345 protein-coding genes, 9 tRNA genes, 1 rRNA gene and 2 pseudogenes (1 of these 357 running past the window's edge) are annotated in these 370,959 nt (G+C 72.7%); 134 read left to right on the top strand and 223 right to left on the bottom strand.

The window, feature by feature from the left end; all coding sequences use genetic code 11:
• The 4 genes from ACFYUS_RS17485 to pyrR all read right to left on the bottom strand — a co-directional run.
• A protein-coding gene (locus ACFYUS_RS17485; RefSeq protein ID WP_388852045.1) for a hypothetical protein crosses the window boundary here: on the bottom strand, positions 1-331 show its 5' portion. The gene continues 296 nt to the left of window position 1, outside the view; 331 of the gene's 627 nt are visible here — the first part of the coding sequence; its start codon is at positions 329-331; the stop codon falls past the left edge of the window.
• The gene (locus ACFYUS_RS17490; RefSeq protein ID WP_388852048.1) at positions 328-1,614 is read right to left on the bottom strand and encodes a dihydroorotase; all 1,287 of its coding nucleotides are present in this window, start codon (positions 1,612-1,614) and stop codon (positions 328-330) included. Before ACFYUS_RS17490 ends, ACFYUS_RS17485 begins: the two co-directional genes overlap by 4 nt.
• Before the next feature lie 2 nt (positions 1,615-1,616).
• Positions 1,617-2,597, bottom strand: a complete 981-nt coding sequence (locus tag ACFYUS_RS17495; RefSeq protein ID WP_388852051.1) for an aspartate carbamoyltransferase catalytic subunit — start codon at positions 2,595-2,597, stop codon at positions 1,617-1,619.
• Between the two features lie 85 nt (positions 2,598-2,682).
• Positions 2,683-3,249 carry a bifunctional pyr operon transcriptional regulator/uracil phosphoribosyltransferase PyrR gene (gene pyrR, locus ACFYUS_RS17500; protein ID WP_388852054.1) on the bottom strand — a complete coding sequence of 189 codons (567 nt, stop codon included), beginning with the start codon at positions 3,247-3,249 and terminating at the stop codon, positions 2,683-2,685.
• Positions 3,250-3,495: 246 nt separating this feature from the next.
• Here pyrR and bldD point away from each other — a divergent pair, with 246 nt between their 5' ends.
• Positions 3,496-3,996: a transcriptional regulator BldD gene (bldD, locus tag ACFYUS_RS17505; protein ID WP_017242229.1), complete on the top strand. Its 501-nt coding sequence runs from the start codon at positions 3,496-3,498 to the stop codon at positions 3,994-3,996.
• Between the two features lie 151 nt (positions 3,997-4,147).
• Here the strand turns inward: bldD and nusB are convergent, their stop codons facing one another.
• The 15 genes from nusB to ACFYUS_RS17580 form a co-directional block, all read right to left on the bottom strand.
• Complete coding sequence (gene nusB / locus ACFYUS_RS17510; RefSeq protein WP_388852057.1) at positions 4,148-4,585, bottom strand: transcription antitermination factor NusB; 438 nt, start codon at positions 4,583-4,585, stop codon at positions 4,148-4,150.
• A gap of 2 nt (positions 4,586-4,587) precedes the next feature.
• Positions 4,588-5,154 carry an elongation factor P gene (efp, locus tag ACFYUS_RS17515; RefSeq protein WP_388852060.1) on the bottom strand — a complete coding sequence of 189 codons (567 nt, stop codon included), beginning with the start codon at positions 5,152-5,154 and terminating at the stop codon, positions 4,588-4,590.
• Positions 5,155-5,203: 49 nt separating this feature from the next.
• Positions 5,204-6,316 carry an aminopeptidase P family protein gene (locus ACFYUS_RS17520; protein WP_388852063.1) on the bottom strand — a complete coding sequence of 371 codons (1,113 nt, stop codon included), beginning with the start codon at positions 6,314-6,316 and terminating at the stop codon, positions 5,204-5,206.
• Positions 6,317-6,376: 60 nt separating this feature from the next.
• On the bottom strand, positions 6,377-7,390 hold the full coding sequence (locus ACFYUS_RS17525; protein ID WP_388852066.1) for an AAA family ATPase: 1,014 nt from the start codon (positions 7,388-7,390) through the stop codon (positions 6,377-6,379).
• Between the two features lie 169 nt (positions 7,391-7,559).
• Complete coding sequence (aroQ, locus tag ACFYUS_RS17530; RefSeq protein ID WP_388852069.1) at positions 7,560-8,006, bottom strand: type II 3-dehydroquinate dehydratase; 447 nt, start codon at positions 8,004-8,006, stop codon at positions 7,560-7,562.
• A complete protein-coding gene (gene aroB, locus ACFYUS_RS17535; RefSeq protein WP_388852072.1) occupies positions 8,003-9,100 on the bottom strand; it encodes a 3-dehydroquinate synthase in 1,098 nt (365 codons plus the stop codon). The genes aroQ and aroB overlap by 4 nt, the downstream gene beginning before the upstream one ends.
• On the bottom strand, positions 9,097-9,615 hold the full coding sequence (locus tag ACFYUS_RS17540) for a shikimate kinase (RefSeq protein ID WP_388852075.1): 519 nt from the start codon (positions 9,613-9,615) through the stop codon (positions 9,097-9,099). The genes aroB and ACFYUS_RS17540 overlap by 4 nt, the downstream gene beginning before the upstream one ends.
• A complete protein-coding gene (gene aroC, locus ACFYUS_RS17545) occupies positions 9,612-10,796 on the bottom strand; it encodes a chorismate synthase (protein WP_388852077.1) in 1,185 nt (394 codons plus the stop codon). Before aroC ends, ACFYUS_RS17540 begins: the two co-directional genes overlap by 4 nt.
• 114 nt (positions 10,797-10,910) lie before the next feature.
• Positions 10,911-11,102: a hypothetical protein gene (locus ACFYUS_RS17550; protein ID WP_388852079.1), complete on the bottom strand. Its 192-nt coding sequence runs from the start codon at positions 11,100-11,102 to the stop codon at positions 10,911-10,913.
• Positions 11,103-11,181: 79 nt separating this feature from the next.
• The gene (locus tag ACFYUS_RS17555; RefSeq protein WP_388852082.1) at positions 11,182-12,024 is read right to left on the bottom strand and encodes a shikimate dehydrogenase; all 843 of its coding nucleotides are present in this window, start codon (positions 12,022-12,024) and stop codon (positions 11,182-11,184) included.
• On the bottom strand, positions 12,005-13,756 hold the full coding sequence (mltG, locus tag ACFYUS_RS17560) for an endolytic transglycosylase MltG (protein ID WP_388852085.1): 1,752 nt from the start codon (positions 13,754-13,756) through the stop codon (positions 12,005-12,007). Before mltG ends, ACFYUS_RS17555 begins: the two co-directional genes overlap by 20 nt.
• Positions 13,757-13,858: 102 nt before the next feature.
• Positions 13,859-14,323 carry a Holliday junction resolvase RuvX gene (gene ruvX / locus ACFYUS_RS17565; RefSeq protein WP_030693079.1) on the bottom strand — a complete coding sequence of 155 codons (465 nt, stop codon included), beginning with the start codon at positions 14,321-14,323 and terminating at the stop codon, positions 13,859-13,861.
• Between the two features lie 2 nt (positions 14,324-14,325).
• Entirely contained in the window at positions 14,326-16,995 is a 2,670-nt protein-coding gene (gene alaS / locus ACFYUS_RS17570; protein ID WP_388852088.1) for an alanine--tRNA ligase, read from the bottom strand.
• Positions 16,995-17,348, bottom strand: a complete 354-nt coding sequence (locus tag ACFYUS_RS17575; RefSeq protein WP_388852091.1) for a DUF6167 family protein — start codon at positions 17,346-17,348, stop codon at positions 16,995-16,997. Before ACFYUS_RS17575 ends, alaS begins: the two co-directional genes overlap by 1 nt.
• Positions 17,349-17,354: 6 nt before the next feature.
• Positions 17,355-17,792: a DUF948 domain-containing protein gene (locus ACFYUS_RS17580; RefSeq protein ID WP_041128253.1), complete on the bottom strand. Its 438-nt coding sequence runs from the start codon at positions 17,790-17,792 to the stop codon at positions 17,355-17,357.
• 168 nt (positions 17,793-17,960) lie between these two features.
• Here ACFYUS_RS17580 and ACFYUS_RS17585 point away from each other — a divergent pair, with 168 nt between their 5' ends.
• Positions 17,961-20,162, top strand: coding sequence for an ATP-binding protein (locus tag ACFYUS_RS17585; RefSeq protein WP_388852094.1), 2,202 nt, complete (start codon positions 17,961-17,963; stop codon positions 20,160-20,162).
• A 28-nt stretch (positions 20,163-20,190) separates the two neighbouring features.
• Here ACFYUS_RS17585 and rpsD read toward each other — a convergent pair whose 3' ends face one another.
• From rpsD to ACFYUS_RS17610, 5 genes are all read right to left on the bottom strand, one after another.
• Entirely contained in the window at positions 20,191-20,805 is a 615-nt protein-coding gene (gene rpsD, locus ACFYUS_RS17590) for a 30S ribosomal protein S4 (protein ID WP_041128255.1), read from the bottom strand.
• 351 nt (positions 20,806-21,156) lie between these two features.
• Positions 21,157-22,509, bottom strand: coding sequence for a replication-associated recombination protein A (locus ACFYUS_RS17595; protein WP_388852097.1), 1,353 nt, complete (start codon positions 22,507-22,509; stop codon positions 21,157-21,159).
• 42 nt (positions 22,510-22,551) lie between these two features.
• Positions 22,552-23,184, bottom strand: a complete 633-nt coding sequence (locus tag ACFYUS_RS17600) for a vitamin K epoxide reductase family protein (protein ID WP_388852100.1) — start codon at positions 23,182-23,184, stop codon at positions 22,552-22,554.
• A 132-nt stretch (positions 23,185-23,316) separates the two neighbouring features.
• On the bottom strand, positions 23,317-24,579 hold the full coding sequence (gene hisS, locus ACFYUS_RS17605) for a histidine--tRNA ligase (protein WP_388852103.1): 1,263 nt from the start codon (positions 24,577-24,579) through the stop codon (positions 23,317-23,319).
• An 8-nt stretch (positions 24,580-24,587) separates the two neighbouring features.
• Positions 24,588-25,295 (bottom strand): MBL fold metallo-hydrolase, encoded by a 708-nt coding sequence (locus ACFYUS_RS17610; RefSeq protein ID WP_093877069.1) that lies wholly within the window; start codon positions 25,293-25,295, stop codon positions 24,588-24,590.
• Positions 25,296-25,448: 153 nt separating this feature from the next.
• Between ACFYUS_RS17610 and ACFYUS_RS17615 the strand changes: the two genes are divergently transcribed.
• Together ACFYUS_RS17615 and ACFYUS_RS17620 are read left to right on the top strand one after the other, a co-directional pair.
• Complete coding sequence (locus ACFYUS_RS17615) at positions 25,449-26,243, top strand: peptidylprolyl isomerase (RefSeq protein ID WP_388852107.1); 795 nt, start codon at positions 25,449-25,451, stop codon at positions 26,241-26,243.
• Positions 26,244-26,444: 201 nt separating this feature from the next.
• Complete coding sequence (locus ACFYUS_RS17620; protein WP_388852110.1) at positions 26,445-27,674, top strand: DUF349 domain-containing protein; 1,230 nt, start codon at positions 26,445-26,447, stop codon at positions 27,672-27,674.
• 63 nt (positions 27,675-27,737) lie between these two features.
• On the opposite strand, the gene ACFYUS_RS17625 is transcribed toward ACFYUS_RS17620, so the two are convergent.
• The 16 genes from ACFYUS_RS17625 to pgsA all read right to left on the bottom strand — a co-directional run bounded on the left by ACFYUS_RS17625 (position 27,738) and on the right by pgsA (position 43,445).
• The gene (locus ACFYUS_RS17625; protein ID WP_388852113.1) at positions 27,738-30,194 is read right to left on the bottom strand and encodes a RelA/SpoT family protein; all 2,457 of its coding nucleotides are present in this window, start codon (positions 30,192-30,194) and stop codon (positions 27,738-27,740) included.
• Between the two features lie 226 nt (positions 30,195-30,420).
• Positions 30,421-30,972 carry an adenine phosphoribosyltransferase gene (locus ACFYUS_RS17630; RefSeq protein ID WP_388852116.1) on the bottom strand — a complete coding sequence of 184 codons (552 nt, stop codon included), beginning with the start codon at positions 30,970-30,972 and terminating at the stop codon, positions 30,421-30,423.
• Positions 30,969-32,036, bottom strand: a complete 1,068-nt coding sequence (gene secF / locus ACFYUS_RS17635; RefSeq protein WP_388852119.1) for a protein translocase subunit SecF — start codon at positions 32,034-32,036, stop codon at positions 30,969-30,971. The genes ACFYUS_RS17630 and secF overlap by 4 nt, the downstream gene beginning before the upstream one ends.
• Position 32,037: 1 nt before the next feature.
• Positions 32,038-33,798 (bottom strand): protein translocase subunit SecD, encoded by a 1,761-nt coding sequence (gene secD / locus ACFYUS_RS17640; protein ID WP_388852122.1) that lies wholly within the window; start codon positions 33,796-33,798, stop codon positions 32,038-32,040.
• A 144-nt stretch (positions 33,799-33,942) separates the two neighbouring features.
• Positions 33,943-34,401: a preprotein translocase subunit YajC gene (yajC, locus tag ACFYUS_RS17645; protein ID WP_388852124.1), complete on the bottom strand. Its 459-nt coding sequence runs from the start codon at positions 34,399-34,401 to the stop codon at positions 33,943-33,945.
• 165 nt (positions 34,402-34,566) lie between these two features.
• Positions 34,567-35,655, bottom strand: a complete 1,089-nt coding sequence (ruvB, locus tag ACFYUS_RS17650) for a Holliday junction branch migration DNA helicase RuvB (RefSeq protein ID WP_388852127.1) — start codon at positions 35,653-35,655, stop codon at positions 34,567-34,569.
• A 29-nt stretch (positions 35,656-35,684) separates the two neighbouring features.
• Positions 35,685-36,317: a Holliday junction branch migration protein RuvA gene (gene ruvA / locus ACFYUS_RS17655; protein WP_388852130.1), complete on the bottom strand. Its 633-nt coding sequence runs from the start codon at positions 36,315-36,317 to the stop codon at positions 35,685-35,687.
• Positions 36,314-36,880 (bottom strand): crossover junction endodeoxyribonuclease RuvC, encoded by a 567-nt coding sequence (gene ruvC, locus ACFYUS_RS17660; RefSeq protein ID WP_388852133.1) that lies wholly within the window; start codon positions 36,878-36,880, stop codon positions 36,314-36,316. The genes ruvA and ruvC overlap by 4 nt, the downstream gene beginning before the upstream one ends.
• Before the next feature lie 121 nt (positions 36,881-37,001).
• Positions 37,002-37,754, bottom strand: a complete 753-nt coding sequence (locus ACFYUS_RS17665; RefSeq protein WP_189804417.1) for a YebC/PmpR family DNA-binding transcriptional regulator — start codon at positions 37,752-37,754, stop codon at positions 37,002-37,004.
• Positions 37,755-37,817: 63 nt separating this feature from the next.
• Entirely contained in the window at positions 37,818-38,408 is a 591-nt protein-coding gene (pdxT, locus tag ACFYUS_RS17670) for a pyridoxal 5'-phosphate synthase glutaminase subunit PdxT (protein ID WP_388852136.1), read from the bottom strand.
• Positions 38,409-38,414: 6 nt separating this feature from the next.
• On the bottom strand, positions 38,415-39,329 hold the full coding sequence (gene pdxS / locus ACFYUS_RS17675) for a pyridoxal 5'-phosphate synthase lyase subunit PdxS (RefSeq protein ID WP_184932491.1): 915 nt from the start codon (positions 39,327-39,329) through the stop codon (positions 38,415-38,417).
• Positions 39,330-39,444: 115 nt separating this feature from the next.
• A complete protein-coding gene (locus ACFYUS_RS17680; RefSeq protein WP_388852139.1) occupies positions 39,445-39,987 on the bottom strand; it encodes a hypothetical protein in 543 nt (180 codons plus the stop codon).
• Positions 39,988-39,998: 11 nt separating this feature from the next.
• The gene (locus ACFYUS_RS17685) at positions 39,999-40,634 is read right to left on the bottom strand and encodes an N-acyl homoserine lactonase family protein (RefSeq protein WP_388852142.1); all 636 of its coding nucleotides are present in this window, start codon (positions 40,632-40,634) and stop codon (positions 39,999-40,001) included.
• Between the two features lie 86 nt (positions 40,635-40,720).
• A complete protein-coding gene (locus ACFYUS_RS17690; RefSeq protein WP_388852145.1) occupies positions 40,721-41,875 on the bottom strand; it encodes a glycosyltransferase family 4 protein in 1,155 nt (384 codons plus the stop codon).
• The gene (locus tag ACFYUS_RS17695; protein WP_388852148.1) at positions 41,872-42,786 is read right to left on the bottom strand and encodes a phosphatidylinositol mannoside acyltransferase; all 915 of its coding nucleotides are present in this window, start codon (positions 42,784-42,786) and stop codon (positions 41,872-41,874) included. The genes ACFYUS_RS17690 and ACFYUS_RS17695 overlap by 4 nt, the downstream gene beginning before the upstream one ends.
• A complete protein-coding gene (gene pgsA / locus ACFYUS_RS17700) occupies positions 42,783-43,445 on the bottom strand; it encodes a phosphatidylinositol phosphate synthase (protein WP_388852151.1) in 663 nt (220 codons plus the stop codon). Before pgsA ends, ACFYUS_RS17695 begins: the two co-directional genes overlap by 4 nt.
• 281 nt (positions 43,446-43,726) lie before the next feature.
• Between pgsA and ACFYUS_RS17705 the strand changes: the two genes are divergently transcribed.
• Together ACFYUS_RS17705 and ACFYUS_RS17710 are read left to right on the top strand one after the other, a co-directional pair.
• Positions 43,727-45,943, top strand: a complete 2,217-nt coding sequence (locus ACFYUS_RS17705; protein ID WP_388852154.1) for an elongation factor G-like protein EF-G2 — start codon at positions 43,727-43,729, stop codon at positions 45,941-45,943.
• A gap of 176 nt (positions 45,944-46,119) precedes the next feature.
• A complete protein-coding gene (locus ACFYUS_RS17710) occupies positions 46,120-47,775 on the top strand; it encodes a hypothetical protein (protein WP_388852157.1) in 1,656 nt (551 codons plus the stop codon).
• 27 nt (positions 47,776-47,802) lie between these two features.
• Here ACFYUS_RS17710 and ACFYUS_RS17715 read toward each other — a convergent pair whose 3' ends face one another.
• Positions 47,803-48,366 carry an HIT family protein gene (locus ACFYUS_RS17715; protein WP_388852161.1) on the bottom strand — a complete coding sequence of 188 codons (564 nt, stop codon included), beginning with the start codon at positions 48,364-48,366 and terminating at the stop codon, positions 47,803-47,805.
• A gap of 65 nt (positions 48,367-48,431) precedes the next feature.
• Here ACFYUS_RS17715 and ACFYUS_RS17720 point away from each other — a divergent pair, with 65 nt between their 5' ends.
• Positions 48,432-49,088 (top strand): potassium channel family protein, encoded by a 657-nt coding sequence (locus ACFYUS_RS17720; RefSeq protein WP_388852164.1) that lies wholly within the window; start codon positions 48,432-48,434, stop codon positions 49,086-49,088.
• 67 nt (positions 49,089-49,155) lie between these two features.
• Here the strand turns inward: ACFYUS_RS17720 and thrS are convergent, their stop codons facing one another.
• From thrS to ACFYUS_RS17735, 3 genes are all read right to left on the bottom strand, one after another.
• Complete coding sequence (thrS, locus tag ACFYUS_RS17725) at positions 49,156-51,132, bottom strand: threonine--tRNA ligase (RefSeq protein WP_388852167.1); 1,977 nt, start codon at positions 51,130-51,132, stop codon at positions 49,156-49,158.
• A gap of 139 nt (positions 51,133-51,271) precedes the next feature.
• Complete coding sequence (locus ACFYUS_RS17730; RefSeq protein ID WP_388852171.1) at positions 51,272-52,585, bottom strand: hypothetical protein; 1,314 nt, start codon at positions 52,583-52,585, stop codon at positions 51,272-51,274.
• Entirely contained in the window at positions 52,585-53,151 is a 567-nt protein-coding gene (locus ACFYUS_RS17735; protein ID WP_388852174.1) for a DUF4365 domain-containing protein, read from the bottom strand. Before ACFYUS_RS17735 ends, ACFYUS_RS17730 begins: the two co-directional genes overlap by 1 nt.
• A gap of 121 nt (positions 53,152-53,272) precedes the next feature.
• Between ACFYUS_RS17735 and ACFYUS_RS17740 the strand changes: the two genes are divergently transcribed.
• A complete protein-coding gene (locus ACFYUS_RS17740; RefSeq protein ID WP_388852177.1) occupies positions 53,273-54,001 on the top strand; it encodes a 3'-5' exonuclease in 729 nt (242 codons plus the stop codon).
• A 49-nt stretch (positions 54,002-54,050) separates the two neighbouring features.
• Here ACFYUS_RS17740 and ACFYUS_RS17745 read toward each other — a convergent pair.
• Positions 54,051-54,122 (bottom strand) — tRNA-Val (locus tag ACFYUS_RS17745).
• A gap of 39 nt (positions 54,123-54,161) precedes the next feature.
• On the bottom strand, positions 54,162-54,608 hold the full coding sequence (locus tag ACFYUS_RS17750; protein WP_388852180.1) for an SRPBCC family protein: 447 nt from the start codon (positions 54,606-54,608) through the stop codon (positions 54,162-54,164).
• A gap of 92 nt (positions 54,609-54,700) precedes the next feature.
• Between ACFYUS_RS17750 and ACFYUS_RS17755 the strand changes: the two genes are divergently transcribed.
• Positions 54,701-57,325 carry an SCO7613 C-terminal domain-containing membrane protein gene (locus ACFYUS_RS17755; protein WP_388852183.1) on the top strand — a complete coding sequence of 875 codons (2,625 nt, stop codon included), beginning with the start codon at positions 54,701-54,703 and terminating at the stop codon, positions 57,323-57,325.
• A gap of 50 nt (positions 57,326-57,375) precedes the next feature.
• Here the strand turns inward: ACFYUS_RS17755 and ACFYUS_RS17760 are convergent.
• Together ACFYUS_RS17760 and ACFYUS_RS17765 are read right to left on the bottom strand one after the other, a co-directional pair.
• Positions 57,376-57,450, bottom strand: a tRNA-Val gene (locus tag ACFYUS_RS17760).
• A gap of 54 nt (positions 57,451-57,504) precedes the next feature.
• The gene (locus tag ACFYUS_RS17765; protein ID WP_388852186.1) at positions 57,505-57,927 is read right to left on the bottom strand and encodes a TIGR02611 family protein; all 423 of its coding nucleotides are present in this window, start codon (positions 57,925-57,927) and stop codon (positions 57,505-57,507) included.
• A 189-nt stretch (positions 57,928-58,116) separates the two neighbouring features.
• Between ACFYUS_RS17765 and ACFYUS_RS17770 the strand changes: the two genes are divergently transcribed.
• Together ACFYUS_RS17770 and ACFYUS_RS17775 are read left to right on the top strand one after the other, a co-directional pair.
• Positions 58,117-58,530, top strand: coding sequence for an SsgA family sporulation/cell division regulator (locus ACFYUS_RS17770; RefSeq protein WP_015032345.1), 414 nt, complete (start codon positions 58,117-58,119; stop codon positions 58,528-58,530).
• A gap of 191 nt (positions 58,531-58,721) precedes the next feature.
• Positions 58,722-59,279 carry a CGNR zinc finger domain-containing protein gene (locus tag ACFYUS_RS17775; RefSeq protein ID WP_388852189.1) on the top strand — a complete coding sequence of 186 codons (558 nt, stop codon included), beginning with the start codon at positions 58,722-58,724 and terminating at the stop codon, positions 59,277-59,279.
• A 76-nt stretch (positions 59,280-59,355) separates the two neighbouring features.
• Here ACFYUS_RS17775 and ACFYUS_RS17780 read toward each other — a convergent pair whose 3' ends face one another.
• Positions 59,356-59,529 carry a hypothetical protein gene (locus ACFYUS_RS17780; protein WP_388852192.1) on the bottom strand — a complete coding sequence of 58 codons (174 nt, stop codon included), beginning with the start codon at positions 59,527-59,529 and terminating at the stop codon, positions 59,356-59,358.
• Between the two features lie 122 nt (positions 59,530-59,651).
• Positions 59,652-60,065: a hypothetical protein gene (locus ACFYUS_RS17785; RefSeq protein WP_388852195.1), complete on the bottom strand. Its 414-nt coding sequence runs from the start codon at positions 60,063-60,065 to the stop codon at positions 59,652-59,654.
• Positions 60,066-60,213: 148 nt separating this feature from the next.
• Here ACFYUS_RS17785 and ACFYUS_RS17790 point away from each other — a divergent pair, with 148 nt between their 5' ends.
• Positions 60,214-60,732, top strand: coding sequence for a DsbA family protein (locus ACFYUS_RS17790; RefSeq protein WP_388852198.1), 519 nt, complete (start codon positions 60,214-60,216; stop codon positions 60,730-60,732).
• A gap of 283 nt (positions 60,733-61,015) precedes the next feature.
• Here ACFYUS_RS17790 and ACFYUS_RS17795 read toward each other — a convergent pair whose 3' ends face one another.
• Genes ACFYUS_RS17795 through ACFYUS_RS17805 form a run of 3 tightly spaced genes read right to left on the bottom strand, consistent with a single transcriptional unit; the run spans position 61,016 to position 63,810 of the window.
• The gene (locus ACFYUS_RS17795; RefSeq protein WP_388853003.1) at positions 61,016-61,855 is read right to left on the bottom strand and encodes a GNAT family N-acetyltransferase; all 840 of its coding nucleotides are present in this window, start codon (positions 61,853-61,855) and stop codon (positions 61,016-61,018) included.
• A gap of 42 nt (positions 61,856-61,897) precedes the next feature.
• Positions 61,898-62,728 carry an aminotransferase class IV gene (locus tag ACFYUS_RS17800; protein ID WP_388852201.1) on the bottom strand — a complete coding sequence of 277 codons (831 nt, stop codon included), beginning with the start codon at positions 62,726-62,728 and terminating at the stop codon, positions 61,898-61,900.
• Positions 62,725-63,810, bottom strand: a complete 1,086-nt coding sequence (locus ACFYUS_RS17805) for a chorismate-binding protein (protein WP_388852204.1) — start codon at positions 63,808-63,810, stop codon at positions 62,725-62,727. The genes ACFYUS_RS17800 and ACFYUS_RS17805 overlap by 4 nt, the downstream gene beginning before the upstream one ends.
• A gap of 233 nt (positions 63,811-64,043) precedes the next feature.
• On the opposite strand from ACFYUS_RS17805, the gene ACFYUS_RS17810 reads away from it, so the two are divergent.
• From ACFYUS_RS17810 to ACFYUS_RS17835, 6 genes are all read left to right on the top strand, one after another.
• A tRNA-Gly gene (locus ACFYUS_RS17810) sits at positions 64,044-64,116 on the top strand.
• Positions 64,117-64,155: 39 nt separating this feature from the next.
• Positions 64,156-64,229: transfer RNA gene (locus ACFYUS_RS17815), tRNA-Cys, on the top strand.
• 1 nt (position 64,230) lies between these two features.
• Positions 64,231-64,302 (top strand) — tRNA-Val (locus tag ACFYUS_RS17820).
• Positions 64,303-64,336: 34 nt separating this feature from the next.
• Positions 64,337-64,411 (top strand) — tRNA-Val (locus ACFYUS_RS17825).
• A gap of 27 nt (positions 64,412-64,438) precedes the next feature.
• Positions 64,439-64,510 (top strand) — tRNA-Val (locus ACFYUS_RS17830).
• A 29-nt stretch (positions 64,511-64,539) separates the two neighbouring features.
• A tRNA-Val gene (locus ACFYUS_RS17835) sits at positions 64,540-64,614 on the top strand.
• Positions 64,615-64,720: 106 nt separating this feature from the next.
• On the opposite strand, the gene ACFYUS_RS17840 is transcribed toward ACFYUS_RS17835, so the two are convergent.
• From ACFYUS_RS17840 to ACFYUS_RS17850, 3 genes are all read right to left on the bottom strand, one after another.
• On the bottom strand, positions 64,721-65,008 hold the full coding sequence (locus ACFYUS_RS17840) for a zf-TFIIB domain-containing protein (RefSeq protein ID WP_388852207.1): 288 nt from the start codon (positions 65,006-65,008) through the stop codon (positions 64,721-64,723).
• Positions 65,009-65,083: 75 nt separating this feature from the next.
• Positions 65,084-66,082 (bottom strand): phosphotransferase family protein, encoded by a 999-nt coding sequence (locus ACFYUS_RS17845; protein ID WP_388852210.1) that lies wholly within the window; start codon positions 66,080-66,082, stop codon positions 65,084-65,086.
• A 221-nt stretch (positions 66,083-66,303) separates the two neighbouring features.
• Positions 66,304-66,471 (bottom strand): hypothetical protein, encoded by a 168-nt coding sequence (locus ACFYUS_RS17850; RefSeq protein ID WP_388852213.1) that lies wholly within the window; start codon positions 66,469-66,471, stop codon positions 66,304-66,306.
• Between the two features lie 505 nt (positions 66,472-66,976).
• Here ACFYUS_RS17850 and ACFYUS_RS17855 point away from each other — a divergent pair.
• Entirely contained in the window at positions 66,977-68,152 is a 1,176-nt protein-coding gene (locus ACFYUS_RS17855; protein ID WP_388852216.1) for a serine/threonine-protein kinase, read from the top strand.
• A gap of 46 nt (positions 68,153-68,198) precedes the next feature.
• On the opposite strand, the gene ACFYUS_RS17860 is transcribed toward ACFYUS_RS17855, so the two are convergent.
• From ACFYUS_RS17860 to ACFYUS_RS17895, 8 genes are all read right to left on the bottom strand, one after another.
• Entirely contained in the window at positions 68,199-69,017 is an 819-nt protein-coding gene (locus ACFYUS_RS17860; protein WP_388852219.1) for a TrmH family RNA methyltransferase, read from the bottom strand.
• A gap of 84 nt (positions 69,018-69,101) precedes the next feature.
• Positions 69,102-70,334, bottom strand: a complete 1,233-nt coding sequence (gene cobA, locus ACFYUS_RS17865) for a uroporphyrinogen-III C-methyltransferase (RefSeq protein ID WP_388852222.1) — start codon at positions 70,332-70,334, stop codon at positions 69,102-69,104.
• A gap of 307 nt (positions 70,335-70,641) precedes the next feature.
• Entirely contained in the window at positions 70,642-74,106 is a 3,465-nt protein-coding gene (cobT, locus tag ACFYUS_RS17870; RefSeq protein ID WP_388852225.1) for a nicotinate-nucleotide--dimethylbenzimidazole phosphoribosyltransferase, read from the bottom strand.
• Between the two features lie 306 nt (positions 74,107-74,412).
• Positions 74,413-75,657 (bottom strand): precorrin-6y C5,15-methyltransferase (decarboxylating) subunit CbiE, encoded by a 1,245-nt coding sequence (gene cbiE, locus ACFYUS_RS17875; protein ID WP_388852228.1) that lies wholly within the window; start codon positions 75,655-75,657, stop codon positions 74,413-74,415.
• 71 nt (positions 75,658-75,728) lie between these two features.
• Complete coding sequence (locus ACFYUS_RS17880; RefSeq protein ID WP_388852231.1) at positions 75,729-76,364, bottom strand: GNAT family N-acetyltransferase; 636 nt, start codon at positions 76,362-76,364, stop codon at positions 75,729-75,731.
• A gap of 196 nt (positions 76,365-76,560) precedes the next feature.
• Entirely contained in the window at positions 76,561-77,415 is an 855-nt protein-coding gene (locus tag ACFYUS_RS17885; RefSeq protein WP_388852234.1) for a MetQ/NlpA family ABC transporter substrate-binding protein, read from the bottom strand.
• Between the two features lie 92 nt (positions 77,416-77,507).
• Complete coding sequence (locus ACFYUS_RS17890) at positions 77,508-78,176, bottom strand: methionine ABC transporter permease (protein ID WP_388852237.1); 669 nt, start codon at positions 78,174-78,176, stop codon at positions 77,508-77,510.
• A complete protein-coding gene (locus ACFYUS_RS17895; RefSeq protein ID WP_388852240.1) occupies positions 78,173-79,228 on the bottom strand; it encodes a methionine ABC transporter ATP-binding protein in 1,056 nt (351 codons plus the stop codon). The genes ACFYUS_RS17890 and ACFYUS_RS17895 overlap by 4 nt, the downstream gene beginning before the upstream one ends.
• A gap of 560 nt (positions 79,229-79,788) precedes the next feature.
• Between ACFYUS_RS17895 and ACFYUS_RS17900 the strand changes: the two genes are divergently transcribed.
• Positions 79,789-80,151, top strand: coding sequence for a hypothetical protein (locus tag ACFYUS_RS17900; RefSeq protein ID WP_388852243.1), 363 nt, complete (start codon positions 79,789-79,791; stop codon positions 80,149-80,151).
• Between the two features lie 2 nt (positions 80,152-80,153).
• Positions 80,154-80,588 (top strand): hypothetical protein, encoded by a 435-nt coding sequence (locus ACFYUS_RS17905; RefSeq protein ID WP_388852245.1) that lies wholly within the window; start codon positions 80,154-80,156, stop codon positions 80,586-80,588.
• 23 nt (positions 80,589-80,611) lie between these two features.
• On the opposite strand, the gene ACFYUS_RS17910 is transcribed toward ACFYUS_RS17905, so the two are convergent.
• From ACFYUS_RS17910 to ACFYUS_RS17920, 3 genes are all read right to left on the bottom strand, one after another.
• Complete coding sequence (locus ACFYUS_RS17910; RefSeq protein ID WP_388852248.1) at positions 80,612-81,106, bottom strand: GNAT family N-acetyltransferase; 495 nt, start codon at positions 81,104-81,106, stop codon at positions 80,612-80,614.
• Between the two features lie 37 nt (positions 81,107-81,143).
• Positions 81,144-81,698, bottom strand: coding sequence for a sigma-70 family RNA polymerase sigma factor (locus ACFYUS_RS17915; protein ID WP_388852251.1), 555 nt, complete (start codon positions 81,696-81,698; stop codon positions 81,144-81,146).
• A 129-nt stretch (positions 81,699-81,827) separates the two neighbouring features.
• A complete protein-coding gene (locus ACFYUS_RS17920) occupies positions 81,828-82,994 on the bottom strand; it encodes a glycerophosphodiester phosphodiesterase (RefSeq protein WP_388852254.1) in 1,167 nt (388 codons plus the stop codon).
• Positions 82,995-83,235: 241 nt separating this feature from the next.
• Between ACFYUS_RS17920 and ACFYUS_RS17925 the strand changes: the two genes are divergently transcribed.
• Positions 83,236-83,907, top strand: coding sequence for a lysophospholipid acyltransferase family protein (locus ACFYUS_RS17925; protein ID WP_388852257.1), 672 nt, complete (start codon positions 83,236-83,238; stop codon positions 83,905-83,907).
• A gap of 73 nt (positions 83,908-83,980) precedes the next feature.
• Here ACFYUS_RS17925 and ACFYUS_RS17930 read toward each other — a convergent pair whose 3' ends face one another.
• Positions 83,981-85,525 (bottom strand): MFS transporter, encoded by a 1,545-nt coding sequence (locus ACFYUS_RS17930; RefSeq protein ID WP_388852260.1) that lies wholly within the window; start codon positions 85,523-85,525, stop codon positions 83,981-83,983.
• Entirely contained in the window at positions 85,522-86,073 is a 552-nt protein-coding gene (locus ACFYUS_RS17935; RefSeq protein WP_388852263.1) for a TetR/AcrR family transcriptional regulator, read from the bottom strand. Before ACFYUS_RS17935 ends, ACFYUS_RS17930 begins: the two co-directional genes overlap by 4 nt.
• A gap of 85 nt (positions 86,074-86,158) precedes the next feature.
• Here ACFYUS_RS17935 and ACFYUS_RS17940 point away from each other — a divergent pair, with 85 nt between their 5' ends.
• The gene (locus ACFYUS_RS17940) at positions 86,159-86,668 is read left to right on the top strand and encodes an HAD domain-containing protein (protein WP_388852266.1); all 510 of its coding nucleotides are present in this window, start codon (positions 86,159-86,161) and stop codon (positions 86,666-86,668) included.
• Between the two features lie 11 nt (positions 86,669-86,679).
• On the opposite strand, the gene argH is transcribed toward ACFYUS_RS17940, so the two are convergent.
• Positions 86,680-88,110, bottom strand: a complete 1,431-nt coding sequence (gene argH, locus ACFYUS_RS17945) for an argininosuccinate lyase (RefSeq protein ID WP_388852269.1) — start codon at positions 88,108-88,110, stop codon at positions 86,680-86,682.
• 148 nt (positions 88,111-88,258) lie between these two features.
• Here argH and ACFYUS_RS17950 point away from each other — a divergent pair, with 148 nt between their 5' ends.
• From ACFYUS_RS17950 to ACFYUS_RS17960, 3 genes are read left to right on the top strand one after another with little or no spacing between them, the layout of a single operon-like run.
• The gene (locus ACFYUS_RS17950) at positions 88,259-89,599 is read left to right on the top strand and encodes a hypothetical protein (protein WP_388852272.1); all 1,341 of its coding nucleotides are present in this window, start codon (positions 88,259-88,261) and stop codon (positions 89,597-89,599) included.
• A gap of 57 nt (positions 89,600-89,656) precedes the next feature.
• Positions 89,657-90,256 (top strand): pyridoxamine 5'-phosphate oxidase family protein, encoded by a 600-nt coding sequence (locus ACFYUS_RS17955; RefSeq protein WP_388852274.1) that lies wholly within the window; start codon positions 89,657-89,659, stop codon positions 90,254-90,256.
• Between the two features lie 47 nt (positions 90,257-90,303).
• On the top strand, positions 90,304-90,996 hold the full coding sequence (locus ACFYUS_RS17960) for a L,D-transpeptidase (protein ID WP_388852277.1): 693 nt from the start codon (positions 90,304-90,306) through the stop codon (positions 90,994-90,996).
• A gap of 13 nt (positions 90,997-91,009) precedes the next feature.
• Here the strand turns inward: ACFYUS_RS17960 and ACFYUS_RS17965 are convergent, their stop codons facing one another.
• The 5 genes from ACFYUS_RS17965 to argC are packed head-to-tail and all read right to left on the bottom strand — an operon-like array spanning position 91,010 to position 95,846.
• Positions 91,010-91,540, bottom strand: coding sequence for an arginine repressor (locus ACFYUS_RS17965; protein ID WP_030214728.1), 531 nt, complete (start codon positions 91,538-91,540; stop codon positions 91,010-91,012).
• Positions 91,541-91,547: 7 nt separating this feature from the next.
• Positions 91,548-92,753 carry an acetylornithine transaminase gene (locus ACFYUS_RS17970; RefSeq protein WP_388852280.1) on the bottom strand — a complete coding sequence of 402 codons (1,206 nt, stop codon included), beginning with the start codon at positions 92,751-92,753 and terminating at the stop codon, positions 91,548-91,550.
• The gene (argB, locus tag ACFYUS_RS17975) at positions 92,750-93,673 is read right to left on the bottom strand and encodes an acetylglutamate kinase (protein WP_388852283.1); all 924 of its coding nucleotides are present in this window, start codon (positions 93,671-93,673) and stop codon (positions 92,750-92,752) included. Before argB ends, ACFYUS_RS17970 begins: the two co-directional genes overlap by 4 nt.
• Positions 93,670-94,821, bottom strand: coding sequence for a bifunctional glutamate N-acetyltransferase/amino-acid acetyltransferase ArgJ (gene argJ / locus ACFYUS_RS17980; RefSeq protein ID WP_388852286.1), 1,152 nt, complete (start codon positions 94,819-94,821; stop codon positions 93,670-93,672). Before argJ ends, argB begins: the two co-directional genes overlap by 4 nt.
• Entirely contained in the window at positions 94,818-95,846 is a 1,029-nt protein-coding gene (gene argC, locus ACFYUS_RS17985) for an N-acetyl-gamma-glutamyl-phosphate reductase (RefSeq protein ID WP_388852289.1), read from the bottom strand. The genes argJ and argC overlap by 4 nt, the downstream gene beginning before the upstream one ends.
• A gap of 797 nt (positions 95,847-96,643) precedes the next feature.
• Here argC and ACFYUS_RS17990 point away from each other — a divergent pair.
• The 5 genes from ACFYUS_RS17990 to ACFYUS_RS18010 all read left to right on the top strand — a co-directional run bounded on the left by ACFYUS_RS17990 (position 96,644) and on the right by ACFYUS_RS18010 (position 102,784).
• Positions 96,644-98,041 carry a hypothetical protein gene (locus ACFYUS_RS17990; protein WP_388852292.1) on the top strand — a complete coding sequence of 466 codons (1,398 nt, stop codon included), beginning with the start codon at positions 96,644-96,646 and terminating at the stop codon, positions 98,039-98,041.
• A gap of 170 nt (positions 98,042-98,211) precedes the next feature.
• Positions 98,212-99,666 carry an argininosuccinate synthase gene (gene argG / locus ACFYUS_RS17995; protein ID WP_388852295.1) on the top strand — a complete coding sequence of 485 codons (1,455 nt, stop codon included), beginning with the start codon at positions 98,212-98,214 and terminating at the stop codon, positions 99,664-99,666.
• Positions 99,667-99,828: 162 nt separating this feature from the next.
• Positions 99,829-101,160 (top strand): M48 family metallopeptidase, encoded by a 1,332-nt coding sequence (locus tag ACFYUS_RS18000; protein ID WP_388852298.1) that lies wholly within the window; start codon positions 99,829-99,831, stop codon positions 101,158-101,160.
• Positions 101,161-101,247: 87 nt separating this feature from the next.
• On the top strand, positions 101,248-102,240 hold the full coding sequence (locus tag ACFYUS_RS18005) for a sigma factor-like helix-turn-helix DNA-binding protein (RefSeq protein ID WP_388852301.1): 993 nt from the start codon (positions 101,248-101,250) through the stop codon (positions 102,238-102,240).
• 139 nt (positions 102,241-102,379) lie between these two features.
• Positions 102,380-102,784: a VOC family protein gene (locus ACFYUS_RS18010; RefSeq protein ID WP_388852304.1), complete on the top strand. Its 405-nt coding sequence runs from the start codon at positions 102,380-102,382 to the stop codon at positions 102,782-102,784.
• A 36-nt stretch (positions 102,785-102,820) separates the two neighbouring features.
• Here the strand turns inward: ACFYUS_RS18010 and ACFYUS_RS18015 are convergent, their stop codons facing one another.
• The 4 genes from ACFYUS_RS18015 to ACFYUS_RS18030 form a co-directional block, all read right to left on the bottom strand.
• On the bottom strand, positions 102,821-103,984 hold the full coding sequence (locus ACFYUS_RS18015; RefSeq protein ID WP_388852307.1) for a methyltransferase: 1,164 nt from the start codon (positions 103,982-103,984) through the stop codon (positions 102,821-102,823).
• A 63-nt stretch (positions 103,985-104,047) separates the two neighbouring features.
• The gene (locus ACFYUS_RS18020; RefSeq protein ID WP_388852310.1) at positions 104,048-104,623 is read right to left on the bottom strand and encodes a histidine phosphatase family protein; all 576 of its coding nucleotides are present in this window, start codon (positions 104,621-104,623) and stop codon (positions 104,048-104,050) included.
• Between the two features lie 69 nt (positions 104,624-104,692).
• A complete protein-coding gene (locus tag ACFYUS_RS18025) occupies positions 104,693-105,154 on the bottom strand; it encodes a GNAT family N-acetyltransferase (RefSeq protein ID WP_388852313.1) in 462 nt (153 codons plus the stop codon).
• A 104-nt stretch (positions 105,155-105,258) separates the two neighbouring features.
• Positions 105,259-106,695, bottom strand: coding sequence for a PLP-dependent aminotransferase family protein (locus ACFYUS_RS18030; protein WP_388852316.1), 1,437 nt, complete (start codon positions 106,693-106,695; stop codon positions 105,259-105,261).
• Between ACFYUS_RS18030 and ACFYUS_RS18035 the strand changes: the two genes are divergently transcribed.
• The gene (locus ACFYUS_RS18035) at positions 106,694-107,659 is read left to right on the top strand and encodes a DMT family transporter (protein WP_388852319.1); all 966 of its coding nucleotides are present in this window, start codon (positions 106,694-106,696) and stop codon (positions 107,657-107,659) included. The genes ACFYUS_RS18030 and ACFYUS_RS18035 overlap by 2 nt on opposite strands.
• A 93-nt stretch (positions 107,660-107,752) precedes the next feature.
• Positions 107,753-107,956: a DUF1918 domain-containing protein gene (locus ACFYUS_RS18040; RefSeq protein ID WP_388852322.1), complete on the top strand. Its 204-nt coding sequence runs from the start codon at positions 107,753-107,755 to the stop codon at positions 107,954-107,956.
• A 4-nt stretch (positions 107,957-107,960) separates the two neighbouring features.
• On the opposite strand, the gene ACFYUS_RS18045 is transcribed toward ACFYUS_RS18040, so the two are convergent.
• Positions 107,961-109,184: a glycoside hydrolase family 10 protein gene (locus tag ACFYUS_RS18045; protein WP_388852325.1), complete on the bottom strand. Its 1,224-nt coding sequence runs from the start codon at positions 109,182-109,184 to the stop codon at positions 107,961-107,963.
• A 200-nt stretch (positions 109,185-109,384) separates the two neighbouring features.
• Here ACFYUS_RS18045 and ACFYUS_RS18050 point away from each other — a divergent pair, with 200 nt between their 5' ends.
• Positions 109,385-110,245, top strand: a complete 861-nt coding sequence (locus tag ACFYUS_RS18050; RefSeq protein WP_388852328.1) for a 3-hydroxybutyryl-CoA dehydrogenase — start codon at positions 109,385-109,387, stop codon at positions 110,243-110,245.
• A 115-nt stretch (positions 110,246-110,360) separates the two neighbouring features.
• On the opposite strand, the gene ACFYUS_RS18055 is transcribed toward ACFYUS_RS18050, so the two are convergent.
• From ACFYUS_RS18055 to infC, 10 genes are all read right to left on the bottom strand, one after another.
• Entirely contained in the window at positions 110,361-110,891 is a 531-nt protein-coding gene (locus ACFYUS_RS18055; RefSeq protein WP_388852330.1) for an NUDIX hydrolase, read from the bottom strand.
• 62 nt (positions 110,892-110,953) lie between these two features.
• On the bottom strand, positions 110,954-112,294 hold the full coding sequence (locus tag ACFYUS_RS18060; protein WP_388853006.1) for a transcriptional regulator: 1,341 nt from the start codon (positions 112,292-112,294) through the stop codon (positions 110,954-110,956).
• 281 nt (positions 112,295-112,575) lie between these two features.
• The gene (locus tag ACFYUS_RS18065; protein WP_388852332.1) at positions 112,576-113,643 is read right to left on the bottom strand and encodes a PP2C family protein-serine/threonine phosphatase; all 1,068 of its coding nucleotides are present in this window, start codon (positions 113,641-113,643) and stop codon (positions 112,576-112,578) included.
• A 287-nt stretch (positions 113,644-113,930) separates the two neighbouring features.
• Positions 113,931-116,462: a phenylalanine--tRNA ligase subunit beta gene (gene pheT / locus ACFYUS_RS18070; protein WP_388852334.1), complete on the bottom strand. Its 2,532-nt coding sequence runs from the start codon at positions 116,460-116,462 to the stop codon at positions 113,931-113,933.
• Positions 116,462-117,598, bottom strand: a complete 1,137-nt coding sequence (pheS, locus tag ACFYUS_RS18075) for a phenylalanine--tRNA ligase subunit alpha (RefSeq protein ID WP_388852337.1) — start codon at positions 117,596-117,598, stop codon at positions 116,462-116,464. Before pheS ends, pheT begins: the two co-directional genes overlap by 1 nt.
• 156 nt (positions 117,599-117,754) lie before the next feature.
• Positions 117,755-118,966: an ATP-binding protein gene (locus ACFYUS_RS18080; protein WP_388852340.1), complete on the bottom strand. Its 1,212-nt coding sequence runs from the start codon at positions 118,964-118,966 to the stop codon at positions 117,755-117,757.
• 81 nt (positions 118,967-119,047) lie between these two features.
• A complete protein-coding gene (locus ACFYUS_RS18085; RefSeq protein ID WP_388852343.1) occupies positions 119,048-119,887 on the bottom strand; it encodes a TrmH family RNA methyltransferase in 840 nt (279 codons plus the stop codon).
• A 152-nt stretch (positions 119,888-120,039) separates the two neighbouring features.
• Positions 120,040-120,426 (bottom strand): 50S ribosomal protein L20, encoded by a 387-nt coding sequence (gene rplT, locus ACFYUS_RS18090; protein WP_352024520.1) that lies wholly within the window; start codon positions 120,424-120,426, stop codon positions 120,040-120,042.
• A 106-nt stretch (positions 120,427-120,532) separates the two neighbouring features.
• A complete protein-coding gene (gene rpmI / locus ACFYUS_RS18095) occupies positions 120,533-120,727 on the bottom strand; it encodes a 50S ribosomal protein L35 (protein WP_041128339.1) in 195 nt (64 codons plus the stop codon).
• Between the two features lie 125 nt (positions 120,728-120,852).
• The gene (gene infC, locus ACFYUS_RS18100) at positions 120,853-121,584 is read right to left on the bottom strand and encodes a translation initiation factor IF-3 (RefSeq protein WP_388852347.1); all 732 of its coding nucleotides are present in this window, start codon (positions 121,582-121,584) and stop codon (positions 120,853-120,855) included.
• Between the two features lie 270 nt (positions 121,585-121,854).
• On the opposite strand from infC, the gene ACFYUS_RS18105 reads away from it, so the two are divergent.
• Positions 121,855-122,223 carry a DUF1844 domain-containing protein gene (locus ACFYUS_RS18105; protein ID WP_388852350.1) on the top strand — a complete coding sequence of 123 codons (369 nt, stop codon included), beginning with the start codon at positions 121,855-121,857 and terminating at the stop codon, positions 122,221-122,223.
• Between the two features lie 16 nt (positions 122,224-122,239).
• On the opposite strand, the gene ACFYUS_RS18110 is transcribed toward ACFYUS_RS18105, so the two are convergent.
• From ACFYUS_RS18110 to ACFYUS_RS18120, 3 genes are read right to left on the bottom strand one after another with little or no spacing between them, the layout of a single operon-like run.
• Positions 122,240-122,974 (bottom strand): SseB family protein, encoded by a 735-nt coding sequence (locus ACFYUS_RS18110; RefSeq protein ID WP_388852353.1) that lies wholly within the window; start codon positions 122,972-122,974, stop codon positions 122,240-122,242.
• Positions 122,975-123,008: 34 nt separating this feature from the next.
• Positions 123,009-124,193, bottom strand: a complete 1,185-nt coding sequence (mycP, locus tag ACFYUS_RS18115) for a type VII secretion-associated serine protease mycosin (RefSeq protein WP_388852356.1) — start codon at positions 124,191-124,193, stop codon at positions 123,009-123,011.
• Entirely contained in the window at positions 124,190-124,999 is an 810-nt protein-coding gene (locus ACFYUS_RS18120; protein WP_388852359.1) for a hypothetical protein, read from the bottom strand. Before ACFYUS_RS18120 ends, mycP begins: the two co-directional genes overlap by 4 nt.
• Before the next feature lie 1,120 nt (positions 125,000-126,119).
• On the opposite strand from ACFYUS_RS18120, the gene ACFYUS_RS18125 reads away from it, so the two are divergent.
• Positions 126,120-127,322, top strand: a complete 1,203-nt coding sequence (locus ACFYUS_RS18125; RefSeq protein WP_388852362.1) for an amino acid deaminase/aldolase — start codon at positions 126,120-126,122, stop codon at positions 127,320-127,322.
• A 52-nt stretch (positions 127,323-127,374) separates the two neighbouring features.
• On the opposite strand, the gene ACFYUS_RS18130 is transcribed toward ACFYUS_RS18125, so the two are convergent.
• A complete protein-coding gene (locus ACFYUS_RS18130; protein WP_388852365.1) occupies positions 127,375-128,019 on the bottom strand; it encodes a GntR family transcriptional regulator in 645 nt (214 codons plus the stop codon).
• A 125-nt stretch (positions 128,020-128,144) separates the two neighbouring features.
• Between ACFYUS_RS18130 and ACFYUS_RS18135 the strand changes: the two genes are divergently transcribed.
• The 9 genes from ACFYUS_RS18135 to ACFYUS_RS18175 are packed head-to-tail and all read left to right on the top strand — an operon-like array spanning position 128,145 to position 139,808.
• A complete protein-coding gene (locus tag ACFYUS_RS18135; RefSeq protein WP_388852368.1) occupies positions 128,145-130,187 on the top strand; it encodes a beta-galactosidase in 2,043 nt (680 codons plus the stop codon).
• Positions 130,188-130,212: 25 nt separating this feature from the next.
• A complete protein-coding gene (gene gcvPA / locus ACFYUS_RS18140; protein WP_388852371.1) occupies positions 130,213-131,562 on the top strand; it encodes an aminomethyl-transferring glycine dehydrogenase subunit GcvPA in 1,350 nt (449 codons plus the stop codon).
• On the top strand, positions 131,559-133,199 hold the full coding sequence (gene gcvPB / locus ACFYUS_RS18145) for an aminomethyl-transferring glycine dehydrogenase subunit GcvPB (RefSeq protein ID WP_388852374.1): 1,641 nt from the start codon (positions 131,559-131,561) through the stop codon (positions 133,197-133,199). The genes gcvPA and gcvPB overlap by 4 nt, the downstream gene beginning before the upstream one ends.
• Entirely contained in the window at positions 133,196-134,302 is a 1,107-nt protein-coding gene (locus ACFYUS_RS18150; protein WP_388852377.1) for an ATP-NAD kinase family protein, read from the top strand. Before gcvPB ends, ACFYUS_RS18150 begins: the two co-directional genes overlap by 4 nt.
• Positions 134,299-135,048 carry an SDR family NAD(P)-dependent oxidoreductase gene (locus tag ACFYUS_RS18155; protein WP_388852381.1) on the top strand — a complete coding sequence of 250 codons (750 nt, stop codon included), beginning with the start codon at positions 134,299-134,301 and terminating at the stop codon, positions 135,046-135,048. The genes ACFYUS_RS18150 and ACFYUS_RS18155 overlap by 4 nt, the downstream gene beginning before the upstream one ends.
• Before the next feature lie 58 nt (positions 135,049-135,106).
• On the top strand, positions 135,107-136,408 hold the full coding sequence (locus tag ACFYUS_RS18160) for an ABC transporter substrate-binding protein (RefSeq protein ID WP_388852384.1): 1,302 nt from the start codon (positions 135,107-135,109) through the stop codon (positions 136,406-136,408).
• Positions 136,405-137,373: a carbohydrate ABC transporter permease gene (locus ACFYUS_RS18165; protein WP_388852386.1), complete on the top strand. Its 969-nt coding sequence runs from the start codon at positions 136,405-136,407 to the stop codon at positions 137,371-137,373. The genes ACFYUS_RS18160 and ACFYUS_RS18165 overlap by 4 nt, the downstream gene beginning before the upstream one ends.
• Before the next feature lie 9 nt (positions 137,374-137,382).
• On the top strand, positions 137,383-138,222 hold the full coding sequence (locus tag ACFYUS_RS18170) for a carbohydrate ABC transporter permease (RefSeq protein ID WP_388852389.1): 840 nt from the start codon (positions 137,383-137,385) through the stop codon (positions 138,220-138,222).
• Positions 138,222-139,808, top strand: a complete 1,587-nt coding sequence (locus tag ACFYUS_RS18175) for an amylo-alpha-1,6-glucosidase (protein WP_388852392.1) — start codon at positions 138,222-138,224, stop codon at positions 139,806-139,808. The genes ACFYUS_RS18170 and ACFYUS_RS18175 overlap by 1 nt, the downstream gene beginning before the upstream one ends.
• A gap of 9 nt (positions 139,809-139,817) precedes the next feature.
• Here the strand turns inward: ACFYUS_RS18175 and ACFYUS_RS18180 are convergent, their stop codons facing one another.
• From ACFYUS_RS18180 to ACFYUS_RS18195, 4 genes are all read right to left on the bottom strand, one after another.
• Positions 139,818-141,083 (bottom strand): haloacid dehalogenase-like hydrolase, encoded by a 1,266-nt coding sequence (locus ACFYUS_RS18180; protein WP_388852395.1) that lies wholly within the window; start codon positions 141,081-141,083, stop codon positions 139,818-139,820.
• 81 nt (positions 141,084-141,164) lie between these two features.
• The gene (locus ACFYUS_RS18185) at positions 141,165-141,950 is read right to left on the bottom strand and encodes a 3-oxoacyl-ACP reductase (RefSeq protein WP_388852398.1); all 786 of its coding nucleotides are present in this window, start codon (positions 141,948-141,950) and stop codon (positions 141,165-141,167) included.
• Positions 141,951-141,955: 5 nt separating this feature from the next.
• Positions 141,956-143,311: an aldehyde dehydrogenase family protein gene (locus tag ACFYUS_RS18190; protein WP_388852401.1), complete on the bottom strand. Its 1,356-nt coding sequence runs from the start codon at positions 143,309-143,311 to the stop codon at positions 141,956-141,958.
• A gap of 32 nt (positions 143,312-143,343) precedes the next feature.
• A complete protein-coding gene (locus tag ACFYUS_RS18195; protein ID WP_388852404.1) occupies positions 143,344-144,708 on the bottom strand; it encodes a glutamine synthetase family protein in 1,365 nt (454 codons plus the stop codon).
• 89 nt (positions 144,709-144,797) lie between these two features.
• Here ACFYUS_RS18195 and ACFYUS_RS18200 point away from each other — a divergent pair, with 89 nt between their 5' ends.
• From ACFYUS_RS18200 to ACFYUS_RS18210, 3 genes are all read left to right on the top strand, one after another.
• Complete coding sequence (locus tag ACFYUS_RS18200; protein WP_382861025.1) at positions 144,798-145,526, top strand: FadR/GntR family transcriptional regulator; 729 nt, start codon at positions 144,798-144,800, stop codon at positions 145,524-145,526.
• 118 nt (positions 145,527-145,644) lie between these two features.
• Positions 145,645-147,078 (top strand): ethanolamine permease, encoded by a 1,434-nt coding sequence (eat, locus tag ACFYUS_RS18205; RefSeq protein WP_388852408.1) that lies wholly within the window; start codon positions 145,645-145,647, stop codon positions 147,076-147,078.
• A gap of 35 nt (positions 147,079-147,113) precedes the next feature.
• Complete coding sequence (locus ACFYUS_RS18210) at positions 147,114-147,794, top strand: gamma-glutamyl-gamma-aminobutyrate hydrolase family protein (protein WP_388852411.1); 681 nt, start codon at positions 147,114-147,116, stop codon at positions 147,792-147,794.
• 88 nt (positions 147,795-147,882) lie between these two features.
• Here the strand turns inward: ACFYUS_RS18210 and ACFYUS_RS18215 are convergent, their stop codons facing one another.
• Positions 147,883-149,319 (bottom strand): purine-cytosine permease family protein, encoded by a 1,437-nt coding sequence (locus tag ACFYUS_RS18215; protein WP_388852414.1) that lies wholly within the window; start codon positions 149,317-149,319, stop codon positions 147,883-147,885.
• Positions 149,320-149,388: 69 nt separating this feature from the next.
• Here ACFYUS_RS18215 and ACFYUS_RS18220 point away from each other — a divergent pair, with 69 nt between their 5' ends.
• Positions 149,389-150,039, top strand: a complete 651-nt coding sequence (locus ACFYUS_RS18220; RefSeq protein ID WP_388852417.1) for a TetR/AcrR family transcriptional regulator — start codon at positions 149,389-149,391, stop codon at positions 150,037-150,039.
• 71 nt (positions 150,040-150,110) lie between these two features.
• Positions 150,111-151,736, top strand: a complete 1,626-nt coding sequence (locus tag ACFYUS_RS18225; protein ID WP_388852420.1) for an amidohydrolase — start codon at positions 150,111-150,113, stop codon at positions 151,734-151,736.
• 11 nt (positions 151,737-151,747) lie between these two features.
• On the opposite strand, the gene ACFYUS_RS18230 is transcribed toward ACFYUS_RS18225, so the two are convergent.
• The gene (locus ACFYUS_RS18230) at positions 151,748-152,677 is read right to left on the bottom strand and encodes a LysR family transcriptional regulator (RefSeq protein ID WP_388852423.1); all 930 of its coding nucleotides are present in this window, start codon (positions 152,675-152,677) and stop codon (positions 151,748-151,750) included.
• A 70-nt stretch (positions 152,678-152,747) separates the two neighbouring features.
• On the opposite strand from ACFYUS_RS18230, the gene ACFYUS_RS18235 reads away from it, so the two are divergent.
• On the top strand, positions 152,748-153,908 hold the full coding sequence (locus ACFYUS_RS18235; RefSeq protein WP_388852426.1) for a TDT family transporter: 1,161 nt from the start codon (positions 152,748-152,750) through the stop codon (positions 153,906-153,908).
• Between the two features lie 192 nt (positions 153,909-154,100).
• Positions 154,101-154,411: pseudogene (locus ACFYUS_RS18240) on the top strand (helical backbone metal receptor); the annotation flags it as partial.
• A gap of 28 nt (positions 154,412-154,439) precedes the next feature.
• Here ACFYUS_RS18240 and ACFYUS_RS18245 read toward each other — a convergent pair.
• The 3 genes from ACFYUS_RS18245 to ACFYUS_RS18255 all read right to left on the bottom strand — a co-directional run bounded on the left by ACFYUS_RS18245 (position 154,440) and on the right by ACFYUS_RS18255 (position 158,001).
• Positions 154,440-154,991 (bottom strand): helix-turn-helix domain-containing protein, encoded by a 552-nt coding sequence (locus tag ACFYUS_RS18245; protein WP_388852429.1) that lies wholly within the window; start codon positions 154,989-154,991, stop codon positions 154,440-154,442.
• Positions 154,992-155,153: 162 nt separating this feature from the next.
• Positions 155,154-156,968, bottom strand: a complete 1,815-nt coding sequence (locus tag ACFYUS_RS18250; protein WP_388852432.1) for an ABC transporter permease/substrate binding protein — start codon at positions 156,966-156,968, stop codon at positions 155,154-155,156.
• Positions 156,961-158,001, bottom strand: a complete 1,041-nt coding sequence (locus ACFYUS_RS18255; RefSeq protein WP_388852434.1) for a glycine betaine/L-proline ABC transporter ATP-binding protein — start codon at positions 157,999-158,001, stop codon at positions 156,961-156,963. Before ACFYUS_RS18255 ends, ACFYUS_RS18250 begins: the two co-directional genes overlap by 8 nt.
• Positions 158,002-158,275: 274 nt before the next feature.
• Between ACFYUS_RS18255 and ACFYUS_RS18260 the strand changes: the two genes are divergently transcribed.
• On the top strand, positions 158,276-159,181 hold the full coding sequence (locus ACFYUS_RS18260; RefSeq protein WP_388853010.1) for a 5'-3' exonuclease H3TH domain-containing protein: 906 nt from the start codon (positions 158,276-158,278) through the stop codon (positions 159,179-159,181).
• 199 nt (positions 159,182-159,380) lie between these two features.
• Entirely contained in the window at positions 159,381-160,217 is an 837-nt protein-coding gene (locus tag ACFYUS_RS18265) for a siderophore-interacting protein (protein WP_388852437.1), read from the top strand.
• 55 nt (positions 160,218-160,272) lie between these two features.
• Here the strand turns inward: ACFYUS_RS18265 and ACFYUS_RS18270 are convergent, their stop codons facing one another.
• A complete protein-coding gene (locus ACFYUS_RS18270) occupies positions 160,273-160,923 on the bottom strand; it encodes a MerR family transcriptional regulator (protein WP_388852440.1) in 651 nt (216 codons plus the stop codon).
• 216 nt (positions 160,924-161,139) lie between these two features.
• Between ACFYUS_RS18270 and ACFYUS_RS18275 the strand changes: the two genes are divergently transcribed.
• Both ACFYUS_RS18275 and ACFYUS_RS18280 read left to right on the top strand, forming a co-directional pair.
• Positions 161,140-162,039 (top strand): hypothetical protein, encoded by a 900-nt coding sequence (locus tag ACFYUS_RS18275; RefSeq protein ID WP_388852443.1) that lies wholly within the window; start codon positions 161,140-161,142, stop codon positions 162,037-162,039.
• Between the two features lie 93 nt (positions 162,040-162,132).
• Entirely contained in the window at positions 162,133-163,062 is a 930-nt protein-coding gene (locus tag ACFYUS_RS18280; RefSeq protein ID WP_388852446.1) for an ADP-ribosylglycohydrolase family protein, read from the top strand.
• Between the two features lie 8 nt (positions 163,063-163,070).
• Here ACFYUS_RS18280 and ACFYUS_RS18285 read toward each other — a convergent pair whose 3' ends face one another.
• The 13 genes from ACFYUS_RS18285 to ACFYUS_RS18345 all read right to left on the bottom strand — a co-directional run bounded on the left by ACFYUS_RS18285 (position 163,071) and on the right by ACFYUS_RS18345 (position 176,924).
• Entirely contained in the window at positions 163,071-163,874 is an 804-nt protein-coding gene (locus ACFYUS_RS18285) for a class I SAM-dependent methyltransferase (protein WP_388852449.1), read from the bottom strand.
• 37 nt (positions 163,875-163,911) lie between these two features.
• Entirely contained in the window at positions 163,912-165,222 is a 1,311-nt protein-coding gene (locus tag ACFYUS_RS18290) for a cytochrome P450 (RefSeq protein ID WP_388852452.1), read from the bottom strand.
• A gap of 448 nt (positions 165,223-165,670) precedes the next feature.
• Complete coding sequence (locus tag ACFYUS_RS18295) at positions 165,671-168,502, bottom strand: DEAD/DEAH box helicase (RefSeq protein ID WP_388852455.1); 2,832 nt, start codon at positions 168,500-168,502, stop codon at positions 165,671-165,673.
• A gap of 161 nt (positions 168,503-168,663) precedes the next feature.
• Positions 168,664-169,611: a twin-arginine translocase subunit TatC gene (gene tatC, locus ACFYUS_RS18300; protein WP_388852458.1), complete on the bottom strand. Its 948-nt coding sequence runs from the start codon at positions 169,609-169,611 to the stop codon at positions 168,664-168,666.
• Positions 169,612-169,670: 59 nt separating this feature from the next.
• Entirely contained in the window at positions 169,671-169,952 is a 282-nt protein-coding gene (gene tatA, locus ACFYUS_RS18305; protein WP_388852461.1) for a Sec-independent protein translocase subunit TatA, read from the bottom strand.
• 185 nt (positions 169,953-170,137) lie between these two features.
• A complete protein-coding gene (locus ACFYUS_RS18310) occupies positions 170,138-170,335 on the bottom strand; it encodes a hypothetical protein (protein ID WP_388852464.1) in 198 nt (65 codons plus the stop codon).
• A 35-nt stretch (positions 170,336-170,370) separates the two neighbouring features.
• A complete protein-coding gene (locus ACFYUS_RS18315; protein WP_388852467.1) occupies positions 170,371-170,634 on the bottom strand; it encodes a hypothetical protein in 264 nt (87 codons plus the stop codon).
• Positions 170,635-170,688: 54 nt separating this feature from the next.
• Positions 170,689-171,642, bottom strand: a complete 954-nt coding sequence (locus ACFYUS_RS18320) for a helix-turn-helix transcriptional regulator (protein WP_388852470.1) — start codon at positions 171,640-171,642, stop codon at positions 170,689-170,691.
• Between the two features lie 16 nt (positions 171,643-171,658).
• Positions 171,659-172,615, bottom strand: a complete 957-nt coding sequence (locus tag ACFYUS_RS18325) for a helix-turn-helix transcriptional regulator (RefSeq protein WP_388852473.1) — start codon at positions 172,613-172,615, stop codon at positions 171,659-171,661.
• A 127-nt stretch (positions 172,616-172,742) separates the two neighbouring features.
• Positions 172,743-173,120, bottom strand: a complete 378-nt coding sequence (locus ACFYUS_RS18330; protein ID WP_189804520.1) for an FKBP-type peptidyl-prolyl cis-trans isomerase — start codon at positions 173,118-173,120, stop codon at positions 172,743-172,745.
• 57 nt (positions 173,121-173,177) lie between these two features.
• On the bottom strand, positions 173,178-174,116 hold the full coding sequence (locus tag ACFYUS_RS18335; protein ID WP_388852476.1) for an FKBP-type peptidyl-prolyl cis-trans isomerase: 939 nt from the start codon (positions 174,114-174,116) through the stop codon (positions 173,178-173,180).
• Between the two features lie 117 nt (positions 174,117-174,233).
• Complete coding sequence (pafA, locus tag ACFYUS_RS18340) at positions 174,234-175,595, bottom strand: Pup--protein ligase (RefSeq protein WP_388852479.1); 1,362 nt, start codon at positions 175,593-175,595, stop codon at positions 174,234-174,236.
• A 69-nt stretch (positions 175,596-175,664) separates the two neighbouring features.
• The gene (locus tag ACFYUS_RS18345; RefSeq protein WP_388852482.1) at positions 175,665-176,924 is read right to left on the bottom strand and encodes an MFS transporter; all 1,260 of its coding nucleotides are present in this window, start codon (positions 176,922-176,924) and stop codon (positions 175,665-175,667) included.
• Between the two features lie 124 nt (positions 176,925-177,048).
• Between ACFYUS_RS18345 and ACFYUS_RS18350 the strand changes: the two genes are divergently transcribed.
• On the top strand, positions 177,049-178,068 hold the full coding sequence (locus ACFYUS_RS18350) for a LacI family DNA-binding transcriptional regulator (protein ID WP_388852486.1): 1,020 nt from the start codon (positions 177,049-177,051) through the stop codon (positions 178,066-178,068).
• A 193-nt stretch (positions 178,069-178,261) separates the two neighbouring features.
• On the opposite strand, the gene prcA is transcribed toward ACFYUS_RS18350, so the two are convergent.
• The 5 genes from prcA to arc all read right to left on the bottom strand — a co-directional run bounded on the left by prcA (position 178,262) and on the right by arc (position 183,911).
• On the bottom strand, positions 178,262-179,014 hold the full coding sequence (gene prcA, locus ACFYUS_RS18355) for a proteasome subunit alpha (RefSeq protein WP_388852489.1): 753 nt from the start codon (positions 179,012-179,014) through the stop codon (positions 178,262-178,264).
• A 54-nt stretch (positions 179,015-179,068) separates the two neighbouring features.
• Positions 179,069-179,908, bottom strand: a complete 840-nt coding sequence (prcB, locus tag ACFYUS_RS18360) for a proteasome subunit beta (protein WP_388852492.1) — start codon at positions 179,906-179,908, stop codon at positions 179,069-179,071.
• Between the two features lie 161 nt (positions 179,909-180,069).
• Positions 180,070-180,282 (bottom strand): ubiquitin-like protein Pup, encoded by a 213-nt coding sequence (locus ACFYUS_RS18365; protein ID WP_015032443.1) that lies wholly within the window; start codon positions 180,280-180,282, stop codon positions 180,070-180,072.
• A gap of 160 nt (positions 180,283-180,442) precedes the next feature.
• Positions 180,443-181,954 (bottom strand): depupylase/deamidase Dop, encoded by a 1,512-nt coding sequence (gene dop, locus ACFYUS_RS18370; RefSeq protein WP_388852496.1) that lies wholly within the window; start codon positions 181,952-181,954, stop codon positions 180,443-180,445.
• Between the two features lie 190 nt (positions 181,955-182,144).
• The gene (gene arc / locus ACFYUS_RS18375; protein WP_388852499.1) at positions 182,145-183,911 is read right to left on the bottom strand and encodes a proteasome ATPase; all 1,767 of its coding nucleotides are present in this window, start codon (positions 183,909-183,911) and stop codon (positions 182,145-182,147) included.
• 240 nt (positions 183,912-184,151) lie between these two features.
• On the opposite strand from arc, the gene ACFYUS_RS18380 reads away from it, so the two are divergent.
• Complete coding sequence (locus tag ACFYUS_RS18380) at positions 184,152-184,463, top strand: ferredoxin (protein ID WP_388852502.1); 312 nt, start codon at positions 184,152-184,154, stop codon at positions 184,461-184,463.
• 4 nt (positions 184,464-184,467) lie between these two features.
• Here ACFYUS_RS18380 and ACFYUS_RS18385 read toward each other — a convergent pair whose 3' ends face one another.
• The 3 genes from ACFYUS_RS18385 to ACFYUS_RS18395 all read right to left on the bottom strand — a co-directional run bounded on the left by ACFYUS_RS18385 (position 184,468) and on the right by ACFYUS_RS18395 (position 187,385).
• Positions 184,468-185,046, bottom strand: coding sequence for a hypothetical protein (locus ACFYUS_RS18385; protein WP_388852505.1), 579 nt, complete (start codon positions 185,044-185,046; stop codon positions 184,468-184,470).
• 167 nt (positions 185,047-185,213) lie between these two features.
• Complete coding sequence (locus ACFYUS_RS18390; protein ID WP_015032448.1) at positions 185,214-186,101, bottom strand: tRNA (adenine-N1)-methyltransferase; 888 nt, start codon at positions 186,099-186,101, stop codon at positions 185,214-185,216.
• A gap of 150 nt (positions 186,102-186,251) precedes the next feature.
• Positions 186,252-187,385, bottom strand: a complete 1,134-nt coding sequence (locus ACFYUS_RS18395; RefSeq protein ID WP_388853013.1) for a site-2 protease family protein — start codon at positions 187,383-187,385, stop codon at positions 186,252-186,254.
• Positions 187,386-187,565: 180 nt separating this feature from the next.
• Between ACFYUS_RS18395 and ACFYUS_RS18400 the strand changes: the two genes are divergently transcribed.
• On the top strand, positions 187,566-188,468 hold the full coding sequence (locus tag ACFYUS_RS18400; RefSeq protein ID WP_388852508.1) for a RecB family exonuclease: 903 nt from the start codon (positions 187,566-187,568) through the stop codon (positions 188,466-188,468).
• Between the two features lie 42 nt (positions 188,469-188,510).
• Positions 188,511-189,188 (top strand): response regulator, encoded by a 678-nt coding sequence (locus tag ACFYUS_RS18405; protein WP_388852511.1) that lies wholly within the window; start codon positions 188,511-188,513, stop codon positions 189,186-189,188.
• A 65-nt stretch (positions 189,189-189,253) separates the two neighbouring features.
• Here ACFYUS_RS18405 and ACFYUS_RS18410 read toward each other — a convergent pair whose 3' ends face one another.
• The 4 genes from ACFYUS_RS18410 to metH all read right to left on the bottom strand — a co-directional run bounded on the left by ACFYUS_RS18410 (position 189,254) and on the right by metH (position 197,281).
• Positions 189,254-190,837: an ABC transporter substrate-binding protein gene (locus ACFYUS_RS18410; RefSeq protein WP_388852514.1), complete on the bottom strand. Its 1,584-nt coding sequence runs from the start codon at positions 190,835-190,837 to the stop codon at positions 189,254-189,256.
• Between the two features lie 67 nt (positions 190,838-190,904).
• The gene (locus tag ACFYUS_RS18415; RefSeq protein ID WP_388852517.1) at positions 190,905-192,494 is read right to left on the bottom strand and encodes an ABC transporter substrate-binding protein; all 1,590 of its coding nucleotides are present in this window, start codon (positions 192,492-192,494) and stop codon (positions 190,905-190,907) included.
• A gap of 444 nt (positions 192,495-192,938) precedes the next feature.
• The gene (locus ACFYUS_RS18420) at positions 192,939-193,637 is read right to left on the bottom strand and encodes an HAD family hydrolase (RefSeq protein ID WP_388852520.1); all 699 of its coding nucleotides are present in this window, start codon (positions 193,635-193,637) and stop codon (positions 192,939-192,941) included.
• 128 nt (positions 193,638-193,765) lie between these two features.
• Positions 193,766-197,281, bottom strand: coding sequence for a methionine synthase (gene metH, locus ACFYUS_RS18425; RefSeq protein ID WP_388852523.1), 3,516 nt, complete (start codon positions 197,279-197,281; stop codon positions 193,766-193,768).
• Between the two features lie 244 nt (positions 197,282-197,525).
• On the opposite strand from metH, the gene ACFYUS_RS18430 reads away from it, so the two are divergent.
• The 6 genes from ACFYUS_RS18430 (at position 197,526) to ACFYUS_RS18455 (ending at position 204,853) form a co-directional block, all read left to right on the top strand.
• Entirely contained in the window at positions 197,526-198,290 is a 765-nt protein-coding gene (locus ACFYUS_RS18430; RefSeq protein WP_388852526.1) for an IclR family transcriptional regulator, read from the top strand.
• Between the two features lie 301 nt (positions 198,291-198,591).
• Positions 198,592-199,350 (top strand): MIP/aquaporin family protein, encoded by a 759-nt coding sequence (locus ACFYUS_RS18435; protein WP_388852529.1) that lies wholly within the window; start codon positions 198,592-198,594, stop codon positions 199,348-199,350.
• 35 nt (positions 199,351-199,385) lie between these two features.
• Positions 199,386-200,912 carry a glycerol kinase GlpK gene (gene glpK, locus ACFYUS_RS18440; protein ID WP_388852532.1) on the top strand — a complete coding sequence of 509 codons (1,527 nt, stop codon included), beginning with the start codon at positions 199,386-199,388 and terminating at the stop codon, positions 200,910-200,912.
• Positions 200,913-200,918: 6 nt separating this feature from the next.
• Complete coding sequence (locus tag ACFYUS_RS18445; protein WP_388852535.1) at positions 200,919-202,523, top strand: FAD-dependent oxidoreductase; 1,605 nt, start codon at positions 200,919-200,921, stop codon at positions 202,521-202,523.
• Between the two features lie 100 nt (positions 202,524-202,623).
• Positions 202,624-203,685: an LLM class flavin-dependent oxidoreductase gene (locus ACFYUS_RS18450; protein ID WP_388852538.1), complete on the top strand. Its 1,062-nt coding sequence runs from the start codon at positions 202,624-202,626 to the stop codon at positions 203,683-203,685.
• Positions 203,686-203,827: 142 nt separating this feature from the next.
• Positions 203,828-204,853 carry a PAC2 family protein gene (locus tag ACFYUS_RS18455; RefSeq protein ID WP_388852540.1) on the top strand — a complete coding sequence of 342 codons (1,026 nt, stop codon included), beginning with the start codon at positions 203,828-203,830 and terminating at the stop codon, positions 204,851-204,853.
• A 42-nt stretch (positions 204,854-204,895) separates the two neighbouring features.
• Here ACFYUS_RS18455 and ACFYUS_RS18460 read toward each other — a convergent pair whose 3' ends face one another.
• From ACFYUS_RS18460 to ACFYUS_RS18485, 6 genes are all read right to left on the bottom strand, one after another.
• Positions 204,896-205,870, bottom strand: a complete 975-nt coding sequence (locus tag ACFYUS_RS18460) for a superoxide dismutase (protein ID WP_388852543.1) — start codon at positions 205,868-205,870, stop codon at positions 204,896-204,898.
• Positions 205,871-205,969: 99 nt separating this feature from the next.
• Positions 205,970-209,026, bottom strand: coding sequence for an NPCBM/NEW2 domain-containing protein (locus ACFYUS_RS18465; RefSeq protein WP_388852546.1), 3,057 nt, complete (start codon positions 209,024-209,026; stop codon positions 205,970-205,972).
• A gap of 116 nt (positions 209,027-209,142) precedes the next feature.
• A complete protein-coding gene (gene mshC / locus ACFYUS_RS18470; RefSeq protein WP_388852549.1) occupies positions 209,143-210,372 on the bottom strand; it encodes a cysteine--1-D-myo-inosityl 2-amino-2-deoxy-alpha-D-glucopyranoside ligase in 1,230 nt (409 codons plus the stop codon).
• Positions 210,373-210,534: 162 nt separating this feature from the next.
• The gene (locus ACFYUS_RS18475) at positions 210,535-211,341 is read right to left on the bottom strand and encodes an SCO1664 family protein (RefSeq protein ID WP_388852552.1); all 807 of its coding nucleotides are present in this window, start codon (positions 211,339-211,341) and stop codon (positions 210,535-210,537) included.
• On the bottom strand, positions 211,338-211,928 hold the full coding sequence (locus ACFYUS_RS18480) for a DUF3090 domain-containing protein (protein ID WP_388852555.1): 591 nt from the start codon (positions 211,926-211,928) through the stop codon (positions 211,338-211,340). The genes ACFYUS_RS18475 and ACFYUS_RS18480 overlap by 4 nt, the downstream gene beginning before the upstream one ends.
• A 67-nt stretch (positions 211,929-211,995) precedes the next feature.
• On the bottom strand, positions 211,996-212,685 hold the full coding sequence (locus tag ACFYUS_RS18485) for a histidine phosphatase family protein (protein ID WP_388852558.1): 690 nt from the start codon (positions 212,683-212,685) through the stop codon (positions 211,996-211,998).
• Between the two features lie 88 nt (positions 212,686-212,773).
• On the opposite strand from ACFYUS_RS18485, the gene ACFYUS_RS18490 reads away from it, so the two are divergent.
• Entirely contained in the window at positions 212,774-213,766 is a 993-nt protein-coding gene (locus tag ACFYUS_RS18490; protein ID WP_388852561.1) for a magnesium and cobalt transport protein CorA, read from the top strand.
• Between the two features lie 29 nt (positions 213,767-213,795).
• On the opposite strand, the gene ACFYUS_RS18495 is transcribed toward ACFYUS_RS18490, so the two are convergent.
• Together ACFYUS_RS18495 and ACFYUS_RS18500 are read right to left on the bottom strand one after the other, a co-directional pair.
• Complete coding sequence (locus ACFYUS_RS18495; RefSeq protein WP_388852564.1) at positions 213,796-214,581, bottom strand: ferritin-like domain-containing protein; 786 nt, start codon at positions 214,579-214,581, stop codon at positions 213,796-213,798.
• 311 nt (positions 214,582-214,892) lie between these two features.
• Entirely contained in the window at positions 214,893-215,942 is a 1,050-nt protein-coding gene (locus tag ACFYUS_RS18500; RefSeq protein ID WP_388852567.1) for an LLM class F420-dependent oxidoreductase, read from the bottom strand.
• Positions 215,943-216,070: 128 nt separating this feature from the next.
• Here ACFYUS_RS18500 and ACFYUS_RS18505 point away from each other — a divergent pair, with 128 nt between their 5' ends.
• Together ACFYUS_RS18505 and ACFYUS_RS18510 are read left to right on the top strand one after the other, a co-directional pair.
• Positions 216,071-217,048, top strand: a complete 978-nt coding sequence (locus ACFYUS_RS18505) for an aldo/keto reductase (protein WP_388852570.1) — start codon at positions 216,071-216,073, stop codon at positions 217,046-217,048.
• Positions 217,045-219,378: a helix-hairpin-helix domain-containing protein gene (locus tag ACFYUS_RS18510; protein WP_388852573.1), complete on the top strand. Its 2,334-nt coding sequence runs from the start codon at positions 217,045-217,047 to the stop codon at positions 219,376-219,378. Before ACFYUS_RS18505 ends, ACFYUS_RS18510 begins: the two co-directional genes overlap by 4 nt.
• A 363-nt stretch (positions 219,379-219,741) precedes the next feature.
• On the opposite strand, the gene ACFYUS_RS18515 is transcribed toward ACFYUS_RS18510, so the two are convergent.
• Entirely contained in the window at positions 219,742-220,404 is a 663-nt protein-coding gene (locus ACFYUS_RS18515; RefSeq protein ID WP_388852575.1) for a hypothetical protein, read from the bottom strand.
• A 47-nt stretch (positions 220,405-220,451) separates the two neighbouring features.
• Here ACFYUS_RS18515 and ACFYUS_RS18520 point away from each other — a divergent pair, with 47 nt between their 5' ends.
• Positions 220,452-220,640 (top strand): DUF5703 family protein, encoded by a 189-nt coding sequence (locus ACFYUS_RS18520; protein WP_388852577.1) that lies wholly within the window; start codon positions 220,452-220,454, stop codon positions 220,638-220,640.
• A 74-nt stretch (positions 220,641-220,714) separates the two neighbouring features.
• Here the strand turns inward: ACFYUS_RS18520 and ACFYUS_RS18525 are convergent, their stop codons facing one another.
• From ACFYUS_RS18525 to ACFYUS_RS18535, 3 genes are all read right to left on the bottom strand, one after another.
• The gene (locus ACFYUS_RS18525; RefSeq protein WP_388852580.1) at positions 220,715-221,539 is read right to left on the bottom strand and encodes a chaplin; all 825 of its coding nucleotides are present in this window, start codon (positions 221,537-221,539) and stop codon (positions 220,715-220,717) included.
• Positions 221,540-221,679: 140 nt separating this feature from the next.
• Positions 221,680-221,913, bottom strand: coding sequence for a chaplin ChpH (gene chpH / locus ACFYUS_RS18530; RefSeq protein WP_030218232.1), 234 nt, complete (start codon positions 221,911-221,913; stop codon positions 221,680-221,682).
• A 128-nt stretch (positions 221,914-222,041) separates the two neighbouring features.
• Entirely contained in the window at positions 222,042-223,367 is a 1,326-nt protein-coding gene (locus ACFYUS_RS18535; RefSeq protein ID WP_388852583.1) for a M20/M25/M40 family metallo-hydrolase, read from the bottom strand.
• A gap of 209 nt (positions 223,368-223,576) precedes the next feature.
• On the opposite strand from ACFYUS_RS18535, the gene ACFYUS_RS18540 reads away from it, so the two are divergent.
• Positions 223,577-223,664 (top strand) — tRNA-Leu (locus tag ACFYUS_RS18540).
• 81 nt (positions 223,665-223,745) lie between these two features.
• On the top strand, positions 223,746-224,672 hold the full coding sequence (locus tag ACFYUS_RS18545) for an RluA family pseudouridine synthase (RefSeq protein ID WP_388852586.1): 927 nt from the start codon (positions 223,746-223,748) through the stop codon (positions 224,670-224,672).
• Here the strand turns inward: ACFYUS_RS18545 and ACFYUS_RS18550 are convergent.
• The 4 genes from ACFYUS_RS18550 to ACFYUS_RS18565 form a co-directional block, all read right to left on the bottom strand.
• A complete protein-coding gene (locus tag ACFYUS_RS18550; protein ID WP_388852589.1) occupies positions 224,656-225,285 on the bottom strand; it encodes an MBL fold metallo-hydrolase in 630 nt (209 codons plus the stop codon). The two genes, ACFYUS_RS18545 and ACFYUS_RS18550, sit on opposite strands and share 17 nt — an antisense overlap.
• Positions 225,285-226,370 (bottom strand): S-(hydroxymethyl)mycothiol dehydrogenase, encoded by a 1,086-nt coding sequence (locus ACFYUS_RS18555; protein ID WP_388852592.1) that lies wholly within the window; start codon positions 226,368-226,370, stop codon positions 225,285-225,287. The genes ACFYUS_RS18550 and ACFYUS_RS18555 overlap by 1 nt, the downstream gene beginning before the upstream one ends.
• Positions 226,371-226,493: 123 nt before the next feature.
• Positions 226,494-227,954: an amino acid permease gene (locus ACFYUS_RS18560; protein WP_388852595.1), complete on the bottom strand. Its 1,461-nt coding sequence runs from the start codon at positions 227,952-227,954 to the stop codon at positions 226,494-226,496.
• A gap of 181 nt (positions 227,955-228,135) precedes the next feature.
• Entirely contained in the window at positions 228,136-228,837 is a 702-nt protein-coding gene (locus ACFYUS_RS18565; protein WP_041128413.1) for a FadR/GntR family transcriptional regulator, read from the bottom strand.
• 157 nt (positions 228,838-228,994) lie between these two features.
• Between ACFYUS_RS18565 and ACFYUS_RS18570 the strand changes: the two genes are divergently transcribed.
• Both ACFYUS_RS18570 and ACFYUS_RS18575 read left to right on the top strand, forming a co-directional pair.
• A complete protein-coding gene (locus ACFYUS_RS18570) occupies positions 228,995-229,519 on the top strand; it encodes a gluconokinase (RefSeq protein WP_388852598.1) in 525 nt (174 codons plus the stop codon).
• A 53-nt stretch (positions 229,520-229,572) separates the two neighbouring features.
• A complete protein-coding gene (locus ACFYUS_RS18575; protein WP_388852601.1) occupies positions 229,573-230,970 on the top strand; it encodes a gluconate:H+ symporter in 1,398 nt (465 codons plus the stop codon).
• A gap of 53 nt (positions 230,971-231,023) precedes the next feature.
• Here ACFYUS_RS18575 and ACFYUS_RS18580 read toward each other — a convergent pair whose 3' ends face one another.
• Both ACFYUS_RS18580 and ACFYUS_RS18585 read right to left on the bottom strand, forming a co-directional pair.
• Positions 231,024-231,908: a TIGR03619 family F420-dependent LLM class oxidoreductase gene (locus ACFYUS_RS18580; RefSeq protein ID WP_388852604.1), complete on the bottom strand. Its 885-nt coding sequence runs from the start codon at positions 231,906-231,908 to the stop codon at positions 231,024-231,026.
• Between the two features lie 113 nt (positions 231,909-232,021).
• The gene (locus tag ACFYUS_RS18585) at positions 232,022-233,677 is read right to left on the bottom strand and encodes an FAD-binding dehydrogenase (protein WP_388852607.1); all 1,656 of its coding nucleotides are present in this window, start codon (positions 233,675-233,677) and stop codon (positions 232,022-232,024) included.
• A 94-nt stretch (positions 233,678-233,771) separates the two neighbouring features.
• On the opposite strand from ACFYUS_RS18585, the gene ACFYUS_RS18590 reads away from it, so the two are divergent.
• The 5 genes from ACFYUS_RS18590 (at position 233,772) to ACFYUS_RS18610 (ending at position 236,572) form a co-directional block, all read left to right on the top strand.
• Complete coding sequence (locus ACFYUS_RS18590) at positions 233,772-234,401, top strand: TetR/AcrR family transcriptional regulator (protein ID WP_388852610.1); 630 nt, start codon at positions 233,772-233,774, stop codon at positions 234,399-234,401.
• Between the two features lie 22 nt (positions 234,402-234,423).
• Positions 234,424-235,188 (top strand): glucose 1-dehydrogenase, encoded by a 765-nt coding sequence (locus ACFYUS_RS18595; RefSeq protein ID WP_388852613.1) that lies wholly within the window; start codon positions 234,424-234,426, stop codon positions 235,186-235,188.
• Positions 235,189-235,200: 12 nt separating this feature from the next.
• Complete coding sequence (locus tag ACFYUS_RS18600) at positions 235,201-235,737, top strand: NUDIX domain-containing protein (RefSeq protein WP_388852615.1); 537 nt, start codon at positions 235,201-235,203, stop codon at positions 235,735-235,737.
• A gap of 125 nt (positions 235,738-235,862) precedes the next feature.
• Positions 235,863-236,258, top strand: coding sequence for a YidH family protein (locus ACFYUS_RS18605; RefSeq protein ID WP_388852618.1), 396 nt, complete (start codon positions 235,863-235,865; stop codon positions 236,256-236,258).
• On the top strand, positions 236,255-236,572 hold the full coding sequence (locus ACFYUS_RS18610; RefSeq protein ID WP_388852621.1) for a DUF202 domain-containing protein: 318 nt from the start codon (positions 236,255-236,257) through the stop codon (positions 236,570-236,572). Before ACFYUS_RS18605 ends, ACFYUS_RS18610 begins: the two co-directional genes overlap by 4 nt.
• A gap of 4 nt (positions 236,573-236,576) precedes the next feature.
• On the opposite strand, the gene ACFYUS_RS18615 is transcribed toward ACFYUS_RS18610, so the two are convergent.
• Complete coding sequence (locus ACFYUS_RS18615) at positions 236,577-237,512, bottom strand: NADP-dependent oxidoreductase (protein ID WP_388852624.1); 936 nt, start codon at positions 237,510-237,512, stop codon at positions 236,577-236,579.
• A 45-nt stretch (positions 237,513-237,557) separates the two neighbouring features.
• Entirely contained in the window at positions 237,558-238,193 is a 636-nt protein-coding gene (locus ACFYUS_RS18620) for an NADPH-dependent F420 reductase (protein ID WP_388852627.1), read from the bottom strand.
• A gap of 70 nt (positions 238,194-238,263) precedes the next feature.
• On the opposite strand from ACFYUS_RS18620, the gene ACFYUS_RS18625 reads away from it, so the two are divergent.
• The 4 genes from ACFYUS_RS18625 (at position 238,264) to ACFYUS_RS18640 (ending at position 242,097) form a co-directional block, all read left to right on the top strand.
• Positions 238,264-238,614 (top strand): winged helix-turn-helix transcriptional regulator, encoded by a 351-nt coding sequence (locus ACFYUS_RS18625; protein ID WP_388852630.1) that lies wholly within the window; start codon positions 238,264-238,266, stop codon positions 238,612-238,614.
• Between the two features lie 152 nt (positions 238,615-238,766).
• Positions 238,767-239,678, top strand: coding sequence for an MBL fold metallo-hydrolase (locus ACFYUS_RS18630; protein WP_388852633.1), 912 nt, complete (start codon positions 238,767-238,769; stop codon positions 239,676-239,678).
• Between the two features lie 175 nt (positions 239,679-239,853).
• A complete protein-coding gene (locus tag ACFYUS_RS18635) occupies positions 239,854-240,876 on the top strand; it encodes a phosphotransferase (protein WP_388852636.1) in 1,023 nt (340 codons plus the stop codon).
• Between the two features lie 6 nt (positions 240,877-240,882).
• Positions 240,883-242,097 carry an acyl-CoA dehydrogenase family protein gene (locus tag ACFYUS_RS18640; RefSeq protein ID WP_388852639.1) on the top strand — a complete coding sequence of 405 codons (1,215 nt, stop codon included), beginning with the start codon at positions 240,883-240,885 and terminating at the stop codon, positions 242,095-242,097.
• Positions 242,098-242,100: 3 nt separating this feature from the next.
• Here the strand turns inward: ACFYUS_RS18640 and ACFYUS_RS18645 are convergent, their stop codons facing one another.
• Both ACFYUS_RS18645 and ACFYUS_RS18650 read right to left on the bottom strand, forming a co-directional pair.
• Entirely contained in the window at positions 242,101-242,694 is a 594-nt protein-coding gene (locus ACFYUS_RS18645) for a TetR/AcrR family transcriptional regulator (RefSeq protein ID WP_388852642.1), read from the bottom strand.
• A gap of 78 nt (positions 242,695-242,772) precedes the next feature.
• A complete protein-coding gene (locus tag ACFYUS_RS18650) occupies positions 242,773-243,561 on the bottom strand; it encodes an SDR family oxidoreductase (RefSeq protein ID WP_388852645.1) in 789 nt (262 codons plus the stop codon).
• A 174-nt stretch (positions 243,562-243,735) separates the two neighbouring features.
• Between ACFYUS_RS18650 and ACFYUS_RS18655 the strand changes: the two genes are divergently transcribed.
• The 4 genes from ACFYUS_RS18655 (at position 243,736) to ACFYUS_RS18670 (ending at position 248,503) form a co-directional block, all read left to right on the top strand.
• Complete coding sequence (locus ACFYUS_RS18655) at positions 243,736-244,980, top strand: exo-beta-N-acetylmuramidase NamZ domain-containing protein (RefSeq protein ID WP_388852648.1); 1,245 nt, start codon at positions 243,736-243,738, stop codon at positions 244,978-244,980.
• 73 nt (positions 244,981-245,053) lie between these two features.
• A complete protein-coding gene (locus ACFYUS_RS18660) occupies positions 245,054-246,400 on the top strand; it encodes an erythromycin esterase family protein (protein ID WP_388852651.1) in 1,347 nt (448 codons plus the stop codon).
• 126 nt (positions 246,401-246,526) lie between these two features.
• Positions 246,527-247,741 carry a serine-threonine protein kinase gene (locus tag ACFYUS_RS18665; protein WP_388853016.1) on the top strand — a complete coding sequence of 405 codons (1,215 nt, stop codon included), beginning with the start codon at positions 246,527-246,529 and terminating at the stop codon, positions 247,739-247,741.
• 147 nt (positions 247,742-247,888) lie between these two features.
• Entirely contained in the window at positions 247,889-248,503 is a 615-nt protein-coding gene (locus tag ACFYUS_RS18670; RefSeq protein WP_388852654.1) for a hypothetical protein, read from the top strand.
• Between the two features lie 38 nt (positions 248,504-248,541).
• Here ACFYUS_RS18670 and soxR read toward each other — a convergent pair whose 3' ends face one another.
• Complete coding sequence (gene soxR, locus ACFYUS_RS18675; protein WP_388852657.1) at positions 248,542-249,021, bottom strand: redox-sensitive transcriptional activator SoxR; 480 nt, start codon at positions 249,019-249,021, stop codon at positions 248,542-248,544.
• 123 nt (positions 249,022-249,144) lie between these two features.
• Here soxR and ACFYUS_RS18680 point away from each other — a divergent pair, with 123 nt between their 5' ends.
• A complete protein-coding gene (locus ACFYUS_RS18680) occupies positions 249,145-249,606 on the top strand; it encodes a MaoC family dehydratase (protein WP_388852660.1) in 462 nt (153 codons plus the stop codon).
• Here the strand turns inward: ACFYUS_RS18680 and ACFYUS_RS18685 are convergent.
• The 3 genes from ACFYUS_RS18685 to ACFYUS_RS18695 all read right to left on the bottom strand — a co-directional run bounded on the left by ACFYUS_RS18685 (position 249,597) and on the right by ACFYUS_RS18695 (position 251,815).
• A complete protein-coding gene (locus ACFYUS_RS18685) occupies positions 249,597-250,223 on the bottom strand; it encodes a TetR/AcrR family transcriptional regulator (protein ID WP_388852663.1) in 627 nt (208 codons plus the stop codon). The two genes, ACFYUS_RS18680 and ACFYUS_RS18685, sit on opposite strands and share 10 nt — an antisense overlap.
• Before the next feature lie 91 nt (positions 250,224-250,314).
• Entirely contained in the window at positions 250,315-250,602 is a 288-nt protein-coding gene (locus ACFYUS_RS18690) for a YiaA/YiaB family inner membrane protein (protein WP_030691197.1), read from the bottom strand.
• Positions 250,603-250,663: 61 nt separating this feature from the next.
• The gene (locus ACFYUS_RS18695; protein ID WP_388852667.1) at positions 250,664-251,815 is read right to left on the bottom strand and encodes an acyl-CoA dehydrogenase family protein; all 1,152 of its coding nucleotides are present in this window, start codon (positions 251,813-251,815) and stop codon (positions 250,664-250,666) included.
• 70 nt (positions 251,816-251,885) lie between these two features.
• Between ACFYUS_RS18695 and ACFYUS_RS18700 the strand changes: the two genes are divergently transcribed.
• From ACFYUS_RS18700 to ACFYUS_RS18715, 4 genes are all read left to right on the top strand, one after another.
• Entirely contained in the window at positions 251,886-252,566 is a 681-nt protein-coding gene (locus tag ACFYUS_RS18700; protein WP_388852670.1) for a TetR/AcrR family transcriptional regulator, read from the top strand.
• A gap of 18 nt (positions 252,567-252,584) precedes the next feature.
• The gene (locus tag ACFYUS_RS18705) at positions 252,585-253,280 is read left to right on the top strand and encodes an ArsR/SmtB family transcription factor (protein ID WP_388852673.1); all 696 of its coding nucleotides are present in this window, start codon (positions 252,585-252,587) and stop codon (positions 253,278-253,280) included.
• 247 nt (positions 253,281-253,527) lie between these two features.
• Positions 253,528-254,442, top strand: a complete 915-nt coding sequence (locus ACFYUS_RS18710) for a DMT family transporter (protein WP_388852676.1) — start codon at positions 253,528-253,530, stop codon at positions 254,440-254,442.
• 213 nt (positions 254,443-254,655) lie between these two features.
• Entirely contained in the window at positions 254,656-255,345 is a 690-nt protein-coding gene (locus ACFYUS_RS18715; RefSeq protein ID WP_388852679.1) for a TetR family transcriptional regulator, read from the top strand.
• Here the strand turns inward: ACFYUS_RS18715 and ACFYUS_RS18720 are convergent.
• Positions 255,328-255,999 carry a TetR/AcrR family transcriptional regulator gene (locus tag ACFYUS_RS18720; protein WP_388852682.1) on the bottom strand — a complete coding sequence of 224 codons (672 nt, stop codon included), beginning with the start codon at positions 255,997-255,999 and terminating at the stop codon, positions 255,328-255,330. The two genes, ACFYUS_RS18715 and ACFYUS_RS18720, sit on opposite strands and share 18 nt — an antisense overlap.
• Positions 256,000-256,121: 122 nt before the next feature.
• Between ACFYUS_RS18720 and ACFYUS_RS18725 the strand changes: the two genes are divergently transcribed.
• From ACFYUS_RS18725 to ACFYUS_RS18770, 10 genes are all read left to right on the top strand, one after another.
• Positions 256,122-257,060, top strand: coding sequence for a DMT family transporter (locus tag ACFYUS_RS18725; protein ID WP_041128442.1), 939 nt, complete (start codon positions 256,122-256,124; stop codon positions 257,058-257,060).
• A 72-nt stretch (positions 257,061-257,132) separates the two neighbouring features.
• A complete protein-coding gene (locus tag ACFYUS_RS18730; protein WP_388852685.1) occupies positions 257,133-257,933 on the top strand; it encodes an MBL fold metallo-hydrolase in 801 nt (266 codons plus the stop codon).
• A gap of 32 nt (positions 257,934-257,965) precedes the next feature.
• Positions 257,966-258,667, top strand: a complete 702-nt coding sequence (locus ACFYUS_RS18735; protein WP_388852688.1) for a DsbA family protein — start codon at positions 257,966-257,968, stop codon at positions 258,665-258,667.
• A 218-nt stretch (positions 258,668-258,885) separates the two neighbouring features.
• Positions 258,886-260,064 carry an aminotransferase class I/II-fold pyridoxal phosphate-dependent enzyme gene (locus ACFYUS_RS18740; RefSeq protein ID WP_388852691.1) on the top strand — a complete coding sequence of 393 codons (1,179 nt, stop codon included), beginning with the start codon at positions 258,886-258,888 and terminating at the stop codon, positions 260,062-260,064.
• The gene (locus tag ACFYUS_RS18745; RefSeq protein ID WP_388852694.1) at positions 260,054-260,593 is read left to right on the top strand and encodes a DUF6190 family protein; all 540 of its coding nucleotides are present in this window, start codon (positions 260,054-260,056) and stop codon (positions 260,591-260,593) included. The genes ACFYUS_RS18740 and ACFYUS_RS18745 overlap by 11 nt, the downstream gene beginning before the upstream one ends.
• A gap of 37 nt (positions 260,594-260,630) precedes the next feature.
• A complete protein-coding gene (locus tag ACFYUS_RS18750) occupies positions 260,631-261,437 on the top strand; it encodes a dihydrodipicolinate synthase family protein (RefSeq protein WP_388852697.1) in 807 nt (268 codons plus the stop codon).
• Positions 261,434-262,303: an iron-containing redox enzyme family protein gene (locus ACFYUS_RS18755; protein WP_388852700.1), complete on the top strand. Its 870-nt coding sequence runs from the start codon at positions 261,434-261,436 to the stop codon at positions 262,301-262,303. Before ACFYUS_RS18750 ends, ACFYUS_RS18755 begins: the two co-directional genes overlap by 4 nt.
• A complete protein-coding gene (locus ACFYUS_RS18760; protein WP_388852703.1) occupies positions 262,300-262,614 on the top strand; it encodes a Rieske (2Fe-2S) protein in 315 nt (104 codons plus the stop codon). The genes ACFYUS_RS18755 and ACFYUS_RS18760 overlap by 4 nt, the downstream gene beginning before the upstream one ends.
• Positions 262,611-264,071, top strand: a complete 1,461-nt coding sequence (locus tag ACFYUS_RS18765; RefSeq protein WP_388852705.1) for a purine-cytosine permease family protein — start codon at positions 262,611-262,613, stop codon at positions 264,069-264,071. Before ACFYUS_RS18760 ends, ACFYUS_RS18765 begins: the two co-directional genes overlap by 4 nt.
• 4 nt (positions 264,072-264,075) lie before the next feature.
• Positions 264,076-265,008 (top strand): PDR/VanB family oxidoreductase, encoded by a 933-nt coding sequence (locus tag ACFYUS_RS18770; RefSeq protein ID WP_388852708.1) that lies wholly within the window; start codon positions 264,076-264,078, stop codon positions 265,006-265,008.
• Positions 265,009-265,064: 56 nt separating this feature from the next.
• On the opposite strand, the gene ACFYUS_RS18775 is transcribed toward ACFYUS_RS18770, so the two are convergent.
• The 9 genes from ACFYUS_RS18775 to ACFYUS_RS18815 all read right to left on the bottom strand — a co-directional run bounded on the left by ACFYUS_RS18775 (position 265,065) and on the right by ACFYUS_RS18815 (position 276,365).
• Positions 265,065-266,144 (bottom strand): Zn-dependent alcohol dehydrogenase, encoded by a 1,080-nt coding sequence (locus ACFYUS_RS18775; RefSeq protein ID WP_388852711.1) that lies wholly within the window; start codon positions 266,142-266,144, stop codon positions 265,065-265,067.
• Between the two features lie 47 nt (positions 266,145-266,191).
• Positions 266,192-267,583, bottom strand: coding sequence for an aldehyde dehydrogenase family protein (locus ACFYUS_RS18780; protein WP_388852714.1), 1,392 nt, complete (start codon positions 267,581-267,583; stop codon positions 266,192-266,194).
• Between the two features lie 444 nt (positions 267,584-268,027).
• A complete protein-coding gene (locus ACFYUS_RS18785) occupies positions 268,028-268,759 on the bottom strand; it encodes a class F sortase (protein ID WP_388852717.1) in 732 nt (243 codons plus the stop codon).
• Positions 268,746-269,522 carry a hypothetical protein gene (locus ACFYUS_RS18790; RefSeq protein WP_388852720.1) on the bottom strand — a complete coding sequence of 259 codons (777 nt, stop codon included), beginning with the start codon at positions 269,520-269,522 and terminating at the stop codon, positions 268,746-268,748. The genes ACFYUS_RS18785 and ACFYUS_RS18790 overlap by 14 nt, the downstream gene beginning before the upstream one ends.
• A gap of 152 nt (positions 269,523-269,674) precedes the next feature.
• A complete protein-coding gene (locus tag ACFYUS_RS18795; protein WP_388852723.1) occupies positions 269,675-271,108 on the bottom strand; it encodes a CitMHS family transporter in 1,434 nt (477 codons plus the stop codon).
• 164 nt (positions 271,109-271,272) lie between these two features.
• Positions 271,273-271,959 (bottom strand): TetR family transcriptional regulator, encoded by a 687-nt coding sequence (locus tag ACFYUS_RS18800; protein ID WP_388852725.1) that lies wholly within the window; start codon positions 271,957-271,959, stop codon positions 271,273-271,275.
• Between the two features lie 136 nt (positions 271,960-272,095).
• Complete coding sequence (locus ACFYUS_RS18805) at positions 272,096-273,391, bottom strand: hypothetical protein (RefSeq protein ID WP_388852728.1); 1,296 nt, start codon at positions 273,389-273,391, stop codon at positions 272,096-272,098.
• Positions 273,388-274,284, bottom strand: coding sequence for a hypothetical protein (locus ACFYUS_RS18810; protein WP_388852731.1), 897 nt, complete (start codon positions 274,282-274,284; stop codon positions 273,388-273,390). Before ACFYUS_RS18810 ends, ACFYUS_RS18805 begins: the two co-directional genes overlap by 4 nt.
• Complete coding sequence (locus ACFYUS_RS18815; protein ID WP_388852734.1) at positions 274,281-276,365, bottom strand: right-handed parallel beta-helix repeat-containing protein; 2,085 nt, start codon at positions 276,363-276,365, stop codon at positions 274,281-274,283. Before ACFYUS_RS18815 ends, ACFYUS_RS18810 begins: the two co-directional genes overlap by 4 nt.
• A gap of 150 nt (positions 276,366-276,515) precedes the next feature.
• Here ACFYUS_RS18815 and hmgA point away from each other — a divergent pair, with 150 nt between their 5' ends.
• From hmgA to ACFYUS_RS18835, 4 genes are all read left to right on the top strand, one after another.
• A complete protein-coding gene (hmgA, locus tag ACFYUS_RS18820; RefSeq protein WP_388852737.1) occupies positions 276,516-277,829 on the top strand; it encodes a homogentisate 1,2-dioxygenase in 1,314 nt (437 codons plus the stop codon).
• Positions 277,830-277,871: 42 nt separating this feature from the next.
• Positions 277,872-278,621, top strand: coding sequence for a GntR family transcriptional regulator (locus tag ACFYUS_RS18825; protein WP_388852740.1), 750 nt, complete (start codon positions 277,872-277,874; stop codon positions 278,619-278,621).
• 119 nt (positions 278,622-278,740) lie between these two features.
• Positions 278,741-279,736 carry a hypothetical protein gene (locus tag ACFYUS_RS18830; protein ID WP_388852743.1) on the top strand — a complete coding sequence of 332 codons (996 nt, stop codon included), beginning with the start codon at positions 278,741-278,743 and terminating at the stop codon, positions 279,734-279,736.
• 54 nt (positions 279,737-279,790) lie between these two features.
• Complete coding sequence (locus ACFYUS_RS18835; protein WP_388852746.1) at positions 279,791-281,002, top strand: type ISP restriction/modification enzyme; 1,212 nt, start codon at positions 279,791-279,793, stop codon at positions 281,000-281,002.
• Here the strand turns inward: ACFYUS_RS18835 and ACFYUS_RS18840 are convergent, their stop codons facing one another.
• Positions 281,003-281,722 (bottom strand): TetR/AcrR family transcriptional regulator, encoded by a 720-nt coding sequence (locus ACFYUS_RS18840; protein ID WP_388852749.1) that lies wholly within the window; start codon positions 281,720-281,722, stop codon positions 281,003-281,005.
• A gap of 63 nt (positions 281,723-281,785) precedes the next feature.
• On the opposite strand from ACFYUS_RS18840, the gene ACFYUS_RS18845 reads away from it, so the two are divergent.
• From ACFYUS_RS18845 to ACFYUS_RS18855, 3 genes are read left to right on the top strand one after another with little or no spacing between them, the layout of a single operon-like run.
• On the top strand, positions 281,786-282,724 hold the full coding sequence (locus ACFYUS_RS18845; protein WP_388852752.1) for an ATP-binding cassette domain-containing protein: 939 nt from the start codon (positions 281,786-281,788) through the stop codon (positions 282,722-282,724).
• Positions 282,721-283,497 carry an ABC transporter permease gene (locus ACFYUS_RS18850; RefSeq protein ID WP_388852755.1) on the top strand — a complete coding sequence of 259 codons (777 nt, stop codon included), beginning with the start codon at positions 282,721-282,723 and terminating at the stop codon, positions 283,495-283,497. The genes ACFYUS_RS18845 and ACFYUS_RS18850 overlap by 4 nt, the downstream gene beginning before the upstream one ends.
• A gap of 49 nt (positions 283,498-283,546) precedes the next feature.
• Positions 283,547-284,743, top strand: a complete 1,197-nt coding sequence (locus ACFYUS_RS18855) for a CaiB/BaiF CoA transferase family protein (RefSeq protein ID WP_388852757.1) — start codon at positions 283,547-283,549, stop codon at positions 284,741-284,743.
• Positions 284,744-284,891: 148 nt separating this feature from the next.
• Here the strand turns inward: ACFYUS_RS18855 and ACFYUS_RS18860 are convergent, their stop codons facing one another.
• A complete protein-coding gene (locus ACFYUS_RS18860; protein ID WP_388852760.1) occupies positions 284,892-285,164 on the bottom strand; it encodes a hypothetical protein in 273 nt (90 codons plus the stop codon).
• Between the two features lie 321 nt (positions 285,165-285,485).
• Here ACFYUS_RS18860 and ACFYUS_RS18865 point away from each other — a divergent pair, with 321 nt between their 5' ends.
• Positions 285,486-286,451, top strand: a complete 966-nt coding sequence (locus ACFYUS_RS18865) for a protein kinase (protein WP_388852763.1) — start codon at positions 285,486-285,488, stop codon at positions 286,449-286,451.
• On the opposite strand, the gene ACFYUS_RS18870 is transcribed toward ACFYUS_RS18865, so the two are convergent.
• The gene (locus tag ACFYUS_RS18870; protein ID WP_388852766.1) at positions 286,435-287,241 is read right to left on the bottom strand and encodes an SGNH/GDSL hydrolase family protein; all 807 of its coding nucleotides are present in this window, start codon (positions 287,239-287,241) and stop codon (positions 286,435-286,437) included. The two genes, ACFYUS_RS18865 and ACFYUS_RS18870, sit on opposite strands and share 17 nt — an antisense overlap.
• A gap of 212 nt (positions 287,242-287,453) precedes the next feature.
• Between ACFYUS_RS18870 and ACFYUS_RS18875 the strand changes: the two genes are divergently transcribed.
• Complete coding sequence (locus ACFYUS_RS18875; RefSeq protein ID WP_388852769.1) at positions 287,454-288,575, top strand: DUF5925 domain-containing protein; 1,122 nt, start codon at positions 287,454-287,456, stop codon at positions 288,573-288,575.
• A gap of 96 nt (positions 288,576-288,671) precedes the next feature.
• On the opposite strand, the gene ACFYUS_RS18880 is transcribed toward ACFYUS_RS18875, so the two are convergent.
• A complete protein-coding gene (locus ACFYUS_RS18880; protein ID WP_329855750.1) occupies positions 288,672-289,046 on the bottom strand; it encodes a GntR family transcriptional regulator in 375 nt (124 codons plus the stop codon).
• A 74-nt stretch (positions 289,047-289,120) separates the two neighbouring features.
• On the opposite strand from ACFYUS_RS18880, the gene ACFYUS_RS18885 reads away from it, so the two are divergent.
• On the top strand, positions 289,121-290,044 hold the full coding sequence (locus tag ACFYUS_RS18885; RefSeq protein WP_388852772.1) for a GNAT family N-acetyltransferase: 924 nt from the start codon (positions 289,121-289,123) through the stop codon (positions 290,042-290,044).
• Positions 290,025-290,504, top strand: a complete 480-nt coding sequence (locus tag ACFYUS_RS18890) for a DUF402 domain-containing protein (protein ID WP_388852775.1) — start codon at positions 290,025-290,027, stop codon at positions 290,502-290,504. The genes ACFYUS_RS18885 and ACFYUS_RS18890 overlap by 20 nt, the downstream gene beginning before the upstream one ends.
• On the opposite strand, the gene ACFYUS_RS18895 is transcribed toward ACFYUS_RS18890, so the two are convergent.
• From ACFYUS_RS18895 to ACFYUS_RS18910, 4 genes are all read right to left on the bottom strand, one after another.
• Positions 290,501-290,911 carry a DUF6299 family protein gene (locus ACFYUS_RS18895; RefSeq protein WP_388852778.1) on the bottom strand — a complete coding sequence of 137 codons (411 nt, stop codon included), beginning with the start codon at positions 290,909-290,911 and terminating at the stop codon, positions 290,501-290,503. The two genes, ACFYUS_RS18890 and ACFYUS_RS18895, sit on opposite strands and share 4 nt — an antisense overlap.
• 172 nt (positions 290,912-291,083) lie before the next feature.
• The gene (locus tag ACFYUS_RS18900; protein ID WP_388852781.1) at positions 291,084-292,574 is read right to left on the bottom strand and encodes a tripartite tricarboxylate transporter permease; all 1,491 of its coding nucleotides are present in this window, start codon (positions 292,572-292,574) and stop codon (positions 291,084-291,086) included.
• A 3-nt stretch (positions 292,575-292,577) separates the two neighbouring features.
• On the bottom strand, positions 292,578-293,072 hold the full coding sequence (locus tag ACFYUS_RS18905) for a tripartite tricarboxylate transporter TctB family protein (protein ID WP_388852784.1): 495 nt from the start codon (positions 293,070-293,072) through the stop codon (positions 292,578-292,580).
• Entirely contained in the window at positions 293,069-294,052 is a 984-nt protein-coding gene (locus ACFYUS_RS18910) for a Bug family tripartite tricarboxylate transporter substrate binding protein (protein WP_388852787.1), read from the bottom strand. The genes ACFYUS_RS18905 and ACFYUS_RS18910 overlap by 4 nt, the downstream gene beginning before the upstream one ends.
• A 133-nt stretch (positions 294,053-294,185) precedes the next feature.
• Here ACFYUS_RS18910 and ACFYUS_RS18915 point away from each other — a divergent pair, with 133 nt between their 5' ends.
• Both ACFYUS_RS18915 and ACFYUS_RS18920 read left to right on the top strand, forming a co-directional pair.
• Positions 294,186-294,854, top strand: coding sequence for a response regulator (locus ACFYUS_RS18915; protein WP_388852790.1), 669 nt, complete (start codon positions 294,186-294,188; stop codon positions 294,852-294,854).
• Positions 294,855-294,977: 123 nt separating this feature from the next.
• Positions 294,978-295,940 carry a lytic polysaccharide monooxygenase gene (locus ACFYUS_RS18920; RefSeq protein ID WP_388852793.1) on the top strand — a complete coding sequence of 321 codons (963 nt, stop codon included), beginning with the start codon at positions 294,978-294,980 and terminating at the stop codon, positions 295,938-295,940.
• Here ACFYUS_RS18920 and ACFYUS_RS18925 read toward each other — a convergent pair.
• Positions 295,937-296,806 carry an esterase/lipase family protein gene (locus tag ACFYUS_RS18925; RefSeq protein ID WP_388852796.1) on the bottom strand — a complete coding sequence of 290 codons (870 nt, stop codon included), beginning with the start codon at positions 296,804-296,806 and terminating at the stop codon, positions 295,937-295,939. The genes ACFYUS_RS18920 and ACFYUS_RS18925 overlap by 4 nt on opposite strands.
• A 258-nt stretch (positions 296,807-297,064) precedes the next feature.
• On the opposite strand from ACFYUS_RS18925, the gene ACFYUS_RS18930 reads away from it, so the two are divergent.
• Positions 297,065-298,102 carry a DUF3533 domain-containing protein gene (locus ACFYUS_RS18930; RefSeq protein ID WP_388852799.1) on the top strand — a complete coding sequence of 346 codons (1,038 nt, stop codon included), beginning with the start codon at positions 297,065-297,067 and terminating at the stop codon, positions 298,100-298,102.
• 175 nt (positions 298,103-298,277) lie between these two features.
• Here the strand turns inward: ACFYUS_RS18930 and ACFYUS_RS18935 are convergent.
• From ACFYUS_RS18935 to ACFYUS_RS18985, 11 genes and pseudogenes are all read right to left on the bottom strand, one after another.
• A pseudogene (locus ACFYUS_RS18935) lies at positions 298,278-298,915 on the bottom strand (aldehyde dehydrogenase family protein); the annotation flags it as partial.
• Between the two features lie 177 nt (positions 298,916-299,092).
• Positions 299,093-299,986, bottom strand: coding sequence for a S1 family peptidase (locus ACFYUS_RS18940; protein WP_388852801.1), 894 nt, complete (start codon positions 299,984-299,986; stop codon positions 299,093-299,095).
• A 75-nt stretch (positions 299,987-300,061) separates the two neighbouring features.
• Positions 300,062-300,916 carry a S1 family peptidase gene (locus tag ACFYUS_RS18945; RefSeq protein WP_388852804.1) on the bottom strand — a complete coding sequence of 285 codons (855 nt, stop codon included), beginning with the start codon at positions 300,914-300,916 and terminating at the stop codon, positions 300,062-300,064.
• Between the two features lie 191 nt (positions 300,917-301,107).
• Positions 301,108-301,896 (bottom strand): DUF1684 domain-containing protein, encoded by a 789-nt coding sequence (locus ACFYUS_RS18950; RefSeq protein ID WP_388852807.1) that lies wholly within the window; start codon positions 301,894-301,896, stop codon positions 301,108-301,110.
• Positions 301,893-303,203, bottom strand: coding sequence for an NtaA/DmoA family FMN-dependent monooxygenase (locus ACFYUS_RS18955; RefSeq protein ID WP_388852811.1), 1,311 nt, complete (start codon positions 303,201-303,203; stop codon positions 301,893-301,895). Before ACFYUS_RS18955 ends, ACFYUS_RS18950 begins: the two co-directional genes overlap by 4 nt.
• Positions 303,200-304,216: an LLM class flavin-dependent oxidoreductase gene (locus ACFYUS_RS18960; RefSeq protein WP_388852814.1), complete on the bottom strand. Its 1,017-nt coding sequence runs from the start codon at positions 304,214-304,216 to the stop codon at positions 303,200-303,202. The genes ACFYUS_RS18955 and ACFYUS_RS18960 overlap by 4 nt, the downstream gene beginning before the upstream one ends.
• A gap of 187 nt (positions 304,217-304,403) precedes the next feature.
• Complete coding sequence (locus ACFYUS_RS18965) at positions 304,404-305,375, bottom strand: ABC transporter substrate-binding protein (RefSeq protein ID WP_388852817.1); 972 nt, start codon at positions 305,373-305,375, stop codon at positions 304,404-304,406.
• Positions 305,376-305,407: 32 nt separating this feature from the next.
• Complete coding sequence (locus tag ACFYUS_RS18970; RefSeq protein WP_388852820.1) at positions 305,408-306,196, bottom strand: amino acid ABC transporter ATP-binding protein; 789 nt, start codon at positions 306,194-306,196, stop codon at positions 305,408-305,410.
• Positions 306,193-307,080: an amino acid ABC transporter permease gene (locus ACFYUS_RS18975; RefSeq protein ID WP_388852823.1), complete on the bottom strand. Its 888-nt coding sequence runs from the start codon at positions 307,078-307,080 to the stop codon at positions 306,193-306,195. Before ACFYUS_RS18975 ends, ACFYUS_RS18970 begins: the two co-directional genes overlap by 4 nt.
• A 53-nt stretch (positions 307,081-307,133) precedes the next feature.
• A complete protein-coding gene (locus ACFYUS_RS18980; RefSeq protein WP_388852826.1) occupies positions 307,134-308,939 on the bottom strand; it encodes an FAD/NAD(P)-binding protein in 1,806 nt (601 codons plus the stop codon).
• A complete protein-coding gene (locus ACFYUS_RS18985; protein ID WP_388852829.1) occupies positions 308,936-309,784 on the bottom strand; it encodes an amino acid ABC transporter permease in 849 nt (282 codons plus the stop codon). The genes ACFYUS_RS18980 and ACFYUS_RS18985 overlap by 4 nt, the downstream gene beginning before the upstream one ends.
• Positions 309,785-310,228: 444 nt before the next feature.
• On the opposite strand from ACFYUS_RS18985, the gene ACFYUS_RS18990 reads away from it, so the two are divergent.
• Positions 310,229-310,708 (top strand): GNAT family N-acetyltransferase, encoded by a 480-nt coding sequence (locus ACFYUS_RS18990; RefSeq protein WP_388852832.1) that lies wholly within the window; start codon positions 310,229-310,231, stop codon positions 310,706-310,708.
• Complete coding sequence (locus ACFYUS_RS18995) at positions 310,705-311,682, top strand: ABC transporter substrate-binding protein (protein ID WP_388852835.1); 978 nt, start codon at positions 310,705-310,707, stop codon at positions 311,680-311,682. The genes ACFYUS_RS18990 and ACFYUS_RS18995 overlap by 4 nt, the downstream gene beginning before the upstream one ends.
• 28 nt (positions 311,683-311,710) lie before the next feature.
• Here the strand turns inward: ACFYUS_RS18995 and ACFYUS_RS19000 are convergent, their stop codons facing one another.
• Positions 311,711-313,048 carry a DUF5685 family protein gene (locus ACFYUS_RS19000; protein ID WP_388852838.1) on the bottom strand — a complete coding sequence of 446 codons (1,338 nt, stop codon included), beginning with the start codon at positions 313,046-313,048 and terminating at the stop codon, positions 311,711-311,713.
• Positions 313,049-313,370: 322 nt separating this feature from the next.
• Between ACFYUS_RS19000 and ACFYUS_RS19005 the strand changes: the two genes are divergently transcribed.
• Positions 313,371-313,805: a cell division protein SepF gene (locus ACFYUS_RS19005; protein ID WP_388852841.1), complete on the top strand. Its 435-nt coding sequence runs from the start codon at positions 313,371-313,373 to the stop codon at positions 313,803-313,805.
• A 43-nt stretch (positions 313,806-313,848) separates the two neighbouring features.
• Here ACFYUS_RS19005 and ACFYUS_RS19010 read toward each other — a convergent pair whose 3' ends face one another.
• A complete protein-coding gene (locus tag ACFYUS_RS19010) occupies positions 313,849-315,654 on the bottom strand; it encodes an MFS transporter (RefSeq protein WP_388852844.1) in 1,806 nt (601 codons plus the stop codon).
• Positions 315,655-316,059: 405 nt separating this feature from the next.
• On the opposite strand from ACFYUS_RS19010, the gene ACFYUS_RS19015 reads away from it, so the two are divergent.
• Positions 316,060-316,944, top strand: coding sequence for a phosphatase PAP2 family protein (locus tag ACFYUS_RS19015; RefSeq protein WP_388852847.1), 885 nt, complete (start codon positions 316,060-316,062; stop codon positions 316,942-316,944).
• A gap of 80 nt (positions 316,945-317,024) precedes the next feature.
• Here ACFYUS_RS19015 and ACFYUS_RS19020 read toward each other — a convergent pair whose 3' ends face one another.
• Positions 317,025-317,240, bottom strand: coding sequence for an I78 family peptidase inhibitor (locus ACFYUS_RS19020; RefSeq protein ID WP_388852850.1), 216 nt, complete (start codon positions 317,238-317,240; stop codon positions 317,025-317,027).
• Positions 317,241-317,549: 309 nt separating this feature from the next.
• Here ACFYUS_RS19020 and ctaD point away from each other — a divergent pair, with 309 nt between their 5' ends.
• Positions 317,550-319,244 carry a cytochrome c oxidase subunit I gene (gene ctaD, locus ACFYUS_RS19025; RefSeq protein WP_388852853.1) on the top strand — a complete coding sequence of 565 codons (1,695 nt, stop codon included), beginning with the start codon at positions 317,550-317,552 and terminating at the stop codon, positions 319,242-319,244.
• Between the two features lie 168 nt (positions 319,245-319,412).
• Here the strand turns inward: ctaD and ACFYUS_RS19030 are convergent, their stop codons facing one another.
• The 3 genes from ACFYUS_RS19030 to ACFYUS_RS19040 all read right to left on the bottom strand — a co-directional run bounded on the left by ACFYUS_RS19030 (position 319,413) and on the right by ACFYUS_RS19040 (position 322,538).
• The gene (locus tag ACFYUS_RS19030; protein WP_388852856.1) at positions 319,413-320,687 is read right to left on the bottom strand and encodes a glycosyltransferase family 4 protein; all 1,275 of its coding nucleotides are present in this window, start codon (positions 320,685-320,687) and stop codon (positions 319,413-319,415) included.
• Positions 320,688-320,761: 74 nt separating this feature from the next.
• Positions 320,762-322,054, bottom strand: a complete 1,293-nt coding sequence (locus ACFYUS_RS19035) for an ABC transporter substrate-binding protein (RefSeq protein ID WP_388852859.1) — start codon at positions 322,052-322,054, stop codon at positions 320,762-320,764.
• Complete coding sequence (locus ACFYUS_RS19040) at positions 322,032-322,538, bottom strand: hypothetical protein (RefSeq protein ID WP_388852862.1); 507 nt, start codon at positions 322,536-322,538, stop codon at positions 322,032-322,034. The genes ACFYUS_RS19035 and ACFYUS_RS19040 overlap by 23 nt, the downstream gene beginning before the upstream one ends.
• A gap of 116 nt (positions 322,539-322,654) precedes the next feature.
• Here ACFYUS_RS19040 and ACFYUS_RS19045 point away from each other — a divergent pair, with 116 nt between their 5' ends.
• Genes ACFYUS_RS19045 through ACFYUS_RS19055 form a run of 3 tightly spaced genes read left to right on the top strand, consistent with a single transcriptional unit; the run spans position 322,655 to position 326,369 of the window.
• Complete coding sequence (locus tag ACFYUS_RS19045; RefSeq protein ID WP_388852865.1) at positions 322,655-323,053, top strand: hypothetical protein; 399 nt, start codon at positions 322,655-322,657, stop codon at positions 323,051-323,053.
• Positions 323,041-325,716 carry an ATP-binding cassette domain-containing protein gene (locus tag ACFYUS_RS19050; protein WP_388852868.1) on the top strand — a complete coding sequence of 892 codons (2,676 nt, stop codon included), beginning with the start codon at positions 323,041-323,043 and terminating at the stop codon, positions 325,714-325,716. The genes ACFYUS_RS19045 and ACFYUS_RS19050 overlap by 13 nt, the downstream gene beginning before the upstream one ends.
• Positions 325,713-326,369: an ATP-binding cassette domain-containing protein gene (locus ACFYUS_RS19055; protein WP_388852871.1), complete on the top strand. Its 657-nt coding sequence runs from the start codon at positions 325,713-325,715 to the stop codon at positions 326,367-326,369. Before ACFYUS_RS19050 ends, ACFYUS_RS19055 begins: the two co-directional genes overlap by 4 nt.
• A gap of 3 nt (positions 326,370-326,372) precedes the next feature.
• Here the strand turns inward: ACFYUS_RS19055 and ACFYUS_RS19060 are convergent, their stop codons facing one another.
• The gene (locus ACFYUS_RS19060) at positions 326,373-327,044 is read right to left on the bottom strand and encodes a transglycosylase family protein (protein ID WP_388852874.1); all 672 of its coding nucleotides are present in this window, start codon (positions 327,042-327,044) and stop codon (positions 326,373-326,375) included.
• A 217-nt stretch (positions 327,045-327,261) separates the two neighbouring features.
• Here ACFYUS_RS19060 and ACFYUS_RS19065 point away from each other — a divergent pair, with 217 nt between their 5' ends.
• Positions 327,262-328,044: a hypothetical protein gene (locus ACFYUS_RS19065; protein ID WP_388852876.1), complete on the top strand. Its 783-nt coding sequence runs from the start codon at positions 327,262-327,264 to the stop codon at positions 328,042-328,044.
• Positions 328,045-328,238: 194 nt separating this feature from the next.
• On the top strand, positions 328,239-328,493 hold the full coding sequence (locus tag ACFYUS_RS19070) for a hypothetical protein (protein ID WP_388852880.1): 255 nt from the start codon (positions 328,239-328,241) through the stop codon (positions 328,491-328,493).
• 72 nt (positions 328,494-328,565) lie between these two features.
• On the opposite strand, the gene der is transcribed toward ACFYUS_RS19070, so the two are convergent.
• The 6 genes from der to ACFYUS_RS19100 form a co-directional block, all read right to left on the bottom strand.
• Positions 328,566-330,014 carry a ribosome biogenesis GTPase Der gene (der, locus tag ACFYUS_RS19075; protein WP_388852883.1) on the bottom strand — a complete coding sequence of 483 codons (1,449 nt, stop codon included), beginning with the start codon at positions 330,012-330,014 and terminating at the stop codon, positions 328,566-328,568.
• Positions 330,015-330,084: 70 nt separating this feature from the next.
• Positions 330,085-330,729 (bottom strand): lysophospholipid acyltransferase family protein, encoded by a 645-nt coding sequence (locus ACFYUS_RS19080; protein WP_388852886.1) that lies wholly within the window; start codon positions 330,727-330,729, stop codon positions 330,085-330,087.
• Complete coding sequence (gene cmk / locus ACFYUS_RS19085; protein WP_388852889.1) at positions 330,726-331,400, bottom strand: (d)CMP kinase; 675 nt, start codon at positions 331,398-331,400, stop codon at positions 330,726-330,728. Before cmk ends, ACFYUS_RS19080 begins: the two co-directional genes overlap by 4 nt.
• Before the next feature lie 171 nt (positions 331,401-331,571).
• Positions 331,572-332,660: a prephenate dehydrogenase gene (locus ACFYUS_RS19090; RefSeq protein ID WP_388852892.1), complete on the bottom strand. Its 1,089-nt coding sequence runs from the start codon at positions 332,658-332,660 to the stop codon at positions 331,572-331,574.
• Positions 332,657-333,025 carry a chorismate mutase gene (gene aroH, locus ACFYUS_RS19095; RefSeq protein WP_388852895.1) on the bottom strand — a complete coding sequence of 123 codons (369 nt, stop codon included), beginning with the start codon at positions 333,023-333,025 and terminating at the stop codon, positions 332,657-332,659. Before aroH ends, ACFYUS_RS19090 begins: the two co-directional genes overlap by 4 nt.
• A 107-nt stretch (positions 333,026-333,132) precedes the next feature.
• Positions 333,133-333,627 (bottom strand): YidB family protein, encoded by a 495-nt coding sequence (locus tag ACFYUS_RS19100; RefSeq protein WP_388852898.1) that lies wholly within the window; start codon positions 333,625-333,627, stop codon positions 333,133-333,135.
• A 71-nt stretch (positions 333,628-333,698) separates the two neighbouring features.
• Between ACFYUS_RS19100 and ACFYUS_RS19105 the strand changes: the two genes are divergently transcribed.
• Positions 333,699-334,388 carry a DNA polymerase beta superfamily protein gene (locus tag ACFYUS_RS19105; RefSeq protein WP_388852901.1) on the top strand — a complete coding sequence of 230 codons (690 nt, stop codon included), beginning with the start codon at positions 333,699-333,701 and terminating at the stop codon, positions 334,386-334,388.
• A 7-nt stretch (positions 334,389-334,395) separates the two neighbouring features.
• Here ACFYUS_RS19105 and ACFYUS_RS19110 read toward each other — a convergent pair whose 3' ends face one another.
• The 10 genes from ACFYUS_RS19110 to ACFYUS_RS19155 all read right to left on the bottom strand — a co-directional run bounded on the left by ACFYUS_RS19110 (position 334,396) and on the right by ACFYUS_RS19155 (position 345,385).
• Entirely contained in the window at positions 334,396-335,418 is a 1,023-nt protein-coding gene (locus ACFYUS_RS19110) for an ADP-ribosylglycohydrolase family protein (protein ID WP_388852904.1), read from the bottom strand.
• Entirely contained in the window at positions 335,415-336,152 is a 738-nt protein-coding gene (locus ACFYUS_RS19115; protein WP_388852907.1) for an NUDIX domain-containing protein, read from the bottom strand. The genes ACFYUS_RS19110 and ACFYUS_RS19115 overlap by 4 nt, the downstream gene beginning before the upstream one ends.
• Positions 336,149-337,123: an AAA family ATPase gene (locus tag ACFYUS_RS19120; protein ID WP_388852910.1), complete on the bottom strand. Its 975-nt coding sequence runs from the start codon at positions 337,121-337,123 to the stop codon at positions 336,149-336,151. The genes ACFYUS_RS19115 and ACFYUS_RS19120 overlap by 4 nt, the downstream gene beginning before the upstream one ends.
• Before the next feature lie 251 nt (positions 337,124-337,374).
• Positions 337,375-338,592, bottom strand: a complete 1,218-nt coding sequence (locus tag ACFYUS_RS19125; RefSeq protein WP_388852913.1) for a pseudouridine synthase — start codon at positions 338,590-338,592, stop codon at positions 337,375-337,377.
• Positions 338,592-339,185, bottom strand: coding sequence for an SMC-Scp complex subunit ScpB (gene scpB / locus ACFYUS_RS19130; protein WP_388852916.1), 594 nt, complete (start codon positions 339,183-339,185; stop codon positions 338,592-338,594). Before scpB ends, ACFYUS_RS19125 begins: the two co-directional genes overlap by 1 nt.
• Positions 339,182-340,117 (bottom strand): segregation and condensation protein A, encoded by a 936-nt coding sequence (locus tag ACFYUS_RS19135; RefSeq protein ID WP_388852919.1) that lies wholly within the window; start codon positions 340,115-340,117, stop codon positions 339,182-339,184. The genes scpB and ACFYUS_RS19135 overlap by 4 nt, the downstream gene beginning before the upstream one ends.
• A gap of 45 nt (positions 340,118-340,162) precedes the next feature.
• Entirely contained in the window at positions 340,163-340,654 is a 492-nt protein-coding gene (locus ACFYUS_RS19140) for a hypothetical protein (protein WP_388852921.1), read from the bottom strand.
• Positions 340,651-341,676, bottom strand: a complete 1,026-nt coding sequence (locus tag ACFYUS_RS19145; RefSeq protein WP_351789048.1) for a ParA family protein — start codon at positions 341,674-341,676, stop codon at positions 340,651-340,653. Before ACFYUS_RS19145 ends, ACFYUS_RS19140 begins: the two co-directional genes overlap by 4 nt.
• Positions 341,677-342,137: 461 nt before the next feature.
• Positions 342,138-343,253, bottom strand: coding sequence for an alanine dehydrogenase (ald, locus tag ACFYUS_RS19150; protein WP_388852924.1), 1,116 nt, complete (start codon positions 343,251-343,253; stop codon positions 342,138-342,140).
• A gap of 146 nt (positions 343,254-343,399) precedes the next feature.
• Entirely contained in the window at positions 343,400-345,385 is a 1,986-nt protein-coding gene (locus tag ACFYUS_RS19155) for an AAA family ATPase (protein ID WP_388852927.1), read from the bottom strand.
• Between the two features lie 281 nt (positions 345,386-345,666).
• Between ACFYUS_RS19155 and ACFYUS_RS19160 the strand changes: the two genes are divergently transcribed.
• Positions 345,667-346,488, top strand: coding sequence for an alpha/beta fold hydrolase (locus tag ACFYUS_RS19160; RefSeq protein WP_388852930.1), 822 nt, complete (start codon positions 345,667-345,669; stop codon positions 346,486-346,488).
• Positions 346,489-346,505: 17 nt separating this feature from the next.
• Positions 346,506-347,705 carry an FAD-dependent oxidoreductase gene (locus tag ACFYUS_RS19165; RefSeq protein WP_388852933.1) on the top strand — a complete coding sequence of 400 codons (1,200 nt, stop codon included), beginning with the start codon at positions 346,506-346,508 and terminating at the stop codon, positions 347,703-347,705.
• 22 nt (positions 347,706-347,727) lie between these two features.
• Here ACFYUS_RS19165 and ACFYUS_RS19170 read toward each other — a convergent pair whose 3' ends face one another.
• Together ACFYUS_RS19170 and ACFYUS_RS19175 are read right to left on the bottom strand one after the other, a co-directional pair.
• Positions 347,728-348,354, bottom strand: coding sequence for an NUDIX domain-containing protein (locus ACFYUS_RS19170; protein ID WP_388852936.1), 627 nt, complete (start codon positions 348,352-348,354; stop codon positions 347,728-347,730).
• Positions 348,355-348,433: 79 nt separating this feature from the next.
• On the bottom strand, positions 348,434-350,083 hold the full coding sequence (locus ACFYUS_RS19175; protein WP_388853019.1) for a CTP synthase: 1,650 nt from the start codon (positions 350,081-350,083) through the stop codon (positions 348,434-348,436).
• A 450-nt stretch (positions 350,084-350,533) separates the two neighbouring features.
• Between ACFYUS_RS19175 and ACFYUS_RS19180 the strand changes: the two genes are divergently transcribed.
• Complete coding sequence (locus ACFYUS_RS19180) at positions 350,534-352,336, top strand: glycoside hydrolase family 15 protein (protein WP_388852939.1); 1,803 nt, start codon at positions 350,534-350,536, stop codon at positions 352,334-352,336.
• 68 nt (positions 352,337-352,404) lie between these two features.
• Positions 352,405-353,787: an FAD-binding oxidoreductase gene (locus ACFYUS_RS19185; protein WP_388852942.1), complete on the top strand. Its 1,383-nt coding sequence runs from the start codon at positions 352,405-352,407 to the stop codon at positions 353,785-353,787.
• 6 nt (positions 353,788-353,793) lie between these two features.
• On the opposite strand, the gene ACFYUS_RS19190 is transcribed toward ACFYUS_RS19185, so the two are convergent.
• The gene (locus ACFYUS_RS19190) at positions 353,794-355,434 is read right to left on the bottom strand and encodes a flavin monoamine oxidase family protein (protein ID WP_388852944.1); all 1,641 of its coding nucleotides are present in this window, start codon (positions 355,432-355,434) and stop codon (positions 353,794-353,796) included.
• A 28-nt stretch (positions 355,435-355,462) separates the two neighbouring features.
• On the bottom strand, positions 355,463-356,977 hold the full coding sequence (locus ACFYUS_RS19195; RefSeq protein ID WP_388852947.1) for an APC family permease: 1,515 nt from the start codon (positions 356,975-356,977) through the stop codon (positions 355,463-355,465).
• A 161-nt stretch (positions 356,978-357,138) separates the two neighbouring features.
• Between ACFYUS_RS19195 and ACFYUS_RS19200 the strand changes: the two genes are divergently transcribed.
• Complete coding sequence (locus tag ACFYUS_RS19200; protein ID WP_388852950.1) at positions 357,139-358,761, top strand: PucR family transcriptional regulator; 1,623 nt, start codon at positions 357,139-357,141, stop codon at positions 358,759-358,761.
• A gap of 30 nt (positions 358,762-358,791) precedes the next feature.
• On the opposite strand, the gene ACFYUS_RS19205 is transcribed toward ACFYUS_RS19200, so the two are convergent.
• The 6 genes from ACFYUS_RS19205 to ACFYUS_RS19230 form a co-directional block, all read right to left on the bottom strand.
• Positions 358,792-359,874, bottom strand: a complete 1,083-nt coding sequence (locus ACFYUS_RS19205; protein ID WP_388852953.1) for a glycosyltransferase family 4 protein — start codon at positions 359,872-359,874, stop codon at positions 358,792-358,794.
• A gap of 146 nt (positions 359,875-360,020) precedes the next feature.
• Positions 360,021-360,779, bottom strand: a complete 759-nt coding sequence (locus ACFYUS_RS19210) for a hypothetical protein (RefSeq protein WP_388853022.1) — start codon at positions 360,777-360,779, stop codon at positions 360,021-360,023.
• Positions 360,780-360,997: 218 nt separating this feature from the next.
• Positions 360,998-362,740 (bottom strand): DNA repair protein RecN, encoded by a 1,743-nt coding sequence (recN, locus tag ACFYUS_RS19215; protein ID WP_388852955.1) that lies wholly within the window; start codon positions 362,738-362,740, stop codon positions 360,998-361,000.
• A gap of 78 nt (positions 362,741-362,818) precedes the next feature.
• On the bottom strand, positions 362,819-363,742 hold the full coding sequence (locus tag ACFYUS_RS19220) for an NAD kinase (RefSeq protein ID WP_388852958.1): 924 nt from the start codon (positions 363,740-363,742) through the stop codon (positions 362,819-362,821).
• A complete protein-coding gene (locus tag ACFYUS_RS19225) occupies positions 363,739-364,554 on the bottom strand; it encodes a TlyA family RNA methyltransferase (protein ID WP_388852960.1) in 816 nt (271 codons plus the stop codon). The genes ACFYUS_RS19220 and ACFYUS_RS19225 overlap by 4 nt, the downstream gene beginning before the upstream one ends.
• 7 nt (positions 364,555-364,561) lie before the next feature.
• Entirely contained in the window at positions 364,562-364,825 is a 264-nt protein-coding gene (locus tag ACFYUS_RS19230) for a hypothetical protein (RefSeq protein WP_388852963.1), read from the bottom strand.
• Between the two features lie 42 nt (positions 364,826-364,867).
• Here ACFYUS_RS19230 and ACFYUS_RS19235 point away from each other — a divergent pair, with 42 nt between their 5' ends.
• Complete coding sequence (locus ACFYUS_RS19235) at positions 364,868-365,215, top strand: SCP2 sterol-binding domain-containing protein (protein WP_388852966.1); 348 nt, start codon at positions 364,868-364,870, stop codon at positions 365,213-365,215.
• On the opposite strand, the gene ACFYUS_RS19240 is transcribed toward ACFYUS_RS19235, so the two are convergent.
• On the bottom strand, positions 365,204-366,049 hold the full coding sequence (locus ACFYUS_RS19240; RefSeq protein WP_388852969.1) for an ABC transporter ATP-binding protein: 846 nt from the start codon (positions 366,047-366,049) through the stop codon (positions 365,204-365,206). The genes ACFYUS_RS19235 and ACFYUS_RS19240 overlap by 12 nt on opposite strands.
• 138 nt (positions 366,050-366,187) lie before the next feature.
• Complete coding sequence (locus tag ACFYUS_RS19245; RefSeq protein WP_388852972.1) at positions 366,188-367,270, bottom strand: HAD hydrolase-like protein; 1,083 nt, start codon at positions 367,268-367,270, stop codon at positions 366,188-366,190.
• Positions 367,271-367,352: 82 nt separating this feature from the next.
• Here ACFYUS_RS19245 and ACFYUS_RS19250 point away from each other — a divergent pair, with 82 nt between their 5' ends.
• Positions 367,353-368,648: a DUF1015 domain-containing protein gene (locus ACFYUS_RS19250; RefSeq protein ID WP_388852975.1), complete on the top strand. Its 1,296-nt coding sequence runs from the start codon at positions 367,353-367,355 to the stop codon at positions 368,646-368,648.
• Positions 368,649-368,715: 67 nt separating this feature from the next.
• Here ACFYUS_RS19250 and ACFYUS_RS19255 read toward each other — a convergent pair whose 3' ends face one another.
• From ACFYUS_RS19255 to rrf, 3 genes are all read right to left on the bottom strand, one after another.
• On the bottom strand, positions 368,716-369,522 hold the full coding sequence (locus ACFYUS_RS19255; protein WP_388853025.1) for a hypothetical protein: 807 nt from the start codon (positions 369,520-369,522) through the stop codon (positions 368,716-368,718).
• Positions 369,459-370,616, bottom strand: coding sequence for a hypothetical protein (locus tag ACFYUS_RS19260; RefSeq protein ID WP_388853028.1), 1,158 nt, complete (start codon positions 370,614-370,616; stop codon positions 369,459-369,461). The genes ACFYUS_RS19255 and ACFYUS_RS19260 overlap by 64 nt, the downstream gene beginning before the upstream one ends.
• Before the next feature lie 252 nt (positions 370,617-370,868).
• Positions 370,869-370,959, bottom strand: a 5S ribosomal RNA gene (gene rrf, locus ACFYUS_RS19265); the annotation flags it as partial.

Genomic DNA, 370,959 nt, shown 5'->3' on the forward strand with positions numbered 1-370,959 from the left:
CGACGATCCGGTCGAGCCACTGCCCGGCGGTCGTGGACCCGTGGTAGCGCCCGCTGAGAGTCAGTTTCGCCTCACCGGGCGCCTGCGGCATTCCGGGCTGCGGCGGCTTGCCGCCTCCGTTGAGGGTGGTGGTGGGAGACGGGCGGGTGGGCAGCTCGGGCAGGTCCGACTGGAGGCTGCCGCGCCACTTCCAGCCCTGGCGCATGAGCCAGTAGACGAGGACGACGAAGAGCAGCAGTCCGGCGATCCAGCCGAGCCGTCCGGCCCAGTCGGTCACCTCCGCCGATTTCTGCTCGGCTGCCTCTGCGGCGATTGCGATGAGTGGTGTCACGCCAGCTTCCCGTCCACGACCGTTGCCCGGCCCCGCAGGAAGGTGTGGGTGACGCGTCCCGGCAGCTCACGGCCCTCGTAGGGGGTGTTGCGGCTGCGGGAGGCGAAGTCCGCGGGGTCCACGACACCACGGTAAGCCGGATCGACCAGCGTCAGGTTCGCGGGCTCACCAGCCGAGACGGGACGGCCGTGGCCCTTGGCCTGCCCGATGCGGGCCGGGGCGAAGGACATGCGCTCGGCGACGCCGGCCCAGTCGAGGAGGCCGGTCTCGACCATCGTCTGCTGGACGACGGAGAGCGCGGTCTCCAGGCCGACCATGCCCATGGCGGCCGCGGCCCACTCGCAGTCCTTGTCCTCGTGCGGGTGCGGGGCGTGGTCGGTGGCGACGATGTCGATCGTGCCGTCGGCCAGCGCCTCGCGCAGCGCGAGGACGTCCTTCTCGGTGCGCAGCGGCGGGTTGACCTTGTAGACCGGGTTGTACGAGCGGACCAGCTCGTCCGTGAGGAGGAGGTGGTGCGGGGTGACCTCGGCGGTGACGTCGATGCCGCGGGACTTGGCCCAGCGGACGATCTCGACGGAGCCGGCGGTGGAGAGGTGGCAGATGTGGACGCGGGAGCCGACGTGCTCGGCGAGGAGGACGTCGCGGGCGATGATCGACTCCTCGGCGACGGCGGGCCAGCCGCCGAGGCCGAGCTCGGCGGAGACGACGCCCTCGTTCATCTGGGCGCCCTCGGTGAGGCGGGGCTCCTGGGCGTGCTGGGCGACGACGCCGCCGAAGGCCTTCACGTACTCCAGGGCGCGGCGCATGATCACGGCGTCGTCGACGCACTTGCCGTCGTCGGAGAAGACGGTGACGCCGGCGGCGGAGTCGTGCATGGCGCCGAGCTCGGCGAGCTTCTTGCCCTCCAGGCCGACGGTGACGGCGCCGATGGGCTGGACGTCGCAGTAGCCGGCCTCCTGGCCGAGGCGGTAGACCTGCTCGACGACGCCGGCGGTGTCGGCGACCGGGTGGGTGTTGGCCATGGCGAAGACGGCGGTGTAGCCGCCGGAGGCGGCGGCGCGGGTGCCGGTGAGGACGGTCTCGGAGTCCTCGCGGCCGGGCTCGCGCAGATGGGTGTGGAGGTCGACCAGGCCGGGCAGCAGGATCTGGCCGTCGGCCTCGATCACGGTCGCGCCGTCGGCGGACAGGCCGGTGCCGACCTCGGCGATGGTCTCGCCGTCGATGAGGACGTCCTGGACGTCGCCGCCGAGGACCTGGGCACCACGGATAAGGATCTTGCTCATGGTTACTTGTTCTCCTCGGCGCGGGTGTGGCTGACGGCGGACTCGTTGCCGCCCAGAAGCAGGTAGAGGACGGCCATCCGGACGGAGACGCCGTTGGCGACCTGTTCGACGACCGTGCAGCGCTCGGAGTCGGCGACCTCGGCGGTGATCTCCATGCCGCGGACCATCGGGCCGGGGTGCATGACGATGGCGTGCTCGGGCATCTTCGCCATCCGCTCGCCGTCGAGCCCGTAGCGGCGCGAGTACTCGCGCTCGGTCGGGAAGAAGGCGGCGTTCATCCGCTCGCGCTGCACACGAAGCATCATCACCGCGTCGGACTTCGGCAGCACGCCGTCGAGGTCGTACGAGATGTCGCAGGGCCAGGTCTCGACGCCGACGGGGAGCAGGGTGGGCGGGGCCACCAGGGTGACCTCGGCGCCGAGGGTGTGGAGCAGGTCGACGTTGGAGCGGGCGACCCGGCTGTGCAGGACGTCGCCCACGAGGGTGATGCGCTTGCCCGCGAGGTCCTGGCCGAGGCCGGCGTCGCGGCCGACGAGGCGGCGGCGCATGGTGAAGGCGTCCAGGAGGGCCTGGGTGGGGTGCTGGTGGGTGCCGTCGCCGGCGTTGATGACGGGGGCGTCGATCCAGCCGGAGGTGGCGAGCCGGTACGGGGCGCCGGAGGCGCTGTGCCGGATGACGACCGCGTCGACGCCCATGGCCTCCAGGGTCTGCGCGGTGTCCTTGAGGGACTCGCCCTTGGAGACGCTGGAGCCCTTGGCCGCGAAGTTGATGACGTCGGCGGAGAGGCGCTTCTCGGCGGCCTCGAAGGAGATCCGGGTCCGGGTGGAGTCCTCGAAGAAGAGGTTGCAGATGGTCCGGCCGCGCAGGGTCGGCAGCTTCTTGATGGGCCGGTCGGCCACCCGGGCCATCTCCTCGGCGGTGTCGAGGATCTGGACGGCGTCGTCGCGGGTGAGGTCGGCGGCCGAGATGAGGTGACGCATCATCGGGGTTTCTCTCCGTGGTGGGGAGGTGTGAGGGCATGCGGGGGCGCAGGGGTGTGCCCGGGCCCCGGCGGGGAAGCCGGTCCGGTTAGGAGGCGGGCTTGGAGCCGAGCAGGACGGTGTCGCGACCGTCTTCCTCGGAGAGCTGGACCTTGACCGTCTCCCGCAGCGACGTGGGGAGGTTCTTGCCGACGTAGTCGGCGCGGATCGGAAGCTCGCGGTGGCCGCGGTCGACGAGGACCGCGAGCTGGACGGCGCGCGGGCGGCCGATGTCGCCGAGGGCGTCGAGGGCGGCGCGGATGGTGCGGCCGGAGAAGAGGACGTCGTCGACGAGGACGACGAGGCGGCCGTCGATGCCGTCACCGGGGATCTCGGTGCGGCCGATGGCGCGGGCGGGCTTCATCCGCAGGTCGTCCCGGTACATGGTGATGTCGAGGGAGCCGACCGGGATCTTGGTGCCGGTGATCGATTCGAGCTTCTCGGCGAGCCGGCGGGCGAGGAAGACGCCGCGGGTGGGGATGCCGAGGAGGACCACGTCGTCGGCGCCCTTGGCGCGCTCGACGATCTCGTGGGCGATGCGGGTCAGGACCCGCGCGATGTCCGGGGCCTCCAGAACGGGCCGCGCGTCATCGCTGTACTGCTGCTGAGTGTCCATGGGAAACGGACCTCCTTCTCCGCCTCACGGGACGGTTCTTAAAGGACGTCGGATTTGCGCCGTTCACTCTACCAGGGGTGGGAGGCGGATTCCCTGCGGGCCCCCGCCACCACTCCGGGCGCCGTCCCCCGGGAGGGGGCGGTACGGACCATTCGGCTTGACGGGTAGGTGTAACGCTGCGTAACCTCACAGTGAGTTACCAGCCGCGCGGCGCAGCCGCATGTCGTCACAGCGTCCGGGAGCGTTATGTCCAGCGAATACGCAAAGCAGCTCGGGGCCAAACTCCGCGCCATCCGCACCCAGCAGGGTCTGTCCCTCCACGGGGTGGAGGAGAAGTCCCAGGGCCGTTGGAAGGCGGTCGTGGTCGGCTCGTACGAGCGCGGAGACCGCGCGGTGACCGTGCAGCGTCTTGCCGAGCTGGCCGACTTCTACGGGGTGCCGGTGCAGGAGCTCCTGCCGGGCACGACTCCGGGCGGGGCCGCCGAGCCGCCGCCGAAGCTGGTCCTGGACCTGGAGCGCCTCGCCCACGTCCCGCAGGAGAAGGCGGGCCCGCTCCAGCGCTACGCGGCGACGATCCAGTCGCAGCGCGGCGACTACAACGGCAAGGTGCTGTCGATCCGCCAGGACGACCTGCGCACCCTCGCCGTCATCTACGACCAGTCCCCCTCGGTCCTCACCGAGCAGCTGATCAGCTGGGGCGTCCTGGACGCGGACGCGCGCCGCGCGGTCGCCCACGAGGACAACTGACCCTCGGCGAGGGCACAGCAGAAACGTACCGCCGGGCCCGTGGACGTCATCCGACGTCCACGGGCCCGTTGCTTTCCCCCGGGAGCGCCGGGGGTACGCGAAGGGGCCCGCAGCACCGAATGCTGCGGGCCCCTTCGCGTACCGTACGGGACTAGGCGTCCTCGTCCCGGCGCAGGCGCGGCTTCAGGTCCTTGAAGCGCGCCAGCAGGCCGTTGACGAAGGTCGGGGACTCGTCGGTGGAGAACTCCTTGGCGAGCTGCACCGCCTCGTCGATCGCGACCGCGTCGGGCGTGCCGTCCTCCCAGATGACCTCGTACGCACCGAGGCGCACGATGTTCCGGTCGGCGACGGGCATCCGGTCGAGGTCCCAGTCCACCGCGTAGGTCGCGATGAGCTCGTCGATCCGCGCCACGTGCTCCGCGTATCCCTCGACCAGCTGCATGGTGAAGTCGTTGACCGGCGGCTGACGGTCGTCGGACCGCGCGAGCCGGACCTGGTCCGCGAGGACCTCCTGGACGGAGGCGCCGCGCTGGTCGGCCTCGAAGAGGATCTGGAAGGCGCGCTTGCGCGCCTTGCTCCGAGCGGCCACGGTTAGCTGTTCACCCGGCCGAGGTAGCTGCTGTCGCGGGTGTCGACCTTGACCTTCTCACCGGTGGTGATGAAGAGCGGGACCTGGATCTCGTGACCGGTCTCCAGGGTCGCCGGCTTGGTGCCACCGGTGGAGCGGTCGCCCTGGACGCCCGGGTCGGTGTGCTGGATGACCAGCTCGACGGCGGCCGGGAGCTCGACGTAGAGCACGGAGCCCTCGTGCTGCGCGACCGAGGCGGTGAAGCCCTCGATCAGGAAGTTGGCGGCGTCGCCCACCGACTTGCGGTCGACGTGCAGCTGGTCGTAGGTCTCCATGTCCATGAAGACGAAGTACTCGCCGTCCATGTAGGAGAACTGCATGTCGCGGCGGTCGATGGTGGCCGTCTCGACCTTGACGCCCGCGTTGAAGGTCTTGTCGACGACCTTGCCGGACAGCACGTTCTTGAGCTTGGTGCGCACGAAGGCCGGGCCCTTGCCGGGCTTGACGTGCTGGAACTCGACGACGGACCAGAGCTGGCCGCCTTCGAGCTTGAGCACCATGCCGTTCTTGAGGTCGTTCGTGGAAGCCACGGTTGCGGAATCTCCTGGACTGACGTGGGACCTGGGAGGCGTACGCGCCTTACAGCGCGAGCAGCTCCTTGGTCGTGATGGTGAGTAGCTCGGGTCCGCCGTCCGCCTCCTGGCGCACGACGAGCGTGTCATCGATCCGGACCCCGCCCCGGCCCGGGAGGTGAACCCCCGGTTCGACGGTGACCGGCACACAAGCGTCCAGTTTACCCATGGCCGAGGGTGAGAGCTGCGGGTCCTCGTCGATTTCGAGCCCCACTCCGTGCCCGGTGAAGGGCACGGCGGCCGCCGCGTGCCCCGCGGCGTCCAGGATCTGACGGGCCGCCCGGTCCACGTCCCGGTAGTCGGCGCCGGGCGCGAGGGACTCGCGGCCCGCCCGCTGAGCGGCGAAGACGAGCTCGTACAGCTCGATCTGCCAGTCGGCGGGGGTGGTGCCGATGACGAAGGTCCGGCCGATCTCGCACCGGTAGCCGCGGTAGTCGGCGCCGAGGCAGACGGAGAGGAAATCACCCTCCTCGACCCTGCGGTCGGTGGGCCGGTGCCCCCGGCGCCCGGAGTGCGGGCCGGTCCCCACCGAGGTGGGGAAGGCGGCCCCGTCGGCGCCGTGGTCGACGAGCCGCCGCTCCAGCTCCAGGGCGAGGTGACGCTCGGTCCGCCCCACGAGGATCGACTCCAGGAGTTCGCCGAGCGCCTGGTCGGCGATCTCCGCCGCGATCCGCAGGCAGGCGATCTCGTCCTCGTCCTTGACGATCCTGAGCTGCTCCACGGCGCACGCGAGGTCGGCGAGGTGCAGTCCGGGGGCGACGGAGCCCATGGCCCGGTGCCGGGCGACGGTCAGATGGTGCTCCTCGACCGCGAGCGCGTCGGCGCCGGCCCGGCGGGCGAGGTCGGCGGCGGTGACCGCCGGATCGCCGCCGCCGGTGGGCAGGACCTGCTGCCGGAGCAGCTCGTCGAGCCGCCCGTCGGCCGGCTCGCCACCGGGCGCGACGGGGCGGAGCAGGACGTCGGTGTCCGGCTCCGGCCCGACGAGGAGGACCGCGCCGGGCGGCGAACCACCCGCGAGATAGCGGACGTTGGCGGGGCGGGAGACCAGGGCCGCCGGGCTGCCCGCGGCCGCGCACCGGTCGCGCAGCCGTACACGGCGGTCCGCATACACCTCTGACATGTTCCGAGCCTACGAGCGTGGCGCCGCGACGGCCTGTTCAGAACAGCCGTCCGGGCGGGGTCACCAGGTGGGCGGGCTCGCGATCGCGCGGGCGAGGACGTCGTCGAGGACGCGCGCGGTGGTCTCGACGTCGTACGTGGAGTTGTCGATGATCGGCAGGCCCGAGCCGTACCAGCCGGCCATCCGGCCGTGGATGGCGGCGACCTCCTCGTCCGAGAGGCGCCGGTTGCCGCTGCGCTCGGCGTTGCGCTCCAGGACGACCTCCAGGCCGGGCAGGAGGACGACCGGCAGCAGACCGGGGCCCACGTGGCGCTTCCAGCCGCCGAGGCCGACGACGGGCCGGTCGGGGAAGACGGCGTCGTCGACGATGCAGGAGATGCCGTTGGCGAGGAAGTTGCGCGCGGCGAAGCCGCAGGTGCGGCGGGCGAGCCGGTACTGCGCCTCCGAGTGCTCGTTCCACCCGGACTGCGGATCGGCGAAGCCGGAGCAGACCCACTCGCGGACGTCGTCGAGGCTGATGTGCGCGGTCGGCACGCGGCGGCGCTGCGCCCAGTGCCGGGCGACGGTCGTCTTGCCCGCGCCCGCGGGCCCGATGAGCAGCACGGCGAGGGTCGCCGTACCGGTCCCGGCACCGTGCTCCACGGGCGGCGCGCTCGGCACGCCCACCGGCGGCAGCGGAACGTGCCCGGTGAGGTCCGCGCGCGGCGGGGAGGCGGGGTGCGGCGGGGCGGCCGGGTGGGGCCCGGAAGCGGGGTGCTGCGGGGCCGCCGGGTGGGGGGCCGCGGGGTGCTGCGGGGCCGCCGGATGCTGCGGTACGCCTCCGGGGGCGCCCCAGCCCGGCGGGGCGTGCGGGGGCCGGGGAGCCCCTGCCTGGACGGTCGGGTGCACACCGAGCCGGGGTCCGGCGGCCGGCCCCGGGTAGGGAGTGCCCGGCGGAACCGGCGGAGGGACGACCGGCTGCCCCCCGAGTTCCCCGCCTCCCGCTCCGGGCACGGGTCCCGGCCCCGGCAGGGGTCCGGTCTCCCGGTCCGGTCGTTCGGGCGGTGGCAGCGGACCCCCCACTGCGTGCTGCATCCGGTGCCACTCCGTCTCGTGCGCCTGATGGATCCCCGGACCGGTGTGTCCGTGGACGGGCGAAACGTTACCGTCCCCGACCCCCACAGGGGGAACGGCCGGGGACGCCCCCTGGTGCCCGACCAGCCCTGTCGGGCCCGTCGGGCCCTGTCAGGCCCGTCATGCCCTGTCAGTCGGTGAGCTCCTCGGCGAGCGCCCGCAGCGCCAGCCGGTAGGAGCCGATCCCGAACCCGGCGACCGTCCCGGTCGCCACGGCCGCGATGACCGAGGTGTGCCGGAACTCCTCACGGGCGTACGGGTTCGAGATGTGCACCTCGATCAGCGGGGCGGTCCGCTGGGCGGCGGCGTCCCGCATCCCGTACGAGTAGTGCGTGAACGCGCCGGGGTTGATCACCACCGGGATCGAGCCGTCCGCGGCCTCGTGGAGCCAGCGGATCATCTCGCCCTCGTCGTTGGTCTCCCGCACGTCGACGTCGAAGCCGAGCTCCGCGCCGAGGGTCCGGCAGGACTCGACGAGCCCCTTGTAGGAGGTGGCGCCGTAGATGTCGGGCTCGCGGGAGCCGAGACGGCCCAGGTTGGGACCGTTCAGCACCAGAACCGGACGCGCCTCGCTCACGCGGACACCTCGCCGTACGCCGCGATCAGGACGGCCGGGTCGGGGCCCTCCAGGACGGTCGGCTTGCCGAGCCCGTCGAGCACGATGAAGCGGAGCAGGTCGCCGCGGGACTTCTTGTCGACCCGCATGGTCTCCAGGAGCTTGGGCCACTGGTCGCCGCGGTAGGTGAGCGGCAGGCCGACGGACTCCAGGACGGCGCGGTGCCGGTCGGCGGTGGCGTCGTCGAGCCGCCCGGCGAGGCGGCCGAGCTCGGCGGCGAAGACCATGCCGACGGAGACGGCGGCGCCGTGGCGCCACTTGTACCGCTCGTTCTTCTCGATGGCGTGGGCGAGGGTGTGGCCGTAGTTGAGGATCTCGCGGCGGCCGGACTCCTTGAGGTCGCCGGAGACGACCTCGGCCTTGACCTTGATCGAGCGGACGAGCAGCTCGGCGGTGTGCGGGCCGGCGGGGGTGCGGGCGGCCTGCGGGTCCTCCTCGATGAGGTCGAGGATCACCGGGTCGACGATGAAGCCGGCCTTGATGATCTCCGCGAGGCCGCTGACGTAGTCGTGGACCGGCAGCGAGTCCAGCGCGGCGAGGTCGCACAGGACCCCGGCGGGCGGGTGGAAGGCGCCGACGAGGTTCTTGCCCTCGGCGGTGTTGATGCCCGTCTTGCCGCCGACGGCCGCGTCGACCATGGCCAGGACGGTCGTCGGCACGGCGATCCAGCGGACGCCCCGCAGCCAGGTCGCGGCCACGAAGCCCGCGAGGTCGGTGGTGGCGCCGCCGCCGACGCCGACGACGACGTCGCTGCGGGTGAAGCCGGTCTGGCCGAGCGCCTTCCAGCAGTAGGCGGCGACCTCGGCGGTCTTCGCCTCCTCGGCGTTCGGCACCTGGATGGCGACCGCTTCGTAGCCCTGCTCGGCGAGGTCCGCGCGGAGCGCCTCGCCGGTGTCGGCGAGCGCCTCCGGGTGGATCACGGCGACCCGCTTGGCCTGGGTGCCGATGAGGCCGGGGAGCTCACCGAGGAGCTGCCGCCCGACCAGTACCTCGTACGGGTCGGTGCCCGCGGAACCGCCGACCTGGATACGGGTGACCTGGTCCTGGTCCGTCATACGTCCTTCAACTCCAGTGCGTCGAGGACCGCCTGGGCGACCTCTTCGGGGGTGCGGTCGTCGGTGGAGACGACGGCGCGTGCGACTTCTTCGTACAGATGGCGGCGCGCCTCCATCAGCTCGCGCCACTGACGGCGCGGGTTGACGGCGAGCAGCGGCCGGGCGGTGTTGAGCCCGACCCGGCGTACGGCCTCCTCGACGTCCATGGAGAGGTACGCGACGGGCAGCCCGGCGAGCAGGGCACGGGTCCCGGCGTCCAGGATCGCGCCGCCGCCGAGGGCGAGGACGCCCTCGTGCTCGGCGACGGCCGCGGCGACCGCGGCCCGCTCCAGGGCGCGGAAGTGCTCCTCGCCGTCCTCGACGAAGATGTCGGAGATCTCGCGTCCTTCGGCGGCGACGATGTCGGCGTCGGTGTCCCGGTAGGGCGCGCCGAGCCGTTCGGCCAGGAGCGCGCCCACCGTGGACTTGCCGGAGCCCATGGGGCCGACGAGGACGACCAGGGGTCCGCCGGTCACCGGATGTGCAGGTTGTCGAGGTAGGACTGCACGTTGCGGCGGGTCTCGGGGACCGAGTCGCCGCCGAACTTCTCGACGACCGCGTCCGCGAGGACGAGCGCGACCATGGCCTCGGCGACGATGCCGGCGGCGGGGACGGCGCAGACGTCGGAGCGCTGGTGGTGGGCGGCCGCGGCCTCGCCGGTGGCGACGTCGATCGTGGCCAGGGCGCGCGGGACGGTCGCGATCGGCTTCATCGCGGCGCGGACGCGCAGCAGTTCGCCGGTGGTCAGACCGCCCTCGGTGCCGCCGGAGCGGCCGGAGGTGCGCACGATGCCGTCCTCGGTGCGCACGATCTCGTCGTGGGCCTGGGAGCCGGGCACGCGGGCGAGGTCGAAGCCGTCGCCGACCTCGACGCCCTTGATGGCCTGGATGCCCATGAGGGCGGCGGCGAGCCGGGCGTCGAGACGACGGTCCCAGTGGACGTGCGAGCCGAGGCCGACGGGCACGCCGTACGCGAGGACCTCGACCACACCGCCCAGGGTGTCGCCGTCCTTGTGGGCCTGGTCGATCTCGGCGACCATCGCCTTCGACGCGTCGGCGTCGAGGCAGCGGACCGGGTCGGCGTCGAGCTTCTCGACGTCGGCGGGGGTCGGGTAGAGGCCGTACGGGGCCTTGGCGGCCGCGAGCTCCACGACGTGGCTCACGATCTCGATCCCGGCGGCCTCCTTGAGGAAGGACCGGGCGACGGCGCCGAGGGCGACGCGGGCGGCGGTCTCCCGGGCGCTGGCGCGCTCCAGGATCGGCCGGGCCTCGTCGAAGCCGTACTTCTGCATGCCGGCGAGGTCGGCGTGGCCGGGACGGGGCCGGGTCAGGGGCGCGTTGCGGCCCGTCTCCTTGAGCTCCGAGGGGTCGACCGGGTCGGCCGACATGACCTTCTCCCACTTGGGCCACTCGGTGTTGCCGACCATCACGGCGATCGGGGAGCCGAGGGAGAGCCCGTGCCGGACACCGCCGAGGAAGGTGACCTCGTCCTGCTCGAACTTCATGCGGGCGCCACGCCCATAGCCGAGGCGTCGCCGCGCCAGGTGGTCCGCCACCAGCTCAGTGGTGACCGGGACGCCGGCGGGAAGACCCTCCAGCGTCGCGACCAGCGCGGGTCCGTGGGATTCCCCAGCGGTCAGCCAACGCAACCTGCTCAACGATGCTCCTCATGCTCGCGCCCGGGCACTGCGACGGCACGACCGGGTGCGCGGCCCTGGCCCGCCTCCCCCGATCCTCCCACGCCCCGGGGGTGAACCGGCCCTCCGGTCCAGCTATCGGACGTCGGCCCTGCTCTCCTGGACGGCCTCGTCCTCGTCAGCGGGCGCGCCGAAGCGTTCCCGCAGCCGGCCGAGGCCGAGGTGGACGACCACGGCGCCCCCGAGCGCCAGCGCGGGATACCTCACCCACGCGGGCAGGTCGTGGAAGAACACCGCGTAGACGAAACGCACGATGGTGAAGGACATTCCCCATCGGGACGCCAGTATCGGTTCCCCACCCGTGTCCACTGCCGCTCCCCCCGTGATCCCCTCGGCAGAGGGGATCCTAACGAGCCGCCAGCGCCTGCTCCCCCGCCGCCCGCATCGCCGCGAGCGGGGCCCTCGGGACGCCCGTCATCTGTTCGACCTGGAGGACGGCCTGGTGGACGAGGAGGTCGAGGCCGCCGACGACCTTGCCGCCGCGGTCGGACCAGGCGGCCGCGAGGGGGGTCGGCCAGGGGTCGTACAGGACGTCGAAGAGGGTGCCGACCCGGTCGGGGACGGCGGGGGCGAGCACGTTGGTGGTGCCGGCCGGGGTGGTCGCGATCACCAGCGGGGAGGCGAAGGCCTCGGCCGCGTCGTCCCAGCCGGCGGTACGGACGTCCACGCCGAGCCGCTCGCCCCAGCCGCGCATCTCCTCGGCCCGCGCCTCGCTCCGTACGTACGCGGTGACGGGGCCCGCGCAGATCCGGGCGAGTGCGGCGAGCGCGGAGGAGGCGGTGGCGCCGGCGCCGAGGACGGCCGCCGACTCCACCTTCTCGACGCCCCGCTCACGCAGGGCGGCGATCATGCCGGGGATGTCGGTGTTGTCGCCGACCCGGCGCCCGTCCTCGGTGAAGACGACGGTGTTGACGGCCTCCACGGAGGCGGCCGTGTCGCTGATCTCGTCGAGCAGCGGAATGATCGCCCGCTTCAGCGGCATGGTCAGCGAGAGCCCGGCCCAGGTCGCGTCCAGCTCGGTCACGAACCCCGGCAGCGCCGCCTCGTCGACCTCGAAGCGGTCGTACGCCCAGTCGTCGAGCCCGAGCTCGGCGTACGCGGCGCGGTGCAGGACCGGGGAGAGCGAGTGGGCGATCGGCGAACCGAGGACGGCCGCGCGACGCCCCGTCTCACTGGTTCGAGTTGGCATTGAACTTTTCCTTCAACCTGTTGTGCTCGGCCAGGGTCTTCGCGAACTCGGTCTTGTTCATGCCGTCGGTGGCGACGAAGTAGAGCCAGCCGTCGTTCGTGGGGTTGAGCATGGCGGCCAGCGCTTCGTTGCCCGGGTTGCTGATCGGTCCCGGCGGAAGTCCCTTGTGCTTGTACGTGTTGTACGGGTCGGTGTTGGTGTTCGCCTCTTGCTCGGAGATCTTGATCTCGCTCTGACCCTTCAGATAGTTGAGGGTCGAGTCGAACTGCAGCAGCTGGACGGTCTCCATGTTGCTCGGCTTGAGGCGGTTGTAGACGACCTCCGCCATCTTGCGGAAGTCGTCGTGCGTCTTGCCCTCCGCCTGCACCAGGCTCGCGACCGTGAGGAGCTCCCACGGCCCCTTGACGCCCAGCCCCTTCGCCTTCGCGTCCAGGTCCAGCTTCGTGTACTCCTGGTTCGCGCGGGCGACCATCTTGCGCAGGGCGTCCTCGGGCTTGCCGCCCTTGGCGACGGGGTAGCTGGCCGGGAAGAGGAAGCCTTCCAGGGGGTCCTTGACGTCCTCGTGGTTCTTGGCCCAGTCGGGCAGGCCGAGGGAGTCCGCCTTCGCGAACGCGATCTCCTTGGTGGTGCCCGGCTTGAGGTCCAGACGCTCGTCGAGCTTCTCGTACACCCAGGCGTTCCGCTTGCCCTCGGGGATGATGAGGTTGGCCTGGCTGGCGGGGTTCAGCATCAGCGTCACCGCGCTGTCGGCCGACATCTCCTTCTTCAGCGTGTAGGCGCCCGCCTGGATCGAGAGGCCCCGGGGGTTCTTCTGCTGCGCCGAGACGAAGGCGTCGACGCTCTTGACGACGCCGGCCTTCTTGAGGATGTTGCCGATCTCGTAGCCGCCGGCGTCCTTCGGGATCTCGACCTGGACGACCCCGCTGCCGCCGCCCTCGTAGTCGGGCGCCGCGCCGAACTGGCCCTGCCAGAACTTGTAGCCGAAGTAGCCGATGCCGCCCACGCCGCCGACCAGGACGGCCGCGACGACCAGACAGGCCATGCCGTTCTTGCCTTTGCGTTTCTTCGCTTTGCTGCGGCGTTCGCGGTCGGCCTCGCGGGAGCCCCGGCCGCGGCCGCGGCCCGGCTCCTCGTCGTGGTCGTCGTCCTCGTCGTCGCCGGTGAAGAAGGGGTGCTTCTCCTCCTCGGGCTCCGGCTCCGGCTGCGCCTCCTCCTCCGGCGCCCAGTCGACGACCGGCTCCGGCGGGTTCTGGCGGCGGCCGGGCGGCTGGGGCGGCGGGTAGGCCTCAGGGGTCCCGTAGAGGTCGGGGTTCTGGCCGCCGTACGGATCGGCCGGGGGCGCGTTGTACGCCATCGCCGCCTGGCCGGTCTCCCAGTTGCCGTCGTACTGCTGTCCGAGGTTCCCGGACGTGTCGTATCCGCCCGGGTACCCCGTCTCGTACTGCTGCGGCTGCTGGTACTGCTGCTGCTGATGCTGCTGCTGGTACTGAGGATCCGCGTACTGCTGCTGGTGGTACTGCTGCTGGTACGGGTCCGCCTCGTACCCCTGACCGCCCTGGCCGCCCTGGCCGTACGGATCCACGTAGCCCTGGGCTCCGTGACCGTACTGGTTCGCCTGCTGCGGATGCTGCGGGTGCTGGTACTGCTGCTGGCCCTCCCACCCCTGGTCCCCGTAGAGCGGGTCCCCGGGGTGCCACGGTTCGGAGCCAGGGCCCCGGCCATACTCAGTCATCGATCCCCAAAACAGCCGCGAGGCTTCCGGACGATCCGCCTCTACGTAGTACGGCAGCTGTTCGAACACCGCCGCATCGCGCGGAACGTTACCGTATCGCGATCAGATGACCACTTCGACGCCCTCACCGGGCGGATTACCTGATACCCGTTCGGACTCAAGAGCGTTCTGAAGGATGATCACAGCGGCGGCCTGGTCGATGACGGACCGCCCCTTCTTCGCCTTCACGCCCGAGGCCCGCAGGCCCTGGGTCGCGGTGACGGTGGTCATCCGCTCGTCGACGAGGCGGACCGGCACCGGGGCGATGCCCTTGGCCATCTCGCGGGCGAAGGCGCGGACCTTGGTCGCGGCCGGGCCCTCCCGCCCGCTGAGCGAGCGGGGCAGGCCCACGACGACCTCGATCGGCTCGTACTCCTCGACGATCTGGCGGAGCCGCCGGTGGGCGGCCGGGACGTCACGTCCCGGCACGGTCTCCACCGGCGTGGCGAGGACCCCGTCGGGGTCGCACGAGGCGACCCCGATCCGGGCGTCCCCGACGTCGACCGCGAGACGGCGGCCGCGGCGCATCGTCACGCCGTCTCCACCACGAGGCGCTCGACCGCGGCGATGGCCTCGCCGACGGCCTCCGGGTTCTGGCCGCCGCCCTGGGCGACGTCCGGCTTGCCGCCGCCACCGCCGCCGAGGGTCTTGGCGGCCGTGCGGACGAGCTCGCCGGCCTTGAGACCGCGCTCGCGGGCGGCCTCGTTGGTGGCGATGACCGTCAGCGGCTTGCCGCCCACCGTGGTGAACAGGGCCACGACGGCCGGGCGGTCGGACGGGATGCGGCCGCGGACGTCGAGGACCAGCTTGCGCAGGTCGTCGGCGGTCGTGCCGTCCGGGACCTGGCCGGTGACGAGGGCGACGCCGCGGATGTCGCGGGCGGAGTCGACGAGACCGGCGGCGGCCTGGAGGACCTTCTCCGCGCGGAACTTCTCGATCTCCTTCTCGGCGTCCTTCAGCTTGCCGAGCATGGAGGAGATCTTCTCCGGCAGCTCCTCCGGGCGGCCCTTGACGAGCTCCTGGAGCTGGGCGACGACCGTGTGCTCACGGGCGAGGAAGTTGTACGCGTCGACGCCGACGAGGGCCTCGATGCGGCGCACGCCGGAACCGATGGACGACTCGCCGAGCAGCTTCACCAGGCCCAGCTGGGCGGTGTTGCCGACGTGCGTGCCGCCGCACAGCTCCTTGGAGAAGTCGCCGATGGTGACGACGCGGACCTGCTCGCCGTACTTCTCGCCGAACTCGGCGATGGCGCCCTGGCGCTTGGCCTCGTTGATCGGCATGACCTCGGCGTGGACCTCCAGCTCGCGCGAGAGGACCTCGTTGATCTTCTGCTCGACGTCGGTGAGGACCGCGCCGGGGACGGCGTTCGGCGAGCCGAAGTCGAAGCGGAAGCGACCGGGCTGGTTCTCGGAACCGGCCTGGGCGGCCGTCGGGCCGAGGGCGTCACGCAGGGCCTGGTGCGTCAGGTGCGTGGCGGAGTGGGCGCGGGCGATGGCCCGGCGGCGCTTGACGTCGATGGTGGCGTAGGCGGTGGAGCCCACGGTCACCTCGCCGACCTGCACGGAGCCCTTGTGGACCGAGACGCCGGGGACCGGCTGCTGGACGTCGCGGACCTCGATGACGGCACCGCTGTGCAGCTTGATGCGGCCCTGGTCGGCGATCTGGCCGCCGCCCTCGGCGTAGAACGGGGTGCGGTCGAGGACGACCTCGACCTCGTCGCCCTCGGAGGCGGCCGGCGAGGGGACGCCGTTCACGAGGAGGCCGACGACCGTGGTCTCGCCCTCGGTGTTGGTGTAGCCCGTGAACTGGGTGGCGCCGTTGCTGTCGGCGATCTCCCGGTACGCGGTCATGTCGGCGTGACCGGTCTTCTTGGCCTTGGCGTCGGCCTTGGCGCGGTCCCGCTGCTCCTTCATCAGGCGGCGGAAGCCGTCCTCGTCCACGGAGAGGCCCTGCTCGGCGGCCATCTCCAGGGTGAGGTCGATCGGGAAGCCCCAGGTGTCGTGGAGCAGGAAGGCCTTCTCGCCGGCGAGGACCGTGCCGCCGGCGGCCTTGGTCTCGGTGACGGCGGTGTCGAGGATGTTGGTGCCGCCCTTGAGGGCCTTCAGGAAGGCGGCCTCTTCGGCGAGGGCGACGGTCTCGATGCGCTTGCGGTCGGTGACCAGCTCCGGGTACTGCTCGCCCATCGTGTCGATCACGGTGTCGACGAGGTCCTGGACGACCGGGCCGGTGGCGCCGAGGAGGCGCATGTTGCGGACGGCGCGGCGCATGATGCGGCGCAGGACGTAGCCGCGGCCCTCGTTGCCCGGGGTGACGCCGTCGCCGATGAGCATGACGGACGTGCGCATGTGGTCGGCGACCACGCGCAGCGAGACGTCGCTGTCGTGGGCCTTGCCGTAGGCGACGCCGGTGAGGGCGGTGGCCTTGTCGATGACGACCTGGAGGGTGTCCGTCTCGTACATGTTCTGGACGCCCTGGAGGATCATCGCCAGGCGCTCGAGACCGAGGCCCGTGTCGATGTTCTTCGACGGCAGCTCGCCGAGGATCGGGAAGTCGTCCTTGCCGGAGCCCTCACCGCGCTCGTACTGCATGAAGACGAGGTTCCAGATCTCCACGTACCGCTCGTCGTTGACGGCCGGGCCGCCCTCGACGCCGAATTCGGGACCGCGGTCGTAGTTGATCTCGGAGCAGGGGCCGCAGGGGCCGGGGACGCCCATGGACCAGTAGTTGTCCTTCTTGCCGAGGCGCTGGATGCGCTCGGCCGGGACGCCGACGACGTCGCGCCAGATCTGCTCGGCCTCGTCGTCCTCCTGGTAGACGGTGATCCAGAGCTTCTCCGGCTCGAGCCCGTAGCCGCCGTGCTCCACCGGGGTGGTCAGCAGCTCCCAGGCGAGCTTGATGGCGCCTTCCTTGAAGTAGTCGCCGAAGGAGAAGTTGCCGCACATCTGGAAGAACGTGCCGTGGCGGGTGGTCTTGCCGACCTCCTCGATGTCCGGCGTGCGCACGCACTTCTGCACGCTGGAGGCGCGCGTGAAGGGCGGCTTGACCTCACCCAGGAAGTAGGGCTTGAACGGCACCATGCCGGCCGGGACGAGCAGCAGAGTCGGGTCGTCCGCGATGAGCGACGCCGAAGGGACGACGGTGTGCCCGCGCTCCTCGAAGAAGCTCAGCCAGCGGCGGCGGATTTCAGCCGACTCCATCAGTGGTCCTCATTCCGGTTGTATGAACTCGTGGGCATCTTGGAAAACGAATAGGTGGTCGGGTGCGCGGCCCGGCCGAGGGCGGCCCTGCGGCGCGGCTCCGGCAGCTCCCGGCCCTGCTCCACGGGGGTGTCCAGGCCGAGCGCCTCGCCCAGCTCGGCCTCCCGCTGGACCATGCCCGCCCGAACGTCGAGGGCGAAGTCCTTGAGCCGGTGGCCGGTCTCGACGGCCTTGTTCGCCGCCTGGGCCGCGAGGCTCTCGGGGGTCAGCTGCTTGAGCTTCCTGTTGACCTTGGTGGTGGCCCACACGCCGGCGGCTGCGCCGGCCGTGAACCAGAACGTGCGGCGGAACATCGCGGCTCAGCCCTTCTGCTTCCGGCGTCGCGAGGACGGCACGGTACGGCCGACGATCACAGTGCGGCGGACGGCGGCGCGCGGCGCGTCCTCGGCCTCACGGCCCCGGCCGAGCGCCCGGCGGACGCCGTAGCCGAAGGCGGCCACCTTGACGAGCGGGCCGCCGAAGGTGGAGGCGACGGTCGTGGACAGCGCGGAGGCGTTGGAGGTGACCTCCTGGACGTCCGAGGCGATGGCGTCGACCCGGTCGAGCTGGGTCTGTGCCGAGCGCACGGTCGCGGAGGCGTCGGCCAGCAGGGGAACGGCCTGCTCGGTCACGTCCGCCACCAGCTTGGTGGTCGCCCTGAGCGTCTGTGCCAGCCTCACCAGCACCACGGCGAGGAAGGAGACGAGGATCGCCCAGAACACGGCCACCAGGATCCCGGCAACCTCTCCACCGGTCACTGTGCACCGCTCTCTGCTGTCGTTGGGCCTGTCGTCGGGCCTGTGAAAAGTAGTCCCCCGACCCTATCGCGCCCGGGCTGTCCTGCCGTACCGCATTACCGCCCGTGGGACGGGCGTCACGGGAACCGATTGTACGGAGCGCGCGCGGGTGAGTACGCTCCGTGTCCCATGCGACGGAGCAATCTCCCGGTGGAGCTGAACCGGTTCGTCGGACGGGCCGCCGAGCAGGCCGCACTGACGGCGCTCCTTGAGACATCCCGCCTGGTCACGGTCGTGGGCGTGGGCGGGGTCGGCAAGACGCGTCTCGCGCTGCGGGCTGCCGCGGGGGCGCAGAAACGCTACGGCGAGGGGGTCCGGCTCGCCGAGTTCGCGCCGCTGCGCGATCCCGGCCTGGTGGCGTACGCGCTGGTCGAGGCGCTCGGGCTGACCGACCACACGCCGAGGGCCCCGCGCGAGGTGCTGGTCGAGCACCTCGCGGAGCGGCGGATGCTGCTGGTGGTGGACGGTTTCGAGCACCTGGTGGAGAGCTGCGCCGCGCTGGTGCGGGAGCTCCTCGTCCACGCGCCCGGTCTCACCGTGCTCGCGGTCGGCCGGCGGCCGCTGCGGGTGGCGGGCGAGGCGGTGTTCCCGCTGGCGCCGATGGACGAGGCGGACGCGGTGGTGCTGCTCGCCGAGCGGGCGGCGGAGGCGGGGGCACCGGTGGTCCCGGGCGTTCCGGGTGTGCCGGACGTCTCGGGTACGGGGACGCCGGGTGCGGGGGCCGTACGGGAGCTGTGCCGGCGGCTCGACGGCATCCCGCTCGCCCTCGAACTGGCGGCCGGCCGTCTCCCCCTCCTCTCCGTGGAGCAGATGCTGCACCGGCTCGACGACCGCTTCCGGCTCCTGACGGACGGCGAGCGCGGGGCGCTCCCCCGCCATCAGACGCTGCGCACCGCGATCGGCTGGAGCCATGAGCTGTGCACCCCTCAGGAGCGGCTGCTCTGGGCGCGGCTCTCGGTGTTCGCCGGCCCTTTCGACCTGGAGGCGGTGGAGTACGTGTGCGGGAGCCGGGAGCTGCCGCCGGAGCGGGTCCTCGACCACCTCGGGGGTCTGCTCGCGCAGTCGCTGGTGTCGCGGGAGGACACCCCGGCGGGTCCCTCGTACCGGCTCCTGGACACGGTCGCCGCGTACGGGGCGGAGTGGCTGGCGGCGCTCGGCGACACGGAGCGGATGCGGCGGCGGCACCGCGACTGGTACATGGGGCTCGCCACCTGGTGCGAGCTGGAGTGGTTCAGTCCGCGCCAGGTGGAGGTGGCGGCCCGTACGGACGCGGCGCTGCCCAATCTGCGGGCGGCGCTCGACCTGTGCCTCGAGGTCCCCGGGGAGGCGCACCTCGCCCAGCACCTGGCGGGCACGCTCTGGTTCGCCTGGGTGGGCTGCGGGCGCCTGTCGGAGGGCCGGCACTGGCTGGAGCGGGCGCTCGCGCTGGAGTCCGGGCACGAGGAGGCGCGGCTCAAGGCGCTGTGGGTGCTCGGGTACGTGGCGGTGCTCCAGGGGGACGGTACGGCGGCGGTGGCGGCGCTCCACGAGTGCGGGGAGCGGGCCCGTTCCTCGCGGAACGCGCTGGCGGAGGCGTACGCGACGCACCGGATGGGCTGTCTCGCGCTGCTCTCGGACGATCTGCCGCGGGCCGAGTCGCTGATCGGGCGGGCGCTCGACTCCTACCGGGAGCTCGGCGAGCTCAACAGCAACGTGCTGATGGGGCAGGTCGAGGTGGCGATGGCGCGGGCCTTCCGGGGCGATCTGGAGGGGGCGGTCGCGATCTGCCGGGAGGTCCGGGAGGTCTGCGAGGAGCGCGGGGAGCTGTGGACGCGGGCCTACGCGCTCTACGTCCTGGCGTACTCGGCGTGGACGCGGGAGGCGTACGGGGAGGCGCGGGAGCTGCTCACCGAGTGCGTCTCGATCAACCACACCTTCCGCGACCTGGTCGGTCTCGTCCTGGCGATCGAGCTGCTCGCGCTCGTGACGGTGAGCGAGGGGGATCCGGCGGAGGCCGCGGTCCTCCAGGGGGCCGTGGTGCCGGTGTGGGACACGGTGGGCATCCGGCTCTTCGGCTCGGAGGCCTTCGACGGGCCGCGGGCGCTGTGCCGGCAGCGTGCGGAGGAGGTACTGGGCGCGGAGGCGTTCGACGTCGCGGTCCAGGAGGGCCGGCGGCTCCCGCTCGACGCGGTCGTGGAGCGCGCGCTCGCCGGGCGCCGGGACCCCGCCGTGGGCGGCCCGGGGGATCCGTCGGCCCCGCGTCCGTTCCGTACGGCCCGGTCGGCGCCGGTCCCGGGAACGCGGAAGCCCGCCGGCTCCCCCACCGGTAAGGGCGGGGAAGCGGCGGGCTGAAAACCGCGGGGGCGGTACTACGCCTGAATCAACGGGCGTAGTACTCGACGACCAGCTGCTCGTCGCAGATGACCGGGATTTCCTTGCGGTTCGGGTCGCGGTCCAGGCGGAAGGCCAGGGCCTTCAGGTTGACCTGGAGGTAGCGCGGGGTCTCGCCGTCGGCGGCGAAGCCACCCTCACGGGCCATCTCGAACAGCGGCTTGTTGCGGCTGCGCTCGCGGACCATGACGACGTCGTCCGGACGGACGCGGAACGACGGCTTGTCGACCTTGCCACCGTTGACCTGGATGTGACCGTGCACGACCATCTGGCGGGCCTGGTAGATGGTGCGGGCGATGCCCGAACGCAGGACCAGGGCGTCGAGGCGACGCTCGAGCTCGACGACCAGCGCCTCGCCCGTCTTGCCCTCGGCCTTCTTGGCGCGGTCGTAGGCGCGCGCCATCTGGCGCTCGCTGATGTCGTACTGGGCGCGCAGACGCTGCTTCTCGAGCAGACGGACCTTGTAGTCCGAGTTCTGCTTGCGGCCACGGCCGTGCTCGCCCGGCGGGTAGGGGCGGGCCTCGAAGTACTTGACGGCCTTCGGGGTCAGCGCGATGCCGAGGGCACGCGACTTCTTGACCTTGGGACGGGACTGGTTCGCCATGAACCAACCTCTCTATCTGTACGAATACGGCTTCACCAGGGTTAGGGGAGGTCGCATCCGCAGCCCGGGAAACCCGTCGGGTCCGTACGAGACGGTCCTGTCGGGCAGCCGCTCCCAGGTCTGGGCACATACGTGCAGCACGCGAACGACCCATCGCCGCTCCCGGGAATCCGGGTGGTGATGGGTGGCCCGCGACACCTTCGAAGGTGCGCGACGCTCCTGGAAACCCCGCCCGGGGGCCGGGTCTCCGGCTGACTGTCCCGTTCTGGTGGTTCCGGCCGGAGCCGGACACGGGACGCAGCGATCCGGACCAGTGTACCGGCTCCGGGGGGCGCGCTCGCCCGGGGTCCGTCAGCCGTCGCCCTTCAGCCGCTCCCGTACGCGCTCCACCACGTCCGCGTACCTCGCCTCCGCCCCGTAGCGCGTGGGTTCGTAGTACCGGCGGCCGTGGATCGTGTCCGGGGCGTACTGCTGGGCCGCGATGCCGCCCGGGACGTCGTGGGGATACACGTACCCCTGGGCGTGGCCGAGCTTCGCCGCGCCCTTGTAGTGGCCGTCGCGCAGGTGCGGCGGGACCGAGCCCGCGAGGCCGTTGCGCACGTCGGCGAGGGCCGCGCCGATCGCGGTCGTCGCGGAGTTCGACTTCGGGGCGAGGGCCAGGGCGATGGTGGCGTGGCTCAGGGTGAGGGCCGCCTCGGGGAAGCCGATCATGGCGACGGCCTGGGCGGCGGCGACGGCGATCGGCAGGGCGCCCGGATCGGCGAGGCCGATGTCCTCGCTGGCGGAGATCATCAGGCGGCGGGCGATGAAGCGGGGGTCCTCCCCCGCCTCGATCATCCGCGCCAGGTAGTGCAGGGCCGCGTCCACGTCCGAGCCGCGGATCGACTTGATGAGCGCGCTGGCCACGTCGTAGTGCTGGTCGCCGTCCCGGTCGTACTTCACGGCCGCGCGGTCGACGGTCTCCTCGACGGTCTGGAGGGTGATCTCCGGCTCGCCCTTGGCGATCGCCGCGCCCGCCGCGGCCTCCAGGGCGGTCAGGGCACGCCGGGCGTCGCCGCCGGCGACGCGCAGGAGGTGCGCCTCGGCGTCCTCCGGCAGGGTCACGGCCCCGCCGAGTCCCCGCTCGCCGGTGAGCGCGCGGGCCATCAGGCCCTTGAGGTCCTCGTCGGTGAGCGGCTCCAGGGTGAGGAGCAGGGAGCGGGAGAGGAGCGGGGAGATGACGGAGAAGTAGGGGTTCTCGGTGGTGGCGGCGATCAGCGTCACCCAGCGGTTCTCGACGGCCGGCAGGAGCGAGTCCTGCTGGGCCTTGGAGAAGCGGTGGATCTCGTCGAGGAAGAGGACGGTCTCCTTGCCGAAGCCGCCGACCGCGCGCCGGGCGCCGTCGATGACGGCCCGGACCTCCTTGACCCCGGCGGTGATCGCGGACAGTTCCACGAAGCGCTTGTTCGTGGCCTTCGAGACCACGTACGCCAGGGTCGTCTTCCCGATGCCCGGCGGGCCCCAGAGGATCACCGAGGAGGCGCCGGCGGGGCCGCCGTCCCCGTCCCCGACGAGTCGGCGCAGCGGCGAGCCGGGCTTGAGCAGGTGCTGCTGTCCCACCACCTCGTCGAGGGTGCGGGGGCGCATCCGGACGGCCAGCGGACTGCTGGCCGGGTCCTTCTCCTGGCGGTCTTCGGCTGCTGCGGTAAAGAGGTCGGGCTCCACAGTGATGAAGCCTAGGTCACCGCACCGACAGCCCGGCCTCCGTCAGCCGGTCCAGAAGTCCCACCAGCGGGTCAGGATCAGCATGCCGATGATCCCGATGTGCAGGACGGGCAGGATCCAGGTGAACTCGTCGAAGAAGGTCTTCAGGCCGCCGGGGGCGGGGATCACGCCGAGGCGGACGTTGTGCGAGGTCACGTACCAGAACATGACGATGGTGGCGACCCAGGCGAGGCAGCACCACAGGCAGAGCGAGCCGATCACGTACAGGGACTGGTACATGAGCCAGGTGCAGAAGCCGACGCCGAAGAGGGTGCCGGCGTTGAGGCCGAGCCAGTACCAGCGGCGGTAGCGGGCCCCGGCGAGCAGGCCCACGCCGATCGCGATCACCATGCCGTACGTGACGAGGCCGAGCATCGGGTTCGGGAAGCCGAAGACCGAGGCCTGCTCGCTCTTCATGATGTTGCCGCAGGAGACGATCGGGTTGAGGCTGCAGCCCGGGGTGAAGTTGGGGTCCTCGAGGAGCTTGAACTTGTCGATGGTGATGACCCAGGCGGCGAGCAGTCCGGCCGCTCCGGTGATCACGAGGAGCCAGGAGAAGGCCCGGCTCGCCCCGATCGTGCCGCCGGACCCGCTGTCCCGGCCGGAGCCGACCTCGTCCACCGCTGCCTTCGCCATGCCACCTTCTCCCTCGCTCGACCGGCCTTGTGGGCACGGTCATTCTGCAACACCGATCTGTCGTCCGGCCGTTCGCCCGGGATAAGGAAGGGCCCGGACCAGGGTGCGGTCCGGGCCCTTCCTCACGTCGGATCAGGCCAGCTTGGCCCGCACCGCCTCCACGAGGTCGTCGACGGCGACGGCCTGCTGCTCGCCGGACTCCATGTCCTTGAGCTGGACGACGCCCTCGGCGAGGTCGCGCTCACCGGCGACGACGGCGAGGCGGGCGCCCGAGCGGTTGGCGTCCTTCATGGCGCCCTTGAGGCCCTTGCCGCCGAAGGAGAAGTCGGCGGCGACGCCGGCCCTGCGGAGCTCGGTGACCTTGCCGAAGAGGAGGCGGCGGGCCTCCTCGCCGATGGCGACGGCGAAGACGCTGGTGGCGGCGGGGATGTCGAGCTCGACGCCCTCCGCCTCCAGGGCGAGGACCGTGCGGTCCACGCCGAGCGCCCAGCCCACCGACGGCAGCGCGGGGCCGCCGATCATCTCGGAGAGGCCGTCGTAGCGGCCGCCGCCGCCGACCGCCGACTGCGAGCCGAGACCGTCGTGGACGAACTCGAAGGTGGTGCGGGTGTAGTAGTCCAGGCCGCGGACCAGCTTCGGGTCGTCCTCGAAGACGACGCCCGCCGCGGTGATCAGGGCGCGCACCTCCTCGTGGTACGCCTTGCACGCGTCGCACAGGTAGTCGCGCAGGAGCGGCGCGTCGACCAGCTGCTTCTGGACGTCGGCCCGCTTGTCGTCGAGGACGCGCAGCGGGTTGATCTCGGCGCGGCGCAGGGTCTCCTCGTCGAGGTCGAGGCCGCGCAGGAAGTTCTGGAGGGCCTCCCGGTAGACGGGGCGGCACTCCTTGTCGCCGAGCGAGTTCAGCAGGATGCGGAAGTTCCGCAGGCCCAGCGAGCGGTACGCCTCGTCGGCCAGGATGATCAGCTCGGCGTCGAGCGCCGGGTCCTCGGCACCGATCGCCTCGGCGCCGACCTGGGAGAAGTGCCTGTAGCGGCCCTTCTGCGGGCGCTCGTAGCGGTAGTACGAGCCGGAGTACCAGAGCTTGACCGGCAGGTTGCCCTGCTTGTGGAGGTTCGCCTCCAGGGCGGCGCGCAGCACGGAGGCGGTGCCCTCGGGACGCAGGGCGAGCTTGTCGCCGCCCTTGGTCTCGAAGGCGTACATCTCCTTGCTGACGATGTCGGTGGACTCGCCGACGCCGCGGGCGAAGAGGTTCACGTCCTCGAAGCCGGGGGTCTCGACGTAGCCGTAGCCCGACTTCCGCAGCGGTCCGGAGATCGCCTCGCGGACCGCCAGGTACTTGGCGGAGTAGGGCGGGATCAGGTCGTACGTGCCCTTGGGGGCCTTGAAGGTGCTCACGAAAGTCGTCACATTCCTCGTCGGGGAGCGTCCGTGCTCCCGAGGCCGGCGGCCACGTCCCGCAGATAGGGGTTCGTGGCGCGCTCCTGGCCGATGGTCGTCTGGGGACCGTGTCCCGACAGGACCACGGTCGAGTTGTCGAGCGGCAGGCACACGCGGGCCAGCGACGCGAGCATCTCGTCCATGTCACCGCCGGGAAGGTCGGTGCGTCCGATGGAGCCGGCGAACAGCAGATCCCCGGAGAAGAACACGGAGGGGATCTCCGTGGTCTCGGGCATCCGGAAGGTCACCGACCCCTTGGTATGACCGGGCGCGTGGGCGACGGAGAACTCCAGACCGGCGAGCTTCAGCCGGGCACCGTCGGTGAGCTCGCGCACGTCGTCGGGCTCTCCCACGGTCAGCTCGCCCATGAGGGGCATCCCGATGGAGCGGCCGAGGGCCTTCTCCGGGTCGCTCATCATGTAGCGGTCGGACGGGTGGATCCACGCGGGGACGTCATGGGCGCCGCACACCGGAACGACGGAGGCGACGTGGTCGATGTGTCCATGGGTGAGGACGACGGCGACGGGCTTGAGCCGATGCTTCTTCAGCGTCTCCTCGACCCCCTGGGCGGCCTGGTGGCCCGGGTCGATGATCACGCACTCCTCGCCTGCGGCGGGGGCGACCAGATAGCAGTTGGTCCCCCAGGCCCCGGCGGGGAACCCGGCAATCAGCACGTTCGTCCTTAGGGTCGTCCGGCCCGGTGGCGCGGAAATCACGGAATGCGGCAGATCAGAGCCTACCGGCGGTGCCGGTTCCACAGCCAACCCGTATACGGTACGGGCACATCCGGCCAGGACAGGAACAGACGAGCGACAGGAGCGGACCCGGTGGTCACCAGCGATCAGCGGCGGCGGCAGCTTGCCAGGGAGAAGTACGCGCGACAGCAGCAGCGTCGGGAGGAGAACCGGCGCAAGGCGAAGCGCCGCAACACCGTCATCGCGGCCTCCCTCGCGGTGGTGCTCGCCGCGGGCGGCGCGGTGTACGCCTCCGTGGCGCTGACCGGCGACTCCTCGAAGGCCTCGGACGCCGCGGCGAGCGACACGCCCACCACCCCGGCGCCCACGCAGAGCGAGTCGGCGAGCCCGGAGCCGAAGCTGACCGTGGACCAGAAGGCGACGTACGCCATGGCCCTCAAGACGAACGAGGGCGAGATCACGGTCACCATGGACGCGGCGAAGACCCCGCACACGGTGAACTCCTTCAAGCACCTCGCCGACAAGAAGTACTTCGACGGGACCAAGTGCCACCGCCTCACGACCCAGGGCATCTACGTGCTCCAGTGCGGCGACCCCAAGGGCGACGGCACCGGCGGCCCCGGCTACACGATCCCCGACGAGAACCTGGGCGCCCTCGGCAAGGCGGGCGCGGACGGCGCGGTGACCTTCCCCGCCGGCACCGTCGCCATGGCGAACACCGGGCAGCCGGGCACCGGCGGCTCGCAGTTCTTCCTCGTCTACAAGGACACGAAGCTGCCGCCGAGCTACACCCCCTTCGGGAAGATCGACGCGGCCGGCCTCAAGGTGGTCCAGGACGTGGCGAAGGCCGGTGTCGAGGGCGGCGCCACGGACGGCGCTCCGAAGACGCACGTCACCATCGAGAAGGCGACCGTCACCGAGAAGTGAGCCCGCTTCCGTCCGCACCCGCGCGTGACCGTCGAATCTCGGTCGCGCTGAGTGCGGACAGCCGGGGCGCGGTTCGCCTAGATTGGCGTTGTGCAGCGTGGGCCGTCGGCCGCGCTGAGATGGCGGGCGAGGCCCGCCGGGAAACTGTGGACGATGCCCGGGGGGTACGACCCCGCGACGGCATCATGGTGAGGAGGCGCTGTGAGCAGCGACCCGTGGGGCCGCGTCGACGAGACGGGCACCGTGTACGTGCGGACGGCCGAGGGCGAGAAGGTCGTCGGATCGTGGCAGGCCGGCACCCCTGAGGAGGCCCTGGCCTACTTCGAGCGCAAGTACGAGGGCTTGGTTGTCGAGATCGGCCTCCTCGAGAAGCGGGTGAGGACCACCGACCTCTCGGCGAAGGACGCCACCGCGGCGATCGAGCACATCCGGCAGCAGGTCGAGGAGCACCACGCCGTCGGCGACCTGGCGGCGCTCGCGACCCGTCTGGACAAGCTCGTCGAGACGGTCGACTCGCGCCGTGAGGAGCGCAAGGCCCAGAAGGCCAAGCAGACCGACGAGGCGCGCTCCGCCAAGGAGGCGCTCGTCACCGAGGCCGAGGAGCTGGCCCAGAGCGAGCAGTGGCGCTCCGCGGGCGAGCGGCTGCGGGCGCTCGTGGACACCTGGAAGGGCCTCCCCCGGCTCGACCGCAAGTCCGACGACGAGCTGTGGCACCGCTTCTCGCACGCCCGCTCGGCGTTCTCGAAGCGCCGGAAGGCGCACTTCGCCTCGCTCGACGCCCAGCGCGAGGACGCCCGCAAGGCGAAGGAGCGTCTGGTCGCCGAGGCGGAGTCGCTGTCGAACTCCACCGACTGGGGCAACACGGCGGCCCGCTACCGCGAGCTGATGGCGGAGTGGAAGGCGGCCGGCCGCGCCCAGCGCGAGCACGAGGACGACCTGTGGAACCGCTTCCGCGGCGCCCAGGACGTCTTCTTCGCGGCGCGCGGCGAGGTCTTCGCCGAGCGGGACGCGGAGCAGACCGAGAACCTCAAGCTGAAGGAGGAGCTCGCCACCGAGGCCGAGAAGCTGGTGCCGGTGACGGACCTGAAGGCGGCGCGCGCGGCCTTCCGTTCCCTCAACGAGCGCTGGGAGGCCATCGGCCACGTCCCGCGTGACGCCCGTCCCAAGGTCGAGGGCCGGATGCACACGGTGGAGCGGGCGATCCAGGAGGCCGAGGAGGCCGAGTGGCGCCGGACGAACCCGGAGGCGCGCGCGCGTGCCGCGGGTCTGACCGGTCAGCTCCAGGACGCCGTGGAGAAGCTGCGCAAGCAGATCGACGCGGCCCGTGCCGCCGGCAACGACGCCAAGGCCGACAAGCTGGCGCGTGAGCTGGAGGGCCGTCAGGCCCTGCTCGACCAGGCCCTGAAGGGCCTGGAGGAGTTCGGCGGCTGACGCTCCGTCGCGTACGAGGAAGGCCCCCGGCATCGCGCCGGGGGCCTTCCTCGTACGTACCGGCTACGGGCGCCGGGCGCTGGTCACGCGGTAGACGTCGTAGACGCCCTCCACACCCCGTACGGCCTTGAGGACGTGGCCCAGGTGCTTCGGGTCGCCCATCTCGAAGGTGAAGCGGGAGGTGGCCACCCGGTCGCGGGAGGTCTGGACGGCCGCCGAGAGGATGTTGACGTGCTGGTCCGAGAGGACCCGGGTGACGTCGGAGAGGAGCCGGGAGCGGTCCAGGGCCTCGACCTGGATGGCGACGAGGAAGACCGAGGACTGGGTCGGGGCCCACTCGACCTCCAGGATCCGCTCCGGCTCGCGGGACAGCGACTCCACGTTGACGCAGTCGTTGCGGTGGACCGATACGCCGCTGCCCCGGGTGACGAATCCGATGATCGGGTCGCCGGGCACGGGCGTGCAGCAGCGGGCCAGCTTCACCCAGACGTCCTCGACGCCCTTGACGACGACACCGGGGTCGGCGCTGGAGCGGCGCTTGGAGCGGCCGCGGGCCGGCGGGGCGACCTCTTCGATGTCGGCGACGGCGGCCTCCTCGCCGCCGAGGGCCTGGACCAGCTTCTGCACGATGGACTGGGCCGTGACGTGGCCCTCGCCGATCGCCGCGTACAGCGAGGAGATGTCGGTGTAGCGCATCTCGTGGGCGAGGGTGACGAGGGAGTCGCCGGTCAGGATCCGCTGGATCGGCAGGTTCTGCTTGCGCATGGCCCGCGCGATGGCGTCCTTGCCCTGCTCGATGGCCTCGTCGCGGCGCTCCTTGGAGAACCAGGCGCGGATCTTGTTGCGGGCGCGGGGCGACTTGACGAAGCCCAGCCAGTCGCGGGACGGGCCGGCGCCGGCGGCCTTGGAGGTGAAGACCTCGACCAGGTCGCCGTTGTCGAGGGTCGATTCGAGCGGCACGAGCCGCCCGTTGACCCGCGCCCCTATCGTGCGGTGGCCGACCTCGGTGTGGACCGCGTACGAGAAGTCGACGGGGGTGGCGCCGGCGGGCAGCGCGATGACGTCGCCCTTCGGCGTGAAGACGAAGACCTCGTTGCGGGAGAGGTCGAAGCGCAGGGACTCCAGGAACTCGCTGGGGTCCTCGGTCTCCTTCTGCCAGTCGAGGAGCTGGCGCAGCCACGCCATGTCGTTGAGGTGGTCGTCCTTGCCGGCCTTCTTCGGCACGTCGGCGCGGACCTTGGAGGCGCCTGCGACGGCCTCCTGCTTGTACTTCCAGTGCGCGGCGATGCCGTACTCGGCGCGCCGGTGCATGTCGAAGGTCCGGATCTGGAGCTCGACGGGCTTGCCGTTGGGTCCGATGACCGTCGTGTGCAGCGACTGGTACATGTTGAACTTCGGCATCGCGATGTAGTCCTTGAACCGGCCGGGGACCGGGTTCCATCGCGCGTGGACGGTGCCGAGGGCCGCGTAGCAGTCGCGGACGGTGTCCACGAGGACGCGGATGCCGACCAGGTCGTAGATCTCCGCGAAGTCACGGCCGCGGACGATCATCTTCTGGTAGACGCTGTAGTAGTGCTTGGGGCGGCCGGTGACGGTGGCCTTGATGCGGGCGGCGCGCAGGTCGGCCTGGACCTCGTCGGTCACTATGGCGAGGTACTCGTCGCGCTTGGGGGCGCGCTCGGCGACGAGCCGGACGATCTCGTCGTACATCTTGGGGTAGAGGATCGCGAAGGCGAGGTCCTCCAGCTCCCACTTGATGGTGTTCATGCCCAGGCGGTGGGCCAGGGGCGCGTAGATCTCGAGCGTCTCGCGGGCCTTCTTCTCCTGCTTCTCCCGCTTGAGGTAGCGCATGGTGCGCATGTTGTGCAGGCGGTCGGCGAGCTTGATGACCAGGACGCGCGGGTCCTTGGCCATGGCGACGACCATCTTGCGGACGGTCTCGGCCTGCGCGGCCTCGCCGAACCTGACCTTGTCGAGCTTGGTGACGCCGTCGACGAGCAGGGTGACCTGGTCGCCGAAGTCGCGGCGCAGGTCCTCCAGGCCGTACTCGGTGTCCTCCACGGTGTCGTGGAGCAGTCCGGCCATCAGGGTCGCCGGGTCCATGCCGAGCTCGGCGAGGATGGTGGTGACGGCGAGCGGGTGGGTGATGTACGGGTCGCCGCTCTTGCGCTTCTGGCCGCGGTGCCAGCGCTCGGCGACCTGGTAGGCCCGCTCGATCTGGCGGAGCGTCGCCGTCTCGATCTTGGGGTCGTTGGAGCGGACGATCCGCAGCAGCGGTTCGAGGACCGGGTTGTACGGGGAGGAGCGCTGGACGCCGAGCCGGGCGAGGCGGGCGCGGACGCGGTTCGACGAGCCGCCGGAGCGGGCGGGCGCGGGCCGCTCGGGGGCGGCGGGGGCGGGCGCAGCAGGCGCGGGCCTGGTCTCCGCTGGCTTGTTCTGGGGCGTGCCGGTCCCCGGCGCGGCCTTTTCGGCCTTCGGGTCGGGCTGCGCGGCGGAGAGTGACTGGGCCTCGTCGGGCAAGAGCGCTCCTCTGGGGTCCCCCCGGACGGAGTCTGGGGGAGGTTCCGGGTCCCCCGGTCAGGCCCGGAAAGGCCATGGTATCGAGCCAAGAGTGGCTCTGCTCACGCGCCCGGGTTTCGGACGGCTCCCGAAGGGGCAGCGCCCTGCGACCGGAGGACGTTCCTGAGAACGCCGAAGGGCGCTCCGGGGATTCCCCGGAGCGCCCCGATCGGGGTGGACCCCGATGTCAGACCGTGATCAGCGCCGTGAGGGGCGCGCCGCCGAGGGCCGGCTCCAGCCGGGCGCGGCCCGGGAGGAAGCCGAGCTCCATGAGGACGGCGACACCCGCGACCTCGGCGCCCGCGCGGCGGATGAGCTCGATGGAGGCCTCGGCCGTGCCGCCGGTGGCGAGGACGTCGTCGATGACCATGACGCGGTCGCCCGCGGCCAGGTCCTCGGCGTGCACCTCGATCTCGGCGGTGCCGTACTCCAGCTCGTACGCCTGGCGGAGCGTCGCCCCGGGGAGCTTGCCGGCCTTGCGGACCGGGATGAAGCCCAGGCCCGCGCGGACGGCCACCGGGGCGGCCAGGATGAAGCCGCGGGCCTCCAGGCCGACGATCTTCGTCGCGCCGTGCGCGGAGCACAGCGCGGCGAGGGAGTCGGTGAGCGCCGTGAACGCGTCCGGGTCCGCGAGCAGCGGCGTGATGTCCTTGAACAGCACGCCCGGCTTCGGGTAGTCGGGGACGTCACGGATGCGGCTGAGCAGGAGCTCGGTGACGCCCTGGGCCTCCGCGGTCATCCGTGGCGCTCCTGGGTGCCGCGGCGGCCCGTGCGGGGGCCGACGACGGCCGTCTCGGCCTCGAAGGCCAGGTCGTCCGCCGACTCGCCCTTGGCCGCGGCGCCGGCGCGCTTGGCCAGGATGCGCTTCCGGAGGGCCTTGATCGACGGCTCGCGCTCCTTGAGGTCCGCCACGAGCGGGGTGGCGATGAAGATCGAGGAGTACGCACCGGCGGCGAGGCCCACGAACAGCGACAGCGAGATGTCGTTGAGCATGCCGGCGCCGAGGACGCCGCCACCGATGAAGAGCAGGCCGGCGACCGGCAGCAGCGCGACGACGGTGGTGTTGATCGAACGGACCAGGGTGCCGTTGATCGAGCGGTTGGCGAGCTCGCTGTAGGTGTAGCGGGTCTGCTTCGTGATGTCCTTCGTCTGCTCCTTGAGGGAGTCGAAGACGACGACGGTGTCGTACAGCGAGTAGCCGAGGATCGTCAGCAGACCGATGACCGTACCGACGGTGACCTCGAAGCCGACCAGGGAGTAGATGCCCACCGTGATCGTGAGGTCGTGGATGAGGGCGACGAGTGCCGCGATCGCCATCCTCCACTCGAAGGCGATGGCCAGGTAGATCACCACGAGGATCATGAAGACCCCGAGGCCGGTCCAGGCCTTGGTGGCGATCTGCTCGCCCCAGCTGGGGCCGACGAGCTCGGCCGCGATCTTGGCCTCGGGGACGTTCAGGTCCTTCGAGAGCTCCGCGCGGACCTGGTCGGACTTGTCGGTGTCGAGACCGCCGACCTGGATGCGCAGGGAGCCGTTGCCGAGCTTCTGGACGATCGCGTCGTGGCCGGAGGCCTCTTCCGCGTACTCCTGGGCCTGGCTGACGGAGACGTCCGACTTCGGGGTGGTGAAGACGGCGCCGCCCTGGAACTCGATGCCCATGTTGAGGCCGCGGACGGCCAGGGCGACGATGGCGGTGATGGTGATCAGGATGGACAGGCCATACCAGATCTTGCGGTTGCCGATGAAGTCGTAACCGACCTCACCGCGGTGGAGCCGGGCGCCGAGATCGCCGAGCTTCGACATCTCACGCCTCCTTCGCGTCGACGGGGGCGTGGGCACGGCGGGTGCGGCGCAGCGGCGGCTTCGCGCCGAGCCGCTTCGGGTCCAGGCCGGACCACTTGTGGCCGTTGCCGAAGAACTTGGTCCGGGCGAGCAGCGTCATGACCGGCTTGGTGAAGAGGAACACCACGACGATGTCGAGCAGGGTGGTCAGGCCGAGCGTGAACGCGAAGCCCTGGACCTTGCCGACGGTGACGATGAACAGCACGGCCGCGGCCAGGAACGACACGAAGTCGGAGACCAGGATCGTGCGGCGGGCGCGCGGCCAGGCGCGCTCGACGGCCGGGCGGAGCGTGCGGCCCTCGCGGAGCTCGTCGCGGATGCGCTCGAAGTAGACGATGAACGAGTCCGCGGTGATGCCGATGGCGACGATGGCGCCGCAGACGGCCGGCAGGTTCAGCGCGAAGCCGATGGCCGGGCCGAGCAGGGCCATGAGCACATAGGTGAGGAGCGCCGAGACGCCGAGGCTGAGGATGGCGATCAGCGACAGGCCGCGGTAGTAGGCGACCAGGTAGATGATGACCAGGGCGAGGCCGATGGCGCCGGCGATGAGACCCGCCTGCAGCTGGTCACCGCCGAGCGCGGCGGTGACGGTGTCGACGCTCTGGGTCTGGAAGGCGAGCGGCAGGGCGCCGTAGGACAGGATGTTGCCGAGGTCCTGGGCGGACTGCTGGTTGAAGCTGCCGGAGATCTGGGCGCTGGCGCTCAGCGTGGTCTGGACGCGGGGCGCGGAGACGACCTCGCCGTCCAGGACGATCGCGAACTGGTTCTGCGGCTCGGTCTGCTGCGACAGCTTGCTGGTGATCGACTGGAACTTCTTCGAGCCGGCGTCCGTGAACTCCATGTCCACGATCCACTGGCCGGTGCGCTGGTCCAGGCCGGCCTTGGCGTTGTCGACGTCCTTGCCGTCCACCTCGGCCGGGCCGAGGAGGTACTTCTCCCACTGGCCGATGCCGTTCTTGCCGCAGGCCACGGTGGGCTCGGTCGACTTGACGCCCTGGCCGGCGGCGGTGCGCGCCTTGGGGTCGAGGCAGTTCAGGGTGGCGAACTTCTGCTGGAGCGCCGCGGTGGCGGGGTCGGGCTTCGGGGTCGCCTGCGGCGTCCCGGTGGCCTTCGGCTTCGCGGAGGACGAGGCGCTCGCGGTGGCCGTCGGGCTCGGGGCCTTGAGGGCCTCGGTGAGCGCACGGCCCTGCGGGGAGCCGGTGGCCGTCGGGGTCGCCGACTTCTCACCGGCCGTCGTGCCGGAGGAGGCCGAGGCGGAGGGCTTCGGCGAGGCCGTGCCGGAGGGCGTGGCGCTCGGCGCCGTCTGCGGCTGGGCGGCCGCGACGGCGAGAACGGGCCGGAAGTAGAGCTGGGCGGTGGTGCCGACCTGCTCGCGGGCCTGCTTCTCGTTCGTCCCGCGAGGGATGTTGACGATGATGTTCTCGGCGCCCTGCGTCTGGACCTCGGCCTCGGAGACACCCAGACCGTTGACACGGCGCTCGATGATGCCGACCGCCGTGTTCATGTTGGTCTCGTTGACCGCCGACTCCTGGCCGGGCTCGGCCTTCGCCTTGAGCGTGATCGACGTGCCGCCGGCGAGGTCGATGCCGAGGCGCGGGGTGGTGTGCCCCGACCAGAACATCCCGCCGGTGAGCGCGACCATGGCGATCAGAATGATTGCCAGGGCGCGGCCCGGACGGCTCTGTCCCCCCGCCGGCCTTCGGCCCTTCTTCGGTGCTGCCACCTGTCGTATCTCCCTGTCCAACCGCCTCACGCCGGGTATGCGCGGGACGGCCACGAAGTGTGTGTGGGGACCTGCCCCCGCAGACGTGGAACCGTTCCGGGGAGCGCGCGCGCCGGTGGGCGTGCGCGCTGTCCCCGGCCGCGACTACTTCGCGTCGGTCTCGCCGTCGGCCTTGCCGTCCTTCTGACCCTCGGCCTCGGCCGCGTCCGACTTCTTCGTCAGGTCGGCCTTCGGCGCGTCCTCGACGGTCTCCGCGTCCGTGGCCTCGGTCAGCGAGGAGGCGTCGTCCGGGACGACGGTGTCGGTGTCCGACTCCTCGTCGTCGCCGTGGACGATCCGGTTGTACTCGGCGTCGTCCAGGACCGCGCCGATCGCGTTCTTGGCGTAGACCGCGTGCACGCCCGGCGCGACCTCCAGGAGAACGGTCTCGTCGCCGATCTCCTTGACGGTGGCGTACATCCCCCCGATCGTCCGGACACCGGTGCCGGGCTGCATCTCGTCGCGCATCTGCGCCGCCGCCTGCTGCTTCTTCTTGGCAGAGCGGGTCATCAGGAACATGGCCCCGATAAGGACGATGAAGGGGAGGAGGGTCACGATGTTCACGGGACGGGTTTCCTTCGCACGGTCGCGGAGAACCCGCGGCCTGATCTTCGGGGGTGGGCGCGCCGACCGGAAAGGGCGGCAACGGCGGAGTCTAGGCGAGTCCGCATCGATGGAACAACGTCCAGCATCGCACCCTGGTTCCGGTCCGGGCGAGTGTCGACACCGTCACGCCCCGAAGAGCCCCTGTTGTCCGCTTGGTGTCGCCGCCGGGCCCGCTGCCTGCGGCGGAACGAGTCCGAGGTGGTTCCATGCCGCCGGAGTGGCGACCCGGCCACGGGGTGTGCGGGCCAGCAGACCTTCGCGTACGAGGAAGGGTTCGGCGACCTCCTCGACGGTCTCGCGCTCCTCCCCGACGGCGACCGCGAGGGTGGACAGACCGACCGGTCCGCCGCCGAAGAGCTTGAGCAGGGCCTCCAGGACGGCGCGGTCGAGCCGGTCGAGGCCGCGGCTGTCCACCTCGTACACGCTGAGGGCCGCTTCGGAGACCTCCCGGGTGATCACTCCGTCGGCCTTGACCTGGGCGTAGTCGCGGACCCGGCGCAGCAGGCGGTTGGCGATGCGGGGCGTGCCGCGGGAGCGGCCGGCGATCTCGGCGGCGCCGTGGGGGTCGATCTCGACGTCGAGGAGTCCGGCGGAGCGGTGGATCACGCGCTGGAGCTCGCTCGGGTCGTAGAACTCCATGTGGGCGGTGAAGCCGAAGCGGTCGCGCAGCGGGGGCGGCAGGAGTCCGGCCCGGGTGGTGGCGCCGACCAGGGTGAAGGGCGGGAGCTCCAGCGGGATGGCGGTGGCGCCGGGGCCCTTGCCGACGATGACGTCGACGCGGAAGTCCTCCATCGCCATGTAGAGCATCTCCTCGGCGGGCCGGGACATGCGGTGGATCTCGTCGAGGAAGAGGATCTCGCCCTCCTGGAGGGAGGAGAGGATCGCGGCGAGGTCGCCGGCGTGCTGGATGGCGGGGCCGGAGGTGATGCGGATCGGCGCGTTCATCTCGGCGGCGATGATCATCGAGAGGGTGGTCTTGCCGAGGCCGGGGGCGCCGGAGAGCAGCACGTGGTCGGCGGTGGCGCCGCGCTGGCGGGCGGCCTTGAGGACGAGGTCGAGCTGCTGGCGGACCTTCTCCTGGCCGACGAACTCGCTGAGGTCCTTGGGGCGCAGGGCCGCCTCGACGGCCTGGTCGTCGCCCTCGGCGGAGGCTCCGACGATCCGCGCGTCGGTCTCGGCGGCCTCGACGATGCTGTCGTCGTCCCAGTTCACGGTGATGGTCTTCCTCTTCGTACGGGAGGTCAGCGGGCCCGGTTGAGGGTCTGCAGGGCGGCGCGGAGCAGCTGCGGCACGGGCGCGGTGCCGGTCTCGGCGATCGCGGCATCGGCCTGCGGGGTGACGGCGGCGACGGCCTCCTCGGCCTCGCGGCTCGCGTAGCCGAGGCCGATCAGGGCGGCGGACAGCTGCTCGGTCCACGGCGCGGGGCCGGCGGCCGCGGCGCGCTGGGCGCCGACGAGGCCGCTGCTGCCGAGCGGGGCGCCGAGCTTGTCCTTCAGTTCGAGGAGGAGTTTCTGGGCGCCCTTCTTGCCGATGCCGGGGACGGCGGTGAGCGCCTTCTCGTCGCCGGTGGAGACGGCGAGGCGCAGCGCGTCGGGGCTGTGCACCCCGAGCATGGCCTGGGCGAGGCGGGGGCCGACGCCGCTGGCGGTCTGGAGGAGCTCGAAGACCTGCCGCTCGTCGTCGTCGGCGAAGCCGTACAGGGTGAGGGAGTCCTCGCGGACGACGAGGGAGGTGGCGAGCCGGGCGTGCTCACCGAGGCGCAGGCCGGCGATGGTGTTCGGGGTGCAGTGGACGGCCATGCCCACTCCCCCGACCTCGATGACGGCGGTCGTGGGGGCGAGGGCGGCGACCGGGCCGCTCACGAAGGCGATCATCGGGTACGGCCTTTCACTGCGGAGGCGTGCTGGGCGGCCGCCTGCTGGAGGCGGTTCTGGGCGGCGACCGCCTGTTGCAGACGGTTCTGGGCGGGGGCCCGCCAGATGTGGCAGATGGCGAGGGCGAGGGCGTCGGCGGCGTCGGCCGGCCTGGGCGGGGCGGAGAGCCTCAGGAGCCGGGTCACCATGGCCCCGACCTGGGCCTTGTCGGCGCGGCCGCTGCCGGTGACGGCGGCCTTGACCTCGCTGGGGGTGTGCAGGGCGACGGGGATGCCGCGCCGGGAGGCGCAGAGCATGGCGACGGCGCTGGCCTGGGCCGTGCCCATCACCGTACGCACGTTGTGCTGGCTGAACACCCGCTCCACGGCGACGAGTTCGGGCGAGAAGCGGTCGAGCCACTCCTCTATGCCGCGCTCGATGCCGACCAGGCGCACGCCGATGTCGTCGTCCGCCGCGGTGCGCACGACGCCGACGCCGAGCATGGTGAGGGGCCGGCCGGCGACGCCCTCGACGACGCCGACGCCGCACCGGGTCAGTCCGGGGTCCACCCCGAGTACGCGCACAGCGCCCCCTTCCTGATCGCCAGCCGATCGCAAGTCTGTTCCTGCAGGCTATCGGCTGCCACTGACAACGCAGCGGGCCGACGGGGTGTGTCCCGTCGGCCCGCTGCTGGGAAGACCGCGATCAGGCGTCGACCTTCTCCATGACCTCGTCGCTGACGTCGAAGTTGGCGAAGACGTTCTGCACGTCGTCGCTGTCCTCCAGGGCGTCGATCAGCTTGAACATCTTGCGCGCGCCCTCCTCGTCGAGCTCGACCTGCATGGTCGGGACGAAGCTGGACTCCGCGGAGTCGTAGTCGATGCCGGCCTCCTGGAGGGCGGTACGGACCGCGACCAGGTCGGTGGCCTCGCTGATGATCTCGAAGGACTCACCGAGGTCGTTGACCTCCTCGGCGCCGGCTTCGAGCACCGACTCCAGGACGTCGTCCTCGGACAGCTCGCCCTTGGGGAGCACGACGACGCCCTTGCGGTTGAACAGGTACGAGACCGAGCCCGGGTCCGCCATGGAGCCGCCGTTGCGGGTCATGGCGACGCGCACGTCGGAGGCGGCACGGTTGCGGTTGTCGGTGAGGCACTCGATGAGCACCGCGACGCCGTTCGGGCCGTAGCCCTCGTACATGATCGTGGCGTAGTCGACGCCGCCGGCCTCGAGGCCGCCGCCGCGCTTCACCGCGGAGTCGATGTTCTTGTTCGGGACCGAGCTCTTCTTCGCCTTCTGGATGGCGTCGTAGAGGGTCGGGTTGCCTTCGGGGTCGGCACCGCCGGTGCGGGCCGCGACCTCGATGTTCTTGATCAGCTTCGCGAAGAGTTTGCCGCGCTTGGCGTCGATCACGGCCTTCTTGTGCTTCGTCGTAGCCCATTTAGAGTGGCCGGACATCTGCCTGTCTCCTTCGCGTAACCAACTTCTTGGACGAACCCCAGAGATCCTACCGGGATCGCGTCACCGTTCCGCGCGCACCATGTCCACGAACAGCTCGTGGATGCGGTGGTCGCCGGTGAGCTCGGGGTGGAAGGAGGTCGCGAGGGCCTTGCCCTGGCGGACGGCGACGATGTGGCCGTCGTGCTCGGCGAGCACCTCGACCTGGGCGCCGACGGACTCCACCCACGGGGCGCGGATGAAGACGCCCTCGACGGGGGAGTCGATCCCCGTCACGGTCACCCCGGCCTCGAAGGACTCGTTCTGCCGCCCGAAGGCGTTGCGGCGGACGATCATGTCGATGCCGCCGAAGGTCTCCTGGCCCGAGCGCGGGTCGAGGATCTTGTCGGCGAGCATGATCAGGCCGGCGCAGGTGCCGTACACGGGCATGCCGGCGGCGATGCGCTCGCGCAGGGGCTCCATCAGGCCGAAGAGGACGGCCAGCTTGGAGATGGTGGTGGACTCGCCACCGGGGATGACCAGGCCGTCGACCTCGGCGAGCTCTTCGGGGCGCCGGACCGGCCTGGCCACGGCGTCAGCCGCGGCCAGGGCGATCAGGTGCTCCCGTACGTCGCCCTGGAGAGCCAGGACACCAATGACGGGAGTGCTGCTCATCGGTGGTTACCAGCCCCGGTTGGCGTAGCGCTCGGACTCGGGGAGGGTGTCGCAGTTGATGCCGACCATGGCCTCGCCCAGGTTGCGGGAGGCGTCCGCGATGACCTTCGGGTCGTCGTAGAAGGTGGTGGCCTTCACGATGGCGGCGGCGCGCTTGGCCGGGTCGCCCGACTTGAAGATGCCGGAGCCGACGAAGACGCCCTCGGCGCCGAGCTGGCGCATGAGCGCGGCGTCGGCGGGGGTGGCGACGCCACCGGCGGAGAACAGCACGACCGGCAGCTTGCCGAGCTCGGCGACCTCCTTGACGAGCTCGTACGGGGCGCGGAGCTCCTTGGCGGCGGCGAACAGCTCGTTGTTGTCGAAGCCGCGCAGCTTGGCGATCTCGTTCTTGATCTGGCGCAGGTGGCGGACGGCCTCGACGACGTTGCCGGTGCCGGCCTCGCCCTTGGAGCGGATCATGGCCGCGCCCTCGGCGATGCGGCGCAGGGCCTCGCCCAGGTTGGTGGCGCCACAGACGAAGGGGGTCGTGAAGGCCCACTTGTCGGAGTGGTTGATCTCGTCGGCCGGGGTGAGGACCTCGGACTCGTCGATGTAGTCGACACCGAGGGACTGCAGGACCTGGGCCTCGACGAAGTGACCGATGCGGGACTTGGCCATGACCGGGATGGAGACCGCGCCGATGATCTCTTCGATCATGTTCGGGTCGGACATGCGGGCGACGCCGCCGTCCTTGCGGATGTCCGCGGGGACCCGCTCCAGGGCCATGACGGCCACGGCGCCGGCGTCCTCGGCGATCTTCGCCTGCTCGGCGTTGACCACGTCCATGATCACGCCGCCCTTGAGCTGCTCGGCCATGCCGCGCTTCACGCGCGCGGTGCCGGTCTCGGGGGACTGGAAGGTGGTGGAAGGCGTGGTGGACACGGATACCTCACTCGTGACAACGGGGGTTGACGACAAGACGAGGAAACAGGCCACCCTCGGTCCACATCAAGGGCCAATGTGGACCCGGTGGATCGTTTTCCCAGGCTCCGGGGCGTCAGGCCGGACGATCAGCAAGGGCCACAGGCGGCTCGTCGTCCATTTCGAAGGCCAGCGGGAAGGGGGCGTGGCCTGCGAGCCTGAACCAGCGGACCTTGCGGTGGCGCCGCAGGGCGCGGGCGGCCCGGACGGCGTCGTTGTGGAAGCGGCGGGCCATCGGCACCCGGCGGACGGCCGCCGCCAGCTCCCCCGCGGCCTCATCGCCGCCCGGCGCGGCCCGTACGAGCTCCACCTGCTCGGGCTCGCCGAAGACGGCCCGCAGCGCCTGGCTCAGCTCGCTCTCGGCGACCTCCCGCTGCTCCTCCTCGGCCTGCCGGGCGGCGTGCGCGGCCTCGTACAGCACGATCGAGGCCGCCGGGTCGAGGACGCCGGAGGTGGCGAGCTCCTGGGTGACCGAGGCCCGGCGCAGGAGCTGCGCGTCCAGGGCGGCGCGGGCGGCGTCGATGCGGGTGTGCAGCCGGTCGAGCCGCCCGGCGGTCCAGCTCAGGTAGACGCCGATGAAGATCAGCGCGAGGACGGTCCAGATCAGGGTTTCGGTCACGGGCGCACAGGCTACCGGGGCGGTGGCAGCACACCTTCCCAAAGGTCACGGTCATGGGCGAACAGGACACGCGCGGGACGGCCGTCGGCGAGCTCGCCGAGCCGGTCGAGCCAGGGCAGGTACGGGGTCCCGAACTCGTGCGCGAAGTCGTACGCCTGCCCGGCCAGGACCGTGATCCGGTCGCCGTGGTCGAGGACGAGCGACTGGTGCCCCTCGGTGTGACCGGGGGTCGGCACCACCCTCAGCCCCGGCGCGATCTCGTACTCGCCGTCGAGCTCCTCGTACCGGACCCCGGGCAGCAGCCCGTCGATCGTGTACCCGCCGGCACGCGCCTCGGCCAGCTCCTCGCGCTGGACGAGGACCGGTGTGGTGGGGAATCCCTGGTTGCCGCCGATGTGGTCGAAGTGCAGGTGACAGTTGACCACCAGGTCGACGTCCCCGGGCCCGACCCCCAGGGGGCGCCGGACCGGCCGATAGTGCGCGTCGGTCTCCGGGGACCCCGTCCCCATACCGGTGTCGAAGAGCAGCCGCACGCCCGCGTGGCGCACGAGATAGGCGAGAACGGGCTCCACGCGCGGGTGGGGGCCGGCCCATTCGTCGGCGGGACGGGTGAAGTGCCCGAGGTCCAAGCAGGTGATCGATTCCATGCGGTCACCCTGCCCGCGCCCCGCCGTCGCGGGCAATCGTCCCGGCCCGGGCGGGGGCGGAGCCCGGGCCGGGCTCCGCCCCCGCTCTACAGCCCCAGGCGGGCCCTCAAGCCCCCCGTGCGTTCGTCCGTGTCGACCGCCGCCGCCCCGTCCGTCACGGTCTCGTAGACGGCGAGGATGTCGGCGCCGACCGTGGACCAGTCGAAGCGCCGGACGTGGGCCGAGCCGCGGGCGCTCAGTTCGGCTCGGCGGGCGGCGTCTCCGAGGAGGGCGATCGCCGCGTCGGCGAGCGCGTCGGCGTCCTCGTTGGCGAAGAGCTCACCGGCGGCGCCCTGGTCGAGGACCTGGGCGAAGGCGTCCAGGTCGGAGGCGAGGACCGGAGCGCCGGCCGAGAGGGCTTCGACGAGGATGATGCCGAAGCTCTCGCCGCCGGTGTTGGGCGCGACGTACACGTCGACGCTGCGCAGCAGCCGCGCCTTGTCCTCGTCGCTGACCATGCCGAGGAACTCCACCCGGGAGCGCATCTCGGCGGGCAGCGAGGCCACGGCCTCCTCCTCGTCGCCGCGCCCGGCGACGAGGAGCCGGGCCCCGGGCCGCTCGGAGAGGATCTTCGGGAGGGCGCGCATGAGGACGGGCAGGCCCTTGCGGGGCTCGTCGATGCGGCCGATGAAGCCGAGGGTCCCGCCCTGCCACTCCTTCTTCGGCTCGGCGCGGGCGAAGAAGTCGACGTCGACGCCGTTGGGGATGACGACGGCGTCGCCGCCGAGGTGCTCCACCAGCGTCCGGCGCGCGTACTCGCTGACCGCGATGCGGGCGCTGATCTTCTCCAGGGCCGGCTGGAGGATCGGGTACGCGGCGATCATGGCCCGGGAGCGCGGGTTCGAGGTGTGGAAGGTGGCGACGATCGGCCCCTGCGCCGCCCAGCAGGTGAGCAGCCCCAGGGACGGCGAGGTCGGCTCGTGGATGTGGACGACGTCGAAGGTGCCGTCGTGCAGCCAGCGGCGGACCCGCGCGGCGGAGAGGAAGCCGAAGCTGAGCCGGGCCACCGAGCCGTTGTACGACACGGGAACGGCCCGGCCGGCGGAGACGACGTACGGCGGCAGCGGTGTGTCGTCGTCGGCGGGGGCGAGGACGGAGACCTCGTGGCCGAGCCGGATGAGGTGCTCGGCGAGGTCACGGATGTGGAACTGGACGCCGCCGGGCACGTCCCAGGAGTACGGGCAGACGATCCCGATCTTCACGCGCCCGGCCCCTCCCGCTCGTCCAGGTCCGCGAGCCACAGTCGTTGCAGCATGTGCCAGTCCTCCGGGTGGTCCGCGATGCCTCCGGCGAACGCGTCGGCGAGCGCCTGTGTCATCACGGACGTCTTCTCGGCCCGCGTACCTGACTCGGGTACGTCGATCGGCGCGTGGATCCGGCCCTTCATGACGGGCGTGTCGTCGTACCAGAGGGTCACGGGCAGCAGCAGCGCGCCGGTCTGCTGGGCGAGGATCGCCGGGCCCGCCGGCATCCGTGCCGTGTCCCCGAAGAACGTGACCTCGGTGCCGGAGGCGGACAGGTCGCGGTCGGCGACGAGGCAGACCAGGCCGCCGGCCCGCAGCCGCCGCGCGAGCGTGCCGAAGGCGGAGCCGCCGGTGTGCGGCAGGACCTCCATGCCGAGGGACTCGCGGTAGGCGACGAACCGGTCGTACAGCGATTCCGGCTTGAGCCGCTCCGCGACCGTGGTGAACGGCACGCCGAGCGAGCGGGTCACCCACACGCCCGCGAGGTCCCAGTTGGCCAGGTGCGGCAGGGCGAGGATGACCCCGCGCCCGGAGGCGAGGCCCTCCTCCAGGTAGTGGCGGTCCTTGATGTCGATGGACCGCTCGACCCGCTCCCTGCTCCAGGTCGGCAGCCGGAAGGACTCCATCCAGTACCGCATGTACGAGCGCATGCCGGCCTGCGACAGCTCGGCGAGCCGCTCGGGCGTGGCGTCCGGCAGCACGCGCGCGAGGTTGGATTCGAGGCGCAGGACGCTCTTGCCGCGCCGCTTCCACGCGAGGTCGGCGATCCGCCGGCCGAGGCCCGTCGCCACCGGCTCCGGCAGCTTCTTCACGGTCGCCCAGCCGGCGCCGTACAGCCCGTCGCTCAGGCGCTCCTTGAGGGTGCTCACGAGGCCGCCCCGCCGCCCGTGGCCGAGGCCGCGTCGGCCTCCGCCGATTCCCGGCGCACGGTCACGACCCGCTGGCCCAGGGTGACGGCACTGCCGACGGCCACGATCCACAGGGCGATCGGGAGCAGGACCTCGACCCCGGGCACGCCGAACTTGTGCAGTCCGGCGAGGCCGGCGGCGACCAGCGAGATCACGAGGCGCTCGGCGCGCTCGACGAGGCCGTTCACGGCGACGGGCAGACCGATCGATTCTCCGCGGGCCTTGGTGTACGAGACGACCTGGCCGCTCGCCAGGCAGAAGATCGCCACGGCGCACAGGATGTTGTCGTCGCCCTTGCCCGCGTACCAGAGCGCGAAGCCGCCGAAGATCGCGCCGTCGGCGACCCGGTCGAGCGTCGAGTCGAGGAAGGCGCCCCAGCGGCTGGAGATCCCCGCCTGCCGGGCCATGTTGCCGTCGACGAGGTCGGAGAAGACGAACAGGGTGATGACGATCGTGCCCCAGAAGAATTCTCCGCGGGGGAAGAAGACCAGCGCACCGGCCATCACCCCCGCCGTGCCGATGAGCGTGACCGCGTCGGGGCTGACGCCCCGGCGGAGCAGAAACGCGGCGAACGGTGTGAGGACACGCGTGAAAAAGGCACGCGCGTACTTGTTCAGCATGGCCTTCCCGAGGTTCGGTGGGCCGCGCGGCCCCTACGACCACCGGCTCACCCATCGTAGCCACGAGCATCCCGGCGTACCGGCGGGCACCCGCCCCGCCGCGTCGGCGTCCCGCCGACGGCCCTCCCGAGGGGCTCCGCGCGTACGACGTATGGACGCTTCCTGACGACGGTGCAAAGCTCGAAGGACCACCGCGGGCACCGCAGGAGCCGTACCGCGACACACCACTCCCCCGCGCCCGCGTCCCGCCGCACCGTGCGAGCAGTCGGGAGGAACACATCATGGGTGACAAGGCGAAGACGCCCGCCGGGGCCGCCGGCAGGGCTCCTACGGCCGACCGGCCCTCGGACATCCGGAACGTGGTGCTGGTCGGCCACAGCGGTTCGGGCAAGACGACCCTCGTCGAGGCCCTCGCGCAGACCGCCGGAGCGGTCAACCGGGCCGGACGGGTCGAGGACGGCGGCACCGTCTCCGACTACGACGAGATCGAGCACCGCCAGCAGCGGTCCGTCCAGCTCTCCCTCGTCCCGGTCGGCTGGGACGGACACAAGATCAATCTCCTCGACACCCCCGGGTACGCCGACTTCGTCGGGGAGCTGAGGGCCGGTCTGCGCGCGGCGGACGCGGCCCTCTTCGTCGTCTCGGCCGCCCAGGAGGCCGACGCCGTCGCCGCCTCCACCCGCATGATCTGGGAGGAGTGCGCCGCCGTCGGCATGCCCCGCGCCATCGTGGTCACGCACCTCGACACGGCCCGCACCGACTTCACCGAGCTCACCGCCGTCTGCGCCGGGCTCTTCGGCCGGGACGACCCCGACGCGGTCCTCCCCCTGTACCTGCCGGTGCGCGGCGCCGAGGGCGCCGACGGGCACGCGCCCGCGACCGGCCTGGTCGGCCTGCTGTCGGAGCGGATCTTCGACTACTCCTCCGGGACCCGCCGGGAGAACCCGCCCGACGAGGCGCAGCGGGAGCTCATCGCGGAGGCCCGCGCCCGGCTCATCGAGGGGATCATCGCCGAGAGCGAGGACGAGACCCTCATGGACCGGTATCTCGGCGGGGAGGAGATCGACGTGAAGACCCTCGTCGACGACCTGGAGAAGGCCGTCGCCCGGGGCGCCTTCCACCCGGTGCTCGCGGCCGCCCCCGCCGCCGACGGCGGGACGCAGGGGCTGGGCACCCTCGAACTCCTGGAGCTGATCACCGGCGGTTTCCCCTCCCCGCTGGAGCACGAGGCGCCCGCCGTCACCACTCCGGACGGCCGCTCCCGTCCCCCGCTCGCCTGCGACCCCGACGGGCCGCTGGTGGCCGAGGTCGTCAAGACGGCCGCCGACCCCTACGTGGGCCGGGTCTCCCTGGTCCGGGTCTTCTCGGGCACCCTGCGCCCCGACGAGACGGTGCACGTCTCCGGTCACGGTCTCGCCGACCCGTCCCACGACGGTCATGAGCTCCACGAGGCGGACGAGCGGATCGGCGGGCTCACCTCGCCGTTCGGCCGGCAGCAGCGCCCGCTCGCGGAGTGCATCGCCGGGGACCTCGCCTGTGTCGCCCGGCTCGGCCACGCGGAGACCGGCGACACCGTCTCCGCCAAGGACGATCCGCTCCTGATGGAGCCGTGGAGCATGCCGGAGCCGCTGCTGCCGCTGGCCGTCCAGGCGCACGGCAAGGCCGACGAGGACCGGCTCTCGCAGGGCCTGTCCCGGCTCGTCGCCGAGGACCCGACGCTGCGGCTCGAACAGAACCAGGACACCCGGCAGGTGGTGCTGTGGTGCCTGGGCGAGGCCCATCAGGACGTCGCCCTGGAGCGCCTGCGCGGCCGGTACGGCGTGCAGGTCGACGCCGTGCCGTACAAGGTGGCGCTGCGCGAGACCTTCGGCGGCGCCTCCTCGGGCCGGGGGCGGCACGTGAAGCAGTCCGGCGGCCACGGCCAGTACGCCATCTGCGAGATCGACGTGGAGCCGCTGCCGCCGGGCAGCGGCATCGAGTTCGTCGACAAGGTGGTCGGCGGGGCCGTCCCGCGCCAGTTCGTCTCCTCGGTCGAGAAGGGGATACGGGCGCAGGCCGCGCGCGGGCTCGCCACCGGTCATCCGCTCGTCGACATCCGGGTCACCCTGCGGGACGGCAAGGCGCACTCGGTGGACTCCTCCGACGCCGCCTTCCAGACGGCCGGGGCGCTCGCGCTGCGGGAGGCGGCCGGCGAGGTGCCCGTCCACCTCCTGGAACCGGTCGCCCAGGTCGAGGTCCTCGTCCCCGACGAGTACGTCGGCCCGGTCATGAGCGACCTGTCGGGGCGGCGCGGCCGGGTCGTCGGCACCGATCAGGCGGGCCCGGGGCGCACCGTGGTCAGGGCCGAGGTGCCGGAGATCGAGATCGGGCGGTACGCGATCGACCTGCGGTCGATCTCGCACGGCACGGGACGGTTCGACCGCACGTACGTCCGGCACGAGCCGATGCCGCCGCACCTGTCGGAGAAGATCCGCGAACAGGCCGAAAAAGGCTCCTAATTGACGGAGCGACAGGGAGGTACGTCCGCCCGGCGACTGCCGGGCGGACGTCATTCGGCCGACGATATCCACAGGCCGTGACGCATCCCACCCTGCCCGGTTACGCTGTGGTGCCCAGCTCAGAAGGTGTGCGGGGCGCGGCAGTTGGGAACAGCCCGCACAGATACTCGCGCGCGATGGGGGCGGCAGTGGCGATCGACGGTTTCGGACCGGGGGCTCAGATCCCCCTCCAGAACTCGGGAGGCGGTACGGGCGCGACGAACGCGCTCGCGTCCGCCGCGTACCGGGACAGTCCTCTGAAGACGATCCAGGAAGCCGACAACGACCTCTACAAGACCGCGGTCAAGGAGGGGAAGTGGGGGCTGTTCAGCCCCGACCTCGGCGAGGCCTTCTCCCGCGCGGTCCAGGTCCGCATGCTCGGCGGCGCCCGCAAGGCCCTGATCCAGTCCTTCGGGGCCGAGCCGCAGCCGGTCGTGGAGCACTGTCTGGCCGCCACCCACCTCCGCCGGCAGCGTGACATCAAGCTGACCCTGGTCACCTTCTTCTGCGGCGTCCTCTTCCTGCCGGGTCTGCTGCTGTGGCTCGGCGTCATCCAGCTCCGCCGCCTCGTCGCCGGCGCCGACAACAAGCGTCACAGCGCCATCGGCACGGCCCTCCTCTGGGCCGCCGGGATCTTCGCCGTGCTCGTCCTGCTCAAGCTGCCCTTCGACGGGATCCTGCCGAACTACCTGCGGGCGATGGTCGTCGCCCCGGTCGTCGGCTGGTACCTCGCGAGCCGGATCTGCCTGAACGCCGCCGTCGACCTGCGGGAGCGCTGGTCCGGGCTGCTCGGCGGCGGCGGCGTCGGCCCCCACGTCCCCAAGTCCGTCCCCCAGGACCCGGGCGAGAAGTCGGCGGAGGCGCTCCGGCTCAATCTGGAGAAGCTCTCCGCGGAGCAGCAGTCCAACATCGTCTTCTACGCCGGAGGCAAGGGCATCCTCGGCCTGGGCCCCCGCTGGGGCAGCTGGTCGCTCGCCGAGAACCTCGCCCCCCGGCCCGGCAAGGAGATGCACGCGTTCCGTTCCTGGGACGTCGTCCGCAAGATCCACGACGAGCTGGCGCTGCTCGATCGCGGCGCGCTCAAGACCGGCTTCCCCAAGCCGACCGTCAAGCACTGGATCGTCTCCTCGGTCGGCGAGGGCGCCGACGAGGTCAGCCGCCCCGAGAGCGACAACATCGTCCACTACCAGGTCAAGCCGCACGAGATACAGCGGATCTGCAACGAGCAGCAGTTCGACGCGGGCAACCGCTACTACCTCGGCGTCCAGTTCACCCTCTACGACGGCAACCTGGTCCTCACGATGATGGTCACCGTCACCTCGCTCCACGACACCCTGCGGATCGAGGTCGCCGGTCACGCGCTCGGCCCCGTGCACGGCCTGTTCACCACGAAGCCGAAGGCGAAGACCAAGGAGGTCGCCAAGACCGTCCGCTTCTGGGAGACGAAGGAGATCCAGCAGCCGCTGCTCACGACCAACGACATCGTCCGGCTCGCGGTGCGCGCCCCGCTCACCTGGTACCCGCCGGTCCTGGACTTCCTCGGCGGCAAGATGTCCCTGCCCGAGCCCTTCGGTCTGCGGCACGTCTGGGCGGGGCCGCCCTGGAAGAACCGGTTCATGGCCGACGACGCCATCCGCATGGCCACGCCCGTGCTCCGCGCCGTCCACGCCGCGACGCTCAAGGTCCTCGACGAGCACAACGTGGACACGGAGCGCTTCGTCAACCGCTCGCTCGTGCTCAGCGGCGGCATCCAGGACCCGGGTCCGAAGAAGGCCGACGTCTACGACGCCTGACCCGGGTCCCGTACGGCGCCCGGAGGGTCAGAGGGTGGCCGGCCAGGCGTCGGCCAGCATCTTCCGGGTGTCGGCGAGGAGCTGCGGGAGCACCTTGGTGTGACCGACGACCGGCATGAAGTTGGTGTCCCCGCCCCAGCGGGGCACCAGGTGCTGGTGCAGGTGCGCGGCGATGCCGGCGCCCGCGACGGCCCCCTGGTTCATGCCGATGTTGAAGCCGTGCGCGCCGGACGCCGCCCGCAGCGCGACCATCGCCCGCTTGGTGAAGGCGGCGAGTTCGACCGTCTCCGCCTCGTCGAGGTCGGTGTAGTCGGCGACGTGCCGGTACGGGACGACCATCAGGTGACCGCCGTTGTACGGGTAGAGGTTGAGCACCGCGTACACGCTCTGGCCGCGTGCGATCACCAGGCCGTCCTCGTCGGACTTCGACGGAATGGAGCAGAACGGACAACCGTCCTCGGCCCCCGGCCCGGTCGGCTTGTTCTCGCCCTGGATGTAGGCCATCCGGTGAGGCGTCCACAGGCGCTGGAACGCGTCCTGCGTCCCCACTCCGATCTGCTGCTCCGGCTCAGTCGTCATGCTGAGCAGCATATTGCGTCGTCCGTTCGGAACGTGTCGCCGGGGCGGAAGATCCATGCAGCGGCCATGCTGAACGGATGAGAGACAGGCCGCCCATTCCTCCGAAGCAGGAGCGCTGGGACCGTCGCATGGAGATCCCGCTGACGGTGGCCTCCCTCGTCTACCTCGGCAGCTACGCGATGCGGATCCTCGGCCGCGACCTGCCTCCCGGCTGGCGCGACTTCTGCCTCGCCCTCCTGTTCTCCTCCTGGGCCGTGTTCGTCGTGGACTACGCGGTGCGCCTCAAGCTCAGCGGTCTCGGCCCGCTGCGCTTCGTGCGCCACCACTTCCTGGACACGGTGGTGCTGATCCTGCCGCTGCTGCGGCCGCTGCGGGTGGTGAGCGCGTACGACCGGGCCCAGCGCCGGCATCAGGAGCCCCGGCTCACGCTCTACGCCCGCGTCATGGCGTACGCGGGGCTCTCCGCGACGCTGCTCGGCTTCGCCGGCGCACTCACCGTCTACGACGTCGAGTACGGCGCCCCGGGCGCGTCCATCGTCACCTTCGGCGACGCGGTGTGGTGGGCCTGCGCGACGCTGGCGACCGTGGGCTACGGGGACGTGGTGCCCGTGACGCCGGTGGGCCGACTGGTCGCGGTGGGCATGATGGCCTGCGGCCTGGCCCTGCTCGGCGCGGTGACGGGCTCGTTCTCGTCCTGGCTGATCCAGGTCTTCCGCCGGGAGGGCGAGGGCTGACAGGACCGACGTACGGGGAGGCCCCCGGGGTGGTCCCCGGGGGCCTCCTGACCGCGAGACGCGTGCGTCAGACCTGGACGCGGTCCTCGACGACCTTGGCGAGCTTGGCGATCGCCTCGTCGACGGGGATGCCGTTCTCCTGCGAACCGTCGCGGTAGCGGAAGGAGACGGCGCCGGCCGCCATGTCCTCGTCACCCGCGATGATCATGAACGGGACCTTCTGCTTCTGCGCGTTGCGGATCTTCTTCTGCATCCGGTCCGAGGAGGAGTCGACCTCCACCCGCAGGCCCTGCTTCTTCGCCTTGACGGCGAACTCGTGCAGGTAGTCGACGTGCGCGTCGCCGATCGGGATGCCGGTCGCCTGGACCGGGGCCAGCCACGGCGGCATGGCGCCCGCGTAGTGCTCCAGGAGCACGGCGAAGAAGCGCTCGATCGAGCCGAACAGCGCGCGGTGGATCATGACCGGGCGCTGCTTGGTGCCGTCCGGGGCGGTGTACTCCAGGTCGAAGCGCTCCGGCAGGTTGAAGTCGAGCTGCACGGTCGACATCTGCCAGGTACGGCCGATGGCGTCCCGCGCCTGCACCGAGATCTTCGGGCCGTAGAACGCGGCGCCGCCCGGGTCGGGGGTCAGCGGGAGGCCCTGCTTCTCGGCGACCTGCTGGAGGACGGCGGTGGCCTCCTCCCACACCTCGTCGGAGCCGACGAACTTCTCCGGGTCCTTGGTCGACAGCTCCAGGTAGAAGTCGTTCAGACCGTAGTCGCGGAGCAGGTTCAGGACGAAGGTGAGGGTCTTGTCGAGTTCCTCCGCCATCTGCTCGCGGGTGCAGTAGATGTGCGCGTCGTCCTGGGTGAAGCCGCGGGCCCGGGTCAGGCCGTGGACGACGCCGGACTTCTCGTACCGGTACACGGTGCCGAACTCGAACAGGCGCAGCGGCAGCTCACGGTAGGAGCGCCCGCGCGCGTCGAAGATCAGGTTGTGCATCGGGCAGTTCATGGGCTTGAGGTAGTAGTCCACGCCCTCGTCGAGCTGCATGGGGGGGTACATGCCCTCGGCGTACCAGTCGAGGTGGCCCGACTTCTCGAACAGCTTGCCCTTGGTGGCGTGCGGCGAGTAGACGAACTCGTAGCCCTCCTCCTCGTGGCGCTTGCGCGAGTAGTCCTCCATGACCCGGCGGATGATGCCGCCCTTGGGGTGGAAGACCGCGAGGCCGGAGCCGATCTCGTCCGGGATGGAGAAGAGGTCCAGCTCGTTGCCCAGCTTGCGGTGGTCGCGCTTCTCGGCCTCGGCGAGGAAGTCGAGGTGCGCCTTGAGCTCGTCCTTCGACGGCCAGGCGGTGCCGTAGATGCGCTGGAGCATCGGGTTCTTCTCGCTGCCGCGCCAGTAGGCGGCCGCGTTGCGCATCAGCTTGAACGCCGGGATGTTCCGGGTGGTGGGCAGGTGCGGACCGCGGCAGAGGTCCTTCCAGCACAGCTCGCCGGTCTTGGCGTCGAGGTTGTCGTAGATGGTCAGCTCGCCGCCGCCCACCTCGACGTTCGCGCCGTCGTCGGTCGACGCGGAGCCCTTGATGCCGATGAGCTCCAGCTTGTACGGCTCGTCCGCCAGCTCCTCGCGGGCGGCCTCGTCGGTCACCACGCGGCGGGCGAAGCGCTGGCCGCGCTTCTGGATCTCCTGCATCTTCTTCTCGATGACCTTGAGGTCCTCGGGAGTGAAGGGCTTCTCGACGTCGAAGTCGTAGTAGAAGCCGTCCCGGACCGGCGGGCCGATGCCCAGCTTGGCCTCGGGGAAGAGCTCCTGCACGGCCTGGGCCATGACGTGCGCGGTCGAGTGGCGCAGGATGTCGAGACCGTCCGGGGAGGAGATCTCGACGCCCTCGACGACATCGCCGTCGCGGAGCTCGTACGACAGGTCCTTCAGCTCACCGCCCACGCGGGCGGCGATGACGGTGCGGTCGTCGGCGAACAGGGCGCCGGCGGTGGTGCCCGCGCTCACCGCCCTCTCCTCTGCCTCCGAGGCGGACTGGACGGTCACACGGACTTCAGACACGGGTACTCCATACATAGGGGCGCAGGCAGACACGAGGTGCCGGCGCCGGCGACGCGCGGCAGAGACGAGGTGCCGCGTCGTCACCGATCTTACCGAGCGGTTCGCACCGCCCGCGAAAGGGTTTCGCCCCGCGGCGTGCTCACTCCTCCTCCGGTCCGCACGCCTCCTCGAAGAAGTCGAGGTTCTCGTGGAGGGCCTTGAGCAGCCGGTCCCGTTCCGTCTCGTCGACCTGGACGGGGACGACCCCGGAGGCGTCGGTGAGGCGGCGGAAGCCGCCCCGGCTCTCCAGGCGGCCCACCACCCGGATCGGGAGGCCGACGAGATGGGCGTGGCCGGCCGTGCGGTACGCCTCCTCGTCGAGGGCGACCCGGACGTGCGGCACCTCCGCGCCGCCGAGCACCCGGAGCCGTACGATCCCCTCCCCGCGCGGCCCGGAGCGGCGCATGCGGACGACGGCGCCGGTGAGCCGGACCGGGACGGAGGGCTCGTCGGTCAGATAGCGGGCGCTCGCCTCGCGCAGCGCGGGCAGGTCGCCGGGCGAGAACTCGACCGGTTCGGGCCGGGCGGCGCAGCCCTCGGGCGCCCCGACGGCCGGGGCCCACTCCAGGGCGATGCGGGCGCCCTCGCTGCCCCGGACGAGGGCGACGAGCGCCTCGGTGAGCTCGCGGCTGACGCCCGCCTCGACGGCGGTGTCGAAGGCCTCCATGCCGCCGGTGGCCCGCTGGTAGTCGATGGCCTCGCGGGCCGCGTACAGCGCGTGGTAGAGCCGGACGGCGACCGGGCGGCCCGGTTCGACCGGCAGGAAGGCGGTGAGGCCGCGCCCGCCGGGCGCCGCGCCGACGACGACGGTCTCCAGGGAGGCCTGGGCGGCGCGGCGGTGCCGGGCGCCGTGGTAGCCGGCCCGGCCGCGCACGGCGAGGGCGCCGGCCAGGAGGAGCTGGCGGGCGGCGGACCTGAGCTGCTCCTGCACGGTCCAGGGGACGGTGCCGGCCGGGCCCGGGGGCACGTCGCGCCACCAGCGGATCTCGTCGCTGGGCACGGACAGGCCGGTGAGGATCTCGCGGGCGGAGGGCGTGGCGCTGCGGGCGAGGGCGGTGAGCGCCTCGCCGAGCAGGTCCTCGCAGTCCGGGAAGGCGCGGCTCTCCGGGACGAGGAGGCTCGTGCCGGTGCCGCTGCCGGGCGGGGTCCAGCGGCTGTAGCGGCCGGCGGCGCCGCCGCGCCGGCGCCAGCCGTGCCGGGCGAGCAGGGCGCCGAGGACCCGCGGGTCGACCCTGCCCGGGTCGGGCTCGCCCTGGGTGTCGGCCCAGGGCCCGAGGGGCGGGGCGGGGATGCCGGTCCAGGGGCCGGGGGTCGCGCCGGGCGCCGGATGGGGCCGGTAGGGCGGGGGGACGGGGCCGCGCGCGGCCCCGTCCCCCTCGTTCCCGAACCCGGGTTCGTCGATCGGTCGGTGCATCAAGGTCTCCCTCCCACGCCGACCCGGGTCATGATCTCGCAGAGCGCCCGGTCGTCGAAGATCCGCGTCGTCGGGATGCGCACGGTGGTCCGGCGCCGTCCCGTGACCGGGTGTCCGGCCAGGTTGATCCAGTAGCAGCAGTGCCGCAGGTCCAGCCGGTCGTGGCTCGCCCTCAGCCAGTCCTCCTGCGCCCTCGGGACGAGCATCACGACCAGGATCTTGTGCACGGACACCGGCGTCCGGGCGAGTTTCACCAGGTGGTCGTTGTCGAGGGTGAACGAGAACGCGCTGCCCGGCGGGCGCGGCGGTATCTGGTAGGTGCACTTGAGCTGCACCTTGATGGTCACTTCGTCGTCGACGGTGTGCCCGGGAGCGCTGTGGCTCACGTGCCAGTCGATGCCGTTGTCCGGAAAGGGCTGGGACAGCGAGCAGCCGGCCGCGGCGGCGACGGCGTGCAGGTATCCCACCTGAAGGGTCTCCATGCAGGCGGTGGTGGCGAGTGAGCCGCGCGTCGGTGCCACCCGCTGGGGCGGCAGCCCTCCCGACTCGGGCTGGGCGAGCGCCATGTCTTCTTCCTTCCCCGTCCCTTGTGTTGTGACCGGTCCGCGTACGACGCAAACAGTCCGGGTATCACCGTTTCGGGGCAGGGGGTTGGCCATCTGCCGCGGGTGTGCAGGGAGTTCGGGGATGTCGATGCACTGGTACGAAGGGCCCCTGGCCGCTTTCGACACGGAGACCACGGGAGTTGACGTCGAGGAGGACCGGATCGTCTCGGCCGCCCTCGTCGTCCAGGACGCGGAGGGGGCGCGTCCGCGGGTGACGCGCTGGCTGGTCAACCCCGGCATACCGGTGCCGGAGGGGGCCACCGCGGTCCACGGCCTGACGGACGAGCACCTCCAGCGGAACGGCCGGTGGCCGTCGCCGGTGATGGAGGAGCTGGCGCGCGCGCTGGCCGATCAGTCGGCGGCGGGGCGGCCGCTGGTGGTGATGAACGCGCCGTTCGATCTGACGATCCTGGACCGCGAGCTGCGCCGGCACCGGGCCTCGTCGCTGGGGAACTACACGGCGGGCAGCCCCCTGACGGTCCTCGACCCGCGGGTCCTGGACAAGCACCTGGACCGCTACCGGAAGGGCCGCAGGACGCTGACGGACCTGTGCGCGCACTACGAGGTGGAGCTGACGGGCGCGCACGACGCGGCGGCGGACGCGACGGCGGCGATGGATGTCGTACGGGCGGTGGCGCGGCGCTTCTCGTCCCGTCTGGAGCGGCTGACGCCGGGGGAGCTCCACACGCTCCAGGCGGTGTGGCACGCGGCGCAGGCGCGGGGGCTCCAGGCCTGGTTCACCCGGCAGGGGACGCCGGAGACGGTGGACCCGGCGTGGCCGCTGCGGCCGGAACTGCGGACGGCTGCGTGAGCACATGACAGAGGCCGGTCCGTCTTTCGACGGACCGGCCTCTACCCGGTGGGCGATACTGGGATCGAACCAGTGACCCCTTCGGTGTGAACGAAGTGCTCTCCCGCTGAGCTAATCGCCCGGGAACGGTTCGAACCATACAGGGCTTCGCGCCTCTGGTTCAAACCGCGCGCAGACGGGCCGCGAGTCCGCGTCGTCCGCCGCGCATCATCAGGGCGTGATTGGCGCGGAAGACGGGCCGCCCGGGGACCGCGAGGGCCCGCAGGAGCCGGGCCCGCACCTCGACCTCCTGCTCGTACAGGGCGCGGGTGCCGGCCCCTTCGGGGGTGAGGGTCCAGCGGGCCCATCCCTCCAGGTCCCCGCCGAGGCCGATCTCCAGGACGCGGGCGGCCGGGTCGTGGCGCAGGGCCCGGACGGTGACGACGAGGCCGTACGGGAGGAAGGAGCGGAAGCGGGCGGTGCCGGTGGTGTCGTCGAGGGGGACGACCTCACGGACCTGGGGCCACCAGCGGGGGTACTCCTCGGCGCGTGCGAGGACCGCGTAGACGGTGTCGGGCGGGGCGGCGAGCCGCCAGACGCAGCGGAAGCGGTACCGGCACCAGTCCATGCCCCCAGTGTGGACGTACTCAGGCGGGAATCGCGGGAATCTGAGTACGGGGACGCATTCCCGCCGACTGTGGCCGGGACCACACTCCGGGTATGGACAACTCCCTGCCGCCCGCCGACGAGCTGGTGCTCGTCGACCGTGAGCTGGCGCAACTCGACGCGCGCCGGTCCCAGTTGCTGGCCCGCCGCGCCTGGCTGATCCAGGTCCTGTACCGGCCGGTCGCGGCGGCGGCTCCGCTTCCCCCGCGCCCGCCGGTCGCGGACTCGACGCCCAGGAGCGCGCAGAACGTGCTGCTGACGCTCGGCGGCACCCTGCTGACGATCGCGGCGGTCGCCTTCACGCTGGTCAGCTGGGGTTCGATGGGGATCGGGGCCCGCGCGACGGTCCTGGCCGTGGTGACCGGCGCGGCGCTCGCGGCGCCGGTGGCGCTGCTGCGCAAGGGCCTGGTGTCGACGGCGGAGTCCGTGGCGGCCCTCGGCCTCGCCCTCATGGTGCTCGACGCGTACGCGCTGCACCGGGTGGCGCTGCCGGACACGGGCGGCCTGGGGTACTCGGCGGTCGCGTCCGCGGTCCTCGCGGGCGCGTGGACGGCGTACGGCTCGGCGCTGTCCCGGCTGCGGATCCCGCGGCCGGTGGCCGTGGTCGCGGCACAGCTGCCGCTGCCGCTGGGCGTGCTCGCGGCCGACGGCGGATCGACGGCCTTCGCCTGGGCGGCGCTCCTCACGGCCACGGCGGACGCGGCGGTCGCCCTGTGGACCCGTCCGGCGGCGGTCCGGATCACGGCGGGCACGGCCGGGGCCGCCCTGGGGGGCTGGGCCCTGCTCACGGGCGGCGGGCTCTCCCTGCTCTCTCCGTGGAGCGGCGCTCCGCTGCTCCTCGCGGGCGCGGCGGTGATCCTGTACGTGGCCTGGCGCACCCCTTCCTTCGCGACGGCGGCCTCGGCCCTCGCGGGCCTGGCGCTCCTGGCGGCCGTCGGCGGCCTCCTGCGCACGGCGCTCCCCGCCGACTGGGCGATACCGGGTTACGTGCTCTGCGCGCTGGCCCTGGCCTCGGTGTGGCGCCTGGGCGACAGGACGCCGGCCGCGGTCGGCACGGGATCCGGCGCGGCGCTGCCGACCGGCGCGGAGTCCGGCCCGGTGGGCCCAGTCGGTGGCGGTGTGCGTCTGCCGCGCGGGATCCGGCTCGGGCTCGCCGGCGCGGGCGCCGGTGTCGCGGCGCTCGGGGTCGTGTGGGCGCTGCCGCCGGCGGTGACGGGGCTCCTCGGGCCGGCGGCCCGGACGACGGAGGTGTGGTCGGGCGAGCACACCGCGCCCGTCCTGGCCTCGTACCCGGCGACGGCGGTCCTGGTCCTGGCGGTGGCCGTCGCCGCGCTCGCGGCGCTCCCCCGGCTCTGGGCCCGGTGCGGGGCCCTCGTCCTGGCCTGGGCCCTGCTCACGGCCCTGCCGGTCTCCCTCGGCCTGCCGTACGCGGCGACGCTCGTCCTCCAGCTGCTCACGACGGCGGCGGCCCTGTGGCTCGCGGTCCGCCCGGGCCCGCTGACGCGCGGCCTGCGGCCGGCCGGACGCCCCGGCGCTCCCGGAACGGCCACGCCGGAGGCCTCTGGGCCCACGGCCGCCGCGGCCTCCTCCGTACCGACGACCGGTGGCCCGACCGCTCCGGCGCCCGGCGGCCCGGCCGCGCCCGGGGCCTTCGGGCCCGTGACGCCCTGGCCCGTGTGGGCGCCCTCCCCGCCCCGGAGGCAGGCCCCCGAGCCCGGGAGTGTCCTCGGGTGGGTCGCGTACGTCGGCGGTCTCGCGTCCGCCGGGAGCGGGGTCGCCCTGGCCCTGGACGTCCGGGGGGCCACGTTCGCCGCGCTCGGCGTGGTCCTGGCGCTCCTCGCGGGGGTCGCGGTGCTCGGTGCGGGCGCGCGCCGGACGGTCTCCGCCTGCGGGGCGGTGCTCGTGGCGACGGGGCTCGTGTGCGCCGTGGCGGCCGCCGGCGGGTTCGAGGACCACTGGACGGCGCTCGCGCTGCTGCTCGTCCCGGCGGCGACCGCCTCCGTCGGCTCCCGGGCGCCGCGCCCGGTGGCCCTGGCGGTCGAGATCACGGGCGGCGCCGTGGGGCTGCTCGCCCTCGGGCTCGCCGCGGACCGGCCCGCGTTCCTGGCGCTCGTACTGGCCCTCGGCGGGGTGATCGCGACGGCGACCGCCCTGCGGCCCGAGCGGCGGCGGTTCGCCTCGTGGACGGCGGCGGTGCTGTTCCTGCTGGCCGCCTGGGTGCGGCTCGCGGTCTGGGGCGTCACGGCCCCGGAGGCGTACACGCTCCCGGTGACGGTGCCCGCGCTGGTCGTCGGGTTCCTGCGGCGGCGCCGGGACCCGGAGGCCTCGTCCTGGACGGCGTACGGCCCCGGTCTCGCGGCGACGCTGCTGCCGGCCCTGCTGGCGGCCTGGACGGACCCGGAGTGGGCGCGCCCGCTGGCCCTGGGGGTGGCGGCGCTCGTGGTGACGCTGCTCGGCGCGCGGTTCCGGCTCCAGGCGCTGCTGGTCCTCGGCGGCGCGGTGCTCGCCCTGGACGGGCTGCACGAGCTGGCGCCGTACGTGGTGCAGGTGGTGGGCGCGCTGCCGCGCTGGCTGCCGCCGGCCCTGGCGGGGCTGCTGCTGCTCGGGGTGGGCGCCACGTACGAGCAGCGGCTGCGGGACGCCCGGAGGCTGCGGGAGCGGCTCGCGCGGATGCGGTGAGACGCCGAAGGCCCGGAGACGGTGTTCCGTCTCCGGGCCTTCGGGCCGGGTGGTGGGCGATACTGGGATCGAACCAGTGACCCCTTCGGTGTGAACGAAGTGCTCTCCCGCTGAGCTAATCGCCCCGGCGCACCGCAAACATTACCGCATGTCAGCGGTGCTTCCGAACCACCGGAAGGTCACTCGTCGATCTTCCACGGCATGACGAAGCCGAACTTCCAGAAGTAGACGGCGAGCAGTGCCCCGATGATCACCAGCCCGATGGTGGTGAGGATGATGTTCCGGCGGCGGACCTTGGGGTCGAGGGCCCGCTGGGCGGCCTCCGTGACCTTGCGCTTGGTCCAGCGCAGCACGAGCTGGGCCCAGACGAACTCGGTCGCCCAGATCGCCATGCCGGCGAAGATGACCAGCCAGCCGGGCCCCGGGAGCGGCAGCATCACCACTCCGGCGCCGACCACGGCGAGTCCCACGACGAAGACGCCGACCTGCCAGCTCAGATGCAGGCTTCGCCGGGACTTGATGAACTCCGGCGCGCGGGATCCCAGTTCGGCTTCCTTGCCGTCTGCGGACTCCCCGGCGCGCTCGTCACTCTCCGCATTCATGCCCCCAACCTACCGGACGGGGACCCCCCACCGGAATGGCCGTATTACCGCAGGTCACACACGCCCATACGAGCTACCTGAACGATCACAAAACAGACAGAGGGGTTTACAACGGCACCGGAGGTGGCATGTCGATTTCGCCGACGTGCGAATCCCCGAGCGCACACTGAGCGAAAGGCCCTGGCGCTTATGAACACCACGGTCAGCTGCGAGCTGCACCTGCGCCTCGTTGTGTCGAGCGAGTCCTCACTGCCTGTACCCGCGGGCCTGCGGTATGACACGGCCGATCCGTATGCCGTGCACGCCACCTTCCACACCGGAGCCGAAGAGACGGTCGAGTGGGTCTTCGCCCGCGACCTTCTCGCCGAGGGGCTGCACCGGCCCACCGGCACGGGCGACGTCCGCGTCTGGCCGTCCCGCAGCCACGGTCAGGGAGTCGTCTGCATCGCGCTGAGCTCCCCCGAGGGAGAAGCCCTGCTCGAGGCCCCGGCGAGGGCCCTGGAGTCGTTCCTGAAGAGGACCGACGCCGCGGTGCCGCCGGGCACCGAGCACCGGCACTTCGACCTCGATACGGAGCTCTCCCACATCCTGGCCGACAGCTGAGCCAGGCCGAGAGCCGCACGGCGCCGTCCGACTCGGGGAGACGGCGCCGCGCGGACAGTCACATAGGCACGAGATCCGGCGCTCCCACCGCGCAGCCGGCGCGGTGGCGGGCGCCGGTGTCGTTTCCCGGGGCGCGCTAGAGTCAGCGCCATTCCGCGGGCGCCCGCCCGCGGCCGGCCAGGGAGCGAATCGTGCTGATCCCCCACGACACCCGGATCGCCCTCGACACCGTCGTCGATCTGATGAACACCGCCCCCCAGGGGGAGCGTGCCGACGAGCTCTCGGGCCTCCAGGAGCTCCACGCCTTCCTGCGCGCGCACAAGGTCAGCGACGTGGGCGAGCTCGGCGCCGCCGACCTGCGCGCCGTGCTCCAGGTGCGCGAGAAGTTCGCGGCGGTCTTCTCCGCCCCCGAGGCCCGGATCGCGGCCCTCCTGATCAACCAGCTGGTGGCGGGTGCGGGCACCACTCCCCAGCTCACCGACCACGACGGCTACGACTGGCACGTGCACTACTTCGCGCCGGGCGCCTCGGTGGCGGACCACCTCGCGGCCGACTGCGGCATGGCCCTCGCGTTCATCGTGGTGGCGGGCGAGCAGGAGCGGCTGCGGCGCTGCGAGGCGCCGGACTGCGGCCGCGCCTTCGTGGACCTCTCGCGCAACCGCTCGCGCCGCTACTGCGACAGCCGCACCTGCGGCAACCGTCTGCACGTGGCCGCCTACCGGGCGCGCCGCAAGGAAGCGGCGAGCTGACCCGACTCCGGCTCCGCTCCGGCCGGGGCCGGAGCCGGAGCCGGGGCCGGAGCCGGGGCCGGAGCCGGGGCCGGGGTCAGAGCACGAAGAGGTCGTGCACCGCGGCCATCAGCAGCAGACAGCCGATCACTCCGAGGAAGATCATCAGCGGCGGCTGCGAGAGCGCGAACAGGCAGCCGCGCGGCTCCTCGGCGGGGGCGGCGGGGGCTTCGGTGGCGGCGGGGACGGGCTCCCGCGAGGTATCCAGCATCTCGGGGGGATGATGACGCACACCGCACCGGACGAATCCCGCAACACACCCGACCGCGGGGGCCGTTCACCCCTTCCCGTGGATCACGGAACGGGGACGGACACCGGAATCGCCAGAAGTGATCAGATTCCGTGCTTCTTCAGAATCGCCTCGATGTCGCTGAAGTCCTCGCCGGCCGGCTGACCGGCCTTCGGCCGCGCCGGCACGGCACGCGAGGACGCCGACGCGGCGGGGGCCACGGCTCTCTGCTCGGCTCCCCCGGTCGTCACCTCACGGCCGGCCCGGCGCCGCTCCACGGCCCGGGTGGACAGGAAGAGCAGCCAGGCGACGCCGAGCACACCGAAGCCGGCCCAGGCCACGGGACTGAAGGCCGTGTCGACGAGCCACTCGACCGCGCCCGTCATCACCAGGCCGAGCGGCACCAGCGCGTAGGCCGCGATCCGGGCGGCGGACAGGAACTTCTTCCGGTACGCCGAAATCGCGGCGATGCCCAGGCCCGCCGCGGACACCGCGGAACAAATGGTCTCGGCGAGCATGCGATCCTCCAGGTGCCGGGCGATACGTCCCTTCCATCCTGCACCGCCGGACCCGCCGGGGCCACGGTCCCGGGCCCGTCTCAGGGAGATCTCCGGGTCGCCCCGGCCGGGATCTCCTCCCCAGGTCGGGGTGAGGGAGACTGCTCGCATGAACGACTCCACCACCGCACCCTCCTCCCCCGTCGTCCTGGAGGCGTGGTTCGACCTCCAGTGCCCCGACTGCTTCCAGGCCCTCGGCGACGTCCGCGCCCTCCGCGAGAAGTACGGCGACCGGCTCGACGTACAGCTGCGCCACTTCCCGCTGGCCAAGCACAAGCACGCGTACGCCGCCGCCCAGGCCGCCGAGGAGGCCTTCGGCCAGGGCCAGGGCTGGCCGTACACGGAGGCGCTGCTCGCCAGGACCGCCGAGCTCGGCGACCGCGGGGAGCCGGTCCTCCTGGAGGTGGCCGCCGAACTGGGCCTGGACGCCGAGGAGTTCGACACCGCCCTGATCGACGGCCGGCACCTGCTGACCGTGGACGCCGACGAGGCCGAGGGCAAGGCGATCAAGGTCACCGGCACCCCCACCTACGTCATCGGCGGCGAACGCCTCGACGGCGGCCAGAGCCAGGAGGGCCTGCGGGAGCGGATCGAGCAGATCACCGACCGCCTCCTGGCCGACCGGTAGGACCTGCCGGACCGAGGCACGCCGGGCCGGACCGGGCCAGACCGGGCAGGATCAGACCGGGCAGGATCAGACCGGGCAGGATCAGACCGGGCCGGCAGATCGGGCCGGGCCAGACCGGAGCGCGTCGGGTCGCGTCGGACCGGATCGCGCCGGGTCGGATCGCGTGGGACCGGTCTGGATCAAGCCGGACCGGGCCCGGCCGTCCCCCGCCGGACCGGGCCGGATCGGGCCGGACCGGACCGGGCCCGGTCGTCCGGCGGGACCGCCGGACCGGGCCCCGTCGTCAGAGCAGTGGTTTCGCGCTGTTGACGAGCACCGTGCGGTACCCCAGCGACTCGTAGAGCCTGATCGCCGGGGTGTTGCCCGCGAACACGTGCAGTTCGATGAGGCGCTCCCCGGCCTCCAGGGCGTGCTGTTCGGCGAGCAGCATCAGGGCCCGGCCGTACCCCTTCCCGCGCTCCCCCTCGGCGACCTCGACCTCGAAGACGAAGCCCGTCGCCTTCCCGGGCTCGCGCTCCAGGCGGCCCACCCACAGGTAGCCGACGACCTGCCCGTCGCGCGTGCCGACGGACACGGTGACGCCCGGGGTCGCGAGGCCCTGCGGGAGGAAGCGGCGGCCGGAGTCCTCGGCCTTGGCGAGCGCCTGCTCCTCGGGGACGCCCCGGTCGATCCAGCTCTGCGCGAAGGCGGCCCGGGACTTCGCCGTCCACGCCTCGAACTCGGGCTCGGTCACCGGCCGGTGCGTGAAGCCCTCCGGCAGCCGCGGGGGCTCGGCGGGCAGTTCCTTGACCATGTTCCGGCTGCGCTCGACGTACCCGAGCGAGCGGGCCATCCGCAGCGCGGCCTCCGCCTCGGCGGGCACGGAGATCTGCACCTCGCCGCAGCCCCAGCCGCGGAGGACCTCCTCCGCGGCGAGCGCCGCCACCGTGCCCCGGCCGCGGCCCCGGTCGGGCGCGTCGACCAGGAGGCCTTCGATCAGGCCGGAGGCGGCGCCGAAGACCTGGTCGGTGGCGAGGTGGACGGAGCCGACCCGGCGGCTGTTCACGCAGATGTCGAAGGTGCGGGAACGGCCGCCGTCGGCGGACTGCTGGAGCGGCTCGGACGGCCGCAGGGTGGTGGTCATCATGGGTGTTCTACCCAGTCGCACACCGCCCGTCATCCGGATTTACGCGAACCCCGGGTCCCGGTCCACGGCCGCCCGCTCGTCGAAGACCCGCATCGCCTTGGCGGTGACGGGGCCGGGCGCGCCCGGGAGCTCCCGCCCGTCGACCCGGTGCACGGCCTGGACGTCGCGCAGGGTCGAGGTCAGGAAGATCTCGTCGGCGCTCTCCAGGACGTCCAGCGGCAGGTCGGCCTCCTCGGCGCCGGTCCACTCCACGGCGAGCGCGCGCGTGATGCCCGCGAGGCAGCCGGAGGAGACGGGCGGGGTGAGGATCTTGCCGTCGACCACGACGAAGACGTTGGAGCCGGTGCCCTCGCAGAGCTGCCCCACGGTGTTGGCGAAGAGCGCCTCGGAGGCCCCCTGCTCGCGCGCCCTGGCGAGGGCGACGACGTTCTCGGCGTACGAGGTCGTCTTGAGGCCGGTGAGGGCGCCGCGCTCGTTGCGGGTCCAGGGGACGGTGATCACGGCGGTGGAGTCGGGGCGGCGGCCCGTCTCGCCGAGGGCGACGACCAGGCTCGTCCCGGCGTCGCCGCGCTCGGAGCCGAGCGGGGAGAGCCCGCCGGTGTACGTGATGCGGAGCCGCCCCAGCTCCATCGGGTTCGCCTCCAGGACGGCGGCGCAGGCGCGGCGGACCTCGTCGAGGTCCGGGTCGGGCAGGCCGAGGCCACGGGCGGAGCGGGTGAGGCGCTCCAGGTGGAGGGTGAGAGCAAACGTTTCTCCGCGCTCGGCCTTCACCGTCTCGAAGATGCCGTCGCCGACGGTCAGTCCGTGGTCCAGCACGGAGACCAGGGCGGTCTCCGCGTCGTGCAGCCCGCCGTTGACCCAGAGTTTCATCGAGAAGTGGCCTTTCCGCTCGCCTCATAGGCGCCCGCCTCGTGGGCACCCGGTGCCTCGTAGGCGCCCGACGCTATCGCGACGAGCCGGCCCGCCTTCAGCTCGGTCTCCTCCCACTCGCGCTCCGGGTCGGAGCCCCAGGTGATCCCGGCGCCCGTGCCGAAGCGGAGCACGCCCTCGGGGCGGTCGATCCAGAAGGTGCGTATGCCGACGGCCAGCTCGCCGGTGCCCGCGTCGGCGTCGACCCAGCCGATGCCTCCGCAGTACGGGCCCCGGGGCGCGGTCTCCAGGGCCTCGATGATCCGCAGCGCGCTGGACTTGGGCGCGCCGGTGACGGAGCCGGGCGGGAAGGTGGCGGCGAGCAGCTCGGGCCAGCCGGCGTCCTCGCGCAGGACGCCGGTGACCGTGGAGACGAGGTGGACGAGGCCGGGGTGCTCCTCGACGGCGCAGAGTTCGGGGACGGCGACGGTGCCGGTCTCGCTGACGCGGCCCAGGTCGTTGCGGACCAGGTCGACGATCATCACGTTCTCCGCGTGGTCCTTGGGCAGGAGGTCGGCGGCGGTGCGGCCGGTCCCCTTGATGGGTCCCGAGGAGATCAGGGCCCCCTCCCTGCGCAGGTACAGCTCGGGGGAGGCGGTGGCGATCTCCACGCCGTGCGCGGGCAGGCGGATCGTTCCGGCGTAGGGGGCCGGGTTGCCCCGGGCCAGGAGGGCGGTCAGGGCGTCCACGTCGGCCGCGGCCGGGACCGGCAGCGGCGCGGTCAGCACCCGGCAGAGGTTCGCCTGGTAGACCTCGCCGCGCGCGATGTGCTCGCGCACGCGCCGTACGCCCGCGATGTACGCGGCGCGGTCGAGCGAGGACGTCCAGTCACCGGCGGCGGGTCCGCGCCAGGCGCCCGGGACGGGCGTGGGGACCGGGTCGGGCCGGACGTCCCCGAAGCGCGCGCAGGTGAGGCGCCCTTCGAAGTCCGCGCAGACGGCCCAGAAGCCTGCGGAGTCCAGTGCCTCGGGATCGTGGGTGACGTCCCGGAGGTCGGTCGCGACGAGGCCGCCGAAGCGGGCCAGGGGAGCAAGGTCGTACACGCATCGAGTCTAGGTCGGGCGCGGAGGGGGCGTGAGGGACGCGGGAGGCGGGGGCTCCCCGCCACCTCGGGGACACGGCGAGTGAACGCCACGCGAACGCTCCGGGAGGCCCGGCCGGGCACCGGGAAGGGCGTGCAGGTCAGCACGCTGCGGAAACGCGTTTTTGTACTGGCCCAGGAATCCGCTAGAGTTCAACACGTCGCCGGGACGCGCAAGCGAAACGGAAACGACAAGCGGACGTGGCTCAGTTGGTAGAGCATCACCTTGCCAAGGTGAGGGTCGCGAGTTCGAATCTCGTCGTCCGCTCGATGTGGGGGATCTTCCCGAACCCCCGTTATCACTCCTGGTGGAGTGGCCGAGAGGCGAGGCAACGGCCTGCAAAGCCGTCTACACGGGTTCAAATCCCGTCTCCACCTCCAAGGACGATTAGCTCAGCGGGAGAGCGCTTCCCTGACACGGAAGAGGTCACTGGTTCAATCCCAGTATCGTCCACTGGATCTTCGGATCCCGGATCCTCGGATCCCCCGCGCGATTAGCTCAGCGGGAGAGCGCTTCCCTGACACGGAAGAGGTCACTGGTTCAATCCCAGTATCGCGCACCACACTTCACGCACCCCTCGGGTGCACCCGCGCGATTAGCTCAGCGGGAGAGCGCTTCCCTGACACGGAAGAGGTCACTGGTTCAATCCCAGTATCGCGCACGCAGTACAGGCACCCTTCGGGTGCACCCGCGCGATTAGCTCAGCGGGAGAGCGCTTCCCTGACACGGAAGAGGTCACTGGTTCAATCCCAGTATCGCGCACCACAGGGAAGCCCCCGGTCGCAGCTCGCGGCCGGGGGCTTCTTCGTGCCCCGGTCGGGACCGCGCCCCCGTCGGGACTGTGCCCCGGCCGGGACCGGGGCACGGTGGGTCAGGAGGAGAAGAGCATCCGCCCGAAGCCGCCCTTGCGGTAGTGGCCGCCGTGGTGACCACCGTGGTGGCCGCCGTGGTGCGGGGCGCCCCAGGCGGGCGCGGCGGGCTGCGCCGGGTAGGCCGGCGGGGCGGGCGGGGCCTGCTGGACCCACTGGGACTCCAGGCGGGTCAGGGCCTCCAGCTCGCCGTAGTCCAGGAAAATGCCCCGGCAACCGCTGCACTGCTCTATCTGGACACCGTTGCGGTTGTACGTGTGCATGGCCGCATGGCACTTGGGACACTGCATGCTCGGCTCAACTCCCTGACATCGCCGTTCGAATGGTGCTTCACCTTACGTGGACGCCGGAAGGACCTACCCGGTTCACCGGCCTGCGATGCGGGCGCAGGTGTCGATCATCACTTCCTCCACCTCGTCGAGCGGCCTGCGCTCGGCCGTGGACTTGGCGAGGGCCAGGGCGGCGGTCTGGACCGTCAGGGCCCGTGCGGGCACGTCGAGTCGGCCCCACGGGTCGGCGTCCACGGCGGGGCCGCCCGCCTCCTGGTACGCGCCGAGGAAACGCGACCAGATCCCGGACGGCAGGAGGCCGGCGGCGAACCAGGCGGCGGGCCGGGCCAGATCCCAGGCGGGGTCGCCCAGGCCCAGGTCGTCGATGTCGATGAGCCGCCAGGGCGCGTGGGCCCCCGAGCGGGGAGCCCTGACCAGTTGACCCAGGTGGAAGTCGCCGTGGCAGAGCAGCCGGTACGCCGCGGGGGCCTCCGGGACCGTCCGCCAGGCCTCCAGGACGGTGGCGGTCGCCGGATGGCCGGGAGCCGTGCGGCGCATCCGGTCCACGGCGAGCGCCGCCTTCACGGGGGCCCGCATCTCCGGGAGGCGGCCGGCGCGGCCGGGCGGGGGCGGGGTCCGGTGCAGCAGGGCGAGGAGCCGCGCCGCGTCCTCCCACGGCGCGGCGTCGGGGTCCTCCGGGTCGACGGGCGGCCCGTACGGCCAGACGGTCACCGGGCGGCCGTCGAGCACGTGGGGGCCGGACCGCGGCAGCGGGAGGGGCGGCAGGAAGACGCCGCCGACGTCCTGGTGCGCGGCCAGCGCGAGCCGTGCGCGGTGGTCCTCCGGGTCGGTGCCGGGCGCGTGCGCCTTGGCGACGAGTCCCCCGTGCCGTACGACGGTCCCGTCGTCCCGGTCGGCCAGCACCCCGACCAGGCCGCTCGCGCAGCGACAGGGGGCGCCCGCCTCGTGAGCCGCCGCGTGGGCGAGGGCCGCGAGGCGGTCGAGCGTGCCTTCGCCGTGGGGCGGGCCGTCGGACGGGCCTTCGCCGTGGGGCGGGGAAGGCGGTGGGGTGGGTGTGCGGGGTGCTGGGTCCACTCCCGGAGGGTACGGGGTGCCGGGTCCGCTTCCGGAGGGTACGGGGTGCCGGGTCCGCTTCCGGAGCGGTACGGCGCCGGGCCGGGCGGTCGGGAACGCGCGAGGGCCGGTCAGCTCCCCAGCTGACCGGCCCCACGCTGCCGTCCGCCGCACCCCCGTCCCCACGGGGCTGATGGCCGGATGTCCCGACCCGGGCCGCTCTCCCGGGTCCGGGGCGCCTCTCAGCGCCCCAGCATCACGCCCACGGACGACGCCTGTGTGACCACCGCGTCCCAGCCGCCGAAGACGACCACGAGCAGGGCCGCGAGAGGGAGGACCATGGCGGTGGCCACCAGGGGGTGACGGCGGCCCGAAGGCCGGGGGGTCGTCCGGTGTGCCGTGTACGCCATGGTTCCTCTCCTGTCGTGTCTGCCGCGGCGGGTGCGTGACCTCGGGGGACGAGTGCTGCACCCGCCGCTTGACCTCAACACTAGGGAGCGGGAAGCCCCGGGACGTCATGCCCGCGTACCTACTTCCGGGCCTCCCGGAGGATGACTCCCGCCCGCGCGGCGTACTCCCCTGGGTGGAGACGGGGACCCTGAACCCTGGGTCTTCCCTGAGGCGGCGCCCGGAGGGGGCGTGGCGGCGTGACGTAGCTCACCTCCCTGCGCGCCGTACGGGCGGACGTGGTCCCGGCAGCCCCCGGAGCCCGCCCTCCGGACGACCCGGCCGCATCCGGAACCGCTCGTCAAGTGGGTTTCCGGGGGCGGGGGTTGGGGACCGGCTCCGTTGCCTCCGGTCCCCCGGTGTCCCCCTCAGTACTGACAATCGATCCCGGTGCGAGGGCGCGGCCTATGAGCGCGTACGGGCGCCACTACGTAAGCTGTGCCACGTCGAACGGACGAGGGGACGGACATGGCGATGATGCGGCTCCGACGCGAGGATCCGCGGATCGTCGGGTCGTTCCGACTCCACCGCAGGCTGGGGGCCGGCGGGATGGGCGTCGTGTACCTGGGGTCCGACCGGCGCGGCCAGCGGGTCGCGCTGAAGGTGATCCGGCCCGATCTGGCCGAGGACCAGGAGTTCCGCTCGCGGTTCGCCCGCGAGGTCTCCGCGGCCCGGCGGATCCGGGGCGGCTGCACCGCCCGCCTGGTCGCCGCCGATCTGGAGGCCGACCGCCCCTGGTTCGCCACCCAGTACGTGCCCGGCCCCTCGCTGCACGACCGGGTCGCCGAGGAGGGCGCGCTGCGCGCCGCCGACGTGGCCTCGATCGGGGCGGCGCTCTCGGAGGGCCTGGTGGCCGTCCACGAGGCCGGGGTCGTCCATCGCGACCTCAAGCCGTCGAACATCCTGCTGTCGCCCAAGGGGCCTCGGATCATCGACTTCGGGATCGCCTGGGCGACCGGAGCCAGCACCCTGACCCATGTCGGCACCGCCGTCGGGTCGCCCGGCTTCCTCGCGCCCGAGCAGGTGCGCGGCGCCGCCGTCACCCCGGCCACCGACGTCTTCTCGCTCGGTGCCACCCTGGCGTACGCGGCGATGGCCGACTCCCCCTTCGGGCACGGCAGTTCCGAGGTCATGCTCTACCGCGTCGTGCACGAGGAGCCGCAGCTCCACGGGGTGCCGGACGCGCTCGCGCCGTTGATCCGGGCCTGCCTCGCGAAGGACCCCGAGGACCGTCCCAGCACGCTCCAGCTGTCGATGCGGCTCAAGGAGATCGCGGCGCGCGAGGCCCAGGGGCTGCCGGTCTCCCGGCCGCCCGTGCAGCGGGAGCGGGTCGAGGACCGCAACACGATCCGGCCCACCGAGCGCTACACCGAGCGGGACGTGCCCGGTCGCGCCCCGGAGCGGACCCCTGAGCGCGGTGGGGGGCGTGGGCCCGGTCCCTCGTCGCGGCCCTCGGCCGGGCCCAGGACCGGTGGTTCGCGGGGGCCCCAGTCCCGTGCCGGGACCCGGCCCGGTGCCCGCTCCACGTCGACGGGCCGCCGCCCCGCCAATCCCCGGCTGCTGCGGCAGCGGCTCTTCGTCTTCGTGGTCGTCACCCTGGTGGTGGCCCTGGGCATCGCCGCCGCGCAGGCCCTTCAGGGGTAATGCCACAGGGGGTAGCCCCCTAGGGGGTAGTACCTACCCCAGGGGGTCAGGACTCCGGGCGGCCCGTCGCCACCGCGTAGAACGCGACGGCCGCCGCCGCGCCCACGTTGAGCGAGTCGACGCCGTGGGCCATCGGGATGCGGACCCACTCGTCGGCGGCGCGCAGGGCCTGCGTGGACAGTCCGTCGCCCTCCGCCCCGAGCATCAGCGCCACCCGGTCCAGGCGGTGCGGGGCGGCCTCGTCGATCGAGGTCGCCTTCTCCGCCGGGGTGAGGGCCAGGAGCTTGAAGCCCGCCTCCCGTACGGTCTCCAGGCCTCGGGGCCAGCTCTCCAGGCGGGCGTACGGGACGGAGAACACCGCGCCCATCGAGACCTTCACCGAGCGCCGGTACAGCGGGTCCGCGCAGTCCGGGGACAGCAGGACCGCGTCCATGCCGAGGGCGGCGGCGGAGCGGAAGATGGCGCCGATGTTGGTGTGGTCGTTCACCGACTCCATGATCACCACACGGCGGGCGCCGGCGAGGAGTTCGCCCGCCTCCGGGAGCGGCTTGCGCTGCATCGAGGCGAGGGCGCCGCGGTGCACGTGGTAGCCGGTGACGCGTTCCGCCAGGTCCGGCTGGATCGCGTACACCGGCGCCGGGACCTCGTCGATGACGTCTCGCATGACGTCCACCCACTTGGCGGAGAGCAGCATCGACCGCATCTCGTACCCGGCCTGCTTCGCGCGGCGGATGACCTTCTCGCCCTCCGCGATGAACAGGCCCTCGGCCGGCTCGCGCCTGCGGCGGAGCTCGACGTCGGTCAGGCCGGTGTAGTCGCGCAGGCGCGGGTCGTCGGGATCGTCGATCGTGATGAGTTCGGCCACGAGGTGATACTGCCTTGTCCGGGGTGTGGTGCCAATGCGTGGGGCGGGGTGGACCCGCCGCGCGTGCGGCGGGGTCGGGTGGTGCTACTTCGTCGTTTTGTCCGGGCCCTCGGTGACGACCTCGCCGATCACGATGACCGCCGGCGGGCGGACCTCCTCCGCCTTGACGGTCTCCGCGACCGTCGCCAGCGTGGCGTCCACGCGGCGCTGGGTCGCCGTCGTGCCCTCCTGGACCAGGGCCAGGGGCGTGTCGGGGCTCTTGCCGTGGGCGATGAGCGCCTCGGCGATCTTGCCGATCTTGTCCACGCCCATGAGGATCACCAGGGTTCCCGTGAGCTTGGCGAGGGACTCCCAGTCCACGAGGGAACGCGGGTCGTCCGGCGCCACGTGGCCGCTGACCACCGTGAACTCGTGGGCCACCCCTCGGTGCGTCACCGGGATGCCGGCCGCTCCCGGGACAGAGATCGAGCTGGAGATGCCCGGGACCACCGTGCACGCGATGCCCTCGGCCGCGAGCGCCTGGGCCTCCTCCATGCCGCGGCCGAAGACGAAGGGGTCCCCGCCCTTGAGGCGGACGACCGACTTGCCCTGCTTGGCGTGCTCGATCAGCGCGTTGTTGATGGCCTCCTGGGCCATGAAGCGGCCGTACGGGATCTTCGCCGCGTCGATCACCTCGACGTGCGGCGGCAGCTCGTCCAGGAGGTCGCGGGGGCCGAGCCGGTCCGCGATGACCACGTCCGCCTCCGCGAGCAGTCGACGGCCCCGGACGGTGATCAGGTCCGGGTCGCCCGGGCCGCCGCCCACCAGGGCGACGAAGGGAGTACGGGAGCGGTGCGCGGGCGCGGCGATCGAACCGTCGCGGAGTCCCTCGACGATCGCGTCCCGCACGGCGGCGGAGCGGCGGGGGTCGTGACCCGTGAGCACGGCCACCGTGACGCCCGCGTCCCGGCCTGTCGCCGGGGTCCAGGCCGTCGCCGCCTCGGCGTCGTCCGCTCGTACGCACCAGGTCCTGGTGCGCTCGGCCTCGGCGGAGGCGGCGGCGTTCGCCTTCGGGTCCGTGGTCGCCACCAGGGCGTACCAGGCTTCGGCGAGGTCGCCCTCTTCGTACCGCCTCCTGATCCAGGTGATCTCGCCCGTCTCCGCCATCGCGTCCACGGACGGGGTCGCGGAGGGGGAGATCAGGGTGATCTCCGCGCCCGCGGCGATCAGGGCCGGGAGGCGGCGCTGGGCGACCTGGCCGCCGCCGAGGACGACGACGCGTCGGCCGGCGAGGCGCAGGCCGACGGGGTAGGCGGGGTGCTCGGCGTTCTCTGCCATGGGTGAGCGGCTCCTCGGAGAGCGTGCGGTGCGGGCGAGGGTGCCGCTGCGGCGGTGGAGCGGCTCGTACACCGTCACGATAGCTGTGACCTGGGGATTGCTGGGTGTGACGGATGTCCCCCGGCCGGTGGGCAGGGGCGTGGGGGACGCTGCGGAAACGGGTTCGGGACTGCGTGATTCACGACGCCTGCGGGGCCTGGCAGTCTTCAAGGCCCTTGCGCGCCGCAAATCACGCTTTCGTCCCGAACCCGGTTCCTGCGCGTCCCCCGCTTCCGTGCGTGGGTGGGGGACGCGTCCGTGGTGCTGCTTACTTCTCGGTGACCCCTGCGGAGTCGAAGGTCGCCACCTCGTGCATCGCGCGTGCCGCGCTCTGGACCAGGGGGAGGGCCAGGAGGGCGCCGGTGCCTTCGCCGAGGCGCAGGTCGAGGTCGACCAGGGGGCGCAGGCCCAGCTTGTTGAGGGCGGCCACGTGGCCCGGCTCGGCGCTGCGGTGGCCCGCGATGCACGCCGCGAGGGACTCCGGGGCGATGGCGCGGGCGACGAGGGCCGCCGCGCCCGTGGAGACGCCGTCGAGGATGACCGGGGTACGGAGCGAGGCCGCGCCCAGGATCAGGCCCACGAGGGCCGCGTGCTCCAGGCCGCCGACCGCCGAGAGGACGCCGATCGGGTCCGCCGGGTCCGGCTTGTGCAGGTCGAGGGCGCGGCGGACCACGTCCACCTTGCGGGCGTGCGTCTCGTCGTTGATGCCCGTGCCCCGGCCCGTGACCTCGGCCGCGTCCGCTCCGGTGTAGACCGAGATCAGTGCCGCCGACGCCGTGGTGTTCGCGATGCCCATCTCGCCCGTGAGCAGGGCCTTGTTTCCGGCCGCCACGAGGTCGCGGGCCGTTTCGATGCCCACCTCGATCGCCGCGAGTACCTCTTCGCGGGTCATCGCCGGGCCCGTGGTGAAGTCGGCCGTGCCCGGGCGGACCTTGCGGGGCAGGAGGCCGGGCGTGGCCGGGAGTTCGGACGCCACGCCCACGTCGATGACGCAGACCTCGGCGCCGACCTGGTTCGCGAAGGCGTTGCAGACCGCTCCCCCGCCGAGGAAGTTGGCCACCATCTGGCCCGTGACCTCCTGCGGCCACGGGGTGACGCCCTGGGCGTGGACGCCGTGGTCGCCGGCGAAGATCGCCACGGCGGCCGGCTCCGGGATCGGGGGCGGGCAGACGCGGGAGAGACCCGAGAGCTGCGCGGAGATGATCTCCAGCATGCCCAGGGCCCCGGCGGGCTTCGTCATGCGCTTCTGGCGTTCCCAGGCCTCGCCGAGCGCCTTCGCGTCCAGCGGGCGGATGTTCGCCACGGTCTCCTGGAGGAGGTCGTGCGGCTCCTCGCCCGGCAGCGCGCGGCGGCCGTACGTCTCCTCGTGGACGACCCAGGCCAGCGGGCGGCGCTTGGACCAGCCCGCCTGCATCAGCTCGGGCTCCTCCGGGAACTCGTCGACGTAACCCACGCAGAGGTACGCGACCACTTCGAGGTGCTCCGGGAGGCCGAGGGCACGGACCATCTCGCGCTCGTCGAAGAAGCTGACCCAGCCGACGCCGAGGCCCTCGGCACGGGCCGCCAGCCAGAGGTTCTCGACGGCGAGCGCCGAGGAGTACGGGGCCATCTGCGGCTGCGTGTAGCGGCCGAGCGTGTGGCGGCCGCCCCGGGTGGGGTCGGCGGTCACGACGATGTTCACCGGGGTGTCGAGGATGGCCTCGATCTTCAGTTCCTTGAACTGCTTCGCCCGGGCCTTCGGCAGCGACTTGGCGTAGGCCTCGCGCTGACGCTGCGCCAGCTCGTGCATCGTCTGCCGGGTCTCGGCCGAGCGGATGACGACGAAGTCCCACGGCTGCGAGTGGCCCACGCTGGGCGCGGTGTGGGCCGCTTCCAGGACGCGGAGCAGCACCTCGTGCGGGATCGGGTCGCTGCGGAAGCCGTTGCGGATGTCACGGCGCTCGCGCATCACGCGGAGCACCGCCTCGCGCTCGGCGTCGTCGTAGCCGGGGGCCGGCGCGGATTCCGGAGCCTGGGATTCCGGATCCAGGGATTCCGGAGTCAGGGATTCGAGGGCCGGAGATTCGACGGCCTGGGATTCCGGATCCTGAGATTCGGGAGCCTGGGATTCCGGGGCCTCGGCGACCAGTACCTCGGTGGCGGGTGCCTGTACGTCGGTGGTCTCGGTGGCGTCCTGCGGCTCCGGCTGCGGGGCGGTCGGGGCTTCGGCGGTGGCCTGGGGCTCCTGCTCGACCGGAGCCTCGGCGACGACCGGAGCCTCGGCGACGACCGGGACCTCGGCGACGACGGGGGCCTCGGCGGGCACTGCCTCCACCGGCGCCTCGGCCGGGGCCTCTCCTGCAGGGGCCTCGACAGGCGCGGGCTCCGCGACGGTCTCCACCGGCTCGGGGGCGGTCTCGGCCGGGACCTCGGCGGGGGCCGCTTCGGCGAGCTCGGCCTCGGCCGGCTGCGCCGGGGCGGGCTCCTCCACGGGCTGCACGACCTCGGGGGCCTGCTCGACCGGGACCTCGGCGACCGGCTCGGCGACCGGCTCGGCGACCGGCTCGGCCGGGACCTCGGCGGCGGGTTCGGCCACCTGCGGCTCGGCCTCCGGGGCCGGTGCGGGCGTCTCGGCGACGGGCTCGGCCTCGCGCGGGGCGGGGACCGTGGCCTCGGGTGCGGTCTCCTCGGGCGCCGGGGCTGCCTCGGGGGCCGGCTCCAGGACGGCCTCAGGCGCCTCGACGGGGACCTCGGGCGTCGGCTGCGGCTCGGCGGGCTCCGGCGCCTCGGCGGGCTGGGGCGCCTCCGCCGTCGGGACCGGGGCGAGGTGCGGGGTCGTCGGGACGGAGCCCTCGACCTGGACGAACTGGCCCTGCGGCGGGACGACCGTTTCTGCGGGGGCCTGCGGCGCGACGGGCTCCTGCGGCTGCGCGACCCACGGCTCGGCGCCCTGCGGGGCGAGCTGCTGGTCCTGCGCGATCTCGAAGTACTCGGGGCCGGTGGTCGGCGGGCCCGGGTTCCGCACCGGCATCGGGGCGGGGGCCGTGGCCACGAGCGGCTCGGGGGCCGGGGCGGGCTGCGGGGCCGGGGCGGGCGCGGCGGCGGCCGGGCCCCGGTCGGCGAGGGAGAGCACGACGCCGCCGGTGGCGTCGGGCACCGGCGGGCCCATGTGGAGCGGGCGCCGGGGCGGCTGCGGGGCCGGGGCCGGCGGGGGCACGCGGACGCCGCCGAGGTCGACGGAGCCGGTGTCGCGGCCGGCGGCCTCGTGGGCGCCGGTGTCGAGGATGCCGGGCTCGTAGCCGTGCTCGGTGACGACCGGCTCCTGCGGGGCCACGGGGACGCCGTGCGCGGGGGTGCCGAACGGCACGCCCTGCGGCGGGGTGTGGCCCTGAGGGGCGGTCAGCACGTCGGCGAGCGCGACCCCGTCGGGGAGCGGGCCCGTGAGCGGGTCCGGCAGCGGGTCGGTGAGCGGGTCGCCCATCGGGGCCGGAGCCTCCGGGACGGCCGCGTGCGGCATGCCCTGGTTCGGGACGACCGGCGGCGGCACCGCGACCGGCGGCGCGGGCACGACGCCCGGCGGGTGCTCGCTCCAGGCGCCCTGGGCGCCCGGCATCAGCAGTACGTCGTCGTCCTCGGTGGTGTGCTCGGAGGGGTCCAGGAAGGTGTACGCGCCCGGAGCGGGGATGCCCGGCTGTTCCACCATGCCTGCGTTCTCCGGCAGCCCCTCGCCCGGGACCTGGCCGGTGTCCGTCATGCGTACCCCTCGCCCATCGCTTGTGTTCCTTCAGACCTGCGCCCGTCGACAAGAACGAGCGCGCGCGCCGCGCGGCACGAGGCGCGCGCGAACATCCACACATTGTCGCGGCCCTCGGCCATCGTGGCAGGAAGATTCGCCACGGTGCGCTGTGGACTGCGCCACGTCGCGCGGTCCCCCTTTGTCACGTACCACATCGGTGACACAAAGCGGCCACCCATTCGGGACATTGGCGAACAGACCGCCGAACATCCCGGTGCGGTACAACAATCGGCCAGCCTACCCTGCCCGGGTGGGGCGGCCGGGTCACGGGGCGCGGTCGATCCTGCGTCCGGACAGCAGGAACACGACCGAACGCTCGCGTTCCGACCAGTCGCCGGGGTCGAGTCCGACGGTCTGGAGGAGGAGGCTCTCGACGGCGTAGCCGCCGTCGGCGAGGGCGGCGCCGATCGCCTCGGCCTCGTCGCGGGTGGAGGCGTGGGCGACGATCCGCTCCGGACGCCGGTCGGTGCAGGCGGTGACGACGGGGACCCCGCCGGCCGCGATCCGGACGACGTCGGGCTCGGGCAGGCTCTCCAGGACGTGCGGGGCACGGCCCGGGACGGTCTGGAGGGGCACTCCGTGGCGGCGTGCGGCCCGCTCGGTGCGGCCGCAGGCGGCCGGGTCGGCGTCCACGGCGATGACGGCGGCGCCGAAGCGGGCGGCCTCGACGGAGAAGGCGCCGCCCGCGCAGCCGATGTCCCAGACGAGGTCGCCGGTGCGGGGCCCGAGGCGGGCCAGTTGGGCGGCTCGGAGGGCGGGGTCCGCGCCCGCGCCGGTGTGCGCCCGTCCGGTTCCGGGGCCTTCGCCCTCGGAGTCGTACTCCTCGACGGGAAGGCCCCAGCCGCGGACCGTGCGCGCGGCCGGGTCCTGGCCCATCAGCCAGGGGGCGGTGGGGACGCCGCCGGTCGCTCCGCCGATGACGAGGACGACGTTCGGGTCGCGCCAGGTGTGGTCGGCGGCCTTGTCGGAGGTGAGGACGGAGACCTGCTCGCGGTCGGTGCCGAGCTCCTCGCAGACGACGAAGGTGCGGTGGACGCCTTCGAGGAGGAGGGCGAGTTCGGCGGGTCCGGCGCCCGGGGAGGTGAGGACGGCGACCTTGGGGTGGGCGCGGCAGACGTTGACGGCGCGGCGCAGGGTGCGCTGGTGGGCGACGACGATCCGGGCGTCCTCCCAGGGCATGCCGGCCCGTGCGAAGGCGGCGGCGACGGAGGAGACGGCGGGGACGACCTCGACCTCGAGGCCGTGCTCGGGGGCGCGCAGGGTGCGGACGACGCCGAAGAAGCCGGGGTCGCCGTCGGCGAGGACGACGGCGGTGCCGCGGTGTCCCGCGATGCGGCGGGCGGCGAGGTCGACGCTGCCGAGGCGGATGCGTTCGGCGCCGGGCGGCACCTCGGGCAGCGCCAGGTGGTGGGCGGCGCCGGCGACGAGGGTGGCGGCGGACAGCGCGGAGCGGGCCGCCGCGGTGAGGGGCGAGCCGTCCCAGCCGATCACCGTGACGCGGTCGGCCATCGTCGTCTGTCTCCCTGTGGTGTTGTCGCAGGTCGGGGGCGTGCCGAGCGTACCCCGGGTTCGTCGGGGGCTCAGCTCCAGTCGGTGTACGAGGAGTAGCCGGCCTCGGCCATCTGGTCGGCGACGCCGTCGAGGTCCTCGGGGAGGAGGCCCCAGACGATGAAGTCGGTGCGCAGTTCGGTCCAGGCGCCGTCCTCGGTGCGGGTGCGGGCTATGCAGGCGTTGCGCAGGACGCCTTCGCTGATGCAGCCGATCTTCTGGGCGACCTGCTGGGAGGCGGTGTTGTCGGCGGCGGTGCGCAGTTCCAGGCGTTCGAACTTCTGGTCGCCGAAGAGCCACTGGGCGGTGGCGAGCGCGGCTTCGGAGGCGTAGCCCTCGCCGCGGGCCCAGGGGGCGATGATGTAGGACATCTCGGTGGAGCGGACCCGCCAGTTCGTGTTGCTCAGCTGGACGATGCCGACGAGCCGCTGGGTGAGGAACTCGGTGACGGCGAGGTCGAGGCCTCGGCCGGCGGTGCGTTCGGCGGGGGCGTACTCGGTGATCCAGCGGTGTGCGGCGTCCTCGGTGTACGGCTGGGGCACGGCCGTCCAGGCGGCGACCATCTCGTCGTTCATCATCTCGGCGAGGGCGGGGGCGTCCGCCTCTTCGAGCGCGCGCAGCACCAACCGGTCCGTGTTGATGGAGATGTCCGGAAAGGTGGTAGTCATGCTCAGCTCCATGCCGTGGACCGTCCGAATCGACCGTGAACGCACAGCATGCAGCATGCGGCCGCCGGTGCGCATGGCCGGGTGGGGTGTGGCGAAGGCCCCGCGCACCGGACGGGGTGCGGGGGGCCTTCTGCTCAAGGACTGTACGGGGGAACCGGTCTGACGGTCCCTCGGGTGCGGGGCCTGCCCGGTGGCCTTACTCGGCGGCGCCGAAGGCCGGGATGACCGAGCCCTTGTAGGTGTCCTCGATGTACTTCTTCACCTCGGGCGAGTTGAGGAGCTTGGCGAGCTTCTGCACGCGGGCGTCCTTCTCGTTGCCGGCCTTGACGGCGAGGAAGTTGGCGTACGGGTTGCCCTCCGCCTTCTCCAGGACGAGGGCGTCCTTCGCCGGGGAGAGCTTGGCCTCGATGGCGTAGTTGCCGTTGATGACGGCGGCGTCCACGTCGTTCAGGGCGCGGGGCACGGTGGCGGCCTCCAGCTCCTTGAACTCCAGGCCCTTCTTGTCGGTGATGTCGGAGAGCTTGGCGTCGGTGCCGACGCCGTCCTTGAGGGTGATGAGGCCGTTCTCGGCGAGGAGGTGGAGCGCGCGGCCCTCGTTGGTGGTGTCGTTCGGGACGGCGACGGTCTGGCCGGCCTTGATGTCCTTCACCGACTTGAGGCTCTTGGAGTAGAGGCCCAGCGGCTCCAGGTGGACGTTGACCACGGGGACGATGGTGGTCTTGTTCTTCTTGTTGAAGTCGTCGAGGTACGGCTTGTGCTGGAAGAAGTTGGCGTCGACCTGGCCGGACTGGGTGGCGGTGTTCGGCAGGACGTAGTCCGTGAACTCCTTCACCTCCAGCTTCAGGCCGGCCTTCTCGGCCAGGTTGTCCTTGACGAAGTTGAGGATGTCGGCGTGCGGCGTCGGGGACGCGGCGACGACGAGCGGCTTGTCGGCGGAGCCGGCCGCGTCCTTGGCGGAGGACGGGTCCGAGGAGGTGCCGCAGGCGGTGAGGCCGAGGGCCAGGGCGGCGGTGGCGGCGATACCGGCGGCGAGCTTGATGTTCTTACGCACGAAGAGTGCCTCTTTCCGGTGGAGCGGTGGACGCCTGGACAACAAGTCCGGGCTGTTCTTCGAAAACGAAGTCTTGGGGTGGCCGGGGGCCGTTACGCGGTACGGCCCCGGCGGGCGAGGAGTCGGACGACTCCGTCGCCGATGAGCTGGACGACGGTCACGATGGCGACCAGGACGACGACGGTGACCAGCATGAACGTGGTGTCGAAGCGCTGGTATCCGTAGGTGACGGCCTTGGAGCCGAGGCCTTCGCCGCCGACCGCGCCGGCCATCGCCGAGTAGCCGATGAGCACGATCACGGTGGTGGTGACGCCCGAGATCAGCGAGGGCAGGGCCTGCGGGAGCAGCACCTTGCGGACGATGGTGGGGATGCCGCCGCCCATGGCCTGGACGGCTTCGACCAGTCCGTGGTCGACCTCGCGGATCGCGGTCTCGACGAGGCGCGCGAAGAAGGGGATGGCGCCGATGGCGAGCGGCACGATCATCGCGGTCGGGCCGATGAAGGTGCCGACGACGAAGGTCGTGAAGGGGATCAGGGCGATCAGCAGGATGATGAACGGCAGCGAACGCCCGACGTTCACGATCGCACCGACGACCTTGTTCACCGGCCGGTTCTGGAGCAGTCCGCCCTTGTCCGTGAGGACGAGGAGGATGCCGAGCGGCAGGCCGCCGAGGACGGTGACGACGGTGGCCCACAGGACCATGTAGAGGGTGTCGATCGTGCCCTGTTCGAGCAGGGGCTGCATCTCCGACCAGGTCACTTGGCACCTTCCTTCACCAGCACGTGCGCGGTGTCCGCGACGGGCGCGTCGTCTTCCACGAGTTCGACCTGGAGGCCCTGCTCGCGCAGGAAGCCGACCGGGACGACGTTGTCCTCGTACCGTCCGGGGAGTTCGATCCGCATCCGGCCGATCTGCTTCCCGCCGACGGTGTCCATCGCCGCCCCGAGGATCGAGATGTCGATGTTGTACGTGCGGGAGAGCTGGGAGATGACCGGCTGGGTCGCGGCCTCGCCGTGGAACGTGACGTCGACGACGGTGCGGTCGGGGCCCGTGGGGGCGCCGCTGACCGGGAACAGCTCGGCCGCCAGCTGGGAGCCGGGGGTGGCGAGCAGTTCGCCGACGGTGCCGGACTCGACGACGCGGCCGCGCTGCATGAGGGCGGCGGAGTCGCAGATCGTCTTGACGACGTCCATCTCGTGCGTGATGAGCAGGACGGTGAGGCCGAGCTGCCGGTTCAGGTCGCGCAGGAGCTGGAGGATGGAGCGGGTGGTCTCCGGGTCGAGGGCGCTGGTGGCCTCGTCGGAGAGCAGGACCTTGGGGTTGCCGGCGAGGGCGCGGGCGATGCCGACGCGCTGCTTCTGGCCGCCGGAGAGCTGGCCGGGGTAGGACTTCGCCTTGTCGGCGAGGCCGACGAGGTCGAGGAGTTCCAGGGCGCGGCGGGAGCGTTCGGCGCCGGAGACGCCGAGGATCTCCAGGGGGAGTTCGATGTTGTCCTTGACCGTGCGGGAGGACAGCAGGTTGAAGTGCTGGAAGACCATGCCGATGCTGCTGCGCGCCCGGCGCAGGTCCTTCCCGGCGCGGCGGCTCTTCCCGGCGAGGGCGGTGAGGTCGACGCCGTCGACGGTCACCGTGCCGGAGGTGGGGCGCTCCAGGAGGTTGACGCAGCGGATGAGCGAGGACTTGCCGGCGCCGCTCTGGCCGATCACGCCGAACACCTCGCCCTCGCGGACGTGGAGGTCGACGCCGTCCAGAGCGGTGACCTGCCGGCCGCGCGACTCGTAGACCTTGGTCAGGCCCGAAGTGGTGATCACAGGGGTTTCCGTCACTGTCGAGTGCGCGACGCGGGGTCCGTCGTGCACGGGGCATTCGTCATTTCGGACAGTCAGGCGCACGGGGAGGCTGCTCCGGCTGGTGGCCGGGCGGCAGCGGTGCGCGGGGCAGGCACGGTCCGGCGCCGGATGGCGGTCGGATCGGCTCGGCCGTCGGGGTCTCGCTTCGGGGCGCGAGGCTCAGGCGGGGGCCCTCAGAAGGCGCACATTCGACACATACAACGAGCACCGGGCGTCGTGTTCGCCTCGGTCGCAAGGGTGCGGCTGCTCGTCGTGGTCATGTCTGCAAGTAAAACATGCGCAGCTGCGAAGGGAAGGGGGCTGTCCGAATAGCGGACACCGTTGAGACGCCATGCGGACGCGGTGGTGGCGGTGTCCGGCGCGCCTTCCCGTGCGTGGCCTGGAGGGACGCGCCTTCGGGTCCGGTCGCGGCGGGGAGGGTGATCCGGTACGGGATGTGGCCAAGGCCACGCGGCCGGCGGGGCGCGGCGAGCCGGGGGGTGAGCGCATCGGGCCATTCGGACCGTAATACCCTCGGGCGCATGCTTGACGTCCTGACGGTCGCGGTCTCCGTGGCCGCGCTCGCCCTCGCCGCCTGGTGCGGCTTCGCCGCCTACCGGGACCAGTCCACCAAGGACTGGCACTTCATCGGCATGGCCGTGGTGACCTTCCTGGTCCTGGTCCAGCTGATCGTCGGCATCGTGCAGCTGGCGCGCGGCGAGAAGGCCGAGGAGGGCACGACGATCTTCGTCGCCTATCTGCTCGGCGCGCTGTGCGCGGTGCCCATCGCCGGTTTCATGTCGCTCGCGGAGCGCAGCCGGTGGGGTTCGGCGACGGTGGCGGCCGGCGCGGTCGTCCTGGCCGTGCTCGAAGTGCGTCTCTACGACATCTGGACGGTGGGCTGACCATGACCGCGACCGAGACTCCCGGGACCGAGACCCGGGGAAGGGCCCGTCTCGTCACGGGTCCGGGCATGCTGCTCGTCTGGCTGTACGGCGTGATGTCGGTCGGCGCGGTCTCCCGCTCGATCTACCAGATCGCCGGTGAGTTCGACCGTGCGCCGCTGGCCTACAGCCTGTCGGCGGTGGCGGCGGTCGTCTACGTCTTCATCACGTACACGCTGGTGCGCGGCGGCGAGAAGGCCCGCAGGGCGGCGCTGGTGTGCTGCGCCGCCGAGCTCGCGGGCGTGCTGATCGTGGGGACCTGGACGCTGGTGGAGCCGTCCGCCTTCCCGGACGCGACGGTCTGGTCGGACTTCGGCTACGGCTACGTCTTCATCCCGGTGCTGCTTCCGCTGACCGGCATCTGGTGGCTGCGGAAGGCGGCCAAGGCCGCCCGGTAGGCGACGGGGGGTCAGGGGCCGCCCTAGGCGGCCTTCTCCAGGGTCACCAGGGTGAGCTTCGGGCCGACCTCGCGGGTGCCGACCTGCGCGTACCCCTTGCTGCGGTAGAGGCGCAGATTGCCCTCGCTGCGGTGGCCGGTGAAGAGCCGGAAGCGCTTGGCGGACGCCGACGCCGTCTCCTCGGCCTCGGCGGCGAAGTGGCGCTCGATGCCGTCGAGGAGGCGGCCGCCGAGGCCGTGCCGCTGCATGCGCGGGTGGACGATCAGCTTGGCGATCCGCACCGTGCCGTCCTCGTCGAGGCGGGCCCGCACGGAGGCGACGACCTCCTCGCCGAGCCGGGCCACGAGCCCGTACCCCTCGTCCAGTTCGGCGCGCAGGGCGTCGAGCGACTGGGTGAGCGGTTCGATGGACCAGTCCCCGTACAGCTCCGCCTCGCTCTGGTAGCAGAGGTACTGCAGCTTCAGGATGTGCTCCGCGTCCCGCGCGTCCGCCGCTGAGATGGTCACACTCAGGCCCATGTGTGCACGCCTCCCGCTCATCTGGTCGATCATCGGTTTACCGCACCCTTCCCCGTCGACCCGGGGCGGGAACCTCTGCCGCCAGCATTCTGCGCAAACATCCCAGGCAACGGGAACGCATCGGCCCCAGACTGCCCTGTGAGATACCCAACTCTCCTGCGATTTCCCGGTAGGTGGGGTCCTCCGGGTCGAGCATCGCGGTGAGCACCTTCGGGCAGCGGCCGGGGGTCCTGGTGACGGCGGCGCGCAGGGTGCGGCGCCCCTCGGCGACCAGCAGGGAGTGCTCAGGGGAGCCGTGGGGCTCGGCGCCGCCCGGCTCATCGGCGGGTTCGTCCCGGTAGGGGCGTTCCCGGTCGTGGGTCCTGCGGGCTCGGCGGGCCTCCGCGCGGACGGCGCGGCGCAGCCATTCGGCGGGCCGTTCGGGGGCGGTGCCGGTCTCCTGGAGCCGTTCCAGGAGGCGGAGCCAGACGGCCTGTTCGAGGTCGCCCGGGTCGATGCCGGCGGCCGGTGCCTCGGCGTCGGACTCGGCGGAGAGCAGCGGGGCGAGGGCGGCGAGGAGGCCGGCGTCGGGAAGCGTCTCGGGGGAGGTCATGACCGGCACGATGCCGGGGTGCGCGGCCGTGGTTGCGGTGCCGGGCGTAAACCACCCGGGAGGGGGTCGTACCGGGCGTAAACCACCCGGGAGGGGGTCGCGCCGGGCGTACGACCCCCTCGTCTCGGGTCAGTCGCGGGCGGCGAGGTCCGCGGCGGCGAGCCGGGCGGTGTCCGGGTTGTCGGAGAAGATGCCGTCGATCCCCGTCTCCAGGTACCGCTTGAGGGCTCCGAAGGCGTCGCCGTACGCCGTCGGGTCCGTGCCCTTGCGGAAGTCCGCGGGCAGGAAGGTGTTCTCGTTGCGGTGCGTGTACGGGTGGAGGATCAGCCCCTCGGCGTGCGCGTCGCGGACCAGGGTGGTCGGGGTGCCGAGCCGGCCGCTCGCGTCCTTGGGGATGACCAGGTCGAGGGTGGGGCCGATGCCCTTGGCGTACGAGGCCATCCAGCGCAGGCCCTCGGGCGTGACCAGGTCGGCGACGGTGCGCGGGTCCCCGGCCTCGACGAAGTCCCAGGGGCGGCTGCTCGGGCCGGAGAGCAGGACGACGCCCGGGGCGTCCACCAGCTCGGCCAGGCGCTGGATGCTGCTGGGCTCGAAGGACTGGAGGAAGACCGGGGAGTTCGCGCGGTGGCGTCCGTACCGGCGCAGGAGCTTGGCGAGGCGCTCCTCCAGGCCGAGGCCGAGGGAGCGGAAGTAGCTGGGGTGCTTGGTCTCGACGTGGAGCCAGATCTCGCGGCCGCGGCGGCGGCCCTCCTCCTCGGCCCAGTCCAGCACCTCCTCGAAGGTGGGGACCGTCCAGCGGCCGTCGTAGAGGGTGTTCTCCTGGCGGGTGGCGGGAATGCGCTCCTTGGCCCGCAGGGTCTTGAGCTCGGCGAGCGTGAAGTCCTCGGTGAACCAGCCGGTGAGCGTGACCCCGTCGACGGTCTTGGTGGTCTTCCGGGAGGCGAACTCGGGGTGGTCGGCGACGTCGGTGGTGCCGCTGATGTCGTTCTCGTGACGGCAGACCAGGTGTCCGTCCCGGGTGGGGACGAGGTCCTGCTCGACGACGTGGGCGCCGAGGTCGAGGGCGTGCCGGTAGGAGCCGAGGGTGTGCTCGGGGCGGTAGCCGGCGGCGCCCCGGTGGCCGATGACGATCGGGACGGGGAGGGAGCGGTAGCCGTGGCCGCGGCCGGGCGTGCGGTCCGGGGCGTCCGCCCGCGCGGTGCCGGCCGCGAGGGTCGTGGAGGCGCCGAGGACGGTGGCGCCCGCCGCTCCGAGAACCGTGCGCCGTGCCGGGGTCCGGCGTTCGCCCTGGGTCATGGGGGATCCTCCTGTGTGTACCGCGGTCTGATGTCCCGCACCTGTCGACTGTTGTCCCCGACGCTAGGCAGCGGGCCCCTACGGGCGGCAGACCTCGGCCGAACATGGCGGAAACACACGTCAACACTGCGTATCCACTCGGTGAACCCGATGTGCGCGTGAGGGTGACCCGCGAGTATCGTCGCCAGCTGCAACCGTCGTCTCGACAACTCGACCGACCCGCTTCCCACCGGAGGAACCGTTGTCCCGTCATGCGATCATCAAGGCAGTGCTCGGGCCGGTCATGCGCCTGATGTTCCGCCCCCGCGTGGAGGGCGCCGAGAACATCCCCGGTACCGGTCCCGTGATCCTCGCGGGCAACCACCTGACCTTCATCGACTCGATGATCATGCCGATCTGCCTGGACCGTCCGGTCTACTTCATCGGCAAGGACGAGTACGTGACGGGCAAGGGCGTCAAGGGCCGGGCGATGGCCTGGTTCTTCACCAGCGTCGGCATGATCCCGGTGGACCGGGACGGCGGCCGCGGTGGTGTGGCGGCGCTGATGACGGGCCGTCGGGTGCTCGAGGAGGGCAAGATCTTCTCGATCTACCCGGAGGGCACCCGCTCCCCCGACGGCCGGCTGTACCGGGGCCGTACGGGCATCGCGCGGCTGACCCTGATGACCGGGGCGCCGGTGATCCCGTTCGCGATGATCGGCACCGACAAGATCCAGCCGGGCGGCGCGGGCTTCCCGCGGCCGGGCCGGGTGACGGTCCGCTTCGGCGAGGCGATGGAGTTCTCGCGGTACGACGGGATGGACCGCGACCGGTACGTGCTGCGGGCGGTGACGGACTCGGTGATGGCCGAGGTGATGCGGCTGTCCGGGCAGGAGTACGTGGACATGTACGCCACGAAGGCGAAGGCCGCGTAGTCCGGCTCACGAACGTCGAGGTGCCCCGTACGGCCGACGGCCGTACGGGGCACTTTCGTATGCGCCGGACGCGTCAGTGCTCGACGCCCTCCTCCAGCTTCTGGCCCTTGAGGAGGAACCAGGCCGCGACCGCGGTCGCGAGGAGGACCGCCGCGCCGACGCCGGCCGCGATCCGCAGGCCGTCGACGAAGGCCTCCTGGGCGGAGGTCACCAGGGCGGTCGCCGTCTCGGGGGCGAGGCCGCCGGAGGCCTGGACCGCGCCGCCGAGCGACTCGTGGGCGGCCGCCGCGGTGTCCGAGGGGACGCCGGCCGGGGTGGCGAAGCCCCGGTAGACGCCGGTCACGATGGAGCCGAGGACGGCGATGCCGAGCGCGGCGCCCAGTTCGTACGCGGTCTCGGAGACGGCGGAGGCGGCTCCGGCCTGCTCCTTCGGGACGCTGGAGAGGATCACGTCGGCGGTCACGGTGAAGGCGAAGCCGGCGCCCACGCCGACGACGAGCAGGGAGGCGCCGAGGATCGGGTAGCCGGTGTGCTGGTCGAGCGTCGTCAGGACGGCGAGGGAGAGACCGACCGCCGCGAGGCCGCCGGCCACCACGGACCGTACGGAGAAGCGGCGGGCCACGAGACCGGCGACGAGACCGGCCGTCACCGAGCCGATCGCGGCCGGAAGTTCGGCGAGTCCGGCCTCCAGGGGCTCACGGCCCTGGACCAGCTGGAAGAACTGGGACAGGAAGAACACCAGGCCGGAGAGGCCGAGGACGGTCAGCAGGTCGGCGAGGACGGCACCGGAGAAGCCGCGGTTGCGGAAGAGCCGCATGTCCAGGAGCGGCGCGGGCAGGGTCAGCTGCCGACGGACGAACCAGGTCAGGGCGGCGACGCCGGCGAGGGCCGCGACGGCGGCGTCGAGGGTGGGGCCGTGGGAGGCCAGTTCCTTGATCGCGTACACGATCCCGATGACGCCGACCAGGGAGAGGGCGACGCTGGGAAGGTCCCAGGGGCCCGGGTTCGGGTTCTTCGACTCGGGGATCAGCTTGGCGCCGACGAGGACCAGGACGGCCATGACGGGCAGGTTGATGAGGAAGACCGAGCCCCACCAGAAGTGCTCCAGGAGGAACCCGCCGACGACCGGGCCGACGGCGGCGCCGGCCGAGGCCATGGCACCCCAGATGCCGATGGCGAGGCTGCGCTCGCGCGGGTCGTGGAAGAGGTTGCGGATGAGTGCCAGGGTCGACGGCATCAGGGTCGCGCCGGCGACGCCGAGGAGGGCGCGGGCGACGATCATCGTCTCGGGGCTGTTCGCGTAGGCGTTCAGGACCGAGACGGCACCGAAGGCGGCGGCACCGATCAGCAGCAGCTTCTTGCGGCCGATGCGGTCGCCGAGGCTGCCCATGGAGACCAGGAGTCCGGCGATGACGAAGGAGTAGACGTCGCCGATCCAGAGCAGCTGGGTGCCGGAGGGTTCGAGGTCCTCGGAGAGGAAGGGGGTGGCGAGGCCGAGCACCGTGGCGTCGACCGCCACGAGGAGGACGGCCAGGACGAGCACGGAAAGGGCGAGCCACCGGCCGGGGCGGGGTCCGCCCTCGATATGGCTCTCGGTCCTGATGCTGGTGGTGGTCACTTCTCCACGCTCCTGCGCGCTCCGCCGAGCAGCAGCTCGACGATCATGTACTGGAAGTCCTTGGCGGCGACCCGGCCGTCCTGCACGGCCCAGGCGCCGGAGCCGATGAGCCCGTAGAAGGCCTCGGTGAGCCAGGCGGGGGTCAGGTCGATGCGGAAGACGCCCTCTTCCTGGCCGCGCCGGAAGAGCGCGGAGACCCGGGCGTCGAGGCGTGCCCAGCCTTCGTTCAGCTGGTCGCCCTCGAAGAGCTGGTTCTCGGTCACGAGGAACGAGAGCAGCGGCGCGACGGGCTCGACCTCGCCGACCAGCCGCCGTACGGCCTCGTCGGCGGGCCCTTCGTCGGTGCGCGCCCGGTCGTGCGCCGCCTCCAGCTCCTGGAGCCCGAGCTCTTCGAGCGCCCGCACCAGCGCGTCCCGCCCGGCGAAGTGCCGGTGCAACGTGGCCCGCCCGATCCCGGCGGCCCGGGCGACCTCGTCCATGGTGGCGGTCGCCTTGCGGGTGAGCAGGGCGGCGGCGGCACGGAGCACCTGGGTGCGATCGACTGACATGAGACAACCATACACCCAATGAGACATCAATGTCTCATTCGATAATTCAACGCCTCACCGCAGGCGGGAGCGGAATGCTGTGAACATGACGAAGCCACTGCTGCTGATCGATGTCGACGGGCCGCTGAATCCGTACGCGGCGCAGCGCGAGCGGCGCCCGGAGGGGTACGAGACGCATCGGATGAGTCCCACGGCCTGGGCGGGCGCGAAGCCGCTGCGGGTGTGGCTCGATCCGGATCACGGGAGCGAGCTGATCGCACTGTCCGAGGCGTACGAGCTGGTGTGGGCGACGACCTGGAAGGGCGAGGCGAACGACTGGATCGGGCCCCATCTCGGGCTCCCCGAACTGCCGTTCATCGACTGGCCGAAGATGCACGGAGCCGCCCCGCGCGGGACGTTCTGGAAGACCCAGTACATCCTGGAGTACGCGGCGGGGCGGCCGTTCGCATGGGTGGACGACGACATCACGCCGTACGACCACGAGTACGTGGAGCGGAACCACCTCGCCGCCGCCCTGTTGCTGCACGTCGACCCCAGGCTCGGACTGCTCCGGCCGGACTTCGACGCGCTCGCGGAGTGGGCGGCGGCGCTGTGACGCGCTGAGGGTTACTTCTTCTTGGCCTCGGCCCAGGCGTGCTGGATCACCAGGTCCGCCTTGACCTCGACGAGCTGGGTGGCGACCGCCGAGGGGGCGGTGCCGCCGCGGCCGTTGCGGGAGGCGAGGGCGCCGGGGACGTTGAGGACGGTGCGGACCTCGGGGGTGAGGTGCTCGGAGATCTTGACGAACTGCTCGTCCGTCAGCTCGTCCAGCTCCTTGCCCTCGGACTCGGCGACCTTCACGCACTCGCCGGCGACCTCGTGCGCCACCCGGAAGGGCACGCCCTGCTTGACCAGCCATTCGGCGATGTCGGTGGCGAGGGAGAAGCCGGCCGGGGCCAGTTCCTCCATGCGGTCGCGGTTGACCGTGAGGGTGGCCATCATGCCGGTGAAGGCCGGGAGCAGGACCTCCAGCTGGTCGCAGGAGTCGAAGACCGGCTCCTTGTCCTCCTGGAGGTCCCGGTTGTAGGCGAGCGGGAGGGCCTTGAGGGTGGCCATCAGGCCGGAGAGGTTGCCGATGAGGCGGCCGGACTTGCCGCGGGCCAGCTCGGCGATGTCCGGGTTCTTCTTCTGCGGCATGATCGACGAGCCGGTGGAGAAGGCGTCGTGCAGGGTCACGAAGGAGAACTCCTTCGTGTTCCAGATGATGATCTCCTCGGCGATCCGCGAGAGGTTGACGCCGATCATCGCCGTGATGAAGGCGAACTCGGCGACGAAGTCGCGGGAGGCCGTGCCGTCGATCGAGTTCCCGGCCGAGCCCCGCTCGAAGCCGAGGTCCTTCGCCACCGCCTCCGGGTCGAGCCCGAGGGAGGAGCCCGCGAGGGCGCCGGAGCCGTACGGGGAGACGGCCGTCCGGGTGTCCCACTGGCGCAGCCGCTCGGCGTCCCGGGAGAGGGACTGGGCGTGGGCGAGGACGTGGTGGGCGAAGAGCACCGGCTGGGCGTGCTGGAGGTGCGTACGACCGGGCATGGCGACGTCCGCGTGGGCCTCGGCGAGGCCGACGAGGGCGTCCTGGAGGTCGGCGATCAGGCCGCCGATGATCCGGGCGTGGTCGCGCAGGTACATCCGGAAGAGGGTGGCGACCTGGTCGTTCCGGGACCGGCCGGCGCGCAGCTTGCCGCCGAGCTCGGCGCCGAGGCGCTCCAGGAGGCCCCGCTCCAGGGCGGTGTGGACGTCCTCGTCGGCGATGGTGCCGACGAAGGAGCCGTCGGCGACGTCCGCCTCCAGCTGGTCGAGTCCGGCGAGCATGCGGGTCAGCTCGTCCTCGGTGAGCAGGCCGGCCTTGTGCAGCACGCGCGCGTGGGCACGGGAACCGGCGATGTCGTACGGCGCGAGACGCCAGTCGAAGTGGACCGAAGCGGAGAGCTTCGCCAGGGCCTCGGCGGGGCCGTCGGCGAACCGTCCGCCCCAGAGCCGGACGTCACCGTTGTTGCTGCTCACTGCTGCTCCTCGATCGAACGTGGGCGGATGACGCAAGGTCGACGTTGATAGGCATAACTATGCGGATGGCCGTATGTTTTGTCAATCACGGTCCGTGGGAGGCGAAATTCAGGGGCGTCCCCCTCCACCCTGTCCCTACGCTCCGTCCATGGACGACACCCACACCGCGGCAGCCACCCGACTGGCCGGGGGAACACCGCTCGCCTCGGCCATCGACACCTCGGACGCCACCGCCTGGACGGGTCTCGACCTCGCCGTGCGGGAGCTCGCCCGCTTCCGTCCGCCCACGCCGCCCGAGCACGCGCGGGCGACCGGCCGCCGCTTCCGGTGGAAGCGGAACGCGCCGCCGCCCTCCCCGCCCCCGCCCCGCCGCGAACCCGACGCGCCCGAACCCGCCGTCGCGCTCTGCCACCCCGACGGCCGGACACGCGAGGCGGCCCTCCGTCGCGCGGCCGGCCTCCCCGCCCCCGACCTGCTTCCGCTGCTGCCCCTCGTGGCGATCCGCTGCGCGGACTGGGCGGAGCCCGTACGCGAACCCGCCCGCGACCTGCTGCGGACCGCGCTCCCCCGTGTCGGGCCCGAGACGATCGCCGTCCTGGCCGCCGTCGTCCTGCGGATCGCGGCGCGCCGGCACGGCGAGGCCGCCCGGACGATGCTGGAGGCGGCGCTCCGGGAAGGCCCGGGGCCCGTCCTCGACGCCGTCCTCGCGAGCGGGGACCGGGCGGTCCGGCGCCTCGCGCACCGGATCGCGGTCGAGCGGCGGCACTTCTCCCCCGAGCGGTTCGCGGCGGCCGCGGCCGGCGACCCGGACGGGGTGGTCCAGGACATCTGCGCGAACGGCGCGGTCGCCGGGGTGGGCCCGGAGACCGGGGACGAGGTGCTCCTCCCGCTGCTGCGCTCCCCGTACTCCCGGGTGCGCGCCGCCGGCGTCACGGCGCTGCGCCGGGCCGGACGCCCCGGGGAGGCCGAGGCGTTCCTCGCGGACCGGTCGCCCATGGTCCGGGCGTGCGCGCGGTACGTGCTGCGGCAGTACGGCATCGAGGCCGCCCCGCTCTACCGGGCCCTGTGCGCGGACGGGTCGACGCCCCCGGCCGCGCCCCTCGGGCTCGCCGAGTGCGGCGCGCGCGAGGACACCGCCCTGCTGTGGGACCTCACGGAGCACCCGCACCCCGGTGTGCGCGCCCACGCCGTGGCCGGACTGCGCGTCCTGGACGCGGTGGACACGGCGCGCCTGACACCGCTCCTCGACGACCCCGCGCCCGGGGTCGTACGGGAGGCGACGGCCGCCCTCGCGCCGTACGCGGTCCGGCTGCCGGTGGAGCCCCTGCGGGCGCGGCTCGGCACGGGACATCCCCGGCACGTGCGCGTGGGGGCGTTCCGGCTGCTGATCGCGCAGGGCGGCCCGGGCCTCCGGGAGATCGCCTGGTCGCTGATCGACGACGCCGAGCCGAAGCTGCGCGCCAACTCCCGGGCGATGCTCCGGAGCTGACGTCACGACCGGAGAGACGTCTCCGTGGAGGACACCGGGAAGGGGGAGAATCGGGCCATGGGAAAAACATACGAGCACATCGACGGGCGGCTTCGGGCCTTCATCGAGGAGCAGCCGGTCTTCTTCGCCGCGACCGCTCCCCTCTCCGGTGACGGTCACGTCAACCTCTCCCCCAAGGGCCGCCGGGGCACGCTCGTCGTGCTCGACGAACTGACCCTCGCCTACGTCGACTTCGGCGGCAGCAGCGCCGAGACGATCGCGCATCTGCGGGAGCCGGGGAACGGGCGGATCACCCTGATGTGGACCGCGTTCTCCGGGCCGCCGACCGTCGTGCGGGTGCACGGGACCGGCGAGGTCGTGCTGCGGGACGATCCGCGGTGGGGCGAGCTGTTCGCACGGTTCCCCGCCGAGGCCGTCGAGGGGCAGGGCAGCGCGCGGGCGATCGTCCTCGTGCACGCGCGGCGGGTCAGCGACGCCTGCGGGTTCGCCGTCCCGCTGATGGAGTACCAGGAGGACCGGTCGCTGCACGCCGAGTACTTCAACCGGAAGACGGACGAGGAGTTCAACGCGTACTGCGAGCGGAAGGAGCACATCGCGAGCAGCCTCGACGGACTGCCCGCGCTGCCGCTCCCGCTGCCGCCGCTGCCCGCCGAATAGCCCCGTACGAGAGGCGGGGGGTCCCGTGCGGTCCTGGCGTCGCGGCCATGCGCACTCTGCTCGTCCTCGGCGCCGCCCTGCTCTCCCTGGGCGCCGCGCCCTCACCCGCACCCGCATCGCTGCCCGAGCGGATGGCCGACACCGGCGGGGGCTCGCAGCTCATCACCGCCGAGGCCCCGGACACGGGTGCCACCACGGGGACGCTGACCTGGTGGGACCGGCGGGGCGGGCGGTGGGTGGAGGCCGGGTCCGCGCCCGCCCGGTTCGGGGCGAAGGGGCTCGCCGAGGGCGCCTCGCGCCGGCAGGGCACGTCCACCACGCCCACCGGGCTGTACCGGCTGCCGTACGCCTTCGGGGTGCGGGCCAGGCCCGCCGGGACCCGCTTCCCGTACGCCCGGGTCACCGAGCGGTCCTGGTGGTGCCAGGACAACCACGCGCGCGCGTACAACCGCTGGGTCGAGGGGCTGCCCGGGGACTGCCGCGCGACCGAGGCCGAGCACCTCGCCTCGTACGGCACCCCGTACGCGTACGCGCTCGTCATCGGCTTCACCTACGAGCGTCCGGTACGCGGGCGCGGGGCCGGGATCTTCCTGCACGTCGACGGGCGCGGGGCGACCGCCGGCTGCGTCTCCGTACCGGCCGACGCGATGCGCGCGGTCCTCGCCTGGGCGGATCCCGCGCGCCGACCGCACATCGCCGTCGGAACGCGGGGCGGTCCGACGGCGATCACGCGGTACTGAGCTGTTTCCGCCGCTACTTCTGGGCCAGTTTCAGCAGGTGGTCGGCGAGCGCCTGGCCGCCGACCGGGTCGCGGCTGATGAGCAGCAGGGTGTCGTCACCCGCGATCGTGCCGAGGATGGCGTGGAGTTCGGCCTGGTCGATGGCCGACGCGAGGAACTGGGCGGCGCCCGGCGGGGTCCGCAGCACCACCAGGTTGGCGGAGGCCTCGGCGGAGATCAGCAGTTCGCCGGAGAGGCGGCGCATGCGCTCCTCCTTGGCGGACTCGCCGAGCGGCGCCTGCGGGGTGCGGAAGCCGCCCTCGCTGGGCACCGCGTAGATCAGCTCGCCGCCGGTGTTGCGGATCTTCACCGCGCCGAGCTCGTCGAGGTCGCGGCTGAGCGTCGCCTGGGTGACGCTCAGCCCGTCGTCCGCGAGGAGCTTGGCGAGCTGGCTCTGCGAGCGCACCGGCTGCCGGTTGAGGATGTCGACGATCCTGCGGTGGCGTGCGGTGCGGGTCTGCGGAACGGACGGCCCGCCGTGCTCGTTCTCCTGCGCGTCGGTCATCGTCGTCTCATTCTCCGGTTCGTCCTTGCCCGTTCGCCTCGTCCAGGACCCCCGGCAGCGCCCGGAGGAAGGCGTCCGCCTCGGCGTCGGTGAGGACCAGCGGAGGCATGATCCGTACGACATCGGGGGCGGGCGCGTTCACCAGGAGGCCGGCGTCCTGGGCCGCCTGCTGCACCTGGGGTGCGAGGGGCCCGGTGAGCACGATACCCAGCAGGAGGCCCGCACCACGGACGTGGGAGACCAACGGGTGGCCCAGACCCTCGATTCCGGACCGGAGCCGCTCCCCCACCGCCTTCACGTGGTCGAGGGCCGCGTCGGCGGCGAGGGTGTCCAGGACGGCGAGTCCGGCGGCGCAGGCGACCGGGTTGCCGCCGAAGGTGGTGCCGTGGTGGCCGGGCGCGAAGAGCTCCGCGGCCTCGCCGAAGGCGACGGTCGCGCCGAGCGGCAGGCCGCCGCCGAGGCCCTTGGCGAGGGTCACGACGTCCGGGTCGACGCCCTCGTGGGCCTGGTGCTCGAACCAGTGTCCGCAGCGGCCGATGCCGGTCTGCACCTCGTCGAGGACGAGGAGGGTGCCGGTGGCGCGGGTGATCTCGCGGGCGGCCTTGAGGTAGCCGGCGGGCGGGACGACGACGCCGTTCTCGCCCTGGACGGGCTCGATGATGACGAAGGCGGTGTCCTCGGTGACCGCGGCCCGCAGCGCCTCCACGTCCCCGTACGGCACATGGGTGACGTCGCCGGGGAGCGGCAGGAAGGGGGTCTGCTTGCCGGGCTGGCCGGTGAGCGCCAGGGAGCCCATGGTCCGGCCGTGGAAGCCGCCGTCGGTGGCGACCATGTGGGAGCGGCCGGTGAGCCGGCCGATCTTGAACGCGGCTTCGTTGGCCTCGGCGCCCGAGTTGCAGAAGAAGACCTTGCCGGGGCGGCCGAAGAGGCCGAGGAGCCGCTCGGCGAGGGCGACGGGCGGCTCGGCGACGAAGAGGTTGGAGACGTGGCCGAGGGACGCGATCTGCTGCGACACGGCCTCGACGACCGCCGGGTGGGCGTGGCCGAGGGCGTTGACGGCGATGCCGCCGACGAAGTCCAGGTACTCCTTGCCGTCGGCGTCCCAGACCTTGGCGCCCTCACCGCGGACGAGCGGCAGCCGGGGGGTGCCGTAGTTGTTCATGAGGGAGCCCTGCCACCGCTGGGTCAGCTCCGTGTTGCCGTTGCCGGTCATTTCTCCCCCTGATCGTTCTGAGCGCCCCGGGCGTCCGGCACGACCATCGTGCCGATGCCCTCGTCGGTGAAGATCTCCAGCAGGATCGAGTGCTGGACCCGGCCGTCGATGACGCGGGCCGTGGTGACCCCGTTCCGTACGGCGTGCAGGCAGCCCTCCATCTTGGGGACCATGCCGCTGGAGAGCTCGGGCAGCAGCTTCTCCAGCTGGCTCGCGGTGAGCCTGCTGATGACCTCGTCGCTGTTCGGCCAGTCCTCGTAGAGGCCCTCGACGTCGGTCAGGACCATCAGGGTCTCGGCGCCCAGCGCCGCAGCGAGTGCCGCAGCCGCCGTATCAGCATTGACGTTGTAGACATGTCCGTCGTCCTGGGAGCGGGCGATGGAGGAGATGACCGGGATCCGGCCGTCCTCCAGGAGCGCCTTGATGGCGCCGGTGTCGATGGCGGTGATCTCGCCGACGCGGCCGATGTCGATCGTCTCGCCGTTTATCACCGGCTGGTGCTTGGTGGCGGTCATGGTGTGGGCGTCCTCGCCGGTGAGACCGACGGCGAGCGGGCCGTGCTGGTTGAGCAGGCCGACGAGCTCGCGCTGGACCTGGCCCGCGAGGACCATCCGGACGACGTCCATCGCCTCGGGGGTGGTGACCCGCAGACCCGCCTTGAACTCGCTGACCAGGCCGGCCTGGTCGAGGGCGGCGTTGATCTGGGGGCCGCCGCCGTGCACGACGACCGGCTTGAGGCCGGCGTGGTGCAGGAAGACGATGTCCTGGGCGAAGGCGGCCTTGAGGTCCTCGTCGATCATGGCGTTGCCGCCGAACTTGACGACGACGGTCTTGCCGTGGTGGCGGGTGAGCCAGGGCAGGGCTTCGATGAGGGTCTGCGCCTTCGGGAGGGCGGTGTGTTTCCGCGCGGTGTTGCTCATGACGAGTACGCGCTGTTCTCGTGGACGTAGTCGGCGGTGAGGTCGTTCGCCCAGATGACGGCGGACTCGGTGCCGGCGGCGAGGTCGGCGGTGATGACGACCTCCCGGTAGCGCATGTCGACGAGGTCGCGGTCCTCGCCGACGGAGCCGTTCCTGCAGACCCAGACGCCGTTGATGGCGACGTTCAGCCGGTCGGGCTCGAAGGCGGCCTTCGTGGTGCCGATGGCGGAGAGCACCCGGCCCCAGTTGGGGTCCTCGCCGTGGATGGCGCACTTGAGGAGGTTGTTGCGGGCGATGGAGCGGCCCACCTCGACGGCGTCGTCCTCGGTCGCGGCGTTGATCACCTCGATGCGGATGTCCTTGCTGGCGCCCTCGGCGTCGCCGATGAGCTGGCGGGCGAGGTCGTCGCAGACGGTCCGTACGGCCTCGGCGAACTCGTCCTGCGCGGGGGTGGCGCCGGAGGCGCCGGAGGCGAGGAGGAGGACGGTGTCGTTGGTGGACATGCAGCCGTCGGAGTCGACCCGGTCGAAGGTGAGCCGGGTGGCGCTGCGCAGGGCGGCGTCGAGGCCCTTGGCGTCGACGTCGGCGTCGGTGGTGAGGACGACGAGCATGGTGGCGAGGCCGGGGGCGAGCATGCCCGCGCCCTTGGCCATGCCGCCGACCGTCCAGCCGTCCTGGGTGACCACGGCGGTCTTGTGGACGGTGTCGGTGGTCTTGATGGCGATGGCGGCCTTCTCGCCGCCGTGCTCGGAGAGTTCGGCGGCGGCCGCCTCGACGCCCGGGAGCAGTTTGTCCATGGGGAGCAGGACGCCGATGAGGCCGGTGGAGGCGACGGCGACCTCGCCCGCGCCGATCTCCAGGACCTCGGCGACCTTCTCGGCGGTGGCGTGGGTGTCCTGGAATCCCTGCGGGCCGGTGCAGGCGTTGGCGCCGCCGGAGTTGAGGACGACGGCGGTCAGCTCGCCGTCGGCGAGGACCTGCTGGGACCAGAGGACGGGCGCGGCCTTGACGCGGTTGGAGGTGAAGACTCCCGCGGCGGCGCGGCGGGGCCCGGTGTTGACCACGAGGGCCAGGTCCGGGTTGCCGTTCGCCTTGATCCCGGCGGCGATGCCCGCCGCCGTGAATCCCTGCGCTGCGGTGACGCTCACGGAGCGACTCCAATCGTGGAAAGTCCGGTGGTCTCGGGGAGACCGAGGGCGATGTTCATGCTCTGGACCGCGCCGCCGGCGGTGCCCTTGGTGAGGTTGTCGATGGCGCTGATGGCGATGATCCGGTTCGCGTTGGCGTCGTACGCGACCTGCACCTGAACGGCGTTGGAACCGTAGACGGACGCCGTGGCGGGCCACTGCCCCTCGGGGAGCAGGTGGACGAAGGGCTCGTCCGCGTAGGCCTTCTCGTACGCGGCGCGCACGGTCTCGGCGGTGACGCCGGGCTTCGCGGTGGCGGTGCAGGTGGCGAGGATGCCGCGGGGCATCGGGGCCAGGGTGGGCGTGAAGGAGACGGTGACCCGCTCCCCCGCCGGTCCGCTGAGGTTCTGGATCATCTCGGGCGTGTGGCGGTGGCCGCCGCCGACGCCGTACGGGGACATGTTGCCCATGACCTCGCTGCCGAGCAGGTGCGGCTTGGCGGCCTTGCCGGCGCCGGAGGTGCCGGAGGCGGCGACGATGACGGCCTCGGGCTCGGCGAGACGGGCCGCGTACGCCGGGAAGAGGGCGAGCGAGACGGCCGTCGGGTAGCAGCCGGGGACCGCGACGCGCTTGGACCCCTCCAACGCGGCGCGGGCACCCGGCAGTTCGGGGAGGCCGTAGGGCCAGGTCCCGGCGTGCGGGGAGCCGTAGTACGTCTCCCAGTCGGCCGGGTCCACGAGGCGGAAGTCGGCTCCCATGTCGACGACGAGGACGTCGGGCCCGAGCTGCTCGGCGACGGCGGCGGACTGGCCGTGCGGCAGCGCGAGGAAGACCACGTCGTGTCCGGTGAGCTCCTCGGCGGTGGTGGGCGCGAGGACGCGGTCGGCGAGCGGGAGCAGGTGGGGCTGGAGGGCTCCGAGTCGCTGGCCGGCGTTGGAGTGGCCGGTCAGCGTCCCGATCTCCACGTGGGGGTGGGCGACGAGGAGACGCAGGAGCTCTCCGCCCGCGTATCCGCTCGCACCCGCCACTGCTACTCGTACCGTCATCGAAACCCTCCTCATGGATGGCATGACTATACGTGTCGCCGAACTTTTATGCAACGATGTGCCGGTCGGCGCGTCCGGCGTTCAGCGCTCCCGATATCCGGTCGTCCGTCGACGTACGGCCTGACAGGGTGTCCCCCATGCGTTCCGAGCCCGCGCACTCCGGACCCGTCCGCCACCACGACCACGGCACCTACCTCCTCCGGTTCATCGGGCGGATGCTCGTCGTCTGCCCGAAGTGCGGCGGCCGTGCGCTCGTCGCGCCCCGGCCCGGCCTCCCCGCACCGAAGTGCCTCAACACCCTGCTCTCCCGGCCCGTCGCCTCACCTGCGGCTACGGGGCCGTCGCCGAGTGGACGACCGAGCAGCGATGCACCGGTCCGGTCGGCTCGGCGGGCGACGGGGCGGTGGATCCCTTCTTCCTGCAGCCGCTCCGGCTCCAGACCCGCTGCGCGGGGCGGATCCTCTGGGCCTACGACGAGGAGCACGTCGACGCGCTCGCCGCGTACGTGGGCGCGCGGCTGCGCCACCGCCACTCCTCCCCGTCGATGGCGATGTTCGCCCGGCTGCCGCCCTGGACGAAGTCCGCGGACCGCCGCGACGAGGTCCTCGCCGGCTTGACCCGCCTCCGCGCCCTCGCCGAGCTCTCGGCTCCCGCCGACCGCTCGGACGCGGCCTGCGAACGCCGGCACCGCTCGTGCCACCACGGCAGCCGGCCGCTCCGGGGCGGGCCGCACCAGACCACGCCGCACAGCCGTACGCTCCCGTGGGACGTACGGGGAACGATGAACGGGGGAACTCATGGCGGCACATCACGCGGTGGACGGGCTTGCGAGCAATCCGGCGGCTCCGGCCGACGTACTGCTGCGGGTCCTCGCACTGTACGACGGCGACGACTGGATCGCGCGGCGGCTGTCCTTGCGCGCGTCGCTGCCCGACAGCGTGGCCGAGGCCATGCTCCACCATCCGGAGCGCCGGGTACGGGGCCTGCTCGCGGAGAGCGTGGCGGCCGACCCCGAGCTGCGCGCCCGTCTCCTCGACGGCCCGGCGTCGGACGCCATCCTGGTCGCCATCGGCCCTGAGCCCTACCGGGCCGTGGCGCCACCCCTGCCCGACCGGGCGTACGAGCGGCTGCTGACCCACGAGCGCGACGTGGTCCGGTACGAGACCGTCGAATCGGCCAGCGTGCCGGCGCACGTGCTGGTGCCGCTCGCCGGTCACGAGGACCCGCTGTTCCGGCGGGCCGCCTGCCGGCGCGTCTGGGGCGATCTCTCCGACGAGGTGCGTGCCGCGCTCCTCGCGGACGCGGACCCGGCGGTACGGACGGCCGCGTCCATGCAGGTCATGCACGAGGACGAGGAGCGTACGGCCGAGCTCGTCGAAGCCTTCGCGGACGACTGGCGGCTCGGGGACGTGCTGGAGCGGGGCCGGCTCGGGCGCGCCCTCGCCGAGCGCCTCCTCGCCGGGGGGACGCGGCTCGCGCAGCTCGTGCGCAACCCGGCCTTCCCCGCCGATCTGGCGGCGGGCCTCGCGGCGCACGAGGACCCCGCCGTGCGGCTCGCGGTCTCCGCCCGCCCCGAGCTGTCGGAGGAGGAGCGGGCCGCGATCGACTGGGAGGTCGGGCCCGAGGACCGGCTCGACACCCTGCGGTGGGTGTGGGACGCCCGCGAGGACCCGGACGTCCTGCGGCGTTGCGCGAGGTCGGCGCACACCTGGCTGCGGCGCAGCGCCGCGGTGTGCCGGGAGCTGCCCGAGGACTGCGTGGAGCTGCTGGCGGCCGACACGGACTTCGCCGTACGGCTGCTGCTCGCCGAGTGCCACCCGGTGGCGCCGCCCGAGCTGCTGCTCGACCTGTACCTGAACGGCACCCACCGGGCCACCGCCTCCCTGACCTCCCGGCCGCGGTTCCCGGCGGCGGGTCTCGCGGCGCGGTTCGCGGACGCGCCGGAGTGGGAGGCCCGGATGCTGGCTCTGCGCGATCCGGGGGCGACGCCCGCGCTCGTCGAGCGGCTGAGCCGGGACCCGGCGGGGTGGGTGCGGGGCACGGCCGCCTGCGACCCACGGCTTCCGGTGGCCAGGATCGTGGAACTGCTGGAGGATCCGAGTGTGGGGTCGATGGCGGCCTGCAACCGGGCGCTGCCGGTCTCGGAGATGCGGGCGCTGCTGGACCGGGCGGGCGTTCCCGACCTGGGGGCCTGAGCGGCTCCCCTGCCTGGGACCCGAGCGGCCCCCGCCCGGGGACCTGAGCGGCCCTCTGCCCGGGGCCCGAGCGGCTCCATGCCCCGGGCCCGAGCGGCTTCGTAAGTCTTCGAGCGCCTCCGGAAGAACCACCCTTTGCATGACCATGCGAGTTCATGCATAATCTTCCCATGTCCAAGGTCCTCACCTCCCTGCCCGCCGGCGAGCGCGTCGGCATCGCCTTCTCCGGCGGCCTCGACACGTCCGTCGCGGTCGCATGGATGCGCGACAAGGGCGCCATCCCCTGCACCTACACCGCCGACATCGGCCAGTACGACGAGCCCGACATCGCCTCGGTGCCCGGCCGCGCGAAGACCTACGGTGCCGAGATCGCGCGCCTGGTCGACTGCCGCGCCGCGCTGGTCGAGGAAGGCCTCGCCGCGCTCACCTGCGGCGCGTTCCACATCCGCTCGGGCGGCCGCGCCTACTTCAACACCACCCCGCTCGGCCGCGCCGTCACCGGCACCCTGCTGGTCCGCGCGATGCTGGAGGACAACGTCCAGATCTGGGGCGACGGCTCGACCTTCAAGGGCAACGACATCGAGCGGTTCTACCGCTACGGCCTGCTCGCCAACCCGCACCTGCGGATCTACAAGCCCTGGCTGGACGCGGACTTCGTGACCGAGCTCGGCGGCCGCAAGGAGATGTCGGAGTGGCTGCTCGCCCACGACCTCCCCTACCGGGACAGCACCGAGAAGGCGTACTCCACCGACGCCAACATCTGGGGCGCCACGCACGAGGCCAAGACCCTGGAGCACCTGAACACGGGCGTCGAGACCGTCGACCCGATCATGGGCGTGAAGTTCTGGGACCCGTCGGTCGAGATCGCCACCGAGGACGTCACGATCGGCTTCGAGCAGGGCCGCCCCGTGACGATCAACGGCAAGGAGTTCCACTCCCCCGTCGACCTGGTCATGGAGGCGAACGCCATCGGCGGCCGCCACGGCATGGGCATGTCCGACCAGATCGAGAACCGGATCATCGAGGCCAAGAGCCGAGGCATCTACGAGGCCCCCGGCATGGCGCTGCTGCACGCCGCCTACGAGCGCCTGGTCAACGCGATCCACAACGAGGACACCCTCGCCCAGTACCACAACGAGGGCCGCCGCCTCGGCCGCCTCATGTACGAGGGCCGGTGGCTGGACCCGCAGGCCCTCATGGTCCGCGAGTCGCTCCAGCGCTGGGTCGGCGCGGCCGTCACCGGCGAGGTGACGCTGCGGCTGCGGCGCGGCGAGGACTACTCGATCCTCGACACCACGGGCCCGGCGTTCAGCTACCACCCGGACAAGCTGTCCATGGAGCGCACCGAGGACTCGGCCTTCGGCCCGGTGGACCGGATCGGCCAGCTCACCATGCGCAACCTGGACATCGCCGACTCCCGCGCCAAGCTGGAGCAGTACGCGGGCCTCGGCCTGATCGGCACCGGCAGCCCCGCCATCGGTGCCGCCCAGGCGGCCGCGACCGGGCTGATCGGCACCATGCCGCAGATGCCCGAGGGCGGCGCCGAGGCCATCGCCTCCCGCGGCGAGGTCTCCGAGGACGAGGAGATGCTGGACCGGGCCGCGATGGAGTTCGGCACGGACTGACGCACGGCGCCACGACCGGGGAAGGCCGGTTCGACACCTTTGTGTCGGACCGGCCTTTTCGCTGGTCGAAGCGGTTCACGACGACCGCGGCGGCCCCGCTAGCGTCTGCCCGGAACGGAAGGGGGCGCGCCGTCGGAGCGCGCCCGGGGTGGGGAGTACGGAATGACGGAGACGGCACACGCGGCCCGGACGGCGGAGAGGGACTGCCCCGAGTGCGGGGAGCCCGTGGCCGAGGGCGGGCAGTACGTCACCTGGTGCACCGCGTGCGACTGGAACGTGGACCCCGAGGTGCGGGACGAGGAGTCTCCGGGACGGATCGAGCGCGTACGGCGGCGCCTCGCGCAGCAGTACGGGGAGCAGCTCCTCGCCGACCTCGCGGACCCGGCCGCCGGGGCCGAGCCCGGGGCGGCGGCGGACGGTGCCCGGACGGGGGCCCGGCGCGGGGTGGCCGGCTGGTTCGCGGCGGCGCTCGCGGTGACGGTCCACGGCGTGACCGTCGCCCTGCTCGCCGGCGGACTGTGGCTGCTCGTCGGCTGCTGGGGCAGGGGCGCCCTGCCCGTGCTCGGGGGCTTCCTGATCGCCCTCGCCGTCGTGCTCCGGCCCCGGTTCAGCCGCCTCCCGAAGGACGAGGGCCACCGGACGGTCCTGCGCCCGGCGGACGCGCCCCGGCTCTTCGCCCTGCTCGACGAGGTCGCCGGGACGGTCGGCACGGCGGGCGTACGGGCCGTGGTGATCGACGCCGAGTTCAACGCCTCGGTCAGCACGTACGGCATCCGGCGGCACCGCGTGCTCCACATCGGCCTCGGCCTCTGGGAGGCCCTGTCCCCGCAGGAGCGGATCGCCCTCCTCGGCCACGAGTTCGGGCACTACGCCCACGGGGACACCCGCCACTCCCTGCTCGTCGGCGGCGCCTTCCAGTCCCTCGGCACCTGGCGCTACACGCTGGCCCCGGCGCCCGCCCACACCCTGGTCGAGCACTTCGCGAACCTGGCGACCGCCCTGCCCCGGCTGCTCGTCGACGGCCTGCTCGTCCTGCTCGAACACCTGACCCTGCGCCAGTCGCAGCGCGCCGAGTACCTCGCCGACTCGACCGCCGCCCGCACCGCGGGTGCGGAGGCGGCGGCCGGGCTGATGGACCGGCTCCTCATCGGCGAGTCCGTCGCCGGCGCGCTCCGCCGGGAGTCCGTGGCGGCCCGGACCCGGATCGGCGGCGCGGCGCGCCGCGAGGATCCGGCCGAGGGCCTGTGGGAGCGGCTCGCCGCGCACGCGGCATCGGTTCCGGAGCGCGAGTACGAGCGGCTGCGCCGGGTCGCGGAGCGCCGCGGTCACCAGGTGGACTCGACGCACCCGCCCACCCATCTGCGGCACCGGCGGCTGACGCGGGGCACCCCGGGCGGGGCCCTGATCGTCCTGGACGCGGCGCGGGCGGCCGAGGTCGACGCGGACCTCGCCGAGGCGAAGCGGGGCGTGGCGCGGGAGCTCGTACGGCGCTGATCCCGCGAGCTCCCCGGACGGTCGCTGTCACATCCCGGCGGGTCCTCGCGTCAACGCGGTGACGGAACCGACGAGGAGTGAGGCGCCATGCACGACGACACGTTTCTGACCGCCCTGACCGGGCGTTTCGACGCCCACGAGGACCGGTTGCGGGCCGTCGCCCTGCGGATCACGGGGTCGCCTGCGGAGGCCGAGGAGGCGCTCGCGGCGGCCCGGGCTGGCCTCGGACAGGACGAGGGCGCGACGGTACGCGCCTGGCTGACGGCGGCCGTGGGCCAGGCATGCGTGCGGAAGGTCCAGGAGCGGAGGACCCACGCGTGGGGGCCGGGGCGGGGTGACGGGGCGCTCGGGCGCCTCGTCACGTCGGCCGACGGAGGTGGTGGGGGCGGAGGGGTCGACGGAGTCGGCGGGGTCGGCGGGCGCAATGGGCTAGACGGGCGCGATGGGCGCGATGGGCGCAATGGGCGCGACGGCACCGAGGGGTGCGATGGGGTCGAGGGGTGCGATGACGCCGAGAAGCACGAGGGGGTCGAGTCCCTGTGGCTGGCGTTGCTCGTGATGCTGGAGAGGCTCGGGGGCGAGGAGCGGCTCGCCTATGTCCTGCACGACGTGTTCGGGCTGCCGGCGCCCGAGACCGCCCGGATCCTCGGCGGCTCCCCCGAGGCGGCGGCGCGGCTGGCCCGGCGGGCCCGGGAGCGGATCCGGGGCGGCGGGGTGTCCCGTACCGAGGGCGAGCGGGAACGGCAGCGGGTGGTGGTGGCCCGGTTCCTGGCGGCCGCACGCGCGGGTGACGTCCGCGCGCTGGTGGCCGTCCTCGACCCGGGCGTCGTCGCGTACTCCGAGGGTGGACCGGTCCACGGGGTCGCCGCGGTCGCCGAGACGGCCGCCGCCTTCGCCCGGAGGGCGGAGGCGTGCCGGCCGGCGCTGGTCGACGGGGCCGTGGGCGCGGTCGGCTTCGCGGCCGGCCGGCCGGTCTCGGCGTTCGCGGCCACGCTGCGCCGGGAGCGGATCGTCACCCTCTCCCTCACCACCGGGGAGGACCGGGTACGCGCGCTCGACCTGGCCTTCCCCGACTGCTGACGCTCGTCGTCGGCCCGGCGCCCCGTCCGCGTCCCGGATCTCCCGGCCCTGGCCCCTGCCCCGCGTGTCAGGGTCAAGTCCGGGGCGGGAAGGGGTGATCCCCGAGGAACACCGCCACCTGGCGTCCTGGCCTTGAGACATGATCATCGATGCGCAGACCCACGTACGGGTCGCCCGCCCTTCGCGGGATCTCGCCGCCGCCGAGCGGTTCTACGTCGACGGGCTCGGCCTCGAAGTGCGGTGGCGGAGCACCGAGCGGGTGCCCGGGAGGCACGACCTGCTCACGGTCGGCCCCCGGGGCGGGGGCCGGCACTTCGAGCCGGCCTTCGATCCCGAGCACCCGGTGGAGCCCACGCCGACCGTCGAGGACCTGTTCGTCGTCCACCTCGGCGCGCCCGCCGAGGAGGAGCAGGTGGAGCGGCCGCTCGCCGCCGGCGGGACCCGGGTGCCCTCGCACCATCCGTACGGGGACGAGTACGGGGTCACCGTCGCCGACCCGGACGGGTACCGGCTCGTCCTGTGCTCCCGCTCCTGGAGCATATGACCGGGGCCGGTCCGCCCCTGGTCCGCCGGGTGGGCCCTAGTCCCTGCGGACCGCCCGCAGGACCACGAACTTCCGGTCGCTCGCGACGAGATCGCTGTTGCCGAAGATGCGGCGGAGCGTGACGTGGTAGCCGAGGTGGCGGTTGCCGATGACCCACAGTTCGCCGCCGGGCCGCAGGGCGCGCCGCGCGTCCGTGAACATGCGGCGGGCGGTGCGGTCGGTGGTGGCCTGATGGCTGTGGAACGGCGGGTTGTTGAGGACGAGGTCCACCGAGCCGGGGGCGAGTTCGGTGAGGCCGTCGCCGACGAGGAACTCGGCCTTGCGGTCCGTGCCCACGTGGGCGCGGAAGTTCTCCCGGGCCGAGGCGACCGCCTGGTACGACTCGTCGGTGAAGACGAGTTCCGCGTCGGGTTCGTGGAGGGCGATGGCGAGGCCGACGACGCCGTTGCCGCAGCCGAGGTCGGCGACGCGGGCGCGGCCGAGACCGCCGGGGAGGTTCGCGAGGAAGAAGCGGGTGCCGATGTCGAGGCGGTCGGCGCAGAAGACGCCGGCGTGGTTGACGACGGGCAGTCCGGGGAGACCGGGCGCGGGGGTGTCGGCCGGGAGGTCGTACGTGTAGGGCCACGGGTTCGGCCCGGGCTCGAGGGCCGGGTCGGGGGTGGTGTGGATGAGCCGGGCCTTCTTCACCGCGAGCGAGGTGCGGGTGGGGCCGAGGATCCGCTCGAAGAGCTTGAGCGTGGAGGTGTGGATGTCCTTGACCATGCCCGTGCCGACGATCACGGTGTCCTCGTGCACGGCGGGGGCGAGCCGGTGCAGTTGGTCCTCCAGGAGCGCGAGGCTCTTGGGGACGCGGACGAGGAGCACGTCGATCCGCTCGGGCGGCGGGTCCTGGGTGGTGAGCAGCCGGACGGCGTCCGGGGCGGCTCCGGCGCGCGCGAGGTTGGCCCGGGTCGCCTGCTCGCCGAGGTACGAGTCGGTGATCTGGACGAGTTCGCGGGGTCCCGCGGCCTGGAGCGCGGTGACGAGGGCTCCCCAGCGGTCGCCGAGGACGGCGACGCTGCCGGAGAGATCGGTCCCGGCCTCGGCGAGGTGCTCGAGGAGGTACTCGTCGGACGCGTCCCAGGCGCGGAGCTGGTCGCGCGGGTCCTCGGGGAATCGGGTCAGCGTGAAGGCGCCCCATGACGTGCTCAAACGGTTCATCGTGCTCTCAGGCTAGCCGGTCGGGGGCCCGGTTCCCCACCTTCGCGCGCGACCGGGGAGCCGTCAGCACAGGGCGGCGGTGAGGTGGAGGTGCCAGAGGCCGGGGCGGCCGGTGAGGGTGAGGGTGGAGAGGGGGCGGACGTCGACGTTCCAGTAGGTGGCGGGCGGGGCCTTGAGGGCGTACACGAGGGCGGCGCGTACGACGGAGGGTTCGGCGACGGCGACGATGGAGCCGTCCTCGGCGGGGCGGGTGTCGAGCCAGTTCCCTATCCGGGCGATGAAGGCGAGGAGCGGTTCGCCGCCGTGCGGGGCCGTGCGGGCGTCGGTGAGCCAGGCGTCGACGGCGGCCGGTTCGAGGGCGGCGACCTCGGCGAGGGTCAGGCCCCGCCAGCGGCCCATGTCGCAGTCGCGCAGCGCGGGCTGGGCGAGCGGGGCGTAGCCGAGGGCGGTGCCGGTGGCGCGGCTGCGCGGGGTCGGGGAGCAGTAGCGCAGTTCGGCCGCGCCGAGCGGGATGAGCGCGGGCGCGGCCTGCTGCACCTCGTACCAGCCGGCCTCGTCGAGCGGCCGGTCGTCGTCGAAGCGTTCGGCGAGCAGGGAGGAGCTGCGTGCCGCCGTGACGAGCGTCACCCGAAGACTCATGGCCGCGATCGTGAGGCCGGTGACCCTGCTGGTCAAGGGGTCATGTGGCGGGGTCCGAGGGGGTGGGGTTCACTGCTGCCCGAGAGACATCCACTTGTCCGGATTCTGCAGTGGCGTGAAACCGACCTTCTCGTACACGCCGTGCGCGTCGGCGGTGGCGAGCATGATGCGGCGCAGTCCGTACGGCGCCAGGTGGTCGCGGACGGCGGTGACGAGCGCGGTGCCGAGGCCGGTGCCGCGGGCCGGGCGGTCGACGTAGACGTCGCAGAGCCAGGCGAAGGTGGCGTAGTCGGTGACGACGCGCGCGTAGGCGCTCATCTCGCCGGTCTCCCGGTGGTAGGCGCCGAGGTTCAGCGAGCCCGCGATGGCGCGGTCCTGCTTCTCCCGAGGTCGGCCGAGCGCCCAGTAGGAGTCGGTGGAGAGCCAGTGGTGGACGCGGGCGGCGTCGACGCGGGCGGGGTCGGCTGAGATCTCGTACGCCCCGTGCATGACAGGGGTGCCGGGGGTGTCGGGGGTGGCGCTGTCGCTCATGGGCGAAGGCTTCCAGGGGCGGGCGGGGCTTGTCAGGCGAATTTGCCCCGGGCCGGGGACGGGGCGGGGCCGCACCCGGACGCGGTGCGGCCCCGCCGCCGGGGTCAGCCGGTGAGCTCGTCCACCGCCGTCCGCAGGCGCCGCACGCCCTCGGCGATCTCCGTGGGGCCGGCGACACCCGCGAAACTCAGCCGGATGTGGCCGGCGGGGGGCTCTGCGCAGAAGTAGGGGCGGCCGGGGGCGGCGGCGACCCCGGCGCGCAGGCCGGCGGTGAGGAGGGAGGCCTCGGGGAGGGTGTCGGGGAGGCGCAGCCAGAGGTGGTAGCCGCCGGAGGGGATGTACGGCAGGGCGAGTTCGGGGAGGTGACGGGTGAGGGCCGCGGTCATGACGTCCCGGCGGTTCTTGAGCTCCTGGGCGACGGCGCGGAGGTGGCGGGGCCAGGCCGGGGAGCCGACGAGTTCGAGCGCGGCCTCCTGGAGGGGCCGGGGGACGAAGAAGCTGTCGACGACCTGGATGGCGCGCAGTCGTTCCAGGACGGGCCCGCGGGCGGCGAGGGCGCCGACGCGGAGGCTCGCCGAGGTGATCTTGGTGAGGGAGTGGATGTGGACGACGACGCCGTCGGGGTCGTCGGCGACGAGCGGCGCGGGGAGCGGGCCCGCGTCCTCGTGGACGAGGCGGCGGGCGAAGTCGTCCTCGACGACGAAGGCCCCGGCGGCGCGGGCGATGCGGACGATCTCCCGGCGGCGCTCGGGGCGCAGCGCGGTGCCGGTGGGGTTCTGGAAGAGCGGCTGGCAGACGAAGACGCGGGCGCCGGTGGCGCGGAAGGCGGCTTCGAGGAGTTCGGGGCGCACCCCGTCGGTGTCGGTCGGCACGGGGACGGGGCGGAGTCCGGCGGCGCGGGCGACGGCGAGCATGCCGGGATAGGTGGGCGACTCGACGAGGACGGGGGTGCCGGGCGGGGCGAGGGCGCGCAGCGCGGTGCTGATCGCGGACTGGCCGCCGGCGGTGACGAGGATCTCGGCGGCGGTGACGCTGCCGCCGAGCTCGCGGGCGAACCACGCGCGCAGTTCGGGAAGGCCGTCGGTGGGCGGTCTGCCCCAGGCGCCGGGGCGGCGGCCGGCCCGGGCGAGGGCGGCGGCGAGGGCGCTCTCGGGCTGGAGGGAGGGGTGGAGGTAGCCGCCGTTGAACTCGATCACGCCGGGCGGGGGCGCGGAGAGGGTGACGAGGACGCCGGAGGCGTCGACGGCCCGGGGGACGAGTTCGGTGGCGGTGTCGGCGCTGAGGGCGACCTCCTGCCAGGAGGTGTCACCGACGACGGGGGTGGGGGTGCGCGGTGCGGCGCGGAAGGCGCCGGCGCCGGGGCGGGTGACGACGAGCCCTTCGGCGGCGAGCTGGGCGAGGGCTCGGGCGACGGTGACCGGGGAGACGTGGTAGCGCTCGACGAGCGCCCGACTCGACGGCAGCTTCCCACCGGGAGAGTAGCGGTCGAGCTCGGCCTTCAGGGATTTCGCCAGTTCCGCGACGCTGCTACGCTCGTGCATGAGAGCACACGATAGCGCTACTACCCCGACGACGATAGCGGTCACCGTCACCGGATCCCCGCGGCCGGGGTCTCCGCCCACCGGGTCCGCCCGCGCCACCGCCGCCCCCGGGACGAGCGGCACGCTGCTCGCCGGTCTCGGCGTGGTCGCCTTCTCGCTCACCTTCCCGTCGACCGTCTGGGGCCTGGAGAGCTTCGGCCCCTGGTCGCTGGTGGCCGTGCGCTCCACCCTCGCCGCGCTCATCGCCTGCGTCTTCCTCCTCGCGGGCCGGGTGCCGCTGCCCGAGCGCCGTCACTGGGCGGGCCTCGCGGTGGTCGCCTGCGGCGTCGTCATCGGCTTCCCGCTCCTGACCACGCTGGCCCTGCAGACCTCCACCACCTCGCACGCCGCCGTCGTCGTGGGCCTCCTGCCGCTCACCACCGCGACCGTCGCCGCCGTGCGGACCGGGCGGCGGCCGTCCCGTACGTTCTGGATCGCGGCCGTCTCCGGCGCCGTCGTGGTGCTGGGCTTCACGCTCCAGCAGAGCGGTGGCGCGGTCTCCACGGGCGACCTGTACCTCTTCGGGGCGCTGCTCGTGTGCGCGGCCGGCTACACCGAGGGCGGCCGGCTCGCCGCGCTCATGCCGGGCTGGCAGGTCATCGGCTGGGCCCTGGTCCTCTGCCTGCCGCTGATGTCCGTCGCCTCGGCCGTCGCGCTGTCGATCGAGCCGGTCCGCCTGACCGCGCACGGAATCATCGGCCTCGCCTGGGTCGCCGCCGGCTCCACCTTCTTCGGCCTGTACGTCTGGTACCGGGGCATGGCCGCGATCGGCATCCCCAGGGCCAGCCAGCTCCAGCTCGCCCAGCCGCTCCTCACCCTCTTCTGGTCGGTCTTCCTGCTCGGCGAGACCCTGCCGCTGGCCGCCCCGGTCGCCGCGGTGGCGGTCCTGGTCTGCATCGCCGTCACCCAGCGGGCGAAGAGCTGACGCGACGAATCGGGGCCGAACGGGCCACAATGGCAGAAGGAGGCCCTGCGCAGTACAGAACAGGAAGAGCCCGGTCGCGAGGAGGTCACCCCGATGCAGGCGAGCGTGGGCGACAAGCTGCTGGTACACGGCCGGACCGTCGGTCACCACGACCGCACGGCCAAGGTCCTTCAGGTACTGGGGGAGAACGGCACTCCCCCGTACCGCGTGAAGTTCGAGGACGACGGTCACGAGGCCCTGATGTCGCCGGGCCCCGACACCGTCGTACGCCACAGGCCGGAGTCGGGGACCGGCTGATTCCCTACTTCGGCGGACGGGCGCCGGTCGGGTAGTGATCGGCCACCACGGTGGTCATCGCCCCGATCGGGTCCGCGGCGACCTCCTTCGCGGAGAAGAAGCAGTGACCGCCGACCGAGGGGTACGCACGGGCGAGCTCCAGGTGGCGTGAGAGTTCCCGCGGGTCCTGCCAGGCCGCGGGCTGGGCGGGGTCGCCCGCCTTGTAGAGCGCCTCGCCGACGTAGAGGCCGACTCCGGTGTCCCGGACCACCGCGTCCCACCAGGGCAGCAGCTTGGCGTAGTCGGCGGCGGGCAGCCCGATGTTCCAGTACAGCTGCGGGATCACGTGGTCGATCCAGCCCTCCCTGATCCACTTCCGGGTGTCGGCGTACAGGTCGTCGTACGTCTGGACCCCGGCGCGGGAGTCGGAGCCCTCCGGGTCGGTGGCGATGTTCCGCCAGACCCCGAACGGGCTGATGCCGAACGCCGTGTGCTTCTTGATCTCCTTGATCCGGGCGGACATCTCGGAGACCAGCAGGTCGGTGTTGTTCCGCCGCCAGGACGCCTTGTCCGGGAAGTCCCCGCCGTACCGCGCGTACGCCTCGTCGTCGGCGAAGACCTGCCCGGCCACCGGGTACGGATAGAAGTAGTCGTCCCAGTGCACGGCGTCGATGTCGTAGCGGCGCAGCGCGTCCAGCATCGCGTCCTGGACGAAGCTCCTCACCTCGGGCAGTCCGGGGTTGTAGTAGAGCTTCCCGCCGTAGGGCAGTACCCATTCCGGGTGAAGCCGGGCCGGATGGCCGGCGACGAGCCGGCCCGGGTCGGTGTGGTTCGCCACGCGGTACGGGTTGAACCAGGCGTGCAGTTCGAGCCCCCGGGCGTGGGCCTCGTCGACCGCCGTGCCCAGCGGGTCCCAGCCGGGGTCGCGGCCCTGCGTGCCGGTCAGGTACTGCGCCCACGGCTCGTACGGCGAGGGCCACAGGGCGTCGGCGGTCGGCCGGACCTGGAGGACCACCGTGTTGAGCCGGCGTTCGACGGCCGTGTCCAGGTGGCCGAGCAGCTCCTCGCGCTGCCGCTCGGCGCTCAGCCCGGCGCGGGAGGGCCAGTCGCGGTTGGCGACCGTCGCCAGCCACATGCCACGGAATTCCCGCTTCCGGTACGGCTTCCGCCGTGCCGGCGGCGGGGCACCGGCCACCGAGGCTCCTGTCGTTCCCGTCACGGCGAGCGCCGCTCCGCCGACACCGGCCACGAACCCTCTTCTGCCGATAGGCCGCACTTGTACCCCTCCTCTGTCGGATACGTCACACGCACCCGGACAGCATGCCCGCCCCAGACGATCGATCATCGGTTAATGAGCGGTAACGTCGTGGGGGTAGAGACGGACGCACCCGGAATCACACGGGCGCTCCGCCGACGGAGAAGAGCGAAAGGCACGAGGTGACGGACTCCATGGCCGACATTGAGCGCGTCGGAGTGGTGGGCTGCGGCCAGATGGGCGCAGGCATCGCAGAGGTGTGTGCCCGGAGCGGGCTTGAGGTGAAGGTCGCCGAGACCACCGGCGAGGCGCTGGAGATCGGCCGCGCACGGCTCTACAACTCGCTGGCGAAGGCCGCCGAACGCGGCAAGATCAGCGAGGAGGAGCGGGACGCGACGCTCGCCCGCCTCAGCTTCACCACCGACCTGGGCGAGTTCGCCGACCGCGACCTCGTCATCGAGGCGGTCGTGGAGAACGAGCAGGTCAAGACCGAGATCTTCCAGGTCCTCGACCAGGTGATCACCCGGCCGGACGCCATCCTGGCCTCGAACACCTCCTCCATCCCGCTGGTGAAGCTGGCGGTGGCGACCTCCCGCCCCGACCAGGTCATCGGCATCCACTTCTTCAACCCGGCCCCGGTGCAGAAGCTCGTCGAGCTGATCCCGGCCCTCACCACCTCCGAGGGCACGATCAGCCGGGCGCAGGCCTTCGCGGAGAAGGTCCTCGGCAAGCACGCGATCCGCGCCCAGGACCGCTCCGGCTTCGTGGTCAACGCGCTGCTCGTGCCGTACCTCCTCTCGGCGATCCGGATGTTCGAGTCGGGCATCGCGAGCCGCGAGGACATCGACAACGGCATGGAGTTCGGCTGCGCCCACCCGATGGGCCCGCTGAAGCTCTCCGACCTGATCGGCCTGGACACGATCGCGTCGATCGCCGACTCGATGTACTCCGAGTTCAAGGAGCCGCTGTACGCCGCTCCCCCGCTGCTCCAGCGCATGGTGGACGCGGGTCGGCTGGGCCGGAAGACGGGCTCGGGCTTCTACCCGTACTCCTGAACGACCGGCACCCCCAGACACGGAGTCCGGCGTCCGACCCCTGACGCCGAACTCCGGCCGGACGGCCCGCATCCCCGCACAGGTACGGGCCGTCCGGCACATCCCGCTCCCCGTCTCAGCCGAGGCGCAGATGGTGGAGCATCAGCAGTCCGGCCGCCATGTTGGCCGCCGGGATCTCGCCCCGGGCGATCATGTCGGGGATCTGTTTCAGCGGGATCCAGGCCCGCCGCGAGGACTCGAACGCGTCCTCGGGCGGCCCTGTGTAGGTGGCCCGTTCCGCCCAGTAGAGGTGGTGGCGGGCGTCGGTGAGGCCGTTCGAGGGTTCGACGGTGAGGAGATGGCGCAGCGGCCCCGGCCGCCAGCCGGTCTCCTCCTCCATCTCGCGGGCGGCGGCGGCCTCGATGTCCTCGCCGTCCTCGACGACGCCGGCGGCCAGCTCCCAGCCCCAGCTGTCGGTGATGAAGCGGTGGCGCCAGAGCATCAGGACTTCGTCGGCCTCGTTGACGGCCGTCGCGACGGCGACCGGGCGGAGCCGGATCAGATAGTGGTCGAGGTGGCGGCCGTCCGGGAGTTCGACGTCCGCGAGGTTCACCCGGAACCAGCGGTTCTCATAGACGGAGCGTTCACTCAGTTTCGTCCACTGCACGTTCTTGCCACCTTCCGATCGGTCGGTGCTTGTTTGGTGGCAATATCGCAGCAGTTGACGGCTCACAGGGGAACGCGCAGCGCGCCGTCGATGAGGGCGGCGGCCTCCCGGGCGTCCCCGCCGCCGCTCGCGAGGAGATGCTCCCGGACCTGCGTCAGCCGGTCCCGCACCCGCCGCGAATCCATCCCCCGCGCCTGCTCCGTCATCTCCACCGCCGTGCGCGCCGCCCCGTCGGCCTCTCCCTGCCGCAGTTCGATCTGGCACAGCATGGCGAGCCGGTGCACCCGGCCCCGGTCGTGCGAGGGCATCCCGACCGCCGCCGACGCGTGCTCGTGGGCCGCCGCGAGTTCACCCAGACCGAGGAGGGCCTCCGCGACCTGGACGTTGACGAGCCCCGGCTGGACGTAACCGGTCTCGACCGGCTCCTCCCCCGGGCTGATCCGCTCCGCCGCCGCCTCGGCCCGCCCGATGCAGGCCAACGCGGCCGCCCCGTCGCCCAGATGCGCGTACGCCTTCGCCTGCATCGCCGTCAGGTCGGCGGCCAGCGCCGGGGTGATCCGCCGTCCCGCCGCCCGCAGCGCCGCCTCCGCGAACGCCACCGCCTGCCGGTACTCCCCCAGGAACAGGGACTGGTTGACCAGGAGCGCGATCACATACGCGCCGAACCCCCGGTCCCCGCTCGCCTTCGCGAGCCGCAGCGCCTGGTGGAAGTAGCGCTGGGCCAGCCCGTGCGCGTCGGCGTCGTACGCGCAGATCCCGGCCACCGCGACCAGCCCGCCGGTCGCCCGGTGCAGACGCCGCCCCAGCGCGTCGCCGTACGCGCCCCTGAGCAGCGGCGCGGTCTGGGCGTTGAGGAAGCCGACGATCCGGGCCCGGGTCGCGATGCCGCCGGCCCTGCGGTACATCTGCTCGTAGTGCGACCGGGCGGCGATCAGGACGGTGATGTCGGCCGCCGAGACCGTCGTCCGGCCCGTACGGGAGACGTCCACGTCCTCCGGCGGGTTCTCCCACTCCCACACGGGCATCACCGCCGGGGTGCCGGTCACGGCGGCCGCGGCGACCATGTGCGGCCGCTGCTGCTCGTCGGAACGCCACAGCGCGGCCGCCCGCTCCACGAAGACGGAGAGCGGCGAACCGGCCGCCGCGGGCGGGCCGCCCGGCACCCCGAGGCCGATGTCGTCCAGGGTCACCTGCCGGTGCAGCCGGGCGGCCAGCACCTCGCAGATCAGGTCCGGCACCTGGCCTCGCGGCCGCTGGCCCTTCAACCAGCGTGCCACGGCGGTGTGTTCGTACCGCAGGGCGAGGCCCCGGGCCCGGCCCGCCCGGTTCACATGGGCGGCCAGGCCCGCGTTCGAGACGCCCGCCTCGTCGAGCAGGGCGTCGAGCAGGGTGTTGGGCTGCATGGCCGCTCCGGTGGCTCGCATGGCCGCTCCGCTCGCTCGGTGGGCTCAGCGTAGCGGTGGCCGATTTCGCACGGGGTGTGAACGAAGTACCCGTTCTCCCGGTCCGCGTACTCTGCCACGCTCGTCCCGGCCCCGGTTGACTGTGCTTCTCGCCGCAAGGCGACGACCGGGCCGCCGGCTCCCCCTCGTACAGTGCGGCCGCCCGGTCCGCGCCGTCCGCCCCGCTGATCTGCCCGACACTCCGTGGCGGGGCGGGCGGCGCCGGTCCCGGCCCCCTCCGCTCAGCAGTGCGAGGAGGGGGCGGGCCGGGGACGGCGCAGCCCGGGTTCGGCGGGCTGCGCCGGTACCCGGACACGGTCGTTGCGTACGACGAGCAGCGCGATGTCGTCGGCGGGCCGGCCGCCCGTGTGGTGCAGCAGCTCCTCGTGGACCCGGCGGACCACGGCGGCGGGCGCCTCCCCGGGCATCGCGGCCAGGGCCGCGTCCAGCGCGAAGAACCGGCCCCGCCGGTCACGCGCCTCCTCCGCGCCGTCGGTGTGCAAGACCAGCGTCTCGCCGGGCAGCAGCCGGGCCGCCGCGTACGGCACGATCGCGGCGGGCAGCGGCAGCACCCCGAGCGGGGGCAGCGGGTCCCCGACCGGGAGCCGCTCCACCCGGTGTCCGAGGCGGTACGGGCCGGGGTGGCCGCAGTTGAGGACGGCGAGACGCCCGTCGGCGCGGACCTCCAGGAGCAGCAGGGTGACGAACTCCTCCGCCGCCGGGTGCTCGGGGTCCGCCCCCGCCCGCGCCGGGTGCTCGTCCCGCGCCCGCTCCCGCAGATGACGCTCCAGGGCCCGCTCCAACCGCCGCAGCACCCCGGCGAGTTCGGGCTCGTCGTGGGCGGCCTCGCGGAAGCTGCCGAGCACCGCGACCACCGCGCCGAGCGCGGCGAGCCCATGGCCCCGGACGTCCCCGATGACGATCCGCACCCCGTAGGGGGTGGCCACCGCCTCGTACAGGTCGCCGCCGACGGACGCGCCCCGGGAGGCGGACAGCTGCCCGGCGGCCAGCGCGAGACCGTCGAGCCGGGCCGGCGGCGGGCGCAGCAGGACCCGCTGGGTGGCGGCCGCGACGGCCCGGACCCGGTCCAGTTCCCGCACGAGCCCCCGTCGCATGCCCAGCACCATGCCGAAGCCCACGGTGACGAAGACGACGCTGGTGGCGATCCGCATGGGCAGCCCCGGCTGCCGGGCCAGCGGACAGCCGAACCTCCACGCCACGGCCACGGCACCCCACGCGGCGGGAAGGCCGAGCGGGGCCAGTCGGCGGAGCCGGGAGCCATCTGCGGGCAACGACCTGGTACGGATCATGCACGGCCCTTCCCGAGCCACGACAGCGCCCGAAGGCCCTGCGGCACACAGGTCCGCGCCTGCGGCCGCGTCGATTCTGCCGACCCCTCGGTCCGCCGCGGAACACCCCTCGGCGATCTCACCCGAAGGAGTGAGCACCCCTGCCGCGCCGCCCTCCGCCAGGGCTCCGCCACGGGCACGGGCGGCCGGATCCCGAGCGGGCGTGCGGATCCAGGGCTCCGTCGAACGGCGGAGGGCCGCCCCGGGGAATCCCCGGGGCGGCCCTCCTGGTGGTGCTGCCGTGCCGGTCAGGCGCCGCGCAGGACGGCGCCGGTGCGCTCGGTGGCCAGGGCGACCGCGGCGTCACGGGCCGCGGTGGCCTCGTCGACCGTGAGGGTGCGGTCCGGGGCGCGGAACTTCAGCGCGTACGCCAGGGACTTGCTGCCCTCGCCGAGCTGGTCGCCGGTGTAGACGTCGAACAGCCGGATGGACTCCAGGAGTTCACCCGCGCCCTCGGTGAGGGCGGCCTCGACGTCGGAGGCCGGGACGTCGGAGGCGACGACCAGGGCGACGTCCTGGGTGGCGACCGGGAAGGAGGAGATACGGGGGGCCTTCACAGGACCCTCGTTCGCCTTCTCCAGGAGGTCCAGGTCGATCTCCATCGCGCAGGCGCGGGCCGGGAGGCCGAACGCCTTCACCACGCGCGGGTGGAGCTCGCCGGCGTGGCCGACGAGGACCTTCTCGCCGTCCACCTCGACGTGGAACGCGGCGCAGCGGCCCGGGTGCCAGGGCGCGTGCTGGTCGGCGCTGATGATCAGCTCGACGCCGGCCTCGGCGGCCACGGTCCGGCCGGCCTCGATCGCGTCCGCCCAGTCGGACGGGCGGCCCTTGCCCCACCAGCCGGCCTGCTCGCGCGCACCGGCGAGGACGACGGCGGCGCGGCGCGGCTGCTCGGGCAACGCGGCGTTGACCCGGGCGATCTCCTCGTCGGAGGGGCGCTGGTCGACGCCCAGGCGGACGGCGACGCCCGGCTGGCCCTCGGTCGGGCGGAAGACCAGACCGGTCTCGAAGAGCGCCAGGTCGTGGCTGCCGCGGCTGTCGTTGCGACGGAGCGCGCCGAGCAGGCCCGGGAGCAGCGTCGTACGGAGCGCGGGCTCCTCGTCGGAGAGCGGGTTGACCAGCTTCACGACACGGCGACGGGCGTCGTCCGCGTCGAGGCCGAGGTGGTCGAGGGCCTGCTCGCCGATGAACGGGTAGTTCAGCGCCTCGACGTAGCCGGCGCCGGCCAGGGCGCGGCCCACGCGGCGGTGGGTGCGCTGGCGCTCGGTGAGTCCGCGGCCGGCCGGGGGCTTCGGCAGCGTGGAGGGCAGGTTCTCGTAGCCCTCCAGGCGGATGACCTCTTCGGCCAGGTCGTTCGGCACGTAGAGGTCGGGACGCCACGACGGGACGGTGACGACGAGCTCGTCCTGGCCGTAGACGTCGCAGCCGACCTCCTGGAGGCGGCGGACGACGATCTCGCGGCCGTAGTCGACGCCCGCGACCTTGTCGGGGTGGTTCGCCGGCATGGTGATGGTGTGCGGCGCGGAGGGGGCGGCGATCTCGGTGACGCCGGCCTCCGCGGTGCCGCCCGCGAGGAGCACGAGCAGGTCGACCGTGCGCTGCGCGGCAGCGGCGGCGGCCTGCGGGTCGACACCGCGCTCGAAGCGCTTGGACGCCTCGGAGGACAGCTTGTGGCGGCGGGCCGTGCGGGCGATCGAGATCGCGTCGAAGTGCGCGGCCTCGATGACGACCTCGGTGGTGCCGGTGACGGCGCCGGTCTCGGGGTCGGTGACCGGGTCGGCGATCTCGGTGTTGGCCCCGCCCATGACACCGGCGAGGCCGATGGGCCCGCTGTTGTCGGTGATGACCAGGTCGCCCGAGTCGAGGACGCGGGCGGTGCCGTCGAGCGTGGTGAACTTCTCGCCGGCGGCGGCGCGGCGGACCCCGATGGGCCCGTCGACGCGGCTGCGGTCGTAGGCGTGCAGCGGCTGGCCGAGTTCGATCATCACGTAGTTGGTGATGTCGACGGCGAGCGAGATCGGGCGCATGCCGGCCTTCTGCAGGCGGCGCTGCATCCAGATCGGGCTGCGGGCCTCGGGGTCGAGACCGGTGACGGTGCGGGCGGTGAAGCGGTCGCAGCCGAGCGGGTCCGCGATCTGCACCGGGTAGCCGAACGCGTTGGGCGCGGGCACGTCGAGCAGCGCCGGGTCGCGCAGCGGCAGGCCGTAGGCGGTGGCCGTCTCGCGGGCGACGCCGCGCATCGAGAGGCAGTAGCCGCGGTCCGGGGTGACGGCGATGTCGAGGACCTCGTCGTACAGCTCCAGGAGGACCGTGGCGTCCGTGCCGACCTCGTGCTCCGGCGGCAGCACGATGATGCCGTGCGTGCCGTCGTCGCCCATGCCGAGCTCGTCGCCGGAGCAGATCATGCCCCGGGAGACGCGGCCGTACGTCTTGCGCTCGGCGATCCGGAAGTCTCCGGGGAGCACGGCGCCGGGCAGGGCCACGACGACCTTGTCGCCCTCGGCGAAGTTCCGGGCGCCGCAGATGATCTCCTGGGGCTCGCCGGTGCCGTTGGCCTGGCCGACGTCGACGGTGCAGAAGCGGATGGGCTTCTTGAACTCCGTCAGCTCCTCGATGGTGAGGACCTTGCCGACCACCAGCGGGCCGGTCAGGCCGGCGCCGAGCTGCTCGACGGTCTCGACCTCGAGGCCGGCCGAAATGAGCTTGGCCTGGACGTCGCGGCCGGTGGTGGTCTCCGGCAGGTCGACGTACTCCCGCAGCCAAGAAAGCGGGACCCGCATCAGATCTCCATCCCGAACGGCCGGGTGAACCGGACGTCACCCTCGACCATGTCTCGCATGTCTTCCACGTTGTGGCGGAACATCAGCATCCGCTCGATGCCGAACCCGAAGGCGAATCCGCTGTACTTCTCGGGGTCCACACCGGCGGCGACGAGCACCTTCGGGTTGACCATGCCGCAGCCGCCGAGCTCGATCCAGCCCTCGCTGCCGCAGGTGCGGCAGGGACGGTCCGGGTTGCCGACGGACTCGCCGCGGCAGACGTAGCAGAGCATGTCCATCTCTGCGGACGGCTCGGTGAAGGGGAAGAAGTTCGGCCGCAGCCGGGTCTTCATGTCCGGGCCGAAGAGCGCCTGGACCATGTGGTCGAGGGTGCCCTTGAGGTCGGCCATGGTCAGGCCCTCGTCGACGGCGAGCAGCTCGATCTGGTGGAAGACCGGGGTGTGCGTGGCGTCGAGCTCGTCGGTGCGGTAGACGCGGCCGGGGCACACCACGTAGACCGGGGGCTCCCGGTCGATGAGGGTGCGGGCCTGGACCGGCGAGGTGTGCGTACGGAGCACGACACCGGACTCGTCGCCCGTGGTGACGGTTCCCTCGGTGGTTCCCTGGACGAAGAAGGTGTCCTGCATCTGCCGGGCCGGGTGGTCCGGGACGAAGTTGAGGGCGTCGAAGTTGAACCACTCCGCCTCGACCTCGGGGCCTTCGGCGACCTCGTACCCCATGGCGACGAAGACGTCGGAGACCCGCTCCATGAGCGTGGTCAGCGGGTGCCGGGCACCGGCCGGGACGCGGTCGTACGGCAGGGTGACGTCGACGGCCTCCTCGACGAGGACGCGTGCGTCGCGCTCGGCCTCCAGCTCGGCCTGCCGGGCGGCGAGCGCCTTGGAGACGAGGCCGCGGGCCTGGCCCACGATCTTTCCGGCGGCGGCCTTGGCCTGCGGGGGCAGGGCGCCGATCTCACGGTTGGCGAGCGCCAGCGGCGAGGTGCCACCGGTGTGCGCGGTCTTCGCGTGTGCGAGCGCGTCGAGGTCGCCTGCGGCGGCGAAGGCGGCGAGCGCCTCGTCCCGCATGCGCTCGATCTCTTCCGGTTTCAAGGCCTCGACCTCGACCGGGTCGTACGACTTATTGGGTGCCGACATCTCTTCCCGTGCTTCCGTTGGCTGGCTGGGCGGCCCCGCTCGACGTCAAGGGCGCAAACGTGCCAAAGGACGAGTCTAACGGGGTGAGGGGACGCGAATGAGCCCGTGGGCGGCCGGGCGGCTCCTGAGTCTCGTACGGTCTCGACTGCTGAGACCTCAGAGGAGATGGGCCGGGGTGCCGACGGGCAGGATAAATCGGAACTCGGCCCCGCCGCGGGGGGCCCGTCCGACGGTGATGGTGCCGCCGTGGGCCTCGACGACGCCTTTGACGATGTAGAGGCCGAGGCCCGTGCCGCCGCGCTTGCTGCCCCGCCAGAAGCGGGTGAAGACGCGGCTCATCGACGCTTCGGGGATGCCGGGGCCCTCGTCGCGCACGGTGACCTCCGTCCCCTCTTCTCCGTCGTCTCCCAGCGTGGTGGGTGCCACCTCGATGGTGACGGTTCCGTCGCCGTGGCGCACCGCGTTTTCGAGGAGGTTGCCGAGGATCTGGTCGATCTTGTCGGGGTCGGCCCAGAGCGCGGGCAGCTGTGGCCTGATCCGTACGAAGAAACGGTCCGGGGACTGGCCGCCGGTGGTGTGCACCTGGATGTGCCGGCCGATGGCGGCGGCGATGTCGACGGGCTGGCGGCGCACTTCGAGGCGGCCCGAGTCGATCCGGGAGATGTCGAGGAGTTCGGCGATGAGCCGCTTGATGCGGCCCGCGTCGGCGTCGACGGTCTCCAGCATGAGCCGCTTCTGCTCGTCGTTGAACCGCTCCCACTTGTCCAGGAGGGTGGCGGTGAAGCCCTTCACGGAGGTGAGCGGGGAGCGCAGCTCGTGGGCGACGGTGGCGATCAGCTCGGCGTGGCTGCGCTCGGTGCGGCGGCGCGCCTCGGTGCCGCGCAGGGAGACCACGACCCGGCGGACGGGCCCGGTGGGGTGCTCACGGACGTACCGGGCGGAGACGAGGACCTCGCGGCCGCCGGGCAGCAGCAGATTGCGCTCGGGCTGGCCCCTGCGGGTGGAGAGGCCGCCGTACGGATCGGTCAGCGCCCACCAGCGGCGCCCCTTGAGGTCCTCCAGGGGCAGCGCCTCTTCGAGGGGGAGCCCGAGGGCCCGGTCGCCGGGGACGGCGGTGATGCGGCCGGCGGCGGCGTTGAAGCAGACGACGCGGCCGGTCTCGTCGGCGATGACGAGACCGTCGGGCAGGTCGTCGGGATCGATCCCGGCGAACACGTCGGTCGATACGGGGCCGGGGCCGGGTGGCTCTGCGGCGGCTCCGGGCGGCGCGGGGCTGGTTCCCTGCGGCTCGGGGCCGGTTTCGGGGGGCTCCGGGGCGCGCGGGGTGCTGCTCCGTGCCTGTGCGGGACTGTCCGTGCCGACCGTCATCCCCGTTCCCCACCCCTCCGTGCAGTGCAGTGGGCCCCCGAGTGCGTCACTCTACTGGGCGGGGAGGGCGGAATGGACCCCTCAGGCGGAGGTTCGGGGGCGCTGGGCGCGGGCGGAGGCGTACAGGCAGACCGCGGCGGCGGTGGCGAGGTTGAGGCTCTCGGCCTTGCCGTGGATCGGGACGCGGACGACGGCGTCGGCGAGCGCCCGGGTCTCCTCGGGCAGTCCCCAGGCCTCGTTGCCGAAGATCCAGGCGGTGGGCCCGCCCATGGTGCCGGCGTCGAGCTCGTCGTCGAGGTCGTCCTGACCGGCCCCGTCGGCGGCGAGGATCCGTACGCCCGCGCTCTTGAGGCCGGCGACGGCCTGCTCGACGGGGACGCCGACGGCCACCGGCAGGTGGAAGAGGGAGCCGACGGAGGCGCGGACGGACTTGGGGTTGTAGAGGTCGACGGAGGCGTCGGTGAGGACGACGGCGTCGGCGCCGGCCGCGTCGGCGCAGCGCAGCACGGTGCCGGCGTTCCCGGGGTCGCGGACGTGCGCGAGGACGGCGACCAGCTTGGGCTTGGCGGCGATGATGTCCTCGAACGGCGAGTCGAGGAAGCGGCAGACGCCGACGAGGCCCTGCGGGGTGACGGTCTGGGAGACCTCGGCGAGGACGGCGTCGGAGGCGAAGTGGACGCGGGCGCCGGCGGCGCGGGCGGCGTCGATGATCGCGGCGTAGCGCTCGGCGGCCTCGACGGTGGTGAACAGCTCGACGAGGGTGGGCTCGCCGCCGGCGCCCCGGTGCTCGACGGCCTCGCGGACGGCCTGCGGGCCCTCGGCGATGAAGAGGCGGTCCTTGCCCCGGAAGTTGCGCTTGGCGAGCCGCCGGGCGGCGACGACGCGCGGGGAACGCGGGGAGATCAGCTCGGGGGTGACCATGAGGTGCGGCGGTTCTCTCTTCGGGGCCGGGGACGGTACGGGCGGCCGGTGGTCCTACGGGCCGGGCTAGGGGTTTCCTGGGGCCGACGCACCCGGACCCGCAGGCGCGAGCGCGCTGCGGGTCCGGGCGGAAGTACTGCGGGCCTGGAAGATCAGGCGGCGACCTTCGGGGCGTTGACGTCGGCCGGGAGGGCCTTCTGCGCGACCTCGACCAGCGCGGCGAACGCGTTGATGTCGTTGACGGCCAGCTCGGCGAGGATCTTGCGGTCCACCTCGATGTTGGCGGCCTTCAGACCCTGGATGAGGCGGTTGTACGTCATGCCGTTCTGGCGGGCAGCGGCGTTGATGCGCTGGATCCACAGCTGACGGAAGTCGCCCTTGCGCTTCTTGCGGTCGTTGTAGTTGTAGACCAGCGAGTGGGTGACCTGCTCCTTGGCCTTGCGGTACAGGCGCGAACGCTGACCGCGGTAGCCGGAGGCCTGCTCGAGGATCGCCCGGCGCTTCTTGTGGGCGTTGACTGCCCGCTTGACGCGTGCCACTTCTTAACTCCTTGTAGCGGGGTCGTGGTGGTCCTCACACGACCCGAAAAACGGATGGGTCCCGGACGGTGCCGGATGCCCTCGTCGCCGAGGGCGGGAGATCAGATCAGATGCCCAGCATCTTCTTGATCTTGGCGGAGTCACCCGGGGCCATCTCGGCGTTGCCGGTGAGGCGACGCGTCAGCTTGGACGACTTGTGCTCGAGCAGGTGGCGCTTACCGGCGCGCTCGCGCAGGATCTTGCCGGAGCCGGTGACCTTGAAGCGCTTCTTGGCACCGGAGTGCGTCTTGTTCTTCGGCATAGCGCCGTTCTCTCCTCGTCAGTGGCGCTCCCCCCGGTGCGGGCACCGGTCGGCGGGGAGCGTCATTCTTCGATTGGGTGGGACCGGACGGAATCCGGGGGCCGCCGGGAGGCAGCCCCCGCGGATCACGCCTCGGCGTTCTCGGCCGGGGTCTCGGTCGAGGTCTCCTCGGCAGCGGCGGCGGGGGCCTCGGACGTACCGCCCTGGCGCTCCGCCTTGCGCGCGGCCTGGGCCTCGCGAGCCTCGGCCATGGCCTCGGTCTTCTTCTTGTGCGGACCGAGAACCATGATCATGTTCCGGCCGTCCTGCTTCGGGTTGGACTCGATGAATCCAAGCTCCTGGACGTCCTCGGCAAGGCGCTGCAGAAGTCGGTAACCGAGCTCCGGGCGGGACTGCTCACGACCACGGAACATGATCGTGATCTTGACCTTGTCGCCCTGCTTGAGGAACCGGACGACGTGACCCTTCTTGGTGTCATAGTCGTGCGGGTCGATCTTCGGCCGGAGCTTCATCTCCTTGATGACCGTGTGCGCCTGGTTCTTGCGCGCCTCACGGGCCTTCATGGCCGACTCGTACTTGAACTTCCCGTAGTCCATGAGCTTGCACACGGGCGGGCGGGCGTTCGCCGCGACCTCGACCAGGTCCAGGTCGTACTCCTGAGCGAGCTCCAGGGCCTTGGCAAGGGGGACGATGCCCACCTGCTCGCCGCTGGGGCCGACAAGACGCACCTCGGGAACGCGAATCCGCTCGTTGATGCGGGGCTCGGCGCTGATGGATCCTCCTCGGTAGCACCACGCGACCGCCTTGGCGGACGGACACGTCACGTGAAACAGTTGAGACCAACCGGGCCGGTACATGAAAAATGCCCCGGACGGTACACAGGCGGGGCTCCACGGAAAACCGGAGCACCACCACGGTGAACCGCGGGGCGCACATCGGGCGGCTCCATCGTCCGTACGGAACGATGGGCGCCACCTGACCGGTGACCCGCCACCCGTGAGGGTGGTCAGGTGGGAGTACGGAGCCTCCACTTGTGGGCCGGACACAGAGATGTCCGGCCGGTCGTTACACAAGGTTAGCAGGACCCGGCGGTCGGCGCGAACCGTACGTCCGCTTATCGTGTGGGCATGAGCGAGACGCCCCAGAACGAGTCCACGGACTCCCCCGACTTCGAATCCATGACCCGCGACATCGCGGAGGTCCCGGCGGTCGAGGTGATCGTGACGGTCGCCGTCAACCTGATGAGCGCCGCCGCGGTGAAGCTCGGGCTCACCGAGGAGGGCGACAAGTACAAGGACCTCGACGAGGCGCGCAAGCTGATCCACGCGCTCGCGGGCCTCCTGGACGCCGGCGCGACGGAGGTCTCCTCCTTCCACGCGGCGCCCCTGCGGGACGGCCTGAAGTCCCTCCAGCTCGCCTTCCGCGAGGCCTCCCTGATCCCGGACGAGCCGGGCCAGGGGCCGGGCGAGAAGTACACGGGCCCCGTGTACGGCTAGGACCCGGTCGGGACGGTTACCGCTTGACGTAGAAGGGCTCGCCGGGAGGCGTGGCCGAGGCCGGCAGGAGTGCCAGGTCGAGGCCCCGCACCAGGCGGGCCCTCAGTGTTTCGTCGGCGGCCAGGGCGCGGGCGACGCGCTGGGCGGCCTCCGCCGGGGAGGCGTCGGCGTCGAGGACCAGGGCGAGGGTGCCGTCGGCGGTGCCGGGGCCCAGGTGGGCGCGGAGCACGGCCGGCTCGGCGGCGACGGCGGCGCGCACGGCGTCCCGTACGGCCGGGTCGTCGAGCGGGTCGGTGCTGGAGCGGCCCTCGGCGAGGGCGAGCAGCGCGGAGCCGGTCACCTGGTACGGCACGGGGCCGGACATGTCCAGGACCAGGGTGTCGGCCTTCTCGTGGACGAGGGCGGCGAGGGCCTGGTGGGTGGGGACGGCCACGGGGCGGGCCTCGGGGTCCCAGAGGGCGAGCGAGGCGATCGAGGTGAAGGCCGGCAGGGCCCGCCGGTCGCCGGCCGTGAGGGTGGGGACGGCCATGTCGCTCGTCTTCTCCTGCTTCAGGCCCGTCTCGGGGTCGATCTCGACCTCGCCGAGGACGGCGACCACGGGGACGAGCAGCCGGGCCCCCCTCAGGGCTTCGAGGACCGGGCCGTGGGCGGTTCTGTCCTCCGCCCAGGCCGCGAGGGCCGCGGCGAGCCGCGGGTCGGCGGTGCCGTCGTCTTCGGAGAAACCGGGGTCAGGGATGTTCTTGAGCGCCACGCACCGAGCCTAACCGGCGCCTTCCGGGCGTCGGCTAGGAGGTCCCGTGGGCGCGCCGGAGCATCACGGCGGTGAGGAGCAGGAGGGCGCCGAGTCCGCCGGCGACGGGGGCGAGCAGACCGAGGGGGTGGCTCTCCTCGGCGGCGGGGAGGGGGCCGGGCCCGAAGTACCGGCCCTGGTAGCCGGTGGCGGTGTTCTTGGGGTCGCCGCCCTTGATCCGGGCCCCGGCGGCGATCGCGGCGGCCGGGTCGACCGTCCCGTACCCCTTGGCGTCGCTGTGGCCGCCCTTCGGCCGGTTGCGGGCGGTGTCGATGAGGAGCCGCTTGATCTGGGCGGGGGTGAGGTCGGGGTGCGCGGAACGGACGAGGGCGACGGAGCCGGAGACGAACGCGGCGGCGGCGCTGGTGCCCCAGCCCTCGTAGTAGCGGCGGTCGGGGTCGGCGATGACGATGTCGTCGCCGGGGGCGCTGACGGTGGCGTACCAGCGGCGGGTGGAGAAGGCGGCGTGGGTGCCGTAGCGGTCGACGGCGGCGACGGCGATGACGCCGGGGTAGGCCGCGGGGTAGGAGATGTGGTCGCCCTTCTCGCCGCCGTTGCCGGCGGAGGCGACGACGGAGACGCCCTTGGCGAGGGCGTACTGGACGGCGGCGTCCTCGCCCGCGTCGGGGTGGGCGGACTTGGAGTCGTCGCCGAGGGAGAGGTTGATGACGTCGGCGCCGTGGTCGGCGGCCCAGCGGATGCCTTCGGCGAGGGCGGTGCCCCGGGCCTTGCGGGCCTTGTCGCGGGCCTTGTCGGTGGATTCCAGGATGACCCGCACGGGGAGGATCCGGACGTCGGGGGCGACGCCGAGCACGCCGTCCTGGCCGCCGGGCCCGTGGCCGTGCCCGGCGATGATGCCGGCCATGGCGGTGCCGTGCCGGGCCCAGGCGCGGTCGCCCCTGGACGCCCCGAAGCCGATGAGGTCGCGTCCGGCGAGGACGGAGCCCGCGAGGTCGGGGTGTTCGGCGTCGACGCCGGTGTCGAGGACGGCGACGGTGATGCCCTTGCCCCGGGTGGTGCGCCAGGCCTCCGTGGTGTGGAGGGCTTCGAGGCCCCATTGGCGGGCCCGGATGGTGTCGGCGTGCGCGGGGGCGGTGGTGGCGGGCAGGACGGAGAAGGCGGCGGCGAGCAGGGCGGCCGCGCCGGCGCGGGCCCGGTGCCGGTGGGTGGGTCGGGTCACCGGGCGTTCTCCTCGGCGGCCGTGGTGGCGGCCGTGCGCAGCAGGCGTACGAGGCGTTCGGTGATGCCCTTGGCCTCGTGGCCGAGGCCGGACTGGGCGGTGGCGTCGGTACGGTTCGCGGTCATGGCCCGGTCGGCGGGGACGGGCCCGCCGTCGACGGTCCGGCCGTCGGCGAAGCCGGAGACGGCGGTGACGACGACGGGGAGGTCGGCGGGGGCGTTCAGCCACCAGGCGGCGCGCTGCGGGGCGCCGAAGCGTTCGGCGACGGTGCCGGGTCCGGCGAGGGCCGGGGGGACGTCCGTGCCGAGGCTGACGGTGAGGTCCTTGCCGAGGGTGCGCTGGGTGGCGGCTTGGGCGCGGGTGAAGACGAGGCCGACGGTGATCACGCTGCTGGAGGTGGCGTCGGTGTACGTGGCCCGCAGGACGCGCTCGCAGCCGAGCGGCTCGACGGTGGCGAGGAGGCCCTGGGCGAGGACGGCGGGGGTGCACGCGGCGTCCGGGGCGACGACGATCCGCGTCCAGACGCGGTCCGCGCCGCCGGGGCCCGCGCCGGGCCCGGTGAGGGTGCGGGGGAAGAGCGCGTCGACGGGCACGTCGTGCCAGAGGTCCTTCGCCTCGGCGTATCCGACGGGTTCGGCGGGCTTCCCGGGCTCGGCGGCGGCCAGCCACACCCCGGCGAGCGCCCCTCCGATCAGCCCGAACCCGAGCACGGCGCAGACCGCCACGGCCACGGTCCGCCCGACACGCCGCTCCCGCACGGCCCGCAGCCGCGTGGTGACCTCGCCGGGCGCCTCGGGCGGCGTCACGCCGGAGCCGTAGGGGTGGCCGTACGGGGGGAGGGGACGCGGAGGTACGGACGCGGCGGGCGGGAGCGGGGACCCGGTGGGGCGCGCGAAAGCGTGGGGCGCGGGGCGGGCGGGCTCGTGCGGGGCCCCGGCGGGGCGCCCGGCAACCGCATCGGCGGGCTCCTGCGGGGCCTTGGCAAGGCGCCCGGAAGCGGAGGCCACGGGCCGGGCCGGGCCGGCCACCGGTCGGGGGGAGGCGCCCGCCGCCCCGGCGGGGGTTGTCGTGGGCCGAGCGGGGGTGGCGTCGGGCCGGGCGGCGCCCGCCCCGGCGATCCCGGCCGCGGGCTCGACGGGCCCGCCGCTGGACGCGTCATGGGCCGACGCGGACCAGGCGGGGGCGGCCGCGGGCCGCGTGGGGGCGTCCGTGGGCCCTGCGGGGGCGTCCGCGGGGCGGGCGGGAAGGGGCATCGCCTCGGCGGAGGCAGACACCGGACCAGCCGGAGCGGACACCGGCCGAGCCGGAACCGGCATCGCCCTGGCAGAGGCCGACACCGGACCAGCGGGAACGGACGCCGACCCGGCCGGAGCGGGCGTCGCCCCGGCGGGGGCCGGGGCGGGTCGGGGTGGGGCGGGCGCGGGCCGTGTGGGGGCGTCCGTGGGCCCTGCGGGGGCGTCCGCGGGGCGGGCGGGAAGGGGGATCGCCTCGGCGGAGGCAGACACCGGACCAGCCGGAGCAGACACCGGACCAGCGGGAACGGACGCCGGACCAGCGGGAACGGACGCCGACCCGGCCGGAGCGGGCGTCGCCCCGGCGGGGGCCGGGGCGGGTCGGGGTGGGGCGGGCGGTGTGGTCGGTGGATCCGCCGCCGGGCCGGGCGGCGGCGTCGCCGGGTGGGGCCGTGGGGGCGTCGCCGGGCGGGGGTCCGTCGGGGAGACGGCGCGGAGGCGGGTCGTCGTCTCGGTCGCCGGGGGGTCCGTCGGGAGGAGGGCGTCCGTGATGCGGGAGGGCGTGGGGCGGTGCTCGCCGGTCATCCCCGTCCCCCTGCTCGTGTCGACAATGTCCGCCACTCTACGGGCTGTTCCCCCGAGCACGGGAACCCAGGGGCTACCCACCCGTAAACCTGTCTGGCAAGCTCGGGCCATGACTCCCCGTGCCGCTGACCGGGCCCGCTACGACCGGGCCACCGCTCACCTCGACGCGCCCGTGGCGATCGTCGACCTGGAGGCCTTCGACGCCAACGCCGCGGACCTCGTGCGCCGCGCCGGGGGCAAGCCCATCCGGGTGGCCAGCAAGTCCGTGCGGTGCCGGGCGCTGCTCGAACGGGTCCTCGCGCGGGACGGGTTCGCCGGGATCATGTCGTTCACGCTCGACGAGTCGTTGTGGCTGGCGCGGGCCGGGTTCGAGGACGTGCTGCTCGCGTATCCGTCGGCCGACCGGTCCGGATTCGGGGAACTCACGCGGGATCCGAAGCTCGCCGCCGCCGTGACGGTGATGGTGGACGACGTGGCGCAGCTCGATCTGATCGACGCCGCCCGCGCGGGCGGGACGGAGGAGGTGCGGGTCTGCCTGGAGCTGGACACCGCGCTGCACCTGTTCGGCGGTCGGGTACGGGTCGGGGCGCGGCGCTCGCCGCTGCGGGAGCCCGCCGAGCTGGCCGAGCTGGCCCGTTCCGTGGTGCGGCGTCCCGGTTTCCGGCTGGTCGGGATCATGGCGTACGAGGGGCATGTCGCCGGCGTCGGGGACGCGGTCGCGGGCCGGCCGCTGCGCTCGCGGGCGATCCGGCTGATGCAGGCCGCGGCCCGCAGGGAGCTGGCGGAGCGCAGGGCGGCCGTGGTGCGGGCGGTCCGGGCGGTGGCGCCGGAGCTGGAGTTCGTGAACGGCGGCGGCACCGGCAGCGTGCAGCACACGGCCGCCGAGGACGCGGTGACGGAGATCGCGGCGGGTTCGGGGCTGTTCGTGCCGCGCCTGTTCGACAACTACACGTCCTTCAGCGGGCGCCCGGCCGCGCTCTTCGCGCAGCCCGTCGTCCGCCGCCCCGGGGTGGGCGTGGTCACCGTGCTCGGCGGCGGCTACCCGGCGTCGGGTGCCGCGGGCCCGGACCGGCTGCCCGTGCCGTATCTGCCGGAGGGGCTCCGGTACGACCCGCAGGAGGGTCCCGGCGAGGTGCAGACCCCGCTGCTCGGCTCCCCCGCCGACGATCTGCGGATCGGCGACAAGGTCTGGTTCCGGCACGCGAAGGCCGGGGAGCTGTGCGAGCGGTTCGAGAGCCTGCACCTGGTCGAGGGCGATCGGGTCACGGCGACCGTGCCCACGTACCGCGGCGAGGGCATGACCTTCCTCTGACATCGGCATCCGACGCAGGCGTCCTCGGTGACGCCCGCGGAGGCCCCGGGGGTCAGTCCCCGGGGATGTGGGCGAGCATGCGCTCCATGCCGCCCACCCAGTTCGCCCGCAGCATGGTGATGGCGCCCGGCAGGTCGTCGTCCAGGAGCCTGCGGGCGATCTCGCAGTGCTCCTCCGACTCGCGGGCCACCGGCTCGTCCTCGGCGACGACCAGGTTCTCGTAGCGCCGCATCCCGCCCTTGACCCGGGTGAGCAGGTCGAGGAGCCGTTCGTTGGTGCAGCCGCTGAGCAGCAGGCCGTGCCATTCGTCGTCGCGCCGGTCGACCGTCTCGTGCGCGGCGACCTGGTCGGGGAACCCCTGGGCCAGGTCGAGGAGCCGCGGGGCGATGCTCCGCAGGTGGGCCGGGTCCGAGGATTCGAGCGCCAGGGCCTCCAGGGCCGCGACGATGGCCACCAGTTCGCGGAACTCCTGGCGGCTGACGGGCGCGAAGCGGAAGCCGCGCCCCTGACTGCTCTCCAGCACGCCTTCGCCCGCCATCGCGATCAGGGCCTCGCGCAGCGGGGTGCGGCTGACGCCCAGCTCGGCGGCCAGCGCGGCTTCGTTGACATCGGAACCCGCGCTGAACTCGCCGCGGGTGAGGCGGTCCATGAGCTCGTCGCGGATCTGCTCGCGCAGCGGGCGGCGTTCGATCGCCATCAAGGTCCCCAATCCCCGTCTTCTTCCGATCTCCAGCGTACCCCTTGACCGTATGCAGAGTACTGAACTAAGTATTTTGAATACAAAACACCGGACGGGGTCCCCGACCCCGGAGGAGGGGGAACATGGGCGGCCTGACACGGGTGCCGGGGCTGCTGTTCGGAGGCGACTACAACCCCGAGCAGTGGCCGGACGAGGTCTGGCAGGAGGACGTCCGGCTGATGGCCGAGGCCGGCGTCAACCTGGTCACCGTCGCCGTCTTCTCCTGGTCCCGACTGGAACCCGCCCCCGGCGCCTACGCGTTCGACTGGCTCGACCGCGTCCTCGACCTGCTCCACGCGCACGGCATCGCCGTCGACCTCGCCACCGCGACGGCCACCCCGCCGCCCTGGCTGGTCCGGAGCCACCCCGAGGTCCAGCCCGTCGACGCCACCGGCACCCGGCTGGAGTTCGGCTCGCGGCAGGGCTACTGCCCGTCCTCGCCGGTCTTCCGCGCCGCCACCGTCCGGCTGGCCCGGGCCATGGCCGAGCGCTACCGGGAGCACCCCGCGCTCGCCATGTGGCACATCAGCAACGAGTACGCCGACCACACCGCCGAGTGCTTCTGCGAGGAGTCGGCCCGTGACTTCCGGCGGTGGCTACGGCACCGCCACGGCACCCTCGCCGGGCTCAACTCCGCCTGGGGGACGTCCTGCTGGGGCCAGCACTACACCGACTGGGAGCAGATCGAGCCGCCCCGCAAGGCCCCCGGACCGGTCAACCCCACCCAGCTGCTCGACTGGCGCCGGTTCTCCAGCGACGCGCTGCTGGCCTGCTTCGAGGCCGAGCGCGAGGTCCTCAAGGAGGTCACGCCGGACGTCCCGGTGACCACCAACTTCATGAGCGTCCTGCGCGACCTCGACTACTGGAAGTGGGCCGCCGCCGAGGACCTGGTCAGCGACGACGCCTACCCCGACCCCGCCGACCCCCGCTCCCCCGTGAAGGCCGCGCTCAGCTACGACCTGATGCGCTCGCTGAAGCGCGGGCCGTGGCTGCTCCTCGAATCCGCGCCGAGCGCGGTCAGCTGGCGCCCGGTCAACGTCCCCAAGGACCCGGGCGTGATGCGCCTGCACAGTCTCCAGGCCCTGGCGCACGGTTCGGACGGCGTCATGTTCTTCCAGTGGCGCCAGGCCCGGTACGGGCCGGAGAAGTTCCACTCGGCGATGCTCCCGCACGGCGGCACCCGGACCCGTCAGTGGCGGGAGACGGTCGCCCTGGGCGCGGACGTCCGCCGGCTGGCCGAGATCGCGGGCAGCACCACCGAGGCCGAGGTCGCCCTGCTCCTCGACTGGGACAGCTGGTGGGGTCTCGAAGCCCCCGAGTCCATGCCCTCCGACCGGCTCCGGCTGCACGAGCTCCTGCTCGCCTGGTACGCGCCGCTGCACGCCCGCGGCATCGCCGTCGACCTGGCCCCGCCGGACCGCGACCTCTCCTCGTACCGGCTGGTCATCGCCCCGAACCTCTATCTGTGCACCGCCGAGCGGGCCGCCGCTCTGGCCGCCTTCCCGGGGCAGCTGGTGGTGGGCCCGTTCAGCGGGGTCGTCGACGCCGACGACCAGGTCCACGACGGCGGCGCCCCCGGCCCGCTGCGCGGACTGCTCGGCGTACGGGTGGAGGAGTGCCGGCCGATCCCCGACGGCGGGAGCCAGGAGGTGGTGACGGCGGACGGCACCCGGCTGCTCGCCCGCACCTGGAGCGAATGGCTCTCCGTCGACGGCGAGGACGGAGAAGACGGCGACGGCGAGGACGCCGGGAGCGCCCAGGACGTGGAAGTACTGGCGCGCTACTCCGGCGGGCCGCTGGACGGCCGCCCGGCCGCCACCCGGCGCGGCACCGCCACCTACCTGAGTTTCCTGCCCGAGGACCCGGCGCCGCTGCTCGACGGGATGCTGGCCGCCGCCGGGATCACCGGGGTGACCGGGCAGGGCCTCCCCGAGGGGGTCGAGGCCTGCCGCCGGGGCCCGTACCTGTTCCTGCTCAACCACGGGGACGCACCGGCGACCGTCCCGCTGCCGGCGCTCGCCGCGCCCCGCGCGGACACCCCGCCCACCGACCTGCTGACCGGCCGGACGCTGCCTGCCGGTCCCGTCACCATCGCGCCACGCGACGCCGTGGTCCTGAAGTCCTGACCGAAGCCCTGACCGAGGAGTGCCAGTGGCCCATCCCTACATCCCCAACGCGGGGCCCGAGGCGCGGGCGGCGATGCTCGCCGAGATCGGCGCCCCCGACGTCGCCGAGTTCTACGGCGACATCCCCGCCGACCTGCGGCTCGCCCGCCCGCTCGACCTGCCCGCGCCGTTCGCCGACGAGCAGGGCCTGGTCCGGCACGTCCGCGGCCTGCTGGCCCGGAACACCGACCCGGCCCAGCTGCTGAGCTTCCTCGGCCACGGCTGCTATCCGCACCACGTCCCGGCGGTCTGCGACGAGGTCAACGGGCGCAGCGAGTTCCTGACCGCCTACGCGGGCGAGCCCTACGAGGACCACGGCCGGTTCCAGGCCCTCTTCGAGTACGTCTCGATGATGGCCGAGCTGCTGGAGATGGACGTCGTCAACGTCCCCACGTACGACGGCTTCCAGGCGGCCGGTACGGCGCTGCGGATGGCCGCGCGCCGCACCGGCCGGAGCCGGGTGATGGTCAGCGGGGCGATCGCGGCCGACAAGCTGGCCAAGATCCGCGACTACCTCGCCCCGGACGTCGAGGTGCTGCTCGCCCCGGTGGCCGACTCGGGCGAGATGGGCGAGGTCCGGCTGGACGACGGTTTCGCCGCCCTGTACCTGGAGACGCCCACCGTCCACGGCGTCGTCGAGACCCGCGGCCGCGAACTGGCCGAGCTGGCGCACGGGGCGGGTGCCCTGCTGGTCGTCGGCACCGACCCGATCTCGCTCGGGGTGCTCGCCCCGCCCGCCTCCTACGGCGCCGACCTGGTCTGCGGCGACATCCAGTCGCTCGGCATGCACCCGCAGTACGGCGGCGGCCAGGCCGGGTTCATCGCCTCCCACGACGAGGAGCGCCTGGTCGCGGAGTTCCCGTCCCGGCTGTTCGGCATCGCCCCGACCGCCGTCCCCGGCGAGTACGGCTTCGGTGACGTCTTCTACGACCGGACCTCCTTCGCGCTGCGCGAGGAGGGCAAGGAGTGGGTCGGCACCGCCGCCGCCCTGTGGGGCATCACCGCCGGCGTCTACCTCGCCCTGATGGGCCCGCGGGGCATGCGGGAGATCGGCGAGACGATCCTCGCCCGCACCCGGTACGCGATGCGGGCGCTCGCCGCCGCCGGCGCCGTGGTCCGCCACCAGGAGGCCGTCCACTTCCGGGAGTTCGCCGTCGAGGTCCCGGACGCCGACGCCCTGCTCGACGCCCTGCACCGCCGGGGGATCCTCGGCGGCGTGCGGCTCGGCCCCCGGGAGGTGCTGGTCTGCGTCACCGAGACGCACTCCGTCGCCGACATCGACACCCTCGCCGCGGCCGTCAAGGACGCCCTCTCCGCCCTCGGAGGCACCGCATGAGCTCGCACGGAGCACCCGAACCCTTCGCCACCCTGCCGGTCGCGCCCAAGCCCGCGCTGCGGCGGTTCCACCAGGCCCGCTGGGACGAGGAGGTCATCTTCGAGCTGTCCCGCCCCGGACGGCGCGGAGTCGGCGTCCCCGCCCCGGACGCGCCCCTGGTGGAGCTGCCCGAGGGCGTCGCCCGCCGCACCCCGCCCGCGCTGCCGGAGCTGTCGCAGAACCAGGTGGTCCGGCACTATCTGCGGCTCTCCCAGGAGACGCTGGGCGCCGATCTGAACATCGACGTCGGCCAGGGCACCTGCACGATGAAGTACAGCCCCAAGGTCAACGACGCCTTCGCCCGCGACCCGAGGGTCGCCGACCTGCACCCGCTGCAGCCCGAGTCCACCGTGCAGGGCGTGCTGGAGGTGTACTGGCGTCTTGAGCAGATCCTCAAGGAGATCTCCGGGATGGCGCGGGTCTCGCTCCAGCCCGGCGCGGGTTCCTCGGCGATCTACGCCAACATCGCGATGATCCGCGCGTACCACGCCTCCAGGGGCGAGGGGGAACAGCGCGACCAGGTGATCACCACGATGTTCTCGCACCCCTCGAACGCGGCCTGCGCCAAGGTCGCCGGGTACGAGGTCATCACCCTGATGCCGGACGCCGAGGGCCTGCCCGACATCGAGGCGCTGCGCGCGGCGGTCGGCCCGCGCACCGCCGCGCTGATGATCACCAACCCGGAGGACACCGGGATCTTCAACCCGCGGATCCGCGAGTTCGTCGACCTGGTCCACGCGGTCGGCGGCCTGGCCTGTTACGACCAGGCCAACGCCAACGGCATCCTCGGCATCACCCGGGCCCGGGACGCCGGCTTCGACCTGTGCCACTTCAACCTGCACAAGACCTTCTCCACGCCGCACGCGTGCGGCGGTCCGGCGGCCGGCGCGTGCGGGGTCGCCGAGGCGCTGGTGCCGTTCCTGCCCGGCCCGGTCGTCGACCGCGTGGCCGACGGCGGCCACGGGGCCGTGTCCGGCGCGGAGTCCGGCGCGGATGCGTACACGCTGACCGTGCCGGAGCGGTCGGTCGGCAAGATCCGGCCGTTCCTCGGGGTCACGCCCAATGTCGTCAGGGCCTACGCCTGGGTGATGGCGCTCGGCGCGGAGGGCCTGCGCGAGGTCGCCGAGACCGCCGTGCTCAACAACAACTACCTGATGAGCAAGGTCCTGCGGATCCCCGGCGCCTCCGTCCCGTGGGCGCAGCGGCGGCGGGTCGAGCAGGTCCGCTACTCCTGGGCGGAGCTCACCGAGGAGACCGGTGTGCACTCGGAGGAGATCGGCGTCCGGGCGGCCGACTTCGGCGTGCACTACTGGACCAGCCACCACCCGTACGTGGTGCCGGAGCCGTTCACCCTGGAGCCCACCGAGTCCTACTCCCGGGAGGACCTGGACGAGTACGCGGCGATCCTCGCCCACGTCGCCGACGAGGCCCGGGAGAACGCCGAGTTCGTACGGAACGCGCCCTACCGGCAGACCGTGCACCGCATCGACGCCTCCTCGCTGGACGATCCGGCGCAGTGGTCGCCCAGCTGGCGCGCCTATCTGCGGAAGCACGGCGGGCAGCGCGAGGGCGCGCGGGGCGGGACGCCGCAGGAATGATCGTCGGCCTGATCGTGAACCCGGTCGCGGGCCTCGGCGGCGCCGTCGCCCTCAAGGGCAGCGACGGGCCCGGCGTCCAGGCCAGGGCGCTGGCTTTGGGCGCCGTCCCGCGGGCGGGCGGGCGTGCGGCCGCCGCGCTGCGCGCCCTGCGGGCCCGGCGCCCCGGGCTGCGGGTCCGTACCGTGGCCGGCCCGATGGGCGAGGACAGCGCGCTGGCCGCCGCCGTCCCGTACGAGATCGCCCACCGTCCCCGTGCCGGGGCCGCCACCGGCGCCGGGGACACCCGCGCGGCGGTGGCGGCGCTCGGCGCGGTGGACCTGCTGCTGTTCGCGGGCGGCGACGGCACGGCGCGGGACGTGCTGGACGCCGGGCCGCGCCCGCCGGTGCTGGGTGTGCCGGCCGGGGTGAAGGTCTACTCGGGCTGTTTCGCCGTCAGCCCGTTCGCGGCCGGGGCGACCGCCGCCGGCTTCGACGGGGGGACCGTCGAGGCCGAGGTCGTCGACCTGGACGAGGAGGCGTACCGGTCGGGGCAGGTCGGTGCCCGGCTGTACGGGACCCTGCGGGTGCCGGCGGCGCGGGCTCGGCTCAGCGGCCGCAAGACCGGCTCCTCGACGGCGCCGCCGGGCTCGGCCGATTCCATCGCCCGCGCGGTGGTGGCGGCCATGCGCCCCGGTGTCGCCTACGCGCTGGGGCCCGGTGCGACCACGCTCGCCGTCGGGCGCGCGCTCGGTCTCGCGCTGACGCCGCTGGGCGTGGACGTCGTCCGGGACGGCGTCCTGCTCGCCTCCGATGTGACGGAGCAGCAGCTGCACACCTGTGCCATGTCACAGGTGACGCAGGGCGTCCTGTCCGTCATCGGGGGCCAGGGCTTCGTGATCGGGCGCGGCAACCAGCAGTTCAGCCCGCGGGTGCTGGCCGCGCTCGGCGGGGTCGTCGTCCTCGCCACCCAGCAGAAGCTCGCCGCGCTCGGCGGGCGGCCGCTGCTCGTGGACAGCGGCGACCCGGCGGCCGACGCCGCCTTCGCCGGCCATGTCCGGGTCGTCACCGGCCACCGTGAATCCGTGCTCTACCGCATCCAGTCCGCCAGTGAGGAGCTCCCATGAACACCCTGAGCGACAAGGTCGCCGTCGTCACCGGCGGTGCCTCCGGCATCGGCCGGGCCACCGCCGAACTGTTCGCCGCCGAGGGCGCCTCCGTGGTCGTCGCCGACCTCGCGGACGCCGGCGAGGTCGTCCGGGGGATCGAGGCCGCCGGCGGCCGGGCGGTGGCGGTGCGGGCCGACGTCTCCGAGGAGGCCGACTGCGAGCGGATCGTCGCCACCGCGGTCGAGACCTTCGGCGGCCTGCACGTCCTGTTCAACAACGCCGGGATCATCCGGCGCCGGACCGCGCTGGAGACCTCCGTCGAGGAGTGGGACCGGGTGATGGCCGTCAACGTCCGCTCCGTCTACCTGATGTGCCGCTTCGCCGTCCCGGCGATGACGGAGGGCGGCTCGATCGTCAACACCGGCTCCGGCTGGGGGCTCAAGGGCGGCGGCGACGCGCTCTCCTACTGCGCCTCCAAGGCCGCGGTCGTCAACATGACGCGCGCCCTGGCCATCGACCACGCCGCCGCCGGCATCCGGGTCAACTCGGTCAACCCGGGCGACACCATGACCCCGATGCTCCGCGACGAGGCGCGCCAACTCCAGGAGGAGTGGGCGGCCTTCGAGAAGGACGCCGCCGACCGGCCGATGGGCCGGGCCGGATCGCCCCGGGAGATCGCCAACGCCGTGCTCTTCCTCGCGAGTGACGCGAGCAGCTACATGACCGGCTCCGCCCTGGTCGTCGACGGCGGCGGCCTCGCCTGACCCCGTACCCGCACCACTCCTCCCCCTCTCCCCCTCACGAAAGCCCAGGAGGCACCCGTTGTCCGCTTTCACGAGAAGAACCACCCTGCTCACCCTCGCGATAGCCCTCGCCACCACCGTCTCCGCGTGCAGCGGCGCCGGCGCGGGGGCGGAGGGGAAGGGCGGCAAGGTCACCCTGCGGTGGGCGACCTGGGGCTCGGCCGAGGACGCCGCGGTGTTCAAGGCGTTCACCGACGAGTTCGCCAAGGAGCACCCGGACATCACCCTCAAGCTGGAGCAGGTCTCCTCCTACGAGGACTACCACCCCAAGCTGATCACCCAGTTCACCTCCGGGACCGCCCCCGACGTGGTCTACGTCGGCGACGACTACATCGGCAAGCTCGTCGCCGACGGCGTGCTCGCCCCCCTCGACAAGCAGCTGGCCGGACCGCAGAGCCACAGCAGGCCCGAGGACTTCTTCGAGGGCATCTACGGCGGCGCGAAGAAGGACGGCGTCACCTACGGCGTCCCGAACGACACCAACCCCGAGGTCCTCTGGTTCGACAAGAAGGCCCTCGCCGAGGCCGGGATCACCGAGGACCCGGCCGCGCTGAACGAGGCCGGCCAGTGGACCATGGCCAAGTTCCTGGAGATGAACGCCAAGCTCAAGGCCGCGGGCAAGTACGGCTCCGTCTTCTGGAACTGGTACGGCGCCAACTACAGCGTCGTCAACGGCTTCGGCGGCAAGGTCTGGGAGAACGGCAGGTTCGTCGCCCCGTCCGACCCCAGGACCCGGCAGGCGTTCAAGACCCTCGCCGACGGCTACCGCGACAAGACCTTCGCCTCCGCCGACCTGCTGCCCGAGGGCAACAGCGCCGGCACCCAGTTCATCAAGCACAAGGCGGGCTTCTACGCCGGCGGCCGCTGGGTCATCGAGAACATCGACAAGGGCGGGTCCCGCGAGGGCTACGACGTCGTGCCGTTCCCCTCCGAGTCCGGCCGGCCGATCCCGGGCGCCGTCGCCGCCTCGTACCTGGCGATCAACAAGGACAGCGGGCACCAGAAGGAGGCCTTCGCCTTCCTCACCGAGTTCGTGAGCAAGGAGGGCCAGAAGCTGCGGCTCAAGGGCGGCAGCGCCGTCCCCTCCGTCAAGGGCGCCGAGAACCTCGTGACCGACGGGAACTACCCGGCGCACGCGAAGACCTTCCTCGACGTGCGCGACCGCGGCTTCGCCAACTACCCCGACGAGGTCGCCGTCCCGGGCCTGACCAAGGCGATCAACGACCAGCTGATGAAGATCTGGGAGGGCAAGGTCGGCTTCGACGAGGGCATGACCCAGCTCCAGACCCTCGTCGACGACATGAAGGGCAAGCAGGGGTGAGCGCCCTCACCCAGTCGGCGACCCGGCGGCGGAAGACCTCCGCCGCCGGGCCGGCCCCCGCCGCCCCGGCCGCCGGCCGCGAGCCGCTCTGGCGGCGCCGCGACCGCCGGTGGGCCCTGTTCTTCCTCGCCCCCCAGCTGCTCGGCCTGCTGGTCTTCCTGGTCGGCCCGCTCGGCTTCGCCGTCGTGCTCTCCTTCATGCGCTGGGACGGCCTCGGCGACTCCACCTGGATCGGCCTGGACAACTTCCGCGCCCTGCTGACCGACCCGGAGTTCGGCCGCGCGGTCTGGAACACCGTCAAGATCGGTCTGATCACCGTCCCGGGCGGGCTCGCCCTGGCCCTGCTCATCGCGCTCGCCCTGCACAACGTCCGCGGCCGGACCGTCTACCGGGTGGTCTACTTCCTCCCGGTCGTGACCAGCTCCGTCGCGGTGTCGGTGATCTGGCAGATGATCCTCGGCGGCGGCGCCGACGGCATCCTCAACGGCACCGTGCACGACCTGCTCGGGATCACCCTGCCCGACTGGCTGTCCGACCCGGACTGGGTGGTCGTCGCCGTCGGCGTGGTGACGATCTGGTCCTCGCTCGGGCTCAACGTCGTCATCTTCCTGGCCGGGCTCTCCACCGTCCCGCCGAACCTGCTCGAAGCCGCGCGGATCGACGGCGCCGGACCGTGGCAGACGCTGCGCTCGGTCACCCTCCCGCTGCTCTCCCCCACCGTCTTCTTCACCGTGGTGGTGTCGGTGATCAGCTCGTTCCAGGCGTTCGACCTCGTGTACGTCCTGGTCAACCCGGACCACAACGAGGGCGCCCAGACCATCGTCTACAAGGTCTACCAGCAGGGCTTCCGCGAGTTCCACTTCGGCCTGTCGAGCGCCGCCGCGCTGCTCCTGCTGCTGCTGACCCTGGTGGTCACCGCGGTCCAGTTCAAGGCGCAGAAGCGCTTCGTCCACTACGAGTCCTGAGGCGCCCCCATGACCGTTCGGAACACGACCGCCCCCGGCCGGCTCCTCCTGCACGCCGGCCTCGCCATCGGCGGCCTGCTCATGCTGTTCCCGTTCGTCTGGATGGTCCTGACCTCCTTCAAGGGCGTCGGCCAGATGATCCACGAGCCGCTGTCCTGGCTCCCCTCCCCCTGGCGCGCCCGGAACTACCCCGACGTGCTCGACGGGGTCCCCATCGGCCGGGCCTACTGGAACAGCCTCTACATCGCGGCGATCACCGTCGCCGCGACCCTGCTCACCGGCGCGATGGCCGCGTACGCCTTCGCCCGCATCCCGTTCCGCGGCTCGGGGCCGCTCTTCGGCCTCTTCCTCGCCACCCAGATGGTCCCGGCCCAGGTCACCATCGTGCCGCTGTACATCATGCTGGCCAAGCTGCACCTGATCGACTCGCACCTGGCGCTGATCCTGCCGGCCGTCGCCAACCCCTTCGCGGTCTTCCTGCTGCGCCAGTTCATCCGGGCCGTCCCGGTCGAACTGGAGGAGGCGGCCCGGATCGACGGCGCCGGCCGCTGGACCATCTTCTGGCGGATCGTCCTGCCCAACATCCGGCCCGGTCTGTGGACGCTCGGCATCATCGTCTTCCTGGCCAGCTGGAACAGCTACTTCTTCCCGCTGGTGTTCCTGAACACCTCGGAGCTCTTCACCGTCCCGCTGCTGCTCGACTCCTTCAACTCCCAGCGCGGCGGCATCGACTACGGACTCACCGCCGCGCTCTCCGCGATGACCGTGGTGCCGATGCTGATCGCCTTCCTGATCGGGCAGCGCAAGATCCTCAACAGCATGGCCTCCTCGGGCCTGGGAGGACGCTGATGTCCCCTTCGTACGACGTCGGACTCGACCTGGTCGAGCGGCCGTTCACCGACCGCGGCTCGCGCCTCCTCGTCACCGCAGGGCCGGACGGCCTGCGGGTCGCCAGGGCCGAGTACGAGACCCCGCTCGACGAGACCACCGAACTCTCCGCGCTCGTCGTGCGCGACCCGGCCGGACGGCCGCTGCCCGTCCGCGCGGCGACGCCCGTCGAAGTCGCCTTCGAGGGCGGGGTGTCGCTGCTGTTCGCCGACCCCGCGACCCTGGTGCTCACCGGACACGGGGCCTCGGCGTCCTGGCGGCTGCCCGACGGGACCGGGCGGACGCTCGCCCTCGACGGCTGCCACGTCCTGACCGGTCCGCCGGGCGAGTGGTCGGCCCCGGCCGTACGCGCCGCCGCCGAGGCCCGCTGGACGGAGTGGTTCGACCGCATGCCGCCGGTCCGGCCCGACCTCGCGGAACGCGCCCGGATGGCCTGGTGGACGCTGGCCGTCAACCTGCTGCCGATCGCCGGCCGCGAGGGGCTCGTCCCGTCCAAGTACGGCTACGTCGGCGTCTGGAACTGGGACGCCCTCTTCCACGTCGTCGCCCTGCGGCACGCCTCCCCGGCGCTCGCCCGCGAGCAGATCCTGTTCTTCCTCGACCACCAGCTCCCGGACGGCCGGCTCCCCGACGTCGTCCACGACCACGGCGTGCTCGCCGACACCACCGACCTGCCCCGCGCGGACCACGCCCGGCTGGCCGAGCACGTCGGCAGCGCCAACGGCAGCCGGCCCACCCGCGCGCCGGTGCCGGTGACCAAGCCGCCGCTGGCCGCCTGGGCGGTCTGGAAGGTCCACGAGAGCGACCCGGACACCGACTTCCTCGCCGCCGTCTATCCAGGGCTCGTCCGGGCGCACGAGTGGTGGTTCGCCGGTTCCGACCCGGACGGCGACGGCCTCCCCGAGTATCTGCACCCCTACTCGTCCGGCCTCGACGACAGCCCGATCTGGGACTACGGCCCCCGCGCCGAGCCCCCGGACCTCAACTCCTACCTGGTCCTGGAGGCCGACCGCCTGGCCGACATCGCCGACGCCCTCGGCCGGCCCGCCGAAGCCGCCCGATGGCGCGCGCACGCCGCCGCGCACGCCGCGCTCCTGGTCGCCCGGCGCTGGGACGGCAGCCGCTTCACCACCCTGGCGGCCGGCGCCCCCGTCCCCGTCCGCACCGCGCTCGACCTCATGCCGCTGTTCACCGGCCGGCTGCCCGCCGAGGTCGCCGCGGCCCTGGAGCGGGACCTCCGCTCCCCCGCCTTCTGGGGCGAGCGCCCGGTCCCGACCGTGGCCTTCGACGACCCCGCCTTCGACCCGGACGCGATGTGGCGCGGCCCGGTCTGGCTCAACGTCAACTACCTCCTCGTGGAGGGCCTGCGCCGCTCCGGCTTCCCGGACACCGCCGACGAGCTGCGCGAGCGCACCCTCGCCCTGGTCCGCGACGCCGGCGGCCTCTACGAGTACTGGAACCCGCTGACCGGGGCCCGGGCCGCCCGCGCCACCTCCGGATTCGGCTGGTCGGCCGCCCTCTTCCTCGACCTCGCCGCCGAGCGGTGAGCCGGGCGGTCAGGAGAAGACCGCGTCCAGCTGGTCCGGGACGATGCTGCCGTCGGCGCGCCGGACCGGCTGGGCCGTGCCGTCGCCCGCCGTGTAGCCGGTGGTCGAGCAGGGGTACGGGCTCGTCTTCCGCTTCTTCGGCTCGATGAACATGGGGTTGACGAGCCAGCGGCCGTCCCCGTTCTCGTACGCCCGGCACATGAGTTCGTTCTTGTTGCGGTTGAGGACCAGGCGCAGCCCGGTGGCGTCCCGCAGGAAGGAGATGTCGGTGTCGGAGTCGCCGGCGGCGAAGACCTGGCGGCGGGCGGCGGGCTGGACGCGCTCGGCGGCGGGGCCCCGGACGGCGAAGATCTCCTGGTTGATCCAGCAGCGCTTGCCGTCGATGTAGGTGATCATCGCGTCCTCGCCGTCCCGGACGGTGCCGCAGCCCTTGAGGTGGCTGGTGAGGCGGCCGTGGTCGGTGGTGTTGCGGATGCCGACGGCGTGGGAGGGGTCGACGCCGACGCCCTTCGCCCAGACGTCGACGACGGGTTCGGGCGAGGCGGAGACGATCCAGACGTCGAAGCCGCCGTCCTGGAGGGTGTGGATCAGGTCCCGCTGCTGCTCGTAGTAGCGGACCCAGCCGGTGACCTTCGCGGTGCCGACCTGCTGGGTGGCGCCCTGCGGGGCGGCGAGGTTCTCGGCGCGGGCGGCGGCCGCGAAGGAGGCGGCCTGGCGGGTGGTCCAGCCGTGCAGGAGCTGGGCGAGCCAGGCGTACTGCGGCTCCATGCGGCGGTGGTCGTAGCCGGCGAAGGCGGTCTTCCCGCCGGTGGTGGCGCCCGAGCCGTAGACGGAGAGGAGTTCGTCGGCGCAGCGGGCGTCGGTGGAGGTGGGGAGGGTGCGGACGCCGGCGGGGCAGGCCTCGCCGAGGGCGGTGGCGGCCTCGGGGGTGAGGTAGCGGCTGGTGGTGGACCAGTCGCCGTCCTTCGGGGGCCGGACGCGGTCGTTGCGCAGGAGCCAGTAGAAGGTGGCGTCGCCGACGTCGTTCTTGATGACGGTGTTGTCCCAGTCGAAGACCGCGACGGGCTTCCGGCCGCCCTTGTCCCCGCAGTGGTCGGCGATCAGGGCGTCGATGCGGGCCTTGTTGTCGCCGTACCAGCCCTCGGAGATCTTCAGCGCGGAGCACTCGGCGGGCCCGGCCTGGGGACGGGCCTCGGCGTTCGGCGCCGCGAGGAGGCCGGTGGCGGCGAGGGCGAGGGCGGCGGCCGCGGCGGAGGTGCGGAGCTTGTCGTTCATGATCACTCTCCTGGGTGTACGCAGGACAGCCGGGCGCCCAGTGACGCCCGGCTGTCGGGTGGGGGGATTCGAGGTGAACGGTTAGAGCGGGGTCACGTACGCGCCGGAGATCCCGCCGTCGACGAGGAAGTCGCTGGCGTTGACGAAGGAGGAGTCGTCGCTCGCGAGGAAGGCGACGGCGGCGGCGATCTCCTCGGCCTCGGCGAAGCGGCCGACGGGGATGTGGACGAGGCGGCGCGCGGCCCGCTCGGGGTCCTTCGCGAACAGCTCCTGGAGGAGCGGGGTGTTGACGGGCCCGGGGCAGAGGGCGTTGACGCGGATGCCCTCGCGGGCGAACTGCACGCCCAGCTCGCGGGACATGGCGAGGACGCCGCCCTTGGACGCGGTGTACGAGATCTGGCTGGTGGCGGCGCCCATGATGGCGACGAAGGAGGCGGTGTTGATGATGGAACCCTTGCCCTGGCGGCGCATGTAGGGCAGGGCGGCCTTGCAGCAGAGGTAGACGGAGGTGAGGTTGACGTCCTGGACGCGCTTCCAGGCCTCCAGGCCGGTCTCCAGGATGGAGTCGTCGTCGGGCGGCGAGATGCCGGCGTTGTTGAAGGCGATGTCGACGGAGCCGTACGTGTCGAAGGCGGTCTTGAACAGCGCCTCGACCTGCTCCGGGTCGGTGACGTCGACCTGGACGAAGGTGCCGCCGACCTCCTCCGCGGCGGCCTTGCCGGCGGTCTCGTCGATGTCGCCGCAGACGACGTTGGCGCCCTCGGAGGCGAGGCGGCGGGCGGTGGCGAGGCCGATGCCGCTGCCCGCTCCGGTGATGACGGCGGTGCGGCCGACGAGACGGCGGCAGATGATCTCTTCGGTGGTCATGCGGTTCAGGCCTCCGTGCTGAGGAAGACGTTCTTGGTTTCGGTGAAGGCGGTCAGGGCGTCGGGGCCGAGTTCGCGGCCGAGGCCGGACTGCTGGTAGCCGCCGAACGGGGTCCAGTAGCGGACGCTGGAGTGGGAGTTGACGGAGAGGTTGCCGGCCCGGACGGCGCGGGAGGCGCGCAGGGCGCGGCCGACGTCGCGGGTCCAGATGGAGCCGGAGAGGCCGTACTCGGTGGCGTTGGCGAGGCGGATCGCGTCGGCCTCGTCCTCGAAGGGGAGGACGACGGCGACGGGCCCGAAGATCTCCTCGACGGCGCAGGGGGCGTCCTCGGGGAGGCCGGTGAGGACGGTCGGCGGGAACCAGAAGCCGGGCCCCTCGGGCGCCTTGCCCCGGATTCCCTCCAGGTCTTCGGTGACGTAACCGCGGACGCGGTCGAGCTGGACGCGGGAGATGAGCGGGCCCATCTGGGTGCGTTCGTCGAGCGGGTCGCCGACGACGATCTCCTCGATGGCGGGGGCGAGGAGCTCCAGGAAGCGGTCGTACGCGCTCCGCTGCACGAGGATGCGGGTGCGGGCGCAGCAGTCCTGGCCGCTGTTGTCGAGGAAGGACATCGGAGCGGCCGCCGCCGCGGCCTCCAGGTCCGCGTCGGCGAAGACGATGTTGGGGCTCTTGCCGCCGAGTTCGAGGGTGACCCGCTTCACCTGGTCGGCGCACTTCGCCATGATCGACTTTCCGACCCGGGTGGAGCCGGTGAAGACGATCTTGGCGACGCCGGGGTGTTCGACGAGGGCGTTGCCCGCGACGGGGCCGGTGCCGGGGAGGACCTGGAAGAGGTCCTCGGGAAGGCCTGCCTCCAGGGCGAGTTCGGCGAGGCGGAGCGCGGTGAGGGGGGTGGTCTCGGCCGGCTTGAGGATCACGGCGTTGCCGGCGGCGAGGGCGGGCGCGGTGGCCCAGGCGGCGATCGGCATGGGGAAGTTCCAGGGCGCGATGACGCCGACGACCCCGAGCGGTTCGAGGATCGTGATGTCGAGGCCGCCGGGGACCGGGATCTGCCGGCCGTTGAGCCGCTCCACTCCCCCGGCGGCGAAGTCGAGCAGGTCGCGGACGTTGCCGGCCTCCCAGCGGGCGTTGCCGAGGGTGTGGCCGGCCTCGGTGACCTCCAGGAGGGCCAGTTCCTCGATGTGGTCGTCGACGACGGCGGCGAAGCGGCGGAGCAGCCGGGCCCGGTCGGCGGGCGCGGCGGCGGCCCAGCCGCGCTGGGCGGCGGCGGCGCGGGTGACGGCGGCGTCGACGTCGGCGGGGGTGGCGGCGGGGACGGTGGCGACCGGCTCTTCGGTCGCCGGGTTCAGTACCTGGAGCAACGCGTTCCTCTCAGAAGCGATTCAGCGGCGGTTCAGAGGCGTTCGAAGGAGCGGCGCAGCTCCCAGTCGGTCACCGCCGCGTCGAAGGCGTCGAGTTCGACGCGGGCCATGTTGCGGTAGTGGGCGACGACCTCGGCGCCGAAGGCGGCCTTGGCGATCTCGCTGGTCTCCCAGAGCTCGGCGGCCTCGCGCAGGGTGGTGGGGACGTGCGCGTACTCGGCGGTGTACGCGTTCCCGGTGCAGGGCGGGGGCAGTTCGAGGCGCTGCTCGATGCCGTACAGGCCGGCGGCGATCAGGCCGGCGACGGCGAGGTACGGGTTGACGTCGCCGCCCGGGAGGCGGTTCTCGAAGCGGGTGGAGCGGCCGTGGCCGACGACCCGGAGGGCACAGGTGCGGTTGTCGTGGCCCCAGGCGACGGCGGTGGGCGCGAAGGAGCCGGGCTGGAACCGCTTGTAGGAGTTGATGTTGGGGGCGTAGAGGAGGGAGAAGTCGCGGAGGGCGGCGAGCTGTCCGGCGAGGAAGTGCCGCATGGTCTCGGACATGCCGTCCTGACCGTCCCCGGCCATCACGTTGGTCCCCTCGGCGTCCTGGAGGGAGAGGTGGATGTGGCAGGAGTTGCCCTCGCGCTCGTTGTACTTCGCCATGAAGGTGAGCGAGCAGCCCTCCTGGGCGGCGATCTCCTTGGCGCCCGTCTTGTAGACGGCGTGCTGGTCGCAGGTGACGAGGGCCTCGTCGTACTTGAAGGCGATCTCGTGCTGGCCGGGGTTGCACTCGCCCTTGGCGGACTCGACGGTGAGTCCGGCACCGGTCATCTCGTTGCGGATGCGGCGCAGGAGCGGTTCGATGCGTCCGGTACCGAGGACGGAGTAGTCGATGTTGTACTGGTTGGCGGGGGTGAGGCCGCGGTAGTCGGCGTCCCAGGCCTGCTCGTAGCTGTCCTTGAAGACGATGAACTCCAGCTCGGTGCCGACGTGCGCCGTGAGGCCGAGCTCCGCGAGGCGCTCCAGCTGGCGGCGGAGGATCTGGCGGGGCGCGGCGACGACGGGGGTGCCGTCGGCCCAGGCGAGGTCGGCGGTCACCATGGCGGTGGCGTCGTTCCAGGGGAGGCGGCGGAGGGTGGTGAGGTCGGGGTGCATCGCGAAGTCGCCGTAGCCGCGGTCCCAGGAGGACATCTCGTAGCCGTCGACGGTGTTCATCTCGGTGTCGACGGCGAGGAGGTAGTTGCAGCCCTCGGTGCCGTGGCCGAGGACCTCGTCCAGGAAGAACGGTGCGGCGAACCTCTTGCCCTGGAGTCGCCCCTGCATGTCGGGGAAGGCCAGGACGACGGTGTCGATCTCGCCGCTCGCGACGAGGGCGCGGAGCTCCTCGACGGTGAGCGGGGGTGTGCGGTCTGCCACGGGATTGCTCCTCCTTCGGCCTGCCGGGAGCCATAAGGTATTGCGGAAGACCATTGCTTGGGAAGTGCTGGAGAGAGGGAAACGAGAACGTGGCCAGTACGAGTGAACCGGCGGACCGGCTGACGCCCGTGCTGCGGCCGGTGCGGGCGGGCAACGGGTTCGAGGAGGCCCTGGAGCAGATCCTCCAGGTGGTGCGGCTCGGGCTCGTGCCCGGCGGGGAGCGGCTGCCCGCCGAGCGGGAGCTCGCCGAGCGGATGGGGATCAGCCGGGTGACCCTGCGCGAGGTCCTCAAGGTCCTCCAGGAGCAGGGGCTCGTGGAGAGCCGGCGGGGCAGGTACGGCGGGACGTTCGTGCTGCCCCGGACGCAGACGGCCGACGAGGACGAGCTGCGCCGCCGGATCGCCACGGTCGACATGGAGGACACCCTGCGCTTCCGTGAGGTCCTGGAGGTGGGCGCCGCCGGGCTCTGCGCGGCCCACGGTCTCGACGCGGCGGGCGCCGAACGGCTGCGGACGGCCGTGGCGGCGACCCATGACGCCCCGCTGGCCGATTACCGCCGTCAGGACACCCTGCTCCACCTCACGCTCGCGGAGCTCTCCGGCTCGCCGACGCTGACCGCGCAGTACGCCGCCGTCCGGGCGACGGTGAACGACCTCCTGGACTGCATCCCCCTGCTCGTACGCAATCTGGAGCACTCCCAGCACCAGCACACCGCCCTGGTGGAGGCGGTCCTCGACGGGGACGCGGACGCGGCGCGCGAGGTGATGCGGGAGCACTGCGCGGGCACGGCGGCGCTGCTGCGGGGCTTCCTGACGTGACGGGAAGGCGTACGGCGGCGTAACCCGAAAGCAACGCACGGGGGTTGCGCTCCCCCACCGGTCCCCGCAAAGGTATGGATCCATTCCATTGGGCCCGTTGCGGGGAGCTGACGCTGCCATGACGCTCGAAGACACCACACCGGCGAAGGACGACTATCTGGAGCGCCGGGCGCTGCGCCGCGGCAGCGCCGGCTGGCTGCTGCTGACCGGCCTCGGCGTGGCGTACGTCGTGTCCGGGGACTTCTCCGGCTGGAACATCGGCCTGTCGAAGGGCGGCTTCGGCGGGCTCGCCGTCGCCACCGTGCTGATGGGCGCGATGTACGCCTGCCTGGTCTTCGCGCTCGCGGAGCTCTCCGCCATCCTGCCCACCGCGGGCGGCGGCTACGGCTTCGCCCGCCGGGCGCTCGGCACCTGGGGCGGCTTCCTCACCGGCACCGCGATCCTCATCGAGTACATCCTCGCCCCCGCCGCGATCTCGATCTTCATCGGCGACTACGTGGAGTCCCTCGGGCTCTTCGGTCTGGAGTCCGGCTGGCCGGTCTATCTGGTCTGCTTCGCGCTCTTCATCGGCATCCACCTGTGGGGCGTGGGCGAGGCGCTGCGCTTCAGCCTGATCGTCACGGCGGTCGCGGTCGCGGCCCTCGTCGTCTTCGCGCTCGGCGCGTTCACCGACTTCCACGTGGACGGCCTGAACGACATCCCGGTCGACGGCGAGGCCTTCGGGGCGAACTCCTGGCTGCCGTTCGGCCTCCTCGGGATCTGGGCCGCCTTCCCCTTCGGCATGTGGTTCTTCCTCGGCGTCGAGGGCGTGCCGCTGGCCGCCGAGGAGGCGAAGGACCCGGTGCGGTCGATGCCGAGGGCGCTCTCGATCGCGATGGGCATCCTGGTGCTGCTCGCCGTCATGACCTTCTTCGCGACCACCGGCGCGCGCGGCGCGGCCGCCGTCCAGGAGGCCGGGAACCCGCTGGTCGTGGCGCTCCAGGGCGACGGGGAGCCGACCGCGCTCAGCCGCTTCGTGAACTACGCGGGCCTCGCGGGCCTGGTCGCCTCCTTCTTCTCCCTCATCTTCGCCGGCTCGCGCCAGCTGTTCGCCCTCTCCCGGGCGGGCTACCTGCCCCGCTTCCTCTCCCTGACCAGCCGCCGCAAGTCGCCGTACCTGGGACTCCTCATCCCGGGCGCCCTCGGCTTCGCGCTCGCCGCCGGGACCGGGAACGGGGCGCGGATGCTGAACATCGCGGTCTTCGGCGCCACCATCTCGTACGCCCTGATGGCGCTCTCCCACATCGTGCTGCGCCGCCGCGAGCCGGGGCTCCACCGGCCGTACCGCACGCCCGGCGGGATCGTGACCTCGTCCGTGGCCTTCGTCCTGGCCCTGTCGGCGCTGGTCGCGACCTTCCTGGTGGACCGGACGGCGGCGTTCATGGCACTCGGGGTGTACGTGATCGCCCTCGCCTACTTCGCGTTCTACAGTCGGCACCATCTGGTGGCCAAGGCGCCCGAGGAGGAGTTCGCGGCGCTCGCCGCGGCCGAGGCCGAACTCGCACGCGACTGACCCGCCCGACTCTCCGCACCACTGGAGGAAGTTCCGTGACCAAGCCGCTCATCGGCGTGACCACCTACCTGGACCAGGCGCGCTGGAGGGTGTGGGACATGCCCGCCGCGCTGCTCCCCGCCCAGTACCCCCGTCTCGTACGGGAGAGCGGAGGCCTCGCGGTCATGCTCCCGCCGGACGGGCCCGAGGCCGCGGCCGCGGTGGTGGCCCGGCTCGACGGCCTCGTCATCGCGGGCGGGGCGGACGTCGAGCCCGGGCGCTACGGAGCCGAGCCCGACCCCCGCACCGGCCCGCCGGCCCGCGAGCGGGACGCCTGGGAGCTGGCCCTGATCGACGCCGCCCTGGCCTCCGGCACCCCGCTGCTCGGCATCTGCCGGGGCATGCAGCTGCTGAACGTGGCGCTCGGCGGCACGCTCATCCAGCACATGGACGGACACGTGGACGCGGTCGGGGTGATCGGCCGGCACGCGGTGAAGCCGGTGCCGGGCACGCGCTACGCCTCCCTCGTGCCCGAGCTCACCGAGGTCCCGACCTACCACCACCAGGCCGTGGACCGCCTGGGCACGGGCCTCACGGCCTCGGCCCACGCCGAGGACGGCACGGTGGAGGCGGTGGAGACGGACGGACCGGCGTGGGTCCTCGGCGTGCAGTGGCACCCGGAGATGGGCGAGGACCTGCGGGTGATGCGGGGGCTGGTGGAGGCCGCGGGCCGGTAGCCCCGGGGGAAGGAGTGCGGGGCGGCCGGGGTGGGCATCCAGCCGCCCCGCGGTTCGGGGGGAGAGACGGCTTCCGCCGCCCGTCCGATCAGAGGCTCGTCGCCGCCACCGCGCGACGGCCGATGAGCACGTACAGGCCCGCGGCGACGATCATGCCGACCGGCATGGAGAGGTCGATGCCGCCGAGCGCCGTGGCGACCGGGCCGGTGTAGACGGTGTTGACGCAGAGGGCGGCCGAGGCCACGCCCGCCATCAGGGAGAGCGCGCCCGCCCAGTTGACGCCGCCGGTGAACCAGAAGGGGCTGCCGGGGGTCTCGTCCGAGAGCGCGCGGCCGTCGTAGCGGTTGCGGCGCAGGACGATGTCGGTGGCGTACACGGCCATGAGGGGGCCGATCAGGACCACGATCACCTGGAGGGCGTTGCTGACGGTGTCCAGGAAGTTGGAGACCAGCACCCCGTAGAGGGTGGCGGCGACGGCGACGGTGCCGTCGAAGAGGACGCTGACGGTGCGTCGGACGCGCAGACCGACGGCCTGGAGGGCGAGGCCGGCGCTGTACGCGGTCAGGGCGTTGATGGAGATCGTGCCGAGGACCAGGGCGAGCAGGAAGACGGGCACGAACCAGCCCGGCAGGATCTTCTGGAGCGCGTTCTGGGGGTCGGTCATGTCGACGGCGGTCGCGGCGAAGGCGCCGAGCGAGCCGACGACGATGCTGGGGACGAAGGCGCCGAGCGCGGTCCATCCGGTGATCGCCCTCGGCGAGGCCGTACGGGGCAGGTAGCGGGAGAAGTCGGCGCTCGTCGTGTACGAGAGCGGGCCCGAGGCGACCATCGTGGTACCCGCGATGATCACGGCCCAGAGGTCGACGCCGGTCAGCGGCTCGGCCGGCGCGTACGAGAAGTCGGCGTGCCGGAAGACCGAGAGGGCGACGACGGTGAACGCGCCCGCCAGGGCCAGGGTGATGGGCAGGTACAGCTTGATGATCAGGGCGTGGCCGTAAACGCTGATGGCCAGCGTGAGGGCGGCGATCACCACGATGACGGCCACCTTCACGGGGGTGGTGGCGGTGATGCCGGCCTTCTCGACGAGCGCGAAGGCGGCGGTCGCGGCGGCGGCGAGGTTGAGCGCGAAGTAGCAGACGGAGACCAGCCAGCCGCCGATCGCGTTGTTCACCCGGTTGCCGATCACGCCGTACAGCGCGCGGGTGATCACCTCGCTCGGCGCGCCCGCGGCCGGTCCCGAGGTGGCGAGGAACCCGGTCAGCAGCCAGAAGAGATTGCCCACGACGGTCACGGCCACGGCCTGCCACAGGCTCAGGCCCATCAGGACCAGGGCGCCGCCGATGACGAGGCTGAGGTAGTTGACGTTCGCCGCGGCCCAGACGGAGAACAGCTCGCGGGGATGCCCGTGGCGCTCGCTGTCGGGGATGTGGTCGATGCCGTGCGCCTCGATGCGGGCTGGTCGGTCGGAGACCGGCGGCGTGACCTCGGCGCGGGCGGCGCCGGGGTCGGGGATCGTGGAAGCCATACGGCCCTCCGGATTGGTCTCGTGCCCACCTGGTTGCTTATTGGTCGCACACTCAATAGCATCGCCGGTATGCCGTCAAGCGTCCAGCGCAAGAGAATTCGGAAAACTCCCGAAGCCCGGAGGGCGGAGATCGTGGAGACCGCCGCCCGGGTCGCCCTGACCGAGGGCCTGGAGTGCGTCACGCTCCGGCGCATCGCCGACGAGCTCGCCGTACGCCCCGGTCTGATCAGCCACTACTTCCCGTCGGCGGAGGATCTGGTCGCCGAGGCGTTCAGCGTCGCCGCCACCGGCGAGCTCGACGCCCTGCTGCCCGCCGACCGCCCCGGCGGGACGCCCACGCAGTACCTCGCGCGCTACTTCAGCCTCTCGGCCGGAGAGGCGTACGACGACATCAGCCGCCTGTGGATCAACGCCCGGCACCTCAGCCGCTACCGGCCCGTCCTGCGCGACCGGGTCGCCGAGCAGGAGCTCGCCTCCGACGACCGCCTCGAAGGACTCATCCGCGAGGGCGTCGAACGGGGCGAGTTCCGCACGGACGACCCGCGCGCGGCGGCCATCCAGATCCTGGTCGTCCTCGACGGCCTCGGCGCCCACGCCAACACGGACCGGAGCAACCGCCCGGAGGCGGTGACGCGGATGGCGGTGACGACGGCGGAACGCGAACTCGGCCTGCCGCACGGCGCGCTGACCGACGTACCGCCGCCGTCCGGACCGAACTGACGACGGTCACCCCGGGCCCGCCCCCTCACCCCCCGACCCCCGCACCTCCCGCACCCTCTCTGGAGCCACCCGTGCGCACCCGACTCGTCCTGCTCTCCGCTCGCCTGCTCGACCCCGGCACGGGGGCGTTCCTGCCGGAGACCGCGCTCGCCGTCTCCGACGACGGCCGGATCTCCGCCCTGGGCGACGACCGCGAGATGCGGGCGCTGGCCGGTCCGGGGACCACGGTCGTCGACCTCAAGGGGTCCGTCGTCACCCCCGGTCTCGTCGACGGCCACCTGCACCCGGTGTCCGGCGCCGAACTCACCCACGGCCTCGACCTGTCGTACTGCGCCGACGTGGACGACGTGCGGGAGGCCCTGGCCCGCGAGGTGCGCAACCTCGACCGCGGCCAGTGGCTGTTCGGCTGGGGCCTGGACCCGAACGTCTTCGGCGACCGGCCCGTCGGCACCGCGCCGTTCGACGCCGTGCTCGACGGCGTGCCGGCCTTCCTGCTGCTCTTCGACGCCCACTCGGCGCTGGCCAGCCGCCGGGCCCTCGAACTCGCCGGGGTCGACGGCCCCCGCACCTTCGACCAGGCCTCGGCCGAGGTCGTCTGCGACGCCGGCGGGCGGCCGACCGGGCTGCTCCAGGAGGACGCGGCCTGCGAGCTGGTCGAGCGGGTCGCGCCCCGGCCGACCCGCGAGGAGAGCCGGGAGCGGCTCGCGGCGGCGCTGCGGTCGATGGCGGCGGCGGGCCTCACCGGTGGTCACGCCATGGACGCCAACGGCGACAGCCTCGCCCTGTACGGGGAGCTCGACGCGGCCGGCGAGCTGCCGCTGCGGCTCCGGGTCGCGCCGTGGTGCCAGCCGGGCACGGACGAGCTCGGGGTACGGGAGCTGATCGACCTCCAGGGCACGGGCGGCGAGCTGTGGCGGGTCGCCGGCGTGAAGCTGTTCATGGACGGGACGATCGACAACGGCACGGCGTGGCTGGAGCGCCCCGACTGCCACGGCGAGTCCACGCACGCGTTCTGGCCGGACCCCGAGGCGTACACCCGCGTCATCGGGGAACTGCACCGGGCGGGCGTGGCGACGGCGACGCACGCCATCGGCGACGCGGCGGTACGGCACGTCCTGGAGTCCGTCGAGAAGGCGCGGACGGCCGGGGGCGCGGTACGGCACCGGGTCGAGCACATCGAGACCGTGCCGGACGACACGCTGCGACGCTTCGCGGAGCTGGGCGTCCTGGCCTCCATGCAGCCCACGCACTGCTGCGACTTCACGCGCGCCGACCACACCGACAACTGGTCGCGGCGGCTCGGCGAGGAGCGCGCCTCGCGCGCCTGGCGCTGCCGCGACCTGTCCGACTCGGGCGCCACCGTGGTCCTCGGCTCCGACTGGCCGATCGCACCCTTCCCGCCCCTCGGCGTGATGGCCGGGGCCCGGCACCGGCGCCCCAGCCGTGACCTCGGCCAGGCTCCGCACGGACCCGAGCAGGCCCTCACCCCGCTGGAGGCACTGCGGGGCCTGACGACGGCACCGGCCTACGCGGCGGGCGAGGAGCACGAGGCCGGCCGGCTCGCCATCGGCTACCGCGCCGACCTCACCGTCCTGGCCGCCGACCCCATGACGACCCCGTCGACCGACCTCCCCGACGTCCCGGTCCGCCTCACGACGGTCTCGGGCCGGGTGACGTTCCGCGCGACGGACATCTGACGCCCCGCCGGCTACCCCCGCGTCAGCGACAGCAGGTCCCGCGCCGGCCCCGTCGGGCGGTGGCCCGCCGGCCACACCGCCCGCAGGTCGCGGCGGAGGAGCACCCCCTCCACCGGGATCGCCACGAGGCGGCGCGAGGCCAGCTCCTCCGCGATCGCGAGTTCGCTGAGGACGGCGGGGCCGGCCCCGCTGACCGCCGCGGCCTTGACCGCGGTGGTGGAGGCGAGTTCGAGGAGGGGCTGCGCGAGGCCGCCGTGGGTGGAGAGGGCCGCGTCGAGGACCTGACGGGTGCCCGAGCCGCGTTCCCGCAGGACCAGCGGGGTCGCGGCGAGCTCCGCGGGGTCGAGCGGGGCGCGGCGCCGGGCCCACGGGTGCGAGGGCGCGGCGACGAGCGCGAGCCGGTCGTGCGCGACGACGACCCCGTCGAGGCCGTCCGGCACGGCGAGCCCCTCGACGAAGCCGACGTCCGCCTCGCCCGCGAAGAGGCGTTCCGCGACGGCCGCCGAGTTCCCGGCCTGGAGCGACACGGCGGTGTCGGGCCGCTGGGCGTGCAGCGCGATCAGCCAGCCCGGCAGCAGGTACTCGGCGATCGTCATGGACGCGGCCACCCGCAGCCGCGAGTCCCGCCGCCCGCGCAGCGCCTGCGCGCCCGCGTCGAAGGCTTCCGCGGCCTCCACGATCCGCCGCGCCCAGTCGGTGACGAGGGCGCCCGCGTCGGTGAGCCGGGAGCCGCGCGGCGAGCGGTCGAGGAGGGCGACGCCGAGCTGTCGTTCCATCGAGCGGATCCGGCTGCTGGCGGCGGGCTGGGTGATGCCGACCTCGCGGGCGGCCGCGCCGAGGCTGCCGTGCCGGGCGACGGCGAGGAGCAGTTCGAGCGCGCCGAGGTCGGGGACCCGATGGGAGAGGCCCCGGTGGGACAGGGGATACGACTCGCTGCTCATAAGGTCAGCTTATGGCCTCATAGCGACAACGTCCCTGGTGGGGGCGGTTCCGGCGCGAAACGATCGAGGCATGGCAAGCCACGCACCTTCCCTCCCCGCCCTCCGCGCCACCACTCCCGGCGCCCCGGCGACCCGTTCCGTCCGTCACCTCGGACCCAACTGGTACGCCTCCGTGATGGGCACGGCCATCGTCGCCAACGCGGGCGCCGCCCTCCCGGTGGACGTCCCCGGCCTCCGTACGGCCTGCGCCGCGGTCTGGGCGCTGGCGCTCGCGATGCTGCTCGCCCTGGTCGCCGCCCGCTCCGCGCACTGGGCCCGCCACCGGGACCAGGCCCGCTCCCATCTCATGGACCCGGCGATGGCGCCGTTCTACGGCTGTCTGTCGATGGCGCTGCTCGCGGTCGGCGGCGGGGCCGTGATCGTGGGCCGGGACTGGATCGGGCTCCCGGCGGCCGTCGCCCTGGACACCGTCCTGTTCACGGCGGGCACGGTGATCGGCCTGGTGGCCGCGGTGGCCGTCCCGTACCTCATGATCGTGCACCACCGGATCGAGAACGCCTCGCCGGTGTGGCTGCTTCCGGTCGTCGCCCCCATGGTCTCGGCCGCGCTCGGCCCGCTGCTCGTGCCCCATCTGCCCGCCGGGCAGGGCCGGCAGACCCTGCTGCTCGGCTGCTACGCGCTGTTCGGCATCAGCCTGCTCGCCACCCTGGTCATGCTGCCGCTGGTCTTCGGACGGCTCGTCATGAACGGCCCGCTGCCGCTCGCGCTCACCCCGACCCTCTTCCTCGTCCTGGGCCCGCTGGGCCAGTCGACGACCGCCGCGAACAAGTTCGCCGACGCGGCCGCGGGCGTGCTGCCCGCCCCGTACGCGCACGGCTTCGCCGCCTTCGCCGTCCTCTACGGGGTGCCCGTCCTGGGCTTCGCGCTGCTGTGGCTGGCACTCGCCGGGGCGATGGTGCTGCGGGCGCGGCGGCAGGGCATGGGCTTCGCGATGACCTTCTGGGCGTTCACGTTCCCGGTCGGGACCTGTGTGACCGGCGCCGAGGGGCTGGCCCAGCACACCGGTCTGGCCGCGTTCCGCTGGCTCGCGATCGGTCTGTACGCACTGCTCCTGGCGGCCTGGCTGGTGGCCGGTGTCCACACCGTGCGCGGGCTGCTCAGCGGCGCGCTGCTCGCAGGGCCCGCACCAGTGCCCGCGGGGCCTCGGCCAGTGACGGCCCGTACCAGGTGAGCATGCGCCCGTCGACGAGGGCGGCGGCGGTCCCGGGGAAGGGGTTGCTGGGGGCGCGGGTACCGGCGATGTCCGTGCTTGGCCGGTGCCGGAGGGGCCCGGACTGGTGGGGGTTGCTCTGGTCGGGCCCGCACCCGGTGTCCGTGACCTCGGGTGTGCTCACCACCCTGCCGGCCCGGACGTCCTCGTCACGAGCTCCGCACCCCCGACCAGGCCTTGCGGGAACGGGAACGGGTCCTCGCGGCGTGCGGGTGCCCCGGCCGCGCTGGCTCGACCCGGCCGAAGCCGCCTGGGAGGCGGTCGAGCCGCTGACGCCCGTCACCACCGTCGTGCCTATCTGGCGGCGGCCCTGGATGGTGCTCGGCCGGGACACCCTTGCCGGTGACCTGCTCACCCGCCTCGGCGTGCGGAACCTGCACGACGGTCGCCCCGAGCGCTATTCGGGCCTCCCGCTCGACGAGCTCCGCGACGCCGCCCCCGACCTCGTCGTCCTGCCCGACGAGCGACCCTCCGCGCTCCCCCGGACGACCGTCATTCCTCCTCGGCCTCGACGTGGTCGCCGACGGCGACGACGAGGAGCCGGGTGCCGGGCTCGGTGGCGCGCCAGCGGTGCCGTACGCCGCCGGAGAGGTAGAGCGTGTCGCCGCGGCCGAGCCGGTGGGCGCGGCCCTCGGCCTCGACCTCGGCGGCGCCGTCGGCGACGTACAGCAGTTCGTCGTTGCGGTGCTGGAACTCGCGTCCCGCGTCCTGCTCGCCGGTGAACTCCACGGCGTGCAGCTGGTGGCGGCCGCGGACCAGCGACCGGACGCCCGGGGGCATGCCCGGGGAGCGCTCCCCGGAGCGTACGACGTCGACGGTGCGGGAGGCCTCGGCGGCGGCGAGGAGTTCGCCGGCCGTGGTCTCCAGGGCCTCGGCGACGAGTTCGAGGGAGCGGCGGCTGGGCCGCGCGCGCTCGTTCTCGACCTGGCTGAGGAAGGGCACGGAGAGGCCGCTGCGGGAGGCGACGACGGCCAGGGTGAGCTGGAGCGCTCTGCGGCGCCTCTTGACGGCCGCGCCCACGCGGGGTGCTTCCTTCTCGTCCATGTCGGCTCCCTCCCTCTGCTCGTACCCGTTCGTACCCGTCGGTTACCTGAACCTTACGCAGCTTTGGGGCGGGGTTTCGCGTCGTGACGAAAAGGGGTGGCCACCGTATACGTTCGGCGACCACCCGTTTTCGGCCAGTGAGGACCGGCGGGGAAGGGAGGGCTACTGCGGGGTGAGCTTCTCCGCGAGGCCGGGGTTCCGGTCCAGCCAGGTGCGGACGGCCTGCTGCTCCTTGCCCTTGCCGGTCTCCTGGATGACGGCTTCGAGGTCCGTGAGCTGCTTCTCGGTCAGCGAGAAGTTCTTCAGCCAGGCGCCGACCTCGGGGTTCTCGGCGGCGAACCCCTTGCGGGCGAGGGTGTGGACGCCGTCGCCCTTGCCCCAGGCGCCCTTGGGGTCGTCGAGCTTCTTCAGGTCGTGGGCGGAGTAGGCCCAGTGCGGGGACCAGAGCGTGACGACGACGGGTTCCTTGCGGTCGTACGCCCGCTTCAGCTCGGCCAGCATGCCGGGCGTGGAACCGTCGACGACCTCGTACTCGCCCTCCAGGCCGTACTCCTTGAGGACCTTGTCCTTGAGGATGCCCATCATCCCGGCGCTGGGCTCGATGCCGACGATGCGGCCCTTGAACTGTCCGGCCTTCCCCTTGAGGTCGGCGAGGGAGTCGACGCCCTTCACGTACGAGGGGACGGAGAGCTCCAGGGAGGTGGGGCCGTACCAGGAGCCGAGGTCCTCCAGCTTGTTCCGGTACTTCTTCCAGTACTGGGCGTGGGTGACGGGGAGCCAGGCGTCGGTCTGGAAGTCGAGCTGCCCGCCCGCGAGACCGGTGTAGAGGGCGCCGGCCTCCAGCTGCTTGGTCTCGACCTCGTAGCCCCGGCGCTCCAGGAGCTCCTTCCAGAGGTACGTGGAGGCGATGCCCTCGTCCCAGGGGATGTAGCCGATGCTGACCTTCTTGCCGTGGCCGCCGTTCGGGCCGGAGGCGGCGGTGGAGCTCGCGCCGCCGGTGCCGCCGAGGAAGCTCATGCCTCCGGCGGCGAGGGCGAGGACGACGACGCCGACGAGGGCGGTGACGGGCTGCGGGCGGTGGGCGCGGAGCCTCGCCCCGGGCCGCTTGGCGCTCAGCGCGGCGCGGGCCTTGGCGGCGGCGCGGCGGCCCAGCGGGGAGACCTGGCGGCCGAGGGCGCCGGTCATCCGGTCGAGGTACATGGCGAGGACGACGATGGACACGCCGGCCTCGAAGCCGAGGCCGATGTCGACGTTGCCGATGGCGCGGTAGACGGCGCCGCCGAGTCCGCCGCCGCCGACCATGCCGGCGATGACGACCATGGAGAGGCCGAGCATGATGACCTGGTTGACGCCGGCCATGATCGTGGGCAGGGCGAGCGGCAGCTGCACGCGCAGCAGGGTGTTGCGCGGGGTGGTGCCGAACGCCTCGGCGGCCTCGACGAGTTCGCCGTCGACCTGGCGGATGCCGAGCTCGGTCATGCGCACGCCCGGGGCCAGCGCGAAGACGATGGTCGCGAAGATGCCGGGGACGACGCCGACGCCGAAGAAGATGATGCCGGGGATGAGGTAGACCATCGCCGGCATGGTCTGCATGAAGTCGAGGACGGGCCGCAGGACGGTGCTGACGGTCTTCGAGCGGGCCGCCCAGATGCCGAGGGGGACGGCGATCACCAGGGTGACGAGGGTGGCGACGAGGACGAGGGAGAGCGTCGCCATGGCCTCGTCCCACAGCTGGACCGAGTCGACGAGCGCGAGGCCCGCGAAGGCCAGGACACCGGCGGCGAGGCCGCGCAGCCACCAGGCGACGACGGCGAGGATGCCGGCGAGGAGCAGCGGCTGGGGTGCGGACAGGACGGCGTCGACGCCGTCGTAGAGACCGGTGACGCCGGTGCTGACGGCGTCGAACAGCCAGGAGAACTGGGCCTGGAGCCAGTCGACGGAGCTGTCGACCCACTGGCCGAGGGGGAGCCTAGGCACGGGCGGCCACCTCCTGGGCCGCGAGTCCGCCCAGCACGGCGAGAAGCCTTTCCTTCCGTACGACTCCGAGGGCGGAGCCGCCGGAGTCCTGGACGACCACCGGGTGCGGGCCCTCGGCGGCGAGGGCGCACAGGTCGGCGAGGAGCGTGTCGGGGCCGGCGACCGGGGCCTCCGGCGCGACGGGCGACTCGGGCTCCGTCATGACGGCGGCGGCGGTGAGCACCCGGGAGCGGTCGACGTCCTGGATGAAGGAGGCGACGTAGTCGTCGGCGGGGCGGACGAGGATGTCCTCGGCGGTGCCCTGCTGGACGATCCTGCCGTCGCGCATGACGGCGACGCGGTCGCCGAGGCGCATGGCCTCGTTGAGGTCGTGGGTGATGAAGACGATGGTCTTCTTCAACTGCCGCTGGAGGACGAGGAGCTGGTCCTGCATGTCGCGGCGGATCAGCGGGTCGAGCGCGCTGAAGGACTCGTCCATCAGGAGCAGGTCGGCATCGGTGGCGAGGGCGCGGGCCAGGCCGACGCGCTGCTGCATGCCTCCGGAGAGCTCGTCGGGCCAGGACTTCTCCCAGCCGGCGAGGCCGCACAGGCCGAGGGCCTCGGCGGCGCGGGTCTCGCGCTCGGCGCGGGGCACGCCCTGGACCTCCAGGCCGTAGGCGGCGTTCTCCAGGACGTTTCGGTGCGGGAAGAGCGCGAAGTGCTGGAAGACCATGCTGATCTTGGTGGAGCGGACCTCGCGCAGTTCACGGGGGGAGAGCGCGGTGAGGTCGCGGCCGTCGTGGAGGACCCGGCCGGCGGTGGGTTCGAGCAGGCCGTTGAGCATGCGGAGGAGGGTGGACTTCCCGGAGCCGGACAGGCCCATCACGACGAAGATCTGGCCGGATTCGACGGTGAAGCAGGCGTCGGCGACGGCGGCGGTCGCCCCTTCGGCGCGCAGTTCCGCGCGGTCGGCGCCGTCGGCGAGCCTGCGGACGGCTTCGTCGGGTCGTCTGCCGAACACCTTGTACAGATGGTCGGCCTGGAGCCTGGACACATGCACCTCACGGGTAGGAACGAAGAACGGCCTCACCACCCCCGCGCGGCAGGCCGTGGAGCGGGCGGGATCGGCCCGCGGGCCCGTCGCGTACGGGATTCCTTTTCGTTGAATCCCGTACCGGGTTCCGCTCCGGGCCCGCCCCTGCCCGGCTTCACCGGGTGCAAACGCGAAGGTGACGGGGGTCACGCGGGCGCCCGGGAAGGGGTCGGCGCGCGGAAGGCGGGGGACTGTCGGTGGGGTGCGGCATGATCGGGGGGTGACGCGACGCCTGATGCTCCTCGACACCGCCAGCCTCTACTTCCGCGCGTACTTCGGCGTGCCGGACTCCGTCCGGGCGCCGGACGGCACCCCGGTGAACGCCGTGCGCGGGCTGCTGGACTTCATCACCCGGCTCGTCCAGGACCACCGTCCCGACGACCTGGTGGCCTGCTGGGACGAGGACTGGCGGCCGCAGTGGCGGGTGGACCTGATCCCCTCGTACAAGGCGCACCGGGTGGCCGTGGAGACGGAGACGGGCCCGGACGAGGAGGAGGTCCCGGACACGCTGTCCCCGCAGGTGCCGGTGATCGAGGAGGTCCTCGCGGCGCTGGGCATCGCGCGGATCGGGGCGGCGGGGTACGAGGCGGACGACGTGATCGGGACGCTCGCGGGCCGCTCCGGGGGGCCCGTGGACATCGTCACCGGCGACCGCGACCTGTTCCAGCTGGTCGACGACGCCCGGGGCGTGCGCGTGCTGTACCCGCGCAAGGGCGTCGGCGACTGCGACCTGGTGGACGCGGAGCTGATCCGCACGAAGTACGGGGTGCGGCCCGACCAGTACGCGGACTTCGCGGCGCTGCGCGGGGACGCCAGCGACGGGCTGCCCGGGGTGAAGGGCATCGGCGAGAAGACGGCGGCGCAGCTGATCACGGAGTACGGGGACCTGGCGGGCGTCCGGGCGGCGGCGGAGGACCCGGCCTCGAAGCTGACGCCGGCGAAGCGGCGCGGGATCGTGGAGGCGGCGGCGTACCTGGACGTGGCGCCGACGGTGGTGCGGGTCGCCGCCGACGTGCCGCTCCCGGAGTTCGACCCGGCCCTGCCGGCCGCTCCGCGCGACCCTGCCGCCCTGGAGGCTCTGGTGAAGCGCTGGAACCTGGGGGGCGCGGTGGGACGCCTGCTGCCGGTCCTGGAGCGCTGACGGGTCCTGGAGCCCCGGCGGGTCCTGGAGCCCCGGCGGGTCCTGGAGCCCCGGCGGGGACGGCTGCGGACCGCACGGAACAGGGGCGGTCCACGGGAAGTCCACGGACGGTCCGTGGGCGGTCCGTCACCGCTCGAGCCGCCTCTTGCCACGGGATGCTAGCTTAGGCATACCTAAGTATGCAGAGTCAGGAGAGCCCGTGGCAGAGCAGCCGGCCCGCAAGGCACCGAAGGCCACCGAAGCACGTGTGGTGCACACCGAGCGGATCACCCCGCACATGGTGCGGATCGTGCTGGGAGGCCCCGGGCTCGACGGCTTCGCGGCGGACACGTACACCGACCACTACGTGAAGCTGCTCTTCGCCCCGGAGGGCGTCGGCTATCCGGAGCCGTTCGACATGGAGCGGATCCGGGCGGAGTTCCCCCGGGAGCAGTGGCCGACGACGCGGACGTACACGGTGCGGGCCTGGGACCCGGTCCAGCGCGAGCTGACGATCGACTTCGTGGTCCACGGCGACGAGGGCCTGGCGGGCCCGTGGGCGGCGCGCGCCCAGGCGGGCGAGACGGTGCGCTTCCTCGGCCCCGGCGGCGGCTACGCGCCGGACCCGGCGGCGGACTGGCACCTGCTCGCGGGCGACGAGAGCGCGCTGCCGGCGATCGCGGCGGCCCTGGAGCAGCTGCCCGCCGGCGCGCGGGCGCACGTCCTCGTCGAGGTTTCGGACGCGGCCGAGGAGCAGAAGCTCGCGACGGCGGCGGGCATAGAGGTCACGTGGCTGCACCGGGGCGAGCGCCCGGTGGGCGCGGCGCTGGTCGAGGCGGTCACGGCCCTGGACTTCCCGGCGGGTGACGTGCACGCCTTCGTCCACGGCGAGGCGGGCTTCGTGAAGGAGCTGCGCCGGCACCTGCGGCTCGACCGGGGCGTGGCGCGCGAGCGCCTGTCCATCTCGGGCTACTGGCGCCTGGGCAAGACGGACGAGGGCTGGCGCGCGATGAAGCGCGAGTGGAACGACCAGGTGGAACGCGAGCAGGAGAACTGACGAGCGGAAGAACCGAGACGAGGGGCCCGGGGCGGCGAAAGCCCCGGGCCCCTCGTCACTCCGCTCCCCCGCCCCGCGCCGTCCGGCCGAACGTGCTGTCCGAGGCATCCATGTGGGCCAGGCGGCGCAGCGCGGAGAAGATCACGTCGCCGAGGACCGTGCCGACGACCGCGCTCTCCACGAGCTCCTCCCGCGCCACATGGCGCGCGACGTAGTCCAGATCGGCCCGCGCCACCCTCTCCGCCGCTTCCGCGTACGCGTCCAGGACCTCGACGAACCGGCCGTGCCCGAGTTCGTCGAGCGCCACGAGGGCCGTCGCGAGGGCCTCCGACGCCGGACCTGAAGGGTCGGCGTGCCAGCCTCGCGCCGCGATCAGACCGGCGACCGTCTTCCGCGCCTCCTCGATGCCCTCTCCGGGCTCGCGCTCGTAGCGCGGCACCAGCGGCTTGGTCGCCGCGCCCAGCACGTCGTGCACCGGCTGCTCCGGGTCGTCGACCGCCGTGACCACGTCACGGATGCCCGCCACCGACAGGCCGCCCACATCGAGGAGCGCCCGGATCAGGCGGAGCCGCCGCACATGCGCCTCTCCGTACGAGGCCTGGTTCGGGCTCGTCAGTTCCCCGGCGGGCAGCAGTCCTTCCCGTACGTAGAACTTGATCGTCGGCACCGACACCCCGGTCGTACGACTCAACTCTCCGATGCGCACCGCGTGTTCACCTTCCCGGTCCTCTTTCGGTCTTGCCGACCGAGACCCCCATCATAGATAGTGGCGCTATCAGATAGCGGCAAGTGCCGCTATCCATAACTTCACGGGGGACCCTCTATGCCTTCTACGCCTCCTACGTCTTCACAGAGCTCTCCGACCCCACCCGCCGCCGCGCAGCCCCGGCTGCACCGCCCACTGGTCTGGTTCGCCGCCTCGATGGGCGTGCTCGCCGTCGTCTCCGCCGTCGGCATCGCCGTCGACGACCGGATGCTGGTCGGCGTCCCCATCTGGACGAAACCCTTCAAGTTCTCGGTCTCGTTCGTCGCCTACAGCCTCTCCCTGGCCTGGATGCTCTTGCTCCTCCCCCGCGGCCGACGGGCCGGCTGGTGGGCCGGGACGGTGATCGCCGTCGCCAGTGTCGTCGAGATGGCCCTGATCACCCTCCAGGTGATCCGCGGCACCCAGAGCCACTTCAACCAGGCGACCCCCTTCGACGCCGCCGTCTTCCAGACCATGGGCGCCACCGTCGTCGTGCTGTGGCTGGGCGCCCTGGTCATCGCCGTGCTCCTGCTCCGCGCCCGGATCCTCGACCGGGCCATGGCCTGGGCCGTCCGGCTGTCCTCCCTCATCGCCCTGGCGGGCGCCGGCATCGGCTTCCTGATGGTCCGTCCGACACCCGAGCAGCTCACCGCCGACAACCCGCCCCTCGTGGGCGCCCACAGCGTCGGCGTCCCCGACGGCGGTCCCTCGATGCCCCTCACCGGCTGGGCCACCACCGGCGGCGACCTGCGCGTCCCCCACTTCTTCGGCATGCACGCGCTCCAACTGCTCCCCCTCCTCCTGATCGCCCTCTCCGCCCTCGCCACCCGCTTCCCCTCCCTCACCCGCCTCGCCGACGAGCGCATACGCCTCCGCCTCACCCTCACCGTCTCCGCCACCTACGCCGCGACCTTCGCCCTCCTCACCTGGCAGGCCCTCCGCGGCCAGGCCCTGTCCGCCCCTGACACCACCACCCTCACCACCGCAGCCGCGATCCTCCTCCTGGCCTGCACCTCCACCGCCCTCTCCCTCCGCACCCCCACCACCCCCTCCCCCACCGAGAAGGTCGCGGCATGACCGGCCCCCTGCCCACCCGGGCGATGCCCGCCACCCCCGCACCGGAGAACTCCGACAGGACGCCGCTCCGCCCGGGCCGTCTACCCTGACCGGATGCCGGACATCGACCGGGCCGTGGGCGCCGTACTGGGTTCCGCCGTGGGTGACGCCCTGGGCGCGCCCTTCGAGTTCGGGCTGCCCGGCGTGTTCCGGGAGCGGTTCCCGGACGGGGTCGGGGAGCTGTGCGGGGGCGGCGGCTGGGACCCGGGCGAGGCGACGGACGACACCCAGATGGCCGTCCTCCTCGGGGAGTCGCTCCTCGAACGGGGCGGCCTCGACCTGCCGGACGTCTTCGACCGCTTCCGGCGCTGGGCGGCGGCCGACCCCAAGGACATCGGGCTCCAGACCGAGCAGGTCCTGACGAGCGGCGACACCTGGGACGTCGCGGCCGCGCTGCACTTCCAGATCAACGGCCGCGCCGCCGGGAACGGTTCACTGATGCGGGCCTCGACCTCGGCCGTGTACTTCGCGGCCCGGGGGCGGGAGGAGACGATGGCCGCCGCGCGCCGGATCGCCGCGCTGACGCACGGGGACGGCGCAGCCTGGGAAGGCACGGCGATCCTGCACGAACTGGTCCGGGTCGCCCTCCTCGGCGAGGACCCGCTCGCCGCCGTGCCCGCCACGCTGGCCGAGGTGGACCCCGCGCACCGGGAACGGTGGGCGACCGTACTCGCTCCCGGCTGGCACCCGGACGACGCGACCGAGTTCAACGGGGCGGTCTGGCCCTGCCTCGGCTCGGCGGTCTGGGCACTGCGCACCACGGCCTCCTTCGAGGAGGCCCTGGCCGCCGCGGTCGACCTGGGCGGCGACACCGACACCGTCGCCGCCGTGACCGGCACCCTCGCGGGCGCGGTGTACGGCCCCGGCGCCGTCCCCGACCGCTGGACGTCCCTCCTCCACGTCCCCCTCCCCGGCTTCGCCGGCCGGGTCCTGGGTGCCCCGGAGCTGCGGGACATGGCCGGGGCGCTGGCCGGGAGTCGGTGAGCGGTCGGTCAGAGGGCGGTTCGTCTGCGGGCCGTCAGTTGGAAGAGGCGGGCGGTGTGCATGTAGGGGGCTCGGGCTGTCGTGGCGAGTTCCAGGCGTTCGAGGTCGGCGTAGTAGGCCGGGTCGTACTTGAGCGCGTCGTCGGTGAGGTAGTCGCAGAAGCTGCGGATGCCGTAGTGCCGCACGTCCCGGCAGCCGAGGTCGCCGAGGACCGGGATGATCTCCTCCGCCGTGTGGAGGGTCAGCTCGGAGTCGAACATCTCGGTCCGGAGCCGGTCGCTGTCGAGTGCGGCCAGGGCCGCGGCGGGGTCCAGTCGCCGGACGGCGACGTTCAGGGGCGCCGAGTGCCGGTTGATCGCCATCACGGAGAACAGTCCTCCCTCCTTCAACGGGGCGAGCGCCGTGCCGAGGGTGCCGGGCACGTCGTCCACGTACTGCAGGAGGTTGTGGCACAGCACCACGTCGAAGCCGCCCGCGGCGACGTCGGCCGGCAGCGCGTGGACATCGGCCCGGACGCACGTCACCCGTTCCGACAGTCCCCGCTCCGCGGCCCGCGCCTCGGCGGCTGCCAGCATCGCCGGCGCGAGGTCGACGACGGTGACGTGGTGCCCCCGCGCGGCGAGCCGCATCGCGTCACCGCCGTCACCGCCCGCGAGGTCGAGGATCCGCAGCGGCCCGCCCCCGGGGCCGTCGCCGAGGTGACGCATGAGGTTCGCCTCGGCGAGCGTGTACCGCAGGCGGCCCCAGGGGGCTTCCTGCCACTCCTGCCAGGTGTCCATCGCGGTGTCGAACTTCTCGGGATCTTGAGCCATCCCGCGACGATAACCGTCCGTCAGGAGCGGCCGGACCTCACTTCCGCGCGCGGACCGTGGCCAGGACGTCGCGGTCCGGCTGGAGGGTGAGACTGGGGACCGGACGTATCTCCTCGGCGGTGAGGTCCAGGTCGTAGCGGCGGGCGAGGACCGCGAGGACGAGGACGGACTCGACGAGGGCGAAGCGGGTGCCCAGGCAGACGCGGGGCCCGCCGCCGAAGGGGTACCAGGCGTACTCCGGTATCTCCTCCGCCGGTGCGCCGTCCTCCCCGGTGAGCCAGCGCTCGGGCCGGAAGGCCTCCGGGTCCCCGTACCAGCGGGGGTCGCGGTGGGTGGCCCACTGGCTGGACCAGACGCGGGTCCCGGCGGGGACGGGAGCTCCGCCGAGGGTGGCGCCCTCCTTGGCTATGCCGGTCAGGAGCCAGATCGTGGGGTAGAGGCGCAGGGTCTCCTTGATGACGGCCTGGGTGTAGGTGAGGGAGGCGTAGTCGTCGTGGCCGGGCTCGTGGTCGGCGAGGACGCGGTCGAGCTCCTCCGTGAGGGCGTCGCGGACCCGGGGGTTGCGGGAGAGGAGGTACCAGGCCCAGACGAGGGTGGAGCTGGTGGTCTCGTGGCCGCCGATGTAGAGGGTGACGGTCTCGTCGCGGATCTCCTGGTCCGAGAGGGGCGCGCCCGTCTCGTCCCGGGCGGCGAGCAGCCGGCTGAGAAGGTCGGGGCGCTCCGTGTCCCCGTCCCGGTGGCGGGAGACGACGCGGGAGACCTCCGCGTCGATGACCGCGGTCGCGCGCTTGATGCGGGCGCGCCCCGGAGTGGGCACCCAGTCGGGCAGCACCGCTCCGATGCCGCTGAACTCGGCGCCGATCTCCTGCTGGGCGATGTCCATCGCCCTCCCGATGGCGTCGGCGTCGGCGGCGGTGTCGACACCGAAGATGGTGCGGACCGCGATGAGTTGGGTGAGGGCGGCCATCTCCTTCTTGATGTCGACCTGCTGCCCGTCGACCCATCGGTCGGCGAGGTCGACGGCGCACTCCGTCATGGTCGCCGCGTAGGACCGGACCTGCTTGGGGCGGACGGAGGGCTGGACGAGGGAACGCTTGCGCCGCCAGTCGGCTCCCTTGGAGACGATGACGCCGTTGCCGAGGAGGGTGCGGAAGGCGATGCCGAGGTCCGGCTGGTCGAAGCTGCGCTCGATCTCGGTGAGGAGTTCCCCGACCGCGTCGGGGTGGGCGATGAAGAGGGACCGCTTGCCGCCGAAGCGCCAGCGGACGAAGTCCCCTCGCTCCCGGAGCTGTTCGAAGAAGGCGAGGGGGTCCTTGCCGAAGGCGGGAAGGTTGCCGAGGAGGGGCACGCCCCGCGGCCCGTCGGCGAAGACCGGAGGCGGCGGCGTCCGCGTCTCCCCCGAAGACCGGCCCGGCGCACTCCCCGAGACCTGCCCCGGCTCATGCCCCGACGCCCGCCCCGAAGACTGCCCCGGCTCACGCCCCGACGCCCGCCCCGAAGACTCCCCCGAAGCCTGCCCCGACGGCCCCTTCGGCTGCCCCGAAGACTCCCCCGACACCCGCCCCGACGGCCCCTTCGGCTGCCCTTCGTCTCGTTCCCCGGCGTCCGGACCGGCCTGCGTGGTCATTGCGCGTCCCCTCCCCAACCGACGTCCCCTGCTTGCGAGTCCATGCAAGCGGAAGGGCCGGTCCCCGCGCCACCCCTGTGGACGACGACCTGTGGACAACTCCTGTCGGCAGCATGCCAAGGGGCCCGCGGCGCACCCGCCACGGGCCCCTTCGCCGACCGACGATCCGTCAGCCGACCGAGCTGTAGGCCACGACACCGCGCAGCAGCGAGTCCACCGCCTTGCGGGCGTTCTTGGCGACCGTGCTGTTCTCCTTGGGCGCCGCCGCCGCGATCTGGCCGAGCACGTCGATCACCTGCTTGCACCAGCGGACGAAGTCGCCCGCGGGCATCTCCGCCTCGCGGAGCACCTCGTCGAGGCTCTTCTCGGAGGCCCACTGGTAGGCGGCCCAGGCGAAGCCGAGGTCGGGCTCGCGCTGGCCGACGCCGCCCTCCGCCTGGTTGATCTTGAACTCCCCTTCGAGGGCGTCCAGCCGGCCCCAGATCCGGACCATCTCACCGAGCGCGGCCTTGGCGTTGCCCGTGGGCAGCTTGGGCGCGACGGCGTCGTCGGCCTGCCGCGCCTCGAAGACCAACGCCGAGACGCAGGCGGCGAGTTCGGCCGGGGTGAGGCCCTCCCAGACACGGTCGCGGAGGCACTCGCTCGCCAGCAGGTCGAGCTCGCCGTAGAGCCGGGCGAGCCGCTTGCCGTTGTCGGTGACCTCGTCCCCGCGCAGGTAGTCGAGCTCGGTGAGGAGCGCGACGATCCGGTCGAAGGTGCGGGCGATCGTGTTGGTGCGGCCCTCGATGCGCCGCTCCAGCTGCTGGGTGTCGCGCTGGAGACGGTGGTAGCGCTCGGCCCAGCGGGCGTGGTCCTCGCGCTCGTCGCAGCCGTGGCAGGGGTGCGCGCGGATCTCGGTGCGCAGCCGGGCGATCTCGCGGTCGTCGGCGGCCGCGGCGCGCTGCCGGCGGTGGCGCTCGGGGTTGATGTGCCCGGCCTTGCTCCGCAGGGCGGAGGCGAGGTCGCGACGGGACTGCGGGGAGCGCGGGTTGAAGGACTTGGGGATCCTCATGCGCTCCAGCGCCTCGACCGGCACCGGGAAGTCGATGGAGGCGAGCCTCTTGACCTGCCGCTCGGCGGTGAGGACGAGGGGGCGCGGCCCGTCGTGGTGCTCGAAGCCGCGGTGGCCGTTGGTCCGGCCGGCCGGGATGCCGGGGTCGAGGACGAGGGCGAGGCCCGCGAACTTGCCGGTGGGGACGTGGATGACGTCGCCGGGCTTGAGCTTCTCCAGGGAGCTCGCGGCCTGGGCGCGGCGCTGGGCGGCGCCCTGCCGGGCCAGTTCGGTCTCGCGGTCCTTGAGGTCGCGGCGCAGCCGCGCGTACTCCTCGAAGTCCCCGAGGTGGCAGGTCATGCCCTCGCGGTAGCCCTGGAGCCCTTCCTCGTTCCGCTGGACCTGGCGCGAGATGCCCACGACGGAGCGGTCGGCCTGGAACTGGGCGAAGGAGGTTTCGAGCAGCTCGCGGGAGCGGTGCCGGCCGAACTGCTCGACGAGGTTGACCGCCATGTTGTACGAGGGCTTGAAGCTGGAGCGCAGCGGGTACGTGCGCGTGCCGGCCAGTCCGGCGAGGTGGCCGGGGTCGAGTCCGCGCTGCCAGAGCACGACGGCGTGGCCCTCGACGTCGATGCCGCGGCGGCCGGCGCGGCCGGTGAGCTGGGTGTACTCACCGGGGGTGATGTCCGCGTGCTGCTCGCCGTTCCACTTGACGAGCTTCTCCAGGATCACCGTGCGCGCGGGCATGTTGATGCCGAGCGCGAGGGTCTCGGTGGCGAAGACGGCCTTGACGAGGCCGCGGACGAAGAGCTCCTCGACGACCTCCTTGAAGGTGGGGAGCATGCCGGCGTGGTGGGCGGCGATGCCCCGCTCCAGGGCTTCGAGCCACTCGTAGTAGCCGAGGACGTGGAGGTCCTCGGTGGGGATCGCGGCGGTGCGCGCCTCGACGATCTCGCGGACGCGCAGCCGCGCCTCGTCGTCGTTGAGCCGGAGTCCGGCGTAGAGGCACTGCTGGACCGCGGCCTCGCAGCCGGCACGGCTGAAGATGAAGGTGATGGCGGGCAGCAGCCCCTCGGCGTCGAGGCGCTCGATGACCTCGGGGCGGCCGGGGGTCCAGATGCGGGAGCGCTGGCGGCGCTCGCGCTCGCGGTCGGCCTCGCGGACCATCTTGCCGCGGCGGCGCTCGCGCGGGTTGTACGTGCGCGTGTTCTCGGTGCGGGCGAGGCGGAGGAGGTCGGGGTTGACCTCGCGCCGGGACGCGCCGCGGCCGCCGTGGTCGGTCTCCTCCTCGAAGAGGTCGTACATCCGGCGTCCGGCGAGGACGTGCTGCCAGAGGGGTACGGGGCGGCTCTCCGAGACGATGACCTCGGTGTCGCCGCGGACGGTGTCGAGCCAGTCGCCGAACTCCTCGGCGTTGGACACGGTCGCGGAGAGCGAGACGAGGGTGACCGATTCGGGGAGGTGGATGATCACTTCCTCCCAGACGGCGCCGCGGAAGCGGTCGGAGAGGTAGTGGACCTCGTCCATCACGACGTATCCGAGGCCGGAGAGGGCCTGGGATCCCGCGTACAGCATGTTGCGGAGGACCTCGGTCGTCATGACGACGATCGGGGCGTCGCCGTTGACGCTGTTGTCACCGGTGAGCAGTCCGACCTTGTCGTTGCCGTACCGCTTGACGAGGTCGGCGTACTTCTGGTTCGACAGCGCCTTGATGGGGGTCGTGTAGAAGCACTTGCGGCCCTGGGTGAGGGCGAGGTGGACGGCGAACTCGCCGACGATGGTCTTGCCGGAGCCCGTGGGCGCGGCGACGAGCACGCCCTTCCCCGCTTCGAGCACCTGGCAGGCCTCGATCTGGAAGGGGTCCAGTCCGAAGTCGTACAGCTCGCGGAAGGGGGCCAGTGCGGTGGCCTGCTCGGCGTTGCGCGCGAGGGCGGCCGCGTACGCCTGGGCTGGTGTGAGGTCCTCTGTCATCTTGTTGTCGAGCCTACCCGCCACCTGTGACAGTGACGCGATCTTTATCGAGGGGATGTGGAGGGCTCGGTTCCGGAGGGCGAAATCCCTGGTCACGAGGAAGGTCCCCCCGGACGGCGTCCGGGGGGACCTTGGAAGACCAGCCGAGGGGCCCTACGGGATCAGGTGATGTCGTCGTACCCGTTGAGCCGCTGGGCGCCCGTCCCGCCGTACTCCCCGGTGGCCTGCTCGGGCAGGGCACGGGCGGCGCTCACGGGTTCGATGGCGCCGACGGCCTCGGGAGTGAGGTCGAGCGAGGAGGCCTCGTCGTCGTCGAGCTCGGCGTCGGGGTTGCCGCGCTTGCGTCGCCGGTCGTTGAGGAGGGAGAAGGCGACGGCCCCGAAGTACAGGATCGTGATCGGTCCGGCGAGGGCGATCATGCCGACGGGGTCGGTGGTCGGGGTGATCACGGCGCCGAAGATGAAGACGCCCATGATCACGCCGCGCCACCAGCCGGCCATGCGGCGGCCGGAGAGGACACCGGTGAGGTTGAGCATCACCAGGACGAGCGGGAGCTCGAAGGCGAGGCCGAACACGAGCACCATGCGCAGGGTGAAGTCGAGGACGTCGTTCAGCGCCAGCAGGTTCGCGGAACCCTCGGGCGTGAGGCTGATGAGGACCTTCACGCTGACGGGGAGGATGAGGTACGCGAGGTAGGCACCCGCGCCGAAGAGCGGCACGGCCGCGCCGACGAAGGCGTACGTGTACCGCTTCTCGTTCTTGTGCAGCCCGGGCGCGATGAAGGCCCAGAGCTGGTAGAGCCAGATGGGACTGGCGACGACGAGACCTGCCGTCAGGGACACCTGGATCGTCGTGCTGAAGGGGGCCATCAGCGTGTTGAAGGTGACGGTCGCGCAGTTGCCGCCGTCGCTGGTGACGCCCGGAGGGCATCTGGGCACCGACCGCGCCAGGAAGTTCAGGAGCTCCTCGCTGTACACGAGGGCCACGATCGTCACTGCCGTGATGGCGAGGAGACCCTTCGCCAGTCGGTTGCGGAGTTCACGCAGGTGCTCCACGAGGGGCATCCGGCCCTCGGGATCCTTCTCCTGCTTGCGGGCAGACTTGAGCAACCCACGTCCTCATCTCATGCGGCAGCCGCCGCACGGTGCGGCGGCCGCGGCGGACCGGGTCAGCGCTTGGTGGTGTCCGAGGGCTCGGCCACGGGACGCGCGCTGGTCACGTCGCCGGGAGCGGCCTGGATGGTGCGCGCGGCGGGCTCCTGCGTCCCGGCCTGCGGCGGGTCGGCGGGGGCGCTCTGCTGGTCGTCCGCCTTCATCGCCTTGGCCTCGCTCTTGAGGATGCGGGCCGACTTGCCCAGCGAGCGGGCCATGTCGGGAAGCTTCTTGGCGCCGAACAGGAGGATGACGACGACGAGAATGAGGATGATCTCGGTGGGGCCGAGCCTACCCATAGCTGTTTACCTTCTTCACCGAGGCGACATGGAGTGCGTGCCCGGCGGGTCGGACATGCGTCCGGCCACCGCGCTGCCTGCGATCGTAACCCGCAGGAGTAAACGCGGGGCAATGCCCGTGCATACTCCCGATTGCGCCCCACGGGAGCTGACCGGGGCCGCTTCGTGCAGCGTACGGCACGGACTCAGCGGAGTGACTCACCGGTCCGGGCGAGGCCGACGGCGGCGGTTTCGAGCTCTTCGGCGGCCCGCTGGATCCGCTCTGTGGTGTGGGCCACCTGACGGCCGAGGCGCTGGACCTCCAGGAAGACCTTGACGGCGAGGACGCCGAGGACGGCGATGCCGAGGAAGCCGAGGGCGATGGCGAGCATGGGCCAGAACATGTGCTGAGCCTAGACGTTACGGGCGCACGGGTCGTTCAGACGGTGGTGTGGAGGCGCAGGGTGCGGACTCCGCCGCCGGTGAGGAGTTCGACGATGCGCTCGCCTGCGGGCTTGCGGACGGAGCTGCCGCACTCGGGGCATGTGAAGGAGTAGAAGGTGGTGCGGCGGCTGGCCCCGATGGCCAGGCGCAGGGAACTCGCGGAGAGTTCGAAGCGCGAGCGGCAGTCGGGGCAGGCGGCCTTGAAGAGGACCGGGGCCATGGACGCCGCAAAATCATGCATCGCGGACATCTCCCTCATCTCTCTCTCGACTCTGGCATCACGTCAGTATCAGCGTCCCCGGCGCGGGGAACGTCACACGTTCTCGTACGCGGCGAGCGCGGCGGCCGCCGCCGTCCTCGCGCTGTCGGCCAGCTCCGCCGGCGCGACGATCCGCCCGTCGCTGCCGAGCCGCAGCGCCAGCCTGCGCAGCGAGGCCGGGTCCGGCGTCCGCAGCGTGATCCGCAGCCCGCCGTCCGGCAGCTCCTCGGCCCGGTCGTGCGGGTAGTACTCGGCGACCCAGCGTCCGCCGGGCCCCACCTCGACCACGACCTCCGGGTCGTCGGCCGACGGGTGGACCAGGCCCTCGGAGAGGTCGCGCAGCTCCAGCTCCGGCGGCGCCGCGTGCTCGTCGAGGATCCGGATCTCGACGACCCGGTCGAGCCGGAAGGTGCGGCGCGCCTCGGAGAGCCGGCACCACGCCTCCATGTAGGTGTGGCCGACGGCGAAGAGCCGGATCGGGTCGACCTCGCGTTCGGTGAGCTCGTCGCGCGCGGGCGAGTAGTACCGCACCCACAGGCGCCTGCGCTCCGAGATGGCCCGGTCGACCTCGGCGAAGACCCCGCCCTCGGACTCGAAGGTCACCGAGAGCCGGGCGCTGGCCCCGGCGGCCTCGCCGGCCGCCGCCTCCAGCTTGGCGGTCGCGCGCAGAAGGGCGTCCCGGTCGCCCTCCCGGAGCCCCGGCAGGGTCGCGACGGCCCGGGCGGCGACGAGCAGCGCGGTCGCCTCGTCGGCGGCGAGCCGCAGCGGCTCCGCGACGTCGTCGGGGTTGTGCCACCAGATCCGGTCGCCGTCGGTGTCGATGTCGAGGAGGTCGCCACCCCGGAAGCTGGTGCCGCACATGGGCAGCACGTCCAGGTCGGAGATCAGCTCGTCCTCGGTGATCCCGAAGGCGCGCGCCACGTCGGCGACGTGGGCGCCGGGGCGCTCACGGAGATAGGTGACGAGGGAGAGCATCCGCCTCGTCTGGTCGATCGCGTTGGCAGCCATGCGGTACGTCTTCCCCTCAGCCCTTGGCCACGGCGCGCAGCCGCTCCACCACATCGGCCCGCAGGTCGGCGGGTTCCAGTACGACGACGTCGGGGCCGAACTCGACGAGCCAGGCGTCGAGCCCGTGCCCGTACGGGATCTCAAGATCGTCCCAGCCGTCGTCACCCTCGGTCACGGCCTGGGCGCGGGCCCGCAGCGGATAGCCGCAGCCGGCGCGGAGCCGGATCCGCGCGGAGCGGGTGGCGGTCTCGCCGGCCCAGCTCTCGACGGTCTCCCGGACGGTCACGACGTCGGGCACGGGCGCGGTGAAGGCGCCGGCCCGGGAGCGGACCCTGCCGGTGATGCGGGAGAGCCGGAAGACGCGCTCGGCGCCGCGGTCGCGGTCCCAGCCGGCCAGGTACCAGTGGCCGCGCCAGCATTCGAGGGTCCAGGGCTCGACGTGGCGGGTCTCGGGGCGGGCGGCGTTGGCCTTGCGGTAGTCGAAGACGACGGGCCGGCGGTCGCGGCAGGCCAGCATGAGCGGCTCGAAGGCGGCCTCGCGGACCGGGATGCGCGGTTCGAGGGCGCTGGGCTGGGTCTCGTACGAGTCCTCCGCCTCGGGCATGCCGGCGGCGCGGAGCTTCTGGAGGGCGCCGCTGGCGGCCCCGGCGAGCCGGGCCTGCTGCCACACCTTGGCGGCCAGGCCGAGCGCGGCGGCCTCCTCGGCGTCGAGGGTGATCGGCGGCAGCCGGTTGGAGTCGCGGCGGGCGAGGTAGCCCGTCTCGCCCTCCAGGTTCTCGACGGTCTCGATGACCAGGCCGAGCTCGCGGAGGTCGTCCTTGTCCCGCTCGAACATGCGGTTGAAGGCGTCGTCGCCGCTCGCCTCCATGTAGGCCTCGATGGAGCCGCGGAGCTCCCGCTTGCTCAGCGGGCGACGTGTCCCGAGCAGGCACAGCGCGAGATTCATCAGCCGCTCGGACTTGGCAATCGCCATCGACGCCCCGCACCCTTCCGCCGGTTCCACTTCTCCGACGTCCGACCGTACCGCCCCGGGGTGTCGGGACCAAAGCCGAGGGCCCCCGCCGCGAACGGCGGGGGCCCTCGGAGGGACCTGGATCAGGTCAGCCCTTCACGGCCACGAGGTCGCAGACGAAGATCAGCGTCTCGCCCGGGGCGATCGCGCTGCCGGCGCCACGGTCGCCGTAGGCGAGGTGCGCGGGGATGATCAGCTGGCGGCGGCCGCCGACCTTCATGCCCTGGACGCCCTGGTCCCAGCCCGCGATGACCTGGCCGACGCCGAGCTTGAACTCGAGCGCGCTGCCGCGGTTCCAGGAGGCGTCGAACTCCTCGCCGGTGGAGAAGGCCACACCCACGTAGTGGACCTGCACGAACTGGCCGGCCTTGGCGACCTCGCCGTCACCCTCCCAGAGGTCCTTGATCTCCAGGTCCTTCGGCGGCTCGCCACCCGGGAAGTCGATCTCGGGCTTCTCGATGCTCACTGAACTGCTCCTCAAACCGATGAACCGCGCGACGATGAACCGCGCGAAGGGACAGTCTTACACCTTCGCCAGGATGTCCACGGCGAAGACCAGCGTGGAGTTCTTCGGAATGCCCTGCTGCTCCTTGTCGCCGAACGCCTCCGACGGCGGGGCGACGATCAGGACGCGGCTGCCGATCTTCTTGCCGACCAGACCGTCCTTGAGGCCCTTCAGCGTCAGCTGCGGGAGCGGGAAGTTCGCGGGCTTGCCCGTGGTGTAGGTCGAGTCGAAGACCTTGCCGTCCTTCCACAGGGCGGCGACGTAGTTCACGACGACCGTGTCGGTGGCCTTCACGGCCTCGCCCTTGGACTCCAGCACGTAGTTCGAGACGAGCTTGGTCGGCGGGTCGGTCTTCGGCACGGTCAGCGAGGGCTGCTTGCCGTCGGTGTTCGTACCGACCTTCGGCAGGTTCTTGTCGTCCTGGGCGACCGGGGTGCCCGTGGCGGACTTCGGGATCGTCACGGCCTTCAGGATGTCCACGACGAAGACGAGGGTGGCGTTGGGCTTGATGTCGCCCTGGCCCTGCGCGCCGTAACCGAGCTCCGGCGGGATGCCGATCTCGATGCGGCTGCCGACCTTCTGGCCCTCCAGGCCCTGGTCCCAGCCCTTGATGACCTGGCCGGCGCCCAGCGTGAGGTTGAAGGGCTGACCGCGGTCGAAGCTGTTGTCGAAGGGGGTGGTCTCGTCCCACTCCTGACCCAGGTAGTTGACCGAGAGCGCGTCGCCCTTCTTCGTCACCGCGCCCGTGCCCTCGCTGATGACGTTGACCTTGAGTTCCTTGGGCGGGTCACCCTCGCCCTTGGCGAGGGTCGGCTTCTCCCCGAACTTCTGCCCCGCGGTGATGGTGGGCAGCCCGTTCGTCATCGAGGCGGAATCGGAGCCCTTGTCGTCGCTGCCGCAGGCCGCTGTGGAGAGCAGCAGCAGCGGGACGACGAGAAGGCCGGCAAGTCGGCGCACGTGTTCCTCAGATCTCAGACGGCACAGTAGTTGTGCCGACACTCTAGGCGTTCCTCCTGTCACGTCGAGGGCCCCGCACGCCGAACGTGCGGGGCCCGACGGGTCGATACGACCTGATCACATTCCGGCGATCAGCTTTTCCACCCGGTCGTCGACGGAGCGGAACGGGTCCTTGCACAACACCGTGCGCTGTGCCTGGTCGTTGAGCTTGAGGTGGACCCAGTCGACGGTGAAGTCCCGCCGCTGCTCCTGCGCGCGGCGGATGAAGTCGCCGCGCAGCCGGGCCCGAGTGGTCTGCGGGGGCACCGACTTGCCCTCGAAGATCTTCAGGTCGTTGCAGACGCGGGCCGCCTGCCCGTTCTTCTGGAGCAGGTAGTACAGCCCGCGACGACGGTGGATGTCGTGGTAGGCGAGGTCTATCTGCGCGACCCTCGGGTTCGACATGGTCATGTTGTGCTTGGCCCGGTACCGCTCGATGAGCTTGTACTTCATGACCCAGTCGATCTCGGTCTCGATCCGGTCGAGCTGCTCGCTCTCGATCGCGTCGAGCGTACGGCCCCACAGCTCCAGGACCTGGGCGACCGTGCCGGAGCGGATGCCGCGGCGGTCGACGAAGTCCACGGCCTTCTCGTAGTACTCGCGCTGGACCTCCAGGGCGGAGGCCTCCCGGCCGCTGGCGAGCCGGACCTTGCGCTGGCCCGTGATGTCGTGGCTGACCTCGCGGATCGCCCGGATCGGGTTCTCCAGGGTCAGGTCGCGCATCACGGTGCCCGCCTCGATCATGCGGAGCACGAGGTCGGTCGCGCCGACCTTGAGCAGCATGGTCGTCTCGGACATGTTGGAGTCGCCGACGATGACGTGCAGCCGGCGGTAGCGCTCGGCGTCGGCGTGCGGCTCGTCCCGGGTGTTGATGATGGGCCGCGAGCGGGTGGTGGCCGAACTGACGCCCTCCCAGATGTGCTCGGCACGCTGGGAGACGCAGTAGACCGCGCCACGCGGGGTCTGGAGGACCTTGCCCGCGCCGCAGATGAGCTGCCGCGTCACGAGGAAGGGAATGAGGATGTCCGCGAGCCGGGAGAACTCCCCGTGGCGGGCGACGAGATAGTTCTCGTGGCAGCCGTAGGAGTTTCCGGCCGAGTCGGTGTTGTTCTTGAAGAGGTAGACGTCGCCCGCGATTCCCTCCTCGTGCAGGCGGCGTTCGGCGTCGACGAGCAGACCCTCGAGAATGCGCTCGCCGGCCTTGTCGTGGGTGACCAGTTCGGTCACGTTGTCGCATTCCGGTGTGGCGTATTCCGGATGCGAACCCACGTCGAGGTACAGGCGGGCGCCGTTCCGCAGGAAGACATTGCTGCTGCGGCCCCATGACACGACACGGCGGAAGAGGTAGCGCGCCACTTCGTCAGGAGACAGTCGGCGCTGTCCCCTGAACGTGCACGTGACGCCGTACTCGTTCTCCAGCCCGAAAATGCGGCGGTCCATGTCTGAACATTACGCCTGACGGCGTGCGCTGAAACCGGGTTGGACGTTCCCGTTTCGATCATTTTCCGATCAGTGCGTGTTCTTTTCGGTGTGTACGCCGGTGAGAACCGTCTCGCCGTCGGCGTGTCGCGCCGTTCCACCGGGGCGGAGGACCCGCCCCGTGGCCAGGAGGACGAGCAGCGCGACGAGACCGCCCGCACCGGCCACGGCGAACCCGGCCGTCGTTCCGGCCAGTTCGACAGCCGGTCCCGCGACGGCGGAGCCGAGGGCCGCGCCGACGCCGAAGGTGGTGACGAGCCACGAGAAGGCCTCGGTGACCGTGCCGCTCGGGGCGTGCCGGTCGACCACGATGAAGGCGCAGGCGAGGACGGGGGCGAGGAAGAACCCGGAGAGCACCGAGAGGCCGGTCATGGCGAGGGGGCCGGGGGTGAGCATGAGCGGCAGGTAGCAGACCGCGAGGAGGCCCACGAGGACCCGCAGCCGCCGCTCGGGCGCCCCGGACCACTGCCGGGCGCCGTAGAGGACGCCGCCGGCCAGCGCGCCGAGGCCGAGGGCGGCCATCAGCCAGCCGTACACGGACGGCGCGCCCCGGTCGTCGGCGTAGGCGACGGCGGCGACCGTGATGGAGCCGAGGGCGAGGCCGACGAAGAAGAACGAGCCGAGGAGGACGAGGAGCCCGGGCGAGCGCAGGGCCCCCAGCCAGTGCGCCTCGCGGGCCGCGGAGCGCCAGGTGCGGGACGGCTCGGAGAGGACGACGGCGAGGGCGCCGAGGACCCCCAGGACGTTGATGACGAGGAGGGCGGCGGCGGGCGACCACAGGGCGACCAGGAGGGTCACCAGGAGCGGGCCCACGGTGAACATGACCTCCTGCGCGACCGCGTCGAGCGCGTACGCCCGGTGGACCCGGTCCTCGCGGCCCAGGACGCTCGGCCACAGGGCGCGCAGCCCGCCTTCGAGCGGCGGGGTGAAGAGCCCGGCGACGACGACGGCGGCGTAGGCGAGGGCCAGGTGGCCGATGCCGGTGAGGGCGAACAGGGCCATGCCGAGCGCGGAGAGGACGGCCGCGGGCAGCTGGACGCGGGGCTGGCCCTTGAGGTCGACGGCGCGGCCGAGGAGCGGCTGTCCGACGGCGTTGGAGACGCCGTAGGCCGCGATCAGCCCGCCGGCCAGGCTGTAGCTGCCGCCCAGGTCCCGGACGAACAGGGTCATGGCGATGGGGCCGGTGCCGTTGGGCAGGCGCCCGACGAGGGTCCCGGCGAGCAGCCGGGCGGCGTGCGGGGCCCGGAGGATGTCGAGATAGCCGCCGTGCGCGGGGGCCTCGGTGGCCATGGTGGGTCTCCCCTCTGCCCCGGTCACTCCGAGGTTTTACGTATAACGTCCGAGGTCATACGTACCATGTCGACCGTACGCGGGTCCACCCCGCACCCCGGAACCGTCCGACGCGGAGGCTTGTGTGCAGACCCCGGAACCGATCGGCGGCACCCGCCCCACCAGCCGGGACGTGGCGCGGGTCGCGGGGGTCTCCCAGGCCACCGTCTCCCTGGTCCTCGGCGGCAAGTGGCGCGGCCGCGTCTCCGAGCGCACCGCCGGGGCCGTCCGGGAGGCCGCCTCCGAGCTCGGCTACCGCCCCAACCTGGCCGCCCGCAACCTCCGCCTCGGGCGCACCCGCACGGCCCTCCTGGTCGTCCCGGCCCTCACCAACGAGTTCTTCGCCCACGTCTACACGGGCGCCGCCGCCACGGCCGCGGAGCACGGGTTCGGCGTCGTGCTCTACCCCTCCCCCGACGGCCTGGGCCCCGCCCGCGACCCCTTCGCCTCGGCGCAGGCCGCCCTGGACGGCATCATCGCCTCCTCCATGGCGACCGACGCCCTGGAGGCCTTCCGCGGCGGCGACCTCCCGCTCGTCATGCTCGACAGCGACCCGGCCGCCCCGGGCGCCGCCGCCCATGTGAACCTCGACGTCGCCGACGGCATGCGCCGGGTCACCGAGCACCTGCTCGCCCTCGGCCACCGCCGCTTCCTCCACCTCGCGTCCGCGGCCCCGTCCTGGACCTTCGACGTGCGGGCCGAGGCGCTCTCCCGCGCCCTGCGCGGCGCGGAGGTGCGCACCGTGCGGTCGCCGCTGAACGTCACGGACGCCTGGGAGGCCGCGGGTGCGGCCCTCGCCGCCCCCGGCGCCCGGCCCACGGCGGTGATCTGCGACGACGACATCCTCGCGGCCGGCGTCTGCAAGGCCGCGCGCCGGCTCGGCCTGCGGGTCCCCGAGGACCTCTCGGTCACCGGCTTCGACGACATGGCCCTGGCGACCGTGCTGGAGCCCGAGCTGACCACGGTCCGGCTGCCCGCCGAGGAGTTCGGACGGCGGGGCATGGAGGCGCTCCTCGCCGTTCTGGCGGGCGAACGGCCCGAGCCGGTCGCCCTGTCCGTCGCCCTCGTTCCCCGTGGCTCCTCGGGGCCGGCACCGGCCTCCTGAGCCCGAAAACGCCGAGGGGTGCCCGGGCCCGCGCCCGGGGCCCCCGGCCCCCCCGGGGGGGACCCCCCAAAACCCCGGCGGCCCCGCCCCGGGGGGGGGCGGGCACCCCCCCCCCCCCGCCGCCGCCCCCCTAAAACGCCGGGGGGTCCCGGTCCGCTCGCGAGCGGACCGGGACCCCTCGGGGCGGAACCGACTACTCCTCGGGCGCCTCGTCCGAGGGCTCGTCCGTCCTCGCCACCGCCGCGTCGTCCGCCTCCAGGAGGCGGGACAGCTGACGGCCGACGATCCGCTTGAACTTGCGCTGCTGCGGGCGCGTGCGGTCCAGGACCGCCACCTCCAGGCGCTCCGCGGGGATCTCCCGCTCGGTGCCGTTGGTGTCCCGCGAGAGCGCCTGCACGGCCAGCTTCAGGGCTTCGGCCAGCGACATGCCGTCCCGGTGGCGCTGGTCCAGGTAGGAGCTGATCTGCTCGGCGTTCCCGCCGACCGCGACCGAGCCGTGCTCGTCCACGATCGAGCCGTCGTGGGGCAGCCGGTAGATCTGGTCGCCCTCCGGCTCGCTGCCGACCTCGGCGACGACGAGCTCCACCTCGTAGGGCTTCTCCCCCGCGCTGGAGAAGATCGTGCCCAGGGTCTGGGCGTAGACGTTGGCCAGGCCGCGCGCGGTGACGTCGTCCCGGTCGTAGGTGTAGCCCCGCAGGTCGGCGTAGCGCACACCGCCGATGCGGAGGTTCTCGTACTCGTTGTACTTGCCGGCGGCCGCGAAGCCGATCCGGTCGTAGATCTCGCTGAACTTGTGGAGTGCGCGCGAGGGGTTCTCACCGACGAAGACGATGCCGTCGGTGTACTGGAGGACGACGAGGCTGCGGCCGCGGGCGATGCCCTTGCGGGCGTACTCGGCCCGGTCGGCCATGGCCTGCTGGGGTGAGACATAGAACGGCGTGGACACCGGCTACCGTCCCTTTCTTCCGGTCTGAAGGGCTTGTACGGGCGACGAGACAGGTCAGAGCAGAGCGGCGCGCGGTCCTTCCGGCTGCTCCAGACGCCGTTCGGTGACCGAACGCGCCAGCTCGGACGACTCCTCCTCGGTCAGCCTGCGGAAGCCCTCGTCGGTGATGACGGTGACGATCGGGAAGATGCCGCGGGCCAGGTCGGGACCACCGGTCGCCGAGTCGTCGTCCGCCGCGTCGTACAGCGCCTGCACCACCAGCGTGGTGGCCTGCTCCTCGGACAGGTCGGCGCGGTACAGCTTCTTCATCGAACCGCGCGCGAAGATCGAGCCGGAGCCGGTGGCGGCGAAGCCGTGCTCCTCGGAGCGGCCGCCGGTCACGTCGTACGAGAAGATCCGGCCCTTCTCCCTGCTCTCGTCCCAGCCCGCGAAGAGCGGCACGACGGCGAGGCCCTGCATGGCCATGCCCAGGTTGCCCCGGATCATGGTGGAGAGACGGTTCGCCTTGCCCTCCAGGGAGAGCGTGGCGCCCTCGACCTTCTCGAAGTGCTCCAGCTCCAGCTGGAAGAGCTTGACCATCTCGACGGCGAGACCGGCGCTGCCGGCGATGCCGACCGCGGAGTACTCGTCGGCCGGGAACACCTTCTGCATGTCCCGCTGCGCGATCATGTTGCCCATGGTGGCCCGCCGGTCACCGGCGAGCACGACGCCCCCCGGGAACGTGGCGGCCACGATGGTGGTGCCGTGCGGCGCCTCGACGATCCCCTCGGGGAGCTTCCGGTTCCCCGGGAGCAGCTCCGGCGAGTGATCCGCCAGGAAGTCCATGAACGAGGACGAGCCCGGCGTCAGGAAGGCCGCCGGCAGACGCCCGGTGCTACGAGGGTTGGCTTCCACGCGATTCCTTCCGGGTGGGAGAGTCGGCCCGCCGTGCGCTGCACGAGCCGATCTTGAATGCTGTGCACGGACCTTACCCGTGCCACCGCTTGTCATCCGTCCCCGGACCCACGGCTTTCTCCGGGGCTCCGGGGACGGAGGACGACAGGCGCGTGGGGCGGCTACTCGCCGCCCTTCTGAACGAAGGAGCGCACGAAGTCCTCTGCGTTCTCCTCGAGGACGTCGTCGATCTCGTCCAGGACGGAGTCCACGTCGTCGCTCAGCTTCTCCTGGCGTTCCTTGAGGTCGGAGCTCGCCTCGGTGGTGGTCTCCTCGACCTCCTCCGTGGATCGCGTCGCCTTCTGCTGTCCGCCGCCGGTGTCCTTGGTCGCCATATCCCTCACCCCGCTCGAATCGGCCCGCTCGGTTGAGTCCGTACAAGATCAGACCCTATCGGTCGGGTCTGACTTCGGCCCCGCAGTTTCCACAACGCCCGGGCACTGATTCCATGATTCCCAGTGCCGGGGTATTTCAGGCCCGCGCCGGGCCCTCGGTTCAGCCGCCGGAAAGCACGCGGACGAGTTCCTCGGCGGTCCGGCAGCGGTCCAGGAGCGATTTCACGTGCGCCTTGGTGCCGCGCAGCGGCTCCAGGGTCGGGACGCGCTGGAGGGAGTCGCGGCCGGGCAGGTCGAAGATCACCGAGTCCCAGGAGGCCGCGGCGACGTCGTCGGCGTACTGCTCCAGGCAGCGGCCCCGGAAGTAGGCCCTGGTGTCCTCCGGAGGCGCCGTCTCGGCCCGCACGACCTCGGCCTCGTCCAGGAGCCGCTTCATGCGCCCGCGGGCCACCAGGCGGTTGTAGAGGCCCTTCTCGGGGCGTACGTCCGCGTACTGGAGGTCCACCAGGTGCAGCCGGGCCGCGTCCCAGTCCAGGCCGTCGCGGCGGCGGTAGCCCTCCATGAGCTCCCGCTTGGCGACCCAGTCCAGCTCGCCGGCGAGGCTCATCGGGTCGGTCTCCAGGCGTCCCAGGGTGTCCTCCCAGCGCGTGAGGACGTCCTTGGTCTGCTCGTCGGCGTCCGCGCCGTACCGCTCCTCCACGTACTTCCTGGCCAGCTCGTAGTACTCCATCTGGAGCTGGACCGCGGTCAGCGTCCGGCCGCTGCGGAGCGTGACCAGGTACTGGAGGGTCGGGTCGTGCGAGACGTGGTGCAGGGTGCGGACCGGCTGGTCGACGGCGAGGTCGACGGTGATGAAGCCGTCCTCGATCATCGAGAGGACGAGGGCGGTGGTGCCGAGCTTGAGGTAGGTGGAGATCTCCGAGAGGTTCGCGTCGCCGATGATCACGTGCAGGCGGCGGTACTTCTCGGCGTCCGCGTGCGGCTCGTCTCGGGTGTTGATGATGGGCCGCTTGAGGGTGGTCTCCAGGCCCACCTCGACCTCGAAGTAGTCGGCGCGCTGGCTGAGCTGGAAGCCGTTCTCCCGGCCGTCCTGGCCGATGCCGACCCGTCCCGCGCCGGTCACGACCTGGCGGGAGACGAAGAAGGGGGTCAGGTGGCGCACGATGTCCGAGAAGGGGGTCTCCCGCTTCATCAGGTAGTTCTCGTGCGTGCCGTAGGAGGCGCCCTTGTTGTCGGTGTTGTTCTTGTAGAGGTGGATGGGCTGGGCCCCGGGGAGCTGGGCGGCGCGCTCGGCCGCCTCCGCCATGATCCGTTCGCCGGCCTTGTCCCAGAGGACGGCGTCGCGCGGGTTGGTGACCTCGGGAGCGCTGTACTCGGGGTGGGCGTGGTCCACGTAGAGCCGGGCCCCGTTGGTGAGGATCACATTGGCCAGGCCGATGTCCTCGTCGGTGAGCTGGCTGGAGTCGGCCACCTCGCGGGCGAGGTCGAAGCCGCGGGCGTCCCGCAGCGGGTTCTCCTCCTCGAAGTCCCAGCGGGCGCGGCGCGCCCGGTGCATCGCCGCCGCGTAGGCGTTGACGATCTGGGACGAGGTGAGCATGGCATTGGCGTTCGGGTGTCCGGGGACGGAGATCCCGTACTCCGTCTCGATGCCCATTACTCGCCGTACGGTCATGCGGCCCTCCTTGCCCGGCGGCGCTCACTGTGCGCGGCTCGGCGGTACCGAAGAGCCTAGAGCGGCTCCGCGCTGGTGGGGAGATCGGTTGCAGTATTTCCCTGTTTCCCTGTGGTGCCGGGGGAAATGCTGGGTGGAACGCGTCGGCTGCGGATGCCCGGTTTCCGGACATCCGCAGCCGGTGGGCGTTTTACAGGTACTGACCGGTATTGGCCACCGTGTCGATGGAGCGTCCGGTGTCCGCGCCCTGCTTTCCGGTGACGAGCGTGCGGATGAACACGATCCGCTCGCCCTTCTTTCCGGAGATACGGGCCCAGTCGTCGGGGTTGGTGGTGTTGGGCAGGTCCTCGTTCTCCTTGAACTCGTCCACGCACGCCTGGAGGAGGTGGGAGACCCGGATGCCCTTCTGGTTGTGGTCGAGGAAGGCCTTGATGGCCATCTTCTTGGCCCGGTCGACGATGTTCTGGATCATCGCGCCGGAGTTGAAGTCCTTGAAGTACAGGACTTCCTTGTCGCCGTTCGCGTACGTGACTTCGAGGAAGCGGTTCTCCTCGGATTCCGCGTACATCTGCTCGACGACCGACTGGATCATTCCGTGGGCGGCGGCGGCCTTCGAGCCGCTGTGCTCGGAGATGTCGTCCGAGTGGAGCGGCAGGCTCTCCGTGAGGTACTTCGCGAAGATGTCCTTCGCCGCCTCCGCGTCCGGACGCTCGATCTTGATCTTGACGTCGAGCCGGCCGGGCCGCAGGATCGCGGGGTCGATCATGTCCTCGCGGTTGGAGGCGCCGATGACGATGACGTTCTCCAGGCCTTCCACGCCGTCGATCTCGGCGAGCAGCTGCGGGACGATGGTGTTCTCCACGTCCGAGCTGACACCGGATCCGCGGGTGCGGAAGAGGGATTCCATCTCGTCGAAGAAGACGATGACGGGGGTGCCCTCGCTCGCCTTCTCCCGGGCACGCTGGAAGACGAGGCGGATGTGCCGCTCGGTCTCGCCGACGTACTTGTTGAGGAGCTCGGGGCCCTTGATGTTGAGGAAGTAGGACTTCCCCGCAGGCTGACCGGTCACCTCGGCGACCTTCTTGGCCAGGGAGTTGGCCACGGCCTTCGCGATCAGCGTCTTGCCGCAGCCGGGCGGCCCGTAGAGCAGGATGCCCTTGGGCGGCCGCAGTTCGTGCTCCTTGAAGAGGTCCGGGTAGAGGTAGGGGAGCTCGACCGCGTCGCGGATCAGCTCGATCTGGTTGCCCAGACCGCCGATCTTGTCGTAGTCGACGTCCGGGACCTCTTCCAGAACGAGCTCTTCGACCTCGCTCTTGGGGACCACCTCGTAGACGTAGCCGGACCTGGAGTCGAGCAGCAGGGCGTCGCCGGCGCGGATGGTGACGTCCAGCAGAGGCTCGGCGAGCCTCACCACCCGCTCCTCGTCGGTGTGCCCCACCACCAGGGCGCGCTCGCCGTCCTCGAGGATCTCCTTGAGGGTGACGATGTCCCCGGCCCGCTCGAACTCCATGGCCTCGACCACGTTGAGCGCTTCGTTGAGCATGACTTCCTGGCCGCGCTTGAGCTCTTCGAGCTCGATGCTCGGGCTGACGTTCACCCGGAGCTTGCGGCCTCCTGTGAAGATGTCGCAGGTGCCGTCCTCATTGGCCTGCAGGAAGACACCGAAGCCGGCCGGCGGCTGCGCGAGCCGGTCGACCTCTTCCTTGAGGGCCACGATCTGGTCGCGGGCCTCACGGAGCGTGTTCGCCAGGCGTTCGTTCTGCGCGGACACGCCGGCCAGGTTGGTCTGCAGCTCGACGATCCGCTCTTCGAGAATCCTCGTGTGGCGCGGAGAGTCGGCGAGCTTGCGGCGCAGGACGGCGATTTCCTGCTCGAGATAGGCAACCTGACCGGCGGGGTCTTCAGACCCCCGCCCCGGCCGGATGCCGCGGTTGATGTCGTCGTCGTGGGCTGCCACGGTCCTCACCTCCTCCAAGGGGAGCTGGACGCTTCCTGACCCTACCTGCGTGGGTGGTGATTGAAACCCCTAGATCAAAAAGACTCCGGGGTGTGTCCGATCTTCACCCTTGCGCTTCCCCTCTCGCCAGGGGAATACCCACCCTTCACCACTTGAAAGCGGGCGGTTGTATCGTCGTCTTCGGTCAACACCCGTCAGGGGTGGCCCGACTTATCACGCGAAGCAGAAACGGCAGGAGATATGACCGTGCAGCACGAGGCCCCGGGGACGGGCGCCGAGGAGGCGCTGGAGGTCTGGATCGACCAGGACCTGTGCACCGGGGACGGGATCTGCGCGCAGTACGCTCCCGAGGTCTTCGAGCTCGACATCGACGGGCTCGCTTATGTGAAGAGCGCCGACGACGAGCTCCTCCAGGAGGCGGGGGCCACCACGCCGGTGCCGCTGCCGCTGCTCCAGGACGTGGTGGACTCCGCGAAGGAGTGCCCGGGCGACTGCATCCATGTGCGCCGGGTCTCGGACCAGGTCGAGGTGTACGGCCCCGACGCCGACTGAGCCCTCAGGCGCCGCGCGCGTCGGCCGGGCCGCCGCGGACGAAGGCGCCGCTCCGCCAGTGCCAGCTGACCTGCTCCTTCTCGTCGGGGCAGCAGCTGGGCACCTCGGGGGACGAGTAGCCGAGCAGGGTGGCGCGCACGGCTCCGTCGCGTACGGCGAGCTCGGTGACGTTCCGGTGTTCCTCCGGTGTGACGAGGGTGGCGACCACGCGCGCGGGGGTGCCGTCCTCCTTGCCCCGGGTGAGGACGTAGACGCCGCTCGGCGGGGTTCCGGAGCCAGCTTCGCAGTGCACGACCGCAACGGTCTCGGGGTTCCCGTCACCGTCGATGTCCCCGGTGACCCGCTTCGCGACCGTACGGGGGCCTCCCCCGCATTCCAGGGGGTAGTCGGCTCCGGCGGCGTCGGGGGCGGGTGCCGGGTGCGGCTTGGCGGCCGGGGCGGCGGAGGCTCCGGCGGGGCCGGGCTGGAGCAGTCCGGCGAGGGCGACGACCGCGGCGGTCGCGGTGGCGGTGGCCAGCCAGTGGGCCGGCCGGGCGTGGGTGTGGGCGAGGTCCGCGAGGTCCGGGGCGGCGGAGTGCTGCACGCGAGACGTCTCCTGTGGGGTGGTGCGGCGGGGTTCCCGGCATCGTGCCACACGTCACAGGGGGACGGAACAGCTGGGGTGGACCTCGGCGAACATGAGGACGCCGCTGTCGAGTTCCCTCCCGTGGGCGGGGAACTCGACAGCGGCGCGCTGTGAATGTCGGAACGTCAGCCCTTGTTGGGGCCCTCGTAGTCCTCGCCGTAGGCGCCCTTGGCGGGGCGGCGGCGGCGCATCGGGGGCTCGACGCCGTCCGCGAGGCGGCGGGCGGTGACGAGGAAGCCGGTGTGGCCGATCATGCGGTGATCGGGGCGGACGGCGAGGCCCTCGACGTGCCAGTTGCGGATCATGGACTCCCAGGGCTGCGGCTCGGCGTAGCAGCCGAACTCGCGGATGGACTCCACGGTGCGGGCGAGCTGGGTGGTGGTCGCCACGTAGCAGCAGAGGATGCCGCCGGGGACGAGCGCCTTGGAGACGGCCTCCAGGCACTCCCAGGGGGCGAGCATGTCCAGGATGACGCGGTCGACGTCGGTGTCGGACAGGTTGTCCTGGAGGTCGCCGACGGTCAGCTGCCACGCGGGGTGGGGGCCGCCGAAGTAGCGCTCGACGTTGCCCTTCGCGATCTCGGCGAAGTCCTCGCGGCGCTCGTAGGAGTGCAGCATGCCGCTGTCTCCGATGGCGCGCAGGAGGAAGCTGCTCAGCGATCCCGAGCCCACCCCGGCTTCCACGACGCGGGCGCCGGGGAAGATGTCGGCGAAGGCCAGGATCTGCCCCGCGTCCTTGGGGTAGACCACGGCGGCGCCGCGGGGCATGGACAGGACGTAGTCGGGGAGCAGGGGGCGCAGCGCGAGGTAGGCGACGTTTCCGGTGGTACGGACAACGCTGCCCTCGGGGGCGCCGATCAGTTCGTCGTGCGGGAAAGAACCCTTGTGGGTGTGGAAGTTCTTTCCCTCTTCGAGCGTGAACGTGTAGTGACGGCCCTTGGGGTCGGTCAGCTGAACCTGGTCCCCGACCTTGAAGGGCCCGCGTCGGCGGGCGGCACCGGTCGGTTCGGACATGTGAGCACCTTATCAAGGGCTCCCTCGCCTCCGGCCCGCTCGCGGCGGCGCCGACGGCCGGCCGTGCCCGGCCGCTCCTCCCTCACGGCCTGTGCGCGCCTCCCTTTCGGCGCCGCCGCGGGCCTTCGGCCCGGAAGCCGTGCACCGGGGTCAGGAAGAGGGACGCGCCATGGCCCGGACGAAGGCGCGTTCGACGTCGGTGGTGGCGAGGACTCCGTAGATCTCGCCGCTCTCCTCGACGACGAGGTACTCGGTGGCGGGGCTGGCCCGGAGGTGGTCGAGGAGGGGTTGGCCGGTGAGCTCGGCGGGGACCCGCATGCCGTCGGTGAGGTCCTGGGCGAGGGTGCTGACGGCGACCCAGGGGCGGCGGTGCTGGGGTACGGCGGCGATGGCGGTCTCGCGGACGATGCCGGTGGGTTCTCCGGTGCCGTCGACGACGACGAGGGCGCGGGCGCCGGCCTCGTTGGCGCGGCGGAGGGCCTCGGAGAGGGGGGTGGCGGGCTCGACGGGGATGGCCCGGCGGGTGAGGGCGCGGGCGCGGAGTTCGGGGAGGTGCTCGCGGAGGCGGGCCATGCGGAGGCTGTTGCCGGCGCCGGTCCAGATGATCGCGGCGAGGATCGCGGCGAGGAGGGCGTCGGTGACGGTCTCGAAGCCGCTGATGTCGTCGGTGGAGTTGCCGAGGAGGCCGGTGCGGGTGAGCAGGGGCAGGCCGACGAGGACGAGGACGGCGAGGGCGCGGCCGACCCAGGCGGCGGCGACGGTGCCGCTCATGGGCTTGCCGGTGATCTTCCAGACGACGGCGCGGAGCATGCGGCCGCCGTCGAGGGGGAGGCCGGGGAGCAGGTTGAAGATCGCGACGATCAGGTTGGAGATCATCAGGCCGCCGAGGAGGACGGCGGGGACGGTGCCCGGTTCGACGGCGTACAGGGAGAGGTAGAACACGCCGGAGAGGACGAGGGAGAGCAGGGGGCCGACGAAGGCGAGGACGAACTCGCGGCCGGGGGTCTCGGTCTCCTTCTCGATCTCGGAGACGCCGCCGAAGAACTGGAGCTGGATGCGGCGCACCGGGAGTTTGAAGCGGAGCGCGGCGATCGTGTGGGCCAGTTCGTGGACGAGCACGGAGGCGTAGAAGGCGACGGCGAAGAAGAGGGAGACGAGGTAGCGGGCGGCCCCGAGTTCGGGCAGGACGCGTTCGATCTGGTCGCCGAAGACCCAGGTGATGAGGGCGGCGACGAGGAACCAGCTGGGGGCGACGTAGACGGGCACGCCGAAGGGCCGTCCCATGAGGATCCCGCCGCCGGGCTCCTCGGTCCGCTGCGGCTTGGGCTCGTCCTGGTTCACGGGTTCCTTTCGTCGCGTGGTGTGACCCGCGTCGGTGCGTCACGGTTCGATCATGCAGTGCGACGGGGTCCCAGGTCGATGGTATTCCGCTCGCTGTCGGTGGCGGGTCGTAGGGTCTTCCTCATGAGTACGAGCGAGCAGGTGCCGGCGGAGCCCCGGGCGCCCATGTCGTTGTCGCCCTCGCGGGCGAGCGATTTCATGCAGTGCCCGCTGCTGTACCGGTTCCGGGTGATCGACCGGCTGCCGGAGAAGCCGAGTGCGGCGGCGACGCGGGGCACGCTGGTGCACGCGGTCCTGGAGCGGCTCTTCGACGATCCGGCGGCGGAGCGGACGGCGCCGCGGGCGAAGGCGATGGTTCCGGGGCAGTGGGAGCGGCTCCTGGAGGCGAAGCCGGAGCTGGGCGAGCTGTTCGCGGAGGATCCGGACGGGGAGCGGCTCGCGGGCTGGCTGGCCGAGGCGGAGCAGCTGGTCGAGCGGTGGTTCACGCTGGAGGATCCGACGCGTCTGGAGCCGGCCGAGCGCGAGCTGTTCGTGGAGACGGAGCTGGATTCGGGGCTGCGGCTGCGCGGAGTGATCGACCGGGTCGACGTGGCGCCCTCGGGCGAGGTGCGGATCGTCGACTACAAGACGGGGAAGGCGCCGCGGCCGGAGTACCGGGACGGCGCGCTGTTCCAGATGACGTTCTACGCGCTGGTGGTGTGGCGGCTGAAGCGGGTGATCCCGCGGCGGCTCCAGCTGGTGTACCTGGGCAGCGGCGAGGTGCTGACGTACGACCCGGTGGAGGCGGATCTGCTGCGGGTGGAGCGGAAGCTGCTCGCGCTGTGGGACGCGATCCGGCTGGCGACGGAGACGGGTGACTGGCGGCCGCGGCCGACGAAGCTGTGCGGTTGGTGCGACCATCAGGCGGTCTGTCCGGAGTTCGGCGGGACTCCCCCGGTCTATCCGCTGAAGATCGCTTCCGTGCGCCCGCCGGAGTCGGGCGAATCCGGGCAGGGCAGAATGGACCCGGCCCAGCCGTCTTCCTGAGCACTGCCGTCTTTCCGCGCTCAGCCCCGTGAAGGAGCCCTTGTGACGATCCGCGTCCTGTTGGTCGACGATCAGCCGCTGCTGCGGACCGGCTTCCGGATGATTCTGGAGGCGGAGCAGGACATCGCGGTGGTGGGTGAGGCCGGGGACGGTCTGCAGGCGCAGGAGCAGGTGCGCGCGCTCCAGCCGGACGTGGTGCTGATGGACATCCGGATGCCGCGGATGGACGGGGTGGAGGCGACCCGGCAGATCACGGGTCCGGGCCGGGACGGTCCGGCGAAGGTGCTGGTCCTGACGACCTTCGATCTGGACGAGTACGTGGTGGAGGCGCTGCGGGCGGGGGCGAGCGGCTTCCTCCTGAAGGACGCTCCGGCGACGGAGCTGGTGCAGGCGATCCGGGTGGTGGCGGCGGGCGAGGCGATGCTGGCGCCGTCGATCACGCGCCGGCTGCTCGACAAGTACTCGGCGCATCTGCCGACGGGCGAGGAGCAGGTCCCGGACACGCTGAACACCTTGACCGACCGCGAGGTGGAGGTGCTGAAGCTGGTGGCGCGGGGCCTTTCGAACGCGGAGATCGCGGCGGACCTGTTCGTCAGCGAGACGACGGTGAAGACGCACGTGGGCCACGTGCTGACGAAGCTGGGGCTGCGGGACCGGGTGCAGGCCGCGGTGTACGCGTACGAGAGCGGTCTGGTGCGGCCGGGGGCCGCCGGCCAGTAGCCACGACGACGGACGGGGGCCCGGCGCGCGTGGTGCGTGCCGGGCCCCCGTGCGTGGAGCGGGTGTCAGCCCTTGCGGATCTCCCAGAAGCGGAAGACGGTCGAGGCGTCGAGGGTCCATTCGAGACCGGTGACGTCCTCGCGGGCGACGGCGTACTGCTTGCCCTGCCAGAGCGGCAGGATCGGGAGCTCCTCGGCGACGATGTCCTGGAGCCGGCCGTACTCGTCGGCGGTGCCGGCGCGGTCCGCGGCGGCGGCGGTCTTCGGCAGGAGGGTGCCGGTGATGGTGCTGTTCTCGTAGTGGTTGCCGAGGACGTTGCCCTCGCCGAAGAAGGGGCCGGTGAAGTTGTCGGCGTCGGGGTAGTCGGGGACCCAGCCCTTGACGTAGACGCCGTACTTGCCGGCGGCGATGTCCTTCTCGTACTGCTCGTAGGCGACGGACTTGACGTCGGCGTCGAAGAGGCCGCTCGCGTTGAGCTGCTCGGCGATGGCCTTGAGCTCCTGGTCGGTGGCCGGGCCGTAGCGGCTGGGCGTGGACCAGAGGGTGAGCTTCACCTTGCCGGTGATGCCGGCGGCGCGGAGGGCCTTCTTCGCCTTGGCCTTGTCGGGGGTGCCGTAGGCGTCGTAGAAGGCGGTGTTGTGTCCGGCGATGCCGGCCGGGACGATCGAGTAGAGCGGGGTGGCCGTCGACTTGTAGACGTTCTCGACGAGGGCCTCGCGGTCGACGAGGTGGGCGATGGCCTTGCGGACGCCGAGCTTGCCGACGACCGGGTCCTTCATGTTGAAGACGAGGTGCTGGACCTCGGCGCTGCTGCCCTGGATGACCTCGATGCCCTTGTCGGCCGTGGAGGTGGAGTTCTCGAGGGCGGCTATGTCGTCGGCGGAGAGGCCTCGGTAGGCGACGTCGATGTCGCCGTCGGTGAAGGCCTTGGAGAGGGCGGAGCGGTCGCCCTTGTAGAGCTTGAGGGTGACCGAGCCGTTCTTCAGCTTGGCGTTGCCCTTGTAGCCGCTGTTGGCCGAGAAGGTGGCCTCGCTGTCGCTGATGGAGTCCAGCTTGTACGGGCCGGAGCCGGTGGCCTTGCCGTCGGTGCGCAGCGCGTCCGCGGGGTATGCGCGGTGGTCGACGATGGAGCCCGCGCCGGAGGCGATCTTGCTGGGGAAGGAGGCGTCCGGGACCTTCAGGCGGAAGACGACGGTTCGCTCGTCCGGGGTCTCGATGGTGTCGATGGTGGAGAGCAGCGGCGCCGGGCCGGAGGGGTCGGCGATCTTCAGGGCGCGCTCGAAGGAGAACTTGACGTCCTCCGAGGTGAGCTTGTTGCCGTTGGAGAAGGTGAGGCCGTCGCGCAGGGTGCAGGTATAGACCTTGCTGCCCGCGGAGAAGGCGCACTCGTCGGCGGCCTCGGGCTCGGGTGCGGAGCCGCCCTTCGGGAAGGCGAGGAGGGACTGGAAGACGTTGTTGAACAGCAGCCAGGAGCCGGGGTCGTAGCCGGCCGCCGGGTCGGTGGCGAGGATCTCGTCGGACATGCCGACGCGGACCCCGCCCGCGGAGGCTCCGGAGCCGCTTCCCTGCTCGGTGCCGCAGCCGCTGAGGAGGGCGGCGGACAGGCCCGCGGCGAGGGGGGCCGTCAGCCACTTGTTGTGTGCCTTCACAGAACTTGCCTCTTGATCTCTTGTCAGGCCGGCCGCGCGTTGGTGCGCGGCCGGGACAACGAAGGGGTCAGGCGGTGCCGCGGCCCAGTTCCCACAGGAGCAGGTCGGAGGAGGTGTTGAGCGCGTACTCGACTCCGTTGAGGTCGCTGCGGGCGGCGACGTACTGCTTGCCCTGCCACAGGGGCAGGACGGGGACGTCCTCGGCGACGATCTTCTGGATCTGCGCGTAGACGGGGCTTGCGGCGTTGCGGTCGGCCTGGCGGCGCGAGCGCGGGATGAGCTTCTCGCGAACGGTCTTGTTCACGTAGGGGGTGTTGAGGAAGTTGTCGCTGTCGAGGAACGGCGCGATGTAGTTGTCGGGGTCCGGGTAGTCCGGGAACCAGCCGAGGCCGTAGACGGCGTAGTCGCCGCGCTTCTGCTCCGTGCGGAAGCGGGACCACTCGGCGCCCTTGACGGTGGCGTCGAAGAGCTCGCTGGCGACGAGCTGCTTCCGGAGGGCCTCGAACTCCTGGGCGGTCTCGGCGCCGTAGTGGTCGGTGGTGTAGTTCAGCGTCACCTTGACCGGGGTCTTGATGCCCGCGTCCTTGAGGATCTTGGCGGCGCGGGCGGTGTCGGGCTCGCCGTACTCGTCGTAGAACGGGGTGGCGTGGCCGGTGATGCTGGAGGGGATCAGCGAGTAGAGCGGCTCGGCGGTGGGGCCGTAGACGAGGTTGACGAGGGCGCCGCGGTCGACGACGGCGGCCATGGCCTGGCGGACGGCCTTCTCCTCGACGGACGGGGCCTTGGTGTTGAAGCCGAGGTAGCGGATCTCCAGGCCGGGGACCTCGGTGACGCGGATGTTGTCCTCGGGCGTCTCGGTGAGGTCCTTGATCTGCTTCTGCGACAGGGAGCGGGCCATCATGTCGATGTCGTCGCTCTCCAGGGCGGCGCCCATGGACTCGGCGTCGGCGAAGGGGCGCAGCTCGACCTTGTCGTTGCGCAGGGTGATGTCGCCCTTGTAGGACGGGTTCTTGGTGAAGACGAAGCGGGTGACCTTGTCGCCCTCGCGCTCGACCTTCATGGTGTACGGGCCCGAGCCGTCGACGTCGAAGCCGTCGCGGAGCTTGCCGGGGGCGTACTTGTCCTTGCTGAGGATGCCGGCGACGGGGGTGGAGAGCTTGTACGGGAAGGTGGCGTCGGGGGTCTTCAGGTGGAAGACGATGCCGTCGGTGCCCTGGGTCTCGACGGTGTCGATGTTCGAGAGGAGGGCGGCCGTGCCGTTGTCCGACTTGATCTTCAGGACGCGCTCGATGGAGTACTTGACGTCCTCGGCCGTGATGGGGGTGCCGTCGGCGAAGGTGAGGCCGGCGCGGAGCGTGCAGCGGTAGCTCTCGCTGGCCTTGTCGGTGAAGCCGCAGGTCTGGGCGGCCTCGGGGACGGGCTCGCCGCCGCCGCGGGGCGTGTGCAGCAGGGTCTGGACGGTCTGGCGCAGGATGTTCCAGGCGCCGGTGTCGTAGGCGAAGGCCGGGTCCAGCGGAGCGGGGGCGTCCTGGGTGGCGATGAACTGGTCCGTGGTGCCGACGACGATCGCTCTGCCCTCGTCCGCTCCGCCACAGGCGGCGAGCAGGGGGGCGAGCAGTCCGGCCACGGCCGGCAGCACCAGGGTCTTGCGGTTCATCAGGGACGATCTCCTCATCCGGCACTGGGGTACAGCGGTCAGTGGAACTCCGCCGCCTGCCGCCCGGTCAGGGCGTGAGCGATCGGGCCGGGTGTTGCGATCGGTCCTGTGTTCACGGCGACTTGGGTATGCGCCGGTGCACGCGGTTATGCGGCGAAGTACTCGCGAAAGATTAGTGGGCGGAGCCGGTATCCCTTGACCGGGACCGCACAGGGGCGTAATCGAAGAGTGATCATGAATACGCCGGATTCGATAACCATGCGCCGGACGTTGCGGACGACGGTCACCCAATCGGGACACAGGGGGCATCGAAACATCCCCTTTTGAGACAGGGAACGAGAACGGGCCACCCCCCGTCCGGCACTCTGGGTGACCAAGGTCACGTGGGTGCTTTTCGGTGAATGGCCCGCTCGCCCGAGGCGGATTGCTTTCCTCAGATAAAGCTCAAATTCCCGTGATCAAGGTTCGCAGGAACGGCACGTCGACCTCTTCGAGGGAGCGCACGACGACCCGGCCCGGGGAGGGCGCGATCGGTGCGACGGAGGGCACCGCGACGACCCGGCAGCCCGCCGCCTCGCCGGCCGCGACACCGGTCGCGGTGTCCTCGATGACGGCGCAGAGCGCGGGGTCGGCCCCGACGCCGTGGGCGGCCGTCAGATACGGCTCGGGGTGCGGCTTGGTGCGGCCGACCTCGTCGCCGGCGACGGTGAGGGTGAAGCGGTCGTGGCCGAGCGAGGCGAGGACCTTGTCGATGATCCGCCGGTGCGAGGCGGAGACCAGGGCGGTGGGGATGGAGTGCCGGGCCAGCTCGGCGAGCAGCCGCTCGGCGCCCGGCATGAGGGGGACGCCCCTCGAGATGCGCTGCTCGAACTTCTCGTTGAGCAGGACGGTCAGCTCTTCGAGGGTGATGTCTGCGCCGGTGGACTCGATGAGGTAGCCCGCGCTGCGGGTCATCGGGCCGCCGACGACGATGTCCCGCCAGGCCTCGTCGAGCCGGTGCCCGAGGTCGGCGAAGACCTCGACCTCGGCGTCCCACCAGAACCCCTCCGTGTCGACGAGGGTCCCGTCCATGTCGAGGAAGACCGCTTGCAGGGCGGAGCTGCCGTTCGTACGGAACAGGGACGCGGGGACCGTACTGGTCATCCGGCACACCTCCATGGAGGGACGAGAAGGCCGGCCCCCCTCCCCGGTACGGGGAGGAAGACCGGCCTGCACTGGACCGACAAGTGTACGTCGCGATCACCCGGAAAGCGCGGATTAACCGCGCCCGGTCACCGTGCGTTGAAGTACTTCGCCTCCGGGTGATGGATGACGATGGCGTCGGTGGACTGCTCGGGGTGGAGCTGGAACTCCTCGGAGAGGTGGACGCCGATCCGCTCCGGCCGGAGCAGGTCCGCGATCTTCGCGCGGTCCTCCAGGTCGGGGCAGGCGCCGTAGCCCAGCGAGAAGCGGGCGCCGCGGTACTTGAGCGCGAACATGTCCTCGACGTCCGCCGGGTCCTCCCCGGCGAAGCCGAGCTCGGCGCGGACGCGGGCGTGCCAGTACTCGGCGAGGGCCTCGGCGAGCTGGACGGAGAGGCCGTGCAGCTCCAGGTAGTCGCGGTAGGAGTCGGACTCGAAGAGCTTGGCCGTGGCCTCGCCGATCTTCGAGCCGACGGTGACGACCTGGAGGCCGACGACGTCGGTCTCGCCGGACTCCTCCGGGCGGAAGAAGTCCGCGAGGCAGAGGCGGCGGCCGCGGCGCTGGCGCGGGAAGGTGAACCGCGTCCGCTCGTTGCCCGCCTCGTCCAGGATGATCAGGTCGTCGCCCTTGGAGACGCAGGGGAAGTAGCCGTGGACGACGGCCGCCTCCAGGAGGTTCTCGGTGTGGAGGCGCTCCAGCCAGCCGCGCAGCCGGGGCCGGCCCTCGGTCTCGACGAGCTCCTCGTACGCCGGTCCGTCGCCGGCCCGGTTCTGCTTGAGGCCCCACTGGCCCTTGAAGAGGGCGCCCTCGTCGAGCCAGGACGCGTAGTCCTTCAGCGGGATGCCCTTGACGACGCGGGTGCCCCAGAAGGGCGGGGTCGGCACCGGGTTGTCGGTGGCCACGTCGGAGCGGCCGCCGGGCTCGGGCTCGTCGACCTGGAGGGCGGCGGTGGCGGCGGCCTTGGCGACCCGGCGCTGCTTGAGCTCGGGGAGCGCGGCTCCGGGGACGCCGCGCTTGACGCCGATGAGGGCGTCCATGAGGCGCAGGCCCTCGAAGGCGTCGCGGGCGTAGCGGACCTCGCCCTCGTAGATCTCGTGGAGGTCCTGTTCGACGTATGCCCTGGTCAGGGCGGCGCCGCCGAGGATCACGGGGTACTTGGCGGCCAGTCCGCGGCCGTTCAGCTCCTCCAGGTTCTCCTTCATGATCACGGTGGACTTCACGAGCAGGCCCGACATGCCGATGACGTCGGCCGCGTGCTCCTCGGCGGCCTCCAGGATCGCGGAGACCGGCTGCTTGATGCCGATGTTGACGACGTTGTAGCCGTTGTTGGAGAGGATGATGTCGACGAGGTTCTTGCCGATGTCGTGGACGTCGCCGCGGACGGTGGCGAGGACGATCGTGCCCTTGCCCTCGGCGTCGGACTTCTCCATGTGCGGTTCGAGGTGGGCGACGGCCGTCTTCATGACCTCGGCGGACTGGAGCACGAACGGCAGCTGCATCTGACCGGAGCCGAACAGCTCGCCGACCGTCTTCATGCCGTCGAGGAGGGTCTCGTTGACGATGTCGAGGGCCGGGCGGGTCTCCAGGGCCTCGTCGAGGTCGGCCTCCAGGCCGTTCTTCTCGCCGTCGACGATCCGGCGCTTGAGGCGCTCCTCCAGCGGCAGGGCGAGGAGCTCCTCCGCCTTCCCCGCCTTCAGGGACTTCGTGGTGGCGCCCTCGAAGAGGGCCATCAGCTTCTGCAGCGGGTCGTAGCCCTCGGCGCGCCGGTCGTAGATCAGGTCGAGGGCGGTGGTGACCTGCTCCTCGTCGAAGCGGGCGATGGGCAGGATCTTCGAGGCGTGGACGATCGCCGAGTCCAGGCCCGCCTTGACGCACTCGTCGAGGAAGACCGAGTTGAGGAGGATGCGGGCGGCCGGGTTGAGGCCGAAGGAGATGTTGGACAGGCCCAGCGTCGTCTGGACGTCCGGGTGGCGGCGCTTCAGCTCGCGGATCGCCTCGATCGTGGCGATGCCGTCCTTCCGCGACTCCTCCTGGCCCGTGCAGATCGTGAAGGTCAGGGTGTCGATGAGGATGTCCGACTCGTGGATGCCCCAGTTGCCGGTGAGGTCCTCGATGAGGCGCTCGGCGACGGCGACCTTGTGCTCGGCCGTCCGGGCCTGGCCCTCCTCGTCGATGGTCAGGGCGATGAGGGCGGCGCCGTGCTCCTGGGCCAGTCGGGTGACCTTGGCGAAGCGGGACTCCGGTCCGTCGCCGTCCTCGTAGTTGACCGAGTTGATGACGGCCCGGCCGCCGAGCTTCTCCAGGCCGGCCCGCAGGACGTCCACCTCGGTGGAGTCGAGGACGATCGGCAGGGTGGAGGCGGTCGCGAAACGGCCGGCGAGCTCCTCCATGTCGGCGACGCCGTCGCGGCCCACGTAGTCCACGCACAGGTCGAGCATGTGCGCGCCCTCGCGGATCTGGTCGCGGGCCATCTCCACGCAGTCGTCCCAGCGGCCTTCGAGCATGGCCTCGCGGAACTTCTTCGAGCCGTTGGCGTTGGTCCGCTCGCCGATCGCCAGGTACGAGGTGTCCTGCCGGAAGGGCACGGTCTGGTAGAGGGAGGCGGCGCCCGGCTCGGGGCGCGGGGAGCGCTCGGGCGGGGTGAGGCCCCGGACCCGCTCGACGACCTGGCGCAGGTGCTCGGGCGTGGAGCCGCAGCAGCCGCCGACGAGGGACAGGCCGTAGTCGCGGACGAAGTTCTCCTGCGCGTCGGCCATCTCGGGGGCCGTGAGCGGGAAGTACGCGCCGTCCTTGGTGAGCACGGGCAGGCCGGCGTTCGGCATGCACATGAGGGGCGTACGGGAGTGGCGGGCGAGGTAGCGCAGGTGCTCGCTCATCTCGGCCGGGCCGGTCGAGCAGTTCAGGCCGATCAGGTCGATGCCGAGGGGCTCCAGGGCGGTGAGCGCCGCGCCGATCTCGGAGCCGAGCAGCATGACGCCGGTGGTCTCGAAGGCGAGCGAGCAGATCAGGGGGACGTCCACGCCCAGGGCGTCCATCGCGCGGCGCGCGCCGATGAGGCTGGACTTGGTCTGCAGCAGGTCCTGGGTCGTCTCCACGATCAGGGCGTCGGCGCCGCCGGCGAGGAGGCCCTCGGCGTTCTGCTGGTAGCCGTCGCGCAGCACGTCGTACGCGATGTGGCCGAGCGAGGGCAGCTTGGTGCCGGGGCCGATCGAGCCGAGCACCCAGCGCTGGCGGCCGTCCTTGGCGCCGAACTCGTCGGCGACCTCGCGGGCGATCCGGGCGCCGGCCTCGGAGAGCTCGAAGATCCGGTCGGCGATCTCGTACTCGCCCGCGGCGGAGTGGTTGGAGCCGAACGTGTTGGTCTCGACGCAGTCGACGCCGACCTCGAAGTACGCCTCGTGCACCGAGCGGACGATGTCGGGCCGGGTGACGTTCAGGATCTCGTTACATCCTTCGAGGTTCTGGAAGTCCTCGAGGGTGGGGTCCTGGGCCTGGAGCATGGTGCCCATCGCTCCGTCGGCGACGACGACTCGGCTGGCGAGTGCCTCGCGGAGGCTGGCGGCGCGGTTCCGGCTGTCGGCGGACGGGGTCGGCAACGAGGCCATGGATGAGCTCCCTGGGATGCGACGGCTGTCGGCTTTGCACTCTCGGAGGAGGGTGCACGGGCCCAGCGTAACCGCGCTTGAGCCGGGGTGGACCCGGCGTCCCACGGGCCGGACGGCATCCTGTGTGCGGGGACTCCCGGTCCTGCCCCTCCTTGGCCGACACTGTGTGGTGTGACGCAAGGTCGGCATCGACCGATAGTGTTCAGCATTGTCGAACAGTGTGAGAAGGGTGAGGGGCCGGGCGATGGCGAAGAACATCCAGTCGCTTGAAAGGGCGGCGGCCATGCTGCGACTGCTCGCGGGCGGCGAGCGCCGGCTCGGCCTGTCCGACATCGCGTCCTCGCTCGGACTCGCCAAGGGAACGGCCCACGGCATCCTGCGCACCCTCCAGGCGGAGGGCTTCGTGGAGCAGGACGCGGCCTCGGGCCGCTACCAGCTGGGCGCGGAGCTGCTGCGCCTGGGCAACAGCTATCTGGACGTGCACGAGCTGCGGGCGCGCGCCCTGGTCTGGACGGACGACCTGGCGCGGTCCAGCGGCGAGAGCGTGCACCTGGGGGTGCTGCACCAGCGGGGCGTGCTGATCGTGCACCACGTCTTCCGGCCGGACGACAGCCGCCAGGTCCTGGAGGTGGGGGCCATGCAGCCGCTGCACTCCACGGCGCTCGGCAAGGTCCTCTCGGCGTACGACCCGGTGGCGCACAGCGAGGCGGTGGAGGTCGAGCGGGAGGCGTTCACGCCCCGGACGACCACGACGCTCGGCGACTTCGAGGCGCTGCTCGACATGACGCGGGCCCGGGGCTGGGCGGCGGACGTGGAGGAGACCTGGGAGGGCGTGGCCTCGGTGGCGGCGCCGATCCACGACCGGCGGCGGATGCCGGTGGGCGCGGTGGCGGTCACGGGCGCCGTGGAGCGGGTCTGTCCGGGCGGGGAGCTGCGCCCGGAGCTGGTGGCCGCGGTGCGGGACTGCGCCCGCGCGGTCTCCCGGGACCTGGGGGCCGGCCGCTTCTGACCGTCCACGGGCCGCGCCCGACCACCCTCCGTACGACCGTGTGCGGCAGCCCGTACAACTGAACCGAACCCGCCGGTAACGATCGCGTTATCGGCGGGTTTTTCACTTCCCAGACCCTTGACGCGCTGTTAACCCGGGGGCAAAACTTCCGTTCATCGGTCGGCATTGTCGAACACCTACCGGCAATACGCGTTAAGGTGTGGCAGTGCCAAGGGCCGGCAACGCCCTCAACACGAGGGCGCGGACCACCGGAGGGACCCGGGGTTCGCCTTCCCCTGGACGAAGGACAAAGGAGTCGCGGGTGTCCAGCTCCGACATCTTCCTCGGCGAGACCATCGGTACCGCCGTTCTCATCTTGCTCGGCGGCGGCGTGTGCGCCGCCGTCACGCTCAAGGGCTCCAAGGCCCGCAACGCGGGCTGGCTCGCGATCACCTTCGGGTGGGGCTTCGCCGTCATGACGGCCGTCTACATGACCGCTTCCCTCTCGGGAGCCCATCTGAACCCCGCCGTCACGGTCGGAATCGCGATCAAGGACGGGGACTGGAGCAACGTCCCCGTCTACATCGCCGGCCAGCTGCTCGGCGCGATGATCGGCGCGGCGCTGGTCTGGGTGGCCTACTACGGCCAGTTCCAGGCCCACCTCACGGACCCGGAGACCGTCGGCGAGAAGCCGATCGAGGGCCCCGGCCCGGTGCTCGGCGTCTTCTCCACGGGCCCCGAGATCCGCAACACCTGGCAGAACCTGGCCACCGAGATCATCGGCACCGTCGTGCTCGTCCTGGCCGTGCTCACCCAGGGCCTCAACGACAGCGGCAAGGGCCTCGGCGTCCTCGGCGCCCTGATCACCGCGTTCGTCGTGGTCTCCATCGGCCTCTCGCTCGGCGGCCCGACCGGTTACGCCATCAACCCGGCCCGTGACCTCGGTCCGCGCATCGTGCACGCCCTGCTCCCGCTGCCGAACAAGGGCGGCTCCGACTGGAGCTACGCCTGGATCCCGGTCGCCGGTCCGCTGATCGGTGGCGCCATCGCCGCGGGTATCTACAACATCGCGTTCGCCTGAGCCGTCCTTCTTCCAGACTTTTCCAGGAGCACACCGTGACCGACGCACACACCTCCGGCCCGTTCATCGCGGCCATCGACCAGGGCACCACCTCCTCCCGCTGCATCGTCTTCGACAAGGACGGCCGGATCGTCTCGGTCGACCAGAAGGAGCACGAGCAGATCTTCCCGAAGCCGGGCTGGGTCGAGCACGACGCCACCGAGATCTGGGCCAACGTCCAGGAGGTCGTCGCCGGCGCCCTCGACAAGGCCGGCATCACCGCCGCCGACGTCAAGGCCATCGGCATCACCAACCAGCGCGAGACCACGCTGCTCTGGGACAAGAACACCGGTGAGCCCGTCCACAACGCCCTCGTCTGGCAGGACACCCGCACCGACGCCCTCTGCAAGGAGCTCGGCCGCAACGTCGGCCAGGACCGCTTCCGCCGCGAGACCGGCCTCCCGCTCGCGAGCTACTTCTCCGGCCCGAAGGTCCGCTGGCTGCTCGACAACGTCGAGGGCCTGCGCGAGCGCGCCGAGCGCGGCGACATCCTCTTCGGCACCATGGACTCCTGGGTCATCTGGAACCTCACGGGCGGCGTCGACGGCGGCCACCACGTCACCGACGTCACCAACGCCTCCCGCACCATGCTGATGAACCTCCACACCATGGCCTGGGACGAGAAGATCCTCCAGTCCATGGAGATCCCGGCCGCCGTGCTGCCGGAGATCCGCTCCTCCGCCGAGGTGTACGGCGCGGTCAAGGGCGGCATCCTCGACGGCGTCCCGGTCGCCTCCGCGCTCGGCGACCAGCAGGCCGCCCTGTTCGGCCAGACGTGTTTCGCCGAGGGCGAGGCCAAGTCCACGTACGGCACCGGCACCTTCATGCTGATGAACACCGGCGACAAGGTCATCAACTCCTACAGCGGCCTGCTGACCACGGTCGGCTACCAGATCGGCGACGCCAAGCCGGTCTACGCCCTGGAGGGCTCGATCGCCGTCACCGGTTCGCTGGTGCAGTGGATGCGCGACCAGATGGGCCTGATCAAGTCCGCCGCCGAGATCGAGACCCTCGCGTCCTCGGTCGAGGACAACGGCGGCGCCTACTTCGTGCCGGCCTTCTCCGGCCTGTTCGCCCCGTACTGGCGCTCCGACGCGCGCGGTGTCATCGCCGGCCTCACCCGGTACGTCACCAAGGCGCACATCGCCCGCGCCGTCCTGGAGGCCACCGCCTGGCAGACCCGCGAGATCACCGACGCCATGACGAAGGACTCCGGCGTCGAGCTGACCGCGCTCAAGGTCGACGGCGGCATGACCTCCAACAACCTGCTGATGCAGACCCTCTCGGACTTCCTGGACGCGCCCGTCGTGCGTCCGATGGTCGCCGAGACCACCTGCCTCGGCGCCGCCTACGCCGCCGGTCTGGCCGTCGGCTTCTGGCCGGACACCGACGCGCTGCGCGCCAACTGGCGCCGGGCGGCGGAATGGACCCCTCGCATGGACGCCGACAAGCGTGACCGCGAGTACAAGAGCTGGCTCAAGGCCGTCGAGCGGACCATGGGCTGGATCGAGGACGAGGAGTAATACGAGATGACCACCCTGCAGAGCGTCCCTGCCCTCGGGACGCACCCGGCTGCCGGTTCCCTGCCGAGCCGCGCCGAGACCCGGGAACAGCTTTCCAAGGCGACGTACGACCTCCTGGTGATCGGCGGCGGCATCCTGGGCATCTCCACCGCCTGGCACGCCGCGCAGTCGGGCCTGCGGGTGGCCCTGGTGGACGCCGGCGACTTCGCCGGCGCCACCTCCTCCGCCTCCTCCAAGCTCCTCCACGGCGGCCTGCGCTACCTGCAGACCGGCGCGGTGAAGCTGGTCGCGGAGAACCACTTCGAGCGGCGTGCGGTCTCCCGCCAGGTGGCACCGCACCTCGCCAACCCGCTCACCTTCTACCTGCCCGTCTACAAGGGCGGCCCGCACGGCGCCGCCAAGCTGGGCGCCGGAGTCTTCGCGTACTCCGCCCTCTCGGCCTTCGGCGACGGCGTCGGGCACCTGCTCTCCCCCGCCAAGGCCGCGCAGGACGTGCCGGAGCTGCGCACCGACAACCTCAAGGCCGTCGCCGTCTACGGCGACGACCAGATGAACGACGCCCGCATGGCGCTGATGACGGTCCGCGCCGCCGTCGACGCCGGCGCCACCGTCCTCAACCACGCCGAGGTCACCGGCCTGCGCTTCACCCGCGGCCGGGTCACCGGCGCGGAGCTGAAGGACCGCACCACCGGCGACGAGTTCGGTGTGGACGCCCGCCTCGTGCTCAACGCGACCGGCCCCTGGGTCGACCACCTGCGCAAGATGGAGGACCCCAACGCGGCCCCCTCCATCCGCCTCTCCAAGGGCGCGCACCTGGTCCTCAAGCGGACCTCGCCGTGGAAGGCCGCGCTGGCCACCCCGATCGACAAGTACCGCATCACCTTCGCCCTCCCCTGGGAGGACATGCTGCTCCTCGGCACCACCGACGAGGAGTACGAGGGCGACCCCGGCCAGGTCGAGGTCACCGAGAAGGACACCGCCCAGATCCTGGACGAGGCCGCCTTCTCCATCCGCGACCAGCAGCTCTCGCGCGATCTGATCACCTACTCCTTCGCCGGCCTGCGGGTGCTCCCGGGCGGTCCCGGCGACACCTCCAAGGCCAAGCGCGAGACGGTCGTCACCGAGGGCCGCGGCGGCATGCTGTCGGTGGCCGGCGGCAAGTGGACCACCTTCCGCCACATCGGCCGCACGGTGATGAAGAAGCTGGAGCAGCTCCCGGGCCACCCGCTCGGCGAGGACTACGAGCCGGTGTCCGCGCTGCCGAAGCGGCTGCCGCTGCCCGGCATCGCCAACCCGAACGCGGTCGCCCACCGGCTGCTCGTCGACGGCCCGGCCCCCGGCCCCCGGATGGCCGCCGACACCGCCAAGCACCTGGCCACGCACTACGGCTCGCTCTCCTTCGACATCGCCCGGATGGCGAACGAGAACCCGGAGCTCGCCCGCCGGATACACCCGGACGCCCCGGAGATCTGGGCGCAGGTCGCCTACGCCCGCGACCACGAGTGGGCCGAGACGGCGGACGACGTGCTGCGCCGCCGGACGACGCTGACCATCCGCGGCCTCGCGACGGACGAGGTCCGCGCCGGGGTCGAGGCGATGCTGCGGAAGTAACTCCCTCATGCCCAGGGGCGGTTCCTCTTCGAGGGGCCGCCCCTGAGGCGTGCCATGCGCCGTCCACACGCCCGCAACACTCGGCGCGCAGAGTGGGGGCATGAAGTTTCAGGTGCTCTCGATCGTCCACCACTCCCCGCACCCGCTCACCGGCGAACTGCTGTCCGCCGCCGACCGGCTGGAGCAGGTCGTCACGCTCGGCGAGACCGCCGAACGGCTCGGTTTCGACGCCTACGCGGTCGGCGAGCGGCACGCGGGCGCGTTCCTCTCCTCGTCCCCGACCGTGCTGCTCGCCGCACTGGCCGCCCGCACCAGCCGGATCCGGCTGCTCACCGGCGTCACCGTGGTCGCGATCCTCGACCCGGTCCGGGTCGCCGAGGACTACGCGACGCTCGACCAGCTCTCCCGCGGCCGGCTCGAACTCGTCGTCGGCAAGGGCGCGGAGGCCGGGCACTTCGACCTCTTCGGCCTGGACGAGGAGCGGCAGTGGGACCTCCAGAAGGAGAAGTACGAGCTGCTGCGCCGCCTCTGGACGGAGGAGGGCGTCGACTGGGAGGGCGAGTTCCGTCCCCCGCTGAAGAACGTGACCACGGTCCCGCGGCCGTACGCCGGTCCGCCCCGGATCTGGCACGGCTCGGCCACCAGCCTCAACTCCCCCGAGCTCGCGGCCAGGCACGGCGATCCGCTGTTCACCGCCAACGCGATCCAGCCGCGCGAGGCGTACGCGAAGCTCATCGCCCACTACCGCGAGAAGTTCGAGGAGTACGGGCACGATCCCGCCCACGCGCGCGTGGCGGCCGGTTCCGGCGGGCTGCTCATCGCCGACACCGCCGAGCAGGCGGTGAGCCGGTACAAGGAGCTGTACGAGGCGAAGGTGCGGCAGAGCTTCAGGCCGCACCTGGAGGGCAGGGCCGGATACAACACGCCGTTCCGCACGATCGAGGACGCGATCGCCGGCGGCCCCCAGCTGATCGGCTCGCCGCAGCAGATCATCGACAAGATCCTCGGCTTCCACGAGCACTACGGGCACGACCTGCAGTCCGTCACGGTCGACACCTTCGGCCAGTCGACGGCCGAGCAGACCGAGACGCTCCAGCGTTTCGCCGAGGAGATCGCGCCCGTCGTGCGGAGGGAGGCGCCGAGCACTCTGTGGGAGAAGTGACTCCGCCGTGTGCGGAGGCGAGTTCCTGGGTAGTCGATCAAGGCCGCACGGGTTTCCGGGGATGTCCGGGGACTGCGGGCGGACCACCGGAAAGCCGTAAGGTGGGGCCGTACGACAGGAACTTCGGATAAGGAGGCGCTGGGTGATCGAGCTCGAGGGGGTACCCGAGCTGATCGACCCGGTCATGGTGGCCGCGTTCGAGGGCTGGAACGACGCCGGCGACGCCGCCTCCACCGCGGTCGCCCATCTCGACCGGGAATGGAAGGGCGAGGTGTTCGCGGCGCTCGACGCCGAGGACTACTACGACTTCCAGGTCAACCGCCCCACGGTCTTCCTGGACAACGGGGTCAGAAAGATCACCTGGCCGACGACCCGGCTCTCGGTGGTCAGGGTCGGCGGCGAGAAGCCCCGCGACCTGGTGCTCGTGCGCGGGATCGAGCCCTCGATGCGCTGGCGCTCGTTCTGCAACGAGCTGCTCGGCTTCGCGCACGAGCTGGGCGTGGAGATGGTGGTGATCCTGGGCGCCCTGCTCGGGGACACCCCGCACACCCGGCCGGTCCCGGTCAGCGGAGTGACCTCCGATCCGGACCTGGCACGGACGATGGACCTGGAGGAGACCCGGTACGAGGGCCCGACGGGCATCGTGGGCATCCTCCAGGAGGCGTGCACGCACGCGGGCGTGCCGGCGGTGAGCCTGTGGGCCGCGGTGCCGCACTACGTGTCGCAGCCGCCGAACCCGAAGGCGACCCTGGCCCTCCTCAACCGCCTGGAGGACCTGATCGGGCTGCGCATCCCGCTGGGCGAACTGCCGGAGGACGCGCGGGCCTGGCAGCTGGGCGTGGACCAGCTGGCCGCCGAGGACAGCGAGGTCGCCGAGTACGTGCAGACCCTGGAGGAGGCGCGGGACACGGCGGAGCTGCCGGAGGCCTCGGGCGAGGCGATCGCCCGCGAGTTCGAGCGGTATCTGCGGCGGCGCGAGCCGGGCGCGGGGCCGGGCTCCGGTCCGGGGGTGGCGACCGAGGGCGGCGATTTCCTGCGGGACGCGGGGAGCGGCCGGACCCGCCCGCCGAAGCCGGAGCAGCCGGGCCCGGAGTCGGTTCCGGGGACGGAGCCGCCGTCCGACGCCCCGGAGGACGACGACGGGGACACCGGGGAGACGCGGGAGTAGCCGTACGGGAGGGGTGGCGCGGCCGCCCCTCCCGTACCGCGTTCAGACCCTGGGCGCGGACACCACGTCGTAGTCCGCCGTCGTGGGATCCGGGTCCAGGCCGAAGCGCGCGTTGGGCAGGTAGATCCGGTCGCCCCACACCGCCGCCGTGGCCGGGACGCGGAACCGGTCCGGGTCGGTGATCCGGGCGATCGCGGTGCCGCGCGTGCCGGTCGCGTCGAGCCGGACCACGTCGATCTGGTTGATCACCTGCTGGACGACGTACAGATCGCGGCCGAGGAGCAGCAGCCCGTCCCCGTGCGGGATCTTCAGGTCGCCGAGGTCGACCTTGCGGGCGAGGCCGGTGCGCGGGTCGACCCGCAGGAGCGAGCCGCCGTCCTGGAAGGTGTTGACCACGAGCAGCGCCCTCCCGTCGGGGGTGCGCTCGATGCCGTTGGCGGTGAAGTCGGGGCCCTGCGTCCAGTCGCCGCCGAGCGGGAGGACGGTGATGCCGTCCGCGGGCTCGCCCGTGCGGTCGAGGGCCAGCCGGAAGAGCTGCGGCTGGTAGGAGTCCGTGAACCAGGCCGCGTCCGGGGTGAGGATCACGTCGTTGACCACGGTGTTCTCCGCGCCCAGCCCGGATAATTCGCGGAGCGGGGCGCCGGAGCGGGGGTCGATGACGCGGATGTCGCGGCTCCAGCCGCCGGCGAGGAAGAGCCGCCGCTCGGACCGGTCGATCTTGAGCCCGACGGTGCTGTGTCCGGCGCCGGGCCCCTGGTGGATGATCCGGCCCTCACCGGTGGCCAGGGAGGCTCTGTACACGGCGCCGTCGGCGAGCGAGCCGAAGTAGGCGTACGGGCTGCGTCCGATCGCGATGCCCTCCGGCTGGAAGCCCCTCGGGAGGGGGAACCCGGCGGGCCACCGCCCGCCGGGTCCGGCCGCGTGCGCCGTGCCTGTGGTGAGGGGGGTGGTGAGAGCCGCCGCGCCGAGTGCGACGGCGGCTCCCAGGAATCCTCTGCGTGCGAGGTGATGCTGCACTGAGTGCCCTTTCGTACAACTGGTCGATGGCACTCCCACCCCATCACAACAGGAGCCTCCGGCAGGGCAGTTGGCTGGATCCCGCCCTGCCGGCGCGCATCAGGCGCAGCTGAACCGGGCCGCCGCCCAGTCGCCGTGGTCGCCGCTCTTCGACCCGTTGGTGTCCGTGATCTTCAGCCGGACGTGCCGGGCTCCGGTCACGTCGACGTTCACGGGCAGGGTCGCGGAGGCGCCGGTCAGCCGGGGCGAGGTCCACAGGACCCGGCCGTCGGCCTCGACGGAGAAGGCCACGTCCCCGTAGCCGTTGATCTCGTCGTCGATGCCGACGTCGGCGGTGAGGGTGGTGCAGCGGCCGCCGAGGTAGACCTCGATGTCGGAGTCGGCGTGGGCGCCGATGCCCTTCTCGTAGGTCTTTCCGGCCAGGGTGAGGGTGTGGCCGTCGGCGGCGCCGGACTCGCCGTTGGAGCGGTCGCGCTCGGGCGGTCCCCAGCCGTTGGTGGCGCGCAGCCAGACGAGGTCGCTCGCCCAGGCGTCGGCGGTCGGCGCCGGGGGCATCACCCCGATCACGAAGCGCTGGACGGCGGTGCGCTCGGTGCCGGCGGCGCGGTGGCGGACGGTCGCCGTGAGGGTGGCCTCGCCGGGCTTCGCGTCCGCCGCCGGGGTGACGGCGACCTCGACCCGGCGGGTGGTGCCGGCCGGGACGCGGGCGATCGGGGCGGCCGGGGTGACCTGCCAGCCGGCGGGGGCGTCGAGGGAGACCCGTACGTCGGTGGCGTCCCGGGTGCCCGCGGTGACGTCGACGGCGACGGTGCCGGGGGTGCCGGCGCCGAGCTCCTGCCCGGTGGGGGCGGCGAGGACGGCGGAGGCGCCGGGGACGGCCCCGCCGACGGCGCTGGTTTCGGTCAGGCGCAGTTCGAAGCCGCGGTCGGTGGACCGGTCGGCGGTCTTGATCCGGACCACTCCCCCGCGGTCGTCGCGGTCGTACCACCAGCCCTGGGTGGCCGCGTCGAGGGCGGCGCGGGAGGTGAGGGCGGGCAGCGGGCGCCCGTCGAGCTTCACCGCGTCGGGGGCGTCGCCGGTGTGGACGGTGAAGGCGTACGGCCGTGCGGCCGGCTTGCCGGTGTACGCGCCGGTGCTGGCGCCGATGCGGATGGTGACGGCGCCCGGGCCGGACTTCGGGGCGCCGACCTCGGCGCGCTGGGTGGCGTACCGCCCGGTGCGGTGCTCGCGGGTGACGCCGTCGTCCTCGTACAGCTCGAAGGAGGAGTCGCCCTGCGGGTAGACGTCCCAGGCGATCGGGTCGCCGGGGGCGCGGTCCTGGTACGAGCGGATGGAACCGGGCCACATGGGGACGGCCGCCCCGGCCCGTACGAAGAGGGGCAGGGTGTCGAGCGGGGCGCTGTAGTCGTCGACGGTGACGGGGCCCTGGTAGGTGCGGCCGTTCCAGTAGTCGATCCAGGTGCCCTCGGGCAGATAGATGCCGTCGCGTTCCACGGCGTCCTGGTAGACGGGGGCGACGAGGAAGTCCTCGCCGCTGAGGAACTCGTACTTGGCGGCGTCGGTCGCGGCCTTCGGGTCGTCCGGGTACTCCAGGGCGAGCGGCCGGGCGAGGCCGACACCCGTCTTGGTGGCCTGGTGGGCGTGGCTGTAGATGTACGGGAGCAGGGCCTCGTGCAGCTTGAGCGAGGCGCGGTTGATGCCGGTGTAGGGCTCGCCGTAGCGGAAGGGCTGCTTGTCGTTGGCGGCCCAGCCGTCCATGGTCATGGTGACGGGCAGGAACATCTTCCACTGGAGGTCGCGGGTGTACGTCTTGGCGCTGCCGCCGAAGATGCCGTCGACGTCACCGGTGGTGTAGGCGAGTCCGGACATGGACGCGCCCGCGTAGGTGGGGATCTGCCAGCGGATGTACTCCCAGGAGCCGGACTGGTCGCCGGACCACTGGACGCCGCAGCGCTGGGCGCCGGACCAGCTCTCGGGGGCCCAGGTGAAGCCGCGGGCGTCGCTGTTGGCCTCGATGCCGGCGTGGGCGTCCTTGCAGCCGTCGAGGGCGAACTTGTAGCCGGAGCCGACCCAGGCGACGTCGAGCTTGGCGACCCGCTGGCCGGCCTTGACCTGGTCGGCGAGCTTGTCGATGCCGTCCTCGGTCCACAGGCCGAGCTTCATGTCGCGGTCCGCGAGGCCGGCGGAGGTCTCGGCGAGGTTCTCGTAGCCGCAGCCGTAGCCGTCGTTGACGAGCATCCAGCCGTTGGGCATGTCGTTCGCGACGTAGCCGTCGGCGATCTTCAGGGCGTCGAGGGTGTGGCGCTCGCCCCGGTTGGCGTTGTGGAGGTAGCAGTCGGAGTCGCCGATCTCCAGGCCGTACACGGGCGGCAGGAAGGGCTTGCCGGTGAGCCGGGTGTACTGGCCGATGACGTCCTTGAGGGCGTCCTTCCCGTCGCCGGCGAAGTAGTAGGCGTCGAAGCGCTGCTCCTTCGCGCTGGTGGTGACGGGGTCGGTGAAGGCGTAGGTGTTGGGGGCGTAGGTGTTGCGGTAGACGCCGTAGCCGGCGGAGGAGAGGTAGAAGGGGACGGAGTTGGGGTGGCCGCCGTCGTTCCAGTTGTAGTCGACGCCGACCTCGACGGTCTTGCCGCGGTGGGAGGTGTTGCCGCGGCCGTTCTGCATGCCGGCGCCGTAGAACTGCTCGTCGGCGCCGCGGGCGAGGGTCTGGACGGTGCGGTCCTGGTTCCAGGTGAGGCCCTGGGTCTCGGTCCAGAGCGGGGTGCCGTCGGCACGTACGGCCGAGAAGCGCAGCGGTGACTTGGTGGCGCGCAGGGTCACCTTGGCGGTGGCGAGTTCGTAGCGGTCGCCGAGGTCGCGCCAGTTGGTGGCCGGGGGCGGGCCCTGGGGCAGCGTGATGTCGGTGCCGGTGGGGTCGGCGAACTTGCCGTCGGGGGCGAGTTCGATGCGGAAGGTGTCGGCGGTGACGAAGGAGACTCGGGCCTCCGTGTGGCCGGCGGTCAGCCGGTAGACGGCCCCGTCGGCGGCGAAGCCCGTGATGTCGCCGACGGTGGTGTCGGTGGGTGTGGCCGACGCGGTGGAGCCGGGTCCCGCGAAGGCGGCGAAGAGCCCGAGGACGGCTCCGGCGAGTGCAACTTTCATGCGTGATGATGATTGCATGGAGGTTGTTTAGCGCAGGAACGAGCAAGTCCGCCAGGACAAAACGGAACCGCCCTCGGACTTCGGCGAGAAGTCCAAGGGCGGTTGCCTGAAAGGGAGTTGCGCGGTCCTGCTCGTTACAGGGCCACACCGAGCAGGGCGTCGACGGCGCGCGAGACGAGACCGGGGGCGGACTCGTCCGTGCCGCCCTCGGCCGTCTGGAGCGCGGCCCAGCGGTCGACCGCGGCGAGCGCGGTGGGCGTGTCGAGGTCGTCGGAGAGCGCCTCGCGGAGCTCCTCGACGAGCGCGTCGGCGGACGGGCCGTCGGGGCGCGAGACGGCGGCGCGCCAGCGGCCGAGCCGCTCCACGGCCGTCTCCAGGACCTGGTCGGTCCACTCCCAGTCGTCGCGGTAGCGGTGCGAGAGGAGCGCGAGCCGGATGGCGGCCGGGTCGACGCCGTCGCGGCGGAGCTGGGAGACGAAGACCAGGTTGCCCTTGGACTTCGACATCTTCTCGCCGTGCAGGGCGACCATGCCGGCGTGGACGTACGCCTTGGCCATGGGGAACTCGCCCGTGAGGGTCTGGGCGTGGGAGGCGCCCATCTCGTGGTGCGGGAAGATCAGGTCGGAGCCGCCGCCCTGCACGTCGAAGCCCATGCCCAGGTGGTCGAGGGCGATGGCGACGCACTCGATGTGCCAGCCGGGGCGGCCGGGGCCGAGGCTGCCGCCGTCCCAGCTCGGCTCGCCCTCGCGGGCGGCCATCCAGAGCATCGGGTCGAGCGGGTTCTTCTTGCCCGGGCGGTCCGGGTCGCCGCCGCGCTCGGCGGAGAGGTGGCGCATCAGCTCGGTGTCGTAGTTCGAGACCTGGCCGAAGTGCGGGTCGGCCTCGACGGAGAAGTAGATGTCGCCCTCGAGCTCGTAGGCGGCGCCGGAGTCCCGGAGGCGCTCGACGAGCGGGATGATGCCCGGTATGGCCTCGACCGCGCCGATGTAGTGCTGCGGGGGCAGCATCCGCAGGGCGGTCATGTCCTCGCGGAAGAGGGCGGTCTCGCGCTCGGCGAGGCCGACCCAGTCGATGCCGTCGCGGATCGCGCGCTCCAGGAGCGGGTCGTCCACGTCCGTCACGTTCTGGACGTAGTGCACCTGCCGCTTGGTGTCGAGCCACACGCGCTGAACGAGGTCGAACGCGTTGTAGGTCGCCGCGTGACCCATGTGGGTCGCGTCGTACGGCGTGATGCCGCAGACGTAGATACGGGCGACGGGGCCGGGGGCGAGGGTCACTCGTCCGCCGGTCGCGGTGTCGTGGATCCGGAGGTCGCGGCCCTTGCCGGGAAGGGCGGGGACCTCAGAAGCGGGCCAGGCATGCATGCCCCGAGCGTAACCGGACAGGTGTTCCGGATACGAACCGGATCCGGGATCTTGACCGATTAGGCGCTCTTGCGGGTCAGAGACGTGCGTGCATACCCCCCAGGGGTCCGCACCCGCCCGAGGATGTGGCCGAAAACATTCGGCCGCCCGGGGACCGGTGTCTCAGACCGGCGGCCAGGGGATCGCGGGCCACTGCCCCGAGGGCTCCGGGTGCCGCCCGGTGGCCCGCAGGGCCTCCACGCGGGCGCGTACGGCCGCGACCTCGGCGCCGGTCAGGAGTTCCGCCAGTCGGGTGGCGAGCGGCTCTCCCGGGGCCAGGGACCGGCCGAGCCCTTCGAGCACACCGGCCGCCTCGGCGGGCAGCTCCTCGCCCGCCCAGCCCCACAGCAGGGTGCGCAGCTTGTCGTCGACGTGGAAGGTCACCCCGTGGTCGATGCCGTACAGACGCCCGCCGGGGGCCGGCAGCAGATGCCCGCCCTTGCGGTCGCCGTTGTTGATGACGGCGTCCAGGACGGCGAGCCGGCGCAGCTCGGGGGTGTCCGCGTGGACGAGGAGCGCGGTGCGGTCCGCGTCGATCTGCGCGGGCCCCACGGCCTTCCAGCCCTCGCCCGCCTCCTCGTCCTCGGTGAGCGCGAGGAGCCGCGCCTCGGGGTCGGCCTCGATCCACAGCTGGACCATGCCCTCCCCGTACGGCCCGTCGCGGAGCACGGTCGGCGGGACCAGGCCCCAGCCGGTGGCCTCGGAGATCTCGTACGCGGCGACCTCGCGCTGGGCGAGGGTGCCGTCGGGGAAGTCCCACAGGGGCTGCTCCCCCGCGACCGGCTTGTAGACGCAGGCCGCTTCCCGGCCCTCGTGGGCGACGGAGCAGTAGAGCACGGCGTTGGACGCCTCGCGGACCCGGCCGCGCACGGTCAGCTCACCGAGGGCGAGCAGTTCGACGTCCGGCGGGGTCGAAGGGCTGCTGCTCATGCTCCGCGGCGGTATCCGTTCTGGCGCGGGCAGACGTGCCCCTCGGGATCGAGCGGCAGGCTGCACAGCGGGCACGGCGGCCGGCCGGCGTTGACGACGTCCAGGGCCCGCTTGGCGAACGCCCGCGCCTGGGCCCCGCTGAGGCGGACCCGGAGCATCGGCGGGCCGTTCTCCTCGTCCTGGAGCAGCCGCTCCTCGGCCTCGGCGAGGTCCTCCTCGGAGTCCGCGTCGAGTTCGACGAGCGCCTGCGCCTCGACGATCATGCGCTGCTCCTCGCCGTCCCAGGCGAGGGCCATGGTGCCGACCCTGAACTCCTCCTCGACGGGCACGTCGAGGGGGGCGGTGTCCGCGATCTCGGCGGGGGCGACGGCCGGTACGGGCGCGTTGCCCCCGGTGCGGCGGACGACCTCGTCGAGGAGTTCGTCCATGCGCTCGGCGAGGGCCGCGACCTGGGCCTTCTCCAGGGCGACGCTGGTGACCCGGCCGCCGGCGGACGCCTGGAGGAAGAACGTACGGCGGCCAGGCAGCCCGACCGTGCCGGCCACGAAACGCTCCGGTGGGTCGTAGAGGAACACCTGACGGGACACGTTCCCGGCTCCCTTGAGTCTCGACAGTCGTACTACAGCGGCGCGTCCACCCTACTGCGCCACGGGATCACGGTGCGCCAGCACCGCCACCGACCTCCGCCGTCCCGCTGCTGTCGGGGTGCTCCCGGGGGGCGAAACCGGCGAAGTCCCCGGTGTCGCCGAGGCGGAGGAGGAAGGGACGCAGGCGCGTGTAGCGGATCGCGGTGACCGAGCAGGGGTCGACGTGGATGCGCTGGAAGAGGTCGAGGTGCATCCCGAGGGCGTCGGCGACGATCGCCTTCACGATGTCCCCGTGGGAGCACATGAGGTACGTGGCGTCCTCGCCGTGCTCGGCGTCGATGCGGGCGTTCCAGTCCCGTACGGCCTCGACGGCACGGTCCTGCATGGCGCGCATGGACTCGCCGCCGGGGAAGGCGGCGGCGGAGGCGTGGGCCTGGACGACCTCCATCAGCGGTTCGTCGCCCAGCTCCGCCAGCTTGCGGCCGGACCAGTCGCCGTAGTCGCACTCGCTGATCCGGTCCTCGACGTGGAGCGGGAGGCCGGGGCGGGCGTCCAGGAGCGGCCGCAGGGTCTCCCGGCAGCGCTGGAGGGGGCTGGTGACGGCCGCGGCGAGCGGGACGTCCGCGAGGCGCCCGGGGAGGGCGGCGGCCTGCGCGGCCCCGCGCTCGTCGAGCGCGACCCCGGGCGTGCGCCCGGCGAGGACCCCGGAGGTGTTGGCGGTGGAGCGTCCGTGCCGGACGAGGATCAGCGTGGCCATGCGGGCCAGCCTAGGGGGTGCCGGGGTGGGGGCGCAGGTGGTCGAGGGCGGCCGCACGCGCGTGCGTGGCGGAGGTGTTCGGGGCAGAATGCGCCGCGTGATCGTGGACTCAGCCATCTACCGGGACGGGCGCCGTACGGACGGACCCGCCGACCTCTCCGACGCCCTGGAGGAGGCGCGGGCGACCGGGGACGCGTTCCTGTGGGTGGGGCTGCACGAGCCCACGGAGGCGGAGTTCGACCACGTCGCCTCGGAGTTCGCGCTGCACCCGCTGGCCGTCGAGGACGCCTTGAAGGCCCATCAGCGGCCCAAGCTGGAGGTCTACGAGGACTCGCTCTTCGCGGTGCTCAAGCCGATCGTGTACGAGCCGGAGAGCGACCGGGTGTCCTCGGGCGAGCTGATGGTGTTCATGGGCGACTCGTTCGTCGTCACGGTCCGGCACGGCGAGGGCGCGCCGCTCGCGGAGGTGCGCCGGCGCCTGGAGGCCGATCCGGAGGTCCTGAAGCACGGGCCGACGGCGGTGCTGTACGCGGTGAGCGACGCGATCGTGGACCACTACCTCGACGTGGCGGCCGAGCTCCAGGTCGACCTGGAGGAGCTGGAGGCGGACGTCTTCGCGCCCAGCGGGGGCAATCCGGCCAACACCGCGGAGCGGATCTACACGGCGAAGCGGCAGGTCCTGGAGTTCCGGCGGGCCAGCGGTCCGCTGGCCGGGCCGATCGCCCGGCTGACGACCGGTTCGGTGCCCTTCGTGCACGAGCGCGCGCAACCCTTCTTCCGCGACGTCAACGACCACCTCCTGCGCTCCAACGAGCAGGTGGAGGGCCTCGACCGGCTCCTGTCCGACGTGTTGTCGGCCCATCTCGCGCAGATGGGGGTCCGGCAGAACGACGACATGCGGAAGATCTCGGCGTGGGCGGCCATGGCCGCGGTCCCCACGATGGTCGCGGGGATCTACGGGATGAACTTCGACCACATGCCGGAGCTGCGCTGGGTGGGCTCGTACCCGGTGGTGCTCGTGGTGATGGCGGGCATCGTCGCCGCGCTGTACCGGGTGTTCAAGCGGCGCGGCTGGATGTAAGGCCCCCCGACGGCCCCGCTCGGCCCCGCTCAGAAGGCGGGGGCGGGGGTCGCGGGGCCGCCCAGGGCGTTCAGCCGCTCGGGCATCCGCAGGTCGACCATCCTGTGCCAGCCGGCCGCGCGCTCGTACGCGTACACGCCGTGGATCCCGGCCGCGAGGACGGCCGCCTTGGGCCCGGGCCAGTCCAGGATGCGGCCCATGTGGCGCATCACGGCGAGGCTGACGTCCCGGTAGACCTGGATCTCGGCGAGGGCGGACTCGCGCAGGGTCCGCTGGATGAGCCGGCCGTGGCCCTGGCGGGCGAGCCGGAGCAGTTCCTCGTGGCAGTAGGCGAGGTGGTTGTCCTCGTCGGCGCAGATCATCCGGATGGCCTTGCCGAGCTCCGGGTGGTCGCCGAAGTACTTCACGAGCAGCTGCATCTGGTCGGCCGCGCGCTCCTCGGTGACCCTGCTGTGCGCGAGGTAGACGACCACGTCCTCCTCGGTGAGCGGCCGGTCGGCGCGGAGCTTCTCGTGCGCGAGGCCGATGCCGCGCTGCTCCAGCAGCATCGTGTAGTCGGTGTCGGGGGGCACGGGGACGGGTCCGAGGCCGCGCTTCTTCATCAACGCGTTGAAGATCCGGCCGTGCTTGTCCTCGTCGGCGCCGTGCCGGGTGATCTTGGGCGCGAGGTCCCGCATCCCGGGTGCGACGAGGGCCGCGATCCGGGCGTTCTCCCAGCCGCCCTGGGACTCGCCGCTCGCGGCGATGGAGCAGAAGAGCCGGAAGGACTCGTCGTTGTCGATGATTTCCTGGAACAGGCTCTTGGCCGTGAGCATCGCCGCCACCTCCGTGCGGACGTCCGTACTCCGGTTCGTCCGGGGAGAACGAGTCAAGTCCGGTATCGGACGGCGGGCAACAGGAGGGCGTGGCGACTCGGCCGAAAGAGTGAGCCCCGAGGGCGTAACCGAGGGCCTCGTCGAGCGTTGTGCTGCATGACGGCCGTGGCGGGGAAGACCCCCGAGCCCCCACCACGGCCGCAGGCCCCTTCTTCGCGGCGCTCTCGCACCGATCGGCCCCTCGGGGGCCTCACGGGCTTCGACCGCCCGCGCCGGACTCCGTCCGTCGGGTCCGGCGCCGGGCCTTGCGGTTACGCGAGGCCCGCGTGCTCCATCGCCTCGACGCCCGCCCGCAGGGCCGCGAGGCGCTCGTCCAGGGTGAAGCCGGCCGGGGCGAGGGTGAGGGTGGTGACCCCGGCCTCCGCGTAGGCCGTCATCCGCTCGGCGATCCGCTCGACGGAGCCGAGCAGCGTGGTCTGGTCGATCAGGGAGTGGGGCACGGCGGCCGCGGCGCCGGTCTTGTCGCCGGCCAGGTACTTGTCCTGGATCTCGGCGGCCTCCTTCTCGTACCCCATGCGCTGGGCGAGCTGGTTGTAGAAGTTCTGCTTGCGGCTGCCCATGCCGCCGACGTACAGCGCGGTGTACGGGCGGAAGACGTCGGCGAGCGCGTTCACGTCGTCGCCGAGGGCGAGCGGCAGGGTGGGGCAGACGTCGAAGCCGTCCATGGTCAGGCCGGCCTTCTCGCGGCCCGCCCGCAGGTGCCGCAGCGCGGTCTCCTCCAGGTGGTCGGCGGAGGGGAAGATCAGCAGGGCGCCGTCGGCGATCTCGCCGGTCTGCTCCAGGTTCTTCGGGCCGATCGCGGCGATGTAGAGCGGGATGTGCTCGCGCTCCGGGTGGACGGTGAGCTTGAGGGGCTTGCCCGGGCCGCCGGGCAGCGGCAGGGTCCAGTGCTCGCCGTCGTAGCTGAGCCGCTCGCGGGTCATGGCCTTGCGGACGATCTCCACGTACTCGCGGGTCCGGGCGAGCGGCTTGTCGAACTTCACGCCGTACCAGCCCTCGGAGACCTGCGGTCCCGAGACGCCGAGGCCGAGGCGGAAGCGGCCGCCGGTGAGCGAGTCGAGGGTGGCGGCCGTCATCGCGGTCATGGCCGGCTGACGGGCCGGGATCTGCATGATCGCGGAGCCGACGTCGATCCGCTCGGTCTGCGCCGCGACCCAGGCGAGGACGGTGGGCGCGTCGGAGCCGTAGGCCTCGGCGGCCCAGCAGACGTCGTAGCCGAGGCGGTCCGCCTCCTGGGCGACGGCGAGGTTGTCGCCGTCCATGCCGGCGCCCCAGTAGCCGAGGTTGATGCCGAGCCGCATTCCACGCACCCCTTACCCATCGGTAACGTAACTTTGGCCGGACTCTAGCGCGCGCGTGGGCCATCCGTCAGGACACGGTTGTCCACAGGCTCTCTCCGCGTGGTGCCCTGGCCAGTACTCTCGCGCCCATGGAGCAGAGGCATCTCGGACGTACCGGCCTGCGTGTGTCGCGCATCGGACTCGGCACCCTCACCTGGGGCCGGGACACCGACGAGCACGACGCCGCCGAGCAGTTGAAGGCGTTCTGGGACGCGGGCGGAACGCTCGTGGACACCGCCGACGTGTACGGAGGGGGCGAGGCGGAGTATCTGCTCGGTCGCCTGATGGAGCGCCTGGTGCCCCGGCAGGACCTCGTCCTGTCGACGAAGGCGGGCAGCGTCCCGGACCCCGACCGGCGCACGGACGGCTCGCGGGGGCATCTGCTCGCCGCGCTCGACGCCTCCCTCGCCCGGCTCGGCACGGATCACGTGGACCTGTGGCAGCTGCACGCCTTCGACCCGTACACGCCCCTGGAGGAGTCGCTCCAGGCCCTCGACATCGCGGTACGCAGCGGCCGGGCGCGGTACGCGGGCGTGTCGAACTTCTGCGGCTGGCAGCTCGCCAAGGCGGGCACCTGGCAGCTCGGCGGCGACCGGACCCGGCTCGCGGGGGCCCAGCTGGAGTACTCGCTGCTCCAGCGGGGCATCGAGCGGGAGGTGCTGCCCGCCGCGATGGACCTCGGCATAGGCCTGCTGCCCTCCTCCCCGCTCGGCCGCGGGGTCCTGACGGGCAAGTACCGCGGCGGCACGCCGACGGACTCGCGCGGCGCCTCGGAGACGATGGCGCCCTTCGTCGAGCCCTACCTGGACGAGGCCGCCGGCCGGATCGTCGACGCGGTCGCGACGGCCGCCGACGGGCTCGCGACGACCCCCCTCCACGTGGCCCTCGCCTGGGTCCGCGACCGGCCCGGGGTGACCGCCCCGATCGTCGGCGCGCGCACGGCGCGGCAGCTCACGGCCGCGTTGTCAGTGGAGACGCTTAGTCTTCCTGACGAGATCTGTCGGGCGCTGGACGATGTGTCGGCGCCCGTGCACCGCTATCCGGATCACGACTGGAGCACCTTGTGACCGAGCCTTCCGGGGAGACCGCGCCCGAGGCCACGGAGCCCGCCGGAACCCCGCCGGACGAAGCCCCCGAGGCCCCGGCCCCCGCCACGGCCGAGGAGTCCGGGCCCTCCGAGGAGCCCGCGACGGGGCCGGACGAGGCCGAGGAGCCCGACGGAGCCGGGGAACCGGACTCCGGCGAAGAGGCAGGTGCGGGCGGGGCGCCGGGCACCGCCGAGAGCCCGGGGGCGGCCGAGGAGCCCGGCTCCGGCGAAGAGGCGGGTACGGACAAGGCCGCCGGGCCGGGTCCGGTCGGGACGGCGGGTGCCGACGAAGAGCCCGAGGGCGGCGAAGAGCCCGGCGCCGACGAGAAGGCCGAGGCCGCCGACGGTGGCGGCGCGCCCGGGTTGAGCGACGCGCAGGCCGAGCTCGCGGCGCAGCGGGAGCTGCGGGCGAAGATCGAGGCGCGGAAGGCCGAGAAGAGCGGTCCCGTGGCGAGCGGCGCCAAGCTGAGCGGCACCGCGGCCGACCTCCTCGCGGCCGTCCGGGCCGTGGAGGGCGGCGGCGCCTCGGGCAGCGCGTTCTACGAGGCGGCGCCCGAGCCCGAGCCCCGCCGTCCCGTCGCCGAGGCGGCCCCGGCGACGGCCGTACGGCCCCCCGCGCCGGAGCGGCCGGCTGCTCCGGCACCCGGCACCACGGCCGCCGTCCGCGAGGTCCTGGCCGCGGGCGGCGCCCCGGAGGCGCTGGCCGGCCAGGTCGCCGCCGCGCTCGGCGAGGGCGCGGCCGCGGTGCTGCGCGAGGACCCCTGGCAGCTGCTCGCGGTGTCCGGGGTCCGGCCGGAGCAGGCCGACGGTTTCGCGCGGGCGCTGCTGGGCCCCGCGTGCGGCCCCGGCGACCCGCGCCGCACGGTCGCCCTGACCGTGTGGCTCCTGGAGCGGGCCGCCCTCCAGGGGCACACGGCCCTGGAGATCCAGGCCGTGCGCGCCGGACTCGCGGGGCACGCGGTGCCCGACCCGGAGCAGGCGGTCGAGACGGCGGTCTCCGAGGGCGCGGTCCTCGTCTTCCAGGAGGAGGAAGCGGCGGAGGAGACCGACGGCGACGAGGACGTCGAGGAGACGCCCGCGCCCGCCGCGCCCGTGCTGCTCGGGCTCGACCGGTACGCGCTCGCGGAGGAGAGCCTCGCGGAGGGGCTCGCCCGGCTGGTCAGGACGGCGAAGGCCGACGCCTGGGAGGGCGGCGAGCTGGAGCGCGCCGCCGGGGCGCACGGCCTCGTGCTGCACACGGGCGGCGAGGCCTCCCGCGCCGAGCCGGTGGCGCTCGCCGCGGCGGCCCGGGAGCGCGGGCTGCGCACCCTGGTGGCCGTCCACGCGGAGGGCGGGCGCCGCGCCGCCGGGGCGGACGCGGTGACGGTCGCCGCCCTGCTGTCCGGAGCGGCCGGTCCCGGCCGGGACGAGGACGGCGCCTTCGCCCTGGACCTGCTCGTGGTCCTCGACGCGCCGCAGCTGGACGTGGAGACCGGCGCGATGCTCGTGGAGTCGCTCCCGGACGGGTGCCGTCTGGTGCTGAGCGGTGACCCGGAGGTGCTCGGCGCGCCGGGCGCCGGGCGGGTCTTCGCGGACGTGCTCGCGGCCCGGGTGTGCCCGAGGGTCGCCTCGCGCGTCCCGGACCCGGGACCGCTCGGCGAGCTGGTGTCGGGCATCGGCGTCGGCGAGCTGAACCAGGTCGAGGCCCCCGGCAAGGAGGTCGTGATCGTCCCGGTGCGGGACGCGGGCGAGGCCGTGCACCGTACGGTCCAGCTGGTGGCGGACTCGGTGCCCCGGGCGATCGGGGTGCCGTCCGAGCAGACGCAGGTCGTCACGGTCGGCCACGGCGGCTCGGCCGGTACGCGCGCGCTGAACGCCGCCCTCAAGCAGCGGCTCAACCCCGGGCCGGGCCGGTTCGGCGGCTACGACCCCGGCGACCGGGTCGCGTACGCGCCCGTGCCGGGGCGCACGGTGACGGGCACGGTCCTCTCGGCCGACGCCGAGGGCCTGCGGCTGCGCTGCGGGGACGACGAGCTCCTCGTACCGAGGGAGCGGGTGGAGTCGGCCCTGCGGCACGGCTGGGCGCTCACCGCGCACCAGGCCGCCGGGATGCGCTGGCCCGCGGTGGTCGTGGTGCTGCCCGGGGACGCCGCGGGAGGCCTGAGCCGGGCATGGGTGTACACGGCCTTCGGCCGCGCGGAGCGGCATCTGTCGGTCGTGCACGGCGTGGACCAGGCGCTGGCCCGCGCCGTGGCCGAGGGGGTGGCCCCGGAGCGCACGACGCGCCTGCGGGCGCTCCTGGAGGGCCTGCTGGCCGCCGAGGAGGCGTAGGCCTGTCCGGCCCGGGCCTTGGGGCCCGTCCGGCAGGCCCGGGGGCCGGACAAGGCCCACGGCGCCCGGTGCCACGGGGCCTCCCCGGGCCCACAGAGCCCGGCCCGGTGCCGCGGGGGCTCCCCGGGCCCACAGAGCCCGGCCCGGTGCCACGGGGCCTCCCCGGGCCCACAGAGCCCGGCCCGGTGCCACGGGGCCTCCCCGGGCCCACAGAGCCCGGCCCGGTGCCACGGGGCCTCCCCAGGCCCACAGGGTCCGGGTGATGTGGCGAGGTGCCGTGCCGGGTGCCACGGGCCCGGGCGGCCGTGAGGACGAGGGAGGGCCGGGGCACCGTGCGCGGTGTCCCGGCCCTCCTGGGTCCCGTCAGGCGTCCGCGCCGCGGGCCGCCGCGTCCAGGGGCGGCGCGTCCTCGTCCTCCTCGTCGAAGACGGAGCTGACGTCGAAGCGGCAGACGATCCGCTCGGGGTCGATGTGTTCGAAGGGCGAGCCCAGCCACTCCCCCGGTTCCGGGAGGTCCTCGGCTGCGGTGACCCAGAGCGTGGAGTCGCCCTCCTCCAGTCCGAACTCCTTGTGCCGGGAGGCGATCTCGTCGGGTTCGTACTCGCCGAAGAGCACGCCGAGGGCGGCGAGCGGCGAGGTGCCGGCCTTGGCCGCCACCTCCTTGCCCGCCTCCCCGTCGAGCTCGGCGACGCGGCGGGCCTGGGCGAGCAGGCGTTGCGGTTCCGCCACGGCGTAGTCGCGTCGGATCAGGAGGCTGAGGGCGTGAGGTTCGTCAGGTCCGGCGTACGGCGGCAGGTTGCCGTCGGCTCCGGGGATCTCGAAGGGGGTGACCTCGTCGTAGCGGTCGTAGAGGAGTTCGTCGTACGCCTCGGCCGCCGTGGCGAGGGCGTTGAAGGCTTCGTAGACGGCCGTGTCGTCGTCCCCCGTGCGGCGTTCGACCGCCGCGAGGTGACGGTCCAGTGCGGTCTTGACCGCCTCGGCGGCGGCACGTACCTCGGCAGCGGTGGGCTGCGCAGCATCAGACATGGAACAGACGCTATCCGTACCGGGCCCGTGCCCGCACAATAGATGCGATGGCGGAATACGAATTTGTCGACGTGTACGTGCCGCGCGGCGTCTCCCGCAAGGAGACCACGCGGCTCCTGACCGACCATGCCGAGTACGGACACTGGGAGTTGGACCGGCTGAGCCTGCACCGGGACGGCAGCCGCAGAGTGCGGCTGAAGCGGCGGATCATCCGCCAGGTCCGGGCGACCTGGTAGCGAGAACCGGACAACGGCAAGGGGCCCCGCGGTGTGCGGGGCCCCTCTGCGTGGTGCGTGACCGCGCTGCGGGATCAGGCGGCGCGGCGGGTCCGGCGGTAGATCAGCGAGCCGGCGAGCAGCATCCCCGCGCCGGCGGGGACGATCACGCCGAGCGGACCGGAACCGGTCTGGGCGAGCTCCTCGACGGCACGCGGCGGAGTGACGATCTGGGTACCGGGAGTGTTCGACCCACCCTCGTGGCCGGGAGTACCCGGGGTGCCCGGGGTACCGGGGGTGCCAGGCGTACCCGGAGTGCCGGGCGTCCCGGGCGTGCCAGGCGTGCCAGGCGTGCCGGGAGTGCCAGGGGTGCCGGGGGTACCCGGAGTACCGGGGGTCCCAGGCGTACCGGGAGTGCCGGGGGTGCCAGGAGTGCCGGGAGTGCCCGGCGTACCGGGGGTCCCAGGCGTACCCGGTCCCTCCTCCCCGTACCCCGTGTCCCCGCCGCCGTTCCCGCAGTCGTTGCCGGTGACCGCGTTGCCCAGGCCGACGCCCGTGACGTTGTTGCCGCAGACGTTGACCGGCACGTCGACCGGGACCTGGACGTTGTTGCCGGAGCCCACGCCCGGGGAGTCGGAGGTGTGGCCGCCGGCGGAGGAGCCGCCGCCGGACGGTGAGGTGTTGGCGCACTTGTTGCCAAAGGCCGGATTGAGCAGTCCGACGACATTGACGGTGTTTCCGCAGGCGTTCACCGGCACGCTCACCGGGACCTGGACGGAATTGCCGGACGCGACGCCCGGGGAATTCTTGGCCGTACCGTACGCGCCGGAATCGGCGTGCGCATATCCGCCGCCGACGGCGGCGAAAACGCCTCCGGCCGCCACGACGGTGATAAGGCCCTTGCGCGTGACCTGTCGCATAGCTTGTTCCCTGCCTGCTCGGCTTCGAAAGAGTGCCACCGGGCGGTGGGCCCGGGGCGGAAATGGCCACCGGCCCCGGAGTGCATGGCACGCACTCCGGGGCCGGACCGGCTCACACCCTCACGGGGCGAGGCTCAACGTCAGGCGTTGACGCAGGTGTTGCCGAAGGCGGGGTTCAGCAGGCCGATCACGGAGACCGTGTTGCCGCACAGGTTCACGGGGACGTGAACCGGCACCTGGACGACGTTGCCCGAGAGCACGCCGGGGGAACCGATGGCGGCACCCTGGGCACCCGCGTCGGCAACGGCCATGCCCGCACCCGCGAGAACGAGACCGCCGGTGGCAGCCGCAGCAGCGACGACCTTCTTGATCATTATTCCTCCTAGTTGGCAATGCGGCCCCAGCCGCGGACCGCACCACCTGTAACGAGGGGGAATGGTGGGGGCTACGAGCGCCCCTGTTCATTCACTCTTTCCGGTCACATACAAACGCGCGGACGAATTCAGCAGGCGTCGAGGAAACGGTCCAGGACGCGGACGCCGAACTTGAGGCCGTCCACCGGGACCCGCTCGTCCACGCCGTGGAACATGCCGGCGAAGTCGAGCTCCGGGGGCAGCTGGAGCGGGGCGAAGCCGAAGCAGCGGATGCCGAGGTCGTCGAAGGACTTGGCGTCGGTGCCGCCGGAGAGCATGTACGGCACGGCGCGGGCGATCGGGTCCTCGGCGCGCAGCGCCAGCTGCATGGCGTCCACCAGGGCGCCGTCGAAGCTGGTCTCCAGGGCCTTGTCGCCGTGCACGTCCTCGCGCTTCACGCGGGGGCCGAGGATCCGGTCGAGGTCGGCGAGGAACTCCTGCTCGTACCCGGGCAGGAAGCGGCCGTCGACGTGCGCGGTGGCCTGGCCGGGGATCACGTTGACCTTGTAGCCGGCGCCGAGCATGGTCGGGGCGGCCGAGTTGCGGAGGGTGGCGCCGACCATCTTGGCGATGCCGCCGAGCTTGGCGAGGGTGCCGTCCATGTCCTCGGGGTCGAGCGGGGTGCCCAGGGCGTCCGAGAGCTCGTCCAGGAAGCTGCGGACGGTCTTGGTGACCCGTACCGGCCACTCGTGGCGGCCGAGGCGGCCCACGGCCTCGCACAGCTCCGTGATCGCGTTGTCGTTGTTCGTCATCGAGCCGTGGCCGGCCGTGCCCTCGACGGTCAGCCGCATCCAGTGCATGCCCTTCTGGGCCGTCTCGACCAGGTAGAGCCGCAGGTTCTCGTTGACGGTGAAGGAGAAGCCGCCGACCTCGCCGATCGCCTCCGTGACCCCGTCGAAGAGGTCGCGGTGCTTGTCGACCAGGTACCGGGCGCCGTAGGTGCCGCCCGCCTCCTCGTCGGCGAGGAAGGCGAGGACGATGTCGCGCGGGGGCTTGCGGCCGCTGCGCAGCCGGTCGCGGACGACCGCGAGGGTCATCGCGTCCATGTCCTTCATGTCGACGGCCCCGCGGCCCCAGACGCAGCCGTCGGCGACCTCGCCCGAGAAGGGGTGGTGGGTCCAGTCCTCGGCGTTGGCCGGGACGACGTCGGTGTGGCCGTGGATGAGGAGGGCCGGCTTCGACGGGTCCTCGCCCTCGATGCGGGCGACGGTGGAGGCCCGCCCCTTGTGCGACTCGATGATCTTCGGATCGAGTCCGACCTCCGCGAGCTTCTCCGCGACGTACTCGGCCGCCGCCCGCTCGCCCGGACCGGAGTGGTCGCCGTAGTTGCTGGTGTCGATGCGGATGAGGTCGCGACAGAGGTCCACCACCTCGTCCTCGCCGCTGACGGTCCGGGCCGTGCTCGACTCGCTCACGCTGCTTCCTCCCACTGCGTACCCCATGTGATGACTGCCGGTCGCCCCCATCCTCCCGCGTGGCCCCCTCGGCGCCCAAGGGCACCGAGGGGGCCGACACGCCGCTGTCACATGCCGGGGGCCGAACGGGGGTGGTGATCGACCCCCTCAGATCTTTGCTATTGTTCTCTTCGTCGGAAGGGCCCAGCGGCCAGGAAGACAGACACCTTGTCCGGGTGGCGGAATGGCAGACGCGCTAGCTTGAGGTGCTAGTGCCCTTTATCGGGCGTGGGGGTTCAAGTCCCCCCTCGGACACCAACGAAGGACCCCACGTCATGTGGGGTCCTTCTTGTCGATGCGGACGTTGTCGATGCGGAAGAGAACACGGCGGTAGGACCGGTGCGACGCAGATCCAAGGGCCCCTCCTCGCCCCTCCCCCAACGGCACGGGATCGATCCCGTGCGGGTGCGGCTGCCGGAGGACCCCGAGGGGGTCTGGGCGACCGTCGGTGCGTATCTGCTCGGCCGGTACGGGACCGCCGTCGGGGCCGGGCGGGTCGAGGGGATGCTGCGGGAGGGGCGGTTCGTCGGGGTCGACGGGCCGGTCGGCGGGGACGAGCCGTACGCCGCGGGGCGGTGCCTCTGGTTCCACCGGGACTTCCCCGCCGAGACCCCGGTGCCCTTCCCGATCGGGGTCGTGCACCGCGACGAGCGGATCGTGGTCGTGGACAAGCCGCACTTCCTCGCCACGATGCCGCGGGGGCGGCACGTGACGGAGACCGCGCTCGCCCGGCTGCGGCGCGACCTGGGGCTTCCGCGCCTCCAGCCCGCGCACCGGCTCGACCGGCTGACGGCGGGGCTCGTGCTGTTCGTCGTACGGGAGGAGGACCGGGGGGCGTACCAGACGCTGTTCCGGGACCGGGCCGTGCGCAAGGAGTACGAGGCGGTGGCGCCGTACGACCCGGCGGTGGAGCTGCCGGTGACCGTGCGGAGCCGGATCGAGAAGGAGCGCGGGGTGATGGCCGCCCGGGAGGTGCCGGGCGAGCCGAACGCCGAGAGCCGGATCGAACTCCTCGGGCACGCGGGAGGGCTCGGGCGGTACCGGCTGGCGCCCGTGACGGGGCGGACCCATCAGCTGCGGGTGCACATGAACGCGCTGGGGCTGCCGATCCTGGACGATCCGGTCTACCCGGTGGTCCGTGAGGACGGGCCGGAGGACTTCTCGCGTCCGCTGCGGTTGCTCGCGCGGACGCTGGAGTTCACCGACCCGTTCACGGGCGATGCCAGGAGGTTCGAGAGCCGGCTGCGGCTCAGTGGCCCCGGTTGATCCACTCCTGGAGGTGCGGGGCCTCCGCGCCGATCGTGGTGGTGTCGCCGTGGCCGGTGCGGACGACCGTCTCCGGGGGCAGGGTCAGGAGCTTCTCGCGGATCGAGTCGACGATCGTCGGGAAGTCCGAGTAGGACCGGCCGGTCGCGCCGGGGCCGCCCTGGAAGAGGGTGTCGCCGGTGAAGACCGTGCCCAGGTCGGGGGCGTGCAGACAGACCGCTCCGGGGGCGTGGCCCGGGGTGTGGAGGACCGTGAGGTCCACGCCGGCGATGGTGAGGACCTGACCGTCGGCGAGCTCGCCGTCGGGGCTGTGGTCGGGGTGGGTGAGCTTCCACAGCGGCTGGTCGGCCGGGTGGAGCAGGATCCGGGCGCCGGTGGCGGCCGCGAGGGCCGGGGCGGCGTCGATGTGGTCGTCGTGGGCGTGGGTGCAGACGATGGCGCGCAGGGCGCGGCCGTCGAGCGCGGCGAGGATGGCCTCGGCGTCGTGGGCGGCGTCGATGACGATGGCCTCTTCGTCGTCGCCGACGATCCAGACGTTGTTGTCGACGTCCCAGGTGCCGCCGTCGAGGCTGAAGGTGCCGGAGGTGACGACGTGGTCGATGCGGGCGGTCATCAGAGGACCACCACCGAGCGCAGGACGTCGCCCTCGTGCATGCGGGCGAAGGCCTTCTCGACGTCGCCGAGGCCGATGGTCTCGGTGACGAAGGCGGCGAGGTCGATGCGGCCCTGCTGGTGCAGGTCGATGAGCATCGGGAAGTCGCGGGACGGCAGGCAGTCGCCGTACCAGGAGGACTTGAGCGAGCCGCCGCGGCCGAAGACGTCGAGGAGCGGGAGTTCGAGCTTCATCTCGGGGCTGGGGACGCCGACGAGGACGACGGTGCCGGCGAGGTCGCGGGCGTAGAAGGCCTGCTCGTACGTCTCCGGGCGGCCGACGGCCTCGATGACGACGTCGGCGCCGAAGCCGCCGGTGAGCTCGCGGATCGCCTCGACGGCGTCGGCGGTGCGGGAGTTGACCGTGTGGGTGGCGCCCATCTCCTGCGCCTTGGCCAGCTTCCGGTCGTCGATGTCGACGGCGATGATCTTCGCGGCTCCGGCGAGGCGGGCGCCGACGACGGCCGCGTCGCCGACGCCGCCGCAGCCGATGACGGCGACGGTGTCGCCGCGGCCGACGTTCCCGGTGTTGATCGCGGCGCCGATGCCGGCCATCACGCCGCAGCCGAGGAGGCCCGCGACCTCGGGGGCGACGGCCGGGTCGACCTTGGTGCACTGGCCGGAGGCGACGAGGGTCTTCTCGGCGAAGGCGCCGATGCCGAGGGCCGGGGAGAGCTCCGTGCCGTCGAGCAGGGTCATCTTCTGCTTGGCGTTGTGGGTGGCGAAGCAGTACCAGGGGCGGCCGCGGGTGCAGGCGCGGCAGGTGCCGCAGACGGCGCGCCAGTTGAGGACCACGAAGTCGCCGGGGGCGACGTCGGTGACGCCCTCGCCTACGGACTCGACGATTCCGGCGGCCTCGTGGCCGAGCAGGAAGGGGAACTCGTCGTTGATCGCGCCCTGCTTGTAGTGCAGGTCGGTGTGACAGACGCCGCAGGCCTGGATCTTCACGACGGCCTCGCCGGGGCCGGGATCGGGGATGACGATCGTCTCGACCCGTACCGGCTCGTTCTTGCCGGGGGCGATGACCCCCTGGACGTGCTGCGGCATCGTGAACTTCCTTTTCTCCGACCGGATCTTGTAAGGCTCTTGCGTACCACTATCTCCTGACAAAAGGCGAGTCCCCCGCAGGCCGTGCCTGCGGGGGACCCTCCGTCTCCCGTGGGGGGAGTCTCAGTCCTGGTGTGCCGCGGCGGTCGCGCGGACCCGGCGGCGGACCAGGAACCAGCCGCCGGTGAGCGCCGCCGCGATGAGCGGCAGGCAGTTCACGGTGGTGCGGCTGATGCCGCCGTCCATCCACATCAGGACGAGGACGGCCGCGAGGAAGCCCAGGGTGACGATCTGGGTGTACGGGGCCCAGGGCAGGTTGTAGCCGGGGCGGGTGACCCTGCCCGCCTCGGCGCTGCGCCAGAAGAGCAGCGAGCAGATCATGATCATGGCCCAGGTGCCGATGATGCCGAGGGAGGCGAAGTTGAGGACCAGTTCGAAGGCCTCGCCGGGCATGACGTAGTTGAGGAAGACGCCGGCGACGCCGAAGCCCGCGGTGAGCAGGATGCCGCCGTAGGGGACGCCGCCCCTGTTCATGACGCCGGTGAACTTGGGCGCGGAGCCGGAGAGCGACATGGAGCGCAGGATGCGGCCGGTGGAGTAGAGGCCCGAGTTGAGGCTGGAGAGGGCGGCGGTGAGGACGACGAGGTTCATCACGCCGGCGGCGCCGGGGATGCCCAGCTTGTCGAAGACGGTGACGAAGGGGCTCTGGTCGCCGGAGTAGGCGGTGTACGGGAGGATCAGCGCGAGCAGGACGACGGAGCCGACGTAGAAGAGGCCCACGCGCCACATGATCGAGTTGATCGCCTTCGGCATGATCTTCTCGGGGTTCTCGGTCTCGCCGGCGGCGACGCCGCAGAGCTCGACGGAGGCGTAGGCGAAGACGACGCCCTGGATGAGCAGCAGCATCGGCATCACGCCGTGGGGGAAGATGCCGCCGTTGTCGGTGATGTTGGCGAGGCCCGGGGTGTGGCCGCCGACGTCGTGCGAGGTGACGACGAGGAAGATGCCGACGAGCATGAAGGCGACCAGGGCGGCGACCTTGATGATCGCGAACCAGAACTCCATCTCGCCGAAGTACTTCACCGAGATGAGGTTGGCGGTGAGGACGACCGCGAGGGCGATCAGGGCGAGGACCCACTGCGGGACGTCGCTGAACATGGCCCAGAAGTGGGCGTAGGTGGCGGCCGCGGTGATGTCGGCGACGGCGGTGGTCGACCAGTTGAGGAAGTACAGCCAGCCGGCCGTGTAGGCGCCCTTCTCGCCCATGAACTCGCGGGCGTAGGAGACGAAGGCGCCGGAGGAGGGGCGGTAGAGCACCAGTTCGCCGAGGGCGCGCACGACGAAGAAGGCGAAGACGCCGCAGACGGCGTACGCGATGAAGAGGGACGGGCCCGCCTGGGACATGCGGCCGCCGGCGCCGAGGAAGAGGCCGGTGCCGATGGCGCCGCCGATGGCGATCATGTTGATGTGCCGGGACTTGAGGTCCTTGCGGTATCCGGCGTCGCCTGCGTCGACGTGGGGGGAGGCGGCCGGGTTCGCCGGAGCGGCGGACAGCGGCTCGGCCGCGGTGACGCGGTCAGTCATGGAGTTGTTCGCCTTCGTGAGGTGGGTGGTGCGGTACCCGGCCGCGCCTGAACGGGGGGTGTCCCCGGCACGGCCAGCGCACATCCTCACGGCAAACTGCGCCGACAGACTGTGGCGCATGTCACTGAACGCCCTTATTTGAGCTAGTTCAGAGCCTTACCCGCACGTAACGAGCGACGCGTCACGGGGCGAGGACGTCCAGCTCCTGGAGGGCGCCGACCGCGATCTGGCGGGTGAGCTCCTCGGCGCGGGCGGCGTCCCGCTCCCGTACGGCCTCGGCGACCTGGACGTGGAGGGTGACGGCGGCCGGGTCGGGGTCCTCGAACATCACGTGGTGATGGGTGCGGCCGGTGAGGACCTCGGCGACGACGTCGCCGAGGCGGGCGAACATCTCGTTCCCGGAGGCGTTGAGCACGACCCGGTGGAAGGCGATGTCGTGGACGAGGTACTCCTCCAGGCGCCGGCCGCGCGAGGTGGCGACCATGCCGAGGGCCTGCTCGGTGAGCTCGCGGCACTGCTCGGGGGTGGCGTTCAGGGCGGCGAGGCCGGCGGCGACGGGCTCGACGGCCGAGCGGAGCACGGTGAGCGAGCGGAGCTGGCGGGGCCGGTCGGCACCGGCGAGCCGCCAGCGGATGACCTGGGGGTCGTACACGTTCCAGCTGGCCGTGGGGAGCACGGTCACGCCGACGCGGCGGCGGGACTCGACGAGGTGCATGGACTCCAGGACCCGGACGACCTCGCGGACCACGGTCCGGGAGACGTCGAAGCGCTGGGCGAGCTCGTCGGTGCGCAGCACGGTGCCCGGCGGGTACTCCCCGGCGGTGATCGCGAGACCCAGGGTGGCCAGGACGTGTGAGTGGAGTCCCTGGGCCGGTGTCGTCATGACGATCAGCCTATGCGCGCGAGCCCGCGTGATCACACCCGGGAATTAAAAGTACGACTTTTATGTCACAGTCTCTTGAATACGTCGTACCCAATGGGTTTCATGAGCGCGACGGATTCACCGAATCGATGTCGAAGAAGACAGCGAGGCACCCCCCATGAGCACCACCCCCCTCACCGCTCCCCCGGTCGTCGTCGTGATGGGCGTCGCCGGGACCGGCAAGACCACCGTCGGTCCGCTGGTCGCGGAGGCGCTCGGACTGCCGTACGCCGAGGGCGACGACTTCCACCCGGCGGCCAACGTCGCCAAGATGTCGGCCGGCGTCCCGCTGGACGACGCGGACCGGGAGCCGTGGCTCGACGCCATCGGGGAGTGGGCGCACGGCCGGGCCAGGCTCGGCGGGGTCGTGAGCAGCTCCGCGCTCAAGCGGATCTACCGGGACCGGCTGCGTGCCGCCGCGCCCGGGGTGGTCTTCCTGCATCTGACCGGTGACCGGGAGCTGATCGAGGGGCGGATGGCCGCACGCAAGGGCCATTTCATGCCCACCGCGCTCCTCGACTCCCAGTTCGCCACCCTGCAGCCGCTGCAGGACGACGAGGCCGGCGTCGCCGTCGACGTCTCCGGCACCCCGGAGGAGATCACCGCCCGCGCCGTCGCCGCCCTGCGCGGCCTGGCCGGCTGATCCGCCCTCCCCGCCCCGTCCCCCGAATTCCTGCCCGTACGAAGGACACCACCGTGACCAGTCTCAGCGTCGAGACCCTGGCAGCGGACGCCGCCGAACCGATCACCTCGGCAGGCAACGCCCAGCTCGGGATCGCCGTGCTCGCCGGCATCGCCGTCATCGTCCTGCTCATCACCAAGTTCAAGATGCACGCGTTCCTGGCGCTGACCATCGGCTCGCTCGCGCTCGGCGCGTTCGCCGGTGCGCCGCTCGCGGACGCCATCAAGTCGTTCAGCACGGGCCTCGGCAACACCGTGGCCGGAGTGGGCGTCCTCATCGCGCTCGGCGCGATCCTCGGCAAGCTGCTCGCCGACTCCGGCGGCGCCGACCAGATCGTCGACACGATCCTGGCGAAGACCGGCAGGCGGGGCATGCCGTGGGCGATGGTCCTGATCGCCTCCGTGATCGGTCTGCCGCTCTTCTTCGAGGTCGGCATCGTGCTGCTGATCCCGGTGGTGCTCATGGTCGCCAAGCGCGGCAACTACTCGCTGATGCGGATCGGCATCCCGGCCCTGGCCGGCCTGTCCGTGATGCACGGCCTCATCCCGCCGCACCCCGGCCCGCTCGTCGCGATCGACGCGGTCGGCGCCAACCTGGGCGTGACCCTCGCGCTCGGCCTGGTCGTCGCCGTCCCGACCGTGATCATCGCCGGTCCGGTCTTCTCCAAGTACGCCGCCCGCTGGGTGGACATCCAGGCCCCGGAGAAGATGATCCCGGCCCGGCCCTCCGCCGACCTGGAGAAGCGCCCCGGCTTCGGCGTCACCGTCGCGACCATCCTGCTGCCCGTCGTCCTGATGCTGGTCAAGGCGCTCGTCGACATCGTGGTCGACGACCCCGAGAACGGCGTCCAGAAGGTCACCGACGTCATCGGCTCGCCGCTGATCGCCCTGCTCGCGGCCGTCATAGTCGCCATGTTCACGATGGGCCGCGCGGCCGGCTTCACCAAGGAGCAGCTGTCCTCCACCGTCGACAAGTCGCTCGCCCCGATCGCGGGCATCCTGCTGATCGTCGGCGCGGGCGGCGGCTTCAAGCAGACCCTGATCGACATCGGCGTCGGCCAGATGATCCTCGACCTCTCGAAGAGCTGGTCGATCCCGGCCCTGCTGCTCGCCTGGCTGATCGCGGTCGCGATCCGGCTCGCGACCGGCTCGGCCACGGTGGCGACGATCTCGGCGGCCGGCCTGGTGGCCCCGCTCGCCGAGGGCATGTCGACCGGTGAGGTCTCGCTGCTCGTCCTCGCCATCGGCGCCGGTTCGCTCTTCTTCAGCCACGTCAACGACGCCGGGTTCTGGCTGGTGAAGGAGTACTTCGGCATGAGCGTCGGCCAGACGGTCAAGACCTGGTCGGTCATGGAGACGATCATCTCGGTCCTCGGCATCGTGTTCGTGCTGCTGCTGTCGCTGGTGCTGTAGCCGATCCCGTACGCGCGGAGGGGCCCCGGACGTCCGGGGCCCCTTCGTCGTGCTCAGCCCCGCAGCAGGCCCAGGACCTTGATCCCGAGCTCCAGGGCCTCGTCGGGCGAGTCGACCGCCTGCTGGAGGTCCACGAAGCAGCCGTCGGCGCCGGTGTCGCGCACGCCCGAGAGGACGGCGGCGATCTCGTCCGCCGTGGCGCCGGGGGCGACGTTGTGGCGGATCTGGCGGCGCAGCGCCCCGGGGTCGCGGCCCGCCTCCTCGGCGGCGCTCCGGGCCACGTCCCACAGGCCCTGGGCCGCCTCGGGCGGCAGGACCCCGCCGACCCATCCGGCGGCCCGGCGGCCGATCCGGCGCAGGGCGGCCGGGCTGAAGCCGCCGAGGTAGACGGGCGGTCCGGCGGGCTGGACGGGGCGGAGTCCGACGTACGAGGCGGGGATCGTCCAGCGGGGCCCCTCGTGGCCGAACTCCTCCTGGGTCCAGATGCCGTGGAGGACGTCGAGCAGCTCGTCGAGGAGGGCGCCGCGCCGGCCGAAGTCGGCGCCGACGGCGGTGTACTCGTCGCGCATCCAGCCGATGCCGAGGCCGACGTCGAGGCGTCCGCCGCTGACCTGGTCGAGCGAGGTGAGGGAGCGGGCGAGCAGGGCCGGCGGGTACCAGGGGCCGTTGAGGGTGCTCATGCCGAGCCGGGCGCGGTGGGTCGCGCCGGCGGCGACGGTGAGCACGGTCAGCGGGTCGAGGAAGGTCTTGAACTGGTCGGGGTACGGGTTCTCCCGGGTGTATCCGGGATAGATGTCGCTGGGGGCGACCGGCGTCAGGGCGCGGTCGCCGACCCAGAACGTGTCGAACCCGGCGTCCTCGGCGTCCCGCGCGAAGGCCGCGATGCGGTCGGCGCGGGCGTGGGTGCCGTACTGGGGCAGTGCGATGCCTATCTCCATGGCCTCATCCTGGGCGGCGGGGTGGCCCGCGACACGAGGGGGTGGACGTGTGAGCCGCGCCACAATCCTGTCGGGCCGTCAGCCACCGCTCGCCCTGCATGCCGGTCGGCCCGTCAGCCCACCGCCCGTGCCGCCGCCCGGCCCGCCGCGCGGCCCGAGAAGACGCAGCCGCCGAGGAAGGTGCCTTCGAGGGAGCGGTAGCCGTGGACCCCGCCGCCGCCGAAGCCGGCCGCCTCGCCCGCCGCGTACACGCCGTCCAGGGGCTCGCCGCCCTCCGCGAGGACGCGGGAGTCGAGGTCGGTCTCCAGGCCGCCGAGGGACTTGCGGGTGAGGATGTTGAGGCGTACGGCGATCAGCGGGCCCGCCTTCGGGTCGAGGATGCGGTGCGGGGCGGCCGTACGGATCAGCTTGTCGCCCAGGTACTTGCGGGCCCCCCGGATCGCCGTGACCTGGAGGTCCTTGGTGAAGGGGTTGGCGATCTCCCGGTCGCGGGCGGTGATCTCGCGGCGCAGGGCGGCCTCGTCGATCAGGGGTTCCCCGGTGAGGGCGTTCATGCCGCGGACGAGGGCGGAGAGGTCGTTCTCGACGACGAAGTCGACGCCGTGGTCCATGAAGGCGCGGACGGGGGCCGGTACGTCGGCGCGGGCGCGGCCGAGGACGTCACGGACGGACTTTCCGGTCAGGTCGGGGTTCTGCTCGGAGCCGGAGAGCGCGAACTCCTTGCCGATGATGCGCTTGTCGAGGACGAACCAGGTGTGGTCGTGGCCGGTGCGCATGATGTGTTCGAGGGTGCCCAGGGTGTCGAAGCCGGGGAAGAGCGGGACGGGGAGCCGCTTGCCGGTGGCGTCGAGCCAGAGGGAGGACGGTCCGGGCAGGATGCGGATGCCGTGGCGGGCCCAGATGGGGTTCCAGTTCTCGATGCCCTCGGTGTAGTGCCACATGCGGTCGCGGTTGATGTGGCGGGCGCCGGCCTTCTCGGCGATGCCGAGCATCAGCCCGTCGACATGGGCGGGGACGCCGGACAGGAGCTTGGCGGGCGGGGTGCCGAGCCGGGCCGGCCACTGCGCGCGGACGAGGTCGTGGTTGCCGCCGATGCCGCCGGAGGTGACGATCACCGCCTGGGCGCGCAGCTCGAACGTGCCGGTGGCGTCCCGGCCGCTCGCGGTGCCGCGGGCGGCCGTGGAGGGGGCCAGGATCTCGCCCGTGACCGTGTCGACGGCTCCGGCCGTGCGGCCGAGTCCGGTGACGCGGTGGCGGAAGCGGAGGTCGACGAGGCCGCGGGCGGCGCCCGCGCGGACCGCGCGCTCGAAGGGGGCGACGAGGCCGGGTCCGGTGCCCCAGGTGATGTGGAAGCGGGGTACGGAGTTGCCGTGGCCGTTCGCGTCGTAGCCGCCGCGCTCCGCCCAGCCGACGACGGGGAAGAAGCGCACCCCGCGCGCGTGGAGCCAGGCGCGCTTCTCGCCCGCGGCGAAGTCGACGTACGCCTCGGCCCACTTCCTCGGCCAGTGGTCCTCCGCGCGGTCGAAGCCCGCGGTGCCGAACCAGTCCTGGAGGGCCAGGGCGCGGCTGTCCTTGACGCGCATCCGGCGCTGCTCGGGCGAGTCGACGAGGAACAGGCCGCCGAAGGACCAGTGGGCCTGACCGCCGAGGGACTGCTCGGGCTCCTGGTCGAGAAGGATCACCTTGCGACCGGCGTCGACCAGCTCGGCGGTGGCGACGAGCCCGGCGAGGCCCGCCCCGATCACGATCACATCAGCGTCGTAGGACATGGACCGCATCTTGGATACACGGATGTATCGAGTCAACCGTCCGGGCCCTCCCTCGTCCTTTCCGTTTTCTAATGTCGAGCATTAATATGAAGGCATGGCAAGGACGTCAGGGCCCGAGACCCGGGAGAAACTGATCCGCGCGGCCGAGGAGCTCTTCGCCGCCAAGGGCGTCGACGGCGCACAGCTGCGGGACGTCGTGGCGCTGGCCGGACAGGCCAACCCCTCCGCCGTGCAGTACCACTTCGGCTCGCGCGCCGGACTGCTCGACGCGGTCATGGCCGGCCGCCAGGCCCGTACGGAACAGGTGCTCGCGCCTCTTCTGGACGGCGCGGGCGACGACCTCCGGCAGCTGGTCGCCGCGCTCGTCACCGCCGAGGCCGGCGAGCTGCGCACCGACCGGGGCCGGCGCTGCCTGCGGATCTCCGCGCAGCTCAGCCACGAGAGCGGCGTGCGCACCCGCACCCCCCATCCCACGCTCGCCGGCACCGCCTACTGGCGCCTGATCGAGCGCGTCGCCGACCGACTGGCCGCCGGCGGACTCCCCGAGCCGCTGCTCCTGGAGCGCCTCGACCTGGCGCTGACCGTGGTCGGCGCGGCCATGGCGGACCGGGCCCGGCAGTACCTCGACGGCGTCGAGCCCCTCACGGAGGAGCCGCTCTTCCTCGCCGACCTCGTCGAGACCACCACCGCGCTTCTCCGGGCCGCACAGCCCCGGAGCGTCTGAACCCGCTGAAAGGGACCCCAACATGAACGACCTCACCGGCAAGACCGTGCTCATCACCGGCGGCGCCCGCGGCCTGGGTGCCGAGGCCGCCAGGCTGGCCGTCGCCGCCGGCGCGAACGTCGTGATCACCGACGTGCTCGACGAGGACGGCAAGGCCACCGCCGAGGCGCTCGGCGAGCGCGCCCGCTTCCTCCACCACGACGTGACCTCCGAGGAGGAGTGGGCGGCGGCCGTCGCCTTCGCCGTGGCGGAGTTCGGCGGGCTGCACGGTCTGGTGAACAACGCCGGCATCTCCACCGGCGCGTTCCTGGAGACCGAGTCCGTCGAGCACTTCCGCAAGGTCCTCGACATCAACCTGACCGGTGTCTTCATCGGCATGAAGGCCGCGATCCCGGCGATGAAGGAGGCCGGCGGCGGCTCGATCGTCAACATCTCCTCCGCCGCGGGCCTGATGGGCCTGGCCCTCACCGCCGGGTACGGCGCCTCCAAGTGGGGCGTGCGCGGCCTGACGAAGATCGGCGCGGTGGAGCTCGGCACGGCGGGGATCCGCGTCAACTCCGTCCACCCCGGCATGACCTACACCCCGATGACGGCCTCCGTCGGCATCGAGCGGGGCGAGGGCAAGTACCCCAACACGCCGATGGGCCGGGTCGGCGAGGCCGACGAGATCGCGGGCGCGGTCGTCTTCCTGCTCTCGGACGCCGCCTCGTACGTGACGGGCGCGGAGCTCGCCGTGGACGGCGGCTGGACGACCGGTCCGACCGTCAAGTACGTCATGGGGCAGTGATTTCATGGGCGCATGAGCGCCAGTGACGAGATCCTCGACGTCGTCGACGAGAACGACCTCGTGATCGGGCAGGCCCCGCGCGGTGAGGTGTACGCGCGGGGCCTGATCCATCGATGCGTCTTCATCCGGGTCCGGGACGCCGCGGGCCGGGTCTTCGTCCACCGCAGGACGCCGACGAAGCTGGTCTTCCCGTCGATGTACGACATGTTCGTCGGCGGTGTCGTCGGCGCGGGCGAGTCCTACGACGAGGCCGCGCTGCGGGAGGCCGAGGAGGAGCTCGGGGTCTCCGGACTGCCCCGCCCCGAACCGGTCCTGCGGTTCCTGTACGACTCCGGGGGCGTGGCCGGGAAGTGGTGGTCGGCCGTCTACGAGGTCCGCTGCGACCTGCCCGTCAGCCCGCAGGTGGAGGAGGTCGCCTGGCACGGCTTCCTGACGGACGGGGAGCTGGCGGAGCGGCTGCCGGGGAGGCCGGGCGCCTGGGAGTGGGTGCCGGACGGTCTCGCGGCGTACGAGAGGCTGCGGGCCCGGGGCGGGCACTCGGCGGGCTGATCGTCCGGTGCGGGTCCAGTGCCCGGCGGCTGGTCGTCCGGCGCGGATCGAGTGGCCGGTGGGCTGGTCGTCCGGCGTGGAGCCGGTGCCGGGCGGGCCGATCATCAGACCGCTAGGGTGCACGAGTGAGCGATTTCGTGCAGAGCCTGCGGCTGTGGTTCGCACCGCAGAGGATCCGGGACGAGGGCGAGACCCCCGACTACCGCTTCTCCCTCGCCAACGAGCGGACCTTCCTGGCCTGGGTCCGTACCGCGCTCGCCCTGGTCGGCGGCGGTTTCGCCGTCGACCAGTTCCTGCCGGACCTGCGCTGGGGCGTGCGCGTCGGGCTCGCGCTCGCGCTGCTCGTCGCCGGCGTGCTGTGCGCCCTGCGGGCGGTGAACCACTGGGTGCGCTGCGAGCGCGCGATGCGCCGTGGCGAGGACCTGCCCGTGTCCCGCTTCCCGGCCGCGCTCAGCCTCTCGGTGGCGGCGGTGGCGCTCACGATGGTGGTGCTCGTCGTCTTCGGCTGGGCCGGGCGGTGAACGCGGCAGGCGAGGACCGGGATCCGGGGCTCCAGCCGGAGCGGACCCGGCTCGCGTGGCGGCGTACGACCCTGTCGTGCACGGTCGTCACGGTGCTCGCCGTGAAGCTGACCATCAGCGACGAGGTCACGGAGCGGGGTCTCACCGGGCTCGCGCTCTCGTCCCTGGTGTGGGTCGCCTTCCTGGCCGTGGCGCACCGCCGGATCCGTTCCCTGGACGCGGCCCGGCCGGTCCCGCTCTCCCACCGGGGCGCGCTGCTCGCGGCGGGGTGCACGATCGCGCTCGCCGTCTTCGGGGTGGCGATGATCTGGTGAGGTCCTAGGGGACCGTCACCACGACCTTGCCGTTCAGGCCGCCCGCCGCGTTGGCGCGCTGGGCGTCGGCCGCCTGTTCCAGCGGGAACGTCCTGGCCACCCGTACGGTGATGACGCCCGCGTCGGCCAGGTCGGCGAGGGCCGCGAGGTCGGCGGCGTCGGGGCGGACCCAGAAGTAGCTGCCGCCGAGGGCGAGGACCTCTCCGTCCGCGATGGAGGCCAGTCGGCCCTGCGGGGCGAGGAGCCCGGCGGAGAGCTTCAGGAACGGGCCCCCGATCGTGTCGAGGACGGCGTCGACGCCCTGCGGGGCGAGGGCGCGGACCTGTTCGGTGAAGGTCTCCTCGTCGTAGCGGACGGGCTCGGCGCCCAGCTCGGCGACCCGCGCCAGGCCCGCTTCCCTGGCCGCGCCGATGACCCGGCAGCCGAGGTGGCGTGCGATCTGCACGGCCATCGAGCCGACCCCGCCGGCCGCCGCGTGCACGAGGACCGTGTCTCCGCTGCGTACGGCGAGCGCCTGGGGCCGGTGGAGCGCCTGGTACGCGGTGAGGCCGACGAGCGGAAGGGCCGCGGCCTCCTCGAATCCGAACGCGCGGGGCTTGCGGGCGAGGGTGCGGACGGGGGCGGAGACGTACTCGGCGAAGGTGCCGTGCGCGAGGACGTCCTCCCGCACGTACCCCATGACCTCGTCCCCGACGGCGTACTCGGGGACGGAGACCCCGAGCCGGACCACGACGCCGGAGACGTCCCAGCCGGGGATCACCGGGAACACGGCGTCGAGCATGCCGTCGAGATAGCCGGCCTGCGCCTTCCAGTCGACGGGGTTGACGGCGGCCGCCCGCACCCTGACCAGGACCTCGTCGGGGCCGACCTTCGGGTCGGGCAGCTCGCCGTACTCCAGGACCTCGGGGCCGCCGTACTTCCTGTAGCTGATCGCCTTCATACCCCCGACCCTCGGTGCGGCCGGGCCGGCCCGCAAGCCGGGGCGTCAGCCGCCGAGCGCCGCCGGCGGCGGGAGCATGGCGCGCGGGTCGCGGCCCGAGGTCCAGAGGCCGATGAGGAAGGCGGTGGTCGCCTCCAGGAGGTCCGCGTGCGCCAGCGGGCCGGCGACGAAGGGGGCGCAGCCCAGGTCGGCGGCGAGGCCGGCGACGAGCGCGAGGGCCTCCTCGTCGTCCCCGCAGAGGGGGACGGCGACCGGTCCGTCCGCGAAGACGGGCGGGGTACGGCTCCACACCGCCGGCGTGACGTGGTTGAAGGCCTTCACCACCCGGGCGCCCGTCGCGGCGGCGAGGGTGCGGGCGGCGCCGGGGCCCCCGCCGGTGGTGAGGACCGGGCCCGGCCCCACGGCGTTGGTGCAGTCGATCAGGATCCGGCCGCCGAACGAGTCGACGGGGCCCACCGCCCCGAGGGCCGGCAGGACCGCGTCGTACGGCAGGGCCAGGAGGGTCGCCCCGCCGAAGCGGGCGGCCTCGGCGAGGGTGCCCGGGCGGGCCCCCGTGCTCGCGGCGAGCGCGGCGGTCCGGTCCGCGTCCCGGCCGCCGACGAGCACCTCGTGGCCCGCCCGGACCCATCCTCCGCCGAGCGCCCGTGCCATCGCTCCCGTACCCAGTATTCCCACCCGCATGGGGCGTCCTCCCTCACGTACCGTTGTGCGTGCTGACGTGAACGACCGTAGGCGGGGGGCGACTTACCGAATGGTTACCGACCGGGTCCTCGCGGACTGCCGGGCGCGGCTCGGCTTCGACCTGCTGGCCCACACCTGGAACGGGGTCGTCCTGTACGCGCTCGCCGACGGACCGCGGCGGCCCGGCGAACTGCGGACGGCGATCGGCGGGATCAGCGCGAAGGTGCTGACGGAGACGCTGCGGCGCCTCGAGGGGTACGCGCTGGTGGAGCGCCGGGCGTACGCGGAGACCCCGCCCCGGGTCGAGTACGCGCTGACCGGGCTGGGGCGTTCGCTGCTCGGGCCGATCGAGGCGCTGGGGCGGTGGTCGGCGGAGTACGGGGACGCGTTCGTGGCGGCGCAGGGGTGGGAGGAGGAGTAGGCGCGTTCCCGGTCTCCCGGGAGCGGCCCGTGCCGACTGCCCCGCGGTGGTCGCTCCCGGCTTTGCCGGAGTGGTTCGTTCCGACTTTCCCGGGGCGCGGGCCGACTGGCACTCTTCCCCTGTCCAGTCGGGCTCTCATACGGGGGAATCCCTTGTCTGCCACCGATCCCTATGTGGTCACGCTCGCTCCGCACGTGCACGCCTTCGTCCAGCCCGACGGCGGCTGGTGCCTGAACAACGCCGGGTTCCTCGGCGACGCGGACGAGTCCCTGCTCGTCGACACCGCCGCCACCGAGCGGCGGGCGCGGCTGCTGCGCGAGGCGGTGCTCGCCGAGGGGCTGCCGCTGCCGCGGACCATCGTCTCCACCCACCACCACGGCGACCACACCTACGGCAACGGGGTGTTCCAGCCGGAGGCGCGGATCGTGGGCCACGAGAACTGCCGCGCCGAACAGCTCGAGGCCGGGCACCAGCTCCACCTGCTGTGGCCGCAGACCGACTTCGGGCGGGTCGACATCCTGCCGCCGTCCGTCACGTACAGCGAGCGGCTCACGCTGTACGTCGGCGGGATCGAGGTGCGGGTGCTCCACCCGGGCGCCGCGCACACCACGGGCGACTCGATCGTCCACCTCCCGGAGCAGGGCGTGGTCTTCACCGGTGACCTGGTCTTCCACGGCGGGACGCCGTTCCTGCCGATGGGCTCGCTCTCCGGTTCGCTGCGCGCGCTCGATCTGCTGCGGTCCCTCGACGCGCCGACGGTGGTGCCGGGGCACGGGCGGGTGACCGACCCCACGGCGTACGACGCCACGGAGCGGTACCTGCGGTGGGTGCGGGAGCTGGCCGCCGAGGGGTACGCGAAGGGGGCGACGCCGCTGGAGACGGCGCGGCGGGCGGAACTCGGCGAGTTCGCCGCGTGGCGGGAGAGCGAGCGGCTCGTGGCGAACCTGCACCGGGCGTACGCGGAGCTGGAGGGGCAGCCGGAGGGGTCGCCGCTCGACCCGGTGGCGGTCTTCGGGGACATGGCGGCCATGAACGGCGGGGTGCCGGTGGCCTGCCACGCGTAGCGCTCGGGCGCGCGGCGGCGGTGTGCGGGCCCTGCGTGCGCGGGGCCTCGCCTGTACGGGCGCCCCGCGCGTGCGGGGCCCTGTGCGTGCGGACCCGGCCCCGTGCCCTCTGGACGACATACCGACTGGTCGGTCATCATGAACGCGACCCCAGCCGATCCGGAGGTACGCCCGTATGAGTTCCGCCCCGCCGCCAGGGCTCGACCCCGAGCAGCTGCGCCGATTCCTCGACCGCGAGCGGCCGGGGCTCGTGTCCGGTCCCCTCGACGCCCGGCTGATCGAGGGCGGCCGGTCGAACCTGACGTACGTGGTGAGCGACGGCACCCACCGCTGGGTGGTCCGCCGGCCCCCGCTCGGCCACGTCCTCGCCACCGCCCACGACATGCGGCGCGAGCACCGCGTCATCAGCGCCCTGGCCGGGACCGGCGTGCCCGTCCCCCGGGCCGTGCTGCTCTGCGAGGACGAGTCCGTGCTCGGGGCGCCGTTCTACGTCATGGAGTTCGTCGACGGGACGCCGTACCGCTCGGCCGCCGAACTCGCCCCGCTCGGCCCCGAGCGCACCCGCGCCGCCGTCCTCGGCCTGGTCGACACGCTCGTCGACCTGCACGCCGTCGACCCGGAGGCCGTGGGGCTCGGCGACTTCGGGCGCCCCGAGGGGTTCCTCGACCGGCAGCTGCGCCGCTGGGGCAAGCAGCTCGACGCCTCGCGCGGCCGCGAGCTGCCCGGGATCGACGAGCTGCACGCCGCCCTCGGGCACGCGCTGCCCGCCTCGCCGGCGCCCACCGTGATCCACGGCGACTACCGGCTCGACAACGTCCTCGTCGGCGGGGACGACCGGATCCGGGCCGTCCTCGACTGGGAGATGTCCACCCTCGGCGACCCGCTCACCGACCTCGGCCTCCTGGTCATGTACAGCACGCCGCTCGACCTGCCGGACTCCCCGATCTCCACGACCGCCACGGCCCCCGGGCATCCGGGCACCGCCGAGCTGGTCGAGCGCTACGCGGCCCGCTCGGGCCGCGACGCCTCCGGACTCGCCTGGTACACGGCCTTCGCCTGGTTCAAGCTCGCCGTGATCCTGGAGGGCATCCACTACCGGTGGACCCTCGGGCAGACGGTCGGCACCGGATTCGACCGCATCGGCGAACTCGTCCCCGTCTTCATCGAGCACGGCCTCACCACCCTCCAGGAAGGCTGATCCCCCATGGACTTCGCGTACGACGCCCGCACCGAGGAACTGCGGGCGAAGCTCCTCGCCTTCATGGACGAGCACGTCCACCCGGCCGAGGCCGTCGCCGAGGAGCAGCGCGCCCGGCTCGCCTCCCCCTGGGACACCCCGCAGGTCGTCGAGGACCTCAAGGCCGAGGCCAAGCGGCAGGGCCTGTGGAACCTCTTCCTCCCGGACGCCGAGTACGGGGCCGGGCTCACCAACCTCCAGTACGCGCCGCTCGCCGAGATCACCGGCCGCAGCCCGCAGCTCGCCCCGACCGCCCTCAACTGCGCCGCCCCGGACACCGGGAACATGGAGCTGCTCGCCCAGTTCGGCGACGAGGCGCAGAAGAAGCAGTGGCTGGAGCCGCTCCTCGCGGGCGAGATCCGCTCGGCCTTCGCGATGACCGAGCCCGAGGTCGCCTCCTCCGACGCGACCAACATCGAGACCCTGATCCGGCGGGACGGGGACTCGTACGTGATCGACGGCCGCAAGTGGTACATCTCCGGGGCGATGAACCCCGACTGCAAGGTCTTCATCGTCATGGGCAAGACCGACCCCGACGGGCCGGACCCCCGCCGCCGGCAGTCGATGATCCTCGTGCCGCGCGACACCCCGGGCGTCGAGGTCCGGCGCGCGATGCGGGTGTACGGGTACGAGGACCACTACCACGGCGGCCACGCCGAGGTGGTCTTCGACGGGGTCCGGGTCCCGGCCGCGAACATCGTCGGCGAGGAGGGCGGCGGCTTCGCCATCGCGCAGGCCCGGCTCGGCCCCGGCCGCATCCACCACTGCATGCGGCTCGTCGGCATGGCGGAGCGGGCGGTCGAGCTGATGTGCCGGCGCGCGGTCTCCCGTACGGCCTTCGGCAAGGCGCTCGCCCAGCAGGGCGTCGTGCAGAACTGGATCGCCGACGCGCGCGTCACCATCGAGCAGCTGCGGCTCCTCGTCCTCAAGACGGCCTGGCTCATGGACACCGTCGGCAACCGGGGCGCGCACACCGAGATCCAGGCCATCAAGATCGCGACCCCGCGCGCGGTCGTCGACATCATCGACAAGGCCGTGCAGCTGCACGGGGCGGGCGGCGTCTCGCAGGACTTCCCGCTGGCCGAACTGTGGGCGGCGGCGCGCACGCTGAAGCTGGCGGACGGGCCGGACGAGGTGCACCAGCGGTCGCTGGCGCGGCGGGAGCTGAAGAAGTACCCGTAGGCCTTACGGACGCAGGGCCCGCAGCAGGAGGTCGGCGAGGTGGCCGGCCACCTGCTGCGGGGTCAGCGGGCCGTCCGGGCGGTACCACGTGGACAGGTGGTGCACGGAGCCGAAGTGGTAGTCGACGACGAGGTCGGCGGGGGTCGCGGAGGAGAACACCCCGGACCGCTGGCCCTCTTCGATCAGGGCCCGGAAGCGCTCGTGGTAGCGGCGGCGCTCGGACCGCACCTGCTTGTTCTTCTCGGGGCTCAGGTGGTGCATGGAGCGGAAGAAGATGGCGGCGTCGTCGAGGTTCTCGATGGTGGTGACGACGACGTCGGCGGCGGCGTCGCGCAGCCGGTCCTCGACGGGCGCGTCGGCGTCCGCGAAGGCGTCGAGGCGCTCCTGCTGGAGGCGCAGGACCCGGGAGTAGACCTCCTGGAGGAGGTCCTCCTTGGAGCCGAAGTAGTGGTAGAGGGCGCCCTTGGTGACCCCCGCGGCCTCGACGATCTCCTGGACGGAGGTGCGGTCGTAGCCCTGCTCCGCGAAGAGCCGGGTGGCGGCGGCGAGGAGTCTCTGGGGGACGGGGGCGCCGCTCCCGTCCGTCGTCCTGGCCATGCTCCGCCGCCTTCCGTGGTGATCGTTTTTCGGTCACGGGACACGCTCCCGCCGGTAGATCTTCCCATCCGGCCGGGGCTACGGCTGACGGGCGCCCGTCTCCCAGGTCCGCTGGACGTGGTTCATCGTGCCGAGCCACCGTTCGGGGTCGGTGGCGCGGTTGCGGTAGTAGCCGGCGACCTCGGGGTGGGGCAGGACGAGGAAGCGGTCGGCGGCGATGGCGTCGAGGAGGGCGTCGGCGACGTCCCCGGGCTCGATGGCGGTGGGGGCGAGGACGAGCTCGCCGGCCGATCCGGCGGCGGTGAGCATGTCCGTACGGACGCCCTGCGGGCAGACGGCGTGGACCTTGAGGCCGCGGTGGCGGTAGGTGAGGGAGAGCCATTCGGCGAAGGCGTACGCGCCGTGCTTGGAGACGCTGTACGGCGCCGCGCCGATCATGGTGAGCAGTCCGGCGGCGGAGACGGTGGAGACGAAGCGGCCGCGGCCGCGCTCCAGCCACTCCGGGAGGAGGGCGCGGGCCGCGCGGACGTGGGCCATGACGTTGACGTCCCAGGCGGCGGCCCAGACGTCCTCGTCGGCGAAGGCGTCGCCGGGCGAGGCGAGTCCGGCGTTGGCGCACCATACGTCGATGGCGCCGGTGCCGCCGAGGGCCTCGCGGGCCTCGTCGACGACGGCGGAGGCGTCGCCGGGGACGGCGACGGCGCCGATCTCCTCGGCGACGGCCTTGGCGCGTCCGGGGTCGAGGTCGTTGACGACGACCCTGGCGCCCTCGGCGGCGAAGCGGCGGGCGAGGGCGGCGCCGATGCCGCCGCCCGCTCCGGTGACGACGACGCCGGCGCCCCGGAGCTCGTTCGTGTCCGCGGTCATGGGCCCACCTCTCGGCTGTGACGGTCCGCTGTCAGGACCGCCACAGACTAACCGGTCGGTATGGAGAGGTGGAAGGGCGGCGGAGAACCCGTTCCGCACGCCTCGTTCCCCGGGGCGGTCAGGAGCGCTAGCGTGCGTGCCCATGTCACTCCCGTCACTCCGAGGAGGTCCCGCATGAGCCTGTCGCGACGGAGTCTGCTGGCCGCCGGAGGCGCCCTCGGGGCGGTGGCGGCCGCCCCTGCCGCCCCCGCCTCCGCCGCCCCCGCCCACGGCCGTGTCCGTACCGGCTTCGAGCGGCTGGCGGCCGACGGGTACGCGCTCCTCGCCGGCGAGCGGATCGGCGTCGTCACCAACCCCACCGGCGTCACCCCGGACGCGCGCCACATCGTGGACGTCATGCACGCCGACGAGCGGGTGGACCTGGTCGCCGTCTTCGGCCCCGAGCACGGCTTCCGGGGCACCGCCCAGGCGGGCGGCTCCGAGGGCCGGTACGACGACCCGGCGACCGGACTGCCCGTCTACGACACGTATCTGAAGAGCGGGCAGCCCCTGGCGGACGTCTTCACCGCCTCCGGCGTGGACACGGTCGTCTTCGACATCCAGGACGTCGGCGCCCGCTTCTACACGTACATCTGGACGCTGTACGACTGCATGGCGGCCGCCGCCCTCGCCGGAAAGCGGTTCGTGGTGCTCGACCGGCCGAACCCGGTGACCGGGCGGGCGGCGCTCGGGCCCGTCCTGGACCGGGCGTTCGCGACCTTCGTCGGGCGGGAGCCGATCGCGCAGGCGCACGGGATGACGGTCGCCGAGCTGGCCGGGCTGTTCAACGGCGAGTTCCTGACGACGCCCGTCGCCCTGGAGACCGTACGGACGACGGGGTGGCGGCGGTCGGAGTTCTTCGACGCGACCGGGCTGCCCTGGGTGCCGCCCAGCCCGAACATGCCGATGCCCGAGACCGCGCTCGTCTACTCCGGCACCTGCCTCTTCGAGGGCACGAACCTCTCCGAGGGGCGGGGCACCACCCGCCCCTTCGAACTCCTCGGCGCCGAGGGCGTCGACCGGCGGTGGGCGGACGCGGCGAACGCCCTCGGCCTGCCCGGGGTCCGCTTCCGCGAGGCGTACTTCGCCCCGACCTTCTCCAAGTTCCAGGGGAAGACGGTCGGCGGGGTGCAGCTGCACGTCCACGACCGGGACGCCTTCGACCCCGTACGGACCGGGATCGGCCTCCTGGTCACGGCCCGCGGCTCGTGGTCCGGCTTCGCCTGGCGCGCGGACCACTGGATCGACAAGCTGACCGGTTCGACCCGGGTGCGGACCCTGATCGACGCGGGCGCGGGCGTCGACGAGGTCGTCGGGGCGTGGGAGGCGGACCTGGCGGCCTTCCGGGCGGTGCGCGAGGGGTATCTGCTGTACCGGTGACGGGGGTTGGCCCCCGTGGGAGAGGGGGGCCGGCGGGATGTTCCCCGGGCGTCCCGCCGACCACGCTTGCCCCATGGACCTCTCCTTACGACGCCGTCGTCGTCACCGCCTGCCGCTCGTCGGGCTCCTGCTCGCCGCCTGCCTGGGCTCCCTGGCGCCCGCCGCGACCGCCGCCGGGGCCCCGGCCGGCGCCGATCCCGCACGGGAACTCGCCCGCTCCGCCCGGCCCCTGACCGATCTGCGCCCGCTCGACCGGATGATCGGCTCCGCCAAGGTCGTCGGCCTCGGCGAGGCCACCCACAGCTCGGCGGAGTTCTTCGAGGCCAAGCACCAGGTCTTCGAACACCTCGTGGAGTCCCGGGGCTTCACCACCTTCGCCCTGGAGGCCCCCTGGTCCACCGGACTCCTCGTCGACGAGTGGGTCCGCACCGGCCGGGGCGACATCCGGGCGATCATGCGGGACGAGTTCCAGGAGTCGTACCGGCTCTGGAACACCGAGGAGTACCTCGACCTCTTCCGGTGGATGCGCGCACACAACCGGCGCCACCCCGGCCACCAGGTCCGCTTCATGGGCAACGACCTCGGCTACGCCGGACCGAACCTCTTCGACACCGTCACCTCGTACGTCGCCCGCGTCCACCCGGAACTCCTCCCCCGCTTCCGCGAGCTGTACCGGGACTCGCGGCCCACGGGCGAGGTGGAGGCCTGGATGAAGGGATACATGGAGAGGCCGCACGCCGAGCGGCAGCGGATGGCCGGTGACGTGAACCGCGCCCTCGCCCTCCTGGAACGGCAGAGCCCCGGCAAGGGGCCCGGGGCGCGGGAGGCGCACCTCTGGGCGGTGCAGCACGCGCGCGCGATCGCCCAGGTCGGCACCGAGTACGCCCACGACCTGATGACGCCGGAGGGGATCGCCGCGGCGATGCTCTACCGCGACCGGACCATGGCCGAGAACACCGTGTGGTGGCAGCGGAGGACCGGCGACCGGATCGTGCTCTCCGCGCACAACGGGCACGTCGGCTACGAGACGACGAAGCCGGACCAGTACCCGCGGCTCCAGGGCGCCTTCCTGCGGGACGCCCTCGGCCGGGACTACGTGAGCGTGGGCGCCTCCTTCGGGCAGGGCTCCTTCAACGCGCACGACACCGGCGCCCCCGGCGAGCCGATCCGGACCTTCACCGTCGCCCCGCTCGGCCCCGACAGCGGCGCCCACACCCTCGACCGGGTCGCCTCCCACCCCTTCTACCTGGACCTGAGGCGTACGACCCCGGCGGCGCGCGACTGGCTGGGCGTGCCCCGGCCGGCCCGCCACATCGGGACGGTGTTCCCCTGGCCGGACGATGTCGTGCCCGTGCGGTACTCCACCGCGTACGACCTGCTGATCCACTTCCCCCGGATCTCGGCGGCGCGGCTGCGCTGACCCCGCGTCGCACGTCTGGATCCGGCCCTGCGCGGGCATGCTGGCCAAGGAGCCGCCGCCCGCGCACGGGGCGCACCGGCGATGCGGCCCCCTCGACGTGGAGGGACGGGTCTGGCCGTGACCGGGATGAGTGTGGAGCCGTACCGGGAGATCACCTTCGACAAGGACGGCGACGGGCCGCCGGGCCAGGCCTCGGAGCTCGCCGCGCTGGCCCGGCAGGGCGTCGGCGACCTGGTGGTGTTCGCGCACGGGTGGAACAACTCCCCGTCCGGCGCCACCCTGCTCTGTTCCGACTTCTTCGAGCCCTTCCCCGGGCTGCTCGCGCCCGGGGTGGAGGCGGGGTACGCGGGGCTGATCTGGCCCTCGATGATGTTCTCGGACGAGCCGGTGCCCGATTTCCGGGCCCTGGTGACGGTCCTCCCGGAGAAGGAGCCGGTCATCGAACGGCTCACGGAGCTGCTCGCCGCGGCGCCGGAGTCGGAGGCCGCGTTCGTCGAGTTCGGGGCGCTGCTGCGGGAGCTGACGGACGTGGACCTGGAGTCGGTGGCGGCTCCGGAGCCGGTGCCGGAGTTCCTGGTCGCGGATCCGGTGGCGGTGTGCGCCCTGTTCACGGAGGCCCTCGAAGCCGACGGGGCGGTCCCGGCGGAAAGCTTCGGCGAGGGCCTGAAGAAGTACTGGAAGGGCGCGAAGGAGGCGCTGCGGCAGGCCACGTACTACGTGATGAAGAAGCGGGCCGGGCAGGTCGGCCAGTACGGGCTCGGGCCTCTGCTCGGCGAGGTCGCGCGCGCCGCGCCCGGGCTCCGCGTCCACCTCGTGGGCCACAGCATGGGCGCCCGGCTCGTCGCGTACGCGCTGCGGGGGCTGCCCGGCGGGGCCCGGCCGGTCGCCTCCGTGACGCTCCTTCAGGGCGCCTTCTCGCACTACGCGTTCGCGGCGCGGCTGCCGCACGACCCGGGGCGGTCCGGTTCGCTGCGGGACCTGCAGAACCGGGTGCGGGGGCCGCTGGTGGCCTGCTACTCGCGGTACGACTCGGCGCTCGGGGTGCTGTACCCGCTGGCGTCCCGGCTCGCGAACGACTCCGAGTCGCTGACGGGTGTCACGGCGGGGCTGCTCGGCACGGACGATCCGCGCTGGGGCGCGATCGGGCACGACGGGGTGCAGGCGGTGCCGGGGACGGTACGGCTGGGCATCGCGGAGGCCCTGCGCGAAGGGGTGCCGGGCTCGGGGTGCGTGAGCGTGGACGCGGCCGAGGTGGTCCGCTCGCACAGCGACATCTGCCGCCCCGAACTGGCCCGGGTGGTGGTCTCGGCCTCCGGGACGGGCCGGCGGGACCCGCGCTGAACCCACCGGACGCCCTGGTTCCGGCAGGTGACGGCCGTCCCTTCCGCCCCGCTGATGGCTCCCATCGGAATTTCGATGGAACACGGCGGGGCTCCCGTTCGTCCCTCTGATAACGCGGAGAAGGACCAGCGGCGGAGGTGGCGAGGGATGGCCGGTTTCCGGAGTCTCGCGAGACAGGTGCGCGATCCGGGGTGCGACACGGCGCTGCGCAGGTACTCACTGCGCAAGTGCCTGGAGAGGTTCGCGCCGTACGGGCACCGTGCGACCTGGGACCATCTGTGCCGCCGGCACAGATTCGGTCCCGAGGACCGGGAGCTCGACCCGGGGCGGCTCGTGGCCGCGCTCGACGAGCTGGAGGAGGCGCGGGCCGTGTGGCTCGCGTACGAGGAGCGGTTCGCCGCCCGGCGGCGGCGCGAGAAGCACGAGGGGCTGCGCGGGCTCGGCGCGCTCGACGACTGGCACCGGCGCGTCTGGGGCGGCAACGGCGTGGTCCGCTGCGGCGATCCCGCGGTCCACCCCTCGGACCCCCTGCCCGAGGTGCTGGGCCGCCTCGTCGCCGCCCTGGAGCGCGGCCCGGGCGACGCCTGCCCCGTGTGCGCGGGGCCCCGCGTCGAATGGGCCGCGCCGGACGACCCCTACGAGCTCCGGCTCGGTCCCGTGTGCGGGGACTGCGGCGTGAGCGTCCCCCGGGCGGTCCTGACCACGGGGGCCCTGACCCGGGCACGCGGCGCCCACCGCCACCCGCTGGCCTCGGCGGCGTAACCGGCCGGCGCCGAGCCGGTGGCGGCGGCTCGCGCGTGTCAGCCGGCGGTCTTCTCCGCGTCGCGGCGTACGGGGAGGAGGCGGGAGCCCGACATGCGTTCGCCGAAGCGGTCGTCGGGGTTGGAGAGGACGCAGGTCTCCAGGGAGAGGCAGCCGCAGCCGATGCAGTCGGTCAGGTGGTCGCGGAGGCGGCCGAGCTGCTTGATGCGCTCGTCGAGTTCGGCGCGCCAGGCCCCGGAGAGCCGGGCCCAGTCCTCGTTCGTGGGGGTGCGCTCCTCGGGGAGCTGGGCCAGCGCCTCCCGGATGGTGGCCAGGGGGATGCCGACCCGCTGCGCGGCGCGCACGAAGGCGACCCGGCGGAGCGTGTCGCGGGTGTAGCGGCGCTGGTTGCCGCTGGTGCGGCGGCTCCTGATGAGCCCCTTCGCCTCGTAGAAGTGCAGGGCGGAGACGGCGGCCCCGCTGCGGGCGGAGAGCTGGCCGACGGTGAGTTCGTGGATCTTCTCTGGAATCTGCGGCACCCGCCGAACCCTACTGGCCGGTCGCGTGCGGCCGTTGACAGCGGCCTCCGCACCCCACATGCTGAGCAAGCGCTTGGATACCGACCGTCAGGTATGCCGTACCGCCAGAAGGGACGAGGGAACATGGCCGAGCCGAGGATCTTCACCTCCGCCGAGGAGCTGCGCGCGGGGGTCGGCGAGCAGCTGGGGCACAGCGACTGGGTGGAGATCGACCAGAAGCGGATCGACCTCTTCGCGGAGGCGACCGGGGACCACCAGTGGATCCACGTGGACCCGGAGCGCGCCGCCGCCGGCCCGTTCGGCTCGACGATCGCGCACGGCTATCTGACGCTGTCGCTGCTGCCGCTGTTCGTCCCGCAGGTGATGCGGGTCGAGGGCATGAAGATGGGCCTCAACTACGGGACGGAGAAGGTGCGTTTCCCCGCCCCGGTCCCGGTCGGCTCGCGGCTGCGTGCCACCGCCGTCCTGACGAAGGTCGAGGAGGCGGGCGGCGGCGTGCAGGTGACGGCGGCGGTGACCGTGGAGCGCGAGGGCTCCGAGAAGCCCGTCTGCGTCGCCGAGTCGGTCTCCCGCTACTACTTCTGAGCGCCGGCCATCCGCAGGACGAGGTCGGCGTAGAGCGCGCCGACCTCGTCGGCCGTCCGGCGGCCCTGGGTGTTGAACCAGCGCGAGACGTCGATACAGAGGGAGAGGACGGCGACCGTGGTGCCGGGCACGTCGGGCACCTCGAACTCGCCCGCCGCGACACCCTCGTTGAGGAGGTGGCGGATCACCGCCTCGGACTCGCGGCGCAGCTCCACGATCTCGGCGCGGTGCTCGGGGCCGAGGGCGTCGAGCTCGTACTGGACGACGCGCGCGGTCGTGTGGCGCTCGGCGTGCCAGCGGACGAAGGAGCGCACGGCGTCGGCGAGGCGCTCGGCGGCGGTGCCGTCCCCGTCGGCCGCGTCCCGGAGGATCTCCAGGGCCTTGTCGTGACCGATGCGGCTGATCCGGTGGAGCAGCTCTTCCTTGGTCTTGTAGTGGATGTAGAGCGCGGCGGGGCTCATCCCGGCGCGCCCCGCGATGTCCCGGGTGGTGGTGGCGTGGTAGCCGCGCTCGGCGAACGCCTCGACGGCGGCCACGAGCAGCCGCCGGGCCGCCTCGGGCGTGACCTCGCCCCAGGGCATCTCCTCGACCCCGGGCGTCTCCTCCGCCGCGCTCATCCCACACTCCTTCTCGGACCCCGTCAGGACGAACACCATACAACGAGGGTGAGCAAGCGCTTAGAGCTTCTCGGCCCGCGAGATCCCCGCCTCAGAGCTTCTGGAAGGGGTCGTGCTCGGCGAGGAGCTTCTCCAGGCGGGCCTGGTCGACCCGGCTGACGATCTGGCCGGCCTCCTGGCGGTCGCGGACGACCTTGGCGAGGGTGAAGGCCGAGGTCGTGAGGTAGAGGACCGAGATCGCGAGGAAGGCCCGCACCCAGGCGCTGGCGTCGAGCTGGAAGATGCCGATGCCCACGGCGGCGATCGCGATCCCGAAGGAGATGACGGCCTGCATGTAGTAGGCGGCGGTGTTCTGCTGCTTGACCGGTGTGTCGCTCATGCCGCACAGCATCGGACGGATGTGGTCGGCGCCACATCCGTCCGCGTACTCAGCGAGGTACTCAGAAGGCCGAGACCCCGGTCAGCGCCCGGCCGATGATGAGCTTCTGGATCTGGCTCGTGCCCTCGTACAGGGTCATGACCCGGGCGTCGCGCACCAGCTTCCCGACCGGGTACTCGTCGATGTAGCCGTAGCCGCCGAAGACCTGGAGGGCGTTGTTCGCGGCGCGGACGGCGGCCTCGGAGGCGTACAGCTTGGCCTGGGAGGCGGCGGTGGCGAAGTCCCGGCCGCGGTCGATCAGGTCGGCGACCCGCCAGGTGAGCAGCCGGGCGGCGTCCACGTCGACGGCGATGTCGCTGAGGAGCTCCTGGACCAGCTGGTACGAGGCGATGGGCTTTCCGAACTGCTCGCGCTCCCCCGCGTACCGCACGGCGGCGTCGAGGGCGGCCTGCGCGATGCCGACGCAGCCGGCGGCGACCGACATGCGCCCCTTGGCGAGGGCGGACATGGCGACGGCGAAGCCCTTGCCCTCGGGGCCGAGCATCGCGTCGGCGGGGACGCGGACGTCCTCCAGGACCAGTTCGGCGGTGGCCTGGCCGCGCAGGCCGAGCTTGCCGTGGACGGGGCGGCGGGTGAGGCCGGGGGTGTCGGTGGGGACGAGGAAGGCGGAGACGCCCTTGTGGCCGGGGGTGTCGTTCGTGCGGGCGAAGAGGAGCACGACGTCGGCCCAGGTGCCGTTGGTGATGAACATCTTGCTCCCGTTGACGACGTACGCGTCGCCGTCGCGCACCGCGCGGGTGGCCAGGTTCCCGGCGTCGGAGCCGGTGCCGGGCTCGGTGAGGCCGAAGCAGCCGAGCGCCTCGCCGGAGGCGAGCCGGGGCAGCCACGCCCGCTTCTGCTCCTCGCCGCCCCAGGAGGCGATGGTCTTGGCGACCAGGCCGAGGGAGACGGAGACGATGCCGCGCACGGAGGAGTCGCCGCGCCCCAGCTCCTCGGTGACGAGGCAGTACGTGAGGTGGTCGCCGCCCGAACCGCCGTACTCCTCGGGGATCGTGAGCCCGAGGAAGCCGACGGCGCCGAGCTTCTTCACGATGCCCCGGTCCACCTCCTCGGCGCGGTCCCACGCGGCGGCGTGCGGGGTGACCTCGCGGGCGACGAAGTCCTCGGCGAGCCGCCGTACGGCCTCCTGCTCCTCGCTCAGTTCCAGATTCATGCGGTGCCACCCCACTCGGCCATTTAATTACCACTGCTAGTTTTCTCGGTGCGGGCCTACTATGTGCGCCATGGCCCGACCGCGCAAGCCCCTGCTCAGCCGAGAACGCATCGTCGGGACGGCCGGCGCTCTCGTGGACGCGGAGGGCCTCGCGGCGCTCTCCACCCGGCGGCTCGCCGCCGAGCTCGGGGTCAGCGGGCCCTCGCTCTACAACCACTTCCGCACGAAGGACGAGATCCTCGACGCGGTCGCGGACGCGGTGAGCGCGAAGATCGACCTGTCGATGTTCGCGGAGGGCGACGGCCGCGACTGGCGCACGGCGCTGCACGACTGGGCGGTCTCCTACCGCGCCGCCCTCGCCGACCACCCGCACATCGTCCCCGTCCTGGCCCGGGGCCCGGGCCGCCGGCCCGCGGGCCTCAAGGTCGCCGACGCCGTCTTCGGCGCGATGGTCCGGGCGGGCTGGCCCCCGGCCCAGGCCACCTCCATCGGCGCGCTGATGCGGTACTTCATCACCGGCTCCGCCCTCGGCTCCTTCGCCCGCGGCTTCGTCGACGACGAGACGGCCTACGACCCGGCCGACTACCCCCACCTCGGCCAGGCCCACCGTCTCGCGGAGCACCGCCAGAAGGTCGACGAGGGCGCCTTCGAGACGGGCCTGCGGGCGCTGCTCGACGGTCTGCGGCTCCAGTACGAGGCGCTGCCGGCCGCCCGGCGGGCCGTGCACACTTCGGCCGCCGCCGAAGGGTGAGTGGGGCAGGCTTGCCCCATGGCAGCCAGTGACCTCGCCGCGCTCGCGGCGCTCTTCGCGGACGAGAGCCGCGCCGCTTTCCTGCTCGCCCTGCTCGACGGCCGGGCCTGGACCGCCGGGGAGCTCGCCCGGCACGCCGGGGTGGCGCCGTCCACCGCCAGCGAGCACCTCGGGAAGCTCGTCGCGGGCGGGGTGCTCGCCGAGGAACGGCAGGGCAGGCACCGGTACGTACGCCTCGCCGACCCCGGGATCGCGCACCTCGTCGAGGACCTGGCCGCCCGGTCGGAGCCCGATGTGCCCGCGCCGCCGCGCTCGCTGCGGGCCGCGAGCGCCGGGCAGGCGATGGCGCGCGGCCGGACCTGCTACGACCACCTCGCGGGCCGGCTCGGCATCGCGATCACCGATGCGATGACCGAGCGGGGGCTGCTGCGCCAGGACACCGGGTTCGCGCTCACGGACCGGGGCCTGGCCTGGTTCGACGAGCAGGGCATCCCCCTCGTACGGAACGGCCGGCGCCCCGTCGCCCGCGGCTGCCTCGACTGGACCGAACGCCGCCCCCACCTCGCGGGACTCGCGGGCGCCGCCCTGTGCGAGCACGCCCTCGACGCCGGGTGGTGCGTACGGATCGGGTCCGAGCGGGCGGTGAAACCGACCCCGGCGGGCGAGACGGCCCTCAGGGCGTGCCTCGGGCTCACGGAGGCAGCACTGCGCTGAGGGTCGGGGCCGGGCACCGGGAGGGGCGGCCCGGCACCCGCGGGCGTCGCCCGCCGACGACCCGCGGCCGGGCTCCTGCCGCCCGGCGCGGTCCGGCGTTCCCGGACGCCGCCCGCCGGTGATCCGCGGTCAGGGCCCGGCCCTCGCGGGCGGCTCGGCGGCGAGCCGCCCGAAGCGGCGCCCCGCCCCCGGCCCACCGTGCGATATTGCGGTGAGCGCCGAACGGTCCGCGCCCTACCGTCGGACCATGCAGAAACAATCCTCCCGGCTCGCGCTCGCCGCCGCCGGCGCCACCGTCGTCCTCTGGGCCTCCGCCTTCGTCTCCATCCGCAGTGCCGGGGCGGCCTACTCCCCCGGCGCGCTCGCGCTCGGCCGGCTGCTGGCCGGGGCGGTGGTGCTCGGGGCCGTGCTGCTGGTGCGGCGGGAGGGGCTGCCGCCGCGGGCCGCCTGGCCGGGGATCCTGGTCTCCGGGCTGCTCTGGTTCGGGGCGTACATGGTGGTGCTGAACTGGGGCGAGCAGGAGGTCGACGCGGGCACGGCGGCGATGGTGGTGAACATCGGGCCGATCCTGATCGCCCTGCTCGGCGCGCGGTTCCTCGGGGAGTCGCTGCCGCCCCGGCTGCTCGCCGGCATGGCGGTCTCCTTCGCGGGCGCGGTGACCGTCGGCCTGTCGATGTCCGCCGGGGGCTCCGGCGGACACGCCTCGACGCTCGGGGTGGTCCTCTGCCTGCTCGCGGCGGTGGCGTACGCGGGCGGGGTCGTGGCCCAGAAGCCGGCGCTCGCGCACGCCAGCGCGCTCCAGGTGACGACCTTCGGGTGTCTGGTGGGGGCGGCGGCCTGTCTGCCGTTCGCGGGGCAGCTGGTCGAGGAGGCGGGCCGGGCTCCACTGCCGGCGACCCTGAACATGCTCTACCTGGGAGTGTTCCCGACCGCGCTCGCGTTCACGACCTGGGCCTACGCCCTGGCCCGTACGACCGCGGGACGGATGGGCGCGACGACGTACGCCGTGCCCGCCCTCGTCGTGCTCCTCGCCTGGGTGTTCCTGGGCGAACTGCCGGGCGTGCTCACGCTCGCCGGGGGCGCGCTGTGCCTCGCGGGCGTGGCCGTATCCCGCTCCCGGCCGCGGCCTTCCACGGCCGCCGGAACGGCTCGATCCACCTGACAGGCCATACCCCTGCTTCAAGTCACTTCGCGGGCGGTCCGGGCGATCCCGGCGCCCGCGACCTGGAAGGAAGATGCCCGTCAAGCCCCAATTCCGGCCGCACGGCCGACCACACACGTTTCGCCGCCCTCCGGCCGGATAATTTCGAGTTGGCCACAGACGCGGCCGGAACATGACGCTCCGGCACCTTCTCGCGAGTCCACGGGGGACCTCATGGCGATTCAGCAGCGGGCGGAGCGGACGAGACAGGAGATCCTGTCGTCAGCCGCACGGGTCTTCGACAGGGTGGGTTACGAGCGGGCCTCCCTGGCCCGGATCGCCGGCGAGGCCCGGGTGACCACCGGCGCCCTCGTCTTCCACTTCGCGACCAAGCCGGAACTGGCGACCGCGGTGCGCGGGCGGGCCCGCACGGTCACCCGGATCACGGTCGAGTCGGCCTGCCTGTCCACGGAGGGCGTGGGCGGCACGGCGATCGACAAGCTGGTCATCACGACCCACGCGCTGATCCGGCTCTTCGAGACCGACCCGATGGCGCGGGCGGGTGAACGCCTCGCCCGCGAGCTCCAGTCGACGGCCCCCGGGCTCGGGCAGGACTGCCCCTGGCGGCGCGAGGTGTGCCGCCTGGCGCGGTACGCGGTGGCGGAGAAGGCCCTGCGGCCCGGCGTGGACGCGACGGCGGTCGCGAGCCTGATCGGCTATGTGATCACCGGGGTCGAGCTGGAGATGCGGCGCCCGAGCGCGCCCGCCGACGGGTCCTGGCCCGCCGAGAGCGGCGCCCTGCACGAATCCGCCGAGGAACGGCTGGGCCGCATCTGGGAGTTGATCCTGCCGGGACTCGTCCGCCCGACGCCGGCCCGGCCGGTCCCCGCCCCGCCGAAGGGCAGGTCAGCGACCGCCTCCTGACTGCAGCAGCTGGCGCGCGAAGGCCGCCAGCGAACGTCCGATGCGCTCGGTCGACAGGCCGAGCTGGTGCCGCTGGAACTGGTAGAGCTCGGGTGACAGCGGACTGAGCGCGATGTCGATCAGCGGGTCCGGGTCCTCGGCCCCGTGGTCGACCAGCAGGGTCCGGACGTGGACGCGCCAGAAGCCGTACGCGCCCGTCCGGAAGCGCGCGGGGCCGGTCTCCGCCCCGAGCGCCAGCGGCAGATGCCGTTCGAGCAGATCGAGCATCGCCAGGTAGAACGCCGCGAGCCGCTCCCCCGCCGGTGCGCCGGGGCCGAGCGGCGGCGGTCCGTAGATGAGCTGCCCCTGAAGCAGGCGCTCGTGCTCGTCGAGCAGCGCCACGGCGACCGAGGACGGGTCGGGGAAGCTCCGGTACAGCGTGGCGCGGCCCACGCCCGCGGCCTTGGCGATCCGGTCCATGGTGACCGTCCGCGGGTCCTCCTGCTCGGCGAAGAGCCGCTCGGCCGCGGCCAGGATCTGGGCGCGATTGCGCTCCGCGTCCGCACGTCTGCGCGGGGCGACCGGCTGCTCGTCCACGGCCTGGAGATCACCGAGGAGCCCGCCGACCCGATGCACGGAGGCGGCTCCACGACCTCGCTGCTCTTCCTCGCTCATGTCTCAGACCTTACTTCCCTCGGGGCTAAGTGGACAGCTTGTCCGCTTGCCATGTTCCGTGGCATGCTAAACGGACTCAGTGTCCACTTGTCCGCTCGCCATCCCGCCCCAGGGAGATCCAGATGCACACCGCGCTCCTCGCCGCGGCCCTGCTGGTCGGCTGCCTCCTGGCCGTCCAGGCCTCGGTCAACCTCCAGCTCAACTCGGCCGTCGGCACCCCGTACGGCGCCTCGACCATCCAGCTCGGCGTGGCCACCACGCTGCTCGTCGTGCTCGCGGTGGCCGCCGGCGCGCTCGGCGCACTCGGCAAGCTGCCCGACGTGGAGTGGTGGCAGCTGCTCGGCGGGCTCGCCAGCCCCCTCTACATCACCAGCGGCATCCTGTTGTTCCCACGGCTCGGCGCCCTCGCCGCCGTCGGACTCTTCGTGACCGGCCAGATGTTCTCCTCGCTCGCCCTCGACCTCTTCGGTCTGCTGGGCCTGAAGCAGAAGGACCTGAGCGTCGGCATCGTCCTCGGCGCCCTCGCCGTCCTCGCGGGCATCGTCGTGATCATCCGGGGCATGAAGGCCGCGGCCCCTCCCGGCGCCCCCAAGATGTCCGCCGCCGGCCGCGTCGGCTGGCTCGTCCTCGGCATCGTCGCCGGTGGCGTCCTGCCGGTGCAGGGCGCGGTCAACGCCCAGCTGCGCGCCCAGCTCAAGGAGCCCATCACCGTCGCCGTGATCAGCTTCGCCGTCGCGACCCTCACCATCGCGATCGTCCTGCTCGTCCTGTACTTCACCCGCAAGACCCCGAAGCCCAAGATCGCCCCGCTGAAGAAGATGCCCTGGTGGGGCTGGCTCGGTGGCGCCTGCGCCGCCGCGTACGTGACCGGGACCTTCCTGCTCATCCCCACCATCGGCGCGGCCGTGACCATCGCCCTGACCGTGACCGGACAGCAGCTGACCTCGGCACTGATCGACCACAAGGGCCTGTTCAAGCTCCCGCAGCGCTCCCTGACCAAGCCGCGCGCCCTGGGCCTCGCCCTGCTGATCGCCGGCTCCCTGACCATCCAGCTCGTCTGACCGAGGCCGGCGCCTCCCCCGGGCACCGGCCCGGGGGCCCCGGCCCGATCGGCGCCTCAGGAAAGGCTGATCATGAAGACGTCCTACACCGCCGGGCCGGACATCCACGTCCTCCCCTCGGCCCTGCCCATCCCCGGCCTCGGCGACCAGCCGGTGAACGCCTTCCTCGTACGGTCCGGACAGCCGCTCCTCGTGGACACCGGCATGCCCGTCGACCGGGAGGGCTTCCTGGACTCCCTCTGGTCGCTGATCGACCCGGCCGACCTGCGCTGGGTCGTCGTCACCCACGACGACCGCGACCACACCGGCGCGCTCGCCCGGATCCTGGCGGAGGCGCCGCACGCGAAGGTGCTCGCCAACGCGATATCAGTGACGCGAATATCAGAAGAGTTCAGCATTCCCCAGGAGCGGGTAGTAACCGCGAACCCGGGTAGTCGCGTGAAAGTCGGAGACCGCGAGCTGAGTTTTCACCGACCGCCCACCTTCGATTCACCCGGAACCCTTGCCATGTTCGACCACTCCGATGGGACGCTCTACACATCCGACAGCTTCGGCACCGTCGTCGAAGAAATTCGCCAGGACTTCACCGACCTTTCCGAGGAGGAATTCTTTCACGGGTTCGAGGTGCTCAACCGAGCCATCGCCCCGTGGACCGCGCTGGTCGACGAGGCGAAGTTCCTCCGGCCGGTGAGCGAACTCGCCGCGCTGCGCCCCGCGCGGCTCCTCAGTGCCCACGGGCCGACCGTCGAGGGGGACGCCGTACCCCGGCTCTTCGACGCGATGGCCCGCATCCCGTCCCTGCCCGCCTGGCTGCCCGGCGCCGACCTCGACCTCGAGGCCGCGCTGGACGCCCACGAGTCCACCGCCGGCTGAGCACCGCCCGCGCACCCGAACCGAGGAGAACCATGTCCGACCCCACCACTGCCGATCTGACCCCGCCGCGCGGAGTCATCACCGTCTTCTCCGACATCTGGTGTTCCTTCGCGCACATCGCCATCCACCGGCTGCACGCCACCCGGGCCCGCCTCGGCCTGGAGGAGCAGGTCTCCTTCGACCTGCGCGCCTTCCCGCTGGAACTGCTGAACGACGCCCCGAGCCCGCGCCCCGGAACGGACAGCGAGGTCGCCCGGATGGCCAGCCTGGAGCCGGCCGCCGGCTGGCAGCTGTGGCAGGCCAAGGACTGGCTGTACCCGTCGACGACGCTGCCCGCCCTGGAGGCGGTGCTCGCCGCCAAGGAGCAGAGCCTGAACGCCTCCGAGCAGCTCGACCTCGGGCTGCGCCGGGCCTTCTGGGCCGAGTCGCGCTGCATCAGCCACCGCAAGGTGATCCTGGACGTGGCCGCGGAGACGGGCGCCGTCGACGTCGACGCCCTGACCGAGGCGCTGGACGACGGACGGGCCCGCCGGGCCCTCTCCGACCAGGCCGCGCTGTCCAAGAGCGACCGCGTGAACTGCAGCCCCCACCTGTTCCTGCCCGACGGCTCCGACCACGCCAACCCCGGCATCGACGTGGGCTGGGAGGGGGCCTACGGCATCGGCTGGCCCGTCATCGCCTCGGACGACCCGAAGGTGTACGAGGACATCCTGCTGCGGGCCGCCACGGAATAGAGCGACAAGCCGCCGCCGGCGGTCGAATAACGAGAACGACGTTCAGGCATTCCAATTCGCGGAATGCCTGGACGTCGTTCCTTTTTTTGTCCATCAGAACATCGCGATGATTATTAATTGCGTGACCCCGCCGTTATTCGCAAGGCCGCTCGAAGCTCTTACAGTCGTTTATGCCGCCGGAATTCCGGTGGAGTTTCGTATCGACAGCAGGAGTTCTCATGTCGTTGACCGACAAGGCAGATGTCAGCACCTTCGTCGACCTCACCCAGCACGAGATCGAGGCCCTGAAGACCCGGTTCAACCTGGCCGACGCCCACACCCACCAGCGTCAGTCCGTCTCGCAGGAGCGGATCGTCTCGCGGCTCCCCGAGCTCTGGCACGAGTCCGAGACGAAGCAGCAGGCCCACTTCGAGCGCCAGTTCGTCGACGCCTTCTTCCGCCTGCACCAGCAGCCCACCGCCCGGGCGATGGACCGGACGCTGCTCTCGTACTCCGCCAGCGTCTCCACCATGGTGGCCGGCATGTTCCTCAAGCAGCGCGGCATGTCGGTGCAGCTGGTGGAGCCCTGCTTCGACAACCTGGTCGACCTGCTGCGCAACATGCAGGTGCCGCTCGGGCCGGTCGACGAGTCGGTGCTGCACGACAAGGACGCCATCTACGACCGCCTGGTCGAGGCGATCGACGCGGACGCGATCTACCTGGTCGACCCGAACAACCCGACCGGGTTCACCCTGCTCGCCGAGAAGCTGGAAGGCTTCGCCGAGGTCGTGCGCTACTGCGTGGACCACGACAAGGTCCTGGTGATGGACTTCTGCTTCGCCTCCTTCGCGCTCTGCGACGAGGGCATCGGCCGGGTGGACATCTACAAGCTCCTGGAGGAGTCCGGCGTCACCTACATGGTCATGGAGGACACCGGCAAGACCTGGCCCATCCAGGACGCCAAGTGCGCCATGATCACCGCCAGCCGGGACATCCAGGAGGAGGTCTACAACCTCCACACCAGCGTCCTGCTGAACGTGTCGCCGTTCGTCCTCAACATGGTGACGCAGTACATCGAGGACTCCATCACCGACGGCTTCTCCTCCGTCCGCGACATCATCAAGACCAACGGCGACGCCGCCCGCGCCGCCCTCGACGGCACCGTCCTGGAGTTCCAGGAGCCGGTCGTCGGCACCAGCGTCGCCTGGTTCCGCATCAAGCCGGAGCACCTGACCGCCACCCAGCTCCAGGCCGTCCTCTTCGACGAGGAGGTGTACGTCCTGCCGGGCACCTTCTTCTACTGGAACACCAAGGAGAAGGGCGAGCGCTTCGTCCGCCTGGCCCTGGCCCGCGAGCCCGAGGTCTTCGCCGGCGCGATGGAGCGGATGCGGAAGGTGCTCGAGCGCTATGAGGCCTGACACCACCCCCGAGGCGGCAGAACACTCCCCCACGGTGTTCATCGACGCCACCCTCTTCATGGGCATGCACAGCCAGGACGACGCCGTCCGGGCCGGCGCCAAGGCCTTCTTCGCCGGCCGGCTGGCCGCCGGGGACGCCGGCCGGGTCGTCATGAGCTGGGAGCAGGTCGGCCGCTGCGACGACCTCGTCTGGGGCTACGAGCGGCGGACGCAGGACGAGTACTACCCGTTCATGGACGTCCTCCACACCGACCTGGCCATCGACCGGATCCCGTACGACGAGGACGACGTCCGGCGGGCGTTCACCACCCCCGCGCTCGACGGTCTGCCCACGCACGAACGCCTGCTGCTCGCCCAGGTCATCGGCCGGGGCGGCGTGCTGCACACGGCGAGCCCCCGGCTGCTGAAGGCGGCCGGCGACCTGCCCGTCGTACCGGTCGACACCGGCGCCGAGGCCGCGTTCCCCGCGTACCTGGAGGACCTCTACCAGCGCTCGCTGGTGCTGACGGTCGACTCCGACTCCCTCTGACACACCTTCTGAACACCTTGCGAAGGGCACCCCACTCATGCCTGACACCTACTCCGGGACCGTCGTCCCGCTGATCACCCCGCTCGACGAGCACGGCACCGTCGACGAGCAGAGCGTGGTCCGCCTCCTGGACCACATCCGGGCCGAGGTCACGGGCCTCATGCCGGCCCTGACCTCCGGCGAGGGCTGGAAGCTCGACGCCCGCCAGTGGGAGGACGTCGTCACGTACACCGTCAAGCACGCCGACGGCCTCCCCGTGCTCGCCGGCATCCAGCTCCCCGACACCGCCTCGGTGATCGACCGGGCCCGCACGGCGGCCGAGATCGGCGTCGACGCCGTCGTCGTCACCACGCCGTTCGGCGCCGACGTGACGCAGGACCAGATCGTCGAGCACTACCAGGCGATCCGCGCGGCCCTCGACATACCGATCTTCCTCTACAACGAGGAGGCGCTGTCGGGCAACCGCATCGAGTTCGACACCCTGATCCGGATCTGCAAGGAGATCCCCGGGATCGTCGGCATCAAGGAGTCGAGCGGCGACGCCGCCTTCACCCGCCGGATGGCCGAGGCCGGCACCGGCATCCCGGTCTTCGAGGGCTGGGAGAACCTCCTCGTCGACGCCCGCGGCATCCAGGGCTTCATCGGCCCGCTGGCCAACCTGGAACCCGCCCTGTGCAACGCGATGCTGGTCGACCCGACCCCGGACCGCCAGGCGGAGATCAACACCGTCTGCGAGAAGTACGGCGTCTTCCTCGACGACTGGTACCGCTGGGTCAAGAAGGAACTCCACGCGCGCGGCGTGATCAGCTCCCCCACCACGCACGAGGAGGCGAAGGCGGCATGAGCACCGTCCCCGCCTCCGCTGTTCCGGTGGCCGCGCACTCGGTCGCGGCCCCGGCCGCGACCTCCCAGCGCGAACTCCACACCCTCTACCGGCGGGTGCCCAACCTCGGCGACTACGGATCGATGACCGCGATCGAGGAGCGGTGGATCCTGCCCAAGGCGCGGGCCTACGAGGCCTCCGCCCCGCACTTCGACTCGGCCGGCGAACTGCTCCAGGCACTCAAGGAGTTCCTCGCCGAGGAGGAGGCCGCGCTCCCGGAGAGCGCGACCTTCCTCGCCGAGCACGCGACGCTCGACCAGTTCAAGGTGATCGTGCGGCAGTTCGCGCTCGACGGCCTCACCGAGTCCGAGTCGCTGCTCCCGGTCGTCCCCCGGCTGCCGTACCGCTCGGCGATGGCGGTCTTCCGGGTCCTCATCGACGAACTCGGCTGCGGCAACGAGGAGAAGGCGCACTCCCAGCTCTACCGGGACCTGCTCACCGAGCTCGGCATGAGCCTGCGGCTCGACGACTACCTCGACGAGACGACCCCGGAGTGCTACGCGTACGTCAACATGTTCCACTGGCTGGCGAGCCGGGCCTCGTCTCCCCAGTACTTCCTGGGGGCGTACGCCTACTTCGAGACCAGCGTCCTGTACGCCTTCCAGAGCTTCGCCCGCGCGGCGCGGCGCCTGGGGATCGTCAAGGACGCCTACTACACCGAGCACCTGTACATCGACTCGTACCACAGCAATCACATGCGTACGGCGATCCGGGCGCTCGACGAGCCGGACCTGGCGAAGATCTGGGCGGGCGTGCGGCTGGCCTCCGACATCGTCGGCGAGGCCACCGAGACGGCGATCGCGCTGGCACGGGAGACCGTCGCATGACGGCCGTGCCCGCCGGGCGGCGGGGCTCCGACGAGCCCGTCGTCCGCCAGGTGACCGAGGACCTGGTCCTGGTCGAGGTCGGCGGCCGCAAGGTCCTCGCGGCCGCCCTCTGCCCCCACCGCGGGGGCCGGCTCAAGTACGGCAGGGTCGACGGGGACAGGCTGCGGATCACCTGCCCCCTGCACCACACGACCTTCGACCTGACCAGCGGCGAGCGCACCTCGGGGGCGGCCTGCGCCGCCCTCCGGGTGGTCGACGTGCTGCCCGGTCAGGACGACCGTCCCGAGGTCCTCTCCGGGGGCGCCTCATGACCACCACACCGACCGGGGCGGCGTCCACCGTGACGCCGCCCCGTGCGGCGGTCGACCACGACGGCATCGCGCCGGTGCCCGAGGCGGAGCGCACCTCGACCCCGGCCGACTTCGGCTGGATCTGGCCCTCCGCGCAGTTCTCGTTCGGCACGGTGGTGCTGGGCGCGCTGCCCGTGGTCTTCGGTCTGGGCTGGTGGTCGTCGGCGACCGCGATCGCGGTGGGCGTCGCCGTCGGGACGGCGCTGCTCGCGCCGCTCTCCCGGTTCGGCGTCCGCACCGGCACCAACGATCCGGTGGCGAGCGGGGCGCACTTCGGGGTGCGGGGCAGGGTCGTCGGCAACACCATCACGGTGGTGACGGCGCTCGGCTTCTTCGCGATCGCCGTGTGGACCGGCGGCACGGCCGTCATGGTCGCGGGGCACCGGCTGCTCTCCACGCCGACGGGCCCGGGCGCGCTGACCGTCGCGATGTTCGTGACGGCGGCGGCGGTCGCGCTCGTCGCCGTACGCGGCCACGAGACGCTGGTCCGCACGTACCGGATCACGGCGGTCACCGGCGGGGCGGTCCTCCTCGGCACGGCCCTCGTGCTCGCGCCGAAGTTCGACGCGGGATACTCCGGGTACGCAGACGGGACGTTGGCGCTCGACAGCACCCTGCACACCTGGCTGCTCGCGGCGACCGCGTCCGCGACCGTGCCCCTGTCGTACGCCACCTTCCAGGGCGATTACACCCGCTACATGCCGGCCTCCACCCCCACCGGCCGGGTGGTGCGGGCGAGCGGGATCTCGATGTTCCTCAGCAGTCTCGCCGCGCTGCTCACCGGCGCGTACGTGACGACGCTGTTCCCCGTGCCCGACGAGCCGTGGCTGCAGGGGCTGACGGACGCGGTGCCGGGCTGGTTCGCGGTGGCGGTGGTCGTCTTCGGCTTCGCGGGCACCCTGCCGCAGGCCGGGCTCTGTCTGTACGCGGCCGGGCTCTCCGCCAACTCCGTGTTCTGGCGCTCCTCGCGGGCCGCCGTGACCACCGTGGTGGCGCTGCTCGCGGCGGCCGTGCTGTACCTCGGGGCGGTGGTGTACGACGCGATGGACGCCATGTCGGCGTTCGTGACGCTGCTGCTCACGGTCGTGGCCCCGTGGGCGGCCGTGCTCTCCGTCGGGTACGCGTTGCACCGGGGCCGGTACGACGCGGAGGCGCTGCGCGCGTTCGCCACGGGCGGCGGCGGACGGTACTGGTACACGGGCGGGGTCAACCCGAGGGCCGCCGCGGCCTTCGCGGCCGGCTCGTTCGTGGGGATCCTCTGGGTCAACAACCCGCTGTACACCGGCCCGTTGACCGGCCTCACGGGCGGGGTGGACCTGAGTCTGCCGTCCTCCTTCGTGGTCGCCGCCGTGCTGTACGGGGTGCTGTGCCGGGTGTGGCCGGAGCCGCTCCTTCCGCCGTCCCGAGCTGCGAGGTGATGCGATGTCCGATGCCATGTCGATGGTCCGGCTGACGGTGAGATCGGTCGCCGAGGAGGCGGACGGCGTACGGGGACTGCTCCTGGCGGATCCCACGGGTGCCGCGCTCGCGCCCTGGGAGCCCGGCGCCCACCTGGAGGTGACGCTGCCGTCCGGCGCGGTCCGGCACTACTCGCTCTGCGGCGATCCGGCCGACCGCGGCGTCTACCGGCTCGGGGTGCTGCGGGAGCCGGCCGGCCGGGGCGGCTCCGAGGAGATCCACACGGCTGTCGTCGAGGGCACGGTCCTCGGCGTCCGGGGCCCGTTCAACCGCTTCCCGCTGGTGCCCGCCGAGCGGTACCTGTTCGTCGCGGGCGGCATCGGCATCACCCCGCTGCTGCCGATGATCCGCTCCCTGCCGCCGGGGTCCTGGTCGCTGCTGTACGGCGGCCGGAGCCTCGCCTCCATGGCGTACCGAGAGGAGCTCTCCGCGCTTCCCGGGGTCACGCTGGTCCCGCAGGACACGGCGGGGCTGCCCGATCTGGACGCCGTCCTCGACGGGTTGCCGCCGTCGACGGCCGTGTACTGCTGCGGACCCGAGGGGCTGCTGCGGGCGGTCGAGGACCGGTGGGCGGGACCGCTGCACATGGAGCGGTTCGGTGCGGCTCCGGTGGAGCGGACCTCCGGCGGGGGCGGGTTCGAGGTCGAGCTGCGGCGGACCGGGCGGATCCTGCGCGTGGAGGCCGGCCGGACCCTGCTCGACACCGTGCGGGAGGTGGTGCCGGGTGTGGCGTACTCCTGTGAGGAGGGCTGGTGCGGCACCTGCGAGACGAAGGTGCTCGCGGGGACGCCCGAGCACCACGACTCCGTCCTCGGCGAGGACGAGAGGGCCGCGGGGACGACGATGATGATCTGCGTGGGGCGCTCGCGCGGCGGGCGTCTCGTCCTGGATCTGTGAACCCGTGGATGCCCGTACCGGCGGTTGGGCCGGTACGGGCATCCGCTCGTCAGGGGTCAGAAGACGACGAGGGCGCGGCCGCCCTTGCCCGCGAGCATGTTCTCGAAGGCGCCGGGGATGCCGTCGAGGGTGATCCGCTCGGTGACGAGGGCGCCGAGGTCGAGCCGGCCGGCCCGGATGTGCCCGGCGAGGACCGGCAGGTCCTGGGCCGGGTTCGAGTTGCCGTAGACGCAGCCGGCGAGGGTGCGGCCCCAGTGGAAGAGTTCCAGGGCGTTGAAGGTGACCTGCTGGTCCTTGCCGCCGATGCCGACGACCGTGGTGCGGCCGCCGCGCCGGGTGGATTCCCAGGCGGTGCGGATGGTGACGGCGCGGCCGACGCACTCGACGGCGACGTCGACGCCCTGGCCCCCGGTCAGCTTCCGGATGTCCTTGGCCGTGGTCTCGGAGGCGACGACGTACTCGGTCGCCCCGGCGGCCCGCGCGAGCGCCTCCTTCTCCGGGGAGACGTCCACGGCGACGATCGTGGACGCGCCCGCGATCCGGGCGGCCTGGAGCGTGGCGAGACCCACCCCGCCGACGCCGAAGACGGCGACGGTCTCGCCCGCGCGGACCCGGGCGGAGTGGTGGACCGCGCCCCAGCCGGTGAGGACGGCGCAGCCGAGGAGGGCGGCGTCGGTGAGCGGCACCCCGTCGGGGACGGGCAGGACGCAGTTCGCGGCGACGACCGTCTCCTCGGCGAAGGCGGCGACGTTGAGTCCGGGGTGGAGCTCGGTGCCGTCCTCGGTGCGGGCGTGGATGTTCGCGGCGCCGGTCAGGGCGTTCGCGCAGAGCCACACCTCGCCGAGCGAGCAGGGGTGACAACTGCCGCAGGACGGCGCCCAGTTGAGGACGACGCCGTCGCCGGGGGCGACGTGGGTGACGCCCTCGCCGACGGAGACGACCGTGCCCGCGCCCTCGTGCCCGAGGACGGCGGGGACCGGCACGCGCATGGTGCCGTTGGAGAGGGAGAGGTCGGAGTGGCAGACCCCGGCGGCGGCGAGCCGGACCCGGACCTGGCCGGGTCCGGGCTCGGGGAGTTCGATGCCGGTGATCTCCAGGGGAGAGCCTATGGCGGGCAGGACCGCGGCGCGGATCACGCTGTTCGCTCCTTCTGCGCTCAGAACTGTCAGAACTGTCAGGACCGTCAGAACTGGAGGGACTTGGTCTGGAGGTACTCGGCGAGGCCGTGCGCGCCGAGCTCCCGGCCGACGCCGGACTGCTTGTAGCCGCCGAAGGGGGCCAGCGGGTTGAAGCGGCCGCCGTTGATGTCGACCTGGCCGGTGTCCATGCGGCGGGCGAAGGCGACGGCCTCGGCCTGCTCGCCCCAGACGGCTCCGGCGAGGCCGTAGACGGTGCCGTTGGCGATCGCGAGGGCCTCGTCCTCGTCCTCGTACCGCAGGAGCGAGACGACGGGGCCGAAGATCTCCTCCTGGGCGATGGTCATGTCGGGGGTGACGTCGGCGAAGACGGTCGGGGAGACGTAGTAGCCGCTCTCGCGCGGGGCCTCGGGGCCGCCGGCGACGAGCCGGGCGCCCTCCTCGATCCCCTTCTCGATGTAGCCGCGGACGCGGGCCTGCTGCTTGGCGTTGACGAGGGGGCCGACGCGCTCGCCGGGGACGTACTTGGCGACGGCCTCGGCGGCGAGCGCCACCGCCTCCTCGTACCGGTCGGCGGGGATCAGCATCCGGGTCCAGGCGCTGCACGTCTGGCCGGAGTTGGACATGACGTTGGCGATGCCGACGGCGACGGCCTTGGGGAGGTCGGCGCTCGGCAGGATCACGTTGGCGGACTTGCCGCCGAGTTCGAGGGCGACCCGCTTCACCGCGCCGCCCGCGAGGGCGCCGATGCGGCGGCCGACGGCGGTGGAGCCGGTGAAGGACACGAGGTCCACGCCGGGGTGCTCGGCGAGCGCCTGCCCGGCGACCGGGCCGAGGCCGGTGACCAGGTTGAAGACGCCGGCGGGGATGCCCGCCTCGTGGACGGCCTCGGCGAAGAGCTGCGCGGTGAGCGGGGTGTCCTCGGCGGGCTTGAGGACGGTGGTGCAGCCGGCGGCGAGGGCCGGGGCGACCTTGGCGACGACCTGGTGGAGCGGGTAGTTCCAGGGGGTGATCGCGGCGACGACGCCGACCGGCTCGGCGTAGACGGTGGAGTTGCCGACCTTCTCCTCGAAGGGGTGGGCGGCGGCGAGCTCGGCGTACGAGCCGGCGACGGCGATCGGCAGTCCGGCGTGCACGGCGGCGGCGAGCTGCGGCGGGGCGCCGAGTTCGGCGGTGACGGTGGCGGCGATCTCCTCGGCGCGGGCGGCGAGCGCGTCACGCAGGGCGGCGATACGGGCTCCGCGCTCGGCGGGCGGGGTGGTGGCCCAGCCGGGGAGCGCGGCGCGGGCGGCGCGCACGGCGGCGTCGACGTCCTCGGCGGTGCCGGCCGGGACGTGGGCGATGACCCGCTCGTCCGCCGGGTCGATCACCGGGACGGTGTCCGTCGAGGAGGCGGGACGCCACTCCCCGCCGATGTACATCGCGTCGTGGGCCTTCATCCGCTGTCTCCTCGGGTCGCCGTTCCTCGTCTTCCTCGCCGCCTCAAACTAGCGCTGTTAGTTTTCTGACGCCAGGGTTCACGGAGTGCCCCCGGTCTCACCCGACGGCACAGCACGGCGCCGCTCGATCGTGCCGCCCCGACCCACGGGCTGTCCACGTACGTCCCGCACAGCGGTACGTGCACGAAACTGGCGGATCCCTCCCGACAGATCCTTCCTGACGGTTCCTTCTCGGCGGTTCCCTCCCGGCGGTCCCTTTCCGGCGGTTCCTTTCCGGCGGTTCCCTCCCGGCGGTTCCCTCCCGGCGAATTTCTCCCGGCGAATTTCTCCCGTACGGCGCGACAGCGCACGCCCCGGCCGACGGAGCGGCTGGATCCGTCGGCCGGGGCGTGCGCATGTGAGCGGGTTCGGGCGGGTTCGGGCGGGCGGTCGCGGGGCCTGCCGTCAGATCTTCTGGGCGATCTCGGTGAGGTGGGCGAAGACGACGATGTTCGCCTCGTAGCCCTTGCCGCGGTCGAAGGCTCCCCCACAGGTGAGCAGCCGGAGTTCGGGCCGGCCGGTGGCCCCGTACACCTCCTTGTCGGGGAAGTCGCTCTTCGCGTACGTCCGGACGCGGTCGACCGTGAAGACGGCGACCTTGCCGTCGGCGCGGGCGATCCGGACGGTGTTGCCGGCGCTGAGCGAGTCGAGGTTGAGGAAGATCGCGGGCCCGGTGCGGGTGTCGCGGTGGCCGACGACGACGGCGGTCCCGCGCTCGCCGGGGGCGGGCCCCTTGGCGTACCAGCCGACGACCCGGGGGTCGTCGACGGGCGGTGTGCCGAGTCGGCCGGTGGCGTCGAGGCCGAGTTCGATCACGGGGGCCTCGATGGTGATGGCCGGGACGGCGACCGTGACGGGACGCGAACGGGCCAGCGGGGCGGGCAGGGGCGCGGGCCGCGGCGCGGCCTTGGGCAGCGCCCTGGTCTTCGCCTTGTGGTCCAGGGCGGCGGGCGCTCCGGCCGTCACTCCGGACCGGGCGTGAGCGGCGGGGCCGGCGGCGACCGGCGGGTCGGCCGGTTCCCCGTCACCGGCCCACCAGACGCCCCCGGTCACCAGGGCCGCGGTCACCGCCACGGTCCTGGCGAGCCGGAGCAGACGCCGCTGTCTGCGCGTGAAGCGGGACCTACGCGGCGCCATTGTCCCGGCGGCGCGAGCGGCGGATCAGGACCAGTCCGGTCGTGCCGGCGAGGCCGGCGGCGACGGCCGCCCCGACGCCGAAGGCGGAGGAGTCCTCGGCGGCGAGCTGTGCGCTGCCGCCGCCGCCCGCGCCGACCGGGCCGTGCGGGGGCTTGCCGTGGCCGTGACCGCCGCCGTTGCCGCCGTTGCCGTTGCCCCCGTTCCCGTTCCCGCCGTTGCCGTTCCCGCCGTTGCCGTTCCCGCCGTTGCCGTTGCCCCCGTTGCCGTTACCTCCGTTGCCGTTCCCGCCGTTGCCGTTGCCACCGTTGCCGTTGCCTCCATTGCCACCGTTGTCGCAGGCGGAGATGACGTTGAAGACCTTCGACTTCGGGGCGCCGTTCTTGCCCGGCCACGTCCATTCGACCTTGTACATGCCGATCGGCAGGGAGAGCGGTCCCGCGGCCCCGTCACCATTGCTGTTGAGGGGGACGGACGTGGGGCCCAGCACCGGCTGGTCCTGGTTGCCCGGCTGTCCGGGCTGCGGGAAGATCGAGTACGTGATGCTCGGCAGGCCGTCGAAGTTGAGGGCGGCGAGGCGGAACGGGCAGTCGACACGGGGCTCGTTGACCGGGTTGGTGTCGGCCGTGGTCGACTGGTGGACCTTGACGTCGCCGTCGTCGCCGGGCGCGGCGAAGGCCTGCGGGGCACCCGCGAGGGTCACGGCGCCGAGCGCCAGTGTGGCGAGTGCCCCGCGGAGCAGGGCGCGGGTGGGGGGTGTCGTCATGGCGGAGTTCCTCCGGTCGTGAGCACAGGGGATGCATATTGCGATAATCCGACTATCCGTCACGACATGGACACAGAGGGTGGCGACCCGGCGCGCCACCCTCCGACTTCCACCCGTCCGGCCCACCCTGGGGATGACCCGGATCGTTCAGGTCAAATGATCCCGAACAGGATCCCCGCCGCCAGGACGACCAGCGAGGTCAGCGCGGCCCACTTCACCGTGAACCTGGTGTGGTCGCCGAACTCCACCTTCGCCATGCCGACGAGCACGTACACGGCGGGCACCAGCGGGCTCGACATGTGCAGGGCCTGGCCGACCAGCGAGGCCCGGGCGATCTCCAGGGACGACACCCCGTGGGCCGCACCCGCCTCCGCGAGGACCGGCAGGACGCCGAAGTAGAAGCCGTCGTTCGACATGAAGTACGTGAGCGGGAGGCTCAGCACGCCGGTGACCAGGGCCATGTGCGGGCCCATGCCGTCGGGGATGGCGCCGACGAGCCAGTCGGCCATGTGCTTGACCATGCCCGTGCCGGTGAGGACACCGGTGAAGACGGCGGCGGCGAAGACCATGCCGGCGACGTTCAGGACGTTGTCCGCGTGGGCGGCGATGCGCTCCTTCTGCTCGGCCATCTTCGGGTAGTTGACGGTGAGCGCGAGGGCGGCACCGAGGAGGAACAGCACCGGGATCGGCAGCAGTTCGAGGATCATCGCGGCGAGCAGCGCGACCGTCAGGCCCGCGTTGAACCAGTACAGCTTGGGGCGGAGCGTCGCGCGGTTCGGGTCGAGGCCCTGGAACCCGTCGCCCTCGCCCGTACCGGCCGCCGCGCCGACCGTCGTACCGGGCGCGTCGCCGGCGGCACCCGTCGCCTTCGCGCCCACGGCCCCGGCCTTGCCTTCGCCCTTGCCCTTGCCCCCGCCCGCCGCGACCAGCACCGCGTCGGCCTCCGGGACCAGGACCTCGTCGAGCGTCAGGTAGCCGATGCGCTTGCGCTCGCGGCGCCCGAGGACGTACGCCAGGGCGAAGACGAAGAGCAGGCCCACGCCGAGCGCGGGGATCATCGGCACGAAGATGTCGGCGGCGTCGAGCTTGAGCGCGGTCGCCGCGCGGGCGGTGGGGCCGCCCCACGGCAGCGTGTTCATGACGCCGTTGGCCGTGGCGGCGACACCCGTCATGACCACCAGGCTCATCTTGAGCCGCTTGTAGAGCGGATACATCGCCGAGACCGTGATCATGAAGGTCGTGGAGCCGTCGCCGTCCAGGGAGACGATCGCGGCGAGCACCGCCGTACCCACGACGACCCGCACGGGGTCCGCCTTGCAGAAGCGCAGGATGCCCCGGACGATCGGGTCGAAGAGACCGACGTCGATCATGACGCCGAAGTAGACGATCGCGAACATCAGCATCGCGGCGGTCGGCGCCAGCTTGCCGACGCCTTCGATGACGTAGTCGCCGAGCTGGGCCCCCTGCCCGACCGCGACGCAGAACAGCGCGGGAATCAGTACGAGCGCCGCGATCGGCGACATCTTTTTCAGCATGATCAGGACCAGGAAGGTCGCGATCATGGCGAAGCCGAGGACGGTCAGCATGGAGGACACCTCACGTTCACCCTTGAACTGCCGCCGAGCGGCGGTGCGGATGACGGTAGGTGCCCGGTTCCGTCGTTAACAAGATGTTGACGCGTGAGCAATACGAGCAAAACCCCAGGTCACGACGGGGTTGACCGTCGACTGCGCCCCTGGGGCCCCGAAGGTCACGCGAGCGAGGGCGCCAGGTAGGCGTGGAGCAGGCAGCGCGTCTCGGCGACGAGCGCCGGGTCCCCGGCGGGGTCCGCACGGAAGGCGAGCCGGACCAGGGCGTCGGCGGTCTCGACGCCGACGAGGACCTTCCGGTGCAGCTCCTCGTCGGCGGCGCGACCCAGATGGGTGGCCAGGAGCGCGCAGATCCGTTCGGCGACAAGGCGGTTGGGGTCCTCGGCGACGGCCTCGTCCGGCCCCCCGTCCGGCCCCTCGTCCGCGCGGTCCGCCGCGGTCTCTCCGGGCGCGACGGGCGGCACGCCGAAATCGACGAGGGCGAACCCCGGGACGGTCCGCTTCATCTCGATGAACTCGTCGAGGACGCCGTCGATGGCGCCGTGCGCGTCCAGGAGGGTCGCGGCGGCGAACCGGTCCGAGATCCGCTCGGTGTACCGGTCGAGGTTCCGGAGGGCGAGGGCGGCGACCATCGCCCGCTTGTTGACGAAGAAGCGGTAGACGGAGCCGATCGGGACGCCGGCCCGCGCCGCGACGGCCCGGGTGCTCAACTGCTCGTACCCGGTCTCGTCGAGGAGTACGGCGCAGGCGTCGAGGATCCGGGCCAGCCGCTCGGCGCTGCGCTGCTGCACGGGGGCGCGGCGGAGCGCCGGTTGGGTTCGGGGGTGGGTCTGAGGCACGGGGTCCATGATGCCGCTCCGGTCCGGATGAGGGCGATCGGCCGGCCCGACGCCCGGTCGGCGGGCGACTCAGGTCGTCAGGCGACTCGGGTCATCAGGCAGCTCGGGTCGTCAGGCGACTCGGGTCATCAGGCAGCTCGGGTCGTCAGGCGATCAGCAGGCCGATGCCGCCGAGGGTGTACGCGATCATCAGCACGAACAGCGGGAGTTGGCCGGCGACGGCCCGGGCGGGTGGGAAGAGGCGCACGGACCGGTCGTGCGCGGCGATGACACCGAGGACGTGACCGGTGACGATCGCGGCGACCTGGAGGGTGGCGAGGCCCCCGGGGCCCAGGGGTGGAGCGGGCGAGGGGGCGTTGTCAGTGCCAGCTGCCATGATGACCGTACGTGGTCCTTCCGTCACGAGAAGTGAGAAGTAGTGGGCCACGAGGTAGCCGAGGGCGATGGGCAGGAGCGAGTGGGCGAAGGAGGCGAGCGGAGTGGTGAGTCCGGGGTTCATCAGGCGCAGGGCGCCGGCGCAGAGGCCGTAGCAGGCGGCGGCGAGGGCGATGGCGGCGAGGAGGCCGAGCGTGGCGGTGGGGACGCGCCCGAGGGAGGAGGTCTGGAGGGTGGTGATCCAGCGGGGGTTGTCGGAGATCCCGTCGTAGGCGGTGGAGCCGAGGAGGACGCAGACGGTGGCGACGAGGCCGGGGGTCTGCGGGGTGGAGTCGAGGCCGTGGAAAGGGGAGCGCAGGACCAGCCGGCCGTCGGCGCGGCGGCCGAGGGGGGAGAGCCGGGCGAGGAGGGAGGAGTACGCCTCGAAGGGGTCGGCGCGGGCGAACCAGTCGGCGCCGTAGCGGGCGGCGCCGAGGAGCTGGACGGCGGTGTGGACGGCGAGGGCGATGAGGAGGGTGGCGGTGGAGGCGTTGTCGGGGGCGACGAGCTCCAGCCAGGTGAAGAGGAGGAGCCCGGCGGCGGCGGGCCGGATGCCGAGCGCGGCGGGCAGGGGGCGGGGGTTCCGTGGCGGGCGGAGGGCGTGGACGGCGCGCAGGGGGTTGAGGAGGCGCCAGACGGGGCCGAGGAGGAGGGAGGCGGGGACGAGTCCGACCCAGAGGAGGACGTAGAGGGCGCCGGGCGCGGGGTTGCGGTCCGGGTCGTCGGGGCCGAGGAGCAGGTGGAGGAGGAAGAGGAGGGCGAGGGCTGCACCGAGGAGGCGCAGGGCGGTACGGGTGGCGGGGGCGTCGGCCATCCGCTGGAGGGCGGCGGGGAGCGGGCGGCCGGAGAGGTCGCCGCGGAAGCGGGAGGAGGACCAGAGCAGTCCGAGGGCGAGGAAGGAGACGAGGAGGGCGGTGAAGGCACCGGCGTAGGCGTAGAAGGGGGAGAGGGGGAGATCGTGCTGGGACCCCACGCCGTGGGCGAGCGGAAGGCCGAGGGGCGGCGCGGGTGCGGAGGCGGGGCTCATCGGACGACGAGTTGGGTCAGCACGAGTCCGGACTCGTGGGTCTCGACCTCGAAGAGTCCGGTGCGGTCCGCGGTGAGGGTGAGGGTCGCGGGCGTGCCCGGAGGAAGGGGGAGTTCGCGGTCGTAGCCGTGCACGTGGAGGGTGTCGGCGCGGTCGCTGGTGACACGGAGGGTGAGGCGCTCGCCCTTCTTCAACTCGATGCGGGAGGGGGGTGGCTGGACGGTCGTTCCGGTGACGGTGAGGGTGACGGTCCGGCCGGGGTCGGCCGGCCGGGTGCTCGGCGACGCGGAACCGGCTGAACCGGCTGAACCGGCTGATCCGGTGGGGTCGGCTGCTCCGGCTGATCCGGCTGATCCGGTGGGGTCGGCCGATCCCGAGGAACCGGCTGATGCGGCGGAACCGGTCGAGGTGGTGGGGGTGTCGCCGAGACGGACCGTGGCCTGGACGGGGGCGCCGGCGACGGCCCAGACGGTGTGGTCGTCGGCGTGGAGCCGGACGGTCAGGGTGTGGGCGCCGGGCGGCACGTAACCCCAGGGGCCGTACAGGCGGGCGGTCTCCCGGCCGTCGACGAGGAGGCGGACGTGGCCGCGGCCCGGGAGGGCCGCGCCGCCGGTGCTCTCCGGGGTGAAGCGGAACCTCTCCACCGTGAGGTGGACGTTCCAGCCGCCCTCGGAGTCGGGGCGGGCCTCGGCCCTGACGGTGGGCGCGTCCGCCGCGGGGAGTTCCCGGAGCCGGTGTCCGCTCTCGTCGTGGGCCGCGAGCAGGGTGCCGCTGCTGCCGGTGGCCTCCTGGTGGCTGGTGCCGGGCTTGTGGTGGGTGGTGGCCCGGCCGCCGCAGCCCGCGAGGAGGAGTGCGGCGGCGAGCAGGGCCGTGGCGGCGCGCCGGGGTGTCATGCCGTCACCGCTTCCGGGCGGTCGGCCGGGGGCTCGGTCGGCGGGTCGGCCGGGGGCTCGGTGGGGCGGGCGGGGCGGGCTCCTGCGGCGATCACCGCCCAGAGGACCCAGACGGTGCCGAGCAGGAGGCGGAGCCAGGCGGGGCTGACGGGGATGCCGGGGACCATGAGGACCGCCTTGTCGAAGGCGTCGAGCAGGGTGAGGGCGCCGAGGACCACGGTGGTCCAGGCGAGGACGGGGCGGGCGGGGCGCAGGGCGAGGCCGATGAGGGTCCACCACAGGCCCATGAGGAGGAGCGCGACGGCGGGGAGGGCGGTGGGGGTGAGGGCGAGGGTCGAGCCGGCGACGTCGAGGGCGAGGCCCAGGAGGCCGAGGAGGGTGGCCGCGCCCGCGAGGCGGTTGCCGCGGAGCCGGCGCCACCAGAGGGCGCCGCCGACCAGGGCGAGGACGAGGGCGGTGCCGAGGGCGAGTTGGGTCTCGACGCGCTGGAGGCCCCGGGCGCCGTACCAGTCGCAGCCGGCCGGGAGGCGGCGGGCCTGGACGTTGTAGTCGGCGCAGACGAGGAGCTGGGCGAGTTTGACGGGTTCGCCGACGAGCCGGTCGGTGGCGCCGGAGACCTCGCCGCGGCGGGCTCCGCAGGTGGGCGGGGCGCCGGGGGTGGCGGCGCCGGCGTCGGACTGCCAGCAGTTGCCGCCGCCCTGGCCGTCCCACCACACGTCGGTGCGGTTGGGGCGGGCGTTGCCGGCCTTGTCGACGCCGAGGCGGTTGCCGGCGTAGCGGTTGTGGTGGGAGGTGTCGGTCTGCTTGCCCCAGGCGGACTCGCCGCGGATGAAGGCGGGGACGGCGCTGAGGAAGAAGGCGGCGCGCTGGTGGCCGTAGACCCAGTTGTCCTCGTACAGGTTCCAGTTGCCGCCCGCGGTGATGATGCCGGTGCCGGGCGGCATGGAGATCTGGGGGCAGACGACGCCCTGTTCGTAGCCGCGGTCGACGGGCGGCTTGGCGCAGGTGCCGTCGGCGACGTAGGGGTAGTAGTTCTGGTTGTTGTCGTGGATCACGTTGCGCGCGAAGTGGGCGTGGTTCTGGGGCAGTCCGGGGTGGCCGGGGAAGGCGGAGTCCATGGAGGCGCCGCCCATGTTGTGGTCGAACTCGTTGTCGTGGACGTAGACGGAGTCCCCGGCGGTGCCGGAGTAGCCGACCATGTTGTGGTGGCTGCGGCAGCCGGTGATCTCGATGGAGTAGCGGGGGACGTCGTAGCCGCGGCCGTCGTTGATGTTCGAGGCCGAGCCGGGGTAGATGCCGGAGTCGCCGTTCCCGTAGGACTCGCAGTTCTTGTAGAGGCCGTGGTCGGAGGCGAAGGTGAGGAAGCCGTACTCGTCGTTCCAGCGGGTGAGGACGTCGTCGATGACGAAGCCGTCGGCGGCGAGCACGTACAGCGAGTTGAAGGTGGTGCGCTGGGCGGTGAAGTTGCGGAAGTAGACGCCGTCGGAGCCGTCGGCGCGGATGGCGTTGAGCTTCTGGTACTTGGCGTCGATGACGACGTCGAGGCGGGAGGCGCCAGTGCCCTCGATCTGGAGGTCCTTCTTGCCGAGGATCGCGACGAGGTTCTGGTTGTGGGGGCACTGCCGCTGCTGGGCGTAGCTGAGGATCTGGTAGCCGAGGGCGGACTTGCGGGCCTTGAGCGAGGCGCAGGCGCCGGTGGGCCGCGGCAGGGAGGGCTCCTCCTCGTAGAGGCCGGGGAGGATCGCGATGGTGAGGCCGGGCCGGTCGACGGCGTCGACGGCCTGCTGGAGGTGGCGGTAGCCGTCGCGGGCGCAGCGCGCGAAGAGGGCGAGGTTGCGGGCCTTGAGTCCGGCCGGGAAGCCGGAGATCCGGCGCTCGAAGTCGGCCCGGTCGGTCTTGCAGACGAGGAGGTCGGGTTCGCCGGTGCGGAGTTTCGGCACGCTGCCGGTTCCGTCGGGGAGGGTGACGGGCCGTTCCTCGTGGGCCTGGGCGAGAGGAGCGGTGAGCAGGGCCGCGGCGAGCGCCACGAGCACGACCGAGAGCACGGAGACGAATCTTCGGGTCCACGAGGTCCACGACATGCGCGTGAGAGTAGAGGAATGTTCACCTTTTTGGACCCCTCGTGCACGGACCAAACGGCCGCCGGGGGCCGACACCCCGTTGACGTAGGGCGCGCGGAATCCTACGGTCATCCATAGGATTCCCTTGCGGGCTCAGGACAGGAGCGGTCGATGACCACGGAGCAGGCCAGGAAGACGGCCGAGGCGCTCACCTACAGCACCGGTTTCGGCAACGAGCACAGCTCGGAGGCGGTCCCCGGCGCACTGCCGGACGGCCGGAACTCGCCGCAGCGCGCACCCCTCGGCCTCTACGCCGAACAGCTCAGCGGCAGCGCCTTCACCGAGCCGCGGGCCCACAACCGCCGCTCCTGGCTCTACCGGATCCGCCCCTCGGCCGCGCACCCGCCGTTCACCCGGATCGACAACGGCACCCTGGCCGGCGCCCCCTTCACCGAGACCGTCCCCGACCCCAACCGGCTGCGCTGGAACCCGCTGCCCGAGCCGGCGCCCGGCACCGACTGGCTGGCCGGCCTGTGGACCCTCGGCGGCAACGGCGACGCGGCCCAGCGGGCCGGCATGGCCGTGCACCTCTACCACGCCAACGCCTCCATGGACCGGGTCTTCGGCGACGCCGACGGCGAGCTGCTGATCGTCCCGGAGCGCGGCGGCCTCCTCCTCCGCACCGAGCTGGGCCTGCTCGCCGCCCATCCGGGCGAGGTGGCGCTGATCCCGCGCGGCGTCCGCTTCCGCGTCGAGCTCCTGGACGAGACGGCCCGCGGTTACGTCTGCGAGAACTACGGCGCCCCGTTCCAGCTCCCGGACCTCGGCCCGATCGGCGCCAACGGCCTCGCCAACGCCCGTGACTTCCGCGCCCCGGTCGCCGCCTACGAGGACGTCGAGGGCCCGGTCGAGGTGGTCAACAAGTACTGCGGCAACCTCTGGTCGGCGACGTACGGCCACTCGCCGCTCGACGTCGTCGCCTGGCACGGCAACCACACCCCGTACGTCTACGACCTGCGCCGCTTCAACGTCATCGGGACGATCTCCTACGACCACCCCGACCCGTCGATCTTCACCGTCCTCACCTCGCCCTCCGACACCCCGGGGCTCGCGGGCGTCGACTTCGTGGTCTTCGCCCCGCGCTGGCTGGTCGGCGAGGACACCTTCCGCCCGCCGTACTTCCACCGGAACGTGATGAGCGAGTACATGGGCCTCATCGAGGGCGCGTACGACGCCAAGGCGGAGGGCTTCGTGCCGGGCGGCGGCTCGCTGCACAACATGATGTCCGCGCACGGCCCCGACCGGGAGACCTTCGACAAGGCCAGCGCCGCCGAGCTGAAGCCGCAGAAGATCGACGACGGCCTCGCCTTCATGTTCGAGACCCGCTGGCCGGTGACCGCGACCCCGCAGGCCGCGACCGCCGATCACCTGCAGAAGGGATACGACGACGTATGGCAGGGTCTTGAGCGCCACTTCCGGCCGTAATGTCTCGGCCGTAAGCCCGTAGCCTTTTCGTACGGAGATCCCGTGACCGCCTTCGCCCCCGACTCGCTGGTCCTGAACCGCAAGCTGCCGCTCTGGTATCAGGTCTCGCAGTCGCTGCGCGCCTCGATACTGGGCCGCACGCCCGACGCCTCGCTGCGGCTGCCCACCGAGGAGCAGCTCGCCGCCCACTACGGCGTGAGCGTGCTGACCATGCGCCAGGCCCTCAAGGAGCTGGAGGAGGAGGGCCTGATCAGCCGGCACCGGCGGCGCGGGACCTTCATCGAGCCGGGCGCACGGCGGTCCACCCCGCGCCGGCTGCTCGGCTCGATCGACGCGATCGTGGCCCAGCAGTCGGGCGAGCGGACGACGGTCCTCGGGCACGGCGCTGAGCCGGTGACCGGGGAGCTCACGGAGTACTTCCCGGACGTGCCGGAGATCGTGGCGTACCGCCGGCTGCGCAGCGACGGGGAGAGCGGCGAACCGACGAACTGGGCGGAGAACGCGGTCCGGCCCGAGCTCGCCGCCACGATCGACCCGGCCGACCTGGAGCGCTGGCCGATGACGAAGGTGCTGCGGGACGTCGTCGGGGTGCGCATCAGCCGCATCACGGACACCGTCGAGGCCCGCCTCGCGGACCCGGAGACGGCGGGCCTCCTCCAGGTCCCGCTGCTCTCCCCGATCCTCCACTACACCGGCGTCACCTACGACGAGGACGGCCGCGTCGTCGACGTGGCCCGCATCCGCTACCGCGGCGACCGCTTCTCCTTCACGGTCACGGTGGAAGCGCACTGACGCCCGCGGGACGGCGGTGACTGCCGGGCCCTGGCAGGGCCCGGCGGCGACACGCTGCCGGAGCCGGACTCTCACCCTCCGGCCCCCGCCGTGTCAGGCTGGCGGCGGGGGGGGATCAGATGAGGCACCTGCCTTTCTTCCGCTGGGTCCTGACGGTCGGCGTCACGCTCTTCGTGTGTTCGGCGTGGCTGTACGCGACCGAGTCGGACACGGAGCAGCCCGCGACGCGCCAGATCGACCTGGCGGTGGTCCACGAGAAAGCCGACGGCACCTGCCGGGTCCGGTGGAGCGATCCGTACGAGAAGAAGACGCGCGAGGGGCCGTACCACTGCGACGCCGGCCGGAGCGACAGCCTCAAGGCGCCGAACCACGGGGACAGCCGGGGCTACGGCTGGGCGTCCGGGTTCATGTACACGGAAGGGCCGGACCGGGGGGACCTGTACGACGTCGAAGCCCCCGTGGAGGAGGACCTCTCCACCGCGGACACCCTCCTGCTGCTGGGAGTGCTGCTCATCCTGACCGGGCTGGTCGGCGGGAACCTCCGCGCCCTCCCCCGGGTCCTCGGCGTGGAGGCGCGGCTCGTGCGCCGCGCGATCCGGCTGGCCGAGGCCGCCGGGTGGGCGTCCGAGGACTACGCGCGGGCGGTGGACGCGGTGCGGGACGCCGGCCGGCGGGGGGAGCTCGGCGCGGCGCCCGACCCCGAACTGGTCCGCGCCCTGTGGGTGCTGCGAGAGGCCGGACCGCAGGCGCACGAGGCGGCGGCGATCGCCCGGGGGCTGGCGGACCGACTGCGCCCGCTGCTGGAGCAGGCGGCTCCCGCCGCCGGTCTCGGCAACAGGCTCCAGGCCGGGCCGACGGCCCGCGCCGACGCCGAGGCCGCGGTCGCCGAGCTGCGCCGGCTGCTGGCCGACGCCGAACGGCAGGGTCTGCGGGAGCGGTTCGCGCAGACCTCGGTCGACCTGCTCCGGGGGCAGGACACCGACCGGGCCGCGCTCGCGGCCGGGGCGGACTTCGAGCGGGACCCCGAGGAGTACCGCCGTCTCCTGGAGGACCTCGTGCCGCTCGAACCGGCGACCCGGCCGGAGCCCCCGCGGCGCCGCCGGTGGCGCCGCTGACGGGTCCGCCTCGGCGCGGTCGGCGCTGGCCCCGCACTGACGGCGCTCGTTAGCATGCGGGGCGTGACGGAAGCCCCCGGTACTGTCGACGACGCGCCCCTGCTCGACGAGCTGATGCCGTGGTCCGTGGCCCCGCTGCGGTTCGGGCGGTCGTGGGTCGTCGCGCCCGACGCCCGTACGCTGCGGACCCGCTGGGACCGGCTGGTGGCCGCCGAGGGCGCCGAGCGGGAGGCGCTGTTCCGGCCGAGCAGGGCGCGGACCCAGGCGAGCGCGGTGGGGGCGCTGCCCGGGCAGCGGACCGGGACCACGCGGTTCGCGCGCGAGTCGGGGCCGTGTCCGGAGCCGGTGCGGGTGGCGCACGGGCCGTTCGACGAGCAGTGGCTGCTGCCGGACCACCGGCTGATCGACACCGCCCGCCCCGAGCTGTGGCGGGTCGCCGGGGAGCCGCAGCTCTTCGCCGTCGAGCAGGGGTACGTGCCGGGGGCATCCGGTCCCGCGCTCCTGGTGACGGCCGCGCTGCCGGAGGGCCGTTCCCCGGCGGGCCGACCGGGCCGCGTCCGGCCGCTGTTCCGGCGTCCCGGGGGCCGGGAGCCCAATCTCGCGCCCGGTCTGCTCGACTTCCTCGGGAAGCGGTACGGGTGCGAGGTCGGCGCCCGTGACTGGCTGGCGTGGACGGTGGCGGCCGCCCTCCCCTCCCCCGCCGGGTGCCGTGTCCCGCTCCCCGGGGACCCGGAGGCGTGGGCGGCGGGCGTGGCGCTCGGCCGGGACCTCGCCGACGTGCAGCTGCGCGGCGCCCTGAGCGGGACGAGGCCCCGGCTGCCGGGCGGGCGCCGGCCCTATGTGCGGGCGGCGGTCCCGGCGCGGCCGGCGGCGCTGGCGTACGACTCCGAGGCCGAGGTCCTCGACGTCGGCGGGGGCCTGATCTCCCCCGTACCGGCGGAGGCCTGGGAGTACCGGGTCGGCGGGGTGCGGGTCCTGGAGCAGTGGTTCGCGCACCGGACGGCCCCGGCGGAGCCGGGCTCCCTGGAGGCGATCGGGCCGGCCTCCTGGCCGCAGGAGTGGACCTCGGAGCTGCTCGACCTGGTCACCGTGCTCGCGCTGCTCGGGGCGCGGGAGCCGGAGCGGGCCGCCTTCGCCGAACGGGCGGTGGGCAGGGAGGAGCTGCGTGCGGCCGGCGTGCTGCCGCCGCCGGACCGGTCCCGCCGCCCCGCGTCCGTGCTGGACCATCAGGAGGAGGGCCCGGAGGGCCAGTTCATGCTGCTCTGATCAGGTGCCCGGCGCGAAGGACTCCAGCAGGCGGGCGATCGTCATCGCGAAGATCTCGTCCGGGTCGACGGGGGCCGCCGGGGACTCGGCGAGCAGTCCCGCCAGGTGCGGGTAGCGGCCGCTCGCCACCTGCCCCATGAGGTAGGCGCCGCGCACCGCCTGCTCCTCCGCCTCGGACCAGGGCAGTCCGCGGGCCCGCTCGGCGATGGCCTGCTCGTTGGCGACGGTCGCCATGACCGTGCCGTTGACCATGGCGATCAGCTGCATCTTCAGCCCGGCGGGCGCGTCCAGCGGGGCGAGGCAGCCGAGGCACCACTCCAGGAAGCGCAGGGCGTTGGGGCTGAAGCCGTAGGCGGTGGTCATGATCCGGGCCAGCCAGGGGTGGCGGTACATGATCGCGCGGCTCTGGTGGGCGATCGCGGTCATGTCGGCGCGCCAGTCGCCGCTGGGCTCCTCGGGGAGCTCGTACTCTCCGCTGACCGCGTCGACCATCAGCTCGTACAGGTCCTCCTTGCGGGGGACGTAGTTGTAGAGCGACATGGTGCCGCAGCCCAGTTCGGCGGCGACGCGGCGCATGGAGACCGCGTCGATGCCGTCCGCGTCGGCGATGCGGACGGCGGCGTCCACGATGTCCCGCCGGCTGTACGCCGGTTTGGGGCCGCGCCCCGTGCGCTCGGGCCGCGCCCAGATCACTTCCGGTACGGCCGCTCGGCCCGCCATGGATCATCACCTCGCTCCCCATCGTAGTTACGTACGCCGTACGTAGTGGGGTATGGTCGCGCCATGACGACTACGTACGCTGTACTTAGTGAAGGCCTGCGGAAGCGTTACGGCGACGTCCACGCCCTCCGCGGCCTCGATCTCGCCGTCCCCGAGGGCACGGTCTGCGGCGTCCTCGGCCCCAACGGCGCCGGCAAGACCACCGCCGTCCGCGTCCTCACCACCCTGGTCGCGCCCGACGCGGGCAGCGCGCTGGTCGCGGGCCACGACGTGGTGCGCGACCCGGCGGGGGTACGGAAGCGGATCGCGGTCACCGGGCAGTACGCCTCCGTCGACGGCGACCTCACCGGCGCCGAGAACCTGCGCCTCTTCGCGAAGCTGCTCCGCGCCCCGCGCACCCGCGCCGACGAACTCCTGGAGCGCTTCGGCCTCACCGCGGCCGCCGGACGGCCCGCCCGCACCTACTCCGGCGGCATGCGCCGCCGCCTCGACCTGGCCGCGAGCCTGCTCGTGCCGCCGCGGGTGCTCTTCCTCGACGAGCCCACGACCGGGCTCGACCCGCACAGCCGCAACGGGATCTGGGACGCCGTACGGGAGTTGGCCGACCAGGGCACGACCGTGCTGCTGACCACGCAGTACCTGGAGGAGGCCGACCGGCTCGCCGACGACATCGTGCTGATCGACGAGGGGCGGGCCGCGCAGCGCGGCACCCCGGCCGAACTGAAGGCGCTCGTCGGCAGCTACGCGGAGGTCGTCGTCGCCGGGCCGTCCTCCCTCGAGGCGGCCGCGGCCGTCCTCGACCAGCTGACCGGCTCGGCACCCGTCCTGGACGCCGAGCGGCGCACGGTCGGCGCGGTGACCACGGACACCACGCTCACCCTCCCCCGGATCGTCCGCGAGGTCGACGCGGCCGGGGTCCACATCGTCGACGCCTCCCTGCGCCCGCCCACCCTCGACGAGGTGTTCCTGCGCCTCACCGACCGGAAGGAGCTCATCCCGTGAGCGCCCTCGTGCACGACGGGACCGCCGTCCTCGGCCGCCACCTCCAGCGGATCAGGCACGCGCCCGCGATCACGGTCATGACCCAGACGATGCCGATCGTCTTCCTGCTCTTCTTCGGATACGTCTTCGGCAGCGCGCTCGCCGTCCCCGGCGCCGAGTACCGGGCCTATCTGGTGCCCGGCATCCTCGTGGCGACGGCGGCGGGCGGCCTGATGACGGGCATGCTCCAGGCCGCGCAGGACGCGCACCGGGGCATCACGGACCGCTTCCGGTCCATGCCCGTGAGCCGGGCCGCCGTCCCCCTCGGGCAGGCCCTCGCCGACCTGCTCGCGAACGCCGTCGGCACGGTCCCGCTGATCCTCGTCGGCCTCGCCATGGGCTGGCGGATCGAGGGCACGCTCCCCGAGGCCCTGGGCGCCTTCGGCCTGCTGCTCCTCCTCCGCTTCGCGACGACCTGGATCGGCATCCTGCTCGGCCTCGTCTCGAAGAGCGAGGAGGCCGCCGGGCAGCTGGGCAGCGCCGCCTTCATGCTGCCGCTGCTCTCCAACGCGTACATCCCCACCGACGGCATGCCCGGCTGGCTGCGGACGGTCGCCGAGTGGAACCCCCTCTCGGCGGTCACCACGGCCGTGCGGGACCTCTTCGGCAACGCGCCGGTCCCGGCGGACGCGGCCTGGCCGGTGGCCCACCCGGTCGCGGGCTCCCTGCTCTGGTCGCTCGGCCTGATCGCCGTCTTCGCCCCGCTCGCGGTGCGCCGGTACGCCCGGGGGTGACGCACCCCCTGATGACAGGAGGCTCACCGGCACGGTAGGCAGGACGGTCATGAGCACCCAGCCACTCCCCCTCGCCGGAGTCACCGTCGTCGCCGTCGAACAGGCCGTCGCCGCGCCCTTCGCCACCCGCCAGCTCGCCGACCTCGGCGCCCGCGTCGTCAAGGTCGAGCGCCCCGACGGCGGGGACTTCGCCCGGGGGTACGACACGGCCGCCCGGGGCCTCGCCTCCCACTTCGTGTGGTGCAACCGGGGCAAGGAGTCGGTGGCGGTCGACCTCAAGGACCCGCGGGGCCTGGCGCTCGTCCGGAAGCTGGTGGCCGGCGCCGACGTCTTCGTGCAGAACCTGGCGCAGGGCGCGGCAGCCCGCCTCGGTCTCGACGCCGCCACCCTGTGCGCCGCGCACCCGAGGCTGATCGCGGTGGACGTCTCGGGGTACGGGGCGGAGGGGCCGTACGCGCACAGGCGGGCGTACGACATGCTCGTCCAGTGCGAGGCGGGGCTCGTGTCGGTGACCGGCACGCCCGGACAGCCCGTCAAGTCCGGGATCCCGGCCGCCGACATCGCGGCCGGGATGTACGCCTTCTCCGGCGTCCTCGCCGCCCTCGTCCGGCGCGGCACGACCGGCCGGGGCGGCCCGGTGGAGGTCTCCCTGCTCGACTCTCTGGCCGAGTGGATGGGGCATCCGCTGCACCACGGGTTGCACGGGGGCACTCCCCCGGCGCGCACGGGGCTCGCGCACGCGGTGATCGCCCCGTACGACGCCTATCCGACGGCGGACGGCGGCCTGGTCCTGCTCTCCGTGCAGAACGACCGGGAGTGGCGGCGGCTCGCCGAGCAGGTCCTCGGCCGTCCCGAACTGGCCGACGACCCCGGCTTCGCGACGAACACGGCGCGGGTGGCGGGGCGCGCGGCGACGGACGAGGCGGTCGCGGCGGCGCTCGCACCGCTGACGGCGGCGGAGGCCCTGGCCCGGCTCGACGCGGCGGGCGTCGCCTGCGCCCGGCTCAACTCGGTCGCGGAGCTCGCGGACCACCCGCAGCTGACGGCCCGTGACCGCTGGCGGGCGGTGGAGTCGCCGGTGGGACCGCTGCGTTCACTGCTGCCGCCGATCGTGTTCCCGGACGCGCCGGAGCCCCGGATGGACCGGATCCCGGCCCTCGGCCAGGACACGGACGAGGTGCTCGCCGAGCTCGGGGTGCCGGAGGCGGAGCTGAAGGAGCTGCGCGGCGCGGGCGTGATCGCCTGACGGGGAGCGGGACGGCGGTCACCGCCGTACGGGGGCACGCGCCGCCGTACGGCACTCGGCCGGCTCCGGGCACGACGGAGCGCCGGACGGGCGGGGACACGTCCGGCGGGGTCGTGGTCGGGGCCGTACGGGCGGCCGAGGTGTCGGGCTAGCGCCCCGCGCCGAAGAGCGAGCGGCGCAGGCGGCGGAGCGGGGCGAAGAGCGAGACCCGCGCGCTGCGGCTGCGGTGGCTGTGCACCGGCACCTCGCGCGTGCGCGTCGTCAGTTCCCGCATGAGCAGGGTCGCCTCGGCCACCTCGCGCTGAGGCAGGGCGGGGCCACCGAGCACCGCGAGATGGCGGTCCAGCCGCGAACTGGTCGCGCTGCTCCCGCAGGTGATGGCAGGCACACGCGGCCTGCTGCGCATTGCTATCTGTTCCATGTCACTCCCCACCCGTACAAGGGCACCCGACCCGGGCAGGTTAACCCTATCGCCCCATCGCGACACCCGTGTATCCCGGCGGCGGGATTCACCGCACCCGTACGGGGGTTGACGGTCACTGTACGAATCCATCTGATTCCAGGGCGAGTTGGACAGCGATCGAACACCTGCCGAACCGCCACGAACCATCCTGCACTCCGGACCGCCGGCGGCGGACGCACGAGCGGGTGTGATCTCCACCACCAAGATCGTCCGGACCGGCGGACGAGGGACCCGCGCAGGACCGGGGCCGGGCGGACGCCCCTCGGCTACCGTGGATCCATGACGGTGATCGCGGGTCGTTACCGGCTGCTCGACGTCCTCGCCGAGGGGGCGACGGGCACCGTCTGGCGCGCCCTGGACGAGACGGACCGCCGCGAGGTGGCCCTCGAGGAGTTCCGGGCCCCGGCCGGGCTGCCGGCGGACGAGGTGCCCCTGCTGTACGCGCGCCGGGAGCGCGAGGCGCGGGCCGCCGCCCGGATCTCCCACCCCTCCGTCGTACGGGTCCTCGGCGTGGCCACCGAGGACGGCCGGCCCTGGGTCGTGACGGAGCTCGTCCGCGGCCTCACCCTCGCGGAGACCCTCGACGCGGACGGCCCGCTGCCCCCGCGCGAGGCCGCGCGCGTCGGCGCCGAGGTCCTGGCCGGTCTGCGGGCCGCCCGGGCGGCGGGCGTACCGCACCGGGGCGTGGCGCCCGGGCAGGTGCTCCTCGCGAACGACGGGCGGGTCGTCGTCACCGGCTTCTGGGGCGCGCCGGACGACGGCCCGGGCCCCGAGGCGGATCTGCGCTCCCTCGGGGCGCTCCTGGAGGCGGCGGCCGGCGGCCGGTCCGGACCGCTGGGCGCCGTGATCGACGAGCTGACGGGCGAGGAGCTCGCCGTGACGGCCGATCAGGTCGAGGACGAGCTGCGCAGGACGGCGGCGGGCGGCGGGCGCGCGACGGCGGAGGCTTCCGCCCCGGACCGCACCGACCGGAGCAACCGGGGAGACCGGACCGACGGGGGCGAGGACGGCGGCGGGACGCGGGCCGGGGCCCCGCCGGCGCCCTCCCCGCGGACGGGGCCGGCACGGACGGCGCCCCGGCGGGGGCCCGTCCTGGTGGCCGGGATCGTCGGGGCGCTGCTGATCGCGGGTGCGTTGACGTATCAGGCGGTACGGGACGACGGACCGGGCACCGGACCGGGGCCGGGCGGCGCCACGAGCACCGCTCCGGCGACGCCCGGCGGGCCGGCTACAGCGCCCCGTTGAGCGAGGGCAGGTAGCCGCCGGACTGTCCGGCGGCGGTCGGGTGGTACGACTCGCCGATGTTGAGCCAGTTGACGCTGTGCAGCCAGGACGAGCTGGAGCAGATCTCGTGTCCGGTGAAGGCGGGGACGACGCTGGCGAAGGTGAAGCCGTGGTCGGCCGCGCGCTTGGCGGTGGCCGCGTTGAGGTAGTCGGAGGCGTTGTTGATGGCGCTGCGCTCGGTCTCGCTCAGACCGGCGATGCAGCTGCCGCCCAGCTGGTAGAAGCGCGGGTAGCCGAGGACGACGACATGGGCGGAGGGCGCCTTGCCGCGGATGGCGTCGTAGACGGCGTCGAGCTTGCCGGGGAGCGTGCTGTCCACGTAGGCCTTGGCCTGATTCACACGGTTGATGCAGGTGGATTCGGACTGGAGCACACAGGTCGTCATGACGTCGGCGAAACCGGCGTCATTTCCCCCGATCGTGATGGAGACCAGGTCGGTGGCGGCCGAGAGGGGGCCGAGCTGATTCGCGGTCACATCACCCGTTCGGGCGCCCGAGCAGGCGGTGAAGGCGAACGAGGAGGGGGCGTTCGCGTTCTTCCACAGGACCGGGTACGCCTTCGTGGAGCGCTTGCAGTCGCCACTGGCGCTGTCGTAACTCCCGGAGCCGACACCGGAGGAGTACGAGTCCCCCAGGGCCACGTAGTCGAGTGCGGCGGTCTCGGCCGCCTGGGCCGCGCCCGCCCCGGTGAGGGCGAGGACGGCACCGAGGAGCAGTGAGGACGAGAGGACGGCGAAGCGGGGCAGTCTCATGAAACCTCCCTGTAGCAGGATCTCTGCGTTACCAGGTAGTAGCATCGGATCGGCCCGACCGGAAGTGTTCATGTCAAAACTGGGGGTGAATGCGCGCCGATCCTCCGTCAGGGACCGTCGAGATCAAGCCACTTCAGGAAGCGGCACCGCCCCGCTCGCGGTGACCGCAAAACCCGGTGCGCGGCCCCGCCCCGTGTCGGATCATGAGCGACATGCCTGACACCCCCGCCGTACCGCCCACTTCGCAGCCGGCGCCGCCCGCGCCACTGCCCGTCATCGTCAACCTCGACGACAGCGACTCGCCGGGGGACGTCCTGGACGCGCTGTTCCTCGACCGGTTCGCGACCGGGGAGCAGCCGCACGCGCACGGCACCACCCTGGACCGGGCGAAGCCCGACGCGACGCTGCTCCCGGAGGGGGCGCGGGTGCTGCGGGCCGCGAGCGACGACGACCGCAGTTCGGTGCTCGCCGAGGGCGAGGGCTGGACGATCCTCTCCTCCCGCTGGAACCGGCGTGCGGACGTGACCGTCACGGCGACCGACCCGGAGCTGGCGAAGCGGATCCTCGCCGAGGCCACGGACGGGGCGAAGGACGAGCCGGAGCCGGAACCCGACGACGTGTCGATGGGCTTCTGGTACGTGGCTCCGCAGCGCGGCCCGCGCCGGATGACCCGCCGGATCAGCGCCGGGACCTGGGACGAGGTGCGGCCCAACTACTCGGCGCCGGTGGCCGACGCGATGGACCGGCTGATGAAGGTGACCCCGGAGGACATCACCGGCCGGCTCCTGCTGCTGCACGGCCCGCCCGGCACGGGCAAGACCTCGGCGGTGCGGACGCTGGCCCGGGCGTGGCAGGACTGGTGCCAGGTGGACTGCGTGCTCGACCCGGAGCGGCTCTTCAACGACATCGGCTATCTGATGGACATCGCCATCGGCGAGGACGACGGCACGTCGAAGGAGCGCTGGCGGCTGCTGCTCCTGGAGGACTGCGACGAACTGATCCGCGGTGGCGCCAAGCACACCGCGGGGCAGGCCCTGTCACGGCTCCTCAATCTGACGGACGGACTCCTCGGCCAGGGGCGCAACGTCCTCGTCGGGGTCACCACCAACGAGGACCTGGAGCGGCTCCATCCGGCGGTGGTCCGGCCGGGCCGCTGCCTGGCCCGCATCGAGGTCGGGCCGCTGAGCCGGGCCGAGGCGGTGGAGTGGCTCGGCCGCGAGGAGGACGTGCCGCGCGAGGGCGCGACGCTGGCGGAGCTGTTCGCCCTGCGCCGCGGCACGCCCTCCACGGACCTCCCGGAACCCCGCACGGCGGGGGCGGGCCTGTACCTCTAGACCTGTACCTCTAGACCTGTACCTCCAGGCCTGTCTTCCAGGTTTGTCCTCTGGGCCTGTCCTCCAAGGCCGTGTCTCCAGGACCGTGCGGCCCCGTCAGTCGTCGTACGCCGCCCGCAGGGCCTCGTTCAGCGCCGCCTCCGCGGCCTCGCGGCTGAGGCCGAGACGACGGGCCTCCTCGGCGTACTGGGCGGCGGCGGTGGCGGCCCGGCGGGTCGCCGCGTCGCCGGCGGCGGCGACGAAGGTGCCGTGGCGTCCGCGCGTCTCGATGACCCCGTCCGCCTCCAGGGCCTTGTACGCCTTGGCGACCGTGTTCGCGGCGAGGCCCAGCTGCTCCGCGAGCCCCCGTACCGTCGGCAGCTTGTATCCGACCGGCAGTCTGCCCGACCGGGCCCGCTCCGAGATCTGGGCTCGCAGTTGTTCGTAGGGAGCGGTGGTGGATCCGTGGTCCACGGCGATGGTGAGTGTCACCCCGCCGATTCTGCCCCCACGCCACCGGAAAATGGGAGGCGGCGGTGCGTCCCGCGCCCGTAGCGTGCCACCACATGACTGCGATCGTCCGTGATGTACGGCCCGAGGACGCCGAGGGTTTCGCCCGGGTCCGCCGGGCAGCACTGCCGTTCATGCTCGCGACCGCCGAGCAGGTCGCGTACGACTGGGCGCACGCCCATCCCGACAGCCACGCCCGTCCGCTGGTCGCCGTGACCGGGGACGGCACGATCATCGGGACGGCGCAGCTGAGGATCGCCCATGACGCCCCGGAGCCCGGAATCGGCTCCGTCAACGTGTACGTGGACCCCGCGCACCTGGGGCGGGGAGCCGGGACGCTGCTGCTTCGCGCCGCCGAGGAGCACGTGGAGGAGCGGGGCGCGCGGACGCTGTACAGCTGGGTGCTGGACACGCCGGAGGACCGGGCCTGGGCCGGGCGGCGGGGCTACTCCCCCAGCCGCTCCGCCCACTTCCTGCGGCTCGACCTCGCGCGGGCCGCACTGCCGCCGCTCCAGGACCCGCCGGCCGGTGTCGAGCTGCGCACGGCCGAGGACTTCGCGGCCGATCCCCGGCCGCTGTTCGAGCTGGACGCGGTGACGACGGCGGACGAGCCGGGCGACGTGGGCACCGAGCTGGACGACTACGCGCACTGGCGGGAGACGACCTGGGAGCATCCGCTGCTCGACCGGGCGCTGACGACGGTCGCGGTGGTGGACGGGGTGCCGGCGGCGTTCACCGCGGCGCAGACGGACGGTCTGGGGCGGTACTGCTCCGGGATGACCGGCACCGCGCCGGCGTACCGGGGCCGGGGGCTCGCGAAGCTGGCCAAGACCGCCTCCCTGCACCGGGCGAGGGCCGCGGGCTGCGTGGAGGCGTTCACGAGCAACGACGCCGGCAACGGACCGATGCTGGCGATCAACACATGGTTCGGTTACGAGATCGGCGCGACGGAGGTACGGCATGTCCGGACGATCGGTTGAGATCACCCTGACGAAGGCGGGGCGGACGAAGATCCGCTACCCGGCGGAGGTGCTCACGGAGGAGGGCGCCCGGCTGTCGGTGCGCGCCCCGTGGGCGGCCGAGGGGGTGCGGGACTTCGGCTTCGTGCGGTTCGAGCCGGGTGACGTGTTCGTGGAGCACTACTGGCGCGACCGCTGGTTCACGGTCAAGGAGGTGTGGTCGGCCGACGGCGCCCTGAAGGGCTGGTACTGCGACATCACCCGGCCGGCCGTGATCGACGGCTCCGGGGTGGTGGTCGAGGACCTGGACCTGGACCTGTGGGTGTCGGCGGACGGCAGCGAGGTGCTGCGGCTCGACGAGGACGAGTTCGCGGCGAGCGGCCTCGCCGCCTCCGACCCGGAGGCGGCGGCCCGTGCCGTGGTGGCCCTCGACGAGCTGGAGCTGCTCGGCCGGGAGGGCCTGATCGGCCTGCTGGCCTAGCGCAGTTCGACGTCCGCCTGCTCCTCGGCGAGGGAGCCCGGCAGGGGCAGGCCCGACGCGCCGGCCGTGAGCTGCACGAGGGTGGCCTCGACGCGGGCGGCGCCCGGGCGGTAGGCGGGTTCCTTCACGACGGCGCTGTTGGACCAGGTGTGGAGGTGTCCGTCGCAGACGGCGCGGGTGCCGCCGATGCCGGTGGAGCGGCTGTCCTGCTTGAGGGTGGAGCTGACGAAGACGGGTCCTTCGCTGTCGTCGAGGCAGCGGTACGTGCCGGAGACGGTGACCGTGCTGTCGGCGGCGACGGTGCCGTACGCGTCGACGGTGAGGCCGTCGACCCCTTCCGCGTGGGCGAGAGGGGCCACGGCGGCGGTGAGCAGGGCGGCTGCGGCGAGGACGAGTCGGACGCGCATGGGTGGGGGTCCCTTCGGGGGTGGGGGGAAGGTGCTGCCCGCCAGGGATACCGGATCCGGCCGCCGACTGTCCGAATCTCACCCCATCGACGGCGAGTTGGAGGCCGGTACGCATACCGTCGTACGGGTCGTACGGGTCGTACGGGTCGTACGGGTCGTACGGGTCGTACGGTCAGTGCGGGGCGCGCCGGGCGGTCACCTTCCTCACCAGCGGCCAGGCGAGGAGCAGCAGGACGACCGTGTAGACGGTGACCGAGAACGGGGTGTTCACCAGGCCGGTCAGTGAGCCGTCGCTGATCTGGAGGGCGCGGCGCAGCTGCTGTTCGGCGGCCGGGCCGAGGATGACGCCGATGACGGCCGGCAGCACCGGAAGGCCGTAGCGCCGCATCCCGAGGCCGATCAGCCCGATGACGAGCAGCACGATCAGGTCGAGTGCCTCGCCGCCCACCGCGTACGCGCCGACGGCGGCGAAGAAGAGGATGCCGGCGTACAGGTACGGGCGCGGGATGCGCAGCAGCTTGGCCCAGACGGGGGCGAGCGGCAGGTTGAGCGCGAGCAGCAGCAGCATGCCGACGAACAGCGAGGCGATCAGGCCCCAGACCAGTTCCGGTTCCCGCTCGAAGAGCAGCGGGCCGGGCTGGATCCCGTACTGCTGGAACGCGGCCAGCATCACGGCGGCGACGGCGGTCGTGGGCAGCCCGAGGGTCAGCATGGAGACGAGCGTGCCGGCGGCGGAGGCCGAGGCCGCGGACTCGGGGCCGGCGACGCCCTCGATGGCGCCCCTGCCGAACTGGTCCTTGTGCTTCGAGAGCCGCTTCTCCGTGACGTACGAGAGGAAGGTCGGGATCTCCGCGCCGCCGGCCGGGATCGCGCCGAACGGGAAGCCGATGAGGGGACCGCGCAGCCAGGACTTCCAGGTCCGCCGCACGTCGTCCCTGCCGAGCCAGGGACGGCCGACGGGGATGGCCTCGCCCGCCGCCCGGCGCAGGTGCGCGGCGACCCACAGGGCCTCGCCGATCGCGAAGAGGCCGACCGCGACGATGACGACGTCGATGCCGTCGGCGAGCTGGAGCGAGCCGAAGGTGAGGCGCTGCTGCCCGGTCATCTGGTCGAGGCCGACCAGGCCGATGGTGAGGCCGATGAGCAGCGAGGCGAGGCCGCGGATGCGGGAGGAGCCGAGGACGGAGGTCACCGCGATGAAGGCGAGGACCATGAGGGCGAGGTAGTCGGGGGCGCCGATGTCGACGGCGAGCGCGGCGACGGTCGGGGCGAGGACGACGAGCAGGGTCGTGCCGATCATGCCGCCGGCGAAGTGGCCGATGGCGGCGGCCGCGAGGGCCTGTGCGCCGCGCCCGCCCTTGGCCATCGGGTTGCCCTCGATGGCGGCGACGACGGCCGCGCTCTCGCCGGGGGTGTTGAGGAGGATCGAGGTGGTGGAGCCGCCGAACATGGCGCCGTAGTAGATGCCGGCGAACATGATGAACGCGCCGGTCGGTTCGAGGCCGTAGGTCACCGGGAGCAGCAGGGCGACGGCCATGGCGGGGCCGATGCCGGGCAGGACGCCGATGGCGGTGCCGAGGAGCACGCCGACGGCGGCCCACAGCAGGTTCATCGGGGTGAGGGCGGTCCCGAAGCCGTCGATGAGGGAGTTCAGGGAATCCATGGGTCAGATCACTCCCATCAGCGGGCCGCCGGGCAGCGGGACGCCGAGCAGCTTGTCGAAGACGGCGTAGGTGAGGAGCGAGAGGACTGCCGCGATCAGCGGGTCGCGGTGGAGGTGGCGGCTGCCGAGGGCGTAGGCGGCGCCCCAGAAGAGGAGGGCGCCGGCGACCGGGAAGCCGAGGGGGCCGATGAGGACGGCGAAGGCGAGGAACACGCCGGCGAGGAGCAGGACGGTGCGCCAGTCGGCGGGTTCGGTCAGGTCGACGTCCTCGCCGCCCTCGGCCTCGCCCCGGCCGCCGCGCAGGACGTCGACGGTGAGGAGGACGGCGACGACGAGGAGGCCGCAGCCGACGACGAGGGGGACGGTGGCGGGGCCGACGGGGCCGCGTCCGGCGACGTCGGCGTCGAGGCCGAGGGCGTCGGCGAGGACGAGGACGCCGAGGAGGAACAGGAGGGTGCCGACGCCGAGTTCGGACCGCCCGCGCAACAGGGTCTTCACAGTCCCAGCTCCTTGAGGACGGAGCCGACCCGCCGGTCCTGCTCGGCGAGGAAGGTGCCGAAGTCGGCGCCGGGCAGGAAGGCGTCGTTCCAGCCGTGGGTCTTGAGCGACTCGCGCCACTGCGGGGAGCCGTGCAGCCCGGTCACGAGGGTGACGAGCTTGTCGCGCTCGGCGTCGGAGAGGCCGGGCGGGGCGACGATGCCGCGCCAGTTGGTGAACTCGGTGTCGAGGCCGGCCTCGCGGAGCGTGGGGGCGTCGAGGCCGGGGACCCGCTTCGGTCCGGTGACGGCGAGGAGGCGCAGCTCCCCCGCCTTGATCTGGTCGAGGTACTCGCCGACGCCGGAGACGCCGAAGCCGACCTTGTTCCCGAGGATGGAGGCGAGGAGTTCGCCGCCGCCGTCGAAGGGCACGTAGTTGACGTCCTTCGGCGCGATCCCTGCGGCCTGCGCCATGAGCATCGGGGCGAGGTGGTCGGGGCCGCCGGGCGAGGAGCCGCCGCCGACGGGCAGCTTGCCGGGGTCCTTCTTCCAGGCCGCGAGCAGCTCCTGGACCGTCCTGTACGGGGAGTCCTTGCCGACCACGACGATGTCCTGCTCCTCGGTGAGCCGGGCGATCGGGGTGGTGTCGGCGAGGGTCCTGGGCGTCTTGTTGGTGTGGACGGCGCCGACGACGCCGAGGCCCATGGACATGGCGAGGCGGCCGTTGCCGCGTTCGCCGACGAGCCGGGTGAGGCCGACGGTGCCGCCCGCGCCGGGCAGGTTGAAGACCTCGACGTCGCCGGTGAGGCCGGCTTCCTCGGCGTTCTTCGCCGCGGTGCGGGCGGTGATGTCGTAGCCGCCGCCGGGGGTGTTGGGGACCATGAGGCGCAGGCCGGGTATCGCGGTGCCGGTGTCGGAGCCGGTGCCCGCGGTGAGCAGCGGTGGGCCCACGAGCACCAGGAGGGCCGCCCCGAGGAGGGCGAAGGGGGTGCGCAACCGCACGTGTGCCGCCTCTCAGACAGGAGGGTTGGGGATGTGAGGTGGCCCACATGTTGCCCTCGTGCGATGAAGCTGTCTCCCTTCCGCAATCAACGGACGTTGTGGTCCTTGTGGTCGGGACCTAGCGTGGGTCGGCGTGACGAAGGTGCTGGTCGTGGACGACGACTTCATGGTCGCCAAGCTGCACTCCCGCTATGTCGCGGCGGTGCCGGGCTTCACCGTGGCCGGGGTCGCGCACAGCGGTGCCGAGGCGCTCCGCGCGGCCGAACGGCTCCGCCCCGACCTGGTGCTCCTCGACGTCTTCCTGCCCGACATGGACGGGGTCCGGGTGCTGCGGGAGCTGCGCGCGGCCGGTCTGGGCATGGACGCGCTCTTCATCACGGCGGCGCGGGACGTGAACACGATCCGCTCGGCACTGCGCGCCGGGGCCCTGCACTACCTGATCAAACCGTTCACCCAGGCCGCCCTGCACGAGCAGCTCCGCCACGTCGCCTCCCTCCGCTCCCGCCTCGCCGAACTCGACGAGGCCCGCCAGGAGGACGTCGACCAGATCTTCGGCACCCGCCCCCGCGGCTCCCGCGAACTCCCCAAGGGCCTCGCCCCCCACACCGCCGACCTCGTCGACTCCGTCCTCCGCGCCCACCCCGAGGGCCTCTCCGCCACCGAATGCGCCGAAGCCGGCTCCCTCTCCCGCGTCAGCGCCCGCCGCTACCTGGAGTACTTCGCGGAGACGGGCCGCGCGGAGGTCACCCTCCGGTACGGCGGGACGGGCCGACCGGAGCGGCGCTACCGGCGCCTGGGCTAGCCGTTCCTCAGCCGCCTCTTACCTGCGCCTTAACGCCTCCCTAAGGACCGCCGTCCGCCCTTCTTCCGCGGCTAGTTTGCTCGGCAACCCCCCACATCACCCTCGTGAAGGAGTTGTCCCCCCATGACCTCTCGCCGCACGGGCACGGCCACGGCCGCCGTCACCGCCGCCCTGGTCCTGTCCGGTCTCGCCGCCGCGCCCGGTGCCTTCGCGCACGGGTCGATGACCGATCCTGTGAGCCGGGTCGCGGCCTGTTACGCGGAGGGGCCCGAGGCGCCGAGGTCGGAGGCGTGCAAGGCGGCTGTGGCGGCGAGCGGGGCGCAGGCGTTCTACGACTGGAACGCGGTGAACATCGCGAACGCGGCGGGGCAGCACAGGCGGTTGATCCCGGACGGCAAGCTGTGCAGCGCGGGCAACGACAAGTACCGGGGGCTCGATCTGGCGCGGGCCGACTGGCCGGCGAGCCGTATGGCGTCCGGGTCGCACACCTTCCGGTACAAGGGGACCGCCCCGCACAAGGGCTCGTTCGCGCTGTACGTGACGAAGGACGGGTACGACCCGTCGAAGCCGCTGAAGTGGTCGGACCTGGAGGAGCGGCCGTTCGTGACGGTGACCGACCCGGGGATGCAGAACGGCGACTACGTGTTCCGGGGGACGGTGCCGAAGAAGTCGGGGCGCCATCTCATCTACTCGATCTGGCAGCGCTCCGACTCCCCCGAGGCGTTCTACACCTGCTCGGACGTGGTCTTCGGGCAGGACAGCGGCGGTACGGCCCCGGCGACGAAGGCCCCCGCCCCGACCGCGCCCGCCCCGACCGCCTCCGCGCCCACCGAGGAGCAGATCGCGGACGGCGCGGACAAGTCCACGGTCCAGCACGGCGGTCACGGCGGGCACGGGTCGACGCCCACCGCTCCGGCCTCTCCCCCCGCACCCGCTCCCGCCGCCGGTTCGGGTTCCGGGGTGGAGCTGGCGGAGACGGGCGGCGACGCCACCACCCCGTATCTGGCGGTCGGTGGCGCCGCCGTGCTCGCGCTCGGTGCGGCGGTGCTCTTCGGGACGGGCCGGCGGCGCCGGACCCGCGGCTAGCCGATCACCGAGAGGCAGGTGGTCGGCGTCGCGCGGGCCGGGTCGAGGGCGTTGGCGACCTCGTGGAAGGTGACCCGGTCCACCGTGCCGATGGCCACGTGCTCGGACAGGTCCAGCGCGCACTTGTCCTGGATGAGGACGTTGGTGACGTTCGGGCCGGTCAGGAACTGGGAGCGGTACGGGGTGACGACCTCGTCGTACTGGCTCGCGATGACGTGGTAGCGGACCCCGGGGACGGTGTCGCCGCCCTCGTTGAGCTTGGTGATGAAGGCCGAGCCGGCGATCTGGTCGGCGAGGCCCGGGGTCGTGGAGCTGATGGCGTCCTCGGCGCCGGGGAAGTACGGCAGGAGCTTGGTGAGGCCGAGCAGGGTGGTGCCGTGGTTGTCGGGGGCGATGCCGACGAGCGTGTTCACCTTCTCGGCCCCGCCGAGGAACTTGAGGTACCAGCGGGGCATCATGCCGCCCTGCGAGTGCCCGACGAGGTCGACCTCGGGGGCGCCGGTGGCGGCGAGGACCCGGTCGACGTAGGTGGAGAGCTGCCCGGCGGACGCGGCGATGGGGCCGAGCCCGTTGAAGAGGGGCACGCCCGGCAGCTGGCCGTAGTCGAGCGAGAAGACGCAGTAGCCCCGGTCGACCAGGTAGGGGGCGAGGGCGAGCCAGTTGTCGACGGAGTTCCCGAAGGTGCCGTGGACGAGGACGACGGGGCGCGGGTGCGTGGCGGACGGCCGGCAGGAGAAGTCGTTCCAGCCACGGCTGGGGGCGGTATCGGCCTGGGCGGCGACGGTGGGGGCGAGGGTGGCGGCGGCGGTGAGGAGCAGGACGGACAGCGCTCTGACCGCGCGCTTCCAGGACTTCGGGGGCAGCATCGGGCGATCTCCTTGCGGCTCAAGGGGAAGGTGGGGGTGCTGTGCCCTGCGGTCCGGACCACAAGTGGGGGATGCTCTCCAGCCAAGCTACGCACGGGTAGCCTGGCTGGGAAGTTACGCGTCGGTAAAAAGTGATGCGTCGTCACGCGGGGCGGCCGGGACACGAGTGCGCCTCGAGATTCCCGGACCGTCCGCGCGATGACCCGTTCGGCCCCGTCCCGCCTGCGGGAACATCCGCCGCCCCCGAGCCTGGGGGGCATGAGTCTCGTCGATGAACTGAAAAGCGCCGTCACCCCCCGGGCCGCCCTGCTCGTGGTCGGCGTCTTCGCCCTCCAGCTCCTGTTCATCGCCTCGTACGTCGGGGCCCTGCACCATCCGACGCCGAAGGACGTGCCCTTCGGCGTCGTCGCCCCGCAGCAGGTCTCCGCACAGCTCGTCGGGCAGCTGGAGAAGCTCCCCGGCTCGCCGGTCGACCCCCGGACGGTCGCCGACGCGGCCGCGGCGCGGGACCAGATCGTCAACCGGGAGATCGACGGCGCCCTGATCGTCGACGTCACCGGCCGCACCGACACCCTGCTCGTCGCCTCCGGCGGCGGCGCCGCGCTCTCCACCGCCCTGGAGAAGATCTTCACCACGGTGGAGGGCGCCCAGGGGCGCGCCGTGCGGACGGTCGACGTGGCCCCCGCCTCACCGGGGGACTTCAACGCGCTCTCGTCCTTCTACCTGGTCGTCGGCTGGTGCGTCGGCGGCTACATCTGCGCCGCGATCCTGGCGATCAGCGCCGGCTCCCGGCCCGCGAACCCGGAGCGCGCGATCATCCGCCTCGGGGCGCTGGCGCTCTACTCGATCCTCGGCGGTCTCGGCGGCGCGATCATCGTCGGCCCGATCCTCGGAGCCCTGCCCGGCAGCATCGCCGCCCTGTGGGGTCTGGGCGCCCTGGTGGTCTTCTCCGTCGGCGCCGCCACCCTCGCCCTCCAGTCCGTCTTCGGGATCGTCGGCATCGGCCTCGCGATCCTGCTGATCGTCATCATGGGCAACCCGAGCGCGGGCGGCGCGTACCCGGCGCCGATGCTGCCGCCGTTCTGGCGGGCGATCGGCCCGTACCTGCCGCCGGGCGCGGGCACCTGGGCGGCGCGCTCGATCGCGTACTTCAAGGGCAACGACATGACCGCCTCGATGCTGGTCCTCTCGGCCTGGGCGGTCGTCGGCGCCGCGGTCACGCTGGTGATGTCCTCGCTGAAGCGGAAGCCGAAGGCGGAGCCGATCGCCGGGGAGGTGGGCGAGGTACGGGCCTAGGCCCCGTGAGGAAGGCCCCCGCGACGGCGGGGGCCTTCTCCGTGCCCGGGTCCACGCGCCGTAGTACGCCCGGGTCATCAGCTCCTTCATCTCGTCGATCATCCGGCTTGGTCTTCTCGGCGGCGGTGACGACGTACGCGCCGAGCCGCTCGAACTCGGCGATGCCCTCCTCGGCGACGTTCCCGGCGCCGACGCCGAGGGCGGGCTTGCCGCACGAGTAGACGGCCTGAGCATCGCGTTCCCGCCGGTGGCGAGGATGGTGGAGACGCCCTCGTGGTGCATGAGGAGGCCGGTGGCCTCCATGGAGGGCTCCTCGATCCACTGCACGCACCCGGCCGGCGCACCGGCGGCGACGGCGGCGACGGCGGCGTCGCGGACGATCCGGGCGGCCTCGGCCGAGCACTTCTGCGCGGAGGGATGGAAGGCGAAGACGATCGGGTTGCGGGTCTTCAGGGCGATCAGCGCCTTGAAGACGGTCGTCGAGGTGGGGTTGGTGACGGGGGTCATCGCACAGATCACGCCGACGGGCTCGGCGGTCTCGGTGACGCCGTTCAGCTCGTCGCGGCGGATCACCCCGGCCGTCCGCAGACCGGCCATCGAGTGCGTGACGTGCTCGCAGGCGAAGAGGTTCTTCACGGCCTTGTCCTCGAAGAGACCGCGGCCGGTCTCCTCGACGGCGAGCCTCGCCGGCTCGCCGTGCGCTCCCAGCGCGGCGAGCGAGGCCTTCTTGACGATGTGGTCGACCTGCTCCTGGTCGAGGGTCTCGAACCGCTCCAGCGCCCCGAGGGCCCTTCCGGCGAGACCGTCCACCATCTGCGTCGCGTCCCTCGCAGGTCTCCTTCGCGAGTCCCTTGTCCCTCCCCTCCCGGTCGACACCCGCCGGTGGCGGGACGGGGCCGGGAAAGACCCCGGGACGAGGGCCGAAGGTCCTGAGGGGAGCGGTCCCTCCGGCCGGCCGCGAGGCCGCCGGAGGGACCGCTCGCAGGGAGGTCAGTAGACGTTGACCCCGTACGCGCTCAGTGCTTCCGTCACGGGCTGGAAGAAGGTCGTCCCACCGGTGGAGCAGTTGCCGCTGCCGCCGGAGGTGAGACCGATCGCCTTGCTGCCCGAGTAGAGCGGGCCGCCGGAGTCCCCGGGCTCGGCGCAGACGTTGGTCTGGATCAGGCCGTAGACGATCTCGCCGCCGCCGTAGTTCACGGTGGCGTTCAGACCGGTCACCGTGCCGCCGTGGATGCCGGTGGTGGAGCCGCGGCGGGTGACGGACATGCCGACGGTGGCGTTGGCGGCGCTGGTGATGTCGACGCTGCCGACCGTGCCGGACTTGGTCACCGAGGTGTTGGTGTAGCGCACGATGCCGTAGTCGTCGCCCGGGAAGCTCGACCCGGCGGTGCTCCCGAGCACGGTGCTGTGCGTGGAGTTGGACCACCAGGTCCCCGCGCCGTCGGTGCAGTGGCCGGCGGTGAGGAAGTAGTAGTTCCCCGCGCTGTCCTTGACGTTGAAGCCGAGCGAGCAGCGCCAGCTGCTCGCGTAGATGGCGTCGCCGCCGGAGATCAGCTTGTTGAACGTGCCGGGGGTGCGCTCGATGCGCAGCGCGCCCGCGTTGACCCCCGCCCGGTGCTTGATCTTCGCGATCTCGGCCGCGGAGACGGTGGAGTCGGCGGTGACGACGACCCGGCCGGTCGCGGTGTCGACGCGCCAGGCGGTGCCGGCGACGTCGGCGGCGAGGACGGCGTCGCCCGCGGCGGAGAGCTGGGTGGCGCTGAACGTCTGCGCGGAGTCGGCGTTCGCGGCGGGGACGCCGAGTGTCGCGGCGGCGGCGACGAGACCGGCGGTGAGGGCGAGCAGCCGGAACTTCTTCGTGGGGGTGGTGCGCCTGGTCCTCACTTCTTGTTCCTCCTGTGGGGGGGGGATCAGTGGGTGTCCGTGCGGGGATCACGCGGAAGGGATCACGCGGGGGGATCAGTACATGCTGACCTTGTACGCGGCGAGGGCCTCGGGCACCGGCTGGAAGAAGGTGGTGCCGCCCGTCCGGCAGTCGCCGCTGCCGCCGGAGGTGATGCCGAGCGCCTTGGTGCCGTCGTACATCGCGCCGCCCGAATCGCCGGGCTCGGCGCAGACGTTCGTCTGGATCAGGCCCTTCACGGTGCCGCCGCTGGAGTAGTGGACGGTGGCGTTGAGGCCGGTGACCGTGCCGCCGTGGGTGCCGGTGGTGGAGCCGGTGCGCTTGACGGACTCGCCCACGTAGGCGTCGGCGGCGGTGAAGCCGCCGGTGTGGGAGAGCGAGGCGTTGTCGTAGCGGACGAGGGCGTAGTCGTTGCCCGGGAAGCTGGAGTTGACGGTGGCGCCGATCAGGGTCGACTGCGCGGAGTTGGTGTACCAGGTCTTCGCGACGTTGCCGCAGTGGCCGGCGGTCAGGAAGTAGTACGTGGAGCCGCTGACCACGTTGAAGCCGAGCGAACAGCGGTAGCCGCCGCCGTAGATGGCGTCTCCGGCGCCGAGCAGGGGCTTGAGGACACCGGGGGTGCGCTGGACGCGGAGGGCTCCGGCGTCGGCGCCGGCCGCCTTCTGGATCTTCGCGAGGCCGGCGTCGGTGACGGTGGAGTCGGCGGTGACGACGACCCGGCCCGACGCCTGGTCGACGTACCAGGCGGTGCCGCCGACCCCGGCGGCCTCGACGGCGGCGTCGGCGCGGGCGAGCTGGGCGGCTCCGGCGGGGCCGGGCGCGGGGGCGGCCTGGGCGCCGGGGAGTCCGAGGGCGGTCGCGGCGGCGAGACCGGCGGCGACGGCGAGCAGACGGGTGCGGGTGTTCCTCACTGTGCTCCTCCTTCTGGGAAAAAGCGGAAGGCCCGTGGATCGCGGGCCCGTGAGGCGCCATCAGGTGACGTGTTCCTGACATGCACCGCCAGTGATAGTGGCCCTCCCGGAGCGGCCGCACAAGACCGCCGTACGCACGAGCGCCCCCGACCTCTCCGGCCGGGGGCGCATCACTAGCGGAAAAGCCCTGTTCAGGCCTGGTTCAACCGCCGCTCCCCCGCCGCCACCGCGGTGTCCAGCGTGTTCCCGGGCGGCGGGAACGGGCAGATGAAGTGGTCCGCGAAGGCGCACGGCGGCAGCAGCGCGCGGTTGAAGTCGACCGTCACCGAGCCGTCCGCCGCCGGGGCCTCGGGCCGCAGGAAACGGAAGCGGTAGCTGTCCCGGCCGCTGGTGGCGTCCGCGAAGACCGCCCACAGGGTGCCGTCGTCCTCGACGGCCACCTTCAGGACGTGCTCGCCGCCGTGCAGCTCGAAGACCAGCTCCCCGGCGAGGCCGAGGCCGCGCTCCCGGCCGTCGGCGTTCTCCACCCGTACGCTGCGCGTCTCCGCGTACGGACGGAACACGCCGGGCACCACCCAGCGCTCGTCGTACGGAGTGGCCTCGATGCCCCGGAAGGCGCGGCGCGCCTCCGAGCCCGGGTCGAAGTCCCGCACCGCCCAGAGCCCTTCGCGCCGCAGCACCACGAGCCGCCGGCCCGCCGACTCGACCCGGGACTCGTGGATCGGGGCGTGGTCGGCGGTGAGCCGGACCGTGCCGGCGAAGGGCTTGCCGTCGACGGTGATCCCGTCCCCGGCGCCCGCCGTCAGGACCACCTCGTCGCCGTCCTCCCGCCACTCTCCGGGAACGGCCGGAATACGACCTTCGGGATGGTCCGCGAGCCAGTGGGTGCCCGTCAGGGAGAGCGGGCCGTACGAGGAGGCGACCGCCGCCTCCCGCTGCTCGTGCCAGTGCTGCCAGTCCTGCTGTGGATCCGTGCTCATGGTGTGCCAGCCTTCCATACGGGCTCGGGAAGCCCCAGGTGCGAACGCAGCGTGGTGCCCGCGTACTCCGTACGGAAGACCCCCCGCTCCTGGAGCAGCGGAACGACCCGGTCCACGAACTCGTCGAGACCGCCGGGGGTGAGGTGCGGGACGAGGATGAAACCGTCGGCGGCGTCCGCGGCGACGAACTCCTCCAAGGCCGCCGCAACCGTCGCCGGCGACCCCACGAAGGACTGCCGACTGCCGGACTCGATGACCGTCTGACGGATCGAGAGCCCCTTCTCCTCCGACAGCGCCCGCCACTTTCTCGCCACTCCCACCGGATCGGCGACCCGCACCCGGCCCTGGACGAGCGTGGAGTCCGGGTCGGGATCGATGTCCGGCAGCGGCCCGTCGGGGTCGTACCCGGACAGATCGCGGCCCCAGACCTGTTCCAGCGCGAGAATCGCGTTCTGCGGGGAGACCTGCTGCCGGCGGATCTCGTGAGCCCGCTCCTGCGCGTCGGCGTCGGTGTCGCCGAGGACGTACGTCACCCCCGGCATGACCTTCAGATCACCGGGGTCCCTCCCGTACCGCGCAAGGCGCCCCTTGACGTCGGCGTAGAACTCCCGGCCGGCCTCCAGGGTCGAGTGCCTGGTGAAGATCACATCGGCGGCGGAGGCCGCGAACTCCCGCCCCTCACCGGAGTCCCCGGCCTGGATGACCACCGGATGCCCCTGCGGAGAGCGCGGTACGGGGAACTCGCCCTCGATCCGGAACTGCGGCCCGCTGTGCGCGAAGGGCCGCCGCTCGCCCTCCGGGGTCCAGGAGTCCCACAGCTCCCGGGCGGTGGCGAGGAACTCCGCGGCCCGCGTGTACCGGTCGGCGCGGTCCAGATAGCCGCCGCGCCGGAAGTTCTCGCCGGTGAAGGCATCGGACGAGGTCACCACGTTCCAGGCGGCACGACCATCGCTCAGATGGTCGAGCGAGGCGAGCCGCCGGGCCAGCTCGTACGGCTCGTTGAAGGTGGCGTTGACCGTGGCGGCCAGACCGAGCCGGTCGGTGACCGCCGCGAGGGCGTTCAGAACGGTGATCGACTCGGGCCGCCCCACGACGTCCAGGTCATGGATACGCCCCGCGTGCTCGCGCAGCCGCAGCCCCTCGGCCAGGAAGAAGAAGTCGAAAAGCCCCCGCTCCGCGGTCCTGGCCAGATGCTCGAACGACGAGAAGTCGATCTGCGACCCCGAACGCGGATCGGCCCACACCGTCGTGGAGTTGACACCGGGAAAATGCGCGGCGAGATGAACCTGCTTCCTGCCCCGGCTCATACGTCTGCCCCCACCCTCACGTACTGACCGACCGGACGGACGAGCCCCAGATGATCACGAAGAGTGGCACCCGCATATCCGGCACGAAACAGACCACGCTCCCGGAGCCGGGGCACGGTCTCCCCGGCGAACCGCTCCAGATCCCGCTCCGGCACAGCGGGCACGAGGTGGAAGCCATCGACGGCGCCGCCCCCACCCCAGCCGGCGATCAGCTCGGCGAGCGCCCCGGGCCCGCCCTCGTACGCGTCGAAATCGACGACCAGCGACAGCAGCACGCGCAGCTGCCCGGGATCCCGGCCGTGGGCGCGGGCCCCTTGACGCAGTTCGGCGCGCAGGGCGGCGGCCTCCTCTGCGGACGAGGCCCGGATCAGGGCCACGTCGGCGTGGTGGGCCGCGGTGTCCCGGGCGGCCGGGCGGGTGGCGTCGACGACGGTCACCGGGTTGCCCTGCGGGGGCCGGGGGACGATCGAGGGGCCCTTGACCGAGAAGGTCGCGCCCTGGAAGTTCACGTGGTGCAGCTTGCGGCGGTCGATGAACCGTCCGGTCGCCACGTCCCGTATCTCGGCGTCGTCCTCCCAGCTGTCCCACAGCTTCCGTGACACCTCGACGACCTCGCCCGCCTCCTGCCAGAGCTCGGCGGTGGGCGGCGCCGGACGGCGACCGACCAGCCGGGCCTCGTCCCCGCCCGGGGAGACCTCGACCCTCCACCCCGCCCGCCCCCGGCTCACCCAGTCGAGGGTGGCGACGGCGGCCTGCACGTGGAAGGGCTCGGTATGGGTGGTGGTCACGGTCGGCACGAGACCGACGGAACGCGTCTCGGGCGCGACCCTGGCGAGGACGGCGAGCGCGTCGAGCCCGGGCCCGGCGAAAGAGTCCTCGTGGGTGAGGAAATCGAGCGCGGCGGCCTCCCCGAGCCGCGCGAGCGCGACGGTACGGCCGGCGGTGCCGGGATCGGCCCGCCCGGAACCCGGAGCGAGCTCGGCGGCGAGATGAAGCGGTCGGATGCTGGTCATACGGTCTCTCTCGGAACGTAAGGGGAAGCCGACAACGACGGGAGGGGTCGGGGCCGGAGCGGGGGAGGGGGTGTCCGGACGTTCAAGCGTCGTGAACTCGCGCGCGGCGCGGTGAGACGCGGTCCGGACACCGCCTCCCTCGCGAAGGCCCCGGCCCCGGCGGACCACCGGGTCGGGGCGCGACGGGTCAGTTCTCGGTACGGGGCAGCCCGGGCGGGTTGATCTCCGACTTCGCCACGGCCTCGTTGCCCAGCCCCCACCGCTTGAGGACCTGCGCGTAGGTGCCGTTCTCGATGAGGTGGTCGATCGCGGCGGCGTAGGCGGCGACGAGCCCGCTGTCCTTCTTCGTGGTGGCCGCGATCTTGCCCTGGAGCCCGGCGCCCGCTCCGGAGAACTTGCCGACGGCCTCGGTCTGTCCGGCGGAGGCCACGTGGTAGGCGACGGTGGGGTTGGGGCCGAGGTAGCCGTCGATCCGGCCGGACTGGAGGGCGAGGTAGTAGTCGGTCGTGTTGTCGTAGTACTTGATGTCGACGCCCTTGCGGCCGGCCTTCTCGTTCTGCTTGGACCAGTCGACGAGGATCTTCTCCTGGTTGGTCCCGCTGCCGACCGCGATCCGCTTGCCCGACACGTCCTCGGGCCCCCTCACCGTCCAGCCGGACCCCTTCTTCGCCTCGAAGGCGAGGTCGTCGAGGCGGTAGGTGGCGAAGTCGTACTTGTCCTTGCGCTCCTCGGTGACGGTGACGTTGGAGAAGACCGCGTCGTACTTGCCGCTGTCCAGGCCGACGAAGAGGTTCTCCCAGGAGACCGGGTTGAACTCGGGCTTCAGGCCGAGGGTGTCGGCGACCAGGGTGGCGAGGTCGACCTCGACGCCGATCAGCGTCTTGTCGTCGGTGGCGCGGAAGGTGAGCGGCGGGTTGCTCTTGGCGGAGACGCCGATGATCAGGGTGCCTCTCTCGCGGACGGCCTCGGGCAGCTTGCCGGCGGCGGTGTCGTCCTTGGCGGTGTGGATCCGGTTCTGGTTCGGGCCCACGTTGATGCCGGTGTCCTTCTGGCCCTCCGGCTTGATCTCGGTGGCGGCGTCGCCCGAGCCGCAGGCGGTGAGGAGCCCGAGGGCGGTGAGCGAGGCGAGGGCGGTGAGGACGGTACGACGGGTCTTCATGGCGGTGCTCCTATGCGGAAGGAAAGAACTGGTCAGAGGACCTTGGAGAGAAAGGCACGGGTCCGCTCGTGGCGGGGGGCGTCGAGCACCTCGGCCGGCGTTCCCTGTTCGACGATCCGGCCCTCGTCCATGAAGACCACGGTGTCGGCGACCTCGCGGGCGAAGCCGATCTCATGGGTGACGACGATCATGGTGGTGCCGGAGGCGGCGAGGTCCTTGATGACGTCGAGGACCTCACCGACGAGTTCGGGGTCGAGGGCGGAGGTGGGCTCGTCGAAGAGGAGCAGGCTCGGTTCGAGGGCGAGCGCGCGGGCGATGGCGACCCGCTGCTGCTGTCCGCCGGAGAGCTGCTTGGGATAGGCGTCGGCCTTGTCGGCGAGGCCGACGCGTTCGAGAAGGGCCAGGGCCGTGGCCTCGGCGTCCTTGCGGGGCCGCTTCAACGCCGAGACGGGGGCCTCGACGATGTTCTCCAGGACGGTGAGGTGCGGGAAGAGGTGGAAGTTCTGGAAGACGAAGCCGATGCGGGTGCGCTGTTTGAGGATCTCGCGCTCGCGCAGCTCGTAGAGCTTGTTCCCGGAGCGGCGGTAGCCGACGAGGACGCCGTCCACGCCGACCGTGCCGCTGTCGACCTTCTCCAGGTGGTTGATGGTCCGCAGCAGGGTGGACTTGCCGGAGCCGGAGGGGCCGAGGACGACGGTGACCTCGCCGGCGCGGACGTCGAGGTCGATGCCGCGCAGGACGTGGAGGGCACCGAACCGCTTGTGGACGGCCCGGATCTCGACCTTGGCGGTGGCGCGGTCTTCGAGGGTGTCGGAGCTCATCGGACGCTCCCCTTCGCGTAGTGGCGTTCGACGTAGTGCTGGACGACGGAGAGCGCGGTGGTGAGCAGGACGTACCAGGCGGTGGCGACCATGAGGAGCGGGACGACGCGTCCGTTGCGGCCGTAGACGACCTGGACCTGGTAGAAGAGTTCGCCGATCGCCATGACGGAGACGATCGAGGTGCCCTTGAAGAGCGAGATGATCTCGTTGGCGGCGTTGGGCAGGATCGAGCGCATCGCCTGCGGCAGCACGATCCGCCGCACCTGCCGGAGCCGGGGGATGCCGAGGGAGGCCGCCGCCTCCAACTGACCCTCGTCCACGGCGAGCACGCCGCCCCGGACGATCTCCGCCGCGTAGGCGGCCTGGTGGAGGGCGAGGCCGAGGACGGCGGCGCTCATCTCGCCGACGAGGCCCATCGTGTCGAAGGAGAGGAAGCTCGGTCCGAAGGGGATGCCGATGCTCAGTTCCTTGTAGAGGTAGGCCAGGTTGAACCAGAAGAGCAGCTGGACGATGAGCGGGATGGAGCGGAAGGCCCAGATGTAGCCGAAGGCGACCGACCGCAGGAACGGGCTGGCGGACAGGCGCATGAAGGCGAGCACGATGCCGATCGCGAAGCCGAGGGCGGTGCCGTAGAAGGTGAGCTGGAGGGTGACCCAGACGGCGTGGAGGATCGTCTCGGTGGTGAAGAAGGCGGCGAAGACGTCCCATTCCCAGCCGGGGTTGGTGACGAGCCCGTGGGCGAACTGGACGAGCAGTACGGCGGTGACGGCGACGGCCGCCCAGCGCCAGGGGTGGCGCACGGGGACGACGACGAGCTCGGGCGCGACCGCCTCGGGGGTCTTCGTGACGGCTGCGGTGGCGGGTGGATCGCTGGTGAGAGACATGGCGGTTCCTCGGGAACGGGGCACGAACGGGGAAGAGGAGAAGGGGCCGGGGCTCAGACGCTCGACGGAGCGGGAAGCCGACACGCCCGGTCACGCAGCAGGGTCAGGACGGCCCGCGCGGTGACGTCGTTCTGCCCGAAGGCGATCCCGCCGGTACGGGGCCGGGTGAAGCCGCTCCCGGCGCGGGTGGTGGTGTGCGGGCCGAGGGCGAAGCGGCGCGGGTGCGGGCGCCCGTCGTGCTCCAGGAGCCGGCCGTCGACGGGGTCGACGACGAGGAGGCCGCCGGCGGTGGTCCTGGTCCCCTCCTCGTACAGGGCGCGGAGCAGCGGGCTGCGGGTGAGCTCCAGGGTGGGGTCGGGGATCCGGGCCTCGACGAGGGCGCGGGCCTCGGTCCACTCTCCCGGCAGGGCGGCGGACGCGGCCCGGAAGAGGCCGCGTTCCTCGTCGGCCTCGACGGTGACCTGCGGGCCGAGGAAGCGGACGACGCCGGCGCGGGAGAGCGCGAGGAGCTGCCGCAGCCGGGGGCCGGGCGGGCCGGAGGCGAGGTAGCTGAAGAAGCCGTGCCACCAGGCGTCGGGGTCCAGTCGCCTGCTGAGCCGCACGAGCTGGCCGTAGACGGAGAGGAGTCCGGCGAAGACGGCGGCGTCGGGGCTGTGGGCGGGGTCGTGGCGGCGGGTCAGGTCCTCGGTGATGTAGTCGCGCAGGCCCTGCTGGAGGGCTTCCGCGGAGGGGTGGCGGATGCCGTCCAGGGGGTGGTCGAGGGCGTCGAGGTCGAGCCGGTCGGCGGGGTCGGGGACGGCGGCGGCGACGAGCGCGGCGAGTTCGGCCCCGCGCGGCGGCGCCTCCTCGTAGGCCTTCTCGAAGTCGCTCCAGTCGAGGGCGGTCCGCTCGGGGTGGGTGGAGAAGAGCCGGTGGTAGTGGGCCCAGCCGAGTTCCTTGTCGATGAGCGGCCACACGTCGCGCCGGAAGTCGACCGGCCCGGGGCGCCGGAGCAGGGCGTCGGTCTGTTCGGCACCGAAGAAGCGGGGCAGCGGGGGCCGTTCGCCGTCGAGGTTGTAGCCGATCTTCGAGTGGTACGGGACGCCCCGGCGCGATCCGACGTGCAGGACCGGCTCCTTGCCGGAGGGTATGTAGACGAGCTCGTCGCCCTCGCCCTCGTACCGTCCGCCGCGGCCCTCGGTGAGCAGCACCATCAGGTCGACGAAGGCGAGGCCGAAGCCGCGGACGAGGACGGGTTCGCCGGCGGGGACGGCGGCGAGGTCGCTGTCGGCGGTGAAGTCGGGCGGGAGGTGGACGAGCCGGTGGCGGGCGGCGAAGGCGGTGAGTTCCCGCTGTTCCCGGTCGGGTTCGGCGTCCTGGTGGCCGACGGTGAGGACGACGAGGTCGGCGAGGAGGGGGGCGGCGGCGCCCTCCAGCCAGACCCGCTGGCGTCCGTCGCGGGGGCCGCCGATCCGCAGGGCGGTGGTGCGGTGCTCGTGGACGGTGACGGAGGCGGGCAGGGCGCCGCGGGCCCGCTCGTACACCCAGCGCAGATAGGCGCCCTGCTGGGGGCGGGTGGGGAAGCTGCGGCCGTCGATGCCGGCCCATTCGGCGAGGGTGGGTCCGGGGAGGACGGGTCCTTCGAGGTCGACGGTCTCGTCGGTGAACATGGTGACGTCGTCGGCCTCGGAGTTCATCCAGAGCAGCGGGGACTGCTCGGTGCGCCAGATCCGGCCGGGGCCGGGCGGGTGCGGGTCGACGAGGTGGAGGTCGAGGGGCTCGTCGCCGTACAGCTCGGGCAGGTTGGCGGCGATCCGTTCGAGGAGGCCGGTCCCCCGCGGCCCGGCGCCCACGATCACGATCGACGGGTGGGGGCTCATCGCGCACCGGCCGTTCCGCGGGCGTAGTGCCGCTCGACGTAGTGCTGGCCGATGCCGAGGACCGAGGTGACGGCGACGTACCAGAGCGTGGCGACGAGCAGCAGCGGGATGATCTCGTACGTGCGGTGGTAGACGAGCTGCGTCGAGTAGAGCAGGTCCTGCACGGCGATGACGGAGACGATCGAGGTGCCCTTGAGGGTGCCGATCAGCATGTTCCCGGCGGGCGGGACGATGGAGCGCATGGCCTGCGGCAGCACGATCCGGGTGAGCCGGCGCCACCGGCCGAGGCCGAGGGACTGGGCGGCCTCGATCTGGCCCCGGTCGACGGAGAGGATGCCGCCGCGGACGACCTCGGCGGCGTAGGCGGCCTCGTGCAGGGTGAGGCCGATGACGGCGACGGCGACGGGGCCGAGGAGGTTGACCGTGTTCACGCCGAGGATCTGCGGGTAGAGCACGCCGATGTTGAACCAGAAGAGCAGCTGGACCAGGATCGGGGTGGACCGGAAGAACCAGACGTAGCCCCAACTGACCGCGCGGAGAACGGGGTTGGCGGAGAGCCTGAGGACGGCGAGCAGGGTGCCGAGGACGAAGCCGAGGGCCATGACGAGGGCGGTCAGCCACAGGGTGAGGCCGAGGCCGCGCAGGACGGACGCGGAGGTGAAGTACTCGGCGACGACGTCCCATTGGAAGGCCTTGTTGCGGACGACCGAGACGAGGGCGAGCGCGAGCAGGACGAGGACGACTCCGGCGGCGGTCCACTGGCCGGTACGGCGGGTGGGGACGATGCGCGGGGGTGGTTCGGCCGGCGGGGCCGCGGAAGGGGTTTCGACGAGGGTCGCGGACATGCGAGGGCTCCGTGGATGCCAGAGGGCGGATCGAACACGGGGTGCGCCTTCACACGCGCTGAGCCGCGGATCCGGGCCCCTCAGCCCGATCCGCCCTTCGAGGCTATGCGGTCGACACGGCCCGCTGTCAAGGCTGTCCGCACTGTGAGCCGTACGTCTCATCGCGGTTGACGCGGGACCGGATGCCTGTTCCACTGAGGCCATGCATCCGCAGCAGCTGGTCACGCGCTCCCACATCGACTTCGGTCGCGTGTGGTCCTCTTCCTGTTGAGCCGACCCTCTGCTTCTCCCTGCCCGCGTGCTGTTTTCCGCGGCGCCTTCACACCCGGGCCTTCTCTGAGGGCCTGAGCCCTCCCCTCCCCTCGCCCTGCCCCGCGTTCCCTTCTCCTCCTTCGCCCCGAAGGAGGGGTGTTCCCCTTTTCTCCTTCTCCTTGAAGGACCGTCATGACCTTCGCGTTGTCCGTGCACCGGACCACGACCACCGACCCCCTGGCCCGCCCGCTCCTCGACGAGCTGGCGTACGAGTACACGACCCGGTACGGCTCCGCGCACGACCTGAGCCGCTATCCGGCGGCGGAGTTCGCCCCGCCGCACGGCGCCTTCCTCCTCCTCCTGGAGCAGGGCCGGCCCGTGGCGGGCGGCGCCTACCGCCGCTACGACGAGGACACCGCCGAACTGAAGCGGATCTGGACGCACTCGGCGCACCGCAGGCGCGGTCTCGCCCGCCGCGTCCTGACCGTGCTCGAGAGGGAGGCCGCCGCCCGCGGCTACTCCCGCGTCTACCTCACGACGGGGCCGCGCCAGCCGGAGGCCAAGGGCCTCTACCTGGCGAGCGGCTACCGCCCGCTCTTCGACGTGTCCGCCGATCCCGAGTCGATCGGCCCGCTGCCGTTCGAGAAATTCCTGGAGAACCCGAAGCCATGAGTACGCGCACGAGTTCCGGCACCGCACGCACCACCCTCGTCTTCGCCCTGATCACCGCGGCCGCGCTCGGCCTCACCGCCTGCGCGGGCGGCGAGCCCGCGACCGCCCCGGCCGGGGCCTCGGGGGCGCCGGGCGCCGCGAAGGGCGCGCTCCCGACCGAGGACGTGGTGGCGGCGGTGAGGAAGAACGAGGCGGCGGCGAAGCTGCTCCCCGCCGAGGTGCGGCAGCGCGGCAGCCTGACGATCGCCTCCTCGGTGGGGACCCCGCCCAGCTCCGCGTATCTGCCCGACGGCAAGACCGTCGTGGGCGTGGACGCCGACTTCTCGGCCGCCGTCGCGAAGGCCCTCGGTCTGGAGCTGAAGCGCGAGGTGGTCGGCTTCGAGGCGATCCTGCCGGCGCTGGGCAGCGGCAAGTACGACGTCGGCACCGGGAACTTCGGCGTGACCGAGGAGCGGCGGAAGACCATCGACTTCGTCACGTACATCAACGACGGGCAGGGCTTCGCCGCACGCGCGGACAGCACCCTGAAGGCGGTCACGGACCTCACGCAGCTGTGCGGCCTGAAGGTGGCCGTGAACGCCGGCACCACCTTCGAGGCGACCCTGGAGAAGAACAAGGGCCGGTGCGCGGAGGCCGGGAAGCCGGCGTACGAGGTGAACGTCTACAGCGAGACCGGGGCGATCTGGATGTCGCTCCAGCAGGGCCGCAGCGACGTCGTGATGAACACGATCAACGGCGTGCGGTACGCGGTGACGCAGCAGAAGAACGTGAAGTTCCTCAACGAGTACCGGCGCCTCGACGTCGGCTTCGCCTTCAAGAAGGGCACCCCGCTGGCGCCGGCCTTCCAGGCGGCGGTGAACGGCCTGAAGGCCGACGGGACGTACGACCGGATCCTGAGGAAGTGGGGGGTGGCGGCCTCGGGCATCGAGAAGTCGCAGATCTCCCCGCCGGAGATCCCGGCGCCGAAGAAGTAGCCACGGCGCGCGGGACTCCGACGGGACGTCAGCAGTTGCAGCCGCAGTCGCAGCCCCCGCAGTCGCAGCAGCCGTCGCCGCAGCAGCCGTCCCCCTCGCAGCAGGAGGAGCAGTTGCTGCAGCAGTCACAGCAGTCGCAGCAACTGCTGGTGTCGCACTGCCGGCAGAGGCCGTCGCGCCGCCGGCGGTTCCAGGGGTCCTCGAAGGTCCCGCAGCACATCTGGCAGGTGCAGGCGAGGCCGAGCCAGAGGGCGCAGCCGGCGATCAGACCGCGCCGGTTCGGCGGCTCGGGCGGGAACGGCCCGCCGGGGCCGCCGGGGCCCCCGGGTCCGGGGGCGTAGGGGCCGCCCGGACCGCCGGGTCCGGGGGCGTACGGGTTGCCGGGCACGGGGCCGCCGGGGGCGTACGGGTTGCCCGACACCGGCCCGTTGGGAGCGTACGGGTTCCCCGGCACCGGCCCGTGTCCGTGCGGCGCGCCCTGCCCCGCGCCCGGCGCCCCGTGCGAGCAGCTCGTCGTGCCGAAGGCGCGGTCGACCGAGGTGCGCAGCTCGTGGGCGAGGAGGACGTGGGCGAGCTTGCCGTCGGCGAACTCGGCGTCCTTGAGCGCGAGGCGTATGCCGTGGAGGGCGTCGTCGGCGAGCCGGCGGGCCTCCTCGCGGGAGGTGCCGGTGGCGGTGAGCGGGTTCCAGGCGCCGGTCTCGGCGTCGGCGGCCTGGTCCTCGACGGCGTCGAGGAGGTGGGCGAGGCGGCCGAAGAGGCGGCCCGCCTCGGCGAGCGGCGCCGCGTTCCCGGGCCGGCCCGCGAGGACGGCGGTGTGCGCGAAGGCGGCCGCGGTCGCCGTCTCGGTCGGCTCGGTGACGGTGAGCAGGGAGGTGCCGGGGCCCGCGAGGGCCTCGATGCCGGTCTGGCGGTCGACGGCGTCGACGAGGACGGCGGTGTCGAAGCCGAGGTCCCGGCCGGTCCTGGCCCCGGCCTTGTCCCAGGAGCGGGCGACGCGGCGGGCCGCGGCGGCGACGGGCCTGCGGGCCAACAGGCCGTCCCGGTCGGCGACGTGGTCCCGTACCTTCGCCGAGGCGAGGACGAGGGAGACGGCGGCGGCGAGCCTGGCTCCCTCGCCCCGGGCGACGGGGGCGGTCCGCATGGCGCGCAGCGCGCAGGGGCCCGCCTTGCGGCGGCCGGCCTCGGTCACCCCGGTCTGAGCCTCCGTCAGGACGGAGACGATGAGCCCGTCGTAGTTGGTGACGACGCGGGCGAACTGCCCGTGGTCGGCGCGGAGTGCCAGGCAGAGGCCGCAGAGGTGGGCCATCCACTCGGTCTTGAGGCCGTCGGTGAGCCGGTGCGTGCAGGGTCTGACGATTCCGAACAAGGACTCCCCCGTGAGTCGTGGGCGATGGCGGGCGAAGGTCCGCCGAGCGGCCCCGCGGCATCGTAGCGAGTGGGTCCGTTCACCCGTACGCGCCCATCGTCACCCTTGTGGCACGACTTTCATATTTTCAGCTGCATGGCCCTCCCTCAGGCCCCGCATACCGCAAGTTTCCTGACGAATCGCCAGAAAACCGCCCTCACGTTCTGCACCAGTACCGTCACGAATCTCCTGCGCGGCGGCTATCCACTTGGCGCGCGATCCGCATCATGGACGACGATAGGGATTGCGGAACCACAAATGACCGCGCTGAAAGGAGGCGTCCATGGGATCGGTGCGCAAGGCGAGTGCCTGGCTGGGACTCGTCGAGGACAACGACGAGCGTTACTACGACGACGAGTACGCCGACGGTGCCGAGGGCGGCGACGCCTGGGTGACGGACCCCCGGGTCAGGGTGGCCACGGACACCGCCGAGGAGCGGGGCCGCCGGATCGCCACCGTCTCCCCGGACGGCTTCCGGGACGCCCGCGCCATCGGCGAGCTCTTCCGGGACGGGGTTCCGGTGATCGTGAACCTGACCGCGATGGAGGGGAACGACGCCAAGCGCGTGGTCGACTTCGCCGCCGGTCTCGCCTTCGGGCTGCGCGGCTCGATCGAGCGCGTGGCGACGCGGGTCTTCCTGCTGACCCCCGCCGACACCCAGATCCTCACCGGCGAGTCCGGCCGGCGCCGGCAGGACGGTTTCTTCAACCAGAGCTGAACGAGTCCGCCGGCCCGGCCGGGCGCCTCCCGACGCGGTCGGGTCAGTGCGCCTGGCGCCCCGAGCCGGCGGGCTCGATCGCTTCCCGGGTCCCGGGCACCCGCGGCTCGACCGCCTCGGGGGAATCGGACCGCTCCGCAGGGCCCGCGGATGCCGTCCCCGGCGTCCCCGCCGCCCCCGGCGTCCCCGCCGACCCGGTCGGCTCCGTCACATCCCGAAGCCCCGCGTCCCGCTCCGGGGCCTCCAGGGCCTCCGGGGCCGAGGCCGCCCTCTCGCTCGCCAGGGCGTCGAAGGCCTCCTCCGGATCCACCGGGCACTCCATGACCTCCGGCAGTCGCCGGGCCATCAGCGCGCCGAGGAGCAGCAGCACGGCGCTCACGCAGAGCGTGACGTGCAGACCGGTGACGAAGGAGTGGCGGGCGGCCTGGTGCAGGGCCTCCCCCGCCGTGCCGCCGAGCTGATCGGCGACCTTGTACGCCTCGCCGAGCGAGTTCGCGGCGGCCCGGCTCGCCTCCGCGGGCACCCCGGGCACCGAGGCGAGCCCGGGGGCGTACGCCGCGTTCATCACACTGCCGAGCAGCGCGATGCCCATGCCCGCGCCGAGCTGGTACGAGGTCTCGCCGATCGCGGCGGCGCCGCCCGCGCTCCGCTGCGGCGCCTCGCTGAGCATCGACTCGTACGCCGAGAAGAGCGTGGTCTGCAGGCCGAAGCCGAGCAGCACGAAGCCCACCGTGAGCAGGGCCGGCCGGTCGTGCTGCCCCATGAGGGTCAGCAGCAGGACGGCGGAGGCGGTGAGCAGGAAGCCCCAGCCGACCATCCGGCGCGGCCCGATCCTGCGCAGGGTGTACGAGCCGGTGGCGCCGGCGGCCATGGCGGCGAAGGTCAGCGGGAGGAGCCGGAGCCCGGTCTCCAGGGGGCTGAGGCCGAGGACGAGCTGGAGGTACTGGACGGCGATGAGCTCCAGGCCGACCAGGGCCAGCATGCCGATGACGATGCAGCCGACCGAGGTGGTGAAGGCGGCCCGGGAGAAGAGCCGCATGTCGATCAGCGGGTGCGGGCGCCGCTTCTGCCGTCGTACGAAGAGGACGAGGAGCGCTATGCCGGTGACGAGCGGTCCGGCGGCCGTGAGGGAGAGCGGCGATCCGCCGGCCCCGACGTGCTTGACGCCGAGGACGCAGAGCAGGACGCCGGCGGCGGCCATGAGCGCGCCGAGCACGTCCCAGGGGCCGTCGGCGGCGCCCCGGGACTCGGGGAGGAGGCGGCGGCCGAGCGGAAGGATCAGCGCCATCAGCGGGATGTTGATGAGGAAGACGGAGCCCCACCAGTAGTTCTCGACGAGGAAGCCGCCGAGCACGGGCCCGGTCGCGGCCCCGATCGCCGCGGTGGCGGTCCAGATGCCGATCGCGGTGGCCCGCTCCCGCCGGTCGGGGAAGACCGTCCGGATGAGGGAGAGCGTGGCGGGCATGATCATGGCGCCGCCGACGCCGAGCAGCGCACGGGCCCCGATGAGGACCGCGGCGTCGGTGGCGAGCGCGGCGACCGCCGAGGCGATGCCGAAGAGCGCGTAGCCGAGGAGCAGGATCCTGCGTCTGCCGACCCGGTCGCCGAGGGTGCCGAAGAGGATCAGCAGCGACGCGCAGACCAGGGGGTAGGCGTCGACGATCCAGAGCAGCGCGGTGGAGCTGGGGCGCAGGTCCTCGGTGAGCGAGGGGACGGCGACGTGGAGGATGGTCGCGTCGAGGGCGACCAGGAGAAGGCTGACGCAGAGGACGACGAGGACGGCCCAGCGGTTGGCTCCGCCTCCGACGGCGGTACGCGATCGTGCTCGGGCCGTGTTCGTCCGCGTCATGTACGTACCTCCCAGTGAAGCTCTCGCGCTCGGCGGGCCCCGACCAGGGCGTATACCCCGGGGCGGCCCGGCATCGACGGGCGAGTGAGCCGTCAGCGTACGCGAGTTCAAGGCCCGAGCGCGTGGCGCAGCTCTCACCCCGGCGGACCTCGTGGTGTGGCGTACACCACTCGGCGCCGGCCGCGCGTCGCATGGAATTCCGCACGGACGTCTGTTTGAGGAAATTCCCGTGCATTCAAACACGCTTCCGGAATCGACCCTCTCGGCAATAGGGCCGAAGGTCATCGGATTTCCCGACGGACGCCTGGAATAGACCACTCGATGAGACCCACTCCACATCACACGATCATCACGAAGGGAGCGGAACGCCCGGGTCTGCTTCTCACTCCCTGTAACGTCGATTGGGTGCGTACCGACATCTTTGCCCGGCTGGACCGGGAGCCGGAACCGCCGAAGATAGAGGTCCCGCGGATGACCCGCACGCGTCTCGCCCTCTTCGGCGGGACGTCGGCGTTCTATCTCGCCATCGTCGTGGCCGTCCTGCTGTCGACGTGGCTGGTGACCCTCGACTGGAAGATCATGCTCTTCCGGCCGTACCAGCAGTGGCCCGAGATCCACGGCTTCCTCGACTACTACGTCGTCCTCGGACAGCGCGGCCCCACGGCCGTCATGGTGGCCGCCTGGCTGGGCTGGCGCTCCTGGCGCCAGCACACCCTGCGCCCGCTGCTGTGCCTCGGCGCCGCCCTTCTGCTGCTGAACGTCTCGGTGGGCGCGGTCAAGATCGGACTCGGCCGCCTCGGCCCCCACTACGCGACCCAGGTCGGCTCCGCGGAGCTCTTCGGGGGCGGCGACATATTCCCCTCGGGGCACACCGCGAACGCGGTCGTGACCTGGGGCATCCTGGCCTATCTGGCGACCACCCCGAGAGCCCGGCGCTATCTGTCGGCGCTCTCCGCGGTGGTCGCGCTCGGCGTCGGCCTCACCACCGTCTACCTGGGCACGCACTGGCTGAGCGACGTGCTGCTCGGCTGGGCGGCCGGGCTCCTCGTGCTGCTCGCGCTGCCCTGGTGCGAGCCGGTCCTGGCCGTCTCCGAGGCCTGGATCCTCGCCGCGCGCGACCGGGTGCGGGAGCGGCTGCGGGACCGTCGCCGGCTCGTGCCCTCGCTGCCCGTGGCCTCCGGAGGGCCGCGCCCCGGGTTCTTCCCGCCCCGCCCGGCCCCGTCCGAGGAGCCGGCGCGGGAGCCCGTGGCGGTGGCCGGCGGCCGGCGCGCCCCGGTGACCCGCGGCTGATCCGCACCCCTCCCCGCGTACGGGAAAGGGCCCCGGCCGACATCGGCCGGGGCCCTTCCGCGTGCGGTCCCGCGGGCTCCTCAGCCGATCCAGCAGCGGGTGACGCTGCCGTCCTCGACCTCGAAGTTGATGCGCCCGGACAGGTACTCCATGGTGATGATCGAGCCGGGCGGCAGGGACCGGACGACCCGCCAGCCGCGGGTCCTGGCGAGCTGCTCGGCCCCTTCGGCGTCGAGGCCCACATAGGACTCGGGAGCGTCGCGAGGCGGTTGGGGCGTGCGCGAAGTGGGTGACATGAACCTCACGTTAGTCCCTCGGCGGTCACGCTTGTGTCACAAGTTCTCGACATATGTTCGGCCGGCCCGCCACCCGCCACGGGGCGGGTTTCCGGCCATTTCTCCAGCAATTCGGAACAGTGCCCGGCAGTTCGCACGAAGGGTGCGGAAGTGCGGTCGAGGGGCGTTCAATTCCCCTCTTCCCGCGAACCCGTCCCGAATTGCCTCGGCGACGCGCGCCCGAGGCGCACACTCTTCCCTTACAGAATGCTTACGCTGTCCCAACGCCCGGAGACGCGGAGCCGGGAGGACGGCGAGGCGGAGGCACCGATGGGCAACGGGACAGCGGCCGCGGCCGCCGAATCGGCCCGGCCGCGGCACGGCCGCATCCTGATCGACTGGCTCACCACCACCGACCACAAGAAGATCGGCCATCTCTATCTGGCCACCTCGTTCGTCTTCTTCCTGCTCGCCGGACTCATGGCGATGCTGATGCGGGCCGAGCTGGCACGCCCGGGGCTCCAGTTCGTCACGAACCTGGAGTTCAACCAGGCCTTCACCCTGCACGGCACGATCATGCTGCTGCTCTTCGCGACGCCCACCTTCGCCGGCTTCGCGAACGAGCTGGTGCCGCTGCAGATCGGCTCGCCGGACGTCGCCTTCCCGCGGCTGAACATGTTCTCGTACTGGCTGTTCCTCTTCGGCGGCCTGATGGTGCTCGGCTCCTTCCTCACCCCCACCGGCCCCGCCGCCTTCGGCTGGACCGCCTACGCCCCGCTCAACAGCCTGGAGCGGTCGCCGGGCGCCGGCGTCGACCTGTGGATCATGGGCCTCGCGCTCTCCGGCTTCGGCACGATCCTCACCTCGGTGAACTTCCTCACCACCATCGTCGGCATGCGGGCACCCGGCATGACCATGTTCCGGATGCCGATCTTCACCTGGAACGTCCTCTTCACCACGATCCTGGTGCTCGCCGCCTTCCCCGTCCTCGCGGCGGCGCTGCTCGTCCTGGAGGCCGACCGGCGCCTCGGCTCCGTGGTCTTCCAGCCCGAGAACGGCGGGGCGCTGCTCTGGCAGCACCTCTTCTGGTTCTTCGGCCACCCCGAGGTCTACATCATCGCGCTGCCGTTCTTCGGGATCGTCAGCGAGATCATCCCGGTCTTCTCCCGCAAGCCGATCTTCGGCTACGCGACGCTGGTCGGCGCCACCATGACGATCACCGGTCTCTCGGTCGTCGTCTGGGCCCACCACATGTTCGTCACGGGCGCGGTGCTGCTGCCGTTCTTCTCGATGCTCTCGTTCCTCATCGCCGTGCCCACCGGGGTGAAGTTCTTCAACTGGACCGGGACGATGCTGAAGGGCTCGCTCTCCTTCGAGACCCCGATGCTCTGGTCCGTCGGCTTCCTGGTGTCCTTCCTCTTCGGCGGGCTCACCGGCGTCATCCTCGCCTCGCCCCCGATGGACTTCCAGGTCACCGACTCGTACTTCGTGGTCGCCCACTTCCACTACACGGTCTTCGGCACGGTCGTCTTCGCCACCTTCGCGGGCTTCTACTTCTGGTGGCCCAAGTTCACCGGCCGGATGCTCGACGAACGGCTCGGGAAGATCCACTTCTGGACGCTCTTCGTCGGCTTCCACACGACCTTCCTGGTGCAGCACTGGCTGGGCGCGGAGGGCATGCCCCGCCGGTACGCCGACTACCTGGAGGCCGACGGCTTCACGGCGCTCAACACGGTCTCCAGCATCGGCGCCTTCCTGCTCGGCATGTCCACGCTGCCGTTCCTCTACAACGTCTGGCGGACCTGGCGGTACGGGGAGAAGGTCGACGTCGACGACCCCTGGGGCTTCGGGCGCTCCCTGGAGTGGGCCACCTCCTGCCCGCCGCCCCGGCACAACTTCGCGTCCGTGCCCCGGATCCGCTCCGAGGCGCCCGCCTTCGACCTCCACCACCCCGAGTTCGCCGCGTACGAGCGGATGCGGCTCAGCCCTCCGGCCGGTCGAGGGTCCGGGACGGACGGTCCCTGAGCACCCGCACTACGCGTGCGCCGCCGCCCGGGGTGCGGGTCCGGGCGCGGAACGCGGAGGCGCCGCCGAGGGGCGCCGTCCGTGTGCCCGCCCTCCCGCACGGGAGCGGGACGCAGGCCACGGACGGGTGGTGGGGTTCCGGTGGGTGCGGCCCGCGTGGGGACCCCGTCAGCGGAGGCGGCGGACCATCCGCCCCGCCCGGGCCTTCTGCGCGTAGACCGCGTCGATCAGCCGCCCCACACCCCGGTGCAACCGGACCCGCCCCGGCGAGTGCACCCGCCGCCCCGCGCCCCGGGTGACGAGCTCGGTCCACAGGGCCTCGTGGCGCGCGGCGATCCGCGCCGGGTCGAAGCGTTCGGAGGCGGTGAGAGCGGCGCGCCCGGCCTTGGCGCGCAGTTCGTCGTTCTCGACGAGTTCGCGGAGGGCCGCCGCGACAGCGGTGACGTCGTCGACGGGGACGAGGCGTCCGTCGACGCCGTCCTCGATGATCTCGCGCGGCCCGTGGGGGCAGTCGGTGGAGACGACGGGCAGTCCGCACCGCATCGCCTCGACGATGGTCATGCCGAAGGACTCCCGCTGCGAGGTCACCGCGGCGATCGAGCCCTTGGCCCATTCCGGTTCCATCGGGGTGACGGCCCCCATGAGGAAGACCTGCCCGCCGAGCCCGAGGGCCTCGATCTGCCGGGCCAGCGGGCCCTTGAGGTCCTGGACGGCGTCGCCGGAGCCGTAGATCCGCAGCTTCCAGTCGGGATGGTCGGCGGCCACGGACGCGAAGGCGTCGATCAGCAGGTCGTACCGCTTGACGCGGGTGAGCCGGCCCGCCGCGACGACGGTCCGGGCCGCGGGGTCGGCGGGCGGCGCGGCGGGCGCGGGCACGCTGTTGGGGACGGCCTCGACGCGTACGCCGGGCAGGCGGAGCCTCCGGTAGGCACGGGCGTCGGCCTCGGTGACCGTGGTGACGGCGTCGAGGAGCGCGTACTCGTGGCCGATGTCGCGGCGCAGCCGGTAGCTGTGGCCGTCGAGGATCAGATGCTCCTGGCCGACGAGGACCGGCCCCCGCCGGGCCTGCCGGGCGAGGTGCACGTTGAGTCCGGGGCGGGTGGCGACGAGGACGTCGGCCTCCACGCCGCGCAGGTACTCCCCGATCCGGCTGTCGGTGAGCGCGCTGTACTGCTTCCAGCGGCCGTCGCCGCGCGGGAAGACCTCGGCCGGCCGGTGGAAGTCGGGGTGGTCGCCGTCGTATCCGGGGCTGTCCTTGCGCAGGTCGACGAGGTGACGCAGGGTCACCCCCGCCGGCAGGCCGAGGCGCGGACGGTCACGGTGACGGAAGACCGAGACGATCTCGACCTCGTGGCGTTCCGCCAGTTCCTCGGCGAGGGTGAACGTGGTCCGGATCGTTCCGCCGTAGTGATAGCCGTTGTGGAGCAGGAAAGAGATACGCATCGCGCTGCCGGTTCCCCCCGGTCGGTCAGTCAGTGGGTCGGTGCCCGACTGTACTGCCGGTGCGGGGGCGCCGCTCACGGGCGGTAGCCGAGCTGGGGGACGGTCGCGCAGTTCTCCGTCATGTCGCCCTGGCTCACCCAGCCCCGCCCGTCCTGCCAACGGGCCACGGACAGACAGGTGTTCCGGGTCGCGGGCGGCCGGGCCAGGTGCTCGAACCGTACGGGCAGCAGCAGTCCGCGCGCGGTGTACGGCTCCGGACGGTTCATGAACTCCTCGACGCAGCCCCGGGTGAGCGCGCCCCGGGCGAGGCAGGAGCGGGCCGCGTCGGTGAACCACATCGCCGCCGCCCACCCCTCCAACTGCCATTGCGACAGGGGCCGGTCGCCCATCGCCGCACGGAACTCGCGGACCGCGGGCTGTCTGGTGTCCTCGTAGTCGCGGCTGGAGCCCGTCACCCACAGCGAGGCCCGGCAGCCGGGGGCCCGGGCGTAGTCGTGGGGGACGGCCGAGGACCAGTTCTGCACGTTGGTGACCTTGGCGGCGACCCGGACCCCGAGCGCCTCCATCGCCTCGCACAGGCGGACGTTGCCGTGGGTGTCCATCGCGTCGAGGAGGAGGTCGACGTGTTCGGCCCGCAGATCGGCGGCGACGGCGCGGAAGTTGGGCAGGGCGAAGTCGACCTGTTCGTCGACGACCCGGTAGCCCTCGGCGCGCAGTCCGCGTGCGATCAGCCGGGCGTAGGAGGCGGAGGCGGCCTGGTTGTAGGAGACGACGGCGGCGGTCCGCGCGCCCAGCTTCTCGCGGAAGTACCGGTAGACCTCGGTCCCGCCGTACAGCGTGCCGCCCCAGCCGGGTGCGCGTCCGGTGCGCGGGGCGGAGCTGCCGTAGATGCCGTAGAGGTGCGGATAGGTGTCGTAGGCGGGGGTGAGGGGCTGGCCGCCGATGTCGGGGACCCCGGCCTTGGCGACGAGGGGCGCGCCCGCGTAGTCGAGGGCGGTGGTGGCGACGAGGGCGAAGACGCCGCGCTCGTCGACGAGCCGGTGCACGCACGCGTTGTTGCCGACGCCGCTTCCGCCGTCGTCGCAGGTCTCGACCTCGATCCGGCGCCCGTCGAGGCCGCCGTGCGCGTTGAGGGCGTCGAACCAGGCGCGGGCTCCGTCGCGCGGGCCGGTGAAGGCCTGCCCGCCGACCGGGCTGGTGGTGCTGGTGATGATGCCGATGCGGAGCGGCTCACCGCCGGAGGGGTTGGCGGTGGGCCGCGTCTCGAAGGCGCTCTCCGGGAGCCGGCTGCCGCACCCCGCGAGGAGCGCGAGCAGCAGCGCCAGGAGCAGCGCCGCGACCGCCTCAGCAGCCCTGAACGGTGACACCGCTCAGCTCGACCAGGCCGCACAGGGTCTTCACGGAGACCTTCCACGTGTCGTTCTGGAAGACGGAGGTGCCCTGGGAGCCGGTCAGGGCGGGGGTCCCGCCGACCAGCAGGTCGTAGGTGACGTTGGCGCCGGTGGCCGAGGTGAACTCGATGCCGGTGACCTTCGCCGAGGTCATGGCCGCGTTCTTGTCGCCGGCGAAGGCGCCGAGCACCGGCTGCATCTGTTCCCCGTTCTCCAGGAGCTTCACCTTCTCGGCGACGGGCGTCTTGGGGTCGAAGAACGCCGTCCAGTTCTTGGTGATCTGGGCCTTGGCGGCGACCGGATCGGTGGGGACGGTGGCCGACGGGGAGGGCGAGACCGTGGCGCCGCTCTTGCCGCCGTTGTCGTTCGAGCAGCTCACGAGGGCGGGCGCCAGGGCGAGGACGGCGACGGCCCCCAGAACCGCGAGACGGGAGCGTCCGCCGCGTCGTACGACATCCATCTGGCTCACCACCGGGTGTCCCGCCAGTCCGGAGCGGCTGGTGTTTCCAGGGTGGGACGGATCGGGGCATAGTGCAAGGAAAGAGACAGCACGGGGAGGAGACGAGGGAGGCCCGCGTGCCGACGTCCCGGATCCTGCTCTGGAGCGGTCTCGCGGCGGCCGCCGGGGGCGCGGTGCTCTGCGCGCTCGGCTGGTACGGGATCTCCGGCGAGCGCTTCGCGGAGCGCCAGCTGCCCTATCTGGCCTCGTGCACGGTGCCGGGGGCGGCGCTGATCGTGGCGGGCGCGGTCCTGGCCGGGACGGCGGCGCTGCTCCCCGTACGCCCTCCGGAGCCGCGGCCCGCCGAACCGGAGGAGACTCCCCCGCCGTCCTCGGACGGCCCCCTCCTGCGGGTCCCGGGCGGGACCCTCGCGCACCGTCCGGACTGCCCGCTGGTGGCGGGCAGGCCGGAGGCCGTGGAGGCGGGGGACGCGGAGCTCGCCCCCTGCCCGGTGTGTGAGCCGTGGCCTCCCTGACGTACGAGCTGACGCTCGCCGGCCTCGCGGTCGGCAGCGCCGCCGCGCTCACCGGCATCGGGCTGATCGTCACCTACCGGGCGACGGGGGTGCTGAACCTGGCGCACGGCGCGGTCGCCATGGTCTGCGCGTACGTGCTCCGCCAGCTGGTGGTCGACTGGGGCTGGCCACTGCCCCTGGCCGCCCCGTTCACCCTCCTCCTCGTCGCCCCCGCCCTCGGCCTGGCCCTCGACCGCGGCGTCTTCCGCCCCCTCGCGCTCCGCGGCTCGAACCCGGCGCAGACCCTGGTGGCGACGATCGGCGTCTTCGTCCTCCTGGTGGGCGGGGCGGTGCTGCTGTGGGGCCCGGGGGCCCGGGACGACGCGCCCGTGCTGCTCGGCGACGATCCGTGGGCGCAGCTCGCGGCGGTGGTGGCGCTGGCCTGCCTGGTGGGGGCGGTGACCCGGTGGACGCGGTTCGGCCGGGAGCTGCGGGCGGTGGTGGACAACCGGCCGCTCGCCGTCCTGGCGGGGATCGACGCGGACCGGGTCGCGGCGGCGGGCTGGGCGTTCGGCGCGTTCACGGCCGGGCTCACGGGGGTGCTGCTCGCCCCGTACGTACGGCTCGACCCGTACGGGATGCCGCTGCTCGTGGTGGAGGTGATCGCGGTCGCGGTGATCGCCCGGATGCGGTCGCTGCCGGTGGCGGTCGGGGCGGCGCTGGCGATCGGCGTGGCCCAGGCGCAGCTGACCCGGCTGCACCCGGAGGGCTGGGCGGGCCCGCTGCTCCAGGCCGTCGGGGCGAACCTGTTCGTGGTGGCGCTCCTGGTGGCGGCGCTCGTCCTGCCGGGCGTCGGCGGCAAGGGCCGGGACGCCCTGCCGCCTCCGACGCGCGCCCCCCGGGTCCCCACCGCCCTCTGGCTGGTCGTCGGCGTCCTGCTCCTCCTCCCCCTGGGCCTCGCGGGCTCCGACCTGCACACGGCGGTCCAGGTGCCCGCGCTCGCCGTGATCCTCCTGTCCCTGGTCGTGGTGGCGGGTCGGGGCGGCCAGATCGCGCTGGGCCAGGCGGCGTACGCGGGCCTCGGCGCCCTCTTCACGGCGCTCCTGGCGACGGCCGGGCTCCCGGCCCTCGTCGCGCTGGGCCTCGCGGTGCCGATGGTGGCCGTGACCGGCCTGCTGACGGGCCGGCCCGCGATCCGGCGGCACGGCCTGGCCCTCGCCCTGGCGACCCTCGCCGTGGGGGTGGCGGTGAGCCGCTTCGTCCTCACCCAGCCGTACGCGACGGCGGACCTGACGCTCGGCCGCCCGGCCGGCTTCTCCGACGACCGCGCCTTCTACGCCCTGGAGCTCGTCGTCCTCGCCGGCTGCCTCGCCCTGGTGGCCGCCCTCCGCCGGGGCCGCACGGGCCGTGCCCTCGCCGCCCTCCGCGACCACGAACCGGGCGCCGAGGCCGCGGGCGTCCCCGTCCCCCGCCTCAAACTCCTCGCCTTCGTCCTGGGCACCGCCCTCGCCGCCCTCGGCGGCGGCCTCCTCGCCCTGGGCCTCCGCGCCTTCGACCCGGACCAGTACGACCCCGTCCGCGGCCTCCTCTGGTTCGCCGCCGTCCTCGTCCTCGGCGCCGACAGCCTCCTCACCCCCCTGGCCGCGGCCGCCCTCCTGACCACCCTGGACGCCGGCCCCCACGCGGGCACAGCAGCAGCCCTGATAGGTCTCCTGGCAACCCTGACGGCCCGCATCCCCCCGCTGACGGACCTCCTCCCACCGCCCCACCCGGCCCCCACGGGAGCCGGGGGCACCCCTGCTCACACCCCCCGCCCTGAGGCCGGCCCGCCCGGGGCCCTCCTTCCCGAGGCAGGCCCGCCCGGGGCCGGCCCTTCCAAGGCCGGCCCTTCCAAGGCCGGTCCGGCCGCAGGCCGGACGCCCTCCCACGGCGGGCCTGTCGCCGACGGCGCCCGGTCCCCGGTGGCAGGACCCGAACCCGCGCCGCGCCGGACGCGTCCGCACCGCCCCACGCCCACGCCCCGCACGGGACTCCGCGCGTACGACCTCACCCTCACCTACCCCGGAGGGGTCACCGCCCTCTCCCATGTGACGCTCGACCTCGAACCCGCCCGGGTCACCGCCCTCGTCGGGCCCAACGGTGCGGGCAAGAGCACACTTTTCGACTGTCTCGCGGGGACGCTGAGGCCGCGCCGGGGGGAGGGGCGGATCACGCTCGACGGGGCCGACATCACGGCGCGGTCCGCGCACGCCCGGACGCGGCTCGGCATCGCGCGGACCTTTCAGCGGCTCGCGGTCTTCCCGTCGCTCACCGTGGAGGAGAACGTCCGGATCGGCGAGGAGCAGGGGCGGGACGGGCGGCGGACCGATCCGGCCGCGGTGGAGCGGAGCCTGCGGCTGCTCGGACTGGCCGGGGCCGTACGGAACCGGCCGGCGGCGGACCTGCCCACGGGGACGCTGCGCCGGGTCGAGCTGGCCCGCGCGCTGGCCGGGGGGCCGCACACGCTGCTCCTGGACGAGCCGGCCGCCGGGCTCGACGCCGCCGAGACGGCCGCGCTCGCCCGGATCCTGGCGGCCCTCGCGGCGGACGGCCTGACGGTCCTCGTCGTCGAGCACGACCCGGACCTCGTCGCCGGGATCGCGCACACGGTGCACACCATGGAGGGGGGCCGGATCCTGTCGTGAGCGTCGAGATGGCCCTGCGCGCCGCCCGGGTCCGCTACGGCCCCCTGGAGGCCCTGCACGGTCTCGACCTGCCCGTGCCGGCCGGGACGGTGACCGTCCTCCTGGGCCGCAACGGCGCGGGCCGGACGACCGCCCTGCGCGCCCTCGCCGGCACGGTGGGCCTGTCGGCGGGCCGGGTGGAGTGGCGCGGGGCCGACGTGACCCGCCTGTCGGCGCACGCGCGGGCGCGCCGCGGGCTGTGCTTCGTACCGGATCTGCGGGCGGTGTACGCGGGCCTCACCGTCGCGGAGAACCTCGCGCTCGCCGCGCCCGGAGCCGCCGGGCCCGACGCCGCCGCCCCGTACCCCGAGCTCGTCCCCCTGCTGTCCAGGACCGCCGGGACGCTGTCCGGCGGGGAGCGCCGGATGCTGGCGCTCTCCCGCGCGCTGCTCGCACGCGCGCGCGTGGTGCTCGTCGACGAGCCGTCGCTCGGCATGGCCCCGCCGGTCGCGGCCCGTACGTACCGGATGCTCACGGCGCTCGCCGTGGAGCGCGGGGCGGCCGTGGTCCTGGCCGAGCAGCGCGTACCGGACGGGCTGCCGCCCGGCTCGCTCGTGCACGAACTGCGGCGCGGCTCCCGTGCGTCGAGCGGCGAGCCGGCCGAGTACCGGTGACCCTCAGAGCGGGTCGATCCGCAGCATGGTGCCGACGACGATCCGGTTCGGGTCGGCCCCGATCAGGCTCCGGTTCGCCGCGTACAGCGCCTGCCAGCCGCCCTTGATCCCGAAGCGGCGGGCGATCGAGCCGAGGGTGTCGCCGGCCTGGACGGTGTGGACGCGCCCGGACAGGCCGTACCGCTTGGAGCAGACGGGCCAGGCCACCCAGCCCTGGGTGCGCAGGACCTCCTCGGCGACGGTGATCTGCTGCTGCCGGGTCGCCAGGTCGGCGCGCGGGGCGTACTTCGGGCCGCCGTGCTCGACCCAGGTGGGGTGCCAGAACTGGAGGCCGCCGTAGAAGCCGTTCCCGGTGTTGGCGTTCCAGCGTCCGCTGCTCTCGCACTCGGCGACGCATCCCCACGGCCACTGGTCCCGCGCGCAGGCGTACGCGGGCACGGAGGCGGCCTCCCTGAGCGTGTCCGACACGTCCTGGAGCGCGGCGGAGGCCTCTTCCCGGACCTCGGCGGACGTCTCCCGCACGGCGGCCGAAGCGGCGGCCGAGGCGGCGGCAGGCACGTCCCCCGGCCCGGGAGAGGCGTCCCGGGCCCGGGCGGGCGCCGGGGCCAGGGTCAGGAGCGCGGCCGCGGACGCCGCCACGAGGGAACCGGCCGTCCAAAATCGGATCTTCGACATCGGGGCAGGCTAGGCAGCGCCCCGGCGCCCCCGGCCCGTGCCGCGCGGAACACTGTTCACACCCCACCCGGTCGGAGTCACCCGCCCCCTCGCACACGCCACTGGCAACTTGCCTCGTTTCCACGCGTGACCCCGGCCGAGGCTGACCCGTTGAACTCGGCATGAGACGCCCGGGAACGGCCCGGCGTCCCCCCGTACCGAGTCCAGGGAGCCCCCCGTGCCGCGCATGCTCGACGTCAGCGAGGACGTACGCGCCGAGATCGGCGACGAAGAAGCGGACCGGCTGCTCGCCGGCGACAACGCCCCGGGCAGCTACGACTGCACCTCCTGCCGCACGCCGGGGAACTCCGAGCAGGAGCAGACCAGCACGGTGCTGTTCGTCGGCGAGGAGACCGCGGTCCTCGCGTTCGCCCACGCCACCTGCATCCCCTCGCAGGTCGTCCGGGTCGCCGAGGAGCAGCTCCAGGGCGCCGTCGCCTCCATCACGGCCTCCGACGCCGCCGACGCGCTCTCCGCCTCCCACCCCGAGCAGGCCGTGCTCGGGGTGACCAGCGGTCTCGTCCTGATCCAGGGCGAGCTGCACCCGGCGCTCGTCGTGGAGCCGACCGCCCCCGTGGCCCGTCCGGGCTCGAACGGGCTCACCGACGAGTTCCTGCCGCTCCTGGCCGAGCAGGGCTTCCAGCAGGTCATGAGCCTCGACGAGACGCCGACGGCGCTGCCGGGCTGGTCGGTCCTGGTCGCCATGGGCCAGCTGCACTCCGTGCTCCAGCCGGGGCCGGGCGGTGCCGGGCAGGCCGCCTGGTGGCAGGCGCACCAGCCGCTCCAGGTCACCGAGGGCTGGCGGGCGGCGGCCAACAAGTCGCACACGGTCCTGGTCTTCGCCGCCCCGGTGGGTTCGATCGGCCAGCAGCCGCGCGAGGACCTGCTGCGCGACGCCCTGGAGAAGGCCGCCGCGAACGGCCGTCTGGTCGCCGCCGCGATGCCGCTGGCCGGCACCTGATGGCGGACCGCCGGCCCGGCATAGGGTGGGCGCGCGTCCCCGGGGCGGGGCCGGGACCGGGCGTTCCGACCGTGCCGCGCCCCCGGGCTTCCCTTTCGGAGAGCCGCCCGCATCCGACGGGCGGCGGTGTCGTTGGCACCTATGTGCACCCATACGACCCGTTCCTCCAGCCGTATCCGAGCCAGATCCCCCCGATGCGCCCCGCACGGGACGTCTCGGCAGGCCCTTCGCCCACGCCGATCTTCGACGCCCTGTACTCGGAGTACCGCCGGTCGTTCCGTACGCTGCCGGGCGACCGCAGCGGCGAGGAGGAGCTGGGCTTCCGGGCCTTCGGGACGGTCCTGAGCACGGGCCTGTACGGGCAGGGGCAGCGGCCCGCGGCGTACCAGGCGCAGCAGCCTCCGCACCCCCGGGCGGCGCTGCCGCCGGGGCCCCGCAGGGGTCTCTAGGCACGGACGGTGTGACACGGCGGAGGGCCGGGCTCGATCGAGCCCGGCCCTCCGCCGTGTCACAGCACGTTCCTACTTCTTGCGGCCGCGCTTCTCGCGCACCCGCACCGAGAGGTGGAGCGGGGTGCCCTCGAAGCCGAACTCCTCGCGCAGCCGGCGCTCGATGAAGCGGCGGTAGCCGGCCTCCAGGAAGCCGGAGGCGAAGAGGACGAAGCGGGGCGGCTTGGTGCCGGCCTGCGTGCCGAAGAGGATGCGGGGCTGCTTGCCGCCGCGGACCGGGTGCGGGTGGGCGGCGACGATCTCGCCCAGGAAGGCGTTGAGCCGGCCGGTGGGGACGCGGGTCTCCCAGCCGGCGAGGGCGGTCTCGATGGCCGGGACCAGCTTCTCCATGTGACGGCCGGTCTTGGCGGAGACGTTGACCCGGGGCGCCCAGGAGACCTGCTGCATCTCGGTCTCGATCTCGCGCTCCAGGTAGTAGCGGCGCTCCTCGTCGAGCTCGTCCCACTTGTTGTAGGCGATGACGATGGCGCGGCCCGACTCGACCGCCATCGTGATGATGCGCTGGTCCTGGACCGAGATGTTGTCGGTGGTGTCGATGAGGATGACGGCCACCTCCGCCTTCTCGATGGCGGCGGCGGTCCGCAGGGAGGCGTAGTAGTCCGCGCCCGCCTGGAGGTGGACCTTCTTGCGGATGCCGGCGGTGTCGACGAACTTCCACGTCACGCCGCCGAGCTCGATGAGCTCGTCGACCGGGTCGCGGGTGGTGCCGGCCAGCTCGTTGACGACGACCCGGTCCTCGCCCGCGACCTTGTTGAGCAGGGAGGACTTGCCGACGTTCGGGCGGCCGATGAGGGCGATGCGGCGGGGGCCGCCCACCGCGTTGCCGAAGCGCTGCTCGGGGGCCTCGGGCAGCTTCTTCAGGACCTCGTCGAGGAGGTCGCCGGTGCCGCGGCCGTGCAGCGAGGAGACGGGGAACGGCTCGCCGAGGCCCAGGGACCACAGCATGGCCGCATCGGCCTCGCCGGACTGGCCGTCGACCTTGTTCGCGGCGAGGACGACCGGCTTCCCGGCGCGGCGGAGCAGCCTGACGACGGCCTCGTCGGTGTCGGTGGCGCCGACGGTGGCGTCCACGACGAAGAGGCAGGCGTCGGCGGCCTCGATGGCGTACTCGGCCTGGGCGGCGACGGAGGCGTCGATGCCGAGGACGTCCTGCTCCCAGCCGCCGGTGTCGACGACCTTGAAGCGGCGGCCGGCCCATTCGGCCTCGTACGTGACGCGGTCGCGGGTGACGCCCGGCTTGTCCTCGACGACGGCCTCGCGGCGGCCGATGATGCGGTTCACCAGGGTCGACTTGCCGACGTTCGGGCGGCCGACGACGGCGAGAACGGGGAGCGGGCCGTGGCCGGCCTCCTCGATCGCACCCTCGACGTCCTCGACGTCGAAGCCCTCTTCCGCGGCGAGCTCCATGAACTCCGCGTACTCGGCGTCGCCAAGTGCCCCGTGGTCGTGCTGGTCGTTCATGAAGTCCGTTCCTTGATCATTCGTGGTCGGTGGGTCCCCGGTCCCCGGGGCCCACTACTGAAAGTCTCGCTCAGCGCCCGGTGAGACGCCTGGCGTTTTCCAGGTGGCCGGTGAGCCGCTCCTGGATCCGTACGGTGGCCTCGTCCAGCGCCTTGCGGGTGCGGCGGCCGGAGCCGTCCCCCGCCTCGAAGGCGTCGCCGAAGACGACGTCGACGCGGCCGCGCAGCGGAGGCAGTCCCTTGACCAACCGTCCGCGGCGCTCGGTGCTTCCCAGGACGGCGACCGGGACGATCGGCGCGCCGCTGCGGACGGCGAAGTACGCCAGGCCCGCGCGGAGCGAGGCGAAGTCGCCGTCGCCGCGGGTGCCCTCGGGGAAGATCCCGAGGACGCCGCCCTGCTCCAGGACACCCAGGGCGTTGCCTATCGCGGTGCGGTCGGTGCTCTCCCGGTCCACCTTGAGCTGCCCGATGCCTTCCAGGAAGCTGCCGAGCGGGCCGACGAACGCCTCCTTCTTGATGAGGAAGTGCACGGGGCGCGGGGCGGTGCCCATGAGCATGGGGCCGTCGATGTTGTGCGCGTGGTTGACGGCGAGTATGACGGGGCCGGAGGCCGGCACCCGCCAGGCGCCGAGGACGCGCGGCTTCCAGAAGCCGTACATCAGCCCGATGCCGATGCGACGGCCGACGGCGGCGCCCTTCACGGAGGGCAGGGTCACTTGGCAGCCGCCCTCTTCTCCTCGACGAGGGTGACGACGCACTCGATGACCTGGTCCAGGGTGAGGTCGGTGGTGTCGACCTCGACGGCGTCGTCGGCCTTGGCGAGCGGGGAGGTCTTGCGGCTGGAGTCGGCCGCGTCCCGCTTGATGAGGGCCTCCTTCGTCGCGTGCACGTCGGCGCCCTTGAGCTCGCCGGAGCGGCGGGCGGCACGGGCCTCGGGCGAGGCGGTGAGGAAGACCTTCAGGTCGGCGTCCGGCAGGACGGTGGTGCCGATGTCCCGGCCCTCGACGACGATGCCGGTCTCGGCGCTGCGGGCGATGGACCGCTGGAGCTCCGTGATCAGGCTCCGCACCTCGGAGACGGCGCTGACGGCGCTGACCTTGGAGGTGACCTCTTCGGTACGGATGGGCCCGGAGGCGTCCGCGCCGTCGACGGTGATCGTGGGGCGGGCCGGGTCCGTGCCGGAGACGATGACGGGCTTGGACGCGGCGTTGGCGACGGCCTCGGCATCGGTGACGTCGACCCCGTTACTGATCATCCACCAGGTGATCGCCCGGTACTGGGCGCCGGTGTCGAGGTAGCTCAGCCCCAGCTTGGCGGCGACCGCCTTCGAGGTGCTGGACTTGCCCGTGCCGGAGGGCCCGTCGATGGCGACGATCACGGATTCCACGGTGGGAACACCTTCCTGGGGTGCGTGGTAGGGCCCGGCAGGATGCGGGGACCCCCACAAGGTTACCGAGTCCCCGGCCCCCCTCCGGCCCGCGCCCTGTGGGCCCGCGCCCCGCGCCCGTGCGGGCGTCCGTCCCGCCCTGCGGAACGAACGCCCACGACGGTGGGCGGCTCAGGTCGTGCGGAGGGACCAGCCGCGTTCCTGGAGGGCCGTGCCGAGCGCCGTCGCGGCCGATGGTTCGACCATCAGCTGGACGAGACCCGCCTGCTGCCCCGTGGCGTGCTCGATGCGGACGTCCTCGATGTTGACGCCCGCGCGGCCCGCGTCGGCGAAGATGCGGGCGAGTTCGCCGGGCTGGTCGCTGATGAGGACGGCGACGGTCTCGTAGGCCGTGGGGGCGGCGCCGTGCTTGCCGGGGACGCGGGCGCGGCCGGCGTTGCCGCGCCGCAGGACGTCCTCGACGCCCGTGGCGCCGTCGCGACGCTCGTCCGCGGAGGCGGACTGGAGGGCCCGCAGGGCGCGGACGGTCTCGTCGAGGTCGGCGGCGACGCCGGAGAGGACGTCGGCGACGGGTCCGGGGTTGGCGGAGAGGATCTCCAGCCACATCCGCGGGTCGGAGGCCGCGATCCGGGTGACGTCGCGGATGCCCTGCCCGCAGAGGCGTACGGCGGACTCCTCGGCCTCCTCCAGGCGTGCGGCGACCATCGAGGACACCAGCTGCGGGGTGTGGGAGACCAGGGCGACGGCCCGGTCGTGGGCGTCGGCGTCCATGACGACGGGGACGGCCCGGCAGAGGGCGACGAGCTCCAGGGCGAGGTTGAGGACCTCGGTGTCGGTGTCCCGGGTCGGGGTGAGGACCCAGGGCCGGCCCTCGAAGAGGTCGGCGGTGCCGGCGAGGGGGCCCGAGCGCTCCTTGCCGGCCATGGGGTGGGTGCCGATGTACGTGGTGAGGTCGAGGCCCAGCGCCTCCAGCTCGCGCTTCGGGCCGCCCTTGACGCTGGCCACGTCCAGGTAGCCGCGGGCCAGGCCCGCCTTCATGGCCTCGGCGAGGGTGGCGGCCACGTGCGCGGGGGGAACGGCGACGACGGCGAGGTCCACGGGGCCTTCGGGGGCCTCGTCGGTGCCCGCGCCGAGCGCGGCGGCCGTGCGGGCGCGCGCCGGGTCGTGGTCACGCAGGTGGACGGTCACGCCGCGGCCCGCGAGGGCGAGGGCGGCGGAGGTGCCGATGAGGCCGGTTCCGATGACGAGGGCTGTTCTCACTGGGCGATGTCCTTGCGCAGGGCGGCCGCGGCGCCGAGGTAGACGTGCGCGATCCGGGACTTGGGCAGTTCGGTCTCGACGTGGGCGAGGAGCCGGACGACCCTCGGCATCGCACCCTCGATGTCGAGTTCCTGTGCGCAGAGCAGGGGTACGTCGGCCATGCCGATGCCGATCCCCCGGGCCGCGGCGGCGGGGAAGTCGCTGTGGAGATCGGGCGTGGCCGTGAACCAGATGCTGATGAGGTCGTCGGCGGTGAGCCCGTTGCGTTCGAGGACGGCGGTGAGCAGCTCCTCGACCTGCTCGCGCATGTGTCCGGCCTCGTCCCGCTCCAGCTGGACGGCTCCTCGGACCGCTCGTACCGCCACGTCGTGCTCCTTCGCCTGCGTCAGTGCTCCGTTCACCCTAGTCAGCGGCGGGGACGGCGTGCCGCGGCGCCCGCCCTCCGAGACGGGGGCGGGCGTTCGGGGCGGGGTCAGAGCCGCTGCTGGCGGATGATCTCCTCCAGGGAGGCGCCCGGGGGCAGCGAGCCGTTCGGGGTCAGCTTGTCGACGGCCTGCGGCAGCGACTGCGCGATCTCGTCGGCGGCCTGCTGCGGGCTGACGCCGGCCTTCGCCGCGACCTCCTGGAGGGTCTCGTCGGGGAGGGCCTCGGCGATCTGGGCGCCGCTGACGGTCTGGTTCTCGCCGGTGCCGATCCAGGACTGGGCCTGGTCGGCGAGGCCGGACCTGGTGAGCATGTCGAGGAGTCCACCGAGCGGGTTCGAGCCGTCGCCGCCGCTCTTGCCTCCGGCGAGGGCGCCGAGGAGGGAGCCGAGGATGCCGCCGGCACCGCCGCCGCCCTGTCCGCCGCCTCCGAGGAGGCCCCCGAGGAGACTGCCGAGGTCGTTACCCGCCATGGTCCTGCCTTTCGTCCGGTTCGGAACAGGCCCAATGTCACCTGAACCGGAACACTCCGCGACTCGGGGCACAGGCGGGGAGCGGCCCGACGTGCGGATCAATGCCTCGGGAGAGACGACCGCCCTCGCGTAACCTGCCCGGCATGACTCCGGACGAGCTGGTGCGCGAGCACACGATCTACTCCTGCGTGATGGGCTCGCGCGCCTTCGGTCTGGCGACCGAGGACAGCGACACGGACGTACGGGGTGTCTACCTCGCCCCTACGCCGCTCTTCTGGCGCTTCGACAAGCCTCCGGCGCATGTGGAGGGGCCGCGCCCGGAGCAGTTCAGCTGGGAGCTGGAACGCTTCTGCGAGCTCGCCCTGCGCAACAACCCGAACGTCCTGGAGTGCCTCCACTCCCCCGTCGTCGAGCACGCCGACGACCGGGGCCGCGAGCTCCTCTCCCTGCGCGGCGCCTTCCTGTCCCGCCGGGCCCACCAGACCTTCGTCCGGTACGCGGCCGGCCAGCGCCGCAAGCTCGACGCGGACGTCCGCCAGTACGGCCATCCGCGCTGGAAGCACGCCATGCACCTGCTGCGGCTCCTCACCAGCTGCCGCGACCTGCTCCGCACCGGCGAGCTCCGCATCGACGTCGGCGAGGACCGCGACCGCCTCCTCTCCGTCAAGCGCGGCGAGCTCCCCTGGACCGAGGTCGAGTCCTGGATGAACCGCCTCCAGGAGGAGGCGGACCGCGCCCACGACACGACCCCCCTCCCCGCCGCCCCGGACGAACCCCGGATCCAGGACTTCCTGACCCGCGCCCGCCGCGCCTCAGCCCTCAGCGAGCTCTAGGGGCCGGTCAAGCGTCCCAGAGCGCGCCGAAGGTCAGCAGGTCGCTGCGGTACTCGACGCGTTCCGCCCACTGCTTCGGCCAGGCGTCCGCGCCGAGGTGGGCGCCGGCGAAGGCGCCCGCGAGGGCGGCGATGGAGTCGGAGTCGCCGCGGGTGCAGGCGGCGCGGCGGAGGGCGGTGAGGGGCTCGTCGGGGAAGAGCAGGAAGCAGAGGAGCCCGGTCGCGAGGGCCTCCTCGGCGATCCAGCCGTCGCCGGTGTACTCGCAGGGGTCGAGCTCCGGGTCGGCCGTGCGCTGGACGGCGTCGAGGCGCTCCAGGACGGCGAGGCACTCGTCCCAGCCCCGCTGGACGAAATGCAGGGCGCTGGGGTCCTGGGAGCGGGTCCACAGGTCGCCGAGCCAGTGCTCGTGGTAGCGGGAGCGGTTCTCGTACGCGTACGAGCGCAGCTGCCCGACGAGCCCGGTCGGGTCCACGCCCTGCGCGAGCAGGTACACGGCGCGGGCGGTGAGGTCGGAGGCGGCGAGCGCGGTGGGGTGACCGTGGGTCAGGGCCGACTGGAGCTGCGCGGCCCCCGCCCGCTGCTCCTCGCCGATCCCGGGGACGAGCCCGATGGGGGCGACCCGCATGTTGGCGCCGCAGCCCTTGGAGTGGATCTGGCTGGCGTCCTGCCAGGGCATGTCGGTCATCAGCAGCCGACAGGCGGCCAGGCAGGTGTTGCCGGGGGCCCGGTTGTTCTCCGGGGAGCGGTACCAGTCGACGTACTCCTCCCGCAGCGGCTGGACGAGCCGCTCCGGGGCGAGCACCCCCCGGTCCATGGCCGTGCGGATGCCACGGGCGAAGGCGAGGGTCATCTGGGTGTCGTCGGTGACGCGGCCGTTCTCGGGGAGCTTCATCTCCCGCCACGGGCCGTACCAGCTGATGATCCTCGGTACGTCGCTGAACTCCGTGGGCCGGCCCAGCGCGTCGCCGAGCGCCAGTCCGATCAGGGAGCCGGTCGCGGCCTGCTTGGGGGCGGTGCGGGTGAGGTTCATGCGGGGCGTCCTTCCGGTCGCAGGAGGGGCGGGTGGAGGGTCGTGGCCCCGCCCGCCCGGTAGAGAGCGGCCGGTTTCCCCCGTCCGCCGGTGAGGCGCGGGGGTCCTTCCACGGCCTGGACGAAGCCGGGCGTGGCGAGGACCTTGCGCCGGAAGTTGGGGCGGTCGAGTTCGACGCCCCAGACCGTCTCGTAGACCTGCCGCAGCTCGCCGAGGGTGAACTCGGGCGGGCAGAAGGCGGTCGCGAGGCAGGTGTACTCCAGCTTGGCGCCGACCCGTTCGTGGGCGTCGGCGAGGATCCGGTCGTGGTCGAAGGCGAGCCGGCCGTGCGTCCCGTACGGGATCCACCGGGCCTGGGCCGCGTCGCCGCCGCCGCGCGGCTCCGGAGGGTCGGGGACGAGCGCGGTGAAGGCGACGGAGACGACCCGCATCCTCGGGTCGCGGTCCGGTTCGGAGTAGGTGCGGAGCTGTTCGAGGTGGAGGCCGGCGACGGTGGTCCCGGAGAGCCCGGTCTCCTCGGCGAGTTCGCGGCGGGCGGCCGTCTCGGCGGACTCGCGGGGCAGGACGAACCCTCCGGGCAGCGCCCAGGATCCGGCGTACGGCTCCTGGCCGCGCTCGACGAGCAGGACGTGGAGGCGTTCCTCGCGGATCGTGAGGACGGCGAGGTCGACGGTGACGGCGAACGGCTCGAAGGCGTACGGGTCGTAGCCCTCGGGGGCCCGGTGGACGGTCATCGGCGCTCCGGCTGGGGTTCGGTGAGGTGCGGGCCCCCGGCGAGCAGCGCGTCGACGGCGGCGACGGCGGCCGCGAGCCGCTCCTCGTGGGGGCCGGTGAGGACGGCGGTGCGGCGGCCGGTGCGGGCGAGCTGGGTGAGGAAGCGCGCGGTCATCCAGGGCCGCAGCCGCTCTGTGTCGTCCGCGCAGTCGATGCCCCGGTGGTCGGTGAGCAGCCACAGGTGCTGGCGGCCGTGGGCGGCGATCTCGCCGACGGCGGGGCCGGCGGTGCCGAAGCGGCGCTCGTGCCAGATGGTGGCGGCGAAGGCGTCGGTGTCGCAGAAGAGGACGGGCGAGCCGTCCCGGGCGGCCTCCTCCTCCCGTTCGGCCCGGCGCTGGGCGAGGACGGGGAGGTCGGAGGAGCGGTGGGCGAGCTTGAGCGCGCCGGACCCGCCCTCGTACTCCGGTACGCAGCGGGTGCGCGCCCAGACGCCGCCGCGCCGCCGGTAGTGGTCGGCGAGGGCGCGGGCCATGGTGGTGGTGCCGGTGGACTCGGCGCCGAGGACGACGACGCGCAGGGTGAGCGCGGCCCGTACCGGCGGCTCCAGGAAGTCCCAGAAGGCGGCGGGGTCCTCGCGTACGGCGGTGTCGGAGAGGGGCGGCTCGCAGTCGACGAGGACGGTCTCGGCGCCGAGGCCGCGGCCGAGCTCGTCCTCGTACGGCTCCGAGGTGAAGCCGTGCGGCTCCGCGGCGAAGACGGCGTCGACCGGCTCGGGGCCGTCGTACCGCTCGCCGCCGACGACGAGGACGTCGGGGTGGATCTCGCGCATCCAGGCGACCCGGTCCTCCAGGGGGAGGGGCTCCGCGGAGGTGCCGCGGACGAGCACGGTGAGGCGCTCGCAGCGGTCGCGCGCGGTGCGGACGAGGTGGTGGTGGCCGGCGTGCGGCGGATGGAACCGGCCGGGGACGAGGCCGTGGCCGTAGCGCTTCATGCGGTGCCCCCCGCCATGGGCAGCCGTGTCCCCTCGGCGCGTGTCGTGCGGCGCGCCGGGAGGAGGTCGAGACCTGATCCACCCCCGTGGGTCCAGGTCCACCGGCTGTGCATGGCGGGGCTCACCTCCGATCTCTTTAAGAGTCACCTTGACTATAAAGCGCGCGGGCCTCCGCCCACAAGGGCCCCGGACGCGAGGAAGCCCGTGACCGCCGGGCGGTCACGGGCTTCCTCGTCGAGCGGCACAAGGCCTTACATGCCGACTTCCTTCATCAGCATGCCGACCTCGGTGTTGGTCAGGCGGCGCAGCCAGCCCGACTTCTGGTCGCCCAGGGCGATCGGGCCGAAGGCGGTGCGGACCAGCTTCTCGACCGGGAAGCCCGCCTCGGCGAGCATCCGGCGCACGATGTGCTTGCGGCCCTCGTGGAGGGTGACCTCGACCAGGTAGTTCTTGCCGGTCTGCTCGACCACGCGGAAGTGGTCGGCGCGCGCGTAGCCGTCCTCCAGCTGGATGCCGTCCTTGAGGCGCCGGCCGACCTCGCGGGGCAGCGGGCCGGTGATGGCGGCCAGGTAGGTCTTCTTCACGCCGTACTTCGGGTGCGTGAGGCGGTGGGCCAGCTCGCCGTGGTTGGTGAGCAGGATGATGCCCTCGGTCTCCGTGTCGAGCCGGCCGACGTGGAAGAGCCGGGTCTCGCGGTTGGTGACGTAGTCGCCGAGGCACTGGCGGCCGTCCGGGTCCTCCATGGTGGAGACGACGCCGGAGGGCTTGTTCAGCGCGAAGAAGAGGTACGACTGGGTGGCGACGGTCAGGCCGTCCACCTTGATCTCGTCCTTCTCCGGGTCGACGCGCATGCCCTGTTCGAGGACGATCTCGCCGTTGACCTCGACGCGGGCCTGCTCGATGAGCTCCTCGCAGGCGCGGCGCGAGCCCATGCCGGCGCGGGCGAGGACCTTCTGCAGCCGCTCGCCCTCCTGCTCGGCGCCGGGGAAGGTCTTCGGAAGCTTGATCTCGGGCTTGCCGGCGTACCGCTCCCGGTTGCGCTCCTCCGCGCGGGCGTCGTACTCGCGCGAGCGGGCGGGCGCCGTACGGCCGCCGCCGCGCTGCGGGGACTGCCGGGGGCCGCCCTTGGCGCCGCCGCGCGCGGCCGCGCCACGCCCGCGCTTGGGGGCCTCCGAGGAGCCGCCGGGGCTGTAGCGCTCGTCGTAGGTGCGCTCCTCCGGGCGCGCCTTGCGCGGGCTGGAGCCGCTCGGGCGGCCGCCGCCCTGGCCCGGACGCCCGCCGCCCTGGCCGGGGCGCCCGCCCTGGCCCTGGCGGTCGTCGCGGCCGTTGCCGGCGCCGCGGTAGTTCCCGCGCCCGCCGCCACCGCCGCTGTTGCCGCGGCCTCCGCCGCTGCCGCCGCGGCCGCCGCTGTTGCCACCACGGCTCCCGCCGTTGTTTCCGCTGCTGTTCCTGCCGCTGCTGCTTCGCATCAAATTTCCGTCTTGTCGTCTACGTCTGCGTCCGGGTCGAACGACGGGACCCCTTCCAGCGAGTCCGGCTCGACCGCCTCGGCCTCGGGGAGGAAGGGGGCGAGCTCGGGGAGTTCGTCCAGGCCGCGCAGGCCCATCCGCTCCAGGAAGTAGTTCGTCGTCCTGTACAGGATCGCACCTGTTTCGGGTTCCGCGCCCGCCTCCTCCACCAGACCCCGCTGGAGGAGGGTCCGCATCACGCCGTCGCAGTTGACTCCGCGCACCGCGGAGACCCGGGAACGGCTGACCGGCTGACGGTACGCGACGACCGCGAGGGTCTCCAGGGCCGCCTGGGTGAGCCGCGCCTGCTGCCCCTCCAGGACGAAGGCCTCGACGGCCGGGGCGAAGGCGGGGCGGGTGTAGTAGCGCCAGCCCCCGGCCACCCGGCGCAGCTCGAAGCCGCGGCCCTGGGAGGTGTACTCGTCGGCCAGCTCGCGCAGGGCGTCGGCCACCTCGCTCGGGGTGCGCTCCAGGACCTTGGCGAGGTGGGCCTCGGTGGCGGGCTCGTCGACGACCATGAGGACGGCTTCGAGGGCGGGCTTGAGATCGCTCATGCGGTGGCCTCCTCGGCCTCCTGGTCGAATTCGTCGGTCACGGCCCCGGAGGGGTCCGTCTCGCCGCCGGTCCAGGAGACCGTGAGGTCCGCGAGGGCGGTCTCCTGGTCGAGGGCGACGGCCTTCTCCCGGTAGAGCTCCAGGAGGGCGAGGAAGCGGGCGACGACGGTGAGGGTGTCTCCGGCGTCCTCGATCAGCTCCCGGAAGACGGCCGTCCCGCGCTCGCGGAGCAGCGCGACGACCACGGCGGCCTGGTCCCGGACGCTGACGAGCGGGGCGTGGATGTGGTCGACGTACACCTGGGGCTCGGCCTTGGGCCGCATGGCCTTGGCGGCGAGCTTCGCGAAGCCCTCGGCGCCGAGGGAGATGACGACCTCGGGGAGCAGTTCGGCGTGGTGCGGTTCGAGTCCGACGGTACGGGGGTGGCGGTGCCCCTCGGCCTCCCAGCGCTCCTCGAAGATCTCCGCGATGCGTTTGTACGCGCGGTACTGGAGGAGCCGGGCGAAGAGCAGGTCGCGGGCCTCCAGGAGGGCGAGGTCGGCCTCGTCCTCCACCTCGGCGACGGGGAGCAGCCGGGCGGCCTTGAGGTCGAGCAGGGTGGCGGCGACGACGAGGAACTCGGTGGTCTGGTCGAGGTCCCCGTCGGGCCCGAGGGCCCGCAGGTGTGCCATGAACTCGTCGGTGACCTGGGAGAGGGCGACCTCGGTGACGTCCAGCTTGTGCTTGGTGATCAGCTGGAGGAGCAGGTCGAAGGGCCCTTCGAAGTTGGCCAGGCGCACGGTGAACCGCCCGTCCCCGCCGGGGGCGGGGGTCTCGGGCGGCCCGGCCGCGGGCGGCTGCTCCGGGTGCACCGGCTCCGCCGTCTCGCCCGGGCCGCGGCCCAGGAGGCGGCGGCCCGGCGGGCGGGACGTTTCGTCAGGAGCGTGGCGCATGGGGGTCCAGAGGGAACGAGGAGGACGGCAGCCCGCAGGCTACCGTCAGCGGCCGCGCAGGCGGCGGACGAGGATGCTCGCGTCGCCCCGGGACTCCAGGTCCGCCAGGACGACCGCGACGGCCTCCCGGACGATCCTGCCCCGGTCGACGGCGAGACCGTGCTCGCCGCGGAGTACGAGCCGGGCGTGCTCCAGGTCCATCAGCTCCTCGGCGGAGACGTAGACCGTGATCTTCTCGTCGTGGCGCTCGCGGCCGCTGGGCCGCCGGTTCGGGGTACGGCCGCCGCGCCGCCGGGCCGCCGCGGGGGCGGGCACGGAGGCGGTGGGCGCGGCCTTGGGGGCCTGCCCCTCGGGCTCGGCCGTCCGGGCGCGCGGTTCCGCGGCCTCGGAGTCCGCGGACGCGTGCTCCGCGGAGCCCTCGGCGGCGGCCGGGTCGCTCTCGGCCGCCGGTGCCGGGACGGTGCGGCGGGGTGCGGACGCCTGGAGCGCCGTCCCCCCGGTCGTACGGAAGAGTTCGTCGGCTCCGGGCAGACTCACTCGGCGTGACACCGGGCGAGCACCTCCCTGGCGAGCTGACGGTAGGCGGCGGCGCCCACGGAGTTGGAGGCGTACGTGGTGATGGGCTCGCCGGCGACCGTGGTCTCCGGGAAGCGCACGGTCCGCCCGATGACCGTGTGGTAGACGTGCTCGTCGAAGGCCTCGACGACGCGCGCGAGGACCTCACGGCTGTGCACGGTCCGGGAGTCGTACATCGTGGCGAGGATGCCGTCGAGTTCGAGCTCGGGGTTGAGCCGCTCCTGGACCTTCTCGATGGTCTCGGTGAGCAGCGCGACGCCGCGCAGCGCGAAGAACTCGCACTCCAGCGGCACGATGACCTTGTGAGCCGCCGTCAGGGCGTTCACGGTCAGCAGGCCGAGGGAGGGCTGGCAGTCGATCACGATGTAGTCGTAGTCGTTCATCAGCGGCTTCAGGGCGCGCTGGAGCGTGGACTCGCGCGCGACCTCGCTGACCAGCTGGACTTCGGCGGCCGAGAGGTCGATGTTGCTCGGCAGCAGGTCCATGTTGGGCACGGCGGTCTTCAGGAGGACCTCGTCCGCCGACATGCCCCGCTCCATGAGCAGGTTGTAGACGGTGAGGTCGAGCTCCATCGGGTTCACGCCGAGGCCGACCGACAGGGCTCCCTGCGGGTCGAAGTCGACGAGCAGCACCCGTCGTCCGTACTCGGCGAGCGCGGCGCCCAGGTTGATGGTCGACGTGGTCTTGCCGACGCCGCCCTTCTGGTTGCACATCGCGATGATCTTCGCGGGTCCGTGGTCGGTCAGGGGACCCGGGATCGGGAAGTACGGCAGGGGCCGTCCGGTGGGGCCGATCCGCTCGCGGCGCTGGCGGGCAGCGTCGGGTGCGAGGGTGGCCGCGTACTCCGGATCGGGCTCGTACTCGGCGTCGGGGTCGTAGAAGTGCCCCTCGGGCACCTCGTCGTAGGCGGCGAAGTGGGTGGACTCTCGGCCCATCTCGTTGCCGGCCGTGGCGTTCACGTGTAGGCCGTCCATCGTCTTCATCGTGTGGGCACTCGTCATGGGCTGGTGCGTCGCGAAGGTCCGCACCGCGACGGAGCCGATCGGGGCACCTGGCGCACCGCTCCCGGGAGTAATTGTCGACTCATTCACAAGTCGTCTTACCTCCTTGGATGTCACCAGGAACATTTATCGATAGGTCAGCGTGGCACCATGCCGACGGTTGGCGACTCTATGGCGTGTCACCGCTCCGCAGCAACACAATCCGCCGGACCCGGCCCGATGTGTCGGCAACCGAACACGTCTCTGTCAAGGGTGCGCAGGCATGCATCCACACGTTTCAGGGGTGTGCGAAACGGTTAAAAGGTTATGTTCGAGGCGAGTTGCCCGAACGTTTCGGCGGGGCCTGAGACACGGCCGGCCGGACCTTGTCGAACAAGGTCCGGCCGGGTGCGTGATATTGACGGCACGCGTTGACGGGGCCTCCGTCAAGGGGCCTGCGGAGGTCAGGCCAGGAGGCTGGCCAGCTCGACGTGCTCGAGGCCGTGCGCCTCGGCGACCTCCTTGTAAACCACCTTGCCGTCATGGGTGTTGAGGCCCAGGGCGAGGGCGGCGTCGCGGCGCAGCGCCTCGACCCAGCCGTTGTTCGCCAGCGACACGATGTAGGGCAGCGTGGCGTTGGTGAGGGCGTAGGTGGAGGTGTTCGGGACGGCGCCCGGCATGTTCGCCACGCAGTAGAAGATCGAGTTGTGGACCTGGAAGGTCGGCTCGGCGTGGGTGGTCGGGTGCGAGTCCTCGAAGCAGCCGCCCTGGTCGATCGCAATGTCGACAAGGACACTTCCGGGCTTCATCTTGGCGACGAGCTCGTTGGTGACCAGCTTCGGGGCCTTGGCGCCCGGGATGAGGACGGCACCGACGACGAGGTCGGCCTCGATGACGGCCTTCTCCAGCTCGAAGGCGTTGGAGACGATCGTCTTGACCTTCGTGCCGAAGATCTTGTCGGCCTCGCGGAGCTTGTTGATGTCGCGGTCGAGCAGGGTCACGTGGAAGCCCAGGCCGATGGCGATCTGCACGGCGTTCCAGCCGGAGACGCCGCCGCCGATGACGACGCACTCGCCGGCGTGGGTGCCGGGGACGCCGCCGGGGAGGACGCCGCGGCCGCCGGCCGAGCGCATCAGGTGGTAGGCGCCGACCTGCGGGGCCAGGCGGCCCGCGACCTCGGACATCGGGGCGAGCAGCGGGAGCGCGCGGTTCGCGGTCTCGACCGTCTCGTAGGCGATGGCGGTGGTGCCGGACTCCAGGAGGGCGTCCGTGCACTCGCGGGAGGCGGCGAGGTGCAGGTAGGTGAAGAGCGTCTGGTCCTTGCGGAGGCGGTGGTACTCCTCGGCGATGGGCTCCTTGACCTTGAGCAGCAGGTCGGCGGTGGCCCAGACCTCGTCGGCGGTGGCGAGGATCTCGGCGCCGGCGGCGACGTACTCCTCGTCCGTGATCGAGGAGCCGACACCGGCGTTCTGCTCGACGAAGACCTGGTGGCCGTTGCGGACGAGCTCGTGGACACCGGCGGGGGTGATGGCCACGCGGAACTCGTTGTTCTTGACCTCGCGGGGGATGCCGACCTTCATCGTCGATCACGGTCCTTGAATCGGGGGGATAACTGGGGCACTGCGATACATACCCGTATGCACTGCAGCGCACCGGGGCAGACCACGTTCGAACGCGGCTCACCCAGTCTAATGAAGGAGTTCCCCCTGTCTAGCCTTTCAAAGTACTAATCTTCGACGGAGCCACTGCGGATTTCGTAGGCCGACGGTTCCGTTTCCAGGAGTCTCTCGGCCGCGGACCGGTGCAGACCGGCGGCCGCGGGGTCGCCGAGCCGGTCGAGGGTGTCCGCCAGCCGGAGCTGGAGCGCGGCCTGGAGCCGGGTGTCCCGGGCCCGGCGGGCCCACTCCACCGCTTCCTCGCAGGTCCGCAGGGATTCCTCGGGCCGCCCGGCGTACTCCTGGACCCGGGCGGCCTCGCTCAACGCCCGTGCGTGGCCCGGGAGATCGGAGAGCCTCCGGTAACCGGCGGCGGCGGCGCGCCAGCTCCGCAGGGCCTCCCCGTACCGCCCCGCATAGGTCTGTACGGCGCCGAGGCGGGCGTACAGCCGGGCCTGGTCGGCGCGCTCGTCCCGGGCGAGGCGCTGCGCGAGCGCCCGCCCGTACCAGTCGCCGGCCCGCTGCCAGTCTCCCAGCTCCTGATAGGAGCCACCTACGGATTCCATTGCGCGACCGGTCGCGTACGGGTCATTTGCTGCGCGTCCGGCCTCCAAAGCCGACCGATATCGCAGCAGGGCGTCTTGTGTCCTGCCGGTCCTGGCATCGAGATCGGCGAGGTTCAGCAGGGCGGCGGCCCGCTCGCGGTGCAGCCCGTGCCGCTCGGCCACGTCCAGGACCAGCCGGTGGAGGCCGTACAGCTCGGGGGCGGCGGCCTCCGCGCCCCGGTGCGCGGCGAGCGCCCTGACGAGCGAGGCGACGAGGCGGCGCGCGAGGGTGTCGAGCTCCCCGTCGGCGACGGCGAGCCGGGCGGAGGCGAGGAGGAAGGCCTGCCGGGAGTCCAGCCAGGCGGCCGCCGCGGCCGTGTTCGGGAAGCGCAGGGCGCGCGGCAGCCCGGCCAGCTTGCGGCGGGCGGGCGAGCCCTCGGGTTCGGTGACCGCACGGCAGGACTGGAGGAGCCGTACGGTCCGCTCCAGCATCCGGGCCCGGGCGAGCTGCACCTCGGCGGGCCGGTCGCGCTCCTCCAGCTGGGCGCGAAGGAGGGGGACGAGGTGCGCGCGCACCTCGTACTGTCCGTCCTCGCCGCCCGAGACGAGCCCCAGGGCGGCGAAGTCGGCGAGGGTGGTCGCGGCCGCCGAGACCGAGCAGCCGGCCAGGGCGGAGGCGGTGTGGGCGTCGGCCCGGCCCAGCGGGGCCAGGGCGAGGAATCGCAGTATCCGGGCGGCGGTGGCGGGCAGCGCGTCGTGGGCGAGCAGGAAGGCCCGGGTGAGGGGATCGCCGCTGAGCCCGCGCAGCCGCTTGGCGAGATCGGCGACGGAGGCCTTGGGCTGCGTGGAGAGCCAGCCGCCGGCGAGGACGACCGCGGCGGGCAGTCCCCCGCACTCCTCGACCAGGGTCTCGGCGGCCTGCGGGTCGACGGTGATGCGGACGGAGCCGGTGAAGGCCGTGAGCAGCTCGATGGCCGACTTGGGGTCGAGCCCGCCGAGGGTGCAGGGCCGTACGTCGGGGATCCCGGTGAGCGGCCCGCGGGCGACCCCCACCACGAGGGCGTCGGGGTTGTCGGGGATCAGCGGGTCGGCCTGCTCGGCGTCGACGGCGTCGTCGAGGAGCAGCACGGCCCTGCGGTCGGCGAGGGCGCCCCTGACGAGCTCGGTCAGCTCGTCCTCCCCGGCCCCGGGGGGTTCGGCGACCCCGAGCGCGGCGAGGAGTTCCTGGGCGACGCGCGCGGTGGGGACGGGATCGCCGCCGGGTTCGGTGAGCCGGGCGCGGAAGACCCCGTCGGGGTAGCGGTCGGCGAGCCCTGCGGCGAGCTCCTCGGCGAGGGCCGTCCGCCCGGAGCCCGGCTTGCCGGCGATGAGCAGGACCCGGGCGCGGGGCGCCTTGCGGCCGGTGAGGGTGTCGAGGCCGGTCCGCTCGATGTCGGCGCGCAGGGCCTTCAACTCCCGCTGCCGGCCGAAGAACTGCCGGCTGCCGACCGCCGTCACCGCCTGATCCGTCACGGGGCCACTCTCCCGTCCACCTGCGCACGAGCCGATCCCGCGGGGGCTCCGCACGGGCGATTCCGAGCGTAGTTCAGGGCGGGAGGCGGACCCGGCGGAGCGCGGCGGACGGATCCCCCTATCGGATCAACAGATCGTCACACCGGCCGTCCTCCCGGTGTGGGCGATCCGTTCCGCAGGGTCGCTCCGCGCGCGAAGATCTCCCCGCCGCCATGCTACGAGCCGGTCGAGGGGAACATTCGTCCAATCCACCGGCGCCTACCCGCGGGGACAGTGGGCGCATGACCACGACCACCGAGAACTCCACCCTGCCTCTGGACGACGGCGACCTCCACGTGTGCCAGGACGGCCCCCGTGACGCCCCCGCGCTCCTGCTCGTCCACGGATCCGCGTCCTCCACCCGCTCGTGGAACGCGATGGTGCCCCTGCTGAGCGGAGCCCACCGCGTCATCCGGATCGACCTGCTCGGGCACGGCCGCTCGGCCAAACCGGAGGACCGCAGCTACGCCGTCCCCGACCAGGCACGCCGGGCCGGCCTCGTGCTGGACCGGCTCGGCGTCGAACGCGCCGTGGTCGTCGGCCACTCCAGCGGCGGGGCGGTCGCCACCGCCCTCGCCGAGGAGCGGCCCGACCTGGTGACCGCACTCGCGCTCCTCAACACCGGCCCCCGCCCGAGCGCCTTCATCGCGACGGAGTCCACCGCGATCGCCCCCTCGCAGTGGCCGCCGGCCGACGAGCAGCTCCGGCTGTTCGCGAGCACGGCCTTCAGCCGCGCGGGGTACCGGATCCCGGACGAGATCCTGGACGAGGCACGCGAGATGACGTACCACTCGCTCACCGCGACCATGCGGGCCACCCGCGCCTACCTGGAGGAGCGGGCGCTGCCGGAACGGCTGTCGGTCCTGGGCAAGCCGCTCCTGGTGCTCTTCGGCGAGGACGACCGCAGATGGCGGTCCTCCTCCGCCTCCGAGTACACCGCCGTTCCGGGCGCGAAGGTCGAACTGCTGCCGGGCCTCGGGCACTCGCCCCTGCTGGAGGACCCGCCCCGGACCGCCGCCCCCCTGCTCGCCTTCACGGCGATCCACGCCCCGCAGGCGGGCTGAGGAAAGGAAGGAGTGCCATGCGCATCCTCGTCTCCGGCGCCGGCGTCGCCGGCCCGGCGCTGGCCTACTGGCTCACCCGGCACGGTTTCTCCGTCACCGTGGTCGAGCGCGCGCCCGCGCTGCGCCGGACCGGTGGCCACGCGGTCGACCTGTTCCGGCCCGCGATGGACATCTCGGAGAAGATGGGCGTGCTCCCCCTCATCGAGGAGCGGGCCACCGGCACGAGCCGGATGACCGTCCACCGGGAGGGCTCACGGCGTCCCGTCCGGGCGGACCTCTCCAAGATCTTCGGCGGCGCCTCCGGCCGGCACGCCGAGATCATGCGCGGCGACCTCTGCGCGATCTACTACGACGCCGCGCGCGACGACGTCGAGTACGTCTTCGGCGACTCGATCACCGCGATCTCCCCCGACGGCGAGGTGCGGTTCGAGAACGCCGCGCCCCGCCGCTTCGACCTCGTCGTCGGCGCGGACGGGCTGCACTCCACCGTGCGCCGCCTCGTCTTCGACGAGGAGTCCCGCCGCGAGGCCTTCATCGGAGCCTACCTCGGGGTGCTGACCCTGCCGAACCTGCCCGGCCTCGACGGCGAACTCCTCCTGCACGTCGGCGTCGGCCGCACCGCCGGCATGTACGGCGCGCGGCACCTGGACGACGCGCGGGCGCTGTTCCTGTTCCGGAGCGCGCGCGAACTCGACTGCCACCACCACGACGTGCCCCGGCAGAAGGAGCTGCTGCGCGGTGCGTTCGCCGGCATGCACGAGCGGGTGGACGGCTGGCTGGACGAGCTCGACCGCACCCCGTCGTTCTACTTCGACTCGATCACCCAGCTCCACATGGACACCTGGTCGCGGGGAAGGGTGACGCTCGTCGGCGACGCGGGCTACTGCCCCGGCCCGGCCGTCGGCGGCAGCACCAGCCTGGCCGTCGTCGGCGCGTACGTCCTCGCCGGAGAGCTGGCACGGGCGGGCGGCGACCACGAGCGTGCCTTCCCCGCCTACGAGCGGGCGATGGCGGAGCATGTGCGCGGCAGCCGCGCGGCCGCGCTGAGCGCGGCGAGGACCCTGGTCCCCACGTCCCGCCCGGGCGTGTGGGGACTGGCCCAGGGAGCCCGGCTGATCTCCGCCCTGCCGGCGGCCCCCAGCCGGGCCCTGCTCCGCCTCACCACGAGGAGCGCGCGTCTGTACGACTCCGTGACGGTCGAGGACTACCGGATCTGAACCCGCACGGGTCCGGCCCCGGTCACGCCTCGAACGGCCGGGCCGGCCAGGGGGCGTCCGCCGGGCGCAGCGCGTCCAGGCCGTCGCCCGAGCGCGCCGCCAGCAGCGACAGCACCCCCACCACCAGGCAGGTGTTGTGCAGCTCGCCCGCGAGGACTCCCCGGACCAGTTCGGGGAGCGGCACCCGGGCGAGCTCCATGTCGGCCTCCTCCTCGGAGACCTCGAAGCGCTCGCCCTCCGCCTCGGCGAGGTCCCGCGCCAGGAAGATCCGTACGGCCTCGTCGCAGCCGCCCGGCGTCGTGTAGACGTCGGCGAGGACCCGCCAGTCCTCCGCCTTGACGTGCGCCTCCTCGTACAGCTCGCGCTGGGCGGCGTGCAGCGGGTTCTCGCCGGGCACGTCGAGGAGTCCGGCGGGGATCTCCCAGAGCTTCTGCCGTACGGGGTGCCGGTACTGCCGGAGGACGACGACGCGGTCCTCCTCGTCGAGGGCGAGGACGGCCACGGAGCCGGGGTGGACCTGGTAGTCACGGCGGTGGACCGAGCCGTCGGGCATGACCACGTCGTCCGTGCGGACACTCGTCTTGTTGCCCTTGAAGGGAGTGGTGGTGGCGACGACCTGCCACTCCTCCGGGGTGTCCTGCACCTTCATCAGCAGTCCTCTCACGTACGGAAGCCGGGGTACCGGTCCCGGAGAGGGACCCGTACCCCGGCTACGTTAACGCGCCGTCCTACTTGCCGGTCTTGCGCTCCACGGCCGCCTTCACCAGACCCGCGAAGAGCGGGTGCGGGCGGGTCGGGCGGGACTTGAGCTCCGGGTGCGCCTGGGTGGCGACCAGGTAGGGGTGGCTCTCCTTCGGGTACTCGACGAACTCGACGAGCTTGTTGTCCGGGGAGGTGCCGGAGAAGACCAGGCCGGCCTTCTTCTCCAGCTCCGCGCGGTAGGAGTTGTTCACCTCGTAGCGGTGGCGGTGGCGCTCCTCGACGTACGGCTCGTCGCCGTAGGCCTCGCGGACGACCGAGCCCTCGGCGAGCTTCGCCGGGTAGAGGCCCAGGCGCATCGTTCCGCCCAGGTCGCCGGCGCCCTCGACGTACGCGAGCTGCTCCTCCATCGTGGAGACGACGGGGTGCGCGGTGGCCGGGTCGAACTCGGTGGAGTTGGCCTCGGGGATGTCGGCCAGGTTCCGGGCGGCCTCGATCACGATGCACTGCAGGCCGAGGCAGATGCCGAGCAGCGGCACCTTGTTCTCGCGGGCGTACTGGATCGCGCCGACCTTGCCGGAGACACCGCGGTCGCCGAAGCCGCCGGGGATGAGGATGCCGTCGACGTCGCCGAGCTGCTTGGCGGCGCCGGCCGGGGTCTTGCAGTCGTCGGAGGTGACCCACTTGACCTTGACCCGGGCGCGGTTGGCGAAGCCGCCGGCGCGCATGGCCTCGGTGACCGACAGGTAGGCGTCGGGCAGGTCGATGTACTTGCCGACGAGGGCGATCGTGACCTCGTGCTCCGGGTTGTGGACGCGGTCCAGGAGGTCCTCCCAGACGGTCCAGTCGACGTCACGGAAGGGCAGGTCGAGCTTGCGGACGACGTAGGCGTCCAGGCCCTCGGTGTGCAGCACCTTCGGGATGTCGTAGATCGACGGGGCGTCGATGGCGGCGACGACCGCGGCCTCGTCGACGTCGCACATCAGCGAGATCTTGCGCTTGATGGCGGTCGGGACCTCGCGGTCGGCGCGCAGCACGATCGCGTCGGGCTGGATGCCGATGTTGCGCAGGGCGGCGACCGAGTGCTGGGTCGGCTTGGTCTTCAGCTCGCCGGAGGGGCCGATGTAGGGCAGCAGCGAGATGTGCACGACGAAGACGTTGTCGCGGCCGACCTCGTGGCGGACCTGGCGGACGGTCTCCAGGAAGGGCAGCGACTCGATGTCGCCGACCGTGCCGCCGACCTCGGTGATGACGACGTCGACGTCGTCGGTCGCCATGCGGCGGATGCGGCCCTTGATCTCGTTGGTGATGTGCGGGATGACCTGCACGGTGTCGCCGAGGTACTCGCCGCGCCGCTCCTTGGCGATGACCTGCGAGTAGACCTGGCCGGTGGTGACGTTGGCGGAGCCGTCGAGGTCGACGTCGAGGAAGCGCTCGTAGTGGCCGATGTCCAGGTCGGTCTCGGCGCCGTCGTTGGTGACGAACACCTCGCCGTGCTGGAAGGGGTTCATCGTGCCCGGGTCGACGTTCAGGTACGGGTCGAGCTTCTGCATCGTGACCCGCAGGCCCCGGGCCTTGAGGAGCGCACCCAGGCTGGAGGCGGTGAGGCCCTTGCCGAGCGAGGAGGCGACACCCCCGGTGACGAAGATGTGCTTGGTCGTCGTGGTGTTGGGCGGCATCGCCAAGAGGGGGCTCCCGTGGTCGCGTTCTGGAGGTGCGTACCGGCTTCCCCTCCGGAAGAATCGGGGGGTGCCGTCGCTGCGGTTGTGGGGTCCTCGGCTGTCGCCGTTTCCCACCGGTCCACGGGGTACCAGGGTATCAGCGACATCGGGAGACCGCTTCCGGCCACGCGCGGCAGTCGGGTGTTCACGTAGGGCGACAGGGCCCACGGCCGAGGAGGAAGCCGCAGCTCACCCGTGTGGCGCAGACGCGTCGCCCGTGTGATCGCCGAGGGCGCCGGGGTGGTACGTATTCTGCTCGGACGTCGCCCGCCCACAAGGCCGGCACCGCCCGTCGAGCAGGCCGGCCCGTCCCGCACACTGGCAGGGTCGAGACCGCACAGACATCACGCACATCAGTAGCAAGCGCCCCTCAGGGGCGGACGTGGCCGTTCGACTGGAGTGAAGCACGTGGCCGGGCGCATCGAGGATTACGCACTCATCGGAGACATGCAGACCGCTGCCCTGGTCTGCCGGGACGGCAGCGTCGACTGGCTGTGTCTCCCCCGCTTCGACTCGCACGCGATCTTCGCCGGGCTGCTCGGCACCGAGGAGCACGGCTTCTGGCGGGTGGGCCCGGCGGGTCCGGCGGACGCGGAGCCGGCCCCCGCCGACCGGCGCCGCTACCGGGGCGACTCGCTCATCCTGGAGTCCGAGTGGGACACCCCGCGCGGCACGGTCCGGGTGACCGACTTCATGCCGCCGCGCGACGGCGCGCCGCAGTTGATCCGGATCGTCGAGGGCGTCTCGGGCCGGGTGCGGATGCGTTCCTCGCTGCGGATGCGGTTCAGCTACGGCCGGATCGTGCCCTGGGTGCACAAGGTCGGGGAGCGCACGGTCGCGGTCGCCGGACCCGACTCGGTGTGGCTGGACACCGACGCGGAGACCCACGGCAAGGACCTGACGACGTACTCCGATTTCACGGTCACGCCCGGCGAGCGGATCACCTTCACGCTCTCCTGGCAGCCCTCCCACAAGGAGCCGCCCGCCCTGCCGGACCCGGAGGGCTCCCTGGAGGCGACCGCCGACTTCTGGCGCGAGTGGGTCGAGCACTGCACCTACCACGGCCCCTACCGGGAGGCCGTGATCCGCTCGCTGATCACCCTGAAGGCGCTGACGTACGCGCCGACCGGCGGGATCGTCGCCGCGCCGACGACCTCGCTGCCGGAGGAGATCGGCGGCGTACGGAACTGGGACTACCGCTACACCTGGCTGCGCGACGCGGCGATCACCCTCTCCTCGCTGCTGCGCACCGGCTACCGCGAGGAGGCCCGCGCCTGGCGCGAGTGGCTGCTCCGCGCGGTCGCGGGCGACCCGGAGAACCTGCAGATCATGTACGGCATCGCCGGCGAGCGGGAGCTCGGCGAGCAGGAGCTGGACTGGCTGCCCGGATACGAGAACTCCGGCCCGGTCCGGGTCGGCAACGGCGCGGCGGGCCAGCTCCAGCTGGACGTGTACGGCGAGGTCACGGAGGCCCTCCACCTCGGCCACATGACGGGCCTGTCCCGCAACGACTACGCCTCCCTGCTCCAGATCAAGCTGATCAACTACCTGGAGACGCACTGGGACCAGCCCGACGAGGGCATCTGGGAGGTCCGCGGCCCGCGCCGCCACTTCGTGCACTCCAAGGTGATGGCGTGGGTGGCCGTCGACCGCACGATCAAGCTGATCGAGTCCGGGGACGCCGACGGCCCGCTGGAGCGCTGGCGCGAGCTGCGCGACGAGATCCACCGGGACGTCTGCGAGAAGGGCTACGACAAGGAGCGGAACACCTTCACGCAGTCGTACGGCTCCCGGGAGCTGGACGCCTCGCTGCTGCTGATCCCGCAGATGGGCTTCCTGCCGCCGGACGACAAGCGGGTCATCGGCACGATCGAGGCGATCCAGCGCGAGCTGTCCACGGAGGACGGTTTCGTGCTGCGCTACCCGACGGCCGGCGAGGAGGCCGGTGTCGACGGCCTGGAGGGCGACGAGGGCGCGTTCCTCGCCTGCTCCTTCTGGCTGGCGGACGACCTGGCGATGATCGGCCGGGTCGACGAGGCCCGCACGCTCTTCGAGAAGCTCCTCGCGCTCCGCAACGACCTCGGGCTGCTCGCCGAGGAGTGGGACCCGAAGCTCCAGCGGCAGGTGGGGAACTTCCCGCAGGCCTTCAGCCACGTCCCGCTGATCGACACGGCGCTGCGGCTGACCGCGAGCGGGGCGTACGGAGGCTGAGGGGCGTCCCCGGGGGGCCGGACCTACGATGAGAAGGTCCTGTCCCCCCGTACGAAAGGGGGGCTCCCATGGCTCCCCACATCTCCGAGAGCGCCCTCGCAGGACTGGTCGAGGACCTGGCCGGTGAGGTGATCACGCCGGGCGATCCCGCCTACGACGAGGCCCGGGCCCTGCACAACGGGATGATCGACCGGCGTCCGTCGGTGATCGCCCAGTGCGCCACCCAGTCCGACGTGTCCAACGCGATCCTGTTCGGCCGCGAGGCCGGCCTGCCGATCGCGGTCCGCGGCGGCGGGCACAGCGTCGCCGGGACCTCCATGGTCGACGGCGCGCTGATCGTGGACCTCCGCCGGATGCACGGCGTCGTCGTGGATCCGGAGGACATGACGGTCCGGATCGAGGGCGGGGCGACCATGGCCCACCTGGACCACGCCTGCCAGCCGTTCCACGTGGCGACCACCGGCGGGCGGGCGTCCACCACCGGCGTCGGGGGCTTCGTCCTGGGCGGCGGTTCGGGCTGGCTGGAGCGGAAGTTCGGCCTCGCCAGCGACAATCTGCTCGCCGCGGACCTGATCACGGCCGAGGGCAAACACGTCCACACGGACGCGGAGGAGAACACGGAGCTGTTCTGGGCGCTGCACGGCGGCGGCGGGAACTTCGGGGTGGCGACCTCGCTGACGATGCGGGTGCACCCGCTGCCGCGGATGAGCATGGCGATGCTGTTCTTCCTGCCGGACAAGGCGCCCGAGGTGGTGCGCACCTTCCGCGATCTGGGCCTCGGCGCGCCCGACGAGATGGGCGGCGGCTGCATCTACGTGCCCGCGCCCCCGGCGCCGTTCATCCCCGAGGACCTGGTCGGGAAGCTGGTCTGCGGGGCACTGTTCACGTACACCGGGCCGGCCGATGAGGTCCGCGATTTCGCGGCACCGCTGCTGGCGCTGAAGCCCGTGGTGGAGGTCGTCACGGACATCCCGTACACGGATCTGCAGTCGATGCTGGACGACCCGCCGGGGCTGCGGAACTACTGGTCGGCCGAGTACCTGCGGGAGTTCCCCGACGAGGCCGTGGACGTCTTCTGCGGCCTCGGTGCGGGGATCCCGGCGGAGACGGCCACCCAGCACGTGCTGTTCCTGATGGGCGGGGCCGTGGCCGCAGGGCCCTCCCAGTACCCGCAGCCCTGGCGCACCGCGCCCTGGGCGGTGCACCCGTTCGCGACCTGGGAGGACCCGGCTCTCGACGAGCGGGCGAGGCAGTGGGTGCGCGACGTGCGGGCCGGTGTGCGGCCGTGGGCGCTCGACTCGACGTATCTGAACTTCGTCGGCGACGAGGGCGAGCAGCGGATCGTCTCCTCCTTCGGGGAGAGGAACTACCGCCGGCTCGCCACCGTGAAGGGCCAGTACGACCCCGACAACGTGTTCCGGTTCAACCAGAACATCGTCCCGGCCGTCTGAGCCGGCTCATCGCAGTGCGTTGATCACCTCCTGGGCGGCGCGCTCGCCCTCGGTCGCGCCGCCTTCCATGAAGCCCTGGAAGTCGTACGAACAGTGCTCGCCGCCGATGTGGACGTTGCCCTGGGCGACGCCCTCGTATCCGGCGTACCGGTGGAGGTAGCCGACGGGCCAGTAGGAGTACGCGCCGAGGGAGTACGGGTTCTTGTGCCAGGCGGAGAGCTGGGCGCGGCCGGTGTACGCCCGGGAGGTGCCGGGGAAGAAGGCGTCGACGCCGGCCAGGTAGCGGGTGACCAGGTTCCGTACGTACGGGTCGGACTCGGTGGAGAACGGCCCGGCCGGGTTGAGGTTCCGGGCGAGGCTGCCGCCGCCGTACTGGATGAGGATGCCGCCGGTGCCGCCCTGGACCTTGGTGGTGTCCCAGGTCTGCTGGACCTCGGTGTCGGTGAAGCAGTCACCGGAGGAGACCCCGGGCCAGGCGCCGGTGCCGCGCCAGGGCCGGGTGCCGAACTGCATGTTGAGCTTGGTGCAGTAGCCCATGCGGGCGTCCCGCAGCAGGTTCCGCATGAGCGGGTCGAAACCGGCCTGGCTGGTGTCGAGTTGCTGGAGGATCGGCAGCGGGACGCACAGGATCGTGCGGTCGGCGGTGACGGTCCGGGTGGCGCCCGCCTCGGTGAAGGTGAGCGTCTGGGTGCCGTCGGCGTTGGCCCGCACGGCGTTGAGCGACCAGCCCATCTTGAGGGTGCCGGGGGCGAGCGCTCCGGCGACGGCGTTGGGGAGCCGGTCGTTGCCGCCGACGATGTGGTAGCGCTCGTTGGACAGGCCCCAGACGTTGAAGTTGCCGGGATTGGTCTGGTAGCCCATGAGCAGGACGAGGGCGAGCGAGGACTGGTCGGTGGTGTCGGCGCCGTACTCGACGTTGTAGGCGACGTCGAGGAACTTCCCGAGCGGCGAGGAGTGCCCGCCGGGGACGCGGCTCTCGATCCAGTCGTACAGCGACATGTCGTCGAGGACGGTGCCGGTGGGGGTGGTCTGGTTCCACTTCACCTCGCCCGCGTCGAGCAGGTCGCGGTGGAGGGCCTGGTAGACGGCGTTGAAGTCCTCGTCGGCCTGGGCGCGCGGGTAGTAGGCGCCGTTGAACCAGAGGACTTCCTCGGCTCCGTTGGGTCCGCCGCCGAGGAAGTCCTCGGTGGCGAGGCCGAAGCGGCGGCAGAGTTCCAGGATCTTCTTGTGGCTGGTGTCGATCAGCTCGCCGCCGATCTCGGAGGTCTGGCCGTACGCCCAGTGGTCCCGCTGGGAGTACATGCGGCCGCCGACCCTGGACGGGTTGGCCTCGTAGAGCACCGGGCTCAGTCCGGCGTCCTGGAGGGTGAGGGCGGCGGTGAGGCCGCCGATCCCGGCGCCGACGACGGCGATCCGGGCGGTGCTCTTCACCGGCGGGGTCGGCGTGGCGGCCGCGGCGGGGAGGGCCTGGCCGGCGCCGACGCCGACGGCGATGCCTGCGGCGGTGGCGTACTTGAGGAGGGACCGTCGTCCGAGGGCGTCGGCCCTCAGGCCGCGCAGTTCGTCGACGGGGATGTTCAGCCGGCGGGCGGCGGCGTGCTCGGCGGCGAGGTTCTTCAGGAGGTGCATCGGGTTGGTGCGTGCCATGGGGCGCTCCTGGAGGGTGAGGACGGATTCAGCTCTGGGGTACGGAGGCGGGGACGGGGGTGTCTTCGTCGGTGCGCTCGGTGGCGTCCTCCAGGACGATCCGGCCGATGATCTCGTAGCGCTCGGGCCGCTTGGCCTTGAGGTAGAAGCCGAGGCCGAGGCCGCCGAAGAAGACGACGCCGACGATCCAGGGGATCGCCTTGAAGAAGAGGGAGTCGGCGGCGAGACCCGCCGCTGTCTCCATGTTCATGACCAGCAGGACGACGACGGCGATCATGCCGACGCCGCCGAGGAGCGGGGCCGTGAGGGTCTTGAACCAGTGCCGGTCCTCGGGGTGGTTCTTGCGGAAGTAGCCGATGACCGCGAAGGAGCAGAGGGTCTGGACGATGAGGATCGCCATCGTGCCGAGGATCGCGAGCAGCGTGTAGAGGTGGATGTACGGGTCCTCACCGGTGAGCCAGAAGGCGGCGACGAGGGCCACGGCGATCACGCTCTGCACGAAGGAGGCGATGTAGGGCGAGCCGTGCTTGACGTGCGTCCGGCCGAGCGCCGGGTGGAGGAAGCCCTCCCGGCCGATGGCGTACAGATAGCGCGCGGCGCACTGGTGGAAGGCCATGCCGCAGGCGAAGGAGCCGGTGAGCAGCAGCCACTGGAAGGCGTCGACGGCCCAGGCGCCGATGAAGGTCTGGGTGGGCGCGAAGAACAGGTCGAGGGGGCTCGCGGACGCGGACAGCTTCACGGACCCGGCGAGCCCGTTCCCGGCGATCGTCATCCACGACACGTAGATGTAGAAGAGGCCGACGCCGACGACGGAGATCAGGGTGGCGCGCGGGATGACCCGCTTGGGATTGCGGGACTCCTCGCCGTACATCGCGGTCGACTCGAAACCGACCCAGGACCAGAAGGCGAAGAAGAGGCCGAGCCCGGCGGAGGTGCCGGTGAAGGCGTTCTTGGGGTTGATCGGCTCGACCGGGATGCCGTCGGGACCGCCGCCGGCGATCAGGACGGCGGTGGCGACCGCGAAGAGGACGGCGATCTCCGCGACCAGCATCACGCCCAGCGCCTTGGCGGTCAGGTTGATGTCGAAGTACGACAGGACGGCGGTGACGGCCAGCATGACCGCCGCGTACAGGATCCATGGCAGGTCGACGCCGAGCTGGTCGGCGACCGTCGTCTTGGCGAAGTAGGAGAAGACGCCGACGATCGAGGCCTCGAAGACGATGTACGCGAGGACGGCGAGCATGCCGGAGGCCATGCCGGCGATCCGGCCCAGGCCGTGCGAGATGTAGCCGTAGAAGGCGCCGGCGGCGGTGATCCGCTTGGCCATGGCGACGTAGCCGACCGAGAAGACGGTCAGGACGAGCGTCGCGAAGAGATATCCGGCGGGGGCGCCGGTGCCGTTGCCGAAGCCGACGGCGATGGGGAGGTTTCCGGTCATCGCCGTGATCGGGGCGGCGGTGGCGACGGCCATGAAGACGACGCCGACGAGTCCGACCGAGTTCGCCTTGAGCCGGTGGACCTCTGGGGTGGGGTTCTCTGCCATGGGCCGAGAGGATCCTCGCGGGTGACGTAGGCCACAATCGACATCCGGTCGCACAATTCCCGCCAGGGGACGACGAGTTGTCGCCCTGGTGTACGAACTGTCCGGTCCCGTAACCGTCAGGTGATGTCGCCGGAACACGGACGCGGGTAGCGTCCGGCCCCATGGACAATCAGGGCGGGATCACCGTGCAGCGGGCGCTGGAACTCCCCGGGCTGCGCGGCGGGCTCCCGGAGGTCGTGGCCGGCGCGGACCGGCTGCACCGCACGGTGCGCTGGGTGCACGCGGGCGAGGTGCCGAACATCGCCTCGCTGCTCAAGGGCGGCGAACTACTCCTCACGACGGGCCTCGGCCTGGGCACCCGCCCCGCCGAACAACGCGCCTTCGTCCGCCGGCTCGCCGACCGGGGCATCGCCGCCCTCGTCGTCGAGCTGGGCCCGCGCTTCGCCCGCCTCCCGGCGACGATAGTGGAGACCGCGCGGGCGGCGGGCCTGCCGCTCGTCCAGCTCCACCGCGAGGTCCCCTTCGTCGCCGTCACGGAGGAGATCCACACCGAGATCGTCAACGGCCACTACGCCCTCCAGCGGCAGGCCGAGGAGGTCCACCGGCAGTGCACGGAGGCGCTGCTCGGCGGCGGCGGGGTGCCGCAGGTCCTGCGCATCCTCTCCGACTTCGCCGCCAACCCGGTCTTCCTGGAGACCGCCGACGGACAGCTGCTCTACGCGGCGGGCACCGAGTCCGCGCCCGCCGACCCGCTCCAGGTGTGGGACGGGCTGCGCGGCCAGCGGGCGGCCCGCGAGTCCGGCCCGCCCACCGGCACGGTCCTCGTCGACGTCCCCGGCGGCGGCCCCGGCACGGGCTCGGTACGGGCCCGCCTCGTCCTCCTCGCGGTCTCCGGCCCCCTCTCCCCCGTCCACCGCATGGCGGCCGAGCGGGCGGCCGGGCTCCTCGCCGTCGTCCTCATGCAGGCCCGCCAGGAGGAGGAGCTGGCCGCGCGCGGCCGGGGCGACTTCCTCACGGACCTGGCGGAGGGCCGGATCTCGGCGGAGGACGCCCCGGCTCAGGCGAGGGTCCTCGGCTTCAAGCCCGGGGACGGCCCACTGCTCCCCGTGGTCATGCGCCTGGCCTCCGAGCTGTCCCCCTCGGGCAACTGGGCCCTCCTGGCCCGGGCGGTCCTGGAGGAACTGTCCTCCGTCGGCGTCCCCGCCCTCCTGGGCGTCCGCCCGGTGGAAGGCCGCGTCCCCCTCCTGCTGGGCCTGCGCTCGGAATCCGAACGCACGGCGGTCGCGGACCGGGTCGCGGCGGCGCTGCGCGCGGGCGTGGAGCGGGCCGGCCTCGAACGCGCGGGCGTCCACCCGCCCGTGGTCGTGGTCGGCGTCGCGGGCGGCTGGGCGGCCGCCTCGGCGGGCCTGCGGCACGCGGCCGAGACGGCGACGGCCGCCCAGGGCCTCTCGGACCTCCCCTGGTACGACGCCCGCCGCCTCGACATCGACCTGCTGCTGTGGCGCCTGCGCGACCACCCGGACCTCGCGGCCTTCGTCGACCGCGCGATCGGCCCCCTGCGCGACCACGACAAGGCGTCCCGCCCGCCGCTCCTGCCCACTCTGGAGACGTACCTCGCCCACGCGGGCCGCAAGGCGGAGACCGCCCGCGAACTCCACCTCAACCGCCAGACCCTCTACAACCGCCTGGCCCGCATCTCCGAACTCCTCGGCACGGACCTGGACGACCCCCAGACGGTCCTGGCCCTCTCCCTGGCCCTGAGAGCCCGCCGCCACACGCCGTGACCCACCGTCGGGGCGCGGGCCCCGGCGGGGTCAGCGCCCCGACAGCTCGTCGTACACCGACAGCACGTGCGCGATCGTCTCGTCCTCCGTGGGCCAGGACCCCGCCTGCACCCGCCCCGCCGCCGCCAGGTCCATCCGGCGCTCCTCGTCGTCGAGCAGCCCCCGCACCGCCCCCGCCAGGGCCTCCGCGTCCCCGTAGGGCACCAACTCCGCCGCGTCGCCGACGAGTTCCGGTACGCCGCCGACGGCCGTCGCGACGAGCGGGACCCCGAGCCGGAGCGCCTCCTGCGCGAGCAGGGAACGGGCCTCCCAGCGCGAGGGCAGCACGGCGACGTCCGCGGCGGCGAGCAGCTCGGCGACGTCGTCCCGGCGCCCGAGGAGCCGCACGGCGAGCCGCTCCTCGACGATCCGCCGCTGCAGGAAGGCCCGTTCGCGTCCTTCCCCGGCGATGACGAGCAACGGCTGCGGATCGAGCTCCCGCCACGACCGCGCCGCGTCGAGCAGCGTCCGGTACCCCCGACCGCGTTCGAGCGCCCCGACGGCCATGACCAGGGGCCGGTCGACGGCGCCGAGTTCGGCGCGGGCCTTGCCGTCGTGGAGGCAGACGGGACCGCGCGCGGCGGGCACGGTGACGGGGGCGAGGCGGGCGTCCCGGGCCCCGCGCCGCCGGGCCCGGTCGACGAGTTCGGAGGAGGTGCCGAGGACGACGGTCGCGGCCCGCGCGGTCCTCCGCTCCAGGAGCCGCAGCACCCCGCCCCGCGCCCCGTCGACGTGGTTCCGGCTGTGCCAGGTGGTCACCAGCGGAGCCCGGCCGCCACCGCCGGCGAGCGCGAGCGCGGCCCGTACGGAGGCCTGGAGCCCGTGCGCGTGGACCACGTCCGCGCCGATGCAGGCGTTGCGGAGCACGGTGACGGTCGTGGGGTCGCCGAGGCGCGGCAGCGGCACGAAGTGCGCGCCGGCGCCCAGGTAGTCGTATGCGCGGTCGAGTTCGGCCGGGGCGCACACGGTCACCCGCACGCCCCTCGCCACCAGCCCCGAGGCGAGTGATCGGACGTGAGCGCTGCTGCCCGCGCCGCCGCCGCCCAGCACTTGGACCGTACGGAGCTGTGTCACGCGCCCAAGGATGCCAGTCCGTGCCCCCGACCGTACGCACGTTCCGGCACCGAAATGGCGTCGTTCCCCTGGGCGGAAGGCGTACGGCACGGGGACCCGCACCACGGGTTCACCCACACGGGTGAGTGCGCGAGGTGTGCGGGCGCTCAGGCGGAGGCGGCCCGCTCGCCCCACACGGCGGCGGCGACCAGACCGGCCGCGTGCGCGGCGAGCCCGAGCCGCCCGTTGGAGGCGGCGATGGCGCTGCCGACGGCGGCGCCGAGCGCGTGCGCGCCCATGTCGCCGAGCATGGTCTCCTCGCCGAGGTCGTCACCGAGGAGAGCCGCAGCGGCCCCCATCGGCGCGGCGGCGAGCGGCCCCCGCAGGAGCCCCGGCGCGCCGAGCCCGAGCACGAGGAGGCCCGCGCGCCCCGGCCGTACGTCCACGAGGTTCACCAGGTGCGCGGTGCCGGCGATGACGACGCCGGCGAGGACCTTGTCGACGGGCTTCTCCTTGAGGAGGGCCCCGGTGACGAGCGAGGCGGCACCGATCCCGAGCAGCTTCACGGCCCCGCTGGTCACCTCGCCGCCCCGCAGCGCGCCCAGGTGCGCCCGGAACCCGCGCCGGTGATCGCCGCGCAGGTCGTCGTACCGCCCGCAGACGGCCGCCGCCGCGACGGCGAGGGAGGCGGCCGGCGCGACGGGCAGGACGGCCGCGGCCGAACCGAGGGCGACGGCGGGGCCGGCCAGCAGGGAGACCGGCCGCCCCGCGTGGTTGGTCCGCTCCCAGCCGTACGGGTCCCCCGGCGGCCGCCGCCTCAACTGCCCGTACGCGAGCCGGGCCGCACCGAAGGCGACGGCGAAGACACCGCCCCGCCCGAGACCGCCCGCCCCCGCGCCGGCCTGCCCGAGACCGCCCGGCCCGATGCCGACCGACCCGACGTCGGCCTGTCCGAGACCGCCCGGACCCGCGCCGGCCTGTCCGACGCCGCCCTGCCCCGTACCGACCGCCCCCGTACCGACCGATCCGACGCCGACCGACCCGACGTCGGCCTGTCCGAGACCGCCCGGCCCGACGCCGACCCGCCCGAGGCCGCCCGGACCCGCGCCGGCCCGCCCCGTGCCGGCCGGTTCCGTCCCGTGCCTCACCCGTCCGCCCGCGCCGTCGCGAGCAGTTCCTCCGCGTGGGCCCTGGCCGTCTCGGAGTCCTCCTGGCCGGCGAGCATCCGGGACAGCTCCCGGACGCGCTCCTCGCCCTCCAGGACGGTGACGCCCGACCGGGTGACGGAGCCGTCGTTGGTCTTCTCGACGAGGAGCTGCCGGTCGGCGAAGGCGGCGACCTGCGGGAGGTGGGTGACGACGACGACCTGCGCGGACTTCGCGAGCTTGGCGAGCCGGCGGCCGATCTCGACGGCCGCCTTGCCGCCGACGCCCGCGTCGACCTCGTCGAAGAGGTACGTCGGCACCGGGTCGACCCCGGCGAAGACGACCTCCACGGCGAGCATCACGCGGGACAGCTCACCGCCGGACGCGCCCTTGGCGATGGGCCGGGGCGGGGCACCGGGGTGCGGGGCGAGCAGCAGCTCGACCTCGTCGGCGCCGGACGGGCCGTAGGCGACCCGGCGGCCGCCGACCTCGACGCCCTCCTCGTCCTCGGTCTGCCGGATGTCGAAGGACACGCGCGCGTGCGGCATGGCCAGCGAGGCGAGTTCGGCGGTGACCGCGGCGGCGAACCGGTCCGCCGCCTCGGTACGGGCATCGGTGAGCCGCTGCGCGAGCACCGAGAGCGCGTCGCGCAGCCGGTCCCGCTCGGCGGTGAGCTCCTCGATGCGCTCGTCGTCGCCCTCCAGCTCGCCGAGCCGCCCCGCGCTCTCCTCCGCCCAGGCGAGCACGGCCGCGATGTCCTCGCCGTACTTCCTCGTCAGCTGGTTGAGCAGCGCCCGCCGCTCCTCGACGGCGGCGAGCCGCAGCGGGTCGGCGTCGAGGTCGTCGGCGTATCCGGCGAGCTCCTGCGCCACGTCCGAGAGGAGGATGGAGATCTCGCCCATCCGGTCGGCGAGCCCGGCGAGCGCCGGGTCGTGCGACCGTACGGCCTCCAGGGCCCGGCCCGCGCCCGCGACGAGGGTGGTGGCGTCGACGACCTCGGGGTCCTCGGGGTTGCCCACGAGCGCGCCGTGCGCGAGCGCGGCGGCGGAGGCGAGGGCCTCGGCGTGGCCGAGCCGCTCGGCCTCGGCGGCGAGTTCGGCGTCCTCGCCCGCGCGCGGTTCGACGGCCTCGATCTCGCCGAGCCCGAAGCGCAGCAGATCGGCCTCCTGGGCCCGCTCACGCGCGCGCGTGGTGATCTCGTCCAGCTCGGTGGTGACGGCGCGCAGCCGCCGGTACGCCTCCCCGTAGGCGGCGAGCGGCACGGAGACGGCCTCGCCCGCGTACCGGTCGAGCGCGCCGCGCTGCCGGGCGGGCTTGAGCAGGCCCTGCTGGTCGGTCTGGCCGTGGACGGCGACGAGCTCGTCGGAGAGTTCGGCGAGCAGCCCGACGGGGACGGAGCGCCCGCCGAGGTGGGCGCGCGAGCGTCCCTCGGCGGAGACCGTACGGCTGACGAGGAGCACGCCCTCGTCGAGCTCGGCACCGGCCTCCTCGGCGCGTACGGCGACGGGCGCGCCCGCAGGCACGCTGATCCGCCCCTCGACGACGGCCGAGGCCGCGCCGATCCGCACCAGGGCCGGGTCGGCACGTCCGCCGAGCAGCAGCCCCAGGCTGGTCACGACCATCGTCTTGCCCGCACCGGTCTCACCGGTCACCGCGGTGAAGCCGGGCGACAGCTCGACCACCGCGTCGTCGATGACCCCGAGCGACCGTATCCGCATCTCCTCCAGCACGCCCCAGACCATACGAGGTTTCCCGGGTCCGATGCGACATCGGCCCGGCCGTAACCCTCGGGAGCACCAGTCGTTACGAGCGGGCCGGGGTCAGTGCGGCGCGCCCCGCCATCCCGACACCGGCAGGGCGAACTTGGCGACGAGCCGGTCGGTGAAGGAGGCGTGGTGCAGCCGGGCGAGCCGGACCGGCACGGCGCCCCGCCGCACCTCGACGCGCGCGCCCGCCGGAAGCTCCACCGCCCGCCGCCCGTCGCACCACAGCACCCCGTGCGGGGTGTGCGGCTCGACCTCGACCGCGAGCACCGACTGCGGAGTGGTGACGAGCGGCTTGGCGAAGAGGGCGTGGGCCCCGATCGGGACCATGAGCAGCGCCTCGACCTCGGGCCAGACGACGGGCCCGCCCGCCGAGAAGGCGTAGGCGGTGGAGCCGGTGGGTGTCGCGCAGATCACCCCGTCGCAGCCGAAGCCGGTCACCGGACGCCCGTCGATCGCGAGCACGACCTCCAGCATCCGTTCCGGCGAGACCTTCTGCACGGCGGCCTCGTTGAGTGCCCAGTCGCGGTGCAGGACGTCGCCGTTCTCGTACACGGTGACGTCGAGGGTCATCCGCTCCTCGACCTCGTACGCCTTGGTGACGACCCGGTCGACGACCTTGTCGAGGTCGTCGCGCTCGGCCTCGGCGAGGAAGCCGACGCGCCCCAGGTTGACGCCGAGCATGGGCACGCCGGAGGCGCGGGAGAACTCGGCGCCGCGCAGCAGCGTCCCGTCGCCGCCGAGGACGACGAGCAGCTCACAGCCGTCGAGGGCGTCGGAGCAGGCCTCCGGCACCTTCTCGACGGACGGCGGCAGCGGCAGGTCCGCGGCCTCGGCCTCCAGGACGCGGACGCCGATGCCGCAGCGCAGCAGCCCCAGGACGACCAGTTCGGCGCTGCGCACGGCGGCCGGACGGCCGGTGTGCGCGAGCAGGAAGACGGTGCGTGTTGTTCCCGATGGTGCTGCTGCAGTTGAGCTCAACGAGGTCCCTCCGCCACGGCGCGGTCGACGTCAGCCGGATCCAGCGCGGGCGCGCCTGCCCGCAGCCACAGAAAGTACTCGACGTTGCCGGAGGGGCCGGGCAGGGGGCTGGCGGTGACGCCGAGGACGCCGAGGCCGAGCTCGCCGGCCTGCCGCGCCACGTTCTTCACCGCGTCCGCGCGGAGTTCGGCGGAGCGGACGACTCCGCCGGTGCCGAGCCGCTCCTTGCCCACCTCGAACTGCGGCTTGACCATGAGGACGAGGTCGGCGCCGGGCGCCGTGCAGGCCGCGAGGGCCGGCAGGACGAGCCCGAGCGGGATGAAGGACAGGTCGCCGACGACGAGGTCGACGGGGACGCCGTCGATCGCGTCGAGCGTCAGCTCGCGTACGTTCGTGCGGTCCTTCACGGTGACCCGCTCGTCGCTCTGCAGCGACCAGGCGAGCTGTCCGTAGCCGACGTCGACGGCGACGACATGGGCGGCGCCCGCGCGCAGCAGGACGTCCGTGAAGCCGCCGGTGGAGGCTCCGGCGTCCAGGGCGCGCCGGCCCTCGACCACCAGCCCCTCGGGCACGAAGGCGGCGAAGGCCCCGGCGAGCTTGTGGCCGCCGCGCGAGACGTAGTCGGGGTCGGAGTCGTCCTGGGCGACGACGATGGCCGCGGCGGTCTCGACCTGGGTGGCGGGCTTGGTGGCGACGGTCTTGCCGACGGTCACCCGGCCCGCGGCGATCAGCTGGCTGGCGTGCTCGCGCGAGCGCGCGAGCTTGCGCCGTACCAGCTCGGCGTCGAGACGGCGGCGTGCCGGTCCTGCCACGTTCGGTTCAGCTCCTGTTGTCGTACGGACGGGGGGCGGGGTGCGTGTCGAGCGAGGTCAGCTCGGCACGCAGTCCACGGTGTACATCCTCGTACACCTCCAGGTGTCCGTCCGCCGGGAGGTGGTCCAGCTCGGCGAGACGCGCGAGCCCGGCGTCGACGGCGGGATGGCCGGTGGGCTCCGCGGCGACGCCGAGCGGCGCGGGCCCGGCGGGCTCGTACGTCTCGGCCGGGGCCTGCTCCTGCGGGGCTTCGGGGGTGGCGTCGCTCATGCCCCGACGCTACCGCGAAGCCCTGGGGTACCGTCGACGGCGATGGCGACGATCACGGAGTGCCGCGGCGCACTCGACAGACTTTCGGACAATCTCGCGCGGGCCGACGAGGGCGTGCGCGGTGCGGCCGCGCTCGACCGCAGCCTGAGCTGCCACATCACGGACCTCGACACGACGTTCACGGGCCGTCTCGCGGACGGCCGGATCGAGGTACGGGACACGGTCGCGGGCCCGCCGCCGGAGAAGGCGCAGATCCGGCTCGCGATGACCGGCGACGACCTGGTGGCGATGGTGGACGGCGGGCTGAACTTCGCGAAGGCCTGGGCCTCCGGCCGGGTCAGGCTGGAGGCCGGCTTCCGCGACCTCCTGCGCCTGCGGTCACTTCTGTAGCGCGGGCTCCTGGACCGGCACCGGCCGCGGGACCCTGGCCCTGCGGCCGGCCGGCACGACCAGCGGCGTCCCCGTCTCCGGGTCGTCGATGACCTGGCAGCGCAGCCCGAAGACCCGCTCGACGAGTTCGGCGGTGACGACCTCCGACGGCGGTCCCTCGGCGACGACCTCGCCGTCGCGGACGGCGATGAGGTGGGTCGCGTACCGGGCCGCGTGGTTGAGGTCGTGGAGGACGGCGACGAGCGTCCGCCCCTGCGTCTCGTGCAGTTCGGCGCACAGGTCGAGGACGTCGATCTGGTGCTGGATGTCGAGGTACGTGGTGGGCTCGTCGAGCAGCAGCAGCGGGGTCTGCTGGGCGAGCGCCATGGCGATCCAGACGCGCTGGCGCTGACCGCCCGAGAGCTCGTCCACGTACCGCCCGGCGAGCTCGGCGACGCCGGTCGACTCCATCGACTCCCGGACGATCCGCTCGTCCTCCGGGGACCACTGGCGCAGCAGCCCCTGGTGCGGGTAGCGGCCGCGCGCGACGAGGTCGGCGACGGTGATGCCGTCGGGGGCCACGGAGGTCTGGGGCAGCAGCCCGAGGATCCTGGCGACCTTCTTGGCGGGCATCGTGTGGATCGACTGCCCGTCGAGCAGGACGCGGCCCTCGCTGGGCTTCAGCATCCGGGAGAGGGCGCGCAGCAGGGTGGACTTGCCGCAGGCGTTGGGCCCGACGATGACGGTGAACGAGCGGTCGGGGATCGCGACGGACAGATCGCGGGCGACGACCCGCTGCTCGTACGCCAGGGTGACCGATTCCGCGCTCAGGCGCTGCTGCTGCCGACCGTCCATACCCGCACTCCCGCTTCTCGTCCGTGGCCGTGCCCGGCGATGACGAACACGACCCACGCGAAGTTAGGTTAGCCTACCCAACTTCGCCCGCCGTCGGGGCGTCGAAGCCTCACACCCCCGCCCGGAAGCACCGGGCCCTCACACCCCGAGCAGCGCCAGCGCCTTCCCCGCGTCCGGCACACCGGCACCCGGCGCCGCGTCCCTCGCGGACCACGAGGCCCCGCACAGCGCCCGCACCCCGTCCAGCGCCTCGGCCCCCTCGCCCGGCGTGCCGTCGAGGATCAGCTCACCGCCGCTCACGGAGGCCCGCCACCCCCCGCACACGAAGCCCCCGGCCCCGTCCTCGACGACCTCCGGCTGCCCCGTGAGCAGCCCCCGCAGATCGGCCGCCACATATGTGGGCCGGTGCTCGGGCACGGCCGCGAGCAGCTGCGCCACGTCCGTCACCCCGGTCAGCACGAGCAGCGAGTCGACCCCGCCGTTGAACGCGCCCTCGATGTCCGTGTCGAGCCGGTCCCCGACCACCAGCGGCCGCGCCGCCCCGGTCCGCAGCACCGTCTCCCGGTGCATCGGCGGCAGCGGCTTCCCCGCGACCTTCGGCTCCACGCGGTGCCCGGTGGCGATCCGCACGACCTCCACCGCCGCCCCGTTGCCCGGCCCGATCCCCCGCGTCCCGGGGATCGTCAGGTCCGTGTTGGAGGCGTACCAGGGCACCCCGCGCCCCACCGCGTAGGCCGCCTCCGCGAACCGCGCCCACGGCATCCCCGGCCCGCCGTACCCCTGCACCACCGCCACCGGGTCGTCGTCCGCCGAGTCCACCGGCACGAGCCCCCGCTCGCGCAGCGCCACCCGCAGTCCCTCGCCGCCGACGACCAGCACCCGGGACCCGGCCGGCACGTCGTCCGCGATCAGCCGGGCCACCGCCTGCGCCGAGGTGACCACGTCCCCGGCCTCCGCCGGCACCCCCAGCTCCGTCAGGTGCTCCGCCACCTCGTCGGGCGTCCGCAGCGCGTTGTTGGTGACGTACGCCAGGTGCATCCCGCCGGCCCGGGCCGCCCCCAGCGCCTCCACCGCGTACGGGATCGCCGCCCCGCCCGCGAAGTACACGACGCCGTCCAGGTCCAGGAGCGCCGTGTCGTAGGCCTCGCTCAGCGCGACCGCGCTGCCTCCGGGGCGCTTCCTGCCGCCGTCACGCCCGCCCTGACCGTTCCGCACCGTCACCGCACACTCCTCAGATCGCCGGGTGAAATTCCCCCGCTCCCCCGATCATCTCTTATGCCCGCTGCCCACATACGATGACGAGATGAACACCTCAGGTCACGCGGCCGCCGACGTCCGCGACGACACGACAGGTCTGCGCCTGGCACCGTTCCGGGGACTTCGCTACGTCCCCGAGCGGGTCGGCAGTCTCGCCGCCGTGATGTCCCCGCCCTACGACGTCGTCGTACGACCTGACGGACTGCTCCATCTGGAGTCCGCCGACCCGCACAACATCGTCCGGCTGATCCTGCCGCAGGCGATCACCGCCGGCACCCGCCACCGCAAGGCCGCCGTCACCCTCGACCGCTGGCTCGCGGACGGCGTCCTCGCCCCGGACCCGGAGCCCGCGCTCTACGTGTACGAGCAGAACGGCGACGGCATCCTCCAGCGCGGCATCATCGGCGCCCTGGAGCTCTCCACCCCGGCCGAGGGCATCGTCCTCCCCCACGAGGACGTCATGCCGCACGTCGTCGAGGACCGCGCCGCCCTGATGCGGACCACGGCCGCGAACCTGGACCCCCTGCTCCTCACCTACGTCGGAGGGGAGGAGGGCGGCGCCGACGCGGTCATCGAACGCACCGTACGGCGCGAGCCCCTGCTCTCCACCACCACGGAGGACGGCTTCCAGCACCGCCTCTGGTCGGTCACGGACCCCGCCGAACTCGCCGCGATCGCCGGCGAACTGTCCCGCCATCAGGCCCTCATCGCCGACGGCCACCACCGCTGGGCGACGTACCTGCGCCTCCGCGAGGAGCACACCGCGCCCGGCCCCTGGAACTACGGCCTGGTCCTCCTCATCGACACCACCCGCTACCCCCTGCGGGTCCGCGCCATCCACCGCCTCCTCAACCGCCTGCCGGTCGCCGACGCCCTCACGGCCCTCGACGACCACTTCCGGGTGCGCCGCATCGACCGGCCGCTCCCGGTGGCCCTGGAGGCCCTGGAGGCCGCCGCGTCCGAGGGCAACGCCTTCCTCCTCGCCGGCGACGGCGCCTTCCACCTCCTGGACCGCCCGGACCCCGCCCTCCTCGACCGCGCGATCCGCACGGACCGCCCCCAGGCCTGGCGGACCCTGGACGCCACGGTCCTGCACTCCGCCCTCCTGGAGCACGTCTGGCACATCCCGGACACCCCCGAGGACATCGCCTACATCCACGACACGGAGGCGGCGGTCGCCCAGGCGGAACGCCGCGGCGGTACGGCGGTCCTCATGCACCCGGTACGGGAGGAGGTCGTCCGCGACCTCGCCCGCCAGGGCGTCACCATGCCCCGCAAGTCGACCTCGTTCGGCCCGAAGCCGGCGACGGGCCTCGTCCTGAGAAGCCTGGCTCTGGACTGAGAGCACGGAAACGAAGAAGGGCGGCACCCAGTGACTGGGTGCCGCCCTTCTCATCTACGCGCCCGGATCAGCCCTTGTCGCCGTTCCGCTCGTCCTCGTCGTCCTCGTCGTCCTCGTCGATGTCGAGCTCGACGTCGACGACGTCCGACTCCACCGACTCGTTCTCCACCGACTCGTCCGACTCGTCCTCGGACTCGTCGAAGGCGTCGACGAACTCGACGCCGTCCATCTCGGCGAGCCGGTCGGAGGCGTCCGTGGCGCCGTCCTTGTCGGCCTCCAGGGCCTTGGCGAACCACTCGCGCGCCTCGCGCTCACGGCCGGCGGCGAGCAGCGCGTCGGCGTACGCGTACCGCAGGCGCGCGGTCCACGGGTGCACGGCGCTGGAGGCCAGCTCGGGGCTCTGCAGCGTCACGATGGCCGCGTCGAGCTGCCCCATGTCCCGGCGGGCACCGGCGGCGACGAGCCGCATCTCGACCTGCCCGGCCTTGTCCAGCTTCTGCACCTCGGGCTCACCGGCCATGGCGAGGGCCCGCTCGGGCCGGCCGAGGCCGCGCTCGCAGTCGGCCATGACGGGCCACAGCTCGACGCCGCCGCTCATCCGGCGCGCGGCCCGGAACTCGGCCAGCGCCTCGGAGTACTTCTGCGTCGCGTACGCGGCGAAGCCGGCGGCCTCGCGGACGGCCGCGACACGGGAGGCGAGCCGCAGGGCCACCCGGGAGTAGCCGTAGGCCTTCTCCGGCTCCTCGTCGATCAGCTGGGCGACCATGACGAGGTTGCGCGAGACGTCCTCCGCGAGCCCCTTGGGAAGGCTCATGAGCTCCTGGCGCACATCCGGGTCGATCTCCTCACCGGTGACCTCCGGCGGGATCGGCAGCCGCTTGATGGGCGCACGGTCACCACGGTCCCGGTCATCCCGACGCCCGTAGCCACCCCGGTCGTCGCGGCCGCGGTACCCACCGCGGTCGCCGCCCCGGTCGTCCCTGCCGCGGTACCCACCACGGTCGCCGCCCCGGTCGTCACGGCGGAAGCCGCCGCCACGGTTGTCGCCACCACGGTCGTCGCGGCGGAACCCACCACGGCTGTCGTCCCGACGGAACGACGAGGGACGCTCGTCGCGACGGTCGTCGCGGCGGAAGCCGCCACCACGGCTGTCGCCGCCACGGTCGTCACGCTGCCCGTACGAGGGACGGTCATCCCGACGGAACGACGACGGACGCTCGTCGCGCCGGTCGTCGCGGCGGAAGCCGCCACCACGGTTGTCGCCACCACGGCTGTCATCGCGACGGAAACCGCCACGGCTGTCGCCGCCCCGGCTGTCGTCCCGACGGAACGACGAGGGACGCTCGTCACGGCGGTCGTCGCGGCGGAAGCCGCCACCACGGTTGTCGCCACCACGGTCGTCACGCTGCCCGTACGAGGGACGGTCATCCCGACGGAACGACGACGGACGCTCGTCACGACGGTCGTCCCGGCGGAAGCCGCCACCACGGTTGTCGCCACCACGGTCGTCACGCTGCCCGTACGAGGGACGGTCATCCCGACGGAACGACGACGGACGCTCATCACGACGGTCGTCGCGACGGAAGCCGCCACCACGGTTGTCGCCACCACGGCTGTCATCGCGACGGAAACCGCCGCCACGGTTGTCCCCACCGCGGTCGTCACGGCGGAAGCCGCCACCACGGTTGTCGTCACGACGGTCGTCACGCTGGCCGTAGGACGGGCGGTCGTCCCGACGGAACGAGGGACGCTCGTCGCGCCGGTCGTCACGGCGGAAGCCACCGCCACGGTTGTCGCCACCACGGCTGTCATCGCGACGGAAACCGCCACCACGGTTGTCACCGCCACGGTCGTCACGGCGGAACCCACCACGGCTGTCGCCACCACGGCTGTCGTCGCGACGGAAGCCGCCACCACGGTTGTCGCCGCCACGGTTGTCGCCGCCACGATCGTCGCGACGGAAGCCACCACCGCCACGGTTGTCATCCCGGCGCGGCCCACGGAAGCCGCCCCGGTCGCCACCGGCACCGTCCCTGCGACGCGGCTCGCGCTCCGGACGGTCGTCGGGAGAGTTGGTGGACATCGGTGTGACTCCTGTCTTCGGGTACTGCGTTCATTCTCGCGCAGCCGGCACTCAGCCGCGCATCGGAAAAGTCAAGCAAAAAACAAAAGGACCTCTGGTCCCAGCGTGAACGCTGGGACCAGAGGTCCTGAAGAATTGTTCGGCGGCGTCCTACTCTCCCACAGGGTCCCCCCTGCAGTACCATCGGCGCTGAAAGGCTTAGCTTCCGGGTTCGGAATGTAACCGGGC

The organism is Streptomyces sp. NPDC004284 (genome assembly GCF_042874035.1).
GTDB lineage: Bacteria > Actinomycetota > Actinomycetes > Streptomycetales > Streptomycetaceae > Streptomyces.

What these genes read in the sequence shown, in the direction of transcription:
- ald (WP_388852924.1), bottom strand. Translation starts at nt 343,253, where the DNA reads ATGAAGGTCGGCATCCCCCGCGAGGTCAAGAACAACGAGTTCCGCGTG.
- ACFYUS_RS18780 (WP_388852714.1), bottom strand. Translation starts at nt 267,583, where the DNA reads ATGAAGGCCCACGACGCGATGTACATCGGCGGGGAGTGGCGTCCCGCC.
- eat (WP_388852408.1), top strand. Translation starts at nt 145,645, where the DNA reads ATGACGCTCGAAGACACCACACCGGCGAAGGACGACTATCTGGAGCGC.
- rpmI (WP_041128339.1), bottom strand. Translation starts at nt 120,727, where the DNA reads ATGCCGAAGAACAAGACGCACTCCGGTGCCAAGAAGCGCTTCAAGGTC.
- ACFYUS_RS18735 (WP_388852688.1), top strand. Translation starts at nt 257,966, where the DNA reads ATGTCCGACCCCACCACTGCCGATCTGACCCCGCCGCGCGGAGTCATC.
- ACFYUS_RS18550 (WP_388852589.1), bottom strand. Translation starts at nt 225,285, where the DNA reads ATGACCGCCCGCATCGACCACGTCGTCACCTCCGGCACCTTCAGCCTC.
- ACFYUS_RS17850 (WP_388852213.1), bottom strand. Translation starts at nt 66,471, where the DNA reads ATGGCGTACACGGCACACCGGACGACCCCCCGGCCTTCGGGCCGCCGT.
- ACFYUS_RS18805 (WP_388852728.1), bottom strand. Translation starts at nt 273,391, where the DNA reads ATGAGCCCCGCCTCCGCACCCGCGCCGCCCCTCGGCCTTCCGCTCGCC.
- ACFYUS_RS17970 (WP_388852280.1), bottom strand. Translation starts at nt 92,753, where the DNA reads ATGACCGGCAACGGCAACACGGAGCTGACCCAGCGGTGGCAGGGCTCC.
- ACFYUS_RS19190 (WP_388852944.1), bottom strand. Translation starts at nt 355,434, where the DNA reads ATGGCACGCACCAACCCGATGCACCTCCTGAAGAACCTCGCCGCCGAG.
- ACFYUS_RS18750 (WP_388852697.1), top strand. Translation starts at nt 260,631, where the DNA reads ATGCCTGACACCTACTCCGGGACCGTCGTCCCGCTGATCACCCCGCTC.
- ACFYUS_RS18260 (WP_388853010.1), top strand. Translation starts at nt 158,276, where the DNA reads ATGCTCCTCGACACCGCCAGCCTCTACTTCCGCGCGTACTTCGGCGTG.
- ACFYUS_RS18570 (WP_388852598.1), top strand. Translation starts at nt 228,995, where the DNA reads ATGAGCACCACCCCCCTCACCGCTCCCCCGGTCGTCGTCGTGATGGGC.
- ACFYUS_RS18980 (WP_388852826.1), bottom strand. Translation starts at nt 308,939, where the DNA reads ATGAGCCCCCACCCGTCGATCGTGATCGTGGGCGCCGGGCCGCGGGGG.
- pyrR (WP_388852054.1), bottom strand. Translation starts at nt 3,249, where the DNA reads ATGGACACTCAGCAGCAGTACAGCGATGACGCGCGGCCCGTTCTGGAG.
- ACFYUS_RS18865 (WP_388852763.1), top strand. Translation starts at nt 285,486, where the DNA reads ATGACGGTGATCGCGGGTCGTTACCGGCTGCTCGACGTCCTCGCCGAG.
- ACFYUS_RS18615 (WP_388852624.1), bottom strand. Translation starts at nt 237,512, where the DNA reads ATGAAGGCGATCAGCTACAGGAAGTACGGCGGCCCCGAGGTCCTGGAG.
- ACFYUS_RS19040 (WP_388852862.1), bottom strand. Translation starts at nt 322,538, where the DNA reads ATGGATGTCGTACGACGCGGCGGACGCTCCCGTCTCGCGGTTCTGGGG.
- ACFYUS_RS18395 (WP_388853013.1), bottom strand. Translation starts at nt 187,385, where the DNA reads ATGGGACGGCCCTTCGGCGTGCCCGTCTACGTCGCCCCCAGCTGGTTC.
- ACFYUS_RS17575 (WP_388852091.1), bottom strand. Translation starts at nt 17,348, where the DNA reads ATGTTCCGCCGCACGTTCTGGTTCACGGCCGGCGCAGCCGCCGGCGTG.
- ACFYUS_RS17915 (WP_388852251.1), bottom strand. Translation starts at nt 81,698, where the DNA reads ATGACCTCCCCCGAGACGCTTCCCGACGCCGGCCTCCTCGCCGCCCTC.
- ACFYUS_RS18890 (WP_388852775.1), top strand. Translation starts at nt 290,025, where the DNA reads ATGTCCGGACGATCGGTTGAGATCACCCTGACGAAGGCGGGGCGGACG.
- ACFYUS_RS19170 (WP_388852936.1), bottom strand. Translation starts at nt 348,354, where the DNA reads ATGAAGGTGCAGGACACCCCGGAGGAGTGGCAGGTCGTCGCCACCACC.
- chpH (WP_030218232.1), bottom strand. Translation starts at nt 221,913, where the DNA reads ATGATCAAGAAGGTCGTCGCTGCTGCGGCTGCCACCGGCGGTCTCGTT.
- pheT (WP_388852334.1), bottom strand. Translation starts at nt 116,462, where the DNA reads ATGCGGGTCCCGCTTTCTTGGCTGCGGGAGTACGTCGACCTGCCGGAG.
- ACFYUS_RS18765 (WP_388852705.1), top strand. Translation starts at nt 262,611, where the DNA reads ATGACCACCACACCGACCGGGGCGGCGTCCACCGTGACGCCGCCCCGT.
- ACFYUS_RS19010 (WP_388852844.1), bottom strand. Translation starts at nt 315,654, where the DNA reads ATGACGCGGACGAACACGGCCCGAGCACGATCGCGTACCGCCGTCGGA.
- ACFYUS_RS17910 (WP_388852248.1), bottom strand. Translation starts at nt 81,106, where the DNA reads ATGGGCCTGAGTGTGACCATCTCAGCGGCGGACGCGCGGGACGCGGAG.
- ACFYUS_RS18740 (WP_388852691.1), top strand. Translation starts at nt 258,886, where the DNA reads ATGTCGTTGACCGACAAGGCAGATGTCAGCACCTTCGTCGACCTCACC.
- ACFYUS_RS19145 (WP_351789048.1), bottom strand. Translation starts at nt 341,676, where the DNA reads ATGAAGACGATGGACGGCCTACACGTGAACGCCACGGCCGGCAACGAG.
- ACFYUS_RS18400 (WP_388852508.1), top strand. Translation starts at nt 187,566, where the DNA reads ATGAGTACGAGCGAGCAGGTGCCGGCGGAGCCCCGGGCGCCCATGTCG.
- ACFYUS_RS18465 (WP_388852546.1), bottom strand. Translation starts at nt 209,026, where the DNA reads ATGCAATCATCATCACGCATGAAAGTTGCACTCGCCGGAGCCGTCCTC.
- ACFYUS_RS18025 (WP_388852313.1), bottom strand. Translation starts at nt 105,154, where the DNA reads ATGAGCGACAGCGCCACCCCCGACACCCCCGGCACCCCTGTCATGCAC.
- ACFYUS_RS18415 (WP_388852517.1), bottom strand. Translation starts at nt 192,494, where the DNA reads ATGAACCGCAAGACCCTGGTGCTGCCGGCCGTGGCCGGACTGCTCGCC.
- ACFYUS_RS18310 (WP_388852464.1), bottom strand. Translation starts at nt 170,335, where the DNA reads ATGTTCTGGCCCATGCTCGCCATCGCCCTCGGCTTCCTCGGCATCGCC.
- cbiE (WP_388852228.1), bottom strand. Translation starts at nt 75,657, where the DNA reads ATGGCCGACCGCGTCACGGTGATCGGCTGGGACGGCTCGCCCCTCACC.
- ruvX (WP_030693079.1), bottom strand. Translation starts at nt 14,323, where the DNA reads ATGCGCCGCGGCCGCCGTCTCGCGGTCGACGTCGGGGACGCCCGGATC.
- ACFYUS_RS18920 (WP_388852793.1), top strand. Translation starts at nt 294,978, where the DNA reads ATGACCTCTCGCCGCACGGGCACGGCCACGGCCGCCGTCACCGCCGCC.
- ACFYUS_RS18635 (WP_388852636.1), top strand. Translation starts at nt 239,854, where the DNA reads ATGAGTTCCGCCCCGCCGCCAGGGCTCGACCCCGAGCAGCTGCGCCGA.
- ACFYUS_RS17920 (WP_388852254.1), bottom strand. Translation starts at nt 82,994, where the DNA reads ATGACCCAGGGCGAACGCCGGACCCCGGCACGGCGCACGGTTCTCGGA.
- ACFYUS_RS17600 (WP_388852100.1), bottom strand. Translation starts at nt 23,184, where the DNA reads ATGGCGAAGGCAGCGGTGGACGAGGTCGGCTCCGGCCGGGACAGCGGG.
- ACFYUS_RS18065 (WP_388852332.1), bottom strand. Translation starts at nt 113,643, where the DNA reads ATGATCCGTACCAGGTCGTTGCCCGCAGATGGCTCCCGGCTCCGCCGA.
- ctaD (WP_388852853.1), top strand. Translation starts at nt 317,550, where the DNA reads ATGGGCAACGGGACAGCGGCCGCGGCCGCCGAATCGGCCCGGCCGCGG.
- ACFYUS_RS18655 (WP_388852648.1), top strand. Translation starts at nt 243,736, where the DNA reads ATGAGCCTGTCGCGACGGAGTCTGCTGGCCGCCGGAGGCGCCCTCGGG.
- ACFYUS_RS18505 (WP_388852570.1), top strand. Translation starts at nt 216,071, where the DNA reads ATGGAGCAGAGGCATCTCGGACGTACCGGCCTGCGTGTGTCGCGCATC.
- ACFYUS_RS19200 (WP_388852950.1), top strand. Translation starts at nt 357,139, where the DNA reads ATGGACAATCAGGGCGGGATCACCGTGCAGCGGGCGCTGGAACTCCCC.
- ACFYUS_RS18495 (WP_388852564.1), bottom strand. Translation starts at nt 214,581, where the DNA reads ATGCTCACGGCCAAGAGCCTGTTCCAGGAAATCATCGACAACGACGAG.
- ACFYUS_RS18035 (WP_388852319.1), top strand. Translation starts at nt 106,694, where the DNA reads ATGAGAGCACACGATAGCGCTACTACCCCGACGACGATAGCGGTCACC.
- ACFYUS_RS18175 (WP_388852392.1), top strand. Translation starts at nt 138,222, where the DNA reads ATGTCCCCTTCGTACGACGTCGGACTCGACCTGGTCGAGCGGCCGTTC.
- ACFYUS_RS18235 (WP_388852426.1), top strand. Translation starts at nt 152,748, where the DNA reads ATGGCAAGCCACGCACCTTCCCTCCCCGCCCTCCGCGCCACCACTCCC.
- ACFYUS_RS19105 (WP_388852901.1), top strand. Translation starts at nt 333,699, where the DNA reads ATGACTCCGGACGAGCTGGTGCGCGAGCACACGATCTACTCCTGCGTG.
- ACFYUS_RS19125 (WP_388852913.1), bottom strand. Translation starts at nt 338,592, where the DNA reads ATGCGAAGCAGCAGCGGCAGGAACAGCAGCGGAAACAACGGCGGGAGC.
- ACFYUS_RS18185 (WP_388852398.1), bottom strand. Translation starts at nt 141,950, where the DNA reads ATGACCACCGAAGAGATCATCTGCCGCCGTCTCGTCGGCCGCACCGCC.
- ACFYUS_RS17495 (WP_388852051.1), bottom strand. Translation starts at nt 2,597, where the DNA reads ATGATGCGTCACCTCATCTCGGCCGCCGACCTCACCCGCGACGACGCC.
- ACFYUS_RS19070 (WP_388852880.1), top strand. Translation starts at nt 328,239, where the DNA reads ATGCGCCCCGCACGGGACGTCTCGGCAGGCCCTTCGCCCACGCCGATC.
- ACFYUS_RS19240 (WP_388852969.1), bottom strand. Translation starts at nt 366,049, where the DNA reads ATGGACGGTCGGCAGCAGCAGCGCCTGAGCGCGGAATCGGTCACCCTG.
- ACFYUS_RS18840 (WP_388852749.1), bottom strand. Translation starts at nt 281,722, where the DNA reads ATGGCGGGCCGAGCGGCCGTACCGGAAGTGATCTGGGCGCGGCCCGAG.
- ACFYUS_RS17905 (WP_388852245.1), top strand. Translation starts at nt 80,154, where the DNA reads ATGACCGCGACCGAGACTCCCGGGACCGAGACCCGGGGAAGGGCCCGT.
- ACFYUS_RS18650 (WP_388852645.1), bottom strand. Translation starts at nt 243,561, where the DNA reads ATGACCGCGGACACGAACGAGCTCCGGGGCGCCGGCGTCGTCGTCACC.
- ACFYUS_RS17520 (WP_388852063.1), bottom strand. Translation starts at nt 6,316, where the DNA reads ATGTCAGAGGTGTATGCGGACCGCCGTGTACGGCTGCGCGACCGGTGC.
- ACFYUS_RS17855 (WP_388852216.1), top strand. Translation starts at nt 66,977, where the DNA reads ATGGCGATGATGCGGCTCCGACGCGAGGATCCGCGGATCGTCGGGTCG.
- ACFYUS_RS18500 (WP_388852567.1), bottom strand. Translation starts at nt 215,942, where the DNA reads ATGCGGCTCGGCATCAACCTCGGCTACTGGGGCGCCGGCATGGACGGC.
- infC (WP_388852347.1), bottom strand. Translation starts at nt 121,584, where the DNA reads ATGTACCGGCCCGGTTGGTCTCAACTGTTTCACGTGACGTGTCCGTCC.
- ACFYUS_RS18105 (WP_388852350.1), top strand. Translation starts at nt 121,855, where the DNA reads ATGAGCGAGACGCCCCAGAACGAGTCCACGGACTCCCCCGACTTCGAA.
- ACFYUS_RS19110 (WP_388852904.1), bottom strand. Translation starts at nt 335,418, where the DNA reads ATGAACCTCACCCGCACCGCCCCCAAGCAGGCCGCGACCGGCTCCCTG.
- ACFYUS_RS17740 (WP_388852177.1), top strand. Translation starts at nt 53,273, where the DNA reads ATGTCGATGCACTGGTACGAAGGGCCCCTGGCCGCTTTCGACACGGAG.
- ACFYUS_RS18365 (WP_015032443.1), bottom strand. Translation starts at nt 180,282, where the DNA reads ATGGCGACCAAGGACACCGGCGGCGGACAGCAGAAGGCGACGCGATCC.
- ACFYUS_RS18815 (WP_388852734.1), bottom strand. Translation starts at nt 276,365, where the DNA reads ATGTCGTGGACCTCGTGGACCCGAAGATTCGTCTCCGTGCTCTCGGTC.
- ACFYUS_RS18060 (WP_388853006.1), bottom strand. Translation starts at nt 112,294, where the DNA reads ATGCAGCCCAACACCCTGCTCGACGCCCTGCTCGACGAGGCGGGCGTC.
- ACFYUS_RS18800 (WP_388852725.1), bottom strand. Translation starts at nt 271,959, where the DNA reads ATGGACCCCGTGCCTCAGACCCACCCCCGAACCCAACCGGCGCTCCGC.
- ACFYUS_RS18835 (WP_388852746.1), top strand. Translation starts at nt 279,791, where the DNA reads ATGCGGGGCGTGACGGAAGCCCCCGGTACTGTCGACGACGCGCCCCTG.
- ACFYUS_RS18180 (WP_388852395.1), bottom strand. Translation starts at nt 141,083, where the DNA reads ATGAACGACAAGCTCCGCACCTCCGCCGCGGCCGCCGCCCTCGCCCTC.
- ACFYUS_RS19135 (WP_388852919.1), bottom strand. Translation starts at nt 340,117, where the DNA reads ATGCGCCACGCTCCTGACGAAACGTCCCGCCCGCCGGGCCGCCGCCTC.
- ACFYUS_RS17965 (WP_030214728.1), bottom strand. Translation starts at nt 91,540, where the DNA reads ATGACCGACGCGCAGGAGAACGAGCACGGCGGGCCGTCCGTTCCGCAG.
- ACFYUS_RS18040 (WP_388852322.1), top strand. Translation starts at nt 107,753, where the DNA reads ATGCAGGCGAGCGTGGGCGACAAGCTGCTGGTACACGGCCGGACCGTC.
- ACFYUS_RS17755 (WP_388852183.1), top strand. Translation starts at nt 54,701, where the DNA reads ATGGACAACTCCCTGCCGCCCGCCGACGAGCTGGTGCTCGTCGACCGT.
- ACFYUS_RS17765 (WP_388852186.1), bottom strand. Translation starts at nt 57,927, where the DNA reads ATGAATGCGGAGAGTGACGAGCGCGCCGGGGAGTCCGCAGACGGCAAG.
- ACFYUS_RS18925 (WP_388852796.1), bottom strand. Translation starts at nt 296,806, where the DNA reads ATGCTGCCCCCGAAGTCCTGGAAGCGCGCGGTCAGAGCGCTGTCCGTC.
- ACFYUS_RS18965 (WP_388852817.1), bottom strand. Translation starts at nt 305,375, where the DNA reads ATGAAGACCCGTCGTACCGTCCTCACCGCCCTCGCCTCGCTCACCGCC.
- ACFYUS_RS18705 (WP_388852673.1), top strand. Translation starts at nt 252,585, where the DNA reads ATGGCAGCCAGTGACCTCGCCGCGCTCGCGGCGCTCTTCGCGGACGAG.
- alaS (WP_388852088.1), bottom strand. Translation starts at nt 16,995, where the DNA reads ATGGAGTCGGCTGAAATCCGCCGCCGCTGGCTGAGCTTCTTCGAGGAG.
- ACFYUS_RS17800 (WP_388852201.1), bottom strand. Translation starts at nt 62,728, where the DNA reads ATGAAACTCTGGGTCAACGGCGGGCTGCACGACGCGGAGACCGCCCTG.
- ACFYUS_RS18280 (WP_388852446.1), top strand. Translation starts at nt 162,133, where the DNA reads ATGCCGGACATCGACCGGGCCGTGGGCGCCGTACTGGGTTCCGCCGTG.
- ACFYUS_RS18870 (WP_388852766.1), bottom strand. Translation starts at nt 287,241, where the DNA reads ATGAGACTGCCCCGCTTCGCCGTCCTCTCGTCCTCACTGCTCCTCGGT.
- ACFYUS_RS18390 (WP_015032448.1), bottom strand. Translation starts at nt 186,101, where the DNA reads ATGTCCGAACCGACCGGTGCCGCCCGCCGACGCGGGCCCTTCAAGGTC.
- aroB (WP_388852072.1), bottom strand. Translation starts at nt 9,100, where the DNA reads ATGACGGACCAGGACCAGGTCACCCGTATCCAGGTCGGCGGTTCCGCG.
- ACFYUS_RS18000 (WP_388852298.1), top strand. Translation starts at nt 99,829, where the DNA reads ATGACGGAGACGGCACACGCGGCCCGGACGGCGGAGAGGGACTGCCCC.
- bldD (WP_017242229.1), top strand. Translation starts at nt 3,496, where the DNA reads ATGTCCAGCGAATACGCAAAGCAGCTCGGGGCCAAACTCCGCGCCATC.
- ACFYUS_RS18770 (WP_388852708.1), top strand. Translation starts at nt 264,076, where the DNA reads ATGTCCGATGCCATGTCGATGGTCCGGCTGACGGTGAGATCGGTCGCC.
- pdxT (WP_388852136.1), bottom strand. Translation starts at nt 38,408, where the DNA reads ATGAGCAGCACTCCCGTCATTGGTGTCCTGGCTCTCCAGGGCGACGTA.
- ACFYUS_RS18295 (WP_388852455.1), bottom strand. Translation starts at nt 168,502, where the DNA reads ATGACAGAGGACCTCACACCAGCCCAGGCGTACGCGGCCGCCCTCGCG.
- ACFYUS_RS18885 (WP_388852772.1), top strand. Translation starts at nt 289,121, where the DNA reads ATGACTGCGATCGTCCGTGATGTACGGCCCGAGGACGCCGAGGGTTTC.
- ACFYUS_RS17900 (WP_388852243.1), top strand. Translation starts at nt 79,789, where the DNA reads ATGCTTGACGTCCTGACGGTCGCGGTCTCCGTGGCCGCGCTCGCCCTC.
- ACFYUS_RS18950 (WP_388852807.1), bottom strand. Translation starts at nt 301,896, where the DNA reads ATGAGCACGGATCCACAGCAGGACTGGCAGCACTGGCACGAGCAGCGG.
- ACFYUS_RS18220 (WP_388852417.1), top strand. Translation starts at nt 149,389, where the DNA reads ATGCCGTCAAGCGTCCAGCGCAAGAGAATTCGGAAAACTCCCGAAGCC.
- ACFYUS_RS18725 (WP_041128442.1), top strand. Translation starts at nt 256,122, where the DNA reads ATGCACACCGCGCTCCTCGCCGCGGCCCTGCTGGTCGGCTGCCTCCTG.
- ACFYUS_RS18995 (WP_388852835.1), top strand. Translation starts at nt 310,705, where the DNA reads ATGAGTACGCGCACGAGTTCCGGCACCGCACGCACCACCCTCGTCTTC.
- ACFYUS_RS18520 (WP_388852577.1), top strand. Translation starts at nt 220,452, where the DNA reads ATGGCGGAATACGAATTTGTCGACGTGTACGTGCCGCGCGGCGTCTCC.
- ACFYUS_RS19160 (WP_388852930.1), top strand. Translation starts at nt 345,667, where the DNA reads ATGACCACGACCACCGAGAACTCCACCCTGCCTCTGGACGACGGCGAC.
- ACFYUS_RS18875 (WP_388852769.1), top strand. Translation starts at nt 287,454, where the DNA reads ATGCCTGACACCCCCGCCGTACCGCCCACTTCGCAGCCGGCGCCGCCC.
- ACFYUS_RS18475 (WP_388852552.1), bottom strand. Translation starts at nt 211,341, where the DNA reads ATGAGCAGCAGCCCTTCGACCCCGCCGGACGTCGAACTGCTCGCCCTC.
- der (WP_388852883.1), bottom strand. Translation starts at nt 330,014, where the DNA reads ATGAACGACCAGCACGACCACGGGGCACTTGGCGACGCCGAGTACGCG.
- ACFYUS_RS18560 (WP_388852595.1), bottom strand. Translation starts at nt 227,954, where the DNA reads ATGACTGACCGCGTCACCGCGGCCGAGCCGCTGTCCGCCGCTCCGGCG.
- ACFYUS_RS17735 (WP_388852174.1), bottom strand. Translation starts at nt 53,151, where the DNA reads ATGGCGCTCGCCCAGCCCGAGTCGGGAGGGCTGCCGCCCCAGCGGGTG.
- ACFYUS_RS18745 (WP_388852694.1), top strand. Translation starts at nt 260,054, where the DNA reads ATGAGGCCTGACACCACCCCCGAGGCGGCAGAACACTCCCCCACGGTG.
- ACFYUS_RS18625 (WP_388852630.1), top strand. Translation starts at nt 238,264, where the DNA reads ATGGTTACCGACCGGGTCCTCGCGGACTGCCGGGCGCGGCTCGGCTTC.
- ACFYUS_RS18030 (WP_388852316.1), bottom strand. Translation starts at nt 106,695, where the DNA reads ATGCACGAGCGTAGCAGCGTCGCGGAACTGGCGAAATCCCTGAAGGCC.
- ACFYUS_RS17940 (WP_388852266.1), top strand. Translation starts at nt 86,159, where the DNA reads ATGACGAAGCCACTGCTGCTGATCGATGTCGACGGGCCGCTGAATCCG.
- ACFYUS_RS18640 (WP_388852639.1), top strand. Translation starts at nt 240,883, where the DNA reads ATGGACTTCGCGTACGACGCCCGCACCGAGGAACTGCGGGCGAAGCTC.
- ACFYUS_RS17785 (WP_388852195.1), bottom strand. Translation starts at nt 60,065, where the DNA reads ATGCTCGCCGAGACCATTTGTTCCGCGGTGTCCGCGGCGGGCCTGGGC.
- ACFYUS_RS19185 (WP_388852942.1), top strand. Translation starts at nt 352,405, where the DNA reads ATGGCTCCCCACATCTCCGAGAGCGCCCTCGCAGGACTGGTCGAGGAC.
- ACFYUS_RS17525 (WP_388852066.1), bottom strand. Translation starts at nt 7,390, where the DNA reads ATGCAGCACGCAGTGGGGGGTCCGCTGCCACCGCCCGAACGACCGGAC.
- ACFYUS_RS19165 (WP_388852933.1), top strand. Translation starts at nt 346,506, where the DNA reads ATGCGCATCCTCGTCTCCGGCGCCGGCGTCGCCGGCCCGGCGCTGGCC.
- ACFYUS_RS17665 (WP_189804417.1), bottom strand. Translation starts at nt 37,754, where the DNA reads ATGTCCGGCCACTCTAAATGGGCTACGACGAAGCACAAGAAGGCCGTG.
- ACFYUS_RS17780 (WP_388852192.1), bottom strand. Translation starts at nt 59,529, where the DNA reads ATGCTGGATACCTCGCGGGAGCCCGTCCCCGCCGCCACCGAAGCCCCC.
- ACFYUS_RS18275 (WP_388852443.1), top strand. Translation starts at nt 161,140, where the DNA reads ATGGGCGTGCTCGCCGTCGTCTCCGCCGTCGGCATCGCCGTCGACGAC.
- tatA (WP_388852461.1), bottom strand. Translation starts at nt 169,952, where the DNA reads ATGGGTAGGCTCGGCCCCACCGAGATCATCCTCATTCTCGTCGTCGTC.
- ACFYUS_RS18555 (WP_388852592.1), bottom strand. Translation starts at nt 226,370, where the DNA reads ATGCCGCAGCACGTCCAGGGGGTCATCGCCCCCGGCAAGAACGAGCCG.
- ACFYUS_RS17950 (WP_388852272.1), top strand. Translation starts at nt 88,259, where the DNA reads ATGGACGACACCCACACCGCGGCAGCCACCCGACTGGCCGGGGGAACA.
- mltG (WP_388852085.1), bottom strand. Translation starts at nt 13,756, where the DNA reads ATGACTGAGTATGGCCGGGGCCCTGGCTCCGAACCGTGGCACCCCGGG.
- ACFYUS_RS19120 (WP_388852910.1), bottom strand. Translation starts at nt 337,123, where the DNA reads ATGAAGCGCTACGGCCACGGCCTCGTCCCCGGCCGGTTCCATCCGCCG.
- ACFYUS_RS18695 (WP_388852667.1), bottom strand. Translation starts at nt 251,815, where the DNA reads ATGAATCTGGAACTGAGCGAGGAGCAGGAGGCCGTACGGCGGCTCGCC.
- ACFYUS_RS18620 (WP_388852627.1), bottom strand. Translation starts at nt 238,193, where the DNA reads ATGCGGGTGGGAATACTGGGTACGGGAGCGATGGCACGGGCGCTCGGC.
- ACFYUS_RS18785 (WP_388852717.1), bottom strand. Translation starts at nt 268,759, where the DNA reads ATGGCGCCGCGTAGGTCCCGCTTCACGCGCAGACAGCGGCGTCTGCTC.
- ACFYUS_RS18325 (WP_388852473.1), bottom strand. Translation starts at nt 172,615, where the DNA reads ATGGCGATTGCCAAGTCCGAGCGGCTGATGAATCTCGCGCTGTGCCTG.
- ACFYUS_RS18125 (WP_388852362.1), top strand. Translation starts at nt 126,120, where the DNA reads ATGACTCCCCGTGCCGCTGACCGGGCCCGCTACGACCGGGCCACCGCT.
- recN (WP_388852955.1), bottom strand. Translation starts at nt 362,740, where the DNA reads ATGGTCTGGGGCGTGCTGGAGGAGATGCGGATACGGTCGCTCGGGGTC.
- ACFYUS_RS17795 (WP_388853003.1), bottom strand. Translation starts at nt 61,855, where the DNA reads ATGACCACCACCCTGCGGCCGTCCGAGCCGCTCCAGCAGTCCGCCGAC.
- ACFYUS_RS18790 (WP_388852720.1), bottom strand. Translation starts at nt 269,522, where the DNA reads ATGACGACACCCCCCACCCGCGCCCTGCTCCGCGGGGCACTCGCCACA.
- ACFYUS_RS18795 (WP_388852723.1), bottom strand. Translation starts at nt 271,108, where the DNA reads ATGCTGACCGTCCTCGGCTTCGCCATGATCGCGACCTTCCTGGTCCTG.
- ACFYUS_RS19235 (WP_388852966.1), top strand. Translation starts at nt 364,868, where the DNA reads ATGGCGACGATCACGGAGTGCCGCGGCGCACTCGACAGACTTTCGGAC.
- ACFYUS_RS17490 (WP_388852048.1), bottom strand. Translation starts at nt 1,614, where the DNA reads ATGAGCAAGATCCTTATCCGTGGTGCCCAGGTCCTCGGCGGCGACGTC.
- ACFYUS_RS18970 (WP_388852820.1), bottom strand. Translation starts at nt 306,196, where the DNA reads ATGAGCTCCGACACCCTCGAAGACCGCGCCACCGCCAAGGTCGAGATC.
- secF (WP_388852119.1), bottom strand. Translation starts at nt 32,036, where the DNA reads ATGTCGAAGCTCGGCGATCTCGGCGCCCGGCTCCACCGCGGTGAGGTC.
- dop (WP_388852496.1), bottom strand. Translation starts at nt 181,954, where the DNA reads ATGACCGTACGGCGAGTAATGGGCATCGAGACGGAGTACGGGATCTCC.
- ACFYUS_RS18600 (WP_388852615.1), top strand. Translation starts at nt 235,201, where the DNA reads ATGAGCGCCAGTGACGAGATCCTCGACGTCGTCGACGAGAACGACCTC.
- ACFYUS_RS18155 (WP_388852381.1), top strand. Translation starts at nt 134,299, where the DNA reads ATGAACACCCTGAGCGACAAGGTCGCCGTCGTCACCGGCGGTGCCTCC.
- ACFYUS_RS19005 (WP_388852841.1), top strand. Translation starts at nt 313,371, where the DNA reads ATGGGATCGGTGCGCAAGGCGAGTGCCTGGCTGGGACTCGTCGAGGAC.
- ACFYUS_RS18990 (WP_388852832.1), top strand. Translation starts at nt 310,229, where the DNA reads ATGACCTTCGCGTTGTCCGTGCACCGGACCACGACCACCGACCCCCTG.
- argG (WP_388852295.1), top strand. Translation starts at nt 98,212, where the DNA reads ATGTCCAAGGTCCTCACCTCCCTGCCCGCCGGCGAGCGCGTCGGCATC.
- pafA (WP_388852479.1), bottom strand. Translation starts at nt 175,595, where the DNA reads ATGGACCGCCGCATTTTCGGGCTGGAGAACGAGTACGGCGTCACGTGC.
- ACFYUS_RS18760 (WP_388852703.1), top strand. Translation starts at nt 262,300, where the DNA reads ATGACGGCCGTGCCCGCCGGGCGGCGGGGCTCCGACGAGCCCGTCGTC.
- ACFYUS_RS17840 (WP_388852207.1), bottom strand. Translation starts at nt 65,008, where the DNA reads ATGCAGTGTCCCAAGTGCCATGCGGCCATGCACACGTACAACCGCAAC.
- ACFYUS_RS17550 (WP_388852079.1), bottom strand. Translation starts at nt 11,102, where the DNA reads ATGTCCTTCACCATCGTGCGTTTCGTCTACGCGGTGTTCTTCCACGAC.
- ACFYUS_RS18130 (WP_388852365.1), bottom strand. Translation starts at nt 128,019, where the DNA reads ATGGCGATCGAACGCCGCCCGCTGCGCGAGCAGATCCGCGACGAGCTC.
- ACFYUS_RS18860 (WP_388852760.1), bottom strand. Translation starts at nt 285,164, where the DNA reads ATGGAACAGATAGCAATGCGCAGCAGGCCGCGTGTGCCTGCCATCACC.
- ACFYUS_RS18080 (WP_388852340.1), bottom strand. Translation starts at nt 118,966, where the DNA reads ATGACGGTCGGCACGGACAGTCCCGCACAGGCACGGAGCAGCACCCCG.
- ACFYUS_RS17955 (WP_388852274.1), top strand. Translation starts at nt 89,657, where the DNA reads ATGGGAAAAACATACGAGCACATCGACGGGCGGCTTCGGGCCTTCATC.
- ACFYUS_RS18710 (WP_388852676.1), top strand. Translation starts at nt 253,528, where the DNA reads ATGCAGAAACAATCCTCCCGGCTCGCGCTCGCCGCCGCCGGCGCCACC.
- metH (WP_388852523.1), bottom strand. Translation starts at nt 197,281, where the DNA reads ATGGCCTCGTTGCCGACCCCGTCCGCCGACAGCCGGAACCGCGCCGCC.
- ACFYUS_RS19030 (WP_388852856.1), bottom strand. Translation starts at nt 320,687, where the DNA reads ATGCGTATCTCTTTCCTGCTCCACAACGGCTATCACTACGGCGGAACG.
- ACFYUS_RS17720 (WP_388852164.1), top strand. Translation starts at nt 48,432, where the DNA reads ATGAGAGACAGGCCGCCCATTCCTCCGAAGCAGGAGCGCTGGGACCGT.
- cobT (WP_388852225.1), bottom strand. Translation starts at nt 74,106, where the DNA reads ATGACGGACACCGGCCAGGTCCCGGGCGAGGGGCTGCCGGAGAACGCA.
- ACFYUS_RS18955 (WP_388852811.1), bottom strand. Translation starts at nt 303,203, where the DNA reads ATGAGCCGGGGCAGGAAGCAGGTTCATCTCGCCGCGCATTTTCCCGGT.
- ACFYUS_RS18680 (WP_388852660.1), top strand. Translation starts at nt 249,145, where the DNA reads ATGGCCGAGCCGAGGATCTTCACCTCCGCCGAGGAGCTGCGCGCGGGG.
- ACFYUS_RS18245 (WP_388852429.1), bottom strand. Translation starts at nt 154,991, where the DNA reads ATGGACGAGAAGGAAGCACCCCGCGTGGGCGCGGCCGTCAAGAGGCGC.
- ACFYUS_RS18010 (WP_388852304.1), top strand. Translation starts at nt 102,380, where the DNA reads ATGATCATCGATGCGCAGACCCACGTACGGGTCGCCCGCCCTTCGCGG.
- ACFYUS_RS17960 (WP_388852277.1), top strand. Translation starts at nt 90,304, where the DNA reads ATGCGCACTCTGCTCGTCCTCGGCGCCGCCCTGCTCTCCCTGGGCGCC.
- ACFYUS_RS18135 (WP_388852368.1), top strand. Translation starts at nt 128,145, where the DNA reads ATGGGCGGCCTGACACGGGTGCCGGGGCTGCTGTTCGGAGGCGACTAC.
- ACFYUS_RS18525 (WP_388852580.1), bottom strand. Translation starts at nt 221,539, where the DNA reads ATGCGACAGGTCACGCGCAAGGGCCTTATCACCGTCGTGGCGGCCGGA.
- ACFYUS_RS18450 (WP_388852538.1), top strand. Translation starts at nt 202,624, where the DNA reads ATGAAGTTTCAGGTGCTCTCGATCGTCCACCACTCCCCGCACCCGCTC.
- pheS (WP_388852337.1), bottom strand. Translation starts at nt 117,598, where the DNA reads ATGTCGGCACCCAATAAGTCGTACGACCCGGTCGAGGTCGAGGCCTTG.
- scpB (WP_388852916.1), bottom strand. Translation starts at nt 339,185, where the DNA reads ATGAGCGATCTCAAGCCCGCCCTCGAAGCCGTCCTCATGGTCGTCGAC.
- ACFYUS_RS18855 (WP_388852757.1), top strand. Translation starts at nt 283,547, where the DNA reads ATGAGCACCCAGCCACTCCCCCTCGCCGGAGTCACCGTCGTCGCCGTC.
- ACFYUS_RS17750 (WP_388852180.1), bottom strand. Translation starts at nt 54,608, where the DNA reads ATGGACTGGTGCCGGTACCGCTTCCGCTGCGTCTGGCGGCTCGCCGCC.
- pgsA (WP_388852151.1), bottom strand. Translation starts at nt 43,445, where the DNA reads ATGCTGAACAAGTACGCGCGTGCCTTTTTCACGCGTGTCCTCACACCG.
- ACFYUS_RS18085 (WP_388852343.1), bottom strand. Translation starts at nt 119,887, where the DNA reads ATGGTCACCCCCGAGCTGATCTCCCCGCGTTCCCCGCGCGTCGTCGCC.
- rpsD (WP_041128255.1), bottom strand. Translation starts at nt 20,805, where the DNA reads ATGGCGAACCAGTCCCGTCCCAAGGTCAAGAAGTCGCGTGCCCTCGGC.
- ACFYUS_RS18015 (WP_388852307.1), bottom strand. Translation starts at nt 103,984, where the DNA reads ATGAACCGTTTGAGCACGTCATGGGGCGCCTTCACGCTGACCCGATTC.
- ACFYUS_RS18285 (WP_388852449.1), bottom strand. Translation starts at nt 163,874, where the DNA reads ATGGCTCAAGATCCCGAGAAGTTCGACACCGCGATGGACACCTGGCAG.
- ACFYUS_RS18685 (WP_388852663.1), bottom strand. Translation starts at nt 250,223, where the DNA reads ATGAGCGCGGCGGAGGAGACGCCCGGGGTCGAGGAGATGCCCTGGGGC.
- ACFYUS_RS18810 (WP_388852731.1), bottom strand. Translation starts at nt 274,284, where the DNA reads ATGACACCCCGGCGCGCCGCCACGGCCCTGCTCGCCGCCGCACTCCTC.
- ACFYUS_RS18315 (WP_388852467.1), bottom strand. Translation starts at nt 170,634, where the DNA reads ATGAGGGAGATGTCCGCGATGCATGATTTTGCGGCGTCCATGGCCCCG.
- ruvA (WP_388852130.1), bottom strand. Translation starts at nt 36,317, where the DNA reads ATGATCGCCTTCGTGAGCGGCCCGGTCGCCGCCCTCGCCCCCACGACC.
- ACFYUS_RS17935 (WP_388852263.1), bottom strand. Translation starts at nt 86,073, where the DNA reads ATGTCAGTCGATCGCACCCAGGTGCTCCGTGCCGCCGCCGCCCTGCTC.
- hmgA (WP_388852737.1), top strand. Translation starts at nt 276,516, where the DNA reads ATGACCACGGAGCAGGCCAGGAAGACGGCCGAGGCGCTCACCTACAGC.
- ACFYUS_RS18170 (WP_388852389.1), top strand. Translation starts at nt 137,383, where the DNA reads ATGACCGTTCGGAACACGACCGCCCCCGGCCGGCTCCTCCTGCACGCC.
- gcvPB (WP_388852374.1), top strand. Translation starts at nt 131,559, where the DNA reads ATGAGCTCGCACGGAGCACCCGAACCCTTCGCCACCCTGCCGGTCGCG.
- ACFYUS_RS18490 (WP_388852561.1), top strand. Translation starts at nt 212,774, where the DNA reads ATGCGCCGCGTGATCGTGGACTCAGCCATCTACCGGGACGGGCGCCGT.
- ACFYUS_RS17710 (WP_388852157.1), top strand. Translation starts at nt 46,120, where the DNA reads ATGGGGGCGGCAGTGGCGATCGACGGTTTCGGACCGGGGGCTCAGATC.
- argC (WP_388852289.1), bottom strand. Translation starts at nt 95,846, where the DNA reads ATGACGGTACGAGTAGCAGTGGCGGGTGCGAGCGGATACGCGGGCGGA.
- ACFYUS_RS18895 (WP_388852778.1), bottom strand. Translation starts at nt 290,911, where the DNA reads ATGCGCGTCCGACTCGTCCTCGCCGCAGCCGCCCTGCTCACCGCCGCC.
- cobA (WP_388852222.1), bottom strand. Translation starts at nt 70,334, where the DNA reads ATGGCAGAGAACGCCGAGCACCCCGCCTACCCCGTCGGCCTGCGCCTC.
- ACFYUS_RS18420 (WP_388852520.1), bottom strand. Translation starts at nt 193,637, where the DNA reads ATGACCAGTACGGTCCCCGCGTCCCTGTTCCGTACGAACGGCAGCTCC.
- ACFYUS_RS17880 (WP_388852231.1), bottom strand. Translation starts at nt 76,364, where the DNA reads ATGACTACCACCTTTCCGGACATCTCCATCAACACGGACCGGTTGGTG.
- ACFYUS_RS18720 (WP_388852682.1), bottom strand. Translation starts at nt 255,999, where the DNA reads ATGAGCGAGGAAGAGCAGCGAGGTCGTGGAGCCGCCTCCGTGCATCGG.
- ACFYUS_RS18975 (WP_388852823.1), bottom strand. Translation starts at nt 307,080, where the DNA reads ATGTCTCTCACCAGCGATCCACCCGCCACCGCAGCCGTCACGAAGACC.
- ACFYUS_RS18960 (WP_388852814.1), bottom strand. Translation starts at nt 304,216, where the DNA reads ATGACCAGCATCCGACCGCTTCATCTCGCCGCCGAGCTCGCTCCGGGT.
- ACFYUS_RS18320 (WP_388852470.1), bottom strand. Translation starts at nt 171,642, where the DNA reads ATGGCTGCCAACGCGATCGACCAGACGAGGCGGATGCTCTCCCTCGTC.
- ACFYUS_RS19115 (WP_388852907.1), bottom strand. Translation starts at nt 336,152, where the DNA reads ATGACCGTCCACCGGGCCCCCGAGGGCTACGACCCGTACGCCTTCGAG.
- ACFYUS_RS18485 (WP_388852558.1), bottom strand. Translation starts at nt 212,685, where the DNA reads ATGGCCACGCTGATCCTCGTCCGGCACGGACGCTCCACCGCCAACACC.
- ACFYUS_RS19195 (WP_388852947.1), bottom strand. Translation starts at nt 356,977, where the DNA reads ATGGCAGAGAACCCCACCCCAGAGGTCCACCGGCTCAAGGCGAACTCG.
- ACFYUS_RS18150 (WP_388852377.1), top strand. Translation starts at nt 133,196, where the DNA reads ATGATCGTCGGCCTGATCGTGAACCCGGTCGCGGGCCTCGGCGGCGCC.
- ACFYUS_RS18670 (WP_388852654.1), top strand. Translation starts at nt 247,889, where the DNA reads ATGGCCGGTTTCCGGAGTCTCGCGAGACAGGTGCGCGATCCGGGGTGC.
- ACFYUS_RS19230 (WP_388852963.1), bottom strand. Translation starts at nt 364,825, where the DNA reads ATGAGCGACGCCACCCCCGAAGCCCCGCAGGAGCAGGCCCCGGCCGAG.
- ACFYUS_RS18020 (WP_388852310.1), bottom strand. Translation starts at nt 104,623, where the DNA reads ATGAGTCTTCGGGTGACGCTCGTCACGGCGGCACGCAGCTCCTCCCTG.
- ACFYUS_RS18660 (WP_388852651.1), top strand. Translation starts at nt 245,054, where the DNA reads ATGGACCTCTCCTTACGACGCCGTCGTCGTCACCGCCTGCCGCTCGTC.
- ACFYUS_RS18900 (WP_388852781.1), bottom strand. Translation starts at nt 292,574, where the DNA reads ATGGATTCCCTGAACTCCCTCATCGACGGCTTCGGGACCGCCCTCACC.
- ACFYUS_RS17990 (WP_388852292.1), top strand. Translation starts at nt 96,644, where the DNA reads ATGGCGGCACATCACGCGGTGGACGGGCTTGCGAGCAATCCGGCGGCT.
- ACFYUS_RS18005 (WP_388852301.1), top strand. Translation starts at nt 101,248, where the DNA reads ATGCACGACGACACGTTTCTGACCGCCCTGACCGGGCGTTTCGACGCC.
- ACFYUS_RS18430 (WP_388852526.1), top strand. Translation starts at nt 197,526, where the DNA reads ATGGCGAAGAACATCCAGTCGCTTGAAAGGGCGGCGGCCATGCTGCGA.
- ACFYUS_RS17770 (WP_015032345.1), top strand. Translation starts at nt 58,117, where the DNA reads ATGAACACCACGGTCAGCTGCGAGCTGCACCTGCGCCTCGTTGTGTCG.
- ACFYUS_RS18590 (WP_388852610.1), top strand. Translation starts at nt 233,772, where the DNA reads ATGGCAAGGACGTCAGGGCCCGAGACCCGGGAGAAACTGATCCGCGCG.
- ACFYUS_RS18715 (WP_388852679.1), top strand. Translation starts at nt 254,656, where the DNA reads ATGGCGATTCAGCAGCGGGCGGAGCGGACGAGACAGGAGATCCTGTCG.
- ACFYUS_RS18830 (WP_388852743.1), top strand. Translation starts at nt 278,741, where the DNA reads ATGAGGCACCTGCCTTTCTTCCGCTGGGTCCTGACGGTCGGCGTCACG.
- ACFYUS_RS17555 (WP_388852082.1), bottom strand. Translation starts at nt 12,024, where the DNA reads ATGCCAACTCGAACCAGTGAGACGGGGCGTCGCGCGGCCGTCCTCGGT.
- ACFYUS_RS18755 (WP_388852700.1), top strand. Translation starts at nt 261,434, where the DNA reads ATGAGCACCGTCCCCGCCTCCGCTGTTCCGGTGGCCGCGCACTCGGTC.
- ACFYUS_RS19175 (WP_388853019.1), bottom strand. Translation starts at nt 350,083, where the DNA reads ATGCCGCCCAACACCACGACGACCAAGCACATCTTCGTCACCGGGGGT.
- ACFYUS_RS18690 (WP_030691197.1), bottom strand. Translation starts at nt 250,602, where the DNA reads ATGAGCGACACACCGGTCAAGCAGCAGAACACCGCCGCCTACTACATG.
- ACFYUS_RS18585 (WP_388852607.1), bottom strand. Translation starts at nt 233,677, where the DNA reads ATGTCCTACGACGCTGATGTGATCGTGATCGGGGCGGGCCTCGCCGGG.
- ACFYUS_RS18230 (WP_388852423.1), bottom strand. Translation starts at nt 152,677, where the DNA reads ATGAGCAGCGAGTCGTATCCCCTGTCCCACCGGGGCCTCTCCCATCGG.
- ACFYUS_RS19020 (WP_388852850.1), bottom strand. Translation starts at nt 317,240, where the DNA reads ATGTCACCCACTTCGCGCACGCCCCAACCGCCTCGCGACGCTCCCGAG.
- ACFYUS_RS18845 (WP_388852752.1), top strand. Translation starts at nt 281,786, where the DNA reads ATGACGACTACGTACGCTGTACTTAGTGAAGGCCTGCGGAAGCGTTAC.
- ACFYUS_RS19060 (WP_388852874.1), bottom strand. Translation starts at nt 327,044, where the DNA reads ATGTCGAAGATCCGATTTTGGACGGCCGGTTCCCTCGTGGCGGCGTCC.
- ACFYUS_RS18050 (WP_388852328.1), top strand. Translation starts at nt 109,385, where the DNA reads ATGGCCGACATTGAGCGCGTCGGAGTGGTGGGCTGCGGCCAGATGGGC.
- ACFYUS_RS18580 (WP_388852604.1), bottom strand. Translation starts at nt 231,908, where the DNA reads ATGGAGATAGGCATCGCACTGCCCCAGTACGGCACCCACGCCCGCGCC.
- ACFYUS_RS18515 (WP_388852575.1), bottom strand. Translation starts at nt 220,404, where the DNA reads ATGTCTGATGCTGCGCAGCCCACCGCTGCCGAGGTACGTGCCGCCGCC.
- ACFYUS_RS17705 (WP_388852154.1), top strand. Translation starts at nt 43,727, where the DNA reads ATGGGTGACAAGGCGAAGACGCCCGCCGGGGCCGCCGGCAGGGCTCCT.
- argB (WP_388852283.1), bottom strand. Translation starts at nt 93,673, where the DNA reads ATGAGCAACACCGCGCGGAAACACACCGCCCTCCCGAAGGCGCAGACC.
- ACFYUS_RS18380 (WP_388852502.1), top strand. Translation starts at nt 184,152, where the DNA reads ATGACCGTGCAGCACGAGGCCCCGGGGACGGGCGCCGAGGAGGCGCTG.
- ACFYUS_RS18730 (WP_388852685.1), top strand. Translation starts at nt 257,133, where the DNA reads ATGAAGACGTCCTACACCGCCGGGCCGGACATCCACGTCCTCCCCTCG.
- ACFYUS_RS18700 (WP_388852670.1), top strand. Translation starts at nt 251,886, where the DNA reads ATGGCCCGACCGCGCAAGCCCCTGCTCAGCCGAGAACGCATCGTCGGG.
- ACFYUS_RS18645 (WP_388852642.1), bottom strand. Translation starts at nt 242,694, where the DNA reads ATGGCCAGGACGACGGACGGGAGCGGCGCCCCCGTCCCCCAGAGACTC.
- mshC (WP_388852549.1), bottom strand. Translation starts at nt 210,372, where the DNA reads ATGCATGCCTGGCCCGCTTCTGAGGTCCCCGCCCTTCCCGGCAAGGGC.
- ACFYUS_RS18445 (WP_388852535.1), top strand. Translation starts at nt 200,919, where the DNA reads ATGACCACCCTGCAGAGCGTCCCTGCCCTCGGGACGCACCCGGCTGCC.
- ACFYUS_RS17790 (WP_388852198.1), top strand. Translation starts at nt 60,214, where the DNA reads ATGAACGACTCCACCACCGCACCCTCCTCCCCCGTCGTCCTGGAGGCG.
- ACFYUS_RS17585 (WP_388852094.1), top strand. Translation starts at nt 17,961, where the DNA reads ATGCGACGGAGCAATCTCCCGGTGGAGCTGAACCGGTTCGTCGGACGG.
- ACFYUS_RS18345 (WP_388852482.1), bottom strand. Translation starts at nt 176,924, where the DNA reads ATGGCCACCGAGGCCCCCGCGCACGGCGGCTATCTCGACATCCTCCGG.
- ACFYUS_RS18665 (WP_388853016.1), top strand. Translation starts at nt 246,527, where the DNA reads ATGAGTGTGGAGCCGTACCGGGAGATCACCTTCGACAAGGACGGCGAC.
- ACFYUS_RS17715 (WP_388852161.1), bottom strand. Translation starts at nt 48,366, where the DNA reads ATGCTGCTCAGCATGACGACTGAGCCGGAGCAGCAGATCGGAGTGGGG.
- ACFYUS_RS18565 (WP_041128413.1), bottom strand. Translation starts at nt 228,837, where the DNA reads ATGACGACACCGGCCCAGGGACTCCACTCACACGTCCTGGCCACCCTG.
- ACFYUS_RS18930 (WP_388852799.1), top strand. Translation starts at nt 297,065, where the DNA reads ATGAGTCTCGTCGATGAACTGAAAAGCGCCGTCACCCCCCGGGCCGCC.
- ACFYUS_RS18215 (WP_388852414.1), bottom strand. Translation starts at nt 149,319, where the DNA reads ATGGCTTCCACGATCCCCGACCCCGGCGCCGCCCGCGCCGAGGTCACG.
- ACFYUS_RS19250 (WP_388852975.1), top strand. Translation starts at nt 367,353, where the DNA reads ATGAACACCTCAGGTCACGCGGCCGCCGACGTCCGCGACGACACGACA.
- ACFYUS_RS18985 (WP_388852829.1), bottom strand. Translation starts at nt 309,784, where the DNA reads ATGTCCGCGACCCTCGTCGAAACCCCTTCCGCGGCCCCGCCGGCCGAA.
- ACFYUS_RS18595 (WP_388852613.1), top strand. Translation starts at nt 234,424, where the DNA reads ATGAACGACCTCACCGGCAAGACCGTGCTCATCACCGGCGGCGCCCGC.
- ACFYUS_RS17630 (WP_388852116.1), bottom strand. Translation starts at nt 30,972, where the DNA reads ATGACCGCGGAGGCCCAGGGCGTCACCGAGCTCCTGCTCAGCCGCATC.
- ACFYUS_RS17685 (WP_388852142.1), bottom strand. Translation starts at nt 40,634, where the DNA reads ATGGAATCGATCACCTGCTTGGACCTCGGGCACTTCACCCGTCCCGCC.
- ACFYUS_RS17730 (WP_388852171.1), bottom strand. Translation starts at nt 52,585, where the DNA reads ATGCACCGACCGATCGACGAACCCGGGTTCGGGAACGAGGGGGACGGG.